This window comes from Streptomyces sp. NPDC088923 (assembly GCF_044749745.1).
GTDB lineage: Bacteria > Actinomycetota > Actinomycetes > Streptomycetales > Streptomycetaceae > Streptomyces.
In genome coordinates, this window is sequence record NZ_JBIVIO010000001.1 from 1,593,165 (window position 1) to 2,050,599 (window position 457,435).

Annotated in this window: 389 protein-coding genes, 8 tRNA genes, 1 other RNA gene and 2 pseudogenes (1 of these 400 running past the window's edge); 220 read left to right on the forward strand and 180 right to left on the reverse strand. The window is 72.8% G+C overall.

Annotated features, from left to right (window positions below; translation table 11 throughout):
• A protein-coding gene (locus ACIP4O_RS07280; protein ID WP_401572593.1) for an FAD-dependent monooxygenase crosses the window boundary here: on the forward strand, nt 1–149 show its 3' end. 1,180 nt of this gene lie to the left of the window's left edge; the window shows 149 of its 1,329 coding nt (coding positions 1,181–1,329); the start codon falls outside the window, past its left edge; its stop codon occupies nt 147–149.
• A gap of 103 nt (nt 150–252) precedes the next feature.
• On the opposite strand, the gene ACIP4O_RS07285 is transcribed toward ACIP4O_RS07280, so the two are convergent.
• The gene (locus tag ACIP4O_RS07285; protein ID WP_361322758.1) at nt 253–1,281 is read right to left on the reverse strand and encodes an aspartate-semialdehyde dehydrogenase; all 1,029 of its coding nucleotides are present in this window, start codon (nt 1,279–1,281) and stop codon (nt 253–255) included.
• A 429-nt stretch (nt 1,282–1,710) separates the two neighbouring features.
• Between ACIP4O_RS07285 and ACIP4O_RS07290 the strand changes: the two genes are divergently transcribed.
• Together ACIP4O_RS07290 and ACIP4O_RS07295 are read left to right on the forward strand one after the other, a co-directional pair.
• Nucleotides 1,711–2,181, forward strand: coding sequence for an NUDIX domain-containing protein (locus ACIP4O_RS07290; protein WP_361322755.1), 471 nt, complete (start codon nt 1,711–1,713; stop codon nt 2,179–2,181).
• A gap of 506 nt (nt 2,182–2,687) precedes the next feature.
• On the forward strand, nt 2,688–4,481 hold the full coding sequence (locus ACIP4O_RS07295) for a TIGR03767 family metallophosphoesterase (RefSeq protein ID WP_401572597.1): 1,794 nt from the start codon (nt 2,688–2,690) through the stop codon (nt 4,479–4,481).
• Between the two features lie 297 nt (nt 4,482–4,778).
• Here the strand turns inward: ACIP4O_RS07295 and ACIP4O_RS07300 are convergent, their stop codons facing one another.
• Together ACIP4O_RS07300 and pepN are read right to left on the reverse strand one after the other, a co-directional pair.
• Entirely contained in the window at nt 4,779–5,861 is a 1,083-nt protein-coding gene (locus tag ACIP4O_RS07300; RefSeq protein ID WP_401572598.1) for a hypothetical protein, read from the reverse strand.
• A gap of 421 nt (nt 5,862–6,282) precedes the next feature.
• On the reverse strand, nt 6,283–8,853 hold the full coding sequence (gene pepN / locus ACIP4O_RS07305; protein ID WP_401572600.1) for an aminopeptidase N: 2,571 nt from the start codon (nt 8,851–8,853) through the stop codon (nt 6,283–6,285).
• Between the two features lie 365 nt (nt 8,854–9,218).
• Here pepN and ACIP4O_RS07310 point away from each other — a divergent pair, with 365 nt between their 5' ends.
• Nucleotides 9,219–9,866: a DsbA family protein gene (locus tag ACIP4O_RS07310; protein ID WP_401572602.1), complete on the forward strand. Its 648-nt coding sequence runs from the start codon at nt 9,219–9,221 to the stop codon at nt 9,864–9,866.
• A 165-nt stretch (nt 9,867–10,031) separates the two neighbouring features.
• Here the strand turns inward: ACIP4O_RS07310 and ACIP4O_RS07315 are convergent, their stop codons facing one another.
• From ACIP4O_RS07315 to ACIP4O_RS07325, 3 genes are all read right to left on the reverse strand, one after another.
• The gene (locus ACIP4O_RS07315; protein ID WP_361322740.1) at nt 10,032–10,253 is read right to left on the reverse strand and encodes a hypothetical protein; all 222 of its coding nucleotides are present in this window, start codon (nt 10,251–10,253) and stop codon (nt 10,032–10,034) included.
• 223 nt (nt 10,254–10,476) lie between these two features.
• Complete coding sequence (locus ACIP4O_RS07320) at nt 10,477–11,118, reverse strand: superoxide dismutase (protein WP_401572606.1); 642 nt, start codon at nt 11,116–11,118, stop codon at nt 10,477–10,479.
• A 274-nt stretch (nt 11,119–11,392) separates the two neighbouring features.
• A complete protein-coding gene (locus ACIP4O_RS07325) occupies nt 11,393–12,967 on the reverse strand; it encodes an amino acid permease (protein ID WP_401572609.1) in 1,575 nt (524 codons plus the stop codon).
• 443 nt (nt 12,968–13,410) lie between these two features.
• Here ACIP4O_RS07325 and ACIP4O_RS07330 point away from each other — a divergent pair, with 443 nt between their 5' ends.
• Nucleotides 13,411–13,998: a biotin transporter BioY gene (locus ACIP4O_RS07330; protein ID WP_401572612.1), complete on the forward strand. Its 588-nt coding sequence runs from the start codon at nt 13,411–13,413 to the stop codon at nt 13,996–13,998.
• A 90-nt stretch (nt 13,999–14,088) separates the two neighbouring features.
• Here ACIP4O_RS07330 and ACIP4O_RS07335 read toward each other — a convergent pair whose 3' ends face one another.
• Entirely contained in the window at nt 14,089–15,663 is a 1,575-nt protein-coding gene (locus ACIP4O_RS07335; RefSeq protein ID WP_401572614.1) for an amino acid permease, read from the reverse strand.
• 204 nt (nt 15,664–15,867) lie between these two features.
• On the opposite strand from ACIP4O_RS07335, the gene ACIP4O_RS07340 reads away from it, so the two are divergent.
• On the forward strand, nt 15,868–16,359 hold the full coding sequence (locus tag ACIP4O_RS07340) for a ribose-5-phosphate isomerase (protein ID WP_361322726.1): 492 nt from the start codon (nt 15,868–15,870) through the stop codon (nt 16,357–16,359).
• Between the two features lie 2 nt (nt 16,360–16,361).
• Nucleotides 16,362–17,177 carry an Fpg/Nei family DNA glycosylase gene (locus tag ACIP4O_RS07345; protein WP_401572618.1) on the forward strand — a complete coding sequence of 272 codons (816 nt, stop codon included), beginning with the start codon at nt 16,362–16,364 and terminating at the stop codon, nt 17,175–17,177.
• Between the two features lie 134 nt (nt 17,178–17,311).
• Here the strand turns inward: ACIP4O_RS07345 and ACIP4O_RS07350 are convergent, their stop codons facing one another.
• On the reverse strand, nt 17,312–18,544 hold the full coding sequence (locus ACIP4O_RS07350; RefSeq protein ID WP_401572620.1) for a GNAT family N-acetyltransferase: 1,233 nt from the start codon (nt 18,542–18,544) through the stop codon (nt 17,312–17,314).
• Nucleotides 18,545–18,726: 182 nt separating this feature from the next.
• Between ACIP4O_RS07350 and ACIP4O_RS07355 the strand changes: the two genes are divergently transcribed.
• Nucleotides 18,727–19,884, forward strand: a complete 1,158-nt coding sequence (locus ACIP4O_RS07355) for a PP2C family protein-serine/threonine phosphatase (RefSeq protein ID WP_401572623.1) — start codon at nt 18,727–18,729, stop codon at nt 19,882–19,884.
• Between the two features lie 455 nt (nt 19,885–20,339).
• Here ACIP4O_RS07355 and ACIP4O_RS07360 read toward each other — a convergent pair whose 3' ends face one another.
• Together ACIP4O_RS07360 and ACIP4O_RS07365 are read right to left on the reverse strand one after the other, a co-directional pair.
• Nucleotides 20,340–21,554 carry a cation:proton antiporter gene (locus ACIP4O_RS07360; RefSeq protein ID WP_401572626.1) on the reverse strand — a complete coding sequence of 405 codons (1,215 nt, stop codon included), beginning with the start codon at nt 21,552–21,554 and terminating at the stop codon, nt 20,340–20,342.
• Nucleotides 21,555–21,705: 151 nt separating this feature from the next.
• The gene (locus ACIP4O_RS07365) at nt 21,706–22,857 is read right to left on the reverse strand and encodes an acyltransferase family protein (RefSeq protein WP_401572629.1); all 1,152 of its coding nucleotides are present in this window, start codon (nt 22,855–22,857) and stop codon (nt 21,706–21,708) included.
• A gap of 593 nt (nt 22,858–23,450) precedes the next feature.
• On the opposite strand from ACIP4O_RS07365, the gene ACIP4O_RS07370 reads away from it, so the two are divergent.
• The 3 genes from ACIP4O_RS07370 (at nt 23,451) to ACIP4O_RS07380 (ending at nt 24,754) form a co-directional block, all read left to right on the forward strand.
• Nucleotides 23,451–23,645 (forward strand): hypothetical protein, encoded by a 195-nt coding sequence (locus ACIP4O_RS07370; RefSeq protein WP_009065301.1) that lies wholly within the window; start codon nt 23,451–23,453, stop codon nt 23,643–23,645.
• 469 nt (nt 23,646–24,114) lie between these two features.
• Complete coding sequence (locus ACIP4O_RS07375) at nt 24,115–24,558, forward strand: cytidine deaminase (protein WP_401572632.1); 444 nt, start codon at nt 24,115–24,117, stop codon at nt 24,556–24,558.
• A 7-nt stretch (nt 24,559–24,565) separates the two neighbouring features.
• Complete coding sequence (locus ACIP4O_RS07380) at nt 24,566–24,754, forward strand: hypothetical protein (RefSeq protein ID WP_401572635.1); 189 nt, start codon at nt 24,566–24,568, stop codon at nt 24,752–24,754.
• A gap of 179 nt (nt 24,755–24,933) precedes the next feature.
• Here ACIP4O_RS07380 and ACIP4O_RS07385 read toward each other — a convergent pair.
• Nucleotides 24,934–25,007 (reverse strand) — tRNA-Gly (locus ACIP4O_RS07385).
• Nucleotides 25,008–25,425: 418 nt separating this feature from the next.
• On the opposite strand from ACIP4O_RS07385, the gene ACIP4O_RS07390 reads away from it, so the two are divergent.
• The 5 genes from ACIP4O_RS07390 to clpX all read left to right on the forward strand — a co-directional run bounded on the left by ACIP4O_RS07390 (nt 25,426) and on the right by clpX (nt 30,438).
• Nucleotides 25,426–25,502 (forward strand) — tRNA-Pro (locus tag ACIP4O_RS07390).
• Nucleotides 25,503–25,756: 254 nt separating this feature from the next.
• Nucleotides 25,757–27,145, forward strand: coding sequence for a trigger factor (gene tig / locus ACIP4O_RS07395; protein ID WP_401572638.1), 1,389 nt, complete (start codon nt 25,757–25,759; stop codon nt 27,143–27,145).
• 378 nt (nt 27,146–27,523) lie between these two features.
• Nucleotides 27,524–28,129, forward strand: a complete 606-nt coding sequence (locus ACIP4O_RS07400; RefSeq protein ID WP_010271700.1) for an ATP-dependent Clp protease proteolytic subunit — start codon at nt 27,524–27,526, stop codon at nt 28,127–28,129.
• Nucleotides 28,130–28,285: 156 nt separating this feature from the next.
• Entirely contained in the window at nt 28,286–28,957 is a 672-nt protein-coding gene (locus ACIP4O_RS07405) for an ATP-dependent Clp protease proteolytic subunit (protein WP_361322705.1), read from the forward strand.
• Nucleotides 28,958–29,151: 194 nt separating this feature from the next.
• The gene (clpX, locus tag ACIP4O_RS07410; RefSeq protein WP_007827092.1) at nt 29,152–30,438 is read left to right on the forward strand and encodes an ATP-dependent Clp protease ATP-binding subunit ClpX; all 1,287 of its coding nucleotides are present in this window, start codon (nt 29,152–29,154) and stop codon (nt 30,436–30,438) included.
• 99 nt (nt 30,439–30,537) lie between these two features.
• Here the strand turns inward: clpX and ACIP4O_RS07415 are convergent, their stop codons facing one another.
• Complete coding sequence (locus tag ACIP4O_RS07415; RefSeq protein WP_401572642.1) at nt 30,538–31,590, reverse strand: proline-rich domain-containing protein; 1,053 nt, start codon at nt 31,588–31,590, stop codon at nt 30,538–30,540.
• A gap of 199 nt (nt 31,591–31,789) precedes the next feature.
• Here ACIP4O_RS07415 and ACIP4O_RS07420 point away from each other — a divergent pair, with 199 nt between their 5' ends.
• Nucleotides 31,790–34,411: a valine--tRNA ligase gene (locus tag ACIP4O_RS07420; protein WP_401572645.1), complete on the forward strand. Its 2,622-nt coding sequence runs from the start codon at nt 31,790–31,792 to the stop codon at nt 34,409–34,411.
• 148 nt (nt 34,412–34,559) lie between these two features.
• Here the strand turns inward: ACIP4O_RS07420 and ACIP4O_RS07425 are convergent, their stop codons facing one another.
• Complete coding sequence (locus tag ACIP4O_RS07425) at nt 34,560–35,108, reverse strand: hypothetical protein (RefSeq protein ID WP_361322695.1); 549 nt, start codon at nt 35,106–35,108, stop codon at nt 34,560–34,562.
• A gap of 93 nt (nt 35,109–35,201) precedes the next feature.
• Complete coding sequence (locus ACIP4O_RS07430; protein ID WP_401572648.1) at nt 35,202–36,212, reverse strand: rod shape-determining protein; 1,011 nt, start codon at nt 36,210–36,212, stop codon at nt 35,202–35,204.
• Between the two features lie 108 nt (nt 36,213–36,320).
• Between ACIP4O_RS07430 and ACIP4O_RS07435 the strand changes: the two genes are divergently transcribed.
• From ACIP4O_RS07435 to galE, 17 genes are all read left to right on the forward strand, one after another.
• Nucleotides 36,321–37,841, forward strand: coding sequence for a bifunctional folylpolyglutamate synthase/dihydrofolate synthase (locus ACIP4O_RS07435; RefSeq protein ID WP_401572651.1), 1,521 nt, complete (start codon nt 36,321–36,323; stop codon nt 37,839–37,841).
• A 3-nt stretch (nt 37,842–37,844) separates the two neighbouring features.
• On the forward strand, nt 37,845–38,195 hold the full coding sequence (locus ACIP4O_RS07440; protein ID WP_361322686.1) for a DUF4233 domain-containing protein: 351 nt from the start codon (nt 37,845–37,847) through the stop codon (nt 38,193–38,195).
• A 117-nt stretch (nt 38,196–38,312) separates the two neighbouring features.
• Entirely contained in the window at nt 38,313–38,726 is a 414-nt protein-coding gene (ndk, locus tag ACIP4O_RS07445) for a nucleoside-diphosphate kinase (RefSeq protein WP_401572654.1), read from the forward strand.
• Between the two features lie 356 nt (nt 38,727–39,082).
• Nucleotides 39,083–40,102 carry a rod shape-determining protein gene (locus ACIP4O_RS07450; RefSeq protein WP_029397024.1) on the forward strand — a complete coding sequence of 340 codons (1,020 nt, stop codon included), beginning with the start codon at nt 39,083–39,085 and terminating at the stop codon, nt 40,100–40,102.
• Nucleotides 40,103–40,506: 404 nt separating this feature from the next.
• Complete coding sequence (gene mreC / locus ACIP4O_RS07455; RefSeq protein ID WP_361322680.1) at nt 40,507–41,487, forward strand: rod shape-determining protein MreC; 981 nt, start codon at nt 40,507–40,509, stop codon at nt 41,485–41,487.
• A 7-nt stretch (nt 41,488–41,494) separates the two neighbouring features.
• A complete protein-coding gene (gene mreD, locus ACIP4O_RS07460; RefSeq protein WP_401572657.1) occupies nt 41,495–42,187 on the forward strand; it encodes a rod shape-determining protein MreD in 693 nt (230 codons plus the stop codon).
• Nucleotides 42,188–42,311: 124 nt separating this feature from the next.
• On the forward strand, nt 42,312–44,549 hold the full coding sequence (mrdA, locus tag ACIP4O_RS07465) for a penicillin-binding protein 2 (RefSeq protein ID WP_401572659.1): 2,238 nt from the start codon (nt 42,312–42,314) through the stop codon (nt 44,547–44,549).
• Nucleotides 44,549–45,745, forward strand: a complete 1,197-nt coding sequence (rodA, locus tag ACIP4O_RS07470; protein ID WP_361322671.1) for a rod shape-determining protein RodA — start codon at nt 44,549–44,551, stop codon at nt 45,743–45,745. The genes mrdA and rodA overlap by 1 nt, the downstream gene beginning before the upstream one ends.
• A gap of 115 nt (nt 45,746–45,860) precedes the next feature.
• Complete coding sequence (locus ACIP4O_RS07475; RefSeq protein ID WP_401572661.1) at nt 45,861–47,429, forward strand: CHAD domain-containing protein; 1,569 nt, start codon at nt 45,861–45,863, stop codon at nt 47,427–47,429.
• A 315-nt stretch (nt 47,430–47,744) separates the two neighbouring features.
• Nucleotides 47,745–49,682 (forward strand): TIGR03960 family B12-binding radical SAM protein, encoded by a 1,938-nt coding sequence (locus ACIP4O_RS07480; RefSeq protein WP_361322662.1) that lies wholly within the window; start codon nt 47,745–47,747, stop codon nt 49,680–49,682.
• Nucleotides 49,683–49,860: 178 nt separating this feature from the next.
• Complete coding sequence (locus ACIP4O_RS07485) at nt 49,861–50,691, forward strand: TIGR03936 family radical SAM-associated protein (RefSeq protein WP_361323075.1); 831 nt, start codon at nt 49,861–49,863, stop codon at nt 50,689–50,691.
• Nucleotides 50,692–51,052: 361 nt separating this feature from the next.
• Nucleotides 51,053–55,171: a ribonuclease E/G gene (locus ACIP4O_RS07490; protein WP_401572663.1), complete on the forward strand. Its 4,119-nt coding sequence runs from the start codon at nt 51,053–51,055 to the stop codon at nt 55,169–55,171.
• A gap of 432 nt (nt 55,172–55,603) precedes the next feature.
• Nucleotides 55,604–55,924: a 50S ribosomal protein L21 gene (gene rplU / locus ACIP4O_RS07495; protein ID WP_401572665.1), complete on the forward strand. Its 321-nt coding sequence runs from the start codon at nt 55,604–55,606 to the stop codon at nt 55,922–55,924.
• A gap of 14 nt (nt 55,925–55,938) precedes the next feature.
• Complete coding sequence (gene rpmA, locus ACIP4O_RS07500) at nt 55,939–56,193, forward strand: 50S ribosomal protein L27 (protein WP_007827117.1); 255 nt, start codon at nt 55,939–55,941, stop codon at nt 56,191–56,193.
• A 195-nt stretch (nt 56,194–56,388) separates the two neighbouring features.
• Complete coding sequence (gene obgE, locus ACIP4O_RS07505) at nt 56,389–57,834, forward strand: GTPase ObgE (protein WP_401572667.1); 1,446 nt, start codon at nt 56,389–56,391, stop codon at nt 57,832–57,834.
• Nucleotides 57,835–58,103: 269 nt separating this feature from the next.
• Complete coding sequence (locus tag ACIP4O_RS07510; RefSeq protein WP_401572669.1) at nt 58,104–61,850, forward strand: CDP-glycerol glycerophosphotransferase family protein; 3,747 nt, start codon at nt 58,104–58,106, stop codon at nt 61,848–61,850.
• A gap of 153 nt (nt 61,851–62,003) precedes the next feature.
• On the forward strand, nt 62,004–62,975 hold the full coding sequence (galE, locus tag ACIP4O_RS07515) for a UDP-glucose 4-epimerase GalE (RefSeq protein WP_401572671.1): 972 nt from the start codon (nt 62,004–62,006) through the stop codon (nt 62,973–62,975).
• 140 nt (nt 62,976–63,115) lie between these two features.
• Here the strand turns inward: galE and ACIP4O_RS07520 are convergent, their stop codons facing one another.
• Complete coding sequence (locus ACIP4O_RS07520; RefSeq protein WP_401572673.1) at nt 63,116–65,251, reverse strand: hypothetical protein; 2,136 nt, start codon at nt 65,249–65,251, stop codon at nt 63,116–63,118.
• A gap of 708 nt (nt 65,252–65,959) precedes the next feature.
• Here ACIP4O_RS07520 and proB point away from each other — a divergent pair.
• From proB to holA, 23 genes are all read left to right on the forward strand, one after another.
• Complete coding sequence (proB, locus tag ACIP4O_RS07525) at nt 65,960–67,069, forward strand: glutamate 5-kinase (RefSeq protein ID WP_401573877.1); 1,110 nt, start codon at nt 65,960–65,962, stop codon at nt 67,067–67,069.
• Between the two features lie 190 nt (nt 67,070–67,259).
• The gene (locus ACIP4O_RS07530) at nt 67,260–67,748 is read left to right on the forward strand and encodes a hypothetical protein (protein WP_401573879.1); all 489 of its coding nucleotides are present in this window, start codon (nt 67,260–67,262) and stop codon (nt 67,746–67,748) included.
• Nucleotides 67,749–67,908: 160 nt separating this feature from the next.
• Nucleotides 67,909–69,192 carry a glutamate-5-semialdehyde dehydrogenase gene (locus ACIP4O_RS07535; RefSeq protein ID WP_401572675.1) on the forward strand — a complete coding sequence of 428 codons (1,284 nt, stop codon included), beginning with the start codon at nt 67,909–67,911 and terminating at the stop codon, nt 69,190–69,192.
• 130 nt (nt 69,193–69,322) lie between these two features.
• Nucleotides 69,323–69,883: a hypothetical protein gene (locus tag ACIP4O_RS07540; RefSeq protein ID WP_401572677.1), complete on the forward strand. Its 561-nt coding sequence runs from the start codon at nt 69,323–69,325 to the stop codon at nt 69,881–69,883.
• A gap of 105 nt (nt 69,884–69,988) precedes the next feature.
• On the forward strand, nt 69,989–71,071 hold the full coding sequence (locus ACIP4O_RS07545; RefSeq protein WP_401572679.1) for a hypothetical protein: 1,083 nt from the start codon (nt 69,989–69,991) through the stop codon (nt 71,069–71,071).
• A 180-nt stretch (nt 71,072–71,251) separates the two neighbouring features.
• The gene (locus tag ACIP4O_RS07550; RefSeq protein WP_401572681.1) at nt 71,252–71,587 is read left to right on the forward strand and encodes a hypothetical protein; all 336 of its coding nucleotides are present in this window, start codon (nt 71,252–71,254) and stop codon (nt 71,585–71,587) included.
• A 160-nt stretch (nt 71,588–71,747) separates the two neighbouring features.
• Nucleotides 71,748–71,906: a hypothetical protein gene (locus tag ACIP4O_RS07555; protein WP_010286342.1), complete on the forward strand. Its 159-nt coding sequence runs from the start codon at nt 71,748–71,750 to the stop codon at nt 71,904–71,906.
• Between the two features lie 47 nt (nt 71,907–71,953).
• Nucleotides 71,954–72,604: a nicotinate-nucleotide adenylyltransferase gene (gene nadD / locus ACIP4O_RS07560; protein WP_164290994.1), complete on the forward strand. Its 651-nt coding sequence runs from the start codon at nt 71,954–71,956 to the stop codon at nt 72,602–72,604.
• 15 nt (nt 72,605–72,619) lie between these two features.
• The gene (locus ACIP4O_RS07565) at nt 72,620–74,452 is read left to right on the forward strand and encodes an LCP family protein (RefSeq protein WP_401572683.1); all 1,833 of its coding nucleotides are present in this window, start codon (nt 72,620–72,622) and stop codon (nt 74,450–74,452) included.
• 372 nt (nt 74,453–74,824) lie between these two features.
• The gene (rsfS, locus tag ACIP4O_RS07570; protein WP_007827137.1) at nt 74,825–75,292 is read left to right on the forward strand and encodes a ribosome silencing factor; all 468 of its coding nucleotides are present in this window, start codon (nt 74,825–74,827) and stop codon (nt 75,290–75,292) included.
• Between the two features lie 2 nt (nt 75,293–75,294).
• A complete protein-coding gene (locus ACIP4O_RS07575) occupies nt 75,295–75,948 on the forward strand; it encodes a histidine phosphatase family protein (RefSeq protein WP_401572685.1) in 654 nt (217 codons plus the stop codon).
• 630 nt (nt 75,949–76,578) lie between these two features.
• Nucleotides 76,579–76,651: transfer RNA gene (locus tag ACIP4O_RS07580), tRNA-Ala, on the forward strand.
• 289 nt (nt 76,652–76,940) lie between these two features.
• Nucleotides 76,941–77,174 (forward strand): hypothetical protein, encoded by a 234-nt coding sequence (locus ACIP4O_RS07585; RefSeq protein ID WP_401572687.1) that lies wholly within the window; start codon nt 76,941–76,943, stop codon nt 77,172–77,174.
• A 184-nt stretch (nt 77,175–77,358) separates the two neighbouring features.
• A tRNA-Ala gene (locus ACIP4O_RS07590) sits at nt 77,359–77,431 on the forward strand.
• A gap of 366 nt (nt 77,432–77,797) precedes the next feature.
• A complete protein-coding gene (gene leuS / locus ACIP4O_RS07595; RefSeq protein ID WP_401572689.1) occupies nt 77,798–80,701 on the forward strand; it encodes a leucine--tRNA ligase in 2,904 nt (967 codons plus the stop codon).
• A 218-nt stretch (nt 80,702–80,919) separates the two neighbouring features.
• Entirely contained in the window at nt 80,920–81,663 is a 744-nt protein-coding gene (locus ACIP4O_RS07600) for a hypothetical protein (RefSeq protein WP_401572691.1), read from the forward strand.
• Nucleotides 81,664–81,825: 162 nt separating this feature from the next.
• Nucleotides 81,826–82,671 (forward strand): DegV family protein, encoded by an 846-nt coding sequence (locus tag ACIP4O_RS07605; RefSeq protein ID WP_401572693.1) that lies wholly within the window; start codon nt 81,826–81,828, stop codon nt 82,669–82,671.
• 376 nt (nt 82,672–83,047) lie between these two features.
• Nucleotides 83,048–83,842, forward strand: coding sequence for a helix-hairpin-helix domain-containing protein (locus tag ACIP4O_RS07610; RefSeq protein ID WP_401572695.1), 795 nt, complete (start codon nt 83,048–83,050; stop codon nt 83,840–83,842).
• A 113-nt stretch (nt 83,843–83,955) separates the two neighbouring features.
• Nucleotides 83,956–86,472 carry a ComEC/Rec2 family competence protein gene (locus tag ACIP4O_RS07615; protein WP_401572697.1) on the forward strand — a complete coding sequence of 839 codons (2,517 nt, stop codon included), beginning with the start codon at nt 83,956–83,958 and terminating at the stop codon, nt 86,470–86,472.
• Between the two features lie 105 nt (nt 86,473–86,577).
• Nucleotides 86,578–87,363: an SDR family oxidoreductase gene (locus ACIP4O_RS07620; protein WP_401572699.1), complete on the forward strand. Its 786-nt coding sequence runs from the start codon at nt 86,578–86,580 to the stop codon at nt 87,361–87,363.
• 205 nt (nt 87,364–87,568) lie between these two features.
• Nucleotides 87,569–88,453: a YceI family protein gene (locus ACIP4O_RS07625; protein WP_361322595.1), complete on the forward strand. Its 885-nt coding sequence runs from the start codon at nt 87,569–87,571 to the stop codon at nt 88,451–88,453.
• A gap of 63 nt (nt 88,454–88,516) precedes the next feature.
• Nucleotides 88,517–88,777: a hypothetical protein gene (locus ACIP4O_RS07630; RefSeq protein ID WP_401572702.1), complete on the forward strand. Its 261-nt coding sequence runs from the start codon at nt 88,517–88,519 to the stop codon at nt 88,775–88,777.
• A gap of 66 nt (nt 88,778–88,843) precedes the next feature.
• Nucleotides 88,844–89,827, forward strand: a complete 984-nt coding sequence (holA, locus tag ACIP4O_RS07635) for a DNA polymerase III subunit delta (protein ID WP_401572704.1) — start codon at nt 88,844–88,846, stop codon at nt 89,825–89,827.
• A gap of 197 nt (nt 89,828–90,024) precedes the next feature.
• On the opposite strand, the pseudogene ACIP4O_RS07640 reads toward holA, so the two are convergent.
• Together ACIP4O_RS07640 and rpsT are read right to left on the reverse strand one after the other, a co-directional pair.
• Nucleotides 90,025–90,364 (reverse strand): annotated as a pseudogene (locus ACIP4O_RS07640) (VOC family protein).
• A gap of 270 nt (nt 90,365–90,634) precedes the next feature.
• A complete protein-coding gene (rpsT, locus tag ACIP4O_RS07645) occupies nt 90,635–90,901 on the reverse strand; it encodes a 30S ribosomal protein S20 (protein ID WP_007827162.1) in 267 nt (88 codons plus the stop codon).
• Nucleotides 90,902–91,156: 255 nt separating this feature from the next.
• Here rpsT and lepA point away from each other — a divergent pair, with 255 nt between their 5' ends.
• The 4 genes from lepA (at nt 91,157) to hemW (ending at nt 97,056) form a co-directional block, all read left to right on the forward strand.
• Nucleotides 91,157–93,022, forward strand: coding sequence for a translation elongation factor 4 (gene lepA / locus ACIP4O_RS07650; protein WP_361322582.1), 1,866 nt, complete (start codon nt 91,157–91,159; stop codon nt 93,020–93,022).
• Between the two features lie 412 nt (nt 93,023–93,434).
• Nucleotides 93,435–95,324, forward strand: coding sequence for a long-chain fatty acid--CoA ligase (locus ACIP4O_RS07655; protein ID WP_361322579.1), 1,890 nt, complete (start codon nt 93,435–93,437; stop codon nt 95,322–95,324).
• 295 nt (nt 95,325–95,619) lie between these two features.
• Nucleotides 95,620–95,778 carry a hypothetical protein gene (locus ACIP4O_RS07660; RefSeq protein WP_401572707.1) on the forward strand — a complete coding sequence of 53 codons (159 nt, stop codon included), beginning with the start codon at nt 95,620–95,622 and terminating at the stop codon, nt 95,776–95,778.
• Between the two features lie 45 nt (nt 95,779–95,823).
• Nucleotides 95,824–97,056: a radical SAM family heme chaperone HemW gene (gene hemW / locus ACIP4O_RS07665; protein WP_401572709.1), complete on the forward strand. Its 1,233-nt coding sequence runs from the start codon at nt 95,824–95,826 to the stop codon at nt 97,054–97,056.
• A 39-nt stretch (nt 97,057–97,095) separates the two neighbouring features.
• Here the strand turns inward: hemW and ACIP4O_RS07670 are convergent, their stop codons facing one another.
• Complete coding sequence (locus tag ACIP4O_RS07670; protein WP_401572711.1) at nt 97,096–97,710, reverse strand: HAD family hydrolase; 615 nt, start codon at nt 97,708–97,710, stop codon at nt 97,096–97,098.
• Nucleotides 97,711–97,904: 194 nt separating this feature from the next.
• Between ACIP4O_RS07670 and ACIP4O_RS07675 the strand changes: the two genes are divergently transcribed.
• The gene (locus ACIP4O_RS07675; protein WP_401572712.1) at nt 97,905–98,480 is read left to right on the forward strand and encodes a Uma2 family endonuclease; all 576 of its coding nucleotides are present in this window, start codon (nt 97,905–97,907) and stop codon (nt 98,478–98,480) included.
• Between the two features lie 7 nt (nt 98,481–98,487).
• Here ACIP4O_RS07675 and ACIP4O_RS07680 read toward each other — a convergent pair whose 3' ends face one another.
• Nucleotides 98,488–99,312, reverse strand: coding sequence for a DUF3097 domain-containing protein (locus ACIP4O_RS07680; RefSeq protein WP_401572714.1), 825 nt, complete (start codon nt 99,310–99,312; stop codon nt 98,488–98,490).
• 153 nt (nt 99,313–99,465) lie between these two features.
• Nucleotides 99,466–100,194, reverse strand: a complete 729-nt coding sequence (locus ACIP4O_RS07685; RefSeq protein ID WP_401572716.1) for an MBL fold metallo-hydrolase — start codon at nt 100,192–100,194, stop codon at nt 99,466–99,468.
• A gap of 292 nt (nt 100,195–100,486) precedes the next feature.
• Here ACIP4O_RS07685 and hrcA point away from each other — a divergent pair, with 292 nt between their 5' ends.
• The 5 genes from hrcA to ACIP4O_RS07710 all read left to right on the forward strand — a co-directional run bounded on the left by hrcA (nt 100,487) and on the right by ACIP4O_RS07710 (nt 105,733).
• Complete coding sequence (gene hrcA, locus ACIP4O_RS07690) at nt 100,487–101,503, forward strand: heat-inducible transcriptional repressor HrcA (RefSeq protein WP_401572717.1); 1,017 nt, start codon at nt 100,487–100,489, stop codon at nt 101,501–101,503.
• Entirely contained in the window at nt 101,504–102,649 is a 1,146-nt protein-coding gene (gene dnaJ, locus ACIP4O_RS07695) for a molecular chaperone DnaJ (RefSeq protein WP_361322557.1), read from the forward strand.
• Nucleotides 102,650–102,823: 174 nt separating this feature from the next.
• On the forward strand, nt 102,824–103,885 hold the full coding sequence (locus tag ACIP4O_RS07700) for a nitronate monooxygenase (RefSeq protein WP_401572720.1): 1,062 nt from the start codon (nt 102,824–102,826) through the stop codon (nt 103,883–103,885).
• 66 nt (nt 103,886–103,951) lie between these two features.
• Nucleotides 103,952–104,707 (forward strand): 16S rRNA (uracil(1498)-N(3))-methyltransferase, encoded by a 756-nt coding sequence (locus ACIP4O_RS07705; RefSeq protein ID WP_401572722.1) that lies wholly within the window; start codon nt 103,952–103,954, stop codon nt 104,705–104,707.
• A 240-nt stretch (nt 104,708–104,947) separates the two neighbouring features.
• Complete coding sequence (locus ACIP4O_RS07710; RefSeq protein ID WP_401572724.1) at nt 104,948–105,733, forward strand: class I SAM-dependent methyltransferase; 786 nt, start codon at nt 104,948–104,950, stop codon at nt 105,731–105,733.
• A 12-nt stretch (nt 105,734–105,745) separates the two neighbouring features.
• Here ACIP4O_RS07710 and ACIP4O_RS07715 read toward each other — a convergent pair whose 3' ends face one another.
• Nucleotides 105,746–106,138 (reverse strand): pyridoxamine 5'-phosphate oxidase family protein, encoded by a 393-nt coding sequence (locus ACIP4O_RS07715; protein ID WP_401572726.1) that lies wholly within the window; start codon nt 106,136–106,138, stop codon nt 105,746–105,748.
• 185 nt (nt 106,139–106,323) lie between these two features.
• Here ACIP4O_RS07715 and ACIP4O_RS07720 point away from each other — a divergent pair, with 185 nt between their 5' ends.
• From ACIP4O_RS07720 to ACIP4O_RS07735, 4 genes are all read left to right on the forward strand, one after another.
• Entirely contained in the window at nt 106,324–109,545 is a 3,222-nt protein-coding gene (locus ACIP4O_RS07720; RefSeq protein WP_401572727.1) for a S41 family peptidase, read from the forward strand.
• A 312-nt stretch (nt 109,546–109,857) separates the two neighbouring features.
• Nucleotides 109,858–110,214, forward strand: a complete 357-nt coding sequence (locus tag ACIP4O_RS07725) for a histidine triad nucleotide-binding protein (protein WP_009065191.1) — start codon at nt 109,858–109,860, stop codon at nt 110,212–110,214.
• A 9-nt stretch (nt 110,215–110,223) separates the two neighbouring features.
• Entirely contained in the window at nt 110,224–111,129 is a 906-nt protein-coding gene (locus ACIP4O_RS07730; RefSeq protein WP_401572729.1) for a ribonuclease Z, read from the forward strand.
• Between the two features lie 67 nt (nt 111,130–111,196).
• Nucleotides 111,197–112,204 carry an adenosine deaminase gene (locus ACIP4O_RS07735; protein WP_401572731.1) on the forward strand — a complete coding sequence of 336 codons (1,008 nt, stop codon included), beginning with the start codon at nt 111,197–111,199 and terminating at the stop codon, nt 112,202–112,204.
• An 87-nt stretch (nt 112,205–112,291) separates the two neighbouring features.
• On the opposite strand, the gene ACIP4O_RS07740 is transcribed toward ACIP4O_RS07735, so the two are convergent.
• Nucleotides 112,292–113,605 carry an MFS transporter gene (locus ACIP4O_RS07740; RefSeq protein ID WP_401572733.1) on the reverse strand — a complete coding sequence of 438 codons (1,314 nt, stop codon included), beginning with the start codon at nt 113,603–113,605 and terminating at the stop codon, nt 112,292–112,294.
• 570 nt (nt 113,606–114,175) lie between these two features.
• Nucleotides 114,176–115,495 carry a 6-phospho-beta-glucosidase gene (locus tag ACIP4O_RS07745; RefSeq protein ID WP_401572735.1) on the reverse strand — a complete coding sequence of 440 codons (1,320 nt, stop codon included), beginning with the start codon at nt 115,493–115,495 and terminating at the stop codon, nt 114,176–114,178.
• 91 nt (nt 115,496–115,586) lie between these two features.
• On the opposite strand from ACIP4O_RS07745, the gene ACIP4O_RS07750 reads away from it, so the two are divergent.
• From ACIP4O_RS07750 to ACIP4O_RS07770, 5 genes are all read left to right on the forward strand, one after another.
• A complete protein-coding gene (locus tag ACIP4O_RS07750) occupies nt 115,587–116,777 on the forward strand; it encodes a carbohydrate kinase family protein (protein WP_401572737.1) in 1,191 nt (396 codons plus the stop codon).
• A 318-nt stretch (nt 116,778–117,095) separates the two neighbouring features.
• A complete protein-coding gene (locus tag ACIP4O_RS07755) occupies nt 117,096–118,172 on the forward strand; it encodes a PhoH family protein (RefSeq protein WP_401572739.1) in 1,077 nt (358 codons plus the stop codon).
• A 14-nt stretch (nt 118,173–118,186) separates the two neighbouring features.
• Entirely contained in the window at nt 118,187–118,684 is a 498-nt protein-coding gene (gene ybeY, locus ACIP4O_RS07760) for an rRNA maturation RNase YbeY (RefSeq protein ID WP_401572741.1), read from the forward strand.
• Between the two features lie 34 nt (nt 118,685–118,718).
• On the forward strand, nt 118,719–120,041 hold the full coding sequence (locus ACIP4O_RS07765) for a hemolysin family protein (protein ID WP_401572743.1): 1,323 nt from the start codon (nt 118,719–118,721) through the stop codon (nt 120,039–120,041).
• A complete protein-coding gene (locus ACIP4O_RS07770) occupies nt 120,038–120,394 on the forward strand; it encodes an MmcQ/YjbR family DNA-binding protein (protein WP_401572745.1) in 357 nt (118 codons plus the stop codon). The genes ACIP4O_RS07765 and ACIP4O_RS07770 overlap by 4 nt, the downstream gene beginning before the upstream one ends.
• A 72-nt stretch (nt 120,395–120,466) precedes the next feature.
• On the opposite strand, the gene ACIP4O_RS07775 is transcribed toward ACIP4O_RS07770, so the two are convergent.
• The gene (locus ACIP4O_RS07775; protein WP_401572747.1) at nt 120,467–121,969 is read right to left on the reverse strand and encodes an MFS transporter; all 1,503 of its coding nucleotides are present in this window, start codon (nt 121,967–121,969) and stop codon (nt 120,467–120,469) included.
• Between the two features lie 92 nt (nt 121,970–122,061).
• Here ACIP4O_RS07775 and ACIP4O_RS07780 point away from each other — a divergent pair, with 92 nt between their 5' ends.
• The 3 genes from ACIP4O_RS07780 to era all read left to right on the forward strand — a co-directional run bounded on the left by ACIP4O_RS07780 (nt 122,062) and on the right by era (nt 124,636).
• Entirely contained in the window at nt 122,062–122,943 is an 882-nt protein-coding gene (locus ACIP4O_RS07780) for a helix-turn-helix transcriptional regulator (RefSeq protein WP_401572748.1), read from the forward strand.
• Between the two features lie 74 nt (nt 122,944–123,017).
• Nucleotides 123,018–123,371 (forward strand): cytidine deaminase, encoded by a 354-nt coding sequence (locus tag ACIP4O_RS07785; RefSeq protein WP_361322508.1) that lies wholly within the window; start codon nt 123,018–123,020, stop codon nt 123,369–123,371.
• Nucleotides 123,372–123,685: 314 nt separating this feature from the next.
• Nucleotides 123,686–124,636 (forward strand): GTPase Era, encoded by a 951-nt coding sequence (era, locus tag ACIP4O_RS07790; protein WP_007827198.1) that lies wholly within the window; start codon nt 123,686–123,688, stop codon nt 124,634–124,636.
• Nucleotides 124,637–125,336: 700 nt separating this feature from the next.
• On the opposite strand, the gene ACIP4O_RS07795 is transcribed toward era, so the two are convergent.
• Nucleotides 125,337–126,212 (reverse strand): GNAT family N-acetyltransferase, encoded by an 876-nt coding sequence (locus ACIP4O_RS07795; protein WP_401572751.1) that lies wholly within the window; start codon nt 126,210–126,212, stop codon nt 125,337–125,339.
• 317 nt (nt 126,213–126,529) lie between these two features.
• Here ACIP4O_RS07795 and ACIP4O_RS07800 point away from each other — a divergent pair, with 317 nt between their 5' ends.
• Nucleotides 126,530–127,486 carry an FG-GAP repeat domain-containing protein gene (locus tag ACIP4O_RS07800; RefSeq protein ID WP_401572753.1) on the forward strand — a complete coding sequence of 319 codons (957 nt, stop codon included), beginning with the start codon at nt 126,530–126,532 and terminating at the stop codon, nt 127,484–127,486.
• 134 nt (nt 127,487–127,620) lie between these two features.
• On the opposite strand, the gene ACIP4O_RS07805 is transcribed toward ACIP4O_RS07800, so the two are convergent.
• Together ACIP4O_RS07805 and ACIP4O_RS07810 are read right to left on the reverse strand one after the other, a co-directional pair.
• Nucleotides 127,621–127,896: a protealysin inhibitor emfourin gene (locus tag ACIP4O_RS07805; protein WP_164282509.1), complete on the reverse strand. Its 276-nt coding sequence runs from the start codon at nt 127,894–127,896 to the stop codon at nt 127,621–127,623.
• A 60-nt stretch (nt 127,897–127,956) separates the two neighbouring features.
• Nucleotides 127,957–129,006 carry a M4 family metallopeptidase gene (locus tag ACIP4O_RS07810; RefSeq protein WP_401572755.1) on the reverse strand — a complete coding sequence of 350 codons (1,050 nt, stop codon included), beginning with the start codon at nt 129,004–129,006 and terminating at the stop codon, nt 127,957–127,959.
• 454 nt (nt 129,007–129,460) lie between these two features.
• Here ACIP4O_RS07810 and leuA point away from each other — a divergent pair, with 454 nt between their 5' ends.
• The 5 genes from leuA to ACIP4O_RS07835 all read left to right on the forward strand — a co-directional run bounded on the left by leuA (nt 129,461) and on the right by ACIP4O_RS07835 (nt 137,429).
• On the forward strand, nt 129,461–131,158 hold the full coding sequence (leuA, locus tag ACIP4O_RS07815; RefSeq protein WP_401573881.1) for a 2-isopropylmalate synthase: 1,698 nt from the start codon (nt 129,461–129,463) through the stop codon (nt 131,156–131,158).
• A 439-nt stretch (nt 131,159–131,597) separates the two neighbouring features.
• Nucleotides 131,598–132,350, forward strand: coding sequence for a TerB family tellurite resistance protein (locus ACIP4O_RS07820; RefSeq protein WP_401572757.1), 753 nt, complete (start codon nt 131,598–131,600; stop codon nt 132,348–132,350).
• A gap of 275 nt (nt 132,351–132,625) precedes the next feature.
• Nucleotides 132,626–134,479, forward strand: coding sequence for an FG-GAP-like repeat-containing protein (locus ACIP4O_RS07825; protein ID WP_401572759.1), 1,854 nt, complete (start codon nt 132,626–132,628; stop codon nt 134,477–134,479).
• A gap of 179 nt (nt 134,480–134,658) precedes the next feature.
• Complete coding sequence (locus ACIP4O_RS07830; protein WP_401572760.1) at nt 134,659–135,633, forward strand: SDR family oxidoreductase; 975 nt, start codon at nt 134,659–134,661, stop codon at nt 135,631–135,633.
• 173 nt (nt 135,634–135,806) lie between these two features.
• Complete coding sequence (locus tag ACIP4O_RS07835; RefSeq protein WP_401572762.1) at nt 135,807–137,429, forward strand: right-handed parallel beta-helix repeat-containing protein; 1,623 nt, start codon at nt 135,807–135,809, stop codon at nt 137,427–137,429.
• Nucleotides 137,430–137,527: 98 nt separating this feature from the next.
• On the opposite strand, the gene ACIP4O_RS07840 is transcribed toward ACIP4O_RS07835, so the two are convergent.
• Entirely contained in the window at nt 137,528–138,205 is a 678-nt protein-coding gene (locus ACIP4O_RS07840; RefSeq protein WP_401572764.1) for an NUDIX domain-containing protein, read from the reverse strand.
• An 82-nt stretch (nt 138,206–138,287) separates the two neighbouring features.
• On the opposite strand from ACIP4O_RS07840, the gene ACIP4O_RS07845 reads away from it, so the two are divergent.
• Nucleotides 138,288–139,046 carry a DeoR/GlpR family DNA-binding transcription regulator gene (locus ACIP4O_RS07845; RefSeq protein ID WP_401572765.1) on the forward strand — a complete coding sequence of 253 codons (759 nt, stop codon included), beginning with the start codon at nt 138,288–138,290 and terminating at the stop codon, nt 139,044–139,046.
• Nucleotides 139,047–139,131: 85 nt separating this feature from the next.
• Nucleotides 139,132–139,743 (forward strand): histidine phosphatase family protein, encoded by a 612-nt coding sequence (locus ACIP4O_RS07850; RefSeq protein WP_401572767.1) that lies wholly within the window; start codon nt 139,132–139,134, stop codon nt 139,741–139,743.
• An 84-nt stretch (nt 139,744–139,827) separates the two neighbouring features.
• Here the strand turns inward: ACIP4O_RS07850 and ACIP4O_RS07855 are convergent, their stop codons facing one another.
• The 4 genes from ACIP4O_RS07855 to ACIP4O_RS07870 form a co-directional block, all read right to left on the reverse strand.
• Entirely contained in the window at nt 139,828–140,316 is a 489-nt protein-coding gene (locus ACIP4O_RS07855) for a DinB family protein (RefSeq protein WP_401572769.1), read from the reverse strand.
• A gap of 108 nt (nt 140,317–140,424) precedes the next feature.
• Entirely contained in the window at nt 140,425–141,459 is a 1,035-nt protein-coding gene (locus tag ACIP4O_RS07860) for a hypothetical protein (RefSeq protein WP_401572771.1), read from the reverse strand.
• Between the two features lie 77 nt (nt 141,460–141,536).
• Nucleotides 141,537–141,977: an SRPBCC family protein gene (locus ACIP4O_RS07865; RefSeq protein WP_401572773.1), complete on the reverse strand. Its 441-nt coding sequence runs from the start codon at nt 141,975–141,977 to the stop codon at nt 141,537–141,539.
• Between the two features lie 166 nt (nt 141,978–142,143).
• Entirely contained in the window at nt 142,144–142,902 is a 759-nt protein-coding gene (locus ACIP4O_RS07870) for a YqjF family protein (protein WP_401572775.1), read from the reverse strand.
• A 282-nt stretch (nt 142,903–143,184) separates the two neighbouring features.
• Here ACIP4O_RS07870 and ACIP4O_RS07875 point away from each other — a divergent pair, with 282 nt between their 5' ends.
• Nucleotides 143,185–143,571: a hypothetical protein gene (locus ACIP4O_RS07875; RefSeq protein ID WP_401572777.1), complete on the forward strand. Its 387-nt coding sequence runs from the start codon at nt 143,185–143,187 to the stop codon at nt 143,569–143,571.
• Nucleotides 143,572–144,081: 510 nt separating this feature from the next.
• On the opposite strand, the gene ACIP4O_RS07880 is transcribed toward ACIP4O_RS07875, so the two are convergent.
• On the reverse strand, nt 144,082–144,285 hold the full coding sequence (locus ACIP4O_RS07880) for a DUF397 domain-containing protein (RefSeq protein ID WP_401572779.1): 204 nt from the start codon (nt 144,283–144,285) through the stop codon (nt 144,082–144,084).
• On the reverse strand, nt 144,260–145,123 hold the full coding sequence (locus tag ACIP4O_RS07885) for a Scr1 family TA system antitoxin-like transcriptional regulator (RefSeq protein ID WP_401572781.1): 864 nt from the start codon (nt 145,121–145,123) through the stop codon (nt 144,260–144,262). The genes ACIP4O_RS07880 and ACIP4O_RS07885 overlap by 26 nt, the downstream gene beginning before the upstream one ends.
• Before the next feature lie 119 nt (nt 145,124–145,242).
• On the opposite strand from ACIP4O_RS07885, the gene ACIP4O_RS07890 reads away from it, so the two are divergent.
• The 4 genes from ACIP4O_RS07890 (at nt 145,243) to ACIP4O_RS07905 (ending at nt 149,051) form a co-directional block, all read left to right on the forward strand.
• Entirely contained in the window at nt 145,243–145,476 is a 234-nt protein-coding gene (locus ACIP4O_RS07890; RefSeq protein ID WP_401572783.1) for a hypothetical protein, read from the forward strand.
• Complete coding sequence (locus ACIP4O_RS07895; RefSeq protein ID WP_164282531.1) at nt 145,473–145,688, forward strand: hypothetical protein; 216 nt, start codon at nt 145,473–145,475, stop codon at nt 145,686–145,688. Before ACIP4O_RS07890 ends, ACIP4O_RS07895 begins: the two co-directional genes overlap by 4 nt.
• Nucleotides 145,689–145,988: 300 nt before the next feature.
• Nucleotides 145,989–147,395: a hypothetical protein gene (locus tag ACIP4O_RS07900; RefSeq protein WP_401572785.1), complete on the forward strand. Its 1,407-nt coding sequence runs from the start codon at nt 145,989–145,991 to the stop codon at nt 147,393–147,395.
• A gap of 159 nt (nt 147,396–147,554) precedes the next feature.
• A complete protein-coding gene (locus ACIP4O_RS07905; protein ID WP_401572787.1) occupies nt 147,555–149,051 on the forward strand; it encodes a DUF4157 domain-containing protein in 1,497 nt (498 codons plus the stop codon).
• Nucleotides 149,052–149,142: 91 nt separating this feature from the next.
• Here ACIP4O_RS07905 and ACIP4O_RS07910 read toward each other — a convergent pair whose 3' ends face one another.
• Nucleotides 149,143–150,372 carry a M23 family metallopeptidase gene (locus ACIP4O_RS07910; RefSeq protein ID WP_401572789.1) on the reverse strand — a complete coding sequence of 410 codons (1,230 nt, stop codon included), beginning with the start codon at nt 150,370–150,372 and terminating at the stop codon, nt 149,143–149,145.
• A 192-nt stretch (nt 150,373–150,564) separates the two neighbouring features.
• Nucleotides 150,565–153,378 carry an AAA family ATPase gene (locus ACIP4O_RS07915; RefSeq protein WP_401572790.1) on the reverse strand — a complete coding sequence of 938 codons (2,814 nt, stop codon included), beginning with the start codon at nt 153,376–153,378 and terminating at the stop codon, nt 150,565–150,567.
• 377 nt (nt 153,379–153,755) lie between these two features.
• Here ACIP4O_RS07915 and ACIP4O_RS07920 point away from each other — a divergent pair, with 377 nt between their 5' ends.
• From ACIP4O_RS07920 to ACIP4O_RS07930, 3 genes are all read left to right on the forward strand, one after another.
• On the forward strand, nt 153,756–154,409 hold the full coding sequence (locus tag ACIP4O_RS07920) for a response regulator transcription factor (RefSeq protein ID WP_203606183.1): 654 nt from the start codon (nt 153,756–153,758) through the stop codon (nt 154,407–154,409).
• A gap of 185 nt (nt 154,410–154,594) precedes the next feature.
• Complete coding sequence (locus ACIP4O_RS07925) at nt 154,595–155,260, forward strand: DUF4255 domain-containing protein (protein WP_401572791.1); 666 nt, start codon at nt 154,595–154,597, stop codon at nt 155,258–155,260.
• A 14-nt stretch (nt 155,261–155,274) separates the two neighbouring features.
• The gene (locus ACIP4O_RS07930) at nt 155,275–157,314 is read left to right on the forward strand and encodes an ATP-binding protein (RefSeq protein ID WP_401573883.1); all 2,040 of its coding nucleotides are present in this window, start codon (nt 155,275–155,277) and stop codon (nt 157,312–157,314) included.
• A gap of 49 nt (nt 157,315–157,363) precedes the next feature.
• On the opposite strand, the gene ACIP4O_RS07935 is transcribed toward ACIP4O_RS07930, so the two are convergent.
• Nucleotides 157,364–158,815, reverse strand: coding sequence for a hydrolase (locus tag ACIP4O_RS07935; RefSeq protein WP_401572793.1), 1,452 nt, complete (start codon nt 158,813–158,815; stop codon nt 157,364–157,366).
• 119 nt (nt 158,816–158,934) lie between these two features.
• Complete coding sequence (locus ACIP4O_RS07940; RefSeq protein WP_401572795.1) at nt 158,935–160,356, reverse strand: hydrolase; 1,422 nt, start codon at nt 160,354–160,356, stop codon at nt 158,935–158,937.
• Between the two features lie 268 nt (nt 160,357–160,624).
• Between ACIP4O_RS07940 and ACIP4O_RS07945 the strand changes: the two genes are divergently transcribed.
• The 4 genes from ACIP4O_RS07945 (at nt 160,625) to ACIP4O_RS07960 (ending at nt 163,393) form a co-directional block, all read left to right on the forward strand.
• Nucleotides 160,625–162,220, forward strand: coding sequence for a phage tail sheath subtilisin-like domain-containing protein (locus ACIP4O_RS07945; RefSeq protein ID WP_401572796.1), 1,596 nt, complete (start codon nt 160,625–160,627; stop codon nt 162,218–162,220).
• An 86-nt stretch (nt 162,221–162,306) separates the two neighbouring features.
• Nucleotides 162,307–162,750, forward strand: a complete 444-nt coding sequence (locus tag ACIP4O_RS07950; protein ID WP_007827253.1) for a phage tail protein — start codon at nt 162,307–162,309, stop codon at nt 162,748–162,750.
• On the forward strand, nt 162,750–163,241 hold the full coding sequence (locus tag ACIP4O_RS07955) for a hypothetical protein (protein WP_401572797.1): 492 nt from the start codon (nt 162,750–162,752) through the stop codon (nt 163,239–163,241). Before ACIP4O_RS07950 ends, ACIP4O_RS07955 begins: the two co-directional genes overlap by 1 nt.
• A complete protein-coding gene (locus ACIP4O_RS07960) occupies nt 163,238–163,393 on the forward strand; it encodes a DUF6760 family protein (protein WP_239096479.1) in 156 nt (51 codons plus the stop codon). The genes ACIP4O_RS07955 and ACIP4O_RS07960 overlap by 4 nt, the downstream gene beginning before the upstream one ends.
• A gap of 192 nt (nt 163,394–163,585) precedes the next feature.
• Here ACIP4O_RS07960 and ACIP4O_RS07965 read toward each other — a convergent pair whose 3' ends face one another.
• Nucleotides 163,586–164,662, reverse strand: coding sequence for a hypothetical protein (locus ACIP4O_RS07965; protein WP_401572799.1), 1,077 nt, complete (start codon nt 164,660–164,662; stop codon nt 163,586–163,588).
• Between the two features lie 1,342 nt (nt 164,663–166,004).
• Here ACIP4O_RS07965 and ACIP4O_RS07970 point away from each other — a divergent pair.
• The 8 genes from ACIP4O_RS07970 (at nt 166,005) to ACIP4O_RS08005 (ending at nt 174,989) form a co-directional block, all read left to right on the forward strand.
• Nucleotides 166,005–167,090 (forward strand): hypothetical protein, encoded by a 1,086-nt coding sequence (locus ACIP4O_RS07970; RefSeq protein ID WP_401572801.1) that lies wholly within the window; start codon nt 166,005–166,007, stop codon nt 167,088–167,090.
• A 163-nt stretch (nt 167,091–167,253) separates the two neighbouring features.
• Nucleotides 167,254–167,679 (forward strand): phage tail protein, encoded by a 426-nt coding sequence (locus ACIP4O_RS07975; RefSeq protein WP_009065102.1) that lies wholly within the window; start codon nt 167,254–167,256, stop codon nt 167,677–167,679.
• Nucleotides 167,680–167,701: 22 nt separating this feature from the next.
• Nucleotides 167,702–168,421 carry a LysM peptidoglycan-binding domain-containing protein gene (locus ACIP4O_RS07980; protein ID WP_401572803.1) on the forward strand — a complete coding sequence of 240 codons (720 nt, stop codon included), beginning with the start codon at nt 167,702–167,704 and terminating at the stop codon, nt 168,419–168,421.
• Complete coding sequence (locus ACIP4O_RS07985; protein ID WP_401572805.1) at nt 168,421–170,325, forward strand: VgrG-related protein; 1,905 nt, start codon at nt 168,421–168,423, stop codon at nt 170,323–170,325. Before ACIP4O_RS07980 ends, ACIP4O_RS07985 begins: the two co-directional genes overlap by 1 nt.
• Before the next feature lie 60 nt (nt 170,326–170,385).
• Nucleotides 170,386–170,820, forward strand: a complete 435-nt coding sequence (locus ACIP4O_RS07990; protein WP_361322400.1) for a GPW/gp25 family protein — start codon at nt 170,386–170,388, stop codon at nt 170,818–170,820.
• On the forward strand, nt 170,820–172,778 hold the full coding sequence (locus ACIP4O_RS07995) for a putative baseplate assembly protein (RefSeq protein ID WP_401572807.1): 1,959 nt from the start codon (nt 170,820–170,822) through the stop codon (nt 172,776–172,778). The genes ACIP4O_RS07990 and ACIP4O_RS07995 overlap by 1 nt, the downstream gene beginning before the upstream one ends.
• A gap of 28 nt (nt 172,779–172,806) precedes the next feature.
• The gene (locus ACIP4O_RS08000; RefSeq protein WP_401572809.1) at nt 172,807–173,379 is read left to right on the forward strand and encodes a phage tail protein; all 573 of its coding nucleotides are present in this window, start codon (nt 172,807–172,809) and stop codon (nt 173,377–173,379) included.
• Entirely contained in the window at nt 173,376–174,989 is a 1,614-nt protein-coding gene (locus ACIP4O_RS08005; protein WP_401572811.1) for an NADase-type glycan-binding domain-containing protein, read from the forward strand. Before ACIP4O_RS08000 ends, ACIP4O_RS08005 begins: the two co-directional genes overlap by 4 nt.
• A 51-nt stretch (nt 174,990–175,040) precedes the next feature.
• On the opposite strand, the gene ACIP4O_RS08010 is transcribed toward ACIP4O_RS08005, so the two are convergent.
• From ACIP4O_RS08010 to ACIP4O_RS08020, 3 genes are all read right to left on the reverse strand, one after another.
• Nucleotides 175,041–176,276, reverse strand: a complete 1,236-nt coding sequence (locus tag ACIP4O_RS08010; RefSeq protein WP_401572813.1) for an MFS transporter — start codon at nt 176,274–176,276, stop codon at nt 175,041–175,043.
• A 146-nt stretch (nt 176,277–176,422) separates the two neighbouring features.
• Entirely contained in the window at nt 176,423–177,580 is a 1,158-nt protein-coding gene (gene dnaN, locus ACIP4O_RS08015; RefSeq protein WP_401572815.1) for a DNA polymerase III subunit beta, read from the reverse strand.
• A gap of 94 nt (nt 177,581–177,674) precedes the next feature.
• On the reverse strand, nt 177,675–178,310 hold the full coding sequence (locus ACIP4O_RS08020; RefSeq protein ID WP_401573885.1) for a TetR/AcrR family transcriptional regulator: 636 nt from the start codon (nt 178,308–178,310) through the stop codon (nt 177,675–177,677).
• Between the two features lie 146 nt (nt 178,311–178,456).
• Here ACIP4O_RS08020 and ACIP4O_RS08025 point away from each other — a divergent pair, with 146 nt between their 5' ends.
• Nucleotides 178,457–179,143, forward strand: a complete 687-nt coding sequence (locus ACIP4O_RS08025; protein ID WP_401572817.1) for an SDR family NAD(P)-dependent oxidoreductase — start codon at nt 178,457–178,459, stop codon at nt 179,141–179,143.
• A gap of 84 nt (nt 179,144–179,227) precedes the next feature.
• A complete protein-coding gene (locus tag ACIP4O_RS08030) occupies nt 179,228–180,127 on the forward strand; it encodes a LysR family transcriptional regulator (RefSeq protein ID WP_401572819.1) in 900 nt (299 codons plus the stop codon).
• 87 nt (nt 180,128–180,214) lie between these two features.
• Here ACIP4O_RS08030 and ACIP4O_RS08035 read toward each other — a convergent pair whose 3' ends face one another.
• Nucleotides 180,215–181,126, reverse strand: coding sequence for an aldo/keto reductase (locus ACIP4O_RS08035; RefSeq protein ID WP_401572821.1), 912 nt, complete (start codon nt 181,124–181,126; stop codon nt 180,215–180,217).
• A gap of 75 nt (nt 181,127–181,201) precedes the next feature.
• Between ACIP4O_RS08035 and ACIP4O_RS08040 the strand changes: the two genes are divergently transcribed.
• The 3 genes from ACIP4O_RS08040 to ACIP4O_RS08050 all read left to right on the forward strand — a co-directional run bounded on the left by ACIP4O_RS08040 (nt 181,202) and on the right by ACIP4O_RS08050 (nt 183,594).
• Nucleotides 181,202–181,861: a TetR/AcrR family transcriptional regulator gene (locus tag ACIP4O_RS08040; RefSeq protein WP_401572823.1), complete on the forward strand. Its 660-nt coding sequence runs from the start codon at nt 181,202–181,204 to the stop codon at nt 181,859–181,861.
• 72 nt (nt 181,862–181,933) lie between these two features.
• Nucleotides 181,934–182,683 carry a DNA repair protein RecO gene (recO, locus tag ACIP4O_RS08045; protein ID WP_361322362.1) on the forward strand — a complete coding sequence of 250 codons (750 nt, stop codon included), beginning with the start codon at nt 181,934–181,936 and terminating at the stop codon, nt 182,681–182,683.
• Nucleotides 182,684–182,751: 68 nt separating this feature from the next.
• A complete protein-coding gene (locus ACIP4O_RS08050; protein WP_401572825.1) occupies nt 182,752–183,594 on the forward strand; it encodes an isoprenyl transferase in 843 nt (280 codons plus the stop codon).
• 54 nt (nt 183,595–183,648) lie between these two features.
• Here the strand turns inward: ACIP4O_RS08050 and ACIP4O_RS08055 are convergent, their stop codons facing one another.
• From ACIP4O_RS08055 to ACIP4O_RS08075, 5 genes are all read right to left on the reverse strand, one after another.
• Entirely contained in the window at nt 183,649–184,413 is a 765-nt protein-coding gene (locus ACIP4O_RS08055; RefSeq protein WP_401572827.1) for a VOC family protein, read from the reverse strand.
• Between the two features lie 86 nt (nt 184,414–184,499).
• Entirely contained in the window at nt 184,500–184,925 is a 426-nt protein-coding gene (locus tag ACIP4O_RS08060; RefSeq protein WP_361322353.1) for a transcriptional repressor, read from the reverse strand.
• Nucleotides 184,926–184,936: 11 nt separating this feature from the next.
• Nucleotides 184,937–185,887, reverse strand: a complete 951-nt coding sequence (locus ACIP4O_RS08065; RefSeq protein ID WP_401572830.1) for a metal ABC transporter permease — start codon at nt 185,885–185,887, stop codon at nt 184,937–184,939.
• 25 nt (nt 185,888–185,912) lie between these two features.
• On the reverse strand, nt 185,913–186,728 hold the full coding sequence (locus ACIP4O_RS08070; RefSeq protein ID WP_401572832.1) for a metal ABC transporter ATP-binding protein: 816 nt from the start codon (nt 186,726–186,728) through the stop codon (nt 185,913–185,915).
• A 126-nt stretch (nt 186,729–186,854) separates the two neighbouring features.
• Complete coding sequence (locus ACIP4O_RS08075; RefSeq protein WP_401572834.1) at nt 186,855–187,826, reverse strand: metal ABC transporter substrate-binding protein; 972 nt, start codon at nt 187,824–187,826, stop codon at nt 186,855–186,857.
• 211 nt (nt 187,827–188,037) lie between these two features.
• Between ACIP4O_RS08075 and ACIP4O_RS08080 the strand changes: the two genes are divergently transcribed.
• On the forward strand, nt 188,038–189,420 hold the full coding sequence (locus ACIP4O_RS08080) for a glycine--tRNA ligase (protein WP_007827298.1): 1,383 nt from the start codon (nt 188,038–188,040) through the stop codon (nt 189,418–189,420).
• A 99-nt stretch (nt 189,421–189,519) separates the two neighbouring features.
• Nucleotides 189,520–190,287 carry a pentapeptide repeat-containing protein gene (locus tag ACIP4O_RS08085; protein WP_401572835.1) on the forward strand — a complete coding sequence of 256 codons (768 nt, stop codon included), beginning with the start codon at nt 189,520–189,522 and terminating at the stop codon, nt 190,285–190,287.
• A gap of 61 nt (nt 190,288–190,348) precedes the next feature.
• Here the strand turns inward: ACIP4O_RS08085 and ACIP4O_RS08090 are convergent, their stop codons facing one another.
• Nucleotides 190,349–191,107, reverse strand: a complete 759-nt coding sequence (locus ACIP4O_RS08090) for an XRE family transcriptional regulator (protein ID WP_401572837.1) — start codon at nt 191,105–191,107, stop codon at nt 190,349–190,351.
• A gap of 238 nt (nt 191,108–191,345) precedes the next feature.
• Here ACIP4O_RS08090 and ACIP4O_RS08095 point away from each other — a divergent pair, with 238 nt between their 5' ends.
• Nucleotides 191,346–191,807 carry a glycine-rich domain-containing protein gene (locus ACIP4O_RS08095; protein ID WP_401572839.1) on the forward strand — a complete coding sequence of 154 codons (462 nt, stop codon included), beginning with the start codon at nt 191,346–191,348 and terminating at the stop codon, nt 191,805–191,807.
• Nucleotides 191,808–191,922: 115 nt separating this feature from the next.
• Nucleotides 191,923–192,588, forward strand: a complete 666-nt coding sequence (locus tag ACIP4O_RS08100; protein ID WP_401572840.1) for a class I SAM-dependent methyltransferase — start codon at nt 191,923–191,925, stop codon at nt 192,586–192,588.
• A 172-nt stretch (nt 192,589–192,760) separates the two neighbouring features.
• Here ACIP4O_RS08100 and ACIP4O_RS08105 read toward each other — a convergent pair whose 3' ends face one another.
• Entirely contained in the window at nt 192,761–197,041 is a 4,281-nt protein-coding gene (locus ACIP4O_RS08105; RefSeq protein WP_401572842.1) for a discoidin domain-containing protein, read from the reverse strand.
• A gap of 481 nt (nt 197,042–197,522) precedes the next feature.
• Between ACIP4O_RS08105 and ACIP4O_RS08110 the strand changes: the two genes are divergently transcribed.
• Nucleotides 197,523–199,985, forward strand: coding sequence for a PQQ-dependent sugar dehydrogenase (locus tag ACIP4O_RS08110; protein ID WP_401572844.1), 2,463 nt, complete (start codon nt 197,523–197,525; stop codon nt 199,983–199,985).
• Nucleotides 199,986–199,990: 5 nt separating this feature from the next.
• Entirely contained in the window at nt 199,991–201,169 is a 1,179-nt protein-coding gene (locus ACIP4O_RS08115; RefSeq protein ID WP_401572846.1) for a ThuA domain-containing protein, read from the forward strand.
• Nucleotides 201,170–201,222: 53 nt separating this feature from the next.
• Here the strand turns inward: ACIP4O_RS08115 and ACIP4O_RS08120 are convergent, their stop codons facing one another.
• Nucleotides 201,223–202,410 (reverse strand): acyl-CoA dehydrogenase family protein, encoded by a 1,188-nt coding sequence (locus ACIP4O_RS08120; protein WP_401572848.1) that lies wholly within the window; start codon nt 202,408–202,410, stop codon nt 201,223–201,225.
• A gap of 203 nt (nt 202,411–202,613) precedes the next feature.
• Between ACIP4O_RS08120 and ACIP4O_RS08125 the strand changes: the two genes are divergently transcribed.
• Entirely contained in the window at nt 202,614–202,895 is a 282-nt protein-coding gene (locus ACIP4O_RS08125) for a DUF6243 family protein (RefSeq protein ID WP_401572849.1), read from the forward strand.
• An 81-nt stretch (nt 202,896–202,976) separates the two neighbouring features.
• On the opposite strand, the gene ACIP4O_RS08130 is transcribed toward ACIP4O_RS08125, so the two are convergent.
• Nucleotides 202,977–204,434 carry an MFS transporter gene (locus ACIP4O_RS08130; RefSeq protein ID WP_401573887.1) on the reverse strand — a complete coding sequence of 486 codons (1,458 nt, stop codon included), beginning with the start codon at nt 204,432–204,434 and terminating at the stop codon, nt 202,977–202,979.
• Between the two features lie 146 nt (nt 204,435–204,580).
• On the opposite strand from ACIP4O_RS08130, the gene ACIP4O_RS08135 reads away from it, so the two are divergent.
• The gene (locus ACIP4O_RS08135) at nt 204,581–205,606 is read left to right on the forward strand and encodes a helix-turn-helix transcriptional regulator (RefSeq protein WP_401572851.1); all 1,026 of its coding nucleotides are present in this window, start codon (nt 204,581–204,583) and stop codon (nt 205,604–205,606) included.
• Between the two features lie 116 nt (nt 205,607–205,722).
• The gene (locus ACIP4O_RS08140; RefSeq protein ID WP_401572853.1) at nt 205,723–207,972 is read left to right on the forward strand and encodes an APC family permease; all 2,250 of its coding nucleotides are present in this window, start codon (nt 205,723–205,725) and stop codon (nt 207,970–207,972) included.
• 3 nt (nt 207,973–207,975) lie between these two features.
• Here ACIP4O_RS08140 and ACIP4O_RS08145 read toward each other — a convergent pair whose 3' ends face one another.
• The gene (locus ACIP4O_RS08145; protein ID WP_401572855.1) at nt 207,976–209,499 is read right to left on the reverse strand and encodes an alpha/beta hydrolase; all 1,524 of its coding nucleotides are present in this window, start codon (nt 209,497–209,499) and stop codon (nt 207,976–207,978) included.
• A 119-nt stretch (nt 209,500–209,618) separates the two neighbouring features.
• A complete protein-coding gene (locus ACIP4O_RS08150; protein ID WP_401572857.1) occupies nt 209,619–211,067 on the reverse strand; it encodes an MFS transporter in 1,449 nt (482 codons plus the stop codon).
• A 97-nt stretch (nt 211,068–211,164) separates the two neighbouring features.
• On the opposite strand from ACIP4O_RS08150, the gene dusB reads away from it, so the two are divergent.
• The 4 genes from dusB (at nt 211,165) to ACIP4O_RS08170 (ending at nt 214,296) form a co-directional block, all read left to right on the forward strand.
• Nucleotides 211,165–212,373: a tRNA dihydrouridine synthase DusB gene (gene dusB, locus ACIP4O_RS08155; protein ID WP_401572859.1), complete on the forward strand. Its 1,209-nt coding sequence runs from the start codon at nt 211,165–211,167 to the stop codon at nt 212,371–212,373.
• Between the two features lie 157 nt (nt 212,374–212,530).
• Nucleotides 212,531–213,313 carry an SAM-dependent methyltransferase gene (locus ACIP4O_RS08160; protein WP_401573889.1) on the forward strand — a complete coding sequence of 261 codons (783 nt, stop codon included), beginning with the start codon at nt 212,531–212,533 and terminating at the stop codon, nt 213,311–213,313.
• Nucleotides 213,314–213,353: 40 nt separating this feature from the next.
• Complete coding sequence (locus ACIP4O_RS08165; RefSeq protein WP_401572861.1) at nt 213,354–213,875, forward strand: helix-turn-helix transcriptional regulator; 522 nt, start codon at nt 213,354–213,356, stop codon at nt 213,873–213,875.
• 10 nt (nt 213,876–213,885) lie between these two features.
• Entirely contained in the window at nt 213,886–214,296 is a 411-nt protein-coding gene (locus ACIP4O_RS08170) for a VOC family protein (RefSeq protein ID WP_401572863.1), read from the forward strand.
• Between the two features lie 100 nt (nt 214,297–214,396).
• On the opposite strand, the gene ACIP4O_RS08175 is transcribed toward ACIP4O_RS08170, so the two are convergent.
• The 3 genes from ACIP4O_RS08175 to ACIP4O_RS08185 form a co-directional block, all read right to left on the reverse strand.
• Nucleotides 214,397–215,581: a macrolide family glycosyltransferase gene (locus tag ACIP4O_RS08175; RefSeq protein WP_401572865.1), complete on the reverse strand. Its 1,185-nt coding sequence runs from the start codon at nt 215,579–215,581 to the stop codon at nt 214,397–214,399.
• Between the two features lie 315 nt (nt 215,582–215,896).
• Nucleotides 215,897–217,843, reverse strand: coding sequence for a glycogen debranching N-terminal domain-containing protein (locus ACIP4O_RS08180; RefSeq protein WP_401572867.1), 1,947 nt, complete (start codon nt 217,841–217,843; stop codon nt 215,897–215,899).
• Nucleotides 217,840–219,123, reverse strand: a complete 1,284-nt coding sequence (locus ACIP4O_RS08185; RefSeq protein ID WP_401572868.1) for an MGH1-like glycoside hydrolase domain-containing protein — start codon at nt 219,121–219,123, stop codon at nt 217,840–217,842. The genes ACIP4O_RS08180 and ACIP4O_RS08185 overlap by 4 nt, the downstream gene beginning before the upstream one ends.
• Nucleotides 219,124–219,469: 346 nt before the next feature.
• On the opposite strand from ACIP4O_RS08185, the gene ACIP4O_RS08190 reads away from it, so the two are divergent.
• Nucleotides 219,470–220,720 (forward strand): ROK family protein, encoded by a 1,251-nt coding sequence (locus ACIP4O_RS08190; RefSeq protein WP_401572870.1) that lies wholly within the window; start codon nt 219,470–219,472, stop codon nt 220,718–220,720.
• Nucleotides 220,721–220,741: 21 nt separating this feature from the next.
• Here the strand turns inward: ACIP4O_RS08190 and ACIP4O_RS08195 are convergent, their stop codons facing one another.
• The 5 genes from ACIP4O_RS08195 to ACIP4O_RS08215 are packed head-to-tail and all read right to left on the reverse strand — an operon-like array spanning nt 220,742 to nt 224,858.
• Nucleotides 220,742–222,379, reverse strand: a complete 1,638-nt coding sequence (locus ACIP4O_RS08195) for a phytoene desaturase family protein (protein ID WP_401572872.1) — start codon at nt 222,377–222,379, stop codon at nt 220,742–220,744.
• A complete protein-coding gene (locus tag ACIP4O_RS08200; RefSeq protein ID WP_401572874.1) occupies nt 222,379–222,834 on the reverse strand; it encodes an SRPBCC family protein in 456 nt (151 codons plus the stop codon). Before ACIP4O_RS08200 ends, ACIP4O_RS08195 begins: the two co-directional genes overlap by 1 nt.
• 47 nt (nt 222,835–222,881) lie before the next feature.
• On the reverse strand, nt 222,882–223,901 hold the full coding sequence (locus tag ACIP4O_RS08205; RefSeq protein ID WP_401572876.1) for an iron-containing redox enzyme family protein: 1,020 nt from the start codon (nt 223,899–223,901) through the stop codon (nt 222,882–222,884).
• Nucleotides 223,898–224,176, reverse strand: a complete 279-nt coding sequence (locus ACIP4O_RS08210; RefSeq protein WP_401572878.1) for a CDGSH iron-sulfur domain-containing protein — start codon at nt 224,174–224,176, stop codon at nt 223,898–223,900. The genes ACIP4O_RS08205 and ACIP4O_RS08210 overlap by 4 nt, the downstream gene beginning before the upstream one ends.
• Nucleotides 224,160–224,858 (reverse strand): HemK2/MTQ2 family protein methyltransferase, encoded by a 699-nt coding sequence (locus ACIP4O_RS08215; protein WP_401572880.1) that lies wholly within the window; start codon nt 224,856–224,858, stop codon nt 224,160–224,162. The genes ACIP4O_RS08210 and ACIP4O_RS08215 overlap by 17 nt, the downstream gene beginning before the upstream one ends.
• A gap of 640 nt (nt 224,859–225,498) precedes the next feature.
• On the opposite strand from ACIP4O_RS08215, the gene ppdK reads away from it, so the two are divergent.
• A complete protein-coding gene (ppdK, locus tag ACIP4O_RS08220; protein WP_401572882.1) occupies nt 225,499–228,294 on the forward strand; it encodes a pyruvate, phosphate dikinase in 2,796 nt (931 codons plus the stop codon).
• 255 nt (nt 228,295–228,549) lie between these two features.
• On the opposite strand, the gene ACIP4O_RS08225 is transcribed toward ppdK, so the two are convergent.
• Nucleotides 228,550–230,847, reverse strand: coding sequence for an N-acetylmuramoyl-L-alanine amidase (locus ACIP4O_RS08225; protein WP_401573891.1), 2,298 nt, complete (start codon nt 230,845–230,847; stop codon nt 228,550–228,552).
• Between the two features lie 266 nt (nt 230,848–231,113).
• On the opposite strand from ACIP4O_RS08225, the gene ACIP4O_RS08230 reads away from it, so the two are divergent.
• Nucleotides 231,114–231,692 carry a translation initiation factor IF-2 gene (locus tag ACIP4O_RS08230; RefSeq protein WP_401572884.1) on the forward strand — a complete coding sequence of 193 codons (579 nt, stop codon included), beginning with the start codon at nt 231,114–231,116 and terminating at the stop codon, nt 231,690–231,692.
• A gap of 43 nt (nt 231,693–231,735) precedes the next feature.
• On the opposite strand, the gene ACIP4O_RS08235 is transcribed toward ACIP4O_RS08230, so the two are convergent.
• Nucleotides 231,736–232,716, reverse strand: coding sequence for an epimerase (locus ACIP4O_RS08235; protein ID WP_401572886.1), 981 nt, complete (start codon nt 232,714–232,716; stop codon nt 231,736–231,738).
• A gap of 58 nt (nt 232,717–232,774) precedes the next feature.
• Nucleotides 232,775–233,734 carry an oxidoreductase gene (locus tag ACIP4O_RS08240; RefSeq protein ID WP_401572888.1) on the reverse strand — a complete coding sequence of 320 codons (960 nt, stop codon included), beginning with the start codon at nt 233,732–233,734 and terminating at the stop codon, nt 232,775–232,777.
• Between the two features lie 200 nt (nt 233,735–233,934).
• Here ACIP4O_RS08240 and ACIP4O_RS08245 point away from each other — a divergent pair, with 200 nt between their 5' ends.
• Nucleotides 233,935–234,717 carry a sulfite exporter TauE/SafE family protein gene (locus ACIP4O_RS08245; RefSeq protein WP_401572890.1) on the forward strand — a complete coding sequence of 261 codons (783 nt, stop codon included), beginning with the start codon at nt 233,935–233,937 and terminating at the stop codon, nt 234,715–234,717.
• Nucleotides 234,718–234,732: 15 nt separating this feature from the next.
• On the opposite strand, the gene ACIP4O_RS08250 is transcribed toward ACIP4O_RS08245, so the two are convergent.
• From ACIP4O_RS08250 to ACIP4O_RS08260, 3 genes are all read right to left on the reverse strand, one after another.
• Nucleotides 234,733–235,134, reverse strand: coding sequence for a hypothetical protein (locus tag ACIP4O_RS08250; RefSeq protein ID WP_401572892.1), 402 nt, complete (start codon nt 235,132–235,134; stop codon nt 234,733–234,735).
• 151 nt (nt 235,135–235,285) lie between these two features.
• Complete coding sequence (locus tag ACIP4O_RS08255; protein ID WP_401572894.1) at nt 235,286–235,858, reverse strand: hypothetical protein; 573 nt, start codon at nt 235,856–235,858, stop codon at nt 235,286–235,288.
• A 142-nt stretch (nt 235,859–236,000) separates the two neighbouring features.
• Entirely contained in the window at nt 236,001–236,837 is an 837-nt protein-coding gene (locus tag ACIP4O_RS08260; RefSeq protein WP_401572896.1) for an aminotransferase class IV, read from the reverse strand.
• Between the two features lie 73 nt (nt 236,838–236,910).
• On the opposite strand from ACIP4O_RS08260, the gene ACIP4O_RS08265 reads away from it, so the two are divergent.
• Nucleotides 236,911–237,162, forward strand: a complete 252-nt coding sequence (locus tag ACIP4O_RS08265; RefSeq protein WP_401572898.1) for a type II toxin-antitoxin system Phd/YefM family antitoxin — start codon at nt 236,911–236,913, stop codon at nt 237,160–237,162.
• The gene (locus ACIP4O_RS08270; RefSeq protein ID WP_401572900.1) at nt 237,159–237,605 is read left to right on the forward strand and encodes a PIN domain-containing protein; all 447 of its coding nucleotides are present in this window, start codon (nt 237,159–237,161) and stop codon (nt 237,603–237,605) included. Before ACIP4O_RS08265 ends, ACIP4O_RS08270 begins: the two co-directional genes overlap by 4 nt.
• Before the next feature lie 23 nt (nt 237,606–237,628).
• Here ACIP4O_RS08270 and ACIP4O_RS08275 read toward each other — a convergent pair whose 3' ends face one another.
• Both ACIP4O_RS08275 and ACIP4O_RS08280 read right to left on the reverse strand, forming a co-directional pair.
• The gene (locus ACIP4O_RS08275; protein ID WP_401572902.1) at nt 237,629–238,141 is read right to left on the reverse strand and encodes a GNAT family N-acetyltransferase; all 513 of its coding nucleotides are present in this window, start codon (nt 238,139–238,141) and stop codon (nt 237,629–237,631) included.
• A complete protein-coding gene (locus ACIP4O_RS08280; protein ID WP_401572904.1) occupies nt 238,138–238,761 on the reverse strand; it encodes a DinB family protein in 624 nt (207 codons plus the stop codon). Before ACIP4O_RS08280 ends, ACIP4O_RS08275 begins: the two co-directional genes overlap by 4 nt.
• Before the next feature lie 133 nt (nt 238,762–238,894).
• Between ACIP4O_RS08280 and ACIP4O_RS08285 the strand changes: the two genes are divergently transcribed.
• From ACIP4O_RS08285 to dnaG, 4 genes are all read left to right on the forward strand, one after another.
• Nucleotides 238,895–240,220, forward strand: coding sequence for a deoxyguanosinetriphosphate triphosphohydrolase (locus tag ACIP4O_RS08285; RefSeq protein WP_401572905.1), 1,326 nt, complete (start codon nt 238,895–238,897; stop codon nt 240,218–240,220).
• A 206-nt stretch (nt 240,221–240,426) separates the two neighbouring features.
• A complete protein-coding gene (locus ACIP4O_RS08290; RefSeq protein WP_401572907.1) occupies nt 240,427–241,698 on the forward strand; it encodes an NAD(P)/FAD-dependent oxidoreductase in 1,272 nt (423 codons plus the stop codon).
• A 97-nt stretch (nt 241,699–241,795) separates the two neighbouring features.
• The gene (locus tag ACIP4O_RS08295) at nt 241,796–242,341 is read left to right on the forward strand and encodes a hypothetical protein (RefSeq protein WP_401572909.1); all 546 of its coding nucleotides are present in this window, start codon (nt 241,796–241,798) and stop codon (nt 242,339–242,341) included.
• Between the two features lie 74 nt (nt 242,342–242,415).
• Nucleotides 242,416–244,329 (forward strand): DNA primase, encoded by a 1,914-nt coding sequence (gene dnaG, locus ACIP4O_RS08300; protein WP_401572910.1) that lies wholly within the window; start codon nt 242,416–242,418, stop codon nt 244,327–244,329.
• Here dnaG and ACIP4O_RS08305 read toward each other — a convergent pair.
• On the reverse strand, nt 244,214–245,191 hold the full coding sequence (locus ACIP4O_RS08305; RefSeq protein ID WP_401572912.1) for an EamA family transporter: 978 nt from the start codon (nt 245,189–245,191) through the stop codon (nt 244,214–244,216). The genes dnaG and ACIP4O_RS08305 overlap by 116 nt on opposite strands.
• Nucleotides 245,192–245,291: 100 nt before the next feature.
• Between ACIP4O_RS08305 and ACIP4O_RS08310 the strand changes: the two genes are divergently transcribed.
• Together ACIP4O_RS08310 and ACIP4O_RS08315 are read left to right on the forward strand one after the other, a co-directional pair.
• Nucleotides 245,292–245,786, forward strand: coding sequence for a MarR family winged helix-turn-helix transcriptional regulator (locus ACIP4O_RS08310; protein ID WP_401572914.1), 495 nt, complete (start codon nt 245,292–245,294; stop codon nt 245,784–245,786).
• A gap of 211 nt (nt 245,787–245,997) precedes the next feature.
• Nucleotides 245,998–247,014 (forward strand): RNA polymerase sigma factor, encoded by a 1,017-nt coding sequence (locus ACIP4O_RS08315; RefSeq protein ID WP_361322224.1) that lies wholly within the window; start codon nt 245,998–246,000, stop codon nt 247,012–247,014.
• An 83-nt stretch (nt 247,015–247,097) separates the two neighbouring features.
• Here the strand turns inward: ACIP4O_RS08315 and ACIP4O_RS08320 are convergent, their stop codons facing one another.
• The 4 genes from ACIP4O_RS08320 to ACIP4O_RS08335 all read right to left on the reverse strand — a co-directional run bounded on the left by ACIP4O_RS08320 (nt 247,098) and on the right by ACIP4O_RS08335 (nt 252,825).
• Entirely contained in the window at nt 247,098–249,023 is a 1,926-nt protein-coding gene (locus ACIP4O_RS08320) for an ABC transporter ATP-binding protein (RefSeq protein WP_401572916.1), read from the reverse strand.
• On the reverse strand, nt 249,023–250,756 hold the full coding sequence (locus tag ACIP4O_RS08325) for an ABC transporter ATP-binding protein (protein ID WP_401572918.1): 1,734 nt from the start codon (nt 250,754–250,756) through the stop codon (nt 249,023–249,025). Before ACIP4O_RS08325 ends, ACIP4O_RS08320 begins: the two co-directional genes overlap by 1 nt.
• Nucleotides 250,757–250,869: 113 nt before the next feature.
• Nucleotides 250,870–252,321, reverse strand: coding sequence for an FGGY-family carbohydrate kinase (locus ACIP4O_RS08330; protein WP_401572920.1), 1,452 nt, complete (start codon nt 252,319–252,321; stop codon nt 250,870–250,872).
• Nucleotides 252,322–252,531: 210 nt separating this feature from the next.
• On the reverse strand, nt 252,532–252,825 hold the full coding sequence (locus ACIP4O_RS08335) for a hypothetical protein (protein WP_401573893.1): 294 nt from the start codon (nt 252,823–252,825) through the stop codon (nt 252,532–252,534).
• A 223-nt stretch (nt 252,826–253,048) separates the two neighbouring features.
• Here ACIP4O_RS08335 and ACIP4O_RS08340 point away from each other — a divergent pair.
• The 6 genes from ACIP4O_RS08340 to ACIP4O_RS08365 all read left to right on the forward strand — a co-directional run bounded on the left by ACIP4O_RS08340 (nt 253,049) and on the right by ACIP4O_RS08365 (nt 256,175).
• Nucleotides 253,049–253,121, forward strand: a tRNA-Asn gene (locus ACIP4O_RS08340).
• A gap of 5 nt (nt 253,122–253,126) precedes the next feature.
• Nucleotides 253,127–253,199: transfer RNA gene (locus ACIP4O_RS08345), tRNA-Asn, on the forward strand.
• A 134-nt stretch (nt 253,200–253,333) separates the two neighbouring features.
• Nucleotides 253,334–253,407: transfer RNA gene (locus ACIP4O_RS08350), tRNA-Ile, on the forward strand.
• A gap of 538 nt (nt 253,408–253,945) precedes the next feature.
• Nucleotides 253,946–254,716 carry a replication initiator gene (locus ACIP4O_RS08355; protein WP_401572922.1) on the forward strand — a complete coding sequence of 257 codons (771 nt, stop codon included), beginning with the start codon at nt 253,946–253,948 and terminating at the stop codon, nt 254,714–254,716.
• Between the two features lie 73 nt (nt 254,717–254,789).
• Nucleotides 254,790–254,936 (forward strand): DNA-binding protein, encoded by a 147-nt coding sequence (locus tag ACIP4O_RS08360; protein ID WP_401572924.1) that lies wholly within the window; start codon nt 254,790–254,792, stop codon nt 254,934–254,936.
• A gap of 186 nt (nt 254,937–255,122) precedes the next feature.
• The gene (locus ACIP4O_RS08365; RefSeq protein ID WP_401572926.1) at nt 255,123–256,175 is read left to right on the forward strand and encodes a tyrosine-type recombinase/integrase; all 1,053 of its coding nucleotides are present in this window, start codon (nt 255,123–255,125) and stop codon (nt 256,173–256,175) included.
• Between the two features lie 169 nt (nt 256,176–256,344).
• On the opposite strand, the gene ACIP4O_RS08370 is transcribed toward ACIP4O_RS08365, so the two are convergent.
• The gene (locus ACIP4O_RS08370) at nt 256,345–256,596 is read right to left on the reverse strand and encodes a hypothetical protein (RefSeq protein ID WP_401572928.1); all 252 of its coding nucleotides are present in this window, start codon (nt 256,594–256,596) and stop codon (nt 256,345–256,347) included.
• Between the two features lie 4 nt (nt 256,597–256,600).
• Complete coding sequence (locus tag ACIP4O_RS08375; RefSeq protein ID WP_401572930.1) at nt 256,601–263,764, reverse strand: polymorphic toxin-type HINT domain-containing protein; 7,164 nt, start codon at nt 263,762–263,764, stop codon at nt 256,601–256,603.
• Nucleotides 263,765–264,291: 527 nt separating this feature from the next.
• Here ACIP4O_RS08375 and ACIP4O_RS08380 point away from each other — a divergent pair.
• Entirely contained in the window at nt 264,292–267,747 is a 3,456-nt protein-coding gene (locus ACIP4O_RS08380) for a DNRLRE domain-containing protein (protein ID WP_401572932.1), read from the forward strand.
• A 427-nt stretch (nt 267,748–268,174) separates the two neighbouring features.
• Here the strand turns inward: ACIP4O_RS08380 and ACIP4O_RS08385 are convergent, their stop codons facing one another.
• Together ACIP4O_RS08385 and ACIP4O_RS08390 are read right to left on the reverse strand one after the other, a co-directional pair.
• Nucleotides 268,175–268,567: a winged helix-turn-helix transcriptional regulator gene (locus ACIP4O_RS08385; protein ID WP_401572934.1), complete on the reverse strand. Its 393-nt coding sequence runs from the start codon at nt 268,565–268,567 to the stop codon at nt 268,175–268,177.
• A gap of 2 nt (nt 268,568–268,569) precedes the next feature.
• Nucleotides 268,570–269,136: an NADPH-dependent FMN reductase gene (locus ACIP4O_RS08390; RefSeq protein WP_401572936.1), complete on the reverse strand. Its 567-nt coding sequence runs from the start codon at nt 269,134–269,136 to the stop codon at nt 268,570–268,572.
• 350 nt (nt 269,137–269,486) lie between these two features.
• On the opposite strand from ACIP4O_RS08390, the gene ACIP4O_RS08395 reads away from it, so the two are divergent.
• On the forward strand, nt 269,487–270,047 hold the full coding sequence (locus tag ACIP4O_RS08395) for a glycoside hydrolase family 25 protein (protein ID WP_401572938.1): 561 nt from the start codon (nt 269,487–269,489) through the stop codon (nt 270,045–270,047).
• Nucleotides 270,048–270,248: 201 nt separating this feature from the next.
• Here the strand turns inward: ACIP4O_RS08395 and ACIP4O_RS08400 are convergent.
• Both ACIP4O_RS08400 and ACIP4O_RS08405 read right to left on the reverse strand, forming a co-directional pair.
• Nucleotides 270,249–270,754 (reverse strand): annotated as a pseudogene (locus tag ACIP4O_RS08400) (GNAT family N-acetyltransferase).
• A gap of 83 nt (nt 270,755–270,837) precedes the next feature.
• Complete coding sequence (locus tag ACIP4O_RS08405; protein ID WP_361322191.1) at nt 270,838–271,869, reverse strand: rod shape-determining protein; 1,032 nt, start codon at nt 271,867–271,869, stop codon at nt 270,838–270,840.
• Nucleotides 271,870–272,418: 549 nt separating this feature from the next.
• Here ACIP4O_RS08405 and ACIP4O_RS08410 point away from each other — a divergent pair.
• Nucleotides 272,419–276,183 (forward strand): S8 family serine peptidase, encoded by a 3,765-nt coding sequence (locus ACIP4O_RS08410; protein WP_401572940.1) that lies wholly within the window; start codon nt 272,419–272,421, stop codon nt 276,181–276,183.
• Between the two features lie 389 nt (nt 276,184–276,572).
• Here the strand turns inward: ACIP4O_RS08410 and ACIP4O_RS08415 are convergent, their stop codons facing one another.
• Both ACIP4O_RS08415 and ACIP4O_RS08420 read right to left on the reverse strand, forming a co-directional pair.
• Entirely contained in the window at nt 276,573–277,181 is a 609-nt protein-coding gene (locus ACIP4O_RS08415; protein ID WP_401572942.1) for a hypothetical protein, read from the reverse strand.
• A 59-nt stretch (nt 277,182–277,240) separates the two neighbouring features.
• Nucleotides 277,241–277,720: a MarR family winged helix-turn-helix transcriptional regulator gene (locus tag ACIP4O_RS08420; RefSeq protein WP_401572944.1), complete on the reverse strand. Its 480-nt coding sequence runs from the start codon at nt 277,718–277,720 to the stop codon at nt 277,241–277,243.
• A gap of 112 nt (nt 277,721–277,832) precedes the next feature.
• On the opposite strand from ACIP4O_RS08420, the gene ACIP4O_RS08425 reads away from it, so the two are divergent.
• From ACIP4O_RS08425 to ACIP4O_RS08435, 3 genes are all read left to right on the forward strand, one after another.
• Entirely contained in the window at nt 277,833–278,849 is a 1,017-nt protein-coding gene (locus ACIP4O_RS08425; RefSeq protein WP_401572946.1) for an NADP-dependent oxidoreductase, read from the forward strand.
• 129 nt (nt 278,850–278,978) lie between these two features.
• Complete coding sequence (locus ACIP4O_RS08430) at nt 278,979–279,764, forward strand: EI24 domain-containing protein (protein WP_401572947.1); 786 nt, start codon at nt 278,979–278,981, stop codon at nt 279,762–279,764.
• A 155-nt stretch (nt 279,765–279,919) separates the two neighbouring features.
• Nucleotides 279,920–280,804, forward strand: coding sequence for an aldo/keto reductase (locus ACIP4O_RS08435; RefSeq protein ID WP_401572948.1), 885 nt, complete (start codon nt 279,920–279,922; stop codon nt 280,802–280,804).
• Between the two features lies 1 nt (nt 280,805).
• Here the strand turns inward: ACIP4O_RS08435 and ACIP4O_RS08440 are convergent, their stop codons facing one another.
• The gene (locus ACIP4O_RS08440) at nt 280,806–281,375 is read right to left on the reverse strand and encodes a TetR/AcrR family transcriptional regulator (RefSeq protein ID WP_361322162.1); all 570 of its coding nucleotides are present in this window, start codon (nt 281,373–281,375) and stop codon (nt 280,806–280,808) included.
• A 235-nt stretch (nt 281,376–281,610) separates the two neighbouring features.
• Between ACIP4O_RS08440 and ACIP4O_RS08445 the strand changes: the two genes are divergently transcribed.
• On the forward strand, nt 281,611–284,127 hold the full coding sequence (locus tag ACIP4O_RS08445) for a glycoside hydrolase family 3 protein (RefSeq protein ID WP_401572950.1): 2,517 nt from the start codon (nt 281,611–281,613) through the stop codon (nt 284,125–284,127).
• Nucleotides 284,128–284,262: 135 nt separating this feature from the next.
• On the opposite strand, the gene ACIP4O_RS08450 is transcribed toward ACIP4O_RS08445, so the two are convergent.
• Nucleotides 284,263–285,207, reverse strand: coding sequence for an SGNH/GDSL hydrolase family protein (locus ACIP4O_RS08450; RefSeq protein WP_401572952.1), 945 nt, complete (start codon nt 285,205–285,207; stop codon nt 284,263–284,265).
• A 276-nt stretch (nt 285,208–285,483) separates the two neighbouring features.
• Here ACIP4O_RS08450 and ACIP4O_RS08455 point away from each other — a divergent pair, with 276 nt between their 5' ends.
• Complete coding sequence (locus tag ACIP4O_RS08455; RefSeq protein WP_361322153.1) at nt 285,484–286,035, forward strand: DUF3145 domain-containing protein; 552 nt, start codon at nt 285,484–285,486, stop codon at nt 286,033–286,035.
• A gap of 125 nt (nt 286,036–286,160) precedes the next feature.
• On the opposite strand, the gene fabF is transcribed toward ACIP4O_RS08455, so the two are convergent.
• The 5 genes from fabF to ACIP4O_RS08480 form a co-directional block, all read right to left on the reverse strand.
• On the reverse strand, nt 286,161–287,426 hold the full coding sequence (gene fabF, locus ACIP4O_RS08460; RefSeq protein WP_361322150.1) for a beta-ketoacyl-ACP synthase II: 1,266 nt from the start codon (nt 287,424–287,426) through the stop codon (nt 286,161–286,163).
• Nucleotides 287,427–287,588: 162 nt separating this feature from the next.
• Complete coding sequence (locus ACIP4O_RS08465; RefSeq protein ID WP_164284061.1) at nt 287,589–287,837, reverse strand: acyl carrier protein; 249 nt, start codon at nt 287,835–287,837, stop codon at nt 287,589–287,591.
• A gap of 132 nt (nt 287,838–287,969) precedes the next feature.
• Nucleotides 287,970–288,971 (reverse strand): ketoacyl-ACP synthase III, encoded by a 1,002-nt coding sequence (locus ACIP4O_RS08470; protein ID WP_361322147.1) that lies wholly within the window; start codon nt 288,969–288,971, stop codon nt 287,970–287,972.
• A 101-nt stretch (nt 288,972–289,072) separates the two neighbouring features.
• Complete coding sequence (locus tag ACIP4O_RS08475; RefSeq protein ID WP_401572955.1) at nt 289,073–290,026, reverse strand: ACP S-malonyltransferase; 954 nt, start codon at nt 290,024–290,026, stop codon at nt 289,073–289,075.
• 89 nt (nt 290,027–290,115) lie between these two features.
• A complete protein-coding gene (locus tag ACIP4O_RS08480) occupies nt 290,116–291,327 on the reverse strand; it encodes a PucR family transcriptional regulator (protein WP_401572957.1) in 1,212 nt (403 codons plus the stop codon).
• A 93-nt stretch (nt 291,328–291,420) separates the two neighbouring features.
• Between ACIP4O_RS08480 and ACIP4O_RS08485 the strand changes: the two genes are divergently transcribed.
• Entirely contained in the window at nt 291,421–292,125 is a 705-nt protein-coding gene (locus ACIP4O_RS08485; RefSeq protein WP_401573895.1) for a pirin family protein, read from the forward strand.
• A 6-nt stretch (nt 292,126–292,131) separates the two neighbouring features.
• Here ACIP4O_RS08485 and ACIP4O_RS08490 read toward each other — a convergent pair whose 3' ends face one another.
• Nucleotides 292,132–292,986 carry a serine hydrolase domain-containing protein gene (locus ACIP4O_RS08490; RefSeq protein ID WP_401572959.1) on the reverse strand — a complete coding sequence of 285 codons (855 nt, stop codon included), beginning with the start codon at nt 292,984–292,986 and terminating at the stop codon, nt 292,132–292,134.
• A gap of 109 nt (nt 292,987–293,095) precedes the next feature.
• On the opposite strand from ACIP4O_RS08490, the gene ACIP4O_RS08495 reads away from it, so the two are divergent.
• Nucleotides 293,096–293,548, forward strand: a complete 453-nt coding sequence (locus tag ACIP4O_RS08495; RefSeq protein WP_401572961.1) for a MerR family transcriptional regulator — start codon at nt 293,096–293,098, stop codon at nt 293,546–293,548.
• A gap of 42 nt (nt 293,549–293,590) precedes the next feature.
• Here the strand turns inward: ACIP4O_RS08495 and ACIP4O_RS08500 are convergent, their stop codons facing one another.
• From ACIP4O_RS08500 to ACIP4O_RS08510, 3 genes are all read right to left on the reverse strand, one after another.
• A complete protein-coding gene (locus ACIP4O_RS08500; protein WP_401572963.1) occupies nt 293,591–294,505 on the reverse strand; it encodes a DUF4429 domain-containing protein in 915 nt (304 codons plus the stop codon).
• Nucleotides 294,506–294,710: 205 nt separating this feature from the next.
• Nucleotides 294,711–295,928 carry an alpha/beta hydrolase gene (locus ACIP4O_RS08505; RefSeq protein ID WP_401572965.1) on the reverse strand — a complete coding sequence of 406 codons (1,218 nt, stop codon included), beginning with the start codon at nt 295,926–295,928 and terminating at the stop codon, nt 294,711–294,713.
• Between the two features lie 129 nt (nt 295,929–296,057).
• Complete coding sequence (locus ACIP4O_RS08510) at nt 296,058–296,864, reverse strand: TetR/AcrR family transcriptional regulator (RefSeq protein WP_401572967.1); 807 nt, start codon at nt 296,862–296,864, stop codon at nt 296,058–296,060.
• A gap of 252 nt (nt 296,865–297,116) precedes the next feature.
• On the opposite strand from ACIP4O_RS08510, the gene ACIP4O_RS08515 reads away from it, so the two are divergent.
• On the forward strand, nt 297,117–298,607 hold the full coding sequence (locus ACIP4O_RS08515) for an MFS transporter (RefSeq protein ID WP_401573897.1): 1,491 nt from the start codon (nt 297,117–297,119) through the stop codon (nt 298,605–298,607).
• A gap of 180 nt (nt 298,608–298,787) precedes the next feature.
• Complete coding sequence (locus ACIP4O_RS08520; RefSeq protein ID WP_361322121.1) at nt 298,788–299,174, forward strand: peptidase inhibitor family I36 protein; 387 nt, start codon at nt 298,788–298,790, stop codon at nt 299,172–299,174.
• A 36-nt stretch (nt 299,175–299,210) separates the two neighbouring features.
• Here ACIP4O_RS08520 and aceE read toward each other — a convergent pair whose 3' ends face one another.
• A complete protein-coding gene (gene aceE / locus ACIP4O_RS08525) occupies nt 299,211–301,937 on the reverse strand; it encodes a pyruvate dehydrogenase (acetyl-transferring), homodimeric type (RefSeq protein WP_401572969.1) in 2,727 nt (908 codons plus the stop codon).
• Between the two features lie 448 nt (nt 301,938–302,385).
• On the opposite strand from aceE, the gene ACIP4O_RS08530 reads away from it, so the two are divergent.
• The 6 genes from ACIP4O_RS08530 to ACIP4O_RS08555 all read left to right on the forward strand — a co-directional run bounded on the left by ACIP4O_RS08530 (nt 302,386) and on the right by ACIP4O_RS08555 (nt 307,119).
• Complete coding sequence (locus ACIP4O_RS08530; protein WP_361322115.1) at nt 302,386–302,826, forward strand: DUF3052 domain-containing protein; 441 nt, start codon at nt 302,386–302,388, stop codon at nt 302,824–302,826.
• A 144-nt stretch (nt 302,827–302,970) separates the two neighbouring features.
• Nucleotides 302,971–303,429, forward strand: a complete 459-nt coding sequence (locus ACIP4O_RS08535; RefSeq protein WP_164283772.1) for a peroxiredoxin — start codon at nt 302,971–302,973, stop codon at nt 303,427–303,429.
• A gap of 171 nt (nt 303,430–303,600) precedes the next feature.
• On the forward strand, nt 303,601–304,176 hold the full coding sequence (locus ACIP4O_RS08540) for a TerD family protein (RefSeq protein ID WP_361322109.1): 576 nt from the start codon (nt 303,601–303,603) through the stop codon (nt 304,174–304,176).
• A 229-nt stretch (nt 304,177–304,405) separates the two neighbouring features.
• Nucleotides 304,406–304,981, forward strand: coding sequence for a TerD family protein (locus ACIP4O_RS08545; RefSeq protein ID WP_007827518.1), 576 nt, complete (start codon nt 304,406–304,408; stop codon nt 304,979–304,981).
• A gap of 73 nt (nt 304,982–305,054) precedes the next feature.
• Nucleotides 305,055–306,182: a DUF475 domain-containing protein gene (locus ACIP4O_RS08550; protein ID WP_401572972.1), complete on the forward strand. Its 1,128-nt coding sequence runs from the start codon at nt 305,055–305,057 to the stop codon at nt 306,180–306,182.
• A 181-nt stretch (nt 306,183–306,363) separates the two neighbouring features.
• Nucleotides 306,364–307,119 carry a Tellurium resistance gene (locus ACIP4O_RS08555; RefSeq protein ID WP_164283780.1) on the forward strand — a complete coding sequence of 252 codons (756 nt, stop codon included), beginning with the start codon at nt 306,364–306,366 and terminating at the stop codon, nt 307,117–307,119.
• 149 nt (nt 307,120–307,268) lie between these two features.
• Here the strand turns inward: ACIP4O_RS08555 and ACIP4O_RS08560 are convergent, their stop codons facing one another.
• The gene (locus ACIP4O_RS08560; protein WP_401572974.1) at nt 307,269–308,006 is read right to left on the reverse strand and encodes a TerD family protein; all 738 of its coding nucleotides are present in this window, start codon (nt 308,004–308,006) and stop codon (nt 307,269–307,271) included.
• 196 nt (nt 308,007–308,202) lie between these two features.
• On the opposite strand from ACIP4O_RS08560, the gene ACIP4O_RS08565 reads away from it, so the two are divergent.
• Genes ACIP4O_RS08565 through ACIP4O_RS08575 form a run of 3 tightly spaced genes read left to right on the forward strand, consistent with a single transcriptional unit; the run spans nt 308,203 to nt 312,664 of the window.
• Nucleotides 308,203–309,378: an HpcH/HpaI aldolase/citrate lyase family protein gene (locus tag ACIP4O_RS08565; RefSeq protein WP_401572976.1), complete on the forward strand. Its 1,176-nt coding sequence runs from the start codon at nt 308,203–308,205 to the stop codon at nt 309,376–309,378.
• 5 nt (nt 309,379–309,383) lie between these two features.
• Nucleotides 309,384–311,855 carry a phosphoribosyltransferase gene (locus tag ACIP4O_RS08570; RefSeq protein ID WP_401572978.1) on the forward strand — a complete coding sequence of 824 codons (2,472 nt, stop codon included), beginning with the start codon at nt 309,384–309,386 and terminating at the stop codon, nt 311,853–311,855.
• The gene (locus tag ACIP4O_RS08575; RefSeq protein ID WP_401572980.1) at nt 311,852–312,664 is read left to right on the forward strand and encodes a hypothetical protein; all 813 of its coding nucleotides are present in this window, start codon (nt 311,852–311,854) and stop codon (nt 312,662–312,664) included. Before ACIP4O_RS08570 ends, ACIP4O_RS08575 begins: the two co-directional genes overlap by 4 nt.
• 23 nt (nt 312,665–312,687) lie before the next feature.
• Here the strand turns inward: ACIP4O_RS08575 and ACIP4O_RS08580 are convergent, their stop codons facing one another.
• Both ACIP4O_RS08580 and ACIP4O_RS08585 read right to left on the reverse strand, forming a co-directional pair.
• Complete coding sequence (locus ACIP4O_RS08580; RefSeq protein WP_401572982.1) at nt 312,688–312,906, reverse strand: zinc ribbon domain-containing protein; 219 nt, start codon at nt 312,904–312,906, stop codon at nt 312,688–312,690.
• Nucleotides 312,907–312,999: 93 nt separating this feature from the next.
• Nucleotides 313,000–314,427 carry a hypothetical protein gene (locus ACIP4O_RS08585; protein ID WP_401572984.1) on the reverse strand — a complete coding sequence of 476 codons (1,428 nt, stop codon included), beginning with the start codon at nt 314,425–314,427 and terminating at the stop codon, nt 313,000–313,002.
• A gap of 240 nt (nt 314,428–314,667) precedes the next feature.
• Here ACIP4O_RS08585 and ACIP4O_RS08590 point away from each other — a divergent pair.
• A tRNA-Val gene (locus ACIP4O_RS08590) sits at nt 314,668–314,739 on the forward strand.
• Nucleotides 314,740–314,885: 146 nt separating this feature from the next.
• On the opposite strand, the gene ACIP4O_RS08595 is transcribed toward ACIP4O_RS08590, so the two are convergent.
• Nucleotides 314,886–315,260, reverse strand: coding sequence for a VOC family protein (locus ACIP4O_RS08595; RefSeq protein WP_361322081.1), 375 nt, complete (start codon nt 315,258–315,260; stop codon nt 314,886–314,888).
• Between the two features lie 490 nt (nt 315,261–315,750).
• Between ACIP4O_RS08595 and ACIP4O_RS08600 the strand changes: the two genes are divergently transcribed.
• Nucleotides 315,751–315,933 (forward strand): hypothetical protein, encoded by a 183-nt coding sequence (locus tag ACIP4O_RS08600; RefSeq protein WP_401572986.1) that lies wholly within the window; start codon nt 315,751–315,753, stop codon nt 315,931–315,933.
• Between the two features lie 58 nt (nt 315,934–315,991).
• Here the strand turns inward: ACIP4O_RS08600 and ACIP4O_RS08605 are convergent, their stop codons facing one another.
• From ACIP4O_RS08605 to ACIP4O_RS08645, 9 genes are all read right to left on the reverse strand, one after another.
• Complete coding sequence (locus tag ACIP4O_RS08605) at nt 315,992–316,492, reverse strand: HD domain-containing protein (protein ID WP_401572988.1); 501 nt, start codon at nt 316,490–316,492, stop codon at nt 315,992–315,994.
• Between the two features lie 166 nt (nt 316,493–316,658).
• Entirely contained in the window at nt 316,659–317,480 is an 822-nt protein-coding gene (locus tag ACIP4O_RS08610; protein WP_401572990.1) for an enoyl-CoA hydratase/isomerase family protein, read from the reverse strand.
• Complete coding sequence (locus tag ACIP4O_RS08615) at nt 317,477–318,745, reverse strand: cytochrome P450 (RefSeq protein ID WP_401572992.1); 1,269 nt, start codon at nt 318,743–318,745, stop codon at nt 317,477–317,479. The genes ACIP4O_RS08610 and ACIP4O_RS08615 overlap by 4 nt, the downstream gene beginning before the upstream one ends.
• 294 nt (nt 318,746–319,039) lie before the next feature.
• The gene (locus tag ACIP4O_RS08620; protein ID WP_401572994.1) at nt 319,040–320,413 is read right to left on the reverse strand and encodes a cytochrome P450; all 1,374 of its coding nucleotides are present in this window, start codon (nt 320,411–320,413) and stop codon (nt 319,040–319,042) included.
• A gap of 226 nt (nt 320,414–320,639) precedes the next feature.
• A complete protein-coding gene (locus ACIP4O_RS08625) occupies nt 320,640–321,266 on the reverse strand; it encodes an ATP/GTP-binding protein (RefSeq protein ID WP_361322065.1) in 627 nt (208 codons plus the stop codon).
• A complete protein-coding gene (locus ACIP4O_RS08630) occupies nt 321,241–321,615 on the reverse strand; it encodes a DUF742 domain-containing protein (protein ID WP_401572996.1) in 375 nt (124 codons plus the stop codon). The genes ACIP4O_RS08625 and ACIP4O_RS08630 overlap by 26 nt, the downstream gene beginning before the upstream one ends.
• Entirely contained in the window at nt 321,612–322,013 is a 402-nt protein-coding gene (locus tag ACIP4O_RS08635) for a roadblock/LC7 domain-containing protein (RefSeq protein WP_401572998.1), read from the reverse strand. Before ACIP4O_RS08635 ends, ACIP4O_RS08630 begins: the two co-directional genes overlap by 4 nt.
• A complete protein-coding gene (locus tag ACIP4O_RS08640) occupies nt 322,010–323,212 on the reverse strand; it encodes an ATP-binding protein (RefSeq protein WP_401573000.1) in 1,203 nt (400 codons plus the stop codon). The genes ACIP4O_RS08635 and ACIP4O_RS08640 overlap by 4 nt, the downstream gene beginning before the upstream one ends.
• A gap of 376 nt (nt 323,213–323,588) precedes the next feature.
• Nucleotides 323,589–323,963: a hypothetical protein gene (locus ACIP4O_RS08645; protein ID WP_401573002.1), complete on the reverse strand. Its 375-nt coding sequence runs from the start codon at nt 323,961–323,963 to the stop codon at nt 323,589–323,591.
• A gap of 81 nt (nt 323,964–324,044) precedes the next feature.
• Here ACIP4O_RS08645 and ACIP4O_RS08650 point away from each other — a divergent pair, with 81 nt between their 5' ends.
• Nucleotides 324,045–324,260, forward strand: a complete 216-nt coding sequence (locus ACIP4O_RS08650) for a DUF2277 domain-containing protein (RefSeq protein ID WP_401573004.1) — start codon at nt 324,045–324,047, stop codon at nt 324,258–324,260.
• Between the two features lie 12 nt (nt 324,261–324,272).
• Here the strand turns inward: ACIP4O_RS08650 and ACIP4O_RS08655 are convergent, their stop codons facing one another.
• Both ACIP4O_RS08655 and ACIP4O_RS08660 read right to left on the reverse strand, forming a co-directional pair.
• Nucleotides 324,273–325,070: a DUF4097 family beta strand repeat-containing protein gene (locus tag ACIP4O_RS08655; RefSeq protein WP_401573006.1), complete on the reverse strand. Its 798-nt coding sequence runs from the start codon at nt 325,068–325,070 to the stop codon at nt 324,273–324,275.
• Nucleotides 325,071–325,128: 58 nt separating this feature from the next.
• Nucleotides 325,129–325,776 carry a DedA family protein gene (locus ACIP4O_RS08660; RefSeq protein ID WP_401573008.1) on the reverse strand — a complete coding sequence of 216 codons (648 nt, stop codon included), beginning with the start codon at nt 325,774–325,776 and terminating at the stop codon, nt 325,129–325,131.
• Nucleotides 325,777–326,012: 236 nt separating this feature from the next.
• Here ACIP4O_RS08660 and ACIP4O_RS08665 point away from each other — a divergent pair, with 236 nt between their 5' ends.
• On the forward strand, nt 326,013–326,855 hold the full coding sequence (locus ACIP4O_RS08665) for a superoxide dismutase (protein ID WP_401573010.1): 843 nt from the start codon (nt 326,013–326,015) through the stop codon (nt 326,853–326,855).
• Nucleotides 326,856–326,897: 42 nt separating this feature from the next.
• On the opposite strand, the gene ACIP4O_RS08670 is transcribed toward ACIP4O_RS08665, so the two are convergent.
• Both ACIP4O_RS08670 and ACIP4O_RS08675 read right to left on the reverse strand, forming a co-directional pair.
• Nucleotides 326,898–328,652, reverse strand: coding sequence for an alkaline phosphatase D family protein (locus tag ACIP4O_RS08670; RefSeq protein WP_401573012.1), 1,755 nt, complete (start codon nt 328,650–328,652; stop codon nt 326,898–326,900).
• 163 nt (nt 328,653–328,815) lie between these two features.
• A complete protein-coding gene (locus ACIP4O_RS08675) occupies nt 328,816–329,436 on the reverse strand; it encodes an HNH endonuclease family protein (RefSeq protein ID WP_401573898.1) in 621 nt (206 codons plus the stop codon).
• A gap of 400 nt (nt 329,437–329,836) precedes the next feature.
• On the opposite strand from ACIP4O_RS08675, the gene ACIP4O_RS08680 reads away from it, so the two are divergent.
• The 3 genes from ACIP4O_RS08680 to ACIP4O_RS08690 all read left to right on the forward strand — a co-directional run bounded on the left by ACIP4O_RS08680 (nt 329,837) and on the right by ACIP4O_RS08690 (nt 332,546).
• Nucleotides 329,837–330,964, forward strand: coding sequence for a DUF6183 family protein (locus ACIP4O_RS08680; protein ID WP_401573014.1), 1,128 nt, complete (start codon nt 329,837–329,839; stop codon nt 330,962–330,964).
• Between the two features lie 191 nt (nt 330,965–331,155).
• On the forward strand, nt 331,156–331,746 hold the full coding sequence (locus ACIP4O_RS08685; protein WP_361322033.1) for a TMEM165/GDT1 family protein: 591 nt from the start codon (nt 331,156–331,158) through the stop codon (nt 331,744–331,746).
• A gap of 146 nt (nt 331,747–331,892) precedes the next feature.
• Nucleotides 331,893–332,546 (forward strand): HAD-IA family hydrolase, encoded by a 654-nt coding sequence (locus tag ACIP4O_RS08690; RefSeq protein ID WP_401573016.1) that lies wholly within the window; start codon nt 331,893–331,895, stop codon nt 332,544–332,546.
• Between the two features lie 33 nt (nt 332,547–332,579).
• Here ACIP4O_RS08690 and ACIP4O_RS08695 read toward each other — a convergent pair whose 3' ends face one another.
• Nucleotides 332,580–332,861: a peptidoglycan-binding protein gene (locus tag ACIP4O_RS08695; RefSeq protein ID WP_401573018.1), complete on the reverse strand. Its 282-nt coding sequence runs from the start codon at nt 332,859–332,861 to the stop codon at nt 332,580–332,582.
• Here ACIP4O_RS08695 and ACIP4O_RS08700 point away from each other — a divergent pair.
• The gene (locus tag ACIP4O_RS08700) at nt 332,845–333,198 is read left to right on the forward strand and encodes a hypothetical protein (protein ID WP_401573020.1); all 354 of its coding nucleotides are present in this window, start codon (nt 332,845–332,847) and stop codon (nt 333,196–333,198) included. The two genes, ACIP4O_RS08695 and ACIP4O_RS08700, sit on opposite strands and share 17 nt — an antisense overlap.
• A gap of 465 nt (nt 333,199–333,663) precedes the next feature.
• On the opposite strand, the gene ACIP4O_RS08705 is transcribed toward ACIP4O_RS08700, so the two are convergent.
• Nucleotides 333,664–334,233, reverse strand: coding sequence for a GNAT family N-acetyltransferase (locus ACIP4O_RS08705; protein WP_401573022.1), 570 nt, complete (start codon nt 334,231–334,233; stop codon nt 333,664–333,666).
• A 142-nt stretch (nt 334,234–334,375) separates the two neighbouring features.
• On the opposite strand from ACIP4O_RS08705, the gene ACIP4O_RS08710 reads away from it, so the two are divergent.
• Complete coding sequence (locus ACIP4O_RS08710) at nt 334,376–335,104, forward strand: hypothetical protein (protein WP_401573024.1); 729 nt, start codon at nt 334,376–334,378, stop codon at nt 335,102–335,104.
• A 5-nt stretch (nt 335,105–335,109) separates the two neighbouring features.
• On the forward strand, nt 335,110–335,859 hold the full coding sequence (locus tag ACIP4O_RS08715; protein ID WP_401573026.1) for a translation initiation factor IF-2: 750 nt from the start codon (nt 335,110–335,112) through the stop codon (nt 335,857–335,859).
• A 227-nt stretch (nt 335,860–336,086) separates the two neighbouring features.
• Here the strand turns inward: ACIP4O_RS08715 and ACIP4O_RS08720 are convergent, their stop codons facing one another.
• Nucleotides 336,087–336,488 carry a DUF1992 domain-containing protein gene (locus ACIP4O_RS08720; RefSeq protein WP_401573028.1) on the reverse strand — a complete coding sequence of 134 codons (402 nt, stop codon included), beginning with the start codon at nt 336,486–336,488 and terminating at the stop codon, nt 336,087–336,089.
• A gap of 139 nt (nt 336,489–336,627) precedes the next feature.
• The gene (locus ACIP4O_RS08725; protein WP_401573030.1) at nt 336,628–337,302 is read right to left on the reverse strand and encodes an O-methyltransferase; all 675 of its coding nucleotides are present in this window, start codon (nt 337,300–337,302) and stop codon (nt 336,628–336,630) included.
• Nucleotides 337,303–337,809: 507 nt separating this feature from the next.
• Between ACIP4O_RS08725 and ACIP4O_RS08730 the strand changes: the two genes are divergently transcribed.
• Entirely contained in the window at nt 337,810–339,846 is a 2,037-nt protein-coding gene (locus ACIP4O_RS08730) for a bifunctional glycosyltransferase 87/phosphatase PAP2 family protein (protein WP_401573900.1), read from the forward strand.
• A gap of 82 nt (nt 339,847–339,928) precedes the next feature.
• Entirely contained in the window at nt 339,929–340,357 is a 429-nt protein-coding gene (locus ACIP4O_RS08735) for a carboxymuconolactone decarboxylase family protein (RefSeq protein WP_401573032.1), read from the forward strand.
• 35 nt (nt 340,358–340,392) lie between these two features.
• Here ACIP4O_RS08735 and ACIP4O_RS08740 read toward each other — a convergent pair whose 3' ends face one another.
• On the reverse strand, nt 340,393–341,532 hold the full coding sequence (locus ACIP4O_RS08740) for an FAD-dependent oxidoreductase (RefSeq protein ID WP_401573034.1): 1,140 nt from the start codon (nt 341,530–341,532) through the stop codon (nt 340,393–340,395).
• Between the two features lie 132 nt (nt 341,533–341,664).
• On the opposite strand from ACIP4O_RS08740, the gene ACIP4O_RS08745 reads away from it, so the two are divergent.
• Complete coding sequence (locus tag ACIP4O_RS08745) at nt 341,665–342,366, forward strand: TetR/AcrR family transcriptional regulator (protein ID WP_401573036.1); 702 nt, start codon at nt 341,665–341,667, stop codon at nt 342,364–342,366.
• A gap of 115 nt (nt 342,367–342,481) precedes the next feature.
• Here ACIP4O_RS08745 and ACIP4O_RS08750 read toward each other — a convergent pair whose 3' ends face one another.
• The 6 genes from ACIP4O_RS08750 to ACIP4O_RS08775 all read right to left on the reverse strand — a co-directional run bounded on the left by ACIP4O_RS08750 (nt 342,482) and on the right by ACIP4O_RS08775 (nt 349,053).
• The gene (locus tag ACIP4O_RS08750) at nt 342,482–342,982 is read right to left on the reverse strand and encodes a transglycosylase SLT domain-containing protein (protein WP_401573038.1); all 501 of its coding nucleotides are present in this window, start codon (nt 342,980–342,982) and stop codon (nt 342,482–342,484) included.
• Nucleotides 342,983–343,249: 267 nt separating this feature from the next.
• The gene (locus ACIP4O_RS08755) at nt 343,250–344,140 is read right to left on the reverse strand and encodes an ECF transporter S component (protein WP_401573040.1); all 891 of its coding nucleotides are present in this window, start codon (nt 344,138–344,140) and stop codon (nt 343,250–343,252) included.
• The gene (locus tag ACIP4O_RS08760; RefSeq protein ID WP_401573042.1) at nt 344,137–345,915 is read right to left on the reverse strand and encodes an ABC transporter ATP-binding protein; all 1,779 of its coding nucleotides are present in this window, start codon (nt 345,913–345,915) and stop codon (nt 344,137–344,139) included. Before ACIP4O_RS08760 ends, ACIP4O_RS08755 begins: the two co-directional genes overlap by 4 nt.
• Nucleotides 345,912–347,093, reverse strand: coding sequence for an energy-coupling factor transporter transmembrane component T (locus ACIP4O_RS08765; protein ID WP_401573902.1), 1,182 nt, complete (start codon nt 347,091–347,093; stop codon nt 345,912–345,914). Before ACIP4O_RS08765 ends, ACIP4O_RS08760 begins: the two co-directional genes overlap by 4 nt.
• A complete protein-coding gene (locus ACIP4O_RS08770) occupies nt 347,090–347,767 on the reverse strand; it encodes an SCO2322 family protein (protein ID WP_401573044.1) in 678 nt (225 codons plus the stop codon). Before ACIP4O_RS08770 ends, ACIP4O_RS08765 begins: the two co-directional genes overlap by 4 nt.
• The gene (locus ACIP4O_RS08775; protein ID WP_401573046.1) at nt 347,764–349,053 is read right to left on the reverse strand and encodes a prenyltransferase/squalene oxidase repeat-containing protein; all 1,290 of its coding nucleotides are present in this window, start codon (nt 349,051–349,053) and stop codon (nt 347,764–347,766) included. The genes ACIP4O_RS08770 and ACIP4O_RS08775 overlap by 4 nt, the downstream gene beginning before the upstream one ends.
• A gap of 326 nt (nt 349,054–349,379) precedes the next feature.
• Between ACIP4O_RS08775 and ACIP4O_RS08780 the strand changes: the two genes are divergently transcribed.
• The 3 genes from ACIP4O_RS08780 to ACIP4O_RS08790 are packed head-to-tail and all read left to right on the forward strand — an operon-like array spanning nt 349,380 to nt 352,620.
• Nucleotides 349,380–350,780 (forward strand): glycosyltransferase family 4 protein, encoded by a 1,401-nt coding sequence (locus ACIP4O_RS08780; protein ID WP_401573904.1) that lies wholly within the window; start codon nt 349,380–349,382, stop codon nt 350,778–350,780.
• Nucleotides 350,774–351,538 carry a class I SAM-dependent methyltransferase gene (locus ACIP4O_RS08785; protein WP_361330058.1) on the forward strand — a complete coding sequence of 255 codons (765 nt, stop codon included), beginning with the start codon at nt 350,774–350,776 and terminating at the stop codon, nt 351,536–351,538. Before ACIP4O_RS08780 ends, ACIP4O_RS08785 begins: the two co-directional genes overlap by 7 nt.
• A complete protein-coding gene (locus tag ACIP4O_RS08790) occupies nt 351,535–352,620 on the forward strand; it encodes a prenyltransferase (RefSeq protein WP_401573048.1) in 1,086 nt (361 codons plus the stop codon). Before ACIP4O_RS08785 ends, ACIP4O_RS08790 begins: the two co-directional genes overlap by 4 nt.
• Nucleotides 352,621–352,632: 12 nt before the next feature.
• On the opposite strand, the gene ACIP4O_RS08795 is transcribed toward ACIP4O_RS08790, so the two are convergent.
• The 7 genes from ACIP4O_RS08795 to ACIP4O_RS08825 form a co-directional block, all read right to left on the reverse strand.
• A complete protein-coding gene (locus ACIP4O_RS08795) occupies nt 352,633–352,914 on the reverse strand; it encodes a hypothetical protein (protein ID WP_401573050.1) in 282 nt (93 codons plus the stop codon).
• Nucleotides 352,915–353,009: 95 nt separating this feature from the next.
• Nucleotides 353,010–353,876, reverse strand: coding sequence for a hypothetical protein (locus ACIP4O_RS08800; protein WP_401573052.1), 867 nt, complete (start codon nt 353,874–353,876; stop codon nt 353,010–353,012).
• Between the two features lie 170 nt (nt 353,877–354,046).
• The gene (locus tag ACIP4O_RS08805) at nt 354,047–354,961 is read right to left on the reverse strand and encodes an N-acetylmuramoyl-L-alanine amidase (protein ID WP_401573054.1); all 915 of its coding nucleotides are present in this window, start codon (nt 354,959–354,961) and stop codon (nt 354,047–354,049) included.
• A gap of 35 nt (nt 354,962–354,996) precedes the next feature.
• Nucleotides 354,997–355,647, reverse strand: coding sequence for a class I SAM-dependent methyltransferase (locus ACIP4O_RS08810; protein ID WP_401573056.1), 651 nt, complete (start codon nt 355,645–355,647; stop codon nt 354,997–354,999).
• A 139-nt stretch (nt 355,648–355,786) separates the two neighbouring features.
• The gene (locus ACIP4O_RS08815; RefSeq protein WP_401573058.1) at nt 355,787–356,254 is read right to left on the reverse strand and encodes a type II toxin-antitoxin system VapC family toxin; all 468 of its coding nucleotides are present in this window, start codon (nt 356,252–356,254) and stop codon (nt 355,787–355,789) included.
• The gene (locus ACIP4O_RS08820; RefSeq protein WP_401573060.1) at nt 356,244–356,513 is read right to left on the reverse strand and encodes a type II toxin-antitoxin system Phd/YefM family antitoxin; all 270 of its coding nucleotides are present in this window, start codon (nt 356,511–356,513) and stop codon (nt 356,244–356,246) included. The genes ACIP4O_RS08815 and ACIP4O_RS08820 overlap by 11 nt, the downstream gene beginning before the upstream one ends.
• A gap of 51 nt (nt 356,514–356,564) precedes the next feature.
• Nucleotides 356,565–358,346 carry an MFS transporter gene (locus tag ACIP4O_RS08825; RefSeq protein ID WP_401573062.1) on the reverse strand — a complete coding sequence of 594 codons (1,782 nt, stop codon included), beginning with the start codon at nt 358,344–358,346 and terminating at the stop codon, nt 356,565–356,567.
• Nucleotides 358,347–358,523: 177 nt separating this feature from the next.
• Between ACIP4O_RS08825 and ACIP4O_RS08830 the strand changes: the two genes are divergently transcribed.
• Nucleotides 358,524–359,369 (forward strand): MaoC/PaaZ C-terminal domain-containing protein, encoded by an 846-nt coding sequence (locus ACIP4O_RS08830; RefSeq protein ID WP_401573064.1) that lies wholly within the window; start codon nt 358,524–358,526, stop codon nt 359,367–359,369.
• Nucleotides 359,370–359,451: 82 nt separating this feature from the next.
• Here ACIP4O_RS08830 and ACIP4O_RS08835 read toward each other — a convergent pair whose 3' ends face one another.
• Both ACIP4O_RS08835 and ACIP4O_RS08840 read right to left on the reverse strand, forming a co-directional pair.
• Nucleotides 359,452–359,643, reverse strand: a complete 192-nt coding sequence (locus ACIP4O_RS08835; protein ID WP_401573066.1) for a hypothetical protein — start codon at nt 359,641–359,643, stop codon at nt 359,452–359,454.
• Between the two features lie 98 nt (nt 359,644–359,741).
• Complete coding sequence (locus tag ACIP4O_RS08840; protein WP_401573068.1) at nt 359,742–361,751, reverse strand: hypothetical protein; 2,010 nt, start codon at nt 361,749–361,751, stop codon at nt 359,742–359,744.
• Between the two features lie 196 nt (nt 361,752–361,947).
• Between ACIP4O_RS08840 and ACIP4O_RS08845 the strand changes: the two genes are divergently transcribed.
• Genes ACIP4O_RS08845 through ACIP4O_RS08855 form a run of 3 tightly spaced genes read left to right on the forward strand, consistent with a single transcriptional unit; the run spans nt 361,948 to nt 364,201 of the window.
• A complete protein-coding gene (locus ACIP4O_RS08845) occupies nt 361,948–362,787 on the forward strand; it encodes a Nif3-like dinuclear metal center hexameric protein (protein ID WP_401573070.1) in 840 nt (279 codons plus the stop codon).
• On the forward strand, nt 362,784–363,527 hold the full coding sequence (locus ACIP4O_RS08850) for a zinc ribbon domain-containing protein (RefSeq protein WP_401573906.1): 744 nt from the start codon (nt 362,784–362,786) through the stop codon (nt 363,525–363,527). The genes ACIP4O_RS08845 and ACIP4O_RS08850 overlap by 4 nt, the downstream gene beginning before the upstream one ends.
• Complete coding sequence (locus tag ACIP4O_RS08855; RefSeq protein WP_401573072.1) at nt 363,524–364,201, forward strand: histidine phosphatase family protein; 678 nt, start codon at nt 363,524–363,526, stop codon at nt 364,199–364,201. Before ACIP4O_RS08850 ends, ACIP4O_RS08855 begins: the two co-directional genes overlap by 4 nt.
• Before the next feature lie 102 nt (nt 364,202–364,303).
• Here ACIP4O_RS08855 and eda read toward each other — a convergent pair whose 3' ends face one another.
• Nucleotides 364,304–364,960: a bifunctional 4-hydroxy-2-oxoglutarate aldolase/2-dehydro-3-deoxy-phosphogluconate aldolase gene (gene eda, locus ACIP4O_RS08860; protein ID WP_401573074.1), complete on the reverse strand. Its 657-nt coding sequence runs from the start codon at nt 364,958–364,960 to the stop codon at nt 364,304–364,306.
• Nucleotides 364,961–365,039: 79 nt separating this feature from the next.
• Nucleotides 365,040–365,840 carry a peroxide stress protein YaaA gene (gene yaaA / locus ACIP4O_RS08865; RefSeq protein ID WP_401573076.1) on the reverse strand — a complete coding sequence of 267 codons (801 nt, stop codon included), beginning with the start codon at nt 365,838–365,840 and terminating at the stop codon, nt 365,040–365,042.
• 91 nt (nt 365,841–365,931) lie between these two features.
• Here yaaA and rnpB point away from each other — a divergent pair.
• The 8 genes from rnpB to ACIP4O_RS08905 all read left to right on the forward strand — a co-directional run bounded on the left by rnpB (nt 365,932) and on the right by ACIP4O_RS08905 (nt 373,459).
• Nucleotides 365,932–366,332: RNase P RNA component class A (gene rnpB / locus ACIP4O_RS08870), an RNA gene on the forward strand.
• Between the two features lie 292 nt (nt 366,333–366,624).
• Complete coding sequence (locus tag ACIP4O_RS08875) at nt 366,625–368,079, forward strand: PE-PGRS family protein (RefSeq protein ID WP_401573078.1); 1,455 nt, start codon at nt 366,625–366,627, stop codon at nt 368,077–368,079.
• Between the two features lie 5 nt (nt 368,080–368,084).
• Entirely contained in the window at nt 368,085–368,762 is a 678-nt protein-coding gene (locus ACIP4O_RS08880; RefSeq protein ID WP_401573080.1) for a hypothetical protein, read from the forward strand.
• 284 nt (nt 368,763–369,046) lie between these two features.
• Nucleotides 369,047–370,498 (forward strand): PE-PGRS family protein, encoded by a 1,452-nt coding sequence (locus ACIP4O_RS08885; RefSeq protein WP_401573082.1) that lies wholly within the window; start codon nt 369,047–369,049, stop codon nt 370,496–370,498.
• 5 nt (nt 370,499–370,503) lie between these two features.
• The gene (locus ACIP4O_RS08890) at nt 370,504–371,208 is read left to right on the forward strand and encodes a hypothetical protein (protein WP_401573084.1); all 705 of its coding nucleotides are present in this window, start codon (nt 370,504–370,506) and stop codon (nt 371,206–371,208) included.
• Between the two features lie 60 nt (nt 371,209–371,268).
• A complete protein-coding gene (locus ACIP4O_RS08895) occupies nt 371,269–371,973 on the forward strand; it encodes a hypothetical protein (protein ID WP_401573086.1) in 705 nt (234 codons plus the stop codon).
• A gap of 60 nt (nt 371,974–372,033) precedes the next feature.
• On the forward strand, nt 372,034–372,711 hold the full coding sequence (locus ACIP4O_RS08900; RefSeq protein WP_401573088.1) for a hypothetical protein: 678 nt from the start codon (nt 372,034–372,036) through the stop codon (nt 372,709–372,711).
• 70 nt (nt 372,712–372,781) lie between these two features.
• Nucleotides 372,782–373,459 (forward strand): hypothetical protein, encoded by a 678-nt coding sequence (locus tag ACIP4O_RS08905; protein WP_401573090.1) that lies wholly within the window; start codon nt 372,782–372,784, stop codon nt 373,457–373,459.
• Nucleotides 373,460–373,531: 72 nt separating this feature from the next.
• Here the strand turns inward: ACIP4O_RS08905 and ACIP4O_RS08910 are convergent, their stop codons facing one another.
• Nucleotides 373,532–374,356, reverse strand: coding sequence for a hypothetical protein (locus tag ACIP4O_RS08910; RefSeq protein ID WP_401573092.1), 825 nt, complete (start codon nt 374,354–374,356; stop codon nt 373,532–373,534).
• A gap of 42 nt (nt 374,357–374,398) precedes the next feature.
• Complete coding sequence (locus tag ACIP4O_RS08915; RefSeq protein ID WP_401573094.1) at nt 374,399–374,659, reverse strand: hypothetical protein; 261 nt, start codon at nt 374,657–374,659, stop codon at nt 374,399–374,401.
• A gap of 189 nt (nt 374,660–374,848) precedes the next feature.
• On the opposite strand from ACIP4O_RS08915, the gene ACIP4O_RS08920 reads away from it, so the two are divergent.
• Nucleotides 374,849–375,118, forward strand: coding sequence for a WXG100 family type VII secretion target (locus tag ACIP4O_RS08920; protein WP_401573096.1), 270 nt, complete (start codon nt 374,849–374,851; stop codon nt 375,116–375,118).
• A 90-nt stretch (nt 375,119–375,208) separates the two neighbouring features.
• Here the strand turns inward: ACIP4O_RS08920 and ACIP4O_RS08925 are convergent, their stop codons facing one another.
• The 3 genes from ACIP4O_RS08925 to ACIP4O_RS08935 all read right to left on the reverse strand — a co-directional run bounded on the left by ACIP4O_RS08925 (nt 375,209) and on the right by ACIP4O_RS08935 (nt 381,590).
• Nucleotides 375,209–379,660, reverse strand: a complete 4,452-nt coding sequence (locus ACIP4O_RS08925; RefSeq protein WP_401573098.1) for an FtsK/SpoIIIE domain-containing protein — start codon at nt 379,658–379,660, stop codon at nt 375,209–375,211.
• Between the two features lie 106 nt (nt 379,661–379,766).
• Complete coding sequence (locus tag ACIP4O_RS08930; protein WP_401573100.1) at nt 379,767–380,237, reverse strand: hypothetical protein; 471 nt, start codon at nt 380,235–380,237, stop codon at nt 379,767–379,769.
• A 333-nt stretch (nt 380,238–380,570) separates the two neighbouring features.
• Nucleotides 380,571–381,590 carry an Lrp/AsnC family transcriptional regulator gene (locus tag ACIP4O_RS08935; RefSeq protein WP_401573102.1) on the reverse strand — a complete coding sequence of 340 codons (1,020 nt, stop codon included), beginning with the start codon at nt 381,588–381,590 and terminating at the stop codon, nt 380,571–380,573.
• A 457-nt stretch (nt 381,591–382,047) separates the two neighbouring features.
• Between ACIP4O_RS08935 and ACIP4O_RS08940 the strand changes: the two genes are divergently transcribed.
• Together ACIP4O_RS08940 and ACIP4O_RS08945 are read left to right on the forward strand one after the other, a co-directional pair.
• The gene (locus ACIP4O_RS08940; protein WP_401573908.1) at nt 382,048–383,613 is read left to right on the forward strand and encodes an MFS transporter; all 1,566 of its coding nucleotides are present in this window, start codon (nt 382,048–382,050) and stop codon (nt 383,611–383,613) included.
• Nucleotides 383,614–383,716: 103 nt separating this feature from the next.
• Nucleotides 383,717–383,971: a hypothetical protein gene (locus ACIP4O_RS08945; RefSeq protein ID WP_361329972.1), complete on the forward strand. Its 255-nt coding sequence runs from the start codon at nt 383,717–383,719 to the stop codon at nt 383,969–383,971.
• 102 nt (nt 383,972–384,073) lie between these two features.
• On the opposite strand, the gene def is transcribed toward ACIP4O_RS08945, so the two are convergent.
• The 8 genes from def to ACIP4O_RS08985 all read right to left on the reverse strand — a co-directional run bounded on the left by def (nt 384,074) and on the right by ACIP4O_RS08985 (nt 389,992).
• The gene (gene def / locus ACIP4O_RS08950; protein ID WP_401573104.1) at nt 384,074–384,799 is read right to left on the reverse strand and encodes a peptide deformylase; all 726 of its coding nucleotides are present in this window, start codon (nt 384,797–384,799) and stop codon (nt 384,074–384,076) included.
• An 86-nt stretch (nt 384,800–384,885) separates the two neighbouring features.
• Nucleotides 384,886–385,113 (reverse strand): hypothetical protein, encoded by a 228-nt coding sequence (locus ACIP4O_RS08955; RefSeq protein WP_401573106.1) that lies wholly within the window; start codon nt 385,111–385,113, stop codon nt 384,886–384,888.
• A gap of 142 nt (nt 385,114–385,255) precedes the next feature.
• Nucleotides 385,256–386,083: a putative protein N(5)-glutamine methyltransferase gene (locus tag ACIP4O_RS08960; protein ID WP_401573108.1), complete on the reverse strand. Its 828-nt coding sequence runs from the start codon at nt 386,081–386,083 to the stop codon at nt 385,256–385,258.
• A complete protein-coding gene (locus ACIP4O_RS08965; protein WP_401573110.1) occupies nt 386,076–386,642 on the reverse strand; it encodes a hypothetical protein in 567 nt (188 codons plus the stop codon). Before ACIP4O_RS08965 ends, ACIP4O_RS08960 begins: the two co-directional genes overlap by 8 nt.
• Before the next feature lie 94 nt (nt 386,643–386,736).
• Nucleotides 386,737–387,531, reverse strand: a complete 795-nt coding sequence (locus ACIP4O_RS08970) for an SAM-dependent methyltransferase (protein ID WP_401573112.1) — start codon at nt 387,529–387,531, stop codon at nt 386,737–386,739.
• Between the two features lie 103 nt (nt 387,532–387,634).
• On the reverse strand, nt 387,635–388,189 hold the full coding sequence (locus ACIP4O_RS08975; protein ID WP_401573114.1) for a DoxX family protein: 555 nt from the start codon (nt 388,187–388,189) through the stop codon (nt 387,635–387,637).
• 181 nt (nt 388,190–388,370) lie between these two features.
• Nucleotides 388,371–389,264 carry a PhzF family phenazine biosynthesis protein gene (locus ACIP4O_RS08980; RefSeq protein ID WP_401573116.1) on the reverse strand — a complete coding sequence of 298 codons (894 nt, stop codon included), beginning with the start codon at nt 389,262–389,264 and terminating at the stop codon, nt 388,371–388,373.
• A gap of 269 nt (nt 389,265–389,533) precedes the next feature.
• The gene (locus ACIP4O_RS08985; protein WP_361329949.1) at nt 389,534–389,992 is read right to left on the reverse strand and encodes a lamin tail domain-containing protein; all 459 of its coding nucleotides are present in this window, start codon (nt 389,990–389,992) and stop codon (nt 389,534–389,536) included.
• A gap of 381 nt (nt 389,993–390,373) precedes the next feature.
• On the opposite strand from ACIP4O_RS08985, the gene ACIP4O_RS08990 reads away from it, so the two are divergent.
• Entirely contained in the window at nt 390,374–392,008 is a 1,635-nt protein-coding gene (locus tag ACIP4O_RS08990) for an alkaline phosphatase D family protein (protein ID WP_401573118.1), read from the forward strand.
• A 117-nt stretch (nt 392,009–392,125) separates the two neighbouring features.
• On the opposite strand, the gene ACIP4O_RS08995 is transcribed toward ACIP4O_RS08990, so the two are convergent.
• Nucleotides 392,126–393,130, reverse strand: coding sequence for a Gfo/Idh/MocA family protein (locus tag ACIP4O_RS08995; protein ID WP_401573120.1), 1,005 nt, complete (start codon nt 393,128–393,130; stop codon nt 392,126–392,128).
• Nucleotides 393,131–393,292: 162 nt separating this feature from the next.
• Here ACIP4O_RS08995 and ACIP4O_RS09000 point away from each other — a divergent pair, with 162 nt between their 5' ends.
• The 3 genes from ACIP4O_RS09000 to ACIP4O_RS09010 all read left to right on the forward strand — a co-directional run bounded on the left by ACIP4O_RS09000 (nt 393,293) and on the right by ACIP4O_RS09010 (nt 396,857).
• Entirely contained in the window at nt 393,293–394,666 is a 1,374-nt protein-coding gene (locus ACIP4O_RS09000; RefSeq protein WP_401573909.1) for a multidrug effflux MFS transporter, read from the forward strand.
• A gap of 77 nt (nt 394,667–394,743) precedes the next feature.
• On the forward strand, nt 394,744–395,832 hold the full coding sequence (locus tag ACIP4O_RS09005) for a serine hydrolase domain-containing protein (protein WP_401573122.1): 1,089 nt from the start codon (nt 394,744–394,746) through the stop codon (nt 395,830–395,832).
• Entirely contained in the window at nt 395,829–396,857 is a 1,029-nt protein-coding gene (locus tag ACIP4O_RS09010) for a small ribosomal subunit Rsm22 family protein (RefSeq protein ID WP_401573124.1), read from the forward strand. Before ACIP4O_RS09005 ends, ACIP4O_RS09010 begins: the two co-directional genes overlap by 4 nt.
• On the opposite strand, the gene ddaH is transcribed toward ACIP4O_RS09010, so the two are convergent.
• The gene (gene ddaH, locus ACIP4O_RS09015; RefSeq protein ID WP_401573126.1) at nt 396,782–397,693 is read right to left on the reverse strand and encodes a dimethylargininase; all 912 of its coding nucleotides are present in this window, start codon (nt 397,691–397,693) and stop codon (nt 396,782–396,784) included. The two genes, ACIP4O_RS09010 and ddaH, sit on opposite strands and share 76 nt — an antisense overlap.
• A 162-nt stretch (nt 397,694–397,855) precedes the next feature.
• Between ddaH and ACIP4O_RS09020 the strand changes: the two genes are divergently transcribed.
• Nucleotides 397,856–398,578, forward strand: a complete 723-nt coding sequence (locus tag ACIP4O_RS09020; protein WP_401573128.1) for a bifunctional DNA primase/polymerase — start codon at nt 397,856–397,858, stop codon at nt 398,576–398,578.
• Nucleotides 398,579–398,630: 52 nt separating this feature from the next.
• On the opposite strand, the gene ACIP4O_RS09025 is transcribed toward ACIP4O_RS09020, so the two are convergent.
• From ACIP4O_RS09025 to ACIP4O_RS09045, 5 genes are read right to left on the reverse strand one after another with little or no spacing between them, the layout of a single operon-like run.
• The gene (locus ACIP4O_RS09025; RefSeq protein ID WP_401573130.1) at nt 398,631–399,650 is read right to left on the reverse strand and encodes a hypothetical protein; all 1,020 of its coding nucleotides are present in this window, start codon (nt 399,648–399,650) and stop codon (nt 398,631–398,633) included.
• Nucleotides 399,607–399,852 carry a hypothetical protein gene (locus tag ACIP4O_RS09030; RefSeq protein WP_401573132.1) on the reverse strand — a complete coding sequence of 82 codons (246 nt, stop codon included), beginning with the start codon at nt 399,850–399,852 and terminating at the stop codon, nt 399,607–399,609. The genes ACIP4O_RS09025 and ACIP4O_RS09030 overlap by 44 nt, the downstream gene beginning before the upstream one ends.
• 17 nt (nt 399,853–399,869) lie before the next feature.
• Nucleotides 399,870–400,709, reverse strand: a complete 840-nt coding sequence (locus ACIP4O_RS09035) for a heme ABC transporter ATP-binding protein (RefSeq protein ID WP_401573134.1) — start codon at nt 400,707–400,709, stop codon at nt 399,870–399,872.
• Nucleotides 400,706–401,839 carry a FecCD family ABC transporter permease gene (locus ACIP4O_RS09040; protein ID WP_401573136.1) on the reverse strand — a complete coding sequence of 378 codons (1,134 nt, stop codon included), beginning with the start codon at nt 401,837–401,839 and terminating at the stop codon, nt 400,706–400,708. Before ACIP4O_RS09040 ends, ACIP4O_RS09035 begins: the two co-directional genes overlap by 4 nt.
• A complete protein-coding gene (locus ACIP4O_RS09045; RefSeq protein WP_401573138.1) occupies nt 401,836–402,942 on the reverse strand; it encodes a hemin ABC transporter substrate-binding protein in 1,107 nt (368 codons plus the stop codon). Before ACIP4O_RS09045 ends, ACIP4O_RS09040 begins: the two co-directional genes overlap by 4 nt.
• A 190-nt stretch (nt 402,943–403,132) precedes the next feature.
• On the opposite strand from ACIP4O_RS09045, the gene ACIP4O_RS09050 reads away from it, so the two are divergent.
• The 4 genes from ACIP4O_RS09050 (at nt 403,133) to ACIP4O_RS09065 (ending at nt 407,834) form a co-directional block, all read left to right on the forward strand.
• Entirely contained in the window at nt 403,133–404,584 is a 1,452-nt protein-coding gene (locus ACIP4O_RS09050; RefSeq protein ID WP_401573140.1) for an HtaA domain-containing protein, read from the forward strand.
• A 104-nt stretch (nt 404,585–404,688) separates the two neighbouring features.
• The gene (locus ACIP4O_RS09055; protein ID WP_401573142.1) at nt 404,689–406,320 is read left to right on the forward strand and encodes an HtaA domain-containing protein; all 1,632 of its coding nucleotides are present in this window, start codon (nt 404,689–404,691) and stop codon (nt 406,318–406,320) included.
• A gap of 220 nt (nt 406,321–406,540) precedes the next feature.
• Nucleotides 406,541–407,212 (forward strand): PhzF family phenazine biosynthesis protein, encoded by a 672-nt coding sequence (locus ACIP4O_RS09060; RefSeq protein WP_401573144.1) that lies wholly within the window; start codon nt 406,541–406,543, stop codon nt 407,210–407,212.
• 262 nt (nt 407,213–407,474) lie between these two features.
• Entirely contained in the window at nt 407,475–407,834 is a 360-nt protein-coding gene (locus ACIP4O_RS09065) for an SH3 domain-containing protein (RefSeq protein ID WP_361329910.1), read from the forward strand.
• A gap of 95 nt (nt 407,835–407,929) precedes the next feature.
• Here the strand turns inward: ACIP4O_RS09065 and ACIP4O_RS09070 are convergent, their stop codons facing one another.
• Both ACIP4O_RS09070 and map read right to left on the reverse strand, forming a co-directional pair.
• Nucleotides 407,930–408,634 (reverse strand): heme oxygenase (biliverdin-producing), encoded by a 705-nt coding sequence (locus tag ACIP4O_RS09070; RefSeq protein ID WP_401573911.1) that lies wholly within the window; start codon nt 408,632–408,634, stop codon nt 407,930–407,932.
• Nucleotides 408,635–408,771: 137 nt separating this feature from the next.
• A complete protein-coding gene (map, locus tag ACIP4O_RS09075; protein ID WP_401573146.1) occupies nt 408,772–409,629 on the reverse strand; it encodes a type I methionyl aminopeptidase in 858 nt (285 codons plus the stop codon).
• A 149-nt stretch (nt 409,630–409,778) separates the two neighbouring features.
• Here map and ACIP4O_RS09080 point away from each other — a divergent pair, with 149 nt between their 5' ends.
• A complete protein-coding gene (locus ACIP4O_RS09080; protein ID WP_361329901.1) occupies nt 409,779–410,012 on the forward strand; it encodes a hypothetical protein in 234 nt (77 codons plus the stop codon).
• Nucleotides 410,013–410,105: 93 nt separating this feature from the next.
• On the opposite strand, the gene ACIP4O_RS09085 is transcribed toward ACIP4O_RS09080, so the two are convergent.
• Nucleotides 410,106–410,567 (reverse strand): nuclear transport factor 2 family protein, encoded by a 462-nt coding sequence (locus tag ACIP4O_RS09085; RefSeq protein WP_401573149.1) that lies wholly within the window; start codon nt 410,565–410,567, stop codon nt 410,106–410,108.
• A gap of 74 nt (nt 410,568–410,641) precedes the next feature.
• Nucleotides 410,642–411,982, reverse strand: coding sequence for an MFS transporter (locus tag ACIP4O_RS09090; protein ID WP_401573151.1), 1,341 nt, complete (start codon nt 411,980–411,982; stop codon nt 410,642–410,644).
• A gap of 85 nt (nt 411,983–412,067) precedes the next feature.
• Between ACIP4O_RS09090 and npdG the strand changes: the two genes are divergently transcribed.
• Both npdG and ACIP4O_RS09100 read left to right on the forward strand, forming a co-directional pair.
• Entirely contained in the window at nt 412,068–412,775 is a 708-nt protein-coding gene (gene npdG, locus ACIP4O_RS09095; protein WP_361329892.1) for an NADPH-dependent F420 reductase, read from the forward strand.
• A gap of 153 nt (nt 412,776–412,928) precedes the next feature.
• The gene (locus tag ACIP4O_RS09100) at nt 412,929–413,120 is read left to right on the forward strand and encodes a hypothetical protein (protein WP_401573153.1); all 192 of its coding nucleotides are present in this window, start codon (nt 412,929–412,931) and stop codon (nt 413,118–413,120) included.
• A 13-nt stretch (nt 413,121–413,133) separates the two neighbouring features.
• Here ACIP4O_RS09100 and ACIP4O_RS09105 read toward each other — a convergent pair whose 3' ends face one another.
• Nucleotides 413,134–413,949, reverse strand: a complete 816-nt coding sequence (locus ACIP4O_RS09105; protein WP_401573155.1) for a site-2 protease family protein — start codon at nt 413,947–413,949, stop codon at nt 413,134–413,136.
• Between the two features lie 163 nt (nt 413,950–414,112).
• Between ACIP4O_RS09105 and ACIP4O_RS09110 the strand changes: the two genes are divergently transcribed.
• Entirely contained in the window at nt 414,113–414,778 is a 666-nt protein-coding gene (locus ACIP4O_RS09110; RefSeq protein ID WP_401573157.1) for a DUF6578 domain-containing protein, read from the forward strand.
• A 61-nt stretch (nt 414,779–414,839) separates the two neighbouring features.
• Nucleotides 414,840–418,319, forward strand: a complete 3,480-nt coding sequence (locus tag ACIP4O_RS09115; RefSeq protein WP_401573913.1) for a BTAD domain-containing putative transcriptional regulator — start codon at nt 414,840–414,842, stop codon at nt 418,317–418,319.
• Between the two features lie 76 nt (nt 418,320–418,395).
• On the opposite strand, the gene ACIP4O_RS09120 is transcribed toward ACIP4O_RS09115, so the two are convergent.
• The 3 genes from ACIP4O_RS09120 to panB all read right to left on the reverse strand — a co-directional run bounded on the left by ACIP4O_RS09120 (nt 418,396) and on the right by panB (nt 421,405).
• On the reverse strand, nt 418,396–419,223 hold the full coding sequence (locus ACIP4O_RS09120; RefSeq protein ID WP_401573159.1) for an ABC transporter permease: 828 nt from the start codon (nt 419,221–419,223) through the stop codon (nt 418,396–418,398).
• On the reverse strand, nt 419,220–420,266 hold the full coding sequence (locus ACIP4O_RS09125) for an ATP-binding cassette domain-containing protein (RefSeq protein WP_401573161.1): 1,047 nt from the start codon (nt 420,264–420,266) through the stop codon (nt 419,220–419,222). Before ACIP4O_RS09125 ends, ACIP4O_RS09120 begins: the two co-directional genes overlap by 4 nt.
• A 272-nt stretch (nt 420,267–420,538) precedes the next feature.
• Nucleotides 420,539–421,405 (reverse strand): 3-methyl-2-oxobutanoate hydroxymethyltransferase, encoded by an 867-nt coding sequence (gene panB, locus ACIP4O_RS09130; protein WP_361329872.1) that lies wholly within the window; start codon nt 421,403–421,405, stop codon nt 420,539–420,541.
• Nucleotides 421,406–421,732: 327 nt separating this feature from the next.
• Here panB and ACIP4O_RS09135 point away from each other — a divergent pair, with 327 nt between their 5' ends.
• Nucleotides 421,733–422,722 (forward strand): endonuclease/exonuclease/phosphatase family protein, encoded by a 990-nt coding sequence (locus tag ACIP4O_RS09135; protein WP_401573915.1) that lies wholly within the window; start codon nt 421,733–421,735, stop codon nt 422,720–422,722.
• Nucleotides 422,723–422,888: 166 nt separating this feature from the next.
• On the opposite strand, the gene ACIP4O_RS09140 is transcribed toward ACIP4O_RS09135, so the two are convergent.
• Nucleotides 422,889–424,649: an NAD+ synthase gene (locus ACIP4O_RS09140; protein WP_401573164.1), complete on the reverse strand. Its 1,761-nt coding sequence runs from the start codon at nt 424,647–424,649 to the stop codon at nt 422,889–422,891.
• A 505-nt stretch (nt 424,650–425,154) separates the two neighbouring features.
• On the opposite strand from ACIP4O_RS09140, the gene ACIP4O_RS09145 reads away from it, so the two are divergent.
• From ACIP4O_RS09145 to ACIP4O_RS09155, 3 genes are all read left to right on the forward strand, one after another.
• A complete protein-coding gene (locus tag ACIP4O_RS09145) occupies nt 425,155–426,516 on the forward strand; it encodes a glutamine synthetase family protein (protein WP_009064627.1) in 1,362 nt (453 codons plus the stop codon).
• Nucleotides 426,517–426,692: 176 nt separating this feature from the next.
• The gene (locus tag ACIP4O_RS09150) at nt 426,693–427,838 is read left to right on the forward strand and encodes a hypothetical protein (RefSeq protein ID WP_401573166.1); all 1,146 of its coding nucleotides are present in this window, start codon (nt 426,693–426,695) and stop codon (nt 427,836–427,838) included.
• 821 nt (nt 427,839–428,659) lie between these two features.
• Nucleotides 428,660–429,724, forward strand: a complete 1,065-nt coding sequence (locus tag ACIP4O_RS09155; RefSeq protein WP_401573168.1) for an HNH endonuclease — start codon at nt 428,660–428,662, stop codon at nt 429,722–429,724.
• A gap of 150 nt (nt 429,725–429,874) precedes the next feature.
• Here ACIP4O_RS09155 and ACIP4O_RS09160 read toward each other — a convergent pair whose 3' ends face one another.
• Nucleotides 429,875–430,459 (reverse strand): TetR family transcriptional regulator, encoded by a 585-nt coding sequence (locus ACIP4O_RS09160; RefSeq protein WP_361329851.1) that lies wholly within the window; start codon nt 430,457–430,459, stop codon nt 429,875–429,877.
• A 262-nt stretch (nt 430,460–430,721) separates the two neighbouring features.
• Between ACIP4O_RS09160 and ACIP4O_RS09165 the strand changes: the two genes are divergently transcribed.
• On the forward strand, nt 430,722–432,362 hold the full coding sequence (locus ACIP4O_RS09165; RefSeq protein ID WP_401573917.1) for an MDR family MFS transporter: 1,641 nt from the start codon (nt 430,722–430,724) through the stop codon (nt 432,360–432,362).
• A gap of 143 nt (nt 432,363–432,505) precedes the next feature.
• A complete protein-coding gene (locus ACIP4O_RS09170) occupies nt 432,506–435,508 on the forward strand; it encodes a bifunctional [glutamine synthetase] adenylyltransferase/[glutamine synthetase]-adenylyl-L-tyrosine phosphorylase (RefSeq protein ID WP_401573171.1) in 3,003 nt (1,000 codons plus the stop codon).
• On the opposite strand, the gene ACIP4O_RS09175 is transcribed toward ACIP4O_RS09170, so the two are convergent.
• Nucleotides 435,490–436,383, reverse strand: a complete 894-nt coding sequence (locus tag ACIP4O_RS09175) for a phosphatase PAP2 family protein (RefSeq protein ID WP_401573173.1) — start codon at nt 436,381–436,383, stop codon at nt 435,490–435,492. The genes ACIP4O_RS09170 and ACIP4O_RS09175 overlap by 19 nt on opposite strands.
• Nucleotides 436,384–436,544: 161 nt before the next feature.
• Nucleotides 436,545–438,254 carry a glycoside hydrolase family 13 protein gene (locus ACIP4O_RS09180; protein WP_401573175.1) on the reverse strand — a complete coding sequence of 570 codons (1,710 nt, stop codon included), beginning with the start codon at nt 438,252–438,254 and terminating at the stop codon, nt 436,545–436,547.
• 356 nt (nt 438,255–438,610) lie between these two features.
• Here ACIP4O_RS09180 and ACIP4O_RS09185 point away from each other — a divergent pair, with 356 nt between their 5' ends.
• On the forward strand, nt 438,611–439,309 hold the full coding sequence (locus tag ACIP4O_RS09185; RefSeq protein ID WP_401573177.1) for a DUF4230 domain-containing protein: 699 nt from the start codon (nt 438,611–438,613) through the stop codon (nt 439,307–439,309).
• Here ACIP4O_RS09185 and ACIP4O_RS09190 read toward each other — a convergent pair.
• The 7 genes from ACIP4O_RS09190 to glnII all read right to left on the reverse strand — a co-directional run bounded on the left by ACIP4O_RS09190 (nt 439,287) and on the right by glnII (nt 447,743).
• Nucleotides 439,287–440,036 carry a TetR/AcrR family transcriptional regulator gene (locus ACIP4O_RS09190; RefSeq protein ID WP_401573179.1) on the reverse strand — a complete coding sequence of 250 codons (750 nt, stop codon included), beginning with the start codon at nt 440,034–440,036 and terminating at the stop codon, nt 439,287–439,289. The two genes, ACIP4O_RS09185 and ACIP4O_RS09190, sit on opposite strands and share 23 nt — an antisense overlap.
• Before the next feature lie 109 nt (nt 440,037–440,145).
• Complete coding sequence (locus tag ACIP4O_RS09195) at nt 440,146–442,143, reverse strand: hypothetical protein (RefSeq protein ID WP_401573181.1); 1,998 nt, start codon at nt 442,141–442,143, stop codon at nt 440,146–440,148.
• 57 nt (nt 442,144–442,200) lie between these two features.
• Complete coding sequence (locus ACIP4O_RS09200; RefSeq protein ID WP_401573183.1) at nt 442,201–442,875, reverse strand: LuxR C-terminal-related transcriptional regulator; 675 nt, start codon at nt 442,873–442,875, stop codon at nt 442,201–442,203.
• A complete protein-coding gene (locus ACIP4O_RS09205) occupies nt 442,860–444,233 on the reverse strand; it encodes a sensor histidine kinase (RefSeq protein WP_401573185.1) in 1,374 nt (457 codons plus the stop codon). Before ACIP4O_RS09205 ends, ACIP4O_RS09200 begins: the two co-directional genes overlap by 16 nt.
• A 303-nt stretch (nt 444,234–444,536) precedes the next feature.
• Nucleotides 444,537–445,568 (reverse strand): NAD-dependent epimerase/dehydratase family protein, encoded by a 1,032-nt coding sequence (locus ACIP4O_RS09210; protein ID WP_401573187.1) that lies wholly within the window; start codon nt 445,566–445,568, stop codon nt 444,537–444,539.
• Nucleotides 445,569–445,703: 135 nt separating this feature from the next.
• A complete protein-coding gene (locus ACIP4O_RS09215) occupies nt 445,704–446,303 on the reverse strand; it encodes a winged helix-turn-helix domain-containing protein (RefSeq protein WP_401573189.1) in 600 nt (199 codons plus the stop codon).
• A 420-nt stretch (nt 446,304–446,723) separates the two neighbouring features.
• The gene (gene glnII / locus ACIP4O_RS09220; RefSeq protein ID WP_401573191.1) at nt 446,724–447,743 is read right to left on the reverse strand and encodes a glutamine synthetase; all 1,020 of its coding nucleotides are present in this window, start codon (nt 447,741–447,743) and stop codon (nt 446,724–446,726) included.
• A gap of 349 nt (nt 447,744–448,092) precedes the next feature.
• Here glnII and ACIP4O_RS09225 point away from each other — a divergent pair, with 349 nt between their 5' ends.
• Nucleotides 448,093–448,407, forward strand: coding sequence for a hypothetical protein (locus ACIP4O_RS09225; RefSeq protein ID WP_401573193.1), 315 nt, complete (start codon nt 448,093–448,095; stop codon nt 448,405–448,407).
• A gap of 31 nt (nt 448,408–448,438) precedes the next feature.
• Here ACIP4O_RS09225 and ACIP4O_RS09230 read toward each other — a convergent pair whose 3' ends face one another.
• Nucleotides 448,439–449,788, reverse strand: a complete 1,350-nt coding sequence (locus ACIP4O_RS09230; protein WP_401573195.1) for a DUF1254 domain-containing protein — start codon at nt 449,786–449,788, stop codon at nt 448,439–448,441.
• 360 nt (nt 449,789–450,148) lie between these two features.
• On the opposite strand from ACIP4O_RS09230, the gene ACIP4O_RS09235 reads away from it, so the two are divergent.
• On the forward strand, nt 450,149–450,481 hold the full coding sequence (locus ACIP4O_RS09235; protein WP_361329810.1) for a hypothetical protein: 333 nt from the start codon (nt 450,149–450,151) through the stop codon (nt 450,479–450,481).
• Nucleotides 450,482–450,558: 77 nt separating this feature from the next.
• Nucleotides 450,559–450,936 carry an STAS domain-containing protein gene (locus ACIP4O_RS09240; protein WP_361329807.1) on the forward strand — a complete coding sequence of 126 codons (378 nt, stop codon included), beginning with the start codon at nt 450,559–450,561 and terminating at the stop codon, nt 450,934–450,936.
• Between the two features lie 7 nt (nt 450,937–450,943).
• Here ACIP4O_RS09240 and ACIP4O_RS09245 read toward each other — a convergent pair whose 3' ends face one another.
• Together ACIP4O_RS09245 and glnA are read right to left on the reverse strand one after the other, a co-directional pair.
• Nucleotides 450,944–451,408 carry an ATP-binding protein gene (locus ACIP4O_RS09245; protein ID WP_401573198.1) on the reverse strand — a complete coding sequence of 155 codons (465 nt, stop codon included), beginning with the start codon at nt 451,406–451,408 and terminating at the stop codon, nt 450,944–450,946.
• A gap of 262 nt (nt 451,409–451,670) precedes the next feature.
• The gene (glnA, locus tag ACIP4O_RS09250) at nt 451,671–453,080 is read right to left on the reverse strand and encodes a type I glutamate--ammonia ligase (RefSeq protein ID WP_164290108.1); all 1,410 of its coding nucleotides are present in this window, start codon (nt 453,078–453,080) and stop codon (nt 451,671–451,673) included.
• Nucleotides 453,081–453,346: 266 nt separating this feature from the next.
• On the opposite strand from glnA, the gene ACIP4O_RS09255 reads away from it, so the two are divergent.
• Nucleotides 453,347–453,814, forward strand: a complete 468-nt coding sequence (locus tag ACIP4O_RS09255) for an RDD family protein (protein WP_401573200.1) — start codon at nt 453,347–453,349, stop codon at nt 453,812–453,814.
• A 258-nt stretch (nt 453,815–454,072) separates the two neighbouring features.
• Here the strand turns inward: ACIP4O_RS09255 and ACIP4O_RS09260 are convergent, their stop codons facing one another.
• The 4 genes from ACIP4O_RS09260 to lipB all read right to left on the reverse strand — a co-directional run bounded on the left by ACIP4O_RS09260 (nt 454,073) and on the right by lipB (nt 457,338).
• Nucleotides 454,073–454,768: a DUF4191 domain-containing protein gene (locus tag ACIP4O_RS09260; RefSeq protein WP_361329799.1), complete on the reverse strand. Its 696-nt coding sequence runs from the start codon at nt 454,766–454,768 to the stop codon at nt 454,073–454,075.
• Nucleotides 454,769–454,797: 29 nt separating this feature from the next.
• Nucleotides 454,798–454,998 carry a hypothetical protein gene (locus ACIP4O_RS09265; RefSeq protein WP_361329796.1) on the reverse strand — a complete coding sequence of 67 codons (201 nt, stop codon included), beginning with the start codon at nt 454,996–454,998 and terminating at the stop codon, nt 454,798–454,800.
• 350 nt (nt 454,999–455,348) lie between these two features.
• Nucleotides 455,349–456,317 (reverse strand): lipoyl synthase, encoded by a 969-nt coding sequence (gene lipA / locus ACIP4O_RS09270; RefSeq protein ID WP_401573203.1) that lies wholly within the window; start codon nt 456,315–456,317, stop codon nt 455,349–455,351.
• A gap of 235 nt (nt 456,318–456,552) precedes the next feature.
• Complete coding sequence (gene lipB / locus ACIP4O_RS09275) at nt 456,553–457,338, reverse strand: lipoyl(octanoyl) transferase LipB (protein ID WP_361329790.1); 786 nt, start codon at nt 457,336–457,338, stop codon at nt 456,553–456,555.
• Nucleotides 457,339–457,435: the final 97 nt, after the last annotated feature.

A 457,435-nucleotide genomic window follows, 5' to 3' on the forward strand; every position in this document is an offset into this window, starting at 1 on the left:
CACCGCTGCCCTGCGACCTGCTCCTCGACGTCGTCGCCGAGCGGGCACCGGACGGATTCGCGCAGGTCGGGGACGTACTGACGGCCGAGGAGCTGAACCACTGGACGGCGGCGCACCGGGCGCTGGAAGCGGCGGCGGAGGCGTGGTGAGCGTCCCGCCCGGTCATGGCGGCGCGGAGACGCGTGCGGGGGCGGCCCCGCACGCGGCGGGACCGCCCCGTGGCGGCATGTATGCCGGACGACGGCGGGAGCCTCAGCCCTTCAGCTCGGCCGCGACCAGTTCCGCGATCTGCACCGCGTTGAGTGCCGCGCCCTTGCGGAGGTTGTCGTTGGAGACGAAGAGCGCGAGGCCGTTCTCGACCGTCTCGTCGGCGCGGATGCGCCCCACGTAGGAGGGGTCCTTCCCGGCGGCCTGGAGCGGGGTCGGGATCTCGGACAGCTCGACGCCCTCCGCCTCACCGAGCAACTGCTCGGCGCGCGCGACGGTCAGCGGTCGGGCGAAGCGGGCGTTGATCTGGAGGGAGTGGCCGGAGAAGACCGGGACACGCACGCAGGTGCCCGAGACCTTCAGCTCCGGGATCTCAAGGATCTTGCGCGACTCGTTGCGCAGCTTCTGCTCCTCGTCGGTCTCGAAGGAGCCGTCATCGACGAGGGAGCCCGCGAGGGGGAGGACGTTGAAGGCGATGGGCCGCTTGTAGACGCCGGGCTCGGGGAAGTCGACCGCCTCGCCGTCGTGCGTCAGCTTGTCGGCGTCGGCCACGGTCTTCTGCGCCTGTCCGTGCAGCTCGGCGACGCCCGCGAGCCCCGAGCCCGACACGGCCTGGTACGTGGCGACGACGAGCGCTTCGAGCCCGGCCTCGCGGTGCAGCGGCTTGAGCACGGGCATCGCGGCCATGGTCGTGCAGTTCGGGTTGGCGATGATGCCCTTGGGGCGGTTCGCGATCGCGTGCGGGTTCACCTCGGAGACGACGAGGGGGACCTCGGGGTCGCGGCGCCAGGCCGAGGAGTTGTCGATCACGACGGCGCCGGCCGCCGCGACCTTCTCGGCGAGCACCTTCGAGGTCGCGCCACCGGCGGAGAAGAGGACGATGTCCAGGCCCTGGTAGTCGGCCGTCGCCGCGTCCTCGACCGTGACGGGGCTGCCCTGCCAGTCGATCGTGGAGCCCGCGGAGCGCGAGGAGGCGAAGAGCCGCAGCTCGGTGACCGGGAACTCCCGCTCGGCGAGAATCCTGCGCATGACCGTGCCGACCTGACCGGTGGCTCCGACGATTCCGACCCTCACGGGGGACTCCTTCACTGCTGCGGCCTTGGGCTGGCCTGCGGACATACGACCATGATGCGACTGCCCGGGGCCGCTCTGTCCAATGCAATGTTCAGTACGTGGGACGTGACACAGAGGGGCCGTGGTCCCGCCGCGCCGGGATGGGGCGTGTCACGCAGCGGCGGGGGAGGCCTCGGCGTTGGGCGGGGCGATCGTCCGATGATCGCCCGGCCGGTTTCCGGGGGGATGATCGGACGATCGCCGTGCTGATGTGCCGGGCTATGGTCGGATGATCGCCGTGCCGGTTTGCCGGGCGATCATCAGATCGTCGCCCGGCAGGTTTCCGGGGTGATTTTCTGATCGTCGCCGTGCCGCACTTCAACGTGATCATCGCCCTGTCGCATCCCCGATCTCTGGGTCCGCTCCGCGCCGAGCGGCTAACGTCGATGGATGCGCTGGGAATTGAGGGTGGCGTCCTACGCCGTGTGTGTCCGCGAGAACCGTGTGAACGCGAGCCCCGAGATCCTGCTCGCCCGTTGGGTCGCGGCGGACGGCCGCCGTCTGTGGACTCTGCCGGGCGGCGGTATGGAACCCGGCGAGGACCCGTACGACACGGTGATCCGCGAGGTCGCAGAGGAGACCGGCTACGAGGCGGAGCCCACCTCACTCCTCGGTACCGACTCCATCCGCCGCGAGCACAGCCGCATGGGCACCCGCTCCGCCTTCCACGGCCTCCGTCTCGTCTACGAGGCCGCGATCACGGGCGGCAGCCTCCGCAACGAGGAGAACGGCTCCACGGACCTCGCCGCCTGGCACCCGGTCACCGAGATCGCCGAGCTGCCGCACGTGGAACTCGTCGAGGTGGGGATGCGGCTGTGGCGCGAACGGCCCGCGGTGGGGCGGGTGCCGCGCGAGACGTGAGAGGCACGGCTCCGCGCGAGACGTGAGAGGTACGGCTCCGCGCGAGACGTGAGAGGCACGGCTCCGCGCGGGGCCCGGCGTCGCGGGCGGCTTTCTCCGTACGGGCCGTAGGACGCGAGCGTCGCGGGCCGTAGGGCGCGAGCCTCGGCAACCCGGCGGCGTGCCTGCGCACGCACCTGGATCGGGTCCCGACCGGTCCCGAAGCGCGTCCCGCCGATGCCCGGATCGAGGCCCGCCGCCGACGCCCGGATCGGGTCCCGCCGGTGCCCGGACCGCGTTCCGCAAGCGCCCGGGGGCGGCCGCCCCTACCCCTGTGGATGAATCCCTCGTTGCCCGCGGAAGACCACTGTCCGGCGGAGTGGGGACGGGTGGGCGTGCCGGGTGATCCCCGTAGCCCAAGCGGCGGCGAGCTGTGCGGCGGCGTTCACGTCACGGCCACGCGCGCTGCCGAACCTCCCTGGTGAGGAGGGGGAGCCGCTCCCTCCCGCCGCCCGGGAGGGACGCGCATGTCGCGTACAGGCTCCAGCAGTGACCCCCACAGCACCCCTGCCCCCCATACCCCCGCCCCGCGCTCGGCCCCCGCCCGCCGCACCCTCCTGCTCGCCGCCTCGGCGGCCGGCCTCACGGTGGGCGCCGCCGGGCTCTCGGGCGCGCTCGGCGCGTGGGGGAGTCCGCCCCGTACCCCCGTACCCGCGGCGGTCCCCGCCCCCGCCGCCCGGCTCTCCTCGCGCCCCGCGCCGCCCGCCCCCCTCGCCCCCTACACGGAGGGCACCACCCTCGCCTCCGTCGCCACTCCGCGCGGCGGCCCGGGCGGCTACCGGCGGCTCGCCGAGGGGCCCGGCTGGGAGCGCGTCGTACGCGAGGATCTGGCCACCGCGCACGCGGGACGGCGGGAGCGGCGGCGCACGCTCGCCGCCCTCGTCCAGTTCACCGATCTGCACCTCGTCGATGTGCAGCACCCGCTGCGGTACGAGTACCTGCGCGCCGCGACCGCGAGCGCCTGGCGCCCGCAGGAGGCGCTGTCAGTCGTCGGGGCGCTCGCGCTCGTCGAACGGGTCAACGCGCTGCGCGGCGCGCCCGCGACAGGAGCCCCGCTCGACCTCGTCATGACCACGGGCGACAACACCGACAACAACGCGGCCTGCGAACTCGACTGGTTCCTCGGCCTCATGAGCGGTGGCGCCGTGACCCCCGACACGGGGCTGCGCGGCCACTTCGAGGGTGTGCAGAGCACGGGCCTCGACCTGTACTGGCAGCCGGGCGCGCGTGCCGCCGACTCCGACAAGCGCCTCGGCTTCCCGTACCTGCCCGGCTACCTCGCCGCCGCGACCCGCCCCCTCCACAGCCCAGGGCTCGGCCTCCCCTGGTACTCCACCGTGGGCAACCACGACTTCCTTCCCGGCGGCTGCTGGGCCCCGGGGGACGGCTGGGCGCACGAGATCGCTACGGGCGACCGCAAGCTCATGAGCCTCCCGGCCGGAACCGGCGCCGGCTTCTGGCGGAAGGTCATCGACGGGCAGGACCCCAAGGGCGACCTCTTCCGCACCCTCCTGCACGAGCAGCGCCGCCGCACCCGCCGCGTCACCCCCGACCCGCGCCGCGCCCCCGTCACCCCCGAGCAGTACCTGCGCGCCCACCTCGACCCCCGGCACACCGGCCCGGGCCCGCACGGCCACGGATACACGGAGAACTCCCTCGACCGCCGCATCCGTTACTACGCTTTTCCGATCGGCGACGACGTCCTGGGGATCAGCCTCGACACGACCGATCTCGGTGGCCACTACGAGGGCTCGCTCGACGAGACGCAGTTCCGGTGGCTGGAACGCACCCTTGCCCGCGCCGAGCAGCCGTACGCGCTCGTCTTCAGCCACCACACGAGCGCCACGATGCGCAATACCCGCCCCGACCCGTCCCGTCCGGGCGAACGCCGCAGGGACGGCGCGGCGGTACGCGCCCTGCTCAGCCGCAGCCCGCGCGTCCTCGCCTGGATCAACGGCCACAGCCACAAGAACGCGATCACCCCGCACCCCGGCTTCTGGGAGATCTCCACGGCGTCCCACATCGACCACCCCCAGCTCGCACGCGTCGTCGAGCTGACGGCCAACGGAGACGGCACGCTCTCCCTCTTCACCACGCTCGTCGAGTCCTCGGCCCCGGCCGCGACCGACCTCACCGACCTCGGCCCCCGGGGCCTCGCGTCCCTCTACCGCGAACTCGCCCTCAACGCCCCCGGCGCCCGCACGACCCTCGCCGGACGCCCCTGCGACCGCAACACCGAACTCCTGCTCCCCACCCACTGAGCTCCCTCCCCCGAACGGCCGTACACCCGCCGACGAGTGACCACATCGCCTTGTCGACATATGTCCGGAAGTCGTCTCGTGCGAGTGTTCGGGCCGCTCACACGAGAGGGGGAGCGGGCGGGGGTGGAGCGGGGAGGGACGCGGCGGGCGGAGCGCTTCGGGTACGGGGCGAGCGGCGCTCCGGTACGGGATGGGACGCCGCTCGGGTACGGGGACCGCGCTCCCCTACGGGGTGGGACACCGCTCCGGTACGGGGGCGCCGCTCCGGCCGCGGCACGCCCCGGGCGTCCGCGCGCCTCAGCGCGGCAGCACCTCCACGTACGCCGCCGGTTCGCGGTCCGCGGCCGTGAGCAGCGCCGTGCGCACGACGCAGGACTGCTGCTCGGCCGCGTCCCGCAGCTTGCGCGGGGTGAGGTGGAGAAGCGTGATGCCGAGCAGCTCCAGGCGCTCCCGCTTGCGCGCCGACTCGGTCCACGTCGCGTCCGGCTCGTGCGCCTCGCCGGGCCGGTGCACCCGGGTGTCCAGCTCGACGGCCACCGCCTGGTCCGGCCAGTACGCGTCGACCGTGCCGAGCGAGGGGCCCTGCGGGAGCCGCAGTTCGACGTTCCACGCCGGGTCCGGCAGCCCGCTCTCCTCGACCATGCGGTACAGACGTTCCTCGGCGACGCCCCGGTCCTCGCGCAACAACGTCTCCATGGCGTCCAGTACGCACGGCCTGTTCATGAGCCCGCAGCGGCGCAGCTCGGCCAGGAGCGCCCCTGTGCCGCAGTACCCCTCGCGGACGGCGCGCCCCAGCAGCCGCGTCACCGCGCCCGCGTCGCTCAGCTCGGCGACCGTGTCCGCGAGCGCCCTCGTCACTGGCGCGGTCGGCACGCCCGTCACCTGTTGCGGGACCGGCAGTTCGGCGCCGCGCACGATCCGTACGAACGCGGTCGAGCGCAGCCTGCGCGTCCGCGGCACGAGCACGTCGTACCGCTCCGCCGTCGCGAGCGAGCCCACCGGGCCCTCCAGGGGGAAGCCGTGCAGGGCGAGCGCGGCCGGGCCCGTGATCATCGCGACGGTCCCGGGATCGCGGAACTCCTCGGAGGTGGGCTGGGCCGGGACCCCGCGCGCCCGTCCGGCCGGGGGCCGCCGCGCGTACCGTACGGCCGCGTGCAGCCGCTCCTCCGTCGTGGGTCGCCCGGAACGCAGCAGGAACACGCCGGGCAGCAGGCGCTGCCAGCCCCCGCCGGGGGCACAACGGGCCGTCAGGCGGGCGGCACTGATCCCCCGGGAGCGCAACTGCGCGGCGTCAGCCACGAGGTGCGGCCCCGTGACGGGCAACTCGCGTGCCGCGGGGGCGGCTGAGGAGGCGGGGACGGCAGAGGAGAGATGAGTCATGCCGGGGGTCTTCCTCCTTGGCACCTCCGGCTAACCGCTGTAACGATTCCGTCGACGAAACCGGACAACTTCGTCCTAAAGTACGCGTGTTCGAGTGCCGAGACGGAGGCGGGGCCGAACGGGTGAGGGCCTCCCAGCCTGCGACAACGGCCCCGGCAGCGCGCTACTCGGCGTCGGCCGGCACAACTCGGCCCCGACTGCCCGCCTCGCGGCACGGCCCGCGCACCTCGCGGCACGGCCCGCGCACCTCGGGGCACGATTGCGCGCCTCGGGGCGTCCGGCCCGCGTATGTGGACCCCGGAGGCATGGCATCTCGCCCCGGACGCGCCCGGATCACCGTCTCCAGCCACGGGCGCCCGCGCCGGGGCGGGGCAAGGAAGCCCTCGCCCTGCCCCGCCCCGGCGTCCTTCGACTCCCCGGCTCAGCTCGCCTTCGCGTCGCACTCCTGCGCCCGCAGGGCCCGCGCGAGGTCGTCCCGCGACTCCGCCACGAGCCGGCGCGCCGCCTGCGAGACCTCCGGGTGCTGAAGCAGCCACGTGTCGGCCTGCTCCAGCGTCGCCGTGCTGTCCTGGAGCGAGGGGAAGAGCCCCCGCACGATGTCCATCCCGATCTGGATGGACCGCTCGCTCCACACCCGGGCGATCGCCGCGAAGTACTTCTCCGCGTACGGCGCGATGAGTGCCCGCTGACTCGACTGCTCGAAACCGGCGATGCTCGCCTCGACGAGCGCGTTGGACAGCTCGTCCGATTCCACGACCTGCGCCCACACCTGTGCCTTGACGGCCTCGGTGGGACGCGCGGCGAGCAGCCGCACCTGGTGGCGCTTGCCCGACGCGGTGTGGTCGCGGGCCAGCTCGGCCTCGATCTCCTTCTCGCCCGCGCGCCCGTCCACGACGAGCGGTTCGAGGAAGGCCCAACGCAGCTCCTGGTCCACCTCAAGCCCCTCGACCGACTCCGTACCGGCGAGCAGCCCCTCCAACAGGGCGAGTTCCTCGGCCGAGGCGGCGGTGGCGGCGAGGAAGCGGGCCCAGGTGAGCTGATGCTGGCTGCCGGGCTCGGCGGCCCTCAGCTCCTTGAGCGCACCGGCGCCGAGCGCGGCGGCGGTCTCCTCGCGGCGCGCCGGCGCCACGTAGTGGGCGAGGGTGGTACGGGCCCAGGCGTGCAGCATCTGGAGCACGCCGATGTCGCTCTCGCGGCCCGCGAACCGCAGCACGATCGCGATGAACTCGCGCCCGGGGAGCAGTCCGTCCCTGGTGAGCCCCCACAGCGCCGACCAGCACAGGGCGCGGGCGAGCGGGTCGGTGATGTCGCCGAGATGCGCGCGCACCGTGGCGAGCGAGGTCTCGTCGAAGCCGATCTTGCAGTAGGTGAGGTCGTCGTCGTTGACGAGGACCAGCTCGGGGGCGTCCTGCCCGGCCAGTTCCCTGATGACGGTCCGGGACCCGGCGACGTCCGCCTCGGCGCGTGCGTACCGCACGAGCGCGCCGTTCTCGCGCCGGTAGAGGCCGATCGCGACGCGGTGGGGCCGCAGCTCGGGGTGCGAGTCGGCGGCCTCCTGGCGTACGGCCAGCTCGGCGACCTTGCCCTCGCTGAGCGTCAGTTCGGGGGTGAGCGTGTTGACGCCCGCGGTCTGGAGCCAGGCCGCGGCCCAGCCGGTCATGTCCCGTCCAGAGGTCTCTGCGAGTGCCGAGAGCAGGTCGCCGAGCGTCGTGTTCCCGTAGGCGTGACGCTTGAAGTAGCGGCGCGCGCCTTCCAGGAAGGCGTCCTGCCCGACGTAGGCGACGAGTTGCTTGAGGACGCTCGCGCCCTTCGCGTACGTGATGCCGTCGAAGTTGAGCTTCGCGTCCTGGAGGTCGCGGATGTCGGCGGTGATCGGGTGCGTCGAGGGGAGCTGGTCGGCCCGGTACGCCCACGCCTTGCGGTTGTTGGCGAAGGTGATCCAGCCGTTGCGGTGGCGAGTGGACTCGACCATCGAGAAGGCGCCCATGAAGTCCGCGAAGGACTCCTTGAGCCACAGGTCGTCCCACCACTTCATGGTGACGAGGTCCCCGAACCACATGTGCGCCATCTCGTGCAGGATCACGTTGGCGCGCCGCTCGTAGGAGGCTTCGGTGACCTTGCCCCGGTAGATGTACTCCTCGCGGAAGGTGACCATGCCCGGGTTCTCCATCGCGCCGAGGTTGTACTCGGGGACGAAGGCCTGGTCGTACTTGCCGAAGGGGTAGGGGTAGTCGAAGTTCTCGTGGAAGAAGTCGAGGCCCTGCTTGGTGACGAGGAAGATGTCGTCCGCGTCGAAGTGGGGGGCGAGCCCCTTGCGGCACATGGCGCCGAGCGGGATCTCCAGCGTCGACCCGTCGGGCAGCGCGCGCTGGTAGGAGTCCGTCACGTAGTGGTAGGGACCGGCGACGACGCACGTGATGTACGTCGAGATCGGTTTGGTCTCGGCGAACTCCCACACCCCGGACGTCAGCTCGCCCGCGCCGTTGCTCCACACCCGCCAGTCCGTGGGGGCCTGGACGCGGAAGCGGTACGGGGCCTTGAGATCGGGCTGCTCGAAGTTGGTGAAGACCCGGCGGGCGTCGGCCGGCTCGTACTGCGTGTAGAGGTAGGCCTCACCGTCCTCGGGGTCGACGAAGCGGTGCATGCCCTCGCCGGTGCGCGAGTAGGCGCAGCGCGCGTCCACGACGAGGGTGTTCTCGGCGGCGAGGCCGTCGAGTGCGATGCGGGTGCCGTCGAAGACCTCGGCGGGGTCGAGGGCGCGGCCGTTGAGCGTCACCGAGTCGACGGCGGGTGCGACGAGGTCGGCGAAGCTGCTCGCGCCCGGCTCCGCGCACGTGAAGCGGAGCGTGGTCAGGGAGCGGAAGGTACGGGGGCCCGAGGCGGGGCCTTCGCCGACGGCGGAGCGCAGGTCGAGCTCCACCTCGTACGAGGTGACGGAGAGCAGCTCCGCCCTGGTACGGGCTTCCTCGCGGGTCAGGTTCTCTCCGGGCACCGGCACTCCTTCGTGACTGTGGGGCGTGGCTGGGGTCGCGCTGCGCGACGCGGCGTACGGTGCTGACCGCACCGCGTCGCAGCAGGTGGCACTGCGGTCGCACTGCGGTCGCACTGCGGTGGCACTGCGGTCGCACTGTGGGGATACGCCAACGATCCTCGCACGCGGCTGGGAGGGAGGACATCAGGGAGTCCCCGGACAAACAACCCGGAGATTTTTCAGGGTCGGAAGGCCGTGCCCCTGAGTTTTTCCCTGAGATCGCTCGGTGGAGGAATCCCTGAGCGCGAAGGCACGTTGCCAGCGGTGCAGGCTGATCGAAGAATGTCCGGTGCCCGTGACCGCGGGACGGCACTACGAGGAGCGAGATGAGCGAGCAGCAGACGCAGGAACGGGTGACCGCGGACTTCTGGTTCGACCCGCTGTGCCCGTGGGCGTGGATGACCTCGCGATGGATGCTGGAGGTGGAGAAGCTCCGCCCGGTCGACGTGCGCTGGCACGTCATGAGCCTCGCCGTGCTCAACGAGCCGCGGCTCGACGAGTTGCCCGACCACTACCGGGACACGATGGCCGGTCCCGCCTGGGGCCCGGTGCGCGTCGTCATCGCCGCCCGTGAGCTGCACGGCGAGGAGGTGCTCGGCAAGCTGTACACGGCGCTCGGGACCCGCTTCCACAACCGGGGCGAGGGCCCGACGCGTGAAGCGATCGTCGGCGCCCTGGAGGAGGTAGGGCTGCCGGCCTCCCTCGCGGACTACGCGGAGAAGGACACCTACGACACCGAGTTGCGCGCCTCGCACAAGGAGGGCATCGACCTCGTCGGCCAGGACGTCGGCACTCCGGTCATCGCCGTCCCGGGCGCCACCGGCGAGCGCGTGGCCTTCTTCGGCCCCGTCGTGACCCCGGCCCCCAAGGGCGAGGAGGCGGCCCGCCTGTGGGACGGCACCCTCGCCGTCGCCTCGGTCCCCGGCTTCTTCGAGCTGAAGCGCACCCGCACCCAGGACCCGATCTTCGACTGACCACGGCGGTCGGCGCCCGCGCCAGGGCCCCCGGGGACCCGCCCGCGCGGGCGCCCGGGGTCCCGCCCGTGCGGGCGCCGCTTGAGCCACGCCGTCACCCACGCGAGTCCCCCGCGGTGAGGGGTACGAGACGCAGTAGTCGGCACGACCGCCGAGGGCGCCCCGCTACTCCACCCCCTCCGGAATCCGCAGGGGCTCCGGGTGGAAACGGCGCGTGTTGCCCGAGGAGCGGACCTTCCGGCACGCTCCGGCCGCGCACATGATCAGATCGCCCACGTAGAGGGTGGCACCCTTCTGCTCGCGGACCCATCGCTGCTGATTCTCGGTCAGGGGGACGTGCCGCTCCGTGCTGCGGCAGTAGACGCAATACGTGTCTTTGGGCTGCATCCGCCCACGATGCGGCACGGGAGCGGGCCATGTAAGGGCGCGCGGGGCCCCGGGCCCGCAAGCCCCCGGAAAGCACCCGCACGCCCCATCGCCCCAGGGTCCGGACGCGGAGAGCCCCCGCGAGTCACGTCCTCGCGGGGGCTCTCCTCTCTACCGGCCTGCCGCGTGAAAGGTGAGAAGACGATCACGAGCAGGACGTGCGGGGGCTCGGTGAGCCGGGGCCTCAGGGGGCCAGGATGAGGGAGTCCGTACGGGCCTTCGCGGCGCGGTAGCGCGCGGCGACGTCCTGCCAGTTGACGACCTGCCACATCGCCTCGATGAAGTCCACCTTCTGGTTCTTGTACTGAAGGTAGAAGGCGTGCTCCCAGGCGTCGAAGACGAGGACGGGCACCGAGCCCTGCCCCACGTTGCCCTGGTGGTCGTAGATCTGCTCGACGATGAGACGACCGCTCACCGGCTCCCAGGCGAGCACGCCCCAGCCGGAGCCCTGCGTGGTCGCCGCGGCCTTGGTGAGCTGCGCCTTGAAGCCCGCGTAGGAGCCGAAGGACTCCTTGATGGCGTCCGCGAGGTCACCGACACCGTCGGCAGCGAGCGGCTCGCCGCCGCCGTCGCCGGTCATGTTGTGCCAGTAGATGCTGTGCAGGATGTGCCCGGAGAGGTGGAACGCGAGGTTCTTCTCCAGCCCGTTGATGGTCCCCCAGGACTCCTTGTCCCGCGCCTCGGCGAGCTGCTCCAGGGTGTCGTTCGCGCCCTTGACGTAGGTCGCGTGGTGCTTGTCGTGGTGCAGCTCGATGATCTCCGGGCTGATCACCGGGGCCAGCGCGGAGTAGTCGTACGGCAGTTCCGGGAGTGTGTAGACGGCCATGCGGAGACGCCCTCCAAGACTTCTTGTTGCGCCGAGCTTATTGCGAATGGCTTGCAAGTGCACGTTATCAGCGACAGTGGCCGGTGGATCATGCGGGAACGCGCGCCGCGGCGGGAACGCGCGCCGGGGCGAGAGCCCTGCCCGCGTGAGAACGCCCACAGCCGGGAACGGGCCCGCGCGTAAGGCGCACGCTCTTCGGTGAATCGCCCGGGAACGGGAACGGGCCCCCGGCGAAAACGCCGGGGGCCCGTCGGGCAGGGAAGAAGACGGCTGGTCAGTCGGTACGTGCCCGGGTTTCCTCGCCGCCGCGCGCGGGCGTCGCCTGCACCGGTACGGCTTCGCCTTCGCCTCGCACGCCGGGCCCGTTTTCTCGCGCCGCGCCGCGCCCCCTCCCGTACCGCGCCATGCCCACCGCGCTGAGCACGATCGCGAGGCCGCCGGTGAAGTAGAGCTGCGTGCGCGTGTCCGGCTCGCGGAGCATGAGCAGCAGTACGGCGACCATCGCGGCGAGCGCCACCCACGTGAGCCAGGGGAAACCCCACATGCGGACGAGGAGCCGCTCGGGCGCCTCGCGTTCGAGGCGGCGGCGGGTGCGGAGCTGGGCGGCGGCGATGAAACCCCACACGACGAGGACCGCGGCGCCGACCATGTTGAGCAGCCACGAGAAGACCGTGTCGGGCCACCAGTAACTCAGCAGCACCGCGAGGAAACCGAAGGCCGAGGAGGCGACGACGGCGGGGCGCGGCACGCCGCCGCGCGAGAGGCGCCGCAGGAAGCGGGGACCCTGGCCGCGTGCGACGAGCGAGTAGGCCATGCGCGAGGAGCCGTAGATGTTCGCGTTCATCGCCGAGAGCAGCGCGGCGAGGATGACGACGTTCATGACCTGCCCGGCCGCCGGGATGCCGAGGCTGTCGAGCACCGCCACGTACGGGCCCTTCGCGGAGACCTCGGGGTCGCGCCAGGAGACGAGCGTGACGATGACGGCCATTGAGCCGACGTAGAAAACAGCGATGCGCCACATCGCCGTGCGCACCGCCTTCGCGACCCCGCGCGCGGGGTGCTCGGACTCGGCCGCGGCGATCGTGACCGTCTCCAGGCCCCCGTACGCGAAGACCGAGGCGAGCAGCCCGGTCACGAGCCCGTCGGCGCCGTTCGGGAAGAAACCGCCCTCGCCGGTGAGGTGCCGCGCTCCCGGCGCGTCGCTGCCGGGCAGCACCCCGGCGATGGCGAGCACCGCGAGCACGAGGAAGGCGGCGATCGCGGTGACCTTGAGTGCCGAGAACCAGAACTCGAACTCGCCGAAGTTGCCCACCGCGCTGAGGTTCGTGGCGCAGAACAGCACCATGAAGAGCGCGACCCACAGCCAGTCGGGGGAGCCGGGGAACCAGCCCGTCATGATCGAGGCCGCGCCGATCGCCTCGGCGGCGACCCCGACACAGAGCAGCATCCAGAACATCCACCCGGCGGTGAACCCGGCCCACGGGCCGATCGCGCGCTCGGCGTGGACGGAGAAGGAGCCCGAGGCGGGATGCGCGGCCGACATCTCACCGAGCATCCGCATCACGAGCATGACGAGCGCGCCGGAGAGCGCGTAGGCGAGGACGACCGAGGGCCCGGCCGACGCGATGCCCGCGCCCGAGCCGACGAAGAGCCCCGCGCCGATGACTCCGCCGAGCGCGATCATCGAGAGGTGGCGCTGCTTGAGGCCGTTGCCGAGGGCCTGGCCGGTGGGAGAGGGCGGGGCGGGAGTGCCGACGGCAGCGGGCGACGTCCGCTTTCCGGCCGGTGCTGTCGACGTGTCGGCCGGTGCCGTCGGCGTGTCGGCCGGTGGTGGGGTGCGCGAGGTCATGGACACGATCCGTGAGGTGGGGGACGAGGACGCGGGGGAATTCTCGCGTGCCGTCCGTTTTCTGGGACGGGGTGTCCGTCATGCGGACACGCGGCTCACGCGAGGTGAAGCCGTGCTCGCCGAGCGGCTTTGGCGGAACTCCACAGCCACCTGCTTCCAAGCTGTGGGCGGTGGGCTCTTCCGCCTCACCCGCCTCACCGAAAGGGTGCGTTGTCATGCGGGGCTTGCCCGGAAGGTGACGCGGCTCACGCCGAAGGGGGGAGGGAAAGGGTGTGAAGGGGGTCCTTTGTGAGATCCCCACCAAGTCTCTCCGCGCGGCTTTGTCCGCGACGGCCGGTGAACGCCCGTTGACTCCTCGGTACGGTCGCACTGCGCCCCTTCGGGCGCCGCCCCTGCCGAACGGCCCCGTCCCCACGGAACCACCCGAGAACCGGAGTTATGCGATGAGTTCTGTCTCTGCCGTCCACCGCCCGGGAGCGGTCCTCGCGGACCTGCTGCCCGCGAGCCGTACCCGGGACGCCGTCCTCGTGCTCGGTGGTGCCGCGCTCACCGGGCTCGCCGCCCAGATCGCGATCCCGGTGCCGGGCTCCCCGGTCCCCGTGACCGGCCAGACCTTCGCCGCGCTCCTCGTGGGGACAACGCTCGGCGCCCGGCGCGGTTTTCTCGCGCTCGCCCTCTACGCGGTGGCCGGTGTCATGGGGATGCCGTGGTTCTCCGACGGGCAGTCCGGGGCCGCGATGGCCTCCTTCGGCTACATCCCCGGCATGATGATCGCCGCCCTCGTCGTCGGCACGCTCGCCCGGCGCGGCGCCGACCGCTCGCCGCTGCGCACCGCGGGGGCGATGCTCCTCGGCAATGTGATCATCTACGCGACCGGTGTCCCCTACCTCGCGTACTCCGCCCACCTCGACGCGAGCGCCGCCATCGCCGCGGGGCTCACCCCGTTCATCCTCGGCGACCTCCTCAAGACGGCCCTCGCCACCGGCGCCCTCCCCACCGCCTGGAAGCTGGTCGGCCGCAAGCGGGACTGACCCCCCCGTCCCCCATGCGCGCCGCCCCGGCCCAACCGGCCGCTGGGCGGCGCGCGCGTGCGCAGGGGCGCGAGTGACCCCCGGCGGGGGTCACTCCCGTACGGCCGCCGTCTCACGTACCGGACCCGTGTCCGCGCCGGGGCCCCGCTTCCTGCGCACCTGCTGGCGGACCAGCGCGAATCCGACCACGAGCGCGGCGACGAGCAGCGAGAGGAGCATCTGCGAGCGGCCGTCGTCGTCGAAGAGCATGTAGACGACGACGAAGAGGATCATGGCGATGGTCAGCCACGTCAGATACGGGTACAGCCACATCCGCACGACGAGCTTCTCCGGCGACTCGCGCTGGATCTTTTGGCGCAGGCGCAGTTGGGAGAAGCAGATGACGAGCCACACGAAGAGCGCGACGGCGCCCGAGGAGTTGAGCAGGAACTCGAAGACGCTGTCGGGCCACTGGTAGTTGAACCACACCGCGACGAAGCCGAAGACGACCGAGCCGAGGATCGCGGCCTGCGGCACGCCCCGGCGCGTGGTGCGCGCGAAAGCCTTCGGCGCGTCGCCCCGCCCGCCCAGCGAGAAGGCCATGCGGGACGCGGTGTAGAGACCGGAGTTGAGGCAGGAGAGCACGGCGGTCAGAACGATGATGTCCATGATCTGACCGGCGTGCGGGATGCCGATGGAGTCGAGCGCCGCCACGTACGAACCGTCGTCCTGGATCGACCGGCTGTTCCAGGGCAGCAGGGTGAGCACGACGAAGATCGAGCCCAGGTAGAAGATCGCGATACGCCAGATGACGCTGTTGGTCGCCTTCGTCACGGCCTTCTGCGGGTTCGAGGACTCGCCCGCGGCCAGGGTGACGATCTCGCTTCCCATGAAGGAGAAGACGACGAGCAGCACACCGGTGAGGATCGAGCCCGCCCCGTTGGGCAGGAATCCACCCGTATCGGTGAGGTGGTCGAACCCCGAACCAGGATTGTCCGAACCGGGCAGAACGCCGAAGACGGCGAGCAGTCCGATGATCACGAACGCGCCGATCGCGACGACCTTGATCCCCGCGAACCAGAACTCGAACTCCCCGTACGAGCCGACCGAGACCAGGTTCGTCGCGGTGAGCACGAACATCACGATGAGCGCCCAGCCCCACTGGGGTATCGCGGGGACCCAGCCGTTGAGGATCACCGCGCCCGCCGTGGCCTCGACGGCGAGCACCACGACCCAGAAGAACCAGTACAGCCAGCCGATCGAGAAGCCCGCCCAACGCCCGAGCGCCATGTCCGCGTACGCCGAGAACGAGCCCGACGACGGCCGCGCGGCGGCCATCTCGCCGAGCATCCGCATGACCAGTACGACAAGCAGCCCGACCAGTGCGTACGAGACCAGGATGGCGGGGCCCGCCGCGGCGATACCGGCACTGGAGCCCACGAAGAGCCCGGCGCCGATCACACCGCCGATGGCGATCATCGACAGATGCCGGCCCTTGAGGCCCTGCCGAAGCCCCTCCGCGTTCTTCGCCGGACCGCCCTCGCCGCCACCGGACCCGCCGTCGCCGCCCCGCGGTGCGCCGGGACCTCCGTCGCCGCCGGGACCACTCGGGTCGCCCGGTCCGCCGCTACCGCCCGGCCCCTCGGGGCCGCCCTTGTGTCCGGGCTCGCTGATCGACTGCGTCATACCTTGAGTCCTTCGTTTCATCCGAGCGTGGGTCCCGGAAGAGGACCACAAAGCACGCGCTTAGTGGAACCCCCGCGTCCGGTTTGTTGTCAAGGACACGCTCAGTTGGATGGGTGACGGTCCGGAACGACGCGGATACGCGGGACGCGCGCCACCCGGACCCGGGAGCGGCTACCCCGTTCCCGACGTGCCACACTCCTCGGTATGCGCGTGTATCTCGGCTCCGACCATGCGGGCTACGAACTCAAGAACCACCTCGTCGAATGGCTCACCGAGCACGGCCACGAGCCGGTCGACTGCGGCCCCCACATCTACGACGCCCAGGACGACTACCCGCCGTTCTGCCTCCGCGCCGCCGAGCGCGCCGCCGCCGACCCCGAGGCCCTCGGCGTCGTCATCGGCGGCAGCGGCAACGGCGAGCAGATCGCGGCGAACAAGGTCGAAGGCGTCCGCTGCGCCCTCGCCTGGAGCGTCGAGACGGCGAAGCTCGGCCGCGAGCACAACAACGCCAACGTCGTCTCGGTCGGCGCCCGGATGCACTCGACCGACGAGGCCACCTCCTTCGTCGAGGTCTTCCTCAGCACCCCGTACTCCGAGGAGCCGCGCCACACCCGGCGCATCGAGATGCTCACCGCGTACGAGAAGAGCGGCGTCCTGCCGCCCGTCCCGGCCCACCACCCGCAGCCCGAAGCCTGACCGTGCCCGAAGGCCACACCCTGCACCGGCTCGCCGCCGACCACGACCAGCGGTTCGGCGGCCGGCCGGTGCGGGCCGCCTCCCCCCAGGGGAAGTTCGCCGCCTCGGCCGCGCTGCTCGACGGAGCCGTCCTCGAAGGCGCCGAGGCGCACGGCAAGCACCTCTTCCTCGGCTTCGGCCCGCTCGGCTGGGTCCACATCCACCTCGGCCTCTTCGGCAAGGTCGCCCAAGGGCCCGGCACCCCGCCCCCGGCAACCGACACGATCCGGCTGCGCCTCACCGGGCCGGGCGGCTGGTCCGACTTGCGCGGCCCCACCGCCTGCGCGCTGATCGACGACGAGGCCAAAGCGGCCGTCCACGCCCGCCTCGGACCCGATCCCTTGCGCGAGGCCGACGACGGGGAGGCGGCCTGGACCCGTATCTCCCGCAGCCGCACGACGATCGCCGCGCTGCTCATGGACCAGAAGATCGTCGCGGGCGTCGGCAACGTGTACCGCGCCGAAGTCCTCTTCCGCCACGGCATCGACCCCGCACGCACCGGCCGCTCCCTCGCCCGCGCCGAATGGGACGCGCTCTGGACCGACCTGCGGGCGCTCATGCGCGAGGGCGTCCGCCTCGGCCGCATCGACACGGTCCGCCCCGAGCACACCCCCGAGGCCATGGGCCGCCCGCCCCGCCGCGACGACCACGGCGGCGAGGTCTACGTCTACCGCCGCGCCCACCAGCCGTGCCTGATCTGCGGCACGGAGATCCGGACACGCGAACTGGCGGGCCGCAACCTCTTCTGGTGCCCGCGCTGCCAGGGGGCCACGGCTTAGGCGACGGGGGCTCAGCCGATGGGGCGGAGGCTCAGCCGACTGGAGAGTCGGGGCCTGGGTGTCGGGAGCGGGGCCGGGCCTCTGCCCCGGGGCGTCACCGCTCGTCCGCGCGCCGCACCGTCCCCGTACGCCGCTCAGAACCCGTGCGCCAGGAAAGGCGCCACCTGGCTCCCGAAGCCCAGCGACACCGGGCCCAACGCGCCCACCCTCCCCTCACGCACCCGCCCGGCCGCCGCGAACTCCGTGAGCGACGTCCCGCCGAGGTAGGCGCCGCCCAGCTCCCGTACCGACAGCGCGAGATCCGCCGCGTCCTCGGTACGTACGCACTCCGCCCCCTCCGGGCCGCCGCGCAGCCGCCAGCGGCCCTCGTTCCACGGGCAGAAGTCGTCCCGCACCTCCAGGACGACGTCCACCGGAACCTGGTACGTACGGGCCGCGAGCGCGGCGCCGACGTCGACGAGCCGCACGTACAACTCCTCGCGCAGCGTCGGCCGGCAGCGGCGTACGTCGCTGACGAGCGCCTGCCACGGCGCGTCGAGCGGCGTCCGGCTCAGCTCCACGGTCTCCACCAGGTCCAGCGAGAGCACGTGCCGCAACAGCGCCGCGTACGCCGCGGGATCGAGCGCCTCCAGACTCCGTACCCGCACCTCGCCGTGCGGCGTACCGGCCTCGTCCCACACCGGTTTGACCTGGAAACGAGTGAACCCCACGACCTCGCCGTCCCGCTCGGCCAGCACGACACGCAACGGCGAGAAACCCGCGCGGTCCGCCTCGGGGTCGAGCACCCCGAGCCGCTCCCAGCCCGGCTGCCGGGCGAAGAGCCCGGGACGTCCCGGAACGAGCGCCGCGTACACCGCCTCGCACGCCGGCAGCGACTCAAGGAGCCCGGCCCGCCGCACCCGTACCCGCTCGGTGCCCTCCGGCGTCACCACCCGCACCCGGTGCGCGTCGATGCGCGCCCGCACCATGCGCGTCGCGGCCTCGTACCCGAAACGACCGTAGATCGGCGCCTCGGACGCGGTGAGCACCGAGAGCGGCTCACCGAGGGCGCGCACCTCGTCGAGTTGACGGCGCATCATCGCGGTGAGCACGCCCTGCCTGCGGTGTGTGTCCGCGACGCTCACCATCGTGACGCCGTTCGCCGGGACCGAGGCCCCGCCCGGCACTGTCATCCGGAATCCGAAGCCGCTCGCCGAGCCGATCAGCTCCGTGCCGTCCCAGGCGGCGAACGAGCGGTCGAACTCGACGAGTTCGTCCCAGAGCGCGCGTTCCTCCGCCGCCTCGTGCAGTCCACCGAAAGCGACGGTCAGATTGTCGTACCACTCGGGGTAATGGGCCTTGTCGAGCTTGCGTATGTCGGTCGTCATACCGCCTCCCTACCAAGGCCGCTCCCGCGCCGCGAGGGCATTTCCCCGTGGGTGCGCGGTGTGCGCCCGCTGTGCACTCCCCGCGCCCGATCAACTGTGCGGAAGTTGTGCGGTGTGCGCTACCTGGACAAAGTGGACCCCTCGGTGCGCGAAGGCATCGCCGCTCGGTAGGGTCCCGAGCAATGACAGGCGAACGCGTTGCGGCGCAGACCCCCGCGGCACGGTGGCGGATGCGGTACCACCGGGCCCGCATCGCCGTGCGCCGGGCCGGGGTCGACTACTTCCGGGGCGACGGCTCGGACTGGATCGCCCTCATCGGGCTGCTCCTGTGCGTACCGCTCATCGGCTGGCTCACGGTCGTCGCACCCGTCTGGTGCGACCCCGCGATGCTCGCGGTGCCCATCACGATCGGCGGTCTCGTCCTGCGTCCGGCGAGCCTGCTCGGGCTCTACGCCGGCTCGGCCGCTGCCCTCATCGTGGAATCGGTGGTCCTCGGCCCGTACACCGACGGGCCCGCGCGGGTCACCCCCGGCTCGATCCTCGTGGTCGCGGGCTGCGGTTTCATCGGTCTGCTCGTCGCACAGTTCCGCAGCCGGGTCGGTGTCCCGTGGCGACGCGGCGGCACGATGCTCTTCGACCTGCGCGAACGCATCCGGGTCCAGAGCAAGCTGCCGGGTCTGCCGCGCGGCTGGCACCGCGAGATGTCCCTGCGGCCGGCGGGAGGGCAGTTCTTCTCGGGCGACTTCGTCGTCGCCTCGCGCACGAAGAAGGGGCGTGTCCTCGAAGTCGTCCTCACCGACGTCTCCGGCAAGGGCATGGACGCCGCCTCGCGCGCACTGCTCCTGTCCGGCGCCTTCGGCGGCCTCCTCGGTTCACTGCCTCCGGCCGACTTCCTGCCCGCCGCCAACGGCTACCTGCTCCGCCAGGACTGGGACGAGGGTTTCGCCACGTCGATCCACCTGGTCCTGGACCTGGAGACCGGCGAGTACGAGGTCTACTCGGCGGGCCACCCGCCGGCCGTCCAGCTCCACGCCGGGACGGGCCGCTGGGAGCAGATGACCGCGGAAGGTCCGCTCTTGGGCGTCTACGGCGGCGCCGAGTTCGACCCGGCCAAAGGCCGCCTGAACCCGGGCGACATCCTCATGCTCTTCACCGACGGCCTCGTCGAGACCGCCGAACGCGAGATCTCCGAGGGCATCGACCGCCTCACCGGCGAGGCCGACCGGTACGTGCCCGGCGGCTTCGTGGGTGCCTCGTGGCACCTCATCGAGGCGGTGGCCAAGGATGTGAACGACGACAGGGCGCTGGTGTTGATCTGCCGGGATCAGGTGGGGGGGTAGGGGGAGCGGGGGAGCTGGGGGAGTGGGGCTTGGGGTGGGGGAGGGGCTGGGTGGGGGAGGGGCTTGGGCTCGGGGGGCGTCTTTACGTGGCGCACGCGGGCAGCCCCCACCCTCCCTGGGGGGCTCCCCTGCTACTAGTCTTCCGCACCCCGTCCCGCCCCTCGCGCCAGTTCCGCGAATCTGTGGATAACTTCGCCGAAGTCACAAAACCGCTCACTCTTCCGAGTGAGCGGTTTTCTCGCGATTGCGCAGCCGTCTCCGATGTGTGCCAATGTCCTCCTTACCGACCGGCAGGCCACTGGCCCAGCCCGGCGGCAGGTCCGTACGGGGAACGTCTCTCACCGTACGAGGGCTCTACTGCCTCACGGGTAAGCCTCAACCCCGGAAGGCAGCAACCTCACCCACCACCAGTACGAGCGCGGAGCGGCCCCGAGGCCGGCCGCCTCCCGCCGTACTCACCCCGCGTCGCCGGCCTTGACCAGAGAGACGGTCTCGGTCGGCGGAGCGGTTTCGGGCCCCTCCCCGGGGTCCGTCTCGGCCGTCGGCAGCAGGCGCGCGAGCCAGTGCGCGCGGCCTGCTGCCAACGGGCCGAGGACGGCGAGCAGTAGTACGTAGCCGGCGATGAAGGGCGAGAGCCGCTCGTCCAGGCCGGCGCCCGCCGCCATCGTGGCGAGGATCAGCGCGAACTCACCACGGGCGAGGAGCGTGGTCGCGATGTTCGCGGCCGGGCCCCTGCCGAAGCGGTACATGCGGCCTGTGAGGAGTCCCGCGAGGACGTTCATGGCGAAGGTCAGCAGGACCGCGAGCAGGACGGGCCACAGCACGCTCGGCAGGTCGCCCGGGTTGATGGAGAGCCCGAAGGCGAAGAAGAAGATGGCCCCGAAGGCATCCCGCAGGGGGTGCACGAGGGTGCGGATTCGGGCACCTGACGACGTGCTGCCGAGCATCAGGCCGACCATGAAGGCCCCGATCGCGTCCGCGACCCCGAACCACTCCGAGACCCCGGCGACGAACACCGCCATACCCAGGAAGGAGATGACGAGCAGCTCGTCGTCCCGCGTGTGCATGAGCCGGCCCACGAGCTTCGTCCCGAAGCGTGCCGCCAGCGCGAGCAACAGCAGGAAGCCGAACGCCTTCGCCCCGTCCAGCACCGCCGCGGCGAGCGAGTCGGCTCCGGAGAGGATCGGCTGCAGGGCTGCCAGATAGAGCGCGAGGAAGATGTCCTCGACGACGATGATGCCGAGGATCGGGCGTGTCTCGGGGTTGCCGAGGCGCCCTGTGTCGACGAGGACCTTCGTCACGATCGCCGAGGACGAGATGCCGAGCACCCCGGCGAGGACCAGAGCTTCGGAGGTGCCCCAGCCGAGGGCGAATCCGAAGCCGAGGCCGGCGCCGACGTTCAGGGCGAGATACGTACCCCCGGCGAGCGCCATGCGCCGCCCGCCCGTCTGGAGGTCGTCGAGATGGAATTCGAGTCCCAGGTAGAAGAGCAACAGCACCAGGCCGAGGGCGCTGAGCATCTCCAAGTCGTGCGGGTCCGAGACCAGCACCACTCCGGGAGTGTGTGGGCCGAGGAGAATCCCGGCCAGGATGAACAGCGGGATGGTGGGGAGTCCGATGCGCCCGCCCGCGCGGGCGAGGACGGCGGCGGCGAGGAAAGCGCCGCCCATCGCTATGAGGGTCTCCGCGTGTCCGATGAGCCCAACCTCCACATCAAGTCAAGTAATGGTCAAGCGAGAGTCAAGAATTACCCTACCAAAGGGTTGAAAGGGGGAGAGTTGTCCGCTTGAAGTGCGTTTTCTGTGGCGGGAGTTGTCGCGCTCAAGCTCCGCGCGTGCCGCCGAAGGCCCAGTCGAGGCGGGGCTCCAGTGCACAGCGGAAGGCACGACGCACGGGAGGGGTGCACAGCAACGTCACCGCGAGTCCCGCGCCGGCGCTGAAGAGCAGCGCGCCGGGGGCGGAGTGCGCGAAGGTGGTGTCGTACCAGCCACCCCACGTCACGGCTTTGATCAGGAAGCCGTGCAGCAGATAGCCGCCCAGTGTGCCCGCGCCCAGCCGCGTGCACCAGGTCGTGCGGCGTGGCACGAGGGCGAGGAACGCGGCCGTCAGCACGAGCGAGGTGGCGAGCAGGGCGCAGGTCATGAGCGGGCCGCACCACCAGGGCGCGCCGAGGTCCTGTGCGCTCTCGCGGTGGTAGAGCCAGGCGTACGGCATGCGCGGGGCGAGCCACCAAGCGGCGCAGAGGCCCGTGAGCAGCACCGGCGCAGCGACGATCTTCGGCCACTTGTGGGCGAGGAGCGCAAAGTGGCGCGGGCGCAGCATCAGGCCCAGCACGAAGTACGGCAGGAACTGGAGCACGCGCTGAAGATCCAGGTCAGCGCCGATCTCCGGGGACAGCGAGCCGAACGCGGCGAGGGCGAGGGCGAGCGGGAGCGGCCACCGCACGAGGCGCCACAGTGGCGTCGTGAGGCGCCATACGAAGAGCGCGATCAGGAACCAGTTGAGCCACCACGGGTCGATAACGCTCCACGTCGGCACGGGATCGGGACCCGCGAGACGGGCGAAGAGCGTGTATGCGTACTGGAAGATCACATAGGGCACGGCGACCCCGGTGATCAGTTTCCGTACTTGCGGGGCGCCGAGCGTGAAAGTCCGCGAGAAGTAGCCGGAGATGATGATGAACGCCGGCATGTGGAAGGCGTAGACGGTGAGGTAGAGCGCGCCCAGGGGTCGGCTCGACGCGAGGAGGGGCTCCCAGGAATGGGCGATCGCGACGAGGACGATCGCGAGATATTTCGCGTTGTCGAAGAACGGGTCACGGACTTTTCCGCCGCCCGCGCCCGAGGCTCCCGCTCCCTTCGCGGTGCCGGGCCCCGCGGGGTGCGACGGGGACTCGGGCGGCAGGGGGCTGCGCGCCGTCGGGTCCGCCGGTACCGCGCTGAGCTGCCCGGATTCCGCGGGGTCGTGATGCATGGGTACCTCGGTGCCGTCGCGCCCGGCCGATCTCGTGATCGATGCGAGATGGCGACTGATCGACTTTGTTCGTTTCCCGACTCGCCTGTTGTCGTTGTCTTCGTCTACCCGACTTTCCGCCCGCCCGGGGTGAACGCCACGCGACTCCCGTCACACCCCCACGGACCAGCGGTATTCCGCACGCATTCGCCGTCACTTCTCCCCCTCCCGCGCACGGGCGTCGTTCTCCCGCGCGAGCCGGGGCGCGGGAGGGGGCCGCGCGGGACGGGCGGAAAATCCACGCCGTTCCGGCGGATCGCGTTCCGCTTTTTCCTCGGGCTTTACCGCCCATTGCCGACCGGCGCACGACCGGCGTGCGGGGCTTCGTGTGCGCCGCCCGTCATCCCGCGCGCCCCCGTTCTGCCCCACATACCTCAGAAGGCGTCCGGCGCCTCTTTTATGGCCTGAACGCCTGGGCCGGTGGACCCCCCTTGGCCGACGTTGCGTCACCCGCCGCATAGGACGGCCCTGTTGGTGGCACGATGGTTCTGGCGGGGGCGTGCGGCCGTGCACCTCCCGGGCCGGGAGCAGACCGACCAAGGGTGTGATCAGTTATGGCCATTTCGCTGTCAGTGGTGGTGCTGTTGGCGGTCATTCTGGTGGTGCTGCTCCGTGGCGGCTCCATCAAGGCCGGTCCCGCCATCGTCGCGGTGCTCTTCGGCTTCTTCCTCGCCTCCAGTGGCATGGCGCCCTCGATCCAGCGCTTCCTGGACTCGATAGCGCAGACGATCAACCAGATCAGCTTCTGAGGCAGGGCGCCGACTGGCCCTGGCCGGTCTCGCCCCGCCCGTCGGCCTCGTCCCGGCAGGAGCGCGTCCGAAGGGCGGCCCCGGCGGGACTGTTCCTTCGCTCTGATGTGTTTCGGGGCATCCCGTCCCCTGAGCACTGTGACTCGGGGCCTTCGCCGTCGGGGCTGGTTCCGTTGCCCTCGTGGCTCGTCACCTCGCCTCTGCTGCTGCCCCTCGCCCTGCCCGGAACCTTCCGAGGCGTCCGCGAGTGCCGTGCGGCCCGTCGTACGGCCGTCCACGTGGGAAGGTCTCGTACGCGTGGCAGCACCCCCAGGCCCGCTCGCCGAGGACCGAGCGCGGCGGCCCCGCGCCACGGAAAGCCCCCGCCCCCGTCCTCGGAAAGCCCCCGGCCCCGCCCGCGAGGGGCCCGGGACCCCCGCGCCAGGAAATCCGTGGCCCCGCTCCGCGTGAACGCCTAGCCTCGGCGCCCATGCATCTCGATCAGGGGCTCGTGGACGCGGCGGTGGAGTTGATGGACCGGCGGTGGCCGGTGGGAGAACCGGGCGGGGCGGCGGCCGTGCGACTGGCCGATGGCGGGATTCTCACCAGCGTCGGGCTGGACAACCTGCACGGCTCGGTCGCCCTGTGTCAGGAGACGGGAGCGTTCGTCCAGGCGTACACGCAGGACCGGGCCGTGGTCGCCTCCGTGTGCGTGTGCCGCGACCTGGAGCACGGGCGCGTGCTGATCCTGCCGCCCTGCGGCATCTGCCAGGAGCGGCTGGCGTTGTGGGGTCCCGGGGTCGAGGTGGCGGTCCCGCGCGAGGGCGACCCGACGAGGTGGGAGCCGAGGACGCTGGCCGAGGTGAACCCGTACTACTGGGGCCGCCAGTTCGCGGGCGGCGAGTGGCCGGACGCCGGCCTCCACACGGGCTGACGGTGCGGTGAGCAGGCGTCGCTTCGTCGCGCGCGGGGTCCCCGGTGGATACCGGGTCTGGGACAACCGCGGGAAGAGATGGTGGGGCGACCACTACGAGGTGTGCCCGGACGAACTGCTCGCCGAGCTGAACGGGCCCAGGGATCAGGCGCGCGTCGTCGCCCTCCTGAAGCGATACCGCGCCACGAGACGGTGAACGCCCCCCGCGCCATCCTGCCCGCCTGCGCCCCGCCCCACCTGCGCCCCGCGTGATCCGCACGCCTGCGCGGTCCGCACGCACGCGCCATCCCGCGCATCCGCGCCCGTCCGCACCCCGTACACACCGCGGGGCCGGGTCCGGAAGTGAACTTCCGGACCCGGCCCCGCGGACCTGCCTGGAGCGGGCGACGGGAATCGAACCCGCGTAGCCAGTTTGGAAGACTGGGGCTCTACCATTGAGCTACGCCCGCATTACGTACGGTGACGGCTTCCGCCGCACGGCACGGGCAGCATCGTAGCGGTTCGCCAGGGTCCGGCGCACACCCCTTCGCTCCCGCGCGTCCGTCACCGCAGTCAAACCCGTCCCCCACGTCGCACCCGTCGCACCATCACGGCACCCGTCGCACCATCACGCAGGCCCGTCACGCCGCCGAACCCGCCCCGCACATCCCCGCGCTGTCCCGCACGCCCCCCGCGTTCCGTCCAGCGCCTCACCCCGCGCCCGCCCCGCGCCGTCCGGCACGTCCGTCCCCCGCGCCCGCCCCGCGCCCTCCGGTAGGCCCCGCGTCCCACCCCGCACCTCACCTCACCCCGCCCCCCACCTCCCCCTCCCGCGCGCCGGTCGTGAGCTACGCGGGCGCGAGCCATGTACCCTACGATCCGCACCAGCGGGGTGTGGCGCAGCTTGGTAGCGCGTCCGCTTTGGGAGCGGAAGGCCGTCGGTTCGAATCCGGCCACCCCGACCATCAGCACCAGCGGCAAGATCGCTGTGGTGCCGGCATCGAGATCGCATTGCAGGTCTCCTCACGCGCACGGTTACTATGCAAGCTGCGTGCCCGTGTGTCCGCGTTTCCGGTGAACGTGCCCCGAGCTTTCAACGGCTCTGGAGCGTCGTGCCCATCGAAGAACGTGCCGGATACTTCCGGGCCCTCATCGTCCGGTCCGCACGAACGGTGTGGCCGCGCGACACCCAGAAGTCAGCCACCAAGGAGACCTAACCGTGAAGAGCGCCGTGGAGACCCTGAACCCGACCCGGGTTCGGCTCACTGTCGAGGTGCCCTTCGAGGAGCTCAAGTCCAGCCTCGACGCGGCGTACAAGAAGATCAACCAGCAGGTCACGGTGAAGGGCTTCCGCAAGGGCAAGATCCCGGCCCGCGTCATCGACCAGCGCTTCGGCCGTGGCGCCGTGCTGGAGGAGGCCGTCAACGACGCGCTCCCGAAGTTCTACACCGAGGCCGTCAACGAGGGTGAGCTGAACGTCCTCGGCCAGCCCGAGGTGGACATCAAGGAGCTGAAGGACGGCGAGCTGCTCTCCTTCACCGCCGAGGTGGACATCCGCCCCGAGCTGGAGATCCCGGACTACAGCGGCATCGAGGTCGAGGTCGACCCGATCGAGGTCAGCGAAGAGGACGTCGACAAGGCCGTCGAGGAGCTGCGCGAGCGCTTCGCTTCGACCTCCGCCGTCGAGCGTGCCGCCGAGGACGGCGACGTCGTCACGATCGACCTCGAGGCCAAGGTCGAGGGCGAGGTCCTGGAGGACGGCATCGCCAGCGAGGTCTCGTACACGATCGGTTCGGGCGAGCTGCTCGACGGCATCGACGAGGCCGTCAAGGGTCTGGAGGCCGGTGGCGAGGCCACCTTCACCTCCGAGCTGAAGGGCGGCTCCGCGGCCGGCAAGGAGGCCGAGGTCGCCGTCAAGGTCTCCAAGGTCGAGGCCCGCGAGCTTCCCGAGCTGAACGACGACTTCGCCCAGATGGCGAGTGAGTTCGACACCCTTGAGGAGCTGCGCGCCGACAGCCGCAAGCGCCTGGAGAACATGAAGCAGTACGACCAGGCCACGCAGGCCCAGGAGCGCGTGCTCGACAAGCTCCTGGAGCTGGTCGAGGTCCCGATCCCCGAGAAGCTGCTCGCGGACGAGATCGAGACCCGCAGCCACAACCTGGAGCACCACCAGCTCCCGCAGATGGGCCTGGACCTCGACAAGTACCTGGAGATCCAGGGCAAGACCGCCGAGGAGTTCAAGACCGAGACCGAGGAGCAGGCGGTCAAGGGCATCAAGACGCAGTTCGTCCTCGACGAGCTGGTCTCCCGCGAGAAGCTCAACGTCTCGCAGGAGGAGCTGACGGAGCACCTGCTGCGCCGCGCCGCCTCCTCCGGCATGAGCCCCGACCAGTTCGCCCAGGCGGTCGTCGAGGGTGGTCAGGTCCCGATGCTCGTGGGCGAGGTCGCCCGCGGCAAGGCCCTCGCGACGGTCGTCGAGGCCGCCACGGTCAAGGACACCAACGGCGAGGTCGTCGACCTCAGCGACGACGAGGACGAGGAGGAGACGGCCACCGAGGCCGTCGAGTCCACGGAGGACGCCACCGAGGCCGAGGCCGAGTCCAAGTAAGCGGTAGCACGTACGTGGAGGGGCCCCGGGATCACAGCGATCCCGGGGCCCCTCTCGCGTACGCTCCCGGACAACGCGCACCCGGAACCGCGCGCCCCGGCCCGAAAACGAAGCCCGTCCGGCGCTTGAGGACGAGGCCGGCCGCCAGGCCGGGCCGATCCCCGTCCCCCGCCGCCGGAACCTGCGCTCACAGCGAACAGTTCCGAATGCGGGATGGCCTGCGCCGACCCGCGCGTTAGGGTCCTTGAATACGAGGGCAGGGGAGTCCCCGAAGCCCCGTCGAGCACGGCGGGCGGCCGGGGTCCCAGGCTCCAGCAGACGACGTAAGACGGCCCGGTGCCGTCGTCAAGACGAGCAGGTGGATACGTGACGAATCTGATGCCCTCCGCCGCCGGCGAAGCCTTCAGTGGTGGTGGTCTCGGCGACCAGGTCTACAGCCGACTGCTCGGCGAGCGGATCATCTTCCTCGGCCAGCAGGTGGACGACGACATCGCCAACAAGATCACCGCACAGATGCTCCTCCTGGCGGCCGACCCGTCGAAGGACATCTACCTCTACATCAACAGCCCCGGCGGCTCGGTGACCGCGGGCATGGCGATCTACGACACCATGCAGTACATCCCCAACGACGTGATCACGATCGGGATGGGCATGGCGGCCTCCATGGGCCAGTTCCTCCTCACCGGCGGCACGCCCGGCAAGCGATTCGCCCTGCCGAACACCGACATCCTCATGCACCAGGGTTCCGCCGGCATCGGCGGTACGGCCTCGGACATCAAGATCCAGGCCGAGTACCTGCTGCGCACGAAGAACCGGATGGCCGAGATCACCGCCCGGCACTCCGGCCAGACGATCGAGAAGATCATCAGGGACGGCGACCGCGACCGCTGGTTCACCGCCGAGGAGGCCAAGGACTACGGCCTCATCGACGAGATCATCACGGTGGCCTCCGGCGTCCCGGGCGGTGGCGGCACCGGGGCCTGATCCCGGCTCCGCCGGTACCGGGCCCGCAAGGTCCCACCGGGGCCCGCAAGGTCCCGCCGGGGCCCGCAAGGTCCCGCCGGGGCCCGCAAGGTCCCGCCGGGCCCCGCCCCGGTCCGTGCCTCTCCTGACGAGACCCCCCGCCCGAAACGCCACAGGATGGTGAACACACCCATGAACAACTTCCCCGGCAGCGGCCTCTACACGGGCCCCCAGGTGGACAACCGCTACATCGTCCCGCGCTTCGTCGAGCGCACCTCGCAGGGCGTGCGCGAGTACGACCCGTACGCGAAGCTCTTCGAGGAGCGCGTGATCTTCCTCGGCGTGCAGATCGACGACGCCTCGGCCAACGACGTCATGGCGCAGCTCCTGTGCCTGGAGTCGATGGACCCCGACCGGGACATCTCCATCTACATCAACAGCCCCGGCGGCTCGATGACCGCGCTCACCGCGATCTACGACACGATGCAGTTCGTGAAGCCGGACATCCAGACCGTGTGCATGGGCCAGGCCGCCTCGGCCGCCGCCGTGCTGCTCGCCGCCGGTGCCCCCGGCAAGCGGATGGCACTGCCCAACGCCCGCGTCCTGATCCACCAGCCCTCCAGCCAGACCGGCCGCGAGCAGCTCTCCGACCTGGAGATCGCGGCCAAGGAGATCATGCGTATGCGTACGCAGCTGGAGGACATGCTCGCCAAGCACTCGACGACGCCGATCGAGAAGATCCGCGACGACATCGAGCGCGACAAGATCCTCACGGCCGAGGACGCCCTCGCCTACGGGCTTGTCGACCAGATCACCACCCCGCGTAAGGTGGTGGGTTCCGCCGCCTGAGTGCGGTGGATTCCGCCGTCCGAACGGTGGTTTCAGCGGGATTCCCGAGTACCGGGCCTCCTCCCGGTTCGGTCACAGTCCGTGTGATCCGTGCCGAGGGGGGCCCGGACCGGGCTCCCGGCAAGGTACCGTCGAGTTGAGGGACCAGGAGTCCGCGCGTCGAGCGCGTCTCCCAGGCGAAGGGGAAGCACCTCGTGGCACGCATCGGTGACGGCGGCGACCTGCTCAAGTGCTCGTTCTGCGGGAAGAGCCAGAAGCAGGTAAAGAAGCTCATCGCAGGTCCCGGTGTGTACATCTGCGACGAGTGCATCGATCTCTGCAACGAGATCATCGAGGAGGAACTCGCCGAGACCTCGGAGGTGCGCTGGGAGGAACTCCCCAAGCCCCGCGAGATCTACGAGTTCCTGGAGGGGTACGTCGTCGGCCAGGAGCCGGCGAAGAAGGCCCTCTCGGTCGCGGTCTACAACCACTACAAGCGCGTCCAGGCCGGCGAGAACGGCGGGCCCACGGGGCGGGACGACGCGATCGAACTGGCCAAGTCCAACATCCTCCTTCTCGGCCCCACCGGTTCCGGCAAGACCCACCTCGCCCAGACCCTCGCCCGGATGCTCAACGTCCCCTTCGCCATCGCGGACGCGACCGCGCTCACCGAGGCCGGGTACGTCGGCGAGGACGTCGAGAACATCCTCCTCAAGCTCATCCAGGCGGCTGACTACGACGTCAAGAAGGCCGAGACCGGGATCATCTACATCGACGAGATCGACAAGGTCGCCCGCAAGAGCGAGAACCCGTCGATCACCCGCGACGTGAGCGGCGAGGGCGTGCAGCAGGCGCTCCTGAAGATCCTGGAGGGCACCACGGCCTCCGTGCCCCCGCAGGGCGGACGCAAGCACCCGCACCAGGAGTTCATCCAGATCGACACGACGAACGTGCTGTTCATCGTGGGCGGCGCCTTCTCCGGCCTGGAGCGCATCATCGAGGCCCGCGCGGGTGCCAAGGGCATCGGCTTCGGTGCCACGATCCGCTCCAAGCGCGAGATCGAGTCGAGCGACCACCTGCGCGAGGTCATGCCGGAGGACCTCGTGAAGTTCGGGATGATCCCCGAGTTCATCGGCCGCCTGCCCGTCGTCACCTCGGTGCACAGCCTCGACCGCGAAGCGCTCCTGCGCATCCTCGTCGAGCCGCGCCACGCGCTCGTCAAGCAGTACCAGCGCCTCTTCGAACTCGACGGCGTGGAGCTGGAGTTCGAGCACGAAGCGCTGGAGGCCATCGCCGATCAGGCGATCCTGCGGCAGACCGGCGCGCGCGGCCTGCGCGCCATCATGGAGGAGGTCCTCCAGCCGGTCATGTACGAGGTGCCCTCGCGCCAGGACGTCGGCCGGGTCGTCATCACCGCCGATGTCGTGCGTTCCAACGTCAACCCGACCCTCATCCCGCGCGAGGCGCGCGGCCGGGGTGCGGGCGAGCAGAAGTCGGCTTGAGGCCGCACGCGTTCGTACGGGCCACGGCTCGTCCGCACGCGGATGCGGAAGGGGGCGGGCGCCCCGTGCGAGGCGCCCGCCCCCTTCCCGTACCACCCGTTACTTCTCGACCCGCACTTCCTTGCGCAGCTTCGCCGTCAGCTCGGCGGCCTTCGGCAGGCTCGGCGCCTCCTCCAGCATCACGTCGCCCAGGTTCGTCGGCATCGCGACGGCCATGGTGGAGTTGTCGGCCCAGGCGCAGACCGCGATCTTCATTTTCGAGGGGACGCCATTCCGCCCGCCGCCCTCCATCTCGCCCGTCGCCTGCTGGCACTTGAAGATCGCGCCGTCGCCGCCCGCGGGCTTGTACTCCTTGGGCGTGCCGATGAAGGTGGGCCCCTCGGTGCCGCCGTCCTTCTTCGAGCGCTGCGTGAGCACCTTGAAGAGCGCGTCGACCGCCTTCTCCGGGTTCTTGAGCTTCCCGTACCCGCCCGCGTAGCTGAGCAGGTCGATGTCCTTGAGGTCGGCCATCGTCTGCGCGGTGGACGGGTCGGCGGTCTGGTAGTCGGCGCTCAGGACCTCGTCCACCTCGGCGTCGACCCCGTACTTCTTCATCTCCTGGACGTCCTTCTCGGAGAAGTCGTCCTCGCCCGCGCCGTCTTTGCTCTTCTGGTACGTGTCGAGCACCGTCTGCGGAGCGGTGAGCTTGTGCGGGCCGTCGTCGGGGAGCCCCGAGCCGTCGTCCGAGCCGCCGAAGACGAAGTACGCGCCCACGGCGAGCGCCACGACGAGGACCGCCCCGCCGATGATCAGCCCGTTCCGCTTGCCCTTGCCGCCGCCCCCGGAAGCACCGGCCTGCGGCGTGCCGGGGAAGCCGTACCCCTGCTGCGGGACCTGCTGCCCGTAGGGGCCGGGCTGCTGGGCGTACGGTCCCGGCTGCTGCGCGTACGGTCCGGGCTGGCCGCCTTGCCCGTACGGCCCCGGCTGACCGCCGCCCTGCGCGTACGGGTTCGGCGCCTCCTGGCCGCCGCCCTGCTGCGGAGCACCGTAGGGCCCCGATTGCGGTGGCCCGTACGGGCCCGCTTGCGGATACCCGTACGGATTCGGACCGTTGCCCCCCGGAGGCTGCTGCGGTTGCGAGCCCCCGTAGGGGCCCGGCTGCTGCTCGCTCATGCTGGGCTTCCCTCTCGCTGCGGAATTCCGGACGTCCGGCCCCGGCTGTCGCGTACGCGACAGACCGTGCCGCGGCCATCCTGTCCGAAAGCCCTTCGCCCGTGGCGGCCGAGGACCGCACTGTTACCAAGCCGGAGCGTGCGACGGCGTCCCGGAAACCGGGTACGGGGCAGTTGTCCCGCCGCTCTAAACTGGGCCCGTGACCGAGAACTCGTCTGCGACTCCAGCGCCCGCCTCCGACCTGCCGACCCAGTACACGCCGGCCGACGTAGAGGGGCCGCTGTACGAGCGCTGGGTAGAACGCGGCTACTTCGAGGCCGACGCCACGAGCGAGAAGCCCCCGTACACCATCGTCATCCCGCCGCCCAACGTCACCGGCTCGCTCCACCTGGGCCACGCCTTCGAGCACACGCTCATCGACGCCCTCACCCGCCGCAAGCGCATGCAGGGCTACGAGACGCTGTGGCAGCCCGGCATGGACCACGCCGGGATCGCGACCCAGAACAAGGTCGAGCAGCAACTCGCCGGCGAGGGCAAGTCCCGCCAGGACCTCGGCCGTGAGGCGTTCATCGAGCGCGTGTGGCAGTGGAAGGAGGAGTTCGGCGGGAAGATCCTCGGCCAGATGCGCCGCCTCGGCGACGGCGTCGACTGGTCCCGCGAGCGCTTCACGATGGACGAGGGCCTCTCGCAGGCCGTCCAGACCATCTTCAAGAAGCTCTACGACGACGAGCTGATCTACCGCGCCGAGCGCATCATCAACTGGTGCCCGCGCTGCCTCACCGCGATCTCCGACATCGAGGTCGAGTACCAGGACGACGACGGCGAACTCGTCTCGATGCGCTACGGGGACGGGGACGAGTCCATCGTCGTCGCCACGACCCGCGCCGAGACGATGCTCGGTGACACCGCCGTCGCCGTCCACCCCGACGACGAGCGCTACCAGCACCTCATCGGCAAGCTCATCAAGCTGCCGCTCACGGACCGCTCCATCCCCGTCGTCGCGGACGCGCACGTCGACCCCGAGTTCGGCACGGGCGCGGTCAAGGTCACCCCGGCGCACGACCCCAACGACTTCGAGATCGGCCGCCGCCACGACCTGCCGACGCTCACCGTCATGAACGAGCGCGCGATCATCACCGTCCCCGGCCCCTTCGAGGGCCTGGACCGCTTCGAGGCCCGCTCGGCGATCGTCGCCGCGCTGCGCGAGGACGGCCGGATCGTCGCCGAGAAGCGCCCGTACGTCCACTCGGTCGGGCACTGCTCGCGCTGCGGCACCGCCGTCGAGCCACGCCTGTCGATGCAGTGGTGGGTCAAGGTCGGCCCGCTCGCGAAGGCGGCCGGCGACGCCGTCCGCGACGGGCGCGTCAAGATCCACCCGCAGGAGATGGAGAAGCGGTACTTCGACTGGGTCGACAACCTGCACGACTGGTGCATCTCGCGCCAGCTGTGGTGGGGCCACCGCATCCCCGTCTGGTACGGGCCCGCGGGCGAGATCGTCTGCGTCGGCCCCGGCGAGGAGCCGCCGAGTGGCGAGGGCTGGCACCAGGAGACCGACGTCCTCGACACCTGGTTCTCCTCCGGGCTGTGGCCCTTCTCGACCCTCGGCTGGCCCGAGCGGACCGACAGCGTCGCGAAGTTCTACCCGAACTCCACGCTCGTCACCGGCTACGACATCCTCTTCTTCTGGGTCGCCCGGATGATGATGTTCGGCCTCTACGCGATGGACGGCACCCCGCCGTTCTCCGAGATCGTCCTGCACGGCATGGTCCGTGACCAGAACGGCAAGAAGATGTCGAAGTCCTTCGGCAACGCGGTCGACCCGCTCGACTGGATGGACAAGTACGGCTCCGACGCGCTCCGTTTCACGCTCGCGCGCGGCGCCAACCCCGGCGTCGACGTGCCGATCGGCGAGGAGTGGGTCCAGGGCTCCCGCAACTTCACCAACAAGCTGTGGAACGCGACCCGCTTCGCGCTCATGAACGGCGCCACGGTCGAGGGCGGACTGCCGCCCGCCGAGCGGCTCTCCGCGACCGACCGGTGGATTCTCTCGCGGCTCGGCGAGGTCACCGCGCAGGCCGACGCGCTCTACGACGACTATCAGTTCGCGAAGCTCTCCGACCTCCTCTTCCACTTCGCGTGGGACGAGGTCTTCGACTGGTACGTGGAGCTGTCGAAGTCCGTCTTCCAGGCGGGTGGACAGCCGGCCGAGGACGCGCGCCGCGTGCTCGGCGAGGTCCTCGACGTCACCCTGCGCCTCCTCCACCCGGTCGTCCCCTTCGTCACCGAGACGCTGTGGACGACGCTCACCGGGCGCGAGTCGCTCGTGATCGCCGACTGGCCCGAGGACTCCGGCTTCCGCGACGCCGCCGCCGAGGCGGAGATCGCCACGCTCCAGCGGGTCATCACCGAAGTCCGCCGCTTCCGGGGCGACCAGGGGCTCCAGCCAGGCCAGCGGGTCCCGGCACGACTGCACCTGGAGGGCACGCCGCTCGCCGCGCACGAGCCGGCCATCCGCCAGCTTCTGCGCCTCCAGCCCGAGGGTGAGAACTTCACGGCCACCGCGACCCTCCCGATCGAGGGCGCCGAGGTCGCGCTCGACCTCTCGGGGACGATCGACGTCGCGGCCGAGCGCAAGCGGCTGACGAAGGACCTCGCCGCGGCCGAGAAGGAGAAGGCGCAGGCGGAGGGGAAGCTCGGCAACGAGGCCTTCCTCGGCAAGGCGCCCGAGCCGGTCGTGGAGAAGATCCGCGGGCGGCTGCGCAAGGCCGAGGAGGACATCGTGCGGCTGACCGGTCAGCTGGCGAAGCTGCCGCAGGGCTGACGCCCCGTCCCGACCGGATGTATGGAGGCCCGGCTCCCGCGTACCGCACGCGGGAGCCGGGCCTCTCGGCGTCCGGTGAAGGGAGCGGACCTGTGTCCGGGGTAGGGAGCGGACCTGTGTCCGCGGAAGGGAACGGAACGCGCCGCTCTCAGTGCTCGGTGGTGGATGCGCCCTCCAGCCCCAGCCTGCGGAGCTCCGCGCCCGCCAGGGCCTCCAGCGTGGCCGGGTCCGCGTCGCGCCAGCCCTCGGCGAGGCGGCCCGGCGTCGCACCCGTCAGGGTCGCGGTGCGGCCCACGTCGTCCAGCGGGCGCATCAGCGCGCGCAGGGCGAGGAGTTCGCGGCCGTCCTCGGAGGCGGCGAGGGCGTGGGCCGCGCTCGCCCGGCGGTGCCAGCGCATACGGCGCGGCACCCACCAGCCGATCGCGGGCACGCTCGCGAGGAGGAAGACCGCGAGGCCCGCCGACGTGACGAGGAGCGGCCACCGCGCCGGATCGACGAGGGACAGCACGTCCCGCGCCGGTCTCGGCAGCAGCCGCCACCACGAGGCAGGCCCCGCTTGGGCGAGCCGCGCGGCGATGCCGTCCGCGAGTTGATGGAGAACAGCGGCCCCGAAGGCCCATGTGGTGACCCATGCGAGGAGTGCCAGGTCACCGGCGAGCTGACGGGCCGCCCGGCCCGGATTCTGCGCATACCACATAGGCGCATTGCACTATTTATCGGCTCGTTACACCGGTGACCGCGCCGAAGGTGCGCGAGGCCGTACCCCGTGTGGCGGACCGCGAGGGCGCGCTCACCCCTCCCGGAGCACGTCCCGCAAGGTGTCGAAGTGGTCCACGCACTCCCCGCAGCCCCGCGCCACACACTCCAGCGGCTCCTCGGCGACGAAGACGGGAATGCCGGTCGCCGAGGCCATCCGCAGGTCCAGCCCGGGGAGCAGCGCGCCGCCCCCGGTCAGCACGATCCCGTGCTCCATGAGGTCGCCCGCGAGCTCCGGCGGGCACTCCTCCAGGGTCTCGCGCAGCGCCCGGATCATCGCCTCCACCGGCTCGTCGAGCGCCCGGCGGATCTCGGGGGCCGTCAGCTCGATCCGGCGCGGCAGCCCCGCGATCTTCTCCCGGCCCCGCACCTCGTACGTCCGCTGCTCCAGCTCGGGGTCCTCGGGTACGGGCCAGGCGGAGCCGATCGCGATCTTGACGTTCTCGGCGGTGCGCTCCCCGATGAGCAGGCCGTGCTTCTTGCGCACGTGGTCGGTCACCGCGGTGTCCAGGACATGGCCCCCGACCCGCAGCGAGCGCGCCGTGACGAGGCCGCCGAGCGAGAGGACGGCGACCTCCGTCGTACCGCCGCCGATGTCCACGACCATCGAGCCGCGCGCGTCGCCGACCGGCAGGCCCGCGCCGATCGCCGCGGCCATCGGCTCCTCGATCACGTACACGCTCCGCGCCCCCGCCGAGCGCGAGGCCCGCACGAGCGCCCGGCGCTCGACGGGCGTGACGCCGCTCGGTACGCACACGACGAGCCTGATCCGCGTGGAGCGGCGCGGTGCCGCCTTGCGGATGAAGTGCCGGATCATCTCCTCGGTCGCGTCGAAGTCGCTGATGACACCCGACTCCAGGGGCCGCACCGCCGTGATCGTGCCGGGGGAGCGGCCCAGCGTCTCCTTCGCCTCGGTGCCCACCGCGACGGTCGTGCCCTTGCGGCCCTCGCGCACCGCGACGACCGAGGGTTCGTTCAGCACGATGCCCTTGCCCCGCACGTACAGAAGGGTGTTCGCGGTGCCGAGATCAATGCCTATGTCCATGATCGCCAAGTGTGCCTGATTATCCGGTCATACGGGTGTGCGGGGTCCTCGTGGACTCCTGGCGAGGCTGCCGCCGGGAGTGCCGGTGGTGCTCCGTAGACTGGCGGCGTGAGTGAGCAGCCCCCGCACGACGACCGTACCGACGGCGACGACGAGCACTTCGACCGGATCATCGACGCCGAGACCGAGAGGGACCCGGACCTCGCGGTGATCGAGGCCGGCAGCCGTACCCTGCGCGCCCAGGCCGGGCCGCCGCAGGCCGATGTCCCCGCGCGGCCCGAGGACCCGGAGGTGGACCGGGCGCTGCGCGAGGTGGAGACGGAGCTGTCCACGCGCTGGGGCGAGACCAAGCTCGAACCCTCGGTGAGCCGGATCGCCGCGCTCATGGACGTGCTCGGCGAACCGCAGCGCTCGTACCCGTCGATCCACATCACGGGCACCAACGGCAAGACGTCCACGGCCCGCATGATCGAGGCCCTGCTCACCGCCTTCGACCTCCGCACCGGGCGCTACACCTCGCCGCACGTGCAGTCGATCACGGAGCGCATCTCGCTCGACGGCGCCCCGATCAGCGCCGAGCGCTTCATCGAGACGTACCGCGACCTCAAGCCCTACATCGAGATGGTCGACTCCCAGCAGGAGTACCGGCTCTCCTTCTTCGAGGTGCTGACCGGCATGGCCTACGCGGCCTTCGCCGACGCGCCCGCCGACGTCGCCGTCGTCGAGGTGGGCATGGGCGGCAGCTGGGACGCGACCAACGTCATCGACGCGGACGTCGCCGTCCTCACCCCCATCTCCCTCGACCACACCGACCGGCTCGGCAACACGCCCGGCGAGATCGCCGTCGAGAAGTCCGGGATCATCAAGCAGGACGCGACCGTCGTCCTCTCCCAGCAGCCCGTGGACGCGGCCCAGGTCATCCTCAAGAAGGCCGTCGAGAAGAACGCGACCGTCGCGCGCGAGGGCATGGAGTTCGGGATCGTCTCGCGCCAGGTCGCCGTCGGCGGCCAGCTCCTGACGCTGCGCGGGCTCGGTGGCGAGTACGAGGAGATCTTCCTCCCGCTGCACGGCGCCCACCAGGCGCACAACGCGGCGGTCGCGCTCGCCGCCGTCGAGGCGTTCTTCGGTGTCGGCTCGCAGCGGCCCGAGCCGCTCTCGGCCGAGGTCGTGCGCGCCGCCTTCGCGGCCGTCTCCTCGCCGGGCCGCCTGGAGACCGTACGCAAGTCGCCGACCGTCGTCGTCGACGCGGCGCACAACCCGGCGGGCGCGCGGGTCACCGCCGAGGCGATCGGCGAGGCATTCGACTTCTCGCGGCTCATCGGGGTCATCGGCGTCAGCGAGGGCAAGGACGCGCGCGGGCTGCTCGAAGCCTTCGAGCCGATCATGGCCGAGGTCGTGATCACGCAGAACACGAGCCACCGTGCCATGGACGCGGACGCGCTCGCCGCGCTCGCCGTGGAGGTCTTCGGCGAGGACCGCGTCCAGGTCGAGCCCCGGCTGCCCGAGGCACTGGAGGCGGCGGTGACGCTCGCCGAGGAGGAGGGCGAGTTCGCCGGCGGCGGCGTGCTCGTGACCGGTTCCGTCATCACGGTCGGCGAGGCCCGGCTGCTTCTGGGAAGGAAGGGCTGAGTCGTGCGGACGCTCTGTGCTTCGACGCTCATCGGCGAGTTCTTCATCATCGGCTTCGCCGGTCTCGTCGCGATGAAGATGGACGACCTCGGGCAGGGCACGGTGTGGGGGGTGTGCGGGGGCGCGATGTTCCTCTCGGTGCTGCTGTGCGGCTTCGTGACGCGCCCCGCCGGGGTCGCGCTCGGGTGGGCCTTGCAGATCGCGCTCTTCGTGTCCGGGTTCGTCGTGCCGGTGATGTTCATCCTGGGGGCGGCGTTCGGGGGGCTGTGGTGGGCCTCCGTGAAGTACGGGCGGAGGATCGACGAGTTCAAGGCGCGGTGGGCGGCGGAGAATCCCAGCCCCTCCGGAGTCTGAGGAGCGGTGCCCGGACGGCGTGACGTGGCAGAGGGTACGAACCTGCGTACGGACACGGCCCCGCCCCCGTATACGCTTCCCTGACCACAAGGCCCCCGTACCAAGGAGAAACCCCGTATGTCCCAGCGCACGCTCGTTCTGCTCAAGCCCGACGCCGTTCGTCGCGGGCTGGTGGGGGAGGTCATCGGCCGGATCGAGCGCAAGGCGGGCTGGAGCATCACCGCGCTCGAACTGCGCGAGCTGGACCGCGGGACGCTGGAGACGCACTACGCGGAGCACGTGGGCAAGCCCTTCTACGAGCCGCTCGTCGCCTTCATGCTCTCCGGCCCGATCGTCGCGCTCGTCGTCGAGGGCGAGCGGGTCATCGAGGGCGTCCGTACGCTCGCCGGGCCGACCGACCCGATCGCCGCCGCGCCCGGCTCGATCCGCGGGGACTTCGGCACCATCGTGCGCGAGAACCTCATCCACGCCTCGGACTCCGAGGACTCCGCCGAACGCGAGCTGAAGATCTTCTTCCCCGGCCGCTTCTGACCCGGCTTCCGCTTCCGGGTATCGAAAGTCCAAAAACATGAGGTGCCCGTTTCGGGGCATTCCCGCAGCCGTGCGGTGAAGGCGATCGGAAATTCCGGTCGCCTTCTGGCATATGCGCCCACGTTCGGGGGAACCCGTGCCCCATATGGCACGTCTCCAGAGGCGAGGCGTGCGCCCATCGGCGCAGAATCCCGTTCTGAGCGCGTACCCTCGCGCCGAGCCCTGCCGGGCGCGACTACGATGGGAGCCGCTCCTCAGCACAGCATCCTCCGCGAGCAAAAGCACCCACCGCGCCGTTCCTGAAAAGCCGTCAACGCTCCACTTGGGAAGGCCAGACGATCCTCATGGGGAACTCAATGTCGTTCATCGGCCGTGATATGGCTGTCGACCTCGGGACCGCCAACACGCTGGTGTACGTGAGGGGCCGAGGGATCGTTCTCAACGAGCCGTCCGTCGTCGCGATCAACACCAATACGGGCGGAATCCTCGCCGTCGGTGCGGAAGCGAAGAAGATGATCGGCCGCACCCCGGGGAACATCGTCGCCGTCCGCCCGCTCAAGGACGGGGTGATCGCCGATTTCGAGATCACCGAGCGGATGCTCCGCTACTTCATCGTCAAGATCCACAAGCGCCGCTACCTCGCCCGCCCCCGCATCGTCGTCTGCGTGCCCTCCGGTATCACCGGGGTCGAGCGCCGCGCGGTGATCGAGGCGGCGACCCAGGCCGGGGCGCGGCAGGTGCACATCATCGAGGAACCGATGGCCGCGGCGATCGGCGCCGGGCTCCCGGTGCACGAGGCGACCGGCAACATGGTCGTCGACATCGGCGGCGGCACCACCGAGGTCGCCGTCATCTCGCTCGGCGGCATCGTCACCGCGCAGTCCATCCGCGTCGCGGGCGACGAGCTGGACAACGCGATCATCCAGCACATCAAGAAGGAGTACAGCCTCCTGCTCGGCGAGCGCACCGCCGAGCAGATCAAGATCACCATCGGTTCGGCGTACGACCTGGAGAACGACGAGCACACCGAGATCCGCGGCCGCGACCTCGTCTCCGGGCTCCCGAAGACCGTCGTGATCTCGGCCGGTGAGGTGCGCAAGGCGATCGAGGAACCGGTCAACGCGATCGTGGACGCGGTCAAGACGACGCTCGACAAGTGCCCGCCCGAGCTCTCCGGTGACGTCATGGACCGGGGCATCGTCCTCACCGGCGGCGGCGCCCTGCTGCGCGGCCTCGACGAGCGGCTGCGCCGCGAGACCGGGATGCCCATCCACATCGCCGAGGACCCGCTCGACTCCGTGGCGCTCGGCTCCGGCAAGTGCGTCGAGGAGTTCGAGGCGCTCCAGCAGGTGCTGGACGCGCAGCCGCGCCGCTAGCCCGCGGGACACGCGTCCCGCGGGCCCACCCCGCCCAAGGCCCTGGCGGCTCAAGGCGGGGCTTCGCCGGAACGGCCCGTACCGCTTCCGGCACGCAAACCCCGCCGGGGACCGCGCACCCCGGCCGAGCACGACCGCCGGGGCCGCTGGTTCCCGGCCGAGCACGACCGCCGGGGCCGCTGGTTCCCGGCCGAGCACGACTGCCGGGGGCCGCTGGTTCCCGGCCGAGCACGACTGCCGGGGGCCGCTGGTTCCCGGCCGAGCACGACTGCCGGGGACGAGCGCCCCGGCCGGCACGAACGGCACGATCGGTGGGTCCGCGGGTGCGGCCCGCCGTACGGCGGACCCCCGTGCGGGAGCCGTCGAGACACGGAATTCCGACGAGGAAGGCACGGCCGCCGCACGTGAGGGACACACGAGAGAGCCGGCTGCTCCTGGTGCTGCTGATCGTCATCGCGTTCGCACTGATCACGATCGACATCCGCGGTGGCGAGGACTCTCCGGTGGACGGCGCCCGGCAGGCCGCCTCCGCCGTCTTCGGACCGGTCGAGAAAGGCGTCTCCGGCGCCGTCGACCCGGTCGGCAACGCGATCGGCGCGGTCCGCGACTCGGGCACGCGCCACAACCGCATCAGCGCCCTGGAACGCGAGAACGCCGAGCTGAAGCAGCGCCTCGGCAGCGACTCCCGCAACCGCAGCAGAGTCCGGCAGCTCGACACCATGCTCCAGCGGGCAGGGGCCGGGCAGTACGGCATCAAGGCCGCCGAGGTCATCGGCATAGGAGCGGCCCAGGGCTTCTCCTGGACGGTGACCATCGACGCGGGCACGCGCGACGGCATCAAGCGCGACATGACCGTGCTCAACGGCGAGGGCCTCGTCGGGCGGGTCACCACGGTGGGCCCGTCGAGCGCGACCGTACTCCTCGCCAACGACCCGGACTTCACGGTCGGTACGCGCCTGGAGAAGACCGACGAACTCGGCTTCGCCTCCGGGCGCGGCGACCGGCCGCTGGCTGTGCAGATGCTCAACGGCAAGGCCAAGGTCAAGAAGGGCGACCAGCTCGTCACCTTCGGCTCGCAGGCCGACAAGCCCTTCGTGCCCGGCGTCCCCGTCGGCCGCGTCGTCCGCGTCGACCCCTCGGGCGGCGACCTCACCCGCACCGTCTACGTCGAGCCCTTCGTCGGCTTCACGAAGCTCGACCTCGTCGGCATCGTCGTCCAGGCCCCGCGCAAGGACCCGCGCGACGCGGTCCTGCCGGCGAAGCCCAAGCCCCAGCCCACCCCCACCGTCACCGTCACGGCCACGCCCCCCGGCACCAAGCCCTCGGGCGCCCCCTCCGGCGCGCCCACGGGCGCCGCCGGGGCCGGCGACGGCGACCAGGAGTAGCGGTCACATGCGCCTCAACCGGATTCTGCTCTCCACCGCCCTGGTGGTCGTCGCCCTCATGATCCAGGTCAGCGTGCTGGCCCGGCTCCAGCTCCCGGGCGCCGTGCCCGACCTGCTGCTCCTCACCGTGCTCGGGCTCGCCCTCGTCTACGGGCACCTCGCGGGCGCCTTCGTCGGCTTCGGCGCCGGCCTGCTCGCCGACCTCGCACCACCCGCCGACCACGCCGCGGGCAGGTACGCGCTCGTGCTGTGCCTCGTCGGCTACGTCGCCGGGCTCTTCCGCCCCGAGCACGGCCGGATGCGGTCCGTCTTCGGGCCGCTCGTCGTGGTCGTCGGCGCGGCCATCGGCTCGACCCTGCTGTACGCGGGCGTCGGCGCCCTCGTCGGGGACACCGCGGCCCGCCACGTGGGCCTCGCGGGGCTCCTGACGACCGCGACGATCTACGACCTCGTCCTCGCCCCCTTCATCGTGCCCTTCGTCATGTGGCTCGCCCGCCGCTCCGAGAACGACCCGCTCGGCGAGAGCGCGAGCGGCGGCGGCACGGCGCGCGGCGCCGATGTCGCGGCGGGCTGGCTCGCCTCGGGCACGGGACTCAGCATCGGCGGCGGTCGCGGCGGACTGCGCGGCCGTATGGGCAAGGCCCGGATGGCGCGCGCGACCCGCAACAGCGGGCGCATCAAGGGGGTGAAGCGGCTGTGAGCACCCCACGCGGAGCGGCGGGCAGGCCACGTACACCCCGGCCGCCCCGCACCACCGCAGCGACCCCCGCCGCCGCCCTCCCGCCCGTCCTCCGTACATTCCGCCCCTGAGGGGGAGGCGTCGCATGTCGAACATTCCAGAGACCGGGCGTACCCCGAGGGTGCGCATCCGGCTCGTCATCCTCCAGATCCTGGTGATGTCCCTGCTGCTCACCCTCGGCGGGCGGCTGTGGTACCTCCAGATCCGCAACGGCGACGAGTACAAGGCGGAGGCGACGGGGAACCACGTCCAGCAGGTCGTCGACCCCGCCGTGCGCGGCGCGATCCTCGACGCGCGCGGCGTCCCGCTCGCCGACAACCAGACCCGACTCGTCGTCTCGGCCTCCCGTACCGAATTGATGAAGACGAAGGACGACGGGAAGACCATCCTCACCAAGCTCGCGGGCGTCCTCGGCATGGAGCCGAAGGACGTCATGGACAAGGTGCGGCTGTGCGACGCGAAGACCCCGCAGCCGTGCTGGAACGGTTCCCCGTACCAGCCCATCCCGATCACCGACGAGGCGAGCCCCAAGCAGGCCCTCCAGATCAGGGAACGCTCCGAGGACTTCCCCGGCATCTCCGCCGAGCCCACCGCCGTCCGCCGCTACACCGCCCCCGGCGGCGCGCAGACCTCGCAGGTGCTCGGCTACCTCTCGCCCGTCACGGACGAGGAGATCAAGTCCGCCGAGAAGACCGACTCGCCCTACCTGCGCTCCGACATGGTCGGCCGCAACGGCCTGGAGCGGCAGTACGACAAGGAACTGCGCGGCAAGGCGGGCGTGACCCGCTACGAGGTGGACAACCTCGGCCGAGTCATCGGCAAGGCCGAGTCCGACCGCGCGGAGCCCGGCGCGAACGTCGTCACGAGCATGGACGCGAGGGTGCAGGCCGTCGCCGAGTACGAGCTGAACGAGGCGATGAAGGCCGCGCGCAAGGAGTACGACAAGAACACCCACCGCAACTACAAGGCCGACTCGGGGGCCGTCGCCGTCCTGGAGGCCAAGACGGGCCGCGTCGTCGCGATGGCCTCGCTGCCCGACTACGACCCCAACGCCTGGGTCGGCGGCATCAGCGCCAAGGACTACACCAAGCTCACCAGCAAGAAGTCGAACTACCCGCTGCTCAACCGCGCCATCCAGGGACAGGCGGCGCCGGGCTCGATCTTCAAGGTCATCTCCACGACCGCCTCGGTACGCGCCGGCTACCCCTTCAACGGGCACTACGACTGCTCCAGCTCGTACTCCATCGGCAACCAGGTCTTCCAGAACTTCGAGTCGGAGAACTACGGGCCCATCAGCCTCGGCCGCGCCCTGGAGGTCTCCTGCGACACCGTCTTCTACGGCATCGCGCACAACGAGTGGAAGAAGGACGGCGGCAACAAGCCGAAGAAGAACGCCAAGGACTGGTTCTACAAGACCGCCCACCAGTTCGGCCTCGGCAAGGAGACCGGCATCGACCTCCCCAACGAGGTCAGCGGCCGGGTCCCCGACCGCAAGTGGAAGCAGGACTACTGGAAGGCCAACAAGGCCGCCTGGTGCAAGTCCGGCAAGAAGGACGGCGACTACGCCGAGCGCATCGCGTACGAGAACTGCCTCGAAGGCAACCAGATGCGCGCGGGTGACAGCGTCAACTACTCCATCGGGCAGGGCGACACCCTCGTCACGCCGATACAGATGGCGAGCATCTACGCCGCGATCTCCAACGGCGGCACGCTCCACGAGCCGAGCATCGGCAAGGCCGTCGTGAGCGCGGACGGCAAGCACGTCGAGGAGATCAAGCCGAAGGTCAACGCCAAACTCCCGATCGACGCCAAGCTCCACAAGGAGATCGACGGAGCCCTCGCCGGCGTCGCCACGCAGGGCACCGCCGCCTGGCGCTTCCAGGGCTGGCCGCAGAAGGACATCCCCATGCACGCCAAGACCGGCACCGCGGAGGTCTACGGCAAGCAGACGACCTCGTGGTTCGCGACGTACACCAAGGACTACGCGATCGTCATGACGATCTCCCAGGGCGGTACCGGCTCCGGCGCCTCCGGGCCCGCCGTCCGCAAGATCTACGACGCGCTCTACGGCGTCGACAGCTCCGGGCAGATCAACAAGAAGAAGGCGCTGCTCCCCGAGCCGGAGAAGGCGCTGCCGAAGATCGAGAAGGACGGGTCGATCGACTCGCCCACCCTCAAGAAGAAGTTCGCGCCCTACAAGCTGGAGGCCCCGCCCTCCACGTCGCCGCTCCTCCCGCAGGACGGCGGGGGCGTGCCGCAGGACGGTGGCGGCGTCGCGAACGCCGGCACCCCCGTCACGACGACCGCAGGAAGGCGCGACTGATGGCCGGGGGATCCTCGTTCAGCGTCGGCGGCTACGGCCCCGAGCGCTCCTCCTGGGCCCGGCTGCTCGCCAAGGGCTCGATCGCCCGGCGACTCGACTGGCCGATGCTGCTGTCCGCGCTCGCCCTCTCGGCCCTCAGTTGCGCCCTCGTCTACTCGGCGACGCGCGGTCGCACCGAACTCGTCGGCGACGACCCGTACGCGTTCCTCGTCAAGCACGTCGTCAACATCGGCATCGGGCTCGGCCTGATGATCGGCACGGTCTGGCTCGGGCACCGCACCCTGCGCACCGCGGTGCCGATCCTCTACGGGCTCTCGGTCTTCCTCGTGCTCCTCGTGCTCACGCCGCTCGGCGTGACCGTCAACGGGGCGCACGCCTGGCTCATGATCGCGGGCTTCTCGCTCCAGCCCGCCGAGTTCGTCAAGATCACGATCATCCTGGGCATGGCGATGCTGCTCGCCGCGCGCGTGGACGCGGGCGACCGGGACCACCCCGATCACAAGACGGTGCTCCAGTCGCTCGGTCTCGCCGTGCTCCCGATCATCATCGTGCTGCTCATGCCCGACCTCGGCTCGGTCATGGTCATGGTGATGATCGTGCTCGGCGTACTGCTCTCCTCCGGTGCCTCGAACCGCTGGGTGCTCGGCCTCATCGGCGCGGGCACCGCAGGGGCCGTCGCGATCTGGCAGCTCGGCATCCTCGACGAGTACCAGATCAACCGCTTCGCCGCGTTCGCCAACCCGAACCTCGATCCGGCGGGCGTCGGCTACAACACCAACCAGGCGCGCATCGCGATCGGCTCCGGCGGGCTCAGGGGGACCGGGCTCTTCCACGGGACGCAGACGACGGGGCAGTTCGTGCCCGAGCAGCAGACCGACTTCGTCTTCACCGTCGCGGGCGAGGAACTCGGCTTCGCCGGGGCCGGGCTGATCATCGTGCTGCTCGGCATCCTCCTGTGGCGCGCCTGCCGCATCGCGCGCGACACCACCGAGCTGTACGGGACGATCGTCGCGGGCGGCATCATCGCCTGGTTCGCCTTCCAGGCGTTCGAGAACATCGGCATGACGCTCGGCATCATGCCGGTCGCGGGGCTGCCCCTGCCGTTCGTCAGCTACGGGGGCACCTCGATGTTCGCCGTGTGGATCGCGGTGGGCCTGCTCCAGTCGATCAAATTGCAGAAGCCGCTCTCGGCCTGAGACGGTCGTCCGCCCGCAGCGGCGGTGCGGATCGGCGATGGCCTGATCCGTACGGTGGCGGCTCTTCGGTGACGCGGGCCCGTTCGGGCCCGCGTTTTCCGGTTACGTTCCCCTTATGGCGACCGAGACGCACGAGACGGAACGCAAGTACGACCTCGACGACCTCCACCCGGACACGCCCCTCCCCGCCCTCGGCTCGCTGCCCGGCGTGGGCGAGGAGACCGGGGGAGAGGTCCACGAACTCGACGCCGTCTACTACGACACCCCCGACCTGCGCCTCGCGAGCACGCGCGCGACCCTCCGCCGCCGCACGGGCGGCGCGGACGCCGGCTGGCACCTGAAGCTGCCGGTGGGCGGGGACACGCGCGAGGAGCTTCGGCTGCCGCTGGGGGAGCCCGGCGGGGGCGCGGCGGATGAGGAACCCGGTGGGGACGCGGTGCCGGAGGAGTTCGTACGGGTACTGGCCGCGCGGACCAGGGGCGCGGCGCTCGTCCCCGTCGTACGGCTGCGCACACGGCGTACGACGCGACTGCTGCGCGACGCCGAGGGGCGCGCGCTCGCGGAGATCGCGGACGACGCGGTACGGGCGGAGCGGCTCGACGGCGGGGGCGACGCGGAGAGCGGGGACGTGACGGTGTCCTGGCGCGAGGCGGAGGCGGAACTCACCAAGACCGGTACGGCCGCACTGCTCGACGCGGTCGGGGAACGGTGGCGCGAGGCGGGCATCCGACGGGCGGCGGGCCCCTCCAAGCTCGCCCGCGCCCTCACGGAGACCGGCACCCCGCCACCCCCGCTCGCGCCCGCCGCCGAGCGGGACACGGCCGGGGGACACCTCCTGCGCTACCTCCGCGCCCAGTACCTCGCCTTCCTGGACCGCGAGGCCGGGGTGCGCCGCGACAGGCCGGACTCCGTGCACAAGGCGCGCGTCGCCCTGCGCCGTACCCGCAGCGCCTTGCGCAGCCACCGCGCGCTCCTCGACCGGGGCCGCGTGGACGCGCTGCGCGCCGAACTCAAGTGGCTCGCGGGCGCACTCGGCGCCGACCGCGACCGCGAGGTCCTGGAGGAACGCCTGCGCGGACTGCTCGCCGACGTCGAAGGACCGCTCCTGTTCGGGCCGGCCGAGGCCCGGCTCACCACGTGGGCGGTCCGCGCGGGCGACACCAGCCGCGCCACGGTGCTCGCCGCGCTCGACGACCCCCGCTGCCGCGCGCTGCTCGACGACTGGGCGACCCTGCTTTCCGCACCGCCCCTGACGTCGGCGGCGGTGCGGCCCGCGCCGAAGCACTTCCGCAAGGCCATCAAGAAGGAAGGCCGCAGGTCACGGCGGCTCCTCGCCCGAGCCCTCGCACTCCCGCACGGCCCCGCGCGCGACGTGGCGCTGCACGAGGCGCGCAAGAAGACGAAGCGGCTGCGGTACGCGGCGGAGTCCGCACGACCCGTCCTCGGCAAGCCGGCCAAGCGCCGCACCCGCGAGGCCAAGGCCCTCACCTCGCTCCTCGGCCACCACCACGACGGCGTCGAGGCCCGCGCCGAACTTCTCCGCCTCGCTACCCAGGCGCAGGCGGCGGGCGAGGCGGGGTTCACGTGGGGGCTGCTGTACGGGAGGGAGGAGGCGCGGGCGCGGGTCTACGAGGAGGAGGCGGCACGGCTGGGGGCGGGGAAAGAGCGGGCGGGCGGGGGATGAGCGGGTGGGTGGGGGATGAGCGGGTGAGGGATGAGACGGGGCGGCGGCCTCGGGGCGTCCGGGGGCTCGGGGGTGCCCCTAGGGGACGGGGCCGGGGGGAGGGGGGGTGGCGGGGGCGGCCTCAGGGTTTTCCCCTAAGGGTCGTGCGGGCCCCCGGTGGGCCCAACGGGCGGGGCGGGGAGGGGGTTCCCGGCGGGGGTCACCCGTGGGGGTGAGTTGTCGTGTGGGCGAAGCGGTTTGGCGGGGGCGGTTACGCTGAGAGTTCGTGATCCCTCACCGGATCGTGCCCAGCTCCCGACGTCACAAGGTCAGCAGATGCCCGTCGAGTCCGCACCCTCGGTCTTCCCCCAGCTCGAAGCCCTGCTTCCGCACGTGCAGAAGCCCATCCAGTACGTCGGCGGTGAGCTGAACTCCACGGTGAAGCCGTGGGAGGAGTGCGATGTGCGCTGGGCGCTCATGTACCCCGACGCGTACGAGGTCGGGCTGCCCAACCAGGGCGTCATGATCCTCTACGAGGTCCTCAACGAGCGCGAGGGCGTCCTCGCCGAGCGCACGTACAGCGTGTGGCCCGACCTGGAGAAGCTCATGCGGGAGCACCACGTCCCGCAGTTCACCGTCGACAGCCACCGCCCCGTCGGCGCCTTCGACCTCTTCGGCCTCAGCTTCTCCACCGAGCTGGGCTACACGAACATGCTCGCCGCGCTCGACCTCGCGGGCATCCCGCTGGAGGCCGCCGACCGCACCGTGGCCCACCCGCTCGTCGTCGCGGGCGGCCACGCCGCCTTCAACCCCGAGCCCGTCGCCGACTTCATCGACTGCGCCGTGATCGGCGACGGCGAGCAGGCCGTCCTGGAGATCACCGAGGTCGTACGGGCCTGGAAGGCCGAGGGCATGCCCGGCGGTCGCGACGAGGTGCTGCTGCGGCTCGCGAAGACGGGCGGCGTGTACGTACCGCGCTTCTACGACGTCGAGTACCTCCCCGACGGCCGCATCGCCCGTACCGTCCCCAACCGCTCCGGCGTCCCGTGGCGCGTCTCCAAGCACACCGTCATGGACCTCGACGAGTGGCCCTACCCCAAGCAGCCGCTCGTCCCGCTCGCCGAGACCGTCCACGAGCGCATGTCCGTCGAGATCTTCCGCGGCTGCACGCGCGGCTGCCGCTTCTGCCAGGCCGGGATGATCACCCGCCCCGTGCGCGAGCGCTCCATCACCGGCATCGGCGACATGGTCGAGAAGGGCCTGCGCGCCACCGGCTTCGAGGAGGTCGGCCTGCTCTCGCTCTCCTCCGCCGACCACTCCGAGATCGGCGACGTCGCCAAGGGGCTCGCGGACCGCTACGAGGAGGAGAAGATCGGCCTCTCCCTCCCCTCGACCCGCGTCGACGCCTTCAACGTCGACCTCGCCAACGAGCTGACCCGCAACGGGCGCCGCTCCGGACTCACCTTCGCCCCCGAGGGCGGCAGCGAGCGGATGCGCAAGGTCATCAACAAGATGGTCAGCGAAGAGGACCTCATCCGCACCGTCTCCACCGCCTACGGCAACGGCTGGCGGCAGGTGAAGCTCTACTTCATGTGCGGGCTCCCCACCGAGACCGACGAGGACGTCCTCCAGATCGCCGACATGGCGACCCGCGTCATCGCCGAGGGCCGCGCCGCCTCCGGCCGCAACGACATCCGCGCGACCGTCTCCATCGGCGGCTTCGTGCCCAAGCCCCACACCCCCTTCCAGTGGGCCCCGCAGCTCTCGCCCGAGGACACCGACGCGCGCCTCGCGAAGCTCCGCGACAAGATCCGCGGCGACAAGAAATACGGGCGCTCCATCGGCTTCCGCTACCACGACGGCAAGCCCGGCATCGTCGAGGGCCTCCTCTCGCGCGGCGACCGCCGCGTGGGCGCGGTCATCCGCGCGGTGTACGAGGACGGCGGGCGCTTCGACGGCTGGCGCGAGTACTTCTCGTACGACCGCTGGATGGCCTGCGCCGAGAAGACGCTGCCCGCCTTCGGCGTGGACGTGGACTGGTACACGACCCGTGAGCGCTCCTACGAGGAGGTCCTGCCCTGGGACCACCTCGACTCCGGGCTCGACAAGGACTGGCTGTGGGAGGACTGGCAGGACGCGCTCGACGAGACCGAGGTCGAGGACTGCCGGTGGACGCCGTGCTTCGACTGCGGGGTGTGTCCTTCGATGCAGACGGAGATCCAGATCGGGCCGACGGGGCGAAAGCTTCTTCCCCTGTCGGTGGCGGGGCAGTAGTTCAGCCCGTGTCCGGGGCGGGCCTCGCGGGGCTCCGCCCCGGGCCCGGTTTCGGGGCTCCGCCCCGGGCCCCGCTCCTCCATCGCCAAAGGGGCTGGATAGTGCTGCGGGAACCCCCGCTCTCCGCTGCACGTACTCTAGAGAGAAGGACGACCGCACTCTCTAAGGACTGACTCCCCTGGGCAAGCGACAGCCCGAAGGCCCCCCTCCGGCGCCGGTCACGCAGCGCATCCGGCTGCGGTACACCAAGCGCGGGCGCCTCCGGTTCACCAGCCACCGCGACTTCCAGCGCGCCTTCGAGCGCGCGCTGCGCCGCGCCGAGGTACCCATGGCCTACTCCGCGGGCTTCACACCGCACCCGCGCGTGTCGTACGCCAACGCCGCACCCACCGGCACCGGCAGCGAGGCCGAGTACCTGGAGATCGGCCTCGCCGCGTCCCGCGACCCGGAACGCCTGCGCCGACTGCTCGACGAATCGCTGCCCACCGGGCTCGACATCGTCGACGCGGTCGAGGCCCGCACCCCGCACCTCACCGAGCGCCTCCAGGCCAGCGTGTGGGACCTGCGACTCGACCAGGTCGCCCCCGAGACCGCCGCGCTCGCCGCCGAGAAGTTCATGGCGGAGAGTACGGTCGAGGTGGAACGCCTCACGAAGAACGGCGTACGCACCTTCGACGCCCGCGCCGCCGTCGTCCGTCTCGGCCTCGCCGAACAGCGGGCCGACGAGCCGACCGAGCGTCCTTGTGCGATACTGCGCCTGGTAGTACGGCACCTGACACCCGCCGTACGTCCTGACGACGTCCTGTCCGGCCTCCGAGCCGTGGCCGAACTGGCGCCGCCGGTCCCCGCAGCGGTGACCAGGCTGGCGCAGGGGCCGCTCGATGAGGAGTCCGGCACGGTCACCGACCCGCTCGCGCCCGACCGCGAGGCGGCACCGCCAGCCACGGCAGCCACCGTGAGCGCCGGCTCCGCCACCGCGACGACGCCCGCCGAGGAAGGCACCGCGTAGGGAGTTCCCCGCCCACCCCGGCGGGCCCGCAGCACCTGGTACGGCACTGCCCCAGCCTCCCGGCTGGGAGGAGCCTCCACACCTGCGGCCCCGCCCCGGGAACGGCGGGAAGCCTCCTGACCGGCCGTCGCACCGCACCGCCTTCGTACCCGGAATCCACCGGGACCGGGCGGGGCACCCGACCACAAGACTTTCGCCAGGCCGCCGCACCCGCGGCCGGAACCGGCGAGACAGACACGAACAAGCTCCTGAGCGGCGCCCGCGCCCTCCGGTCCGGCGGCCACCGCGCGTCCAGCGCGAGCCGCCCGCGTCACCGGTAAACGGCGCGGCGCCCGGGAGCACGACGGGAGACACCCCCGCAATGCTTGAGCCGAAGGAACCCGGCACTTCCGGGACCCACGACGACACCCCCTCCTCGCCCGGCGACACGCTGCCGCCGCGCCGCAGGCGCCGCGCCGCCTCACGCCCCGCGGGCCCGCCCGCCGGGCAGAGCGCCACCGCGGAGAACCCCGCCGCCGAGCAGGCCGCCCAGGCCGCACCGGCGAAGGCGCCCGAGACGGAGACCACCACCCGTACGAGCGAAGCCGAGGCCGAGCCCGCCGCGCCGCGCCGCCGCCGTGCCACGCGCCGCGCCTCCGCGCCCGCCGGAGCCCCGCAGAGCGCCGCGCAGGCCGAGGAGACCCCCGGCGCCCCCGAGCCCGCCGAGGTCGCGGCAGCCGTCGCGCACCCGGCCGACGAGGCCGCCGAGCCCGCCGCGCCGCGCCGCCGCCGTGCCACCCGCCGCGCCTCCGCACCCGCCGGAGCCCCGCAGGCCGCCCCGGCCGACGAGGAGCCGCAGGCCACCGCGCAGGCCGAGAAGCCCGCCCGCGCCGAGAAGGCCGCGCAGGCCGAGAAGCCCGCCCGCGCCGAGAAGGCCGCGCAGGCCGAGAAGGCCGAGAAGCCCGCTCAGGTCGCCTCCGAGGCCGACGAGGACGACGGCGACGTGCGCCGCCGCGCGCGGCGCAAGCCCGCCCGCAGCCGCGCCACCTTCACCGAGCCGCAGATCCAGCCCCGCCAGTCCGCGAAGAGCGGCGCGAAGGGCGAGGAGCGCGGCGAGGAGACCCGCGGCGGCCGCAAGCCCGCGGTGCCCGTCTTCCGGGCCCCGGTCTTCACCGAGCCGACCTTCCAGTTCCAGACCCCCGAGCGCGCCGCCGCCGAGGCCGCCGCCACCGGTGACGACGAGGACGGCGCGCCCGCCGCCCCCACCGCTCCCGCCCGCGCCGAAGAGGGCGAGCCCGGGCGGCGCAAGCGGCGCCGCCGCGAGGAGCGCGAGCAGCCCCGTACCGCCGAGGCCCCCGCGCCCAAGGCCGAGAAGGCCCCCGCGCCCGCCGAGGACGTGACCGAGCCCGCGGAGTCCGCCGAGTCCGCCGAGCCGGCCGAGTCCGCCGAGTCCGCCGAGGACACCGAGCGTCAGTACGGCGACGAGGGCGAGCGTCCCTCGCGCCGCCGTCGCCGGGGCGGCCGGCGCCGCAGGCGCGGCGAGAGCGCCGAGCAGGACCAGCGCGAGGACCGCGAGGACGAGGAGGAGGGCGAGGAGCCCGCCGCCGAGGAGGCCACCGCCCCCGCGCCCGCCGCCGAGCGCCGCCCGGCCCCCGCCGAGGACACGGCCGACGAGGAGCGCGACGAGGAGCCCGAGGGCTCCGCCGCGCGGGACGAGGACGAGGGCTCCGGCTCCTCCTCCAGCCGTCGCCGCCGTCGCCGTCGCCGTCGCGCCTCGGACGCCTCCGGCGAGGCCGAGGCCACGCCCGCGGCCGACGACCCCGAGCGCACCGTGGTCAAGATCCGCGAGCCGAAGGAACGGCGCAAGGAGACCGACCACAGCGACGAGGTGCAGTCCATCAAGGGCTCCACGCGACTGGAGGCGAAGAAGCAGCGCCGCCGCGAGGGCCGCGAGCAGGGCCGCCGCCGGGTGCCGATCATCACCGAGGCCGAGTTCCTCGCGCGCCGCGAGGCCGTCGAGCGGGTCATGGTCGTCCGCGAGCAGGGCGAGCGCACCCAGATCGGCGTACTGGAGGACGACGTCCTCGTCGAGCACTACGTCAACAAGGCCGAGTCGACCTCGTACGTCGGCAACGTCTACCTCGGCAAGGTGCAGAACGTGCTGCCCTCCATGGAGGCCGCGTTCATCGACATCGGCAAGGGCCGCAACGCGGTCCTGTACGCCGGTGAGGTCAACTTCGAGGCGCTCGGCTACCACGGCCCGCGCCGCATCGAGACCGCGCTCAAGTCCGGTCAGTCGGTCCTCGTGCAGGTCACGAAGGACCCGATCGGCCACAAGGGCGCCCGCCTCACGAGCCAGGTCTCGCTCCCGGGGCGCTACCTGGTCTACGTGCCCGAGGGCTCGATGACCGGCATCAGCCGCAAGCTCCCCGACACCGAGCGCGCGCGCCTGAAGACCATCCTCAAGAAGATCGTCCCCGAGAACGCCGGCGTCATCGTGCGCACGGCCGCCGAGGGCGCGAGCGAGGACGAGCTGCGGCGCGACGTCGAGCGGCTCCAGTCGCAGTGGGAGGACATCCAGAAGAAGGCGAAGACGGGCAACGCGCCGACGCTCCTCTACGGCGAGCCCGACATGACCGTCCGGGTCGTCCGCGACATCTTCAACGAGGACTTCACGAAGGTCGTCGTCAGCGGCGACCGCGCCTGGGAGACCATCCACGGCTACGTCTCGCACGTCGCCCCCGACCTCGTCGGGCGCCTGTCGCGGTGGACCTCCGAGGTCGACGCCTTCGCCACGTACCGCATCGACGAGCAGCTCGCCAAGGCGCTCGACCGCAAGGTGTGGCTGCCCTCCGGCGGCTCCCTCGTGATCGACAAGACCGAGGCGATGATCGTCGTCGACGTCAACACCGGGAAGTTCACAGGCCAGGGCGGCAACCTGGAGGAGACCGTCACCAGGAACAACCTGGAGGCGGCCGAGGAGATCGTGCGCCAGCTGCGGCTGCGCGACCTCGGCGGGATCGTCGTCATCGACTTCATCGACATGGTCCTGGAGTCCAACCGCGACCTCGTCCTGCGGCGCCTCCTGGAGTGCCTGGGCCGCGACCGCACCAAGCACCAGGTCGCCGAGGTCACCTCGCTCGGCCTCGTGCAGATGACGCGCAAGCGCGTCGGACAGGGGCTCCTGGAGTCCTTCTCCGAGACCTGCGTCCACTGCAACGGGCGCGGCGTCATCGTCCACCTCGACCAGCCCACGACCACGGGCGGCGGCGGGGGCGGCGGCAAGCGGAAGAAGAAGGGCAAGGGTGGCGAGCAGGCCGAGCACGTCGACCACGCCGAGCACGAGCTGACGTACGAGTACGTGAGCGCCGAGCAGGCGGAGGAGGCGAAGGCCCAGGAGGAGCCCGCCACCGAGGTCGTCACCGGGCCCGCCGCACTGCCCGAGCCCGTCTTCACGCCCGACGAGGACCTGTACAGCAGCGCCGCCGAGGCCGAGGCGGCCGCCGCCGGGTACGGCGGGCGGCGTGAGCGCAGCCGGCGCCGTGCCTCGCGGCGGGCCTCCTCGCCCGCCGGGGCACCGCGCGAGTCGCGGGTCACCGACACGGACACGGTCGGCGCCTACGACCCCGAGGAGCTGAAGGGCGAGCAGCCCGAGGCCATCGTCGAGGTGCGGGAACCGGCCGCCGACGCGGTCGCGGACGCGGCGGTCGAGCCGCTCGCCGACACGGTCGTGGAACCGGTCGTCGAGCCCGAGGCCGTCGAGGTCGTGACGGCGGCGACGCTGCCCGCCTCGGCCGTCGCGGACACCGTCGCCACCGAGGAGGCCCCCCGGGGCCGCGGGCGGCGCCGGGCGACGCGCAAGGCGAGCGCCCCGGCGGGTTCGCCGAAGGCCGCCGAGCCGGTCGAGGTCGTCGTGCCCGTCGCGGAGGTCTCCGCACCCGAGCCCGTCGCCGAACTGGCCGCCGAGCCCGAGCCCGCGGAGGTCGTCCCCGAGGCGGCGCCCCCGGCGCGTGCCAGGCGCCGCGTCGTCCGCGAGGTGGCCGCCCCGGCGACCTCGGCCTCGGACGAGGACGCGGTGCTCGTGGTCCCGGCGACGCAGGCCCCGGCCTCCGGCGAGGAGACCCCGGCCGAGGTGGCTCCCGTGAAGAAGACGACGGCGCGGAAGACCGCGGCGAAGAAGGCGCCCGCCAAGAAGACCGCGGCGAAGACCACCGCGGCCAAGAAGGCGCCCGCCAAGAAGGCCGCCACGAAGAAGGCGGTGGCCGACAAGGCCGCGGAGGCGGCTCCGGAGGAGGCCCAGGCCCCCGCCGAGGCCCCCGCCGAGGAGGTGCCCGCGAAGAAGGCGGTGCGCAAGACGGCGGCGAAGAAGACGACCGCCGCCAAGAAGACGACCGCCGCCGCGAAGAAGGCGCCGGCCAAGAAGACGGCCGCCAAGAAGGCGCCCGCGAAGAAGGCGACGGCCCGGAAGGCGACGGAGTCGCCGGAGGGCGCGGAGTCCTGAGCCGACGGCCGTGAGAGGCCGCCTCCGTCCCCGTGGGGGTGGGGGCGGCCTTCTCGCGTACGGGTGCGCTGCTGGGTCCGCCGTGCGCACCCGCCCCCAGCCTTCGGCCGGGGGGGACCCCCACGCACAGCGGAACGATTGCCCACAGCGGAACTGCGGGACGAATGTCCACAGCGGAACCGGCGACCGGCGTAGGGTGTGGGGCTCTTCGGGGCCGGTTTGACCCTCTGTGTGGGGGACCCGTAGTCTTGGCCCTTGGCGTCTCTGGCGCCACCTTCTGAGCATCCCACCTCCGGGCGGGCGGCGTCTTCGCCGTCATGAGCCCCGGGGAGGCCGCTCATCCCTCCTTCGGTGGACCGGGGTTCTCCCCTGCCTCCGGCGGGCGGCTGGCATCAGGAGGTCCCGTTTTCGAGCACAGAGAGTGAGATCCGCGTGTACGCCATCGTGCGCAGCGGTGGTCGCCAGCACAAGGTTGCTGTCGGCGACATCGTTGAGGTTGACAAGATTTCCACTGCCAAGGTGGGCGACACGGTCGAGCTCTCGACCCTGCTGCTCGTCGACGGCGAGGCCGTCACCAGCGACCCGTGGGTGCTGGCCGGTATCAAGGTCGTGGCCGAGGTCGTCGACCACCACAAGGGCCAGAAGATCGACATTCTGCGCTACAAGAACAAGACCGGCTACCGCCGTCGTCAGGGCCACCGCCAGCAGTACACGGCGGTCAAGGTCACTGAGATCCCCACGGCTGCGAAGTAAGGGACTGAGGAGACATGGCACACAAGAAGGGCGCGTCGTCCACCCGGAACGGCCGCGATTCCAATGCTCAGCGGCTCGGCGTGAAGCGCTTCGGCGGTCAGGTCGTCAACGCCGGTGAGATCATCGTCCGCCAGCGCGGCACCCACTTCCACCCGGGCGCCGGTGTCGGCCGCGGCAAGGACGACACCCTCTTCGCGCTCGACGCGGGTGCGGTCCAGTTCGGCACGAGCCGTGGCCGCAACGTCGTGAACATCGTCCCCGTCGCCTGATCAGTCACCACCTGATCAGCCGTATCGGCGGCGCGTGACCTCACGCGTGGTTTTTCGCGAGGGCGGACTCCCTCCCACCGACAGCACCGGCGGGAAGTGAGTCCGCCTTTCGCGCGTTATGCACCACTGGCGCGCGATCCCGCACCCTTGACATAACTCGTAGCACTTTTCACCCGCAGTACTGGAGGCACACCCATGACCACCTTCGTGGACCGCGTCGAACTGCACGTCGCCGCGGGTAACGGGGGCCACGGCTGCGCCTCCGTGCACCGGGAGAAGTTCAAGCCGCTCGGCGGCCCGGACGGCGGCAACGGCGGTCGCGGCGGCGACGTCATCCTCGTCGTGGAGCAGTCCGTGACGACGCTCCTCGACTACCACCACAGCCCGCACCGCAAGGCCACCAACGGCAAGCCGGGCGAGGGCGGCAACCGCTCCGGCAAGGAGGGCGAGGACCTCGTCCTCCCCGTCCCCGACGGCACCGTCGTGCTCGACAAGGCCGGCAACGTCCTCGCCGACCTCGTCGGCCAGGGCACGAGCTTCGTCGCCGCCTCCGGCGGTCGCGGCGGTCTCGGCAACGCGGCGCTCTCCTCGGCCCGCCGCAAGGCGCCCGGTTTCGCGCTGCTCGGCGAGCCGGGCGACGCCGGGGACCTGCTCCTGGAGCTGAAGACCGTCGCGGACGTCGCGCTCGTCGGCTACCCGAGCGCGGGCAAGTCCTCGCTCATCTCGGTGCTCTCCGCCGCCCGCCCGAAGATCGCCGACTACCCCTTCACGACGCTCGTCCCCAACCTCGGGGTCGTCACGGCCGGCGAGACGGTCTTCACCGTCGCCGACGTGCCCGGGCTCATCCCCGGCGCGAGCCGGGGCAAGGGCCTCGGCCTGGAGTTCCTGCGGCACGTCGAGCGCTGCTCGGTGCTCGTGCACGTCCTCGACACCGCCACGCTCGAATCGGACCGCGACCCGGTCTCCGACCTCGACGTCATCGAGGAGGAGCTCAAGCAGTACGGGGGCCTCAACAAGCGGCCCCGCGTCGTGGTCCTCAACAAGATCGACGTGCCGGACGGCAAGGACCTCGCCGAGATGGTCCGCCCCGACCTGGAGGCGCGCGGCTACCAGGTCTTCGAGGTCTCGGCCGTCGCGCACACCGGTCTGCGCGAGCTGAGCTTCGCGCTCGGCGACCTCGTCGCGCGCTACCGCGCCTCGAAGCCGAAGGAGGAGGCGACGCGCGTCGTCATCCGCCCGAAGGCCGTCGACGACGCCGGGTTCACGGTCACGCTGGAGGACAACGGCATCTACCGTGTACGGGGCGAGAAGCCCGAGCGCTGGGTGCGGCAGACCGACTTCAACAACGACGAGGCCGTCGGCTACCTCGCGGACCGGCTCAACCGGCTCGGCGTCGAGGAAGCGCTCATGAAGGCGGGGGCGCGCACCGGCGACGGGGTCGCGATCGGCCCCGAGGAGAACGCGGTCGTCTTCGATTGGGAGCCCACGATGCTCGCGGGCGCCGAGATGCTCGGCCGCCGCGGCGAGGACCACCGGCTCGACCCGATGCGTCCCGCGGTGCAGCGCCGAAGGGACCGGCAGGCCGAGCGGGACGAGGCACAGAAGCAGTTCGACGGCTTCGACCCCTTCGGGGAACTCTGAGCCACGGCCGGCACCGCGGGGCCCCGCGCACCTCCGGGTGGGCGGGGCCCCGCGCCGGTCGCGGACACGGTGCCGGTCGCGGGCACGACGCCGGTCGCGGGCACGGGGCCGCGAGCGGGCGGGGGCCGTTCGCGGGCGCGCATCCCCGCAAGGGCCCGGTACTCATCCACAGCCGAACCCGCATGAAGTATCGGCCGACAGTGCGACAAAAGCACCCAGAAGGACGGCGTCTCCGCGCGAGACGGGCGTTCCGCTGGGAGCGTGGGGCCATGTCTCCCGTCCCGCCCCGCCTGAGCGTCATCGTCCCCGTCTACGACGTAGAGACCTACCTCCCGGCGTGCCTCGACTCGCTCGCCGCGCAGACGCTGCGCGAGATCGAGGTGATCGTCGTCGACGACGGCTCGCCGGACGGCTCGGCCCTCATCGCCGAGGAGTACGCCCGGCGCGACCCGCGCTTCCGCCTCGTGCGGCAGGAGAACCAGGGGCTCGGCGCGGCGCGCAACACCGGGATCGACGCCGCGCACCCCGAGGCCGAGTTCCTCGCCTTCGTCGACAGCGACGACATGGTCCCCGCCGACGCGTACCGGCTCATGCTCGCGAGCCTCGACGCGAGCGGCTCCGACTTCGCGACCGGCAACGTACGGCACATCGACTCCCGGCGCGTGTGGCAGTCGCCCATGCACCGCTTCCTCGGCGCGGGCGCCGAGCGGCGCACGCACGTGACGCGCAAGCAGAAGCTCCTCACCGACCGCATCGCGTGCAACAAGGTCTTCCGCAAGGACTTCTGGACCCGGCACGGGCTGCGCTTCCCGGTCGGCGTGCTCTACGAGGACACCCCCGTCATCGTCCCCGCGCACTTCCTCGCCGAAGCCGTCGACATCGTCTCCGAGCCCGTCTACTACTGGCGCATGCGCGAGGGCGAGGCCGGCCCGTCGATCACCCAGCGCCGCACCGAGCCCCGGGCCGTACGGGACCGGGCCGCCGCCGTCACCCAGGTGAGCCGCTTCCTCGCCGGACGCCCCGAGCCCGAGGCGGCCCGCCTGCGCGCCGCCTTCGACCGCAACGTCCTCGTCAGCGACCTGTGGGCCTTCCTCAAGGTCCTCCCCGAGGGCGACGACGAGTACCGTGCCGCGTTCGTCCGCGCCGCCAACACCTTCCTCGACCGCGTCGACCCCGAAACGGTCCACCGGCTGCCCGCGCAGGCCCGCGTCAAATGGCTCCTCGTCCGCAAGCACGAGACCGCGGTGCTGCTCGGCGTCCTCGCCGAGGAGCGCGCGGGCGGCCGGGGACGCGTCCACGGCAGGCTGCGCAAGTACGTCTCCTACGCGTCCGCCCCCGCCACCGGCGGGCCACTGCCCAAGCGGGTCCACCGCATCGACCGGGACCTGCACCTGCTCGCCTCGCTCAGGACCCTGTCCTGGGAGGAGGGCGGGCTGCGGCTCACCGGCCACGCCTGGATCGACCGGATCGACCAGCCGGGACCGCTGAGCGCGGTCAAGGCGCTCGCCCTCGTCGAAGAGGGCACAGGCCGCCGCCTCGTGCTGCCCACGCGCAACGTCCACTGCCCCGAGGCGACCGTGCTCGCGGGACGCAGGCAGCACAACTACGACTGGTCCGGCTTCAGCCACCTGCTCGACCCCGCACGGCTGCGCCCCGAGGGCGGCTGGCGCGAGAGCGTGTGGCGCGTCGGCGTCGTCATGGCGGGCGGTGGGCTTCTGCGGCGACGCGGGCTCGCGGCGAAGGGCCCCGACACGGCGGGCAACCCCCCGTACCAGTGGCTCGACGAGGACCACCGGCTCCTCCCGTACAGCGAACGCGGAGTGCTGCGGCTGCGCGTCGAGCGGGTACGCGCGCTCGTCACCGGCCACCGCGCGCTCGGCGAGGACGCGGTCGAGATCGCGGGCACCCTGCGCCGCCCGCTGGACGAGGGCGACCGGCTGGTCCTGCGCCTCACCAACCACAAGACGGGTGAGACCCAGGACCACCAGGCCGAGGTACGGCGCGAAGCCGAGCGGACCGACTTCACCGTGCGGGTGCCGCTCGACGCCGTCGCGCTGCTCCCGGGGACCGTCGCCGCCGAGACCGGCGAGACGGCCGAGGCGGGCCAGGAACGCGAGGACGCCCGCGCCGCCGCCGACGCGAGCGGAGGCACCGCCACGGCGGACGCCGACCTGCGCCCCGTACCCGCGCCGGAGCGCGGGAAGCCGGGCTCCCCCTCCGGCACCCCCACGCCCGTCGCCGCCTCGGCCCTCCTCGCCGCCCGCAGGGCCTGGAGCACGAGCCTCGTCGTGATCTCCGCCAAGGGCCCGCGCCGCCACTACTCCACCGTCGTGCGCGACGGCCTCGCCGACCTCCAGCTCAGGCTGCCCGCGTCCCTCGCCCCCGGCGCCGAGCACTACGAGACCGCGCTCCTGAGCGGCAGCAACGGCTACCTCAAGATCGTCGGACGCGCCGTCCAGGCCCGCCTCACCGAGGCGACGTGGCAGGACGGCACGTACACCCTGAGCGGCAGCGCGCCGCTCGACCTCGAAGGCGCCGCCTTCGTCGTCAAGGCGCGCGACCGCTTCGAGGAGCACACGGGCGAGGTGCGCGCACTGCCCGGCGGACGCTTCGAGGCGCGCTTCACTCCCTCGCGCATGTCCCGCCGCCAGCGCCTCCCGCTCGCGAGCGGGAGGTGGAACCTCTTCCTCCGCGTCCCCGGGCAGCCGCTCGACGTGCCCTTCACGATCGACCGGCTCTCCGTGCCCGCCTTCCCCGTGCACGGGACGGCCGACGGGCGCGACTACGAACTCCAGGCCCGCTGGCACGACTTCCCGCAGCTCAACTGCCTCTCCGAACTGCGGACGGACGAGCGCGGCGTCTACCACCAGGCGCGCCTGCGCAGGGACGTCTACGAGGCGGGCCGCGCCAAACCGCTGCGCGACGCCGTCCTCTTCATCAGCTACAATGGCAAGCAGTACTCGGACAGCCCCCGCGCCGTCCACGAGGAACTGGTCCGCACAGGCAGCGACCTCGAACAGCTCTGGCTCGTCCGCGACGACCAGGCGGCGCTGCCGCCCACCGCGCGCAAGGTGCGACTGTGGAGCGAGGAGTGGTTCGACGCCCTCGCGCGCGCCCGCTACATCGTCACCAACGCGCACCTGCCGCACTGGATCGAACGCCGCCCCGGACAGGTCATCGTGCAGACCTGGCACGGCACGATGCTCAAGAAGATCGGCCTCGACATCGAGGCCCCCGCCTTCAACCCCGACTACCACGAGCAACTGCGCGCCGAGACGAGGAACTGGACCTTCCTCGTCTCCGCGAACCGCTTCAGCACCCCGATCCTGCGCCGCTCCATGGGCTTCGAGGGCGAGATCCTGGAGACCGGCTACCCGCGCAACGACGTGCTCTACGCGCCCGACCAGGCCGAGCGCGCCAAGGAGATCCGCGAGTCCCTCGGCGTGCCGCCCGGCAAACGCGTCATCCTCTACGCCCCCACCTGGCGCGACGACGACGCCCACAGCCAGGGCCGCTTCCGCTTCGACCTCAAGCTCGACACCGAGCGCGCCCGCGCCGAACTCGGCCACGACCACGTCCTCCTGGTGCGCCGCCACTCCAACACCGTGGACGGCGTGACGGGCGCGGGCGACGGCTTCGTCCTCGACGTCTCCGACTACCCGGACATCTCCGACCTCTACCTCGCCGCCGACATCCTCGTCACGGACTACTCCTCCGTGATGTTCGACTACGCGCACCTGCGCCGCCCCATGGTCTTCTTCACCTACGACCTGGAGCACTACCGCGACACCCTGCGCGGCTTCTACTTCGACTTCGAGCGCAACGCCCCGGGCCCCCTCGTCCGCACGACCGAGGAACTCCTGTCGGCCCTGCGCAACATCGACCGCGTCATCGCCGACTACAGCGAGCGCTACCAGCTCTTCCACGAGGAGTTCTGCGACCTCGACGACGGCCACGCGACGGAACGGCTGGTGGAGCGGATGCTGGCGGAGGGGATGCGGGCGAAGGAGGCGTGAGGCGCGAGGGCCGTACCGCCTGCGTCCCCACCGGCTCCGCACCCGCCGCTACGCTGCGAGGCGGTACGGCCGTCGCCCGGGGCGACGGGAACGGCGTCACCGCCGAGGACGGGAAGGCTGTCCTCCTGAGGTGGCGGGAGAGAGGGAGACAGCATGACGTGGCTGGTGACGGGTGGTGCCGGGTACATCGGGGCGCATGTGGTGCGGGTGCTCGTGGGGGCCGGAGTGCCGGTCGTCGTGTTCGACGACCTGTCCACGGGGGAGGCCGCGCGGCTGCCCGAGGGGGTGCCGCTGGAGACCGGGAGCGTGCTCGACCGGGCGAGGCTGGACGCGGTGCTCGGTGAACACCGGGTGACCGGCGTGCTGCACATCGCGGGCAAGAAGCAGGTCGCCGAGTCCGTCGAGCGACCGCTGCACTACTACCAGGAGAACGTCGAGGGGTTGCGCGTCCTGCTGGAGGCCATGCGGGCCGCCGCCGTGGACCGGCTCGTCTTCTCCTCCTCCGCCTCCGTGTACGGGGTGCCCGAGCCCGAAATCGTCACCGAGGACACGCCCTGCCTGCCGATCTCCCCCTACGGCGAGACGAAGCTCATCGGCGAGTGGCTCCTGCGGGACGCCTCGGTCGCGTACGGACTGCGCACCATCGCCCTGCGCTACTTCAACGTCGTCGGCGCCGGCCTGCCCGCCCTCGCCGACAAGGGCGCGGCGAACCTCGTACCGCTCATCTTCGAGCGCGTCGACGCGGGCCGCCCGCCGCTCGTCTTCGGCGACGACTACGACACCCCGGACGGCACCTGCGTGCGTGACTACGTGCACGTGCAGGACATCGCCGAAGCCCACCTCGCCGCCGCGCGCCGCCTCGACGAGGCGCCCGAGGGGACCGCGCTGCGGCTCAACATCGGTCGCGGCGAGGGCAGTTCCGTACTGGAGATGATCGAGCGCGTCCTCAAGACGACGGGCCGCACCGACCTCGTCCCCGAGGTCGTCCCGCGCCGCCCCGGCGACGCCGCCCGCTGCGTGGCCTCCGCCGACGCGATCCGCGCCGAGCTGGGCTGGAGCGCGCGGTACGGACTGGACGACATGATCGAGTCCGCCTGGCAGGGCTGGCGCCACCTCCACGACTGAGCGGGAACCGGGGCCCCGGGACCGTCCACCCGGGGCCCGTACGCCCGGGACCTATACGCCCGGGACCCGTACGCGCGAAACGGCGGCCCACCCCCCTACCACCAGGGGATGGGCCGCCGTCAGTTCCCGCGGCCGGGGACTCAGTCCGCCGTCCGCTCCAGCGAGTCCGGCTCGGCCGGGGCGAGGGCGTCCGCGGCGAAGTCCCGCTCCTCCTCGCCCTCGGCCACCGCGGCGCGCGCGGCGGCGGCGCGGTCGGCCTGGGTGGGGACGAGCGTCGTCGCGCCCTCGCGGGCGAGCTGCCGCTCCTCGCGCTCCAGCGCCTTGGCCGACAGCGCCTCGACGGCCCGCGCGAAGCGCGACTGCGAGCTGGGCTCGTCGGGCCCGAGCAGGTACTGCTTCAGCTCCCCGCGCGCCCGCGCGAACTCGTCCCGCGAGGCGTCCCGCGCCGCCGCGAGCAGCGTGGGGATCTGCGCGGCGTCCGGGGTCAGGATCGTCGCGGCCCGCACGGTCGGGAAGTCGGTCCTGAACTGCTTCTCGCCGACACCCGCCGTGTTCGCCACCGCGTACGGCTTGCCGCTCGCGAGGTAGTCGGACACGACGCTGGAGACGTCGCTGATGAGCAGGTCCGCCTGGTTGAAGCAGGAGTAGAGCGCGGGGCGCGGGCCCGTGATGATCTGGTGCGCGTCCTCGGGCAGCGAGGCCCAGTAGGCCTCCTCCCAGCGGCGGGTCGCCTCGTCGACGGCCTTGTCACGGCCACCGGAGGGAGTGCCCTGGACGAGCATGCGCTCCATCTCGTCGGAACCCTCGCGATAGTCGGCCGCGGTGAGCCGGTCGAGTTCGGCCGCGAGCCGCTCCAGCTCCGCCGCACCCCTGTCCTTCGCGTCCTTCACCACCGGGCGAGCGCCGCTCGCGGCGCGGATCAGTTCCTGGATGCGCTCGTTCGCCGCGCCTGCGCGGGGGTCCACGGAGCCCGTCATCGGGTGCGGCTTGTAGAGCAGCCGCACCTTCGGGTCGGCGAGCAGCCGCCGCACGATGTTCTCGCCCGCCTCGATGACCGAGGTGTTGCCCGGCTGCCCGTCCCAGCCCTCCCACGTCGGCGCGTAGAGCACGGTCGTGACGGACTTGCCCGGGGCCACCGTGTCGATGCCCTTGAGCTGCGGGCGCCCGATCTCGACGACGTCCTTGTCCTCGACGCCGACGTCCGCGAGGGCGTACCGCTCACGCGCGGCGGGCCCGGCGACCCACACCTCGTCGTACGCCTTCGCGTACGGGTTGCAGCTGGAGAGCTTGTCGCTCTCGCCGTGGTTGACGAAGGCGTGCTTGATGCCGGGCATCCGCAGGACCTGCGAGGTCTTGCCCGAGTTCGAGGGGTGGATGAGCGACTTCAGCGTGGACTGCTCGATGCGCATGAGGTGCGCGACCTTCGGCAGGCACAGCACCGGCAGGTCCGTCGCGGCGATCTTCTGCACCATGAACCGCTCGCGCAGGATGATGACCGGCCGCCCCGGCAGGGCGGCGAGCGGTTCCAGCCACATGTTCGCCTGGTACGCGGACGAGGCGCCGCCCGAGAAGTACATCCCGGTCGTCGGGCGGTACGCGGCGAGCCACTCGTCGAGCCAGGCCAGGGCCCGCTCCTCGTTGAGCGCGCGGCGCCGGGGCAGCAGGTGCACGGCGAGCCGGATGATCCCGGCGAGCGAGAGGACGAGCGAGACGCCGATCCCGGCGAGCGCCCAGACGGTCTCGTCGGCGGCGACGGTGGCGAGCAGGCCCACGGTCGCGGGGAGCCCGAAGCCGAGCAGCCGGTGCCCCGGCCGGCGCAGCAGCAGCGCGGGCGGCGCGGGGGTGAGCTTGAGGCCGCTCGTGTCGATGTTGCGCGTCACGAAGGGGAGCGTGCGGGTCCTGCGGACCAGGATCGCGGCGCCCTGCGAGACGAAGTGGAGCCCGTACACGGCGAGGAGCCCCAGGAGCAGGGCGGTCCAGCCGCCCTCGTGCTCGGCGCCCGCGGTGCGGACCACGCCCACGACGAGCAGCAGATCGCGGAGCACCTGGCGCAGCGTGGCGTCCACCCGCAACCGTCCGAGCCGCGCGAGCGTCTGCTTCAGCCAGCGGTGCAGCGCGAGTTCGGTCACCAGGCCCACGGCGGCGGCACCGACGAGCAGCCAGGGCAGCGCCAGGGCGGCCCCCACCGCCGACGCCACGAAACTCGCGGCGAGGACGACGGTGGGCAGCAGTCTGCCGAGGGCCTGACTGCGAAGAGCGAGAGAGGTGGGGGGCACTACTCAGACTCCAAGGACTCGGATCGGGGAAGAGAACACGTACACATCCGAAAGCAGGGCCACGGGGGCGTGACGGGGGACCCGCCGCGAAGCGGACCGTCGGGTACAACGGTATGGCGACGCTTTGGGTAGCGGCTGCGGGCGGCGGACCGGGAACACTGGGGGAAGTTCCGGTGACGTTGCCCGGTCGTCCTGCCCGTCCGGTATTCGATCATGCTCGTGAAATCAGCGAACCCGCCGGTCAGGAGGACGACTCCACTCCACCCTTCCATGTCCTGACGGGCATTCCCGAGGGCATTGTTGAGAAGAGTGTGAGAAGAATACGACGGTTGCCTGTGATCCCTCGCACGCAGCGTCCAATTCCTCACACCTGAGCGCGTCACCGGGCCGCCGCCGGTCTTCACGGCACCCGGGAACGCCCGGAAACGCCCGGAAAACGTCCGCCAGACGGAACGCGGAGGTGCCCGCGCCGCCCCGGCGGTTAGATTGCCGGAGCAGCGAGGAGTCGCGCGCCGTGGGAACGGACGCGCGGCGAAGGCGAGCGGCGCGAGCGCACCAGCGGTGCGAGCCGCATGAGTGGCATGAGCCGCGTGAGCGGTACGAGCGGCACGAGTGGTACGTACGAGGGACACCGGACGGCGGGCCCGCCGGGCCGAGGAGCCCGCGGGCCGGGAAGTGGGACAGCGCGTGACAGCGGCAAGGCAGCGGGTGGCCGAGGCCCGCAGGATCGTGGTCAAGGTCGGCTCCTCCTCGCTCACCACGGCCTCGGGCGGACTCGACGCGGACCGCGTGGACGCCCTCGTGGACGCCCTCGCGGGCGCGCGCCGGCAGGGAGAACGGGACCTCGTCCTCGTCTCCTCGGGCGCCATCGCCGCCGGGCTCGCCCCGCTCGGCCTCCCGCGCCGCCCCCGCGACCTGCCCCGGCAGCAGGCCGCCGCGAGCGTCGGGCAGGGCCTCCTCGTCGCCCGCTACACCGCCTCCTTCGCGCGGTACGGGGTCCGGGTCGGCCAGGTCCTGCTCACCACCGCCGACACGAGCCGCCGCTCCCACTACCGCAACGCCTACCGCACCCTGGACCAGCTCCTCGCGATGGGCGCCCTCCCGGTTATCAACGAGAACGACACCGTCGCCACCGACGAGATCCGCTTCGGCGACAACGACCGCCTCGCGGCCCTCGTCGCCCACCTCGTCCACGCCGACCTCCTCGTCCTCCTCTCCGACGTGGACGGCCTCTACGACGGCGATCCCGCGGCCCCCGGCACCTCGCTCGTCCCGGAGGTCCGCGACCCCGCCGAGCTGCGAGGCATCGAGATCGGCAGCGCGGGCCGCGCCGGGGTCGGCACCGGCGGCATGGCCACCAAGGTCGAGGCCGCCGCGATCGCCGCCGCCGCCGGGGTGCCCGTCGTCCTCACCTCGGCGAGCCGCGCCGGTGAGGCCCTCGCGGGCAGCGCCACCGGCACGTACTTCCACCCCACGGGCCGCCGCTACGCCGACCGGCTCCTGTGGCTCCAGCACGCCTCCACCCCGCAGGGCGCGCTCGCGCTCGACGCGGGGGCGGTGCGGGCCGTGGTCGAGGGGAACGCCTCGCTGCTGCCCGCCGGGATCACCGGCGCCACGGGCCGCTTCAGCGCGGGCGACCCCGTCGAACTGCGCGACCCCCACGGCAGCCCCGTGGCACGCGGTCTCGTCAACTACGACGCCGAGGAACTGCCGCGGCTCCTCGGCCGCTCGACCCGCGAACTCGCGAAGGAACTCGGCCCCGAGTACGAACGCGAGGTGGTCCACCGCGACGACCTCGTCCTGCTGCGCCGCCCCTGAGCCCCCGCACCCGCTCCCCGTGCCTCACCTCCCGAACGGGTTCCCGAGCGCGCCTGCACGGCTGAAAGCGCTCACCCGCCGGGTTGCGCTTGGGCAAAACGCCCTCGCGCGGACGCCGGGACTGCTCCACTTTGAGGGGGCGGCCCTCGCGGCAGGCGGGGGCCCGCGGTCCGGCGGGACGGAGGCCGTGGTGGTACGAGCACAGCCAGGGGCACGGCCCCGGACGCTCAGCAGCGTGCGGAACGTGGAGGTGCGGCGCAGGGAGCAGCGGGAGCAGGAGGAACGCCGCCGCGAGCCGGAGGCGGTCGCCCCCGCGCCGAAACACGCGCGGCTGTGGCACGTGACGCTCTCCGTCTCGGGCGAGCGCACCCCGCTCCCCGACGTCCGCCGCGCCCTCGAACAGCTCGCCCACGACCACCCCTTCCTCCTCACCAGCCGCTACGCCGCCGACCACGCGGAGATCCGCTACTGGGAGGAGGCCCGCGACCTCCACGACGCGGCGGCCCTCGCCCTGCGCCTGTGGGGAGAACACCGCCACACGGCCCACCTCCCGCCCTGGGAGATCGTCGGCCTGGAGGTCATCGACCGCGAGACCTACCACCACCGCGTGGCGGAGAACGCGGGCCCGCTCCCGGCGGCGCCGGTGGGGGTGCACCCGTTCCGGGGAAGGGGCGAGTAGGGGTCGGTTTTCGGCCAAGCTGAACAAAGAGAAGCCCCTCCGGCGATTGAGGAGCGGGGTCCGGGGCGGAGCCCCGAAACCGGGGTCCGGGGCGGACCCCGCGACGTCCACCCGCCGAAACGCGAGGCCCCCGCCCCCGCCCCCGGTCTACGCTCGGGCCATGACCCAGCTCTCCCCGTACGACACGATGACCCCCGTAGCCCAGACGACCTACCGGGCCCGCGCAGCGGCAACAGAGCTGGCCCCCCTGACCCGCGCGGTCAAGGACGACGTCCTCCTCGCCATCGCCGACGCGATCGAGGTCCGCTCCGCCGAGATCATCGAGGCCAACGCCCGCGACATCGCCCGCGCCGAGGAGGCCGGCACCCCCGAGGCCACGGTCGACCGCCTCCGCCTCACCCCCGAACGCGTCCGCGCCATCGCCGCCGACGTCCGCGGCGTCGTCGCGTTGCCCGACCCGGTCGGGGAGGTCGTCCGCGGCTCGACCCTCCCGAACGGCCTCGACCTGCGGCAGATCCGCGTCCCGCTCGGCGTCGTCGGCATCATCTACGAGGCCCGCCCCAACGTCACCGTCGACGCCGCCGCGCTGTGCCTGAAGTCGGGCAACGCGGTCCTGCTGCGCGGCTCCTCCTCGGCCGTCGAGTCGAACACCGCGCTCGTCCGGGTCGTCCGCGACGCGATCGGCGGCGCGGGCCTGCCCGCCGACGCGGTGCAGCTCGTGCCCGGAGAGGGCCACGACCCGGTACGCGAGCTGATGCGGGCGCGCGGCCAGGTCGACGTACTCATCCCGCGCGGCGGCGCCGGGCTGATCCGTACCGTCGTCGAGAACAGCACCGTCCCCGTCATCGAGACGGGCACGGGCAACTGCCACGTCTACGTGGACGCGCAGGCGGACGTGGACATGGCCGTCGAGATCCTCGTCAACTCCAAGGCGAGCCGCCCGAGCGTGTGCAACGCGGCCGAGACGCTGCTCGTGCACCAGGACATCGCCCCCGCGTTCCTCCCGAAAGCGCTCGCCGCGCTCGCCGAGGCCGGGGTCACGGTCCACGGCGACGAGCGGGTCCTCGCCCACGCGGACGGCAGCGGCGCCACCGTGGTCCCCGCGACGGCGGAGGACTGGGAGACCGAGTACCTCTCGTACGACATCGCGGCCTGCGTCGTCGACGACCTGGACCGCGCGGTCGCGCACATCCGGCTCTGGTCCTCCGGCCACACCGAGGCGATCGTGACGACCTCGCAGGCCGCCGCCCGCCGCTTCACCCAGCTGGTCGACTCCACGACGGTCGCCGTCAACGCCTCGACCCGCTTCACGGACGGCAGCCAGTTCGGCTTCGGCGCGGAGATCGGCATCTCCACCCAGAAGCTCCACGCGCGCGGCCCCATGGGCCTGCCCGAGCTGACCTCCACCAAGTACATCGTCACGGGCGACGGCCACGTCCGCTGAACGAGCGGACGGGCCCCGGCGATCACCCCGCCCGGGGCCCGTCCCGCCATCGCCTCACCCGATTTCCGTACCGCCCGCCTAATTTTCCTACCGTCTGCCCAAATCGCCCGCACCGGTCTACTCTGATCCTGTGCCGGAGGACGTGGGGGGCGCGCCGTTCGCGGACGGCTGGGAGCCCGACGACGACCACGACCACGGACGCGCGGACGAGGAGTTCGCCGCCGTGGTCTTCGACGAGGACTTCGTACGGGCCGCCCGGGTCCACGAGCCCTCCGCCGTCGAACGACTGCTCGCCGCCGCCGAGGCGCGCGCGGAGGCCGAGGCGAACGGGCGGGGCGGACGGCGGCTCGGCGAGGAGCGCGGAGACCCCCCCGAGGCCTACGACCCCTTGACGGACTGGGGTGGCGGCGAGGAATACGACGAGTACCGCGACGCCCGCGCCCTCGAACACCGCGGCCGCATCCGCTGGCACCGCCCGGTCGCCTGGATGCTCGCCCTCGTCCTCGGCGTCGGCATGGTCGCCCTCGCCCTCTCCGCCGTCTACCGCGGCGCCTCCGGTACGGGCGACGACCCCCTCGCCCCGCCTCCGACCTCGGCGGGCAGCGAGCGGGGCGCCAACGCGGCCGAGCCGCCCACCGCGTCCCCGGACCACTCCCGCCCCGTCGTCCAGGCCACGCCACGCACCCCCTGACCCGGCCCCGCGCCGCCTCCGCCACGTACGGCCCGATCCGGTCACGCGCCGCCCGCAGACGTACCACCACGTTTGCCGCGCCGCCGCACGACCTAGGCTGAAGGTATGGCAGGGGCAACGGAACCCCCTGAGGGCATACCTCCCGAGGGAGGCGGCCCGGACAGGGACGAGGAGTACCGGTCCGTCGTGTTCGACGAATCGTTCGTCAACGCTGCCCGCCTCCAGGAACTCTCCGCCGACGAACGCCTCCAGGGCGAGCACACCCCCGCCGTCCGCAGCCGCCCCCGCCGCGGCCTCAACCGGCAGCTCCTCGTCATGGCCGTCGTCATCGTGCTCGCCTTCGCCACCGCCGTCGTCATGGGCGTCCGCACCGGCGAGGTCACCGCCTCCTCGGCCGCGGCGCGCCGCACCGAGGCGCTGCGCACGACCGTCATCCCGCTCGCCCCGACCGACACCGTCCACGGCGCCCGCACCGCCGCCGACGTCTACGCGGCGAGCCCCGCCGCCACCTTCCGCACCGGCGCCGCGGGCATCTCGGTGCCCAAGGGCGCGACCGCGACCCAGCACTACACACAGGGCCAGGTCATCGAGGCGCTGCGGATCGCCTCCGACTACCTCGTCAGCTCCTCGCTCGACCCGCGGGTCCTCTCCGGCGGACCGACCACCGCGGTCCGCGCGCTCGTCGACGAGGGACAGTGGCGCCAGTTCGACACGAGCATGGACAACCCGCGCCCGGACGGCCGGCACGCCGCCACCGGATGGGTCGTCCGCTTCGACCCGCACGAGGTGAGCCTCGCCGACCCCCGCCACCCCGCCCGCGTCAGCGGCACCCTGCGCGTCGAGGAACGCGGCGGCACCCTGGAGGTCACCTCCGACCACGTCTTCGCCTACGCGCTCCGCGCCCCGAAGCCCCGCTCGCCCGTCTCCCTCCTCAGCGTCCGCCGCGAGATCCACTTCCGCATCGACCCCGGCGACCTGCGCGGCCACCGCGCCGAGGTGCTCACCTCGACCGTCCAGGCGGGCCCGCTCGACTGCGCCACCGAGTCGGCCGACCGCCTCCACCCGCTCCTCGCGGGCGCCCGCGCGAGCGGCCGCGGGCCCGCGCAGGGCACCGACCCGTACGCGCCCGACGCCTCCACGACCCTGTGCGGCACGCTCGCCGAGCACGCGCTGCCGATGCGGACCTGAGCCGGGCGAAGCGCCGAGCCCGCCCCGGCGGCCCCGTCCCTACGCGTCCCCGTGTGTCCCCGTACGGTCTCCTGCCGGTCAAGGAGGTCATGGGAGAGGAAAACGGGGTGGGGCGCGCACCGGCGGCGCGGCCCCTGCGTCTAGCGTGGGGCCGCCGCGGTACACGAAGGAGCCACCCCCATGACGTACAGCACGCCCGGAATCCGCCACGAGCACCTGCTCGCGGTGATCTCGAACCAGCCAGGCCCGGGGAACTTCCTGCGCACCGTCCTGCTCGTCATGGTGGCCGGGGCGATCCTCCTCGCGTGGTTCCTGCTGCGCGGCTACCGGCAGGGGAACGAGGCGGACGCCCCGGCGCCGCAGGCGGAGCGCGTCCCGGCGAGCCGCTCCGCCGAGGCGGCGGCCACAGGCGGTACGGATCGTACCGACGAGACGACCGCCGGCCCCGGCACGCCCCGTACCGCCGACGCGCCCCGCTCCGCCGACGCGGGCGAGCGGTCCTCGTCCGAGGACTGACCGCGGCGCGGTGCGCCGAGCGCCGGGCCTGAGGAGGGCTCGGCATTCGGCGGACGCCTCGTACCCCCGGGAACTGAGTCGGCGTGAGCGGCCGGGAGCGGCCCGCATACGATGGGCGCGAACTTATCCCCCTCTCACCTCGCGATTGGTCCTGCCGACGATGAGCCTCTCCAGCACCGCGATCCAGTTGCTCCCCCTCGCCGAGGGCGAGCACGGCGGCAACCACGAAAGCCTCAGCCCCTACCTGACCGGCGGCGGCGCGCTCTTCGCGCTCCTCCTCCTGCTGTGGATCACCACGCGCTTCAACCGCGACCGCTGAACGGCCGCGGAGGGCGCCGCCCGGCCGGGACAGTAGGCTCTGCACGCATGGGAGAGCAGGACATGCCCACTGGCCCGGTCAGCAGCCCGGCGAGCGGCTCCATCAGTACGCGACGACGCCGACTCGGCGTCATGGGCGGCACGTTCGACCCGATCCACCACGGGCACCTCGTGGCGGCGAGCGAGGTCGCGATGCAGTTCGGCCTCGACGAGGTCGTCTTCGTGCCCACGGGACAGCCCTGGCAGAAGAGCGAGAAGCAGGTCAGCCCCGCCGAGGACCGCTACCTCATGACGGTCATCGCCACGGCCGAGAACCCGCAGTTCTCGGTCAGCCGGATCGACATCGACCGCGGCGGGCCCACGTACACGAATGACACACTGCGGGATCTGCGCACGCTCAACCCCGGTACCGAACTCTTCTTCATCACCGGGGCCGACGCGCTCGGCCAGATCCTCACGTGGCGCGACGCCGAGGAACTCTTCTCGCTCGCCCACTTCATCGGCGTCACCCGCCCGGGCCACCAGCTCACGGACGCGGGACTGCCGGCGGGCGGCGTCTCCCTCGTGGAGGTCCCCGCCCTCGCGATCTCGTCGACGGACTGCCGGGCGAGAGTGGCGCGGGGAGCGCCGGTCTGGTACCTGGTTCCGGACGGCGTGGTGCGTTACATCGACAAGCGACAGCTGTACCGCGGCGCGTAGCCGAGAGGGGCACCGGTGAACGACCGAGACAACCCGTACCCGCCGTACGAGGGAGACCCCTACGGCAACGGGCAGGGCGGCCAGGGCTCCGGTCCGTACGAACTCGTCGGCTACGACGCGTACGGCCGCCCCGTCTACCAACAGGCCCAGCAGGCTCAGCAGCAGACCGGTCAGCAGCCGGTCGTGCCACCCCCGCCCGCCGCCCAGGGCGGTGGCTACGGCTACGACGCCTACGGCACGTACACGGGCCAGCCGCAGGGTCAGCCACAGGCCGGTTACCAGGACTACGGCAACACCGGCTACGACAGCCAGGGCTACGACAACTCCGGTTACGGCGGCGCCGGTTACGACAACCCGGCGGCCCCCCAGGCGCCCGGCGCGTACGAAGGGCAGCAGGCGCCCGGCGCCTACGAGCGGCAGCAGGCGCCCGACACGCGTGTCGACGAGCCGAAGGCGTGGATTCCGCAGCAGCAGCCGACGACCCCCGAGGGCCCGCCGAGCGGTGAACTCCCGCGCACCGACGCGCCCCCGCGGCCGCGCCCCGCTGCCCCCGGCGGTCCCGCCCCGGGCGAGGACCCCCGCGACTACCGCACGGAGATGTTCTCCTTCATCGAGGAGCCCACCGAGCAGTCCGAAGACGTCATCGACTGGCTGAAGTTCAGCGAAAGCCGCAGCGAGCGCCGCGAGGAGGCGCGCCGCAGGGGACGCAGCCGGATCATCGCGCTCGTCGTGGTCCTCGCCCTCGTCGTCGCGGGCGGCGTCGGCTACCTCTGGTACGCGGGGAAGCTCCCCGGTTCCTCGGACTCGGGCTCCGGCGCGGCCGACGCGAGCGGACCGCAGAACCGCGACGTGCTCGTGGTCCACCTGCGCAACACGAAGAAGGACGGCGCCTCGTCGACGATGCTGCTCGTGGACAACACGACGGCGAAGCACGGTTACGCGGTCCTGCTGCCCAAGGACCTCGCGCTCACCGACGAGGACGGCAACGACACGACGCTCGGCAAATCGGTCTCGGACGACGGCTCCAGCGGCACGAGCGACGCGCTCGACGGGCTGCTCGGCACCGACATCCAGGGCTCATGGCGGCTCGACACCCCGTACCTCAGCAACCTCGTCGACCTGGTCGGCACCATCGAGGTCGACACGGACGCGGCCGTGCCCGACCCGAAGAAGAAGGGCGGGGACCCGCTCGTCCACAAGGGCGAGGCGCAGAGCCTCAGCGGCGCGATGGCCGTCGCCTACGCCACGTACCAGGCGAAGGGCGAGCCGGAGAGCGCGCAGCTCAAGCGGTTCGCGGACGTCATGCGCGGTGTCCTGCGGAAGATCTCCAGCGATCAGCAGTCGGCGACACTCACCATCCAGTCGCTCGCGCAGATCCTCGACCCGCCGCTCACCGACAAGGACCTCGGCGCCTTCCTCGCCAAGCTCTCCGACCTCGCCAAGGGCGGCGACTACACGAGCACGGTCCTCCCGGTCGAGAAGGACGGCACGCTCACCGAGGCGACGAACCAGAAGATCGTCAAGGACGTGCTCGGCGGTACGGGCAAGACCGGCGGCGGCGCCTCCGAGGACGACACCCGCGTGGCCGTGCGCAACGCGACGGGGAAGAAGGACCTCGCGCAGAAGGCCCGCGTCACCCTCGTCAACGGCGGCTACACCTTCGTCGACGGCAGCAGCACGGACGCGGTCGCGACCTCGGCCGTCACGTACGCCGAGGAGAAGGAGAAGGGCAAGGCCGTGGAGATCGCCCGCACGCTGGGCCTCAAGGACTCGGCGGTCAAGAAGGGCAAGGTCGGGGGGAACGCGCCGGTGTCGGTGGTGCTGGGGGAGGACTACACGGGGAAGTGAGGGCGAGCGGCCGGGGAGGCCGGTGTGACGGTGTGGGGCGGTCCGGGTGGTTCTGCCGGGCCGCCCCGGGCCGTGCGGGTGGTTCTGCGGGATCGCCCCGGGCCGTGCGGGTGGTTCTGCCAGATCGCCCCCCGGGCCGTGCGGGCGCGGGTGCGGGCGGGTGCGGGGCGCGGGTGGGGCCGGGTCGGCCTCTGGCCCGTACCGGTGGGGTGGGGAGAGGGTTCGTGGGGCCTGCGCCCGCGTACCCCGTCGGGGGCCGGTCGTTCCGCCTTTCGGCCCGTACGGCGCGGCCGCCGGGAAAACCGCCGAGAGGAGGGGGCGGGCGACGTGAGACCCTTGAGGTTGTATGCCCGCCTACCCGAAAGCTGTGCAGTGACCGCCACGGACCGCTCCATCGAGCTGATCAAGGCCGCCTCCCAGGCCGCCGCCGACAAGCTCGCCCACGACATCATCGCGTACGACGTCAGCGATGTGCTGTCGATCACGGACGCCTTCCTGCTGGCCTCCGCCCCCAACGACCGCCAGGTCAAGTCGATCGTCGACGCGATCGAGGAGCGGCTCGCCAAGGACCTCGGGGCCAAGCCCGTCCGCCGCGAGGGGGACCGCGACGCCCGCTGGATTCTGCTCGACTACGTCGACATCGTCGTCCACGTGCAGCACTCCGAGGAGCGCGTCTACTACGCGCTGGAGCGGCTGTGGAAGGACTGCCCCGAGATCGACCTCCCCGAGGACGCCAAGGCGACCAAGGGCAAGGGCGCCGAGTACGCGGCCCAGCTCGCCGCCGCCCCCGAGGAACCCGAGTTCGCGGACTTCGACCGCATCGGCATCGAAGGGGAGTAGCGGTGACCATTCCGGCCGCACCGCGCGGGCGCCGCATCATCCTGTGGCGCCACGGCCAGACCGCCTGGAACCTGGAGCGCCGCTTCCAGGGCGACACGGACGTCCCGCTCACCGAGACGGGCCGCGCCCAGGCCAAACGCGCGGCCCGGCTGCTCGCCTCGCTCCAGCCGGACGCGCTCATCGCCTCCGACCTGGGCCGCGCCGCCGACACGGCGGGTGAGCTCGCGACGCTCACCGGCCTGGAGATCACCTTCGACCGGGGCCTGCGCGAGACCTACGCCGGCAACTGGCAGGGCCTCACGCACGAGGAAATCCTCGAACGCCACGGAGACGAGTACACGGCGTGGAAGCGCGGCGAGCCCGTACGCCGCGGCGGCGGCGAACTGGAGACGGAGGTCGCCGAGCGCGCCGCCCCCGTCGTCCTCGCGCACGCCGAAAAACTCCCCGAGGACGGCACCCTCGTCGTCACGAGCCACGGCGGCACCATCCGCACCACGATCGGCCGTCTCATCGGGCTCGACCCCTACCAGTGGGAGGGCCTCGGCGGCCTCTCCAACTGCTGCTGGTCGATCCTGGGGGAGGGGGCCAGGGGGTGGCGGCTGCTGGAGCACAACGCGGGGACGCTGGCGGAGCCGGTGTTGGGGGATGAGGTCTGAGGGGGTTGGCGGGGGGGGGTGAGGGCTGAGGGGGGTGGCCTGGGGGTGAGGGCTGGGGGCTGAGGGGTAGTGCGATGAGGTTGGGGGCGGGCGGGCGGGCGGGTGGGGGGCGGGAGGGGCTAAAGCTCGGCGCGGCCGCTTGGTTGCGTCAGGGCAGCCCCCACCCTCCCTGGGGGGCGACCCCGTATCCATCCTCTCGCGATTCGCAACCCCCACCGGACCAACCGCCGAAATCTGTGGATAACTCCGGCGAACTCGCGACGCGACTCACCCGCAAGGGTGGTGAGGGCCGGCGCATGTCCGCTACGGGGAGAATTTGGAACCCGTACAGGGGACAGCTCGCCTCCGGGGACCTACGGCACCGCGCGAGCGCCCGAGCCCTCCGCCTCGCGCCCGCCGTCCGGACGGTCCGCGAGGTGCCCCCTCTCGCCGGGGTATCGCTCGACGCGCTGACTCCCGCCGATGGCGGGGGTGTCCCTCACGAGCTGGTGGGCTCCGGCCGGCCGGAGCCCACCAGGCCTCCTGGCTGGTGCGGGGCCGGATTCCATGGCCCCGGGGCCGGATTTCACTTTCCGGCTGGTCACAGGCTAAAGTTCTTCTTGTTCGGCCCGCGAGGCGGGAAGGACGTGCGGGGCTATAGCTCAGTTGGTAGAGCGCTTGCATGGCATGCAAGAGGTCAGGAGTTCGATTCTCCTTAGCTCCACAGGAAAAGGTCTCACCCTCGGGTGGGACCTTTCGCGTTACCGGGACGCGTAGCGCCGCCCCGTTCCGGTGCCCGTCCCACCGTCGGCCGGAGGACCGTGTCCGTACCGGTATTTCCGCGGCACTGACCCGGCGGCCCGGCCCGTGGCAGAATCGGACGCCCGGCAGAGGAGACGGGCCTCACAGGAGGGAGCGCGGAATGCCTGTGCACGTCTGCGGGGAGCCCTCTCGCTCTCCCGGAGGCCCCCCGGCCTGTGCCGCCTCCGGCGGCGAAGGGCGGAGGTGACCGCTTGGGCGCGCACAGGAGGAAGTGCGACTGGTGTGGCAGCGGGACGCCCATCGTCCGCGACATGGAGCCGGTCAGCAGTCGCTACCAGTACTGGTGCGAGGAGTGCGCCCGGGCGCTGATCATCACCGGCGACCCGATCGAGACGTACCGCGAGCTGGAAGGCGAACCGATCTACGGTCGCCTTCTCGACGAGCACTGCACACTGAAGCGCTTCTACTCCTTCGCCTCCGCCTGACCCCGGCGTTCCCGCCCGAATCGACTGCCGGAAGCGGGGCGAGCCAGGCAATTCGCCGCTGTCGGCAATGGATTTGGTGGACGGCCGGGGGACCGGCTAAAGTTCTCGATGTCGCCAGGGAAACGGCCCGGCCGGACCGGTGACACCGACTGTGAGACACCTCTTCGGAGGCGTTGAAGAGTGCGGGGCTATAGCTCAGTTGGTAGAGCGCTTGCATGGCATGCAAGAGGTCAGGAGTTCGATTCTCCTTAGCTCCACAGTGTTTTGATCGAGCGGGCCACCCGGTACGGGTGGCCCGCTCGATCGCTTGTGGCGAGGGCTGGCGCACGGTTCCGCCCTGCGCGGCCCCGCCCGCTCGCCCGGTCCCGCTCCTCCGGCCCCGGCCCCCGCTGCCCGTCCACGAGCCGGGCATCCTGTGCGGGCATCGTGGGCACTGCGGTACCCTGACGCCATGCGTGCCGTACGCCTTCTGCTTAGCGAGCCGCGCTGATCAGTCCCCGCCACCCTGGCTCCCGGTGAGAACCCACCGGGCTTTGTGGCCGGAATCGGCGCGGCGTCCCCTCCTGTGCGAGGGGTTTTTTCGTTTCCGGGAGCAGATGCGATCGATGGAGTCTTGAGAACCGATGAGTCAGACGAACCCCTCCGCAGCCGGGCCCGCCGGCGCCGCCGCCGAGACGGCCGCGCCGCACCGCTACACGGCGGCCCTCGCAGCCGACATCGAGGCACGCTGGCAGGACTTCTGGGACGCCCACGGCACGTACGAGGCGCCCAACCCCGCGGGTGACCTGGCCGGTTCCCCCGAGCTGGCCGCCCGCCCCAAGAAGTACGTCATGGACATGTTCCCCTACCCCTCGGGCTCCGGACTGCATGTCGGCCACCCGCTGGGCTACATCGCCACCGACGTCTTCGCCCGCTACCAGCGGATGACCGGGCACAACGTCCTCCACACCCTGGGCTTCGACGCCTTCGGGCTGCCCGCCGAGCAGTACGCGGTGCAGACCGGGACGCACCCCCGTATCTCCACCGAGGCCAATATGGCCAACATGCGCCAGCAACTGCGCAGGCTGGGCCTCGGTCACGACAAGCGCCGCTCCGTCGCCACGATCGACCCCGAGTTCTACCGCTGGACGCAGTGGATCTTCGTCAAGATCTTCAACTCGTGGTACGACACCGAGGCCGGCAAGGCGCGCCCGATCGAGGAGCTGATCGAGCAGTTCGCCGCCGGCACCCGTCCCACTCCCGACGGCCGCACCTGGGCGGAGCTGAGCGCCACCGAGCGCGCCGATTTGCTGAGTGAGTACCGCCTCGCCTACGCCTCCGAGGCACCGGTCAACTGGGCGCCGGGCCTGGGCACGGTCCTGGCCAACGAGGAGGTCACCGCCGACGGCCGCTCCGAGCGCGGCAACTTCCCCGTCTTCAAGGCGAAGCTGCGGCAGTGGAACATGCGCATCACCGCCTACGCGGACCGCTTGATCGACGACCTGGACGGGCTGGACTGGCCCGAGGCGATCAAGCTCCAGCAGCGCAACTGGATCGGCCGCTCCGAGGGCGCCCGCGTCGACTTCCCCGTCAGCACCGCCACGGGCGAGACGCGGGACATCACCGTCTTCACCACCCGGCAGGACACCCTGTTCGGCGCCACCTACATGGTGCTCGCCCCCGAGCACGAGCTCGTCGAGGCGATCACCCCGGCGAGCTGGCCCGAAGGCACTCACGAGGCCTGGACCGGCGGGCACGCCACGCCCACCGATGCCGTCGCCGCCTACCGGGCGCAGGCCGCGGCCAAGTCGGACGTCGAGCGCCAGGCCGAGGCCAAGGACAAGACCGGTGTCTTCACCGGCGCCTTCGCGACCAACCCCGTCTCGGGCGAGCGCGTCCCCGTCTTCATCGCCGACTACGTGCTGATGGGCTACGGCACCGGCGCGATCATGGCCGTGCCCGCGCACGACAGCCGCGACTTCGCCTTCGCCCGCGCCTTCGAGCTGCCCCTGCGCTGCGTCGTCGCCCCCACGGACGGCCGCGGCGAGGACCCCGCCACGTGGGACGACGCCTTCTCCTCGTACGAGGCGAAGCTCGTCAACTCCGCGAACGAGCACATCAGTCTGGACGGCCTCGGCGTCACCGAGGCCAAGGCGCGGATCACCCCGTGGCTGACCGCACGGGGGCTCGGCGAGAGCACCATCAACTACCGGCTGCGCGACTGGCTGTTCAGCCGGCAGCGCTACTGGGGCGAGCCCTTCCCGATCGTCTACGACGAGGACGGCATCGCCCACTCGCTGCCCGAGTCGATGCTGCCCCTCGAACTGCCCGAGATCGAGGACTACTCGCCGCGCACCTTCGCACCCGACGACGCCACCGCCGAGCCCGAGACCCCGCTCTCGCGCAACGAGGACTGGGTCAACGTCACCCTCGACCTGGGCGACGGCCCCCGCGCGTACCGCCGCGAGACCAACACCATGCCCAACTGGGCCGGTTCCTGCTGGTACGAGATGCGCTATCTCGACCCGCACAACGAGCGGCAGTTCGTCGACCCGGAGATCGAGCAGTACTGGATGGGGCCGCGCGAGGGCATGCCGACCGGTGGCGTCGACCTCTACGTCGGCGGCGCCGAGCACGCCGTGCTGCACCTGCTGTACGCGCGTTTCTGGTCCAAGGTGCTCTTCGACCTGGGCTACGTCTCCTCCGCCGAGCCGTTCCACAAGCTCTACAACCAGGGCATGATCCAGGCCTTCGTCTACCGCGACAGCCGTGGCATCGCCGTGCCCGCCGCCGAGGTGGAGGAGCGCGACGGCGCGTACTACTACGAGGGCGAGAAGGTCTCCCGTCTGCTGGGCAAGATGGGCAAGTCGCTGAAGAACGCGGTGACGCCCGACGAGATCTGCGCCGAGTACGGGGCCGACACGCTGCGCCTGTACGAGATGGCGATGGGACCGCTGGACGTCTCGCGCCCCTGGGATACGCGCGCCGTCGTCGGCCAGTTCCGGCTGCTCCAACGGCTGTGGCGCAATGTCGTGGACGAGGCGAGCGGTGCCCTGACGGTCACCGAGGACGCCCCGGACGAGGCCACGCTGCGCGCGCTGCACAAGGCGATCGACGGCACGCGCCACGATCTGGAGGCCATGCGGTTCAACACGGCGATCGCGAAGATCACCGAACTGAACAACCACCTGACGAAGACCGGCGGCCCGCTCTCCCGTCCGGTCGCCGAGGCGCTCGTGCTGATGGTCGCGCCGCTCGCGCCGCACATCGCCGAGGAACTGTGGCGGCGCCTCGGGCACGAGGACAGCGTCGTCCACCGTGCCTTCCCGGTCGCCGACCCGGCCTACGTCGTGGACGAGAGCGTCACGTGCGTCGTGCAGATCAAGGGCAAGGTCAAGGCGCGCCTGGAGGTCTCCCCGGAGATCACCGAAGGTGACCTGGAGAAGATCGCGCTCTCCGACGAGCGTGTCGTGGCGGCCCTGGGGGGCGCCGAGGTCCGCAAGGTCATCGTGCGTGCCCCGAAGCTGGTCAACATCGTGACGGCCTGAACCGGGACCGTCCGAAGCGGTACGCGCCCGCAGGGCGTGGAGGACACCGGCGACACGGTGCGTGAACACGTTCATGCACACAGCGTGCGCGAAGCTCACGCACTGTGTCTATAGGGGTTTTCCCCTAGGGGGTGGATCAGGGTTGGCGGGGCCCCTGATCCACCCTTCGCCGTTTACCTTGGAGAAGTACCGTGTGACCACCGGTGGAAGGGGACTCGATGTCGGCCGTGCTCATCGTCCTTGCGTTGATCTTCGTGCTGTTCGTCGTCACCGGGGCCTACGTGGTCGTCAAGGTCGCGGGCGCGGCCAAGCGCGGCGTGGACCGTACGGTGAACCAGGCCCGCAGGGCGGTCGAGGACTCCACGCTCAAGGCGCGCTCCTACGCCCGCCCGGGCCCGCACGGGGAGATCGCCGGGCTGCGGATCTCCCTGCGGACCTCGATGCGGGCGACGCAGGAATCCCTCGCCGCGCGAGCGGGCGACGACAGCGGCCTCACCGAGTCCCTCGGCCTCTTCCGCCGCCTGAGCGTGCACGGGCACGCGCTCGACGACGAACTGCGACGCCTGGAGAACGACCCGGACCGCGCGGGGCTCGCCGCCGAACTGCCGGCGCTCCGCGACCGTACCCAGAAGATCGTCCGAGCGGCCGACGGACTGCGCCACGCCCTCAGGGACCGCGCGCACCACGACGCGGACGACGAGCTGGACGAGCTGAGCCGGCAGATCGACATGGAGACCGGCGCCCTGCGTCACTGGGCCCCCGCCGAAGGCCCCGAACCCGCCCCGCAGCCCTGGCCGGCCGCGCCGACGGTGCCGGATGCCGACACTGTCGCGCAGCGCTGGGACGACGGTGCCGCACCGGCTCCCGGGCACTCCCCACCCCCGCTCGACGAGGCGCGGCCCGCGGCGCACCCCTGGGAGCGTCTCCTCAAGAAGCCGCAGGAGCAGCCCCGCCCGGAGTGATGGGCGGCCCGGCCCGCTCCACCCGGCGCGCCTGTCATCCCCGTAGCCTTCACTGCCGCTCTCGCTCCCTCGGCTCCCTTCGTTCTGTCGGTCGGCCTTGCCCAGCCCGCTCCGGCGGGGGTGGGCTGCCGGGCGCCGCACGGGCCAGGTAACCTCCGAGCCATGTCACGCCATGTCGCGATCGTCACTGATTCCACGGCCTACCTGCCGCCCGGGACGAGTGCGCGACACGGCATCACCTCCGTGCCCCTGACCGTCGTGCTCGACGGCAGCGCGTACGAAGAGGGCACGGAGATCTCGCCCGGCGCCCTCGCTCAGGCGCTGCGCAAACACCGTCCCGTGACGACGTCACGACCCAGCCCCGAGGCATTCGCACGCACCTACCGCCGGCTCGCCGAGGAAGGTGCGTCCGCAGTTGTCTCGCTGCACCTGTCCGCTGAACTCTCCGGTACGTACGACGCCGCCGCTCTCGCGGGGCGGGAGGCGGCGGTGCCCGTGCACGTCGTCGATACCGGAGCGGTCGCCATGGCACTCGGCTTCTGCGCGCTCAGCGCCGCCGAGCAGGCCGAGTCGGGCGGCACGGCCGAGGAGATCGTGGCGGCGGCGGAGAAACGTGCCGCCGGCACTTCGGCGTACTTCTGCCTCGACACCCTCGACCACCTGCGGCGTGGCGGCAGGATCGGGACCGCGCAGGCGCTCCTCGGCTCCGCCCTCGCGGTGAAGCCGCTGCTCCAGCTGACCGGAGGCCGGATCGAGCCGCTGGAGAAGGTCCGCACCACGGCCAAGGCCGTCGCGCGTCTGGAAGAACTTGTGGCGGAGCGGGCGGGCGCGGGGCGGGTGGATCTCGCCATCCATCACCTGGACGCCGCCGACCGCGCCGAGGCCCTCGCCGAGCGGTTGCGTGCCCGCGTGCCAGGGACGGCGTCGCTGTACGTGAGCGAAGTGGGCGCGGTGATCGGCGCGCACACCGGGCCGGGACTCCTCGGGGTCGTGGTCTCCCCGCGCTGAGCGGCTCTGCCGCTGAAAGGACGCCAGCGGGAGTTATCCACAAGGAATTCGGCCCCCGCCGTCTTCTCGCCATCACCCTCATCACTCTCTTGAGTGAGAGAAAAATCGGGTTTCGCGGAGTTATCCACAGATTTCACCTTCGAGGCGAGTGCTGTCGTAGGCATCGATTACGTTCGGTGACATGGAACGACGCACAGGTACAGACACGGACGCAGGCGCAGACACTGATGCGCAGGCGGCGCTCGCACTCGTGGCTTCCGGGCCGACATACGCGGGGCACGGGAAGGCCCCGTGGGCGCGGCACGCGGGGAAGACGCCCCCGCGCGGAGCACCGGGCGTCCGGACTTCGCCCGTCGCTTCGCTGTTCAGACACGGGTTGAGCACGGTCGCCGATCACCTCCCGTTGTGGCTGCGGTCGCGCTTCGCGCTCGATCGGCGAACGGTGCTGGCGCTGGCCGTTGTGCTGCTCGGCCTCCTCGGATTCGCAGGCCAGCACTGGTGGTCCGCGCGTCCGCAGCCGGTGGCCGTGCCCGCGGCTGAGCGCCCGGTGCCGGTCGAGGCGACATCGATGGGGAAGGCACAGGCGAAGACCGTGCCTTCGGGCGCCGCGACTGGAGGGGGTGGTGGTACCGACGACGGGGGCGGCTCGGAAGCGGCCGGTGTCGGTCCCGCTCCGGGTGCGGAGCGCGGTGCGCTGGTCGTGGACGTGGGCGGGGAGGTGCGTGAGCCCGGGGTGCGGAGGCTGGCGCGGGGCTCGCGAGTGGAGGACGCGCTGCGGGCGGCCGGAGGGGTACGGAAGGGCGCGGACCTCCAAGGGCTCAACCGCGCCCGTCCGTTGGTGGACGGTGAGCTGGTCTGGGTCGGCTCCCCACCACCCGGGGGCTTCGCCGCCGCGGTCGGTACGGGGACGACACCGGGCCAGGCGCCGGCCGCGGCCGGTACGGGCGCGGCCTCGACAGGCGGGGGCACGGCTCCGGGTACCTCGGTCTCGCTCAACGCTGCCTCGCTTGATCAGCTCGACGGTCTCCCCGGGGTCGGTCCCGTCCTCGCTCAGCGCATCCTCGATCACCGTGTCGCACACGGCGGGTTCGGTTCGGTGGAGGAGTTGCGCGAAGTGACCGGGATCGGGGAACGACGTTTCGCCGAGCTGCGGGAGTACGTGCGGCTGTGAACGGGGTGAAAGAAAGCCCGCGGCGAGAAGAGGCCGTCGCGGGAAAGGCACTGAGGCACGGGCGAGAGGGACGTGCGGGTTCGGACGCGTCGGGGGAGGCGCCCTCCCCTGGGATGGCGTCCGGCCTCGTGGAGAAGACCGCGGACCGGCAGGAGGGTGTGGATCTGCGGCTCGCGCTGCCCGCGCTGGGTGCCTGGGGCGCGGCTGCCCTCGTGCTGGGACTGTCGGCCCGTGCCGGGTTCTGGATCGCGATCGGGTGCGGGGTGTCCGGCGGTGGGTTGCTGCTCCGCGGGAGGAGGGGGCGGGCGGGGGCGGGCTGTGGCGGGCGGCGCTGGGTGGTGGCGGCCGTGCTCGTTTGCGTGGGCGCTGGGGCGGCGTCGGCAGCCGTGGGGAGGGCCGATGTCGAGCGTGGGCCCGTGCCGGGACTGGCGCGGGAGAGTGCGGTGACAGAGGCGATTGTCGAGGTGAGGGAGGTGCCCCGGGCAAAGCCGTCGGCGGTGCGGGGAGGAAGGGAACTGCCGGGGCAGCTGCTGTGGGAAGGGGAGGTACGAGAGGCAGAGGTGAGGGGCGGGCGGGTGGTCCGGGTGCGGACTCCGGTGCTCGTGGTGGTGGACGGCGTCATGGAGCCGGGGCGGGAGAAGAGGGCACGGGAGTGGCTGCGGTTGCTCCCGACGACACGGGTGCGGGCCCGATTCCGGTGGGGTTCTCCGTGGGTGAGAGGGCAGCGGGCAGCCGCGGTGGCGCGGGTGCACGGCGAGGCGGGGCCCGTCGTGGTGGGGCGGCCCTCCGGCGCGGAGCGGCTCGCGGGGAAGCTGCGCGACGGCCTGCGCGGGGCGGTGGCGCCGCTGCACCCGGACGCGCGGGCCCTGTTGCCAGGGCTTGTCGTGGGCGACACCTCTGGACTGACGCCCGAACTCGAACGGGTCTTCCGGGCGACCGATTTGACGCACCTCCTGACGGTCAGCGGGGGGAACTTCGCGGTCCTGCTCGCCCTGCTCCTCGGACCGCAGGGACGGGCCGCACTGGCGGAACGGGGCGGACTCGCACCGAGAATCGGTCTGTCGCTGCGGGGAACGGCGGTGGCGGGCGGCATGCTGTGCGCCGGGTTCGTGGTCGTGTGCGGTGCCGAGCCGAGTGTGGTGCGGGCGGCGGGATGCGGGGCGGTGGCGCTGGTGGCGCTCGCGACCGGGCGGCGCAGGTCCATGGTGCCGGCGCTCGCCGCCGTGGTCCTCGCGCTCGTGCTCTGGGAACCGTGGCTGGCGAGGAGCTTTGGCTTCGTCCTCTCGGTTCTCGCGACCGGGGCCCTGCTGACCGTGGCGCCGTCCTGGAGCGCGGCACTGCGGCGGCGCGGGCTGTCACCGCGACTCGCGGAAGGGCTCGCGGCGGCGGCAGCGGCGCAGGCGGTGTGCGCTCCAGTAGTGGTTCTGCTCGCGGAACGGGTGAGCCTGGTCGCCGTGCCCTGCAACCTGCTGGCAGAGCCTCTCGTCGCCCCGGCGACGGTGCTCGGCTTCGGCGCCCTGGTGCTCGCGCCGCTGGCGCAGGCCCCCGCCCAGGCGCTGGCCTGGTGCGCGGGGTGGCCGGTGCGGTGGGTCGCGGGGGTGGCGCGCGCGGGCGCCGCGCTGCCCGGGGCGGGGCTCGCGTGGCCCGGCGGCTGGGCGGGGGCCGGGATGCTCGCGGGGACGGTGCTGGTGCTCGTACCCCTCGGCAGGCTGATGCTGCGCTCGCGGTGGCTGGTCTGCGGGTGCGCGCTGCTCCTGGTGCTCGCCGTGGTGCGGCCCGCGCCGGTGACGCGGGTGCTGGGGGCATGGCCGCCCGCTGGGTGGCGGTACGTCATGTGCGACGTGGGGCAGGGGGACGCGACCGTCCTCGCCGCCGGGGCGGGCACCGCGGTGGTGGTCGACGCGGGGCCCGATCCGGACCGGGTGGCCGGGTGCCTCGACCGGCTCGGGGTGCGACGGGTGCCGCTCGTGGTGCTGAGCCACTTCCACGCCGATCACGTGGCGGGTCTGGAAGGGGTGCTGCGGGGCCGGGCGGTCGGGGCCGTGCAGACGACGGCTCTCGCGGAACCGGCGGGGCAGGCGGCGACGGTGCGGCGTACGGCGGCGGAGCACGGAGTGCCGGTGCTCACCGCGGTGGCGGGCGAGCGGCGGGCGGTCGGCGGGGTGAGCTGGGAGGTGGTCTGGCCGCCCGCGGGCGCTGGGCCGGTCGGCGACGACGGTCCCAATGACGCGAGTCTCGTGTTGTCGGTGCGGACGGGTGGGGTGCGGCTGTTGCTCGCCGGGGACGTCGAGCCCGCGGTGCAGCGGGAGTTGCTGCGGCGGCGGGGCGGGGCCCCGCGCGTCGACGTGCTCAAGGTGCCGCACCACGGTTCGGCCTATCAGGAGGGGGAGTGGTTACAGCGGGTGGCGCCTCGCGTCGCGTTGGTCTCGGTGGGGGCCGACAACGAGTACGGGCACCCGGCCCCTCGTACGCTCGACGCCCTGCGCGGTACCGGAGCACTCGTCGAACGGACGGACCAGCATGGGGACTTGGCGGTGACGGGAGGCTCTGCGACAGGGCCGGGCGGGGTGCGGGAAGGGGACGACAAAGGGGAGGGAGAGGCGCGGCTGGGCGTGGCCAGGGAGCGGTGAGGGCGGGCACGGGGGAGCCCCGGGGATCGGGGTGGCGGTGGGGACGGTGGGGTGCGGGGCGGAAAAGGGGTGGTCGGAGGGTGCGCGGGAGCCGAGCATGAGGGGATGACCGGGAGTGGAGAAGCGGGGGACGCGTCCGGTGTGCGGCCTGTCGCGCTGGTGAGCGGGGTGGGACGCAGAGCCGGTATCGGGGCCGGGGTGGTGCGCCAGTTGGGGAGCTCGGGATGGGACATCGCGTTCACCTACTGGAACGCGTACGACGCGCGGATGGAGTGGGGTGAGGAGGAGGGAGCGATCGAGGCGATCGGGGCGGAGCTGGCGGAACGTGGGGCGGCGTGTGCGGCGATCGAGGCGGATCTCGCGGACCCGGGGGCGCCGGAGCGGGTCCTCGCGGAGGCGGAGAGCCGGCTCGGCGCGGTGACGGCGCTGGTGCTGTGCCACTGCGAGTCGGTCGACTCGGGGTTGCTCGACACGACGGTGGAGAGCTTCGACCGGCACTTCGCGGTGAACGCGCGGGGAAGCTGGCTGATGATCAGGGAGTACGGGCGGCGGTTCAGCGGCCCGCACGGCAGCGGGCGGATCGTGGCCTTCACGAGCGATCACACGGCCGGCAGTCTGCCGTACGGGGCGAGCAAGGGAGCGCTGGACCGGATCACGCTCGCGGCGGCACGGGAGCTGGCCGGGCTCGGCGTCACGGCGAACGTGATCAATCCGGGGCCTGTCGACACCGGGTGGATGCCGACGGAGACGCGGGAGTACGTACGGGAGGCGACGCCGCTCGGGCGGCTCGGCACCCCGCACGACACCGCGCAGCTCGTGGACTTCCTGTGTTCGCCGCGCGGACAGTGGGTCAACGGACAACTGCTCATGAGTAACGGAGGCCTCGCGTAGAACGACGGCGCGGCTTACCGCACGTAACGGAAGTGAGCTGGAGGAACGTCAACTGGAATGTCAAATTCAGGTCAAACGGTGGAGCTTGGGGGGTGTCCGGCATTCCTACGATGTGATCCCGTGTTGCCTCGAAAGCCTCAGCAGTGGTCGAATGTTTGAGCCTGAAGGCTCAAAATCGATCACGAAAAGCAGGGGTGTCCGGTAGATGTTCGGCCTGGGGACGAAGAACCGCGTGAGTGGCGGGCGTGGGAGAACGGCGCTCGCGGAGGCGGTTCTCCCTGACGGGGCGGGGCTGTTCAGCTGCCGGGTCCTCGATCCGGTGGGCGAGCCGCTCGCCGGGGCGGAGTGCTCGCTCACCGATGGGCGGGGGCGAAAGGTCGCCACCGCGGCGGCCGATCCCTTCGGTTCCTTCGTGGTCTCGGTCGCGGAGGGCGAGTACCGGCTCGCGGTCGGGAGCGAGGGGTACACGCCGCACCGTGGCGATGTCCTCGTACGGGACGGGGAGCACACCGACCTCGGGGCGCTCACGCTCCAGGCGGCGGCGCCACCCGCGCTGCCGTCGCCCGGGGACTGGGAGATCGATCCGACGCACTCGTCGATCGCGTTCACCGCGCGGCACATTGGGCTCGCCCGGGTGCACGGGAGGTTCAACACCTTCGCCGGGGTCGTGCGGATCGGCGAGCGGGTCGAGGACTTCGCGATGCACGTGCTCATCGACGCGGCCTCGATCGACACGAACGTGCGTATGCGGGACGACCACCTGCGCTCCTCGGACTTCCTCGACGTGAGCGCGTACCCGACGCTGGAGTTCTACAGCGAGCGGTTCGCGCACCGGGGCGGCGGCCGCTGGGGCGTCACCGGAGCACTGTCACTCCACGGGGTGACGCGTACGGTCACGCTCGACGTCGACTACCTCGGGCAGGGCAACGGCATGGAGGGGGAGCAGCGGGCGGCGTGCCGGGCGACGACCGAACTGCACCGCGACGACTACACCGTGAGCTGGCAGACCATGCTCGCGCGCGGGATCGCCGTCGTCGGCCCGAGCATCACCATCGAGCTGGACGTCCAGGTCATCCCGAAGCAGGGGTGAGGTGCGGCGCCGGGCACGGACCCCGTGGTCGGAACAGCGCGGCGCATACGGCAGGATCTCCGCGTGAACGACGAGAACGACGTGAACGTGGCGCATGTGCTGGTGCTGCCCGACCGTGACGCCGCCGAGGAGGCGGCCGAGGAACTGGCCCGCCGCTACGAGCTGAGGACCGAGCCGGAGATCGTGCGCGAGGCACTGGCCGGTGAGGACGACGCCGAGGACGCGCAGTGGCTGATCGTGCTCTCGGAAGAGGCCGGTGAGTTCGACGCGCGTGAACTGGACGAATTCGCGAGCGAGTGGGACGGCTGGCGCGAGGCGCCGTGACGGTGGGCGGGTGGCCGTCGCCGGGGCCGGGCTCGTTGTCGGTGGTGCGTGGGATGCTTGGCGGTGATGGCCAGGAAAAACGCTGACGACGACCCGCTCGCTCCGCTCACGCTCGCCGTGGGGCAGGAGGAGTTGCTGATCGACCGCGCGGTGCGGCAGGTGGTGCTCGCCGCGCGGGCTGCCGACGCCGACACCGATGTGCGCGAACTCACGCCCGACCAGCTCCAGCCCGGCGGGCTCGCCGAGCTGACGAGCCCCTCGCTCTTCGCGGAGCGCAAGGTCCTTGTCGTGCGGAACGCGCAGGATCTCTCCGCGGACGCGGTCAAGGAGGTCAAGGGCTATCTGCCCACGCCCGTGGACGAGGTCGCGCTCGTGCTGTGCCACGCGGGCGGGGCCAAGGGCAAGGGGCTGCTCGACGCGGCACGCAAGGCCGGGGCGCGCGAGGTCCCGTGCCCGAAGATGACGAAGCCGGCCGATCGGCTCGCCTTCGTGCGCAACGAGTTCCGTACGACGGGGCGTTCGGCGACACCCGAGGCGTGCCAGACGCTCGTGGACGCGATCGGCAGCGACCTGCGCGAGCTGGCCGCGGCGGTTTCGCAGCTCACCGCGGACGTCGAGGGCACCATCGACGAGGCGATCGTCGGGCGCTACTACACGGGCCGCGCGGAGACGTCGAGCTTCACGGTCGCCGACCGGGCAGTGGAGGGCCGGGCCGCCGAGGCCCTGGAGGCGCTGCGCTGGTCGCTCTCCACGGGCGTCGCGCCCGTCATGATCACGAGCGCGCTCGCACAGGGGGTACGGGCCATCGGCAAGCTCTCATCGGCGCGGGGTGGGCGCCCCGCCGACCTGGCCCGTGAGCTGGGCATGCCGCCGTGGAAGATCGACCGGGTGCGGCAGCAGATGCGCGGATGGACGCCGGACGGTGTCTCGGTCGCGTTGCGCGCGGTCGCCGAGGCCGATGCCGGAGTGAAGGGCGGCGGCGACGACCCGGAGTACGCCTTGGAGAAGGCCATCGTGACGGTCGCCCGCGCGGCCCGCTCCCGCCGCTGAGAACGAGCTCCGGCTCGCCGCGCCGCGAGGCGGGTCCGCCGGGCCGGCGTGCCGGTCCACCGTGCTCCCGCCCCGGCCCCACTCGCCCCCCGGGCCCCGTGCGCCCCACCCGCCGCGCTGCCGCCCGGTCCACCGAGCCCCGCCCCGTACAGCCCCCGCCCTTCGGATCGCCGTCCCGGTACCCGAACAGCGGGCCCTCAGTAGAACTGTGACAAGCAGAACTCGTGCCCCTCGGGGTCCGTCATGATCACCACGACCCCCTCCTCGTACTCGTGGCGCTCGCCCGTCTCCCCGCCGCCGAGGGCGAGGACCTGGGCGATGTCGTCCACCTCGACATCGAGGTGCAGACGGGCCTTCCCCCGTCGCGGTTCGGACCGGCTGGAAGACGAGGCGGGGCTGCGCGTCGTCGACGTGGCCCAGGTAGACCCAGCCGGGCATCGAGGGGCCGCGCGGCCGGTCCAGGAGCGCGCTCCAGAAGGCCGAGACGCGTTCCACGTCGACGCAGTCGACGGTCACCCCGACCCAGCGGTTCGCCATGTCCGTACCCCCGTGGTGATCGTGCCGGTGACGGCGATGACATCGTGCCGGAAACGCCGATGACCCCGCCCCGTCGCAAGGACGGTGGCGGGGTCATCGGTCGAGTCCTGTGTGCCTTCGGCGGCGATGGGCCGGCGCGATCCCGCACCCGCGTGGCGAACGCTAGGCCGCATACGGGATCTGTCGGGACGGGACGGGGAGCGGTAGAGAGGGCCCGCTGGGTCCCCGTCGTCCCGGGGACGACGGTCGGTGCCGGAAGGCGGAGGAGGCTCAGCCCTGGAGGGAGGCGGCCTTCGAAGCAAGCGCCGACTTCTTGTTGGCGGCCTGGTTCTTGTGGATGACGCCGGAGGAGACGGCCTTGTCGAGCTTGCGCGTGGCGACACGCGTCAGCTCCTGGGCCTTCTCGACGTCACCCGCGGCAGCGGCCTCGCGGGCCTTGCGGACCGCGGTCTTGAGCGAGGACTTGACGGCCTTGTTGCGCAGGCGCGCCTTCTCGTTCGTCTTGTTCCGCTTGATCTGGGACTTGATGTTCGCCACGAAAGAGCCTTTTCAGCTGCAAGCGCGCGGCCGGAACCGCGCGAATGTTTCGGTTGAGTGCGCGTGTCCCCGAGCTGAGAGGGCTGGGAGACACACAGTGCACCAGGCTAGCAGCCGCTCGCTGAGCGGCCCAAACCGCCTGTCGCCCGTCGCGCATGGGACGATGGGTCCTTACATATCCGACCGACTGCCCGAAGCCCGAGCCAGAGGCGGCCGGCCGCTCCGTGCCGGACGCCTCAAGAATCAGGACCCCGCGTGCCCGCGACCCCTCTCCATGTGCCCGAGCCGAGCCGTACCGACCCGGCGCTGATCAGGAACTTCTGCATCATCGCGCACATCGACCACGGCAAGTCCACGCTCGCCGACCGGATGCTCCAGCTGACCGGGGTGGTGGAGCAGCGGCAGATGCGCGCCCAGTACCTCGACCGCATGGACATCGAGCGGGAGCGCGGCATCACGATCAAGTCGCAGGCCGTGCGGCTGCCCTGGGCCCCCAGCGAGGGCGAGGGGCAGGGCAGCACCCACATCCTCAACATGATCGACACCCCCGGTCACGTCGACTTCACCTATGAGGTCTCGCGCTCGCTCGCCGCCTGCGAGGGCACGATCCTCCTCGTCGACGCGGCCCAGGGCATCGAGGCGCAGACCCTCGCCAACCTCTACCTGGCGATGGAGAACGACCTCACGATCATCCCGGTCCTCAACAAGATCGACCTCCCGGCCGCGCAGCCCGAGAAGTTCTCCGAGGAGCTGGCGAACCTCATCGGCTGCCAGCCGGAGGACGTGCTCAAGGTCTCCGCGAAGACCGGCGTGGGCGTCGAGGCGCTCCTCGACCAGGTCGTCGCACAGATCCCGGCGCCGGTCGGGATCAAGGACGCCCCGGCCCGCGCGATGATCTTCGACTCGGTGTACGACTCGTACCGCGGTGTCGTCACGTACGTACGTGTCGTGGACGGCCAGCTGAACAAGCGCGAGCGCATCCGCATGATGTCGACCGGCGCGACACACGAACTGCTCGAAATCGGCACGAACTCGCCCGAGATGCTCGCCGCCGACGGCCTCGGCGTCGGCGAGGTCGGGTACCTGATCACCGGTGTGAAGGATGTGCGGCAGTCCAAGGTCGGTGACACGATCACCAGCCAGTCCAAGGGCGCCGAGGAGGCGCTCGGGGGCTACAAGGACCCGAAGCCCATGGTCTTCTCGGGCCTCTACCCGCTCGACGGCTCGGACTACCCCGAGCTGCGCGACGCGCTCGACAAGCTCCAGCTCAACGACGCCGCGCTCGTCTACGAGCCGGAGACCTCCGCCGCGCTCGGCTTCGGCTTCCGCGTCGGCTTCCTCGGGCTGCTCCACCTCGACGTCATCCGCGAGCGTCTTGAGCGCGAATTCGGTCTCGACCTGATCGCGACCGCGCCCAACGTGGTCTACCGCGTGATCATGGAGGACGGCACCGAGCACACCGTCACCAACCCGAGCGAGTTCCCCGAGGGGAAGATCGACGAGGTCTACGAGCCGGTCGTGCGCGCCACGATCCTCGCGCCGAGCGAGTTCATCGGCTCGATCATGGAGCTGTGCCAGAGCCGGCGCGGCGTCCTCCTCGGGATGGACTACCTCTCCGAGGACCGCGTCGAGATCCGCTACACCCTGCCGCTCGCGGAGATCGTCTTCGACTTCTTCGATCAGCTCAAGTCCAAGACGCGCGGGTACGCCTCGCTCGACTACGAGCCCACGGGCGAGCAGACCGCCCACCTCGTCAAGGTCGACATCCTCCTGCACGGCGACAAGGTCGACGCCTTCTCGGCGATCACCCACCGCGACGCCGCCTACGCCTACGGGGTGCGCCTCGTCGCCAAGCTCAAGGAGCTCATCCCGCGCCAGGCCTTCGAGGTCCCGGTGCAGGCCGCGATCGGCTCCCGGGTCATCGCCCGCGAGACGATCCGCGCGATCCGCAAGGACGTCCTCGCCAAGTGCTACGGCGGTGACATCTCCCGCAAGCGGAAGCTCCTGGAGAAGCAGAAGGAGGGGAAGAAGCGCATGAAGATGGTGGGGTCCGTGGAGGTTCCGCAGGAGGCCTTCATCGCCGTCCTCTCCAGCGACGAGCCGGGCGGCAAGAAGAAGTAGCCGCGTGCCCGCCCTCCGGTGGGGCGGTCGCCGAACCGGTTTCCGGCCCGACGGGCCCCGTACGCCTTCTGGCGCGGGGCCCGTTGTCGTGCGGGGGCGGCCCCGCCGGGCGCGGGGGCCGGCCCCGCCCGTACGGACACGCGCCCGCCCGCCGCGTACCGCGGGTCCCGTACGGGTGCCCCTCCCGGAACACGGGTGCTCTTACCGGAAACGGAGCCGGGACGGAAGAGGGGGGAGGGGCGGATGTGGTGAACAGAGCGGGTGTCAGGGCCTTACGCGCAGGCCAGGCTCGTTCTACTCTGATCACCACCCATTAGTTACTCACCAGTTAAACAACGCGCAGGAACGCTCAGCACACGTCTCGAACCATTCACTACCAGTCGCACGCAGAGTCGCGGGCCCGGAGGATGTCGTGAGCGACACACAGACCATGATCGAGAACCGTCCGCCCTCCGTGGCGCACCTCTTCCTGGAGCGCGTCGCCGCGACCCCGGACGCGGAGGCGTACCGCTACCCGGTGCCGCCCGCCTCCGGCGAGGGGCCGTCCGACTGGGCCTCGCTGAGCTGGGCGCAGGCCGCCGAGCGCGTCGAGCGGATCGCGGCCGGGCTCATCGTGCTCGGCATCGAGCCCGAGCAGCGCGTCGCGCTCGCCGCGGCGACCCGTGTCGAGTGGATCCTCATCGACCTCGGCATCATGTGCGCGGGCGCCGCGACCACGACCGTCTACCCCTCGACGAACACGAAGGAATCGGCGTTCATCCTCGCCGACTCCGACAGCCGCGTCGTCTTCGCGGAGGACGCGACGCAGCTCGCGAAGGTGCGCGAGAACCGCGCGGAGCTTCCCGAACTGCACCACGTCGTCGTTCTCGACGCCGAGGGCGTCACCCCGGACGCCGCGGACCCGGACGGCTGGCTGCTCACCCTCGCCGACCTGGAGAAGCGCGGTCAGGAGTACCTGGCCACGCACCCGGAGGCGATCAAGGAGCGTATCGAGGCGATCACGAAGGACCAGCTCGCGACGCTGATCTACACCTCCGGCACGACGGGCCGCCCCAAGGGCGTACGCCTGCCGCACGAGGCGTGGTCCTACATGGCCAAAGCGATCAAGGCGACGGGGATGGTCCTGGAGGAGGACGTCCAGTACCTGTGGCTGCCGCTCGCCCACGTCTTCGGCAAGGTGCTCACCTCCGGGCACATCGAGGTCGGGCACGTCACCGCGGTCGACGGCCGCGTGGACCAGATCATCCTGAACCTGCCCGTGGTCCGGCCCACCTACATGGCCGCCGTGCCCCGCATCTTCGAGAAGGTCTACAACGGCGTCGCGGCGAAGGCGCGCGAGGGCGGCGACGCCAAGTTCAAGATCTTCCAGTGGGCCGCCGGGATCGCCCGCGAGTACGCGAAGACCTCGCAGGACAACTTCCGCCGCACCGGGACCGCGACCGTCCCGTTCGGCCTGCGCGCGAAGCACGCCGTCGCCGACCGGCTCGTCTACGGCAAGATCCGCGAGGCGATGGGCGGCAGGCTGCGCGCCGCGATCTCCGGCTCCGCCGCGCTCGCCCCCGAGATCGGCTTCTTCTTCGCGGGGGCCGGGGTGCACATCCTGGAGGGGTACGGGCTCACGGAGTCGAGCGCGGCCTCGTTCGTGAACCCGGGGGAGGCGTACCGCACCGGTACGGTCGGCAAGCCGCTGCCCGGCACCGAGGTGCGCATCGCCGAGGACGGCGAGATCCTGCTGCGCGGCCCCGGCATCATGGCCGGCTACCACGGGCTGCCGGAGAAGACCGCCGAGGTCCTGGAGCCGGACGGCTGGTTCCACACAGGCGACATCGGCGAACTGTCGGTGGACGGCTATCTGCGGATCACCGACCGCAAGAAGGACATCATCAAGACCTCCGGCGGCAAGTACATCGCCCCGGCCGAGGTCGAGGGCCAGTTCAAGGCGATCTGTCCCTACGTGTCGAACATCCTGGTCCACGGCGGAGACCGCAACTTCTGCTCCGCGCTCATCTCGCTCGACGAGGAGGCGCTGCTCGCCTGGGCGAAGGACAACGGGCTCGACGGCAAGCCGTACGAGGAGATCGTGGCCGACGCGAAGACCGTCGAGATGGTCGACGGGTACGTGCGCGAGCTGAACGAGGGGCTCCAGCGCTGGGAGACCGTGAAGAAGTTCCGGCTCCTGCCGAGAGACCTCGACATCGAGCACGGGGAGCTGACGCCGAGCCTCAAGATCAAGCGGCCGGTGGTGGAGCGGGAGTACGGGTATCTGCTGGACGAGATGTACGCGGGGGCTCGCGAGGCGTGACGGAGGGGCGGAGCGCCCTCTCTGCCGAGGGGGCTCCCTTTCGTGGGGGCGGGGCCTTTGTGGGGCTCTGCCCCACGCCCCGCTCCTCAAACGCCGGAGAGGCTTGGATGTGGTGCGCGAGGGGGCGTAGGGGTGCGGGTTGGCGGTAGGGACGGATGCGGGGGTGCGGGGTGGATGTTCTGGCCGAGGTCGTGGTGGGTGTGCGGGAGGGGTCGGTTCGCTGCATGATCGTCGTATGAACTCATCCTCCGCGCCCGTTGTCGTTCATCCTCCCGGGAGTGACGGAGGGCGACGGGTGCAGGTGGACGGGGAGGTGCTGGGGGTGGCGTACGGAATGGGCGACCTCGTGGAATTCCTGCGGCGAGCGGGGCTGGAGGACGCCGAAGGGGCTGTCGCCGCCGATGAGGGATTCATCGAGTGGCGCGGCGAGGGGCCCGGCGAGTGGGCTGCCTAGGGCCTCACGCTCGGTGACCGCGTCGGGCCTGGGACAATGGACCCCATGCCTTCCGCACTTCCCGACGGTGAGCCCGTGCCCGAGAACGGGGCGCTTCCGGCGCAGGCCCTGGACGGGGCCACCGGGCGCCCGCTCGGCTTCTACCTGCACGTCCCCTACTGCGCCAGCCGCTGCGGGTACTGCGACTTCAACACGTACACGGCGACCGAACTGCGCGGTACGGGCGGCGTGCTCGCCTCGCGCGACAACTACGCCGACACCCTCGCCCAGGAGATCCGCCTCGCGCGCGAGGTGCTCGGCGAGGACCCCCGCCCGGCCCGCACCGTCTTCTTCGGCGGCGGTACGCCCACGCTGCTGCCCGCCGCCGACCTCGTACGGATGCTCGCCGCCGTACGGGACGAATTCGGCCTCGCGCCCGACGCCGAGGTGACGACCGAGGCGAACCCGGAATCCGTCGACCCCGCGTACCTCGAAACCCTCCGTGAGGGCGGTTTCAACCGGATCTCCTTCGGGATGCAGAGCGCCAAGCCGCACGTGCTGCGCGTCCTCGACCGCAACCACACCCCCGGCCGACCCGAGGCCTGCGTCGCCGAGGCGCGCGCGGCCGGATTCGAGCACGTCAATCTCGACCTCATCTACGGCACGCCGGGCGAGAGCGACGCGGACTGGCGCGCCTCGCTCGAGGCGGCGATCGGCGCGGGACCCGACCACGTCTCCGCGTACGCCCTCATCGTCGAGGAAGGCACCGGCCTCGCCCGCCGCATCCGGCGCGGCGAGATCCCGATGACCGACGACGACGAGCACGCCGACCGCTACCTCATCGCCGACGAACTCCTCGCCAAGGCCGGTTTCAGCTGGTACGAGGTCTCCAACTGGGCGACCAGCGAGCCCGCGCGCTGCCTGCACAACGAGCTGTACTGGCGCGGCGCCGACTGGTGGGGCGCGGGGCCGGGGGCGCACAGCCACGTCGGGGGCGTCCGCTGGTGGAACGTGAAGCACCCCGGCGCCTACGCCGCCGCGCTCGCCGAGGGCCGCTCGCCCGGCGCGGGCCGCGAACTCCTCAGCGAGGAGGACCGCCGCGTCGAGCGCGTCCTCCTGGAGCTGCGACTGAGCGAGGGCTGCCCCCTCGACCTCCTCCTCCCGGCAGGTCGTGAGGCCGCCGCGCGTCATCTCGACGACGGACTTCTCGATCCCGGGGCTTACGCGAAGGGGGCGGCCGTTCTCACGCTGCGGGGGCGGCTGCTCGCCGACGCGGTGGTGCGGGACCTCGTGGACTGACGGGGCGGGGGCCGGTGTACGGGTGTGCGCTGGACGCCCTCAGCCTGCGGGGCTTTCGGTGTACACATGTGCGCGGATGCGGGCGAGCGTCCCAGGGTTCTCGGTGAACAAGTGTGCACTCATTCCGGCTGCCTCCGCCGCCGCGATGTTCGGCGGGGCGTCGTCGACGAAGAGGCAGTCCCGGGGCCGTACCCCGAGGGCCTCGCACACGGCCGTGTAGGCGCGCGGATCGGGCTTGTTGAGGCCGGTCTCGTGCGAGTACGAGAGGTGCTCGACCAGGGTGTCGAAGCCGTACAGGGCGGCTTCGCGTTCGCGCGCCCCGACGAAGCTGTTGCTGAGGATGCCGAGGCGGCAGCGGCCGCGCAGCCCCCGGACGAAGTCGATCAGCTCGGTGTTCGGGGTCCCGACGTACTCCGTCCACAGGTCGGCCATGAAGGAGCCGGCCCCGGCAGCGTCGAGCCCGAGCCGCGCGGCCACCTGCTCCCGTACCGCCGCCTCATCCATCCGTCCGACCGACCCCGCCTCCCACACGTCCGCCATCCGCGCCTCGACAGTTCCGGGCGCCAGCCCGAGCCGCTCCTCCCAGCGCGCCACCCACCCCGTCTCGGGTGTGAACTCAAGGACGCCGCCTATGTCGAGCACGAGCGCTTTCATACGGTGTTCCTCCTTCTGGGGCGATGGATCGCCCCTGGGTTGGGGGCAGGCTGGGGTCTGCCCTGAGGGGAAGGTCAACGCCCGGTGCGCAGTTCCTCGTACGGGTGGGCGGTGGTGAACAGGGCGGATCGGCCCCTCCGAAGCTGCCACCCTGCCTGTGACCGCGCGGGACGGCCGAGACGACCGGAGGAACGATGCTCTTGCGCAGCCCGTACGACCTCTTCGCCGCGACGGAGGCGCCGGAGGGGTACCGGGGCGAACTCCTCGCGGGCGAGATCGTGTGGACCGGCGGTGAGGACCTCGTGCACAACGGGATCGTCGAGTCCGTGACGGACCAGGTCCCGCGTCCGCCGTGGCGACGGCTGGGCCGGCAGCTCATCCGTCCGGCCGGGTGCACGGACAGCGCGCCACGCCCCGACGTCCTCGTCCACGCCGGGGACTTCACGGACCATGACGGTCTCGCGCTGCCCGCCTCCGCGGTGGAACTCGTCGTCGAGGTCGTCTCCCGGACCAGCGTCGATCGCGACTACGGCGTCAAGCGCTCGCTCTACGCCGCCGCCAAGATCCCCGCCTACCTGATCATCGACCCCACGGCCGCCCGCTGCCTCCTCCTCACCGAGCTCTCCGGGGAGGGAGACAAGGCCGACTACGAGGTCGAGCGGGCGCGGGAGTTCGGGCAGACCGTGCCGCTCGCCGCGCTCGGGGACGTGGAGATCGCGACCGCGGAGTTCGGGACGCTGCCGCCCGTACGACTGCACCGACGGCCCTGAGGAACGGTCAGGTCTGGTCGGGAACCGTCACGAAGTCGATCAGTTCCTCCACGCGGCCGAGCAGTTCCGGTTCCAGGTCCTTGTACGAATGGACGTGGGAGAGGATGAGCTGCCAGGCCGCGCCCGTGTTCTCCGGCCAGCCGAGGGCGCGGCAGATGCCCGTCTTCCAGTCCTGCCCGCGCGGGACGCGGGGCCAGGCCGCGATACCGACCGAGGACGGTTTCACCGCCTCCCAGATGTCGATGTACGGGTGCCCCACGACCAGCGCGTGCGGGCTCGCGACCCCCGCCGCGATGCGCGCCTCCTTCGAGCCCGGCACCAGGTGGTCGACCAGGACCCCGAGCCGCGCGTCGGGGCCCGGCGCGAACTCCTCGACGATCGAGGGGAGATCGTCGACACCCTCCAGGTACTCGACCACGACCCCCTCGATCCGCAGGTCGTCACCCCATACCCGTTCCACCAGTTCCGCGTCGTGCCGCCCCTCCACGTAGATCCGCCCCGCTCGCGCCACGCGCGCCCGCGCGCCGGGAACCGCGACAGAGCCGGAGGCGGTGCGGGAGGGGGCCGCCGGGGTCGCGGCGGCGGGTCGTACGAGGGTGACCGCGTGACCTTCCAGGAGGAAACCGCCCTCCGTGAGCGGGAAGACCCGTGTCTTGCCGAAACGGTCCTCCAGCGACACGACGAGTCCCTGCGCCGATTTCTCCCACCCGGTCACCGCGCCGCAGAAACCACTCGTCACCTCCTCCACGACGAGGTCCCGCTCCAGCGGCACCTGAGGGACGGCCCGCCGCTTCTTCCAAGGCGGGGTGAGATCGGGGGAGTACGCGCGCATTCCCAGGACGATAGGAACATACGGCCGTCCGGGCGACCACGACACGCCGTGGGGGCCCGTCGCGCCGCCCCGGACATGCCGACACCCGCCCGCTCACGACGCGCCGCCACCCCGCGCCCGGTCCAGCTCGCACCACCCCGCGCCCGGGCCCTCTCACGACACCCCGAACCGCCGCGCGAGCGCGTCCCGCTGACGCCGTACGAACGCCGCGTCCACGAGCGCGCCGTGCCCCGGCACGTACACCGCCTCGTCACCGCCCAGCGCGAGCAGCCGGTCCAGAGCCTCGGGCCACCGCGCCGGGACGGCGTCGCTCCCCGCCTGCGGCTCGCCCGATTCCTCCACGAGATCCCCACAGAAGACCACCGTCCGCTCGCCCGGCACCACGAGCGCGAGGTCATGGCCCGAGTGCCCGGGCCCCACGTCGGCGAGCAGCACGCGCCGCCCGCCGCCGAGGTCGAGCGCCGACTCGCCGCTCACCGGCTGGTCCGGGCCTCGCAGCAGGGCCGCGGACCGCCTCGCCTCCGCGGTGTCGAGCCCGTGCCGTACCGCGTCCTCGCACAGACCGGCGCGGCCGGACTCCGTACCGAGGAGCGACTCGGCGCCCGCCGCCGCGTACACCGGGACCGCGAAGGCGGGCGCGCCGAGGACGTGGTCGAAGTGCGGGTGCGTGAGTGCGAGATGCGTCACGTGCGCGCCGTCCCCGAGGAGGCGTTCCGCCGCCCGCCGCGCCGCCTCGCCCTGCGCGAGGCCCGCGCCCGGGTCCACGAGGAGCGCCGCCCTCTCGCCCCGTACGAGCCCCGCCGTGCAGTCCCAGCCGGGCAGGCGCAGCCGCGCCACACCCGGCGCCGGGCGCTCCCACTCCGGCAGTTCGGTCAAGTCCATCGCGCTCCCCGCTCGTCGGTGGCGGTGCGAGACGACCGGCCGCTGTGCGCCCGCCGTCCCCGCCCCGTCCCGGCCGTCCCTCCCGACACCCTGCCCCGTTCCGTCCCCCTCACCCCGGTACGAGCCCGGCGCGAGGTCGGCGGGCCGCCGGTGAAGTGCCATAAAGCGCTGCCCGGCCTTGCCCGGGGCCCACCGTACGGCCGTACACTGGCCGGGGAAGTTCTGGCACTCAGACAGGGCGAGTGCCAGGCCCGGACCGGAGGCTCCGGCCGGAGGCCAGGGAGGTGGCGGCGTGCTCAGCGAACGCAGACTCGAAGTCCTGCGCGCCATCGTCCAGGACTACGTCGGCACCGAGGAGCCCGTCGGCTCCAAGGCGCTCACCGAGCGGCACAGTCTCGGCGTCTCTCCGGCCACCGTGCGCAACGACATGGCGGCCCTGGAGGACGAGGGGTTCATCGCCCAGCCGCACACCAGCGCGGGCCGTATCCCGACCGACAAGGGCTACCGCCTCTTCGTCGACAAGCTCGCCGACATCAAGCCGATGACCGCGCCGGAGCGCCGCGCCATCCAGAGTTTCCTGGACAGCGCGGTGGATCTCGACGACGTCGTGGGCCGGACCGTGCGGCTGCTCGCGCAGCTCACGCGGCAGGTCGCCGTCGTGCAGTACCCCTCGCTGACGCGCTCCACCGTGCGGCACGTCGAGCTGCTCTCGATGAGCCCCGCGCGCGTCATGCTCGTGCTGATCACCGACACGGGCCGCGTCGAGCAGCGGATGATCGACTGCCCGGCGCCGTTCGGCGAGACCTCCGTGGCCGATCTGCGGGCCCGGCTCAACAGCCGGATCTCGGGCCGTCGCTTCGCCGACGTGCCCCAGCTCGTCCAGGATCTGCCCGACTCCTTCGAGCAGGAGGACCGCGGCACGGTCGCCGTCGTCCTGTCCACGCTGCTCGAAACGGTCGTCGAGGAGACCGAGGAACGGCTCATGATCGGCGGCACGGCGAACCTCGCGCGCTACGGGCAGGACTTCCCCCTCATGATCCGGCCGGTGCTCGAGGCGCTGGAGGAGCAGGTGGTGCTCCTGCGGCTGCTCGGCGAGGTCACCGACCCGCGGATGGCGGTCCGGATCGGTCATGAGAACGCCTACGAGGGGCTCAACTCCACCTCGGTGGTGTCGGTCGGTTACGGTTCGGGCGGCGAGGCAGTCGCCAAGCTCGGCGTGGTCGGACCGACCCGCATGGACTACCCCGGAACGATGGGAGCGGTACGCGCAGTGGCTCGTTACGTCGGACAGATCCTGGCGGAGTCGTAAGTGGCCACGGACTACTACGCCGTACTCGGCGTGCGCCGCGACGCCTCCCCGGACGAGATCAAGAAGGCCTTCCGTCGGCTGGCCAGGGAACTCCACCCTGACGTCAACCCCGACCCGAAGACCCAGGAGCGGTTCAAGGAGATCAACGCCGCCTACGAGGTGCTCTCGGACCCGCAGAAGAAGCAGGTCTACGACCTCGGCGGCGACCCGCTCTCGCAGGCCGGCGGCGCGGGCGCGGCCGGTGGTGGCTTCGGCGGCGCGGGCTTCGGGAACTTCTCGGACATCATGGACGCGTTCTTCGGTACGTCCCAGCAGCGCGGCCCGCGCTCGCGGACCCGCCGGGGCCAGGACGCCATGATCCGGCTGGAGATCGACCTCAACGAGGCGGCCTTCGGCACCACCAAGGAAATCCAGGTCGACACCGCGATCATCTGCTCGACCTGCAACGGCGAGGGCGCGGCTCCGGGTACCTCGGCGCAGACCTGCGACATGTGTCGCGGACGCGGTGAGGTCTCGCAGGTGACGCGGTCCTTCCTGGGCCAGGTCATGACCTCGCGGCCCTGCCCGCAGTGCCAGGGCTTCGGCACGATCGTGCCGAACCCGTGCCCCGAGTGCGCCGGTGACGGCCGTATCCGCTCGCGGCGCACGCTCACCGTGAAGATCCCGGCCGGGGTCGACAACGGCACGCGTATCCAGCTCGCGGGTGAGGGCGAGGTCGGCCCGGGCGGCGGCCCCGCCGGTGACCTCTACGTCGAGATCCACGAGACGGCCCACTCCGTCTTCCAGCGGCGCGGCGACGACCTGCACTGCACGGTGACGATCCCGATGACGGCCGCCGCGCTCGGCACGAAGGTGCCGCTCGACACGCTCGACGGGACCGAGGACGTCGACATCAGGCCGGGTACGCAGTCGGGCCAGTCCGTGCCGCTGCACGGGCGCGGGGTCACGCATCTGCGCGGGGGCGGGCGCGGTGACCTCATCGTGCACGTCGAAGTGCAGACGCCGGGGAAGCTCGACGCGGACCAGGAGCGGTTGCTGCGGGAGCTGGCCAAGCTCAGGAACGAGGAGCGGCCCACGGGGCAGTTCCAGCCGGGGCAGCAGGGGCTCTTCTCGCGGCTCAAGGACGCGTTCAACGGGCGGAGCTGAATGTTCCACAGGCGGGCGGGGCGGTAGTCGCCGCGGTCCGGGGCGGGCCTCTCGGGGCTCCGCCCCGGACCCCGTTTCGGGGCTCCGCCCCGGACCCCGCTCCTCAAACGCCGGAGGGGCTTGGGATACGGGTCCCGTGAGCGCCACTGGTGCGGCTCGTGGGACGATTTTGGGATGTCCTCTGTGTTCGGCGAGTTGTTGCGCCATCCTGTTGTGCAGGCTCCGATGGCCGGTGGTGCCTCCTGTCCTGAGCTGGTCGCCGCCGTGTCGGAGGCCGGGGGGCTCGGGTTTCTCGCCGGGGGGTACAAGAGTGCCGAGGCGGTACGGGACGAGGCGCGGCGCACCCGCGAGCTGACCGGGCGGCCCTTCGGCGTCAACCTCTTCCTGCCGCAGCCGGAGGCGGACGCCGATACCGTCGACGCGTACGCGGACGGGCTGGCCGGGGAGAGCGAGCGGTACGGGGCACCGCTCGGGGCCCTTCCGCGGGGTGCGCTCGACGACTTCTTCGACGCGAAGGTCGCCGTCCTGCTCGCCGAGCCCGTCGCCGTCGTCTCCTTCACCTTCGGCTGCCCCAGCCGCGACGTGCTCGATGCCTTCCAGCGCGTCGGCACCCTCACCGTCGTCACCGTGACCACGCCTGAGGAGGCGCGCGCCGCGCAGTGGGCGGGGGCGGACGCACTGTGCGTGCAGGGTGTCGAGGCCGGGGGCCATCAGGGCACCCACCACGACGACCCCGCCACCGACGGCTGCGGGCTCGGGCTCCTCAGCCTTCTCGAACAGGTCCGCCACACCGTGCCGTTGCCCTTCCTCGCGGCGGGTGGTCTCATGCGCGGCACACAGATCGCCGCCGTGCTCGCGGCGGGCGCCGAAGCCGCGCAGCTCGGCACCGCCTTCCTCCCCTGCCCCGAGTCCGGGGCGCACCCCGTGCACAAGGCCGCGCTGACCAGCCCGCACTTCACCCGTACGACGCTCACACGCGCCTTCTCCGGCCGACCCGCGCGCGGGCTCGTCAACCGTTTCGTACGGGCGCACTCGGCCGAGGCACCGGCCGCGTACCCGCGGGTGCACCACCTCACGGCCGGGCTGCGGCGTGCCGCGGCCGGCGCGGGAGACGCGGACGGCATGGCACTCTGGGCCGGGCAGGGCCACCGCCTGGCCCGCACCCTCGCCGCCGGGCGCCTCGTCGAGACGCTCGCCGCCGAGACGCGCGCGGCGCTCACGCCGTTGGCACGCTGACTTGGGCGGCCCGGAGAACCCGTGCCGCGCCCGGACCGCCGCACCCGTACCGCTGAAAGGACCGGCATGACCGCCGCCGTTTTCCTCGCCCCCCGGCTCGCCGAAGAGGCCGTGCCCGGCGGGGCCTTCGTCCTCGAGGGGCCCGAGGGACGGCACGCGGTCTCCGTGAAGCGGCTGCGTCCCGGCGAGGAGATCGTGCTCAGCGACGGCGAGGGGCGGTGGGCGCCGTGCGTCGTGACGGCGGTCGAGGGCAAGGACCGGCTGAGCGTCGAGGTCGGTGAGCTGCGCGAGGAGCCGGTGCCGAGTCCGCGGCTCGTCGTAGTCCAGGCGCTGCCCAAGGGGGACCGGGGGGAACTCGCCGTCGAGACGATGACCGAGACGGGTGTCGACGCGATCGTGCCGTGGCAGGCGGCGCGGTGTGTGACGCAGTGGCGGGGCGACCGGGGCGCGAAGTCCCTCGCCAAGTGGCGGGCGACCGCGCGCGAGGCGGGCAAGCAGTCGCGCCGCCCCCGCTTCCCCGAGGTCGCCGAAGCCGTCTCCACGAAGGAGACCGCGACCCTCCTCGCCCGCGCGGCGCTCGCCGTCGTCCTCCACGAGGACGCAGGGACCGCGAGCACCCCGCTCGCCACGCTGCCACTGCCCGACGAGGGCGACATCGTCCTCGTCGTCGGCCCCGAGGGCGGCGTCGCCCCCGAGGAGCTCGCGACCTTCACCGAGGCCGGCGCCCGTATCTGCCGCCTGGGCCCCTCGGTCCTGCGCACCTCGACAGCGGGCACGGCGGCGGTGGCGCTCCTGTCCGGACGGACGGGTCGGTGGGGGTAGACGCGGGCGGGCTGCGCGGTGCTTGGGAGCGGGGCCGGGGGAACGGGGCTGGAAGTCCCGGTACGTCGGGGGCGAGACCGTACGTCCGGTGCCCCGGGGCCGAGACCGTGCTGGGTCGCCCTGCCGGGGCAGCCCGTTGATGCCGAGTGCACGGCACTGCGGGTCCGGCTCCATGACGGTTGTCCTCTCGCGGGGATGCGTGCGGGGTGACTTCGCTCGTGGAGGAACTCTTGAACGGGCATGGCGGTTGGGGGCGGGGGCGTCAAGCATGGAGGGATGATCCGTGCTTCTTCGCAGGCTCTTTCGTTTGATTCCGCCGCCGCCAGTTATGCCGCGCACCGTCCCTCCTATCCCTCCGCTCTCCTCGACGTCGTCGAGGAGCTTGCCGGGTTCTCGCTCGTCGGGGCGCGCGTCGCCGACGTCGGGGCCGGGACGGGGCTGGGCACGCGCGTGCTGGTCGAGCGGGGAGCCCGGGTCGTGGGGGTGGAGCCGGGCGGTGGGATGGCCGCTCAGTTCCGGGTCGGGCTGCCCGGGGTCCCGCTCGTGCTCGGGGACGGGAACGCTCTGCCCTTGGCCTCCTCCTCTCTCGATGTGGTCACCTACGCGCAGTCCTGGCACTGGACCGACCCCCGCCGCTCCCTTCCCGAGGCGCTGCGCGTGCTCCGCACCGGGGGCGCGCTCGCGCTCTGGTGGAACGACTCGGACGGTGGGGTTCCCTGGGTCGCCGGGCAGGACGCCCGGTTGCGTCGGCTCTTCGGCGGCGCCGACGCCACGTACGATCCCGAGGCCCGCTTCCGGCGGCTGCCCGATGAGCTGCCCTTCCTACGGCGGCAGGTGCGGTGGAGCCGCGGTGTCTCACTCGACGCGCACCTCGCCAACCTCGCCACCTACTCCGACTTCCTCGTCCTCGGTGAGGAAGGGACGGACCGCTTCCTCGCAGAGGAGCGGGAGATCCTGGCCGATGTCTTCCCGGACGGGACCGTTCGGGAGGAGTACGTGGTCAGCCTCGCCGTCGCCGTGCGGTGACTCGCGGGGCCCTCAGTCCGTGAGGGACGCGGGGACCCAGTCCCGTACCGCTATCTCCAGGAGCACCCGGCGCTCTCCCGGGCGGGCCGGTATCGCCGGGTCCCAGCCGTACTTGGCGAGGAAGGACTCGCGTACCCGCGCGGGGAAACCGGTGCGGTGCAGGCGGGCGTCGCCCTCGGCGACCAGCGGCTCGGGGCCGTCCAGGGCGAGTGTGGCGCGCGGCCGGCGTTCGAGCAGGCGCACCAGGGCGCCGCCCGCCGCCGCGCCGATCCACCACACACCTTCGAGGAAGACGAACCACGTGGCGCGCACGAGGGGCGGCCCTTCCGCCCCGGCAGCGCACAGCCACACGGTCCGCGCCGTGCGCAGCCGTTCCTGAGCGGGGTTGTTCTCCGTCGTCGTCACACCACCCATCCCAACCCCTGCGAGGCCCGCGCGGAAGCCTTCCGCGCAGATCTGTGGATAACTCCGAGTAATCAATAAATCCTCTCACTCGAACGAGTAACGGCTGTCGCGACTTCCGCGGAGTTATCCACAGCTTGCCCGGCAGGCCCTGTCCCCTGTCCTTCACCGTGCTTAGGGTGGTTCTTGTGACACAGCCTGCCTACCTACGGTTTCCGCACATCCATGGCGAGTTCATCGCCTTCACCGCCGAGGACGACGTCTGGATCGCCCCACTGGACGGAGGGCGTGCCTGGCGCGTCAGCGCCGACAACGTTCCCGTTCAGCACCCGCGGATATCTCCCGACGGCGCCACGGTCGCCTGGACCTCCAAGCGCGAGGGCGCCCCCGAGGTCTTCGTCGCGCCCCTGGAGGGCGGCCCGGCCCGCCGCCTCACCTACTGGGGCAGCCAGAAGACGTCCGTACGCGGCTGGACCCCCGAGGGCGACGTCGTGGCGATCACCGCGCACGGCCAGGCGTCGATGCGCCGGACCTGGGCGCACGCCCTGCCCGTCGACGGCTCCGCGCCCCGCCGCCTCCCGTACGGCCCGATCGGCGCCCTCGCCCACGAGCCCGCGGGCGAGCGCGTCCTGCTCTGCTCCGTCCCGAGCCGTGAGGCCGCCTGGTGGAAGCGCTACCGGGGCGGTACAGCGGGCAAGTTGTGGCTCGGGCCCGACGCGGAGGGCGCCTGGCAGCGGGTGCACGCGGACCTGGACGGCAACATCGAGGACCCGCTCTGGGTGGGCGGTCGCATCGCCTTCCTCTCCGACCACGAGGGTGTCGGCGCGCTCTACTCCTCGCTCCCCGACGGCAGTGAACTGCGCCGCCACTCGCCGGTCGAACCCGACAGCTTCTACGCCCGCCAAGCCGCCACCGACGGCACCCGCGTCGTCTGGTCGAGCGCGGGCCGGCTGTGGATTCTCGACGACCTGGAGAGCGCCGAGCCGCGCCTGCTCGACATCGGTCTCGGCGGCCAGCGCGCCGACCTCCAGCCCTTCGCGATCTCCGCGTCCCGCTGGCTCTCCGCCGCCCGCCCCGACCAGACGGGTCGCGGCAGCGCCGTCCTGGTGCGGGGCGCCGTGCACTGGGTGACGCACCGCGACGGGCCGACGCGTGTCCTCGCGGGCGAACAGGGGGTACGGGCCAGGCTGCCGCGTACCTTCCGGCTCGACGGCGAGGAGTGGGTCGCCTGGGTGACCGACGCCGAGGGCGAGGACGCCATCGAGTTCGCGCCCGCCACCGGTACGGCTCCTGGCACGGCCCCGCGCCGCATCGCGCGCGGCAAGCTCGGCCGCGTCCTCTCCTTCGCGGTCGCCCCGGACGGCGAGCGGCTCGGCGTCGCGAGCCACGACGGACGGGTGCTGCTCGTGGAACGCTCGACGGGCGAGGTGCGCGAGGTGGACCGCGGCGAGAACGGGGACGCGAGCGGACTCGTCTTCTCGCCCGACTCCACGTGGCTCGCCTGGTCCCACCCGGGCCCCGACCCGCTGCGCCAGCTCAAGCTCGCGCACGTCTCGGACCTCGCCCCCGTCGAGGCGACACCGCTGCGCTTCAAGGACTACAGCCCGGCCTTCACCCCGGACGGCAAGCACCTCGCGTTCCTCTCGGACCGCGCCTTCGACCCGCTGTACGACGCGCACAACTTCGATCTCGCCTTCATCGGCACGACGCGTCCGCACCTCATCACGCTCGCCGCGACGACCCCCTCGCCCTTCGGCCCCCAGCGGCACGGCAAGCCCTTCGAGACCCCCGACAAGGAGGGCACCCCGGAGAGCGGCGAGGGTGGCGGTCCGCAGACCCGTATCGACGTGGAGGGTCTCGCCGACCGGATCGTGCCCTTCCCCGTCGAGGCCGGCGAGTACTCCTCGCTCCAGGCCGCCAAGGACGGCGTGCTCTGGCTCAGCCACCCCGTCTCCGGCGTCCTCGGCACCTCCGGAGCCGGTCCCGAGGACGACGGTGCCAAGACGAGCCTGCTCCGCTGGGACTTTCCGCAGCAGCGCATCGAGGAACTCTCGGGCGACGTCCAGTCCTACGCGGTCTCGGGCGACGGCAAGCGCGTCCTGCTCCGCGGCGGCGACAAGCTCCGTGTCGTGCCGAGCGACCGCCGGGCCCCGGGCGAGGAGGACCACGAGAACAACGTCGCCGTCGACCTCGGCCGCATCCGGCAGCTCGTCGATCCCGCCGCCGAGTGGCGGCAGATGTTCGACGAGACGGGCCGGCTCATGCGGGACAACTTCTGGCGTCCCGACATGGGCGGCATCGACTGGGACGGCGTCCTCGACCGCTACCGGCCCGTCCTGGAGCGCGTCGCGACCCACGACGACCTCGTGGACCTGCTGTGGGAGGTGCAGGGGGAGCTGGGCACCTCGCACGCCTACGTCACCCCGCCGGGTCACGGGCACGGGGCCCTGCGCGCGGGGCTGCTCGGCGCGGACATCTCCCGGCACGAGGACGGGCACTGGCGCATCGACCGCGTCCTGCCCTCCGAGACCTCCGATCCGCACGCCCGCTCCCCGCTCGCGGGTCCCGGTATCGCGGTACGGGCCGGGGACGCGCTCCTCGCGGTCGGCGGCCGTCCGGTGGACCCGCTGCTCGGCCCCGCCCCGCTCCTCGCCGGGACGGCCGGTCACGTCACCGAGCTGACCATCGGCCCGGCGGACGGCGGCGAACCACGGCACGTCGTGGTCGAGCCGCTGCGCGACGAAGAGGCACTGCGCTACCACGACTGGGTCGCGGACCGCCGCGCCTACGTGCACGAGAAGTCCGGCGGACGGCTCGGTTACCTGCACGTGCCGGACATGATCGGCTCCGGCTGGGCGCAGCTCCACCGCGACCTGCGGGTGGAGATCGTCAAGGAAGGGCTCGTCGTCGACGTCCGCGAGAACCGGGGCGGGCACACCTCGCAGCTCGTCGTCGAGAAGCTCGCCCGGCGCATCGTCGGCTGGGACGTGTCGCGCGGCATGCGGCCGACCAGCTACCCGGAGGCGGCTCCGCGCGGACCCGTCGTCGCGGTCGCCAACGAGTTCTCCGGCTCGGACGGCGACATCGTCAACGCGGCGATCCAGGCGCTGAAGATCGGGCCCGTCGTCGGGACGAGGACCTGGGGCGGGGTCATCGGGATCGACAACCGCTACGGGCTCGTGGACGGGACCTCCGTCACGCAGCCCAAGTACGCCTTCTGGTTCGAGACGGTCGGGTGGGGCGTCGAGAACCACGGGGTGGACCCGGATGTGGAGGTCGTCGTGGCGCCGCAGCAGTACGCGGCCGGGGCGGACCCGCAGCTGGACGAGGCCGTTCGGCTGGCGCTGGCGGGGCTGGAGGAGACGCCGGCCAAGAGGGCTCCCGCCCTCCCCGGGGGCGCGGGGCAGTAGTCGACCTGGACCGGGGCGGGCCTCACGGGGCTCCGCCCCGGTTCCCAGTACCGGGGCTCCGCCCCGGTCGGGCTTCGCCCGGTTTCGGGGCTCCGCCCCGGGCCCCGCTCCTCAAACGCCGGAGGGGCTGGATTATGTGGGGCTTGGGTTGTGCGGTGCCGAGAAGGCCTGGGTTGTGCGGTGACGGCGGGACTCGGCGCGAGGGTTCGGTGTCGGCGCGAGGGTTCGGTGCGGGAAAGCTGATGCCGGGCGTCGGTTCGGTGGGCCGGTACCATTTCCCGGCATCGTCGTCCCTCCGGGAGGAGCCCCTTCATGGCTGGTGAGCCGCAGGCGGATTGTTTGTTCTGCAAGATCGTGGCGGGGGAGGTGCCGGCGACGGTCGTGCGGGAGGACGAGCACACCGTCGCCTTCCGGGACATAAACCCGCAGGCTCCCACGCACGTGCTCGTCGTGCCCAAGGCGCACTACCCCAACGCCGCCGCGCTCGCCGCCGATCCGGGGCTGAGCGCCGCCCTCCTCGCGGCGGCCGGTGAGGTCGCCACGCAGGAGAAGATCGACGAGTCCGGGTACCGGATCGTGTTCAACACCGGTGCGGGCGCGGGGCAGACCGTCTTCCACGTGCACGCGCACGTCCTCGGGGGCCGCGGGCTCCAGTGGCCCCCCGGCTAGGCTGGGGCGATGGCAGGGCGTGAGCTGGTCGTTCTCGGGACCGCGAGTCAGTTGCCCACGCGGCGGCGCGGGCACAACGGCTATGTCCTGCGCTGGGACGGGGAGGCGTTCCTCTTCGATCCCGGGGAGGGCACGCAGCGGCAGATGACCCATGCGGGGATCTCCGCCACAGCGCTGCACCGCGTCTGCGTCACCCACTTCCACGGGGACCACTCGCTCGGCCTGGCCGGGGTGATCCAGCGCGTCAACCTCGACCGGGTCCCGCACCCGGTGTACGCGCACTACCCGGCGAGCGGCGAGGAGTACTTCCGGCGACTGCGGTACGCGACCTCGTACTACGAGAGTGTCGGGATCACCCCCGTACCCGTGCAGGAGGAGGGCGTGCTCGTCACGACACCCGCGTACACCCTGGAGACGCGGCGGCTCAGCCATTCCGTCGAATCCTTCGGCTACCGGCTCACCGAGCCCGACGGCGTGCGGATGCGGCCCGGGGCGCTGGCGGCGCACGGCATCGAGGGGCCGGACGTGGGACGGCTGCGACGCGAGGGCGTGCTGCGCGGGGTACGGCTCGAAGAGGTCAGCGAGGTGCGGCGCGGGCAGCGCTTCGCCTTCGTCATGGACACCCGCATGTGCCGGGGGGCCGAGGAACTGGCCGAGGGCTGCGACCTGCTCGTCATCGAGTCCACCTTCGCCGACGAGGACGCCGCCCTCGCCGATGAACACGGTCACCTCACCGCCGGACAGGCCGCCGCGCTCGCCCGTGACGCGGGGGTGCGGCACCTCGTACTGACGCACTTCTCGCAGCGGTACGAGGACCCCGGCGTCTTCGCGCGTCAGGCCCGCGAGGCGGGTTACGAGGGCGGTCTCACCGTGGCCGAGGACTTCGACCGCGTCCCCGTCCCCTCCCGCCGCTGACCCCCATCCCCTTCGCGCGTGGCCCACGCCACGCCTCGCATGCCTGCGATTCCCGTAGAATTTCCGGATGCCCACTCCTATACCCGTCCCCAAGGCGGAGCTGCACCTTCACATCGAAGGCACCCTCGAACCGGAACTGGCCTTCGCGCTCGCCGCTCGCAACGGGGTCGCGCTCAGCCACGACGACACGCTCGCGCTGCGCAGCGCGTTCGCCTTCCAGGACCTCCAGTCCTTCCTGGACCTCTACTACGAGCTGATGGCGGTGCTGCGCACGGAGCGTGATTTCGAGGAACTCGCCGACGCGTATCTGGAGCGGGCCGCCGCGCAGGGGGTGCGGCACGCCGAGATCTTCTTCGACCCGCAGGCCCACACCTCACGCGGAGTGCCGTTCGGGACGGTCGTCGAGGGGCTCGGGCGGGCGCTCGACCGGTCGGTGGAGCGGCACGGGGTCAGCACCCGGCTCATCATGTGCTTCCTGCGCGACCAGCCCGTCGCCTCCGCCCTCGCGACGCTCGCCGAGGCCGAGCCGTACCTCGACCGCATCACCGGGGTCGGCCTCGACTCGGCCGAGCTGGGCAACCCGCCCGGGCCCTTCCGCGAGGTCTACGAGCGGGCCGCCGCGCTCGGGCTGCACCGGGTCGCGCACGCGGGCGAGGAGGGAGGCCCGGAGTACGTCACCGAGGCGCTCGACGCGCTCGGCGTGGAGCGCGTCGACCACGGGCGCCGCGTCCTGGAGGACCCCGCGCTCGTCGCGCGGCTCGTGCGCGAGCAGATCCCGCTGACGCTGTGCCCGCTCTCGAACGTGCGGCTGCGCGGAATCGACACGATGGAGCAGCACCCGCTGCGCGACATGCTCGACGCGGGCCTGAAGTGCACCGTGAACTCCGACGACCCGTCCTACTTCGGCGGCTACGCGCAGGACAACTTCGACGCCGTCCGCTCCGCGCTCCACCTCACCGAGGACCAGGAACGCACCCTCGCCCGCAACTCCTTCGAGGCCGCCTTCCTGGAGGACGACGAGGAGCTGCGCACGCGGTACCTCAAGGCCGTCGAGGAACACCGCTTCCAGGGCTGACGAGCAGAGGGGGGCGAGGCAGCCGTACGGGACGGGGGTGGCCCGCCCCCCGTGAGGCCGCCCCGCCCCCGTAAGCCGCCTCGCCCCTCAGCCTCCCACCCGCTCCGGTCCCGCCGCGCCGAAGTCCGCGCGGTCCGGGTCCGCCACCGCCACCGCGATCGCGGTGATCGTCTGTTCGGGGGCGCCGATCCGCGGGATCGTGCCGGAGGGGGCGCCGGCGCGGGCCGCGACGAGGGCCGCGCTCGCGCCGCCCCTGCGCCGTACCGCTCCCGGCACGAGTGGGCGGCCGCCCGTGTGCAGCGCGACCGCCGTGAGCGGCACCGCGAGCAGGAGCAGCGCCGCGGCGAGCACGAGGCCCATTCCCGTGAAGCCCGCCGACTCGACGAGCAGGCTCCCGGTGAGCGGGCCGCACGCCACGCCGAGCGCGGAGGCTGAGCCGACGAGCACCGCCCAGCGGCCGCGCGGGTCGAGCGAGGCCGCGAGGCCGATGAGGTAGGAGAGGACGACCGGGTAGCCGGTGTTCCACAGCACCTCGCCGCCCGCGAAGCTCCCCAGCCCGTGCGCCGAGGCGCTCACCGCGATGCACGCCGCGATCACCACCGTGCCGAGCCCGATCGGCGCCGCGCGTCCGGCCCGCGAGCCGAGCGCTCCCGCGCCGAGCACCCCGAGGAGCCCGCCGCCGAGCGCGACGGCGAAGACCACGCCGACCGCGACCTCACCGAGCCCCGCCTGCTCCGTACCGATCCGCCCACTCACGCCCCACAGCGCGTTCTGCGCGAGCGACCAGCCCGCGACCGAGAGCGCGAGCACGAGCCCGGAGCGGCGGTAGGGGAGCCGCCCGGGCGCCGCCGGGACGGCGCTGTCCACCGGGTGGGGGTCGACGAGCCCCCGCGTCGCCGACCACACGAGCAGCGGCACCACCGCGAGCGCGAGCAGCGGGAGCCGGTGGCCCAGGCCGAAGTGGGGGAGCGTCAGGTAGAGGGCCCCCGCGACGCCGGAGACCGAGAGCAGTCCGGCCGAGGAGGCGCGGTGCGGGTCGCGCAGCGCCGCGATGCCGGAGGCCGCGACGGTCGTCGCCGTGCCGGAGCCGAAGCCGCCGAGCACGACCCCGAGCACGACGAGCGGCAGCACTCCGCTGAGCGCCGCGAGCCCGTAGCCGAGCGTCGCGAGGAGCAGTCCGGCGCGTGCGACGCGGCGCGCACCGAAGCGTTCGACGCGCGAAGCGAGCGTGAATCCGGCGCTCGCCGAGCCGAGCAGCAGGGCGCTGCCGACGAGCCCGGCGTGCGCGGGAGCGAGCCCGAGTCCGGAGCCGATGCGCGAGACGACGGTGGGCAGGAGGTAGGAGGCGAGATAGCCGGCCGTGAAGAGGGCGACGAGGGGCCGGGCGGGGCGCGGAGGCACGGGCGGTTCCAGGGCGGGTGCGAAGCGATGGGGGGAAGGCCCTTCCCGCTGGTTCCGGGCAGCGCGAGGCAGCCCGGAAGGGCGGTTCGGGAAAAGGGATTCGCCACCGAACGCCAGGGCCTCCGAGCCGGTGAAAGGGCCGGTACCGGGGCTGTGCGACGGGTGCGCGAGGCAATTTGTATCAAGCCGCCGCGTCACCCGAAAAGCCGAGCCGATGTGAGCTGGGTCACTTAATGTTTAACGAAAGGGAAGCCGGGTAACTATGCCCGTTCCGTGTCGGTCGGCGGGGTTGCGGAGGGGGCGTCAACTCGACATCAACGCAGGTGAGTTGGCGCGTGCGCCCGTAATGCGCCGGTACGGGCCACTCCTCGCGCTGCTCCACCACCCCCGTGCTTCCTTGAGGCGTGACACGCGTGTGTCGGAGTCCGCCCGGAGGCGGGACGACGGGGGCATCTCGTAGGCCATCGCGGTGAGAGCCGAGGGGCGCCCCGAGGGGCGCGCGGGCGGCGGCGCGGTGAGGCCGTCCTCCAACTCGGCGGAGCCCCCGTCAATCGCCGGAACGACCGCGCGTCATCTTTCCGGCGAGTGCGCGTTTCGCGCCGCCCGCGCGAGAATCCTTGCCGCCACCGCGGGGGAGTCCACGAGCGGGTGGAGGGCCAGCGCGCGCAGGGCCGCCGTGCGGTCCTTGAAGAGCGCCGCCTCGATCGTCGCCCGCTCGACCGCCTTGAGCTGGAGCATGAGCCCGAGTTCGGCCTCGCCGAGCGGGGCGCACGGCAGCGGGTGCGCGCCGTGCGCGTCCACCTCGCACACGGTCTCGATGATCGCGTCCGGCGGGAGCTGGGGCACCGTCGTCCCGTTCGGCACGTTGAGGATCAGTCGCGTGCCGCGCGCGTCGCCCGCGATCGCCCGCATCAGCGCGAGCGCCACCTGGTCGTAGCCGCCGCCCGCCAGGTCCTCCTCGTCACGCTCCCAGCCGCCGCTCGCCTCGCGGCTCTCCGCCATGTACGTCTCCTCGCGCTCCCTGCGCGTCGCCTCCCACAGCGCGTACGCGCGGGAAGGCTCGCGCGCCGCCGCGGCGAAGAACGCCTCCTGCTGCTCGCGCAGGAACTCCCCGCGCGTCGCGCCCGCCGCGCGCACCGCGGCCAGGGCCTCCCGGCGGAAGTAGTAGTAGTGCAGGTACTCGTTGGGCAGCGAGCCGAGCGCGCGCAGCCAGTCGGCGCCGAAGAGCCGCCCCTCCTCGAAGGACTCCAGGGCCGCACGGTCCGCGAGCAGCGCTTCCAGCAGGTCCGTGCCGTCCGCCCCGCGCAGGGCACGCAGCCAGCCGAGGTGGTTGAGCCCGACGTACTCGTACGAGACCGGTCCCGGCGCCGCCCCGGCCGCCCGCGCCGCGCGCCGTACGAGGCCCACGGGCGAGTCGCAGATCCCGATGACGCGCTCGCCGAGCACTCCCGCCATCGCCTCCGTCACCGTCCCCGCCGGGTTGGTGAAGTTGATGACCCACGCCCCGGGGGCCACGGCACGCACCCGTTCCGCGATCTCCACCGCGACCGGCACGGTCCGCAGCCCGTACAGGACCCCGCCCGCGCCGACCGTCTCCTGGCCGAGCACGCCCTCGGCGAGCGGTGCCCGCTCGTCGGCGACACGCCCGGCGGTGCCGCCCACGCGGATCGCGGAGAAGACGAAGTCGGCGCCGCGCAGGGCCTCGTCGAGATCCTCGGCGGTACGGACCCGGGGGCCGCCGCCGGGAAGCTGCTCCAGGACCGCGCGGATCACGCCGAGACGCACCGGGTCGCTGTCGTGGAGCGTCAGCTCCTCGACCTCGCCGCCCGCCAGTGCCCCGTACACGAGCGGCACCCGGAAGCCGCCACCGCCCAGAATCGTCAGCCTCATGATCCGGAACGTACCCCACTGCGCGCCCCTCGCACCCCGCGCCCATCGGGCACACTGGCCGCAATCGCACCGACCAGGGGAGGCACGCACCGTGAGCACCGATCCGTACGGAACCGGCCCCGCCGCCCCCCGCGCCGAACCGTCCCCCGCCCCGCGCGCCGAGCCCCCGGCCGCCCGCGTCGACCCGTCCGCCGCCGCCCGCGTCGACCCGCTCGCCACGGTCCGCGACCCCGCCGGGCCGGTCTTCGACGTCTACCTCACCGGGACCGTCTTCCTCGACATCATCTTCACCGGGCTCGACTCCGCGCCCGTGCGCGGCACCGAGTCCTGGGCGCGCGGCATGGGCTCCAGCCCCGGCGGCGTCGCGAACATGGCGACCGCGCTCGCCCGGCTCGGACTGCGCACCTCGCTCGCCGCGGCCTTCGGCGACGACCACTACGGCGAGTACTGCTGGGACGCCCTCGCGCAGGGCGAGGCCATCGACCTGGCCCCGTCGCGGCGCGTCGCGGGCTGGCACTCGCCCGTGACGGTCTCGATGGCCTACGAGGGCGAGCGGACGATGGTCTCGCACGGGCACGCCGCGCCGATCCCCGAGCCCGCGCCCGAGGACGTGCCGCCCGCGCGCGCCGCCGTGGCCTCGCTCGCGCCCGGGCGGCCCGCGCCGTGGATCGCGCACGCCGCCACGCGCGGCACCCGGGTCTTCGCCGACGTCGGCTGGGACGAGTCGGGGCGCTGGGACCTCGCGGCGCTCGGCGACCTCGGCCACTGCGAGGCGTTCCTGCCGAACGCCGAGGAGGCGATGCGCTACACGCGCACCGAGTGCCCGCGCGCCGCCGCGCACGCGCTCGCCGAACACGTCCCCCTCGCCGTCGTCACGCTCGGCACGGAGGGCGCGTACGCGGTCGACGGGCGCACCGGCGAGAGCGCCGAGGTCCCCGCGATCCGCGTCCCCGCGCTCGACCCGACGGGGGCGGGGGACGTCTTCGTCGCCGGTTTCCTCACCGGCAGCCTCGCGGGCTGGCCGCTCGCCGACCGCCTCGCCTTCGCGGGCCTGACCGCCGCGCTCTCGGTGCAGGAGTTCGGCGGCTCGCTCTCGGCCCCCGGCTGGGCCGAGGTCGCCACGTGGTGGCGCCACGTCCAGGCGTACGACGACCAGGACCCGGCGGCGCTGCGCCGCTACGCCTTCCTGGACGCGCTCCTGCCCGGAGCGACGACGACGGCCCCGTGGCCTCGGCGCAGGGCGGTCCCGACCATCGGGTTCCGGGCGGGGGGACGGGGCTGAGGGGGCGCGGCGAGGGTACGGGGCGGGGCGTGGCGCGGAGAGCGCGGGGCGCGCGTGCGGGGTACGGGTCGGCCCGGCGTCGTCCGGGTCCGCCTCACGTCGTACGGGTCGGCCCGGCGTCGTACGGGACGGGTCCCGCGCGCGGGGGACGGCGGGCGATGCCACCCCGGTCCCCGCCTCCGTCGCTCGGATGGTTTCGCGGTTCCGTGCGAAAAGCCCTGCGATCCGGCCGCTCGCGGGTCGTAGGCTTGGCCCCAAGAGGTTTTCGACCGGCGAGGACCTGACACAGGAGGTATGCGCAGGCCACAGTGCCGGCCCATGACTCAGACACCCACAGCCCACAGCCCCGAGCGTGCCACCGCTCGCATCACCGTCCCGGCGAAGCACCCCATGGTGACGGTCCTCGGCTCGGGCGATTCGCTGCTCCGCGTCATCGAAAGCGCCTTCCCCGGCACGGACATCCACGTCCGGGGCAACGAGATCAGCGCACAGGGACCCGCCGCCGACATCGCCCTGCTCCAGCACCTCTTCGACGAGATCCTCCTCGTGCTGCGCACGGGGCAGCCGATGACCGAGGACGCCATCGAGCGTTCCATCGCGATGCTCCGCGCGAGCGGCACGGGCGAACCAGGAGGCGAGGAGCACCCCGCCGAGGTCCTGACCCAGAACATCCTCTCCTCGCGCGGGCGCACCATCCGTCCCAAGACGCTCAACCAGAAGCGCTACGTCGACGCCATCGACAAGCACACGATCGTCTTCGGCATCGGCCCCGCCGGTACCGGCAAGACGTACCTGGCGATGGCCAAGGCCGTGCAGGCCCTCCAGTCGAAGCAGGTCAGCCGCATCATCCTGACCCGCCCGGCCGTCGAGGCCGGCGAACGCCTCGGCTTCCTGCCCGGCACGCTCTACGAGAAGATCGACCCCTACCTGCGTCCCCTGTACGACGCCCTGCACGACATGCTCGACCCCGACTCCATCCCGCGCCTCATGGCCGCCGGGACGATCGAGGTCGCGCCGCTGGCCTACATGCGCGGCCGTACGCTCAACGACGCCTTCATCATTCTCGACGAGGCGCAGAACACGAACCCCGAGCAGATGAAGATGTTCCTCACCCGCCTCGGCTTCGAATCCAAGATCGTCATCACCGGCGACGTCACCCAGGTCGACCTGCCCGGCGGGACGAAGAGCGGGCTGCGTCAGGTGCAGGAGATCCTGGAGGGCGTGGACGACGTGTCGTTCTCGCGGCTCAGCTCGCAGGACGTCGTCCGGCACAAACTCGTGGGCCGGATCGTCGACGCCTACGAGAAGTACGACCATGCCCACGAGCGCGAACAGGACCAGGGCCGCCGTCACGGCGGTCGCGCGCGGGGCGGCCATGACGGAAACGGGAAGTAGACCGGACCAGCACCATGTCGATCGACGTCAACAACGAGTCCGGCACCGAGGCCGACGAGGAAGCCATCCTCGACATCGCCCGCTACGCCCTCGGCCGTATGCGCATCCACCCGCTCTCCGAGCTCTCCGTGATCCTCGTGGACGGCCCCGCGATGGAACAGCTCCACATGCAGTGGATGGACCTCCCCGGGCCCACCGATGTCATGTCCTTCCCGATGGACGAGCTGCGTCCCCCGGCGAAGGACGACGAGGAGGCCCCGCAAGGGCTGCTCGGCGACATCGTGCTGTGCCCCGAGGTCGCCGAGCGCCAGGGCCGCGAGGCCCCCACGGAGCACTCCACGGACGAGGAGCTCCAGCTCCTCACCGTCCACGGAGTGCTCCACCTGCTCGGCTACGACCACGAGGAGCCCGACGAGAAGGCCGAGATGTTCGGCCTCCAGCAGGCCATCGTGGACGGCTGGCGCGGCGAGCGCGGACTCACCGGGCCCTCGCCGGCCCCGACGGTGTCATGAACCGCCGAAAACCGGCCCTCCCGGGGGGTCCCGCGTGAGCTACCAGCTGATCAGCGGCGCCGTCGCGCTCGTCGTCGTGGCCTGGCTCGCCGCCTGCGCCGAGGCCGGGCTCGCCCGCGTCTCCAGCTTCCGCGCCGAGGAAGCCGTGCGGTCCGGGCGGCGCGGCAGCGCGCGCCTGGCCCAGGTCGCCGCCGACCCCACCCGCTACCTCAACGTGGCCCTGCTCGTCCGGGTCGCCTGCGAGATGGCGGCGGCCGCCCTCGTCACGTACGCCTGCCTGAAGGCGTTCGACGAGACGTGGTCCGCGCTGCTCGTCGCCATCGCCGTCATGGTCCTCGTCAGCTACGTCGCGGTCGGCGTCTCCCCTCGCACGATCGGCCGCCAGCACCCGCTCAACACGGCGACGGCGGCGAGCTACGTCCTCGTACCGCTCGCCAAGGTCATGGGCCCCGTGCCCCCGCTGCTCATCCTCATCGGCAACGCGCTCACGCCGGGCAAGGGCTTCCGGCGCGGCCCCTTCGCCTCCGAGGCCGAACTGCGGGCGCTCGTGGACCTCGCCGAGAAGGAGTCGCTCATCGAGGACGAGGAGCGCCGCATGGTGCACTCGGTCTTCGAGCTGGGCGACACCCTCGTGCGCGAGGTCATGGTGCCCCGTACCGACCTCGTGTCGATCGAGCGGTTCAAGACGATCCGGCAGGCGCTCACGCTCGCGCTGCGCTCCGGCTTCTCGCGCATACCGGTCACGGGCGAGAGCGAGGACGACATCGTCGGGATCGTCTACCTCAAGGACCTCGCCCGCAAGACGCACATCAGCCGGGACGCCGAGTCCGAGCTGGTCTCGACCGCGATGCGCCCGGCGACCTTCGTGCCCGACACGAAGAACGCCGGCGACCTGCTGCGCGAGATGCAGCAGGAGCGCAGCCACGTCGCCGTCGTCATCGACGAGTACGGCGGCACGGCGGGGATCGTCACCATCGAGGACATCCTGGAGGAGATCGTCGGCGAGATCACCGACGAGTACGACCGCGAACTGCCACCCGTCGAGGACCTCGGCGAAGGCCGCCACCGCGTCACCGCGCGCCTCGGCACGGACGACCTCGGTGAGCTGTACGGCATCGAGGAGTACGACGACGAGGACGTCGAGACCGTCGGCGGGCTCCTCGCCAAGGCGCTCGGCCGCGTCCCCATCGCGGAGTCCTCGGCCGTCGTCGCGCTCCCCGACGGGCGTGAGCTGCGCCTGACGGCGGAGTCCTCGGCGGGCCGCCGCAACAAGATCGTCACGGTGCTCGTGGAGCCGGTCGGCGCGAGCGCGGACTCCCGTACGCACGACGCGCTGAGCAAGGAGAACGCGGGATGAGACCGGCGGCGCTGCGCGCCCTGTGCCTGTCCTTCAACGCGGCGGCCGAGGAGTTCCCGTTCAACCCGGAGACCTCGGTCTTCAAGGTCAACGGGAAGATCTTCGCCCTCACGGACCTCGGCGCCGAGCCCCTCACGGTCTCCCTCAAGTGCGAGCCCGAGGAGGCGGTGCGGCTGCGCGAGGCCCACCCGGACGTCGTCGTCCCCGGCTGGCACCTCAACAAGCGGCACTGGAACACGGTGACGGTGGGGAAACTGCCCCCAGCGCGGGTGCGGGAGATGGTGGAGGACTCCTACGACCTGGTGGTGGCGAAGCTGCCGAGGGCGGAGAGGCTGAGACTGGACCGGCCGTGACCCGGCTCCCGGCACGGGTACGGGTACGGGGCGGCGACCGTGAAAGGCGCCGCCCCGTACCCGTACCGCCTCTCAGGGCCGCCGGGCCCGCAGTCCCACCGCGATGAGCGCCGCAGCCGCCAGGACGACGCACGCGTCGATCAGGACCACGAGGCGCACGCCGGAGGCGAGGCCGCCCGCCGTCGTCGTGGCGAGGACGCCGAGGAGCGGGACGCCGATCGTGAGGCCGACCTGCTGCGTGCTCGTGACGAGCCCTGTGGCGAGCCCCTGTTCCGCGTCCGGGACGCCCGAGGTCGCCGTCACCCCGTACGAGACGATCACGCCGAGGTGCCCGGCGCTCGCCACGGCGACCGCGCCCGTCGCGAGCCACACCGAGGCCGTTCCCGAGCCGAGACCGAGCAGGACCAGCGTCAACAGGCCCTGGAGGAGCAGCGAGCCGACGAGGACGCGCCGCGCACCGAAGCGGCTCACCGTCCGGCCCGCGACGAGACCGGCCAGGACCGAGAGCACGCCCTGCACCCCGAAGGCGAGCCCGGTGCGGAAGGCCGACAGGTGCTGGACCTCCTGGAACCACAGCGTGAGGGCGAAGACGATCGTGCTCATCATCGAGAAGGTCACGAGCCCGCCGAGATTGCCGAAGGCCACCGTGGGCCTGCGCAGCATCCGCAGCGAGACGAGCGGGTGCGCGGTACGGGACTCGACACGGACGAAGAGCGCGAGGAGCACGAGACCGAGCGGGAGCGCCACGAGGACGTCGGGGCGGGCGAAGCCCTGCTCGGCGGCGGTGGACAGCGCGTAGATCAGGGCGAGCAGGCCCCCGGTGACGGTGAGCGCGCCCCGGATGTCGAGCCGGGTACGGGCCGGGACACGGGACTCGGTGAGCAGACCCGGGGCGAGCGGCAGGACGACGACGGCGAAGAGCGTGAGCAGGCCCATCGTGGAGCGCCAGCCGAGCAGGTCGGTGAGCGTGCCGCCGCCGACCATGCCGAGCGTGAAGCCGAGCGAGAGGAGCGTGCCGCTGATGCCGAGCGCGCGGTCGCGGCGCGGGCCCTCGGGGAACGTCGTGGTCAGCAGCGCCATCCCGGTCGGCACGATCGCGGCGGCGCCGAGGCCCTGGAGGGCGCGTCCCGCGAGGAAGACGGCCGGGCTCCAGGCGAGCGTCGCGAGGAGCGAGGCCGCGCCGAAGAGCGCGAGACCACCGAGGAAGAGCCGCCGCCTCCCGTAGAGGTCCCCGAGCCGCCCCGAAAGCAGCAGGAAACCGCCGGAGGGGAGGGCGAAGGCGGTGACGGCCCACTGGAGCGCGCTGTCGCCCATCCCGAGATCGCGGCCGAGTACCGGCAGCGCCACGTTCAGGACCGAGAAGTCGAGCGCCACCATGAACTGCGCCGCGCACAGGACGAAGAGGACGAGGGCGTCGCGGGGGGTGAAGCCGGAAGCGGGGGCGACCGGCTCCGGCCGTGCCTGTGGGGTCGCCGCGGCGGGCGCGAACTTCTCGTGCGGAGCGGGTTGTTCGGGATTCTCCGGGAGGGGCGCCGGCCGGGCGGGTGGGGGAGCGAGGGGAAGTTCCGTGGTCATGGCAAAGAGCTTCCGATGACGGGAACAATCGTGGGCAGCCCGTACTTATGCTGGTGCCCGCACCACCAGTCAGGCACCGGAGGGGGACCGGAATGACGGACACGTTCACGCCGCCGGGGACGGCCGCGCAGGCGCCGGACAGCGCCAAGGACGCCCGGCTGCGCGAACTGCGCGCCTTCCTCACCGCGCGCCGCGCCCGCGTGCGCCCCGAGGACGTCGGCCTGCCCGTCGGCGGGCGCCGCCGCACGCCCGGTCTGCGCCGCGAGGAGGTCGCGGTGCTCGCCGGGGTCGGGCCCTCCTGGTACCAGTGGCTCGAACAGGGCCGTGACATCTCCGTCTCGCCGCAGGTGCTCGACGCGGTCGCCGGGGTGCTGCGCCTGTCGAGCGCCGAGCGCCGCCACCTCTACCGTCTCGCCGGGCTCAACCCGCCCGCCCTGGAGGTCGCTCCCGCCGACCTCCACATGAGCGAGGGACTGGAGCGGCTCATCGACCACTGGCTCCCGTACCCGGCGCACATCATGGACACGTACTGGAACCTCGTGATGGCCAACGAGGCTGCCACCGAGGTCCTCGGGATGCACCCCGGGCTCCCGTACAACTGCCTCATCGCCTTCTTCACGGACCCGGCCTACCGCTCCCGCGCCGTCACCTGGGCGCAGGTCGCGCCGGTCGTCGTCGCGCAGTTCCGCGCGCTGTGCGCGGAACGGCCGGGGGACCCGGGCTTCGCGTACGTCATCGAGGAGGCGCGGCGGGCGAGCGCGGAGTTCGACGAGCTGTGGAGCCGCGGGGACGTGTGCCCGAGCGGTCAGATGCGCAAGGAACTGCACCACCCGCGCGGCGGGCGACTCCACATGGAGGCGACGACGCTCCAGATCCCGGCCCGCCCGGACCTGGTGATCGTCCTGCACATGCCGGTGCCGGGGACGGGGACGAAGGCGGCTCTCGAACGGGTGCTCGCGGCGGCGCGGGACTGAGGCGGGTCCCGCCCGGTCGCCCGTGAGGCGGGGGCGGGGGAGGGGACCTCGCTCGGCTCCGTATGCTCGGCGCCATGAGTGAGAGCAGCGCGCTGGACCCCGAGGACGCCAAGATCATCACGCTCGCCCGTTCGGCCCGGGCCCGTAACCAGGTGCCGGAGGGCGCGGCGGTACGGGACGAGACGGGGCGTACGTACGTGGCGGGGGCGGTCGCCCTTCCAAGCCTCGCGCTGAGCGCGCTGCGCACGGCCGTCGCGATGGCGGTCGCGAGCGGCGCGGAGTCGCTGGAGGCCGCGGCGGTGGTGACGGCCGCCGAGTCCCTTCCGGCCGAGGACCTCGCGGCGGTCGCCGACCTCGGCGGCGCGGGCACGCCGGTCTTCCTGGCGGGCCCCGACGCGGTGGTACGGGAGCGGCTCGCGGCGGGCTGAGCGGGGACGGCGGTACGGGGCGCGACGGTACGGACCGCGGCGGTACGGGGCCGGGCGGGCGCGGTGCGCGGGGGTCCCCGGGGGCGGGGTGGTGCGCGGGGGCTCGGGGGCGGGGCCGGGGTGGTGCGTCCGGGGGTGCGGCGGGGTGAGCGGGTGGTGCGTGCGCCGGGGGCCGCCGGGGTGGAGCGGGTGGTGGGCCCGGGGCCGGTGGGTGGATCGGGTGGTGTGCCCGGGGGCTCGCCGGGCGTGGCGGGGCGGCTCCGCCGAGGGGTGCGCGGCGGCCCGGGTCGGCGGCGCTCGGCGGATCGGGGAGAATGGCCCGTATGAGCGAACCCTCCACCGCCCCCGCCGCCCCGCACCGCGCGGGTTTCGCGTGCTTCGTCGGCCGTCCCAACGCGGGGAAGTCGACCCTGACCAACGCACTGGTGGGGCAGAAGGTCGCCATCACCTCGAACCGCCCGCAGACCACGCGGCACACCGTGCGCGGCATCGTGCACCGCCCCGAGGCGCAGCTGATCCTGGTCGACACCCCTGGGCTGCACAAGCCGCGCACGCTTCTCGGGGAGCGGCTCAACGATGTCGTCCGGGCCACGTGGGCCGAGGTCGACGTGATCGGTTTCTGCCTCCCCGCCGACCAGAAGATCGGCCCCGGTGACCGTTTCATCGCCAAGGAACTCGCCGGGATCAAGCGGACCCCGAAGGTCGCGATCGTCACGAAGACGGACCTCGTCGACAGCAAGCGGCTCGCCGAGCAGCTCATGGCGATCGACGCGCTCGGCCGTGAGCTGGGCTTCGAGTGGGCCGAGATCGTGCCCGTCTCCGCCGTCGAGGGCAAGCAGGTCTCGCTCCTCGCCGACCTCCTCGTCCCGCTCCTCCCCGAGAGCCCGCAGCTCTACCCGGAGGGCGACCTCACCGACGAGCCCGAGCAGGTCATGGTCGCCGAGCTGATCCGCGAGGCGGCGCTCGAAGGGGTACGGGACGAGCTTCCGCACTCGATCGCGGTCGTCGTCGAGGAGATGAATCCGCGCGAGGGCCGCCCGGCCGACAAGCCACTGCTCGACATCCACGCGAACCTCTTCATCGAGCGCTCCAGCCAGAAGGGCATCGTCATCGGCCCGAAGGGCCAGCGCCTCAAGGACGTGGGCACGAAGTCGCGCCGCCAGATCGAGGCGCTGCTCGGCACGCCGGTCTTCCTGGACCTGCACGTGAAGATCGCCAAGGACTGGCAGCGCGACCCGAAGCAGCTGCGGCGGCTGGGGTTTTAGGGGGTTGGGGGGCGGGGGTTCGGTGTGCTGGGGGCTGGGGGCTGGGGGCTGGGGGCTGGGGGCTGGGGGCTGGGGGCTGAGGGCTGAGGGTCCGGTGTTCTGAGGGCTGAGGGGCCGGGGTTCTAGGGGGCTCGGCGGGGTGAGGCGTTGTGGCTCGCCGGGGGTGGGGGGGCGGGGTGGTGTCGGCCTGCTTCGGCGGGCGTGGGCACAGACCCCACCCTCCCAAAGGGGAGGTGGGCCACCCGCTGTGATCAATTCTTCCGGATGCCGCAAGCCGGTCCCGACCATCTCGGCGAATCTGTGGATAACTTCGCCGCACCCAGAAAAACACTCACTCGAAGGAGTGGGTGATTGTGCGCGAAGCTCTGCGGGTGGGTGTGCGCTCACTCACTCGCGCGCAGGGCTCTGAGCTGCCTGCTGGCACTTAGGGCTCCGAGTGCCCCGCCATGGGCCCACCGCCCCCGAGGTGCGCCGCCCCCACGGCGCACCACCCGCACGGCCCACCGCCCCCGAGGCGCACCGCCCCCGAGGTGCGCCGCTCCCGAGGTGCGCCGCTCCCGAGGTGCGCCGCCCCCACGGCGCACCGCCCGCATGGCCCACCGCCCCGCCCCAAAAGGCCCACCGCCCCAAAAGGCCCCCTAAGCCCCACCGCCCCGAAAGCCCCACCGCCGCCCGTCACGCCCGCCGTAACCCCGCCCCGTCACGCCCCCCGTCCCACTCCCGCCTCCACCGCCTCCAGCAGTGTCGCCAGCCGCCGGAACCCCACCCCTTCGTAGATCCGGGCCACCTCCTCGTCCGCCGCCGTGAGGAACATCGTGCGCAGGCGGCGGGAGCGGGCCTCCGCGATCAGGGTGCGGAGCACGGCCGAGGCGTGGCCTCTGCGGCGTGCCTCGGGCAGGGTGGCGACGGCGATGATCTCGGCGAGGTCGTCCAGGGTGTTGAACTGGCCCGTGGCCACGGGGCCTTCCCAGGTCTCGGCGATCGCGAGGGCGCGGGTGCCCGCGTGGATGCGGCGGGCCGCCTCGGCGGCCTCGCGGCGCAACTCGCCCGAGGCGAGGAGTTCGGCGACGGAGGCGCGACCCTCCGGGCCCCGGTCCGTGCCCGGGTACGTGAAGCCGACGTGCGCGACGGCGATCGCGTACTCGACGCGCCAGTCGTTCGACGCGAGGAGCTCGGCGGCGGGCGGCGGACCCGGAGCGGGCGACGCCTCCCGGGCACCCTCCCCGCAGGGATCGATGAGCAGCACCGGGTGCTCCCGTACGACCAGGCCCGCCTCCTCACAGGCGCCCCGCAGCGCCGGCGCCGTCTCCGCCAGCCACTCCAGGCCGCGCGGCGCCTGTCGTTCCCGCTGGGTGCGCAGCAGGTCCCGTACCTCCGCCGCCGTGAAGGTCCGCCCGCGCTCCGCCGGGTGCGGGCGCGCGGGGAAGGGGCCCTGCCAGGGTTGCAGGTGCAGGACGAACGGCCCGTACCGCTCCCGGACGCGGCTGAACTCGCGCGCGACCGTCTCATGGAACCACTCGACGCGGGCGAGAACGGGATCGGTGGCGTGGGTACGGCGGACAGGAGCGGCGGCCATACGCCGCATTCTTGCCCCTCGCGGGCGGCTTCCGGCACCCGGCCCGTTCCGCGGTCCGATGTACGACTCACGAAACCTGAAAAAGTTGTCAACTGATCGGTACCAAACGGGTATTCAGATCGTGCCGAGTTAATCCGCGGTGAACGGAAACGTGTTGACTCCCGAATATTTCGTGTCAGTATCTCCAGGGGCTTGTGAGGTTTCTGTGACCTTCCCGAGAGCTCGTGACGTACGGGGTGACTGAACTTTCCGGCATTCCGGAGGCACGGAATCTCCTCGCGGCCCCACCGAGGTCATTCATCACAGAGGAGTCCTACGTGGCCAAATCCTCCCTCGACAGGGGAAAGAAGAAGCTCGGTCGCTTCGCGGTCGCCGCGATAGCCGCCGCCCTCGTCACCGCGACGGCCGGGACGGCGGTGGCCGACCAGGCCCCGGCGCCCGCCGCGCGGAAGGCGGCCGGCGCGGTGGCCGGCGCCACCCAGAAGGCCACGCCCCAGGGAGCGCGGAAGGCGTCCCCGAAGGCCCGCGCCCTCTCGACGCAGACGATCGGTGCCGCGCCGCTGCTCGGCATGGTCGGCATCGACAAGAAGAACGAGGCCTGGTACTACGGGCTCGACGGCAACGGCGGGCTCGACACCCGCGAGTCGCTGGGAGACTTCACGGGTGTGAAGACCGGTGTCGCGGTCGACGACGACGGCGACGACCTCGTCGACGGCTCGTGGATCTGGGACACCGACGGCTACATGTGGAGTTCCTACCAGGACGGCTACGTGGGCCACGGCTGGAACATCTACGACACCCTCTTCTCGCCGGGCAACCTCGGCGGAGCCATCGGCTCCGACGTGCTCGGCCGGGACAAGTCCGGTGTGCTGTGGGTGTACCTGGGCTTCGGCGACGGCAGGGTGACCGGCCGGTACCGCGTCGGCGGCGGCTGGGGCGTCTACACCCAGATCGCCGGGCACGGCGACCTCACCGGTGACGGCAAGGCCGACATCGTCGCCCGTGACAAGGACGGCGTGCTGTGGCTCTACAAGGGCACCGGCAACTACAAGGCGCCCTTCGCCGCCCGCACCAAGATCGGCAAGGGCTGGAACACGTACAACGCGCTCGTCGGCGCCGGTGACGTGGACCTCGACGGCACGGCCGACCTGATCGCCCGTGACACCAAGGGTGATCTGTACCTGTACACGGGCACCGGCAACGCCTCCGCGCCCTACGCGACCAAGGTCAAGATCGGTCACGGGTACCACATCTACAAGACGATGTTCTCCTGAACCGTCTGACGCCCGCCGCTTGAGCGACGGGTGACCACCTCGGCCGAGGTGGAGCGGGAGTACGGCACCTGCCGTGCTCCCGCTCTCGCGTCCGCGGGACGGGCGGCCCGCTCACACCGTCGCCCGCACCGCTCCTACGCCCCTTCCTTGAGCACCCTCCGGAACAGCTCCCGTTGCGCCTCGCCCAGCCGCGGATCGGCCGCGTGCACCGTACGGCCGTCGACGGTGAGTGTGTAGCGGAAGCCGTCGGGGACGCCGCTCGGCGGTTCGGCGGCACCTTCGCGCAGGGCCTGTTCGGCGAGTGAGTGCCATTGGGGCGCGTCCGCCGCGCCCTGCGCGCTGTCGGTGTCGATCACCCCCGTACGCCGTCCGCCCGCGAAGCCGCCCGTCCGTGTCACCTCGATACGCATACCCATGCGCCTACCCCGTCCGCCCTGCCGAGCACCGTGCGCTGCGCGTGAAACCCCCGCTCACGACAGGGACACCCCCACCTCCGACCACGCCTTCGTGACCGCCTCCTTCTCGTCCGCGCCGTCCGCCGCCGTGCTCGTGAGCGCCGCGAACTCGGCGAAGTCCGCCGTCGACGACAGCTCGCCGCCCGTGAGCACGTCGAACCAGATGCGCCCGGCACGCTCCCACGCGTAGCCGCCGAGGGAGGTGGCGAGGAGGTAGAAGGCGCGGTTGGGGATGCCCGAGTTGATGTGGACGCCGCCGTTGTCCTCCTCGGTGTCCACGTAGTCGTCCATCGAGGCGGGCTGCGGGTCCTTGCCGAGCACGTCGTCGTCGTACGCGGTGCCCGGTGCCTTCATCGAGCGCAGCGCGCTGCCCTCGACATCCGGGGCGAGGAGTTCGTCGCCGATGAGCCAGTCCGCGTCCTCGGCGCGCTGCTGCTTCGCGTACTGCTTGACGAGGGAGCCGAAGACGTCCGAGATCGACTCGTTGAGCGCGCCCGCCTGGTCCTGGTACGCCAGGTTCGCCGTGTGCTGCGTGACGCCGTGGGTCAGTTCGTGGCCGATGACGTCGACCGGGAGCGTGAAGTCGAGGAAGATCTCGCCGTCCCCGTCGCCGAAGACCATCTGGTCGCCGTCCCAGAAGGCGTTGTTGTACTCGCGGTCGTAGTGGACGCTCGCGTGGAGCGGCAGACCGCGCCCGTCGATGGAGTCGCGGCCGAAGACCTTGCGGTAGAGGTCGAAGGTCGCCCCGAGCCCCGCGTACGCGCGGTTCACGCTCGCGTCGCGCGTCGGCTCCTGGCCCTCGGCGCGGACCTTGTGTCCGGGCAGACGGATGCCGTGCCGGGCGTCGTAGATGGTGCGGTCGGGGGTCTCGGAGCCGGTCGGGTCGCCGGCCGGGGCGGCGAGCGTGAGCGCGAGCGCCGTCTGCCGCCGCTGGTGGCGGCGGCCCGCGTCCTCGTCGAGGGTGCGTCGCGCGGTGGCGTGGCCCGCCCGCGCGAGGTGGTCGAGCAGGTGCGGCGGGACGATGGTGCAGAAGGTGTGGTGCGGAAGGTGCAGGTGTGTGTTCATACACACACGGTTACCCCATACATGCGCACTGTCACGAACTGTGGGGGACTTTCGTACGTACGAGGGACATATCACGTGCGGAGGTTTAGATCGTCGCCGACCCGACAGCTGATAATGGGACCGACGGAGCCGGACGATGGAGTCATGCCTCGTCCCGCATGGTGATACGGGGTCTCGTGCCTCGCGGGACTCGGCTAAGGTGCGGAGCATCATGCGTTTCGGGCTGCTTCTTCTTAGCTGCCGCGGCGAGGGTCTGTAGTCGTAGGCCGACCCCCTCCCCGCGGAGTGAGGTGTTGCGGTTTTTCCGCCCCGTCGGCCACCTCAGCCTCAGCGGACTTCAGAGGAGCCCACGCACATGACCACCAGCGAGCCCACCGCCACCGTTCCCGCGCAGCAGGACGGCTCCGGACAAAAGCCCCTCGGCAACACCGCCCACCTCCAGGCTCCCTCCGGGATGCCCTTCCACCGCTACGGCCGCTACGAGCAGGTGGAGATCCCCGACCGCACGTGGCCCGGCAAGCGGATCACCAAGGCGCCCCGCTGGCTCTCCACCGACCTGCGCGACGGCAACCAGGCCCTGATCGACCCCATGTCGCCCGCCCGCAAGCGCGAGATGTTCGACCTGCTCGTACGCATGGGCTACAAGGAGATCGAGGTCGGCTTCCCCTCCTCCGGGCAGACGGACTTCGACTTCGTGCGCTCCATCATCGAGGACCCCGAGGCGATCCCCGAGGACGTCACGATCTCGGTGCTGACGCAGGCCCGCGAGGAGCTGATCGAGCGGACCGTCGAGTCCCTCGTCGGCGCCCGCCGCGCCAACGTCCACCTGTACAACGCGACCGCGCCCGTCTTCCGCGAGGTCGTCTTCCGGGGCAGCAAGGACGACATCAAGAAGATCGCCGTCGACGGCACCCGCCACGTCATCGAGTACGCGGAGAAGCTGCTCGGCCCCGAGACCGTCTTCGGCTACCAGTACTCGCCGGAGATCTTCACCGACACCGAGCTGGACTTCGCGCTGGAGGTCTGCGAGGCGGTCATGGAGGTGTGGCAGCCCGGCCCGGGCCGCGAGATCATCCTCAACCTGCCCGCCACCGTGGAGCGTTCGGCCCCCTCCACCTACGCCGACCGCTTCGAGTGGATGTCCCGGCACCTGTCCCACCGCGAGCACGTCTCGCTCTCCGCGCACCCCCACAACGACCGCGGCACCGCCGTCGCCGCCGCCGAACTCGCCGTCATGGCGGGCGCGGACCGTATCGAGGGCTGCCTGTTCGGCCAGGGCGAGCGCACCGGCAACGTGGACCTGGTGACGCTGGGCATGAACCTCTTCTCGCAGGGCGTCGACCCGCAGATCGACTTCTCGGACATCGACGAGATCCGCCGCACCGCCGAGTACTGCAACCAGATGGAGGTCCACCCGCGCCACCCCTACGCGGGCGACCTCGTCTACACCGCCTTCTCCGGCTCCCACCAGGACGCCATCAAGAAGGGCTTCGAGGCGCTGGAGAACCGGGCTCGCGCCGAGGGCAAGGAGGTCGGCGACGTCGAGTGGGCCGTCCCGTACCTGCCCATCGACCCGAAGGACGTGGGCCGCTCCTACGAGGCCGTCATCCGCGTCAACTCGCAGTCCGGCAAGGGCGGGATCGCGTACGTCCTCAAGAACGACCACAAGCTGGACCTGCCGCGCCGCATGCAGATCGAGTTCTCGCGCATCATCCAGGCGCGCACGGACGCCGCGGGCGGCGAGGTCACCCCGGACGAGATCTGGAACGTCTTCCAGGACGAGTACCTGCCGAACTCCGCCAACCCGTGGGGCCGGGTGCAGGTACGCGCCGGGCAGACCACCGCGCAGACCGAGAACGGTCTCGACAAGCTCACCGTGCAGGCCGTCGTGGACGGCGTCGACACCGAACTGACCGGCAGCGGCAACGGCCCGATCTCCGCGTTCTTCGACGCGCTCCAGGCCGTCGGCATCGACGCCCGCCTGCTCGACTACCAGGAGCACACGCTGAGCGAGGGCGCGAGCGCCCAGGCCGCCTCGTACATCGAGTGCGCGGTCGGCGACCGCGTCCTGTGGGGCATCGGCATCGACGCCAACACGACGCGCGCCTCGCTCAAGGCGGTCGTCTCCGCGGTCAACCGCGCGGGCCGCTGAGGCACTTGCCCGTACGGGGGTGACCGAGGCGGTACGGGGACGATCTCCCCGTACTCCCCGCACCCCCGCGCCGGGCGCGCCGTTCGGGCCGCCGACCGCTCCCGTACGACACGCCCGGCACCCGGCCGCCCACCCCCTCGGCCGTCAACCGTCCTCCCCCACGCCTCACCCCCCGCGCGGGAGTTCGCGCTGTCATGACCACGCAGGCCCCGCGGGGTTCACCCCCTGTCGGGGCCTGCGGTCACTCTCGGCCAGGTATCGACCGAGTAACGCCGGGGTACTGACGTCATCACGGCGATGTGGCTAACATCACGCCAAGGCGTCGGACACCCGGCGCCACCGTGCGGGGCATCCCAGTCCCCGTACGCACAGCGGGTTCGCCCGTGGGCAGGACGAGCGCGGTGCGAGGACGCACGCGCGCCGAATAGGGAGGTGCGCCGTGGCACGAGCCGGAGGCAGGGGCGAGGACCGTCACCAGCGGGCGGGGACCGGACCACACCGCACCCCGCCCGCCCGCTACGGCCCGCTGCGGCTGCGGACGCGCTGGAACGTCGAGAGCGACGGCGAGTTCTTCTGCCCCGACTGCGGCGGCGACCGAGCCTACGTGCGCAAGACCGGGAGCAGGTACGTCGCGTTCCTCGGCGTCCCGCTCCTCCCGCGCGGCACCACGGGACCCGTCGTCGAGTGCGGCTCCTGCACCGCCGAGTACGGCGTCGAAGCCCTCGAACACCCGACGACGGCCCGCTTCGGGGCGCTCCTGCGCGACGCCGTGCACACCGTCGTCGTCGCGGTGCTCGCGGCGAGCGGCACCGCCTCGCGCTCCACGATGGACGCCGCCGTCGCCACCGTCCGCGCGGCCGGCTGGACCGACTGCGAGGACGATCAGCTGTACGCCCTCATGCGCGCCCTCGCCGAGGACCCCGGCTCCCCGGTCTGCCCCGACGACCCCGCCGAGGCCGAGACCGCCGCGCTCACGCTGGCCATAGAGCTGCACGAGTCCCTCGACCCGCTCGCCCCCCACCTCGCGGCACTCGGCCGTGCCTCGATCCTCCTCCAGGGCGCCCGCGTCGCCCTCGCGGACGGCCCCTACACCTCCGCCGAGCGCGAGGCGCTGAACGTCGTGGGCGGGGCGCTGCTCCTGGAGACGGAGGAGATCGGGCGGCTCCTGGAGGAGGCGAAGACGCCGTCCTGAGGGGTCCCGGGTGCGGGAAGCGTGACATTGCCGGGAATCCCAGGACCTGCGGAGACTGTGTCAGTTTCCGTACGGGCGCGTGGTTTTGGCGCTGGGATGTGGACGCGAGGTGAGCTCCGCGGGCCTTGTGTGTGCTCTTTGTGTGCACGAACATGACGGGTGTGACGGCTGGGTCGGGGGCCACGCCGGTGGCGTCCGAGCGCCGTGAGGCCCCACCCGGCGTCCGCCGATGGTTCCTCGACCCTGGGACAGCTCACGTGCGCATCACCAGACCCATGGCACTCACGGGTGCCGCTCTCGCCGGCACCCTCGTCGCGGCCTCGCTCGCGGGGGTCCAGGCCGCCGCCACCACGGGGAGCCCCGCCGCGAAGGACTCGCTCCCCTACACCGCTCGACTCGTCCTGGGCGACACCCAACGGGCCTGCTCCGCGGTCCTGGTGGCCCCGCAGTGGCTCGCGACCTCGGCCCAGTGCTTCGCGGACGACCTGGCGGGGAGTCCCGGACACGTGACGGCGGGGAAGCCGAAGTGGAAGACCACGGCGACCATCGGGCGCACCGATCTCTCCACCACCTCCGGACAGGTCCGCGAGGTCGTCGAGCTGGTCCCCAGGAGCGACCGCGACCTCGTCATGGCCCGCCTGGACACCCCGACGACGGGCATCGCGCCCGCCCCGCTGGCGCTCACCCCGCCCGCGCCGGGGGAGAAGCTGACCACGGCGGGCTTCGGCCGTACGCGGGAGGAGTGGGCGCCGCTCGCGCTCCACACCGCCTCCGGCGTCACGGAGTCCGTGGACGGCCCTGACCTGACTACCGAGGGCGCGAGCGCGTCGGAGGCGGTCTGCGCCGGTGACGCGGGCGGCCCCGTGCTGCGCGAGGTGGCCGGGACTTTGCGGCTGGTCGCCGTCAACAGCCGTTCCTGGCAAGGTGGTTGCTACGGGTCCGAGCCTACGGAGACCCGTACGGGCGCGGTGTCGACGCGCCTGGACGACATCACCGCCTGGGTCCAGCAGGTCGCGTCCCTGCCCCAGCAGGGGCTGCCGGTCGGGGGCGACTTCGACGGCGACGGCAAGGACGACGCCGCCGTGCTGTACGACTACGGTCTCGACGGCGTCAGCGGCAAGCGCCGCGTCGCGCTGTGGCTCCACGACAGCGACGGCGAACGCCTCTCGGCTCCGCGGGTCGTCTGGCAGAGCGAGGCGTCCAGTTGGACCTGGAGCCACGTCAAGCTCGTCTCCGGCGATTTCGACGGTGACGGCAAGGACGACATCGGCGTCTTCTACGACAACGGCAGGAACGCCGACGGCACGTACAAGAGCGCGCTGTGGACCCTCACCAGCACGGGCGAGGGCTTCGCGGAGCCGCAGCGGCTGTGGCAGAGCACGGGAAGCTGGAACTGGGCGGCGAGCCAGCCGGTCGCGGGCGACTTCGACGGCGACGGCAAGGCCGACGTCGGGGTGCTCTACGACTACGGGAAGAACGCGACGACCGGCCTTCAGGAGACGGGGCTTTGGGACTTCCGGAGCACCGGTTCCGGCTTCGCGGCCCCGAAGAAGGTGTGGACGAGCGCCACGAGTTGGACGTGGAGCCACATCAAGTCCACGGCGGGCGACTTCGACGGTGACGGCAAGGACGACGTGGGCGTCCTCTACGACAACGGCAAGGGCGCCGACGGGGCGCCCCGGAGCGCCTGGTGGACCTTCTCGGGCACGAGCACCGGAGTGGCCGCCCCGCAGCGGGTGTGGCAGAGCACGGGAAGCTGGGACTGGGCGGCGAGCCAGCCGGTGGCGGGCGACTTCGACGGCGACGGCAAGGCCGATGCCGGGGTGCTCTACGACAACGGGAAGAACGCGACGACCGGTCTCCAGGAGACGGTGTTGTGGACCTTCGCGAGCAGCGGTTCCGGCCTCGCGGCCCCGAAGAAGGTGTGGACGAGCGCCACGAGCTGGACGTGGAGCCGGGCCGTACCCTTCGGCGCCGACTTCGACGGCGACGGCAAGGCCGACGTCGGCGTCCTCTACGACAACGGGCTCGGCACGGACGGGCGCCGGACCTACGGCCTGTGGCGCTTCACCAGTACGGGCGCGGGCGTGAGCGCGCCGGTCCGTGACTGGTTCAGCTCGCTGTCCTGACCGGCCGCGGTCCCCGGAGCGCCGGGGAGGCCTCACCGGAGCGCCGGGAGCGGAGCGGTCCCCCGTGGCCCTCCCGGCGGCTACCGGTGACCCTCCCGGCCGCTCGGCACGGCCACCGGTGCGGGACACGGGCCGGTTCCCGGAAAAGGTGACAGGTTCTGGCGTGATGGGCGTCCACGATGGACGGCATGGACCACACCACGCGGGAACAGCAGCAGTCGGCGGCGACGGGGGAGCGGCCCCTCGCCGGCAGGATCGCTCTTGTCGCCGGGGCGACGCGCGGGCTCGGCAGGGCGATCGCGCTCGCGCTCGGTGAGGCGGGGGCGACCGTCTACGTGACGGGCCGCACGACCCGTACGCACACGAGCGAGGTCGGGCGACCGCAGGAGACGATCGAGGAGACCGGCGAACTCGTCACCGCCGCCGGGGGAACCGGGATCGCCGTACCGACCGACCATCTCGACGAGGAGCAGGCTCGCGCGCTCTTCGCGCGGATCGAGGCGGACCACGGGCGGCTCGACATCCTCGTCAACGACCTGTGGGGCGGCGAACACCTCGTCGTGAAGCATGTGTTCGGCAAGAAGAGCTGGGAGACGCCGCTCGCGGACGGGCTGCGCATGCTCGATCTCGGCGTCCGCTCGCACGTCATCACGGCGGGCCTCGCGCTCCCGCTCCTGATCCGCTCGGACGGCCCCGTGCACATCGAGGTCACCGATGGCACGACGGAGGTCAACGAGCGGTTCCGCGACAACCTGTACTTCGACATCGCCAAGACCACCCCGCACCGCATCGCCTTCGCCCTCTCCGAGGAGCTGGCCCCCTTCAACGGCACGGCGATCAGCACGAGTCCGGGCTTCCTGCGCTCGGAGCAGATGCTCTCCTTCTTCGGCGTCACGGAGGAGAACTGGCGCGAGGCCACCGCCCAGGAACCGCACTTCGCGATCGCCGAGACCCCCCACTACCTCGCCCGCGGCCTCGCCGCCCTGGCGGCCGACCCGAACCGCCCCCGCTGGTCGGGAAAGTCGGTGTCGAGCGCCGAACTCGCGAGCGCCTACGACCTGACGGACGTGGACGGCAGCCGCCCGGACTGCTTCGCGTACTTCAGGGACGTGGTGTTCGGGGGGAAGAAGGGGGTGGCGGAGGATTATCGGTGAGGAGGGAAGGGGACGGCGGGCGAGGCCGTGAGATTCCCCCGGGGGCCGCGGGAGCTGAATCTTTACCCCTTGATCACCGTATGATCACATCACGTTCGGCCATGGACGGCGTGCGACGCGACGTGCGCGCGGCCCTGGCCCACCGATGACTGCCGCCCGACAGGAGCCGACACATGGACAGACGTACGTGGATGAGGGCGACCGGCGGCTTCCTCGGCGGCCTGACGGCGGCGCAGGTCCTTGCGGGGGCTCCCGCGACCGCTGCCCAGCCGGGAGGTTCCGTTGTCGACGTACGCGAGTTCGGGGCTGTGGGCGATGGCTCCACGGACGACACCGCCGCCTTCCGCGCCGCGCTCACCGCGGCCCGGGAGGGCGTGGGAGGCGCGGTGTTGCTGGTGCCGCCCGGCTCGTACCCGCTGAGCGAGTCGCTGCGGCTCGGACCCGGCACGACCGTGCATGCCTACGGCGCCCATCTCTTCCGTACCGGCGACACGTCCTCGCTGCTGAGGAACTATGCGACGGGCGAGGGGCCGGTGGCCGGGTACGAGGGCGACGGCGGCATCACCGTGCTCGGCGGGACGTGGGACATGCGGGGCAGCCGCTTCCATGCCACCTGCCCCGCCTTCGTCCTCACCCATGCGGAGGGTTTCGTCGTACGGGACGTGACGATCCTGGACGTGCCGGAGGCGCACGCGATCGAACTCAACGCCGTGCGACGCGTACGGATCGAGGACTGCCTGTTCGACGGCGTGTGGGTCGCGCCCGGGGAGCCCGCGGTGCCGAACCGTCATGAGGCTGTCCAGATCACCGGCGCGACCCACGCCGCCAACCTGCCCGCGCCGCAGTACGACGGAACACCGTGCCAGGACGTGCTCATCTCCGGCTGCACGGTGCGCAACACGGCCTCCACCACGACCGCGCCGTACGACGCGCTGTGCGGGGACCACTACGTTGCGGCACCGGAGGGGCGGCGGCCCTTGCACCGGGGCATCCGGGTGCTCGGCAACAGGGTCGAGTCGAGTGGGGCGTACGGAATCCGCGCCACCGACTGGCAGCAGTCCGTGATCGCCGGCAACACCATCGAATCGCCCCAGGTCACCGGCATTTACGTGAGCTCCGGTTCCGGCAACCCGCTGGAGGACATCACGGTGAGCGACAACATTGTCCGGGGCGCGGGCACGGGCGGGGGCATCGTCGTCTCCAACACGGAGAGCGGCCGCAACAGCGCGATCTCCGTGATCGGCAACACCGTGCGCGACACCCGGGGAGAGACGGGAATCTACGTGTCGCGGACGGACGCCGCCGTGATCGACGCGAACACCGTCGTGGTCACACGGCATCCCTCCGGCGGCAACGCGCAGGGCATACAGGTCCAGGAATCACCGCACGCACGGATCACCGGGAACCATGTGACGGACATCGACGGCGACGGCATCGGTGTGGACACCGGCTCGACGGGGGTGCTCCTCGCGCACAACACCGTCCTGGGCGCGAGCCGCAACGGGCTGGCGCTCGCGTCCTCCGACATCGCCGCGCACGACAACCGATTCCACGCCACGGGCTCGGGCTCGGGCACTTACGCCATCCGGATCGGCGGCAACGCGGTGAGCGTCTCGTGCCAGGGGAACGTCTCCCGGCCGGGGGAGGGCGACACGGCGGAGGCCGCCATCGGCGTGATGGCGGGCAGCCGGGGAACCTGGATCACCGCGAACGACCTGCGCGGCTGGGGGACTCAGGGGCTGCTGGACAAGGGCACGGGGACGGTGGCGAGCAACAACCCGAGCGCCGCGGTGTAGGTTCCGGCACTTCCCGGGCCCGGTCCAGCGCGCGGCTTGCCTCGGCCCCGTTCAGCAGGTCCCCCCGGCACCCCTGCCCCGTCCCCCTCGTCGCTCCGTCATCTCCTCGTCCCGTCGTGCCGGAACGGCCCCTCCAATGCCGCCCAGTGCAGCAGCATCACTGTCTTGGCGTCGGCTATGCGGCCGTCGCGGATCATTGACAGGGCCTCGGTGAAGGGGAGTTCGAGGACTTCGATGTCCTCGCCCTCCTCCTCGACGCCGCCGCCCCGCGTCACGCGGTCCGCGGGGGTGTACGGGGCCGCGTAGAAGTGGAGGCGTTCGGTGACCGAGCCGGGGCTCATGTACGTGGCACAGACGTGGGTCAGGGGGCCGAGGCGGACGCCGAGTTCCTCCTCGGCCTCCCGGCGGATCGCCGTCTCTGGGCTGTCCGCGTCGAGCAGGCCCGCCGCCGCCTCGACCAGCATGCCGTCCGGGTGGCCGTTCACGTAGGCCGGGTAGCGGAACTGGCGTGTCAGCAGGACGCGTTGGCGCGCGAGGTCGTACGGCAGGACCACCGCGCCGTCCCCCCTGTCGTACGTCTCGCGTTCCTGCGTCTGCCAGCGGCCGTCGCGGCGGCGGTACGCGAATCTCGTACGGCGCAGGACGTGCCACCCTTGCGAGGTCAGCTCGACGTCCTCGACCACGACGTCCGGGTTGCGGTCGAGGTCGCGCCCGGCCTGGTCGAGGCCGGTGCGGCCGCGGTGGTCGGGGATCTCGATGCCGGGGCGGTCTGCCACGGTGGGCTCCTGGGGGTGTTCGGGTGGGGTGGACGAGCGGTAGACTACCCGCAAGAACGTGCAAGAACAGGAGGGAATGTGCATGCTTGCTGCTGAACGCCGCGATCACCTCCTCGGTCTGCTGACGAACGAAGGCAAGATCATCGCCAAAGACGTCGCCGCCGACCTGGGGATCTCCGAGGACAGCGTCCGCCGCGACCTCCGTGACCTGGCCGCCGAGGGCCTGTGCCAGCGGGTGTACGGGGGCGCGCTGCCCGCCTCGCCCGCCGTCGCCGGTTACACCGCGCGGCAGGCCGTCGCCCCGGACGGCAAGCGGAAGGTCGCCGCGTTCGCCGCGAAGCTCGTGCGCCCGGGGAGCGCGGTCATCCTCGACGGCGGTACGACCGCGCTCGCGCTCGCCCGCGCGCTCCCGCACGAGCTGCCCTGCACGGTCATCACGCACAGCCCCACGATCGCCGCCGCGCTCCTCGACCACCCGCGCGCCGAACTCTTCCTCCTCGGCGGCCGTCTCTTCAAGCACTCGGCCGTCACCTGCGGCGCCGCCGCCGTCGAGGCCGCGCAGAACGTGACCGCCGACCTGTGCCTCCTCGGCGTCACCGGCGTGCACCCCGAGGTCGGCCTGACGACGGGGGACGCGGACGAGGCCGCCATGAAACGCGCCCTCGCCTCCCGCGCCGCCGAGACCTACATCCTCGCCTCCTCCGAGAAGATCGGCACCGCCTCCCGCTTCCGCGTCCTGCCCTGGCAGAAGATCACGGGCCTCATCACGGACGCCGACCCCACCGACCCGGTCCTCGCCCAGCTCAGGGGGCTGGGCGTGGAGGTGCTGCGGGCGGGGTGAGGGGGCGGGTGAGGGAGTCACGTCGGAACCGTCGCACCCGCACGGACGTCCCTCCCCCTGTCCCGAACACGTCCCGGAGGTCACCTTGCCCGCCATCCGCTTCGTGCACCTGATTCGCCACGCCGAACCCGCGCCCGACGGCAGTGGGCTCAGCGCGCGTGGGCGCGAGCAGGCCGCGTTCCTCGGGGAGCGGCTGGCGCGGTTGCCCCTCGCCTCTCTCCATCACGGCCCGCTTCCCCGCGCCGCCGAGACGGCGGGGATCATCGGGGAGCGCGTCGGCGTGCGGCCTCAACTCGCCGAGACGGCGGGCGACTACGTACCGTACGTGCCGCGACGTGACGAACTCCCGTCCCACCTCGCCGACTTCTACCTCGGCTTCCTCGCGGACACTTCACCCGAGGAGGCCCGGACGGGCGCGGAACTCGCCTGTCAGGCAGTCGACCTGTACACCGGTCCCGCCGAAGGCGACACCGTCCGGCACGACGTCGTCGTCACTCACAACTTCCTCGTCGCCTGGCTGGTGCGCGAAGCCCTCCACGCCCCGGCGTGGCGCTGGCTCGGCATCAACCACTCCCACGCCTCGCTCACCACGATCCGCCACACGCCCGGCCGCGCCCCCTACCTCCACGTCCAGAACGATCTGAGCCACCTCCCGCCCGAGCTGCGCTGGACGGACCGGCCGGAGGAACGCGTCTGAGCGCTCGCGCCCTCGCGGGCCCCGTGCGCGGCGGGCCCGTACCGCCGCGCACGCCGGGCCACCGGGCAGCCGAGCGCGCGGGGCTCAGCGGGGGCCCAGGCCCGTCCGGCCGTCGATGAGTTCGCGGACGGCGTCCAGGTGCCCGGCGTGCCGCGCGGTCTCCTCGATCATGTGCAGGACGATGCCGCGCACGTTGCCGAACTCCTCCCCGAGCGGCTCGGGATGGCGGCCGAGCGGGGCGGCGGCGAGCGGCGTGCGGGCGAGCACGGCGTCGGAGCGGCGGCACTGGTCCGCGTAGAAGGCGAAGACGACCTCGGGCGGTCGCGGGGTCGTCAACGGGGCGGGGTCGTCGGGCCAGTCGAGCGGTTCGGCCTTCCCCAGGACGACCTCCTGGAACCAGTGCCGCTCCGCGTACCCCAGGTGTTCCACGAGCCCGAGCGGCGTCCACCCGGAAGGCAGCACCGCCGTGGTGAGGGCCCGCGCGTCGAGCCCCTCGACCACTGCGAGCACGGCGGCGCGCTGAGCCGCGAGAAACACCGAAAGAGCCTTCTTCTCCGCGCTGTCCGTTTCCATGCGGGGCATGCTGACAGGTGCCACTGACAACGGCACCCAAGTGGCGGGAGTGCAAAGGCACTTCGGTGCCAAACCGCACGTGCCCGGCCCCCGGCCCCCCCGGCCTCGTCACCCCTTCGCCCAGTACGCCGCCCGCATGTTGCCCTCCGCGACGTCCCGGCGGGGCAGGCTCAGGCCGAGGGACGTCTCCAGGGCGTGGAAGTAGAGCGCGTACGTGTCGGTCACTTCGGGGTGGTCGAGTTCGGCGCGGCGGATCGCGCGGTTGAGGAAGCCGAGTTCGCCGCCGCGTCGGTAGGGGGCGCGGCCGTACTCGTAGGCCAGCAGTTCCAGGGCGCTCCAGTCGCCGTCGTCGACGCTGCGGCCGTCCTTCACGTACTGGAAGGTGTAGATCGCCTTCGCCATCGTGGCCGTGAGCCACACGCTCTCCCTGATCCCGAGCGCCGCGTACGCCTCCTTGTCCGCGCGGGCGCCCGGCGGGGTCTCGTGGTGGAGCAGGTACGTCCAGCCGCCGGCCTGCCCGTAGCCACAGCTGTCCCACTCCCGCTCGTCGTGCGTCCTGCCGCCGTCCGCGGCCCGGAGGTCCCGCAGCCGGGTGCCCTCGGCGACCTGCGCAGGGTCGGCCCCGTACAGCAGGGCGAGGCGCTCGGCGTCGACCGGCTGTCCCGGGGCCGTACGGAAGAAGGCGAGGCACGTGTACGGGTCCTGATCCCGCCAGGACTCGGCGATCCACGCGAGCCCGTCGAGCGGGTCGCGGCCGCACGACGCGAGGGCCCCCGGGTCGTCCAGGTTGCCGCCCCGGAAGCGCCTGCCCCACACCGGGTCGATCCGCCCCAGCGTGTCCGCCACCTCCGTCAGGTCCTCGCTCAGCTCCCGTATCGCGGTTTCGGCGATGACGTAGAGGACCTCGTCGAGAGCGCCGGTCACGAAGCTCTCGCGGAACGCGGCGACCCGGCCCCGTACCGTTCCGTCCTCCTCCAGCAGCAGGCACAGGCCGCCGGTCCCCTCCTCCTCGGCGGCCTCCGCGTACGCGTCCCACTCGTCCTCCGTGCGCGCGAGGAAGGGGAGCGGGGTGTCGCGGAGCAGCGGGTGCGAGGCGGCGGTGCGCTGCCAGGAGGTGGTGAGTGCCTGCGGGGTGATCTTCATGGGGGCAGCCTAGGAAGGGGCACCGACAGTGAGGTGCCGGTCTGCCGGGCCTCCCGTCCCTACGCGCCGTCCTGCCCCTACGCGCCGTCCCGTCCCCGGCCCGCCTCCAGCTCGGCGAGCTTCTGGAACTCGCCCAGGTCGTAGTTGGCGAGGGTCGCGTCGAGGTTGGTGAGGGCGCCCAAGTGCTCGACGAAGCCCTCGGGTTCGTACTCGATCTGGAGTGTGACGCGGCTCTCGGTGGCGCTCAGCCGGTGGAAGGTGACCACCCCGGCGTGGTGCACGCCCTCGATCGTGCGCCAGGCGATGCGCTCGCCCGGGACGACCTCGGTCAGCTCGGCGATGAACTCCTTGTCCACGCCGGGCAGGGCGAGTTGCCAGACGAAGGTGACCTCGTCCGTCCGCTGGACGTGCTTGACGTGGCTGAGGAAGGCGGGCCACCGCTCCACGTTCTCCCACAAGCCCCAACTCACCGCCACCGGGGCCTTGATGTCGACGGCTTCGAGCAGCGAGGACGCCATGAGGGATCTCCTTGTCCGCGGGGAGGTGCCCGGCCGGTCGGCCGGTCCACGGGCGAGTACCCCGTCTCGCGCGGAACTCTCCCCGCGGGTCCGGCCGCCCGCGCCGTCGCGCGACCGAGGACGCGCGCGGAAGGCCCCGGCGGAGGCGCTCCCGAGCCGGCGGTGGTCACGTTCCTGCCACGGGCCGGACGAGGCGGCCGAAGCGGACGCTGACCCCGGGGGAGTAGAGGACGCTCAGCGGCGGTCCGGCAGGTGTGGGCAGCCCTGCGGCGGCGATCAGCTCGTCCTCCACGTGGAGGAGTTCCGCGCGGTGCAGGGGCCAGCGGGGATGGATGTTGGGCAGGTGTCCCGAGCGTCCGAAGAACGTGTGGTGCATGCCCCAGCGGGCCGTCAGGAAGTGTTCCAGAGCGGTGGGCTCCTCGATCCGTCCGCCGACCCGCAGGGCGATGCGGCTGTGCGTGCCCCGGGGGCCGGGCAGGCGTCGGCGCGTGCGGTAGCTGAGGGTGTCCGCCTTGCGGGTGACCTCCATGCGGGCCCAGCAGTACGGCAGTTGGAAGAACACGCGGGCGATGGCCACCGGCAGCAGCCGGGATGCCTCCAGGGAACGGAAGACCACCGCGCGGCGCCCGTGCCGGTCGACCGAGTACAGGCGCACGTTGGTCTCGGGGAAGGTCCCGAAGTACGGGATGCCCGGGAGCCCGAACCAGCCCACCCCGCGCATCCGGAAGGCCACCAGACCGACGTAGGTGCGGTCCTCGTACAGGTCCGGCACCGTGCCGGCGGGGAGGAGGGGAGCGACGTCGGCCGGGTCCGCCGCCCAGTGGAGGAAAGCCACGTCGAGCCAGGACTGGGTCAGCAGGGTGTGCGACAGGCGGCGCACCGGGTCGGGTGTGATCGCTTCCACGGAGGGAGGGGTGGGTGCCATGGCGGCAGCGTGCCCCACGCGACCGGTTCGACGCCGGACGAGGCGCCGCGGTTCGGCCACGTAGTTCCCGGTCTCCCCCGGAGCCCGGTCGGCGGTCGCCGGGGCGCGAGGCGTCCCACGACCGGGTGATTCGCCCCGGAGATCCCCGGCTTCGGGACCCGTGCGGGGGCTGTCCCGTACCGCTCCCGCCCGTCCGCCCCGCGCGGCCGTCGTGCCGGTGGCGTGCCCTACCGTGGCGCACCGATGGCCCGGGATACCGCCCGGTTCGGAGAGGGGTGCGGCGTGCACGGTGGCCTGACGGAACACGCGCGGTGTCTGTTCGGGGACGAGTACCGGGAGGTGCCCGAGTGCGGGCTCGAACACCGGGTGCACTACTTCGTCGAGGAGCTGACCTTCGCCGCGCCCGACGACATCCTCGCGATGCTGCACACGCTGTGCCCGCACGGGGTGGACGGGGCGCTCCCCGTCTGGGTGCGCAATCTCGCGTACCGGCTCGTGCTCCTCCAACGCCCGGACGAGCCCGCCCTGCTGCGCGAGGCGGCCGGGAGCCTGTGGAAGCACGGGCCCGACTGGGACGAGATCGCCACCGGCTTGCGCCGCCGCGCGGAGTTCCTGGAGGCGGAGCCGCGCACCTCCGTGCCGGAGCAGGAACGATCTGCGGCGGGGTAGGTGCCCGGGCGTTTCCGGCGGGGCCCGCCCGCCGCCGGAACGCCTCATTTCCCGTACGCCGCCAGGGAATCGCCTCACCTCCCGTACACCGCCAGGAACACGTCCACCCCCGCCCGTACCAGTCCCTCCGCGTCCGCCCCCGGCCCCTCCGTCTGCACCGCGTTGGCCGTGAGCTGGATGAGCTGGAGCGCCGCCGTGGCCTCGGACCCCGGCGGGACGGCGAGCAGCCGGGGCGACGGCCGCCGGTGTTCCGTCCGGTCGGGGCGCGAGGAATGAAGGTGCTGGAATTCAGCGGGTAGCGTGGGGCATTCACGCGGCGGCCGGGCTTGTGCCCCGCCGCCCGCGCGATGGTCGCCGGGCCTGCGAAGGCGACCAGGGGGCGGCGGAACGGGGTACGCCTCGCGGCGGACGGACGGCGCGCTCCGGCTGGCAGACCGGGTTTGCCGACCGGCTTGCGGTGCTGCTCACGGGGCGGCCCCGGCCGAGTGGTGACGGCGGGGCCGGGGGCCCTCAGCGGGTGCGGTCGGCGGCGAGGTGCGAGAGGAAGGCGGACCAGGCGGGGGCGGCGAAGGTGAGGTGGGGGCCGGTGGGGGTTTTGCTGTCGCGGGTGGCGCAGCCCGTGGGAGAAGGGGCTACTTCTACGCACTGGCCCCCGTCAGGGGCTGAGTAGCTCGACTTGCGCCAGTTGTTATCCACGCTGCCCTGGAGGTGCACTGTCTGGGTTTCCTTGACTGAGGGACTCGATGAGTTCGAGCGAGGCACTTGGTGAGAGCGCTGCGCTTCGCAGTTGAGCGTAGACCTCGAAGGCGCCGTCAAGGACACTCGCTTCGTCGCGCATGATTCCGTTGTACAACGCCTCTGTATGGAGGACGGGCGGCAGGTCTGCGAAGCGCAAGAGAGTGAAGGAATCCAGCATGACGCCGGTTGCGCCCGCTGAGAACGGCAGCACTTGGACGACGGCACGCTTGGAGTGAACCTGGTCGACCAGGTGGAGCAGTTGTTCATGCATCGTGTCAGGGCCACCAACAGGGGTTCGCAGCGCGGATTCATGGATGACTGTCCAGAGCTGCATGTGGTGTGGTGCACCGAGACGGGCGCCTCGTTTGGTGCGCGATTCAATGAGTTCCGCGATCTCGTCGTCATCAACGGGTGCATGAGGCCGGTAGGCGCGAAAGAGGGCTTCGGCGTACCGCCGCGTTTGCAGGATTCCGGGAACGCGATTGGACTCGAAGACGTAGCAGGCGACTGCTTCCCGCTCCAGCTCAAGGAATGAGAGCACGTGCGGGGCAAAGACTGGTTGGTCTTCGATCAGCTTCTTGACGAACCGCCAGAAGGTTCCGCCCGTCTTCAGCGCATCGTCGAGCCGCTTCGCCACATCCTCGTTCGGCTTGCGACGGCCTGCCTCGAACTGGGCGATGTAGCTGGCCGAAACGTAGACCTGAGCCGCCAGTTCAGCTTGCGTCAACCCGGCAGCCTCGCGCAGCCTCCGCAGCTCCTCACCGAAGTACTGCCAGGTGAGGAGGCGGAGAGGGTCGCCGGGGGAGATGGTCATGCGTCGGCTCCTTAACAGTCCCGGTGTCAAGCGGTGGCTACTTCACAACGTAAGCGCAGCGCAAGAGCCTTGAGGGGCGGAATCCGCGAAACGACCCGATCTACTGACGGAGTGAACCCATGCCCCCCAACTCCCCCCGCCACGCCCCCGCCTGCGTCTCCGATGCCGAGGACGCCGTTGCCGAACTCCGGGCGGCCCTCGCCGTCCACGGGCTCCGCCTCCCCTCGCTCTCGCTCGATCTCGCCTCCGTCGCCCGGGAAGCGCCCTGCCCGCATGTCACTCTCGGTGGGTGCTCGCCCGAGCTTGCCGCGCGGCTCGCCGCCGTGTTGCGGCGGAAGGCGGTCGGCGCGTGACGTTCAAAGCGGGGGCCTACGTCGTGGACACCGTCACCGGCACGGTCGGCATCGTGGAGGCCGCCGCCCCGGAGGTCGTCGTGCTGCGGCCCATCGGGGGCGGCGCGCTCTGGGGGCGCAGGACGAGTGAGGTGCGGCTCGCCGAGACCATGGAGAGGTTGCGGGCCGAGACTCTCTACCTCAACGCCCGCAGCCGGGGTGAGCGGCTGTAGGCGCAGCGCGCCGACGGGTGGGCACGGCGTCAATGCCGCGCCCACCCGTTCGTCCTCCCGGGGGTGGGCGGCAGGCCGTTTTCGGTCAGTACGGGGGAGACGTACGGGGCCGGGGCGCTCCCCGGGGCGCCTGTGCCCGTACGGCGAGGGGTGCGCCCCGCCCCCGTACCGGAAAACCGTGGCCGAAACCGTGCCGCCACACTTGGCCAGCGCTTGCGGAGTGCGCTGTACGGGCCCGTACCCGCGCGCTGTAGTGCTGCTCCGTGGCGGCCCCGGCCGCCGAAGTGAAGGGGGAGCACCATGACCACGCCTTCCGCCCCGCTCCGCGTCAGTCTCGTCAACGGCAGTTTCGAGGCGCCCGTCGTCAGCGGGTTCGAGATCCTGCCGGACGCCTCGCAGCCGCAGGCGCGCAAGTACGTGCCGGGGTGGCGCACGACCGCCACCGACCACATGGTGGAGATCTGGCGCACCGGCTTCAACGGCGTCCCGTCCATCGACGGGCAGCAGTTCGCCGAACTCAACGCCAACCAGGTCTCCACGCTCTACCAGGACCTGCCGACCACGCCGGGAACGAAGCTGTACTGGCGGCTCTTCCACCGGGGGCGGCAGGGGCGCGACACGATGGCGCTGGACATCGGTCCCGTCAACGGGCCCGTGGAACAAGGGCGGTTCACGGACGGCAACACCGCCTGGGGCCGCTACACGGGGACGTACACCGTCCCCGCCGGGCAGGCGCTCACCCGCTTCGCGTTCCGCTCCATCTCCGCCGCCGGGGGCAACCGGGGCATCGGGAACTTCCTCGACGGGATCTTCTTCGGCACCGCGCCCCGCGTCGAGCTGACCAAGATCGCCGTGCCGCAAGGGCCCTTGGACGTCGGGGACGTGCTCACGTACCGCGTCACGGCGCGCAACGAGGGCGGCGGACCCGCCGAGAACCTCGTGCTCACCGACGTACTGCCCGAGCACACGACGTACGTGCCCGGGTCGCTGCGGGTCGTGGAGGGGCCCGGCGCCGGGGTGAAGACCGACGCGCGCGGCGACGACCAGGCGTACTACGACGCCGCCGCGCGCGCCGTCGTCTACCACCTCGGTACGGGCGCGAGCGCGACGGCGGGCGGCAGCCTCGCCAACACCGCTGATCTGCCCGGTGGTTCGACGATCGAGTACCGCGTACGGATCGATCTCGCGGCGGCCGGCACGAGGCTCCTGAACACCGCGAGGGCGACGTACGAGAACCGGCTCGGTGACCAGCCCGAACCGCTCACCGCGAGCTCGGACGAGGCCGCCACGGACGTGAACCCGGCCGCCGACCTCAGCCTTGTGAAGTCCGCCGATCTCACGAGCGTCACCGTGGGGCAGACCGTCACGTACCGGATCACGGTGCGCAACGCGGGGCCGAACAAGGCGACGGGCGTGGTCGTCGCCGACCGGCTGCCCGCGAGCCTCGTCTTCCTCTCCGCCAAGGCGCACCCGGGGAGTTGGGAGGCCGGGGCCGGGCGCTGGACGGTCGGTGACCTGGCGGTGGGCGCGAGCGCGACGCTCGTCCTGCGGGCGAAGGCGACGCGCGCGTGCCGCCTCACGAACACGGCGACCGTGACCGGGCGTGAGCTGGACCCGGCGCCAGGGAACAACGGGGACAGCGTCGTCGTGTGCGTCGAACCGGCGCCGCAGTGCTGCAACTCCTGTGTACCGCGCGAGGGTTGCTAAGCGCGGAGGTGTGACGGGGAGGCCGGGGGCCCGTACGCGTCCCGGCCTGCGCCCCGGGTGCCCCGGGGCTTGGAGGACTGCCCTCGCGTACCTGGCGCGCGGCCGGGGGGCCGGGTAGGAAGGGTGGGTTGCTGCCTCGTACGGGAAGAGCTTCGCTCCATGCGCGCACAGGAGAAGAACGGCGATTCCGCCCGCGCCGCCGACCGGCGCGAGGCGCGGTCCGCCCGGGCCGCCGGGCCGCTCGGCCACCTCGCCGGGGCCGGGAACGCCGCCGTCGTACAGTCCCTGCGCGCCGCCGGGCACCCGTGGGTGCAGCGAGCGGCCGAGGAGGACGAGCACCGGCATGCTCCCGGGTGCGGGCACGGACCCGCCGTGCAGCGCTCCGCCGTGCACGACGTGCTGCGGGGTGCGGGGCGGCCGCTCGACGCGGGCGTACGGACCGACATGGAGGCGCGGCTCGGGGCCGACTTCTCCGACGTACGGCTGCACGACGACGCCCCGGCGCGGGCCTCGGCCGCCGAGGTCGGGGCGCGGGCGTACACGAGCGGCAGCCACGTCGTACTCGGCGACGGCGGCGGTGACCGGCACACGCTCGCGCACGAACTCACCCACGTCATCCAGCAGCGCACCGGGCCCGTCGCCGGGACGGACAACGGGGCGGGCCTCAAGGTCTCGGACCCCTCGGACCGCTTCGAGCGCGAGGCGGAGGCGAACGCCGTACGGGCGCTGGCGGCGGGCGGCGAACACGCCGGCGCGGGGGGACACGAGACCGTGCAGCGGGCCGAGGCGGGGCAGGTCGCCGGCGGAGGGCCCGTGGTGCAGCGGGCGTACGATCCCGACGACCCGGAGAACGTGCAGAATCAGCTCTACCTCAAGCACTGGCAGGAGAGGACGAACCCCGAGGAGATGGGTGCGAGTCCCCAGCGCGTCGACGACGGCGTCGGGTACAAGACCGAGGACATCCTTGACCGCATCGGGAAGCAGCTCCTGGAGGAGCTGGCCAAGAAGGAGACCGATGCGCCGCAGCTCAAGCTCTACCGGGCAGTGACACCCGCCGAGGCCGAGCAATTGCGCGCCCACTGGCGCGGCGGCCAGCCCGCGAGGGACGAGAGCTACATCCTCCGGGGGCCGGAGGGGCGAAAGCCCGATGAGAAGCACCACAGCCACAAGGGGCCCACCCTCGGCAGCCACCTCGGCGACACCGAGCAGGCCGAGGACTACTACCAGGCGAAGAAGGGGAACGACGTCAAGCTGTGCTTCACCCTCAAGCCCGGCGCCCACGAACTCCTCTTCAGTGACGCATACATGGCGGTCGCTCCAGACAGGAAGCTGGACGTCTTCCAGCAGGTGCCCGAACTGGGCGGAAAGCACCGCCTGGCCACCGAGAACGAGGGTACGCGGGAGGGCTTCATCGGGCTCAAGGCGGAGGAGCGGGAACAGCAGGAGATCCCGGGAGCCAAGGCGGGTAGGCCGCGCAAGAAGCAGTCCGCCAAGTACACGCCGCAGGGCGGAGACTTCAGCATCTCGCTCGCCGGGAAGGCCAAACAGACGAGCCCGAGCCGCCTGCTGTTCCAGCTCTTCGTCGCGGACGTAACGGTGGAGAAGAGCAAGCTGCCGCGCCAGTTCCCCGAGGGCGAGTCCTTCGTGCACCCCTGATCCCCGGTGGGTCCCGGCCTGCCGTCGGGACCCGGGGGCCGGCCCGGCGCCGGGGGTCCGACGGGTTCGGGCGCCGCTCGCCGCCGGGAACTCAGCCCCCCGCCCCCAGCCACGGCATCGGGTCGTTGTAGTAGCCGTCCCTGATCACCTCGAAGTGCAGGTGCGGGCCCGTCGAGAGGCCCGTGGAGCCGACGTCGCCGAGGAGCGTGCCCGTCGTCACGTGCTGGCCGTTCGTGACGTGCATCGCGGAGAGGTGGCTGTACGTCGTCTGCACGTGCGCGCCGCTGATCGTGCCGTGGTCGACGACGATCCGGTTCCCGTACGCCTTCGTCAGCGCCGCGAAGACCACCGTGCCCTCGCGCGCCGCCGTCACCGGGGTGCCCTGCGCGGCGGGGAAGTCGACGCCCGTGTGGAGCTTCGTCACGTGGGTGAGGGGATGCTCGCGGGTGCCGTACGGGGAGCTGACGGTGTGGGTCGCCGAGGGCCAGGCGAGGACGGCCGAGGTCGGGGCGGCGCCCTGGCCGGGGGTCGCGTCGCCCTTGTCGAACGTCTTGTAGTGCTTGGCGAGCTTCTCGATCTTCTTGACGTACGCGGTCCCCTTGGCGGGGACCTTCCCGGCCTTCGTGACCTCCGCCGTGCCCGTCGTGTACGCGGCGAGTGTGAGGTCGAGGAGGTCGCCGTTGACGGTGCCGCTCGTACGCGCCTTCGTCACCTCGTCGGCGAGCGCGCAGTCCTGGCGGCCGAGCGCCATGATCGCGTCGACGGGCTCCTTCGGGGACGACGTCCCGTTGCCGTCCGCGTCCTTGCCCCACTTCTTCCAGGCCGCCGCGTCGAAGCCGGCGATGCCCGTGGGCCCGGTCAGCGCGGCGCTGTCCGTGTTCCAGCCCGACTCGGCGTCGATCTGCGCGGCCAGGACGGAGGGCCGCAGCACCGTGCACGCGCCGGCCGCCTGCTTGAGCCACGGCACGAAGGAGTCGTCCACGAGGGCCGTCGCGTCGGACTCCTCGGCGGCGGGGGTGCGCGCGGCCCCCTCGTCGTCCGCCTCGGAGCCGGGGAGCTTCCCCGCCACGGTGAGGAAGACGACGGAGCCGACGAGGACGGTGAGGCCGGGGAGGGCGAGGAGGGTGAAGGGGCCGGGGCGGCGGCGCTTCTTCGGGGGCTTCGGGGCGTCCTCCGGCGGGGAGGCGCTCTCCGGCGCGGGTGCGGTCTCCGGCGCGGGCGGGTCGTATGGCGCGGATGCGAAGTGCTCGGGCTCGTGCGCGGGCTGTGCGGGGCCGGGAAGGGGCTGTTCGGGCCCGGGAATGGGGGACGGCTCGTTCACCGGTCGGGACTTCCTGGAAGAGGGCCACTCGGGCCGTGGGAAACACGGCTGCCGGGCCGCGAGAGACGGCTGCCCGCCGGACCCTACGGGAGCGGGGGCGTGACGTCAGGAGCCGGGAAGGCAGGGACTGGTGTCCGGGCGGGCAGCCCGGCCCGCACGCGAGGTCTCTCCTCGGCCCCCCGCAGGGGGCCCTCACCCCCGCCACCCCGGCGCCAGCGCCCGCGCCAGTTCACCCCGCCTCCGTATCCCCAACTTCCGGTATGTGTGCGTCAGATGGGTCTCCACCGTGCGCAGCGCCAAGTGCAGCTGCGCCGCTATCTCGCTGTTCGTGCGGCCCTCCGAGGCCAGGCGGGCGATGCGGTGTTCGCCCGCTGTGAGCACCGCGCCCGACGCTCCCGCCGGGCCCGCCGGGCCCTTCGTGCCGAGGGCCGTCTGCGCCTCGGCCCGCAGTCGGATCGCGCCCGCCTGCTCCGCGCGGCCCGCCGCCTCGCGCAGCGCGGGCAGGCCCGCCGCGTCGTCGCCCGCCGCGCGCAGCGCGCGACCGTACGACAGCAGCGCCTCGATCAGCTCCGTCTCCGCCGGGGAATCCCGCAACAACTCGACCGCTTGACGCAGGAGTTCGAGCTTTCCCGTCACCACGCCCAGGACGCGCAGCGCCCTGCCGACCGGGCGCGGCGTGCCCCACACCCGCGCGAGCCGCAGCTCCGCCTCGACGAGCGCGCGCGCCTCCTCCCGTTCGCCGAGCGCGAGCCGGCACAGCGCCGCCGCCGAGCGCCACGGCGTCACGACCGGCGAGACCACGCTGCGGCTCGCCTGCCGCCGCCCGCACTCCAGGAAGTCGTGGAGCGCCGCCGTCGTCTCACCGCTCGCGGCGCGCAGCAGCCCCCGCGCGTACAGGAAACGGTTCAACTCCCAGGAATCCGGGGCCTCCCGCAGGTCGAAGCCCTCCGCGAAGTGCTGGGCCTCGCGGAGGCGGCCCGTCTCGACGAGCGCGATGAGCGCGTGCGCGTCGCCGTTCGCCGGGCCGGGCTGCCGCAGCGCCGCGGAGCGGGCCCGCGAGGCGGCGAGCACCCAGTTCCAGGCACCGCGCGCGGCCGCGATGTCGGTGCGGATGTTGTGCAGCGCGTGGTGCATCGGGTGCAGCACCGAGAAGGTACGGCCGAGCAGCGCCCGGTCCACGAGCCGTTCCGCCTCGTCCAGCTCGTCCGCCCACTGCGCGACCGCCGCGAGCGTGCCGAGCAGGAAGGGCTCCGCGAGCGGTTCGGCGGGCTCCGCCAGCAGGGCGCGGATACGCCGTACCGCGTCCCGCGCCGAGCACGCCCCGGCCGTCACCTCGTACCGCAGCAGCAGCGCGCGCCCCGCCGGGCCGACCGCCGCCGGGCAGCGGTCCGCCTCCTCGCCGAGCCAGTCGTACATCTCCCTGCGCAGCTCAAGGTCCCGGTCCGAGAGCTGTACGAGCGCGACGCGGGCCGCGCGCGCGGGCGCCGAGTCCGGCGCCTCGTCGGCCGCGCCGCGCAGCACCTGCGCGCCCGCGCGGGTCTCGCCGCGCCCGAAGAGCGCGGTGCCGAGCGCGATCGCCGCGTGCACGCGCTCGTGCGCGGGGGCGGGCAGGCGCACGGCCTCGACGAGGCGCGGGATGCCGTCCGCCGCCGCGTCGAAGAAGTACTCCAGGGAGCCCAGTTCGGTGAGCAGCCGCCGTCGCAGCGTGTCGGGGAGCGGTTCGTGCAGGGCGCGGCGCAGGAAGGCGGCGGCGTCGTCGAGGCGCGCGTCGTCGAGCGCCGCCGTCGCCGCGTCGCCCAGGACCCGCGAGGCCCACGGGGCGCCGACCGTGCCCGCGTGCAGGAGCCGCCTGGCCACCGGCTCCGCGCGGTCCCCGCGCCGCAGCAGTGCCTCGGCCGCCTGGCGGTGCGCGAGTTGGCGGCGCGCGACCGTCCACCCCGCGAGGACCGCGTCCCGCAGCAGCGGGTGCGCCCAGCGGACCGCGCCCGGCTCGCCCGTGAGCGGCCCGAGGTGCGTCATCGCGGTGAGCCAGCCCGCCGTGCGCGGCGCCTCCGCGCCCGCCGCGCCCGCCAGGACCTCGGGACCGCGCGCGCCCCCGCCCCGCTCCGCACGGGGACCCTCCGTCTCCTCCAGCGCCGCGAGCGTCCGCGCCACCCGCCCCGTCGCCGGGCCCGCGCGCTCCAGCCACCACGCGACGGCCGCCGCGTACGCGCCCGGGTAGAGCGCCGCGCAGGACTCCGGCACCCGCTCGGCGGGCAGTCCCGCGAGGTCGTCGAGCAGGGCGTGCAGGAGCAGCGGGTTGCGCGCCCCGGCCCGTACGACCTCGGCGACCCACGCCGCGTCCGCCCCGGGACGCGCCGCGCGCACGAGCGCCTCGGCGGCCTCCTGGCCGAGCGGTGCGAGCGTGTGCGTACGGACCAGGTCGGGCGGGAGCCGGTGGGTGAGCCCGGCGGGGCGCAACTCGACGTCGTACTGGCTGCGTTCGGTGGCCACGACGAGCACGGGCAGCGTGTCGATCCGCTCCGCCGCGCCGACCAGCCAGCGGCGCGAGGCCCCGTCGGCGTGGTGCACGTCGTCCACCGTGACGAGGACGGGACCCCGCTCGGCGTACGCGCGCAGGGTCTCCCAGCAGGCGTCGGACTCGGCCTGCGCGTCCGCGCCGTAGAACGGCGGCCGGCCCTCCGGTCCCCGTCCGAGGAACTGCCGTACGGTCCCCAGCGCTTCGCCGTCCTTGTCCGGGGCGCACCGCGCTCGCAGCACCCGCACCCCGCGCCCGGCCGCGCCCGCGGCGACCGCGTCGAGCAGCGCCGTGCGGCCCGTCCCCGTCGCGCCGCGCAGGAGCACGAGGCGGCCCCGGCCCGCGCGGGCCCGCGCGGTCTCGGCGGCGAGCAGGGCGAGGGCCTCGGCGCGCTCGACGAGGGGGGCGGTGGGTTCGGGCCCGGTGAACCCGGGTGCGGGGGCGGCGGTGCGGGGGGTCGGGGAGGCGTCGGGGTCCGTGCGGGTCATGGCTGCCTCCTGAGGGGTGCCCGGTGGGGGACCGCTCGGGGGAGCGGTGGCGCGGGGGCGGCGGGGGGTCGGGTGGGTGCGAGGGCCGCGGGGACGTGTGCGGGGACCGGGATGGTGAAAGAGGGTGTGGTGACGGTGGGTGGTGTCGTAGTGTCGGGCTGAGTGGTGAAGACGGGGTGAACGCGCCTGTGGTTCCCGTGGACACCGGGCCCGGAGGAGTCGGCGCCGCGGGGCGGATCGTGGGGCGCGGGCGGCGTTCTCGTGGTACGGATCGTGGTCGGCCACGATTGCGCGGGGCGGGTGCGGCTCGTGAGGATGGTGGTGACCGCGACGTCCTCCGGCTGCCGCCGGGGGCTGCACCACCGATACGGGGAAACCTGTTGATACAGAGATCCGGTACGCCGGCGCACGACGTACGGGAGCGGATCGCCGTGACCGTGACGGCGTCCGACCCGCTCACCCGAGAAGGAGCCGTCAGCCAGCTGCGGCGTGAACCCGAGATAGAACTGCGCGAGGAACCGGGCCCGGGGTCCGTGGCGCTGCTCATCGAGGAGGGACTCGACGAGGACGCGTTCGCGCGCCTGCGCCGCGCCGTGCGCAGCGAGGGCTCGCGCGCGGTGCTCGTCGTGGGGGCCGTGCGCGAGAGCGAACTCCTCGATCTCATCGAGTGCGGCGTACGCGCCGTGGTCTGGCGTCGCGAGGCGACCGGACCCCGCCTCGTACAGGCGGTACGGGTCGCGGCGCGCGGCGAGGGGGAACTCCCCGCCGATCTGCTCGGACGCCTCATCAGCCAGGTCGGGACGCTGCACCGGGGGAACGGTGTGGCGGGCGGTACGACCCTGGGGCTCGCGCCGCGTGAGGCGGATGTGCTGCGTCTGGTGGCCGAGGGGCTGGACACCGGTGAGATCGCCGGGAAGCTCTCCTACTCCGAGCGCACCGTGAAGAACGTGATGCACGGTCTCACCACTCGGCTCCACCTGCGCAACCGCGCACATGCCGTGGCTTATGCCTTACGGCAGGGTTATATCTGACCGAAAAGACGGCAATGCCTTTCGCGAGAGTGAAAATGTGACCGAACCGGTAACTTATCAGGCGGCTCAGGCCGACTGACGGTCGCCGGTGCGCGGCACCGCGTGCCCCGCCCACGGAGAGCCCGCGCGAGCCGCCCACGCAAAAGGGCACGTGAGACGCGTGCCACGACGAGGAGAGCACCGCGGTGATCCACGAGGTCGACGAGGTCGTCAAGAGCCTCCTGGGCGGGGGAGGACTGGCCGGCACGGGGATCGACATCTCCTTCGAGGCCCCCAGCCGGGACTGGGCGGCACGGCGTACGGGGCCCTCGGTCAATGTGTACCTGTACGACATTCGCGAGGACGTGAACCGGCGTCAGCGGGGGCAGGTGCCCGTCAAGGACGCCCGTGACATCGTCGTACGACGCAAACAGCCCCCGCGCTGGTTCCGCCTCTCCTACCTCGTGACCGCCTGGACCCGCACGCCGCAGGACGAGCACCGCCTGCTCTCCGCCGTGCTCGCGACCCTCCTGCCGCACGAGCTCCTGCCCGCCGAGACCCTTCCGCCCGCGCTCGCCGCGCTGGGCCTCTCGGTGCCGCTCAGCGTCGCGAGCGCGCAGACCGAGGCGCGCTCCTTCGCCGAGATCTGGTCCGCGCTCGACGGCGAGCTGAAGCCCTCGCTCGACCTCGCCCTCACGGTGCCCTTCCCGGCCTACCCCGAGTACGACGCGGGGCCGCCCGTCACCGAGGGCGCCGCGGTCCGCGTGCGGGCGGTCGGGGAACCGTCCCTCACGAGCGAGCGCGCGCACACGCCCCGGCAGATCGAGGCCGCGCGCGAGGCGCGGCGCGGGCGAGTGGAGGAGGGGCAGTGAGCGCTCCCGCCGCCATGACCACGAGGGCCGGGGCAAGCCTCCCCGCCCGCCTCGAAGCCCTCCGGCGGCGCGTCGCCGACCTCGTCGCCGACCGGGCGGCCGGCGACCCCACGGCGGACGACCCGCTGCGCGGCCTCTACATCTCGCCCGACACCGTCCGCAGGATCCTCGACGGAGCACCGGGCGAGGACGGCGGCCCGCCGTCACCGGGCGAGGACGGCCGCCTGCTGTCACCGGGCGAGGACGGCCGCCTGCCGGACGGCGCCGAGGCCGCCTCCCGGCCCGTGCCGCCGGAACCCGCCCCCGGCGGCGACCGCTTCGCCGCGCTCGCCGCGCGCTGCGGCCTCACCGCCACCGAGCAGGCGCTCCTGCTCCTCGCGCTCGCGCCCGACGTCGACCGTTCCTTCGAGACGCTGTACGGGTACCTCAACGACGACGTGAGCCGCCGCCGCGCCACCACGGGGCTCGCCCTCGATTTGTGCGGCCTCTCCGCCGCCGACCCCGAGGCGCGCGCCCGCTTCCACGCCTCCGCCCCGCTCGTCCGCCTCGGCCTGCTCCGTGTCGACGAGCCCGAGCTCCCCTTCCTCGGCCGCGTTCTGCGCGTACCCGACCGCCTCGTCGCGCACCTCCTCGGCGACGACACGCCCGATCCCGCGCTCGCCGGGCTGCTCGGGCCCGTCCCCGCGGCGCCCCCGGACCGGCTCACCGAGCGGCTCGCCGCGCTCCTCGCCCGGCCACTGCCCCCGCTCACACACCTGCGCGAGCGGCGCGAGGGCGACGGGCTCGCGTGCGCGGGCGCCGCGCTCGCCGCCGCCGGGCGCGAGGCCCTGCACTGCGCGCCGCCCGAGGACGGCGAGCTCCCGGCCGAGGCGCTGCTCCTGGAGGCGCGACTGCGCGACGCCGTCCTCGTCGTCTCGCCGCTGCCCGCGCAGGCCGCCGCGCTCGTGCGCACGCTCGCCGCGGGCGAGGTGCCGCTCGTCCTCACCGGGCAGGCCGCCTTCGACCCCGAGTGGGGGGCCGCCGTGCTCCTGGACGCGCCGCCCGCGCACGCGCGCGCCGCCGAACTGTGGGCCCGCGCGCTCGGTACGGAGCCGGACTTCGACCTCGCCGCGACCGTCGCCCCGTACCGCCTCCCCGGTGCCCGCGTGCGCCGCGCCGCCGCCTCGGCGCTCGAACTCGCCGCCTTCGACGGCACCCCGCTCACCGCCGCCCACCTGCGCCGGGCGGCCCGCCACCACACCTCCTCGGGGCTGGAACAGCACGCGCGGCGCATCGTCCCCGACGTCGGCTGGGACGATCTCGTACTGCCTCCGGACCCCCTCTCCCACCTGCGCGAACTCGCCCTGCGCTGCCGCCACCGCGAGCAGGTGCTCGGGGACTGGCGGCTCAGCGCGGGCGGCGGCAGGGGGCGCGGGGTGCTCGCCCTCTTCGCGGGCGAGTCGGGCACCGGCAAGACGCTCTCCGCCGAGGTCCTCGCCCATGAACTCGGCCTCGACCTCTACGTCGTCCAGCTCTCCTCCGTCGTCGACAAGTACGTGGGCGAGACGGAGAAGAACCTGGAGCGGATCTTCGGGGAGGCCGACCGCACGGATGCCGTGCTCCTCTTCGACGAGGCCGACGCCGTCTTCGGCAAGCGCTCCGAGGTCAAGAGCAGCCACGACAAGTACGCCAACATGGAGAGCGCCTACCTGCTGCAACGCCTCGAAGCCTTCGACGGCATCGCGGTCCTCACCACCAACCTCCGCGCCAACATCGACGACGCCTTCACGCGCCGCCTCGACCTCATCGTCGACTTCCCCTTCCCGGACGAGGAGCAGCGCCGCGCGCTGTGGCGGCACAGCCTCACGCATGTCCCGCACGTCCCGGACCTCGATCCGGGCGACTGCGCGCGGGACTTCGAACTCGCGGGCGGCGCGATCCGCAGCGCGGTCGTGACCGCGGCGTACGCGGCCGCCGCGCGCGGGGACGAGGTGACGGCGGCGGACCTGCGGACCGGGGCGGTGCGCGAGTACCGCAAGGCGGGGCGGATCGTGATGGAGGACGTGGGGTGGTGAGGGCGGCGGCCCCGCCGTGCCGCGGGCGCCGCCCCCTTGCCCCCTCGGCTCAGAGCTCGCTGGGTATCAGCGCGAGCCCGTTGATCGGGTTGCCGTTCGACGTGGTCCCGACGAAGAGGTAGTCGGGGCGCGGCTTCTTGACACAGATCCAGTCGCCGAGCTTGGACGTGTTGACGAAGTGCACGGTGTGGCACAGCTGTCCGTTGCCGATGGTGACCTTGAGCCCCGCGAAGGTGGTCGGGTCCGGGGTGCCGGTCTCGACGTGCTCACCGATGTAGACGTTGTTCCCGTCCGCCGTCACGGGCGTGGTCGGGAGCCACTTCGGTGCCCCGCCCGGGTTCTGGACGAGTGCGGCGGCGCTGATGCCGCCCATGTTGTACGAGGCGAGGTTGAGCCCGGTGAACGGCTCCCCGAAGGTGTTCCCGTCGGCGTGGATACCGGCGAAGGTGCTGTCGCAGTTCGGCTTGGACCAGTGGCCCCTGCCGGTGCGGGCCCGCATGCACATGTGCTTCTTGTCCGGCTCCTTGGCGGAGAGCGCGCGCACCGCGTCCGCCGCCGTCTCCTCCTTGGGCTTCTTCGGCGCCGTTGATTCCTTGGGCTTCCCGCCCCCGCCGCCGTCGTCCTTCTCCGACTCCTGCGGCTGGGGCTGGGCGGCCGGTGATTCGGCGGGGGCGGAGGGCTGGGCGGGCAGTGAGGGCTGGGCGGAGGGGCTGGGCGCGAGGGAGGAGCCCACCTGTTCCATCTGTTCCTCGGCGCGCGTGGACACCGCGGGCTTGTGGGAGAACCAGAACATGACGAAGGCGAGCACGAGGGCGAGGAGGATGCCGAGGAGGGTGGCGAGCCAGCGGGGCAGGAAGCCGCGTTGCACGTACGTGCCGTCGACGGCCTCCGGCGGGACGCCGGCGCGCTGGACGGCGACCTTGAAGGGGTGTTGTTCCTTCGAGCCGAACCAGATGATCCGCTTCGGCCGCAGGGTGACATCGATGAAGTGGGCGCGGCCGGGCTCTATCTGGGCGTTGCTCGGGCGTATCTCGTAGGAGAGCTGGTCGCCGTTGTCCTCGCCGGTCATCGAGGTGGTGAGCTTGGTGTTGCCGAGGTTGTCGACCGCGAGCCGGGGCCTGCCGCGCAGGCGTCCCGCGACCGTCGTGGGCACCAGCTCGGCGCGCATCTCGCTGAACGGGAGGATGGTGAGGTTGCCCTCGGGGACCGTCACCGCGTCCGGGTGCTCGGTCGGCGTGATGCGCACGGCGTACGGGTTCGGGCCCGCCTTCGCGTCCGGCGTGCGGGGTGGCGCGAAGGTCAGCTCGACGGTCCCGGTCGTGCCCGGGTAGAGCCGCAGGACCGCTGGTTCCACGGTCGTCCAGGGGGCGAGATCCCCGACGGGTTCGAAGCGGTATTCGTCGACGACGTCACCGGTGTTGCGCACGCGCAGCCGCACCTGGGTGCTGCTGCCGGGCTCGACGGTCGCCGACGCTGGTTCGAGGGAGGTCCACAGGCTCACCCGCGCAGGCTAGTTGGCGCGTGAGAAGGCGTCAGGGAGCGCCAGGGCACACCCGGTGCGCGAAAGGGCCACATATGCCTACCCGGGCACCGGGCGAACCATGCGCGGCCCCCCCGACGTCACACGTACTTGATGTACAGGAGCATCCCGTCGATCGACTTGCTGTTGTCGTTGGTGCCGATGAAGAGGGACTCGGGCCTGGCCTTGTCACAGATGTTCTCGCCCTGGCTGTCCGTGACGTGGAAGTGCGCCACATGGCAGATCTCGTACTTCCCGACGCTGATGTTCAGCCCGATCATGAACGGCGGGTAGTCGCCGTTGGCGCCGATGTAGATGTCCAGGTTGTCCCGGACCGGCGTCCACGGCAGCCACTTCGGTGTCCCCGAGGGATCGGTGACGTGCGCCTGCGCGGAGATGCCGTCCACGCTGGAGGCCGCGATGTTCATGCCCGTGATCGGCGGGCCCGTCTGGCCCCAGGCGCCGAGCGTGTTCTCGCAGACAGGCTTGCTCCACTTGCCGCCCTCGTAGCGCAGGCGGTAGCAGATGTGCGGCGCGTCGGGGTCCTCCTTGACCTTCCGGTGCAGCGCTGTGGCCGCCGTCTCCACGGGCGGCTTGTCCGCCTTGGGCTTCTCCCCGCCGCCGCCGTTCCCGCCGCCGTCGTCGTTCTGCGACTGCGAGGGCTGGGGCTGGGCGGCCGGTGATTCGGCGGGCGCGGAGGGCTGGGCGGGCAGTGAGGGCTGCGCGGAGGGGCTGGGCGCGAGGGAGGAGCCCACCTGCTCCATCTGCTCCTCGGCGCGCGTGGACACGGCGGGCTTGTGGGAGAACCAGAGCAGGGCGAAGGTGATGGCCAGGGCGAGGAGGATGCCGAGGAGGGTGGCGAGCCAGCGGGGCAGGAAGCCGCGTTGCACGTACGTGCCGTCGACGGCCTCGGGCGCGACGCCCGCGCGTTGCACGGCGACCTTGAAGGGGTGTTGTTCCTTCGAGCCGAACCAGATGACGCGCTTGGGACGCAGGGTGAGGTCGACGAACTGCGCGCGCCCCGGCTCGATCTGGGCGTTGCTCGGGCGTATCTCGTAGGAGAGCTGGTCGCCGTTGTCCTCGCCGGTCATCGAGGTGGTGAGCTTGGTGTTGCCGAGGTTGTCGACCGCGAGCCGGGGCCTGCCGCGCAGCCGCCCCGCGACCGTCGTGGGCACCAGCTCGGCGCGCATCTCGCTGAACGGGAGGATGGTGAGGTTGCCCTCGGGGACCGTCACCGCGTCCGGGTGCTCGGTCGGCGTGATGCGCACGGCGTACGGATTGGGGCCGGCCTGCGCGTCCGGAGTGCGCGGGGGCGAGAAGGTCAGCTCGACCGTGCCCGTCGTGCCGGGATACAGGCGCAGCACCGCCGGCTCGGCGACGGTCCAGGGGGCGAGGTCCCCGACGGGTTCGAAGCGGTATTCGTCGACCACGTCCCCCGTGTTGCGCACGCGCAGCCGCACGCGGGTGCTGCTGCCGGGCTCGACGGTCGCCGACGCTGGTTCGAGGGAGGTCCACAGGCTCACCCCGGCAGGCTAGTTGCCACGTCGGAGCACGTCAGGGGACGTGGGGGCACACCCGGCTGCGCGAAGGGGTCCCGTTCCGCGCCGGTACGGGCCGTACGCCCCTTTGGCGGCGCCCGCGCGACCGGGCCCCCGGCCCTTCCCCGTACCCGCGTCGTGCCTCAGGGGGCACGAGGAGTGCCCCGGACACGGCACCCACGGACGTTTCGACCGGCTCGCCGCGCGCGTGAGGGTGACAAGCGAGCATCGTGTACCCCGAGGAGAGCAGAGCATGCCGTCGTACCTGTCGCCCGGCGTCTACGTCGAGGAGGTGGCCAGCGGATCGCGCCCGATCGAAGGAGTGGGCACCTCGGTGGCGGCCTTCGTCGGACTCGCGCCGACCGGGCCGCTCAACGAGCCCACCCTCGTCACCAACTGGACCCAGTACACGGCGGCCTTCGGTGAGTTCACCGAGGACTACTACCTGGCGCACTCGGTCTACGGCTTCTTCAACAACGGCGGTTCCGCCGCCTACGTCGTACGGGTCGGGGGCGCCCCCCAGGGCGCCTCGGCCGCGGACTCCGGTGAGCCCGCGAGCGGCGCTGTCAAGTCTCGTACGCCCGCCGCGCTGACCGCCGGGGAACCCCGCCAGCTCGGTACCTTCTCCGTCTCCGCGAGCGGCGAGACCCCCGCGGCCCGCCTCAGCGTCGAGGTCTCCGACCCCGAGGGCGAGGGCCCCGCGGAGCGCTTCAAGCTCATCGTCAAGGACGGCGAGAAGGCCGTCGAGACCTTCGACGTGAGCGCGAAGAAGGGCAACCGCGCCTACGTCGTGACGCAGGTCAAGGAGAACTCCCGCTACATCACGGTCACCGAGGCCGCGCCCACCGCGCAGCTCGCCCGCCCCGAGAACCAGTCGCTCGCCCTCCCCGCCGCCCCGCCGGCCGCCGCGGCGCCCGCCGTGCGCGACGAGGTCGCGAGCCCGGGCCCCGCCCAGTACCTCGGCGACAGCAGCGACCGCACCGGCTTCGGCGGCCTGGAGGCCGTCGACGAGATCTCCATGGTCGCCGTGCCCGACCTCATGGCCGCCTACCAGCGCGGCGCGATCGACCTGGAGGCCGTCAAGGCCGTCCAGCTCGGCCTCATCGCGCACTGCGAGCTGATGGGCGACCGCGTCGCCATCATCGACCCGCCGCCCGGGCTCAACGCCCAGCAGATCCGCGTCTGGCGCCAGGACACCGCCGGCTACGACTCGAAGTACGCGGCCCTGTACTACCCGTGGATCAAGTCCTTCGACCCCGCGAGCGGCCAGTCCCGCCTCGTCCCGCCGAGCGGTCACATCGCCGGCGTGTGGGCCCGCAACGACTCCGAGCGCGGCGTGCACAAGGCGCCCGCCAACGAGGTCGTGCGCGGCGCCGTCGACCTGGAACTCCAGATCACGCGCGGCGAGCAGGACCTGCTCAACCCCATCGGCGTCAACTGCATCCGCGCCTTCCCGGGCCGGGGCATCCGCGTCTGGGGCGCGCGCACCCTCGCCTCCGACCCGGCCTGGCGCTACCTCAACATCCGCAGGTACTTCAACTACCTGGAGGAGTCCATCCTCATCGGCACCCAGTGGGTGGTCTTCGAGCCCAACGACCACCAGCTGTGGGCCCGCATCCGGCGCAACGTCTCCGCCTTCCTCGTCAACGAGTGGCGCTCGGGCGCCCTCTTCGGCGCGAAGCCCGAGGACGCCTACTACGTCAAGTGCGACGAGGAGACGAACCCGCCGGAGTCCGTCGACGTCGGCCGCGTCATCTGCGAGATCGGCATCGCGCCCGTCAAGCCCGCCGAGTTCGTCGTCTTCCGCCTGGCGCAGTTCTCCAGCGGCAGCGGCGAGCTGGAGGAGTAGGCGCACGCTTTCCCCGAGGGCCCCCGCGACCGGGGGCCCTCCCGCAGTTCCCCTGGCAGTACCACCGCAGCGCGAAGGACGAGCACATGAGTCTCCAGCCGGGCGATGCCCTCACATCGCATAATTTCGGCCTCCAGATCGACGGCGTCATGGTCGAGTACCTGGCCGAGGTCAGCGGCCTGAGCCTGGAACAGGACGTCATCGAGTACCAGCAGGTCTCGGCGCAGGGCGTCCCCGTCGTCAAGAAGATGCCGGGCGTCCAGAAGGCCGGCACCGCCACCGTCGTGCGCGGCATGACGCAGTCCAAGGCGTTCAACGACTGGATCAACCAGTCCGTGCGCGGCGAGATGAGCAGCGCCCGCAAGAACGCCACGATCATGGTGATGGACTACCAGAACAACCCGGTCAAGCGGTACAACATGCGCAACGCCTGGTGCAGCAAGATCGACACCAGCACCGTCAAGGCGGGCGAGGCCAGCGCCCTCACCGAGAGCGTGACGATCACCTTCGAAGAACTGGTCATCGAGTAATGCGGCGCACTGCTGCCCGGGCGGCGGGCGGCGGGCCCGTCCCGCCGCCCGCCGCGGCGTCGGAGGAGCCCTCGGGCACGGGCCCGGTCACGGCCGTCGCGCCCGCCCCGGCCCCCCGCCGCCTCCAGACCGAGTTCCCCTTCGAGCTTCCGCGCGGGTACGTGGACGACGCGGGCACGCTGCACCGCGAGGGCGTCATGCGGCTCGCGACGGCACGCGACGAACTCGTCCCGCTGCGCGACGTACGCGTCCAGGAGAACCCGGCGTACCTGTCGGTCGTGCTCCTCGGCCGGGTCATCACCCGGCTCGGCACGCTGCCGCTCGTGCACGACGGGGTCGTGGAGAACATGTTCGCCTCCGACCTCGCCTTCCTCCAGGACTTCTACCGGCAGATCAACGCCGAAGGCCACACGCGCGCGGCGGTCGAGTGCCCGCACTGCGCGGAGCCCTTCGAGATCGACCTCGGCGGGAGCCGCCTGGGGGAATCGTGACGTACGCGAGCGACCGGCTGCACGAGGAGATCGCGTACGTCGCCTACCACTTCCACTGGGGCCAGGACGAGATCCTCGACCTCGAACACCACGACCGCCGCCGCTACGCCGACCACATCGCACGACTGGTGGCGCGGGGATCGGGGGGCTGAACGCATGGGGTTTCTGGAGCGGGTACGGCGCGGGGGCCGGGGGGTCCCGGCGGAGGGTGCGGGAGCTTCCGGGGAGGTCTCGGGGGTGGAGGTCCCGGGGACGGGCGCGGCTTCGGCCCCGGGTTCCGGGGCTGATTCGGGTGGCGTGACGCGGCCCGTCGCCGCCGTGGCGTGGCGTGCCCTGCCGCCGCTTCAGCGTGCCCTCGGGGGCTCGCCCGCGGGGGTCGCCGACGCGGGGTTCGCGGGGCGGCTCGCGACGTGGCAGAGCCCGGCACTCGGCGCGGGGCGCGGGCCGGGGGTGCTCGACACGTCGGGGGACGCGCTGCCGCTGTTCTCCGTGTCCAGGCCGGGGACGGCCGAGCCGGGCGCGGGGCCGGCACGGGCTGACGGGGCAGCGGGGTCCTTCGCGCCGGGGCCCGTCGAGACGCCCGCGCCGCAGGCGCCGGTGCAGCGGGCGGCGCTGCCGATGATCCCGGGGGAAGAGGCGTTTCTGGCGGCGGGAGCGGCAGGCCCGGCGGGTCTCCCCGCCCCGGCCGCGACCCCGCCTGCCCCCGCTCCGCCCGCGCCCGCCCCGGCACCCACGGCCCGGCGGGCCGGTACGGGGCCGGTACGGACGACGCGCACCGGAGCGGTACGGGGCGCGGCCGCGCGTACCGCCGGGGCGCCCGCCCCCACGTCCGGCCCGGCTCCCCGTCCCGTGCGGAGCCAGGCGAGCCCGGCCCCGGTGGCGCGGAGCACCGCTGCGGCGCCCAGCCCCGGACGGCTCACCTCCGCGACGGCTCCGGTCCAGCGCAGGGTCCTCCCGGCCCGGGCCTCGACACCGTCGGCCTCGGCCCCCGCGTCACCGAGTGGGACGCCCCGGAAGGCGGGCGAGACGGCAGGACCCGGACGCGGCGCGCAGGACGCGCCCTCGGGGGCGACCGCGCGGAGCGCCCCGGCGAGCGGGCCGACCTCTCCGTCCCCGGCGACGCGACCGGGAACCGCCGAGGCGCCCACGACGGCGGGGGCCGTACGGACCGAGGGCGCGGCCCAGGCTCCGGCAGTGCCTCCGGCCGCGCGGGCGGCCGCCCAGCCCTCGGCGTCTACGGGCCCTTCCGTGCAGAGGGCGACCGCACGCCCCGTACCGCGCCCCGAAGGCCCCGCGCCGCTACGGGGACCGGGCGCGCCCGTACGGGAGCCCGGTGTGCCCGCTCCGGTACGGGGGCCGGGCGCGGACCCTGGCGCGAGGTCCAGCGCGCCCGAACCCGCGCCGCGGCGCGCCGAGTTCACGCCCGGACGGAAGCCGGCGACGGACGCGGCCGTGCGGCGGCCGGACGCGGCAGGACCGGTCCGGGAGACGGGTGCGGGCGGCCCCGCGCGGGAGGCCGGGTCCGGCCCCGCGCGGGAGACCGGTGCGTCCGTTCCGGCGCGGGAGGCCGGTACCGGGGTGGCCGGGCCCGCGCGGACGTCCGGTGACGCCGCGCCCGTACGGCCTTCGGCGCCCTCCGCCCCGGCACGGGGGCCCGTTGCGGGCGGCTCCGCCGGGGCCGGTCCGGTGGGGCCTTCCGCCGTGACATCCTCCGCCGGGTCCTCCTCCGCGCCTGTGCAGCGTGCCGTGGCAGCAAGGCGTGGCGGTCCGTCCGGTGAGGCGGAACGGGCTGCCTCTCGTCCGGGCCCGGCGTCCGTCCCGCAAGGGGGCGAACGGCCGGTTTCGCGCGGTTCGGCCGCACTCCCGAGCGACGGAGAGCGGCCGGTCCAGCGTCGTGCCACCGTTTCGCGTACGGAAGGGGCGCCGGGTCCCGCTGCCGCCCCCCGCGAGGGAGAACGGCCGGTCACGGCACCCGCGCCCGGCCGCCGCGTGCGACCGGGACTCGGCGCGCCGCTCGGCAGTTCCTCGGCGCAGTCACCGGCGAGCCCACCCGCTGCCGGGGACGCGCCCCGTACGACCACCGGCCCGGCGCGCCCCGCCGGACCGGGCGTCTCCGGGGACGTCACCGCTCCCGGGCCGTCGGCTGCCTCGGGGCCATCGCCCGCTCCGGCTCCCCAGGCCGCCCCCACCCCTCCGACCTCGCGCCCCGTGCAGCGGTCGGCCGCGAACACGCCCCCGCGTCCCCGGCCCGCGCGTCCCGCTCTCGGCGCCCCGCTCCCGGCTCGCCCCGTGGACGCGAGCGGACCGAGCCCGGCCCCGTCGCCCGCACCGAGGACACCGGCCGCGCCCGCACTCGGGACACCGGGCGCGCACCCACCGAAGGCACCGGCCGCGCCCGCACCCCGGGCACCCGCGCCCGCGACCAGCACACCGGCACCGGCGCAGCCGCCGGCCGGAACGGTGCGGTCCGGTTCCGGAGCGGAGAACTCGCCCCGCGGGGAGGCCCCTTCGGTCTCTCCGCGTGCGGAGGCTCCCGTCCCGGGAGAGGTGGCGCGGCCCGTCCGGAGCGCGTCGGCCGGAGGAAGTGCGACGGAGGCGGCGAGCGGGCCCCGGGCAGCGCACGTGCGGCGGGTGGCGGCTGTCACCCCTCGTACGGCCACCGTCCAGCGTGCGGAAGCGGCTCCCCGCGCGGCAGCCGGCACGCCGAGCGCGGCGCGTGCGAAGACCTCGCCGGGCGAGGCCGCCCGCCCTGGAACCACCGCCGTGCCTGCCGACGTGTCGTCCCCCGGCACGGTGACTTCCTCGCGCGGGGAGGCCGCGTCCCGTGCCGCCACGCCGTCCGGCACCGCCCCGTCCCCGGCGGCACCGGCGTCTCCGGCGGCATCAGCGCCCCGCCCCGTCGTCGCTCCTCGCACCGCCGCGCCCGTGGCCCCGGCGGCGGTGCCCGTCGTCGCGCGACGCCTCCTGCCCGGCGCGCCGGACCGTACTCCCGACGCGGCAGGCGCTTCCGCGCCGACCGCCACGACCGTGCCCGGGCCCTCCGTCCAGCGCGCCCCGGCGCGGAAGTCCCGCCCGGAGGAAGCCTCCACGCAGCCCCCGTCCGCACTCCCGCAGCCGCCCGCGAGCGACGCCCCAGCCCCCGCGCCCACCTACGCGCCCACCCCCGCGCCCTCCTCCGCACAGCGCACCCCCGCACCGCCCGCCTCCGCACCGCATCCCCCCGCCGTTCAACGCCGTACGGCCCCCGTCCCCCTGCGCAGGACGCCCGCCACGACGACCGGTGCCCCGCCGGCGGTCACCCGTCCGCGCCCGGTGAGGCCGCTCCCCGTACCGTCCAGCGCCGCCGAGCCCGCCCCCGCGATCCAGCGCACCACCGCCGGCGCACCCGCCACCGAGGAGCCGGCGGCACCTCCCGCCGCGCCCCTGCCCACGGGACCCGCCCCGACCCCCGTCCCCCTCGCCATCCAGCGTGCGGCGGCCCAACTCCCCACGAGCGCCCGCACGACCACGCCGCCGCACCCCTCGACCGCGCAGCTCCCGACCGCACAGCCCCCGACCGCGCAGCCCCCGACCGCGCAGCCCCCGACCGTGCAGCGCCGCTCCGCGCCGCCACCGCCGCCGCAGGCCCCGCGCGCGGAGGCGAAGCGGAGCCCCGCTGGCTCCTCCGCTGCCTCACCCGTCCCCGAAGCCGCTCCGGTGCCCGAGGCCGCCTTCGACCCCCGCGCGCTCAACGACTTCCAGCTCGACGAGCTGACCCACCGCCTGACGGGACGGATCACCCGCCTGCTCCGCACCGAACTCCGCCTCGACCGCGAACGCATCGGCAGACTCCGCGACCCCCGCCAATGACCACCGGCCCGCCCCGTCCCCCGGCCCGCGCCCCCCGCACCACCGGGCACGGCGCACCGGCCGGCCCCTCCGCCCCGGCGCCACCGCCCGGCCCGCCCCGTGCCCCCGCCGCGTGACGGCAGCCCCGTCCCGCACCTGACGCTCCGCCCCAGAAAGGCCCCCGATGTCACGCGAACTCGACCCGGGTTCCACCATCTTCTTCACCCTCACCATCGACGGCGAGAGCCTCGGATACTTCAACGGGTGCGAGGGGCTTTCGTCGACCGTCGAGGTCGAGACCCGGCAGGAGGGCGGGAACAACGGCTTCGTGTGGCAGCTTCCCTCCCGCGTGACCTTCTCCACGATCCGGCTCACCCGGCCGCTCACCCCCGACACCACCAAGGTCGCCAAGTGGATCTCCTCCGTGACCACCGGCATCAAGCGGCCCACCGCGCAGATCGCCGCCCTCCGCGCCGACGGCTCCGAGGTGGCGCGCTGGGGGCTCATCGATGTCCTGCCCGTCAGCTGGCAGGGGCCCTCGCTCGACCCGGCCAATCCAGGCGTCGCCACCGAGGTCCTGGAGATCACCCACCACGGCTTCACGGACTGAACGGACTGAGGGGACACACGTCATGGCTTCCAGCAGCGGCGCCGGGAAGAGTCTCGTCCGCGCCAGTCTCGCCATCCACGAGCCGCCCGTGGGCGACGGCACCTCGCCCGGCGGGCTCATGAAGACGTTCGACTTCGACTTCAACCCCACGGGGCTCCAGCTCCAGCGCCGCACCGTGTGGAAGGCGACCGCGACCGCCGCCGTGCGCGACGGCGCGACGCCGGAGTTCATGGGCCCGGAGCCGCGCGAGATGACCGTCGAGATCTTCCTCGACACCTCCGACGAGCCCGGTTCGAACACCGTGCTGCGCAAGGTCGAGTCGCTGCTCGACTGCTGCGAGGTGACGAGCAAGAGCATCGCCGCGAAGCGGCCCTCGCCGCCCTGGGTCGTCTTCCAGTGGGGCTCCTTCTCGACGGCCCGGTTCATCGCCTACGTCGCCGCCGTCGACGTCTCGTACTCCCTCTTCGGCACGACCGGCGTGCCCATCCGCGCCACCTGCCGGGTGACCCTGCACGAGATACCCGGCTCCACCGAGGGCCAGAACCCCACCTCGGGGGCGCTCACCGCGCGCCGCGTGCACCGCGTCGTCGCGGGCGACTCGCTCCAGTCGCTCGCCTGGAACGAGTACGGGAACACCGCGGCCTGGCGCGCCATCGCCGAGGCCAACGACATCGACGACCCCTCCCGGCTCTCCAGCGGCACCGAACTCGTCCTGCCCGCCGCCGAGGAGGTGCGTGCCTGATGACCCGCCCCGCCCACTCCGCCGTCCTCCACGTCACGATCGGCGGCGCCCCGCTGCCCCGCGACATCGCGCCGCTGCTCGTCGACGGCTGGGTAGACCAGGGCGTCGGCGTCCCCGCCGCGTTCCGGCTGACCTTCCGCGACCCGTACCACAAGGTCCTCGGCAAGCTCGGCGCCGACTTCGGCACGCCCGTCGTCATCGCGCCCGTCGCCGACGGCAAGGGCGCCTCCGAGCCGCTGCTCACGGGCGAGGTGACGGGGCTGGAGGCCGATTACGACGGCACAGGGTCCTTCACCGTCGTCCGCGGCTACGACGCCGGGCACCGCCTGCTGCGCCAGCGCCGCGTCGCCGCGTACCGCAACCAGTCCGCCTCCGACATCGTGCGCAAGCTCGCCGGACTCGACGGCGTGCCGATCGGCCGCGTCGAATCGACCCGTACCGTCTACGAGTTCCTCAGCCAGGCCAACGTCACCGACTGGGACTTCCTCGCCCGTCTCGCCGACGAGAACGAGATGGTCATGTCCGTCGACGCCAAGGGCAAGCTGCAATTCGTCAAGCCCGACCCCGCCTCGGGCGCGCCGCCCGTCAGCACACCCGGCGACAAGAGCCCGTACGTCCTCGAAGCCGGCACCGACATCCTGCGCCTGCGCACCTCCGTCACCGCCGCCGAACAGGTCGCCACCGTCCAGGCGCGCGGCTGGGACGTCACGACGAAGAAGGAACTCACCGCCACCGCTCCCGCCAAGAGCAACCCCGCCATCGGCATCGGCACGACGCCCGGCAAGGCCGCGGGGAAGTTCAAGAGCGCCAAGCTCGTCGACGCGCAGGTCCCCTACGACCGCCAGGCCGAGGTCAAGCACGCCGCCGACGCGCTCGCCGACGACGTCACCTCCTCCTTCGCCGAACTGGAGGTCGTGGTACGCGGAACACCCAAGCTGCGCCCGGGACTTCCCGTCGCGCTCGCCGACGTGGGCGCCCCCTTCGAGGGCAAGTACACCGCGACCTCGGTACGGCACGTCTTCGGCGACGGCAAGCACTACGAGGCGTGGGTCACCGTCAGCGGCAGGCAGTGGCGCTCGCTCTACGGGCTCGCCTCCGGCGGGGGCGGCGGCGACCGGCAGGGGCTCGCGCTGCCGGGGGTCGTCAACGCGCTCGTCACCGACGCGCAGGACCCGCTCAAGCAGGGCCGCGTCAAGCTGCGCTTCCCCTGGCTCGACGACGCGTACGTCAGCGACTGGACCCGCGTCACGCAGTGGGGCGGCGTACGCGGCGGCTCGATCTTCCCGCTCGACGTGGGCGACGAGGTCCTCGTCGGCTTCGACCGGGGCGCACTCGACCACCCGTACGTCCTCGGCGGCCTCTACAACGGCAAGGACAAACCGACGAAGGTGAGTGACGTGCCCCTGCACGACGGGGCGCGGCAGAAGGCCGCCCGCCACACCCTCTCCGACCGCACGGGCAACAGACTCGACCTGCTCAGCCAGCGCACCGGCGGCAAACAGGGCGTGCGCCTGACGAGCGGGGACGGGAAACTCGTCGTCAACCTCGACCGCGCGCAGACCGAGATCACCGTCGACAGCCGGGGCGCGGTGAAGATCAAGGGGAGCAAATCGGTCTCCGTGGACGCCGGTACCAATCTCTCGCTCAGCGCCAAGGGCAGACTGAGCATCAGCAGCGGCGGACCGCTGAGCATCAACGGGAAGGGGCCGGTGAGCGTCAGCAGCCTGACCGCGCTCAACGTGGACGGCGGACCCGCGCTCAGTCTCAGCTCCAAGGGCGTGGCCACGCTCAGCTCCCTGGGCACCCTCCAGGTCAACGCCACCGCCAACCTCGGACTGCGGGCCGCCTCGCTGCTCGTCCAGGGGATCGTCATGGTCAACGGGAAGCCGTACCCGATCCCGTGAGCCACCGGCCCCCCTTCCCCGCACGCCCGACACCCCACGACGAGAGCAGGTGCGTCCTCCATGGCTGAACAATTCGTCGGTTCCGGCTGGGCCTTCCCGCTGCGCATCAGCCCCACCGGGGGCATCGCGCTCGTCAGCGGCGAGCGCGAGGTCGAGGAGGCCATCCGGCTCGTCCTCGCCACCGCGCCCGGCGAGCGGCCCATGCGCCCCGAGTTCGGCTGCGCGATCCACGACCTCGTCTTCGCCCCCGTCAACGAGGCGACGGCGGGACGCATCCAGCACGAGGTGTACGCGAGCCTCGACCGCTGGGAGCCCCGGATCGAGGTCCACGAGGTCGACGTCACCGCCGGGGCCGAGCAGAACATCCTCTACATCGACGTGCGCTACTCGATCCGCGGCACCAACAACCCGCGCAGCCTCGTCTTCCCCTTCTACGTCATCCCCTCCCACGAGGAACCGGGCACGCCCGGCGCCTCCCCCGAAAGCGACCACTGATGGCTCTGCCCTCGCCCCACCTCGACGACCGCCGCTTCCAGCAGTTCGTGGACGACGCCAAGCGCTACATCCAGCAGCGCGCCCCCGAGTGGACCGACCACAACGTCTCGGACCCCGGCGTGACGCTCGTCGAGACCGTGGCCCACATGGCCGACCAGGTCGTCTACCGGCTCAACCGCGTCCCCGAGAAGAACCACCTGGCCTTCCTCGACCTCGTCGGCATCACCCTCTTCCCGCCCGCCGCCGCCCGTACCGACGTCACCTTCCGGCTCTCCGCGCCGCAGGAGGACACCGTCCGCCTGCCCGAGGGCACCGAGGTCGCCACCCAGCGCACCGAGAGCGAGGAAGCCGTCGTCTTCGCGACCGAACGGGACCTCGCCGTCGTGCCCTGCGCGCTCGGCCACCTCGTCACGCAGCGCCAGGGCGCCTCCTTCAGCGACCGCACCACCGACCTCGCCGAGGAGAAGGACGTCCTCTGCTTCGCCGAGTCCCCGCGCCCGGGCGACGCGATGCTCTTCGGCCTCACCGCCGCCGTGCCGCACTGCGTCGTCGCGCTCGAACTCGACAGCCGCGTCGACGGCGTCGGCGTCGACCCCCGGCAGCCCCCGCTCGTGTGGGAGGCGTGGACGGAGGACGGCTGGCAGGAGTGCGAGGTCGACGAGGACGGGACCGGCGGTCTCAACCGTCCCGGGGACGTCGTGCTGCACATACCCGGCGGGCACGTCGTCTCGCGCTCGGGCGGACAGCCGGGCGGCTGGCTGCGCTGCCGCGTCACCGAGCCGCTCACCAACCAGCCGTTCTACACGACGTCCCCGACCGTGCGCTCCGCCGCCGCCTGCACCGTCGGCGGCACCGTGCCCGCCGTGCACGCCGACACCGTCACCGACGAGGCACTCGGCGAGTCCACCGGCCTCCCGGGCCAGCGCCTGCGCCTCGCCCACGCCCCCGTCGTCGGCGACAACCCGCCGCTCCTGCTCCAGACCGCCGAGCAGGACGGCTGGCAGGACTGGCACGTCGTCCCGCACTTCGCCGCCTCGGGCCCCGAGGACCGGCACATCACCGTCGACGCCACGACCGGCGAGCTCGCCTTCGGCCCCTCCGTACGCGAACCGGACGGGACCCTGCGGCAGTACGGGGCCGTCGCCCCCAAGGGCGCGGTCATCCGCGCCCGCCGCTACCGCATCGGCGGCGGGCGCGCGGGCAACGTGGCGCGCGGCGCCGTCCGCGTCCTGCGCACCTCGGTCCCGTACGTCTCCGAGGTCGTCAACCGCGAGGCCGCGCGCGGCGGCGTGGACGGTGAGACCGTCCAGGAGGCGAAGGTCCGCGCACCCATCACGCTGCGCGCCCAGGAACGCGCCGTGACCCTGCGCGACTACGAGGAACTCGCCCGCCGCGCCGCGCCCGAGACGGCGCGCATCACGTGCCTGGAGGGCGAGGAGAACGAGCACGGGGCCTACGCGGTACGGGTCCTCGTCGTCCCGCAGGCGGTGCCCGACCCGGGAGGGCGGCTCCGCTTCGAGCAACTGGTCCCGGGCGACGCCCTGCTCCGGCGCATCACGCGGCACCTCGACGAGCGGCGCCTCATCGGCACGCGCATCGCGGTCGGGCCGCCCTACTACCAGGGCGTGACGGTCGTCGCGACGGTGCACGCCTTCCGGGGCGTGGACACCGACCGCGTACGGCGCGAGGCGCACGACGCCCTCTACCGGCACCTCGACCCGCTCACCGGCGGCGCGGACGCCAAGGGCTGGCCCTTCGGGCGGCCCGTGCAGGCCGGGGAGGTCTTCGCGGTGCTCCAGCGCGTGCCGGGCGTCGAACTCGTCGACGAGGTCACCCTCCACCCCGCCGACCCGCTCACCGGCAAGCGCGGCGAGGCCACCGACCGCATCGACCTCCGCGAGCCCGCGCTCGTCTTCTCCTACGACCACCGGGTCCGTGTGATCGGGGGCAATTCCTGATGGCAGACTATGAGTTGATGGGGGAGCGGTGAGAGGTTCGATCGACGGGCTCGGCTCGTCCGCGCCGCTCGGCGCCATGCTGCCCGCCGTCTTCGCCGACGACGACCTCGCGCAACGCTTCGTCGGCGGGCTCGACGAAGTCCTCGCCCCGATCCTCAACGTCCTCGACTGCCTGCCCGCCTACTTCGATCCCGCGCTCGCGCCCGTCGACTTCACGCGCTGGCTCGCGGAGTGGGTCGGCGCCGAGACCGACGGCGACGCGCCGGAGGACGCGGAGGCGGAGGCGAGGCTGCGGCACGCCGTGGCCGCCGCGGCACGCCTGCACCGGGTCCGGGGCACCCGGCACGGGCTCGCCGAAGCGGTACGGCTCGCCTTCGGCGCGGAACCGGAGATCAGCGAGAGCGGGGGCGCCGACTGGAGCGCCCGCCCGCTCGGCGCCTTCCCCGGCGAACGCCGTCCCCACCTGCACGTGACTCTCCGCCTCGCGGACCCGAAACCCACCGACACGCATCGCCTCAGCGCCCTCGTCGCGGCGGCCCGCCCCGCGCACATGCCGTACACGGTCAAGGTGACCACGGCCGAAAGGACTCCTCGGACATGACGACGACCCAGAACTGCGCCGAGTGCGGAACGCGCGCGGAGCCAGGCCAGTCGTTCTGCGACGGCTGCGGGGCTGTGCTGCGCTGGAAGGACGGGGGCGCGTCCGGCGGGAGTGCGTCCGGCGGGGGCGCTTCCAGTGGGGGCGCTTCCGGTGAGGGTGCCTTCGGCGGGGGTGCCTCCGGCGGGGGTTCCAGCGGTGGCGCCTCCTCCGGTGGGGGCACGTCCGGTGGGGCTGTTTCGGAGGGGGCGGCGGCGGGCGACGCCGGCCACGGTGCCGGGGTGCCGCGCTCGCGCGGGGTGCGGATGGAGCGGCCGCGCGCGGAGGCGACCGGCGGCGCGGGTTCCCCCGGCGGTGGTACGGGAGCGGGCGTCCCCGGCTCCGGTGACCAGCCCCGTACCCCCACCGGCCATGTCGAGCAGGTCCCGTGGCCCGCGAGAGCCGGGGCGCAGGGGCGCCAGATAGGCGCCGAGGAACTGGAGCCGTCCGGCGGGGCGACGGGGACCGGGGTGTGGGCCCGCGGGCACGCGGCCGGGAGCCCGGCCCCAAACGCGCACGCCGCTCCCGCGAGCCCGGAGGCCCCCCACACCCCGCCGGCGGACTCCGAGGCCCCGACGCCCCACACCCCGCTCGCCGCCCCCGAGGCCCCGACACCCAGCACACCGCTCTCCTCGGGCCCCCTCCCCTCCGCCCCGCTCCCGCAGGGCCCCGGCCCGGAGACGCACGCGCGGGCCCGCAACCTCCTCGTGCCCGTCGCCGACGAGGAGCACCCGACCCCCGTGACGCCCTCCGTCGCCCCGGTCCTGCCGGGCCGGCCGGTCGCCGACCGGCCCGCGGTCCGCGCCCCCGGGCCCGAGACCGGCGCCGTCGGCGGGCCGCCGTGCCCCTGGTGCGGCACCCCGAACCGCCCGGACCGGCACCACTGCGCCCGCTGCGCCATGCCGCTCGCGCGCGCCGAGGAGGAGGACGAGGCCCGGCTGCCGTGGTGGCGCCGCATCCTCGACGGCCGCCGCAACGCGGTCCCGTGGGCGGGAGAACGCCCGCGCCTGCGCCGCACCTTCGACCGGGTGCTGCGCTGGATCGTCGCCGTCGTCGTCATCGGGCTCGTGGTCTTCCTCGGCATGAAGGCGCCGGCCGGGGTGCAGGCGACGCGCGACCACTTCTCGAAGCGGTCCCTCGTCACCCCGGACACCTTCGCCGCCTCGCGTTACTTCCCCGGCCACAAGCCGGACCTCGCCTTCGACGGCCTCAGCAACACGTGGTGGGGGCCCGGGGTCTCGGAATCGGGCAACGGCGAGTGGATCGAGGCCCGTTTCGACGAGCCGACCCGTCTCCTCGACCTGATCATCACCCCGGGCGTCTCCACGAAGTCCAACCGCATCAGGGAATCGGCCCTCCCGCACCGCGTCACCGCCACGATCACCATGAAGGACGGCAAGACCAAGACGCGTGAACTCGTCCTCGACCAGGGCCCCGGGGGCCAGCGTCGCGCCTTCGGCGTCGGCGAGGTGACGAAGGTCCGCTTCACGATCGACTCGGCCTACGGGGCCACCAAGAAGAAGCAGGTCGCGATCGCGGAGATCGAGTTCTTCGGCCCGTCCGGCGACAACTGACGGGCGGGCGGGGCGGGGAGTCGCCGAGGGGTACGGGCGCGAGCGGCGCCCTCACCCCTCGGCGGCCACCGCGTCCCCCCGTACCCGCCCGCGTCCCCGTCCCGGCAGCAGCAGTACCGGCGTCGCCAGCATCGCGAGGCCCGCGAGGCCGAGGGCGGTGCGGGGACCCGTCCAGGTCGCGAGCAGGCCCCACGCCGCCGTCAGCGCCGCGATCGCCGTGCTCGTGCTCACCGTCCAGGCCGCGAGGGTGCGGGCCACGAGGTGCGGCGGGGTGAGGTCGAGGCGGCGCGTCGCGAGGAGCGGGTTGAAGATCCCGCAGCACGTGATGAGCCCGAACTCGACGAGCATCACCAGCGCGAGCCCCGCGGCCCCCGGCCCCACGAACGCGAGCCCCACCGGCCAGCACACCCGCAACACCCCCGTCACGCGCAGCGTCCGCCGCGCCCCGTACCGCCGCGCGAGCGGTCGCGCCAGGCGCGCCCCGAGCAGCCCGCCCAGACACGGCACGGCGAAGGCCAGCCCGTACTCCCACGGCGCGTAGCCGAGCCGCCCGAGCAGCAGCACGGCGAGCAGCGGTTCGGTCGCCATGATCAGCCCGTTGACCGCGAGAGCGTTGAGGAACAGCGGCCGCAGCGCGGGCTCCGAGAGCAAGTGGCGCCAGCCCGCGAGGAGTTCGACGGTACGGGGGGCCTTGGCGCCCCGTACGGGCCCCGGCTCCCCGCCGCCGATCGCCCGCAGCCCGAGCGCGGACAGGAGGTAGCTCACCGCGTCCGCGAGCACCGTCGTCACCGGGCCGAGAACGCCGATCGCCGCGCCGCCGAGCGGCGGACCGAGCACCGTCGCGCTCCACGTCGTCGCCTCGAAGCGACTGTTGGCGAGGAGCAGCCCGTCCGGCGGCACGAGCCACTTCAGGTACGCGCCGCTCGCCGCGCGGAAGGCGATGTCGGCCGTCGCCGTCACGACCGACACGAGCAGCAGCTGCCCGAAGGAGAGCAGCCCGAACCCGTACGCGAGCGGCACGCTCAGCAGCGCCCCGCAGCGCACGAGATCCGCCGCGACCATCACCGGCCGCTTGCGCCGGAACTCCACCCACGGCCCCAGCGGCACCGCGAGCAGCGCCCCCACCGCGCGCCCGGCCGCCGCGAGCAGCGCGACACGCGCGGGCCCCGCGTCGAGCACCAGCACCGCGAGCACGGGAAACGCCCCGAACCCGAACCCGGTCCCGTACGCGCTCACCGCGTACGCGCCCCACAGCCAGCCGAACGACCGCCCCAGCCGATCCCTCACCCGCGCACCCCTGTTCTCGAAGCCTGTGCCGACCTGCGGCATCCAAGCGGCCCAGGGACGCCTCAGGCAAACAACCGCTGGGGGAGCGGGGACAACCGGAGGTTGTGCGCGGCCTCGCACCCGCCGACCCGGCGAGGCCGCCCGGGTCAGGCGTCGCGCAGTGCCATGAGCAGGTGCCGGTGCGCGTACCGCGCGCCCTCCGAGCCCTGTGCCTCCCGCGCGTCCCGCGGCTCCTCGCTCCCGCTCACGACCGCCCGCCCGCCGGGGCCCTGCAAGGCGAGGTGGATGCGCGCGTGGTCCTGGAGCGCGGTGAGGGCGTCGAGGAGGTACGCGGCGTTGAACGCGACTGTCATCGGCTCGGCGGGGACCGTCTCGGCGTCGAGGCGCTGGCTCGCGGTGTCGTCCGCCTCCGTACCGGCGCCGAGCAGCACCGAGCCGCCCGGCTCGAAGGAGAGCGCGACCGGGTTCCCCGGTTCCGCGACGACGGCGACCCGGCGCAGCGCCTCCTCCAGCGGCGCACGGGCGAGCACCGCGCGGGCGGGGGCGCCGAGCGCGAAGAGCTTGCGGGCGGCCGGCAGCCGTCCGGCGAGCGGGCGCAGTGAGGCGGCGAAGGCGCCGTCCGCGGTGGCGAGCGAGAACGTGTCCCCGTGCCCGAGCCGTACGGGCCCCTGCCCCGCGTGCTTCGCCAGTACCCGGCACAGCTCGCCGAGCCGCCGCGCGGGCACCGTGATCGTCCCCGCGCCCCGCCCCGCCGCCTCCCAGGGCAGGGTCCGCTGCGCGTACCGGTACCTGTCGGTCGCCGCGAGCGTCAGCGACTCCCCGTCGAAGTCGAGCTGGAGCGCCGTGAGCACCGGCACGGTGACGTCCCGCGCGGCGGCCGACGCGACCTGCCCCACGGCCGCGGCCCACTCCCGTGCCCCGACGGTCCCGAGCGCCGGCGCGGGCGCGGGGAGCGCCGGGTACTCACCGGCCGGCAGCACCGCGAGCCCGAACCGCGCCCCACCGCAGCGCACCACGAGCCGCCCGTCCTCGATTCCGCACTCCACCGGCGCGTCCGGCAGTACGCGGCACACGTCGAGCAACCGCGCCCCCGGCACCACGACCCGCCCCGCGGCACCCACCCCCGCGTCCGCCTCCGCCCGTGCGCACACCTCGTGGTCGAAGCCCGTGACCCGTACGCGCCCTTCGTCACCCGCCTCGACGAGCACACCCCCGAGCACCGGCACCACCGGCCTCGTGGCCGCGCCCCGCACGGCCCACCCCACGGCCTCGGCGAACACCCGCCGCTCGATCCGGAATTCCACGCCGCCCCCTCGCAGTCGTCGTGGGGGGAACCGTAGACCGGAGGTCTGACAACGGGCCTCCGCGCGGCGGGGCGGGGCGGTCCGGGCGGGGCGGCTAGAACGGGGGCCAGGTGCGGAGCACGGTGTCGATCAGCTCCTGCAGTTCCTCGCGCGGTACCCCGCTCGCGGCCTGGACCGCGAGGCCGTGGGCGAGGGTCGTGAGGTGGCGGGCGAGGAGGGCGGGGTCCGAGCCCGGGGGCAGATCGCCCTCGTCGGCCGCGCGCCGGAAGCGCTCGCGCAGGCGGGCGTACGCGTCCGCCCGCCACTCCACCAGGAGCTCGCGGACGGCCTCCCCCGAGCAGCTCACGGCCAGGGCGCTCTGCACCCCCAGGCAGCCGGGGGGCCGGGCGGGGAGGGTCGTCGTGCGCACGACACCGGTCAGTACGGCGGTCGCGACGGCGTGCGCCGTCGGTTTCCCCGTGGCGCGCTCGAAGTACCCGCCCGGGCCATCGCTGTAGCGCTCCAGGACCTTGCGGAACAACTGCTCCTTGTTGCCGAAGGCCGCGTACATGCTCGTCGTGGAGATGCCCATGGCCCGGGTCAGCAGGGCCGTGCCCGCGCCTTCGTAGCCGTGTTCCCAGAAGACCAGCATGGCGCGTTCGAGCGCCGCGTCGGCGTCGAATCCCCGCGGCCTTCCGAGGGGGCCGCACGCCTTCGGTTCCTTCTTCGCCGCACCCGCGGCCTTCTCCACGCCCGTGCCCGCAGTCTTCTCCACACCCGCAGTCTACCGCTTCCGCAGCGACCGCTACAGAAGTGCTATGTTCGCCTCCACGACTTCCGCAATGACCGTTGCGGAAGTCGTCCGAGAGCTGCTCGTCCACACCCGCGAGGACATGTATGACCATCACACTCATCACCGGGGCCAATAAGGGCATCGGCTTCGAGACGGCCCGTCAGCTCCTCGCGCGGGGCCACGTCGTCTACGTCGGCGCCCGCGACCCCGAGCGCGGCGAGAAGGCCGCCGCCGCGCTCGGCGCGCGTTTCGTGCGGCTCGACGTGACCGACGACGCCTCGGTGAGCGCGGCCCTCGCGACGGTCGAGGCGGCCGAGGGGCGCCTCGACGTCCTCGTCAACAACGCCGGCATCCTGGCGAGCGAGACGGTCGACGGCCCCTCCGCCCTGCGCGCCTTCGACGTCAACGCGGTCGGGATCGTCCGGGTGACCGAGGCGGCGCTGCCCCTGCTGCGGAGGTCCGCGAACCCCCTCGTCGTCAATGTGACCAGCAGCCTCGGGTCCTTCTGGGCGGTCAACAACCCGGAGCGCGTGGAGTCCACGCTGCCGCTGCCGCTCTACGCCGCCTCCAAGGCGGCGGCCACGATGCTCACCGTCCAGTACGCCAAGGCGCACCCGGGCATCAAGTTCAACGCCGTCGAGCCGGGCGCGACGGCGACCGACATGACCGCCGCGATGGGTATCGGCAGGCCCGTCGAGGAGAGCGCGGCGGTCGTCGTCCCGCTCGCGACCCTCGGCGCGGACGGCCCGACGGGCACGTTCAGCGACGAGAAGGGGCCGCTGCCCTGGTAGGGGGTGCCGGGTGGGCTCACACCGGGCGCCTCCGCGCGGGCCGGGCCCCGCACAACCCCCGGTTGTCCCGGTAGGCTCGCGCGGATGGATCTCGATGGGGTGCGCACCTTCGTCGCCGTCGTCGACGGCGGACGGTTCCGTGACGCCGCGGCCGTGCTCGGCGTGACCCAGCAGGCCGTGTCCAAGCGGGTCGCCGCGCTGGAGGGGCGGCTCGGGGTCCGGCTCCTCGCCCGCGGGGCGCGCGGGGCCTCGCTGACGCCCGACGGGGCGGCCTTCCTGCCGTACGCGCGCGAGTTGCTGCGCGCGGAGACGCGCGCGCTCGACGCCGTGCGGGCCGGTCGCCGCCCCCTGCGCGTCGATGTGATCGGCCGCAGGCTCGCCCCCGCGGGGCTGCTGCACGCCTTCTCCCTCGCCCACCCCGAGGTCGCGCTCGACGTCGTGACGCTGGAGGATGCCGTGCCCGCGCTCCGCGAGGGGAGCGTCGACGCGAGCTTCCGCGCCGTCCCCGTACCGCTCGCGGGACTCGCGCACGTCCGCGTCCACGACGAGCCCCTCGAACTCGTGACGGGCCCGGCGCACCCCCTCGCCGCCGCCCCCGAGGTGACTCCCGCGATGCTCGCGGGCCACCGCCTGTGGATACCGGGCATCGTTCCCGGCACCGAGTGGGCCACGTACTACGCCGATCTGGCCGCCGCCTTCGGCCTCACGATCGTCCGTTCGGGACCCGGCGCCGAGCCCCTCCTCGACACCCTCGCCCACGAGCCCGCGCTCGCGACCCTCGTCGGAGCGGGCACCCGCCTCCACTGGCCCCCGGACCTCGGCCTGCGCCGCGTCCCGATCACCGCCCCCACCCCCGTCTACCCCCACGCCCTCCTCTGGCGCCGCACCGCCCCCCACCCGGCCCTCGCCCCACTGCGCGAGTGGCTGGCGGGGCGGCCCGCGGACGAGGGGGAGACGTGGGCGCCGGAGTGGGCCGGCAATTAGCCCTCCGGCGATTGAGGAGCGGGGTGTGGGGCGGAGCCCCCCGTAGCGGCCCCCCGCGGGAACCGCACCCCGCCCCGCCCCCCGGCGTCAGCCGATCCGTACGTCCGAAGAGCGCGACTCCACCGCGTCCAGCACCGTCATCGCCGCCTCGTCGAGAACGAGGGACCCCGCCGCGGTGTTCTCCTCCAGGTGGGCGATGCTCGCCGTGCCGGGGATGAGCAGCGTGTTCGGGTAGTGGTGCAGGAGCCAGGCGAGGCCGACCTGCGAGACCGTGGCGCCGAGGCCCTCGGCGATCCGTACCGCCGCGGCCTCCTCGGAGACCTTCGGCAGGCCCGGGAAGGAGCCGCCGAGCGGGAAGTACGGGACCCACGCGATGCCCTCGGCCGCGCACACCGCGAGCACGTCCTCGTCGTCCCTGCCGACCAGGCTGTACGCGTTCTGCACGCACACGATCCCCGCGGGGAGGGCCTTGCGCAGCACCTCGGCGGTCACGCTGCTCATGCCGATCGCGCCGATCTTGCCCTCGTCGCGCAGCGCGGTCATGACCGCGAGCTGATCGTCGAGCGGCACGATCTGATCGCCCTCGGCGCGCAGCCCGGGGCCCGTGTCGGGGCGGCGGAGGTTCACGACGTCGAGGCGCTCGCGGCCGAGCGTGCGCAGGTTGTCCTCGACGCTCGCGCGCAGCTCCTCGGGGCGCTGCGCGAAACGGAGCGGGATCAGGCCCTCGGGCTCGGGGTCGGCGCCGACCTTGCTGACGACCACGACGTCCTCGGAGTCGCCGAACGCCTCGCGGATCACCTCGTTGACGAAGCCGAAGCCGTAGAACTGCGCGGTGTCGATGTGGTTCACGCCCAGTTCGCGGGCGCGGTGCAGCAGGGCGACGGCGGCGGGGCGGTCGGCGTGGAGCCGTTCGAGCTGCATCGCGCCGTAGCCGACCCGCGCGACGGTGTGGGCGCCGAGCGCGGCCGTGCCGCCGGGGGTGGGGGAGTGCTGGTTCATGGAGGTCCTCCTGCGAGGGGGTGCGGAGAAGGCGGACGTGGGACCATGGAATGAAGCGGAGGTCCCTCCGCTCTTATGGACGACCGTAACACTCATACCGGAGGTGCCTCCGCTTTGGCCGCCGCATCCGCGCCACGCGCCCCCCGCGCCGACGCCCTCCGCAACCGCGCCAAGCTCGTCGACGCCGCGCGCGCCGCCTTCGCCGCCGCTAGCCGGGGCGGCCCCGAAGCGACCCTCGAAGGCATCGCGAAGGCGGCGGGCGTCGGTATCGGCACCCTCTACCGGCACTTTCCCGACCGCGACGCGCTCGTCGAGGCGGTGTACGCGGCCGAACTCGACGCGATCGTCGAAGCGGCCGCCGGGCTCGCCGCGAGCGAACCGCCCGAGGAGGCGCTGCGGGCCTGGATCGGGCGGTACGGGGACTTCGTCGCCGCCAAGCGCGGGATGGCCGACACGCTGCGCTCCGCGTTCCATGCGGGCCGCCTCGCCCCCTCCACGACCCGCGCGCGGGTCTCCGAGGCGCTCGGCCTCCTCCTCGACGCGGGCGCGAAGGCGGGCGTCCTGCGCGCGGACGTCCGCGCCGACGATGTCACGGCCCTCCTCCTCGGCGTCTTCCTCTCCGCCGGCCCCCACGGCGAACAGACCCCCCGCCTCCTCGACCTCGTGCTGGACGCGCTGCGCACACATCCCAGCCCCTCTGGGGGTACCTCCCGGCCGAAGGCTGGGGGAGTTTGAGGAGCGGGGTGTGGGGCGGAGCCCCACAAAGGCCCGCCGCACCCGCGGGGACACGTGCGCGACAATGGGCGCATGAGCCTGTTCCGCGACGACGGAGTCGTCCTCCGCACCCAGAAGCTCGGTGAAGCGGACCGGATCATCACCCTCCTCACGCGCGGGCAGGGGCGGGTGCGGGCCGTGGCGCGCGGGGTGCGGCGGACGAAGTCGAAGTTCGGGGCGCGCCTGGAGCCGTTCTCGCACGTCGACGTGCAGTTCTTCGCGCGCGGCAGCGAGCTGATCGGGCGCGGGCTGCCGTTGTGCACGCAGAGCGAGACCATCGCCCCGTACGGCCGCCACATCGTCACCGACTACGGCCGCTACACCGCCGGCACCGCGATGCTGGAGACCGCCGAACGCTTCACTGCGAACGAGGGCGAGCCCGCGATACAGCAGTACCTGCTCCTCGTCGGCGGCCTGCGCACCCTCGCCGAGGGCAGCCACGCCCCTTCCCTCGTCATGGACGCCTTCCTGCTCCGCTCCCTCGCCGTCAACGGCTACGCCCCGAGCTTCGCCGACTGCGCCCGCTGCGGACTCCCCGGGCCCAACCGCTTCTTCTCCGTCTCCTCGGGGGGAGCGGTCTGCGGCGACTGCCGGGTGCCCGGTAGCGTCGTACCCTCCTCGGAGACCCTGATCCTGCTCGGCGCGCTGCTGACCGGGGACTGGGCCACCGCCGACGCCTGTGAGGCGCGGCATGCCAGGGAGGGCAGCGGACTCGTCTCCGCCTACCTCTCCTGGCACCTGGAGCGCGGGCTGCGCTCGCTGCGCTACGTCGAGAAGCGGTAGAGCGGCGGCAGGACGGCAGCGGCGGCCCGCACGGCACCACCGTCGTTCAAGATGCGGAGACACCACACATGGCAGTACGCGGGATTCTCGGACGCCAGCGCCGCGAGTACCGGACCCCCGATCCGCACCCCTCCGGCGCCGTCCCGCCGCAGCTCCCGGCGGAACTCGTGCCGGGGCACGTCGCGGTCGTCATGGACGGCAACGGCCGCTGGGCGAAGGAACGCGGCCTCCCCCGTACCGAGGGCCACAAGGTCGGCGAGTCGGTCGTCATGGACGCCATGAAGGGCTGCCTGGAACTCGGCGTCAAGAACATCTCGCTGTACGCCTTCTCCACCGAGAACTGGAAGCGCTCGCCCGACGAGGTCCGCTTCCTGATGAACTTCAACCGCGAGGTCATCGCGCGGCGCCGCGACGAGATGGACGAACTCGGCATCCGCATCCGCTGGGTCGGCCGGATGCCGAAGCTGTGGAAGTCGGTCGTCAAGGAACTCCAGATCGCCCAGGAGCAGACCAAGGACAACGACGCCCTCACGCTCTACTTCTGCGTCAACTACGGCGGTCGCGCCGAGATCGCCGACGCCGCGCGCCGCCTGGCCGAGGAAGTCGCCGCCGGGCGCTTGGACCCGTCCAAGGTCAGCGAGAAGACCTTCCAGAACTACCTCTACTACCCGGACATGCCGGACGTGGACCTCTTCCTGCGCCCCAGCGGCGAGCAGCGCACCTCGAACTTCCTTCTCTGGCAGTCGAGTTACGCGGAGATGATCTACCAGGACGTGCTGTGGCCGGACTTCGACCGCCGCGACCTGTGGCGCGCCTGCGTCGAGTACGCCAAGCGCGACCGCCGCTTCGGCGGCGCGGTCCCCAACGAGCAGCTGCTCGCCATGGAAGAGGGGATGCGCGGGCGCGCCTGAGGACGGGTACGGGGCGGGAGCCGGTACGGGCCACGGCGCGCCGCCCCGGCCCGCTCACCCCCCTACGAGACCGAACACCGTCCCGTCCGGGGCGCGCAGCGTCGCGCGGCCCGCGCGGGCCGCCGGGGCGTCCTCCACGAGGAGTGTCGCGCCGGCCGCGAGCGCGGCGGCGACCGCCCGGTCGAGGTCGCCCGCGAGGAAGTCGGGCTGCCAGCGCGGGCGGAGCCGCTTGGCTCCCGTGCGCAGCGGGGACACGGAGAGCAGCGGGCGGGTGCCGCGCAGCAGGAGCGTCGCGTCGGGCGGGGCCGGGTGGGCCTTCGCGCCGAGGACGCGGGTGTGGAAGGCGAGCGCGTCGGCCGGGTCGGGGGTGTGCAGGCGGTAGCGCACCGCCTCGGTGATCCGCGCGTCCGCTCCCGGCTCCCACAGCGTGAGCCCGAGTCCCTGCCGGTCGGCGGCGAGCACGCCCCGGCCGCCTTCGAGCGGCAGCGGGCCCACCGCGACCGTGCCGCACAGCGCGCGCACCTGCTCGGCGGCGGTGCGGGCGTCGGGGACGGTGAGGCAGGGGGACCAGACGCCGGGGCCCGTGCTGGTGTAGGCACGGCCGACGACGAGGACCTGCGCGCCCTGCGCGTCGAGCCCGCGCCACAGCCCGCCGGGGCCCCCGCCGGGCTCGAAGCGCAGGCCGAGGACCTTGGCGTAGAACGCGCGGGCGCGTTCCGGGGTGGGGGACTGCAGGGCGGCCCAGGCCGAGGCGCCGCGCTGCGCCGGGCGGGGGGATCTCGCCGGGCGCGGGATCGCGTCCGTCAAGCTTTCTGTCACAAGGACCTCCGGTAAGGACCGGGATGTGTGGCCCTCGCCTACCCGGCACCGGAGGTCCTAATCATGTGAAGAGTCCGACAGACGGCTCAACGGCCGGTTTTCTCCTCGGTGCAGCAGTCCCCGCACGTCCCGAAGATCTCCACCGTATGGGCGACCTCCACGAAGCCGTGCTGGGCCGCCACCGTCGCCGCCCACTCCTCGACCGCCGCGCCCTCGACCTCCACGGCCTTGCCGCAGCTCCGGCACACGAGGTGGTGGTGGTGCTGCTCCGTGGCGCACCTGCGGTAGACCGCCTCGCCCTCCGCGTTGCGCAGCACGTCGACCTCGCCCGCGTCGGCGAGGGACTGGAGCGTGCGGTAGACCGTGGTGAGGCCGACCGAGTCGCCCCGGTGCTTGAGCATGTCGTGCAGGTCCTGGGCGCTGCGGAACTCCTCGACCTCGGAGAGGGCCGAGGCCACGGCGGCGCGTTGCCGGGTCGAACGCCCCCGTACCGGGGGTCCAGCGGTGGTCACCGGTTGCCTCCTCACGTCTGCTGGCTGGTCATTGTGCCAGGTGCGGCGGTGCCCGAACCGCCGCCGACGCCCTCAACGGGCTCTTCCGACCGTACGTCCGTGCCCGGTTCCAACGGGCATCCGGCCGGGTCGGCCTTCGCTTTCGCCCTGGCCTGGCGGCGCGCCAGCGGCGTCGCGAGGAGCGAGAGCACGAGGAAGACGGCGATCGCGAGAAGCACGATCGTGCCGCCCGGCGGCAGGTCCTGGTAGTAGGAGAGCGTGGTGCCGCCGAGCGTCGTGAGGACGCCGATCGCGACCGCGCCCGCGAAGGTGAACGCGAAGCTGCGGGTGAGCTGTTGCGCCGCCGCGACCGGGATCACCATGAGCGCGCTCACCAGGAGCAGCCCCACGATCCGCATCGCGACGGTGACGGTCGCCGCCGCGGTGACCGCCACGAGCAGGTTGAGCAGCCGCACCGGCAGCCCGGTCACGCGCGCGTACTCCTCGTCCTGGCTCACCGCGAAGAGGTGCCGCCGCAGCCCCACCGTGACGAGCACCACGAAGGCGGCGAGCACGCACACCGCGACGACGTCGCTCGGCGAGACCGTCGAGAGCGAGCCGAACAGGTACGAGGTGAGGTTGGCGTTCGAGCCGGCCGGGGCGAGGTTCGTCAGCACGACGCCGCCCGCCATGCCCCCGTAGAAGAGCATCGCGAGCGCCACGTCGCCGCGTGTGCGCCCGTACCAGCGGATGAGTTCCATCACGATCGCGCCGCCGACCGAGACGGCGGCGGCCATCCACAGCGGCGAGGTCGAGAGCAGGAAGCCGAGACCGACGCCGGTGAGCGCGACGTGCCCGATGCCGTCGCCCATGAGGGCCTGGCGGCGCTGCACGAGGTAGATGCCGATGGCGGGCGCGGTGATGCCGACGAGCACGGCCGCGAGCAGCGCGCGCTGCATGAGGGCGGACTGGAGCATGTCCATGGGTTCGCTGTGCCTTCCTCGCCGCTCAGCCGAGCAGCCCGCCGCGGACCGGTTCGGCCGCGCCGGAGTGGGGGTGGACGTGGTCGTGGCCGGGCAGCGCGTGCTGACCCACGGCGTGCGGCGGCGGGCCGTCGTGCCGTACGCAGCCGTCGCGCAGGACGACCGCGCGGTCGATGAGCGGTTCGAGCGGCCCGAGTTCGTGCAGGACGAGCAGCACGGTCGTGCCGCGCTCGACCTGGGCGGCGAGGGTGCGGGCCAGGACCTGCTGGCTCTCCAGGTCCACGCCCGCCATCGGCTCGTCCATGATGAGCAGCTCGGGCTCCGAGGCGAGCGCGCGGGCGATCAGGACGCGCTGGTGCTGGCCTCCCGAGAGCGCCTCGACCGGGTCCTTGGCACGGTCCGCCATCCCCACCTCCTCGAGCGCCGCGCGTATCGCCGCGCGGTCCGCGCGCCCGAGGAACCCGAGCTTCGCGCGCGAGAGCCGCCCCGAGGCGACGACCTCGGAGACGGTCGCCGGGACGCCACCGGCGGCGGTCGTGCGCTGCGGTACGTAGCCGACGCGCGCCCAGTCGCGAAAGCGCCGCAGCGGGGTCCCGAACAGCTCGACGCCGCCCGCGGTGACCGGGACCTGCCCGATCGCGACGCGCACGGCCGTCGACTTGCCCGAGCCGTTGGCGCCGAGCAGCGTCACGACCTCGCCGCGCCGCACCCGCACGTCGACCCCGCGCAGGACGGGGCGCGCGCCGAGCCGCGCGGAGACCTCGCGCAGCGCGAGCACGGTCTCCCGGCCGTCGTCGGGCTCTGCGCCGTCGTCCGCGCCGGAGCGGGGTTCGGGAATCATGGGCGCGCCTCCTGGGGGCGAGGTGTGGGTGCGGTGGGGCGGAGCGAGGTTACGGGGCGTGGCGGGCGCGGGGGCACGCGGGGCGGCTAGGGGCGTACGGGGAGGTGCGCGGCGCCGTACGGCCGCTCAGGACGCCCCCAGCGCCTTCTGGAGCGCCGTGAGGTTCGCGTGCATGACCTCGATGTAGTCGTCGCCGCGCGACTTGTCCGTGATGCCCTCCAGCGGGTCGAGCACGTCGGTGCGCAGGCCGGAGTCGCCCGCGACGGTCTTGGCGGTGCGGTCGGAGACGAGCGTCTCGTAGAAGACGGTCGTGACGTGGTCGGCCTTCGCGATCTTCCGCAGGTCCTCCATGCGGGACAGGCTCGGCTCGCTCTCGGGGTTGAGGCCCGCGATGGCCTCCTCGGTGAGGCCGTAGCGCTCGGCGAGGTAGCCGAAGGCGGCGTGCGTCGTGAGGAAGACCTTCGTCTTGGTGTTCTTGAGGCCCTCGCGGTAGTCGGTGTCCAGCGCGCCGAGCTTGCCGACGAGGGTCTTCGTGTTCTTCGCGTAGGTGTCCGCGTGGTCGGGGTCGGCCTTCTCCAGCTCCTTGCCGACGCCCTTCGCGAGCTGCGCGTAGCGGACCGGGTCGAGCCACACGTGGGGGTCCTCGCCCGCTTCGCCGCCGTGGTCGTGGTCGTGCTCCTCGGCGTGCCCGCCGACCTCCGTGCCGTGCTTCTCCAGCGTCGTGAGCGTGGCCGCGTCGAGCTTGTGCTTCACGGCGGACTGCGCGGCCACGTCGTCCACGGAGGGCTGGAGGCCCTTGAGGTAGAGGAGGACGCCCGAGTCCTCGATCGCGACGGTCTGCTTGGCGCTGATCTCCAGGTCGTGCGGCTCCTGCCCCGGCTTCGTCAGGGTGTCCACGTCCACGTGGCTTCCGCCGATCTCCTCGGCGAGGTACGTGAGCGGGTAGAACGCGGACGTGACCTTGAGCTTCCCGTCCTCGCCCGTGCCGGAGGCGGTCGAGGAACAGGCGCCGAGGACGCCCACGCCGAGGAGGGCGGCGAGGGAGCCGGCGGCGGCACGGAGGGATATGCGGGGGCGGCGGCGGGAGCTGGACTTCATGACAGTCATTTTCAACAAAACTGGAAACGATTGTCAATTACGAAAGCGGTGCGCACCCGGACGCGCTCCGTGACCACCGGCCCGGAAGCGCCTGCCGCGGAACCGATTTGATCCGGGGTACGGGGCCGCCGGTAACCTGAGGTATTCGCTGGGCAGTGGCGGGCTCGCCGGGCCCAGAAGACCGCTTCGTCGTCGTAATGAAGAGAGCACCGTGGCCGCCGACAAGATCGACACCATCGTCAGCCTGAGCAAGCGCCGTGGCTTCGTCTACCCGAGCAGCGAGATCTACGGCGGTCAGCGCGCCGCCTGGGACTACGGGCCCCTGGGCGTCGAGCTGAAGGAGAACATCAAGCGCAACTGGTGGCGCTACATGGTCACCTCGCGCGACGACGTGGTCGGCCTCGACTCCTCCGTCATCCTCGCGACCGAGGTCTGGGTGGCCTCGGGCCACGTCGCGACCTTCAGCGACCCGCTCACCGAGTGCACCTCCTGCCACAAGCGCTACCGCGCGGACCACCTGGAGGAGGCGTACGAGGAGAAGCACGGCCACCTCCCGCCCGGCGGCCTCGCCGACCTCAACTGCCCCAACTGCGGCAACAAGGGCACCTTCACCGAGCCCAAGCAGTTCTCCGGCCTGCTGGAGACGCACCTCGGCCCCACCCAGGACACCGGCTCGGTCGCTTACCTGCGCCCCGAGACCGCGCAGGGCATCTTCACCAACTTCGCCCAGGTCAAGCTGACCTCGCGCCGCAAGCCGCCCTTCGGCATCGCCCAGATGGGCAAGTCCTTCCGCAACGAGATCACGCCCGGCAACTTCATCTTCCGCACCCGCGAGTTCGAGCAGATGGAGATGGAGTTCTTCGTCAAGCCGGGCGAGGACGAGAAGTGGCAGGAGTACTGGATGGAGCAGCGCTGGAACTGGTACACGGGCCTCGGCCTGCGCGAGGAGAACATGCGCTGGTTCGAGCACCCGAAGGAGAAGCTCTCCCACTACTCCAAGCGCACCGCCGACATCGAGTACCGCTTCCAGTTCGGCGGCTCCGAGTGGGGTGAGCTGGAGGGCGTCGCCAACCGCACCGACTACGACCTCTCCGCGCACGCCAAGGCGAGCGGCCAGGACCTGTCCTACCGCGACCAGGAGGCCGGCGAGAACTGGACGCCGTACGTCATCGAGCCCGCCGCCGGTGTCGGCCGCACGATGCTCGCCTTCATGCTCGACGCGTACGCCGAGGACGAGGCGCCCAACGCCAAGGGCAAGCTGGAGAAGCGCGTCGTGATGCGCCTCGACCCGCGCCTCGCCCCCGTCAAGGCCGCGGTGCTCCCGCTCTCGCGCAACCCGGAGCTCTCGCCGAAGGCCAAGAGCCTCGCCGCCGCGCTGCGCCAGCACTGGAACATCGACTTCGACGACGCGGGCGCCATCGGCCGCCGCTACCGGCGCCAGGACGAGATCGGCACGCCGTTCTGCGTCACCGTCGACTTCGACACGCTCGACGACAACGCGGTCACCGTGCGCGAGCGCGACACGATGAAGCAGGAGAGGGTCTCGCTCGACCAGATCGAGGGCTACCTCTCGGCGCGCCTCATCGGCTGCTGAGCCGCCGCGGTCCGGGCCGCGCCGCTCCCGTACGCCTCTCGCGGGCGTACGAGAGCGGCGCGGCCCGCCGTCGTTCCTCCGCCCTCCGAAAGGCCGCCCGTGCCCGTCGACCCGCCCCTCACGCCCGACTGCTCCTCCTGCGCCGGGCTCTGCTGCGTCGCCCTGCCCTTCGCGAAGTCCGCCGACTTCGCCGCGAGCAAACCGGCGGGAACCCCGTGCACGCACCTGGCCCCGGACTTCCGCTGCGAGATCCACGACCGCCTGCGCCCCTCCGGCTGGAGCGGCTGCACGGTCTTCGACTGCCACGGCGCCGGCCAGCACCTCACCCAGCACACCTTCGGCGGCCGCGACTGGCGCTCCGAACCCGCCCTGCGCGCCCCCATGTTCCGCGCCTTCCCGGTCCTCCTGCACCTCCACGAACTCCTCCGCCACCTCACGGAGGCGGCCGAGCGCGCCCCGGAGCGGCTGTACGAGGAGACGGAGTCGGCCCGCGCCCGGGTGGCGGCCCTGACGGCGTACGCCCCCGACGCGCTCACCGCCCTCGACGTGGGAGCCGAACGCGCCCGCGCCAACCCGGTCCTGACCCGAGTGAGCGAGGCGATCCGCGCCAGCCTCCCCGGCCCCCGCACCGACCACCGGGGCGCCGACCTCATGGGCGCCCGCCTCAGCGGCACGGACCTCCGCGCCGCCAACCTGCGGGGAGCACTGCTGATCGGCGCGGACCTGCGCAGCGCCGACCTGCGCGGAGCGGACGTGACGGGGGCGGACTTCCGGGGGGCGGACCTGAGGGGGGCGGATGTGCGGGGAGCGCTGTTCCTGCTGGCGTCTCAGCTGAGGGCGGCCGCACACGGCCCCTCCGACGACTGACGTACGGCGCGTCAGCGCCCCGGCCGACACCTCGGCGGGGCTGACGGAGCGCCTCGCCGCGTCAGGCCTCGGGCCTGCGGTTGTACTCGTGCAGGGCGCTCTGCTGCGTCGATGCCGTCTGGAAGACGAGTTCCCACGGTCCGCTGTTGACGTCGAACTCCTTGCCGAAGCCGACCCATTTGCCGCTCATGCGGCGTCCTGTCGGCTCGATGAGGAGTTGGACCGCGCCGTGGTAGCGGGCGCCCCGGTAGTACCCCGAGGCGGCGGTCTGTTCCGTCCAGGTGCCCGTTGCCACGTGGCCGTCGACCTCCAAGTCCATGGTCAACGGGCTGTCGGAGGAGCCCGGGAGGGAGCGAGCGGTGAGGCGTCCCCGGTGCTGGAGCAGCACGACGTAGTGCATGCCGGTGAACGCGGCGTCCCGCCCGCTGGAGAAGTACTCGTACCGTGACAGCCACACGCCGGAGTAGTTGCCGCGGGTCCGGCCCTCGGGCAACGGCTGGGACGCGGGAGGCGGCGTGCCCGGGGATGCCGCCCGCACGTCATGCCCGCCCTCGCCGTCATCGTCGACTCGGTCCATCGTCACCCTCGGCGCGAATCCGAGGGCCTCGATGGGCAGCCCGGTCACGGACTCCAGGGCGCGCGCGTACACGGGCCGAGGCGCCAACGTCGTACCAGCCTCCCAGCGTTGGACGAGCCTCTTGTTCGCATCGTTGGGTTCCCCCACGCGCGCCCCGGCCCTTCGCACGGCACGAGCGAAGTCGTCCTGAGACATCAGCAGCCCGAGACGGACCGCCCGTAGCGCAGCGTTGGGCGTCGACATGCGTAGACGGTATCGCCAAAGTCTGTCGCGTGACACCCTTTTGACGCCTGCTAGGTCGTCCCTTTGTCGCCTCCACTGACGTCGCGCCACACAGCGTAGCCGTCCGATGGTTATCCGTGATGAAGACCCCGTGGGATGAGCCACCGGGCGGACACGCCGGGCTCACCATCCGGTCCACGCACAACCCGGCGCAAGCGTTTTCGCCTGCGCTCACCTGACCCGCAACGGGAGGACCAACGTGACCAGTACGTTCGTGCACGACGCAGAGGCCATCGATCCGATGACCCTCCTCGACCGCGAGACGAGGGACAGGCTCGCGGACCGCATCATCGCCGATCATCCGGGCATCCTCCCGGGCACGGCCCAGCGCATCATCGGCCAGACCGTCGCCTTCGTCGCCACCTCCGGCCGGGCGCCCGGACAGGGACTTTCGCCCAGCCGCCTCGTGGACATCGGCTGGCACACCTTCATCCTGCACACCGTCGACTACGCGCTCTTCTGCGCGCGCGTCGCCGGCGGCTTCGTCCACCACGTCCCCACCGGGACCACTGAGGAGACCCCCGGCGAGGCCGCCGCCGTCCTCGCCCGGACGGTGTCCGCCATCGGAGCGGCCGGCTTCACCGTCGACACCGAGCTGTGGCTCGGAGCCGCGTCCTGCACCCAGTGCCACGAAGGGTGCACGGACAGCCCGGCGACATAGCGGCGCGGGACACTGCCGGGGGCTGCGACCGGTGGATGGTGCCGGAGCTGGTACGCAAATCTCCGGCCGTCCGGCGCGTGTGCGCCGGACGGCCTGACCCAACGATCGGAGCGATGTGAGCGACGCCCTCGCCTGGAACACCTACGCCCGCACCCGGCCCGAGCGGCGTCCCGTGAATGCCGCCGGGCAGCCGACGTGGTTCAACTGGACCCAGTATCCGGACCACGGGCCCGGCGCGGAACTCCTCGGCCTCCCGGCGGGAGGCACCGCCCTCGACCTCGGCTGCGGCAAGGGCGGGAACGTCGCGCACCTGGCCACCCTCGGTGTGCGGGCCACCGGAGTCGACATCTCGCCGGCCCAGCTCGACGCCGCCCGCGTCCGGTGGGGCGGTACCCCGGGGCTCAGCCTCGCGCGAGCTGAGGCGCACGATTTCCTGCGGGGAGCCGGGGAGAAGTGGGACGCCATCTACTCCGTCTACGGGGTGGTGTGGTTCACCGATCCCGCGGTGACCCTCCCGCTGGTCCGTGAACGTCTCCGTCCCGGGGGTGTTCTCGCGTTCTCGCAACGCCCGCCGACACCCGGCTGCTACGGATGCCAGGCGTCGTACATCCCCCGGGGCGACGACGAGGACCCTCTCGTCGTGAAGCGCTGGGACCACGAGCCGGAGACCTGGCGGAAGCTGCTTCACGAGTCCGGGTACCCGGACGTGAGCGCCCGCGTGCTGCCCGCGCCGCCGGGGCGCCGCAAAGTCGGCACGCTGATCATCACGGCACGCGCTTGACGGCTCCGGTCCCGGGGCGGCCGTAACGGCCCGGAGGATCTTGACCCCATGGCGGCAACGCTCCGGGCCGATTCCTCGCGGTTTCACGCGGGCGGGGCCCGCTCCCGGACACGCGGGCGGGGCCCGCTCCCCCAGGGGGAGCGGGCCCCGCCGTTCTGCTGTTCCCTTGTGGTCAGGGGACGATGTTGATCTTGAAGGTGGACGTCGTGTTGCGGATGTCCTGCGCGTTGCCCGAGAGCTTGAGGTTCTTGAAGGTCGCCTCGCCCACCGCCGGGCCCTGGCCCGCCTCGGGCATCTCGTTGGCCCAGATGCCCCAGCCGGACTTCGCGTCGAAGGCGTCGCCGCTCTTCTTGGAGTTGGTGATGCTGATATCGGTGAGGATCGTGTCCTTCACCGGGAACTGCGGCTGACCGCCCACGTAGTTGGTCTGGAACATCACGCCGCCGTACGTCGAGTCGTTGATGTCGACGTTGTTGACGCGGATGCCCTGGAAGACCTTCGACGCGGAGAACATCCAGATCGCCGGGAAGACCTGCGAGCCCCAGAAGTGGCCACCGGTGCGTTCCAGCGTCACGTTCTCGACGGTCGTCGGTTCGGTTCCGAATCCGTTCATCGGGTAGCCGAAGTCGAGCGAGGAGATCGTGATGCCGGAGTACGTGAGGGTGTCCGCGATCCGGATGTTGCGGAAGGTGTTGCTGTAGCCGCCGTAGACCGCGAGGCCCGCCGCACGCCAGGTGAGCGTGGAGGTCAGGTTCTCGAAGACGTTGTTCTTCTCGTCGGCCCCGCCCGCGTCGATCGCCGAGAACAGCGCGAAGCTGTCGTCGCCGGTGGCGCGCGCGTCGTTGTTGACGACGTGGTTGTCCGTCGATCCGTTGGTCATGTTGATGCCGTCGGCGAACATGTCGCGGATGCGGGAGTTCTTGATCGTCATGTTGTCGGTGTTCGCGCCCCAGTAGAGGCACACCATGTGCTCGACCCAGATGTTGTCGATGGTGATGTCGGAGACGTTCGAGAAGTCGAACACCTTGCCGGGACCGTCGATCCGGGACGTGTAGTTGCCGAAGTAGGCGAACCCGGCGAACGAGGAGCCCTTGGCGCTCGCCTCGGCCCGGAAGCCGATGTCGGTGTTGTCCTGCGAGGAGGGTGCGCGGAACCGGGTGAACCAGGGCCCGGCGCCGACGACCTTGACCGCCTTGCCGTAGACCTGGAACTTGCTCGACGTCTCGTAGTCACCGGCCGGCAGGTAGACGCCGACGAGCTTGCCCGTCGTGTCCATGCGGACCTTGTCCAGGGCGTTCTGCACGTCCTGGTGCGAGAAGCCGGCGGGGACGGTGTACGCGGCCGGGTCCGGGTTGGCGGCCGCGGTCGCCAGCTCGGTGTTGACGAAGTCGATCGCGTACGTCGAGGAGTTGGCCGCGTCCTTCTGGAGGCGGATCTTGGAACCGGCCGGCACGGTCTTGCCGAGCTGGAGGTTCGCCTCGTCGTAGATGTGGCGCGGGGCGCCGGAGCCCGAGTCGTTGCCGGGCGCCGTCTCGTTGCCGTACAGCCACGCGTACTTCGACGTGAGGTCGATGGCCTTGAGGAACTGGCCGTCCACGTAGACGTTCAGCGTGGTGTTGGTGCCGTCCGGGATCGAGAAGCGGGTGACCAGGGTGTTGGTCGCGGCCCGGGTCGTCCACTCGACGTACTGACCGGTGCCGGAGAGGGTCACGGCCTTGCGCCCGCTCGCCTCGCCCGCCACGTCGCCGATGGTGCGGTTGGGACCGACCACCTTGGCGCCGCCGCCGACGGTGCCGTCCTCGGCCTCGTACATGTCGTAGGGCATGTTCGCGCCGCGCCCGATGAAGAGCGCCTGCTCGGTGGTGTTGTTGTCGCGCTTGACCGGGAGTTCGTTGGCGTCGGCCGCGATGACGGTCTTCACCGTGAACTTCCCGTTGGCCGCGGTCCAGGAGCCGAGGTTCACGGCGGAGGTCGTGGACCCGGCCGCGATCGCGCCGTTGTAGGCGCCGGTCAGCGTCTTGACGGTGTTGCCCGAGGCGTCCTGGATCGTCAGCGTCACGTTGTGGGCGCCGGAGGCCGATGCCTGGGTGCCCTGGTTCTTGATCGCGACGCTGAAGTTGACGTTCTGCCCTGCGGTGGCGCTGCTGGGCGACCAGGAGACCGGGGACGCGAGGAGGTCGGAGCTGGAGACCGGCTTGACCACGAGCGCGTCGGAACGCGTGAAGGTGTTGTTCGACTCGTTCTGCTCGACGACCTTGTTCGACGGGTCGACCTCGGCGCTCAGCGGGTAGCTGCCCGCGTCCCGCGCGCCGATGCTCGCGGTGACCGTCTTGGACTCACCGGCGGCGAGCGCGGGGACGTCCGCCGTGGCCGCCTTGGTCCCGCCGAGCGAGAAGTTCAGGTCCGTCGCCTTGGCGGCCTTCGTGCCGCTGTTGGTGACGGTCGCGCTGAGGCTGATCGCGTCCGACTCGACCGGCGCGGACGGTGAGTTGGTGATCCCGCTGACCTTGAGGTCGGGGTTGGCCGCCGGGGAGCCGATGACCTGGAACTCGGCGACCTGCGCGCCCGGGGCGCCCGTGTTCTTGGTGAACTTGAGCTGGACGTCGGCGGCGGAGCCGGTCACCGGGATGGTGACGGTGTTGCCGCTGCCCGGGTCGAAGGTGTAGTCCTTCGCGGCCGCGAGGCTCGTGAAGGAGGTGGAGTCCTGGTCGCGGCCGAGTACCTGGATGTTCTGGGTGCGCGTGGCCCAGGCGGAGTCCGGGCTGAGCTTCACGACGACCTGGTTGAGGTCGGCGTTGGCGCCGAGCTTCGTGGTCAGCGTCGCCGGGTACGAGCCGCCCGCGCTCTCCCAGTAGGTGCTGGTGAGCCCGTCATTGGCGTTCGCCGCGACGAAGGTGAAGGTGCTCGACGAGCCCTCGATCGGCTTGCCCTGGGCGAGGTTGGAGCCCGGCCCGCTCGTGGACCCCGGGCGCGTGACGCTGTTGCTCGCCGTCGAGACGTTGCCCGCCGCGTCCTTCGCCTTGACGTAGTACGTGACGGTCGCGGTGGCCGAGGGGGTGTCGGTGTACGTGAGGACGTCCCCGGCGACGGACTTGACGAGCTTGTCGTTGGCGTAGACGTCGTACCCGGTGACCTTGACGTTGTCGCTCGCGGCCTGCCAGGTCAGCTTCACGTCCGCGCCGGACTGCGTCCAGGCGAGGTTGCCCGGGGCGGTCGGGGCCTGCGTGTCGCCGCCCTGGCCCTTGCGCGTCACGCTGTTGCTGTTCGAGGAGACGTTCCCGGCCGCGTCCTTGGCGCGCACGTAGTACGTGACGTCCGTCGAGGCGGGCTGGTTGTCGGTGTACGTCAGGACGTTGCCCGCCACGCTCGCGCGGAGCTGGCCGTTGGCGTAGACGTCGTAGCCGGTGACCCCGGTGTCGTCGCTCGCGGCCTTCCAGTCGAGCTTTATCTGCCCGGAGGCGGGCTCGGTGTAGGCGAGGTTCGCGGGGGCGGTCGGCGCCTGCGTGTCGCCCGTCGCGGGCCCGTAGACCTCGACCTCGGAGAACTGTCCCGCGGGCCACTCGGAGTTGGCGGTGACGAGGACCCGTACGTAGCGGGTCGTCGTCGTGTCGAAGGAGATGTCCGTCGACTGGTCGTTGCCCGCGTTGAAGGTGTACGCCTTCGAGGCGGTCAGGTCGGTGAAGTTCTGGTTGTCCGTCGAGCCCTGGATCTTGAGCGTCTGCTGCCGGCTCGGCCAGCCGCTCGGCAGCCGCAGGGTCACCTGGTTGACCTTGACGGAGGAGCCGAGGTCGACCTGCACCCACTGCGGGAAGGCGTTGTTCCTGCTCTCCCAGTAGGTGTTCCTGTTGCCGTCCCCGGCGTTGGCCGCGCCGTAGACGTCGGAGTGGCCCGACTCGGTGAAGGTCTTGCCCTGGGCGAGGTTGGGGCTCGCGGCAGCGGTCGTGAGGACCTGCATCTCGGCGAGCTGCCCGGTCCCCGTCACCGAGTTGGCGGTGAAATCGGCGCGGACGTAGCGGGCGAGCGTCGCGGGCACGGAGACCTTGACGGTGTTCCCGTTGGCCGGGCCGAAGGTGTACTGCGCGGACGTCTTCAGCGTCGCCCAGCTCGTGCCGTCCGCGCTGCCCTGGAGGGCGAGCGTCTGCTTGCGGCTCTCCCACCCTGCGGGCAGTTTGAGGACGACCTGCTTGACGCGCTTGGCCTTGCCGAGGTCGGTCTGCACCCACTGCGCCGACTTCTTGCCGGCCTGCCAGTAGGTCGACGCGTCGCCGTCGGTCACGGCGGCGGCGGAGTGCTTGCCGAAGGTGCTGCCCGCCTTGGTCGTGGCGTCGGCGGCGGCGTCGGGTCCTCCGGCCGCCTGGGCGCCGAGGGCCGGCAGCCCGAGCACCATGACGCTGGAGGCGAGCACGGCGGTCGCCGTGCGGCGTCTCCAGCGCCTGGACGCGGATCTTGACATCGAGGGGTCCCTCTCTGCGGGGGCCTCGCACGCGGGGGCGCGCGAGGGCGGCTCATGGAACAGGGCAGAGCGGTGGCCCGTCCGGCGCGGGCGGCGGTCAGGCCGCCTCGGCCGTACGAGACCGGGCCGCCGGACCCGGGGGAGGGCACGGCTGCCCGAGCGGGCTGAACTCGTGTTCTTGCGCTCGATTATTGGAATATTGCAGAGAGTTGTAAGACGGTCTACGGGTGGGACCAAGAAATTTGCCCTGCCCAGCCGTCAGGACCTGTGCCGCGCGGGGGAGTCGGGGTCAGGCCGTAACGCCCTCGTACCGTTCTTTTGTCCATGGTATTGACAAATTCACGCCCCGCTGGCGACGATGCCGAAGCTGTTAACTCCGCGTGAAACCCCTGCGGATTCAAGGCAGTTGATGCACAGCAAGCGCGACCGGCGCGCGCCTTGCCTGACGACCCCCACTTCGGTCAGGAAGGACTCCTCCTCCATGTCACCCTCACCCCACTCCCGCTCCGGACCACGCGGACGCGGGCTCCGCATGCTCACGACGCTCGCGCTGCTGCTCGCCCCCACCGCGGCGCTCGGCACCGCGACGAGCGCGGGCGCCGCGGCGCAGGACATCCCCGCGGGCGACTACCAGCAGGTCGAACTCGCGCGCGGAGCCGCCGAGATCGGCGGCGAGGGCATGTCGCTCTCGGTCCTGCCGGACAAGTCCGTCGTGCACACCTCACGCGACGGCACGGTCCGGATCACCGACGCGAACGGCACCACGAAGCAGGCGGCGAAGCTCAGCGTCTACGACCACGACGAGGAAGGGCTCCAAGGCGTCGCCGCCGACCCGGACTTCGCGCAGAACCGGTGGATCTACCTCTACTACTCGCCGAAGCTCGACACCCCCGCGGGCGATGCCCCGACCACGGGCTCCCAGGCCGACTTCGACAAGTTCAAGGGCCACCTCAACCTCTCGCGCTTCACCCTCAAGGCCGACAACACGCTCGACACGGCGAGCGAGAAGGTCGTCCTGGAGGTCGACAACGACCGCGGCCAGTGCTGCCACGTCGGCGGCGACCTCGCCTTCGACAGCAAGGGCAACCTGCTCCTGACGACCGGGGACGACACCAACCCCTTCGAGTCATCCGGCTACAGCCCGCGCGACGAACGCACCGACCGCAACCCGCAGTTCGACGCCCAGCGCTCGGCCGGCAACACCAACGACCTGCGCGGCAAGCTGCTCCGCATCACCCCGCAGGACGACGGCACGTACACGATCCCGGACGGCAACCTCTTCGCGCCCGGGACCGACAGGACCCGCCCCGAGATCTACGGCATGGGCTTCCGCAACCCCTTCCGGATGAGCGTCGACAAGGCGACCGACACCGTCTGGCTCGGCGACTACGGCCCCGACGCGGGCGTCACCGACCCGAACCGGGGACCGGGCGGACAGGTCGAGTTCAACCGCATCACGAAGGCGGGCAACTTCGGCTGGCCGTACTGCACGGGCACCAACACCGAGACCGAGTCGTACAACGCGTACACGTTCCCCGACGGTCCCTCGGGTGCCAAGTCGGACTGCGCGAACGGCCCCGCCAACAACTCCCCGCACAACACCGGCCTCAACAAGCTCCCCGCTCCGCAGGCCGCGTGGATCAAGTACGGCGGTGACGCTGGCTCCCCGCCCGAGTTCGGCACCGGCTCCGAGTCCCCGATGGGCGGTCCCGTCTACCGGTACGACGCGGACCTCGACTCGGCGGTCAAGTTCCCCGAGAGCCTCGACGGGCGCTTCTTCGCCGGGGAGTACGGCCGCAAGTGGATCAAGGCCATCGAGGTCAAGGGCGACGGCTCGCCCGGCGCCATCGAGGACTTCCCCTGGAGCGGCAGCCAGGTCATGGACATGGAGTTCGGCCCCGACGGCGCGCTCTACGTCCTCGACTACGGCACCGGCAGCGACAACCAGGCGCTCTACCGCGTCGAGTACCTGGCCGGCAGCAACCGCAGCCCCGTCGCCAAGGTGAGCGCCGACAAGACCTCGGGCGCCCTCCCGCTGGCCGTGAAGTTCTCCTCGGAGGGCAGCAGCGACCCCGAGGGCGGCGCGATCACGTACCAGTGGGACTTCGGTGACGGCGCCACCTCGACCGACGCCAACCCCAGCCACACCTACACCGAGGCCGGTACGTACTCACCCACCCTCACCGTCACCGACCCCGAGGGCCTGACCGGCACCGCGAGCACCGTGATCACGGCGGGCAACACCGCCCCGACCGTCGACCTGACGGCCCCGGCGGACGGACAGCTCTTCTCCTTCGGCGACACCGTGCCCTTCACCGTCACCGGCTCGGACCCCGAGGACGGCCCGCTCGACTGCGCGAAGGTCAAGATCACCTACTCGCTCGGCCACGACAGCCACACCCACTCCATCACCTCCAAGAACGGCTGCTCGGGCGAGATCAACGTGCCCACCGACGGGGAGCACGACGCCGCCGCGAACCTCTTCGGGGTCTTCGACGCCGAGTACACCGACAGCGCGGGCCTCACGACGCACAGCGTGCGCAAGCTCCAGCCGCGCCACCGCCAGGCCGAGCACTACAGCGACATGTCCGGCATCGAGAAGGCGAGCCACGGCACCGCCGAGGGCGGCGCCACGGTCGGCTTCACCGACGACGGCGACTGGATCGCCTTCACCCCGTACGAGCTGTCCACCGCCAAGACCCTGACGGCGCGCGTGTCCTCGGCGGGTCCGGGCGGCAGCCTGGAGGTACGGGCCGGGTCCGCGACCGGCACCCTGCTCGGCACGGCGGACGTGAGCCCGACCGGCGACTGGGAGACCTTCGTGGACGCCAAGACGGACCTCGCGGACGCGCCCGCCGGGACGACGAAGCTCTACCTCGTCTTCACCGGGCCCACCGGGCAGGGCAACCTGTTCGACCTCGACTCCTTCACCCTCGGGGAGTGAGCGCCATGACCACCCGCACCCGCAGGATCGCGGCGCTCGCGAGCCTCGCCCTCGGCGCCGCGCTCCTCACCGGACCCGTCGCCCAGGCCGGCGCGGCCGCACCGTACGACGTCCTCGTCTTCTCCAAGACCGCCGGGTTCCGGCACGACTCGATCCCCACCGGGATCGCGACCTTCCAGGAACTGGGCACCGAGCACGGCTTCACCGTCACCGCGACCGAGGACGCGAGCGCCTTCACCCCCGAGAACCTCGCCGGGTACGAGGCCGTCGTCTTCCTCAGCACGACGGGCGACGTGCTCGACGACACCCAGCAGGACGCGCTCCAGGCGTACGTGGACGACGGCGGCGGCTTCATGGGCGTGCACGCCGCCGCCGACACCGAGTACGACTGGCCCTACTACCAGCAGCTCGTCGGCGCGTGGTTCAAGAGCCACCCCGCCATCCAGGACGCCGTGGTCGAGACCGAGGACCACGAGCACCCGGCCACCGCGCACTTCGGCCCGACCTGGCTCCACAACGACGAGCTGTACAACTACCGCACCGACCCGCGCGGTCGGGTCCACGTCCTCCAGACCCTCGACGAGTCCAGCTACACGGGCGGCGAGATGGGCGACGACCACCCGATCACGTGGTGCCACCCGCAGGAGACGGGACGCTCCTTCTACACCGGGCTCGGGCACACCGACGAGTCCTACGCGGACCCCGACTTCCGCCAACTGCTGCTCGGCGGACTGGAGTACGCGGCGGGGCAGAAGGACGCCGACTGCACCCCGGAGGGCATCCCCGGCGGCACGCCCGTCGAGGCCGAGTCCTACACGGACGGGCAGGGCGTGCAGGCCGCCGGGCACGGCGCCGCGAGCGGCGGCCAGACCCTCGGCTACATCGAGGACGGCGACTGGGCGGGCTACGCACACGTCCCGGTCGACGGCGCGGACACCTTCACCGCGAAGGTCTCCTCGGCGGGAGCGGGCGGCACGATCCACGTGCGCGCGGGCTCCGCGACGGGCCAGGAACTCGGTGTGGTGGACGTTCCGAACACGGGCGGCTGGGAGAACTTCCAGTCGGTGACCACGCCCCTCGCGGCAGGCGCCACGGGCCCGCTCCACCTGAGCTTCACGGGCGGCGCGGGCTCCCTCTTCGACATCGACAGCTTCACGCTGACGGCGGCGGGGGAGGGGGACTGACCATCCGCTGAACCGCACGGGGCGGGCGGTCCGGGGCCACCGGGCCGCCCGCCTCAGCGCAGCGCCGATTCCCCCGTCAGCGCCTGACCGATCATCAGCGTGTGCATCTCCGCCGTGCCCTCGTAGGTGAGGACCGATTCCAGGTTCGCCATGTGGCGCATGACCGGGTACTCGAACGAGATGCCGTTCGCGCCGAGGATCGTGCGACTCGTACGGGCGATCTCCAGCGCCTTGTCGACGTTGTTGAGCTTGCCGAGGCTCACCTGTTCGGGGCGCAGGCCCACCGCGTCCTTGCGGCGGCCGAGGTGCAGCGCCAGCAGCGTGCCGTTGGTCAGCTCGACCGCCATCGACGCGAGTTTCGCCTGCGTGAGCTGGAAGCCCGCGAGCGGCTTCCCGAACTGCTCGCGCTCCTTCGCGTACGACAGCGCGGTACGGAAACAGCTGCGCGCCGCGCCCAGGGCGCCCCAGAGAATCCCGTACCGCGCCTCGTTGAGACAGGACAACGGGCCCCGCAGCCCCGTCACTTCGGGGAGCACCGCGTCGGCGGGCAGCCGCACCCCGTCGAGCAGCAGCTCACTGGTCACCGAGGCGCGCAACGAGCCCTTGTGCTTGAGGGGCGGCGCGGAGAAACCGGGCGTGTCCGTCGGCACGACGAAGCCCCGTACCCCCTCCTCCGTTTGTGCCCACACGACGGCGACCGAGGCGACCGAACCGTTGGTGATCCACATCTTGCGCCCGTCGAGCACCCAGTCGGAGCCCTCGCGCCGCGCCCGCGTGCGCATCCCGCCCGGGTCGGAGCCGTGGTCGGGCTCGGTGAGCCCGAAGCAGCCGATCGCCTCGCCCGCCGCCATGCGCGGCAGCCACTCCCGCTTCTGCTCCTCGCTCCCGAAGCGGTGGATCGCGTACATCGCGAGCGAGCCCTGCACGCTCACGAGCGAGCGCAGCCCCGAGTCCGTCGCCTCCAGCTCCAGGCACGCGAGCCCGTACTCCACGGCGCTCGTCCCCGCGCAGCCGTAACCCTCCAGGTGCATCCCGAGCAGCCCCAAGGACCCCAGCTCCCGGGCGAGTTCGCGCACGGTCGGCAGCTCGCCGCTCTCGTACCACCCGGCGATGTACGGCTCCACGGAGGCGTCGCACAACCGCCGTACCGCCTGCCGCACCGCCTTCTCCTCGCCACTCAGCAGGTCGTCGATCCCGGCGAGGTCCAGCGGGTCGGACTTCGGGGCGGTCCTCTTGCTCATACGTCGTCCTCCTGATCCGGATCACGTGCGTCCGCCATCCTCGCGCGCCGGGGCGCCGCGGGGGAGCCCCCGGAAACGTGGTGCGCGGCACGCTCCGGGTCGGCTACCGTCTTCCCATGTTCTTCATGACGCCGATCTACGAGTGAGCGCGCGCGGGTAGCGCCCGCCCCCCACCCCACCTTCCACACGATCGGAGTTCAGTCATGGCCAAGAGCCGCAACAATCTGCTGGGCGTAGGCGGCCAGCGCGGTCACCTGCCGAAGAACGGCGGCCCGGGTTCGGGCGGCCCGCACGGCTCGGGCGACCGCCAGGCAGCCGAGACCCGCAAGCAGGAGCTGGCCCGCCGCATGCGCGAGCGGGTGACGGGGACGGAGCGGGTGACCTCTCCGGACGCCGCCACCGGGACGGGCGCGGACGCCACGGAGACCGGTGCCGACGCCCCGGAGGCCGGTACGGAGCAGGGCGCCGGGGAGCCGCGCGCCTGACCCCCGCCCGCCGCACGTACGACGCACGAGGCGCCCCGCACACCGCGCGGGGCGCCTCGCCCCGTCGTGAGCCCCCTTCGCTCAGTCGAGTTGACGCGGCAGGCGCAGGCTCGCCGCCGCCATCACCACGACCAGGCCCAGCTGCGCGAGGAGGGTCACGCCGAAGGCGTCGCCCGTGCCCAGGTGCGGGCTCAGGGAGAGGAAGAGGGTGCCCAGGGTCGCGACGCCCAGGGACATGAAGGTCTGCTGCGTCGTCGTCATCACCCCGCCGCCGACCCCGGCCCGCTCCGCGGGGACGTCCGCGAGGATCGACCGGAGCAGGACCGGGAGCTGGAGCGACTGGCCGAAGCCGCCGAGGACCATCCCCGGCGCCAGCCGCCACACATCGAGGTCCGGCCAGCCGCCGAACACCGTCACCACGAGGACCGCGAGCCCCGTGCCCTGGATCAGCGCCCCCGCCGTCACGACCCGGCCGCCCCAGCGCCGTACCAGGCGCGGCCCGGAGAGCGCCCCCGCGAAGAAGGCCACCGCCATCGGCGCCACGGCCACGCCAGCCGCGACCGGCGACAGGCGCAGCCCCTCCTGGAGGGCGATCGCCACGACGAACATGAAGCCGCCGAAGCCGACGCAGAAGGGCAGGAGCAGCGGCAGCCCGTGCCGCATCGACGGCAGCCGCAGCAGGCTCGGCGGGACGAGCGGCACCCCGCCCCGCGTCTCCTTGAAGCGCTCCACGGCCACGAACGCCGCGAGCGCGAAGGGGAAGACGCCGAGCAGCAGCCACGTCCACAGCGGCCAGCCCGCCGCCCTGCCCTCGGTGAGCGGCAGCAGGAGCGCGACGAGGCTCAGCGCGAGCAGCCCCGTACCCGCTCCGTCGACCGGCGCGGGGGCCGTCGAGCGCGTCTCGGGCAGCGCGCGTCCCGCGCACACCAGACCGATGACGACGACCGGCACGTTGACGAGGAAGACGGTCCGCCAGCCGAGCCCCGCCACGTCCGCCGTGACGAGGACGCCGCCGAGGATCTGGCCCGCGACCATCGACAGGCCCGCCGTCGCCCCGTACAGGCTCATCGCACGCGCCCGGTGCGCTCCCGTCGTCGTCGCCTGGATCGTCGCGAGCACCTGCGGCAGCATGAGCGCCGCGGCGGCGCCCTGCGCGATCCGCGCGGCGACGAGCGTGCCCGCCCCGGGGGCGAGCCCGCACAGCAGCGAGGTGACGCCGAAGGCCGCCATGCCCCACAGGAAGAGCCTGCGGCGGCCGAAGAGATCGCCGAGCCGCCCGCCGAGGACGAGCAGCACCGCGTACGCGACGCCGTAGCCCGCGACGACGAGTTCGAGCATCGCCTCGCTCGCGCCGAGGTCGCGGCCCATGTCCGGCAGGGCGACGTTGACGATGAAGAAGTCCACGAGGGGGAGCGCCGCGCCGAGCAGCACGGAGAAGAGGCCGAAGGCGCCGAGCACCGCGCCGTGCGCGTGGAGGCGGGGGCCACCCGTGTCCGGGGTGGCGGGGGAGAGGAGACCGGTTCGGGGGGACGGGGTCACGGTGGGTGTCACGCTGTCTGTCACGTCCCCCACCCTGCGGGCGCTCCCAGACGGGTACCAGAGCCTGCTTATACGGGTACTGGGCGCACCAGGCTGAGAACACGGGGACCCTGGCACGGTAGCCCCGGCTGCGGCACCCTTGCGGTATGCGGACGGTCGAGGGAACCAGCACCAGGACGGACACGGGCCGCGCGGCCACCACGGGCGAAGCCGGGCTGAGCCCCGGCGGCGGGCTGAGCCCCGGCGGCGGGCTGAGCGAAGCCGCCGGGCGGGACACCGCCGCCCAGCGGCGCCGCGAACTCGCCGCCTTCCTGCGCAGCCGCCGCGAACGCATCACCCCCGAGCAGGTCGGTCTCGCGCGCGGCCCGAGGCGCCGTACCCCCGGGCTGCGCCGCGAGGAGGTCGCGGCGCTCGCCGCCGTCGGCGTCACCTGGTACACGTGGCTGGAGCAGGCCCGCGACATCCAGGTCTCGGCGCAGGTGCTCGACGCGATCGCCCGCGCCCTCCTCCTCGACCCGCACGAGCGCCGCCACGTCTTCGGCCTCGCCCACGCCACCGACCCCGCGCCCGGCACCCGCTGCCCCGTCGTCACCGACGCGGTCCGCGCCATGCTCGACCAGCTCGAACCCCTCGCCGCCTGCGTGCAGAACAGCCGTTACGACATCCTCGCCCACAACCGCGTCTACGGGCTCATGCTGTGCGACCTCGAAGCGGTCGCCCCCGAGGACCGCAACTGCATGGTCCTGTCCTGCGTGAACGAGGAGTGGCGCGACTCCTTCGCCGACGGCGAGGGCTCCCTGCGCGTCATGGCCGCCAAGTTCCGCTCCGCGATGGCCGACCACCTCGACGAGCCCGCCTACCGCGCCCTGCACGCCCGGCTCATGCGGAACCCGCAGTTCCGCGCGCACTGGGAGCGGCAGGAGATCATCGACTCCACCTCGCGCACCAAGCACTTCCGCAACCGGCACGTCGGCCTGCTCACCGTCGTCCACACCGACCTGTGGCTCGGCCCCTCGCACGGCCCCCGCCTCGTCACGTACACCCCGGCGGACGCCGAGACGCGGCGGCGCATGGAGCGGCTGCGCGAGATGGCGCTGGAGCGTGAGGCGGAACGGGCGGCCGAGCGGTCGGTGGGAGGGGACGCGGAGGGCGCGGAGGTGTGCGCGGCGTGAGGCGTAGGGGGACGCGCGCCGCGTGACATGCGCGCAGACGCCCCGGCGTGACGCGCACCGGGACGCGCGCGGCGTTTCGCCCGCTTTCATCCGTTCCGCTCGCCACACTGTGCCGGGTGAACGCGTCACGTCAGGGCGGGGACGAGGAATCCGGTCTCCCGCGCCCGTCCGAGCTTCTGCCGCCCCTCGACCCCGAACAGCTCGACGTGCTCGCCGAGCTGGGCCGGCGCTGGCCGCGCCTGGCCCCGTACCGCCCGCGGACGTACGAAGCGCTCCCCGTCGACCCCGACCTCGGCGAGTTCCGTCGCGCCGAGGTGGGCCGTGGCCCCTTCGGCCGCCTCGCCCCCATCGGCCCGCTCGCCCCGCCCCCCACCGGTGACGGCGAAGCCGAGGCGAGTACGGACGAGAGCACCGACGCGAGCCCCGAGGCCGGTCCCGGCGGCGCCCCGGCCCTCCGCCACCGCGCCCGCCGTCTCCTCCTCGGCGCCCCCCTGCGCAGCACCACGCTCGCCCACGAGAGCATGCGCAAGCTCGTCGCGCTGCCCGTGCTCGCCGCCGACGCGCTCTCCTCGGTCGCGTACGGGCCCGAGGCGCTGCTCACCGTCCTCGTGCTCGCGGGCACGGCCGGGCTCGACTGGGCGCTGCCGATCGCGGCGACGATCGCGTTCCTCATGCTCGCCGTCGGACTGTCGTACCGGCAGACGATCCGCGCCTATCCGCACGGCGGCGGCTCCTACATCGTCGCGAGCGACAACCTCGGGCGGGTGCCCGGACTGCTCGCCGCCGGCGGACTCCTCATCGACTACGTGCTGACCGTGGCCGTCTCCATCTCGGCGGGGGTCGCCGCCGTCACCTCCGCGCTGCCCGCGCTGCGCCCCGCGATCGTCCCGCTCGGGCTCGCCGCCGTCGCGCTGCTCCTGCTCGGCAATCTGCGCGGCGTCCGGCAGGCCGGGATGATCTTCGCGGCGCCGACCTACGCCTTCCTGATCGCCGTCGTCGCGCTCGTCGGCTCCACGCTGGCCGACGCGGCGCGGCGCGACTTCGTGCCCGTACCGCCCACGCTCCCGCACGCCACCGAGGGCGTCGGCGTCCTCCTCGTCATGCGGGCCTTCGCCTCCGGTTCGACGGCGATGACCGGGATCGAGGCCATCTCCAACGCAGTGCCCGCCTTCCGCCCCGTGCGCTGGCGCAACGCGCGCACGACCCTCACCTGGATGGTCGGGCTGCTCATCGCGCTCTTCGCCGGCGTCGTCGCGAGCGCGCACTTCAGCGGCGTCGTCCCGGGCGGGGACGAGACGGTCCTGTCGCACATGGCGCGGCTGACCTTCGGGCCCGGCCTCCTCTACGGGTACACGCAGGCCGCGACGGCCGCCGTGCTGCTCCTGGCCGCGAACACCGCGTACAACGACTGCCCGCGCGTCCTGCACCTGCTCGCGCGCGACGACCACGCCCCGCACATCTTCCAGCGCCAGGGCGACCGGCTCGCCTTCAACAACGGCATCACCGCGCTCTCGGCGACCGCCGCGCTCGTCTTCCTCGCCTTCGGCGGCGAGACCTCCGCGCTCATCCCGCTCTACGCGGTCGGCGTCTTCCTCGCCTTCACGCTCTCGCAGGCGGGCATGGTCGCGCACTGGCACCGCCGCCGCACCGAACCGCACCGCCGCAAGAACCTCCTCTTCAACGCGACGGGCTGCGCGCTCTCCGGGCTCGTCCTCGTGACGGCGGCGATCACGAAGTTCCTCGAAGGCGCCTGGGTCGCGCTCCTCGCCATCGCGGTCTTCGTCGTGCTCGCCTCGCGGGTACGCGGGCACTACGCGACGGTCCGCGCGGCGCTGCGCCTGCGCCCGGGTGCGGTGACGCACGTGGACGCGCGGCTCCCCGTGAAGGAGGCGGTACGAGAGCAGGCGGCCCCCCGCGAGGAGGGGCCCGCCTGCCGGGGCGAGGAGGAGGAGACGCCGCAGCAGGTACGGCACCTCACCGTCGTCGCCCTCGCCGTGCTCGACCTCTCGGGCCTGCGCGCCCTCGCCTACGCGGCCTCGCTCGGACAGCCCCTCCTCGCCCTGCACATCAGCCCCGGTGAGGACGAGGCCGACCGCTTCCGCGACTACTGGGACCGCTGGGGCGACCACGTCCCGCTGCACGTCGTCCTCTCTCCGTACCGCGCCCTGATCGCCCCGCTCGTCCACTACATCGCGACCCTGCACGCCCAGCGCCCCGACCTCACGATCACGGTCGTCCTCCCGGAGATCGTCCCCCGCCACCCCCACCACCGCCTCCTGCACAGCCACGACGCGGCCCGCCTGCGCCGGGCACTGCGCCCCCTGCCGAAGATCGTGATCACGGAGGTGCCCTTCCACGTGCCGTGAGCGTCAGCGGCAGACCACGTCCCGCGCCGGGCGCTCACCCGTCACCAGGAACCTCGTCACCACCGCGTCCCCGCACGCGTTGCCCGTCCCCAGGTACGACCCGTGCCCCCCGCTGTCCACGGACACGAGCCGCGCCTTGCGCCCCAACGCCGCGCGCATGCGCAGGGCACCGGCGTACGGCGTCGACGGGTCGCGGAGGTTCTGCACCATGAGGATGTTCGAAGGGCCCTCGTCCGTGAGCCGCGTCGGGGGCTCGGCGGGCTCGTCCTTCCAGTACGAACAGGGCGTGATGTTCACGGGCATGCCTCCGGTGAGCGGGTACCGCGCGCGGTCCCGCGCGACGGCCCGGGCGTGGTCCGCGACCGAGCCGGGCCAGTCGACGTCGTTGCAGATCACGCCGATCGTGACGGCCGCGTCCTGCTGCGACATGGGCTGCGAGAGCGCGGCGGGGAGCACGAGCGGTTCCCCCGCCGTGTCGCCGGCTGCCCGTACGAGCGCCGCGAACTCCGGGAAGGCCGCGTCGTCGTAGAGCGTGTTCTGGAGCGCCTGGAGGAGCATGCCGCCGGTGAGCGGGAGACCGGGGGTCGTCGTGGCGCGCGGGTGCGCGTCGAGTTCCCGCGCGAGGCCGAGTACGCGGCCACGGACCCGGCCTGGCCGCTCGGCGAGCCGCTCCGCCCCGCGTGCCGGGTCCGCCGCCCACGCGGCGAAATCGGGGAAGCGGTCCTCGGCGCCGCGCGCCATGTTCGCGAGCCAGCCCCGCTCGACGCGCGCGGGGTCCGGGTCGCCGCTGCTGTCGAGGACGACGCGAGCGGTGCGCCCGGGGTGCTCCTGGGCGTAGACGGCGCTCACGTACGTGCCGTACGACGTCGCCCACAGGGACAGCTCGCGCGCGGCGAGCGCGGCCCGGACGCGGTCGAGGTCGCGGACCTCGTTGGCGGTCGTGAAGCTCGCGAGCGTCGCACCGCCGTTCCTGGCGCACGCTTCGGCGGTACGGCGCGAGCGCGCCGCGTTCTCCGCGATGGCGCCCCCGGCGCCGGGCCAGGACCGGAGCGTCGCGAGCCGCCGGTCCGCCTCGGGCAGGTCACAACCGGCCGTCGTGCTCCCGCCGGTCCCGCGCGGATCGAAGGTGACGAGGTCGTACCGCCCGCCGGTCGCCGCCATGAGCGCGGCCCCCTTGCTCGTGAGCCGCTGCACACCGGAGTTCCCGGGCCCCCCGGGGATGACGGCGAGAGTCCCTCGCCGCTCGCCCTCGGCGCGGAGGCGGCTGACGGCGAGGCGGACGGTGGGACCGTGCGGGCGGGAGTAGTCGAGCGGGACGGTGAGGGTCGCGCACTCCTGGCGGGGGATGCCGCAGGGGGTCCAGTCGAGGGCGGGGGAGGCGGCGTGGGCGGTCGGCGCGGCGAACGTCGCCAGGGTGAGCGTGAGCGCGAGCACGCCCATTCTCAGCCCCTGCGGCGTTCGAGGAGCGGGGTGTGGAGCGGAGCCCCGCACACGGCCGGAGCGGCGAGCTTTCCGAGGAGTCGTCATGCCCCACAGGCTCTCCCGCCCCGGGCTGGAGGCCCATGCGGCACACTCCCGGCCTCAAGGTGGGGAAGTCCCCCCGGACGCGGGGAGGTTGTTCGGGGCGAGGGGCCTCCCGCAAGCTCTCAGCGCCCGGTCGCGACCGGCACGTGCCCCGCCTCCTCCAGCCGCGCCGCCGCCCGCACCGCGCTCTCCTTCGCCCGCCGCCCCGAGGACACGAGCCCCAGCACCAGCACGGCGGCCCCGCACCCCGTCAGCACCCACCACGCGGGCCGCGCGGCGTCCGTGAAGGTCGCCTCGTACCGCTGCGGTGTGATGCCCGAGGCGAGGATCGCGCCGAGGAGCGCGACACCGAGCGCCGAGCCCGTCTGGCGGCTCGTGGACGCCACGGCGGCGGCGACCCCGGCCTGGGCGCGGGGCATTCCGGAGACGGCCGTGTTGGTGATGGGCGCGTTGACGAAGCCGAAGCCGAGGCCGAAGAGGACGAAGGCGACGACGAGGGTCACGGTGTGGGTCTGCCCGTCGAAGGCCGCGAAGAGGACCCCGCTCGCGGTCATCCCCAACCCCGCGATCAGCAGCGGCACCCGGGTGCCGCGCGAGCCGACGAGCCGCCCGGACAGCGGCGCGCACACGAAGGTCACGACGGCCATCGGGAGCATCCACAGCCCGGCGTGCAGCGCGCTGTAGTGGCGGACGTTCTGGAGGTAGAGCGTGGAGAGGAAGAGGAAACCGCCGAGCCCCGCGAAGCCGCACACCGCGATGCCGGTCGCCCCGCTGAACGGCAGGCTGCGGAAGAAGCGCGGGTCGATGAGCGGTTCGGACCTGCGCAGTTCGTACCGGACGAGCAGCACGACCGCGAGGACGCTGAGCGCCGCGCAGCCGAGCACGAGCGGCGAGGTGAGGCCCGCGTCGGGGGCCTCGATGATGCCGAACGTCAGCGCGGCGAGGAGCACGATGACGAGGACCTGGCCGACCGGGTCGGGGCGGCGCCCGTGCGGGGCGCGCGACTCGGGCACGTACAGCGTCAGGAGGATGAGCGCGGCGATGCCGACCGGGAGGTTGAGCCAGAAGATCGAGCGCCAGCCCACGGAGTCGACGAGCAGCCCGCCGACGAGCGGCCCGGCCGCCATCGACAGGCCCACGACGCCGCCCCACACACCGATCGCGCGGGCGCGCTCACGCGGGTCCGTGAAGGTGTTCGTGATGATCGACATCGCGACCGGGTTGAGCATCGAGCCGCCGACCGCCTGCACCATGCGGAAGACGACGAGCAGCCCCAGGTTCGGGGCGACCGAGCAGAGCGCCGAGCCGACCGTGAAGACGATCAGACCGATACGGAAGACGCGTCGGCGGCCCACCCGGTCCGCCGTCGAGCCGGAGAGCATGAGCAGCGAGGCGATGACGAGCGTGTACGCGTCGATCGTCCACTGGAGCCCCGAGACGCTCGCGTCGAACTCTTTTTGCAGGTCGGGGAGGGCGACGTTGAGGACGGTGTTGTCCAACGACACGATGAAAAGGCTCATGCAGCAGATGGCGAGGACGGCCATGCGCCGCCGGTGACTCAGCTCGGGCATGAGCAGTATCGTAAATCATTAGTACGCTTTACTAACTAATGACCGGGCCTGTGGACAACCGGCTTGGCCTCGGGCGGCGGTACGTGACAATGGAGTCATGTCCTCCGCAGTCCCCCTCGCCACCGCGTCCGCCGCCTCCGCCACGCCCACTGGGCCCACCACGCCCCCCGCCCCGGCGGGCGCGCCCCTGACCATCGGCCCGCACCCGGTCACCCCACCCGTCGTGCTCGCCCCCATGGCCGGGATCACCAACGCGCCCTTCCGCACCCTGTGCCGGGAGTTCAGCGGCGGCAAGGGCCTCTTCGTGAGCGAGATGATCACGACCCGCGCCCTCGTCGAGCGCAACGAGAAGACGATGCGGCTCGTCCAGTTCGGTCCCACCGAGACACCCCGCTCGATCCAGCTCTACGGCGTCGACCCCGTCACGGTCGGCAAGGCGGCCCGCATGATCCGCGACGAGGACCTCGCGGACCACATCGACCTCAACTTCGGCTGCCCGGTGCCGAAGGTCACACGCAAGGGCGGCGGCTCGGCCCTCCCGTACAAGCGGCACCTGCTGCGCGCGATCCTGCGCGAGGCCGTCGCGGGCGCGGACGGGCTGCCGGTCACGATGAAGATGCGCAAGGGCATCGACGACGACCACCTCACCGCCCTCGACGCGGGCCGCATCGCCGTCGACGAGGGCATCACCGCGATCGCCCTGCACGGTCGCACCACGGCCCAGCACTACGGCGGCACCGCCGACTGGGACGCGATCGCGCGCCTCAAGGAACACGTCCCCGAACTGCCCGTCCTCGGCAACGGCGACATCTGGACCGCCGAGGACGCCCTGCGCATGGTCCGCGAGACCGGCTGCGACGGCGTCGTCGTCGGACGCGGCTGCCTGGGCCGGCCCTGGCTCTTCGCGGACCTGGTCGCCGCCTTCGAGGGCGCCCCGCGCCCGACCCCGCCCGGCCTGCGCGAGGTCGCCGCCGTCATGCTGCGCCACGCGACCCTCCTCGGCGAGTGGCTGGAGGACGAGGAGCGCGGCGTGATCGACTTCCGCAAGCACGTCGCCTGGTACCTCAAGGGCTTCTCGGTCGGCTCCGAGAAGCGCCGCGCCCTCGCCACGACCTCGACCCTCGCCGCACTGGAGGAGGGGCTGCACGGCCTCGACCTCGACCAGCCCTGGCCCGTGGCGGCCGAGGGACCGCGTGGGCGCACCTCGGGCAACAACAGGGTCGCCCTCCCCGACGGCTGGCTGGATGACCCCTGGGACTGCGCCGCCCTCGGCGAGGACGCCGAATCGGAGACCTCGGGGGGCTGAGGGGAGCTGAGGGGACGGCCGCGCACGAGGAGCCGCCGCGCGGCCGTCGTGCCCGCCCGGACAGATGCGATCATGGGATGACGCGAGATCAACGCGACCTCGTGTGACCCCAGTTGCAGAGGAAGGCACGCCGATGAGTTCTCCCCTCGACGACCGTATGCAGCGCCTTGAGCAGGAGCTCAACACGAGCGTGCCGCACTCCGCACGCATGTGGAACTACTGGCTCGGTGGCAAGGACAACTACGAGGCGGACCGCAAGCTCGGCCAGTACATGGCCGAGACGTACCCGCAGATCAGGGAGATAGCCCGGGCCTCGCGCGCCTTCCAGGCCCGGGCCATCCGCCACCTCGCGGCCGAGGCCGGCATCCGCCAGTTCCTCGACCTCGGCACGGGCCTGCCCACCGCCAACGCGACGCACGAGGTCGCCCAGTCCGTCGCGCCCACCGCGCGGATCGTCTACGTCGACCACGACCCGATCGTCCTCGCCCACGCCCGCGCCCTGCTCACGAGCGGCCCCGAGGGCGCGACCGACTACGTGCACGGCGACCTCGCCGACGCCCCGGCCGTGCTCACGGAGGCCGCGAGGACCCTCGACCTGACCCGGCCCGTGGCCGTCCTCATCCTCTCCACCCTCGGCCACGTCCCCGACAGCGAGGCCGCCCACGCCCTGCTCCGCTCCTACCTCGACCGGCTCCCCGCGGGCAGCTACCTCGTCCAGTGCGACACCATCGAGACCCCCGAGTCGAAGGCGGCGTCCGACGACTACGAGGAGGGCGGCGCGATGGCCTACCGCTCCCGCCCGCGCGAGGAGATGGAGCGCTTCACGGAGGGCCTGGAGGTCCTGGAGCCCGGCTTCGGCTCCATCGACCTGTGGAAGCCGGAGGCGCCGCTCGACCGCGAGCCCATCGAGCAGTGGGGCTTCGTGGCCCGCAAGCCCTGAGCGGGCGGCCGTCGTCGGCGGTACGTGGCACGCTGGCGGCATGACCACTTCACCGCGCGCGGGGGACGGCGGGGCCGAGGCGCGCAGGCTGCGCGACCTCGCCGTCCTGCGGCGCGTACGGGACCGGATCGATCGCGAGTACGCGAGCCCGCTCGACGTCGAGGCCCTCGCGCGCGGGGCGCACATGTCGGCCGGGCACCTCAGCCGGCAGTTCCGCCTCGCGTACGGGGAGCCCCCGTACGCGTACCTCATGACGCGCCGCGTCGAGCGCGCGATGGCGCTCCTGCGGCGCGGCGACCTCGGCGTCACCGAGGTGTGCTTCGCGGTCGGCTGCGCCTCGCTCGGCACCTTCAGCACCAGGTTCACCGAACTGGTCGGAATGCCGCCGAGCGTCTACCGGGAACGGGCCGCGCGGGCCGGCACGGCGGCGGGGGAGGAGGCGGCCGGGGGGCCGGGGCGGGAGGCTGCCCCCGGCGCGGCGCGAGGCGTGCCCGCCTGCCTCGCCAAACAGGTCACCCGACCGGTCAGGATTCGAGAAGCGCCCGGCCCCGGCCCCGCTTAACGTCGGGGGCATGGACCTCACGCTGCACACCACCGTTCTCCCGCACACCGACCCCGAGGCGTCCCTCCGCTTCTACCGCGACATCCTCGGCTTCGAGGTGCGCACCGATGTCGGCCAGGGCACGATGCGCTGGCTCACGGTCGGCCCGAAGGGCCAGGACAGCATCTCCCTCCTCCTCGCCCCGCCCGCCCTCGACCCCGGCATCACGGAGGAGGAGCGCCGCACGGTCACCGAGATGATGGCGAAGGGCACCTACGGCTGGATTCTCCTCGCGTCGAAGGACCTCGACGACACCTTCGCCACGCTCTCGCAGGCGGGCGCCGAGGTCGTCCAGGAACCGGTCGAGCAGCCCTACGGCATCCGCGACTGCGCCTTCCGCGACCCGGCGGGCAACCTGATCCGCATCCAGGAAGTGGGCTGAGCCAGGGGGCGGGGACCGGGCGTGGGGCGTTCCCACGCACGCCGGCGGAACGTCCTCGCCGCCTGCCCCGGACTCCCCGGCCCCGCCCCCCCCGCCGCCGTCAGCGGTCCGAAGCCCCCTTCAGCTCCGCTTCGATGAGATCGGCCGCCCGCGAAGTCCCGCCCTCCGCCAGGGCGTCCTCGCGAAGGCGCGCCGAACGCCGGGCCACCTCGGGGTCGTTGACCAAGGCGAGCAGCGCCTCGCGCAGCCGGTCCGCCGTCGCCTCCGCCGTGTCGACGCGGTGGGCGATGCCCAGTTCGACGAGGCGGTCCGCGTTGGCGAACTGGTCGACGGCCTGCGGGACGGCGATCATCGGGACGCCCGCGAGCAGCGCCTCGCCGCAGCCGCCCATGCCCGCGTGGGTGACGAAGGCGTCGGCGGCGGCGAGGACCGCGCGCTGCGGGACCCAGGAGCTGACCTCGAAGTGGTCCGGTACGGGGCCGAGTTCGGCCGGGTCGACGTACTTGCCGATCTGGAGGACCACGTGCCACCCGGACAGCTCGCGGAAGGCCTCGATACACGCGCGGTAGAAGGCGGGCTGCCGCGTGTACGCCGAGCCGAGCGAGACGAGCAGCACGCGCTCGGCGCCGGCGGGACGCTCCCAGGTCTCTTCGGACGCGTCGAAGCACGGCCCCACGAAGGTCACGACGTCCGTGTTCACGCGGTCCGCGTGCGGCTGCATCGCGCGCGGCACGAGCGCGAGCGAGCGCGCGGGCGGGCCCATGAACGTATCGACGTCCCGCGTCGTCGCCCCGCACTCCGCGAGCCACGCGGCGAAGCGTTCCTGGTACGCGTCCGCGCCGGGCAACGCCTTGATCTGGGCGCCGACCTCCTCCGCGTACCCCTCCCACCCGACGAACGCGGGCGAGAGCTGCACGAGCGGCCTGCCCTGCGCCTCGGCGAGCGCGCGGGCGTGGTAGGCGCCGATGTCGTAGAGGTACAGGTCGGCCGGGTCGCGGTCGTAGGCGGCGCGGAGCTGCGGAAGCGACTGGACGCCGTCGTCCAGGAAGAGGCCCATGGCCCCGATCGGGTCCTCGGGCCACTCGTTGTCCACGTGCGGCAACACCGAGGTGACGGGGACGAGTTCGGCGCCGGTGGGCTCGACGAGGTGGGCGACGGAGGGAGCCGTCGCGTACGTCACGCGGTGGCCGCGGGCGACCAGCTCGCGCACCACGTCCAGGCTCGGCCGCATGTGGCTCACGAGCGGGGCGCACACCATGGCGATGTGGGCAGGGGCAAGTGGCATGGGAACACACTCGTTTCAGGTCTACGGGTCTACAGGGGCAGCGCGTGCCGACGCACCGGCGCGCGGGGCCGGGCGGCACGTGGCGGGGGAGGGGGCCGGTGGCGGCCCGCTCGCGTCAGCCGTAGATCTGGCGGAAGGACATGAGGAAGACCATAGGGGCCGGACGCCGGGGCCGCACGTCTTTTTCACGCCGGACGCCGCGGCCGCACCTCTTTCTCACGCCGCGCACCCAGCCGCGCACCCGCGCCCCTCCCCGCGCCCGCCCCTCCCCGCCTCCGCCCGCCCCCTTCGCACTCGCCCGTGCTGCTCGTCCCCCTACCCCCCGCTCACCGCCGTCAGCAGCGCCAGCGGTGTCGCCGCCGACCGCGACTCGCGGACGCACGCGTACGGGGCCGCCACCGGCAGCGGGTGCCGGGCCCGTTCGTACCCGGCCAGGACCTCCGGGAGGCGCTGGTCCTCGTGCGCCGCCGCCTCGGTGAGGCCGTGGGCGACGCGGAGGGCCTCGTCGTGGAGGCCGTAGCGGGCGAGGCCGAGGGCCAGGAGGGCGTTGTCGTGCGGCCAGACCGCGCCGCGGTGGTAGGCGAGCGGGTGGTAGGCGGCCTGACCGGCCGCGAGGGTCCGTACGCCCCAGCCCGAGAAGAAGTCGGGCGCGAGGAGACGGCGGCCCACCGCCTCGCCCCACTCCTTGTCGAGCAGCCCCGACCACAGCAGGTGCCCCGCGTCCGAGGCGAGCGCGTCGAGCCTGCGCCCGTCCTCGTCGAGGGCCAGCGCGGGAAAGGAGTGCTCCGGCATCCAGAAATCGCGCTGGAAGCGGTCGCGCAGATCGGTCGCCGCCTGGTCGAGCAGGTCCGCGTACACCTGGTCGTCCCACACCTGCCGGGAGAGCCGCGCGGTACGGCGCAGGGCGTCGTACGCGTAGCCCTGCGCGCCCGCCGTCAGGACCGGCCCGCTCGGCCGGGTCCCGTCGGCCGCGCAGATCGCGCCCGGCGTGTCGCGCCAGTTCTGGTGCGCGAGCCCGCCCTCGTCCGCGCGGTGCACGAGGTAGCCGCGCGAGGTGAGCCCGCCGTGGTCGAGCATCCACGTCACGGCGGCGCGCGCGTGCTTCTCCAGACGCCGCGCGGGCGCCCTGTCCCCGGTCCGCTCCGTGTACGCGCCGAGCAGGACGAGGAAGAGCGGCGTCGCGTCGACCGAGCCGTAGTAGCGGCCGAAGGGCACCTGCCCGAAGTGCGCGAGTTCCCCGTGCCGCACCTCGTGCACGATCTTCCCCGGCTGCGCGACGCGCGCCGCCGTCTCCTCGGTGGCCTGCGCGGCCGCGAGCGCGGCGAGCGTCGCCGCGGCCGGTTCGGGGCGGTACGGGAGGAGGAAGAGCGAGGTGAAGAGCGCGTCACGGCCCAACAGCGTCTGGAACCAGGGGGCTCCGGCGGCCGGGACCCGCAGCGGCTCCCCGTCCGGGCCCGCCGCCGGGACCCGCAGCGCCGCGAGATCGGCGAGCCCCCGCGCGCACGCCGCGCCCAGCTCCGGCCAGCCCGCCGTGAGCGCCACGCCCTCCGCGTAGTCCGCCGCCTCCTCGGCGAGCAGCCGTGCCGCCTCGCGCGGCGAATCCGGCACGACGAGCGGAGCGAGGCCGCCATTCCCCAAGGCCCGTACCCGCAAGGTCACTTCGACGCTGCCGCCCGGCTCGCAGTCCAGCTGCCACACGAGCCGCCTGGCCCCCGTGCCCGTCTCCTCGACGGCGTCGGGGGCCGGCTCGGCGGTCACGGCGGTACGGGCCTGCCAGTCGCCCCGCCGGTAGCGGAACTCCAGCGCCCCGTCCTCGGTCAGCTCCCTGCCGCGTACCGCTCCGGGTTTGCTGTACGTGCGGTGGTCGGCCCGCAGCTCGAACTGGTCGCTGAAGTCCGCGTCCACGGTGAGCGCGAGCCGGACGGTGAGCGGCCCCTGGCGGTTGCTCAGGACTCGTACCGTCTCCACGAACGAGCCGTCCACGACGGCCTGTTCACGGAAGAGCGTGCACGCGGGCGGCTCGGTGCGGCTGCCGTGCGGGCTCAGCACGCTGCGCAGCGTCCCGCTGCCCGCGGCCGGGGCGAGCACCTGCGGCACCCGGCCGTCCACGGTGAGCTGCCAGCGGCTGAGATGGCGCGCGTCCCGTACGAAGAGCCCGTCCGGGGCGGTGCCCCGCGCCCCCGTGATGTCCCCAGCCGCGTCCACGGCGGCGAAGCTCGCCCCGTGCACGAGCGTCCGCCGCCTCGTGTCTTCCCTGTTCATTCCCCAACCCCTTCCTCGGCCAGCAGGTCGAGACAGAGCGCGGCCGTCCAGCCGAACTCCCGCGCCCCGAGCCCCCGCCCCGTGCCCGGATCGACGTACTCCGCGAATGCCGTCGCACCGGCCGCCCGCAGGAACGCGTCCCGCAGCGCCGCGGCGCCCGCCGGGTCCCCGTGCTGCCGAAGCCCGCGCAGCAGCAGCCAGTTGACGTTGAACCAGGCGGGCCCACGCCAGTAACGACGCGGGTCGTACTGGGGTGACGTCAGGTCGTGGCTCGGTACGAGCAGGCTGCGCGTGCCGAGCCCGAAGCGCGGTCCGCGCAGGGCCGCCCGCAGGGCCCCCGCGATCCCCTCGGGCAGCCAGGGCAGCAGGAGCGGCAGCAGCCCGGCGGCCCCGTACTGCGGCGGCTTTGCCGCCTTCCCCTCCAGGTCCCGGCTCAGGAACAGCCCCGCCCCCGGCTCCCACAGCCGCTCGACCAGCACCTCCGTGAGTCCCCGCGCCCGCCGTGTGCGCGGCCCCGGGTCCTCGCCGAGCTCGGCCGCGATCGCCGCGAGCGCGTACTCCGAGGCGATGAGGAGCGCGTTGAACCCCGGGTCCTCGACCGCGAACCGCGCCCCGTCGGGCCGCTCGGCCCGGTCCGCGTAACCGCTGTCCCGGTAGGCGGCGGCGAGCCGCACGTACCGCCCGTAGTCGAGGTCCGTCGGCCGGTCCGCCGCGCTGCCGTGGTCGAGGTCGGCGCGCCGGTAGGACTCGCGCGGGGCGGGGACGACGCGCGCGAGCGGCGCGTCCCAGCACGGGCTGTTGTCCATCCCCGACTCCCACGGATGGACGAGCGCGGCGAGCCCCGCGCCGCCCAGATCGCGGGACTCGCTCAGGTAGCGGTGCCAGGCCACGAGGCGCGGGTACATCCGCGCCAGGAAGGCCCGTGAGGCGGGATCGCGCGGCGCCGCGCGGTGCACGAGCCACACCGCGAGCGCGTGCACGGGCGGCTGCACGATCCCCGAGGTCTCGGGGGCCCGCGGCGCGGGGGCGGCGAGCGAGGAGCGCCAGAAGTCCGGGCTGGGGAAGTAGGCGTCGAGCGGGACCGCCGGGTTGAAGACGATGTGCGGCACGCGGCCGTCCGCCCACTGCGCCGCGAACAGGGTCTCGATCTCGCGGCGCGCCCGCAGCGGATCGAGCCGCCGCAGGCCGATCGCGATGAACGCCGAGTCCCACGACCACTGGTGCGGGTACAGGGCGCGCGAGGGCACGGTGGAGGCGCCCGTGCGGTTCGCTTCGAGCACGGTGGCGGCGCCGCGCCACAGGTGGCGCAGCTCACTCGTACGTTCACCCCTACGAGGACGCGGATGGGATGCGATCCGGGGCGCGGGGACGAGCGGCGCGGCGGGACGTGGGGGAGGCGCGGAACCCGGGGGAGCCGCCGTCGCGGGACCCGGCGCGCCCTGCTGGGGCGACTCAACGGGCCCCGCGTGCCGCGTGATACGGCTGGGACGGCTGGTGACTCGGGAGGTGGGTTCCACGTGGCGCTCCCCGGGGAGGTCCTGAGACAGTCCGGGCAGACGAGGGCCCGGCCCGCGGTACCGGGTACCGTAGGGTTACGTCTATTTAACACGCAGAACTCACTGTGTAATGCGGATTGAGCGAACGCAAGGGGGTAGGGGCACGGTGGCTCAGCAGACGAGCGCGGGGGATCTGCTCCAGTTGGTACGTACGGGCTCCGCGACGACGCGCGGGGACCTCCAGCGCGTCACCGGGCTCTCGCGCGCGACCGTCGGCCAGCGCCTCGACCGGCTCTTCCGCGCCGGCTGGCTCCGCGAGGGCGAGGCGGCACCGAGCGTGCCCTCGCCGCAGGGAGGACGCCCCTCGGTCCGCCTGGAGTTCGACGACCGGCACGCGCTCGTCCTCGCGGCGGACCTGGAGACGCGTCACTCCCGGGCCGCGGCCCTCAGCCTCACGGGGGACGTGCTCGCCGAGACGAGCTGGCCGCTCCTCCTCTCGGAGGGCCCCGAACACGTCCTCGGCGAACTCGGCGCCCGCTTCGCCCGGCTCCTCGGGGACGCGGGCCTCGCGCCCGCCTCCGTCTGCGGCATCGGCCTCGCCGTGCCCGGCCCCGTGGACAGCGCGAGCGGCACGCTCGTGGACCCGCCGATCATGCCCGGCTGGGGCGGCTTCGACCTGAGCGGCCGCCTCGCGCGCGCCTTCGCCGAGGCGAGCGGCGCCGTGGGCGGGAGCGCCCCGCCCGTCCCCGTGCTCGTCGAGAACGACGCCAATCTCATGGCGTACGGCGAACAGCGCGCCGGCTGGCCGGAGTGCCGCGCCTTCGCCCTGGTCAAGGTGTCGACCGGGATAGGGGCGGGGGTCGTCGTGGACGGCAGCGTGTACCGGGGCGTGGACGGCGGCGCGGGGGACATCGGGCACATCAGGGTCCCGGCGGGTGAGGGACTGGACTGCATGTGCGGGGCGCAGGGCTGCCTCGCCGCCGTCGCGAGCGGCCGCGCCCTCGCGGCGCGGCTCCGCGCGGCGGGCGTCCCCGCCGCCTCGGGCTCCGACGTCCGCGCCCTGCTCGCGGAGGGCCACCCCGAGGCCGCGGGTCTCGCCCGCCAGGCGGGGCGCCAGGTCGGCGAGGTCCTCGCGACCGTCGTGACCCTCCTCAACCCCGGCGTCCTCATGATCGCGGGAGACCTCGCCGGAACCCCCTTCCTCACCGGGGTCCGCGAGCTCCTCTACCAGCGCGCCCTCCCGCGCTGCACGGCCCACCTCGACGTCGTCACCTCCCGCCTCGGCGACCGCGCGGCCCTGGTCGGAGCGGCCCACCTGGTGGTGGAGCACCTCTACGCCCCGGCGAGAGCGGAGGAACGGCTGGAGGCGCTGGGGGTGTAACCCACCCCACGCCCCCGCCCCTCACTCCCCCTCCGCCTCCCGCGCCCCCTCCCGGTTCCGCCGGGCCAGGTGCCGTTGGAGGCGGCTCAGCGTTCTCGGGGGGAAGCCGCCCCGTACCGCCGCGCGGGCCGCGTTCGCCCCGGGGGCGCCGTGGACGCCGCCGCCAGGGTGTGCCGAGGCCGAGGCGAGGTACAGGCCCTTGACCGGTGTCTCGGGGCGCCCGCTGCCCGGCAGCGGGCGGAAGAAGAGTTCCTGGTGGAGCGCCGCCGTACCGCCGTTGATCGCGCCGCCCCGCAGATTCGCGTCGAGCGCCTGGAGCGTCGGCGGCGCGAGGACGCGGCGGGCCCTGACCCGCGCGCGGAAGCCGGGCGCCCAGCGCTCCACCTCGCGCTCGATCCGGTCGGCCATCTCCTCGCCCTGCCCCGGCGTCCACCGGCCGTCCAGGCCCGCCCCGCCCGCGCCGCCCTTCACCGTGTGCGGCACGTGCGTATAGGCCCAGGCCGACTGCGTACCGGCGGGGGAGCGGGAGGGATCGGCGGTGGTCATCTGCCCGAAGAGGAGGAAGGGGCGATCGGGTACGCGGCCCATGGCGAGCTGCGCGGCGAAGCGCGTGAGACCGTCCACGCCGTCCGCGAGGTGCACCGTGCCCGCGCCCGCGGCCGCCTCCCCCGCGGTCCACGGCACGGGCCCGTCGAGCGCCCAGTCGACCTTGAAGGTCGCGAAGTCCCACTGGAAGGTCGCCAGGTCGGCGTGCACCCGGCCCGGCAGGTCCGCCGCGTCGACCAGCTCGCCGTACAGCGCGGGCGCCGCCACGTCCGCGAGCACCGCACGCCCGGCGGCCACCGTCTCGCCGCCCGCCGTCCGCACCCCGGCCGCGCGTCCTGCGCGCACGAGCACCCGTGTCACCCGTTCCCCGCAGCGCACCACCCCGCCGCGCGCCTCCAGTCGCCGCACCAGCGCGGCCGTGAGCGCGCCCGCCCCGCCGACCGGGACCGGGAAGCCGTAGGTCTGGCCCAGCATCGACATGAGCCAGCCGTACCCGCCGCTGCCCGCCGCCTCGGGGGCGAGATCGGCGTGCAGCGCGTTGCCCGCGAGCAGCACTCTGCCCGCCGCGCCCCGGAACTCCTCCTCACCGAGCCGCCGCACCGGCAGCACGAGCGAGCGCGCGAGCCTGAGCCCCCCACCCGCCCGCACCAGCCGCGCGAGCCGCAAACCCTCGCGCACCGGCGGGAACGGCGTGAACAGCGCGCGGACGAGACCGGGCCCGACCCGCTCCCACGTCCGGTACAGGCCGAGCCACGCCTCGCCGTCGCCCGGGGCCGCCGCCTCCATGGCCGCCGCGGTGTCCTCGGGCCGTCGCTCCAGGACGGCGCAGCTCCCGTCGGCGAAGGGGTGCGCGAGCACGCGCGGCGCGTGGCTCCAGCGCAGCCCGTACCGCTCCAGGCCGAGACCGGCGAGGACGGGCGAGGCGGCGGCCAGCGGGTAGAAGGAGCTGCCGAGGTCGGAGACGAAGGCGGGGTCGACGCCGCGGTCCGAGCGGACGGCGCCGCCCGGCTCCGCGTTCGCCTCCAGGACTTCCACGCCCCACCCGGCGTCCGCGAGCACGTTCGCCGCGACGAGCCCGTTGGGGCCCGCGCCGATCACCACCGCGTCCGCCATCAGCCGGCCCCCTCCGTGCGCGGGGGACCCGCCGCCACCGTCTTCGCGAGGCGCGACAGCATGAGGCGGTTGCGCACCTGGCTCAGCGCGTCCGCCAGCGGGTTGTGCAGGAGCCCGGCGGGCCCGCGCAGGGGGTGCTCGTCGAGGACGACGAGGGTGTCCGCGCCCCATTCCCGCACGTCGAGCGCGATACGGGCGGTCCCGAGCCGGCCGCTGTCGACTTCGAGTTCCAGGATCGCGGGCGCCTCGCAGCGCCGTACGGAGGTGTGCCCGGACAGCGTCCGGCCGCAGAGCCGCACCGTGTACCCGATGCTCGCGCCCTCCTCGGGCCAGTGCCCCTCCTGGGACCAGGACCTGTCGGTGCCCACGACCCAGTCGCCGTAGCGCGCGGCGTCCGCGAGGACCGCCCACACCTCGGCCCTGGGGCGCTCGATCAGTTTGTGCCGGACCGCCATGAGGTCTCCCCTCGTATGGGTTCCGCCGCCTGTCCCCGTACGGTGCGTCAGCGCGCGCCCGGGGTGTCCCTGAGCGCCGACCGGCCCTCCCGCCACGCCCCCAGCAGGTGCGACGCGAGGTGGTCCTCCAGGAGGTCCGTCGCCTCCGCGCCGAAGGCGACGTCCGCCGCGAGATCCGGCTCCTCCGCGAGGAGGCCGCCGATCACCTCGCGCCGTACGACCTGTTCGTGCACCGCGTCCGCCTCGACGTGCTCGGCGTAGAAGTGTTCGGCGGCGGGCCCCGCCCCGGTGCGGCGCATCGCGGCGGCGAGGCGGCGGGAGCCGGGCGAGGACGTGACCTCGACGGCGGCGAAGTGGCCGACGAGCGCGGCGCGCAGCGAACGGCGCAGCCCGAAGAGCGTCATCATGTTGACGACGGCGAGCGCGGGGGCGGGGGCCGCGTCCACGTAGTGCCCGTACCGCGTCTCAAGGCCGAGGTCCGCCATGAGGTCCGCGAAGAGCCGCGCGTGCATGCCCTCGGCCCGCCCGGCCCCGTATTCGTCGTACTGGATCGCGACCATCCCGGCCTTGGCCCGGCCGGTCAGCCGGGGGATCACCCACAGGTGCGGGTCGGCCTCCTTGAGGTGGTAGAGCGAGCGCAGGACCGCGTACTCGCGCAGCTGCTCCGCCGTGCCCTCGTGTTCGAGGTGGTACGCGACGCTCCCGGTGTGGTCGGCGGGCTCCACCAGCAGCCCGTCGAAGACCTCGCCGACGTCCCGGCCGCCGGGCACGTCGGCCCGCAGCGCCCCGAGGAAGCGCTCCTCCAGCGCGCGCCGCAGCGGCATCAGCGCGGGGTGCCACTCGTGGTCCTCGGGCACCCCGGCGAAGCCCCGGTAGTGCAACTCGTACAGCGTGTGGAGCGCGAGGTGCAGGTCCTCGCCGTACGGGTCCGCCGTCGCCGTCCCCGCCGTGTCCACGACCGGGACCGCGGGCGCGGTCAGCGCGGCGCGGACCCGGGCGGAGAGGGGGCCGCGGGCGGCGGCGAGTGCGGGGCCCGTGTGGGGGGCGCGGTCGGTGGTCGCCGTCATGCGCCGCCTCCTTCCCGTTCGCGCGGCGGGCTCTGCGGGCTCTGCGGGCGCGCCCGGCGGCGGTGGCCGCGGTGGCTCGTGTCGCACCAGGGATACGTACGGCTGCGGCGGCAGGTGCAGACCGCGACGACGAAGCGGTCCGAGACCGACACCGTGCCGTCCTCGGCGACCACTTCCACCGGGCCTTCGATCAGCAGCGGTCCCTCACGGTCCACCACGACGCGGCGGGGCCGCTCGGTCCCGTTCCGGCGCGGGTGTTCAGGCGCGTTCGGCACGGATCACCACCAGTTCCTCGGTCCTCGCCTCCGCCTCCAGCAGCCCTTCCGCGCGCAGCCAGGCGAGCCGGGCGCGGGTCACCGGGCCGAAGGGCACCTCGCACCGCTCGGCGACCTCCGCCCGCAGCCCCGCCTCGCCGAGCCGCCGGAGGGTCTCCTCGGCCCGGCACATCGCGGAGTGCACGAGCAGCAGCACCCCGCGCGGCGTCAGGACGTCTCCGGCGTGGGCGCAGACCCGGTCGACGAGGTGCCGCCCGCCGGGGCCCGCGTCCCAGGCCAGGGAGGCCGCGTGGCTCCTGCCGCGCCGCAGGCCCGCACGGGCGGCCGGGTCGGGTACGTAGGGCGGGTTGCTCACGACGAGATCGAAGCGCTGTCCCCGTACCGGTCCCGAGAGGTCCCCGCGCAGCACCCGCACCCGCTGCCCGGCCCGTGCCGCGTTGATCCGCGCGGAGACCACCGCCCGCCAGGACAGGTCCGTCGCGCAGACCCGCGCGCCGCGCCGCGCGGCGAGCAGGGCGAGCGCCCCGCTGCCGGTGCACAGGTCGAGTACGTGGGTGTCCGGGCCGATCGGCTCGGTGCCGAGGGCTCGTGCGAGCAGGTGCGTATCGGCCTGCGGCGCGTACACGCCGGGCAGCGTCCACAGGCCGTGGAGCCCTGGGGGGAGGGGAGGGGCAACCGCCATCACGCGTACCTCCGGGGGAGCGGACCTTCGCCACCGCTCCTCCGGGGAGCGGATCGTGACCACCGCTCCTCGGGGAGCGGGACCTCTGCCACCGCTCCAGCCTCCGCGCCCCGGCCCCGTCCCGCCACTCGACCCGCGTTGTGCGACTCTCCGTGACCAACGACGCCTGCGGAGCAGTCCCGGACCGGTCTCCCGGCACTCGATGTCGTTCGCGGCCCGGCCCGCCCTCCCTCACCCGTTCGGCCGAACCTCAAGCTCGTACGCGCGTCCGCATTGTGGTCCTCCGGGTCAAGGGTTCCGCGTGATTCGCGCCACGTCTGAGAGCGGTTTAACTCAGATGAGCGCTCCGGGCGGGTTTTCGGCTCCCGAAGAATGGCACCCCGTGCCATCTCGCCTGGCTTCAGGAACTGAACGCAAATGACGACAACCCCTGCTCGTATGAGCGGATTTTACCGGAGCGGTATCTTCCGTTTTCAGGGCTTGAAGCGCGTGCCGTTCCGTTCCCGCCTCCCGGGCCGCTTTCGATCTCCTGGCGGGCGGCGCGTTGTGCCCGCACGACCCCCAGGTCCAGGTGCCGGATCACCTTGGATCTGGGTATGTTCCTCGCCGTCAGGGCAGTCAGCCGCGAGGAGTCAGTCCCGTGTCGACCACAAAGCAGCAGCACCCCGAGGCCGCAGGCCGTGCCGGTGCGGGCACGTCCGTCGCGTCCGCTCCCGAGACGCCGCGCGAGGCGCGGGAGACGCCGAAATTCGTCTACGACTTCACCGAGGGCAACCGTCACCTGAAGGACCTCCTCGGCGGCAAGGGCGCGAACCTCGCCGAGATGACGAACCTGGGCCTGCCCGTCCCGCCCGGATTCACCATCACCACCGAGGCGTGCAAGACGTACCTGGAGAGCGGCAAGGAGCCCGCGGCCCTGCGCGACGAGGTCGGTGCGCACCTCGACGCGCTGGAGAGGGCGATGGGCAAGAGGCTCGGCCAGGCCGACGACCCGCTGCTCGTCTCCGTCCGCTCCGGCGCCAAGTTCTCGATGCCCGGGATGATGGACACCGTCCTGAACATCGGCCTCTCGGACGCCTCCGTGGCAGGGCTCGCCGCGCAGGCCGGCGACGAGCGCTTCGCCTGGGACTCCTACCGCCGCCTGATCCAGATGTTCGGCAAGACCGTCCTCGGCGTCGACGGCGAACTCTTCGAAGAAGCCCTGGAGTCGGCGAAGAAGGCGAAGAAGGCCGCGACCGACGTCGACCTCGACGCCGCCGACCTCAAGAAGCTCGTCAAGAGCTACAAGAAGCTCGTCGAACGCGAGGCGGGGCGCGCCTTCCCGCAGGACCCGCGCGAGCAGATGGACCTGGCCATCCACGCCGTCTTCGACTCGTGGAACACCGAGCGCGCCAAGCTCTACCGCCGCCAGGAGCGCATCCCGCACGACCTCGGCACGGCCGTCAACGTCTGCTCCATGGTCTTCGGCAACCTCGGCCCCGACTCCGGCACCGGCGTCGCCTTCACGCGCGACCCCGCCAGCGGCCACCAGGGCGTCTACGGCGACTACTTGCAGAACGCGCAGGGCGAGGACGTCGTCGCGGGCATCCGCAACACCGTGCCGCTCGCCGACCTCGAAGGCATCGACAAGCCCTCGTACGACGAGCTGATGCGCATCATGGAGACCCTGGAGAACCACTACAGGGACCTGTGCGACATCGAGTTCACGATCGAGCGCGGCAAGCTGTGGATGCTCCAGACCCGCGTCGGCAAGCGCACGGCCGCGGCCGCCTTCCGCATCGCGACCCAGCTCGTCGACCAGGGACTCATCACCGAGGCCGAGGCCCTCCAGCGCGTCAACGGCAACCAGCTCGCGCAGCTCATGTTCCCGCGCTTCGACGAGAAGTCGAACGCCGAGGCGGTCGCGCGCGGCATCGCCGCCTCGCCCGGCGCGGCCGTCGGCAAGGCCGTCTTCGACTCGTACACCGCCGTCAAGTGGTCCCGCTCGGGCGAGAAGGTCATCCTCATCCGCCGCGAGACCAACCCCGACGACCTCGACGGCATGATCGCCGCCGAAGGCATCCTCACCTCGCGCGGCGGCAAGACCTCGCACGCCGCCGTTGTCGCGCGCGGCATGGGCAAGACCTGCGTCTGCGGCGCCGAGGAACTGGAGGTGGACACCAAGCGGCGCCGCCTCACGACGAGCGGGGGCACCGTCGTCGAGGAGGGCGACCTCGTCTCGATCGACGGCTCGACCGGCCGCGTCTACCTGGGCGAGGTACCCGTCGTACCCTCGCCGGTCGTCGAGTACTTCGAGGGCCGGATGCACGCGGGCGCCGACGAGGCGGACGAACTCGTCGCCGCCGTCCACCGGATCATGGCCTACGCCGACCGCACCCGCCGCCTGCGCGTGCGCGCCAACGCCGACAACGCCGCCGACGCGCTGCGCGCCCGCCGCTTCGGCGCCCAGGGCATCGGCCTGTGCCGCACCGAGCACATGTTCCTCGGCGAACGCCGCACCCTCGTCGAGTCGTTGATCCTCGCCGACACCGACAAGGAGCGCGAGGAGGCGCTTGAGGAACTGCTGCCGCTCCAGAAGCAGGACTTCATCGAGCTGTTCGAGGCGATGGACGGGCTCCCCGTCACCGTCCGCCTCCTGGACCCGCCGCTGCACGAATTCCTGCCGGACATCACGGAGTTGTCGGTACGGGTCGCGCTCGCCGAATCGCGGAAGGACGCCAACGAGAACGACCTGCGTCTCCTCCAGGCCGTCCACCGCCTCCACGAGCAGAACCCGATGCTCGGCCTGCGCGGCGTGCGCCTCGGCCTCGTCATCCCCGGCCTGTTCACGATGCAGGTACGGGCCATCGCGGAGGCCGCCGCGCACCGCCGCGAGAACGGCGGCGACCCGCGCGGCGAGATCATGATCCCGCTCGTCGGCACGGTGCAGGAGCTGGAACTCGTCCGCGAGGAGGCCGAGGAGGTCATCGCCTCGATCGAGTCCGCGCAGGGCACCGACCTCGGGATCTCGCTCGGCACGATGATCGAGTTGCCGCGCGCCGCGCTCACCGCCGGCCAGATCGCGGAGGCCGCGCAGTTCTTCTCCTTCGGCACCAATGACCTCACGCAGACGGTCTGGGGCTTCTCGCGCGACGACGTCGAGGCGAGCTTCTTCACCGCGTACCTGGAGAAGGGCATCTTCGGCGTCTCGCCCTTCGAGACCATCGACCGCGACGGCGTCGGCAAGCTCGTCGCGGACGCGGCGCGCGCGGGCCGCGCGACCCGCCCCGACCTCAAGCTCGGCGTCTGCGGCGAGCACGGCGGCGACCCGGAGTCGGTCCACTTCTTCCACGAGGTCGGCCTCGACTACGTGTCCTGCTCGCCGTTCCGCATCCCGGTCGCCCGCCTGGAGGCGGCCCGCGCCGCGGCGAAGCCGGAGTCCGACACGACGGCCTGACCCACCCCCCGCGGACCACCCCTTCGGGGTCCCCGCCCCGGGCCGCCCCCGTCTCCGCCCGTCCCACCCTCACCGGGGCGGGGCACGGGAGGCACCCGGAGCACGAAGGAGCGGCACCCTGTGCGGGGGTGCCGCTCCTTCGCCGTCCGCGCGTGCCCCGTGCAAGGCGTCACGCCGTCCGCGCCTGCCCCGTCCAAGGCGTCACGTCGTGCGCGTACGGGGCCGCCCGGTGCGCGAACCGGACGGCCCCGTACCTCACTTCAGGTACACGAGGCCGTCCGTCGTGATCGTCGGTCGGCCCTTCGTCGCCATCACGACCACCTTCACGGTGTGCTTGCCGCTCGTGGACCAGGCCGTGGTCCACTGCGCGTCGCGGTACTTGGTCGTGCTCGATCTCAGGTCGACCGTCGCCTTCTTCGCACCGTCCACGTACACGTAGACCTGCCCCGAGGTCGAGGCGCGCGAGAAGACGAGCGAGGCCCCGCGCCCGGTGAAGGTGTAGGTGAGCGAGGCGTTCTTCGCCGACGAGCTGTACGACTTGCCGCCGAGGTAGCTGGACGAGGACTTCGTCGTCCACTTCCCCGTCTTCTTGCCGCTGCTCTCCTGGAGGATCGCCGGGGCCGAAGTGGTGCTCGCCGAGGCGGTGTTGCCCGCCTGGTCGTACGCGGTCAGCGACCACGTCGTGGTGGCGGCGGGCTTCGCGGTGAGCGAGGCGCTCCTCGTCGTGGGCCCGTAGGTCGCGGCGGACGGCTTCGTGAGGCGGACCTCCTTGAGCGCCGCCGCGTCCGTCGCCGCCCACTTGAGGGCGACCGGCACGGACGTACTGCCCACCGTGCCCGTGCGCAGCGCGGTCGAGGGCTTGGTGGTGAAGGAGGGCGCCGTCTTGTCGACCACGACCGTCGTGGTCGCCGTCGTGCTCGCCTTGCCGGAGACGTGCACCCCGCGCACCGCGACCGTGTGCGTGCCGGAGGCGAAGGTCAGCGCCGCCGAGGTCGCGGTGGCCTTCGCGGTGACGGCGACCTTGCCGTCGACGAGCACCTCGTAGCGGTTCACCAGCGTGCTCGGCGTCGTGGCCGACCAGCGCACGGTCGCCGGGCCCTTCGTCCACGCCTTCGTGCCCGAGACGCCCGCCCCGGTGAAGCCGGTGATCCTCAGCCCGGCGACGGAGCCGCCCGCGAGGGTGCGGATCTCGGGGAGCGCGGCGTAGAGCCGCGTACCGGGGCACTCGGTCGCGTAACCGTCGCGGTGACCCGAGATCCGGTTGAGGGTGACCGTCTGCCCCTTCTTGAACTTGCCCCCTGTCCCGGAGCCGTCGGCCCCGGCGACCAGCCCGACCTTGCCGGTCGGGTCCTCCTTGTACTGCCCGAGCTTCCACGCGGCGATCCGCGCGATCGCCGTCTTCGCGGCCGAGGACGGCGCCGCCTCGTTGTAGTCGCCGAGGACGGCGATGCCGGTCGTGTCGGTGTTGAAGCCGTACGTGTGCGCGCCGATCACCGGCAGGTCCACACCGCCCTTGCGGCCCTCGAAGATCGTGCCGCACTTGTCGACGAGGAAGTGGTACCCGACGTCCTTCCAGCCGTTCGTCTTGATGTGGTACGTGCGGATGGCGCGCACCATGGCGGGGGACTGGGCGCACGAGTACGAGTTGGCGTCGACCGTGTGGTGGACGAAGACCGCCGCCACCTTGGTGCCGTACTCGGGGGCCTCGTCGTCCATCGACTCGTCGGCGCCCCACTGCGCGCGCGTCACGATCGGCGGGCGCGGGGCCGTGGACGGGGGTGCCGTGGGCGGCGGGGTGGCCGGGGCGCCCACGGCCGGCGTCGTCGCCGTCGGCTTGGCGGGCGCGGAGGGCGAGGCGGGGGCCGTCGGCGAGGCGGGGGCCGAGGGCGCGACCGGGGCCGAGGCGCCGGGCGTGGGGCTCTCGGCCGCCTGGCTCGTCGCGCCGTCCGGGGTGCTCTCGGCGGAGGCGGGGGAGGACGCCGCTCCCGTGCCGGCGGTCCCCTCCTCGGCGGCGGTCCCCTCCGCGGGCTCCTCGTCCGCGACGAAAGCCGCCGGGCCGGCGTCCGACGCCGGGTCCGGGGCGGGCGACTTGCCCGGGTCGACGAGTTCGAGCCGCAGCCCGGCGGGAAGCGCCGAGCCGTGCCCGTCGACGTCGACCTGCACGCCGTCCGAGGGGCCGACCCACAAGGGCTCCGTCGCGCCGCGCGTGCTCTCGGGCTGCCCCGTGCCGTCGCCCTCGGTGCCCAGGCTCTGCCAGGCGCCCCAGCTCCCGGTCCCGGCGGCGCGCGCCCGGACCCGTACCGTGCCCGGCAGTTCGGCGGCCGGCTTGGTCCACGACAGGCCCAGCAGACTGAACGGCCCGGTGTCCCGCTTCCCCGACGCGGCCTGGTCCCCCTCGGCCTCGACGGCGAGGGTGCGCAGCGCGGTCCGCACGGCGTGCGGCGCGGGCCGCTTCGCCGCCTGGGCCGTACCGCCGCCTCCGGCACCCCCGTTGGTCACGAGCACGCCGGTCACCACCGCGAGCGCCGTCGCGGTCGCGGCCGTGGCCCACACTCTTCGTTTCTTCAGAACGGTCTGGATCGCCACGATGGCGTCCCCCCTAGCTTCGTGGGCACCTCCACCGGGAGTGTTCTCGACCGGCGTGTGCCGTGAGCATTGTGACAGAAGGGATCGAACGCTTTGTCAAGATTGCGTCAGGTGCGCGTCAACACGTCGTAGAGACCTCACCCTTCCGCGTAAGCGCCACGTCAGAGCGCGGGCAGGGCGCCGCGCGGGGTGCCTACGCTCCGGCGAGGAAACGACGGAAGGGGGTACGCGCGATGACGAAGGCGGTACGGGGAGCGCGGGGCGGACGGACCGTACGGAGCCGGCGGGCACCGCGCGGCGGGTGGGCCTTCCCGCGGACGGGGGCCGCGCGCTGGACGACGGACCGCCGCTGGCGCCACGACCTGGGCACGGCCCTGCTCTGCGCGGCGCTCCTCCTCATGCTCGCGCTCCTCATCGACGGGGTACGGGGCTCGCTCGACGCCCCGCGCGCCGCGCTGTGGCTCGGCCTCGCCGTCCTCCTCCACGCGGCCCTGCACCCCGTCCGCACGGGAGCCCGCCCCGGCGAACTGCGCACGTGGGGCCTCATTCGCCGCCACACGGTCCGCACCGACCGCCTCGTCTCCCTCACCGAGACCGGCGGCCTCGTCCCGCGCCTCCTCCTGCGCGACACGAGCGGCCACCGCCTGAGCTGCGAGACCGCCGTCCTCACCGCCAACCCCCTGCTGTGGCACCGCCTCGACACCGACCTGCGCACCTCACACCGCCTCGGCCTCCTCCGCACGGGCGCGGAGGTCCTGGAGCGACTGGAGGAACGGGTGGACAGGGAGGTGCTGGGGGAGGAGGCACCGTGAGGACGGACCGGCCGGCGGGGACGCGGCGGCCGTGCGGGGCGATTCAGCGGCCGCGCGCGGGCCCCCGCTCGCTGGCCGGGCGCCCCCGCCCCGCCAGCTCGCGTGCCGCCTCCGCCCACCGCGGGTGGCGGAACGCGAAGCCCGCTCCGGTCAGGCGGCCGGGGACGACGCGACGGCTCTTGAGGAGCAGTTCGGTGTCGGAGCGCAGCGCCCAGGCGCCGAGTTCCGCCATCGCGCGGGTCGCGGGGAGACCGAAAGGCACGCCGCGCGCCGCACGGAGGGCGCGCATGAACTCGCGATGGGGAAGGGGGTGCGGGGCCGCGAGGTTGACGGGGCCCGTCAGGTCCTCGCGGCGGCGCAGGAAGTCGAGCGCGCGGACGAAGTCGGTGCCGTGAATCCACGAGACGTACTGGCGCCCGCCCGCGACCGGGCCACCGAGGCCCGCGCGGGTGAGGTGGGACAGGACGTCGAAGACGCTGCCGCGCTCGGGACTCATCACCATCGCCGCGCGCAGCGCCACCTTCCGCGTCCCCGGCGTCTCCACCTCGCGCTGCGCCGCCTCCCAGGCGCGGGCGATCTCGACGCTGTACGCCCAGTACGCGGGCACCCCTGGCTCCGCACCCCCGAGCACGCCGCTCGCCTCGTCGTTCGGGGCGTCGAAGCGGTGCGCGTAGATCGTCGCCGTACTCATCTGGAACCACACCGCAGGTGGCCGCCGCGCCGCCGCGATCGCCTCGCCCACCACGCGCGCCGAGGCGACCCGCGACTCCTTCATCGCCCGCAGGTTCTCCGGCGTGTACCGGCAACTCACGCTCCGCCCCGCGAGGTTGACGACCACGTCGCAGCCCTCCAGTTCGCGCGTCCACGCCCCCGCGCTCCGCCCGTCCCAGCCCACGACGCGCGCCCCGTCCCCGTACGGACGCGGGCGTCGGCTCAGCACGACGACCTCGTGTCCCTCGCGCAGCCAGGTGTGGCGCAGCAGTTGACCGACATGCCCGGTGCCCCCGGGAAGCAGGATCTTCACGGGGAGAGCGTAGCGCTTTTATTTGAACGTGTTCAAAACTTGGGGGAGCGCGTGCGGCTCACGCCTCCGGCAGTGCGTACCGCACCCCCGTCAGCTCCTCCGACGCCGTCCACAGCCGTCGCGCCGTCTCGTCGTCCCGTGTCCACGGGGCGCGCCAGGACGGGGCCGGGGCGCCGCGCCACAGCAGGAAGCGGGGCCCTGTGAAGGAGTCCTGGCCGACCCCGGGCGCGGTGGCCGCGTAGAGCGAGGGCAGCGCGCCCGCCTCGGCCGGCTGCCCGAGGAGCCGGGTGCCGAGCGCGGCGAGCCGTTCCGCCGTCTTGCGGCCCTCCCCCCGCACCCCGGCCGTGTGGAGGTTCGTGCGCGCGAAACCGGGGTGCGCGGCGGCGGCCACCGTGTCCGCCCCGGCCGCGTCCAGGCGGCGGGCGAGTTCGTGCGTGAAGAGCAGGTTCGCCGTCTTGGAGCGGCCGTAGGCGAGCCAGCGCCGGTAGTGGCGCGCGCTGTCGAGGTCGCGCGGGTCGATGTTGCCGAGCACGTGCAGTCCGCTCGACACCGTCACGACCCGGCTCCCCGGCGCGCGCAGCAGCGCGGGCAGGAGGAGACCCGTGAGGGCGAAGTGCCCCAGGTGGTTGACGCCGAACTGCCGCTCGAAGCCGTCCGCGGTGCGCCCGTACGGGAGCGCCATGACGCCCGCGTTGTTGAGCAGCACCCCCACAGGCCGCCGTACGTGCCGCGCCGCGAACTCCCGTACCGAGGCCAGGTCGCCGAGATCGAGCCTGGAGAACTCCGCGTGCGCCCCCGGCACCTGGGAGAGCAGCCGCGCGACCGCGTCGGCGCCGCGCCGCTCGCTGCGGCAGGCGAGCACGACGTGCGCCCCGCGCCGGGCGAGTTCGCGGGCGGCGACGTACCCGATGCCGCTGTTGGCCCCCGTGACGACGGCGGTCCTGCCCTCCTGGGCGGGGATACGGGCCGCACTCCACCCCCGCGTCGGTGTCCCGCTTCCTCCTGTACCGGCGGCCATCGTGCCGCTCCCTTCCGCGTGTCCGCGTTCGTCCGTCCCGCTGCGCGGCTCCGGGCGAACCGCTGTCTGGCTCCCCTCCTACCCCGTCAGCCGCACGCGTCCCGCCGGGGTGGGCGCGCGGTCGCGCCGCGGGGAGGGCGGACGTCCGCCGGGGGACGGGCGTGCGTGCCCCGTACAGGCGTACGCATAAGGTCATGCTCATGCCCGACATACCCCTGACCACGGTTCTTGTGCTGTGCCTCGCCGCGCTGGCGGCGGGCTGGATCGACGCCGTCGTGGGCGGCGGCGGACTGCTCCTGCTGCCCGCGCTGCTCCTCGGCGTCCCGCACGTACCGGCCGCGCACATCCTCGGTACGAACAAGGCCGTCGCGATCGTGGGGACGGGAGGCGCCGCGTTCACCTATGTGCGCAAGGGCGCGCCCGTCAACGTGCGGATCGCCGTGGGGATCGGGGGCGCCGCGCTGCTCGGCTCGACGATCGGGGCGCTCTTCGCGGCGGGCATCTCCAGCGACGTGCTGCGGCCGATGATCATGGTGGTGCTGCTCGCGGTGCTCGCCTTCGTCATGCTGCGGCCCGCGTTCGGCACGCAGGCCGCCGGACCGGCGCCGGGGCGGAACCGGGTGGTCGCCGCGATCCTGCTCGCGGGGCTCGGGATCGGTGCGTACGACGGGTTCTTCGGGCCCGGTACGGGGACGTTCCTCGTGCTCGCTCTCACAGCCGTGCTGCGCCTCGACCTCGTCTCGGCCTCGGCGACGGCGAAGATCGTCAACACGTGCACGAACCTCGGCGCCCTCGTCACGTTCGCCGTGCAGGGCAACGTGCTGTGGGGCCTCGCCCTCCCGCTCGCGGCGTGCAACCTGATCGGCGGCATGACGGGCGCGCACACGGCCCTCAAGCGGGGCAGCGGATTCGTCCGCACGGTGCTCGTGGTGGTCGTCCTCGGGCTCGTGGCGAAACTGGCGTACGACCAGTGGCTGGGCTGAGAGCCCTCGGGCCCGCTACCCGGTGCCCGTGTCCAGGGCCGCGCGCACGTGCTCCAGGTCGTGCGGCATGACGGAGACGAGAAGCGTCCCCTCCGGGGCGGTGCACTCGACGATCCGGGACCCGCCGTTGACCTTCATCGCCTCGCGCAGCGAGGGGACGCGCACCCCGGCCCACCGCAGCCCGCCCGGCAGCGACAGAGCCGCACCGGCCCTGGTCCGCGCCTCCCAGACCACCTCGGCCGGGCTGATCACCAGCCGCCCGCGGAGCCAGCGGCCCTGGCGCGCGGGGTGCCGGAGCAGGCAGGGCACCTTGATCGCGTCCCCTCGCGCCGCGGCGTCCGCACGCCGCCCCACCGCCCGGCGGAAGAGCCAACCGACGAGGGCCACCCCTGCCGCGCACACCACCAGTTCGATCACCGCGCCATTCAAACAGCGAGGCGAACGGGGCGCGGCGCCGGGTGCCTCGGGGCAGGGAGACCGCGCCGACGCGTACGGGGCCCCGGGCCGCCGGGGCCCCGCCGGGCTCAGGGCCCCGGGCGCCGGGGCGCGGAGCTTCGGGGACCGTCCGCTACACCGTGCCCCGCGTCCTGCGGTGCAGGAGCCACGTTCCGCAGACCGTCGCGAAGGCCAGCACCCCCACGCCGCAGGCGACCCGCACGGGGTCCCGCCCGAGGGGACCGGGGCCGCCCGCGAGCTGGGTCCCGTGCCCGGTCTCCGCCTTGCCCGCCGCGACCCCGGAGGGTCCCGCCGCGACCCCGGAGGGTCCGTACGCGCCGCTCAGTCCCACCCGCAGATCGGCCCGCGCCTCCGCGCCTCCCGTGCCGCACCGCACCACCACCTCGTACGTGCCCGGGGTCGCGGTGCCCGGCACGCGGAAGCTGCCCACCGCGTCGTGCGCCTCGGCCGCGCCGCTGAGCGCGAAGCCGCCCGAGCGCAGCGCGGGCGCCGTACCGGTCGCGGCGTGCCCGGGGCAGCCCGCCGCGTGCGCGGTCACCTTCGCTCCGGGTGCCGCCGCGGCGGGTGCCAGCCGCAGGGCGGGGGACGGGGTGGGCTCCGCCGCGGCGGCGACCGCCGGCAGCGCGCACCCCCCGGCCAGGACAAGGGCGGCCACCGCACCGTTGCGCGTACGCCTGGCGGGCATGGTCCTCCTTCCGCGGGGGCCCGCTCGCGACCTCTGCGTGCCGCGAAGCCGAACGCGCCCCGCCTACGAGGTAAGCCCGCCCCGCCCCCCGCCGCGCGCTCAGCGCGGGCGTACGGGTGATGGCCCATCAGGCGGCGGGGACTCAGACCTCCTCCCAGGGCACCGCCTCGTACACCGCGCGCAGCCGCCCGAGGAGGACCGGGTCCACCTCGAAGGCGTGCCCGTCGATCCCGGCGACGGCGACGATGCCGCGCGAGTTCGCGAGGAACACGGAGCGGAACCCGGCCAGGTCCGCGAGGCGCACCGGCCGCCGCGCGGGTGCGAGCCCGGCGGCGGGCAGCCCCTGTTCCAGGAGCGTGAGCGTCGTCCCGGCGAGCGCGGGCGCGGTGGGCAGCACGAGTTCCCCGCCGTCCCAGAAGAGGACGTTCGTGACCCCGCCCTCGGCCACCTCGCCGCCGGGCCCGGTGAGCAGGATCTCGTCGTACCCGTCCCGCCCGGCGAGCCGCCCGTGGTGCGTCTGGGCGAAGCCGCCGAGGTGCTTGACGTGCGGGAAGGGCCGTACGTACGGGACCGAGCGGACCCGCAGCGGCTCGTCGCCCACCCCGGTCGGCGCGGCGAGGGTCACCATCAGCGAGAGCGCCCCGGCGGGCCGGTGCACGTAGACGCGCAGGGAGGCATCGCGCGCCCGCGAGGACGCGAGCGCGTGCCGCACCCGCTCCCGCACGAGACCCGTATCGAGCACGTCCCCCCACAACTCCCGCGACGCGTCCCGCAACCGCTCCAGATGCACCCCCACCCCGCGCACCTTCCCGCCCCGTACCTGCGCGGCGGTGAAGTGCCCATCGGGCCGCATGGCCCGCCACAACAGATCATCGGCGCAGGCAGCCCGCCCGTCGACCTCGACCAGCTCAACCCCCAGCTCCGCCGCGAGCGGCCCGAGCCCCCCGGCCACTTCTCCCGCCCCACCCTGGTTCACCATGCGGTCCACGCTAGCCCCGCACCGTGCACGGTGCGGGCGGACGGGGGCGGGAGAAGGGAAGGAGAGTAGTAACATGTACTACATGGAAGCCACCGCCCGCGAGTTCAACCAGAAGTCCTCGCAGATCCTCGCCGCCGCGGCCCGGGGTGAGACGGTCGTCGTCACGAAGAACGGGGTCGCCGTCGCTCGCGTCGTCCCGATCACCGACGACGACATCCCCCCGTACCCGACCGATCCCATGGGCCCCATCGACCTGCCGGAGCTGGACCTCCCCGACCTCACGGACGACGAGATGGAGGACGTGCTCAGGGGGATGGGTTCGTGAGCCTGGTCGCCGTCGCCGACACCAATGCCCTCTACCGTCTGCTCGACCCGAAACTCACCGGGCACGAGGCGCACAAAGAGGCGCTGTCCGCCGTCAGCCACCTCATCGTCTCGCCCATGGTGCTGGCCGAACTGGACTACCTGATCACGGCGAGGGGCGGCCCCCGCCAGGCTTTGGCCGCGGCCAGGTTCATCGAACGCAACACGGCCACCCGGCGGTTCGAAGTGCCTCCCGCGGCCCAGCACTTGAGCGCGGCGATCGCCGTCGCGGAGGGGTATGCGGACGCGGACGGGGGGAAAGGCATCGGGCTGACGGACGCGATGAACGTGGCTCTGGCAGCCGCCTACCGGACCGATGCCATGTTCACCAGCGATCGTCACTTCCGCATGGTCCGGCCCCTGACAGGGCACAAAGCCTTCCGCCTCCTGCCGGACGACCTGTGAGCAGGGAGGCGGGAGAGTCCTTCTCACGCCTCCCCGAGCCGCTTCGTCATCCGCACCTCCGCCCCGTCCCCCGCCCCCTCCACCACGAACCCCCGCCGCGAGTACACCGCCCGTGCCGCCGCGTTCCCCGCCAGCACCCCGAGCCGCAGGCGCTCCGCCCCCGTCTCCCGCGCCCACTCCTCGACCGCGTCGAGCAGCAGGCCGCCGACACCGCGGCCGCGGGCCGCTGTCGCCACCCACACCGAGTGCAGCTCCACCGCGCCGTCCCCGGTCGGGAGGCCGCTCGTCGTCCCCACCGCGCACCCGTCCACGAAGGCGGCCAGGTGGTACGCGCCCGGAAGCGCGAGCCGGGCCCGCCACCGGTCCTCCTCGCGCGGCCCCCAGTCGGCGAGCCGCGACCTGAACGCGTGCGGGGCGTCCGCGAGCGCGGCGCGCCGCAGGTCCCGCCACAGCGCCCAGTCCGCGGGAGCGAGCACCCGGACCGCCACCCCGCCCGCCGACCGCACCTCCACCCCGCCCGCCGACGGCTCCGTCACGCCTGCTCCCCGCCCCGCCCCGCCCCCGCCGGGTCCGCCTCCCGCGCCGCCCGTTCCACCGTCTCCCGGTACGCCGCCCACTCCCCGCCATCCCAACCGGGAAGGTTCGTGTCCCCCCGCCCCGCCCCCGCGCGCCCGTCGAGCAGCTCGCGCATGATGTCCGCGTGGCCCGCGTGGCGCTGGGTCTCGGCGAGGACGCGGACCAGGACGTGGTGCAGCGTCGTCAGGGCCCGGTGCTCCGGCCACCAGGGCACCCGTCCCTCCGCGTCGAGCGGAAGCTCCGCGAGGACCGCGTCCGTGTGCGCCCACGCCGCCCGGTACAGGCCGGTGAGCGCCTTCCCGGACTCCTCGGGGCGCGCCCACAGGTCGTTCTCGGGCTCGCGCGTCCAGTGGAAATCGGGCTCCTCGCCCGGCGCGAAGTACGGCCGCCCGAACGTGTCCCCGAAGTACCCCAGTTCCACCGCCGCGAGGTGTTTCACGAGCCCGAGCAGATTCGTCCCCGTCGGTGTCAACGGGCGCCGCGCGTCGTACTCCGAAAGGCCCTCCGCCTTCCACAGCACCGCCTCGCGCGCCTCCTGGAGGTACCGGTGCAGATCGGCCACAGGCCCGCTGAACGACATGATCGTCCCCGCTTTCGTACGTACGTCCCTCACGTGCCGCCGAGTCTCGCACCCGCCACCGACAACGCCCCGCGAGCAGCCCCCGCCCGCACATCTGTCCGGGATGTCCTCCCTTCCGTCTAGGCTCTGGTCCATGGCAGCGACTTCCCGGCAGGCCGATGGCGAGACGCATCGGCTGTCCCACGACACGGCGGACTACGCCACGGCGGACACCGAGCGCTGGGCCCCCGAGCCCGACAAGCGCCCAGGGCGCACCGCCTTCCAGCGCGACCGGGCCCGGGTCCTGCACTCCTCCGCGCTGCGCAGGCTCGCGGGCAAGACCCAGGTCGTCACCCCCGGCACGCGCGGCCACGCCTGGGACGCGAGCCCCCGCACCCGTCTCACCCACTCCCTGGAGTGCGCCCAGGTCGGCCGCGACCTCGGCGGGGCGCTCGGCTGCGACCCCGACCTCGTCGAGGCCGCCTGCCTCTCGCACGACCTCGGCCACCCGCCCTTCGGCCACAACGGGGAGCAGGTGCTCGACGAACTCGCCCGCGACATCGGCGGCTTCGAGGGCAACGCCCAGTCCCTGCGCCTCCTCACCCGCATCGAGCCCAAGCGCTTCGTGCCGGCCCCGGACGGCACGCAGGCCGGCGTCGGCCTCAACCTCACCCGCGCCGCGCTCGACGCCGCCACCAAGTACCCCTGGCCGCGCGGCGCGCACCCGAGCGACCCCGCGCACCCGAAGTTCGGCGTGTACGGGGACGACCTCCCCGTCTTCCACTGGCTCCGCGCCGCGGCGCCGCGCGACCGCACGTGCTTCGAGGCCCAGGTCATGGACTGGTCCGACGACGTCGCCTACTCCGTGCACGACCTGGAGGACGGGCTGCACGCCGGCCACATCGACCCCAACGCGCTGCTCTCCGAGCCCGAGCGGGCCGAGATCCACCGCGTCGCGCTCGACCGCGGCCACGTACCGCCCGACACGGAGCGCGCCGAACTCGACGCGGCACTCGACCGCCTTCTCGGGGAGGAGTGGTGGCCGCACCACTACGACGGCTCCGCCACGGCCCAGGCCCGGCTGAAGGACGCCACGAGCGAACTCATCGGCCGCTTCTGCCTCGCCGCCGAGACCGCGACCCGCGCGGCCCACGGACCGGCGCCGCTCAGCCGCTACGCGGCCTCTCTCGTCGTCCCGCGCACGGCCCGCCTGGAGTGCGGGCTCCTCAAGGCCGTCGCCGACCTGTACGTGATCCAGCGCGCCGACCAGGAGGAGATCCGCGCCGACCAGCGCGTCCTCGTCACCGAACTCGCCGCGGCCCTCGCCGCCCGCGCCCCGCACGGCCTCGACCCCCAGTTCCGCGCCCTCTTCCACCAGGCCGACTCCGACCCGGCCCGCCAGCGCGTCCTGATCGACCAGATCGCGTCCCTGACGGACGAGGCGGCGAGAGCGCTGCACGCCGAACTGACCCGGCGGTAAGCACCCGCCGCGTCAGGATCAAGCCCCTCCGGCGATCGAGGAGGGGGACGGAGCCCCGCAAGGGCACCGAATATCCAGCCTCTCCGGCGTTCGAGGAGCGGGGGAGCAGGGGGCGGAGCCCCCGCAACGGAGCCCCGCCAGGCTCGGCCCCCCGGGTTCTGGGGTACCGTCAGATCCCCCACACGCGGTAAACGCCGGAGGCACCCGTGGTCGACGCGGATCAGACGTTCGTCATCGTCGGAGGGGGCCTGGCCGGCGCCAAAGCGGCACAGACGCTGCGCGCCGAGGGCTTCACCGGGCGGGTGATCCTCGTGTGCGACGAGCGGGAACACCCGTACGAGCGCCCCGCGCTCTCCAAGGGCTACCTGCTCGGCAAGGACGCCCGCGAGAGCGTCTTCGTGCACGAGCCGGGGTGGTACGCGGGCGCCGACGTCGAACTCCACCTCGGCCAGCCCGCCGTCGCTCTCGACGCGGCGAACCACGCCCTCACGCTCGGCGACGGCACGCTCCTCCACTACGACAAGCTGCTCCTCGCCACCGGCTCCGAACCGCGCCGCCTGGAGATCCCCGGCACCGGTCTCGCGGGCGTCCACCACCTGCGCCGCCTCGCCCACGCCGAGCGCCTGCGCCGCACCCTCGCGAGCCTCGGCCGCGACAACGGCCACCTGCTCATCGCGGGCGCGGGCTGGATCGGCCTGGAGGTCGCCGCCGCGGCGCGCGAGTACGGGGCCGAGGTCACCGTCATCGACGCGGCGCCCACCCCGCTGCACCACGTGCTCGGCCCCGAGGTCGGCAGGCTCTTCACCGACCTGCACGCCGATCACGGTGTCCGCTTCCACTTCGGCGCCCGCCTCACCGAGATCATCGGCCAGGACGGCATGGTCCTCGCCGGGCTCACCGACGACGGCGAGGAGCACCCCGCCCACGACGTCCTCGCGGCCGTCGGCGCGGCGCCCCGTACCGCCCTCGCCGAGTCCGCGGGACTCGCGCTCGCCGCGCCCGAGCACGGCGGCGGCATCGCGGTCGACGCGGGGCTGCGCACCTCGGACCCGGACGTCTACGCGGCGGGCGACGTCGCCTCCGTACCGCTCGGCCTCTTCCCCGGCGCGCCCCTGCGCGTCGAGCACTGGGCCAACGCCCTCAACGGCGGCCCGCTCGCGGCCCGCGCGATGCTCGGCAGGGACGTCACGTACGACCGCGTCCCGTACTTCTTCTCCGACCAGTACGACCTGGGCCTGGAGTACTCGGGCTGGGCCCCGCCGGGGCAGTACGACCAGGTGCTCGTGCGCGGCGACGCGGGCAAGCGCCGCTTCCTCGCGTTCTGGCTGCTCGACGGACAGGTGCGGGCCGCGATGAACGTCAACGTCTGGGACGTGACCGAACCGCTCCAGAAGCTCATCCGCGCGGGCGTCCGCCCCGACCCGGACGCCCTCGCCGACCCGAACGTGCCGCTGGAGTCGTTCCTGCCGCCCGCGTAACAAATCTGTGCGCGTTCGCACACACACGGTGCTTGCCCCGGTCCGGGTCCGTAAGGTGCCGGGCGTGAAAACGACACGGGGAATCAGACTGACCGCGATGGCGGCGATAACGGTCCTCGCCCTGACGGGCTTCTCGACGGGGCGAGGCCACGGCACCACGCACAGCAGGCACGGCAGCGGTCACGGCGGCGGGTGCAGCAGTTCCTCGCAGCGCCAGAACGGCTCCGGCTCCGCCGGCTCCTCCACCTCCTCCACCTCCTCCAGCTCCTCCGACGACGAGGACGACGACTACGGCTCGGGCTACCGCGGCGGCTACCACAGCGGTACGAACCGGCGCGGCGTCCCGACGCCGCGCGCCACCGGGACCGGGAGCGCCGCCTCCGACGACGGGTACTCCTCGATCAAGGCGACCGTCGTGAGCTGCGTGAGCGCGAAGCGCCCCTGGTCGACGGTCCGCCTGACGAACTCGGGCAGCGAGAGCGGCACCTACCTCGGCACCGTCTCCTTCTACGACAAGGACGGCGCGTTCCTGGACTTCGAGAGGATCGACTCCGTCCGCGTCCCCGGGGGCAAGAAGAAGACGCTCAAGATCAAGCCCAGTGATCCGCACGGCGTCGTGAAGTGCGTCCTGGAGGGCGTGTAGTGAGCCGGAGGCCCTTGCGGGCGGGGGAAACGGGGCGGCGGCCGCGAGGTCCGGCGACCCCGTAGAATTCCCCCGTGGCTGGCAGGATCAAGGACGAGGACGTGAAGGCGGTCAGGGACGCGGTCCCGATCGACTCCGTTGTCGCGGAGTACCTCCAGCTCAAGAACGCGGGCGGCGGGAACCTCAAGGGCCTGTGCCCCTTCCACGACGAGAAGTCGCCGTCCTTCCAGGTCAGCCCCGCGAAGGGCCTCTTCCACTGCTTCGGCTGCCAAGAGGGCGGCGACACCATCACCTTCGTCATGAAGGTGGACCACCTCAGCTTCTCCGAGGCCGTCGAACGCCTCGCCGGTCAGGCGGGCATCACCCTCCGTTACGAGGAGGGCGGCTACAACCCCACCCAGCAGCGCGGCGAGCGCATCCGCCTCATCGACGCCCACCGCGCCGCCGCGAAGTACTACGAGGAACAGCTCGCCGGGCCCGAGGCCGAGATCGGACGCAAGTTCCTCGCCGAGCGCGGCTTCGACCAGGGCGCCGCCGCGCACTTCGGCGTCGGCTACAGCCCGGCGGGCTGGGACCACCTCACGCGCTATCTGCGCGGCCAGGGCTTCACCGACCGCGAGCTGATCACCTCAGGCCTCTCCCAGGAGAGCCGCGGCGGCCGCCCCATCGACCGCTTCCGCGGCCGCCTCATGTGGCCGATCAAGGACATCGGCGGCGACATCGTCGGCTTCGGCGCCCGCCGCCTGCGCGAGGACGACAACGGCCCGAAGTACCTCAACACCCCCGAGACCCCCGTCTACCGCAAATCGCAGGTCCTCTACGGCATCGACCTCGCCAAGAAGGACATCGCCCGCGCGAGCCGCGCCGTCGTCGTCGAGGGCTACACCGACGTCATGGCCTGCCACCTCTCCGGCGTCACGACCGCCGTCGCGACCTGCGGCACCGCCTTCGGGACCGAGCACATCAAGATCCTGCGCCGCCTCCTCATGGACAACGGCAGCGCCCGCGTGATCTTCACCTTCGACGGCGACGCGGCCGGGCAGAAGGCCGCCCTGCGCGCCTTCGAGGACGACCAGAAGTTCGCCGCCGAGACGTACATCGCTATCGCCCCCGACAACATGGACCCCTGCGACCTGCGTCTCGCCAAGGGCGAGCAGGCGGTCGCCGAACTCGTCGAGCCGCGCGTCCCGCTCTTCGAGTTCGCGCTGCGCCAGATCGTCTCGCGCTACGACCTGGAGACCCCCGCGGGCCGCGCCGCCGCGCTCGACGAGGCCGCGCCCGTCGTCGCGAGCGTCAAGAACGTCGCGCTGCGCCACGCCGTCGCGGTGCAGCTCGCCGGGATGCTCGGCTACGGCCCCATGGACCAGCAGGAAGTCGTACGGCGCGTCGCGACCGTCGCCCGCTGGGCCCGCGAGCACCGCGGCGAACCCCTCCCCGGCGGTCCGCGCCGCCCCGCCATGGCCACCGCGGGCGCCCCCCAGCGCCCCGGCACCTCCGGCCCCGCGCTCATCCTGCGCAACCCCGCGCACATGACCGAGCGGGAACTGCTCAAACTCGCTCTCCAGCGGCCCGAACTGGTCTCCCCCGCCTTCGACGCGTACGAGATCGACGAGTTCACCGCCGAGCCGTACGCCGCCGTGCGCCAGGCCATCGCCGACGCGGGCGGCGCCGAGGAGGGCGTCCACGACGCGATGGCCTACCTCACCGCCGTGCGCGAGGCGGCCCCCGACGACCGCGTCCGCGCGATGGTCACCGAACTCGCCGTCGAACCGATCCGCCGCCGCGTCGTCGACGACGTCTACGCGGGCGAGCAACTCGTCCGGGTCCGGGTCCGCGCCGTCCAGCGCCGTGTCACCGAGCTCCAGGGCACCTTCACCCGCGTCTCGACGCAGGGCGACCAGGCCCGCGCCGCCGAGGTCCAGAGCGAACTGTGGGTCCTGGAGCAGTACGGCCGGGCGCTCCAGCAGCAGGGCGCGGCAGCCCTCTGAGCGCCGTGGCGCCGCGCCCCCACCCCTGCGCCACGCCCAGCGCACCCAGCACCACCACCGCCCCCACCCCCTGCACCGCCGTCAGCGACTCCCCGGCCGCGAGCCCGAGCAGCGTCGCCACGACCGGGCTGAGCAGGCTCAGGAAGGACACCTCCGTCGCGGGCAGCGCGCGCAGCCCCCGGAACCACAGCGCGTACGCGAGCGCCGTGCCGACCACCGTCAGGTAGCCGTACCCGAGCAGGTTCTCGCCGCTCGGCACCGGGGGAGCGCCCTCGCCCCACAGCGTCAGCGGGACGAGCAGGAGCCCGCCCCACGTGAGCTGCCAGCCGGTCGTGGCGAGCGGCGGGGCCGGTGAGGTCCAGCGCTTGCCGAGCACGACGCCCGTCGCCATGACGAGCGCCCCGCCGAGCGCCGCGAGGACGCCGAGGGCGTCGAGCCGCGCCTGCGCGCGCAGCACGAGCAGCGCGACCCCGGCGAGGCCCGCGCAGCCCGCGAGCACGACCCGTACCGGCACCCGCACCCCGAGCAGGCGCGCGCCGAGCCCCGCGACGAAGAGCGGTTGCACGGCCCCGAGCGTCGCGGCGACCCCGCCGGGCAGGCGGTACGCGGCGACGAAGAGCAGCGCGAAGAAGCCGCCGATGTTGAGCACCCCGAGCACGAGGGAGCGCCACCACCAGTCGCCGCGCGGCAGCCTTCGCGCGAGCGCGAGGAGCACGAGCCCGGCGGGCAGCGCGCGCAGCGTGGCGGCGAGCAGCGGGCGGCCCGGTGGCAGGAGCGAGGTGGTGACGAGGTAGGTGGAGCCCCAGGAGAGCGGGGCGAGGGCGGTGAGGGCGAGCAGCCCCGTACGTCGATTGCTTAGCACTAAGCAAAAGTAGCTCAGCGCTAAGCGAGATCGCCAGGGGTGGCCGACGGATATCTCAGCGATGAGTAAAAATCACGGCGGGCCGTCTAGACTTCCGCGCATGGCGGATCACGTGGAACGGGTGCTGGGGCAGTGGGCGGCCGAACGCCCCGCGCTCGATGTCTCGCCCATGGCCGTCATCGGCCGCGTCAAGCGCCTGCACCGCTTCGCCGAGGCCGCGACCCGCCGCACCTTCGCGGCCCACGGACTCGACCACGCCTCCTTCGACGTCCTCGCGACGCTCCTGCGCGGCGGCGCCCCCTACCGCCTCACCCCCGCCGCGCTCATGCGCGACGCGATGGTCACCTCGGGCGCGATCACACAGCGCCTCGACCGACTGGAGGAACGCGGCCTCGTGAGCCGCGCGCCGAGCCCCGAGGACGGCCGCGGCGTCCTCGTCAGCCTCACCGAAGCGGGCCGCGCGCTCGTGGACGAGACCCTGCCCGACCACCTCGCCACGGAGGAGGGCCTTCTCGCCGGTCTCGACCCGGCGGGCCGCGCGGCCCTCGCCGAGGCGCTCGGCCACCTCCTCGACTCGCTGGAGAATCGGCACTGACCCCTCCGGCGACCGAACCGCGGCGGCGCCTCACCGCCCCCGCCCGCCGTCACCCGCCCCACCCGTCCCACGCGCTGACGGCGCGCCACGCCCCGGCCGCAAAAAGTCCCCGCACACCCCTCGTGGGCCGCCCTCGCCCTGTCCCACACTGAAAAACGGTGACCCGCCACCCGGCGGACAGCGGCAGCGAACCCCCCAGGAGGCCGACTCCGTGCCCACGCAGCTTCGCGCCACGACGTCCACCCCGCCCAGCGCCCGCCCCCTCCCCGGCGTCCCCACGCAGCGCACGGGCGACCGCGCCCCCGCGCCCCCTGGTGGCCACGCGCCCGACCTCTTCCGCCAGTACTTACGCGAGATCGGCCGCATCCCGCTCCTCACCGCCGCCGACGAGGTCGACCTCGCCCGCCGCGTCGAGGCCGGCCTCTTCGCTGAGGAGAAACTCGCCGGACCCGGCCCGCTCGACACCCGCCTCGCCCTCGATCTCGACCGCCTCGTCGTCCTCGGCCGCGCCGCCAAACGCCGCCTCATCGAGTCCAACCTCCGCCTCGTCGTCTCCGTCGCCAAGCGCTACGCGGGGCGCGGCCTGACGATGCTCGACCTCGTCCAGGAGGGCAATCTCGGCCTCATCCGCGCCGTCGAGAAGTTCGACTACACGCGCGGCTTCAAGTTCTCCACGTACGCCACCTGGTGGATACGCCAGGCGATGTCCCGCGCGCTCGCGGACCAGGGCCGCACGATCCGCGTGCCCGTGCACGTCGTCGAGCTGATCAACCGCGTCGTACGGGTCCAGCGCGGACTGCTCCAGGAGCGCGGCCGCGAACCGAGCCACGCGGAGGTGGCGGCCCTGCTCGGCCTCACGAAGGAACGCGTCGGCGAGATCCTGCGCCTCGCCCAGGAGCCCGTCTCGCTCCACACCCCGGTCGGCGGCGAGGACGAGGTCGCGCTCGGCGACCTCATCGAGGACGGCGACGCCCCCTCGCCCCCCGAGTCCGCCGCGCTGCTCCTGCTGCGCCGCCACCTCGAAGACGTCCTCTCGACCCTCGGTGAGCGCGAACGCCAGGTCGTCCAGCTCCGCTACGGACTCGACGACGGCCGCCCCCGCACGCTGGAGGAGATCGGCGCCCTCTTCGGCGTCACCCGCGAACGCATCCGCCAGATCGAGGCCAAGACCCTCGCCAAACTCCGCTCCCACGCCTTCGCCGACCAGCTCAGGGGCTACCTGGACTGAGGCGCGCCGGGCCGGTACGGGCACGGAGCCGCCCCCACGCCCGTACGTGGAGACGGCCCCGTACCGCCGAAGGCCCCGCGTCCCTACTCGACCTCGGCCACCGCCTGCGCGAACTGCGCCGCGTACAGCCGCGCGTACGCGCCGCCCGCCGCGAGCAGTTCCTCGTGCGAGCCCTGCTCCACGATCGCGCCGTTCTCCATGACGAGGATCGTGTCCGCGTCGCGGATCGTGGAGAGCCGGTGCGCGATGACGAAGCTCGTACGCCCGGCCGCGAGGCGCTCCATCGCCTTCTGGATCAGGACCTCGGTCCGCGTGTCCACGGAGCTGGTCGCCTCGTCGAGCACGAGGATCACCGGGTCCGAGAGGAAGGCGCGCGCGATCGTGATGAGCTGCTTCTCGCCCGCGCTCACCCCCGTGCCCTCGTCGTCGATGACCGTGTCGTACCCCTCGGGAAGCGTCCGTACGAAACGGTCCGCGTGCGCCGCCCTGGCCGCCTCCTCGATCTCCTCGCGCGTGACCTCGCGCGCGGCCCCGTACGCGATGTTCTCCGCGATCGTGCCGCCGAAGAGCCACGTGTCCTGGAGCACCATCCCTATCCCGGCGCGCAGGTCGTCGCGGCGCATCCGCGCGATGTCGACGCCGTCGAGCGTGATGCGCCCGCCTGTCACGTCGTAGAAGCGGAGCAGCAGGTTCACGAGCGTCGTCTTGCCCGCGCCGGTGGGACCGACGATCGCGACCGTGTGGCCCGGATCGACCTCCAGGGACAGGTCCTCGATGAGCGGCTTGTCCTCGTCGTACCGGAAGGAGACGTGCTCGAAGGCGACCCGCCCGCGCAGCTCCTTGGGCCGCTCCGGCTCGGCCGGGTCCGCGCTCTGCTCCTCGGCGTCGAGCAGCTCGAAGATCCGCTCGGCCGAGGCGACGCCCGACTGGATGAGGTTCGCCATCGAGGCCACCTGCGTGAGCGGCATCGAGAACTGCCGCGAGTACTGCACGAACGCCTGCACGTCACCGATCGACAGCGCGCCCGAGGCGACCCGCAGCCCGCCGACGACGGCGACGAGCACGTAGTTGATGTTCGAGACGAACATCATCAGCGGCTGCATGACACCGCTCGTGAACTGCGCCCGGTTCGACGCGTCGTACAGCGCCTCGTTGTGCTCCCGGAAGACCTCCGCCGACTCCTCCTGGCGCCCGAAGACCTTCACAAGCGTGTGGCCCGTGTACATCTCCTCGATGTGCGCGTTCAGCTCGCCCGTCGACTTCCACTGCCGCACGAACTGCGGCTGCGAGCGCTTGCCCACGCGCGTCGCGACGAGCGCGGAGAGCGGCACCGTCACGAGCGCGACGAGCGCGAGCAGCCACGAGATCCAGAACATGACCGCGAGCACCCCGATGATCGTCAGCACCGAGTTGACGAGCTGACCGAGCGTCTGCTGCAGCGTCTGCTGGAGGTTGTCCATGTCGTTCGTCGCGCGGCTCAGCACCTCACCGCGCTGACGGCGGTCGAAGTACGAGAGCGGCAGGCGCGACAGCTTCGACTGCACGTCCTCGCGCAGCCGCCTGATCATGAGGTTGATCGCCCGGTTCGAGAGCCGCACCGAGATCGACATGAGCACGCCGCCGATCGCGAAGACGAGCGTCGCGATGAGCAGCACCTCGCCGATCGCGCCGAAGTCGATGCCCTCGCCGGGAGTGAAGCGCACGCCCTTGAGGAGGTCCGCGAAGCCGCCGTCACCACGCTCGCGCGCCGCCTCGATGACCTGTTCCTTCGTCTGCCCGGCGCGCAACTGCCCGCCGATCACCCCGCCGAAGAGCAGGTCGGTCGCGTGCCCGAGGATCTTCGGCCCCGAGACCGAGGCGGCCACGCTCAGTATCCCGAGCAGCAGCATCCCCGTCAGGAGCGCCTTGTACGGCGCGAAGCGGCGCGCGAGCCGCTTCGCCGTCCCCTTGAAGTCGTCGAGCCCCTGGGCTCCGGCCGCAGCCGCCATCCGTCCACCGGGACCGGCCATCACGCGGCCTCCGCTTCCGTCAGCTGGGAGAGCACGATCTCCCGGTACGTCTCATTGGTCTCCATCAGCTCGTGGTGCCGCCCCACGCCCACGATCCGCCCCTCGTCGAGCACGAGGATGCGGTCGGCGTCGCGGATCGTCGCGACGCGCTGCGCCACGATCACCACCGTCGCCCGCGCCGTCTCGTGGCCGAGCGCCGCGCGCAGCGCCGCGTCCGTCGCGTAGTCGAGCGCCGAGAAGGAGTCGTCGAAGAGGTAGATCTCCGGGCGCCGCACGAGCACGCGCGCGATGGCGAGCCGCTGCCGCTGCCCGCCCGAGAAGTTCGAGCCGCCCTGCGCCACCGGCGCGTCGAGCCGGTGCTCCAGCTCCTCCACGAAGCCCTTCGCCTGCGCGACCTCCAGCGCGTGCCACAGCTCCTCGTCGCTCGCGTCCGGGTTCCCGTACCGCAGATTGCTCGCGACCGTCCCCGAGAAGAGGTACGGCTTCTGCGGGACGAGCCCGACCGTGCGCGCGAGCAGCGCCGGGTCGACCTCGCGCACGTCCACGCCGTCGACGAGCACCTCGCCCTCGGTCGCGTCGAACAGGCGCGGTACGAGGCCGAGCAGCGTCGTCTTGCCGCTGCCGGTCGAGCCGATCACGGCCGTCGTCTCGCCGGGCAGCGCCTCCAGGTCGATCCCCCGCAGGACCGGCTCCTCGGCCCCCGGGAAGCGGAAGCCCGCGCCGCGCAGTTCGAGCCGCCCGTGCCGGCGCAGCTCGGTGACCCCGGCCTTCGGCGGCACGACGCTCGACGCGGTGTCGAGCACCTCCTCGATCCGCTCGGCGCACACCTCGGCGCGCGGCACCATCATGAACATGAAGGTGGCCATCATGACGGCCATCACGATCTGCATGAGGTAGGAGAGGAACGCGGTCAGCGCCCCGATCTGCATCCCGCCGCTGTCGATGCGGTGCGAGCCGAACCACACGACGGCGACGCTGGAGAGGTTCACGACGGTCATGACGGTCGGGAACATGAGCGCGAAGAGCCGCCCGGTGCCGAGCGAGACCTCCGTCAGCTCCCCGTTCGCGCCGTCGAAGCGCGTCCCCTCGTAGTCGTCGCGCACGAAGGCGCGGATGACGCGGTTCCCGGTGATCTGCTCGCGCAGCACCCGGTTCACGGTGTCCAGCCGGGTCTGGAGCGTACGGAACAGGGGCCGCAGCTTGCGCACGATGAGCCCGACCGAGCCGCCGAGCACCGGGATCACGACGAGCAGGATCGAGGAGAGCGGCACGTCCTGGCCGAGCGCGAGGATCACCCCGCCGACGCACATGATCGGCGCCGAGACCATGAGCGTGAACGACATCAGGACGAGCATCTGCACCTGCTGCACGTCGTTCGTCGTCCGCGTGATGAGGGTGGGGGCGCCGAAGTGGCCGACCTCGCGCGCCGAGAAGGACTGCACGCGGTCGAATATCCGCGCCCGCACGTCCCGCCCGAGCGCGGCGGCGGTCCGGGCCCCGTAGAACACCGCGCCGACGTTCCCCGCCATCTGCACGACGGCGACGAGCAGCATAAGCGCGCCGAACTCCATGATGTAGCCCGTGTCACCCTTCACGACACCGTTGTCGATGATGTCGGCGTTGAGCGTGGGCAGGTAGAGCGCGGCGCAGGTCTGGACGAACTGGAGCAGGACGAGAAGGGCGATGGGCCGTTTGTAGGGGGCCAGCGAGGCCCGCAGAAGTCGTATGAGCACACTGCGCCTGTCGGAGAGGGGTCGGGAGCCTCCCTATCCTGAGCGATCCGCCCGTGTCCGGACCAACCGATTAATTCAAGCCCAGGTCAAATCCGGCCGCTCCGGGTTTGGGCTCACAGCGGCTGCCGCTCCCCGAAGGCCCCCGGGTGCGTCTCCTCCCGTACCGCCGTGTACTGCTGCCGCACCGCGGCCCCCACGAGCCGCTCCTCCTCGTCCGCCTCGATGACCTGCGCCGCGGCCCCCTGCCACTGCGGCGGCCGCGCCGGGTCGAGCCGTCCCTCGTGCACCCCGAGCGCCCACGCCGCCTGCCGCGCCGCCCCGAGCGCCGCGTAGTCGGCCGGCTGCGGTACGACGACGCGCGCGCCGAAGAGCGAGGCGGCGACGGCCCGTACGGCGGGCAGCCCGGCCGCCGAGCCGAGCAGGAAGACCCGCTCCACCTCCACACCCCGCGCCCGCAGCACGCCGAGCGCGTCGGCGACCGAGCAGAGCATCCCCTCGAAGGCCGCGCGCGCGAGGTGCTCGGGCCGCATCGACTCGCGCCGCAGCCCGCTGAGCGTGCCCGCCGTGTACGGCAGGTCGGGCGTGCGCTCGCCCGCGAGGTACGGCAGCAGGACGAGGCCGTGCGCGCCGGGCGTCGACTTGAGCGCGAGCGCGGAGAGCCCGTCGAGGTCGGTACCGAGCAGCTCAGCGGTGCCCCGCAGCACCCGTACGGCGTTGAGCAGCCGCACCACGGGCAGGTGCATCCCGGTCGCGTCGGCGAGCGCGGTCACGGCCGCGTCCCCGATCGCCTCGTGGTGGACCGCCATGACCGAGCCCGAGCCGCCGAGCGAGACGACCGCGTCGCCCGCGCGCACCCCGAGCCCGAAGGCGGCGGCCATCGTCTCGCCGGTCCCGGGCGCGATGAGCAGCCCCTCGGGCGTCGTCCCGGCGGCCTCGGAGGGGCCGAGCACCTCGGGCAGCGCGACGGGGTGCCCGAGCGCGAGTTCCGCGAGGTCGGGACGCCACACGCCCTCGCCCGCCGACCAGTAACCCGTGCCCGAGGCGCCGCCCCGGTCGGTGGTACGGCGCGTGGGCCGCCCGAGCAGTTGCCACACGAGCCAGTCGTGGGCCTGGAGCACGCTCGCGGTCCTCGCGGCGTTCTCGGGCTCGTTCTTCGCGAGCCAGCGCAGCTTGGTGACCTGGTGCGCGGGGCCGGGCGCGGAACCGACGGCCTCCGCCCAGGCGGGGCGGCCCCCCTCGAGCGCGTCGGCGAGGTCGGCGGCGGTCGCCTGCATGCGCTTGTCCACGCCGATGAGCGCGGGCCGCACCGTCGCGCCCTGCGCGTCGAGCGGCACGAGCGCGTGCTGCTGGGCCGAGACCCCGATCGCGCGCACTCCTTCGAGCACCCCGCCCCCGGCCGCCTCGCCCAGCGAGAGCAGCCAGGACTGCGGATCGGTCTCGTGCGGCTCGGCACCCTCGGTGGGGTGCGGGGCGTACCCCTGCTTGAGCACGGCGCCGGTGTCCGCGTCGCACACCACGATCCGGGTCGCCTCTGCCGAGCTGTCCAGTCCCGCGACTATCCCCATGACAGGGGATTGTGCCGCACGCGAGTGGCGGAGCGGCACTCGGCCGTACGGCGTAAGGGGCGGGGGGCCTTCGGCGTACGTACGGGTGCGGGGCGGCGTACGGGTGCGGGGCGGGCGGGGCAGGTGCGGCGTACGGCTGCGTCCGTCATGGCGTACGGGTGCGGGGCGCCCCCCGGCCTGGGGGACGCCCCGCACCCGTACCGCGCGGGCTCAGACCGTGCCGGAGCCGAAGTCGTCGCCGCGGTCGTTGCCCGCGAAGGCCCGTACCCGCCGCGAGACGGAGTCGGGGAGCCGGTCGCCGACCTTCACCGAGACGACGTGCACCGCCTTCCCCGCCGCGACCCGGCCCTGCTGCGTGGCGGTCTCGGTCACGTTCCGCACCGCCGGATTGTGCGAGACCTGCCGGGCGTACTTCGCGAGCTGTTCGTAGCGTTCGCGCCCGGCCCTGGTCCCCAGGACGTAGCCCAGGGCCGCGCCCGCGGCGAATGCGATCCGGTAGCGCATGATGGCGGCCACCCTTCCCTCGTGTTCGGTCTGCGTCGGTCTGCCCGTACGTGATCTTGCCCGATCATCGCCCGGCGCACCGGCCTGTCCCGATGAGGGTTCCCCGTGAGCCGGGCCGCAGCCCCAACCGATTGGCAAAGCACCCCCCTGCTTGCGCTAATGTATGAGTCGCAGCGAGCGCACACCGCACACAGCGGGCCGCGCGTCCGCTGCGGCAGGTCGATCCCCTGTAGCTCAATTGGCAGAGCAGCCGGCTGTTAACCGGCAGGTTACTGGTTCGAGTCCAGTCGGGGGAGCTCGGTCTCCTGTAGCTCAATTGGCAGAGCAGCCGGCTGTTAACCGGCAGGTTACTGGTTCGAGTCCAGTCGGGAGAGCACAGCGAAGGACCCCGGTTCGCCGGGGTCCTTCTGCGTGTCGCGGCAGGTCGGCCCCATCCGAGGCGAGAGATCGTATGACCGGCTATGCTGCGGCAGACGGCGCAGACAGGGTCCACCCGACGCGCCGCAACGGGGCGGTAGCTCAGCCGGTTAGAGCAGCGGACTCATAATCCGTCGGTCCTGGGTTCGAGTCCCAGCCGCCCCACCGCGAGGTTCCTGGGGGAAGCCTCCTGACTCGGGGTTTCGGGGAGATCCTCGTCCCGGGGCGCTCGCTCGGACTCGCCCAGCATCATTGGCTCGCTCGCCGCTGACCCGCTGCTCGCTCGAAGAGCTGAAGACAGTTCCCGGCTCACTCGAACGGCCTGCTCCGGTCGCTTGGTGATGATGAAGGCCGAACCGGCGAGTGCGGGATATTGATACGAGGCCCCTGCTGAAGACAAGGCGTCGGTGACCCGCTGCCTTTGGAGCGCTACAGCGACGCCTCCGCTCGAATGCGGCGCGGCCGTCAATCCGCGCAATGCCCGCGCCGACACAGGGGCCGTGCGACTGCGGCTCGGCTGGGCGCGCTCCGACGGCAGGGGGCATGAGCCCACGGGACGTGGTCCTGTTCAACGCCCACGCCCAAGCCCTGTGGGCCCGCTTCACCACCTGTCTGCGCCGGGAGATCGCCGTCCGGCCCGCCATGACCCAGAAGGCTGCACGCGCGGTCCTCCGCGAAGGCCGCCGATTATCAGAAGCGCGGCTTGGCCCACTTTCACGCCGCGATCCGGCTCGACGGCCCTGACGGCAGCGCACAGCCCCGGCCCCCGTACGCCGGCATCACCGGGCTCACGGACGTCATCCGCGCTGCCGCGCCGCGCACCCGTATCTCCGTCGGCTCCCACGAGGTCGGGGAACGCGAACTCACCTGGGCCAGCAGCTCGACGTGTGCGAGACCGCCGCCTTCGTCGCCGAGGCCGAATTCACCGATCAGGCCGTGGCCGCCTACGTGGCGAAGTACGCCACCGAAGTCCGCCGACGCTCCGGCACCCTCGACCGCGCCCTGTACTGCCGCCCCTGCCAGGGCCGCGGCGCCACCCTCCTACCCCACAGGACGCCGCTCCCGTGCCCGCCTGCGACGGCACCGGGCAGACCCGGCCGCTGCCCCGGCTCGCCGTCGCCCGCCATGTGCGGCGGATGATCCGCACCTGCTGGGAATTGGGCGCCTGCCGGAGTTCGCCCACCTGAAGTTCTGGAAGTGGGCGCACATGCGCGGCTTCCGCGGCCACTTCTCCACCAAGTCCCGCAGCTACTCCGTCACGCTTGGCGCGCTGCGCGATGCCCGCCGCGCCTGGCGCACCGAACAGGCCCGCGCCACGCCGGCCTGCCCCAGTGCGGCCCGCAAACCGCCCTCGTCGTCGGGGCACCGGAATTACCTCGGCACGGGCTACAGCCTCGGCGCGGCCCTCCTCTCGGCCGGCGTCTGGCACCGCCGTGAACTGGAACGCCGGTTCACGGCCGAAGGCGGCTGCTGATGGCCTCGCCCCGCCGCCCGCAGTCCTCTGCGTTGCGGACCCGGCGCTGGACTTGCTGACGGCGCCCCAGGTGATGGCCCGTCTCCAACTCGGCCGCTCCGCCGTCTATGACCTGCTCCGCAGCGGCCAGCTCGCCTCGATCATGCTCGGTCGCGCTTGCCGCAATCCCCCCGCTCCCACCGGCTTCATCCGCACCCGCCTCGAACAGGAGGCCGCCTGATGACCACGCCTCGCCTCATCCCGCCGCTCCCGCACCCGTGCGAACGAAGACGGGACCGTCTACCAGCGCAAGGACGAAAGGAGGGAAGCCGCCGGATACGCCTTCGCCCCGGCAACACCCGCCAAGCTCACAGAGAAGCTCGCCACCAGCAACCGCGGCCTCCCTATCCCGTCTGCGCAGGGCAGCGTGGCCGCCCACCTGACGTACTGGCTCGACGCTGTCGCCGTTTACCAGCTCCGCGAGAACACCCACACCCGCTACACCGCCGTCACCCGGCTCTACCTCATGCCCGGCCTCGGACGGAAGAAGCTCGCCAAACTCACCGCCAAGGACGTCCGCACCTGGCTCAACCAGCTCCGCACCACCTGCCAGTGCTGCGCCTGCGGCCTCGACGCCGCCCGTGTCGAGCCCCTCTGCTGCGCAGTTGGAATGTGCTGCTCCAAGCGGCTCTCGCCGCTGACCTTGGCCTACGTGCACTCCGTCCTCAAATCGGCCCTGGAGCACGCAGTACGCGAGGAAGAGATCCCGCGCAACGTCGCCCACAACGTCCGCACCGGCACGCCTCGGCCCCGCCACTTCGAACCCCTCACCGCCGACGAAGCCCGCCAGTTCCTGACCGCCGCCAGCGGCCACCGGCTGCAGGCGCTGTTCGAGCTCGCCCTGCGCACCGGCCTGCGCAAGAGCGAACTTCTCGGCCTGCGCTGGGAAGACCTCGACCTGGCCGGCGGATCTGCCAGCATCCGACGCACCCTCCAGCGCACCAACTCCGGCGGCCTGACCCCCCTCCCGACCAAAACCAAGAGCTCCGAACGACGCATCGCCCTGCCGACGCCGTGCCTGCGCTCCCTCGAACAGCACCGCGACCGACAGCGCAAGGAACGCGAGGCGGCGGGGACGGACTGGAAGGACAGCGGTTACGTCTTCACCCGCCCCGACGGCGCCCCAATCGAAGGATCCACCCTCACCCGGCACTTCACCACCCTGCTCCGCCAGGCCAGACTCCGCCGCATCCGGTTCCACGACCTCCGACACTCGGCGGCCATCCTCCTCCTGGAGCAAGGAGTGGAACTCATCGTGATCAAGGAGCTGTTGGGGCACGCCCACATCGGCGTCACCGCCACCGTCTACGCCCACGTCCGACTCCGCCTCCAACGCCATGCCATCGACACCCTCGGCAACGCCCTCGCTGCCCAGGACGACGACCCCGACGACCCGCCCACTGCAGCCGTCGTCCGCTGACGTTGCCGTCACCGTTGCCGTCAGACCACGCTGAAGCCCCGCCAGGTGTCACCTGGCGGGGCTTCAGATTTACATCCCGTGGATTCACTCCCGCTGCCGCTGATTGGGCCCCATCACCGAGGCGTCGCAACGCATCCGGAGCGGCTCCCCTCTCTCTTACGGGAGAGAATCAGAGCGTATCGATTTCGTTCCCCTGTGAGTCAACGATCGCATAGTCGCCGGGATAGGGGACCCAAACCCCAATCCCATTAGGCCACGAGACAATCTCAAGCGAGGCCACGTTTGAGATTGCGGTCCGGAGAAAGACCGCCTCACCGTCACTCAGGGAGAAGGTGGTTCCTACTGGCTCGAAGCACACCTCGACGCTTTCCCCTTGCGCCGCCGCAAACTTCAGGTCTACGACCTGCTCTTCCTTGCTCACCTGACTATCTCCAAGCATCGATGATCTCCTGAGTCAGCACCACGCGCGCCGGTGCAGTCTTTCCACCCTTCCCTGCAAGCGCTGCACTCTGGTAGAAGTCCTGCAATTTCTCGGCGTCACCCCTGCTCGCCAACCCTCTCAATTCAGCTGGAGAGCGTGTTCCTATGAGATGAGAGGGATCTCCAGAACCCCAGACGCGCCCGCCCACTTCTTGCAGGGTGCCACCTTCAAGTTTCGGAACGCCGACCCTGCCGCCCGGATTGGTGAGATCGGTGGTGTTCCCCTTGGAGTCGACCGAGAATCGAGGATCACAGTTGCTGTTGTGCACGAGCACGGGAGTCTCGCCCGCCAGCACATAGTACGTGTGGTCGCGATCGATGGTGAGGTCGTAGGTGCGCTGATGCTTGGTGTAATGGCGGGTCGCTGTGATGGTGACGATGGTGTCGTCAGTCGAACGGAGTCTGTCGCCGGGGTGGAGGTCTCCGGCGTTGATCCACGCCTTGTCGCTGGGTGACCAGAAGGGGTGGGTGTCCGTCGCGGTGAGCTTTGATTTTTTGCCGTCGGCCTGGACCGTCAGTTCGGTGAACTTTTTGTCGTCGTGCGTGACGATCGTTCCGACTACCTTGCGTGGAGATATCTTTCCTGTTTCCGGGTCGGCTGCAAGAACCCGGTCTCCGACGTCTACGTCTTCGATGTCTTTGGTCCCGCCGTCGGCGAGTTCCACGTCCGTGCCCGCAAGGAAGCTGTGCTTATCGCCCTTCGTCAGGCACTTCCCTATCTGCGCCGCTTCCTTGGCCAGCTTCTCCGCCTTTTCGACGTCGCGGCCAATCTTGGCGATCTTGGCAATCTTCCCTGGCGTACCGACCAGCGGAATGTCAGTAAGAATCCAGCCACATTCTGGCGATATGTCCCAGCAAGACTTCAGATCAGCGGGGTCGAAAACTAGCCCCTTGGCCATATCTACTATGTCGCCCAACCAGTGGCTCTTACCCTTGGGTGCTCTACCGTCAATGACCCTGCCGTCGTTAGTCAGTGTCTCCTGCCGGTAGGCTATACGATCACCGTTCTTGTATTTTTCCTCAGTGAAAACGTATGAATGGTCGTTACGGTCCTCCCGGGTGCTCTTCGTGAAGAACTGGTCGTATCCTCCATTCCGGTTCGCGGCCCAAGATTCGTGCACTCCGCCCGCGCATTCGCCTCTCGGTCCGCAGGACTCGTAGTGGAGCCCGGAAGGGTCGGACGAGGTGACGGGGCTGTTGTTGCTGTAGCTGTACCCGTTGATCTGTTGCGGGTCGGCGAGGTCCATGACCGGGTCGACGCTGATGAATCGGCCGGTTGTGGTGTCGTATTCGCGGGCGCCGATGTGGGTGAGGCCGGTGGTGGTGTCGTCGATGCCGACGCCGAGGTAGGTGTGTTTGTCGGGCCAGTTGGTGGGTTTTGTTCCGCGGGTTTCGCCGTAGGGCTTGAATTCGCGGCGGGTGACCGCTTGGTTGCCGGTGAGTTCGACGGCGGTTGATGAGGTGCCGAGGAGGTCGGCGGGGGTGACGGTGAGGCGGTGGGCGGTGGTGGCGCCGTTGGAGGTGGAGCGGGTGACGGTGGGGGTGCCGGCCTGGCTGTAGCTGCGGGTGGCTTTGGTGATCTTTCCGTTGGCGTCTGTGGTGAGTTCGGTTTCGCCGAGGTAGAGGGTGCTGCCGGTGGCGGAGTGCTCCAGGAGGCGGTTTCCCTCGGTGTCGTAGACGTAGGTCGTCTGGGACGTTCCGACGGTCGCCGTTCGCAGTCTCCCGGCCTGGGTCCACTTCAGGTCTTGGGTGCCGGTGGGCAGGGTGCGGGTTTCGGTGTTGCCGAGGTCGTCGTAGCGGTAGGTGCTGCTCTGGCCTGTGGCGGTGGAGGTGAGGGCGGTGAGGGTGTGGGGCTGGGCGATCGTGGGTGCGCTGGTGCCGTTGCCGGTGACCTGCTTGCCGTAGGCGTAGGTGCTGGTGACGTTCTTGGTGGCGTCGCTGGTGTTGTGCTCGGTGAGGGAGGCGCGGTTGGCGGCCCAGTCGTAGGTGAAGCTCTGCCAATAGCTGGTGGCTCCGGTGCTGACCGTGGTCGCGGTCGGGCCTGCGTTGGTGAGGGTGTCGGTGAGGGAGGTGTCAGGGGCGCCGGTGGTGTCAGCGGCGGTGTCGGAGGCGTCCGCGCCTGCCGGTCCGGAGGGTTCGGCGTTGGTCTGGTAGCCCCAGGCGCTGCCGGCGGTGTTCTTGCAGCCGGTTCCCTTGCCGTTGGGGATGAGGTTGGAGGTCCAGGCGTGGACGAGCTGCCCGAGGCGGTCGTAGGTGTAGCACTGGTTGTCCCAGGTGCCGTCTCCGAACTGGCGTGCCTGGGAGGAGATGAGGCCTGAGGCGTCGTAGGAGTAGGTGCTGTCGGTGACGCGGTGGGGGCCGGCGGTCTCGCGGTCGGTCACGGTGCGCTGGAGGCGGCCCGTGTGCTCGTCGATGAAGTTGGTGGTCCACAGGCGGGAGGGCTGTTTCCCGCTGACGGAGCGCAGGACTTCGCCGAAGGGTGAGTAGGTGGTGTCGGAGGTGTACCAGTCGATACCGGACGTGGACTCGGCGAGGCCGTCCTCGTCGTAACGGGTCAGAACGCGCTCGGCGGCCAGACCTCCGACGGCGGGCAGCGTGACGCTGAGAGGCTGTCCGGTGGGCGTGTACGTGTACTGGTAGGAGTAGGCGTTCCGGTCCAGTCCCTTGGTGAAGTCGTTTTTGGGGATGATGACGTCTTTGCCGGTGGGGCGGTATGCGGCGTCGTAGCCGGTGACGCGTGTGGTGTAGTCGCCGGTGCTGTCGTGCTGGGTGGAGGAGACGGGCTGGCCCAGGGCCCCGGGCAGTGTGTCGTACGTGTACTCCTTGACCGGATCGCCGGACTTGTCGCCTTCCCGTACCTTGGTGACGCGGCCGAGGACGTCGTAGTCGGTGGACGTGGCCCGCCCGAGCGTGTCCGTGGCCTTGGTCTGGCGTCCGGCGTCGTCGTACTCGAAGCTGCTGTCACCGGAGTCGGGGTCGGTCTGGCTCTCGAGCTGGCCAAGGGCGTTGTAGGTGTAGGTCCACTCGGTGCCGTCGGGGGCGGTGACGTGGTTGAGGTTGCCCCGGGCGTCGTACTCGTAGCCGGTGACGCGTTTCGCGGTCGCGGCGGCGTTGACGTACTGGCGGATGGACGTGGTGCGTCCGAGGACGTCGGTGTAGGTGTCGGTGACGGGGGTGGTGGAGCCGGGGGCGTCGACCTTGGTGTAGTTGTCGCCGTAGGTGGTGTAAGTGGCGTACTTGAAGGTCTGGCCGTAGAAGGTGGAGACCTGGACGGGGCGTTCTAGACCGTCGTAGCGGGTGCGGGTCTTGCTGGGGAGCAGGCTGTCCGAGCGCCGCTCGAACAAGTGCGTCGAGGGCTCGTCCTTGGCGAGGTAGGGGCTGGTCTGCTCGCTGACGAGGCCGTGGTCGTTGTAGCTGGTGTCGGTGATGATCCGGCCGCTGCCGTGCGCTTCGGTCTGTGTCTGGACGGCGCGTTGCAGGCCGTCGTAGAGAGTGACGGAGCTGCTGTAGGTGCCGTCGTCCTTCAGCGTGCGGGTGGTGACGGCGGCCGGCGAGGTCGTCTTGGCATCCGCCACAGCTGCCTGGTAGGCAATCTGTACATCCGGGTTGGTGGCCGAGGCGTGTTCCGGCAGCCAGCCCTTGACCAGGCGGCCCAGCGCGTCGTATTCGGTGCGCGTCACCCGGCCATTCGCGTCGGTGATTGCCAGGGCGGAGCCACGGCCCGGGTCGAAGGTCGTGGTGGTGCCACGGCCCATGGCATCCAGAACCTTCATGGAGGTGACTGGCCCGCCGCTGTCCTCGACCTTGCCATCAGCAGGGTTGTAGCGCGTCTCGGTTGTGCCTTCACCCGGCGCGGTGACGGTTCTCGACCTGCCCAGCGCGTCGTAGGTGAGTGTCGTCTTGAGGTCGCAGCAGTTGCCGTCGCCGTTGTTGGTGGCGACGGTCGTGGCGTCACCCTTGGTTGGTGTGGCGCCGTAGCTTCCGCCGTCGTAGCTGGTCTGGACGGTACTGATCAGCTTGGTGGCCGGGTCGGCGTCGGGGGCGCCGGAGCACGGGGTCGCGGTGGTGCGGACTTGCTTGGGCAGGGCGATGATCCAGCGGTCGGCTGCCGGGTCGTGCACGTAGTCCGTGGTGACGCAGCTCTGCTCGCTGAGGGTTTCGCCGCCCGACTTGGGCTTGACGACGGAGGTCTCCATCTTGACCGGCAGTCCGTAGGTGTCCTCGACCTCGGTCGTGGTGCGTACGGCTTCCCAGGTGGTGCCGACGGTCCTGATGGCGTCGGTGCGCTTGGTCCCTGAGCGGTACGCCTTCAAGGGCGTGAGGTCCGTGCCGTCTTCGCTCTCGCGACCGCGTGAGGCTGTCTGCTTGAGCCAGGGGTAGTTCAGGGTGCGCTGGATGACCCGCCCGTCACTGCGGTCGTAGGTGATCGCTTCCGCCACGGTTCCGGCGAAGGGCTCCGCGTCGTCGTCGGTGAGGGTGTACGTGCCGGTGGAGTCCTTGACCGTGCCGCCTGTGCCCTGGAAGTACCGGGTGGTCTGCGTCGACTGGGCCTGGGGGTCGCCGGCCTTGACGTTGCCCTTCTTGCCCTTGGTCGTGGTGACGCTGCGGTATCCGCGCCAGTCGCTGTAGGTGCGCAGTGACGGCTTGGAGAACTCGTCGTCGCTCTTGGCCCAAGCCGGGCCCACGTAGGTGTACTGCGTGTAGACGGGGTCGGCGTGTGCGGCGACCTTGTCCGTCTCCACGACGGAGGAGACGACGTACTTGTTGAACCACGCCTTGGCGGGCTTCTTCTCGTCGCCGTCCGGGGACCAGCGCACGGGGAAGCAGGTGCCGTTCCTGCTCTCGGCGTCCGAGGCTGGCTCGGCGGAGCAGCCCCCCGTGTACTGGACCTCGATGTCACCGCCGTCGGGGGTGGAGACGATGCCGATGCGGGGACGGGTGAAGGGGGGCCGCTGGTCCTTGGGGCCGCTGGTGACGAGGTTGGGGAGCTGGCGGTCCAGGAGTCTGCCGTGCAGGGGGTCGCGGCTGCCAACCGTGTACGCGGTGAAGCTGACACCGGAGGCGGAGTCCTGGGTTCCGGTGTTGTCGCCGGGGGCGTAGCCGCGGTGGGTGATGGAGTTGAGCCACAGGCCGGGCGCGCTGTCGTACCACTCCTGGGGGAAGGACTGGTTGAGCTTCCAGCTGTCGACCTTCCCCAGGGCGCTCTGTCCGGGGCGGGCGGCCTTGGTGGTGATGGTGTCCAGGCGCATCTGCGTCCAGAACGACGGGAAGCTCGGGCACAGATCCGACGTGGACTTGCAGTTGAGACTGCCGGGGGTGTCCCACCAGTAGCGGTAGGCGCCGGGGTCGTCCGTCTTGGCGAAGTTCGCGGACGCGCACAGGGTCGCCGACTCCAGGCAGCGTTGCGCGGCGGTGAACTCGATGGTGGCAGCGGGCTTCGTCAGGTCCGCTACGCGCATCCCGTACTCGATGGAGGTCGGGTAGGCGAAACGGTCGTACTGCTCCGGGGACTTGTACTTTTTCCGGGCGCTGTAGTAGTTGGTCTCCTGCTTCCAGTTGACCACGGTCGTGTTGCCGTGCAGGTCGACGATCTTGTCCAGGCCCCAGCGCCATGCCTGCTGCTTGCCGCTGCCGCACCGGGAGTCGGCGAAGGCGTCCTGGTGGCAGGGCTCGCCGGGATGGTTGCCGAAGACGGGGACGGTGGAGACGGAGTCCGTGGTGGCGTGCCCGCCATCGACCTTGTTCAGGCCGTAGTAGTAGTCCGTGCCGTCGGTGGTCGTGACGACCCAGTACTCGCCGTCGTTGTCGTCATTCGCACCTCCCGTGCGCAGCTCGACGCGGGTGCCGTCGTCCTGCTGCGGACGGTAGACGTCCCCGTCCGCGTCGACCTTGACGAGTTCGGTGCTCTTCCCGTTCAGGGACATCACCGCGTTGTCCGACACCCAGCACAGGTCACCGGTCTTGTCGGACTTGGTGGTGTTGTTCGGCGTCCCGGCGTTCAGCTTCTTCGTGTCGTCCGAGCAGGAACGGTAACGGCGCTCGATGTGGCCCGGGTCGTATCCCCAGCCCTCACCGATCCACGACGACTGCGGCGAAGCGATCGCTGTCTTCCCGTCGACTTCTTGCGAGTTGTACGAAAGAGAGACCTGCGGTGTGGGCCCGGCGGGCGCCGGCGGAGTGGTGAGGGGGTAGGACCAGGCGAACGCGCCGGAGGAACTGCCCGCCGACCACTTGCCGCTCGACGCCAACGGCGTCGCCTTGAACGTTCCCCCGGGACCGCTGCCCGAGTCGACCGCACCGACCACGGCCGACGAGCCCGAGGCGGCAGCCGAACTGATCGCCGTCTTCGCCCACTGCGTGGAGACGCCTGACGCGCCCTGTGTCACGAGGGGCGTGTTCGGGCGGGGTTCGACGGTGGCGGTGACCGTCTTGGTCAAGGTGTCGTTGGTGGTCTCCAGCTCCTCGTACTGCCGGCATTCCTCGACGTCCGGCGTCGTCCGGAAGCAGTCTGGGAACTGCACCAGCCGCAGCCGCGAGGCCCAGTCGGCACCGTAGAGGTTCTGGAACTTCGCGTAGTCGAGCTGTACCGACACAGGCACGGCATCCGCCGAAGGCGCGTCCACCTGGACGACGGCGCCATCAACACCCTGTTCGACGACGTCGGTTCGCGCGTCCAGGCTGACCTGCCAGGTGCCCGTGGGCGCGGGCTGGTCGGGGGCCTGTCCCAGCTTCACCGGCAGCGAGCCCACCGGCACCGCGTCAGTTGCTGGCTGGGCGGACAGCGTGCGAGCGACGCTGCCGGAGAAGGTCACCGTCCCCGACCCGGCCGCAGGCGGCGTCGCCGTCCCTGCGGGAGCCTCGTGCTGGTCGTCGGGGACCTCGGCCTTCAGCGAGTCCAGGTTGACGTCGAAGGTCCCGCCATCCACGGGCTTGTCCTGCTTGAGCTTCTCCAACACCAACTCGTCGCGCCCCACCTCGGCCTGCTCGGGACTCGGCGGCACCGCGAGAGCCTGCGCCGGCAACAGCCCGAGGACCAGCGCCACACCGAGGACCGTCCTGGTGGCACGACGTGATGGACGGCGACGTGCGCGCCGCGATTGACCGAACACTGGCGGAGAGTCCCCTCGGACCGTGGGAGCGAGACCACACCGGTCACGCAGGAGACAGCTGATGCCCGAGATTTTGTGACCGTCAGGTGAAGATCCGCCAGCTATGCAGCTCCTGTGTGATCATCATCACGCATCAGGTCGGGACTCATGTTTCTATTTACGAACCCTTCGCTCAAATAGGTTCTGTTGTTTCGAACGGTGCGGTCAGTTTGTATGGGGCAAAACCCCCACATGGAGCCTTAGGGGGCATTTCTGAGGGGCTTTCATGCCTGTTGATAGGGATTTAGCGTCCCGCGAGAGTTGCGTGGGTCGTGTGTCCGGCCTTGAGTGGCGATCAAGAGAGCTAATCGGTTACCCCTGATCGCGTACTTCATGTGTGGAGATTCCGTGACCTCCGGTAGGGGAGCGGGGCATCATCAGCACGCTGACCGCGCTCTCATCACTGCCCCCAGCATGCGAGGCCGGCGCGTCGCACAGCCACGCCGGGTCGTTGTGACCAGGCCCAAGGGGAGGAACAGGAAGCGTTGTTGTCACAACGACAGAGGCTGCGCAAACGCGGTGCCCTGACAGCAGGTGGGCTCGCCGCCGCGATCCTCGCCTCCGGGCTCACGTACGTCGGCCTGCATGACGCCCCCGCTCAGTCGGCCGCCGCCCCCGCACGCCCCGCGAAGGCCGCGCCCCGCACGGTTGATGCCGCTGTCGCCGCAGCCTCCCGCACCGGGAAGTCCGTCGAGGTGACAGCGCTGCGTACGCCCACCTCCACGACGTGGGCGCGCCCCGATCACCTCATGGAGCGCCACATCACGCCCGTACCGATCAGGGTGTTCAAGGACGGCGAGTGGAGGCCCATCGACGCCACGCTCACGCGTACGAAGAGCGGCTGGGAGACCAAGGCGACCAGCGCCCGCATATGGTTCTCACCCGGCGGGCGCGGCGAGGGCAAGCGGTCGTCCCGGTCGGTGCGCCGCGTGCCCCTGCTCCAGCAGGCGGCAGCGGCTGACGCCGAGCCCCAGACCCCGCTGGCGTCCCTCGATGTCGGCGACCACACGGTGCAGTTGACGTGGCCCGGTGCCGTTCCGACGCCCATCGTGGACGGCTCCCGCATCCTCTACCCCGAAATCCTCCCCGGCGCCGACCTCGTCCTGACCGCGGACGACGGAGGATTCGCGCAGCTCCTGGTCGTCAAGAACCGTACGGCCGCCGCCGACCCGCGCGTGCGCCAGCTCTCGTACGGCCTGACGTCGAGCACCCTCGTCTTCCGCATCGACCCGCTCTCCGACATCGTCTCGGCCGAGGACAAGAACGGCGACGAGGTCGCCTTCTCCCCGTCCCCCGTCATGTGGGACAACGCCGGTATGCCGGCGGTGACCGACGGCCAAGTAGGCGCGAGCGCACAACCCTCCACGGCCGAAAGCCTTCCTCCTGCCTCCTCCGAGACGCCCGAGGAGAGCCCCACTGCCACCGCGGAAGAGGAGGCGGAGGTGGAGACGGACGAGCAGACCGACACGAACCCGGAGGTGCTCCCAAGCTCCAGCGACGAGCCGGCCCCCTCCTTGTCGGAAGCCCCCCTGCCTTCCGTTCCGGCGGAGCCGACCGCTGCCCCGAGCCAGTCCGGCAGCGCGGCCACCCTCGGCCTGCCCTCGCTGGACGGCCCCGGCCCGGACTCTCACGGCTCCCTCGTGGACGCCGACCTGGTGGGGGACCAGTGGCTCATCAAGCCGGACGCGGACTTCCTGGACGCCGACGACACCGTGTACCCGGTCTTCATCGACCCTTCGATCACCAAACAGCTCAAGAGCTGGACGACCGCCTACAGCCGTTTCCCGAAATCCACGTTCTACAACGGCCGCAACTTCAACAAGGGCGGCACTCACGAAGCACGTGTGGGATTCGAGTCCGATACCTGGGGAACGTCCCGCTCCTACTTCAACATGGACTTCGGGTCGGACCTGAAGGGCGTCAAGATGGAGGACGCCACCTTCCGCCTCCTGGAAACGTATTCCTGGTCGTGCAGCGCCCGGTCCATGAGCGTGCACGTCACGGGAAAGATCGGGTCGAAGACCAACTGGTCCAACGCTCCCAAACTCCACGACGGCAACAAAATCACCAGCCGGCCCTTCGCCCACGGGTACAAATCCGGATGCAAGGACGCGTACGAAACCTTCAAGGTGACCAAGCAAGCCCAAGCAGCGGCCGACGACGGAAAAGACATCCTCACCTTCGGGCTTCGCGCCTCGGACGAGAAATCGCAGTACGCGTGGAAGAAGTTCCGCGCCAACGGCAACGACGGCATCCCCACCCTGAAGCTGACCTACAACCGCAAGCCCTCCGCCCCCACCGGCCTGGACCTCAGCCCCGACTCGAAGTGCACCACCACGGAGCCCTACGTCCGCATGGGCGCCGAGGACATCACCTTCACGGCCAGCGCCGCCGACAAGGACGGCAACCTCGACTACCTCGACTTCGACCTCTGGCCCACTGGTAAATGGGACACCACCAAGGACCTCCTGAAGACGACGGGACAGGCCAACCTCTCCGGCTCCTCGGCCAAAGCGACCACCGCGAAATTCCCGACGAGCAGACTCACCAACAACACGCTCTACTCGTGGCGCGTGAAAGCCATTGACGACCGCAAGGCGGCCTCCTCCTACTCCCCGTCGAAGACCCCCTGCCGGTTCATCCTCGACACCGCGGCCCCCAAGGCCCCCGAGGTGACCTCCACCGACTTCCCTGACGCCGACTTGAGCGACAACGGATTCGGCAACGGCAATGAAGACGCGGCCTGGAGCACCAAGAAATTCGGCACCGCCGGCTCCTTCACCTTCCGTGCGCTGAACACCGACGTCGTGAAGTACGAGTACAGCTTCAACGGCGGCAACTACAACTTCTCCCGCACCCGCACCGCCGGAGCCGCGACCTCTGTCAAGCTCACCATCACGGACGCCAAGCCGCCCACCGCCGGCCCGAACGTTCTCTACGTCCGCACCGTCGACGGAGCCGGCAACGTCTCCCAGCCCACGAAGTACTACTTCTACGTCTCACCACGCGACGAAGCCGACGCGCCGGGCGACTTCACCGGTGACAAACTCCCCGACCTCATGACGGTCACAGAGGCGGGCAACCTCGCGCTCTATCCCTCCCAGGGCCAGGCGACCGACGTGACGAAGGGCAGCGGCGACCTCGACTACTCCATGTCCGGCGCCTACCGCGCCAACCCGAGCAAGGACCCCGCGGGCGACGACCTCCCGCCCTACGTCTCCGCCTCCGGCCACTTCAAGGGTGACACCCTGATCACCCACAACGGCGACATCTACGGCGGCGACGGCCTGCAGGACCTCGTGGCCCGTGTCGGCGGGAAACTCTGGGTCTACCCCGGCGACGGATACGGAGCCGTCAACACCGACAAACGGCGCGAGATCCTCCTGCCCTCCAACGCACCCGACCCCGCCAAACTCATGCAGATCATGGCCGCGGGTGACATCACCGGCGACGGCAAAACCGACTTCTTCGCCACGGCCCCAGACGGTCTCTGGGCGTTCACCGGCTACAACGGCGCCGCCATCGCCACCGCCACCCACCTCACCAGCGCGTCCTGGCTCGACCGGGACATCGTCATGGTCCAGGACATCAACCGAGACGGCGCCGCCGACCTGCTCTTCCGCGACGACCGCACGCAGATGCTGCAACTCCGTCTCGGAAAGAAAGCCGCATCCGGCGGCACCGACCTCAACTCACTCGCCGTCGCCGCCAACTCCGTGACGGGCGTGGACGACCCCTACACCGGCAACAACTGGACCCGCGCCAGCATCCCCTTCGTCATCGGCACCCCCGACGCCAACGGCGACGGCATCCCCGACGTCTGGACCGTCCGCAGCGACGGCTCCGTCCGCTTCTACGCCGGAGAGAAAACCGTCCTGCCGGGCGCGGGCTCCACCATGATCACCGCGAACGACGCCTGGAAGAAACGCATCGCGGTCGGCTGAACCACCACCGGTCCGGGCTGAGGGAGCGTCCAATCCCCAGCCCGGACCGCATGGGCACGTCGCGTCTCCGACGAGGCGCTGCCGTTCGTGGCGGGTACGCGTTCAGATGGTGACTCTGCGCGCGGAAAAGGCGACGGCGTTTTCTCTCGCGGGTACGGACGACTTCTCTCGCGGGTACGGACGACTGCGCCTGGGTGCCCACGGTCGAGTCGGCGGAGTGGCTTCGGGTGGATCGGTGAGGCCGCCGGCACAGCCGTCTCCTCACGGCCCCGAGGCACCCGCAGGCTCGCTCGCCATGCGTCCAGCGGCGCGCAGACGGCGGTTCGTAAGAGGCCTCCGAGGTTTCCGGCCGGGGCAGGGGCCCGCCCGCGGCTTGCGCGACCGGTGTGCCGGACGGTCGTCCGCCTGGGCCGGGCTCCTCGTCGGCTCAGTCCTCCGCTGCCGTCCGGCCTGCCGGATCGGGGGCCGTGTCCGTACCCGTACCGGTATCCGCCTCCGGCAGTGGCACCCAGCGGTGGGACCAGGCCACGACCGCGTCCAGGACCGGGGCGAGTTCGCGGCCCTTCGGGGTCAGTTCGTACTCGACCCGTACGGGGGTCTCCGGCAGGACGCGGCGGACGACGAGGTCCTCGGCCTCCAGGGTGCGCAGTCGTTGGGCCAGCATCGTGTCGCTGAGGCCGGGGACGGCCTGCTTGATGAGCGAGTACTGGTGGTGCCCGGTGAACAGCGCGCGCAGGATGGCGCCCGTCCAGCGCGCGCCGATCAGCTCGATCGCGTGGTGGAAACGGGTGCAGACGCGGTGGACCTCGTCGTCGCTCATGCTCAGCTCCGGCGCAGCGGGCGCAGTGCGGCGCTGACCTGCGTCAGCTCGTCGAGCATCGCCTTGGCGCTCGTCTCCATGACGTCGTTCGCCTCGACGCGACCGTCCTTGAGGAACTGCTGCACGAACGGGATCGAGACCGCTTCGAAGACGGGGGTCATCTTGAGCGTCGTCACCACCTGCTTGATCATCTGGGCGGCGCGGGTGCCCGCCGAGACGCCACCGTAGCTGACCAGGCCGACCGGCTTGTAGGCCCACTCCAGGCACAGGTAGTCGATGGCGTTCTTGATCTCGGCGTTGTAGCCGTAGTTGTACTCCGGCATGACGAAGACGAAGGCGTCGGCGCTCTCGACCCGCGCGCTCCAGCGCTTGGTGTGGTCGTGCGTGTACTGGCGCAGGCGGGGGTGGTTCGGCTCGTCCATGAACGGCAGGTCCAGCTCGGCCAGGTCCACGAGGTCCACCTCGTCGAAGCCGCCGTGCTCCCGGGCGACGGCGTCGATCCACTGGCCGACGGGGAGGCCGACGCGGCCGGGGCGGGTGCTGGCGATGACGATGCTGAGCTTCGGCATGAAGGGGACCTTCTGGTACGGGGATCGGTGATCCGGCGGGCGCAAGTTACTCAGTAAAGGAAAGTCGCTCAGTATTCCTTAGTCAATGGGTGGGGGTGTGGCCTTCGTCTCGGGTGCGGGTGCGGGTGCGGGTGTCGGGCGGGCGTACGGGGAGCGGGCGTACGCGGGGCTCGGTCGTAGCGCATCCCGGATCTCGGGCGTACGTGCGAGCGATCGCCCGGATCGCTGAACCCGGGCGGCTGCCCGGAGTGGCCGTCCGGGACCGGGGCAGGCTAAGCAGTCCGGCGGGCGTCTCCGAGGGCCGCCCGCCGGGCCCACCGGAGAGCGGGCCCGCGACAGGGAGAGTACGCATGGCCGTCAAAGGGATCGATGTCAGCAGCCACCAGGAGTCGTTCGACGCGGACGGCATGGCCTTCGTCTTCGTGAAGGCCACCGAGGGGCGCACCTACACCAACTCGCGTCAGCGGGCGCAGGCGAAGCGGGCGAGGGACGCCGGCTGTGTCGTCGGCTTCTACCACTTCCTGTGGCCGGGCAACATCCAGGCGCAGGCCGAGTACTTCGTCGAGCAGTGCGCGAGCGTCCCCTACGACTTGCTCGCCTGCGACTGGGAGTACACGGGCGACGGGACCGCGGCGAGCAACAAGGAGAAGGACCAGTTCCTCAAGGCGGTGCAGAAGCTGCGCGGTTCCAACCACCGCGTGCTGCTCTACTGCAACCGCGACTTCTGGCTCAACAGGGACACGACGTCCTTCGCGGCGGACGGCCTGTGGATCGCCGACTACAACGGCAAACCGGGCGAACCCTCGATCAAGGCGCCGTGGCGCATCCACCAGTACACCTCCGAGCCCATCGACACGAACATCGGCAACTGGGAGGACAGGGCCGCCCTGAAGAAGTGGGCGAAGGACTGAGCCGACGGGCAGGCTGCCAGCCGATCCGCTGATCCCACCGACGCTGAGGCCGGGGCCGGTTGTCGGCGGATCGAGGCTCACGACGGCCCGTACGAACGAAGGACTTCGGACGCGCGGCGGGGAGCGGACGCCGGCGATCCCGCCGCCGCGCCGCCCACTGTTCTTCCGGCCGGGCGGGGCGCGTCCCCGTGCGCCGTTCCCTCAGACGCCGAACGGCGACGCGTAGCGGACCGTTCCCGAGGGGAGCGGGACCGCGGGGTCGAGGCTCAGGGCCATGAGGGACTCGTCGGGGACGTCGATGCTGAGGCGGATGCCGTGCGCCAAGGCGCGCGTGAAGCCGAAGCGGGGGTAGTACGAGGCGTGCCCGAGGACCACGACGTGCTTCTCACCGCGCGCGGCGGCAGCCGCGAGGACGGCCCGGATCGCCGCCGAGCCCGCGCCCTCGCGCTGCCGGTCCGGACGTACGGCGCAGGGCGCGAGGCACAGCGCGGGCGTCTCACCGACGTGGCAGCGGGTCAGCGGCGCGTACCCCACGGGCCAGCCCTCCGCGTCGCGGGCCACGTACGAGAGCCCGTCGATCCACGCGCCGGGATCGGCCCGCAGCGCGTCGACGAGACCGGCCTCCTCGGGAGTGGGGAAGGCGGCGGCGTTCAGCGCGTGCACGCGGCGACGTCGGCGGGGGTCTCGGGACGGGTGGTCCAGATCATTGCGGGCTCTCGGGGCCGGGGGCGGGCGGTCGCGAGCTGTTGTACCGCGCGTACCAGGACCCTGATCAGTGGTTTTCCTGGGCTCAGCGCGCCGCGAGCGGGCTCAGGGTCATCGGGCTCACGTTTCCCTCCAGCATGGCGCCCAGGCCTTGGACCGCGCACATGCCGGGGTTTTCCGCGATGCGGATCGGCATTCCCGTGGCCTCCTTGAGCATGCGGTCGAGGCCGGGCAGGAGGGCGCTGCCGCCGACCGCCGTGAGGCCGCCCTCGGCGAGGTCGGCGACGAGGTCGGGCGGGCAGGAGCGCAGGACGCGGCCGATGCCGTCGAGGATCGTCGTGAACGGGGCGCTGATCGCCTCGCGCAGCGCCGCCGTGTCCACGGTGACCGAGCGGGCCAGGCCCGTGGCCGCGTCCCGGCCGTGGATCTCGGTGGTGCCGGTGCGCGGGTCGGCCGCGTCGATGGCGAGTTGCAGGGGTCGTACCGACTGCGCGGGCAGCAGCAGCTCGTGGCGGTGGCGCAGGTGCGCGACGATCGCGTGGTCGATCGCGTCGCCGCCGACGGGGAGCCGCTGGGCCGTGACGATCGCGCCGAGGGAGAGCACCGCGATCTGCGTCGTCGCGGCGCCGCACGCCATGATCATCGTCGCCTCGGGCCGCTCCACGGGCAGCCCGCAGCCGACCGCCGCCGCGATGAGCGTGTCCACCAGTTCGACGCGGCGGGCGCCGAGCCCGACCAGCGTCTCGACGGTCGCGCGGCGCGCGAGGGGGTCGGACTCGTGCGGGGTGCAGGCGGCGGCGCGCAGCCGCGGCTTGCGGCGCAGCGCCCGGCGCAGCTTGTCGCCGAGCAGGTGCCGCAGCATCCGCTGCGCCATGTCCACATCGACCACCGTGCCGCCCGAGACCGGCCGCACGACGCGGATGTACTCGGGGGTGCGGCCCGTCATCTGCTGGGCGAAGGCGCCGACCGCGATGAGCCCCCCGGTCCGCGTGTTGACGGCCGCGACGCTCGGCTCGTCGACCACGATGCCCTGGCCCTTCACGAACACCCGCGTCCGGGCGGCGCCCAGATCGACGGCGATGTGGCAGCGGCGCAATTGCTCCAGGCTGACGGTCACGGCCTTGCCTCCCGAGGTACGGACCGGAAGGAGCCACCGGTCGGCGCCCCTGCCCACGAGGGTGGTCGCCCCCCGTCCCGGCTGCCCGCCGGACTGCGCCGATCGGGTCGCGGCGGACCGGGTGAAACGCCGGGCGGCGCGCGCCGGACGGGCAGGCCGGTAATGGTCCTGACCGATGACCGGGCCTTACTCGATGGTCCCGGGCCCGCTGTCAAGATCGCCTCGGCCGTACGTGGCGGCCCTGGCCTGATCTTTTCTCCCCCGCCCGGACCCGGCTCCCGCGCCCGCCGGACCGCTCCGGCCCGCACGTACGGGGGAGCGGTGCCGCGCTCCCGCTCGTACGGCCGCACGGCCGCCCCCGCGCCGCCCCACGGTCACCCGCGCACGATATGGCCGAAACCCAAGCGCCGCCGCTGACCTGCCCGTTGGCGGCAATGTGCCATGGCCGCTTTCCGCCAGTGCTCCGCAACTCTTCCGCAACACAGCGCACTTCACACTCTTCGGCAGCGCGTCCCACCCCCTGGCCGCGCTGACGAAGAGAGGGCTTTCATGACCAGATCCGCACCCCTGTGGCGCAGAGCCGGGCTGCTGCCGGCCGGGCTCGCGCTCGCCCTGCTCCCCGGCACCGCGCTCGCCCACGCCACCGGCCCCGCGACGGCGGACACCACCCCTCGGTCCGCCGCCCCCGCCCGTACCGCCGCCCCGACCCGTACCGCCCAGGCCGCCGCGACCGTCAACCTCGTGACCGGCGACCGGGTGACCCTCACCGAGCTCCCCGGCGGCAAGCGGACCGTGACCGTGGACCGTGCCGCGGGCGCGACCGGCGTCGTCCGCACCGAGGAGGCCGGCGGGCACGTCAGGGTCGTCCCCGCCGAGGCGGAGCCGTACCTCGCGCAGGGGACGCTCGACCCCCGGCTCTTCGACGTCACCGAGCTGGTCGCCCAGGGGCTCGCGGGCGAGGGCGGCAAGGCCCCGGCGCCGCTGCCGCTCATCGTGACCGGGACGGCCGCGAAGGCGAAGTCCCGTACCGCGCCGACGCCTTTGGCCGGTACCACCCGCGTCCGCGCGCTGCCGAGCATCGGCGCGACCGCCGTGACGGCGAAGCAGCCCGCCGCCTTCTGGGAGAGCCTCACCAAGAGCGCGAAGAAGACCGGGGCCACGCGCTCCTTCGCGGCGGACAGTGGTGTCGGCAAGGTGTGGCTCGACGCGAAGGTCAAGGCCGACATGGCCGAGTCCAACGAGCAGATAGGCACCCCGCGGGCGTGGGAGGCCGGGCTCACGGGCAAGGGTGTCGAGGTCGCCGTGCTCGACACGGGCATCGACCCCGACCACCCCGACCTCAAGGGCCGCGTCGTCGCCAGCAAGAGCTTCATCGAGGGCCAGGAGGTCGCCGACCGCAACGGCCACGGCACGCACACCGCCTCGACCGTGGGCGGCAGCGGCGCGGCCTCGGACGGCCGGGAGAAGGGCGTAGCCCCGGACGCGGACCTCGCCATCGGCAAGGTCCTCAGCGACGAGGGCGAGGGCAGCGAGTCGCAGATCATCGCGGGGATGGAATGGGCCGCGAAGGACCTCGGCGCCAAGGTCGTCTCCATGAGCCTCGGCTCCAGCGAGCCCAGTGACGGCACCGACCCCATGGCGCAGGCCGTCAACACCCTCACCGAGGAGACCGGCGCGCTCTTCGTCGTCGCGGCGGGCAACTACGGCTCGCCGGGCTCGATCGGCTCGCCGGGTGCCGCCGACGACGCGCTCACCATCGGCGCCGTCGACTCCGCTGACGAGGCCGCGTACTTCACGAGCAAGGGCCCGCGCTACCTCGACAACGCGCTCAAGCCCGATCTCTCCGCGCCGGGCGTCGACATCCTCGCGGCGCGCTCCTCGCTCGTCGCGGGCGAGGGCGCGTACACGACGATGAGCGGTACGTCGATGGCGACGCCGCACGTCGCGGGCGTCGCGGCCCTGCTCGCCCAGGAGCACCCCGACTGGGACGCCGCGCGGCTCAAGAACGCGCTCATGTCCACGTCGAAGACCCTCGACGCCTCCGCGTACGACCTCGGCGCCGGCCGCGTCAGCGTCCCCGACGCGACGACGAGCCCGCTCACCGCGACCGGGAGCGCCGACCTCGGCTTCTACTCCTGGCCGTACGAGGACAACAAGCCGGTCACGAAGACCCTCACGTACACGAACGACTCCGGCAGCCCGCTCACCGTGCGCCTGACCACGAGCGACGTGCCCGAGGGCACCGTCACGCTCGCGGACACCGAGCTGACCGTCCCCGCGCACGGCAGCGCGCACACGACCGTCACGGGTGACGGCACGGGCGCCCCGGTCGGGCAGCTCTCCGGGCAGGTCCTCGCGAAGGACGAAGACGGGAAGCTCCTCGCCCACACCGCCTTCGGCCTCGTCAAGGAGGAGGAGCGCTACACGCTCACGGTCCACGTCAAGGACCGCGACGGCGCCCCGGCCCCCGCGAACCTCGCCCTCCAGACCCTCAGCAAGGGCGCCGACACCCTGCCCGAGACGGTCGGCGAATCCGGCACCGTCAAGCTCCGCCTGAAGCCGGGCAGTTACGCGCTGAGCACCTTCCTCGACGTGCGCGGCTCGCACGGCGCGGACTCGCTCGGCCTCGGCTACCTCACCGCGCCCGAGATCACCCTCGACCGCGACCGCGAGGTCACCCTCGACGGCCGCACCCTGCGGGAGATCGGCACGAAGCTCCCGCGCGCGACGGAGACCCGTCAGCTCATCATGGAGGCGACGCGCTCCGCGAACGGCTCGGCCTACAGCGCGCAGGCGCAGGTCCCGCTCACGTACGACAGCGTCTTCGCCGCGCCCACCACGAAGCCGAAGAGCGGCACCTTCGAGTACCGCACGGTGTGGCGGCTCGGCAAGCCGCTGCTCAGCGGCAAGGCGGGCGGCAAGGCGGTCTCGGAGCTGACCGTCCAGTCCGGGTCCACCGGCCTCGACGGCAAGCTGAGCGCGAAGCTCTTCGACGCGGGCAACGGCGCGGCCGCCGCGTACGAGGGCAAGGAGGTGAAGGGCAGGGCGGTCCTCGTCCACGCGGACAAGACCGTCGCTCCCGCCGATCTCGCGCGGTACGCCGAGGACGCGGGCGCGGCTGCGCTGCTCGTGACCGACGACGCTCCCGGGCGGCTCATGGCCTTCTTCGGCACCGATGCGGGCGCCGACCGCTCCTTCCCGGTCGCCACGGTGAACGCCGCCGACGGCAAGGTGCTCGCCCGGGCGGCGAAGGGCGGCGAGAAGCTGAAGCTGACGGGGACGCCGCAGGCCCCGTACATCTACGACCTCTCGGTCGGCCACCCCGGCGCGATCCCTGACAAGGACCTCACGATCGCCCCGCGGGCCAAGGACCTCGCGACGGTCGACACGACGTACTACGGGGCGAAGGCCCAGACGGGCGGTGAGTTCCGCTACTCGATCGCTGACGCCTTCCCGATCGGCGTGGGCTTCCTGGAGCGGGCCGCCTTCCCCGGCACCCGTACCGACTACGTCTCGACCGCGGACGACCTGCGCTGGCACGAGACCGTGCAGGCCGGGCCGGAACTGAGCCTGGAGGAGCGTGGTGGGCTCGCCGCGTACCCGGCGGGCAGGAGGACGGCGCTCGACTGGTTCAAGCCGGTCCTGCACCCCTACCTGGGCACCGGGCTCGGCTGGGGCCAGACCCGCCGGGGCGACGACCTCGCCTTCAACACGCCGGGCTGGGGCGACTCGGGCCCCGACCACACGGGCTTCGGCGACGTGTGGAACGACGAGTCGCTGACTCAGACCACGCAGGTCCAGGTCGACGGCGAGACCGTCACGAAGGCGACGAGTTCCGGCGCCTACGTCTGGGACGCCGACCCCGCCGAGCACACGTACAAGATCATCACCGACACGGCACTCGACCCGAAGGTGTGGGGCACCGGCGTCAAGGGCCACTCCGCCTGGGAGGTCCGCTCCGCGCGGACGCCGGCGGACGTCGAGACGACGCTGCCGATGATCAACCTGAACTACGACGTCGACACCGCGCTCGACGGCACGGTCCGGGCCGGGAAGCGACTGCCGCTCGCTCTCACGGGCGAGTACGTGGCGGGCGCGAGCGGCACCGGGAAGCTCACGACCGGCGCGCTCTCCGTCTCGTACGACGCCGGGAAGACGTGGCAGCAGGTCGACCTCGCCAAGAAGGGCGACACCTGGAAGGGCGTGGTGAGCGTGCCGCGCGACGCGAAGACCGTCTCGCTGCGGGCCTCGGTCCGCGACGACCAGGGCGGCTCGGCGACGCAGGTCCTCACGGACGCGCTGAACGTGAGGTGAGGCCAGGGGCCGGGGTGCGCGCGCACGACGCGGCGGACACCCCGGCCCGCGCACAACGCGGCGGCGCCGCCTCCCCGTGGGACCGGGGGAGACGGCGCCGCGCTGTGCCGGGTGGCCGACGTCAGACGAGCCAGCCCACGACGTGGACGAGGCCGGCGAGGATGTCGGTGAGGAAGTTCATCGTGTTGCTGCCTTCTCTTTCGGTACTGCCTTGGGACTGTCGGACCCCTGTGGATCAGGGGCCCCTGGGACACGAACTCCCCGGTGCGCAAAGGGACATGTCCGCCGGGGACTTCGGCGCTCGCTCACGGTATGCATCCCGTCGCTCGCGCCCCGTAAGCATCAGCCGAATCGGTAGCCCGAGGCAACCTGAACGGGATTGATCACCTTTACGGGCGAGTGTCCGGCCCGGCGTTCGAATCCATCCGGTCCGGGGTCCGGCGGGTCGCGGTCTGGAGCAGACCCCAGGTGAAATCGACGAGGTACGGGACCGGGCCACCGCTCTCCGGGACCTCGACCAGGAGCCGCGTCCGCGTCGGCGCCGTGCCCTCCAGCGGGCGCGCGGGCGGGAACGCGGCGGCGACCTCGTCCACGGTCGCGGCCCACGGGACGAGGTCGGCGGCGGTGCGCAGTACGGGCGCTGCGTGCCCCGGCGCCCGTACGAGCCACGCGTTCCAGGCCCGCCCGTCCGGCCCGAGCAGCGCCTCGAAGCGCAGCTCGGGCCAGAGCGGGAGCGGCCAGCGCAGCGCCTCGCACTCCAGGTCTCCGAGGCGTACGCGGGTACGGGTCTCCGGCTCCCCGAGCGCCGCGCGGTAGCGGGCCGCCTCGCCCCGCCCGTACCGCCCGTGCGCGCTCGCCTGCCAGCGCCGGTTCGCCTCGCGCATCCGCGCGGCGTCGGCGCCCAGCTCACGGCGGGCGCGCTCGACGAGCGCGGGGTGGAAGTCCTGCATGCGGCGCAGCAGGACGAGGGTGAGATCGAGGGGCGTGAAGGACGGCACGGGGTCTCCGTCGTGGTGAGGGGGCCGGTGCGGGTACTGGTGCGGGTGCGGGTGCGGGTTCAGTCTTCCCGTACGGCTCCGCTTCCGTCCTGCGTCGTTGCCACGTCCTCGCCCAGCATCCGCCGCAGCAGCCCGCGCAGCACGAGCCGCTCCTCCCGGCTCAGGTCCGCGAGCGGCTCGCGGGCGAAGTCGAGCCCGTCGCGCAGGCCGCGCGCGAGGCGCAGGCCCTCGTGGGTCGCCGCCGCGAGCTTGACGCGGCGGTCGTCCGGGTCGGCGCGGCGCTCGACGAGGCCGCGCGTCTCCAGGCGGTCGATGATCCCCGTCACGTTCGAGGGCTCGCACTTCAGCGTCCGCGCGAGACGGCGCATGGGGAGCGGCCCGAGGGACAGGAGACTCAGCACGCGGGCCTGTGCCCCCGTGAGCGCGTGGGCGGACGCGGCCCGCTCGTACTCCTCGTGGTAGCGCCCGACGACCGCGCCGATGAGCTGGACGACCTCCAGCGTGAGGGGGTCGCGCGGGGCGGTGGCGGGGCGTGTCATGCCCTCATCGTAGCGAGGTGCTTGACATGGTGAAATGTTCATGCGCATGTTTGTTTCAGCCAATGAAACAAATCCCCTTCCCAAGGATTCCCGCCCGCAGGAGGCACTCCGCATGACCACCCTTCCCGAGTCCGGCCGCGCCTGGCACCTCGTCCGCCGCCCGCAGGGCTGGCCGGTCCCCGAGGACTTCGCGCTGCGCGAGGCCCCCGTACCGGCTCCCGCCGAGGGCCGGGTGCTCGTGCGCAACCTGTACTTCTCGGTCGACCCGTACATGCGCGGGCGCATGAACGACGTGAAGTCGTACACGCCGCCCTTCGCGCTCGACGAGCCCATGACCGGCGGCGCGATCGGCCAGGTCATCGCCTCGGAGGCGGAGGGCTTCGCCGAGGGCGACCACGTGCTGCACTTCGCGGGCTGGCGCGAGTACGCCTCCGTGCCCGCCCAGCACGCCACGAAGGTCGACCCGGACGCCGCGCCGCTCTCCGCGTACCTCGGTGTGCTCGGCATGACGGGCCTGACGGCCTACGCCGGGCTCCTGCGCGTCGCCGCGTTCAAGGAGGGCGACGCGGTCTTCGTCTCCGGCGCGGCGGGCGCGGTCGGCAGCGAGGCCGGGCAGATCGCGAAGCTCAAGGGCGCCTCGCGCGTCATCGGCTCGGCGGGCTCGGACGAGAAGGTCGCGTGGCTCGTCGACGAGCTCGGCTTCGACGCCGCCTTCAACTACAAGAACGGCCCCGTCGCCGACCAGCTCAAGGAGGCCGCGCCGGAGGGCATCGACGTCTACTTCGACAACGTCGGCGCCGAGCACCTCGAAGCCGCGATCAGCCGCGCCAACGTGCACGCGCGCTTCGCGATCTGCGGCATGATCGCGCAGTACAACGTCACCGAGCCGCCGGCCGCCCCGCGCAACCTCGCGCAGGTCATCGGCAAGCGCATCCGCCTGGAGGGCATGCTCGTCCAGGACCACGCCGACCTCCAGGGCGAGTTCGTCAAGGAGGTCTCCGCCTGGGTCCGCGACGGCAGCCTCAAGTACCGCGAGACCTTCGCCCACGGCATCGACAACGGCGCCGAGGCGTTCCTCGGCCTGCTGCGCGGCGAGAACACCGGGAAGATGATCGTCGACCTGACGTGAGCGGGACCGGGGGCCGGTGCGGCGGGGGCGGGCACCGGTGAGGCCGGGGCGGGCGCGTCAGGTGCCCGCCCCCGCCCACGCCCCGCCTCGCCGGTACCTGACGTGCCCACGCCCGGTAGGGTCCCGCCTATGCGTGAACTCGCCCTCGGATTCCGGTATCTGCTCGAAGGTCAGCGCTGGGTCGGCCGGCACGGCAAGCGGTACGGCGTGGCCCTGCTGCCCGGGCTCATCACGCTCGTCCTGTACGCGGCCGTACTCCTCGCGCTCGCCCTGTGGGGCGGCGACCTCGTCGCCTGGGCCACGCCCTTCGCCGACGACTGGGAATCGCCGTGGCAGGGGCTCTTCCGGGGCGCGCTCACCGTCGTGCTCTTCGTGCTCGTGCTCCTCGGCTGCGTGCTGAGCTTCACCGCCGTCACGCTCGTCATCGGGCAGCCGTTCTACGACGCGCTCTCCGAGGAGGTCGACCGCGAGATCGACGGCTTCCCGACCGAGTCAGGGCTCTCCCTCGGGCGCGAGATCTGGATCTCCGTACGGGACGGCGTCCGCATCCTCGTGCGCGCCGCGATCTGGGGCGTGTGCCTCTTCGCCGCAGGGTTCCTGCCCTTCGTCGGGCAGACGGTCGTGCCCGTGATCGGCTTCTTCGTCACCGGGTTCTTCCTCGCCGAGGAACTCGCCTCGATCGCGCTCGCCCGCCGCCGCGTCGACCTGCGCGAACGGCTCGCGCTGCTCCGTAGCCGCAAGCGTCTGACCTGGGGTTTCGGCGTCCCGCTCGGGCTCGCCTTCCTCGTCCCCGTCGTCGCGGTCTTCCTCATGCCGGGGGCCGTCGCGGGCGCCACGCTGCTCGCCCGGGACCTGCGCGGGGAACCCCTGGAGGCGGCCCCGCGCGAGGAGAGCCCCGCCGTCGAGCCGCACTGACCACAACTCCCCGGAGCGCCGCCGAGTTCCCGCTCCCGCTGTGATCCTTCCCCCGCCGCGCCAACTATCCGGAGGCCCCTCCGGTCGCGCATACTCCATGCTTGCCGCCCGGTACGGAACGCGGGCGGTCGGCACAGCGAAGGGCGGAACCCAGCATGACCACCACCACGGCGGCCGAATCCGGTACGTGGGCACTCGGCGGGGACCTCCCCGTGCACCGCATGGGCTTCGGCGCGATGCGGCTCACCGGCACCGCGCCCTTCCACCAGGGCGTCCCGCGCGACCGTGAGCAGTCGCTCCGCGTCCTGCGCCGCGCCATCGAACTCGGTGTCAACCACATCGACACGGCCGCGTTCTACTTCTCGCAGACCCGCTCCGCGAACGAGCTGATCAACTCGGCTCTCTCGCCGTACGCCGACGACCTCGTCATCGCGACGAAGATCGGCCCGGTCCGGGACGTGCGCGGCGAGTTCGTGGAGCCCGCGCGCCCCGACGAGCTGCGCGGCCACGTCGAGGAGAACCTGCGCCAGCTCGGCCGGGACCACATGGACCTCGTCTACCTGCGCCTCATGGGCCAGGACTCGCTCGCCGAGCACTTCGGCGCGCTCGCGGAGCTGCGCGAGGCCGGGCTCGTCCGGCACCTCGGCATCTCCAACGTCCGGCCCGCTCACCTCAAGGAGGCGCTGGAGATCGCCCCGGTGGCGGCCGTGCAGAACCCGTACGGGATCGACCGGCGCGAGGACGAGACGCTCACGCTCTGCGGCGAGCGCGGGATCGCCTTCGTGCCCTTCTTCTCGGGCGCCAAGCCGGGCCGCGAGGCCCAGGGCGGCGGCGAGGAGCACGCGGCGGTGCTCGACGTGGCACGGGCGCACGGGGTCTCGGCGGCCCAGGTGCGGCACGCGTGGGTGCTCGGGCGCGGGGAGCACGTGCTCGCCATCGCGGGGACCGGGAGCGTGGACCACCTGGAGGACAACGTGGCGGCCGGGGCGGTGCGGCTGACCGAGGACGAGGTGCGCGCGCTGGACGCGCTGGGCGACTGACTCAGGCGCGCGGCTGTTCCACCCCTTCCAGCAGGTGCAGGAAGTCGCGGAACGCCGCGCTCATGTCGACGGCCTCCGGGTCCAGGAGCCACTGGTACTGGAGGCCGTCCATGACCGCGACCATCAGCCTCCCGGCCTGCTCCGGGGTCAGGCCGCTCGGCAGCCGCTCGCCGTAGGCGGTGCGCAGGACCGAGGCCATGTTGCCCCGTACCACCACGTACCGGCGCGTGAAGAAGTCCCGCGCCGGGTGCGCCTCCGTCACGCTCTCGCCGAGCAGCGCGCTGAAGGTCTGCACGACGCCGGGCCGCATCGCGTTGTAGTCCACGAGCGAGGAGAGCAGGTCCAGGCGCCAGGAGTCGCCCGGGATCGCGTCCCACTGGTCCCGCTCGGCGAGCAGCGCCACGAGCAGCGCCTCCTTCGTCGGGAAGTAGTGCAGCAGCCCCTGCTGCGTCAGCCCCACGCGCTCGGCGACCGCGCCGAGCGTCGCCCCCCGGTAGCCGCGCTCCGCGATCACCTCCAGCGTCGCCCGCAGGATCTCCGCGCGCCGTTCCTCGCCCTTGGCCCTGACCATCCGCCGTGCACCCCTCTCGCCCGCCGTGCCTCTCCGCCCGGCCCGGGAAACCCGTCGAGCCGGTGACCGGCCCCGGAACCCCCGCTCCAGCAGGACCGTACGGCATCGCTATGTCACGTAAAAATAACGTCCCCTACCGGACTACAGGTCGACGGGTGCAAGATGAGGGCGCGCTCCCACCCACGCGGGGGCGCGGCCCCGCAGCCGGCAGACAGCGACCACGAGGAGTACGGCCGTGACAGGTGCGTCCACCCCACCCGAGCCCCAGGTCACCCCTGAACAGCAAGCCGCCCACGAGGCCGCGGTCGAGACCGCCCTCGCCCGGCTCGACCTCGACACCAAGACCCGGCTGCTCGCCGGGCAGGACTTCTGGTCGCTGCCCGCGATCCCGGAGATCGGCCTCGACTCGCTCGTCGTCTCGGACGGCCCCATCGGCGTACGCGGCGTGCGCTCCACGAGCGAGGACCCCTCGCTCGCCCTGCCGTCCCCGACCGCGCTCGGCGCCACCTGGTCGCCCGAGATCGCCGTCCGCGCCGGTCAGGTGCTCGCGCAGGAGGCCCGCCGCAAGGGCGTCCACGTCCTGCTCGCGCCCACCGTCAACCTGCACCGCTCCCCGCTCGGCGGGCGCCACTTCGAGGCGTACAGCGAGGACCCGTACCTCACCGGGGCCATCGGCACCGGCTACGTGCGCGGCGTCCAGTCCGGCGGCGTCGGCACGACGACGAAGCACTTCGTCGGCAACGACGCGGAGACCGACCGCTTCACCGTCGACAACCGCATCGCCCCGCGCCCGCTGCGCGAGCTCTACCTCGCCCCCTTCGAGGCGATCGTCGCGAACGCCCACCCCTGGGGCATCATGACCGCGTACAACACGGTCAACGGCACGACGATGACCGCGCACCACCACCTCGTCAACGAGGTCCTGCGCGGCGAGTGGGACTTCGACGGCGTCAACGTCTCCGACTGGACCGCCGCGCGCGACACCGTCGCCGACGCCAACGGCGGACTCGACCTCGCGATGCCCGGCCCGAAGACCGTCTACGGCGAGAACCTCGCCGCCGCCGTGCGCGCCGGGGACGTCGAGGAGAGCGTCGTCGACGCCGCCGTACGCCGCGTCCTGCTGCTCGCCGCGCGGACGGGAGCGCTCAAGACCACCGAGCCCGTCGTCCCGGCCGCCGCGCTCCCCGCCGCGATCGACGGCGAGGCCTTCGCCCGCGAACTCGCGACCCGCTCCTTCGTCCTCGTCCGCAACGACGTACGCGACGACGCCCCCGCCCTCCCGCTCGCCCCCGGCACCCGCGTCGCCCTCAGCGGCGCCGCGGCCCGCGAGGCCCGCATCCTCGGCGGCGGCTCCGCGACGGTCTTCCCCGCGCACGTCGTCTCGCCGCTCGACGGGCTGCGCGCCGCGCTCCCCGAGGGCACCCTCTCGTACGAGGTCGGGGCCGACCCGAACAACGAGCTCGACGTCGCGGGCCAGGGCTTCGCGCTGCGCGCCGTGTGCCGCGACGAGGCGGGCGAGGTCCTCGCCGACGTCCCGCTCGCGGGCGGCCACATCCAGTGGATGGGCAGCGACCTGCCCGAGGGCGTCACCTACGACACCCTGCACTCCATCGAGGTCACCGGTACCTTCACGCCGCGCGAGAGCGGCGAGCACGTCTTCGGCACGCGCGGCATCGGCGGCTTCAAGGTCGCCGTCGCCGGTCGCGCACTCTTCGAGGGCTCCGTCGAGATGGGCGCCGCCACCGACCCCTTCGAGGCGTTCTTCGGCCAGCCCACCGAGCGCGGGCGCCTCGAACTCGCCGCCGGGGAGCCCGTCGAGCTGAGCGTCTTCCACACCGTCGCCAAGCCCGAGGGCCTCCCCATCCAGGCCGTCGGCTTCACCGTCCTGCACCAGAACCCCGTGCACGACCCCGACGAGCTGATCGCCCGCGCCGCCGAGGCCGCGCGCGGGGCCGACACCGCCGTCGTGGTCGTCGCGACGACCGAGCGCGTCGAGTCCGAGGGCTTCGACCGCGCCGACCTCAAGCTGCCGGGCCGTCAGGACGACCTCGTCCGCGCGGTCGCGGCCGCCAACCCCCGCACCGTCGTCGTCGTCAACGCGGGCTCGCCCGTCGAGATGCCGTGGCGCGACGAGGTCGCCGCCGTGCTCCTGAGCTGGTTCCCCGGGCAGGAGGGCGGCGCCGCGCTCGCCGACGTCCTCACCGGCGCCGCCGAGCCCGGTGGGCGCCTGCCCACCACCTGGCCGACCGTCCTCGAAGACGCCCCCGTCGTCAACACGACCCCGACGGACGGGAAACTGGAGTACACCGAGGGCGTCCTCATCGGCTACCGCGCCTGGGAGCAGGCGGGCCGCACCCCCGCGTACCCCTTCGGGCACGGCCTCGGCTACACCGACTGGACGTACGAGTCCGTCACCGTCGAGCCCGCCGCCGAGGACGGACTCACCGTCACCGTGCGCGTCCGCAACAGCGGCAGTCGTACGGGCCGCGAGACCGTGCAGGTCTACCTCGCTCCCGCCGAGCCCGGCACGAGCCCCGAGACCGGGCGACCCGCGCGCTGGCTCGCGGGCTTCGCGCAGGTCGAGGCGGCCCCCGGCGAGAGCGCCGAGGCGGTCGTACGGGTCGCGCGCCGCGCCTTCGAGATCTGGGACGAGGCGCAGGGCGCGTGGCGCCTCGTGGCGGGGGACTACGGCGTCGAGGCCGGACGCAGCGTGCGGGACCTGCGGGTCGCGGCGGCCGTACGGAAGGGCTGACGCCCGGGCCGCCCATCGACTGGCCGCCCCCAGGAGCGCCTGACCGCTGCTGGGGGCGGCCCCCTTTTTTCGCGCTTCGCGGCGCGGTGTCCTCAATCGCCGGACGGGCTGGATTTTCGCGGAGCCGCGTGGCGGCTACCGTTTCGCCGTGATCCGTTCGTAGGCGATGCGCGCCAGCGTCGCCTGGCCCTCGCGGCTCGGGTGGAACCAGTCCCAGCGGCTCAGCTCGCTCGCCGTGAAACGCGTCGCGTTCGCCGCGCCGCCGTCGTCCCGGCACAGCTTGTCCTTCGCGCAGATCTCCTGGACGGTGCTGTTGTACTCGGCGACCCGCTGCTCGACCTTGTCCCTGCGCTCGGTCGCCGCCCGGTCCAGCGCGTCCGGGTCCTTCAGCATCGACGGGCAGATGCCGAGCTTCCACACCTCCTTGCCGAGGTCGCTCGTGCGCCCCAGCTCCCACAGCCGCTTGAGGTCCGGGATGCTGGAGAAGTACACCCGCGCCCCCGGCGCCCGCTCGTGCAGCGTGTCGAGCGCCTTCTCGACGTCCGCGCGGTACTCGTCCACGGGGGTCATCGCGTCCACGTCGGAGCGGCACGCGTCGTTCGCCCCGATGAGGACCGTGACCAGACCGGGATCGTGTTCCGCCGCGGCCTTCATCTGCTCGGGCAGGGCCTCGGCCCGCGCCCCCGACTTCGCGAGGTTCCACGCGTGGCCCTCGACGTTCTTCCCGCCGAGCAGCCGCCGCGCCAGCGAGTCCACGTCCTTCTCACCGCCTGTCGACCACGACACCGCCGGGCAGTCGGCGAGCACGGAGCAGGCGTCGAAACCGCGCGTGATCGAGTCGCCCACCGCCGCCACCGACGAGGGGCTGCGGTCCCAGCCCGTCGCCGCCCGCGTGCTCGCCACCTCGCCGGGCGGTCCGGGCCGCCCCGAGGAGCCCGAGCAGGCGGGCAGCAGGGCGAGCAGGGCGGCCGCGCCGGCGCCCGCGAGGACACGGCCCGCGCGCCGACGGCTACGGGGGAGCGCCCGGCCCGCCGGGCGGCGCGCGCGCAGGACTCGTGCCGCAGTGACCACCTTCCGCATACGCGGGCTCCTTCCTTCGGCACACCGGACCCGGGGGCGTGCGCCCCGGCGCCTCGCGGGGCGCCCTGGCGGGTGAAAGCCGGGTGCTCGTAGCGCTGAGGTCGACGGTACGTCACACCGCGGGCGTTCCCGCAGGGTAGTTTTGCCCGAGGCGGCGCATGTCACGCCCCGGCGGGTTCCGGCGGGGCCGGCACGGCGACCGCCCCGGCCCGGTGACGGCCCGCTGTTCCCGGTCGGCTACATTGCATCACGTCACTTCTGTCCCATTTGGGAAGAATGCTCGGCACGGGCGCGAGGGGTCCTGCACCTCGTCCCCCACAGGAGGTACCGGTGACGACGACACGTGGAGTCCTGTACGTGCACTCCGCACCGCGCGCGCTGTGCCCGCACGTCGAATGGGCCGTGGCGAACGTGCTCGGGGTGCGGGTCAGTCTGGACTGGATCAGACAGCCCGCCGCGCCCGGCACCTGGCGCGCCGAGTTCTCCTGGCAGGCCGAGACCGGCACCGCCTCCAAACTCGCCTCCGCGCTGCGGGGCTGGCAGCTCCTGCGCTTCGAGGTGACGTCCGAGCCCACGCCGGGTGTCGAGGGCGAGCGGTACAGCGCGACGCCCGAACTGGGGATCTTCCACGCGGTCACCGGCGTGCACGGGGACATCCTCATCCCGGAGGACCGGCTGCGGGCCGCCGTCGCGCGGGCGGGGGCGGGCGAGAGCGTGCTCGCGGACGAGGTCCACAAGCTGCTCGGGAAGCCTTGGGACGATGAGCTGGAGCCGTTCCGCTACGCGGGGGAGGGGGCGCCGGTGCGGTGGCTGCACCAGGTGGTGTGAGCCCGGGCCGGGGGCTTTGTGGGGCTCCGCCCCACGCCCCGCTCCTCAAACGCCGGAGGGGCTGAAAAAACAGAACGTGTGGCGGGCCGCCACCCAAAGGTGCCGGCCCGCCACACGCTTCACACTCAGACGCTGCGGAACGCCAGGACCACGTTGTGGCCGCCGAAGCCGAAGGAGTCGTTGAGGGCCACGATGGGGCCCTCGGCCGGGAGCTCGCGGGGCTCGTCGCGGATGATGTCCGCGCCGACCTCCGGGTCCAGTTCGGTGACGTTGATCGTCGGCGGGGCGGTCCGGTTCTTCACCGCGAGGATCGTCGCGACGGACTCGATGCCGCCCGCGCCCCCGAGGAGGTGGCCGGTCATCGACTTGGTCGAGGAGATCGCGACGTGGTCCAGCTCGGGGCCGAACACCTTCGAGAGGGCCTTGATCTCGCCGACGTCGCCCAGCGGCGTCGAGGTCGCGTGCGCGTTGGCGTACACGATCTCGGCGGGGTCGAGGCCCGTCGAGGCGAGCAGGTTCTCCAGGGCGCGGGCGATACCCTCGCCGGAAGGCTCGGGGGCCGTGATGTGGTGGCTGTCGGCCGAGATGCCCTGGCCCAGCGCCTCGGCGTAGACCGTGGCACCGCGCTTCGCGGCGTGCTCGGCGGACTCCAGGACCACGACACCGGCACCCTCGCCGAGCACGAAGCCGTCACGGGCCGTGTCGAAGGGGCGCGAGGCGCCCTCGGGGTCCTCGTTGTTCTTGGACATCGCCATCATGTTGGCGAAGGCGGCGATGGGCAGCGGGTGGATCGCCGCCTCCGTGCCGCCCGCGACGACGACGTCGGCGCGGCCCGTACGGATCATCTCGATCCCGTAGCCGATCGCCTCGGCGCCCGAGGCGCAGGCCGAGACGGGGGTGTGGACCCCGGCGCGGGCGTTGATGGCGAGACCCACGTTGGCGGCGGGCCCGTTGGGCATGAGCATCGGCACGGTGTGCGGGGAGACGCGGCGTACGCCCTTCTCCTTCAGCACGTCGTACTGGTCCAGAAGGGTCGTCACGCCGCCGATGCCGGAGGCGATCACGGCGCCGAGGCGGTCGGGGTCGACGGAGGCGTCCTCACCGGCCTTGGCGGTGAAACCGGCGTCCTTCCACGCCTCGTCGGCCGCGATCAGCGCGAACTGGGCCGAGCGGTCCAGTTTCCGCGCCTGCGGGCGGGGCAGGATCTCGCCGGGCTCGACGAGGATGCGGGCGGCGATCTTGACCGGCAGCTGCTCGGCCCACTCCTCGGTGAGGGCGCGGACGCCGGAGCGGCCGGCGAGCAGGCCGTCCCAGGTCGACTTCGCGTCGCCACCCAGCGGTGTGGTTGCGCCGATACCGGTGACGACCACGGTGCGATTGGTCGGGCTCACAGGAATTCCTTCTCCACGGATACGAGGGATTGCGGCGCCACCGCCGGGCGGCGGCAGTCACACAGGGCGGGCCACCGCGCCACGAGGGTGCGTGACGCGGTGTCCCGGGCGCCGAGCGACCGGCCCCGGCCCGTGCCGGAAGGCACGGACCGGAGCACAGGATCAGCTCTGGTGCTTGAGGATGTAATCGGCGGCGTCGCCGACGGTCTTGAGGTTCTTGACGTCGTCGTCGGGGATCTTGACGTCGAAGCGCTCCTCGGCGGCGACGACGACCTCGACCATGGACAGCGAGTCGACGTCCAGGTCATCGGTGAAGGACTTGTCCAGCTGGACGTCCTCCTCCGGGATGCCGGCGATCTCGTTCACGATCTCGGCGAGACCCTTGACGATCTCTTCCTGAGTGGCGGCCATGTCGGCGCTCCATTCGTTGAGGGGAATTGTTACGGGGATTCCAGCGGTGGCGCCCCTCCGGCCGGCCCGTGTCGCGCTCCGTCGCCCTGGTTGAGCAGCGGGAACACGCGCGGACGCGGCCGGATGGTGCGCCTAGGGGAGGGTAACGACCGTCGCGGCGAACACGAGACCCGCCCCGAAGCCGATGAGAAGCGCGGTGTCGCCGCTCTTCGCCTGGCCGGTCGCCAGCATCCGCTCCATGGCGAGCGGAATGGAGGCGGCCGAGGTGTTGCCGGTGGTCGCGACATCGCGTGCGACCTGGACGTGCTCCGGCAGCTTCAGGGTCTTCACCATCGAGTCGATGATCCGCATATTTGCCTGGTGCGGGATGAAGACGTCCAGGTCCTCCGGGGTGATCCCGGCGGCGTCCAGCGCCTGCTGGGCGACCTTCGCCATCTCGAAGACGGCCCAGCGGAAGACCGCCTGACCCTCCTGGGTGATGGCCGGGAACCGCGCGACCTCGCCGGAGCGGTAGTCCGTCCACGGCACGGTCTGCTTGATGACCTCGGCCTTGTCGCCCTCGGAGCCCCAGACGGTCGGGCCTATCGCGACCTCCTGCGAGGGCCCGACGACGACCGCACCCGCACCGTCCCCGAAGAGGAAGGCCGTCGCGCGGTCCTCCAGGTCGGTGAGGTCCGAGAGCCGCTCCACGCCGAGGACGAGCACGTACTCGGCGCTGCCCTCGACGACCATGCCCTTGGCCAGCGTGAGCCCGTAGCCGAAGCCGGCGCAGCCCGCCGAGATGTCGAAGGCGGCGGGCTTGCCGCAGCCGAGCTTGTCGGCGATCTCCGTGGCGACGGCCGGGGTCTGCTTGAAGTGCGAGACGGTCGAGACGACCACCGCGCCGATCTGCTCGGGCGCGATACCGGCGTCGGCGAGCGCCTTGCCGCCCGCCTCCACCGACATCGCGGTCACCGTCTCCTCGGGGCCCGCCCAGTGCCGGCTCTCGATGCCCGAGCGCGAACGAATCCACTCGTCCGAGGAGTCGATCGTCTCCAGGATGACGTCATTGGGGACGACGCGGTCGGGCCGGTAGCCGCCGACGCCCAGGATGCGCGCGTACGGGGCACCCTTGGCGGGCTTTATCTTCGACATCTGACGGGGCTCCTCGTCGTCCGGGCGGTTCGGGGCGGGCGGTACGGGGTTCGGCTTCGCGGGTCGGGGGCGGGCGCCGCGGCGGGCGGGCGCCTCGGTGCTCAGGCGGAGTGCTCCGCGACGAGCGCGCGGGCCGCTTCGAGGTCCTCGGGGGACTTCAGCGCGAGCTTCGCGACACCCGGCAGGGCACGCTTGGCGAGACCGGTGAGCGTGCCACCGGGGCAGACCTCGATCAGGGCGCTCGCGCCCCGCTCCGCGAACGTCTCCATGCACAGGTCCCAGCGGACCGGGTTGGCGACCTGGCCCACGAGCCGGTCGAGCACCTCGCCGCCGGTCGTGACCAGGGCACCGTCCTTGTTCGACACGTACGCGAGCGCCGGGTCCGCCGGGCTCAGCCCGGCCGCCGCCTTCGCGAGCACGTCGACCGCCGGGGCCATGTGCGAGGTGTGGAAGGCGCCCGCGACCTGGAGCGGCACGACGCGGCGCACACCCTCGGGCTTGTCCTCGGCCAGCGCAGCGAGCTGCGCCGTCGTCCCCGCCGCGACGACCTGGCCGCCGCCGTTGACGTTCGCCGGGGTCAGGCCCAGCTTCTCCAGGTGCGGCGCGACCGTGGCGAGGTCCCCGCCGAGCAGCGCGGCCATGCCGGTCTCGGTGACCGCCGCGGCCTCGGCCATCGCGAGCCCCCGGGTCCGTACGAGCCTGAGCGCCGCCTCGGCGTCCAGGACCCCGGCGAAGGCGGCGGCCGTCAGCTCGCCGACGCTGTGCCCGGCGACCGCGCCGGGGCGCAGCGTGCCGAGAAGCGGCGCCGCGGGGTCCTCACCGAGGGTCCCGGCGAGCGCGGCGGCCGAGAGCAGCCCGGCGGCCACCAGCAGCGGCTGCGCGACGGCGGTGTCCCGGATCGCGTCGGCGTCGGCCCGCGTCCCGTAGTGGACGAGGTCGAGTCCGATCGTCTCGGACCAGCCCGCGAGCCGCTCGGCCGCGCCGGGCAGTTCGAGCCAAGGGGTCAGGAAGCCGGGCGTCTGGGCGCCCTGGCCGGGAGCGACAAGTACAAGCACGCTCACACTCTCTCTTGTGAAGGGTCCGGTACACCGGTGGGGACAGGGACGAATAACCGACAGGGTAATTGTCGGGATCGCACAAAAGCCTAGGATCGCTGCTCGGCCGCGGCCAGGCGCCCCAGGATGAGCGCGATGCGCAGCGTGAAGGCGGAGCGTACATCCGAAGGTGACCAGCCGGTGACGTCAGTCACACGTCGGAGCCGGTAGCGCACGGTGTTCGGGTGCACGAAGAGCATCCGCGCGGCGCCCTCCAGGCTGCTCGCCTGCTCCAGGTAGACGCTCAGCGTTTCCAGGAGCGCCGAGCCCGCCTCCTGGAGTGGTCTGTAGATCTCCTCCACCAGCTGGTCCCGCGCGGCGGGGTCCGAGGCCATCGCGCGCTCGGGGAGGAGATCGTCCGCGAGCACCGGGCGCGGGGCGTCCTGCCACGCCGCCGAGGCGCGCAGCCCGGCCGCGGCCGCCGCCGCCGAACGGGTCGCGGCGAGCAGGTCGGTGACCACGGGACCGGCGACGACCGGACCCGCCGCGTACGGGCCGATCAGGGACTTCGCGACGGCGAGCGGATTGTCGCTGCCGCCCGCGATGACGACGAGGCGGCTGCCGAGCACCCCGGTGAGGACCTGGAGCTTGGCGTGCCGGGCGGCACGCCGGATCGCCTCGACGGTCAGTTCGCTGTCCCCGTCGGGAGCGGTGCCGAGCAGGACGCACACGTACTCCGGCGCGTTCCAGCCGAGCGCGGCGGCCCGCGAGACGGTGCCCTCGTCCGCCTCCCCGGAGAGCACCGCGTTGACCACGAGCGACTCCAGGCGCGCGTCCCAGGCGCCCCGCGCCTCGGCGGCCTGCGCGTAGACCTGCGCGGTCGCGAAGGCGATCTCGCGGGCGTACCGCAGCAGCGCCTCGCGCAGCACCGCCTCGTCGCCCGGCGCGGCCACGTCGTCGATCGCGCTCTCCATGACCTCGATCGTCGTACGGACCATCTCGACGGTCTGCCGCAGCGTGACCGCCCGGGTCAGCTCGCGCGGCGCCGTCCCGAAGACGTCCGTGGAGATCGCCTGCGGGGCCTCCGGGTGCCGGAACCACTCCGTGAAGGCCGCGATCCCGGCCTGTGCCACGAGCCCGATCCACGAGCGGTGCTCGGGAGGCATCGCCCGGTACCAAGGCAGCGTCTCGTCCATCCGCTGGATGGCGCGGGCGGCGAGCCGTCCCGAGGAGTGCTCCAGCCGCTTGAGGGTCGCCGCGTGCGGGTGCGCGGGGGTCTGGGAGGCGGGCGAGGCGGCGGGGCGGGATACGGAGTCGGGCACGGGACCAAGACTGCCTTATCGCGTCGCCGAACGCGGCGGCCGGGGTCCGTCACCGACCGGATGCGGTGGGTGACGGTGGGTGCCGCCGCTACGGTGGGCGCCGTGATCGACGTACGACGCGGCGCTGACCGCTACCCGGGCGGGGAACCGGAGGCGGGCATCACGACCCGGCACGCCTTCTCCTTCGGCCCGTACTACGACCCGGACAACGTGCGCCTCGGGGCGCTCACCGCCTGCAACGAGGAGCGCCTCGCGGCGGGCGCGGGCTTCGCCGAGCACCGCCACAGCGACACGGAACTGCTCACCTGGGTGGTCTCCGGGCAGCTGAGCCACCGGGATTCGCAGGGCCGCTCCACCCTCGTCGGCCCCGGTGACCTCCAGCACCTCGGTGCGGGCGCGGGCGTCCACCACGTCGAGCGCAACGACGGCGCCGGACCCCTCGTCTTCCTGCAACTCTGGCTCGCCGCCCGCACCCCCGCCCTCACCCCCCGCTACACCGTCGCCCGCTCGCTCGCTCGGCCCTACGAGGTCCCCGAGGCGGGCGCCGTGCTCCGCGTCGCCCGCCCGGACCCGGGCGGGACGCTGCCGCTGCCGGCCGCTCCGTACGGGTACGTCCATGTCGTGCGCGGCGAGGCCGAGTTGTTGCGCGACGGGGCGGTGGGGGAGACGGCAGGGGAGCGGCTCGCGCCGGGCGATTCCGTACGGGTACGGGACGGGGCCGACGCGGCGGGCGCCGTGCTGCGGGCGCGCGCCGCGTGCGAGGTGCTGCTCCTGGAGCTGGCCAACCCGTTCGCGTAGGCCCGCTCAGGCGGCCCGCAGTTCCGCGAGCACCGCGTCCGTCAGCGGCGGCCACGCCTCGACCGCCCAGGGGCCGAAGGCGCGGTCGCTGAGCGCGACGCACGCCGCGCCCGCCTCCGGGTCGACCCAGAGGAAGGTCCCCGACTGCCCGAAGTGGCCGAAAGTGCGCGGTGAGGAGTGGGCGCCGGTCCAGTGCGGGGACTTGCCGTCGCGGATCTCGAAGCCGAGGCCCCAGTCGTTCGGCTTCTGCCGCCCGTAGCCGGGCAGGACGCCGTCCAGGCCGGGGAAGGCCACGCGCGTCGCCTCCGCGACGGTGCCCGCGTCGAGCAGGCGCGGGGCCTGCAACTCGGCGGCGAACAGGAGCAGGTCGTCCACGGTCGAGTGGCCGTCCTTGGCGGGCGAGCCCTCCAGCGCGCTCGCGCGCATCCCGAGCGGCTCGAAGACCCCTTCGCGCAGGTACTCCGCGAAGGGGATGCCCGTCGCCCGCGCGACGTGCGCGCCGAGTGCCTCGAAGCCGGTGTTGGAGTAGATGCGGCGCGTCCCGGGCGCGGCCTGGACGCGGTCCTCGTCGAAGGCGAGGCCGCTCGTGTGGGCGAGGAGGTGGCGCACGGTCGCGCCCTCGGGCCCGGCCGGCTCGTCGAGTTCGATCGCCCCCTCCTCGTACGCGAGCAGGAAGCCGTACGCGGCGAGCGGCTTGGTCACGGAGGCGAGGGCGAAGCGGTGGTCCGCGGGGCCGTGCCGTCCCACGACGGTCCCGTCCGCGCGGACGACTCCGGCGGCTGCGGTCGGGACGGGCCAGGCTGCGATCGACTTCAGGCTGTCAAGGCTCACAGGGCTCACAGGGCTCACGGGGCTCTCCATGCGGGCGAGTCTAGGCGTCGTCTTCAGGCCACCGGCGAGCGCGTATTGCCTGGAGTGCGCTCAAGGGTTCTACGGTGGGTGCGGTCCGCCTCACCCCGAAGGGACACCCATGACCCTCGCCCATCCCGTCGCCCCCGCAGGCCCGGTCAACGGCCGCGACCTGTGCCTCGCGAAGCTGGACGACTACCCGCGCCCGGACGGCAGGGACCACTACACGATCAGCGAGGTCGTCACGCTCACCGGGCTCAGCGCCCACACCCTGCGCTGGTACGAGCGCATCGGGCTGCTCGAAGAGGTGGACCGCTCGCACACCGGGCAGCGCAGGTACCGCAACCGCGACCTCGAATGGCTCTCCTTCGTCAACAAGTTGCGGCTGACGGGGATGTCGGTGGCGGACATGGTGCGGTACGGGGAACTGTCGCGGGCGGGGGAGCACACCGTCGCGGAGCGGCGGGAACTCCTGGAGGCGACGCGCGAGGAGGTCCGCTCGCGGATCGCGGCACTCCAGGACACGCTGGGGGTCCTCGACCACAAGATCGGGATCTACTCCGGGAGGGCGTGAGGGGCACCCGCAGGAAGCGGAACAGCCCCCGCCCCACCCGCTTCACAACTGCGCCAGCAATTCCTTCTTCTTCGTCGTGAACTCCTCGTCCGTGAGCAGCCCCGCGAGGTGCAGTTCGCCGAGGTGGCGGATGCGCTCGGCGATGTCGGCCGGGTCGGAGCGCAGCGCGGCGACGGGTGGCGCGCTCTCGCCCGTACCGCTTCGCGCGGCGCTGCTGCGGGTGGCGGCGAGGACGGCGGCGGCGAAGGGGAGGGACTCGTGCACGGGGCCGTAGCCGAGGCCGAAGACGACGGCCGCCGGGTCGTGGTCGGCGGCGGGGCCCGTGGCCGTCCCGGACCCTGTGCCCGGGCCGGGCGCCGTGGCCGGGCCGGGGGCCGGGTGGCGGGGCAGCAGGCGCAGGTAGCCGTCGAGTATCTCGGGCGAGCGCCACTCCACCCCGCTCAGCGCCGCGACCGGGAAGGACTGGTCGCCCGCCTTCCACTTCGCGCTCGACGCGCCCGTGCGCGACCAGCGGAAGGAGACCACCGAGCCGTCGAAACTCGCCTTGCCGTCGTACGCCTTGAACTGCTGCGGCCCCTCGGGCGCCGCGACGAGGAAGCTCTCGGCGGGCTCCGCCACGCCGGGGCCGAGGCGGTCGCGGATCTGCGCCGCGTGGAACTCGGCGAGTTCCGCACGCTCGGCGGGCAGCACGAGGCGGTACGGATCGCAGCTCTCCTTGAGCTGCCCCGCCGCTGCCTCCATCAGCGGGTCGGCGCCCGCGCGCGGCACGGCGCGCAGCACGACGGTGCCGCGCCGCCCCGGGACGAGCGTCACCGTGTCGATCGCCGTGAGCGGCACCCGGCGCTCCCCGAGTACCTGGAGCAGCTTCGGTGTCCGGATTCCCCGTTCGTAGCGGATGAGCACGGAGTCCTCCGCGAACTCCCAGGTGGCATGGAAACCGGCCAATACATCACCCATGCGGCTCATCGTATGCGGCACGCGCGTCTCCGTCCCCTCTCCTGCGGCCCACCGGTCCGCTTGACCGGCGCTTTCCTCCCGGGCCCCGACCTCTTGCTTCTCTCCCGTCCCGCCCGGTGTACGCGGTGGCGGGTACGGACGTTCCGTCTCCGCTACGCGTCCCGGCGGGCGTGCCCGCGGTACGGCCACGGCACGGGGGCGGGGCTCAGGCGCGGCTCGTGCCCCGCGCGGGCACCCCCGTCCTGCACCCCGCGCCGCCCGGCGCGCAGCCGACGTCACCGAAGTCCCCCGTGCCGATGTGCGCGAGATTGCGCAGGCTCGCCGTACCGGGCACGAAGTAGCCACCGTGCCCCACCGCGCCCGTCGAGGAGAAGACCCGCGCGCCGAAGTCCTTGCCGACCGGGTCGGCGCCGTGCCCGAGCGCGCCGAACTCGACGTGCGGCACATCCCTGATCCAGTCGCCCGCGTCCCGCGTCGCCCACACCCGCGCCTTCGTGCCGAGCCCGGCCGCGTTCCCGCTGCGCATCCCCGGGCTGCCCGCGACCGCGATGTCGGTGACCGCGCGCGGCAGCCGGTCGGCGGCCACCCCGCACACCACCGAGCCGTAGCTGTGGCACACGAGCGCGACCTTCAGCCCGCCCGGCAGCCCCCGCACGAAGTCGTCGAGCCGCCCCGCGCCCTCCCGCGCCCGGCTCGCCGTCGCCGCCTCGATGCCGATCCCGCCGGGTGCCGTGTAGTCGGCCCAGGCGATCACGGCGGTACGGGCCCGGGGCGCCGCCGCGCGTTCGGCGGCGTAGAGCGAGCGGCCCATCCCCGAGGGCGCCGTGAAGGGCCGGTTGGTGCGCTCGAACGTCATGAGCGCGGTGTCGACACCCGGGACGACGACCGAGACGCGGCGCGCGTGCGCGAGGTCGCCGAAGACCTCCGCCGCGCGGCCCGAGCCGTTCGGGTCGAAGGCGAGGAAGTCGCGGTCCGGGCGGAGCATCGAGGTGTAGCGCGCCACCAGGTCCGCCGCCTCGTCGTGTCCGTCCGGCGACAGGCGCGGGTCGCGGGTACGGCGCACCTCGTGGTCGCGGGCCTGGGTGAGCGCGAGACGGTTGGCGGCGAAGCGCAGCGTGAGCGGGGCGCCGTTCATGTTGCCCACGGCGAGCGGGAAGCGGTGCGCGAGGTGCTCGCGCTGGGCGGGGCGCAGCGCGGCGAAGAACTCGCGCAGGCGCTCCGGCGGCGAGGCGGCGTCCGGCAGGGCGTGGTGGTCGAGGCGCGCGTGGTTCCAGGCCTGTACCGACAACTGGAGCGGACCGCCCGGGTCGTGCCGGGCCTTGACGGCCGTCCAGCCGGTCGTGGCGAGCATGACGAAGACGACCGCCACCGCGAGCAGCGCTCGCCAGGCGTTGAGTTGGGGGGACGAGTCGAAGGAAGTCACTGCGCCACACCCTAGGAGACGGCAAGTGCCGGAGACCAAACCGGTGAGCCACATCACCCTGGCGCCCGCCGGATGGGAGCCGATCGGCCCTCACCCGTCCGGGAAAGCGGCACCCGGCGGCCCTCCCGGTCAGGACAGCACGGCCCCCTCCTCGTCGGCCGGGCGGGCGCCGGTGGCCGGGTCGGCGGTCGCGGACTGGCGCGGTACGAGCCCCGTACGGTCGCCCGGCTCCGTACCCGCACCGCGCACCCCGTCCGCGTCGGCGCCCTCCTCTCCCCACTCCCGCACCAGCGCGGGGGTCAGGTGGTCCAGGTGCTGGACGGCGAGGGCGCGCAGCGCCTCGACGCTGCCGTCCTGGCCCGCGCCCCAGCGGTGCTCGGTGAGCCGCATCACGCCGCCGAAGGCCGCGACCACCACGCGGGGCCGCAGGTCCCGCTCCGGGTCGACGCCCTCGCGCGCGGCGATCACGCGCGCCATCTCCTCCTCGCTCTCGCTCGCCCGCCGCAGCCGCGCGGCGAGCAGCGCGGGGGTCCTGGCCACGAGGCGGCACGTGCGCAGATGCAGGTCCACGGGGACGGAGAGTCCGGCCACCTCGGGCAGCCCGCCCCAGGACTCCAGAACCGCGCGGCGCAGCGCGAGCACCGGGGGCTCGCCCGCCGGGCGCGCGCGCAGGGCCTGGAGGAACCACCGCTCGATGAGTTCCTGGGTCGCCAGGGCGACGTGCTCCTTGGTGGCGAAGTAGCGGAAGAAGGTGCGGGTCGAGACCTCGGCGCGGGCGGCGATCTCGTCCACCGTCGTGCTCTCGTAACCGCGTGCGGCGAAGAGTTCCAGCGCCGTGCGCAGGAGCCGCTCCCGGGTGCGCGTCTTCTTGCGCTCGCGCAGGCCGCCCCGCTCGCGCGCGCCGCCCGCCTCGCGGTCCTGCCTCTGCTCCGTCACCTTGCTCCTCGCTCCTTCGCCCGGGGCCCCGCGCACGAGCTGGCCCTTTGTCCCGGGGCGCGGTTCCGTCAGTTACCGGCATATGAATTTGATTGTCAACTGACAGGCGGTGACAGTAATTTGACCGCCATGACTAGTCAGACCACCGTCGGACCGGAGGACGGGACGCCGCTCGCGCCCGTCGGCAAGGGAGCACGCGGCAGCCTGCGCGGCCGTCCTTGGCTGACCCTCTTCGGAGTTGCTATCGGCGTCATGATGGTCGCCCTTGACGGCACCATCGTCGCCATCGCCAACCCGGCCATCGCGGACGACCTGAACACGAGCCTCGCCGGGGTGCAGTGGATCACCAACGGCTACCTCCTGGCCCTCGCGGTGGCGCTCATCACGGCGGGCAAGCTCGGCGACCGCTTCGGCCACCGCCAGACCTTCCTGATAGGCGTGGCGGGCTTCGCGCTCGCCTCCGGCATCATCGGGCTCTCCTCCAGCGTCTCGCTCGTCGTCGCCTTCCGCGTCCTGCAAGGGCTCTTCGGTGCCCTCCTGATGCCGGCCGCGCTCGGCCTGCTGCGCGCGACCTTCCCCGCCGAGAAGCTCAACATGGCCATCGGCATCTGGGGCATGGTGATCGGCGCGTCCACGGCGGGCGGCCCGATCGTCGGCGGGCTGCTCGTCGAGCACGTCTCCTGGCAGTCCGTGTTCTTCGTCAACGTGCCGGTCGGCGTCGCCGCCCTCGTCCTCGGCCTCTTCATCCTCAAGGACCACCGCGCCGAGAACGCCCCGCGCTCCTTCGACGTCCCGGGCATCGTGCTGCTCTCCGGAGCCATGTGCTCCCTGATCTTCGCGATCATCAAAACGGGTGACGGCTGGAGCTGGGGCGACGGGCGCACGTGGGGGCTCCTCGCCCTCTCGGTCGTGTGCTTCGCCGCCTTCGCCTACTGGCAGACGCGCGCGAAGGAACCGCTCGTGCCGCTCGCCATGTTCCGCTCGGTCGCGCTCTCGGCGGGCACCGTGCTCATGGTGCTCATGGCGATCGCCTTCCTCGGCGGTCTCTTCTTCGTCACCTTCTACCTCCAGGGCGTGCACCGGCTCAGCGCCGTCGACAGCGGCCTGCACCTGCTCCCGCTCACCGCCATGATGATCGTCGCCTCGCCGATCGCCGGGGTGCTCATCACGCGCTTCGGACCGCGCGTGCCGCTCGTCGGCGGGATGCTCGCCACGGCGGCCTCGATGTTCGGCCTCTCGACCCTGGAGGCCGACACGGGGACGGCCACCATGTCGCTGTGGTTCGCGCTCCTCGGCCTCGGCCTCGCGCCCGTCATGGTCGGTGCCACGGAGGTCATCGTCGGCAACGCGCCGCTGGAACTCTCCGGCGTCGCGGGCGGCCTCCAGCAGTCGGCGATGCAGGTCGGCGGCGCGCTGGGCACGGCCGTGCTCGGCGCCGTGATGGCCGCGCGCGTCAACAAGGACCTCCCGGGCAACTGGACGGACGCGGGGCTGCCGAAGCTCAGCGGCGCCCAGCTCGACCAGACGTCCCAGGCCGTCCAGCTCGGCGTCCCGCCCGTACCACCGCACACCCCGGCGGACGTCGCCGCGCGGATCACGACCGTCGCCCACGACACCTTCATGTCCGGCATGGGGCTCGCCTGCACCGTCGCCGGGATCGTCGCCCTCGTCGCGGCGGCCGTCGCGACGCTCACGAAGCGCGGCGACAACGCGGCGGAGGGCGCGAGCGCCGCGCACATCTGACCCGCTCCCCACGTCAACACGTCAACGAAGGGCCCCACCGGCTCACCCGGTGGGGCCCTTCGTGCCGTCCGGGGACCTTTTCCCCTATCAGTGCGGTCCCGCTCGTGGCGGCTTCCGGAGCGGATACGGGGCGGCCCAGAGTGCGCGTCAGAACCGGCAGCCACCGAAAGGACCCGCTCCATGCGTACGACCCTCACCACGCTCGCCTGCGCCCTCGCCCTCGGCGCGACCCTCCTCACCCCGGCCGAGGCCGCCGCCCCGGTCCGCGCCCCTTCCGCCGGCTCCTCGGGCGCGTGCGGCCGGGGCGAGCTGTGCCTGTGGCCCGGCACGGGGTACGGGGGCCGCCGCACCGTCCACGAACTCTCCGGCACCGACATCGAGAGCTGCGTCCCGCTGAGCGGCAGAGCGGGAGCCCTCTCCCTGGCCAACCGCACGGGCCGCCCCGTCACGACGTACCAGTCCGCGGAGTGCGGCGAGACGGGAGAGTTCGAGACGTATCCGGGCGGGGGCACGTGGCTCCCTGAATCGCCTTACCGGGTAAGGGCCTTCAAGATCTGGGAGAGGTGACCGCGGCACACGTGCGGCCCCTCCCCGCCGGAGGGGCTACGCGTCGCCCCCGGCCGCACCGGGATCGGCCGCCGCCACATCCAGCAACTGGTAGCGGTCGATCGCCCGCCGCAGCACCCCGTGTTCGAGCGCCCCGTCCCGCACCAGCTCCGTCAGGACCCCCAGCACGATCGAGGGCGCGTCGATGTGGAAGAACCGCCGGGCCGCGCCTCGCGTGTCCGCGAAGCCGAACCCGTCGGCCCCCAGCGACCCGTACCGCCCCGGCACCCACCGCGCGATCTGGTCGGGAACACTCCGCATCCAGTCGGAGACGGCCACGTACGGGCCGCCCGCGTCCGCCAGCCTCCGCGTCACGTACGGCACCCGCGTCTCCTCCTCCGGGTGGAGGAGGTTGTGCTCCTCGGCCGCGACCGCCTCGCGCCGCAGTTCGCTCCACGAGGTCGCCGACCACACGTCCGCGCGCACGTCCCAGTCCTCCGCGAGCAGCCGCTGCGCCTCCAGCGCCCAGGGCACCGCCACGCCCGAGGCGAGGATCTGCGCGCGCTGGCTCCCGGCGTCGCCGCGGCGCAGCAGGTGCAGGCCCTTGAGGATGCCCTCGACGTCCACGTCCGCCGGTTCGGCCGGGTGCTGGATCGGCTCGTTGTAGACCGTCAGGTAGTAGAAGACGTCCTCCGCCTCGGGCCCGTACATGCGCCGCAGTCCGTCGCGGACGATGTGCGCGATCTCGTAGCCGTACGCGGGGTCGTAGGCGAGGCACGCCGGATTCGCCGAGGCGAGCAGCTGCGACTGCCCGTCCGCGTGCTGAAGCCCCTCGCCGGTCAGCGTCGTGCGCCCGGCGGTCGCCCCGAGGGCGAAACCGCGCGCCAACTGGTCGCCCATCTGCCAGAACTGGTCGCCGGTGCGCTGGAAACCGAACATCGAGTAGAAGACGTAGACCGGGATGAGCGGCTCGCCGTGCGTCGCGTACGCGGAGCCCGCCGCGATGAGCGAGGCGACGCACCCCGCCTCCGAGATGCCGTCGTGCAGCATCTGACCGGTCGGGGACTCCTTGTAGGCGAGCAGGAGTTCACGGTCGACCGATTCGTACTGCTGGCCGAGCGGGTTGTAGATCTTCGCGCTCGGGAAGAACGAGTCCATCCCGAACGTGCGGTACTCGTCGGGCGCGATGAGCACGAAGCGCCGCCCGATCTCCTTGTCCCGCATGAGGTCCTTGAGCAGCCGTACGAACGCCATCGTCGTGGCGATCGACTGCTGCCCCGTGCCCTTCTTCACCGTCGCGTACGTCTTGTCGCCCGGCAGCTCCAGGGGCTTGGCGCGCACGACCCGCGTCGGTACGTACCCGCCGAGCGCCTGCCGCCGCTCGTGCATGTACTGGATCTCCTCGGAGTCCCTGCCCGGGTGGAAGTACGGCGGCAGGCCGCCCTCCAGGTCCTTGTCGGGGATCGGCAGGTGGAGGCGGTCCCGGAAGCCCTTGAGATCGTCGACCGTGAGCTTCTTCATCTGATGGGTCGCGTTGCGGCCCTCGAAGTTCGGCCCGAGCGTCCAGCCCTTGACGGTCTGCGCGAGGATCACCGTCGGCTGGCCCTTGTGCTCCTTCGCCGCCGAGAACGCCGCGTACACCTTGCGGTGGTCGTGGCCGCCGCGCCCGAGGTGCAGGATCTGGTCGTCGCTCATGTTCTCGACCATGGAGCGCAGCCGCTGGTCCCCGCCGAAGAAGTGCTCCCTGATGTACGCGCCCGTCTCCGTCGCGTACGTCTGGAACTGGCCGTCCGGCGTCGTGTTCAGCTTGTTGACGAGCAGGCCGTCGCGGTCCTGCGCGAGCAGCGGGTCCCACGTGCGGTCCCAGATCAGCTTGATCACGTTCCAGCCGGCGCCCCGGAACTGCGACTCCAGCTCCTGGATGATCTTGCCGTTGCCGCGCACAGGCCCGTCGAGGCGCTGGAGGTTGCAGTTGACGACGAAGGTCAGGTTGTCGAGGTTCTCGCGCGCGGCGATCGAGAGCTGGCCGAGCGACTCGACCTCGTCCATCTCGCCGTCGCCGAGGAAGGCCCACACGTGCGAGCGCGAGGTGTCGGCGATCCCGCGCGCCTCCATGTAGCGGTTCATCCGCGCCTGGTAGATCGCCGAGAGCGGTCCGAGGCCCATCGAGACGGTCGGGAACTCCCAGAAGTCCGGCATCGAGCGCGGGTGCGGGTAGCTCGGCAGACCGTTCGGGGCCTTCGACTTCTCCTGCCGGAAACCGTCGAGCTGGGCCTCCGTGAGGCGGTCCAGGAGGAAGGCGCGGGCGTAGATGCCGGGCGAGGCGTGGCCCTGGAAGAAGATCTGGTCGCCGCCGTCGCCCTCGTCCTTGCCCCGGAAGAAGTGGTTGAAGCCGACGTCGTAGAGGCTCGCCGAGGAGGCGAACGTCGCGATGTGCCCGCCGACCCCGATCCCGGGGCGCTGCGCGCGCGAGACCATGACGGCCGCGTTCCACCGCGTGGCGTTGAGTACCTTGCGCTCGACCTCCTCGTTGCCGGGGAAGAAGGGCTCGTCCTTCGTCGCGATCGTGTTGACGTAGTCGGTGCTGCGCATCTCCGGCACGGCGACGCGCTTCTCGCGGGCCCGCTCGATGAGGCGGAGCATCAGGTAGCGGGCGCGCTCGCTGCCGCGCTCGTCGACGGCGGCGTCGAGCGAGTCGAGCCACTCCTGGGTCTCCTCGGGATCGAAGTCGGGGACCTGGCTGGGGAGGCCGCCGATGATGATCGGGGTGGGGTCCTGGGGCACGGGGTTCCCTTCGGGGGGCGGCGGTGGGGTTGACACGATATGTGCGGGTGCGGGTGCGCACCGTGAACGTGGCGCGTCGGGTTCGCCCCTGTGCGGCTTCCCTCGGGGCTCCGCCCCGAACCCCGCTCCTCAATCGCCGGAGGGGCAGAAGAGGGGCCCCGCGCAAAAATCAGCCCCTCCGGCGATTGAGGAGCGGGGTCTGGGGCGGAGCCCCAGGAGGGGGCCCAGGTGCCGCAGGGGAGAATTAGGGAACAATGGGCACCATGGGCGAGTGCACGAAGCGGAGCGCAAAGGTGTCCGAAGTTGGAGGACACCGCCCGGAAAGTCACCGTTTCGGCGGTCTCGGCTGCCGGGTACTTGCGCGATCGGTCCCGCCCGTGTGGACTACGCCCCATGCCCCCGCGCCCGCGGGGGCGCAGCACATCCCGAAACGATCAGGAGGCAATCCGTGAGCGCGACCGCGGACCACGCGGAGGAGCGGACCAGCCCTGCCGTACGGCTGGGTTTCCAGCCCGAGCAGGTGGTCCAGGAGATCGGCTACGACGAGGACGTCGACCAGGAACTCCGCGAGGCCATCGAAGAAGCCACCGGCACGGAGCTGGCGGACGAGGACTACGAGGACGTCGTCGACGCCGTCGTCCTGTGGTTCCGCGACGACGACGGCGACCTGACGGACGCGCTGGTCGACGCCTCGCAGCTGGTCGACGACGGTGACCTCGTCCTGCTCCTGACCCCGAAGACGGGCCGGGACGGGTACGTCGAGCCGAGCGACATCAACGACGCGGCGCGGACCGCCGGATTCACCCAGACCAAGAGCACGAGTGTCGGCAAGGACTGGATCGGCACCCGTCTGGTCACCCCGAAGGGCAACTCGAAGACCAAGCGCTGAACCGTACGGCGCCGACCGGGCCCCCACCGCTCCACAGACTCCACCGGGGCGGCGGGGGCCCGGTGCGTAGGGTGGGGTCGGCGCCGGGCTCGTACGGCCCGGGGCGCCCTTACCCGTACGTATCACCGCAAAGGATCGGTACCCATGGCGATCGAGGCCGGCACCAAGGCCCCCGAGTTCGAGCTCAAGGACAACCACGGCCGCACCGTGCGCCTCTCGGACTTCCGCGGCGAGAAGAACGTGGTGCTTCTCTTCTTCCCGTTCGCCTTCACCGGGGTCTGCACCGGCGAGCTGTGCGCCCTGCGCGACGAGCTGCCGAAGTTCGAGAACGACGACACCCAGCTGCTCGCCGTCTCCAACGACTCGATGCACAGCCTGCGCGTCTTCGCCGAGCAGGAGGGCCTGGAGTACCCGCTGCTCTCCGACTTCTGGCCGCACGGCGAGGTCTCGCGGGCCTACGGCGTCTTCGCCGAGGACAAGGGCTGCGCGGTGCGCGGCACCTTCATCATCGACAAGGAGGGCGTCGTGCGCTGGACGGTCGTCAACGACCTCCCGGACGCGCGCGACCTCGGCGAGTACCTCAAGGCGCTCGACACGCTCTGATCCGGTCTTCCCCGGCTCGTCCCGGGGGTCCGACACGCACTGCGGAACCCCGGGCGAAAGAGCCCGTTTCCGGCGGGAACCGGTCACTACTATCCGTACGTTGTCCCGGATAACGACGTACGAAGGTGGCGACCGGCACTCGCCACCACCCCCGACATCATTGGAGGACCCGTGGGAGTCAGCCTCAGCAAGGGCGGCAACGTATCCCTGACCAAGGAGGCCCCCGGCCTCACCGCCGTGACCGTGGGTCTCGGCTGGGACGTGCGCACGACGACCGGCACCGACTTCGACCTCGACGCCAGCGCGATCCTCACCAACGCCGAGGGCAAGGTCTCCGGCGACGGGGACTTCGTCTTCTTCAACAACCTCAAGAGCTCCGACGGCTCCGTCGAGCACACCGGTGACAACACCACCGGTGAGGGCGAGGGCGACGACGAGCAGATCAAGGTCAACCTCGCCGCCGTCCCCGCGACCGTCGACAAGATCGTCTTCCCGGTCTCGATCTACGACGCCGAGAACCGCCAGCAGTCCTTCGGCCAGGTCCGCAACGCCTTCATCCGCGTCGTGAACCAGGACGGCGGTACCGAGATCGCCCGCTACGACCTCTCCGAGGACGCCTCGACCGAGACCGCCATGGTCTTCGGCGAGCTGTACCGCAACGGCGCCGAGTGGAAGTTCCGCGCCATCGGCCAGGGCTACGCCTCGGGCCTGCGCGGGATCGCCCAGGACTTCGGCGTCAACGTCTGAGGCGTACGGGGTTCTGCCCCGTACGGGTTCGTGAGCCGTACGGCTCCGCGAGCCGTACGGGGCGCTGAGCAGCCGTACCAGGCAGGCACCGGCCGCGCGCCCCTGCGCCCGCCGCCCGCGACGAGACCGCCCCTCCAGGGCGCCGTCCCGCCCCGGGCGGCCGGGCGGCGGCGCGCGGCCCGTTCCGTACCGCCTCCGCTCTTCAGCGGTTCACCAGGGGAGGAAACACATGGGTGTCACGCTCGCCAAGGGAGGCAATGTCTCCCTCTCCAAAGCCGCGCCGAACCTGAGCAACGTCCTCGTCGGCCTCGGCTGGGACGCCCGCTCGACCACCGGCGCCCCCTTCGACCTCGACGCCAGCGCCCTGCTGTGCGCGAACGGCCGGGTGCTCGGCGACGAGTGGTTCGTCTTCTACAACCAGCTCACCAGCCCCGACGGCTCCGTCGAGCACACCGGGGACAACCTCACGGGCGAGGGCGAGGGCGACGACGAATCGCTCCTCGTCGATCTCGACAAGGTCCCCGCGCACTGCGACAAGATCGTCTTCGCCGTCTCCATCCACGAGGCCGAGGCCCGCAGGCAGAGCTTCGGGCAGGTGTCCAACGCCTTCATCCGCGTGGTCAACCAGGCGGACGGGCAGGAACTCGCCCGGTACGACCTCTCCGAGGACGCCTCGACCGAGACCGCGATGATCTTCGGCGAGGTCTACCGCTACGGACAGGAGTGGAAGTTCCGGGCGGTCGGTCAGGGGTACGCGTCCGGCCTGAGGGGCATCGCTCTAGACTTCGGGGTCAACGTTTCGTAAAGCCGGACACGGCGCGGAGGGAGTGCTCCTCCAGACAGGTCCGGAGGGGCCCTCCAACGATGGGGAATACGCAGTGCTGTTGAAAACCTTCGGCTGGTCCTTCGGGATCACCGTGCTCGGGCTGATCGCCGCCGCCTTCTACGGCGGCTGGACCGCTTTCGGTGTCGTGGCGATCCTCGCGGTCCTGGAGATCTCGCTCTCCTTCGACAACGCGGTGATCAACGCCGGAATCCTGAAGAAGATGAACGCCTTCTGGCAGAAGATCTTCCTCACCGTGGGCGTCCTGATCGCCGTCTTCGGCATGCGGCTCGTCTTCCCGGTCCTGATCGTGGCGGTCACCGCCAAGATCAACCCGGTCGACGCCGTGGACCTCGCGATCAACAACAAGGACCACTACCAGGAACTCGTCACCGACGCCCACCCGGCCATCGCGGCCTTCGGCGGGATGTTCCTGATGATGATCTTCCTCGACTTCATCTTCGAGGACCACGACATCAAGTGGCTGGGCTGGCTGGAGCGCCCGCTCGCCAAGCTCGGCAAGGTCGACATGCTGTCGGTCTGCGTCGCCCTGATCCTGCTGCTCATCGCCTCCATGACCGTCGCCACGCACGCGCACGTGCACGGCGGCGGCCACGTCGACAAGGCCGAAACGGTCCTGCTCTCCGGGATCGCCGGGCTCATCACGTATCTCATCGTCGGCGGGCTCTCCGGGTTCTTCGAGAACAAACTCGAAGAGGAGGAGGAACGCGAGGAAGAGCGCGAGGAGGCGGCCGTCAAGGGCGGCACGTCCCGCTCCGCCGTCGCGCTCGCCGGCAAGGGCGCCTTCTTCATGTTCCTCTACCTCGAAGTCATCGACGCCTCCTTCTCCTTCGACGGGGTCATCGGCGCCTTCGCGATCACCAACGACATCATCCTGATGGCGCTCGGCCTCGGCATCGGCGCGATGTACATCCGTTCGCTGACGGTCTACCTCGTCCGCCAGGGCACCCTGGACGACTACGTCTACCTGGAGCACGGCGCGCACTACGCGATCGGCGCCCTCTCCGTACTCCTGCTCGTCACCATCCGGTACGAGATCCCCGAGGTCGTCACCGGGCTCATCGGCGTCGTGCTGATCGCCGCCTCCTTCTGGTCCTCGGTGCGGCGCAACAAGCGCATCGAGGCGGAGGAGGGACACGAGGCGGAGAAGGTCTCCGTCTGAGCCCTCCCTGGGCCCGCCGGACAGCGGGGCCGCGCGCTTTCGGCCAGGTCACGGCCGAAGCGCGGGCCCTGGTGTAACGGGCCCCGGGCGCTGGGCACCCTCTTCGTGGGGGCGGTCCGAGGACACCTCGGGCCGCCCCCACGCGCGTTGGTCACGACCGGAACGACAGAGGTGTGTGGGCATGGCCTTCCTGGACGGGCTGCGGGGCGGAGCCGCCGCCTTCGACAGCGGAAACACGAGCGGCAGCGCGATCGAACTGACCAAACGGCACCCCACGGTCTCCCTCTCCAAAGAGGGCGCCGTCTCGGGGAACCTGCGGGTCAATCTCTCCTGGCGGATGCGGACGAGCGACTTCGGCGAGCGGCGCCCCGGCACGGGGCTGCGCGGGCTGCGCGGCGGCTGGCGCAACCCGCTGAAGTTCTTCCAGCCCGATGTCGTCCAGGCGCACACGCAGTCCATGGTCAACGTCGACCTCGACCTCGGCTGCCTCTACGAGCTGAAGGACGGCACCAAGGGCGTCGTGCAGCCGCTCGGCGGCTTCCTCGGCGACCTCAACGAGCCGCCCTACCTCAAGCTCAGCGGCGACGACCGCTTCGGCGCCCCGTCCGGCGAGACGATGTACATCAACCTCGACCAGAAGGACGAGTTCAAGCGACTGCTCGTCTTCGTCTACATCTACGACCAGACGCCCGCCTTCGACCGGACGCAGGCGCAGGTCACCCTCTACCCCAGCAGCGGCCGGCAGATCGTCATCGACCTCGACGAGCGGGCCCCGGAGGCGCGGTCGTGCGCGGTGCTGAGGATCGAGAACGTGAAGGGGGAGCTGGTCGTGCACCGGGAGGTGCGGTTCGTGTACGGGTTCCAGGCGGAGCTTGATCGCTTGTACGGGTGGGGGTTGCAGTGGGGGCGGGGGTTCAAGTCCAAGGCGGGGCGCTGACGCGGGGCGGGAGGGTGGGCTGGCGTTTCTGAACGGATGCGCCGGTCTGCGGGGTTTCTGGGGCTCCGCCCCAGGCCCCCCGCTCCTCAAACGCCGGAGGGGCTGGATATCGGTGCCGGCCGGATTCTTGGTGCGGCCGGTTGACCGCGTTACCTGATGAACTGCGGGCCCATCAGGGGGAGGCCGCTGTCCGGCTCGTGCTGGGGGTAGCCGTAGGGGTCCGGTTGTGGGGGGTAGCCGTACGGGGCCGGGGGGGCCGTGGGGGGCTCCGGGTAGCCGTAGGCGGGCGCGGGGGCCGGGACGGGGGGCGGTTCCGGGGTCGGGGCCGGGTCGGGGGCCGCTGATTCGTCGACCGTGATGCCGAAGTCCGTCGCCAGGCCGATCAGGCCGTTGCTGTAGCCCTCGCCGAGCGCGCGGAACTTCCACTCGCCGCCCCTGCGGTACAGCTCCCCGCAGATCAGGGCCGTCTCCGCGCCCGTCTCGGCGCGGATCTCGAAGGACGCGTAAGGCTCCGCGTTCTCCCCGGCCGCCGCGTCGAGCAGCAGCAGGCGCAGGTCCCGTACGCCCTCGAAGGGCAGGCTCTCTGCCGAAGCGACGAGCAGGACGCGTTCCACCTCCGCGTCCACCCGGGTCAGGTCGGCCTGAATCGTGTCCCGCATGGCGCTGCCCAGGCGCCGCTTCCCGAGGCTCCACACCGTCCCCGAGGGGTGCCGGGGCTGGTTGTAGAAGACGAAGTCGTCGTCCGAGCGCACGCGTCCGTCCGCCCCGAGCAGCAGCGCCGAGGCATCGACCACCGAGACCTCGGGGCTGGGCGACCAGCACACGACGGCGCGGACCGCGGCCGCCTCGACCGGGACGTTCGAGCCTTTCAGCATGGCGTGCGTCATGCCGTCATCCTGCCTTCCCGAGGCGCCCGCGGACAACGCGGGTGCCCCCGTGCCGCACGGGCGAGCGGCCCTTCCGTATCGGGCCGCCCACCCCCCGTTACCAGAAGTTCACGGGCTGAGGGAACCACTCCGGGTAGCTCGTACGTACTATTACCGGTCACTTCTACTCGAACGTTTCTTCCTCTTGAGAGGTCAGATGCAGCATTTCGGGCACATCGCCCCGGCGGAGCGCGCCCGGCTCTTCCACCGGGAACCGCGCGCCTTCGCCGCGGACTCGCCGCCGGAGTTCCTCGCGACCGCGCTCGGCGCGACCCTGTACACGCCCGCGACGCGGCCCCGGCTCGCCGAGGACGTGCGCAAGCAGGCCGCGCGCGGGACGGTCTCCATGGTGCTGTGCCTGGAGGACTCCATCAGCGACGAGGACGTGCCCGCCGCCGAGCGGAACCTCGTCCACCAGCTCGGCGTCCTCGCCGCCGGGCCCGCCGACGCGCTCCCGCTGCTCTTCGTACGGGTCCGCACGCCCGAGCAGCTCAGCGATCTCGCCCGCCGCCTCGGCCCCTCGATCCGCGTGCTCAGCGGCTTCGTCCTGCCCAAGTTCACCGAGAAGTGCGGGCTCGCCTTCCTGGAGGCCCTCGCCGCCGCCGAGACCGCCGCCGGGCACCGGCTCCACGCGATGCCCGTGCTCGAATCGCCCGAACTGCTCCACCTGGAGACCCGCCACGAGGCCCTGGCCGGAATCGCGCGCACCGTGCGCGCCCACCGCTCCCGCGTCCTCGCCCTGCGCCTCGGCGTGACCGACTTCTGCTCCGCCTACGGACTGCGCAGACCCGCCGACCTCACCGCCTACGACGTCCGCATCGTCGCCTCGGTCATCGCCGACGTCGTCAACGTCCTCGGCCGCGCGGACGGCACCGGCTTCACCATCACCGGGCCCGTGTGGGAGTACTTCCCCGTCGCCGAGCGCATGTTCAAGCCCCAGCTGCGCCGCACGCCCTTCGTCGGCGGCGAGGCGGACGAGCTGCGGGACGCGCTCATCGAACGCGACATGGACGGTCTCCTGCGCGAGATCGCGCTCGACCGCGCCAACGGCCTGCTCGGCAAGACCTGCATCCACCCCAGCCACGTCGCCCCCGTGCACGCCCTCTCCGTCGTCACGCACGAGGAGTACAGCGACGCCGAGGACATCCTGCGGCCCGAGCGGGGCGGCGGCGGGGTGCTCCGCTCCGCGTACACGAACAAGATGAACGAGGTGAAGCCGCACCGCGCCTGGGCCCAGCGCACCCTGCGCCGCGCGGACGCCTTCGGCGTCGCCCGCGAGGACGTCGGCTTCGTCGACCTCCTCGCCGCGGTCACCCCGCAGGACACCCTGTGAGCCCCATGGACGAGAGAGACGGACAGCACGTGGTGTGGACAGGGAACTGGGTCGCCGAGCGCCTCGGCGTACGGCTGAGCGGCGCCCCCGGCATCGAGGAGCTGCTCGGGCTCGCGCTGCGCCGCAACCCCAAGCGCGCCCACCTCCTCGTCTCGCACGTCCTCGGCAAGCACGTACCGCGCTCCCCGCGCGTCGTCGCCGAGACGGGCCGCGCGCTCGGCCGCGAGGTCCGCGCGCTGCTCGGGGAGGCCGCGGACGGGGCCGTCGTCCTCGGGTACGCCGAGACGGCCACCGCGCTCGGGCACTGCGTCGCCGACGGCATCGGCACCGCCCCGTACCTGCACTCCACGCGCCGCCCCGTCCCCGGCATCACCCCGGTCGGCAGTTTCGAGGAGGCGCACTCGCACGCCACCTCGCACCTCCTGCTCCCCGCCGACCCGGCGCTGCTCACCGCGCCGGGCCCGCTCGTCCTCGTCGACGACGAGTTCTCGACCGGCTCCACCGTCATCAACACACTGCGCGAACTGCACGCCCTGCGCCCCCGCGCCCGCTACGTGGTCGTCGCCCTCACCGACATGCGCGGCCCCGCCGACCGCGCCCGCCTCGACGCCCTCGCCGCGGAGCTGGACGCGCGCGTCGACCTCGTCGCCGCCGTCGCCGGGCGCGTCGAGCTGCCCGGCGACGTCCTGGACCGGGGGCTCGCGCTGGTCGCGGCCGAGGAAGCGCGACAGGCCGCCGTCCCGGCACGTACCGACGACGGCGTACGGCCGCGCGCGAGGCCCCTGCGGCTGGAGCTGGACTGGCCCGCCGGGCTCCCCGAGGGCGGCCGGCACGGCTTCGCGCCCGCCGACAGGGACCGGCTCGACGCCGCGCTGCCCGCCCTCGCCGCCCCCGTGCGCGCCGCGCTCCCCGAGGGCGGCGGACGCCTGCTCGTCCTCGGCACCGAGGAGCTGATGTACGCGCCGTTGCGCCTCGCGGAGGCCGTCGAGGCGAGCACGCCCGCGTGGGACGTGCGCTTCTCCACCACGACCCGCTCCCCGGTCCTCGCCGTCGACGACCCCGGCTACGCGATCCGCACCGCGCTCACCTTCCCCGCCCACGACGACCCGGCGGACGGCCCGGGCCCGCGCTACACGTACAACGTCGCGGGCGCGGGCTTCGACACGGTCCTCCTCGTCACCGACGCCGCGGGCGACACCCCCGCGCTGCACGCGCCCGGCGGCCTCCTCGACACCCTCGCCCGCCACACCCCCCACCTCCTGTACGCGGCGCTCCCGCACGACGTACCCCGCGCGCCCCGCGTCCCCCGCCCCCGTACCGCACCGGAGGACACCCTGCTCCCCGAACCGCTCCGCGGTCCCGCCTTCTCCAGCTACCCCGCCGAGGACGTCGGCTGGCTGCTCCAGGACCTCTCGGACACGCCGCTCGAAGCCCCCACCGAGGAGCGCGAGGAGGCGATCCAGAGCGGCGGCGCGCACTACGCCGAGTCGCTGCCCGTCGAGTACCAGCCGACCCCCGCCTACCAGCGGCTCTACCACGAGGCGCTCGACGCCTCCGCCGCGCGCGTCGCGACGGCGGTCGGCACCGTCACCGAGACCGTGCTCGCCGAGCGCTCCCGGCGCCCCGTCCTCGTCTCGCTCGCCCGCGCCGGGACCCCGGTCGGGGTGCTCATGCGGCGCTGGGCGCGCGAACGGCACGGCATCGACGTACCGCACTACGCCGTCTCGATCGTGCGCGGGCGCGGCATCGACGCCAACGCGCTGCGCTGGCTCGCCGCCCACCACGACCCGCGCGACGTCGTCTTCGTCGACGGCTGGACGGGCAAGGGCGCCATCACCCGCGAACTCTCCGAAGCGCTCCAGGACTTCCCCGGTTTCGACCCCGGGATCGCCGTCCTCGCCGACCCCGGCTCCTGCGTGCGCGTCTACGGCACGCGCGAGGACTTCCTCATCCCGTCCGCGTGCCTCAACTCCACCGTCTCCGGGCTCATATCCCGGACGGTGCTGCGCGCCGACCTCGTCGGCCCGAACGACTTCCACGGTGCCAAGCACTACCGCGAACTGGCCGGTTCGGACGTCTCGAACGCCTTCGTCGACACGATCGCCGCGCGCTTCGCCGAGGTCACCGAGACCGTGGAGCAGCGGGCCAAGGAACTCGCCGGCAGCGACCGCGCGCCGACGTGGGAGGGCTGGCGAGCGGTGGAACGCCTCAGTGAGGAGTACGGGATCAACGACGTCAACCTCGTCAAGCCCGGCGTCGGGGAGACCACGCGCGTGCTCCTGCGCCGCGTGCCCTGGCGCATCGTCGCGCGGCGCGACGCGGGCGCCGACCTCGACCACATCAGGCTCCTCGCCGAGCAGCGCGGCGTCCCCGTCGAGGAGACCGACGACCTCCCGTACACATGCGTGGGGCTCATCCACCCCCGCTACACACGCGGCGCCACCGGCGCGGACGGCAAGGCGGTGAACCTCGCGTGAGCCGCGTCCTCGTCGCGAGCGACCTCGACCGCACCCTCATCTACTCCTCGCGCGCGCTCGCCCTCACCGGCCCCGACGAGAGTGCCCCGCGCCTCCTGTGCGTCGAGGTCTACCAGGGCCTGCCGCTCTCGTACGTCACCGAGACCGCCGCCGCGCTCCTCACCGAACTCGCCGCGCGCACCGCGTTCGTCCCGACCACGACCCGCACCCCCGCGCAGTACGCGCGCGTCCACCTCCCCGGGCCCCCGCCCCGCTTCGCGATCTGCGCCAACGGCGGCCGCATCCTCGTCGACGGCGAGAGCGACCCCGCCTGGAGCCGCCGCGTGGAGCACGCCATCGCCGCCGACTCCGCGCCGCTCGCCGCGATGCGTGAGCGCCTGCTCGACGGCGCGGACCCCGAGTGGCTCCTCAAGGAACGCGTCGCGGAGGACCTCTTCGCCTACCTCGTCGTCGATCGCGCGCTGCTCCCCGCGGGCTGGCTCGACGAGACGGCCGCCTGGGCGCACGACCACGGCTGGACGCTCTCGCTCCAGGGCCGCAAGCTCTACGCGGTTCCGCGCGCCCTCACCAAGAGCGCGGCCCTTGACGAGGTCGCCGCGCGCACCGGCGCGACGCTCACCCTCGCGGCGGGCGACTCGCTCCTCGACGCCGATCTCCTCACCGCGGCCGACCACGCCTGGCGCCCCGGGCACGGCGAACTCGCCGACCAGGACTGGCGGCACGAGGGCGTGACGGCGCTGGAGGAGGTGGGAGCGGCGGCGGGCGAGGAGATCGTCCGCCGGTTCCTGAAGGCGGCGGCGGGGGAGTAGCGCGGGCCCTCCCCGCGGGCCGCTCAGCCGCAGCAGCCGCCCCCGCAGCAGCCGCCGCCCCCGGCCTGCGGCGCGGGCGCGGCACCGCCCGGGGCCCGGCCGCCCACGGCCACGGTCGACAGCAGCTTGACGGTGTCCGCGTGCCCCGCGGGACAGCTCGCGGGAGCGCCTGACTCGGCCATGGGACGGTTCAGTTCGAAGGTGTCGCCGCAGGCACGGCAGCGGTACTCGTATCGAGGCATGCGGACAGGGTACGGGCGCCCGCGGGGCGGGGCGAGAGCGCGCGGGGCGCGGGGAAGACGGCGCGGGACGGGCGGCCCCGTACCCGTACCGCCTCAGCTCCCGCCGCGCTCCTCGCGGATCAGCTCCACGACCCGTGCCGCCGTCGCGCGGACGGCCTCCGTCTCGCGCAGGAACTGCCAGTAGTCCGGGTGGTGGCCCTCCAGGGCCGTCACCGCCCGGTCCAGGCGCGCCACCGCGTCGTCGAGCGGGCGGGCGTGGCGCGGGTCCGGGGTCTGGCGGCCCGTCATCGCGAGCCGCTGCGCGTCCCGCACCGCGAAGCGTGTGCGCTCGATCTCGCGCTGCGGGTCCTTCGCGACCTCGTTGAGCTGCCGCAGCCGGTCCCCGGCGGCCGAGACCGCCTCGTCCGTCTCGTCGAGCAGCGCCCGTACGGTCGCGAGCAGCGCGGTCGCGTCGGCCCAGTGCTGCGCCTCGCGGGCCTGCCGCGCCTCCGCGAGCTTCGTGCCCGCCTGCGCCACGTGCTTCGCCGCCTCCTCCGGTACGTGCTGGAGGTCCTGCCAGCACGGCGCGGTGAACCTGCGCCGCAGCTCACTGAGGACCGGCTCGACCTGCGCGCTCCGCGTCGTCAGCGCCTCCGCCCTGGTCCGCAGCGAGACGAGCCGCCGGTCGATCTCCCCGGCCCGCTCGGGCAGCCGCTCCGCCTCCGCGCGCAGCGCCTCCGCCTCGCGCCGCACTCGGTCCGCGCGCTGGATCGTCTCCGCCACGCCGTGCCGCGCGGCGCCCTCGTTGAGCCGGGTCAGCTCGGGGGCGAGCGTCGCGAGCCGCGCGGCCAGGTCGTCGGCGCGCAGCCCCTGGGCCCGTACGGTGTCGAGCGCGGTCGTCGTGGCGAGCAGCGACTGCTTGGCGCGCTCGACGGCGGGGGCGAGCCGCGCGAGCTGCGTCTCGGCCTTGCCGAGCAGCGGCCCGAGGCTCTCCGCGAACCGGTCGAGGTCGGCCTTGACCCGCTTCAGCTCGTCCTTCGCGCCGTCCAGCGCGCGCCGCGCCCGCGAGGCCGCCGCGCCGTCCAGCTCGTCGCGGTCGAGGTCCACGGCGTCGACGGCGGCGATGTACGTACCGCTCGCCTCGTCGATCTTCCGGCCGAGCGCGGCGAAGTCGGAGACCGCGCGCTGCCCGGCGGGGGTGTCGTCGACGGCGGAGATCGTCTCGATCGAGATGCGCAGATCGCGCTGCGCCGTGTCCAGCTCGTAGAAGGCGCTCGCGGCGGCGTCCTTCGCGGCCTGCGCCTCCGCGCGTCTGCTCTCGCCGCGCCCGCCGCCGCCGAACCAGCGCCGCGAGCCGCCTCCACCGCCGGTGAGGGCGCCGGGGAGCGTGACGAGGAGGGGCAGGGGGAGCAGCAGGCCCAGCGCCAGGAGGTCGCGCAGGGGGGAAGGCGCGGGGCGGGCCCCGGAGCGTGCCGGAGCAGCACCCGCCCCGGGCCGCCGTGCCGCCCGCCCGGTGCACGACCGCCGAGGTGTCGCCGTCACAATCCCTCTCCCGTGCCGCGTCTCGCTTGCTCGTTTCATTCTCCCATCCAGGAGGACGAACGCGCGGGCGGAAAAGTTCGCGGCAGCGGGGGCCGCTTGTGACGGGTGGTGCGGGCCGCCCAGCGCGCGAGCCGGCCCCGCGCCCCACGATGACGCGCCCCTCCGTCCTCACCCGGGGTTTTCCCCACCGGGCCCTGTCCCGCCCCCCGCCCCGGGCAAGGTAGGCTGTCGGCTCGACCCGGGCGCGTAGCTCAGGGGTAGAGCGTCGCCCTTACAAGGCGAATGTCGGCGGTTCGAAACCGTCCGCGCCCACCGGGAGAAGTGACAGGCGCAAGCCGATTTCGGCCCCCCGGCCCGTTGTGGCCGGGGGGCCTTCCCCTGTCCGGCGGGCCCACGGAACGTCGACCCGCGCGCTCTCGGGGAGAGCCGGAACCGTGGCGGCGCCCGTCGTGGGCCGGTTACAGATACGGGCGGGTGAGCAGTTCGATCGCGTGGCCGGCGGGGTCCTTGAAGTACACCCCCCGGCCGCCGTGCTCGTTGTTGATCTCGCCCGGCCTTCGCATCCGCGGGTCCGCCCAGTGCGTGATCCCGCGCTCGCGCAGTCGCTGATACGCGCGGTCGAACAGTTCGTCGTCGACCAGGAACGCGTAGTGCTGCATCTGGATCTCCACCGGCGGCTCCGCGAACTGCAACAGCACGCCGTCGGAGAGCTGGACATTGGTGAAGGGGCCCCAGGACGGGGCTTCGGAGAGCTCCAGCAACTCCCGGAAGAAGCGGGCCGACTCGGCGCGGTCCCTGGCGGCGACGATGGTGTGGTTGAACGTGGCCGGCATACGGCTGACTCCTAGGCCCTGTCGTCAAATTCCCGTCTGCCGCGCGACGCCATGCACGCTCCCCCAGCCTGGCGGCCGGGAGGTGCCCCCACTCGCCGCGCCGCCCCCAGACCCAAGTACGTCCAGTACGAGGGCCTGGGGGCGGCACGCCGAGAGCACGCACCTGACGCCCCGCGGCCGCCCTCCGGGCGACGACGGGAATTTGACGACAGGGCCTAGGTGGTCCGGCACGGGAAACGGGCTCGTGGTGCGCGCTCGTGGCGTGCGGGAGCCCGGGGGACCGCGTGCGGGACGGAGTGGGGGCGCGGTGCCGCGTCCCCGCGGTGGGATCAGCCCCCCACCGGGTCGCCGATCCATGGGTGGCGCAAGGCCGGTCCGGTGTTCACGCCGAGGACCCTACGCGGGGGGCCCGCGACCACAACGGGCGTCGCGCGGCGGGTAGTCGGGGTGGACGGGTCTTTCCCGTGCCGTCGTGGGTACGCGCGGAGGCATGAGGCGGTTCTTGCGGTGGGTGCTGGCGGCGGTCGTGGTCGGGGGAGTCGTGGCCGTGGTGATGTCCGCGATCACGGGGGAGTGGGGGTGGGACTTCGGGTTCCGGTGGGCCGTCGTCTCCCTCGTGTACGGGGGCGTCGCGCCCTTCGTGGGACCGTCGCGGCGACGAGTCGCGCGGTAGGCCTGTCTTCGATCTCGCCTCGTCGGCCGCGCGGCAGGGGCGAGATCGAAGACAGGGCCTACGCCGGCAGTTCCTTCAGCAGGTCCGGGTTCACCGTCGTGACGATCGCCGCGATGTCCTCCGGGCGGGCGGCGGTCCACAGAATGGCCCGCGCCGCGCGGTATTTGGCCGCCAGCCGCTCGGCCCGCGCCGCGGGGAGGCGGGCCGTGCGGTCGGGGCGGCTGTTGTGGGCGTTGTCCGCGATCTTCACGAGGGTGGCGAGCGGGTCGGCCGCGATATGGCGGATCTTGTCCTCGTAGGCGAGCCCCGGGACGTTGGTCACGGCCTCGACGAGCGCGACGACCCGGTCGGGGACCCCGGCCGCGCGCAGGCGCCCGGCGGTCCACGCGGTGTCCTCGATGACGTCGTGCAGCAGCCCGGCCACCTGGAGATCGGGGCCGAAGGCGGCGAGCCCGGCGGCCACGGCACGGACGTGTGCGATGTACGGCACGCCGATCTTGTCGACCTGCCCGGCGTGGGCGAAGGCGGCGAGGGCGTCGGCCTGGGCGACGGTTGTCATGGCGCCAGTGTCCCGCGACCGAGGTGGTGAGGGGCGGTCCGGGAGCGAGTCCGGGGAGGGCGATCCGCGGGAGGTGGGCGAACCGCCGACATTCGCCTTGTAAGGGCGGAGCTCCACGGCTGAGCCGTGCGCGGCCCCCGGGCTTCGTCGGCCGGGGGCCGCCGGGTCAGCGGCGGGACTCGGTGAGGGCCAGGGCCATCAGTTCCGGGTCCAGGAGGCTCGCGTCGGCCAGGCGGGTCGGGGCCGCGTGGGCGTTGAAGAGCGTCTTGGTCAGGCGCAGCGCGGTGGGGGAACGGCGCAGCAGCGGCCTGACCCAGGCGAGGACAGCCGCGTCCAGGCCGGTCTCCGGTACGACCCGCTGGAGGATCGACAGGCGCAGCGCCTCCTCGGCCCCGACCACGCGGGCCGTCAGGACGAACTCACGGACGCGGGCCGCGCCGGCCTCGTTGATGAGGCGGGGCAGGAGGCCGCCCCAGGCGACCGGCAGCCCGAGGGCCAGTTCGGGAAGCCGGAAGCTCGCGGTCTCGGCACCGACCCGCAGGTCGCAGGCGAGCGCGAGGGCGAATCCGGCGCCGATCGCACGTCCCTGGACGCGGGCGATGGTCACGGCGGGTCCCGTGCTCAGCGCCTCGCACACGCGGCGGGCCCGTGCGCCGGAGAGGCGTACGGCGCCCCCGGCCGGATCGTCGGCCATGTGTGCGGAAAGTTCGTGGCGGTCGCCGCCGAGACAGAAGTCGGGCCCGGCGCCGGTGAGGACGACGACCTTCGTCGTGGTGTCCTGGGCGTCGAGCACCTCGTACAACTCGTCGAGCATGGTGTCCGTGACGGCGTTGCCCCGCTCCGGTTCGCGCAGTTCCACGAGGAGCAGGCCGCCCTCGCGGCGCGTGCGGAGGGTTTTGCGGTCGCTGTCCAGGGGGAGGAGGGACAGCGGGGACGGCGGCTGGGGCGTGACCGGTGGTGCTCCGGCGGACTCCGGCTGGCTGGTCATATCTGGACGTCCAGGGAGACGAGTCGGCGGAAGACGAGGCGGGTGTCGTCGAACACCGGAGGCGTGACCGCGTGCAGTGTGGGGAAACGTTTCAGCACTTGTCCGAGAAGCTCCTGGGCCTCAAGCCGGGCCAGACCGGCCCCCAAGCAGTAGTGAAGGCCACCCCCGAAGGAGAGGTGGCCGCCCCGCCGCAGCGGGTCGAAGGTGTCCGGGTCGGGGTTGCGGCGCGGATCGTGCGCCGCGGCCCCGTACATCACGTGGACCGTCGTGTCGCGCGGGATGGGGACACCGGCGAGGACGAGGTCCTCCGAGGCGACGCGGGAGTTGATCGAGATGGGCGGGTCCCAGCGCAGCGCCTCCTCGACCGTCGACGCGATGTGCTCCGGGTGCGCGCCGAGCCACGCGGCGCGGGTCGGGTCGGCGGTGGCGAGGTGGACCGCGTTGCCCATGAGGACCGAGCTCGTCTCCAGTGAGGCGATGGTGACGAACATGGTGAGGTCGTAGATGACCTGGTCGGCGGCGGCGCGGTCGCCGCCGGACAAGGCGTCGAAGTGGGCGGTCCACCGCGTGAGCGCGTCGTCGCCGGGCCTCGCGCGGTGCTCGCGGATGAGCCTCGTGAAGAACTCCCGCATCTCCAGCGTGGCCTGCTCGGAGACGGCGAGCTGCGTTCTGGAGGGCAGCAACTCCTGCGCGTAGACCTGGCGGTGGGTGAAATCGAGGAGATGGGCGTGATCGGCGCGGTCGATGCCGATCCACTCGCCGACCGAGCGCACGGGGAGCTGCTCGCCCACGATCCGCATGAAGTCGGCGTGCCCCTCGGCCCTGAGCTCGGCCTCCAGGTCGTCGAGGAGCGAGGAGACGAGCGTGGCGATCATGGGGCGCAGGGCTTCGACCGAGGCACGGTCGAAGGGGGTGCCGACGGCGCGTCGCTGGCAGGTGTGCGCCGGGGCGTTGAGCCGGGGGAGGGTACGGGTCATCTCGCGGGTCGCGAGGTCGGCCCAGCGCTCGGGGTTGCCCTGGCGCTCCTGCCAGGCGAAATCGGTGCTCTGCCATTTCCTGCCGCGCAGCACCTCGTTGCAGGCGTCGAAGCCGACCACGAAATAGCCGCCCCAGGGTGCGGGGACGAGGTCTCCCAGTTCGTGGAGGGCGGCCCACACGGGGCGCGGGTTCGCCGTTCCCTCAGCGCTGCGAAGCCGCTTCAGCAGGGGGATGACGGCGCGGCGGCTGACGGTGGAGGTGCCGGGGTGATGGCCTACGGCGTTCACGCATAGCTCCTTCGGCTAAGGCTGCCGGTACCGGCGGAACCTACCCTTCCTGTCCGTGCGTCATGCGCCACTGTGTGTTTCCTCTGTCACATGCGGTGTTTTCGGCCTCGCCAACACCGTGAACCATGCCCCTTTTTCACTGCTTCTGTCACGATTCGTTCCGCGCCCGGCCGTGGTGCGGAGGCCTTGGGCAGCGGCCTCCGCACCACGAAACCCGTGTGCCGGAGTTGGGCCTGATGTGTCACCAGGTGATGAGTGATCAGGTCGCACGCCCGGTGCCCGCACCCGGGGGAGTCAGGCGCGGAAGACGTCGAGGAAGGCCGACCAGAAGCCCTTCTTGCGGGCCGGTTCCCGCGTACCTCCCGTGCCGCCGACGCCCTCCGCGCCGCTCGCCTCGCGCGCGGCGGCGGTGCGGGGCCCGCGCTGCTCGCCGGGCGCCGGCTGGGGGCGGTGCGCGGCCATGCGGGTCGCAGGGGAGGGACTGAAGTTCACCGGCAGCGAGACCAGCGCCCGGTGGAAGGGGCCGGGGCGCCAGCGCAGGTCCCGCTCGGGGACGGCGAGCGAGAGATCGGGCAGCGCGTTGAGCAGCCGTTCGATCGCGGCGCTCGCGATGACCTGCGCGGGGTCCTTGGCGGGGCAGGCGTGCGGGCCCGCGCCCCAGGCGAGGTGCGCTCCCTTGCTCTGGTTGCCCCGCGCCTCGGCGAGCCGGGGATCGCCGTTGGCCCCCGCGAAGGAGATGAGCACGGGAGTGTTCGCCTCGGCGATGTGCCCGCCGAAGTCCACGTCCTGCACCGGGTAGTGGGCCGCGTAGTTGGCGATCGGGGACGCGTTCCACAGCACGTGATCCATCGCCTCCTCGATCTGCGGCCCCGAGTCGTGGCCGCCGGAGGCCGAGAGCATGAGCAGCAGGGTGTTGCCGATGAGGTTGCGCTCCGGCTCGACCCCTGCGCCCATCATCATGACGAGCTGGTCGTTCAGCTCGGCGTCGGTGAGTCCGGCCGGGTGCTGGATGAGCCAGGAGGTGATGTCGTCACCGGGCTGGCGCCGCTTGAGGGCGATCAACTCCATGAGACAGGCGGTCAGTTCCTCGTTGGCCCGCAAGGGATCGCGGCCGTCGAAGATCGCCGACATCGAGGAGGTGAGGGTGTCGCCGATGTCGGCGGGGCAGCCGAAGAGCTTGTTGAAGAGGAGCAGCGGCAGCAGCTTGGCGTAGTCGGAGAGCAGGTCCGCCCGGCCCCGCTCGCTGAACTGGTCCAGGAGGTGGTCCGCGATGGGCTCGACCTCGCGGCGTATCCGGCTCATGTTGAGCTTGGCGAGGCTGTCGGTGACGGCCTTGCGCAGCCGCAGGTGCGTGGAGCCGTCGCTGAACATGGTGTTGGGCCGGTAGCCCAGCATCGGCAGGAGCGGGTTGTCGGCGGCGATGCGGCCTTCGACGAGATCCCGCCAGCGGCGCGAGTCACGCGGGAACAGTTCGGTGTTGCGCAGCACTTGGAGAGCGGTGCCGTGGTCGACGACGAGCGTGCCCTCGATCCCCGGGGCCAGCTCGACGGCCCCGGCGGCGCCCTCGGCGCGCAGCTTCTCGTAGACCTGGCGCGGGTCGGCGGCGAAGGCCGCGTCGTGCATGGGGCATCCGCCGCCGGTCGGGGCGGACGCGCGGGGAGCGTTCATCGGACTTCCTTCATGAACCGGGAGGGGGCTCCCGGGGAGCGAGGGGGAAGCGGCCCGGGGGAGGGCCGCGTGGACGGGGGGTGCGGGCGGGGCGGCGGCGGTTCGTGTCCCGGGAAGTCCCGGGAAGGACGGCGCCGTCCGGGCTCGCGGGCGCCGGGCCCGTACGCGGGGGAAGGCCCCGCTCCCGCCGTACGGGCAGGGCCGGCCCGTACGGCGGGAGACGCGGTCAGGCCGCGTGTTCGAGGAGGTGGCGGACGAGCGCGATGAGCGCCTGCGCCGAGGAGCGCTGATCGCGCGCGTCGCAGACGATCACCGGCGTGTCCGGAAGCAGGTCGAGCGCTTCACGCACCTCCTCCGTGCTGTAGGAGGTGCCGGCGTCGAAGGAGTTGACGGCGACCGCGTACTCCAGGCCGTAGCTCTCGATCAGGTCGATGACCGGGAAGGTCTGCTCCAGGCGCGAGGGGTCGACGAGCAGCAGCGCGCCGAGCGCGCCGCGCGCCATGTCCTCCCACAGCTGCATGAAGCGCTGCTGGCCGGGCGTGCCGAAGAGGTAGAGGACGAGGTCCTCGCTCAGGGTGAGCCGCCCGAAGTCGAGCGCGACGGTCGTCGTGCTCTTGTCGCCCGTACCGCGCAGGTCGTCCACGTCGACGGAGGCGCGGGTCATGCGCTCCTCGGTGCGCAGCGGGGTGATCTCCGAGAGCGAGCCGATGAGGGTCGTCTTGCCCACGGCGAAGTGCCCGACCACCAGGATCTTCGCGGCGTTGGTCACCGCGCTGGGGACGTAGATGGAGCGCGGGGCGGCTCCGGCGGAGGCCACAGCGGGTGTCTCAGCCGATGAGGGATTGGAGTCCATTGAGAACCTTCTCCAGAGTCGCTCTGTCAACGTGCTGGGCCCGGGGCGGTTCGGCTCGGCGCATGAGGTGGCCCTGCCGCGCGAGGTCGGTGAGGAGTAACCGCACGACGCCGACGGGCAGCCCGAGGTGGCCGGCGACCTCGGCGACGGAGAGGTAACCCCCGCCGCACAGTTCCCAGATCGCCCGGGTCTCGGGACTGGCGCCGAGCGGCAGGGTGCGGTCGGGGGCCAGCGTCACCAGGGTGTGCAGCGCCAGGTCCTCGGGGGCGGGCAGTTCCCTGCCGCCGGTGATGACGTACGAGCGGACGAAGTCGCTCGTGACGGAGGCCTCCTCGTCGGGGGCCGTCATACGCCGACACCGTTGTCAGTGCGCGGGGCCACGCTCATCGCCTTCGCGAGCGCCGTCACCGTCTTCTGCATCCGGAAGGACACGGCCTCCATGTCGACGTCGACCGCGGCCGATACGGCGAGGTAGGCGCCCGAGCCCGCGGCGATGAGGAAGATCCAGCCGCCGTCGTACTCCAGCAGCGTCTGCTTCCAGAGGCCGTTGCCCGCGCCGACGAAGGGCGCGACCGCGCGGCTGAGCGACTGCATGGAACTCATCGCGGCCGCGTTGGTCTCCGCGTCGTCGCGGGATATCTCGTCGGAGCGCTGGAGCAGCAGCCCGTCACCCGAGACAAGGATCGCGTGGCGGGCGCCGCGCACTTCCAGCACGTCGTTCAGCACCCATGACAGGTCGGTGTTCACGGCTGATCTGGTCCTTCCAAGGAGGTCGTGCTCCGCCCGAGCTGGGTGCCCCGTGCGAAGGCGCCGAGGCGGGAAGCGGTCACTTCACTGGACTGTTCCGGTGCCGTCGCCTCACTCGCCGCGGGCTCGGGGACGACCGAGATGGCGCGCTGGCGGCGGCTGCGCTTGGGGAGCCCGCCGGAGGTGCGGCCCACGATGTGCGAGGGGCCGACCGGTACGGGCGCGAGGCGCTGCGGGGCCTCCTCCGCCCGCTCGGAGTCCTGCTGGGCCACGGGCTCGGCGGGGGCCGCCGACTGAGCGCTGAGGAGCTCTTCCGGTACGCGGATCACGGCACGCACGCCTCCGTAGGGGGACACCGAACCGACCGAGACCGCGAAGCCGTAGCGGGTCGCGAGCATCCCGCACACCGCGAAGCCGAAGCGGGGCGGGTCACCGAGCTTGGTGATGTCGATGGTCTCCTGGGACGAGAGGAGCGCCGCCGCCCGGTCCTTGGTCTCCTGGTCCATGCCGAGGCCCGCGTCGTCGACGATGAAGCAGATGCCGGTGGGCACGGTCTGGATGTTCACCTCGACCGGGGTGCCCGGGGCGCTGTACGCCGTCGCGTTGTCGAGCAGCTCGGCGAGCACGACGGCGAGCGGTTCGACCGCCTTGCTCACGACCTGGGCGCTGACCTGGGCGTGCACGCTGACCCGCCCGAAGCCCTTGATGCGGCCCTGGGCGCTGCGGGCGACGTCGTAGACGTTCGCGGGGGTCTGGCGGCGGCCGAGCCAGCCGCCGCACAGCACCGAGATGCCCTTGGCGCGGCGCCCGATCTGGCTGCCCGTGTGGTCGACCGACATGAGGTCGGCGAGCATCTCGGAGTCGTCGCCGTACTTCTGGAGCAGCCCGTCGAGCAGGAGCTGCTGTTCCTCGGCGAGGGACTGGAGCGTGCCCATCGCCGATTTCAGGACGGCCTTGGTGGAGGACTCGGCGTCCGCGCGGACGTCCGCGAGTTCGCCGCGGTGCCGGTCGGCCAGGGAGGCGGTTCTCGCCTCCAGGTGCGCGACGTCCCCCCTGGCCCGGCCGAGTCCCGCCTCCAACTCGGCCTTCGCTTCCCTGAGCGAGAGGTTGGTCCTGCGCGCCCGCAGCACGGCCACAACCGCGACCGCGAGCACTACCAGCGAGAACCACAGCAGCGGATCTCGGAAAAATGAAGTCATGAGACTCTCTTCAACTCGCACCGCGCGAGGACGGGGACGGGTCCTCCGGGGCACCGCGCGGGGTCGTGCGTCGTGGCGGGTGGCGCGGAGCCGCCTGGCGTATTCCGTCCCGCGCCCTCGGGCGACGGGGCCTTTGAGACTGTCCCCCGCACGCGCATGACGCGTCGTCAGCCTACTGAAAGTCTGATGATCGTATCAGTCGAGGCTTGAGTCATTGGACGGTTGCGCGCATCGGGCGGCGACTCTCACCTCATCTGCACCAGTTCGGTGTGACGGGTGAGGAACGGTGCTGCTCAGGGCCGGAGTTGAGGGCCGCGAGGCAAAGGTTGCGGTCGGTCGGGTGTGGGGGTTGGGGAGGTCTGTGGGGGCTGTGCGGTCAGCTCTCCGGCGGGGCGGGGCTCTCCGCGGGGGCGGGCCGTGGCGCCGTCGGTGCGGGTGCGTGCTTGAGGCGGCTGCGGGCCTCCGTGCGGCGCTCCTGGGCGACCTCGGCCCAGTAGGGGTGGGAGGTCACGAAGACGGCCAGCTCGAACTCATGGGCGCGCAGCTTGCTGACGAGCGCCTGGTCCTCGGCGCCCCAGCCCGGTGAGGCGGGCCGCTCCACGCGACGCCACCCGTTGTCGTCGCTGAAGCCGTCGTGCGGCGCCACCGACCAGGGCAGCCGCCGCAGCAGCTCGCGCAGCTCCGCCCGCACCTGGTGCAGTTCCTCCTGGCCGGTGCGGAGGTCGTCGGGGAAGTCTCGGGTCTCTGCCACGTTCCGAATAGTACGCCTGTTCGATTTTTCGAAGCGAACGGAGCGGGCGACACGCCCCTACCGGCACGGCAGACTGTGCGCATGTGCCGAAACATCAAGACCCTGCGTCCCCCCGCCCAGCCCGAATGGGCCACCGGGGAAGAGATCCACGAGGCCGCGCTCCAGTACGTCCGGAAGGTCTCCGGCTTCCGCACCCCCGCCGCCCACAACCGGGAGGTGTTCGAACAGGCGGTCGCCGAGGTGGCGCGGGCCACGGCCGAGCTCATGGCGGGCCTCGAGGTGAAGGGGCAGGGCTGAGCGGTCGCCGGCTCAGCCCGTGCGGACCTCCGTGTCACCGTTCACCGTGCGCAGCGTGAGGTGGTGGTCCGGGTCCGCAGCGGACGCGTCCGGCAGGTCGTTCACGGTGCGTCCGTTGACCGTCGTGGCGCGCACCGCGTACGGCGGCGGGTCGGCGGGAAGGGTGACGCGCACGGAGCCGTTGCGGGTCGTGCCGCTCAGCAGGTCGGGTGAGGTGGTCGTACGCAGGTCGACGTCGCCGTTGACGGTCTCGGCCTCCACGCGCCGAGCCGCGAGGCCCGTGGCCCGTACCGAGCCGTTGCGGGTCGCGAGCCGCTGGAGCGCGTGGGCCTCGCCCGCGTCCCGCACGACCACGTCCCCGTTGACGGTGTCGAGCCGCAGGGCGCCGCGCACGTCCGTGACCTCCACGCCCGCGTTCCGTGCCTCCACCCTCACGGCGGTCCCGCGCGGGACACGGACGAGCGGCATCCGGCCGCAGTCCTCGTGCGCGGCCCCCGCACACGGCAGGTCGAGGACGCGGGTCTTCCCGTCCGCGCTCCAGCGGGCCCCGGTCCCGTCCGCGACGCGCACGACCGACGTGTCCGTCCCGACGATCCGGACCCCGCCTTCCGTCGTGACGATCAGGCGCCCGCCCTCCGGTACCTCGCGCGCGTCCCCCGAGGCCGCCCCCGAGCCGCCGCACGCCACCGCGGCCACGCTCAGCACGAGCGCGGGCAGCACGCGCGTCCCGTACCGCCGCACGGCGAGGGAGACGGTGGGCTCGGCGGGGGTTCCTGTTCGGGCCGGGTGGGGTGCGTCGGATCGCTGCATACGGAGCGTGTGCCCAACCCCGCCGCGTTCAGCGGCTGTTCCGTACGGCAGGCCCGGCTCAGCTCTGCGGCGCGTTCCGTCCCGCACGCGGGCCCGGGGCCGAGGGGGCGGGACGGCGCATGAGGAAGGCCGCTCCCGTGCCGGCGGCGAAGAGGGCCGCCACCGAGATCGCCGTGCCGAACCAGTTGGCGCCGAGCCACTGGCCGCCGAAGTAGCCCAGCGCCACGCTGTACGCGGCCCAGGCGACGCCCGCGACCGCTGACCAGGGCAGGAAGTCCCGGGTACGGCGGTGGGCCGCGCCCGCGACGAGGGAGACGACCGAGCGCCCCGCGGGGGCGAAGCGGGCCAGGATGACGAGGGCCCCGCCGCCCCGCGCGAGCGCCCAGCCCAGCCGCTCCTGCGCGCTGCTCAGTTTGCGGGAGCGGGCGATGGCCCGGTCCAGGCGCGCGCCACCGCGCAGCGCGAGCCGGAAGGCCAGCAGGTCCCCGAGCACGGAGGCCACCGCGGCGCAGGCGGCGAGCAGCACCACGTGCGGGATCTGGCTCACGTGCGGGCTCGCCGAAGCCGTCGCGGCGGCCGCCGTCGCCGCCATCACGACCAGCACACCGCTGGGCAGTACGGGGAGGAACACGTCGAGCGCGACCGAGAGCGCGATGACCGCGTACATCCACGGGCTGCCGGTCAGCGGCCCCAGGCTCTCGAACACCGAAAACTCCCGGTCATGGACAGCGCCACGCTGTCGCACGAGGGGCGGCAAGGGCGATCGGATCTCAGCCATACAGCGTACGCGGACTGATCACAGGGAGCTTTGCCGGGGGGTGCGCTTGTAGGACATCTCACGTTCACCCACGTGCCCCACCCGAGCGGCGCCCGGCGGCCGCGTCCCGTACGAGTGAAGGCACCGCAGGTAAGCGAACGGGGACCGAGCGCGAGGAGCAGCAGATGGTGTCAGGAAGGGTCGCCGGGGCCGTCGCCGCGGCCGTGCTGGCGGCGGCCGGGGCGAGTGGCCAGGCAGTCGCCGTACCGACAGGGCCGGGCACCAGGCCGGAACCGCCTCGGCCCGCGGCGGACCGGGAGGCGGTGGGCGCGCCCGCGCACGGCCCGCTCCCCTCCTCCTACCTGCGCCCGGCCGCGCCCCCGGCCAGGCCCGCGCTGCGCCCGCTGCCGCGCCCGGCCGCCGGCACCACGGTGCGACCGGCGGTCCAGGGCGTACGGGCCGGGACCGCGCCCGCCGACACGGAGCCCGTCGCGCCGGTCGTCCCGCTCACGGAATCCGCGCCCGCCGCACCCGGAGAGTCCGGGGCCTATCAGCTGCTCCTCGGCTCCCGCTTCTCCACCGTGCCGAAGGCGCTCGTGCCCGCCGCGGACCTCCCGAAGGCGCTCACCTACAAGCCCTCGCTCGTCCCGGCGGGCGCGGGCGTCCGGGTCGAGCAGCGCACCGACGGCGAGGGCACCCGCGTCACGCTGCGGGTCACCGGCCTCAAGGCGGGCCACCACTACGGGGCGCACGTGCACACCGGTGTCTGCGGCGCCGACCCGGCCGCCGCGGGCGGGCACTACCAGCACAGGGCGGACCCGCGGCGCCCCTCGACCGGCCCGGCGTACGCCAACCCCCGCAACGAGGTCTGGCTCGACTTCACCGCCGACGCCCTCGGCGACGGCACCGCGACCGCCACGCACCCCTGGGGCTTCCGCCCCGGCGGGGCCCGGTCGATCGTCCTCCACGAGGCGGCCGGAGCGAGCGAGCGGGCCGCCTGCGTCTCCGTACCCTTCGGCGGGCGGTGAGGAGCGCTTCCGCGGGCGGCGGCGGGAGGGCCGTCCCCGGCCTCAGTCGCGGTGCAGCCGGGTGCGCGTCACCTCCCGCAGGGCGGCGCGTCCGCCCCGTACCACCGCCTTCTCCAAGGTCAGCTCGGCCGTCCGGCCGCGCAGGTCGAGGGTCATGAGCTGATTGCCGAACCACGGCCCGCCGCCGCGCCGCCAGCGCACGGCGGGCCGTGGCACGCGTCCGTGCCGGGCGAAGAGCCCGCCGAGCGCGCGCCCGGTGCCCGTCCACCCGAAACGGAACCCGAAGCGCATCGCGAGCGGCACCGAGTTGTGCACGGGCGAGCACGTGAGCTGGTACACCGGGCTGCCCGGCACCGCCTCTTCCTCGCGCGGCCACCCCGCAGCGCCCTCGCGCGGCCAGCGGGCCTCGGCGACGTAGGCGTGGTGCACGTCGCCCGACAGGACACTCACCGTCGCGGGCGCCTCAGGCCCCTCCCGTATCTCCGCGATCAGGCCCGCGAGCGCGCCGAAGGAGCGGGGAAAGGCCGCCCAGTGCTCCAGGTCGGCCGCGCGCCGCAGGTACTCGCCGCGCCCGGCCCAGCGCGCGCCCCGTTCCCCGCCGCACAGCGCCGAGTCCCAGCTCTCCAGGTCGTGGATCAGGTGCGGGAGGAGCCAGGGCAGCGAGGTGCCGAGCAGGAGATGGTCGTACGCGCCCCGGTCCTCGCGGACCTGTGCGCCCAGCCAGTCCTCCTCCTCCGGCTCGAGCATCGCGCGCCGGTCCTCCGCCAGCACCCGCGCGGCCCGCGAGTCGATCATGACGAGCCGGGTACGGCCGAGATCGCGCCGGTAGCTCCAGCGCACGGCGGCGGGATCGGCGTCCGCGCGCTCGGCGAAGGCGCGCAGCGCCTCGGTGCCGTCGCGGCCGGGCGCCGCGCGGATCGCGGCCAGGAGCGGGTCGGCGGCGAGATCGGCGGGGGAGAGGTTGCCGAGGTGCTGATGGACCCAGTACGACATCAGGCCGCTCAGAATCCGTTCGCGCCACCAGTCGGTCGCCCGCATCTCCGCGAGCCACTTGTCGCTCGTGTTCCAGTCGTCTATTACGTCGTGGTCGTCGAAGATCATGACGCTCGGGACCGTCGAGAGCAGCCAGCGGATCTCCGGATCGCCCCAGGACTCGGCGTAGAGCCGGGTGTACTCGGCGTAGTCGGTGACCTGCGCCCCGGGCGGGCGGTCCAGGTCGCGCCGCCGCCCCATCCACTCCCGCGTCGCCGGGGAGACCTCGTCCGCGTACACCTGGTCGCCGAGCAGGACGAGCAGCCCGGGGCGCTCGCCCGCGGGCTCCCCGGCGAGGCGGCGCGCGAGGGTGTCGAGGGCGTCGGGGCCCACCGGGTCCTTCTCCTCGGCCGGTGGCGCGGCCCAGCGGCAGGAGCCGAAGGAGATCCGGACGGGGGCCGCGGGGTCCTCGCTCGGCGTGCGGATCTCGGAAGGCGGGAACGCCGAACCCTCCTCGGGCCACACCCGTGCCTCGCCCCCGCCGCCGTCCGCCTCGACCGTCACCTCGTACGGCAACGCGGCACCGGGCGGGAGCCCGTCGAGGACGACGAGGGCGTAGTGGTGCCCGGCCACGCGGAAGGTCGCGGCCTCACCGGAGAAGGACGCGGGGGAGGCCGTGCTCCCCGTACCCGTACCGCCTCCCGCGCCCTCCGAAGGCAGCGCCCCGCGCACCCGTACCGTGCACGCCTCGTCCGTCTCGGCCCAGACGGTCGCCGACCTCGCGTCCACGTACCGCAGCACCGGCCCCAGCAGCAGCTTCGCCATCTCCGCCCGCCCTCCACGCTCGTCCTCGCCCCGCGCCTCCGCGCCTACCCGGTCGCTCGAACGGGACGCGTGTTTCTCGAACAGGGCGCGTGCCTCTCGAACGGAATCACTGGGGAGAACGGTGGGCGGGGAGGGGACGGTTCCCGCGGCGGGGAGGTCGGCCTCAGCAGCCGTTCAGCACTCCTTGGAGCGCGCTCTTCTCCGCCGAGTCGACGTCCAGGTCGTAGTAGTGCTTCACCTGGACCCACATGCGGGCGTACACGCAGTCGTACGAGGCGAGCGGGGGCATCCAGGTGGCGGGGTCCTTGTCGCCCTTCGACTGGTTGACGTTGTCCGTGACGGCGACGAGCTGGGGGCGCGTGAGGTCGTTGGCGAGGGCCTGGCGCTGCGCGGTGGTCCAGGAGCTCGCGCCCGAGCGCCACGCCTCGGCGAGCGGGACGACGTGGTCGATGTCCACGTCGGAGGCGGCCTTCCAGGTGGCGCCGTCGTACGGGGACTTCCAGGTGCCCGAGGTCGCCGAACAGCTGGAGTTCTGGGCGACGTTCGTGCCGTCACGCTTCAGCACGACCTCGCGGGTGTCGCAACTGCCCGACTGCGTGATCCAGTGCGGGAACGCGTCGCGGCTGTACCCGCTCATCGAGCCCGGCGAGGCGACCGTCAGCTCCGAGAGGTAACTCCGGGCTGTGGAGGCGGCGATGGGGGTCGGCGGAGCGGCCTGCGCGGCCGGACCCGCGAGGACGGAGACGGTGGTGAGCGCGGCGGTCAGGGCGCCGAGCGCGCCCAGCAGACGGCGGGGGCGACGGGTCGCCGGGCGGTCGTGACGCGCGTAGAGACGGGACGAACTGTCCTGACTTGAGGGCACGTTGACTCCTCGATGTGGGGGTGGGGCCGTCTTCAGGCCGTCTTCAGACTGGCGGCCCGGGGTTTCCGTGGGGTGGTCACCAGGTAACAGCGTGACGTCATGCGCACGTCACTACAAGGGTGGTGAGCGGCCGTCGGTCGTGCGCGGGCGTGCGGATGTCGCGCGCGGGGCGGGGGAGGTGTGGGGGCTTGGTGCGGAGGTGCGTGAGGCGGTTGCGGTACGGGCTCCGGGGGATGTGGCGCGCCGGACGCGTCCGTCGTGAGGGGCCCGCCGCCGGGAAATCCGCGCGCCGCCGTCTGTCCGCTCCTCGTACGCTCCCCGCATGAACGAGCGAGTGGCGGCGGTCCTGCGCGGGCTGGGCGACCGGGAGAGCGTGGCCGACGTGGGCGGCATGGCCGAAGCCGCCCTGGCGGCGGGCGAGGCCCGCTTCCTCGGCGACCTCGGGGTGGCGCTGGCCAGGAGCGGCGTCGACGCGTGGCAGCACCGGAACGTCTTCGGCCGCCTCCTCCGTCTGCTCTGCCTCACCCCGGGGCGCGAGCACGTCGAGGAGGCGGTACGGCTCGTCGACGCGACGAACGGGGCGACGCCCCCGTATCCCCGCCTCGCGGCGGCCCTCCTCGCCGAGGGACAGTCGCCGGCGGACCTCGGGGCGGTCTTCGCCGGGGGTGCCCGCGCGCACGCGCCGGAGGAGTCGCGGGCCTGTCTCGTCCACGAGCTGGTCCTACGCGGTGCGTTGCCGGGCGAGGTCCCCGCCCTCGACCGGTGGGCCCGGTCCCGGCACTGGCGTCACCACCCGCTCCGCCGGCTCCCGCTGGAACTGCTCACCGTCGAGAAGCGTCCGGCTCTCGCGTCCAACTCCTCGCGCGGCAGTTCCCGTTCACTGCCCGATCCGCGCCCCGGCGCCTCCCTGGCCCCCGCCCGGTCCGGCAGCCGTCCGCCGCTCGCGACGGAGCGGACCACCGAAGCCTTCCGCGCGAACGCCGGCGCGGCAGTCCACAACTGGTGCGCCGAGTCCAACGGCACGTACGAGAGCGGGCACTGGGAACTCTCCGCACCTGTCGCCGAGGCCGCCGTGCCCCTCCTCCTGCGCGGCCTCGGGCTCGGTTCGCTCGCCACCGCGAAGCCCCGCCGCCCGCTCGCGCTCACCCGCCCCACGCCCGAACAGGTGTGGGCGGTGCTCTTCGCGGCCGCCGCGCACGGCGGCGCGTACAGCGGAGGGGAGTACGGCGCCTACGGGCGACTCGCCGCCTGGCGCTCCTTCGCCGCGCTCGCGGGGGCGCCGGAGGACGCGGAGCCCGCGCACGTCGAGGAGATCGCGTACGGGTGCGCCTGGTACGGGTTCGCGGGCGTCACGAAGTGGTTCCGGATGGTCGCCTGGGATGTCGGCTTCGCCGCCGTGCGCCCGGACGGACGCGAACTGGCGGTGCTCGCGGCGACCGACACGGACTGAGGCGAGCGGCACGGACTGGGGCGAGCGGCACGGACTGGGGCGAGCGGCACGGACTGAGGCGAACCGCACGCCGTCCCTCGTATCCCGCCCCCTCGCCGCTGCGCTCCCCCTTCCCGGGAACCGGTACCTTCGGGGCCGGGTGCCGGGGTGGCTTCGCTCCGGGCCGCAGGGTGTCGCGGGAGGCGGGGAGTGTGTTCGATGTCGGGGTGGCCGCGCTGGCCTTCGGGGTGGTCGTGCTCGCCGAGTTGCCGGACAAGACGGCGCTCGCCGGGCTCGTGCTCGGCACGCGGTACCGCGCCTCGTACGTCTATGCCGGGATGGCCGCCGCCTTCCTGCTCCATGTCGTCCTCGCCATCGCGGCGGGCAGTGTGCTGACGCTGTTGCCCACGCGGCTGCTGCGCGCGCTCACCGGGGTGCTCTTCCTCGCGGGGGCCGCGTTCCTGCTGCTCCAGCGGCCGCCCGACGAGGCGGCCGTCGCCAGGGCGCGCGAGCCCGGCGGGCAGAGCTTCTGGCCGGTCGCGGGGGCCGGGTTCTCCTTCATCCTCGCCGCCGAGTTCGGTGACCTCACGCAGATCGTGACCGCGAACCTCGCCGCCAGCTACGCCGGCCAGCCGCTCTCCGTCGGGGTCGGCGCGGTCGCGGCGCTGTGGGCGGTGGGGGCGCTCGTCGTGCTCGGCGGGCGCGGGCTCATGAGGAAGGTGCCGCTCGGGCTCGTCACGAAGGCCGCCGTGCTCGTCATGCTCGTACTCGGCGCGTTCAGCCTCTTCGAGGCCGTCGCCTGAGCCGGGGCGCGGGGCGGGGGTGGTGTGGCGCCTCAGCGGCCCGTTTTGTATCGTGGCCGAACAAAGTGGTTCCGCCCGCAAACCCTGACCTGTGGGCGGGACCACTCTTGTTCTCCGCCCGTGTTCCCCGCGCCCCGAGGTGTGACATGCCGCGTACCGAGTTGCACGTCAAGGCCCTGCTCATCGACATGGACGGCACGCTCGTCAACTCCGACGCCGTGGTCGAGCGCGTCTGGCGGGCCTGGGCCCTGCGCCACGGGCTCGACCCGGAGCAGGTCCTGCGCGTCGCGCACGGGCGGCAGGGGTACGCGACCATGGCCGCGCTGCTCCCCGAACGCCCCGTCGAGATCAACCTCGCCGAGAACGAGGCCATGCTCGCCGAGGAGACCCGCGACACCGAGGGCGTCGTCGAGATCCCCGGCGCCGCCGCGCTCCTCGCCGTGCTCGCCCCGTACCCGCACGCCCTCGTCACCTCCGCCGACGTCCCCCTCGCCACCGCCCGGCTCACGGCCGCCGGGCTCGCGCTCCCCGCCGTACGGGTCACCGCCGAGGACGTCGGCGCGAGCAAGCCGGACCCCGAGGGCTTCCTCAAGGGCGCCGCCGCGCTCGGCGTGGACCCCGCCGAGTGCCTCGTCCTGGAGGACTCCGCCGCCGGTATCGCGGCCGGTCGCGCCGCCGGGGCCACGGTCCTCGGCATCGGCCCCCGCGCCGCGGCGTACGCGCCGGACCACCACGTCACGGACCTGCGCGCGGTACGGATCGAGGGCACGGCGGACGGCGTACGGGTCCGGCTCGGCTGACCCCGCGCGGCCTCGCCGCGGGGTCTGCCGCCGCTACCCCAGCTGCGGCGTCTCGCCCTCCAGCTTCGTCCGCGTGTCGGCCCCGTAGACCCCGTGCTCGTCGTCCGCTCCCCGGGTCACCTGGTACGTCGTCAGCGCGTACTGGAGTGTCCGGTCGAAGCGGCCGTCCTCGCGCCCCGGGTAGATGCCGACGGCCCGCAGCCGCGCCTCCAGCTCCGTGACCTCCGGGCCGCTGTCGCCCCTTCGCAGCACCGCCGCCGTCACACCCTCGGGCGGCCGCTGCTCGGACGGCCCCGCCGTGGGCGGCTTCCGCACCTCGCTACGGGTCGGGAGCGGCGACCCCGCCTCGCTCGCGCTCGCCGCCGGGGACACCGAGGCCGAGACGCCGGGGCTCGGCGTCGTGCCGGACGCCGAGGCGCTGGGCGACGACGAGGCCGACGCGGAGGGGGAGGCGCCGGTCGTGGGGGAGAGGGACGCCGAGGCGCTCGGGGACGGTGCCGCCCCGCCCGTACGCGCCGTGCTCGGTTCGGCCGCCGCCGCCGCGACGCCCGGCGCCGGTCCCGGCGTTGCCGGGTCCGAGGAGAACGCGCCGCCCGCGAGGAGCGCGGCGACCGCGCCGACCACCACGACGGCCGCCCCCGAGGCCACGTAGACCCCCCTGCGCCGCCCGCCGCCCCCCGGTTCCCCGTCCGGCTCGCCCGCGTCCGGAAGACCCGGCCCGGGGACGCGCGGCAGCCGCATCGTCGCCTCGGGGAGCGCCCCGCCGTACGTTGTGGGCTCCGGCTCCGCCCCGTCGTCCTCCTCGCCGACCGTCACGTACGGCCGCACCCGCAGCGGGCTGAACTCCTCGCCGTCCGCCCCGCACGCGCACGGCGCCCCGCCCTCGCGCGGCCTTCCGCACTCCGGACAGGGCTCCTGCCCGTGCTCCCGCGCGGCTCTCCCCGTCCGCTCGCCTTCCTGTTCGTGTCCCTGCTCGCGTCTGTGTCCGCGTTCCTGTTCGTGCACCGCAGTCCCCTCCCGGCCCCCTCAGCGATCCCCGCGATTATGCCGAGACTCCCTGAGCACCTGTCCGACCGGGCGAACCATGACAAGCCGTCAACCCACCGCGAGCCCGCCCTCAGACGGCCGCGTCCGGCGCCCGCGACCCCTCCGGCGTCACCGAGACCGTCCTCGGCACCTCCCGCGCGTCCAGTTCCTTCCTGAACCACCGCTGCGCGTACGTGTCCTCCCACAGCGGCCCCGTCTCCCGCCACCCGTGCCGCGTGTACAGCCCCCGCGCCTCCACCAGGTCGTGCCGAGTGTCGAGGTCCACGCGCCGCGCCCCGCGCTCCCGCGCCGCCGCCTCCGCCGCGCGCAGCAGCAGGCCGCCACCGCCCAGACCGCGGAACGCGGGACGCACGAACATCCGCGTCAGTTCCAGGGCGTGCGGGTCGAGACGGCTCGCCTTCAGCCCCACGCAACCGGCCGCCTCGTCCCCGTACCGCCCCACGAGCAGCAGCCCGTGCGGCGGCGCGAGCGGTGTGTGGTCGGAGGCGGCGAGCGCGCGGCGCAGTTCGCCCGGCTCCGTGTCGTGCCCCTCGCGCAGCCGGTACCAGCGGTCCGAGAGCTCCGTGTAGTACGCGCGCCACAGGTCGAGGGCGATCGGCGACTCGTGCGGTTCCGGGGCGATCGCCCAGCGTGCGTCCATCCTTCGATCCTCACCCACCGTGCCGGTTGTGGGCCAGCGGTTTTGACGCGCCGTTCGCGGCAACCCGGAGTGCTGAACGCAACACCCCGGGTCCGGGACAGGGACGCGGGTTCCGCCGGACTCATTCCCACGGAGGGCAAGCATGTCTCCCGCCTTGACAATCGTGTTGATCGTGGTGGTGGTCGTCGTCCTCGCCGCCGTCGCGTTCTTCCTCGTACGGCGCGGTGCCGGCGCCTCTGGCGGCTCGCTGCCGCGGCGCTTCGGCCCCGAGTACGACCGGGCCGTGCGCCACCACGACGGTGACAAGCGCGCCGCCGAGCAGGAGCTGAGGGAGCGCGTCAAGACCTACGGCTCGCTGCACGAGCACACCCCGGCCGCCGAGGAGCGCACCCGCCTCCTCGCCTCCTGGAGCACCCTCCAGGAGCGCTTCGTCGAGGCGCCGCGCGAGGCCGCGGCCGAGGCGGACCGGCTCCTCGCCGAGACCGCGACGGCCGTCGGCCACCCCGGCGGCGACCGGCACGCGGCCCGGCTCGACTCGCTCTCCGTCCACCACCCGCACCACGTCGACGGCTACCGCCGGCTCCGCGCCGCACTGAACCCCGCCGAGAGCGGCCACGAGAGCACCGAGGAACTGCGCGAGGCGCTGCTCGCCGCGCGCGGCCTCTTCGAGGACCTCATCGGCGCGGGCACCTCGGGGACGCGTACGGGGCGCGACACCGCACACCGCACCGAGCGCGCGAGCGAAGGCGCGCAGGGACCGGACACACCGCCCGCAGCCGGCACGGCACAGGCCCCGGCGCCGGGTATGGCCCCGGCCCCCGTCCCCGAAGCCACTGAGACCTACGAGGGCCACCAGGCCCGGAGGAGCTGACCGAGATGACCGCGATACTGCCCGACAAGGCCACGACCACCGGCTCCGGCGATTACGCCGCCACGAGCTTCCTGCCCGCCGACGCACGAGAACGCCTCGAACCGAAACTCCGCGAGGCCGTCAGCGAGTTCGTCGACTCGCCCGCCGAGGCCGTCGAGAAGGCCGACCGCCTCCTCGCCGAGATCGTCGAACAGCTCCACGAGGCCCTCGTCCACCGCCACGGTGAACTCCGCTCGGCGTGGGACGGCAAGGCAGGCGCGAAGAGCGCCCGGAGCACGGGCAGCACCGAGCGCACGCGGCACGACGACGGCGCGGGGTTCGGCGACGGCAAGGGGTTCGGCGACGGTACGCCGAGCGGCGCCGCTACGGGCCTGCGCAACGACCGCGCGGACCTGACCGGCGACCGCGCGGACCTGTCCGGCGACCGTGCGGACCTGTCCGGCGACCGTGCGGACCTGACCGGTGACCGGGACCGCACGGGGACGGCGCGCGACGCCGACCGCGACGGTACGGCCGACGACCGTGCCGGGCTCGCCGGCGCCGCCTCCGCGCGGAAGCCCGGCGCCACGACCGGCACGGAGACCGGCACTACGACCGGCGCCACGGCCGGCACGGAGACCGAGGCCGGTACCCGCGTGCCCGGCGAGGAGAGGACGGCCTCCCGCCCGGGGCACGGCACCGAGGCAGACACCGAGCGGCTGCGGCTCGCGCTCCAGGAGTACCGCGAGACGACGGAGCGCCTGCTGAGCCTGTGACGCGCCCCGTGCGCACGCACGGACGTCAGGGACCGCGCTCCCCGAGAGCCGGAAGGGGCGGACGACGGGTGGGACCCCGTCCTCCGCCCCTTCCTCATGCCGTGCGCGGCGGTGGGCCGCATGCCGTGAGCCGCCGCGGCCCGCTCCGGTGCCCGCTCCGGGCGACCCGGCGCCCGCGCGCGCATCGTCCCTCGTACGGGCGAAACCGGCCCCGTACCGGCGCCGCCTCAGGCGCCGCCGTCCCGCGCCGCCCGCCACCGCGCCGCGATCTCCTCCACGTCGTATGGGCTCAGCCGCAGCGGAGGGCCCTCCAGCGGGCCGCGCAGCGCCGCGCGGATCTTCTCGTTCAGCTCCGTGACCAGGCGCCGCGCCATCGCCTCGCTCGGTGCCTCTCGCGCGGCGGCGAGGGTGTCCTCGGCCTCCTTGCGCAGCGCCAGCGAGGGCGGCAGGTGGGAGAGGCCCTCGCGGGCCATCTTCCCCTTGATCCACCACGACTCGTCGTGGTGCGGCCCCTCGTCGGGCAGCGGCTTCCCGGCCAGGGCGCGGAACTCGCCGCGTTCCTCGGCCTCCCTGATCTGCCGGTCGATCCAGGACTCGAAGTCCAGACCGGGGGGTTTCCGCTCGGTCATGCCGTGGTCTCCGTCCGCCGTCGTCCTCGCGCGTACGCGCCCATTGTCCCCCGGGCGGTCACGCCGCGAAGTCCTTCGAACGGTCACCACGAGGACTCCTACGGGTGTTCAACCCCCCGGCGCTCGGCCCCCCCGGCGTTCAGCTCACGACGCGGGCCAGCGCGAAACCGTCGTACCCCTTGCTCCCCACCGTCTGCACCGCCGTCGCGCTCAGGCGCGGCTCGCGGGCGACGAGGTCGAGACCCGCGCGGGTGCCGATGACGCGCGGGTCGGTGCTGTCCGGGTCGATCACCTCGCCGTCGCGGGCGACGTTGTCGATGACGATGAGGCTGCCGGGGCGGGTCAGGGCCAGGGCCCACGTGACGTAGCCGGGGTTGTTGACCTTGTCCGCGTCGATGAAGACGAAGTCGAAGGGCTCCGGCTTCTCCCCGGCGAGCGCAGCGAGGCTGTCGAGCGCCGCGCCGACGCGGATCTCGACCGTCTCGCCGTACCCGGCGCGGTCGAGGTTGGCGCGTGCCACCTCGGCGTGCTTCGGCTCGTACTCCAGCGTGATCAGCTTCCCGTCCGCCGGGAGCGCGCCCGCGAGCCACAGCGTGCTGTAGCCGCCGAGCGTGCCGATCTCCAGGATGCGGCGGGCGCCCTGCGTCTCGGCGAGGAGGCGCAGCAGTTTGCCCTGGTTGGGCGCGACGGCGATGGGCGGCAGCCCGGCCGCGTCGCTCGCGCGCAGCGCCTCGGCGAAGAAGTCCTCGGCGGGGGCGAGCAGATCGGTGAAGTAGGTGTCGACGGCGGTCCAGGTCTGCGCGGGGTCGGGCACGGTGGCGCCTCTTTCGGTGGCTCTCGGATGGATCTCGGCGGCTCTCGGCGGGGAACGGGTGAGTTCCCGAAAGGAACTTACCATCAGGTCCTCCGGGCGGTCCCGGGCTTCCCGGCTGTCACGTAGGGTGACCACTCTGTTGCCGGGAAGGTGCGGCGGAAACCGGCCGCGAGCCGACGGCTACGCTTTCCCCGCCCCGAGCGGGGGCGAGGGGGAGTGTTCCGCGCCGTTCCGCGAGAATTCGGTAGGCGTCCGCTTCCTCGGTGGCGGACGACCTTGTCCAGATCCTCAGTTTTCGGCCAAAAGCCGGTCAAACGTGGTCAACGGCAAGGTGAAAGAGAAGAGGCTATGAGGCGAACAGGGGCCCGGCTGCGTCTGCGTACACGGGCGGCACGAGCCTCTGGGAGCACGGAGCGCGCCACCGAGGGCCGGGACGTGCCGGACAACGACGAGCGGGGCGGGAGGCCACACGACGTGGCGAATGCGGAGCGGAGCGGGACGGACGGGATGTTCGGTCCCGGCGGTCCTGACGGTGTCAGGGCCCGGATGCGGGTCCTCTGCGTCGTGCTGTGGGCCGCCGCCGCGGCACTGGTGGTACGGCAGCTCACGGCCGTCCTGCGGCTGCCTCCCGGGGACCGGCTGACCGACCTGGAGACATGGGTCGGCCCGCAGGGCGTCCTCCACGTCTCCGGCTCCCTGTACGACACCGGGAGCTTCACGGGGTCCCCCTTCGCCGGGCTCGTCCTCAAGCCGCTGCGCGAGGCCGCGCAGGACACCCTCGGCGTGCTGTGGACGGTGGCCAGCCTCCTGCTCGTCGTCGTGCTCGGCCTCGTCGTCGCGCGGGCGGTGCCCCGGCCCCGTTCGCACTCCCGCCTCGTACCGCTGCTCGTCGCGCCCGTCGCGATCTGTCTCTTCCTCGTCTCGCTCCCGGTGCGCAACGCCTTCCACACCGGGCAGCTCAGCATCCTCCCCGTCCTCCTCGTCGTCCTCGGCTGCTTCGCCGTGCGCAAGGACGTCCCGGCCGGAATCCTCATCGGCCTCGCGGCGGCCCTCCAGCCGACGATGCTGCTCTTCGCGCCGCTCCTGTGGCTCACCGGCCGCCGCCGCGCGGGCCTCTCCACGCTCGCCACCTTCCTCGCCGGCACCGCGCTCGCCTGGATCGCCCAGCCGCACGACTCGTGGACCTACTGGGTGCACCACATCGCGGGCGCGGGGCTCGGCTCCAGCGACGAACTCGCCAACCAGTCGCTGCACGGCGCGCTCCTGCGCTTCGGCCTGCACGGTCCCGCCGAGCTGGCCCTCTACGCCGTGCTCGCGCTCCTCGTCGTCTACGGGGGGCTGCGCCGCGCGGTGCGGTACGCGGCGGACGGGCAGCCGCTCCTCGCCGTGGCGATCACCGGCTGCGTCGCCGTCGCGATCTCGCCGACCAGCTGGCAGCACCAGATGCTGTGGGTCCTGCTCACCGCCGTCGGCCGCGTCGGCACCAAGGCGGCGGACCGGTACGTGTGGCCCGTCGCCGTCGTGCTCGCGCTCTCGCTCACCCCCAAGGTGCTGCTGCCGAACATGGCGAGCCTCGACCCGATCACGCAGAACATCATCCTCATCGCGGCCCTCGCCGCCGCCTGCGTCGTGCCCTTCCTCAGCACCTCCGCGCCCGCCTACGAGCACCCCGTCCCGACCATCCCCCTGCCGCGCCGCCCCGCCCGCTGGTCCTGGGTGCCGCTGCTCCCCGTGTGGCGCTGGGTCGCCCGGCGTCCCAACCTGCTCCTCGAACTGCTCCTCATCCGCGTCGGCTACGCCGCGTACTCCGAGGTCCGCAAGGCCGCGCGCGGCGGCCGGGCCACCGCCGAGGACCACGGGGACATCGTCCACAGCATCGAGAAGTTCCTCCACATCGACGTCGAGCACTGGGCCAACCACGCCGTCGTGAAGGTCTCCTGGCTGGAGGACTTCTTCAACTTCTACTACGAGTCCTTCCACTTCGTCGTCCCGCTCAGCGTCCTCGCGATCCTCTACATCCGCCGTCCCGCCGAGTACCGGTGGGCGCGCAGCGCGCTCGGCTTCGCGACGCTCCTCGCGCTCCTCGGCTTCTGGCTCTTCCCGCTCGCCCCGCCGCGCCTCATGCCGACGCTCGGCTTCATCGACACCGTCCACGGCGTGCAGGACTTCAGCAAGCCGGACTACGGGACGCTCACCGCCGTCACCAACCAGTACGCCGCGATGCCGTCGCTGCACTTCGGGTGGTCGCTGTGGTGCGGGCTCGTGATCGCGATCCTCGCGCCGAAGTGGTGGATGAAGGCGCTGGGCCTGCTGCACCCGTTGTTCACGGTCTCGGCGATCGTGGCGACGGGGAACCACTGGGTGCTGGACGCGGTGGGCGGGGCCACGGTGGTGGGGCTCGGGTTCGGGATCACGTATGCCCTGGCGGGGCCGCGGGGGCGGACCAGGGGCGCGGGGATGGCGGCGGAGCCCTCAGCGGGCGGGGAGCCGGATGCGGGGGCTCCGCCCCCACGCCCCCGCTCCTCTGTTGCTGGAGGGGCTTGATCATCGGGGCTTGCCTTTGAGTGGGCTCCAGCCCCTACCGTCCTCGGCGACGGCTCAGCGAACGACGAGAGGATGGCCCATCATGGCGGAGCAGGCGGCCTGGAGGACCCCCGAGGAGCGGCACGCGCGGGGGCTGGACGTGCTGAAGAGCGTGGACGGGAGCATCGGCGAGAAGGTCGTCGAGTCGCTCGCCGACGTGAGCCCCGAACTGGGGCGGCAGGTCGTCGGCTGGGCCTTCGGCGAGATCTACGACCGCCCCGGCCTCGTCCCGCGCGACCGCCAGCTCGTCACCCTCGGCGTCCTCACCGCGCTCGGCGGCTGCGAGCCCCAGCTCGAAGTCCACATCAACGCCGCGCTCAACACCGGGCTCGGCCCCGAGGAGATCACCGAGGCACTGCTCCACGCCGCCGTCTACTGCGGAATCCCGAAGGCCCTCAACGCGACCTTCGTAGCGAAGAGGGTCTTCGGGGAGCGCGGCCTGCTGCCGGTGGGTGGCGAACCCACCGGCTGAGGAGGCCGGGCCCGGCTCAGGACGCCGGTTCCCGCTCAGGACTCCCCGTCCTGGCCCGTGATCAGGCGCAGGAAGCGCTGCGGGGTGTCCGGGCCGAACATCAGCTCGTGGATGAGGCTCGCCTGCCCGGCCTCCTCGTGGCTGCGCGGGAAGACGTCGCGCTCGTACGCGGCGAGCGCGGCCTCCGTGTCGTCCGGGTGCGCCGCGAGCGCCTTGCCCAGCTCGGCGCCGTCGAACATCGCCAGGTTGGCGCCCTCGCCCGAGGGGATCATGAGGTGCGCGGCGTCACCGATCAGCGTGACGCCGGGGACCCGCTCCCAGCGGTGGTCGGCGGGCAGCGTGTACAGCGGGCGGAGTACGGGGTCCGTCTCGCCGTCCGTGATGAGGGCGGTCAGCTCGGGGGCCCAGCCCTCGAACTCCCTCATCAGCCCCGCCTTGACGGACTCCGGGTCGTCGAAGCCGAGTGCCTCGAACCACTCCAGGGGGCGCTGGAGCGCCACGTACGTGTGGAGCCTGCCGCTCGCCTCGCGGTGGGCCTGGATGCCCTTGCCGGGCACGAGCGAGAACGCCGCGCCGGCGCCGACCGCCTTCGCCGCCGCGGGGTGGCGCGTGTCGGCCTCGTACAGGTACGTCTCGACGAAGGACGTGCCGGTGTAGGCGGGCTTCGCGGCCGACAGGAGCGGGCGCACCCGCGACCAGGCGCCGTCCGCGCCGACGAGCAGCGCGGTCTCGACCGCCGTGCCGTTGGCGAAGCTCACCTCGTGGCGCCCGCCGCCGAGCGCGCGCACCCCGGTGACCTTGTGGCCCCAGCGCACCGTGCCCTCCGGCAGCGAGTCCAGGAGCACCTGCCGCAGCTCGCCGCGCTGCACCTCGGGACGGGTGTCGCTGCCGTCGTCCTCCTCCTCCAGCAGGACGGACCCGTCCGGGGTGAGCGCGCGCGAGGCCGCGTGCCCCGCCAGGATGATCGCGCGGAACTCCTCGGTGAGCCCGGCGGCGGCGAGGGCGGCCTGCCCGTTGTTCTCGTGGATGTCGAGCATGCCGCCCTGGGAACGGGACGTGGGCGACGCCTCCGCCTCGTAGACCGTGGACGGGATGCCGTGGAGGTGCAGGACGCGGGCGAGCGTGAGTCCGCCGAGTCCCGCGCCGATGATGCTGACGTGCGTGTGCGTCGTCATGGCGGGCTCCTTCGCAGTCGTCCGGAACGCCGTCCGGAGAGCATGGAATGTCGTTCCATTCCCACTCTGGAACAGCATTCCAGCATAGTCAAGCTGGAATGCTGTTCCAGAGTGGTGTGTCAGGATGGGGCCATGACGAAGAGGACCGCGCGCGCCGAGCCGCTCTCGCGCGAACGCATCGTCCGGACCGCCATCGAACTGCTCGACGCGGCAGGCGCGCGGAAACTCACCTTCCGGGCCCTGACGGAGCGGCTCTCGACGGGTCCCGGGGCGATCTACTGGCACGTGGCGAACAAGGACGAGCTGCTCGGCGCGGCGACGGACGCGGTCGTCGCGGACGCCGTCTCCGTCGAGCCCGTCGCCGGTGACGCGCCCCGCGAGGCCGTCCGCTCCGTCGCGCTCGGTCTCTACGAGGCGACCGAGGCGCACCCCTGGCTCGCGACCCAGCTCGCGACGCAGTTCGCGCGCGAGCCGTGGGGCTCCGTGGCACCGAGGATCTTCGAGGCGCTGGGGCGGCAGGTGCGGGCGCTGGGGGTGCCCGAGAGCGGCTGGTTCACGGCCACGTCGGCGCTCATGCACTACATCTTCGGCGTCGCGGGGCAGAACGCGGCGAACAGCGACATGGCCGGTGGCCTGCCGGAGGGCGAGACCCGCGCCGAGTTCCTGGAGGCCGCCTCGCGCGCCTGGGAGGCCCTCGACCCTGCCGCGTACCCCTTCACCCGCGCCGTCGCCGACCAGATCCGCGACCACGACGACCGCGAGCAGTTCCTCGCGGGCGTCGATCTCGTCCTTGCGGGGATCGTCGCGTCGGCGTCGGGGGCCGCGCGGGAGTAGGGGCCGGGCACGGCCCGAGGTCGGGGGCCTCGCGGGGGTCCTCGGTACGACGAAGCCGCCGCCACCCGGGTGGGGGTGGCGGCGGCTTCGGTCGCGCGCGGCCGGGCGGTGCGGCTCAGTACCAGTGGTGCGCCTGCCAGAAGTCCCAGGCGGCGGCCGGGCTGCCGTAGCGCTCGGTCATGTAGTGGATGCCCCACTTGACCTGCGTCCCGGCGTTCTCGTGCCAGTCGGCGCCGGCGGACGCCATCTTGTCGCCGGGCAGGGCCTGGACCAGGCCGTAGGCGCCCGAGGAGGCGTTGGTGGCGTGCGGGTTCCAGCCGCTCTCGTGCGACACGATCCGGTCGAACGCCGCGAACTGGCGGGCATCGGGCAGCAGCTTCTTCGCGAGCGCCTTCGCCGAGGTGGCGTCGGTGGCCTTCGCGGTGCTCGCGCTCTTCGCCGTGCTCGCGCTCTTCGCGGCGCTCATGACCGTCGCGGCGTGCGGGGCCGGTGCGGCGGCGTGCGAGGCGGGGGCGCCGGAGAGGGCCATCCCGGCCGCACCGCCCACGAGGGCGGCACCGGTCACGAACTGCTGGGGGACGCGGGCGAGACGGAGGACGGTGGCGGGGAAGGGCATGCGCACGGAGGAGACCTGACGTCGGGGACGAGGGGCCGGGGCGCGGACCGTGGAGCGGGGGGACCGTGAGGCGGTGCTCCGCTCAGGGAGCGGCGGGTACCGCACCCGGCGACGTCTCCCGTTGTAGGCGGACGGCGGCGCGGCGGGCAAAGAGCGGCGGTACTACGTCCGCTAGGAGGTGCGGAGAAATATCGGTTATGCACCTCCGGTCCTCCGGCCCCCGCCTACTAAGCCGGTACGTGTGCGAGCCACGTCACGTGCGCCGCCTCACCTTTCGGCCCCCTCTCCCTCACCAGGCGTGGGCGTGGGCCCACCCACCGCGAAGGAGACCTCCGGTTCGAACGCCGCCCTGCGGGTCGCGCGGCGCAGCGCCTTCAGGACGGCGGGCCCCAGCGTCAGGCTGAGCACCGCCGTGAGCGCGGCGCGGGGCAGGTCCCAGCCGAGCGAGGTGGCGAGGCAGTAGGCGAGGAAGCGGCTCAGGTTCGTGCCGAGCGGGTCGCCCGGCACGTACGAGACGCCTGTCGACAGGCCGCCGAGGTAGGGCCAGCCCTGGAGGTTCATGACGAAGCCGTACGCGAGCGCCGCGAGCGCCCCGTACCCCGCCAGGACCAACCGCTCCCGCCTGCCGCGCAGCGACCGCGCCCCCGGCAGCAGGCCCGCGCCGCCCGACACCCAGCCCATCGCGAGCATCTGGAACGGCAGCCAGGGGCCGACGCCTCCGGTCAGCAGCGCCGAGGCGAACATCGACACCGCGCCGAGGACGAAGCCGAAACCGGGGCCGAGCACCCGTCCCGCGAGCACCATCAGGAAGAACATCGGCTCGATGCCCGCCGTACCCGCGCCGAGCGGGCGCAGCGCGGCGCCCGCGGCGGCGAGGACACCGAGCATCGCCACGGCCTTCGCGTCCAGGCCCCCGTCCGCGATCGCCGCCACCACGACCGCGAGCAGCAGCGGGAGCAGCGCCGCGAAGAGCCACGGCGCGTCCCCCGAGTGCGCGACACCCGAGCCGGGCGCGGCGAGCAGCGGCCAGCCGAAGGCCATGACCCCGATCACGGTGACGAGCCCGAGCGCAGCGGCGGCGCGGGGCCCGAGGCGCACGGCGCGGGGCGTGTTCCCCGTACGGGCGGCGGTGCTCCCCGTACGGTCGGTGCCGCTCATCGCGCCACCGCCCCCTCGGAGCCGAGCGCCTCGGCGACCTGCCGCACCGTGAGCCAGGCCGCGCCCGGCGCGAGGATCTTCGCGGTCTGCGGGGCGAAGAGCGGCGAGGCCACGACGACCTCGGCGGCCGGGCCGTCCGCGACGACCTCGCCCTCGGCGAGGATGACGACGCGGTGCGCGAGTTCGGCGGCGAGTTCCACGTCGTGCGTCGCGAGGACGATCGCGTGCCCGGCGCGTGCGAGCCCGGTCAGGATGCCGACGAGCCGCGCCTTCGCCGCGTAGTCCAGGCCGCGCGTCGGCTCGTCGAGCAGCAGCAGTGGCGGGCGCGCGGTGAGCACGACGGCGAGGGCGAGCGCGAGCCGCTGGCCCTCGGAGAGATCACGCGGGTGCGTCGCCTCGGGCACGTCCGGCAGCAGTTCGCGCACGAGGTCCCGGCACGTGCCGGGCGCCGCGCCCGCGTCCGCGTCGGCGGCGGCGCACTCGGCGGCGACCGTGTCCGCGTACAGGAGGTCGCGCGGCTCCTGCGGTACGAGCCCGACGCGCCGGATCAGCCGCGCGGGCGCGAGCGCGCGCGGCGACTCGCCGCCGACCGTCACGGATCCGGCCGTCGGCGCGAGCAGCCCGACGAGACACGAGAGCAACGTGGACTTCCCCGCCCCGTTGCGCCCCATGAGCGCGACGGTCTCGCCGCCCCGCACGGTCAGCTCGACCCCCCGCAGCGCCCGCACGGCCCCCCGGCTGACCGCGAGCCCCCGCACCCGGGCCGCCTCGGCGCCGAGAGGGGCGGACCCCGGGGCGACGGCCCCCTCGGCGGGGCGACGGCGCAACACGCGGTCGAGCAGGCGGGGACGGGGAGCGCGGGGGCGCTCGGTGGCGGGCGGTTGCTCCGGGGCGGGTGGCTGCTCGGCGGGGCGCGGCTGCTCCGGGGCGGCGTACGGGCCCGCCGCCCCCGGCTCCAGCCCGCTCAGCCGCTCGCGCAGGTCCCCGGCCATGCGGCGGGCGTCCCGCACCGACAGCGGCAACGGCTCCCAGCCGGCCACGCGACCGAGCGAAACGACTGGGGGAAAGACCGGTGAGACGGCCATGACCTCGCGCGGGGTGCCCGTGACGGGCCGCGCGCCGAGCGCCTCGATCAGGATCACGCGGTCCGCGTACTGGACGACGCGTTCGAGGCGGTGCTCGGCCATCAGGACCGTCGTGCCGAGGTCGTCGACGAGGCGGCGCAGGACCGCGAGGACCTCCTCGGCCGCGCCCGGGTCGAGCGCCGAGGTCGGCTCGTCCAGGACGAGGACGCGCGGGTGCGGGGTGAGGACGGAGCCGATCGCGAGGCGCTGGCGCTGGCCGCCCGAGAGCGTCGCGAGCGGACGGTCGCGCAGTTCGTGCAGGCCGAGGAGGTCGAGGGTCTCCTCGACGCGGCGGCGCATCACGGCGGGGGCGAGGCCCAGGGACTCCATGCCGTAGGCGAGTTCGTCCTCGACCGTGTCGGTCACGAAGTGCGCGAGCGGGTCCTGCCCCACCGTGCCGACCACGTCGGCCAGCTCGCGCGGCTTGTGGAGCCGCGTATCGCGCCCCGCGACCGTGACCCGGCCGCCGAGCGTCCCGCCGGTGAAGTGCGGCACGAGCCCCGAGACCGTGCCGAGCAGCGTCGACTTGCCCACCCCCGAAGGCCCCACGAGGAGCGCCAGTTCGCCCTCGGGCACGCTCAGGTCGACGCCCGCGAGCGCGGGCGCCGCGGCCTCGGCGTAGGTGACGGAGACGTTGTCGAAACGGATCACGGTGCGGGCTCCGGGGCGGTACGGGTCAGGGGCGGCGCGGGCGGCGCGGCGAGGGCCGGGACGAGTCCGACGAGCACGGCGAGCGCGGGCCACAGCGGCAGGACGGGCGCGAGGAGCGGCACCACCCCGGGGTGCAGCGCGGGATCATCCGCGAGCAGGACGAGCAGCGCGGCGACCGCGACCCCCGAGCCCGCCACGAGCCACGCCCGCACCCCCCAGGGGTCGGGACGGTAGCGGCTGCGCACCGCGCGCCGCCCGCCGAGCCACAGCCCGCCCGCCGCCGCGAGCACCCCGGCCCCGAGCAGCGGGAGGCCGTAGCCCGCGCCGGTGTCGGCGAGGAGCGCGTACGTACCCGCGCAGACCCCGAGCAGCCCCCCGAGCGTCAGCGCGGCGGTCGTGCGGCGCACCGCGCGCGGCACCGAGGCGGTACGGCCGTAGCCGCGCGCGTCCATCGCCGCGGCGAGCGAGACCGAGCGCTCCAGCGCGCCCTCCAGCACCGGCAGCCCCACCTGGAGCAGCCCGCGCAGGCCCCGGTCGGGCCGCCCGCGCAGGCGCCGCGCCGCGCGCAGCCTGCGCACGTCCGCGACGAGGTGCGGTGCGAAGGTCATCGCGACGACGACGGCGAGTCCGGCCTCGTAGAGCGCGCCCGGCAGCGACTTCAGGAGCCGTACCGGACTCGCGAGGGCGTTCGCCGCGCCCACGCACACCAGGAGCGTCGCGAGCCGCAACGCGTCGTAGAAGGCGAAGAGCACCCCCTCCGCCGTCACGCGCCCCCCGAGCCGCACCCCTTGCGCCCAGTCGGGCAGCGGGATCTCGGGGAGCGTGAGGAGCGTGTGGGTGCCCGGGATCGGGGACCCGAGCAGGACCGCGAAGGCGAGCCGGATGACGAGCACGACCGCCGCGAGCCGCAGGAAGGCGCCGTAGGCGCGCGCCCACGGCGCCTCGGTGCGGCGCGCGGCGACGACGTAGCTCGCGACACCGACGAGGAGCGCGAGGAGCAGCGGGTTCGTGGTCCGGGTCGCGGCGGCGGCGAGCCCGAGCGCCCACACCCACCAGGCCCCGGCGTGCAGGGGCGGGAAGTCGCGGCGCGAAGGGGCGGGGTCCGTACGGGTGCGGCGCGCGGGGTCCGGACGCCCCGCCGTGCCTCCTGCCGTGCCCCCCGTCGTCCGGCCGCTCACGGCCGCCGTCGGCGGCGGGTCTGCCACACGGTCCCCGCCGCGAGCACGACGAGCAGGCCGAGACCGGCGAGGACGCCGACGGAGGGGCCGCCGCCGTCCCCGTGCGCCTTCCCCGAGGGGGCCGTCTCCGAGGGGGCCGTCTTCGAGGGGGCCGTCTTCGAGGGCGCCGCCACCTGCTCGCCGCAGCCGTGGCGCGGGTAGTCCGCGATGCCGCACAGGAGCGCCGAGGCGTCGTAGCGCAGCGGCTTCGCGACGGCGGCGAGCGCGTCGGCGGTGCTCGCGTCCTCGGGGACCCGGGCGCAGGCGGTACGGGCCGGGGGCGGCCGCTCGCCGGACGGCGCGTCCGCCGCCGTGCCGAAGTCGATGACGAGCCCCACGCGCTTGCGGCCCGCCCGCGCCTTCGTGCCCGCGCAGATGGCGGCGAAGTCCGCCGTCTCGCGCGGCCGGGTCGCGTCGTCCGCGTCCTCGCTCACCGCGAAGCGGAAACCGGCCACGTCGCCGTCGCCGGGGCGCGCGAGCGCGGGGCCACGGGTCGCGTACTGCCACGCGCCCGCGTCCGTACGCTCCCAGAACGACCAGTACCGGTACGCGCTCGCGGCCGACGCGGGCGCGGCGAGGCCGAGGACGCAGGCGAGCGCGGTCAGCAGGAGGAGGACGTGGCGGGGGACGGTCACCGCGAGGAGTTCCTCTTGTTGCGGCTGCTCAGCAGGAAGCCGATCCCGGCCCCCGCCGCGAGGCCGACGCCCACGAACCACCACGGGCTCGACCCGCCGCCGTCGTCCTTCTCCTTCTTGCCGGACTCCTCGCCCTTCTCGTTCTCGCCGGACTCCTTCGCCCGTACGGTCGTGCCCGCGACCGTCTTCCCGCTCGGTCCCGTCGCCGCGAGCTTCGCGGGCAGGTCGCGGCCCACGAAGTCGGCCGGGTCGGCGCCGGTCGCGTGTGCGGCGAGGATGAGCTGGGACCACGCGGCGGGGCCCGTCTTCTCGGCCCACGCGGGGCCCTCGGACCGGAGCCAGCCGACCGCCTCGCGCGCCTCCTCGGGCATCCCGGCCGCCGCGAGCGCGACGGCGGTGTCCGCGGTGTTCCCCGGGTCCGGCTTCGGCTTCGCGCCCGGCAGCGCCGTCGTCACGGCGCCGTTCTCGCCGAGTACGCCGCCGAGCCAGACGGCGCCGTTGCGCGCGGCGTCCTTTGCCGTACGGGGCGTCTCGCAGCCCACGCTCCCGCCGCGCTCCTCGTGCGGCGCGGCGACCACGAAGCCCGCTCCGTAGCCGGCCGTGACGGCGGCCGCGGTCGCGTCGGTGTTCGCGACGAGCGAGCCGTCCTTCTCGGGCTGGAACGCGAAGGCGCTCCCGGCCTTGCCCGGCGACTGCTTCGCGTCGCACTTCAGCGCGAGGGAGAGCAGCGCGTCCTCGGCGGACTTCCCGCCCTTCGTCACATCGGCCGGCCTCACGCCGAGCGCGCGCAGCGCGCCGAGCACGACGGAGGTCGAGTTCGCGTCGGACGGCGAACCGGCCGTGTATCCCCAGCCGCCGTCCTTGTTCTGCGCGGACTTCAGCCACGAGAGGGCCTTCTCGGCCTCCGCCCGGTGCCCGCCGATCGCCGCGAACGCCTGGATCGCCGCGCCCGTCTGGTTCGTGTCCACCTGCTCCTTCGGCCCGCAGTCCGCCGCGGGCTTCGCGCGGTAGGGAGCGAAGGAGCCGTCCGCGCACTGCTGCGCCACGAGCCAGTCCACCGCCTTCACCGGCAGCTTCCGGCCCGCCGCGTCGAGCGCGACGAGGGACAGGGACTGCCGCCACACCCCGTCGTACGTGGGGTCCTGCGTCCCGAAGAGCCCTTCGGCGGGGCCGGGCGAGGCGGCGGGCGCCCCGGTGGCGGGCGTCGCGGCGGCGGGCGTCGCGGCGAGAGCGAGTGCGCCGGCGGCGACGAGGGGGACGGCGGCGGCGAGGCGGCGGAGGTTCATGCGGGCGGCTCCTGGCGGGGCGCGCCTGGCCGGGGGCGCGGGAATCGGGGGCGCGGGGGATTTCGGGGCCGCACCACTTTAGCTGGCGGGGGGTTTCGGCGGCTTTGGCGGGCAGGCCCCCGGACGGGGCCCCGCCCCATGGTGCGTGCGGGCCGCACCCGCCGCCGCCCGCCCTGACGTGCTCTTCGTCACCTGACGCACCCGGTGTCCCCCCGAGGCTACTTGCCGGTAGATTCTGGGGGCGGACGACGATCAAGGGGAACTTGTTCGGTTTTGCAGTCCCGGCGTAGGCTCGCCGGACGTTCAGGAAAGAGAGGGTGCCTGGAGTGACCGCCGAGGCCCTGGGTGCCCGCGCCGGACTCGATCGCCCGCTGCGCATCGCCCTGCTCACGTACAAGGGAAACCCTTTCTGCGGGGGGCAGGGCGTCTACGTGCGCCACCTCTCGCGCGAACTCGCCCGGCTCGGGCACGAGGTCGAGGTGCTCGGCTCCCAGCCGTACCCCGTACTCGACGAGGGCGTCCCGCTCACCGAGGTCGCGAGCCTCGACCTCTACCGCCAGCCCGACCCCTTCCGCACCCCGCGCCGCGAGGAGTACCGGGACTGGGTCGACGCCCTGGAGGTCGCCACGATGTGGACCGGTGGCTTCCCCGAACCCCTCACCTTCAGCCTCCGCGCGCGCCGCCATCTCGCGGCCAGGCGCGGCGCCTTCGACGTCGTGCACGACAACCAGACGCTCGGCTACGGGCTGCTCGGCGGCCCCCGTGCGCTCGGCGCCCCGCTCGTCACGACGATCCACCACCCCATCACGGTCGACCGGCAACTCGACCTCGCCGCCGCCGAGGGCTTCAAGCGGCAGCTCTCGGTGCGCCGCTGGTACGGGTTCACGCGGATGCAGAAGCGGGTCGCGCGGCGGCTGCCCTCGGTCCTCACCGTCTCGGGCACCTCGCGCGCCGAGATCGTCCGCCACCTCGGCGTCGACCCGCGCCGCGTCCACGTCGTGCACATCGGCGCCGACACCGACCTCTTCTCGCCCGATCCCTCCGTGCCCGAGGTCCCCGGCCGGATCGTGACCACGTCGAGCGCCGATGTCCCGCTCAAGGGCCTCGTGCACCTCGTCGAGGCGCTCGCCAAGATCCGGACCGAGCACCCCGAGGCGCACCTCGTCGTCGTCGGAAAGCGCGCCGAGGACGGCCCCGTCGCGCGCGCCATCGAGAAGTACGGGCTCGGGCACGCCGTCGAGTTCGTCAAGGGCGTCACCGACGCGGAACTCGTCGACCTCGTGCGCTCGGCGCAGATCGGTTGCGTGCCCTCGCTCTACGAGGGCTTCTCGCTGCCCGCCGCCGAGGCGATGGCCACCGGGACGCCGCTCGTCGCGACGACCGGCGGCGCCATCCCCGAGGTCGCCGGGCAGGACGGCGAGACGTGCCTCGCGGTACCCCCCGGCGAGGCGGGGGCGCTCGCGCAGGCCCTCGGACGGCTCCTCGGCGACGCGGACCTGCGCCGCAGGCTCGGCGCGGCGGGCCGCGCCCGCGTCCTGGAGCGCTTCACGTGGGCGCGCGCGGCCGAGGGCACGGCGGAGCGGTACCGGGCGGCGCTCACCCGCACCCCCGCCTCCCGCCCCGTACGGCCGCTCACCCCCCGGGCCACCGACTCCCCGGCGCGGACCCCCGCCGTCCCCGCCCGCGAAACCGCCACCCCCGACCGCGAAAGCAGGTCCTCGTGCTGACCGTCGACTTCACCCGTTTCCCGCTCGCCCCGGGCGACCGCGTGCTCGACCTGGGCTGCGGAGCCGGGCGGCACGCCTTCGAGTGCTACCGGCGCGGGGCGCGGGTCGTGGCCCTGGACCAGAACCGGGAGGAGATCCGCGAGGTCGCCAAGTGGTTCGCGGCCATGGAGGAGGCGGGCGAGGCCCCGGCGGGGGCCACCGCGACGGCGATGGAGGGCGACGCGCTCGCGCTGCCCTTCCCCGACGCGTCCTTCGACGTCGTGATCATCTCCGAGGTCATGGAGCACATCCCCGACGACAAGGGCGTGCTCGCCGAGATGGTCCGCGTCCTCAAGCCCGGCGGGCGGATCGCGGTCACGGTGCCGCGCCACTTCCCGGAGAAGATCTGCTGGTCGCTCTCGGACGCGTACCACGAGGTCGAGGGCGGGCACATCCGCATCTACAAGGCCACCGAACTCGCCGCCAAGATGCGCGGCGCGGGCCTGCGCCCCTACGGCGCCCACCACGCGCACGCGCTGCACAGCCCGTACTGGTGGCTCAAGTGCGCCTTCGGCGTCGACAACGACAAGGCGCTCCCGGTGCGCGCGTACCACAAGCTCCTCGTCTGGGACATCATGAAGAAGCCCCGCACGACCCGGTACACCGAGCACTTCCTCAACCCGCTGCTCGGCAAGAGCTTCGTGGCGTACGCGACGAAGCCGCACCTTCCCCACGACGCCGCGCCGACGGCCGACGACGCCGCGCGCACCGCCGTATGACGACGCCCCGTACCGAGCCTCTGACGCTGCCCGGCGTCCTCACCGCCGACGAGGCGCGCGCCACGGTCGCCGCCCTCCTCGGGCAGCAGCGCGAGGACGGGGCGCTGCCCTGGTTCCGCGGCCACCACCTCGATCCCTGGGACCACACCGAGGCCGCGATGGCGCTCGACGCGGCCGGGGAGCACGAGGCGGCGGCCCGCGCGTACGCGTGGCTCGCCCGCCACCAAAACCCGGACGGCTCCTGGTACGCGGCCTACCACGACGGTGACTTCGAGCGGCCCACCGACCGCGCGCGCGAGTCCAACTTCTGCGCGTACGTGGCGGTCGGCACGTACCACCACTGGCTCGCGACCGGCGATACCGCCTTCCGCGAGGCGATGTGGCCGGTCGTGAAGGCCGCGCTCGGCTTCGTGCTCGGGCTCCAGCAGCCCGGCGGTGAGATCGGCTGGAAGCGCGAGGCGGACGGCACCCCCGTCACGGACGCGCTCCTGACCGGCTCCTCCTCCGTCCTGCACGCCCTGCGCTGCGGCCTCGCGCTCGCCGCCGCCCGCGGCGAGGCGCAACCCGACTGGGAACTCGCCGCCGGGGAACTGCGCCACGCGATCCGCCACCACCCCGAGCGCTTCCTCGACAAGAGCCGCTACTCGATGGACTGGTACTACCCCGTCCTCGGCGGCGCGCTCGACGGCGCGGAGGCGAAGGCGCGGCTCGGCGCACGCTGGGACGAGTTCGTCGTGCCGGGCCTCGGCTGCCGCTGCGTCGTGCCCAACCCGTGGGTCACGGGCGGCGAGAGCGCCGAACTCGCCCTCGCCCTGTGGGCGGTGGGCGAGCCGGAGCGCGCCGCCGCGATCCTGCGGGACCTCGGGCGGCTGCGGGACGCGGACACGGGCCTGTACTGGACGGGGTACGTGTACGAGGACGACGCGCTGTGGCCGCTTGAGCAGACGACGTGGACGGCGGGGGCGCTGCTCCTCGCGGTGGCGGCCCTTGCCGGGGAGCCCGCGACGTGCGGGGTGTTCGGGGTGGCGGAACTCCCGTACGGGATAGGCGAGCCGGCCGTGGCGTGCCGCTGCGGGAGCTGAGCTCCCGGCGACTCAGCGGGAGATGCGCCCCGCCGCCGCGTGGCCGATCGCCAGGTAGACGACCGCCGCCAGGCCGTAGCCGCAGACGACTCGCGCCCACTCCTTGTCGAAGGTGAACAGGTCGCGCGACCAGCCCGCGAGCCAGGCGGCGGCGTCGTGCACCCACTGCACGAGGTCGTTGCTCCGGTTCGCGTCCAGGAGATACATCAGTATCCAGACGATGATGATGGCGGCCACGACATCGGCGACGAGCGCGATGATCCGGCCGATCGGGGAACCGCTTCTGGTGGACATGGCCACCGTATTACCGCTTGTGCATGGGTGAAACGGGGCCGGGGACAGGCCACTTGAGACCTGTCCCCGGCGAAGGGCCCGTGCGGGCGCGCGGATCAGCCGCGCTGGATGCCCGTCGTGTCGCGCAGGACGCCGCGCTTGCCGTCCTGGGTCTGGGCCACGAGGTCCTGGCCGCGCTGGTCGACCGCCAAGTACCAAGTGCCCGGGGTCAGTTCGGCGATCGGTGTGGGCGTGCCGTCCTCGCCGTAGATCGGGCGCGGGACGGGGACGGCGAACCAGAACGGGGCGAACTCGGCGGGCTGCGCGGCGGCGGGCGGCGGGGTCGCGCCGGCCTGCGGCTGCGGCTGCCCCGCGGCGGGCTGCCCCGCGCCCGGGTAGCCGTACCCGGGCTGCTGCTGACCGGCGCCCGGGTACCCGTAACCGGGCTGCTGCTGCTGGCCCGTGCCCGGGTAGCCGTAGCCCGTCTGGCCCTGCTGCTGCCCGTAGGGCTGCGGCCGCGCGGGACGCGGGGCGGGGACGAGCGGGCCCTTGAGAGCGGGGACGAGGGGGCTCGCGAGGGCGGCGGCGGCGAGGACGAGGGCGGCGACGAGGCCGAGGACGAGGCCGGAGCCCGCCCCGATGCTCGCCACGCTCTGGACGTCGCTGAAGGAGCCCAGCGGGTCGAGGACCGTCCACAGCGCGGTCCAGGCGGCGAAGACCGTCAGGGCGGCGCCGAGCTGGCCGAGGTCCAGGCCGAGCACCTTGCGCGGCTGCGGCAGCAGCCTCGTGAGGATGACGAGCGCGGCCCCGATGACCCCGGCAAGGTAGACACTCATCAGGAGCCCGAGACTGTCCCAGGCGTTGGGGACGCTGGTGCAACTGTCGCTGTCGCAGGAGAAGGTGGCGAGGAACGAGGCGATGAACAGCACCACCGCGGCCACGATCACCACCCCGTCGCCTCTGGTCAGAGAGCGGATGTTCACGTCGTCAGGTCCTTCGTCGGCAGTGGTCGGCGAGCCGGGGCGTGCTCACCGCCGACCGTGGGTCCACCAGGTCCGTACGGCAGAGATCCCCCGAGCTCCCGAGGACCATACCGCCACAGGCCCGGGCCCGTCCGGCGGCCCTGCGCGCCCACCCCGGCACCACAGCGTCCTCACGACTTCTCCCCGGCGTCCTCGGTCAGGTACGCGGCGACCCCCGCCGCGATCCCGCGCGCGGCGCGCTCCCGCCACCGCGCGCTGGTCAGCAGCCCCGCGTCCCGCGTGTCGCGCATGTTCCCGCACTCCAGGAACACCTTCGGTACGCGGCTGAGGTTGAGGCCACCGAGATCGGAACGGGTGTCAAGGCCCGTACCGCCGTTGATGTACGTGGCGGGCGAGGTGTCCGTGGCCTTCGCGAAGGACGCGGCGAGGCGGGTGCCGAGGTCGTGCGAGGGCGCGGTGATCGCCCGGGTATCGGCCTTCCCCGCGTGCACGGCGCCCGGCATGATCACGTGGAAGCCGCGCGCCCCGGCGGGGGCGCCGTCCGCGTGCACCGAGACGGCCGCGTCCGCCTCCGCCTCGTTGCCGATCTCGGCGCGCTCGTCCACGCAGGGCCCGAACTCCCGGTCCCCGTCGTGCGTGAGCCGCACCTCGGCGCCCTGCGCGCGCAGCAGCTTCCGCGCCCTGCGCACGACGTCGAGCGTGAACTCGGCCTCCGGGTAACCGGCGTTGGTCTCCGTCCCCGTCGTATCGCACTCCTTGCGCCCGTTGCCCACGTCGACCTGGCGGTTGATGTCGGCGGTGTGGAGGCGGTTCCTGACGTTGTGCCCCGGGTCGAGGACGACGACCTTGCCGCTCAGCGGCCCGCGCGGGGACGGGGAGGGGCTGGGGGCAGCGCTCGTACGTACGGGGGCCGCCTTGGCGTCGTCGCCCCCCGTACCGCCCCCGTCGCCGCCCCCGCGGCCGGCGACGCCGTACCCGATGCCCCCCGCGAGCAGGAGGACGGGGACGGCGACGGCTGAGACGGTGAGCAGCCGCCGGGAGCGGGGCGGTCGGCTGGACGGCGGGGCGGCGGGGGAGTTGGACACGCCCGCGAGGATAGGGGGTCCGCCGCGGTGCCCGCTCAGCGGCGCCGCAGCACCCGCAGCGAGTCCACCGTCCGGACCTCCTCGAAGTCGCCCGATGCGACCGCGCGCAGCCAGATCCGGTACGGGGCCTGCCCGCCGTCGGCCGGGTCGGGGAACACGTCGTGGATGACGAGGAGGCCGCCGGGGGCCAGGTGCGGGGCCCAGCCCTCGTAGTCGGCGTTCGCGTGCGCGTCGGTGTGCCCGCCGTCGACGAAGACGAGCCCGAGCGGCCGCCCCCACACGGCCGCGACCTGCGGCGAGCGACCGACGACGGCGATCACGTGCCCTTCGAGCCCGGCCCGGTGCAGGGTGCGGCGGAAGGCGGGCAGGGTGTCCATGACCCCGAGTTCCGGGTCGACGGTCGCCGGGTCGTGGTACTCCCACCCCGGCTGCTGCTCCTCGCTGCCCCGGTGGTGGTCCACGGTGACGACGGTCACCCCGGCGGTCCGCCCGGCCTCGGCGAGCAGCACCGTCGACCGCCCGCAGTACGTCCCCACCTCCAGCAGGGGCAGCCCCAGCCGCCCCGCCTCGACGGCCGCCGCGTAGAGCGCGAGCCCTTCGTGGACGGGCATGAACCCCTTGGCCCCCTCGAAGGCGGCGAGGACACCGGGGGAGGGGGTGGCGTCGAGGGCGTGCGGCTCGGGCATGACGGAAGTCCTCCAGCGGTACGGGACGAGCGGACCCGCACCGGGACACAAGCGACTGCCTCCGGCGCGGACCCCCCGCATCGTGCCCCACTCCGCCCGCACCCCCGCACACCACCCCCGCACCGGACCGCTCAGGCCGTCACCCCTCGTGAGGCACCTTCGGCCGGGTGACGGGAACGACGGTGAGGAGTTCGTCCAGCCCCTTGAAGTCGCCCGGGTTGGTGGTGAAGAGCGGAAGCCCCTCCGCCACGGCGATGGCGGCGATCATCAGGTCGGCCACCCGGCGACGCGGCTTGCGGCCCGCGCCGATCACCGCGGCGCAGATCCGGCCGTAGACGCGGGCGGCCTCCGCGTCGAACGGGATGGGGTCGAACTCGTTCTCGGCACGCTGGAGCACGTCGAGGCGCCGGGCACGCTCGGCGTGTTCGTCGTAGTCGCCCTGTTCGTCGTTGCGGCGGACCTCGTGCGGGCCCGCGGACAGCTCCGCCAGGGTGACAGAGGTGATCGCCATCTCGTCCGGCAGCTCTTCGGGCGCCACCCACCTCCGCAGGATCATGATGTTGGTGTCGAGGAGCCCTTGCGCGTAGGGCGGGCGGTCACCGGGCATAGGGGTCGTCCGGCGCGGTGTCGGCGGTGGCCTCCTGGTCCGCCCTGAACGTCCGTAGGTCGATGCCGGGAGCACTCCTCGACATCGCGGCGAACTCCTCGCGGGAGACGAATCGACGGCGCCGGCGCAGCGGCACGAGCTGGCCGATGGGGTGACCGTCGCGAGTGACGGTGAAGGACTGGCCGCCCTGTATGGCGTCCATGATCTCGCGTGACCTGTTGCGCAGATCCCGCTGGGTGATTTCGGGCTGAACGCTCATACCGGCCAGGGTAATGCGTGGTGGCACAGTGTGCTACGTCGTGCCACGCCTTCAGCCGCTCACCGCCTCCGCCCGCCCGCTGCGGTCCCTGCGGGGGGCCAGGACGAGGGGGACGAGGCGGGTGGTGTGGCCGCCGGGGAAGGAGACGGCGGCGGCGCGCGGGGTGTGGCCCGCGGCGCGGCAGGCGACGACGTAGGGGCCCGCGGTGAAGGCGGGCAGCGCGTAGCGGCCCGCCGTGTCCGTCGTGGTGAGCCCGGCCTGGCGGCCTCGGCGGTCGATCAGCGTCACCGTCGCGCGGGCCACGAGCGCGCCCTCCGCGTCCCGCACCTCGCCGCGGAAGCCGCTGAAGCCGTCCGGGAGGAGGAAGTCGTCCGCCGTGCCCGCGAGCTTCACCAGCGTCAACCGCTCGCCGCCCGCCGCGCGCGGCAGGAACCACGCGAGCACGAGCCCGCCCGCCACGGCGCACAGCGCGATCACGAAGGACGTACGGAAACCGCTCATCGACGGCACCGCGACACCCCCGTGCAGCGTCGCCGAACCCGCCAGCACCATCCCGACCACCGCACTCGACACCGAGGTCCCGATCGACCGCATCAGCGCGTTGAGACCGTTCGCCGCCCCCGTGTCCTCCGGGCGCACGGCCGCGATGATGAGCGCGGGCAGCGAGGAGTACGCGAGTCCGATCCCCGCGCCGACCAGCATCGCGATCAGCACCGTCTGCCAGGCCGCGCCGAGCAGCCCGAGCCCCGCCCCGTACCCGATCCCGATGACGAGGAGCCCGAGCAGCAGCGTCAGGCGCGGCCCGCGCCGCGCGGCGATCCGCGCGTACAGCGGCGCCGTCGCCATCATCGTGAGCCCCAGCGGCGCCACGCACAGGCCCGCCACGACCATCGACTGCCCGAGCCCGTAACCGGTCGCCTCGGGCAACTGGAGGAGCTGCGGAAGGACGAGCGTCACGACGTAGAACGACACCCCGACCATGACCGAGGCCAGGTTCGCGAGCAGCACCTCGCGGCGCGCGCTCGTGCGCAGGTCCACGAGCGGCGCGGCGGCGCGCAGTTCGTACCAGCCCCAGCCGAGCAGCACGAGCACCCCGAGCCCGAAGAGCCCGAGCACCCGCGCCGAGCCCCACCCCCAGTCCGCGCCCTTCGTCACCGGCAGCAGCAGGCACACGAGCCCGAGGCTCAGGCCGAGCGCGCCCGGCAGGTCGAAGCGCCCCGGGGCCCGTACCGAGGCGTCGGGCACGAGCGCCACGACGAGCCCGAGCGAGACCACGCCGAGCCCCCCCGCTAGCAGGAACAGCGCGTGCCAGCCTGCGTGCTGCGCGACGATCGCGGCGAGCGGCAGCGCGAGCCCGCCGCCGACCCCGATCGACGAACTCATGAGCGCCATCGCGCCCCCGAGCCGTTCGCGCGGCAGCACGTCGCGCATGATCCCGATGCCGAGCGGGATCGCGCCCATCGCGAGGCCCTGGAGCGTACGGCCCGCGAGCATCGGCACGAGGGTGTCGGTCAGCGCGCACCCGACCGAGCCCACGATCATCGCGCCCAGCGAGACGAAGAGCATCCGCCGCTTCCCGTACAGGTCGCCGAGCCGCCCGAGCACGGGCGTGGAGACGGCCCCCGCGAGGAGCGTCGAGGTCATGACCCAGGTGGCGTTCGCGGGCGAGGTGTCGAGGAGGTCGGGCAGGTCCTTGATGACGGGGACGAGCAGGGTCTGCATGACGGCGACGGCGATCCCCGCGAAGGCGAGCGCGGCGACGGTCGCGGAGGAACCGCGGGCACCGGCGGGGGACGTGCGGGGTATCCGGGGGCGGTCGTGGGTGTGGGGCATGAGCGGTGCTACCTCCGACCCTTGCGGACTGAAAGTGATCCGGTACGGAGGGTAGTCCGGTGGTTCTCGTACGAACGGGAAACCGGCGGCCCCGGTGGAAGCGGGAGGGGCACGGACCGGACGGAGCGTGCGCCCCCTGAGACGGCGTGTGCGTCGCGTGCGTCAGAATCAAGCCCCATGCCGCTCGACCCCGCCCGCCTCCTGGCCGCGCCACCCCGCGCCCGCACCCTGACCTGGTCCGGAAGGGACGTCCTGCTCTACCACTTGGGCGTCGGCGCCCCGCCGTCCTGCCCGCACTGGACGCTGGAGTCCCGCCTCCGCGTCCTGCCCTCCTTCGCCGTCGTCGCGGGCGGCCAGGACGTCCTCTCCGCCCTGGACCTTCCCGGCGCGGAGAGCGTCGACCGCACCCACGTGCTGCACGGAACGCAGGAGTTGATCCTGCACCGCCCGCTCCCCGCCGAGGGCTCCGCCCATGCCCGTACCGCCGTCACCGAGGTGTACGACAAGGGCTCGGCCGCCGTCCTCGGCATCGGCACCGAGGCGGCCGACGCGGCGGGCCCGCTGTGGACCTCGCGCCAACTCCTCTTCGCACGCGGCGCGGGCGGCTTCGGGGGCGCGCGCGGTCCGGCGCTGCCCAGGCCCCCGCGCACCGCGGGGCCGCCGGACGCCGTCCACCACCTCCCGCTGCGCGAGGACGCCGCCCTCCTCTACCGCCTCAGCGGCGACATGAACCCGCTGCACGCCGACCCCGCCGAGGCGGCGCGCGCCGGTTTCCCGCGCCCGGTGCTCCAGGGTCTGTGCACGTACGGGACCGCCCTGCGCGCCCTCGTCGACACCCTTCTCGACGGGCGCCCCGAGCCCGTACGCCGGTACGCGGCCCGCTTCTCCGGCGTCGTCTTCCCGGGCGAGACACTGGAACTGAGGGGGTGGCGGACGGGCGCGGGACAGGCGCGCGCGGAGGTCGCGGTGCGGGGGACGGAGCGGCTCGCGCTCGCGGACGTGGTCCTGGAGTGGGAGGCGTGAACGAACGAGGGCGGGGCCCGAAGACGCTGGTCGGCGTCTTCGGGCCCCGCCCGTCCTGCTGGTGTCCCCCGGACGACACGCCCTAGGCCGCGGCCCGCTCGTCCTCGAAGAACTCGGCGTGCTCGGTGCCGGGCTTGCGGTGGCGCCCGCCGGGCCGGGTCTCCCCGGCCTCCCCGGCGCGCGCCGCGTTCCCCCGGTGCCGCCCAGGTCCCCCCGCGTCCCCGTTCGGGACGGGCGGTGTCTCGGCGGCCGACTGCTTGCTGATCTCGGTCAACGGAACGTCACCCCGTAGTACTCGTTCACGTGCGCAACAACTACCCCGGGATTTTCTCACGACGCGTCAGTCACATGTTCGGGGGGTCCGGGCCGAGTTCAGCCGTTGAGGGGCGAATCCCGCAGAGGGACGGGACCGGTCGCGGCCCGGCCCGAGGGCGGCGGCGTGGTCCAGGTGATCCCGGAGGGCACGGCGTCGGAGTCCGGCAGGTCACGGGCCGCGGCGGGCTCGTCGGCCGGCACGGGCAGCGCTACGGGCACGGCGCCGCGCGTCACCACGAGCCCCGCCCTTATCGCCGCCCCCGCCGAGCCCAGCCCCCCGGCGAGCGTCGAGGGCCCCGCGACCCCGGAGAACCCGGACACGGCCATGACGGAGAACGCGCCGGTGGCCTGCGGGGGTTCGGGCTCGGGGGCGTCGCCGGACTCGGGAGCGGGGGGAGGGGTGGGTGGTGCGGGTGGTGCGGTTGGTTGGGGCCGGGGCGGGGCGGGCTGGGGGAGTGGGGCGGGGTGGGCGTGTGCGGTGGGCGGCTCGTGGGGCGGGGGTGGTGCCTGCCGCGGCTGCTCGCGCGGAGCGGCGGGCGGGGCCGGCCGGGCGAGCCGCTCGTGCGGTGTCGGCCGCGCCTGCTGTCCGGGCCGCTCGTGCGGTGTGGGCGGTGCTTGCTGTCCGGGCCGCTGCTCGTGCGGTGTCGGCCGTGCCTGCTGTGCGGGCCGCGCCTCCGCGCCGTCCCGCTCACGCGGCTCCGCGGCCTCGGGGCGTGGTCGCCCCGGGGTGACGCGGGGGAGCGGCCGGGTCGCGGAGTCCTCCAGGTCCGCGCCGCGGTCGTGCTCGACGGGCGGGGCGGGGGGGCTGGCGGATGCCGGGGGAGCGGGTGGCGTGGAGGCGGGGCGCGGGGCCGGTACGGAGTGGACGGGCGCCGCCGATTCCGGCGCGCCCACCGCCCCCTCGGCCGCCCCGTCCCGCGCGACCTCGCGCGCCGCGCCGGGCAGCCCCGTACCCCCGCCGTCCCCGGCACGCGGGTCCCGAGGACCGCCCGCGGAGGAGGAGGCGAGAACCACCTCGCCCGTCTCCGAGCCCGAGGGCCACGTGACCCGCGCGAGCCCGCACGGCCCCGTCCCCTCCGCGTACGGCAGGCGCAGCACGCCGTCGCGCGTCCACAGGCCGCCGCCCGTGAGCCAGCCGCGCGGGGCGGGGAGCTGGTGGAGGCGGCGGCCGATGGGGCGCCACACGCCGATCCAGCTGCCGCCCGCCGCGCCGTCCACGCGGAAGGCGACCGCGCTGTGTTCGGGCAGCAGATCCTGCCCCGGCTGCACGGCGAAGGGCGTGAGACGTGCCTCGGACAGGTGCAGGCACTCCGGGAAGCGCACGGGCAGCGCGCTGCCGAGTACCCCCCACCCCAGCCGGTCCTGCCCCGGCGCGTCGGAGCGGACGAGGAGCAGTCCACTGTCCACGTCGGCGCTCAGCAGCCGGTCGTCGCTGCGCTCGGCGATCTGGAGCAGCGGCGAGACCTCGCCCCCGCGTTCGAGGTCGACGGCGACGGCCTTCGTCACGCCGTCCTCGCCCGTGCGGTCCACGGCGAGCATCCGCGCCTCGCGGTCCAGCCACACGCCGCCCGCGCACCGCCCCGGGATCTCCGCGAGGTGCTCGGGCCCGAAGGCGCCGCCCGCGACGAGCCACACGGCCGTCGAGTGCAGCCCCGGAGCGAGCGCGTACACGCGCCCCGGCACGGGGCTCGGCGGGAGCAGCCGCAGCGGCCCCGGCGATCCGTCGGCGCGTACGTGCTCGACGGCGCCGAGCGGAAGCTCGCCCGTGTCCGGCCCGGTCGGGTAGAGCAGGGAGAAATAGTGCATGGGCCCTTCGGGCCGGTGCACCAGGACCCGGCCGTCCGGCAGGGGCTGCGCCTCGGTGCCCGGCGGCTCGGGGCGTGCCACGGGCAGCGGTACGGCGAAGGGCTCCGGCCCGCCGAGCGTCCACCGCTCCACGTGCCGTCCCGCCGTTCCGCCCGTGTCGGGCCCGCCGGGCTGCACGGTCCTGGCGGCATACGAGCCGTCCGCCGCCACCACGAATCCGGGACCCTCACCCTGCGGCCACGCGGTCTCACTGACCGTCATCGCTGCGTCACCTCCGGCGACGAAGCTAGTTTTCACGCGCCCCCACGGCAGCCCAGGACCCCCGACTTCACCCCAACGGGTGGCGAACCGGCGAATCGCCTGACATCCGGGACACCTTGTGCTCAGTCCGTGCTCGCGCCGCTCCTCCCCGTACCGCCCCGGAGGCACCCCGCCCGCTCCCGGTAACCTTGCCCCCGTGCCCCGCCTCTCCGAAGTCACCGCCGCCCTCGACGCCCTCTGGCCTCCGCACCGCGCCGAGTCCTGGGACGCCGTCGGCACCGTCGCCGGAGACCCGGAAGCGCGGGTGAGCCGCGTCCTGTTCGCCGTGGACCCCGTCCACGAGATCGCCGAGGAGGCGATCCGCCTCGGCGCCGACCTCCTCGTCACGCACCACCCCCTCTACCTGCGCGGCACCACGACCGTCTCGGCCGCGACCTCCAAGGGCCGCGTCGTGCACGACCTCATCAAGCACGACATCGCCCTGCACGTCGCGCACACCAACGCCGACGGCGCCGACCCAGGCGTCAGCGACGCCCTCGCGGGCGCGCTCGGCCTGCGCGTCCTCGGCCCGCTCGTACCCGACACCACCGACCCCGAGGACCGCCGCGGCCTCGGCCGCGTCTGCGAGCCCACCCGCCCGCTGACCCTCGGCGCCCTCGCGGAAGCCGCCGCGCGCGCCCTGCCCGCGACCGCGCAGGGCATCCGCCTCGCGGGCGACCCGGAGGCACCGGTCCGCAAGGTCGTCGTGAGCGGCGGCGCGGGCGACAGCCTCTTCGACGCCGTACGGGCCACGGGCGCCGACGCCTTCCTCACCGCCGACCTGCGCCACCACCCGGCCTCCGAGGCCACCGAGCACAGCCCGCTCGGCCTCATCGACGCCGCGCACTGGGCCACCGAGTGGCCCTGGTGCGAGCAGGCCGCCGCACAGCTCGACGAGATCTCCGACCGCCACGGCTGGGAGCTGCGGGTGCACGTCTCGAAGACGGTCACCGACCCCTGGTCCGCACACTTCGATTCCACAGGAGCCCCCAACTGAACGCCGCACCCGCAGACCAGGTCCGCCTGCTCGACCTCCAGGCCCTCGACACCCGTCTCGGCCAGCTCGCCCACCGCAAGGAGTCGCTGCCCGAGCACGCCGAACTGACCGGGCTCGGCAAGGACGCCACGGGCCTGCGCGACCTGCTCGTCGCGGCCCGTACCGAGGAGGGCGACACCGCCCGCGAGCAGACCAAGGCCGAGCAGGACGTCGACCAGGTCCGCACCCGCACGACCCGCGACCAGCAGCGCCTCGACTCCGGCACGGTCACCTCGCCGAAGGACCTGGAGAACCTCCAGCGCGAGATCACCTCGCTCGCCAAGCGCCAGGGCGACCTGGAGGACGTGGTCCTGGAGATCATGGAGCGCCGCGAGTCCGCGCAGTCCCGGGTCACCGAGCTGACCGAGCGCCTCGCCTCCGTCGAGACCCGTATCACCGAGGTCACCGAGCGCCGCGACGCCGCCGCCGCCGAGATCGACGCCGAGGCGGCGACCGTCGCCAAGGAGCGCGCCGTCGTCGCGGGCTCCGTCCCCGACAGCCTCCTCGCCCTCTACGAGAAGCTGCGCGCCCAGCGTGGCGGCGTCGGCGCCGCGCGCCTCTACCAGCGCCGCTGCGAGGGCTGCCAACTGGAGCTGAACATCACCGAGGCGAACGAGGTCAAGGCCGCCAAGCCCGACGCCGTCGTCCGCTGCGAGAACTGCGGGCGCGTCCTGGTCCGCACCTCCGAATCGGGCCTGTGAGCGCGGGGGACGCGGCGCCCGGCGACCGTACGGGCACCGCGTCCCCGCCCCCCGACCTCGGCCCGCCCACGACCTTCCTCCTGCTCCGCCACGGTGCGACGGCGCTCACCGCGCTCGGCCGCTTCTCCGGGAGCGGCGCGCGCGAGGAACCGCCCCTCGCGGACGCGGGACGGGCACAGGCGGCAGCGGTCGCGACGCACCTGCGCGGCACGGCCGTGGACGCCGTCGTCTCCTCGCCCCTGCGCCGCTGCCGCGAGACGGCGGCGGCGCTCGGGCTGCCGTACGCGGTCGAGGAGGACCTGCGCGAGAGCGACTTCGGTACGTGGGAGGGCCTGACCTTCACCGAGGCCCGCGCCCAGGACCCCGACACCTTCGCCGCCTGGCTCGCCGGCCCAGGGGCGGCACCTCCGGGCGGCGAGAGCCTCGCGGACGTCGCGGTCCGCGTCGCGGCGGCCCGCGACCGGCTCCTCGCCGCCCACCGGGGCCGCACCGTGCTGCTCGTCTCGCACGTGACCCCGCTCAAGACGCTGCTGCGCCTCGCGCTCGGCGCCCCGCCCGCGTCCCTCTTCCGCATGGACCTGGACCCCGCCTCGCTCTCCGCGCTCGCGGTGTGGGGCGACGGCAACACGAGCGTGCGGTACCTCAACAGCACGGCGCACCTGCCGCCCGGCTGAGCGCCGGGGGAGGTGCGCGGTGGGGGGTGCGGCGTGCGGGGTGTGCCGTGTGGGGTGCGGCGTGCGGGGGTGTGCCCGGTGGGGGTGTGCCGTGCCGCCGGCTCAGCGCAGGGTCGCCGCCTCGCGGGCCAGTGCCTCGACCCGGCCCCAGTCCTTCGCCCGCACCGCGTCGGCGGGGAGCATCCAGGAGCCGCCCACGCAGCCGACGTTGGGCAGCGCGAGGTAGTCGGGGGCGTTCTCCGGGCTCACGCCCCCGGTCGGGCAGAAGCGGGCCTGCGGCAGCGGGCTCGCGAGCGACTTGAGGTACGGGGCGCCGCCCGCCGCCTGCGCGGGGAAGAACTTCATCTCGCTGACGCCCGCCTCCAGGAGCGCCACGACCTCCGACGTCGTCGAGACGCCGGGCAGGAAGGGCACCCCGGAGGACTTCATCGCGGCGAGCAGCGCGGGCGTCCACCCCGGGCTGACGAGGAACCGCGCCCCCGCCCGTACCGCCGCGTCCACGTGCCCCGCCGAGATGACCGTTCCCGCGCCCACGACCGCCTCGGGCACCGCGGCCGCTATCGCCGCCATCGCTTCGAGCGCGACGGGCGTCCGCAGCGTCACCTCGATCGCGGGCAGCCCGCCGGCCACGAGGGCGCGCGCGAGCGGAACGGCGTCGGCGAGGTCGTCGATCACGACGACGGGCAGCACGGGAGCGAGGTCGAGCACCGAGGCGGGGGCCTCGGGAGTGGCCTGAGCGGGGACCGGGGAGTCTGTCATGCGCTCATCGTGCCTCGTGTGCGGCACCCTGCGCAAAGCACGTTGCGCAGGGTGCAACGGCTGCTTCGTGGGTGTCCGCTCAGTGGATCTCCCGCACCACGACGTCGAGCGCCCACGGCTTCCCCTTGCCGCCGGGTCCCGCCGTCTCCACCGTGTGCCCCAGGTCCCGCAGCGCGGCGACGAGTTCGACGGGCGAGGCGGCCCGCACGTCGTGGGTGAGCAGGTCCCGTACGAGCCTCCCCTTCGTCGCCTTGTTGAAGTGGCTCACGACCGAGCGCTTCTCGACCCCGCCGACCGTGCGCGCGTGCAGCACCCGCACGGTCGCGGTGCGCTCGGCGAGCGCGCCCTTGGGCTTCCAGGCCGCGGCGTACGCGGCCGAGCGCAGGTCGAGCACGGGCCCCTCGCCCGCCGCCTCCGGCAGCACCTCGGCCAGGAACGGCCGCCAGTACGCGCCGAGGGCCCCGAGCCCGGGGAGCCGTACGCCCATCGCGCAGCGGTACGAGGGAATGCGGTCCGCCGTGCCGAGCGCGCCCCACAGACCCGAGAAGACGAGCAGCGAGCGCGCGGCCCGTTCGTGCGCGGCGGCGTCGAGCGTCGCGAGGCCGAGCGCGTCGTAGAGGACGCCGGTGTAGATCTCCCCGGCGGGCCGCGTCCCGGCCTCGTACAGCGCCGCGTTCTTCGCGACCTCGCCGCGCAGCCCCTCGCTGAGCCCGAGCACTTCGCGCGCCTTCTCCGCGTCGCCCGCGCACAGCGTGACGAGTTCGTCGAGCACCCGCTCCCGCGCGGCCCTGAGCCCCGGCAGCGAAAGCCCGCCGAGCGCCAGCGGCGCCCCCTCGCCCCCGGCGGCCTTCCCCTCGGACGGCGGCAGCAGTACCAGCACGGTGTCTCCTCAAGCTGTATGCGGTGAATGCCCCTGGCCAGGGTAATCGCGCCGCACCCCGCCCCGACCGGTACCATGTGCGCACGGCAGACGAGCCGGGCGGACGGCCGCGTGGGCCCCTTCGGGGACCCCCGAGGAACGTCCGGGCTCCACAGGGCAGGGTGATGGCCAACAGCCACCCGGGGTGACCCGCGGGACAGTGCCACAGAAAACAGACCGCCGGAGGCTTCGGCCCCCGGTAAGGGTGAAACGGTGGTGTAAGAGACCACCAGTGCCCGAGGCGACTCGGGCAGCTAGGTAAACCCCACCCGGAGCAAGGTCAAAAGGGAACGCCTCGGCGTTCCTGCGCGGACGATCGAGGGCTGCCCGCCCGAGTCCGCGGGTAGACCGCACGAGGCCGGTGGCAACACCGGCCCTAGATGGATGGCCGTCGCCTCGGCACGCCGCGAGGCCCCCGAGGAACAGAACCCGGCGTACAGCCCGACTCGTCTGCCGCTCACCCTTCCGAGCTGGTGAACTGCCGCTCTCCCACAGGCTGAAGAGGTGCCTGGGGACTCTCCGGGGGATTTTCCCGGGGGACTCTCGCGCGGCGGGCACGTCTTCGCGGGGACGGGACGCCGGATCGGGAAACCGTCGACGGCCCTCAAGTTCCCCCCACCGCAATGCGGTTGAAAGCGGGACCCGAGAGGCCCGCACCGCAACTCCCGGCCTTTATGCTGACGGAGGTCTGACAGCATCGGGGGGACGGGGACACTCGCGCCGGCCTCCGAACGGGGGGTATCGCGTGCGCAATGTCAATCCGACGGACCTGGAGCAGCTGGCCAAGCTCATCGACGGCAGGGGCGGTCTCTCGGACCGGCTCGAAGCGGCTTTCACGCGGGCGGCGGGGCTGGAGGTGCAGGCGAGCTTGGCGCCGCTGAAGCCTCTTCGGCGGTGGACGCAGGACACGGCCCCGGACCTGCGCAAGCGTGCGGCTTTCGCGCGCTTGGAGGACGGTGATCCCGAGGCGGGTCTGCGGTGGGCCGGCTTCTCGACCGCGGACCTGGAGAAGTTCAAGGGTGCCATCGACCCGGGGACCCTGCTGCTCGCCAATTCGGTGGCGGCCTCGGATTCCCCGGAGGCCAAGCCTTTCGAGCGTCAGTCCAACGAATCCCTCAATGACTGGATCGACCGGATAAAAGCCCATGCGCTCGGCAAGATACCCGGCCTCCAGCCGCACGAGGGGACCATTCAATATCTGCTCGGCGTGTACGGGGACTGGCAGTCCGTCACCAGTACCCTCGCCCAGACCACGTTGCAGGGCAGTGCGCTGACCAGCGTTCTCGTGGGGAACGCGGTGACCAAGAAGATCTTCACCACCCTCACCCCTCAGCGCGTCCGGTTCGGCGAGTTCCTCAAACGGTCGAGCGTCACCCGCATCGCCAACCTCGGCGAGAAGATCGTCAAAGCGGACATGCCCGCTCTTCGTTCGCTCGCCGCGCCCGGGAGCTGGTTTCCCGGAAAGCTCAGCCAGTGGGCCCAGAAGATGCCGGTCGAGTTCCTGAACCGGAAGATCGGCGCCAGAACGGGTCAGGTGTTCGACAGGGCTCGGCGCCTGCCGTTCATGCGGGCGCCGATCTGGCGGGGCATCACCGCGAACAAGCTGATCAACGGGATCGTCGGCAGTGACGCGCTGGCCAAGAGGTTCGGCGGCCTGACCCACTCGGGCCAGGCGGTCGCGCGGGCCGGTAACGCGAGCCTCTTCAAGGTCACCAGGAACATCTACAGCCGCGGCCGGGCGGTGGGCTGGTCGAGAGGGACCGCCCTCACCAAGGGCCTCGCCGGAGCGAGCAAGGTGTCCGGCGCGCTCCGCGGCGCGGGAATAGTCGGCGGTATCGCCTCCACGGGCTTCAGCGCGGCCAATGTGATCGCCCAGGGAAACCCGGTCGAGGCGTTCAAGAAGAAGGGCGCCGGTTACGTCGCCGACGTCGCCGAGGTCGGCTTCAACGCCTCCCTGACCGCCTCCATGATCGCCCCGAACCCCTTCACCATCGGCGCGACCGTGGTCTTCGGCGGTGTGTACGTGGGCGCGAAGATCGTCGAGCACTGGGACGACGTGAAGGCCGGGGCGGGCAAGGCGGTCGACTTCGCCAAGGACGTCGGCCACGGCGCCGTGGAAGGCGCGAAGAAAGTCGGCCATGCTGCCGTCGATGGCGCGAAAAAAGCCGGGCATGCACTCAATCCGAAAAACTGGTTCTGATATTCATGGCATTCCGCAAACGCAACGAACCCGATTCACCCCTCGCCACCGTCGATTGGCGCGATGTGGAGCGCTTTGTGCTGGGGACTCTGGAGCGGGCCAGATCGCCGAAACGCCCGCGCGACGTACGCGGTCCGATGGCCGTACGCGTACGGCAGGACGATCCGCTTGGTGCCGTTTTCGCGCCCTGTGCCTTTCGCGGTGCGCTCACTGGTCCTCTGCCTTCCGGTGTCTCGGAGAAGCGGTGGTTCGAGGACCGGGAGTGCCTCCGGGTCCTGTGTCATGTCGATGACGGTGTCGAGGACGGTGGCCTGCGCCGTCACGAGGTGAAGGACGGGAGTGGCGAGGTCATCGGGACGATTGAGCGTCACCCGCCCCAAGGGCGCCGAAAGCGTCCGAGTTGGCGTATCCAGCAGCCCGGCCATCCGGAGATTGTCGGCCGCAGCGACGGCGACTTGATCGCACGCGGCCTGGTCGGTGTGTTCGAGTTCGCCGACGAATTCATCAGCGGTGCCCTGGTAGGTGATGGAAGGGCAAGGAAACCCAAGAAGCCTCCGCTGATCGGCTGGAGGGACGAGAGCGGAAATTCCGTCATGATCTCGCAGGGCAAGGAGCACACCGTTCGTGTCGCCTGGCTCGACCGGCGCCTCGCCTTCGCCTTCGCTCTCCTCGGCGACGGCTGAGAGGGGGCACCGGGGGGCGGGAACCGGTGGTGGGAACGGAGCCGACTCGGCCGACCGCTTTCCCCGCCGGATGCCCCGCTCGTGCGGGACGGTGCGCGGGTGCGGGATGACGGACCGGCGTGGACCTGCGGGACCGATGTGAACCTCAAGTACGCCTGATTAACGGTCTGTTGGAAGTGCAGCCCGTAGTCCCGCGGCGCGACCCCGGCCTTTATGCTGACGGAGGTCTGACAGCATCGGGGGAGACCGGGACAGCCGCACCGGCCTCCGCATGGGGGTATCGCGTGCGCAATGTCAATCCGAGTGACCTGGAGCAGCTGGCCAAGCTCATCGACGGCAGGGGCGGTCTCTCGGACCGGCTCGAGGCGGCTTTCACGCGGGCGGCGGGGCTGGAGGTGCAGGCGACCTTGGCGCCGCTGAAGCCTCTTCGGCGGTGGACGCAGGACACGGCCCCGGACCTGCGCAACCGTGCGGCTTTCGCGCGCTTGGAGGACGGTGATCCCGAGGCGGGTCTGCGGTGGGCGGGCTTCTCGACCGCGGACCTGGAGAAGTTCACTGGTGTCATCGATCCGGAGACCCTGCTGCTGGTCAATTCGGTGGCGGCCTCGGATTCCCCGGAGGCCAAGCCTTTCGAGCGTCAGTCCAACGAATCCCTCGAAGACTGGATCGACCGGATAAAGGCCCACGCGATCGGCAAGATACCGGGGCTCCAGCCGCACGAGGGGACCATTCAGTATCTGGTCGGCGTGTACGGGGACTGGCAATCTGTTACCAGGACACTCGTGCACACCATTTTGCGAGGACATGAGCTGACCAGCGTTCTCGTGGGGAACGCGGTGACCAAGAAGGTCTTCGTCGCACTCACCCCTCGCCGCGTTCAGTTCGGCAACTTCCTTAAACGTTCGAGGTTCGGTGGCATAGCCAGCCTCGGTGAATTTATTGTCAAGAAAACCCCGAATATTCGTTCGCTTGCCGCGCCCGGGAGTTGGCTCCCCGGGAAGCTCAGCCAGTGGGCGCAGGTGATGCCGGTCGAGTTCCTGAACCGGCCTATCGCGGACGGAACCGGCTGGCTGTACGACAAGGCTCGGACTCTGCCCTTCATGCGCGCGGAGGGCTGGCGGCACATCACCGTGAACAAGCTGATCGACGCGGTCGTCGGCAGCGACGGGCTGGCCAGGAGGTTCGGCGGCCTGACTCACTCGGGCCAGGCGGTCGCGCGGGCCGGTAACACCAGCCTCTTCAAGGTCACCAAGAGCATCTACCAGCACAACCGCACAGCGGGCTGGTCGAAAGGGACTTCCCTCGCCAAGGGCCTCGCGGGAGCCGGTAAAGTTTCCGGCTTGCTCCGCGGTGCGGGAATAGTCGGCGGTGTCGCCTCCACTGGCTTCAGCGTGGCCAACGTCATCGCCCAGGGAAATCCGGGCGAGGCGTTCAAGAGGAAGGGCGCCGGTTATGTCGCCGACGTAGCCGAGGCCGGCTTCAATGCCTCCCTGACCCTCGCCACAGTCGCCCCGAACCCTTACACCATTGGTGCGACCGTGGTCTTCGGCGGTGTATACGTGGGCGCGAAGGTCGTCGAGCACTGGGACGACGTGAAGGCCGGGGCGGGCAAGGCGGTTGACTTCGCCAAGGATGTCGGCCACGGCGCCGTGGAAGGCGCGAAGAAAGTCGGCCATGCTGCCGTGGGCGGCGCGAAAAAAGCCGGGCACGCACTCAATCCGAAAAACTGGTTCTGATATTCATGGCATTCCGTAAACGCAATGAACCCGATTCGCCCCTCGCCACCGTCGATTGGCGCGAAGTAAGGAACTTCGTGCTGGGGACCCTGGAGATTGCCCGATCGTCTAAGCGTTCACGCGAAGTGCATGGGGTGATGGCCATACGCGTATGGAAGGATGACCCGCGCGGCTCCATTTACGCGCCTTGTGCCTTTCGCGGAGCGCATACCGGTCCGTTGCCTGCCGATATTCCGGAGAAGCGGCTGTTCGAGGACCGGGAATGCCTCCGGGGCCTGTGCCACGTCGATGACGGTGTCGAGAAAGGTGCGGTACGCCGTCACCAAGTCATGGACGGGCGTGGCGAAAGCATTGGGACGATCGAGCAACATCCGCCCAAAGAGCGCCACAAATATCCCAGTTGGCGTATCCAACAACCCGGTCGCCCGGAGATCGTCGGCAGCAGTGAGGGCAACCTGATCGAACGCGGTTTGGTCGGCCTGGTCGATTTCTCCTTGGACTTCATCAACGGTGCTCTGGTAGGTGACGGAAGGGCCAGGAAAGCCAAAAAGCCCCGGCTGATCGGCTGGAAGGACGAGGCCGGGAAGCTTGTCATGATTTCGCATGGCAATGAGCACACCATTGAGGCAGCGTGGCTCGACCGGCGCCTCGCCTTCGCCTTCGCTCTCCTCGGCGACGGAAATCAGGCTGTGAGGGCGGAGCCGACTTGATCAGTCGGCTGTCCCCCGGTCGCCTCACGCGCTCAATCCGAAAAATTGGTTCTGATACTCATGGCATTCTGGAAACGCAACGAACTCGATACCCCCATTGCTCCGGTTGATTGGCGTGATGTGGAGACTTTTGTGCTGGGGACTCTGGAGCGTGCCCTCGCGCCGAAGCGTCCGCGTGAGGTGCGCGGTCCGATGGCGATACGTGTGGAGCAGGACCATCCGCGCGGCACCGTTTATGCGCCTTGCGCTTTTCGCGGATCGCTCACCGGGCCCACGGCTTCCGGTACTTCGGGAAAGCGGTGGTTCGAGGATCTGGAGTGCCTCCGGGTTCTCTGTCATGTCGATGACGGTGTCGAGGACGGTGGCCTGCGTCGCTACGAAGTGAGGGACGGGAGTGGTGAGGTCATCGGGACGATTGAGTGCCACCCGCCCCAAGGGGGCCGAAAGCGTCCGAGTTGGCGTATCCAGCAGCCCGGCCATCCGGAGATTGTCGGCCGCAGCGACGGCGACCTGATCGAACGCGGTCTGGTCGGTGCATTCGAGTTCGCCAATGTTTTGTATGAAAGTGCCATGCTGGGTGACCAGCGGGTCGCGAAACCCAAAAAGCCCCGGGCGGTCAACTGGAAGGACGAGACCGGGAGGTCCGTCATGCTGTCGCAGGGCAAGAAACACACCGTTCGTGTCGCGTGGCTCGACCGGCGCCTCGCCTTCGCCTTCGCTCTCCTCGGCGACGGGGATCAGGCTGTGGGGGCGGAGCCGACTTGATCAGTCGGCTGTCCCCCGGTCGTCTCACGCGCTCAATCCGAAAAACTGGTTCTGATATTCATGGCATTCCGTAAACGCAATGAACCCGATGCACCCCTCGCCACCGTCGATTGGCGCGGCGTGGAGGACTTTGTGCTGGGGGCTTTGGAGCGGGCCAGATCGCCGAAGCGCCCGCGGGACGTACGCGGCCCGATGGCCGTACGTGTGCGGCAGGACGATCCGCTTGGTGCCGTTTTCGCGCCCTGTGCCTTTCGCGGTGCGCTCACTGGTCCTCTGCCTTCCGGTGTCTCGGAGAAGCGGTGGTTCGAGGACCGGGAGTGCCTTCGGGTTCTCTGTCATGTCGATGACGGTGTCGAGGACGGTGGCGTGCGCCGTCACGAGGTGAAGGACGGGAGTGGTGAGGTCATCGGGACGATTGAGCGTCACCCGCCTCAAGGGCGCCGAAAGCGTCCGAGTTGGCGTATCCAGCAGCCCGGCCATCCGGAGATTATCGGCCGCAGCGACGGCGACTTGATCGCACGCGGCCTGGTCGGTGTGTTCGAGTTCGCCGAGGATTTCATCAGCGGTGCCCTGGTAGGTGATGGAAGGGCCAGGAAACCCAAGAAGCCACCGCTGATCGGCTGGAGGGACGAGAGCGGAAACTCCGTCATGATTTCGCGGGGCAAGGAGCACACCGTTCGTGTCGCCTGGCTCGACCGGCGCCTCGCCTTCGCCTTCGCTCTCCTCGGCCATGGCTGAGGGCGGGGTCGGATTGCGGCGCGATAAAGGTGGTCACGCACTCGATCTGGAGAACTGGTAGCTGATACCCATGGCGTTGTGGAAACGCAAAGAACCCGAAGCGCCCTGCGCTCCGGTCGACTGGCGTGGGGTGGAGGGCTTTGTGCTCGGGACCCTGGAGCTTGCCCCCACCAAGAAGCATCCGTACGGAGTACGTGGCCCGATGGCCATACGCGTACCGCAGGAAGGTCCGCGCGGTGCCGTTTACGCGCCCTGCGCCTTCCGTGGAGCGCTCGCCGGTCCCCAGCCTTCCGGCATCTCGGAGAAGTGCCTGTTCGAGGACCCGGAATGCCTCCGGGTTCTCTGTCGCATTGATGACGGTGTTCAGGACGGCGCTCTGCGTCGCCACGAAGTCAAGGACGGGCGTGGCGAGATCATCGGGACGATCGAACGCCACCCAGCCAAAGGTCGCAAGAAGCACCCCAGTTGGCGTATCCGGCAACCCGGCCATTCGGAGGTTGTCGGCCGCAGCGACGGCGACCTGATCGAACGTGGCGTGGTCGGGCTGATCGAGTACGGCGTCAGCTTTTACGAAAGTGGGACGCTCGGCGATCAAAGGGTCGCGAAACCCAGAAAGCCCCGGATGATCCACTGGAACGACGAGGCCGGAACGCGTGTCATGTCTTCGCAGGGCAACGAGCACACGGTCAAGGCCGCCTGGCTCGACCGGCGCCTCGCCTTCGCCTTCGCTCTCCTCGGCGACCGCTGAGGGCGGCGACCGGGCGCGGGGACGGTGCCGGCCCGGCGACCCGCTGTCCCCGCGCCCGGCCCCCGCGCCCGCTCAGTCCCGTACGTAGAAGTCCGCCTTGTCCGGCAGCAGTTCGGTGATCTTCTCCCAGATCGCGCGGGAAGGCGTGCGGACGAGGACCAGTTCGCTGTCCGGTCCCACCTGGCCGTCCAGGACCGGCTCGGCCGGCTTCTCCCTGACCCAGGAACCGTGTGGACCGCAGTCCCAGGCCGCCAGGGCGCGGACCATCGCGGCCTGTTCGCCCTCGTGCTCGCCGTTCCACGCTGTCGTGATGCGCCACATCGAGTTCATCGCCAGGATGAGGGCGACCAGCTCCGTCAACTGCGGCTCGGCCAGCCCGGCTCCGGTGAGCGCGGACCGGACCGCCGCCTCCGAGGCCTCGTCGCCGCCCGCGCTCCCCTCCAGCGCCTGGAACCCGGCGTCGAGCACCCCGAGGGTGGTCTCGATCCGCTCGACCTTCGATTCCGGCTCGTCGATGCTGTGCAGGTTCACGAGGCGGGACAGCTCCCACACCAGGACGTTGGTCTCGACCGGGACGTACTCGGACTCCTCCTGCCCGGGCCAGCCGTCGTGCACGTACGCCACGTCCTGGCCGACGATGACGCCGTGGTGCAGCGTCCCGTGCTCGCCCGTCACCTCGACCTGGACCATCAGGACCGGATCGGCGAGCGCCCCGAGCAACGGCGCGAGCAGGGGCGCGAGTTCGCCCTCCTGGCCGACCAGGCCGACCTGCTGCATCTCGACCAGCGAAGGCCACAGCTCCTCGGACGGGGTCTCACCTTCCAGCAGCGTCGCGAGGACGGCGATGTGCCGGTCCGCCAGCCGCAGCCGCATTCTGGAGCTGTCGTACGAAGGCATGTGTCTCCATCTTTCCCGTGACCCGGCCGAGGCCGATTCGCTTCACTTTCCGGTTTTCTTGGCGTCCGCCGCGCCTTTGTCGCAACGGCGTGCCTCCGCGCGCAAGGACTCCGCGACGCTTTCACACTTCGTCTTCCAGGTGCGCAACTCGCCCCGCACCTTGTCGGCGTTCGGCCCGGCCCATTTCCTCATCGTGTCCGTACTCTGCGTTTTCGGCCTGTTGACCAGCGCGTCGATCTCGTCGGCGAGCCCGCGGAGCTGACTCGCCCGTTTGGTGAGGTTCGCGATTTCCGGATCAGGCATGGCATCCATCCCCCGACATGAGGTGCTCTTGGTCGATTTGCGCGCATGTGCACAACGTCGTTTCCCGGGCGGCGAGGTATCAACTCCCTTGAGAAGCACGGTCGCTCGCGCGATCGGGGACGCATACGGTAGCGTCCGCGGAGCTGACGGGACAATCCGTTCGCCTCTTGCGACAGGGGGAGTACGCCTATGAGCGACATGGATCGCGGCGCAAGCCTGGAGAAGCTCAAGAAGCTCTCCGACGACTTCGAGAAGAAGGCCGGAGAGCTCGCCGCTCTGGTCAAGTTCCTGAACACCGCGACCACCAGTAGCGAAGGTTATTGGAAGGGCCCGAAGGCGAATGCCTTCCGGGACGAGTGGTCGAATGTCAAGCCCACCTTCGACAAGTTCGTCGAGACCCTGCACCAGGCCAGCAAGTCGGCGCAGACGAGCCACGACAACATCGAGCGCGCGACCTGACACCCGGGCCCCGCGCGCGGTGCGCCCGGGCCCCCTCGGAGGCGGAAGGCGGCCGGTGCGGCAGCCCTCCGCCTCCCGTGCGTCGCGGGATCACCCGGGCAGCACCCCCTGGATGGGCAGCAGGCTCCCGCCCCGGACGAGCAGCCCGCCACCGGCCGCGCCCGCGCCGGTGTTGGCCGGCAGCCGTACGTTGAAGATCTCCCCGTCCGAGCTGCTCTGCGGCATGAGCAGCACACCATTGCGCGTCTTGCGGGCCTCGGTGACGAACCCCCGGTACTGCGAGGACAGGGAGTCGGTGGCGCCCGCCGCGATCAGGCCGCAGTCGCCGTCCATCCCGCGGCGCAGCACCTCCTCCAGCGGCTCGTCCAGCGGCTCGTCGTACAGGAGTTCCGCGTCGTCCACCACGACGACGTACGGACGTCCCGCCGCCTTGTCGAGCAGGGCCTGGAGCGCGTCCGCGTCGGCGTCGGCGCCCAGCACCCCGAGGACGTTCTCCTCCCCCTCCAGGTCGCGCAGCGGCGAGCGGCGCGGGGTGACGAGGACGACAGGGGTGCCCTGGCCGGCCAGCGCGCGCGCCGCGCCGAGCAGCATGAGGGAGCGCCCCGACTTCGGGGGCCCCGCGATCACGAAGCCCGGGCCCGAGGTGAGCAGGTCCACGCCGACCGGCTGCAACTCGTCGCCCCCCACACCGAGCAGTGCCCACAGCGGTGACGGCGGCGCGAATTCCGGGTCCAGCGCCGCCGCCTGCGCCGCGGTGATACGGGCGGGCAGCGCGTCCACCCGCATCGGCCGCAGCGGCTGGGGGAGCCGGGGGCGGCCGCGCGCGGCGGTTTCGGCGATCTGTCGCAGCGCCTCGACCTGTGCACGGCCCGAGGGGTCCGCGGCGAGGAGCCCCAGTTGCGTCTCCTCCAGGCCGCTCTCCGCCATGCGCAGCGCACGCCCCGGCGGCATGTCCTTGGGGACGTCGCGAACCTGGAAACCGGCCGTCGAGTAGTCGCTCGGGTCAGCCAGTCGCATGACGAGCCGGTCACCGAAGACGGAGGACACCTGCCCGGTCAGGCCACTGCGGTCCGCGGTCATCACCACGCGCAGCCCCGCGGAGGCCCCTTCGCGGAACAGCCGCTGCATGGACTCGATCAGCTGGCCGTAGTTGTAGTTCTCGAAGGACGAGACGAAGCCCTCCCAGCCGTCGAGGAGGACGACCATCCACGGCAGCCGGTCCTGCGGTGCGGCGCTCGCCCGCTGCTCGTCCGCGCTCGACGCGCCCAGCTCCGCGAGGAGCTGCTGACGGCGGCTGACCTCCTGGAGCAGGCGGTCGATGAGCCGGCGCACCCGGTCGGGCTGGTCCCGCGTCACGACCGCGCCCACGTGCGGGAGGCTCACGAGGGGCAGCAGCGCGTTGGAACCGCAGTCGATCGCGTAGACGTGCACGTCGGCCGGTGAGGTGAGGCGGGCCAGCGAACCGGCGAGCGTCCGCAGGGCCGTGGACCGGCCCGACCGGGGCCCGCCCACCAGCATGGTGTGCTCGCCGTGCGCGAGGTCCAGGACGAAGGCCGCCCTGCTCTGCGACGAGGGCAGGTCGGTGAGCCCGTACGGGACCGGCGGAACGGCGTCCCCCTCGGCCGTAGGGTCGGGGCGGGGCAACTCGTCCAGGGTCACCTGCTCGGGCAGCGGCGGCAGCCACGGGCTGTGCGGCTCGCCGAAGCCCATGCGCTCCGCCCCGGACCGTACGGCGTCCACGAGCACCGCGAGGTCGGTGACCATGGTGCCGTCGTCCCCGGCCTCGGCGGCGCGCGGCAGCGGCCGGCCGTAGGCCGTGGGCGAGAGCTCGGTGAGCGTGGCCCGCGGGCCGGACTGCCCGGTACGGGGCCGGCGGCCGCCGATGCGCGCGGACTGCACGCCCACGAGCGACTGCGCGCCCGAGCGGATGTAGGCGCGACCCGGCGTCGACTTGGAGATCGCCCCGGCGTCCGGAGCGTCGATCACGTCCGAGGACTCGGAGCCGTCCGTGACCCGCAGCGCGATCCGCAGGTTGGTGTTCGCCCGGATGTCGGCGCTCACGACACCCGCGGGACGCTGGGTGGCCAGGATCAGGTGGACCCCGAGGGACCGGCCGCGGCGGGCGATGTCCACGAGTCCCGCGATGAAGTCCGGCAACTCGGCGACGAGGGAGGCGAATTCGTCGATGACCAGCACGAGCCGGGGCATCGGCTCCAGCTCGGGCCGCAGCGTGCGCGTGTCGTTGTAGTCCTCGATGTCCTTGGCGCCCGACGCGAAGAGGATCTCCTCGCGGCGTCTGAGCTCGGCGGCGAGCGAGGCGAGCGCCCGCTCGGTGAGGTGCGCGTCGAGGTCGCTGACCATGCCCACCGTGTGCGGGAGCCTGGCGCAGTCCTGGAAGGCGCTGCCGCCCTTGTAGTCGATGAGGACGTAGTTCAGGGCGTCGGGCCGGTTGGCCACGGCGAGCGAGGCGATGATCGTCTGGAGCAGCTCGGACTTGCCCGCGCCTGTCGTCCCGGCGACCAGCGCGTGCGGGCCGTCGCCCCGGATGTCCAGGAAGAAGGGGCCGTCGGCGGCCAGGCCGATGGGCGCCACCGTGGTCGCGCCGCCCGCGCGCCAGATCCGCTCGACGCGGGCGCCGTCGGGGTCGGGCATGTCGAGCAGCGACAGCAGCCGCGCGGACGTGGGGAGCGCGCTGTCGGCGTCGTCCCGGCTCACGTCGCGTACGGGCGCGAGCGACCGCGCCACCAGTTCGCACCACTCGGAGCCCACCTGGTCCGCCACCACCTCGCCCAGGGACTCCAGGCCCGCCCCGCGCACGCGGACCCGGGTCGCCGACTCGCCCGTCCAGCGCACCGCGGCGCGGCACTCCTCGGGAAGCAGCCGCTCGTCGTCGTCGAGGCACAGCGTGAGGATGCCGAAGGACGGCCCCTCCTGGAGCAGTTGGGGAACGCCCGGCACCCGGCGCAGCAGCCGCGCGCCGTCCAGCACCAGCAGGACGAAGGGGTCGGGGCGCAGTGCGCTGAGCGCGTTGTGCTGCTGCCCGGCCGCCTTGCGCCGCGCCAGTTCGCCCAGGAGCTCGTTGACGCGCCTGGCGACGCTCTCCGAATCCGTGCCCAGCAGCGCGAGACACTCCTCGCCCCGCTGGGGCGCGAGGTGCGGCAGCCAGTGCGTCCAGCTCCAGTCCCGTACCCCGGCGGCCCGAGAGCTGAGGAGGACCACCGAGAGATCGCGCGGGCTGTGCAGCACCGCCGCCTGCGCGGTGAGCCAGCGCGCGGTGCCCAGCACCCGTTCCCGGTCACCGGCCACACCCACGACGCCCAGCTCGGCGTAGGACAGGACGGCCGGGACGTCGTCGAGGAGCGGCTGCTCCGGCGGCTCCTCGCCGTACTGGCTCCGCGGCCCGGTGACCAGCTCGGCTTCGGAGGGCAGGCGCGCGACACCGACCCGCAGACGCATGACGTCGGGATCGGTGAGCCTGCGCTCCCACAACCGGCGCCGGGGGCCGGTGGCGAAGAGCAGGGCCTGCGCCGGGTCGGGGTGCGCCTCCCGCCTGTCCTTCTGCTCCCGCGCACCGACGACCCGCAACTTCGCCTCGTACTCCAGGACTTCCCTCTTGTACTCCTTCATCGACTTGCGGTGCTTCTTACGGCCGTAGCGCAGGTCACTCACCCACTGGCCGGCCATCATCACCGGGCTCATGAGACAGAAGAGCAGCATGTATATCTGCCCGGTCAGGAAGTACATGCCGACGCCGAAAGCGAGCGGGACCAGGGAGGAGAGGATCTGGAAGCGCGAGCCCTCGCCCCTCACCGGCGCTGTCGGCACGGAGAGCCGGGGCACCGTACGGGTGGGGGAGAGGCGGGGCGGCCGGTTGTAGGCGCGCCCGCCCTCGCCGGTCGCGGAGAGGTGCGCGTCGGGGGCGACCGGCTCGGCCAGGACGAGCAGGGAGTCGCCCACCCGTATCGCCTCGCCCAGCGGCCACTCACGCTCCTCGGTGACCGGGTCGCTCCCGAGCACCGCCTCGACGCCGGGGGACACCGAGACCCTGGCGGTGCCGTCGATGTGCACGGCCACCCGCACGGCCTGCCCCGCGAGGGCCGGGTCCCGCACCGTGAGCGTGCAGGCCGGGTCGGCGCCCACGGTCGAGGTGCCCGCGCCCAGCCGCACCACCCGCCCCGCGTCGGGACCGCCCACCACCCGCAGTTCGTAGCGACCGGCCGGCTCGCCCGCGCGCAGGAACGGCCCGACGCCGTCGTCCGTCGAGACGCGCGTGCCGTCGAACAAGTACCGTGCCGCGGGCTCGTGCGGGGGGCACCGTCGGCCGTCCGCCCACAGGGTCGGGGCGGCGGGGGCCGCACCGGGCAGGGCGACCACCACCGGGGACGGCGCGCCGCGCTCGGCGGCGGCGCCGACGGCGGCCGGGTGGCCGAACCGTTCGTGGAGCGCCTCGGCGACATCCTCGGCAGTGGCGGACTCGTCCGCCGTCACCACCAGGTCCCGCGGGTCCGCCCCCTCGTACACCGCCGTCACCAGGACACGCATGGCCGGCTCCCTTCCCCCGTCGCGGCCGGTACGCCCCTTCGTGCCCGGCGGCCCGACGAGGGTACCGGCCCGGACTCCTCGCGTCCCCTGCCCATCGCCCGCACCGTCATCCCACGCGTCCCGCGCCGGTGACCCGCGCGAGCGCGTCCAGGAACGCCCGGCGGTCCCGGGTCGCGATGTGCAGCAGCGCTCCGTCCCGCTGCGCGAGGACCACGCTGTCCATCCCCAACGGGACCGCCCAACCGCCGCCCACCACACGCGCCTTCTGCCCGGGAGGTACGGGCACCGGCCGGGTGGAGTGCAGCGCGGCGCTCACCGAGGCGGGGTCCAGCGCGGCCACGGGGATGCGCGCCCGCCCCACCCGGAGGACGTCGGGAGTCAGGACGATGCGGTTGTAGAAGTACTTGGAGAGCGGGACGCTCACGAAGGCGAGCAGCAGGAGGAAGAAGAGCCCGGCCATGCCGACCACGATCCCGGTGTCCTCGCCACCCGCGTCCACGGCCATCCAGACCACCCCCACGACGTAGACGGTCGTGCAGAGCGTCAGCCAGATCTTCGGAACCTTTTCCTCGTACATGGCGAGAGCATTTCCCGAACTGCCCTGCGCTGACAAGGCGGTTGACCCCAGACCGAGACGAACGGGACGGAAGGCGCACGACGGCCCGCCAGTCCGGGCCTTCCCTGAAGGCCGGCTTCGTGCGCTTGAAGTCGGTGATGCGGAGGGTGTTCGACGACGGTCGCGTACGTGGCCCGCGTGTGGGCGACGAACAGGCGCGAGCCGTCGCGCGTGATGTTGAGGCTGTAGGGGGGCGCGGATCGAGCTCGCCGCTGTACCCGCCGCCCCGGACGCGGACGAAGGCCCACCGGCCGTCCGCCGAGGAGCACTTCGGTGTTCGCCGGTTGCGGGCGGTCAAGGTGTCGGCGGGCGGGGGCCCCCGCCTCTCGGTGCCTGGGCCACCAAGCGTCCCCGGTGTACGAGGGACGCCGCCTGCTTCAGGGTGCGGAGGCGGACGCTCGTGGTGTAGTCCGTGATGCCGGGGACCGTGGCGAGGGAGTGGGTCAGGAAGTCGTAGAAGTCGGCCGCGTCGGTGCCCATCGCGATGGCCATGAGGTTCTGTTCGCCGCTGGTCGCGGCGGCGAAGACGACGCGGGGGAGTGCGGCCACCCCCGTGCCGCTCGCGTGCAGGTGCGCGGGCGTCGTCCGCAGCCACACGGCCGCGCCGTACGGGTAGCCGAGGCGCTCGGGGATGAGGTCCACGTCGTAGAAGAGCGTGCCGGTCCGCTCCAGCGTCTCGATGCGACGGGCGACGCGGCCGGGCGTCCAGCCGGTGCGCTCGGCGAGCGTGGCCTGGCTGGCCCGGCCGTCCTCGGCGAGCACCGCGAGCAGCGGCGCGTCCTCGGGGCGCGGTTCGACGGGCGGGCCCTGCGGCACCGGGCGCGGGTAGCGCTCCTGGAGCCGGGCCACCGCGTCCTCGGGGAGCGAGGGCCCGAGGCTGGCCCAGTCCGCGCCCGGCGGCGAGTAGGTGTGCAGGATCATGCGCGTGTCGACCTTCTGGACGCCGGGGAACCTGGCGAGCCGGCGCAGGACGTCGGGCACCCGTCCGTCGTGCGGGGTCTCCAGGGAGCAGACGATCTCGGAGCCGCCGGAGGTGATGTTGGCGAAGGAGACCTCCGGGAGCCGGGTCACCGCCTCGGCGAGGGCGTCGAGCCGGTCGGGCCGCAGCGAGATCCGTACGACGCTGGACGCGAGACCGTGCACCGCCGGGTTCACGAGGCCCACGACCCGTACCGTGCCCGCCCTGCTCATCGCCCGGAAGCGCCGCGCCACGGTCTGCTCCGAGGCCCCCACCACCTCGCCGACCAGCCGGAACGGCGCCCGCGGCGCCACGTGCAGGGCGTGGAGGATGTGATTGTCGAGGGTGTCGGCCATGGAGAAAGCATCGCACCGACTGGAGAACTCTGGAGGTTCCCGATGCTTTCCCCGGCCTGGCTTGGGGGAATCCGCAGTTCCAGCGGAGACTTCCGGAGGATTCACGGATGGACCCACGGCGCGCTCCCGGGGCCACGCGGGGGCCACCCCGGCCAGAGCCACCCCGGCCCCGGCCCCGGCCGCCCGGCCCAGGCCCGGAGCGCCGTCCGGCCCCGAGTGCGTACGCACCCCGTACGCGACGGGCACCCCACCCCGTCCCGTCGGCCGGCGAAGGCGCCGCCCGGCCCGCTCGTACGCCCGGACGGCCGGCCGCCATCGGCCGCCGTCCCGGTCCGTACGGCCGGACCTGCCGTACCCGTCCACGACTCCGCCCGTCCCACGCGCCGGAATCCCCCGGCGCACCGAAGGAGTTCACGTGTCCCAGTCACCGCCCGCGGCAGCCGCGCCCCATCGCGGGGTGACCGTGCTCATGGCCTGCCTCGGGGTCTTCGTCGCCTATCTTCCCGTGACGAGCGTCTCGGTGAGCCTGACCTCGATCCAGTCGGCGCTCTCCACGACGACCTCGCAACTCTCGTGGGTCTCGGACGCCTTCGTGCTGCCGATGGCCGCCTTCATCCTCACCGCGGGGGTCGTCGGCGATGTCCACGGCCGCAAGAAGGTCTACCTCGCGGGGCTGCTGTTCTCCGCGGTGGGGGCGGCGGTCTCGCTCACCGCGGACTCGGTCGGCCAGCTCTGGACCGGGCAGGCCATCTCCGGCCTCGGCGCCGCGGCCCTGCTGCCCACGACGCTCGCGCTCATCAGCCACGCTGTGCCCGACCACCGCGAGCGCGGCAAGTTCATCGGCTTCTGGGCGATGTGCCTCATGGGCGCGCTCGCGATCGGCGGCATCATCTCCGGCGTGATCCTCGCGCACACCTCCTGGCGCTGGATCTTTCTCGTGACGATCCCCATCGCGCTCATCGCCTTCGCGGTCTCGGCGAAGCTCCTGCCCGAATCGCGCGCCCCGCGCGCCAGCCGCCTGGACTGGCCGGGCCAGATCACCGCGATGCTCGCCATCACCGGTCTCGTCTACGGCGTCATCCAGGGCGGCGCGGGCTCCTTCACGGACGCCGAGGTCCTCGTCGCCCTCGCGGTCGCGGTCGTCAGCGGCGTCGTCTTCGTCGCCGTCGAGCGCCGCGTCGAGCACCCCATGCTCGACCTCAAGCTCTTCCGCAGCCCGGGCTTCACCGCCACGACGCTCGTCGCGATGGTCATGTTCCTCGGCATGATCGGCTTCTTCTTCGTGCTGAGCCTCTACTTCGGCCTTGTCCAGCACCTCGACACGCTCGCCATCGCGTGGCGGATGCTCCTCGTCACCGGCGCCGCGCTCGTCGTCAGCGGCGTCGCGGGCCGCTTCATGCACAAGTTCGCACCGCGCTACATGATCACGCTGGGTCTGCTCCTCGTGACCGCCGCGCTGCTCACGCTGCTCAGCGCCGAGGCGGACAGCTCCTTCGGCGCACTGTCCTGGCGGCTCGTCCTGCTCGGCCTCGGCATGGGTCTCGTCACGACGCCGATGACCGCGACCGCCGTCAGTTCGGTGCCGCACCCGCTCGCCGGGATGGCCGCGGCAGGCAACAACGCCTTCCGGCAGATCGGCGGCGCCCTCGGCCCGGCCGTGCTCGGCGCCCTGCTCACCAGCCGCAGCGCCTCCGCGCTGCCGGACAAGCTCGCGGCCAACGGAGTGCACGGCTCCCTCACGGAGAAGCTCTCGCACGCCGTCGACGAGGGCGGCCTCGGCGCGGTCGGCTCGGTGCCGCTCGGCGCCCGCGCCGGACAGGTCTACGGGGCGGTCGGCGAGGCGTTCCTCGAAGGGCTGCGGCTGTGCCTGACGGTCTCCGCGGCGCTCACCTTCATCGCCGCCGTGCTCGCCTTCGTCCTCCTGCGCCCGCGCGCGAACCGCGAGGGCACGGTGGTGCGCGAGTCGGCCGCCGGGGCCCCCGCGGGCCGCGAGGCGGCCGCCGGGGAGGGCGCGCACGCCTGACGACGACGGACGAAGGCCGCCCGGCCGCGAGGGGAACACCTTCGCGACCGGGCGGCCTCGTGCGCAGGGGAACCCGCGCTCGCCCCGTACTCTCTCCCAGGACATGAGTGCCCACGACACGAGTGACTTCGCCGACGAAGCCCGCAGCCGGGCCGCCCGCCTGTTGCGGATGGCCGCTCCCGAGGACGACAGGGACGGGCTCATCGCCTACGCCACCGACACCCCGGACCCGCCCCTCATGGGCCCCGACGGCATCCGCACCACGGGCTGCCCGCGCTGCCGCCGCACGATGTGGCTCCAGCGGGACGTGTGGGTGTGCGCGGGGTGCGGAGAGGTGCGGGAACGCCAAGAGGACTGAAGGGTACGGGGCTCCGCCCTCCGCACCGACCGCACGATCCCGGACGGGCGCACGACCCCGGTCGACCGCAGGACCTCGCCGGCCGGGCGCCCCGGCCCCGCCCTACCGCTCCCCGCTCAGGTCCTCCACACCCATCGCCGCCGCCCGCGCGCGGCGTTCGGCGAGGACCGTGCCGCGCGCCTCGGCCATGTCCGTGAGGACCGCGCGGCGGGCGCGCTGGGCGAGCCGGTCCACGTAGACCATGCCGTTCAGGTGGTCGGTCTCGTGCTGGAGGCAGCGCGCGAAGTAGCCCGTGCCCTCGATCGTCACCGGGCGCCCCTCCCGGTCGACACCGTGCACCACCGTACGGTCCGCGCGGGCCAGTTCGTGCTGTGCTCCCGGCACCGAGAGGCAGCCCTCGACGTCGTCGATCAGGGTGCGGCCCGAGGCGGCCTCGTCGAGCACGGGGTTGAGGACGTGGCCGACGTGCCGGGCGCCCTCGTCGTCGAAGCAGTCGTAGACGAAGAGCCGCAGGTCCACGCCGACCTGGTTGGCGGCGAGCCCCGCGCCCTCGGCGAGGTACATCGTCAGGAACATGTCGTCGACGAGCCGCGTCAGTTCGGGGGTGCCGAAGCCGGTCGCCTCGGCGCAGCGGCGCGCGAGGATCTCCTCGCCGACCTCCGTCACCCGCAGCATCCGGCCGCGCGCCGCCTCGGGGGCGAGCGGCGGGTACTCGCCCTCGTACCGCTCGCCCAGCACGTACACGGGGACCCCGGCGGGGATGCGCGCGCGGACGGAGTCCGGCGGCGGGGCGAGGCTCCGCGCGGGGGCGGCGGCGGGTTCGGTCATGGGACGGCCTCTCTCGGGAACGCGACAGGCGGTGCGGCGCACGCGGCCAGAACCCTACCCGCGCGCCGCGCGCCCACCCCCGCCCGTCAGCCGTGCGGGACGTGCCGTACGCGCTGGCGCAGCTCCTTCTCCACGTCGTAGCGGTTGAGGCCCTGCTCACGGGCCCAGTCGGTGACCGCCACGTGCACCTCGGCGGCGGCGTTGAACCACACGCGCCGCTGCGCGTTCTGCTCCTCGCCCTCCAGGTGCTCGATCCTGCGGCCCTCTTCGTCGGCCGCCTGCTGAAGGATGATCAGGTCCTCGGGTAGCTCCACGGGCCGCACGGTAGGCGCGGGGGGCGCCGAGGCCGGGGTGGACACGGCTTGCGTCAGCCGTACGGAGCAGGTCGGGCGGGGGCGCCGTCGCGGGACTCTGCCCCGGGCCCCGGATTCGGGGCTCCGCCCCGGACCCCGCTCCTCAATCGCCGGAGGGGCTCCATGAGGTGGGCCTCGCGGGTGATGTTCCCGTCACCACCGTCGCCCACCCCTCCTCCTCGTGCGCCACCTCCGCGCGCAGGCCCGCCGCCTCGAAGACCGACGCGACCCGCGGGGCCTGGCGTTCGCCGCTCTCCACCAGGAGGCGGCCGGCCGGGGCGAGCCAGGTCGTGGCCTCGGCGGCGACGCGGCGGACCAGGTCGAGGCCGTCGGTGCCGCCGTCGAGGGCGACGAGGGGCTCGTGGGCGCGGGCCTCGGCGGGGAGGAGGCGGACCTCCTCGCTCGGTACGTACGGGACGTTCGCCGTCAGGACGTCGACGTGGCCGCGCAGCGCGGCGGGCAGCGGGGCGTAGAGGTCGCCCTCGTAGACGTGCGCGCCCACCGGGGCCAGGTTGCGGCGCGCCCAGCGCAGCGCGCCCGGGTCGACGTCCGCCGCGTACAGCGTCGCGCGCGGGCCGAGCGCCGTGCGCAGCGCGAGGCCGAGGGCGCCCGAACCGCAGCACAGGTCGAGCAGTGTCACGAGGCCCGCCGCGCGCACCCCGTCGAGCGCCCGCGCGACCAGGAACTCGCTGCGCCTGCGCGGCACGAAGACCCCGGGTCCCACCTCGATCCGCAGTCCGTGGAACACCGCGTGGCCCACGACGTGCTCCAGCGGCTCCCCCGCCACGCGTCGCGCGGCGAGCGCGTCCAGCACCGCGTCCCGGTCGGGCGCGTCCTCGGCCACCGCCGCGAGCAGCAGCGCCGCCTCGTCCTCGGCGAAGACGCAGCCCGCCGCGCGCAGGCGGGCCACGAGGCCCGCGGTGTCAGCCACGCCCGCCCATCGTGTCGGGGAGCCTGCGCACGGGGCTGCCCCAGCCGCGTACCACCTCGTAGTCCGTGAACTCCTGCACGAGCCGGTACGCCGTGCCCGCGTGCGGGCTCCGGCGCTCGGCGGCGAGGAACGCCTCCGCCTCGCGGCGGCTGTGGCGCGGGGTCCCGCACAGCTGCCACGTCCGGCCGTTCCACATCTCGGGAATCCAGCGCTCGCGCGCCTGGGGGCGGTCCTCCCGCTCGCCGTAGCGCGAGGGCACGACCAGGTACTCCCGCTCGCCGTCCGGCAGCCTGGTCGCTCGGCGTCCGCCGCGCCGCCGCGTCTCGCACAGCAGGCACAGGTCGGGGGCGCTGTCGTCCTTCGGCCCGAAGGGGTGCTCCGCGCACCGCGTGACCGGCTCGGGGCCCTCGACGGTCTCCTCCAGGAGGTCGAGCGCGCGCCGCAGGTCCTTGGCGATCTCGTGCAGCTTCGCCTCGGCCGTGTCGCCGCTCAGTTCGTCGCCCTGTTCCCCGAGCGCCCTGAGCGCCCGGCCCAGGGCCGGGATCTTCTGCTGCCTCATGGCGTGCGCCTCCGGTGTCGCGCGTCCCCGTACCCGTCCATTGTCCAACGCCCGCCGGGCAAGCCCTCGGCCCACCCGCCCCGGCCCACCCGCCTCAGTCCACCCGCCCCACCGGCACGAGCGTGAGCCACGCGATACCGAGTAGCCCCCGGTGGCCGTCGAGCCAGAAGGCGCGCTGCGCGTCGAGCCGCTCCCGGACCGCCTCCGCCTCGGGGTGCCCCGGGTGCAGCGCGAGCCACTCCTCGCCCGCCGCGCGGTACCCGGACTCGAACTCCTCCCACTCCGACGCGCTCGCCGTCTCCGTCCACAGCGGCCGGAAGCCGCCCGCCACGGCCGCGTCGACGAGTGCGCCGAGCGAGGGATGGTCCTCGGCGCTCGCGCCCGGCCACAACCGCGCCAGCTCCTCGGTGCCGGGAGTACGGGTGAAGAAGCCCTCGCCGAGCAGCACCCGGCCGCCCGGCCGCACGAGCCGCCGCAGCTCGGCGAAGAGCCTCGGCAGGTAGTCCGGCGCGTCCGGGTCCGCGAGCGCCTGCCCCGAACCCCCGCACAGCACGACGTCGGCCGGTCCCCGCGCGGTGCCGCGCGCCGACTCCTCGTACAGCCGCACGCGCGCGTCGAGCCCGCGCTCGCGCGCCCGCTCCCGGGCCCGCAGAAGATCCTCGCCCCGCAGGTCGATCCCGGTGCCGCGGGCCCCCGGCACGGCCTCCAGCACGCGCAGCAGCAGTTCCGCCCAGCCGCAGCCGACGTCGAGGACGGTCGCGGGCCGCGCGGCGGCGAGGCGCGCCACGAGGCGAGCGGCGCGTTCCTCGGAGAGCGGGTTGTGGAAGGTGAGGGCGGGCAGGCCGGAGGGCGGGGCTTCGGCCCTCGCGCGCGTGTCGGGGCAGGTCATGGGAGCGGACGGTACGGAGCGGGGGCGGGCCGGGCGAATGGTTTTCCGCCGGGTGTACGGGTTCGGGGCCGCCCCTCCGAGGAGGGACGACCCCGCACGCGCCTCAGACCTCGTCGGCCTCGGCCGGGGCCGCCTGCCGGACCCGCTTGTTGCGCTGCGCGACGACCGTGAGGGCCGCCGCCGCGCCGCCGATGAGCGCGGCCGGGACCATCCAGTGGCGGTTGAGGGCGTGGCCGAGCTTGTGGTCGAGCGAGTACCTGCCCGGGCCCGTGACCGCGAGTCCCGCGGCGGCGAGGCCGAGGAAGGCCGGGTACTCGTAGCCGCCGCCCTGGGCGAAGAAACCGCCGGGGGCGTGCACGGCGGCGGCGCCCGCCATCGTCCCCGCCGCGGCGGCGCCCGCCGCCGGGGTCGCGAGGCCGGCCGCGAGCAGCGCGCCCCCGCCCGCCTCGCCGAGCCCCGCCGCGAGCGCGTTGAGCTTGCCCGGCGTGTAACCCATCGACTCGAAGGCCTGGCCCGTGGCGTCGAGCCCGCCGCCGCCGAACCAGCCGAAGAGCTTCTGCGCACCGTGCGCGGCGAGCACCCCGCCGGTGCCGAGGCGCAGGGCGAGGAGTCCGAGGTCGAGCCGACGCCCGTACGCGCGGCTTCCGTGGCACTTCACGCTGTCTCCCTGGGGGTCGAGGTAAGGGCAGCCGTGTCGGCGGGGACGGCTCCGGCGCATCTCGCGCACACCGCTGTACGCCTCCGTGACACGGTGATCACGAGGCTACGCCTCCCGCGCCGCGGCGCACTTCGGGGGCGCGCCTTCGGCTCCCGCGCCCGGTTCGCCGTCTCCGCCCCGCTCAGTCGTCCGCCTCCGCCGGAATGCGCACCGCCGTGCCCGCGACCCGCACCCGCGGATCGCCCGCCCGCAGCGTCACCGTGACCGTCCCGGGGCGCCCCAGGTCCTCGCCCTGCACGAACGTGAGCCGCGCGTCCTCGCGCACGAAACCGAGCGAGCGCAGGTACGCGCCGAACGCCGCCGACGCCGCCCCCGTCACCGGGTCCTCGACGACACCGCCGACGGGGAAGGGGTCGCGGGTGTGGAAGACGCCGGTGTCGGGGTCGTGCCAGAAGAGGTGCACGGTGGTCAGGCCGAGCCGCTCCATGAGGGCGCGCAGCCGCTCGAAGTCGTAGTCGAGCGCCGCGAGCCGCTCGCGGGTACCGGCCGCGAGCACGAGGTGCCTGGCCCCGGCCGAGGCGATGCGCGGCGGGTACTCGGCGTCGAGCTCCGCGGCGGGCCAGTCGAGCGCGGCGAGGGCCTCGGCGAGGTCGCCGGGGGCGATGTCCTCGATACGGGGCGTGACGCTCGTCAGCGTGGCGCGCAGCTCGTCCCCCTCGCGCTCGACCCCCACGGGCACCTGCCCGGCCGGCGTGAAGAAGACGTATTCGCCGGGTCCCTCGCGCTCCGCGAGCGCGACGGCGGTCGCGATCGTCGCGTGACCGCAGAAGGGCACCTCGGCCTTCGGACTGAAGTACCGCAACCGGTGCGTGCGCGGTTCGCCGCCGGGGAGTACGAACGCCGTCTCGCTGTACCCGAGCCGCGCGGCGATGCCGAGCTGCTCGTCGTCGCTCAGCCCCGAGGCGTCGAGCACGACCCCGGCGGGGTTGCCCGCGCGGGGGTTGGTGGTGAACGCCGCGTACCGGCTGATGCGGGGCGCGGGGGCGGCCGGAGGCGTGGGACCTGGTGTCGTCATGGTGACGACAACGGGAGGGGGAAGGGGTGGTATTCCCGCCGTTTCCGGGGGACGGGGTGTGCGGGAGCGCCGGGGGGTGGTGGGGAACGGGTGGCGCGCCGGGGGCGGGGCGGCCGTGCGTGGTCGCGCCGGGGGCGGGGTGGCCCCGTGTCGTCGCGCCGGGGCGAGCCGGTCGTGCGCGGCGCGGGGCCCGGGGTACGGCTCCGGGGCGCCCTCCCCGCGGAGGGAGGTGGCGTCCCGGACCCGTACGCGTGACGTCCTGCCGTCCGTCAGTGGCAGTTCTTCTGGCCGCTCTTCGCGGTCTTCCAGGAGCAGGAGTCGCGCAGGGCGCCCTTCGAGGTGTACAGCCGCGCCTTGTCGCCGGTGTTGTTCCACACGTACGAACCGCGGTTCCAGTAGACCGTTCCGGGCACGTTCTTGCCCTTGCCGGTGCGGACCTTGACCGTCTTCCCCGCGCCGATCTTGTAGCTGCCGAAGGTGTACGTGTAGCCGGTGTTGTCCTTGAGCTTGTAACCCTTCAGCTGCACCGCCGACTTGGAGTTGTTGTGGATGTTCACCCACTCGCCGTTGAGCGAGGTGTTGCTGCGCGTGTCCTTGCCCGGGCTGTCGAACTGGACGAGCCCGATGTGGACCCCGCTCTGGTGGGCGGCGGCCTGCGAGGGCGAGGTCGCGAGGCCCACGAGGGCGGCGGCGGCGAGAACGGCCGGGGCCGCGAAACGAATGCGCACGTAGTGCTCCGAAGTGTTCCGAAGGTTTCCGAAGATCACGGAAAAGGGCATGCGGGTGCCGGACAACGGCAAGAGGTGCTCGTATGCCTGTATGTCCGGCATACGAGTGAAAGACAGTTCATCGTACTGAGAGGTGGGGCAGTGGCGGGAGTGGTTTCGCGGAACTCCTCGCGGAACTCCTCGCGCGAGCTCTCGTGGGACACCGTGCGCGATTCCGTGCGACGAGCTGACGACCCGCCACAAGAGGCGCGTCCCCGCCGATCAGGCCACCCCCAGAACTCACCCCCCGTCCACACCCGCGTCGCACCGGCGACAGGCACGCGTCGCCCCGGTCCCGGAGAGTCCCCAGCGCCACCCACCGAGACGAGGGGACCCCACCCGATGAGCCACAGCCTCCAGGACCCAGACGCCGAACTCCGCGCCGCCGCCCGGCACTTCGGGCGGCGCGGATTCCTCACCATGACGGGTGCGGCCGCCGCGCTCGCCTTCGCCGTCAACCTCCCCGCCGCGGGCAGCGCCGCGGCCGCCGAACTCGACGCGAAGGCCCTCAAGGCCGACCCCTTCACGCTCGGCGTCGCCTCCGGGGACCCGCTCCCGCAGTCCGTCCTGCTGTGGACGCGCCTCGCCCCGAGCCCGTACGAGAGCGACGGCGGACTGCCCAGAGGCCGCGTCACGGTGCGCTGGGAACTGGCCCACGACGCCCGCTTCACGCGCGTCGCCAAGCGCGGATCGACCACCGCGCACCCGGAGTTCGCGCACACCGTGCACGTCGAGGTCACGGGGCTCGACACGGACCGGGAGTACTACTACCGCTTCCGCGCGGGCACGTGGATCAGCCCCGTGGGCCGTACCCGCACGGCCCCCGCGACGAGCGCGAAGCTCGCCGAGATGAAGCTCGCCGCCGTCTCCTGCCAGGCGTACCACGACGGGTACTTCACGGCGTACCGCCATCTCGCGAACGAGGACGTGGACCTCGTCTTCCACCTCGGGGACTACCTCTACGAGTACGCCGTGACGGCCGTCGGCGGGAACCGCAAGTACACCGACCGGCGCCTGCCCGCCGTCTTCAACCGCGAGACCCTCACCCTGGAGGACTACCGGCTGCGGTACGCGCTCTACAAGTCCGACCCGGACCTCATCGCCGCGCACGCCGCGCACCCCTTCGTCGTCACGTGGGACGACCACGAGACGGAGAACAACTACGCCGACGACACCCCCGAGAACGACGTCCCGCCGGAGGAGTTCCTGCTGCGCCGCGCCGCCGCCTACCGCGCGTACTGGGAGAACCAGCCGCTGCGCACGCCGCAGAAGCCCACCGGGGCCGACATGAAGCTCTACCGGCGCCGTCACTGGGGCCGCCTCGCCCAGTTCGACGTCCTCGACACCCGCCAGTACCGCAGCGACCAGGCGTACGGCGACGGCTGGCAGGTCCCCGGACCCGAGTCCGAGGCCCCCTCGCGCACGCTCACGGGCGACGAGCAGGAGCGGTGGCTCGTCGACGGCTGGAAGTCCTCCAAGGCGACCTGGAACGTCGTGCCGCAGCAGGTCACCTTCGCGCAGCGCAAGGACCGCGCGACGGACGACTTCAAGCTCTCCATGGACTCCTGGGACGGCTACCCCGCCTCGCGTCAGCGCCTCCTGGAGGGCTGGCAGGCGAGCGGCAAGGACAACCTCATGGTCCTCACGGGGGACGTCCACGTGCACTACGGCTTCGACCTCAAGGCGGACTTCGACGACCCCGCGTCGAAGACCCTCGGCACCGAGATCGTCACCAGCTCGATCACGAGCGGCGGCGACGGCTCCGACAAGCCGTCGAACTGGGACACCTACATGGCCGCCAACCCGCACCTGCGCTTCTACAACGGGCGGCGCGGCTACGCCGTCGTGACGCTCGGCAAGAAGTCGGCGCGCGCGGACTGGAAGACCGTCTCGGCGGTCACGACCCCGGGCGCACCGCTCACGGTCGCGGGGTCCTTCGTGACGGAGGCGGGCAAGCCGGGGCTCGCGCCGGCGTGACGGGAGCGAGTGCCGTTGTCCGGGGCGGGCCTTTCGGGGCTCCGCCCCGGACCCCGCTCCTCAATCGCCGGAGGGGCTTCAATTTTGGTGCGGGCTGGATCGATATGCCCGCCCGGCTCACTCGCCCTCGTACCGCACCCCCGTCACCTCCCGCACCCTGTCCAGCGTCCGCAGCACCGCGAGCGAGCCCTCCAGCGGCACGAGCGGCGACTCGGTCAGCCCCTCGCGCAGGCAGCGCGTCACCTCGACCGCCTCCGGCACGTAGCCCTCGCCGCCGCCCTCCTCGCGCGCCGTGTACGTGACGGGCTCCGCGCCCCGGCGGCGCAGGACGAACTCCGCGGGCGCGAAGAAGTTCCCGGCGATCTCGATACGGCCCTCGGAGCCGACGACCGTCGCGCGCGTCGGGCCCGCGCCCGTGAGCCCGCAACGCAGCAGCGCGTGCGCGCCGTTCGCCCAGTCCAGGAGCATCCCGGTCTGGAGGTCCACGCCCGACTCGGAGAGCCTGGCGCTCGCCCGTACGCCATCGGGCTCACCGAGCAGCAACTGCGCGAAGGCGACCGGGTAGACGCCGAGGTCGAGGAGCGAACCGCCGCCCTGCGCCGGGTCCATCATGCGGTGATCGGCGGGGAAGGGCCCGTCGACGGAGAAGTCCGCCTCGACGGAGGTGACTTCACCGATCGCGCCCTCGTCGACGAGCAGCTTCAGACGGCGGACGAGCGGATTGACGTACGTCCACATCGCCTCCATGAGGAAGACGTCCCGCGCGCGGGCCAGGTCCACGAGCCCCGCCGCCTGCCGGGCGTTGAGCGTCATCGGCTTCTCGCACAGCACCCCCTTGCCCGCCTCCAGGCACAGCCGGGCCGCCTCCAGGTGCGCGGTGTGCGGTGTCGCCACGTACACGACGTCGACGTCCTCGTCCGCCGCGAGCGCCGCCCAACTGCCGTGCGCGCGCGGGATCGTGAAGCGCTCGGCGAAGGCGCGCGCCGACTCCTCCGTACGCGAACCGACCGCGACCAGCTCGGCGCCCGGCACCGTCAGCAGGTCCGCGGCGAACGCCGCCGCGATGCCCCCGGTCGCGAGCACTCCCCACCGCACGGGGCGTCCCGTGATCCCCTCGCCCATGCCGTCCCCATCTCTCTCGCACCGCCCACCGGGACCCGGAACGGCCCGGCGTGGCGGAAAACGGTCCGCAGCGGTCCGTCCGAGCTGAGAGCATAGAAACCGGGCCCTCACCACCGTCCCCCCAGGCCCCGTCCCCAGGTACCCGTTTTCAGAGAGGCACCCATCGTGGAGCGCGCCCCCGGCACGCCACAGCCCACCCAGGACACCCCCGCCGACCCCGCCATACCCGTATCCGCCCGCCGCACCTCGCTGCTCACCACCCTCGTGCTCGGCGGCCTCACCGCCGTGCCGCCGCTGTCGATGGACATGTACCTCCCGGCGCTGCCGAAGGTCACCGACGCGCTCGGCAGCCCCGCCGCGACCGTGCAGCTCACGCTCACCGCCTGCCTCACCGGGATGGCGCTCGGCCAGCTCGTCGTGGGCCCGCTCAGCGACCGCTTCGGGCGCCGCCGCCCGCTCCTCGTCGGCCTCGTGATCTACATCCTCGCGACGGCCGCCTGCGCGCTCGCCCCGGGCACCGCGCTGCTCATCGTCTTCCGGCTGATCCAGGGCCTCGCCGGCGCCGCCGGGATCGTCATCGCGCGCGCCGTCGTCCGCGACCTGTACGACGGGCTCGCGATGGCCCGGTTCTTCTCGACGCTCATGCTCATCTCCGGGGTCGCGCCGATCGTCGCCCCGCTCATCGGCGGTCAGATCCTGCGCTTCACCGACTGGCGCGGCATCTTCCTCCTCCTCACCGTCGTCGGCGTCCTGCTCACCCTCCTCGTCGTACGACGCCTCCCCGAGACGCTGCCACCGGCCCGCCGCCACACCGGCGGCACCCGCGACGCGCTCGCGACGATGCGCTCGCTGCTCGCCGACCGCGTCTTCACCGGGCACGTCCTCGTCGGCGGCTTCACCTTCGCGGCGCTCTTCGCGTACGTGAGCGCCTCGCCCTTCGTCGTGCAGGAGATCTACGGGGCGAGCCCCCAGGTCTTCAGCCTGCTCTTCGGGATCAACTCGGTCGGGCTCATCATCATGGGCCAGGTCAACGGGCGGCTCCTCGTGGGCCGCGTGAGCCTGGAGCGCGCCACCGCCGTGGGCCTCTCGCTCATCACGGCGGCCGCGGTCGCCCTCCTCGTCATGACGAGCGGGCTGCTCGGCCACGTCGGGCTCGTGCCGCTCGCCGTCGCGCTCTTCGTGCTCATGTCCTCGATGAGCCTCGTGATGCCGAACGCGCAGACCCTCGGCCTCCAACGCGCCCCGCACGCCGCCGGCTCCGCGTCCGCGCTCATCGGCACCTCCTCCTTCCTCATCGGTGCCATCGCCTCGCCGCTCGTCGGCATCGCGGGCGAGGACACCGCCGTTCCCATGGCACTCGTCCAGCTCGTGAGCGTCCTCGTCGCGGGCGCCGCCTTCGTCCTCCTGTGCCGCCCCGGTACGCGTACGAAGGCGACGCTGACGGCGGCACGGCACGACGTCACCACGACCGTGCTGCCCGCGCCCGCCACCGAGGCGGCGGGGGCGGCGCGCCGCGAAGGGGCTGACGAAGGCTGAACGCCGCCCGCCTGCGCCGCGCGAGCCCCGAGCGCGCCGGACTCGACCCCCGCGAGATCGCGCTCCTCACCGAGGAGGTGCGGTCCCTCACCGAGGGACCCGAGCCCTGGTGCGCGGGGGCCGTCGTCCTCGCGGGGCGCGGCCCGCACCTCGCCGCCGAGTCGGCGGCGGGGTGGGCCGTGCGCTACCGCGCCTGGGACGAGGAGCGCGGCGCGGGTGTGGAACTCCCCCCGGAGGAACGCGTCCCCGTGCGCGTGGACACCCCCTTCGACCTCGCCTCGCTCACCAAGCTCTTCACCGCGATCGCCACGCTCCAGCAGGTCGAGCGCGGCGCCCTCGCCCTCGGCACCCCCGTCGCCGAGATCCTCACCGACCACCCGGCCGCCGCCGCACACGGCTTCACCGTCCGCGCCCTGCTCACCCACACCACCGGACTGCGCCCCGAACTCCCGCTGTACGCACTCCCCGACGACGCCGCCCGCCACCGGGCCCTCGCCACCGAGGAACCCGTCGCCGAGCCCGGCACACGCCGCTACTCCGACCTCAACCCGCTCCTGCTCCAGCACCTCCTCGAACGCCTCACCGGGCAAGGCCTCGACCAGCTCGTGGCCGAGGGCATCACCCGCCCCCTCGGCATGGCGTCCACCGGCTTCGGCCCGTGCCCCGGCGCGGCGGCGACCGAGGACGAGCGGCTCCCGTGGGCGAAGGCGGACCGGGGGATGGTGCGCGGCCTCGTCCACGACGAGAACGCGTGGGCGCTCGGCGGCGTCGCCGGGCACGCGGGGCTCTTCGGCACGGGAGGCGACCTCGCCGTCCTGTGCCGCGTCCTGCTCGGCGGCGGCGCCTACGGCACGGCGCGGGTCCTCGGCCCCGAGTACACCGCGCTCATGCTCGACGAAGGACTCGGCTTCGAGGTCGACAAACCCTGGTACATGGGCGAACTCGCGGGCCCGCTCTGCGCGGGCCACACCGGCTTCACGGGCACCTCGCTCGTCGTGGACCGCGCCACCGACACCTTCCTCGTCCTCCTCGCCACGACCGTCCACCCCCGCCGCCGCACCCCCGACAGCACCCCCCGCGCCCGCGCGGCCACCCGCCTCAAACGGGCGGTACGGGACACCGGGCGTACGCTCCCCCGCGAGGGCGACCCTAGAATTCCCGGGTGACCCACCCGATCCACGCCCCGTCGCAGCCGCTGCGCGCCGCGCTCGCCGCCCTCCTCGACGGACTCCCCACCCGCGCCGCCGCACAGTCCGTGGACCGGCTCATCGGGCACTACCGGGGCCGCACCCCCACCGAAGCGCCCGTCCTGCGCGACCGCTCCGACGTCGCCGCCTACGCCGCGTACCGCATGCCCGCGACCTTCGAGGCGATGCGGGCCGCGCTCGGCGCGCTCGCCACCGCCCGGCCCGGGTGGGCCCCGGGCAGCCACCTCGACATCGGCGGCGGCACGGGGGCCGCCGTGTGGGCGGCGGGCGCGACCTGGGAGGGGGAGCGGCCCGTCACCGTCGTCGACTGGGCACGCCCCGCGCTCGACCTCGGCGCGGAACTCGCCGCCGCCGCGCCCTGGCCCGCCGTGCGCGGCGCCCGCTGGACACAGGGCCGTATCGGTACGGGCACGGCGCCCGCCGCGCACCTCGTCACCATCTCCTACGTCCTCGGCGAGCTGACCGGGGCGGACCGCGCGGCCGTCGTGGACACGGCCCTCGCGGCGGTCGGCGACGAGCCCGGCGCGGCCGTCGTCGTCACGGAGCCGGGCACCCCCGAGGGCTACGCCCGCGTCCTCGCCGCCCGCGACCGCCTCCTCGCCGCCGGGCTGCACGTCGCCGCCCCCTGCCCGCACGACGGGCGCTGCCCCATCGAGCCGGGCCGCGACTGGTGCCACTTCTCGGCCCGCGTCGCGCGCTCCTCGCTGCACCGCCAGGTGAAGGGCGGCTCACTGCCGTACGAGGACGAGAAGTTCGCCTACGTGGCGGCCACGCGCGCCACCCCGGAGCGCGTCCCCACCCGCATCCTGCGCCGTCCCCAGATCCGCAAGGGCCAGGTACTCCTGGACCTCTGCGAGCCGGACGAGACCCTGCGCCGCGCGACGGTCACGAAGCGCCAGGGGTCCCTCTACCGGGCCGCGCGCGACATCGACTGGGGCGACGCCTGGCCCCCGGCGGACGCCGGCGCGGGCACGGACGACTGAACGGGCGCGGACCGCAGCTCCTGCGTACAGCACTTCACGCTCCCGCCCCCCTTCACCAGCTCGTCCAGCTCCACCCCCACCGGGTCGAAGCCCCTCTCCCGCAGCGGGCCGAAGAGGCCGAGCGCCTCGCGCGGGAGCACCACGTGCCGCCCGTCCGAGACCGCGTTGAGGCCCAGGGCCAGCGCGTCCGCCTCGCTCGCGAGAAGCGCGTCGGGGAAGAGCGCGGCGAGGACCGCGCGGCTGCCCGGCGAGAACGCGCCGGGGAAGTACGCGACCTCCTCGCGCTCCGCGTCGAGGACGACGAAGGCCGTGTCCAGGTGGTAGAAGCGCGGATCGATCAGCTCCAGGCCGATCGCCGGGCGCCCGAACCACTCCTGCGCCTCGGCCGGAGCGAGCGGCGAGGAGCGGAAGCCGTGCCCCGCCAGGAGCCAGCGGCCCGTCACGGCGAAATCCCCCTCGCCCTCGTTGACCTGCACGGGTACGCCGACGTCCGCCCAGCCCCGCGCCGTGAACCACGCCCGGTGCGCCGCCGCCTCCGGCTCCCGCTCCGCGAAGGCGAACCGCGCCCCGAGCACCCGCCCGCCGACCACGGTCGCCCCGTTCGCCGCGTACACCATGTCCGGCAGCCCCGGTTCCGGGGCGAGCATGTCCACCGTGTGCCCGAGTGCCCGGTAGCGGGCCACGAGCCCCTCCCACTGCGCCAGCGCCCGCGCCCGGTCCACCGGCGTGCCCGGGTCCATCCAGGGGTTGATCGCGTAACGGACCTCGAAGTACTCGGGCGGGCACATCAGGTAGTGGCGGGGGCTCGCCTCGCGGGCGTGCGCGGTACGGATCACGGCAACCTCCTCGCAGGGAAGCCCATGGTGCGGCAGCCGCCTTTCGCCGTCTGCGCGCCGAACGGGTGAACGTCGCCGACGGCCCCGGAAACAGGCCCGGTCCGTGATCACCCCGTACAGGTGGCACCATGGACGGATCACCGGGACGAAGTGAGAGGTGAGATGGGCGCAGCGCACGACCGGCGGCCGGGCAGGCTCACACAGTGGTGGCGGCGTGCCACCGGACAGCCCCCCGGCGGTGAACCCCCCGCACAGGACCGCACCGCGCTGCTGCTCGCCGTCGCCCAGGCCGGGCTGCCGCTCGCCCCCGCCGCGCACCCGGTCGGCCACCGCTGCTCCTGCGCGCGCGTCGGCTGCCCCACGCCCGGCAGACACCCCGTCTCCTTCGCCTGGCAGACGCAGTCCACGCACGACCGCGGGCAGATCGAGCGGTGGGCGGCGGCGGAGCCCGAGGCGAACTTCATCACGGCGACCGGCATGGTCCACGACGTGCTCGACGTGCCCTACGGCACGGGCGAACGGGTCCTCGCGCGGCTCGCCGGCGGCGGGGACGGCGGCGCGGAGGTCGGCCCGGTCGCGGTGAGCGACGACGGCCGGATGCTCTTCTTCACGGCGACCCGGGGAACACCCGAGGACGAGGACGAGTACTGGCCCTGCGAACTCGACTCGCACCCCGAGTCGGTCGACGAGCACCCGGGCCTGCGCTGGCACTGTCGCGGCAGCTACGTCCTGGTCCCGCCCGCGCGCCTGCCGGGCGAGGGGCTCGGCGTGACGTGGCTGCGCGGCCCCGAACACCCCCTCGTGGATCCGCTCCCGCTGCTCGCGGCCCTCACGGACGCGGAAGCGGTGGCGGCGGGCACGCCGGGGGAGGAGCAGGGCTGGTGAGGCGGGGGAGGCCCGGGAGAACCCGGCTCCCGCCGACCCCTCCCCGGGGACCTCAGCTCCCCTCCGCCCCCGTCAGCCCTTGGAGCCGGTTGAGGAAGACGACGGGCTTGCCCGCCTTCGGCACCTTCACCGTCTCGTTGGACGTGTACTCCAGCGTGTACGAGCGGTCCACGCGGCCCTTCAGGAGCGGCTTCGCCGCGAGCGGCGGGGTGACGGTGACGTTCGCCGCGCCCGTACGGCGCTCGTAGTGGCGGCTCGCGAAGAAGGCGAGGCTGCCGCCGTCGGCGGTGCGCAGCGCGTACGGGCGGAAGGCGCCCGTGTCGGCGGGCTCGTCGGCCCACTGGATCGTCCAGCCGGGGCGCTCGGCGTTCCTCGCGCGCTGCTCGCGCCAGCCCGTCGTGTGCTGCCCGGGTGCGAAGCGCGCGCCCCTGCCGTCCCGGAGGTACGTCGTGTACGCGCGGCTGAGCGCCCCCGGCGTCGCCGGGACGACGTACCCGTCCCCGTCCGTACGGAACTTCGGTATCTCGCCGGGCGCGAGGATCGCGAGGTACGTGGCCCGCCAGTCCGCCTCCGGCCCCGAGCGGGTGAAGAGGAAGAGCCAGCGGGTGTCGCGGGCCGGGTCGTCGTCCACGTCGCGATCGGTGTCGGTGTCGGCGACGAACCAGCGCGGCCAGCCCCGCTGCCGGGGTATCAGGTAGCGCACGTCGGAGACCTCCAGCGGGCTCGCCTTGGCGCCGCCCGCCGGGTTCTGCGCCTTGCGCGAGCGCAGGGTGTCCTGCGTGATGGCGCCGAAGGGCCCGGCGAGCACGGCGGCGTCCTTGGCCGGGGCGAGGTCGCGGGCCGCCTCGTTGTACGCGCTCCGGAACCGCTTCAGCGCGGTCGCCGCCTCGCCGCGCGTCGCGGCCGGTACGAGCGCCGTCTCACCGTGGACGGTGACACAGCCCGTGGCGGTCAGGGCGAGCGCGAGCCCGCCCGCGAGCAGCCCGCCCCGTACCCCGTACCGCCCTCTTGTCCCGTACGGGTCCCGCTCACCCCGCCGCAGAAGTCCCCGCGTCCTGCGCGCTGCCCTCATCGGCCGCCGTCACCCTCTCCCCGCCGCCCTTGCCCCTGCCCCTGCTGCGCCCGAACCCTACCGGGGCGAGGAAGAGCCCGAGGGCCGGTACGAGGTACAGCGTCCACACCGTGACCTGGCGGACGGCCGGGTCGCCCCGGCAGGCGAGGAGGAAGAGGCCCGCGTCGAGGCGCCCGAGCCGCACCTGCGCGGGCGAGGTCAAGTGCCGTCAGCCTCGCCCTACTTGACCGGGGTACGGACCGGGAGCACCAGCGGGCCGCCGGTCGCCGGGTGGGGGATGACCTCGACCGGCTGGCGGTAGACCTCGCTCAGGAGCTCCGCCGAGAGGACCTCGGCGGGGGGCCCGTCCGCCGTGACGCGCCCCTCGTGGAGGACCGCGACGCGGTGCGCGTACGCGGCGGCGAGACCGAGGTCGTGGAGCACGACGACGACCGCGTCCCCGGCCGCCGCCCGCTCGCGGCACACCCGCAGGACGAGTTCCTGGTGGCGCAGGTCGAGCGCGGCCGTCGGCTCGTCGAGCAGCACGAGCGGGGCCCGTTGGGCGAGGACGCGGGCGAGCGCGACGCGGGCGCGCTCACCGCCCGAGAGCGCCGAGAAGGGGCGCCCCGCGAAGGCCGCCGTCTCCGTCGCCGCCATCGCCTCGCGCACCGCCGCCTCGTCCTGCTCCTCGCGCTCCGTACCCGCCCACGGCGCACGGCCCATCCGGACCACCTCCTCCGCCGCGAACGGGAACGACACCGTCGCCGCCTGCGGCAACACCGCCCGCCGCAGCGCGAGTTCCGCCGCGCTCCACTCCCCGGCGGGCCGCCCCAGGATCTCCACCGCACCCTCCCGCGGCCGCGCGTCGGCCGCGAGCACCGCGAGCAGCGTCGACTTCCCCGCCCCGTTCGGCCCGACGAGCGCGAGCACCTCCCCGGCCCGTACGGGCAGTTCGACGCCGCTCAGCACCGGCCGCCCCCCGAGCCCGAGCCCGACCCCCGTCGCCCGCGCCACCGTCTCCCCGGGCACGGGGCGCTCCGGCAACCGCCGCGCGCGCCCACCCGTTCCGTACCACCTCACGCCCAGCCTCCCTGCTTGCGACGGGTCCTGCGCAGCAGCCAGAAGAAGAACGGGCTGCCGAAGAGCGCCGTCAGCACCCCGAGCGGCAACTCCGCCGGAGCCGCGACGGTACGGGCCGCGAGGTCCGCGCCCACGAGCACGAGCCCCCCGCCCAGCGCGCTCGCCGGGACGAGGAAGCGGTGCCCAGGGCCCGCCACCATGCGCAGCAGGTGCGGCACGAGCAGCCCCACGAACGAGATGATCCCCGAGACCGCGACAGCGGCGGCGGTCAGCAGCGCCACGACGAGCACGAGGACGAGCCGCAACCGCTCCACGTCCACGCCCAGGTGCCGCGCCGGGCGTTCGCCGAGCGCGAGCAGGTCGAGCTTGCGGGCGTACAAGGGCGCCACGGCGAGCCCGGCGAGGGCGCACGGCAGCACGGCGAGGACCTTCGGCCACGTGGCCTGCGCGAGGGAACCGAGCTGCCAGAAGGTGATCTGCGAGACCTGCGCGTTGTCCGCGAAGAAGACGAACAGCCCGATGAGCGCGCCCGCGAAGGCGTTGACGGCGATCCCCGTGAGGATCAGCGTCACCACCTCGGTGCGCCCGCCCGCGCGCGACAGCGTGTAGACGAGCAGCACCGTCGCGAGTCCCGCGACGAAGGCGAAGACGGAAACCGTCCAGTTCCCCAGGAAGTCGATGCCGAGCGCGATCGAGGCGACCGCGCCGACGGCGGCCCCCGAGGAGATCCCGATGACGCCGGGTTCCGCGAGGGGATTGCCGAACACGCCCTGCATGAGCGCCCCCGCGCAGCCCAGCGAGGCCCCGACGAGCAGCGCGAGCACGACCCTCGGCAGCCGCACGTTCCACAGCACGCTCTCGCCGACCCGGTCGAGCGCGTGCCCGCCGACGCCCACCTTGTGCGCGAGCGAGGCGAGGAGGTCGCCGAGCGGGATGTGGTACGCGCCGACGCTCGCGGAGACGAGGCACAGGGCGACGAGGGCGAGGACGAGGGCGGGGGTGAGGACGCGGGCGACGGGGCGGGGGGCCTTCGGGGAGGGGGCCCGGGGGGAGAGGGCGTCTTCGCGCGGAGGTTCCGCCGCGCCCCGCACGGGCGCTTCGTCGGCCCGTACCGCCTCCGAGGCCGTCATCCCTCGCCGCCCTTGCCGCTCGCGGACTTGCCGCCCGCGCTGCTCGCGGACTCGCCGTAGAGCTGGTCCACGAGCGTGGCCAGGACCTCGTCCGTGCGCGGGCCGTAGTTCAGGAGGACGCCGTCGTCGACCGCGACGACGCGGCGGTCGAGACCGGCGGGGGTCTCGGCGACGCCGGGGATCTTCAGGAGCCCGTCGACGCCGCCGACCGAGTCGAGTCCCTTGCTCATGACGAGGATCGCGTCGGGCGCCGCCTTCGCGAGGGCCTCGCTCGTGATCGCCGTGAAGTCCTTGCGCAGCCCGGACTCCTTGCCCGCGTCCACCGCGCCGGCCGCCTCCAGGAGCGAACTCGCCCCGGACTCCGCGCCGCCGAGGAGGTACACGGAGGCCGTGCCGCGCAGATAGAGGAAGGCGACGCGGGGATGGTCGGCGTGCGCGGGGATCTTCTTCCGCTCGGCGGCGAGGCGTTCGTCGGTGCGCCGGGCCAGCTCCTCGCCCGCGCCGGGGACGCCGAGGGTCCGCGCGACGGCGTGGATGCGCTCGTCGACGTCGTCGAGGCTCTTCGCGGGATCGAGGATGACGAGCGGGACGCCCGCGTCGCGTATCTGCTCGATCGCCTCGGCGGGCCCCGTCGTGGACTCCGCGAGGACGAGCGTCGGGCGCAGCGAGAGGACGTTCTCGGCCGAGACGTCGTGCGCGCGCGTCACAAGCGGCAGCTTCCGCGCCTGCTCGAAGGTCGCCGTGACGTCCCTCGCCACGACGTGGTCACCGAGCCCGAGACTGAAGACGAGTTCGCTGAGGCTCCCGGTGAGGGGCACGATCCGCGAGACGTCCTCGACGGTGACGGTGTGCCCGTCCGCCGACTCGACCCGCGCGGGCAGCTGTGGCGAGGGCTTCCCGGCGAGCGGTTCGACGCGGTCGCGGTGCGCGGCGGCGCCCGCCGAGGCCCGGGGGGCGCCCCCGTTCCCGCCGGAGCCCGAGCCGCCGTCCGTGCCGCAGGCCGCGACGGCGAGTACGGCGAGCAGTGCGGCGCCGAGCCGGAAGCGGGCCGAAAGCGGCGGCCGTCTCGCGGCCGTGGACGACGGCCTCAGTCGGGTGCGCACCTGATCAACCATCCTGTCGTGCTGGGTTCTTGCTGGGTTCGTGCTGGGTTCGTGCCGGTTTGTGGGGAACCGGGGGGTTCCCGGGACCACGGCATATAGATTAGGTTAGCCTTACCTCATTGACCAGGGCTTTGCCGGGTTGACCTCTCCTTTCCGTTCAGCCCCCGCCCGCCCCTTTCTGAAGGTGTCCATGAAGCACGCCTCGCGCCGCCCGGCACGTTCCGGGGCCCTCGCCTTGTCGCTGGCCCTCCCGCTCGCCCTGCTCCCGTTCGGCCAAGCGCACGCCGACGCACGCACGGTGAGCGGCGGCCGGCTCGACTGGGGTATCAAGTCCTCGTTCCAGAGCTACGTCACCGGGCCCATCGCGCAAGGCAGTTGGAGCCTGAGCGGCGGGGCCGGGACGGTCGGGGGCAGCCAGTTCCGCTTCCCGTCCGCGAGCGGGACGTACGACCCGGACAGCGGCGCGCTGCGCACGAGCTTCGCGGGCGGGGTGCACTTCGTCGGGCACAAGAAGGGCGCCTCGTACGCACTCGACCTCACCATCAGCCGCCCCACCGTCCACGTCGCGAACGGCGCGGGCACGCTCTACGCCGACATGCGGAGCAAGGCGAAGGGCAACGGGCAGTGGAGCGACCGCGCCCAGGTCCCGCTCGCCACCCTGAACCTCGGCGGGATCAGCACCAAGGGCGGCGGCACCCCGATCGGCCTCGCCGACGTGCCCGCGACGCTCACCGCCCAGGGCGCGAGCGCCTTCGCCGGCTACTACACGGCCGGTACGGCGCTCGACCCCGTCACGCTCTCCGTCGACGTCCTCGCCGCCGCCACCAAGTCCCCGGCCCCGTCGAAGAGTCCGAGTCCCTCGAAGGGCCCCGCGAAGAAGCCCGCAGCGAAGGCCCGGATCGAGGACGCCGCGCTCGACTGGGGCGTGCGCCGCACGTGGCGCGAGTACGTGACGGGACCTGTCGCGGAGGGCGGGTGGACGCTCAAGGAGGGCGCGCGGGACGGCGGCGCGCTCTTCCGCTTCCCGCGCGGCTCCGGTACGTACGAGGCGAAGAACGGCCGTCTCGACGCCGACTTCACCGGCACGCTCCGCTTCACCGGCGCCCACGACCTCGACCTGAGCATCGCCGCGCCGCACGTGAAGGTGCGCGCGGGCGCGGGCACGCTCAGCGCGAAGGTGCGCGAGGGCGGCGCGAAAGCACGTACCCGCACCCTCGTCACCTTCGAGGCGAAGAAGCTGAAGCAGGACGGCGGCCTCGTCCTGCTCACCGAGGCGCCCGCGCGACTCACCGCCGAGGGCGCCGAGGTCTTCGGCGGTGTCTATAAGGCGGGCACCGCGATGGACCCCGTCTCGCTCGCCGTCGCCCTCGACGACACCGCGCGACTCCCGGCCCTGCCCGACATCGGCAGCGACGCCTCCGCCGCGCCGGAGAAGGCCGCCAAGACCACCCCTTCCCCCACGGCGAGCCCCGTGGCGACCGCTGCCGCCTCCGACGACGACTCCCCGGCCGTGCCGCTCGCGCTCGGCGCGGCAGCCGTGGTCCTGGTCGCCGCCGCGGGCACGGCCGTCGGGCTCACGCGCAGGCGCAAGGCGCGCGCGGACGCCGGGGACACCACCGCGGGGACGACACCGGGCGAGTGACCGCGGGCCGTACCCCGTACGCGACGCGGCCCCCGCCCCCACCCCCAACACCCACCACCGTCCCCGCACCCGGGGACGGTCCACCCGAGGAGCAGTAAGCCACCATGGCAGTCACCAGACGCCGCAAGACCACCGTCCTGGCCGCCGCCGTCGCCTCCGCGGCGGCGCTCGGCACCGGCGCGCTCACCCTGCCCACCGCCTCCGCCGCCACACAGGGCGCGAAGGCACCGGCCCTCACGCTCAAGGACGGCACGCTCGACTGGGGCGTGAAGGAGTCCTTCCGCAAGTACCTCCTCTCGCCCATCGCGAACGGCGAGATCACCCCCGGCGACGGCGCCACGCAGGCGGCGGACAACGGCCCCTTCACCTTCACGGGCGGCACGGGCACGTACGACACCGGCACCCACGGCACGCACACCGCCTTCAACGGCAGCGTGCGCTTCGAGGGCCACGAGGGCGTCCTCGACATCAAGCTGAGCGACCTCCAGGTCACGACGACCACGACCGGTGGCGGCATCTCCGCCGACGTCACAACGGTCACGGACGGCAAGTCGACGACCGATCAGGACGTCGTCATCGCCGACCTGAGCCTCGCCGGCGTCCGGCCGGGCACGGGCGCGGGCGGCGCGATGGTCTTCGAGGACATACCCGCCACGCTCACCGCCGAGGGCTCCAAGGCCTTCCAGGGCTTCTACCAGGCCGGTGCCGCGCTCGACGCCGCGACCCTGACGGTGACCGCGGACAGCGGCAAGCCCTCGCAGGAACCGACGACGGGCCCGACGGACGGGCCCACCGGCAAGCCCACGGACGGGCCCACCGGCAAGCCCACGGACGAGCCGGGCGGCAAGCCCTCCGAGGAACCGGGCGGCGAACCCACCGGAGAGCCGGGCGACGAGCCCGGCGCCGAGCCGAGCGACAAGCCGACCGGAGAGCCCGGCGCCGAGCCGAGTGACAAGCCCGGCGAGACCCCCGCCACCTCCGGCGCCGTCGCCAAGGGCGCCCTGACCTGGGGCCTCAAGGAGTCCTGGCGCAAGTACATCGCGACGGGCGGCGGCAGCGAGGTCTCCGGCGGCGCGAAGAAGAGCGGCGAGATCTTCACCTTCCCGTACGCCTCCGGCACCGCCGACGCGGACGCGAAGAAGACCGACGTGGCCTTCGGCGGCGGAGTGCGCTTCACGTACAAGGCGCACGGGATCGACATGAGGTTCAGCGACGTCAAGGTCGTCACGAGCGGCACCGGCGGCACCCTCACGCTCGACGTCACGACCCCCCAGGGCACCAAGGACGACGTCGACTTCGCGAAGCTCGACCTCTCCTCGGCCTCCTACGCCGTCAAGAACGACGTGCTGACGCTCGGCCAGGTCCCCGCCACCTTCACGGCCGCGGGCGCCGCGGCCTTCGCCAACGACACGACCGGCTCGCTCTACAAGGCCGGCGACGCCCTCGACCCGGTCACCGTCAGCCTCGCCCTGAGCGAGGACGCCGACCTCCCGGCCGACGGCGCGGGCACGGGCGAGGGCGGCGGCACGGGCACCGGCACCGGCTCGGGCGGTACCGGCTCCGGCGCGAGCGGCTCGGGCTTCGGCACGGACGGCGCCACCGGCTCCCTCGCCTCGACCGGCGCGGGAGTGCCCACCGGACCGCTCCTCGGCGCCGCCGCCGCCGTCGTCGCGGCCGGAGCGGGCGCCGTGTACGTCGCGCGCCGCCGCCGCGGCGGCCCCACCGAGCAGGCCTGAGCCCGAGGGCCGGTGCGGCGGGGCGGTCCGCTGTCGTCACGTGACCGCCGTCCCGCCCCCGCGCCCTCGCCCCGGCCGGTGAGCGGCCACTCACCGGCCGGCGGGGCCGCGCCCCTTCGCGTCCGTACGCACGTCCCCCGTACGCGCGCGGGGCGCGGCCCCTTCGCGCGCGGTCCCCGCCCCGCCCGCCCCCGCGCCCGGATGCGGTTCAATGCGGGGCATGAGCACACCAGGCACCCCCGCCCTCGACGTCCTGCGGGTCTTCTGCGACGCCGCCGGGCGGCACGGCAACGCGCTCGGCGTCGTCCGCGACGGCGCGCTCCTCCCCGGCGACGCGGAGCGCCAGGCGCTCGCCGCGCGGCTCGGGTACAGCGAGACCGTCTTCGTCGACGACCCCGAGCGCGGCGTGCTCGACATCCGCACCCCCGGCACCGCGCTGCCCTTCGCCGGCCACCCGCTCGTCGGCTGCGCCTGGCTCCTCGACCTCCCCGAACTCGCCCCGCCCGCCGGACGTGTCGAGACCCGCTCGGACGGCGAGTTCACCTGGATCACCGCCCGCGCCGCGTGGGCGGCCGAGCGCGTCCCCGTCCGCTGCGCGAGCCCCGAGGAGGTCGACGCCCTGCCCGTCCCCGCGCCGGGCGGGGGCTGGCAGTACGCGTGGGCCTGGGAGGACGAGAGGGCGGGGCGGGTACGGGCCAGGGGCTTCCCCGGGCGCGGGGACGGCATCGACGAGGACGAGGCCACGGGCTCGGCGGCGATCGCGCTCACGGCGCACCTCGGGCGCGCGCTCAACATCCGCCAGGGCAGGGGCTCGCAACTGCTCACGGCGCCGGGACCCGACGGGTCCGTGGAACTGGGCGGGCGGGTGCGGTTCGCGGAGGGGGAACGGTGAGGGGGCGCGGCGGGCGGCGCGCGGGCGCGGGTAAAGGGGTGCTGGGGACGCGACCGGGCGGGGGCAAAGCTTCGGCGGGCTGAGGCAGGGGGCGCGCCCCGAACGGCCGCCGCACTCCCGGTGCGCCCGCCGCCGCCCGGGTGAAGCAGCCGTTTCGTTCTCGCCCCCGGCGCCCGCCGCGTGCGATCAAGGGACGTGACCGGGGTGCCGACGCCCCGGTCACGGCCCGGGACCCGCCCGGGCAACGGCACGGAGGAACTCAATGCGCGCAACCCGCACGGCCGCCGCTCTCGTGGGCGTCCTGCTGACCGGTACCGTCCTCGCGACCCCCGCGCTCGCGAACGACCAGACCGGCACCCAGACGATCACCAGCCCGGCCGCGGCCAAGTACGCCAAGGGCAAGGTCGTCTCGCGGATCGAGCTGAACGTTCGGGAGAAGCCCACCACCAACTCGAAGGTCCTGCGCACCGTCAGGCCGGGCGCGATCATCGAGCTGCGCTGCAAGATCATCGACGGCCGCCCCGTCGACGGCAACAGCGTCTGGTACCGCACGGGCTCGAAGGGCTGGGTCGCGGCCCGCTACGTGAAGAACCTGTCGTACGTGAAGCGCTGCGACGCGTGACACCCGCACAGGGATGAACCGCGGCGGCCCGGCACCCCCTCCTTCGGGCGGGGGCGCCGGGCCGCCGTTCCGTTCCTGTCGGGCCCGCGCGGCGGCTACGCGGCGGCGAGCGGGAACTCCTCGCCGAGCGCGCGGAAGACGCCCGTGTTGAGCGCGAAGGCGCGCCGGCACTCCTCCACGACCCGCTCCTTGTCCACCGCGTCGAGCGGCAGCGCGTCGAGCCGCTCGCGGTAACCGCGCTTGAAGGCGGCCGGATTCGGCACCGTCGCGAAGACGTAGAAGCGGACCCCGTCGCCCTTGCGCGCGAACCCCCACGTCCGCTCGGCCCTGTCACGGATGATCTGCCCGCCCGAGAGGTCCCCGAGGTAGCGCGTGTAGTGGTGCGCCACGTACCCGCCCGGCCAGCCCGCCGCGCACTCGGCCACCCGCGCCGCGTACGCCTCGGTGGCGGGGAGCGGGGCGAGCCCCGCGCGCCAGCCGGGCCCGCGCAGGTGCGCGAGGTCCCGCTCCAGCTCGGGGAGCCGGGCCAGGTCCGGATCGACGAACGGCCCGGCGACGGGATCGCCCGCGAGCGCGGCGGAGTGCTCCTCCAGGGCCCGGTAGACGAACCAGAGTTGCTCGGTGTACCGCGCGAAGGCGTCCACGCCGAGCCGCCCACCGAGCAGGTCGCTCATGAAGGTTGAGTTCTCGGCCTCGGTGTGCTGGGCGTGCGAGGCGGTGCGGATGACGGTCGAGAAGGGGGTCTCAGCGGACCCGGCGGCACGGGGGAAGCCGGGGGAGACGTCCGTCGAGGTGTCCAAGGAGGACCTCCAGGGCGTGAAGGAGTAGCGGAGCGTGGGGGAACCAGGCACGATCATCTAACTTAGGTATGCCTAAGTCAATGGGTTCCCGACGGGCTGTCGGCAAAACTCCGCGCGGCGCGCTCCGCCCGTCCGGCTCAGGGCGTCGTCAGGATCTCCGCCCCCGTCGCCGTCACGACGAGCGTCTCCTCGAACTGGGCGGTGCGCTCGCGGTCCTTCGTCACGACCGTCCAGCCGTCGTCCCACTGCTCGTAGTCGTAGGTGCCGAGCGTGAGCATGGGCTCGATCGTGAAGGTCATGCCCTCGCGCATCACGGTCGTGGCGTGCGGGCTGTCGTAGTGAGGCACGATCAAACCGGAGTGGAAGGACGTGTTGATGCCGTGCCCGGTGAAGTCCCGTACGACGCCGTAGCCGAACCGCTTCGCGTACGACTCGATGACGCGCCCGATGACGTTGATCTGCCGTCCGGGGCGCACGGCCTTGATCGCCCGGTCCAGCGCCGTACGGGTCCGCTCCACGAGCAGGCGCGAGCTCTCGTCCACGTCGCCGACGAGGTAGGTCGCGTTGTTGTCGCCGTGCACGCCGTCCTTGAAGGCGGTGACGTCGAGGTTCACGATGTCGCCGTCGCGCAGCACCGTCGAGTCGGGGATGCCGTGGCAGATGACCTCGTTGACGGAGGTGCACAGCGACTTCGGGAACCCGCGGTAGCCGAGGGTCGAGGGGTAGGCGCCGTGGTCGACCATGTACTCGTGCGCGACGCGGTCGAGTTCGTCGGTGGTGACGCCGGGCGCGATGTGCTTCGCCGCCTCGTCCATCGCCCGCCGCGCGATCCGCCCCGCGACGCGCATCCTCTCGATCGTCTCCGCGTCCTGCACCTCGGACCCGGTGTAGGGCGTGGGCGCCGGCTTCCCGACGTATTCGGGGCGGGGGATGTCCTTGGGGACACCCCGCACGGGGGAGATCTTTCCGCTTACGACAAATGACTGGCCAGACATGGGGTGAGTCTATGGCGGCCGGGCGGCGGGGGCGGGGCCGCGTACGGAGCCGGGCGGCGGGCTCCGTCCCGACTGAGCGGCCCGATCTCGGGCACGATGGGAGCGGAGCCCGGGGCAGCACCCGGCCGGACCGCGGAAGGACGGAGCGCATGGCTCTCTTCGGCAGGAGCGACAAGCAGGGCAGCGGCAAACCGGGCGAGTGGTACTACTGCCTGGACCACGCCAAGGTCGAGGAGGGCCCCCAGTGCCCCTCCAAGAACCGCATGGGCCCCTACGCCACCCGGGTGGAGGCCGAACACGCGATGGAACGCGCGGCCGAACGCAACCGCGAGTGGGAGAACGACGAGCGGTGGGGGGACGGGGGACGACCCGAGGAGCAGTGAGGGCCGGGGGCACCTCGCGGTCCGGAATCGCGTGACGGCGGCGGCCCGCACGCTCTCTGTGCTCCGCCGCCGTCGGCACCACGCCCGGCTCGTTCACTCCGTCTCTGTCTCCGTCTCCGTCTCCGTCTCCGTCGTCGGCGGCTCCCCCCGGGTCCACACCACACGCACCTTCATCGTGGTGAAGCGCCAGCCCTCCGCCGTGCGGCGCAGCCCGGCCTCCCAGCGGCCGCCCACGACGAAGAGGGGGTCGGCGCCGGGGGAGTGGTGGACGTGGACCATGTACGCGTTCCACGAGGCCGTGGCGTGGTCGGTCCCGAAGGCCGCGTCCGTCACGACGCCCGAGGCGAAGTGCTGCGTGCGGGCGAAGCGGAGCAGGGCGGTCTCGGCGGCGCGTACCGCCTCCGCGCCCCGCGTCGAGCCGACCGGGGCCTCCATGTGCGCGTCGTCCGTGAGGAAGGGGCGAGCCCACCCGGGGGTGAACTCGCGGGTGTCGAGCGCCAGGAAGAAGCGGTCGACGAGTGCGGTGATCTCTGCCTGATCCGTTCGCGCGGTCATGGACGGAGTCTGTGCCCTCAAGCCCGCTTGAGGTCAAGGGGCGGCAAAGAACAGGTCCCGCCGGGCAGTCGGGCTCAGGCCGGCTCCTCGGCGGGGGCCGCGGCCGCCGGCGGTACGGGGAACTGCCCGGCCCCCTTCCCGAGGTGCTCCCCGGCCTGCTTCTCCGCCCGGCGGCGCAGCGCGTCCGCGTCCGTCTCCGCGTCGTAGCGCACCATCTTGGGCAGTACGGCGGCGAGCAGCCCGACCGCCGCCACGCAGGCCAGGCCGCCCGACCACAGGGCCGTCCGCGCACCCGTCCAGCCCGCGACCGTACCGCCGCGCAACTGACCGAGCTGCGGGCCCGTGCTGAAGGACAGCACCTCGATCCCCGCGAGCCGGCCCCGCAGGCCGTCCGGGATCGTCTGGTTCCAGATCGTCGAACGGCCGAGCCCGCTCACCATGTCCCCCGCCCCTGCGAGCACGAGGAAGAAGAGCAGCAGCCACACGTTCGCGCTCCACCCGGCCGCGGCGATCGCGAGCCCCCACGCGGCGGCCCCGCCCACCACGAGCAGGCCGTGCGCGCGCACCCGCGCGACCCACCCGCTCGTCAGGCCGACCAGCAGCGAACCCAGCGAGATCGCCGCGTACATGAACCCGAGCGCCCAGGGCGCGCCGAGGTCGTCGGCGAGGAAAGGGAAAAGCGCGTCGGGGACGGCGAAGAGCATCGCGGCCATGTCCACCGCGTACGTCCCGAGGAGGACGGGCCGCGACCAGGCGTACGCGGCGCCCTCCGCGATCCCGCGCAGCGAGGGCCGCTCGTCCGTGCTCCGCGCGGGCGCGGGGGACAGACGTCGGCAGAGCATCACCGAGACCGCGAAACCCGCCGTCGTCAGCGCGTACGCCGTCGCCGTACCCGCCGAGGCGACGACGACGCCCGCGAGAGAAGGGCCCGCGATCGCGCCGAGGTTCGCGCGCAGCGAGTTGAGCGCGGCGGCGGCCGGGACCTGCTCGTGCGGGACGATACGGGCGATGAGCGCGTCAAGGGCCGGGCGCTGAAGGCCGCTCAGCCCCGAGACCCCCGCCGCCACGACGTACAGCGGCCACAGCGACGGGTGCGGCAGCAGCGCGTTGACGAACAGCACGGCGGCGAGTACCCCGAGCCCCGCCTCCGTGAGCAGGATGACCCGGCGCCGGTCCGCCACGTCCGCGAGCGCCCCGCCGTACAGCCCGCACACCACGAGCGGCACCAGCTCCACGAGTCCCATCGCGCCGACCGCGAACGGCGAACCCGTCAGCTCCTTGATCTGGAGCGGCAGCGCGACCACCGCCATGAAGCCGCCGAGCGAGGTGACGACGCCTTGGACCCACAGCCGCCGGAAGTCCGGCAGCGTCCGCCAGGGGGTCCGATCGGGCAGCACACGGGAGAGGAAGCTCACGGCGGACGACTATGAGGCAGAGAAAGGACGCGTGCCAGCGATTTTCCGCACGGAACGCACCCCTACTTGCCAGTAGGCTGCGGCCATGACTACCACGGACGATCACGCGCAGAAGCCGCCCCGCAAGGACCCCTGGGAACTCCCCGACGTCTCCCAGCTCGTCGTCGGCGTGCTCGGGGGCACGGGCGACCAGGGACGCGGCCTCGCCTACCGGCTCGCGCTCGCGGGCCAGAAGGTGATCATCGGCTCGCGGGCCGCCGAGCGGGCCGCCGGGGCCGCCGCCGAGATCGGGCACGGCGTCGAGGGCGCGGACAACGCGGAGTGCGCGCGGCGCAGTGACGTCGTGATCGTCGCCGTGCCCTGGGACGGTCACAAGGCGCTCCTCGAATCGCTGCGCGCGGACCTCGCGGGCAAGGTCGTCGTCGACTGCGTCAACCCGCTCGGCTTCGACAAGAAGGGCGCCTACGCCCTCACGCCCGAGGAGGGCAGCGCCGCCGAGCAGGCCGCGTCCCTCCTCCCCGACTCGCGCGTGACGGCGGCCTTCCACCACCTGTCCGCCGTGCTCCTCCAGGACCCCGCCGTCGAGAGCATCGACACCGACGTCCTCGTGCTCGGCGAGGCCCGCGCCGACACCGACCTCGTCCAGGCCCTCGCCCAGCGCATCACCGGCATGCGCGGCGTCTTCGCCGGACGGCTGCGCAACGCGCACCAGGTCGAGTCGCTCGTCGCCAACCTCATCTCCGTCAACCGCCGCTACAAGGCCCACGCGGGCCTGCGCGTCACCGACGTCTGACAGCCGCTGCCCGGAGCGAGCCCACGGAGCCGGCCCAGGGAGCCGGCCCAGGGAACCGGCGCAGGGAGCGAGCCCCCGGAGCGGGGCGGACCGGGGCATGGGGGACACTGGTCGGGCAGCAGGCCCGCCCGTCCACGACAAGGAGCCACCCCCATGCCCCGCCTCGCGCTCTACGCCCTCGTCGTCTGCGTCCTCGCCGTCGCCGCCGCCGCGGTCTCCTTCACGCAGGGAAGCTGGCTGGGGATCGTGTGGGTGCTGCTCGCGGGGGTCTCCTCGAACATGTGCTGGTACTACGTGCGCCGCGCGCGGGCCGAGCGCCGGGACGCCACGCCCGTCACCGGCTGAGCCCCGTCCGGCCTCAGCCGCCGAGCCCGCAGATCGGGTCCCGCTCCACCCAGAACCGGTACAGGTTCCGGCCGCAGTACGTGTCGAACTCGGGCACCCCGAGCGCCCGCAGCAGGCCGTGCATCGCGTCGAAGAACGCCACGTTCACCTCCGGCACCCACAGCAGCGCGAAGACCGCGATCAGCCCGAACGGGGCGAACGGCTCCACCTGCCGGCGCACGCCCGGCGAGAGCCACGGCTCGATCACCCCGTAGCCGTCGAGGCCCGGCACCGGCACGAAGTTCAGGATCGCCGCCGTCACCTGGAGCAGCGCGAGGAAGCCCAGCGCGTACTGGAAGGACCGCGGCACCCCGTCGAGCGCGTGCAGCCAGAAGGGGGCCGTGCACACGACGGCGAAGAGCACGTTCGTGAGCGGCCCCGCCGCCGAGATCAGGCTGTGCCGCCAGCGGCCCCTGATCGCGCCCCGATCGATGTACACCGCCCCGCCCGGCAGACCGAAACCGCCGAGGATCACGAAGACCACGGGCAGTACGACGCTCAGCAGCGCGTGCGTGTACTTCGCCGGGTTGAGCGTCAGATAGCCCTTGGCCTCGACGCTCAGGTCCCCGCCGTGCAACGCGGTCCGCGCGTGCGCGTACTCGTGCAGGCACAGCGACACGACCCACATCGCGGTGACGAAGAGGAACACCGCGAAGGCCGTCGCGTCCGCGTACCCGGTCCACACCGCCCATCCGGAGACGGCGGCCACCGCGACGATCCCGAGGAAGACGGGACTGACCCGTCGGTCCGAACGGCCGGGTCGCGGGCCTCGCGCGTACGGGGTCGCCATGGGGGCTGCTCCAAAGCTGGGGATCACTGCCCGGCTCACCGTCCGGGCCGGGTTCGGGCAAGAGTACGAGGACGGTACCCACAACGGGCGAACTGTCCCCTCAACGGATCGCGAACCCCGCCCGTTCCGTCCAGAGCCCGCCACCACCCGGAAGACTGACGGCATGACACGGTGGCAGGTCTTCTACGAGAGCTGGCAGTTCGAGTGCTGCGGCGAGCCCTTCGCGGTGGGCGATACGGTGCGGTGGCCACTCGTGCTGGCGGTAGGGGGCGAGGGACCGGAGACGGTGGAGGGACGGGTGGAGGAAGGGACCGCCGCCCAGGACGTCGACCCCGCCCCCGACGGTGACTTCGAGGAGGACGGCGAGGAGGACGAGGACGGGGACGACGGTGACTTCGACGCGGACGACGACGGCCCGCCGCTCGACTTCGTGACGCCCTACGGTCTCGTGAGCCTCGCACTCACCGGGGCGCCGCACCTCGACCCCGGCCCTGATCCCGTACGGCTCAGAGGTGAACTCCTCGTCGGCGGCCACGGCACCGGTGGTGACTTCCTCCCGCTCCGCGTCCGCCGCATGTGGGTGCGCTGCGAGCCCGAGGTGCCGGACGGCGAGGGCAGCAGCGTGCCCGACCCCGAGGAGCCCCCGTATCTGCGCGAGGTCACCACGTCGCCCAAGATCTTCGCTTGCCCGGAGGCGCTGTCCGAGCCCCCCGACGACACCGGGACGACGGGCGGCATCGTCCTCCTCCGGACCATCGGCTACCTCCCCGGCGTGCGCGAGACCGGCATCCTGGTCGAGGTCGAACCCGTACGCCGACCCGGTGCCTGACGCGCACGCGCCCCCGGCGCCCCGCCGCCCGCCCCGCCCGCCCGACCGCGCCCCGTACACAATGGTCCCCGTGTACTACCGCGTCCTCGGCACCACCGCCGCTCACCGTCCCGACGGCAGCGCCGTTCCCCTCGGCGGGGCGCGGTTGCGCGCGCTGCTCACCGTGCTCGCCGTGCGGGCCGGGCGGAGCGTGTCCGCGACCGTGCTCGCCGACGAGGTCTGGGGCGCCGATCCGCCGGCGGAGCCGCAGGCGGCGCTGCAAGCGCTCGTCGGGCGGCTGCGGCGGGCGCTCGGGCCCGGTGCGATCGTCTCGGAGCCGCCCGGGTACCGGCTCGACGTCCCGCCCGAGGCCGTGGACCTGCACCGCTTCGGGCGGCTCGCCGACGAGGGGCGGGCCGCGCTCGACGCCGGGGAGCCCGCCCGCGCCGCCGGGCTGCTCGACGAGGCTCTCGCGCTGTGGGCCGAGCCGCCGCTCGCCGACCTGCCGGGGGCGGCGGCGGAGGCCCGCCACTGGGCGGAACGGCTGCGCACCGCCCGTACCGCGCGCTGGGCCGCCGCACTCGACCTCGGCCACGCCGAGAAGGCGCTCCCCCCGCTCACCGCCCTGTGCCGCGCCCATCCCCTCGACGAACCCCTGCACCTGCTGCGCCTGCGCGCTCTGCGCGACACCGGGCGCCACGCCGAAGCGCTCGCCGCGTACGCGACCCTCGCCCGTACCCTCGCGGACCGCCTCGGCACCGACCCGGGCCCCGCCCTGCGCGCCCTGCACACCGAACTCCTCGGCGCGGGCGCGGGCTCCGACGCGGGCGGGGCGGGCGGCGCGGGCGGCGCAGGTGAGAAACCGTCCGCGGACTCCTCGCCGCGCTCCCCGCGCCCCGGCAACCTCCCCGCGCGCCTCACCTCCTTCGTCGGCCGCCGCACCGATATCGAGACCCTGCGCGCCGACCTTGAAGGCTCCCGGCTCGTGACGCTCCTCGGGCCCGGCGGCTCCGGCAAGACGCGGCTCAGCCAGGAGACCGCCGAGAGCCTCAGCGACCGCGCCCCCGACGGCGTCTGGCTCGCCGAACTCGCACCCGTCACCGACCCTGAGGGCGTCCCCGCCGCCGTGCTCGGCGCGGTCGGCGCGCGCGAGACCGTGCTGCGCGGCGCCGGGGCCGAGGAGTTCCGCGTCGCGACGGACCGGCAGTACGACGACGTCCTCACCCGGCTCACCGAGTACTGCGCCCCCCGCCGGATGCTCCTCCTCCTCGACAACTGCGAACACGTCGTCGGCGCCGCCGCGCACCTCGCGCAGACCCTCCTCGAACGCTGCCCCCGCCTCACCGTCATCGCCACCAGCCGCGAACCGCTCGGCGTCCCCGGCGAAGTGCTCCGCCCCGTCGAGCCCCTCCCCGAACCCGCCGCACGCCGCCTCTTCACCGAACGCGCCGCCGCCGTCAGCCCCGGCTTCACCCCCGCCACCGAGCCCGAGGCGGTCGCCGAGATCTGCCGCCGCCTCGACGGCCTCCCCCTCGCCATCGAACTCGCCGCGGCGCGGCTGCGGTTGCTCACCCCGCGCCAGATCGCCGACCGCCTCGACGACCGCTTCAGGCTCCTGACCACCGGCAGCCGCACCGTGCTGCCCCGCCAGCAGACCCTGCGCGCCGTCGTCGACTGGTCCTGGGACCTCCTCGCCGCGCGCGAACGCGCCCTCCTCGCCCGCCTCTCCGTCTTCGCGGGCGGCTGCGACCTCGCCGCCGTCGAAGCCGTGTGCGCCGCCCCCGGGGCACCCGCCCGGGACGTGCCCGACGTGCTCGGCGCCCTCGTCGACAAGTCCCTCGTCATCGCCGCGCCCGCCCCCGACGGCACGATGCGCTACCGGCTCCTGGAGACCGTCGCCGAGTACGCCGCCGGACGCCTCGCCGAGGAGGGCGCCGAGGCGGCGACCCGCCGCGCCCACCTCCTGCACTACCGCGAACTCGCCCGCACCACGGACCCGCTCCTGCGCGGCCCCGGACAGGTCGCGGCGATCGCCCGCCTGGAGGCGGAGTACGAGAACCTGCGCCTCGCCCTGCGCGAGGCGGTGGAGCGGGCCGAGGAGCAGGAGGCGCTGTGCCTCGTCCTCTCGCTCGCCTGGTACTGGCAGATCCGCGGCCCGCGCGGCGAGGCCACGCACTGGGCGGGGGCGGCGGCCGCTCTCGGCCCCGACCCCTTCGCCGAGGGCGCCGCCGAGGCGCCGCCCGTACCGGAGAGCTGCACCGCCACACCCCCGCCGTGGACCGGCCCCGTGCTCGACGAGGCCCGGCGCGGCGTGCACCTCATCCACCTCGCCCACATGGACATGGACCTGGAGCGCTGGGGCGATCCCGCCGGGCGCAGACGGCTGCACCGCATGGCCGAGGTCTACCGGCCGGGGCTGCCGCAGACCTGCCGTCCCCCGGCCAACGTCTGGTTCTTCGCGATCCTCTTCACCGGCAACCTCGCCCTCGTCCACGAGGTCGCCGACAGCACCGTGCGCACCGCGCGGGACCTCGGCCTGCCCTGGGAACTCGCCGTCGCCCTCCAGAACCGCGCCAACCTCCTCGCCAACCGCTCCGACCTCGACGGCGACGCCCTCGCCGACGCGGGCGAGGCGCTGCGGATCTTCCGCGAACTCGGCGACAGCTGGGGCGCCGCCGAGGCCCTGGCCGCCCGCGCGGAGGTCCTGGAGGGACACGGGCGCTACACCGAGGCCGCCGCCGACTACGAGGAGGCGATGACCCACGCCGCGGCCCTCGGCGCGCACAGCCAGACCGGCGTCCTGCGGGCCCGGATGGCCGGCCTCCTCATCGAGTCCGGCGACCCCGCGGAGGGCGAGCGGGGCGAGGGACTCCTGCGCGAGATCTTCGAGGAGCGGGGCCCGGTGAGCGCCGAGGCCCGGCCCGTCGCCCACCTCTTCCTCGCCATGCGCTATGCCGGGACCGGACGCCTCGCCGAGGCGCGGCAGGTCGTCGACCGGCTGCGCGCCGACTTCGGCCACGGCTCCTTCGTCCTCTTCGACAGCATGATCGGCCGTCTGGAGGGCTGGCTCGACGCCCTGGAAGGCCGATACGAGGAGTCCCTGCGCCGCCTGGGGCAGTCCCTCGACGCGATCTTCGAGGACATCGCGCTCCTCATGGCCCCGCAGCTGCCCGCCGGCCACCTCCGCACCGCCGCCTACGCGCTGGCCCTGCGCGGCACGGCCCGCCGCTCCGCCCCCGATCTGCTCCTCGCCGCGCGCCTCCTCGCCGCCGTCGGCGCCGCGCTGCCCGAGCCGCGCCACGAGTCCCGCGTCGAGACCGAGCTGCACGCGGAGACCGAGCGGCTCATCGCGGCCGCCGCCGAGGACGCCACCTTCCCGCTCGATGCCCGCTCCGTGGCCGGCGCGCGCACCGAGGGCGCCGCTCTCGGCCTCCGCGAGGGCCTCGCCCTCCTGCGCGAAGCCGTCCCGGTCACCTCGTACGACGGCGAGGCCGCGCCCCCCGGCAAGGACCGGGCCGCGCCCTCCGGCACCGGCGAAGCCGCGCCCCCCGGCCGGAACTGAACGTTCCCGCCGGAGCCGCGGCTTCCACCCGTACGTCATCCGTGCCCCGCCCCCTCGTGCCGTCCCCTCGTCCCGCTCAGGAGGACTTCGTCCGGAACTTGTGGATCGCGATCGGCGCCATGACCACCGTGATCGCCACCGTCCAGATCAGCGTCCACGTCAGCCCGTGCGTGAGCGGGCCGCCGTTGCACAGCGCCCGCGAGGCGTCGGCGAGCGTCGAGATCGGGTTGTAGTCGGTGAAGGCCTGGAGCCAGCCCGGCATCGTCGAGGTCGGTGTGAAGATCGAGGAGCCGAACTGGAGCGGCATCATCACGAGGAAGCCCATCGCCTGGATGGCCTGCGCGCTCTTCATCGTCACGCCGAGCGTCAGGAAGATCCACATGAGCGAGGAGCCGAAGAGGATCGACAGGCCGATCGACGCGAAGAGCCCGGGCACGCTGGAGACCGAGAGCCCGAGGGCGAAACCGACGGCGAGCAGGACGCCCACGGCGATGATCAGCCGCAGGATCTCGACCATGATCTTCGCGATGAGGACCGAGGACCGGGCGATGGGCAGGCTCCGGAAGCGGTCCATGACGCCGGTCTGGAAGTCCTGGTTGAAGCCGGTCCCCACGCCGGTCGCCATGTTCATCCCCATCATCGCCATCAGGCCGGGGACGACGTAGTTCACGTACTCCTGCTGGTTGCCCTTGCCGGCGATCGCGCCGCCGAAGACGTAGACGAACAGCAGCGTGAAGACGAGCGGCATCAGGATGGCGTCGAACATCGACTCCGGGTCCTGCTTGATCCACAGGATGTTGCGGCGGGTCAGCGCCCCGATGTGCCGCAGGTGGGCGCGCAGCCCGATCCTCGCCTCGTCCGCGACGGGGGCGGGGGAGGGGGCGGTGAGGGTGGCGGTGCTCATGCCGAGACCTTCTCTCGTACGGGGGCGGCGCCGTCCTGCGGCTGCTCCTGACCGGTGTGGGTGGCCTTCTGGCCGGTGAGCGAGAGGAAGACCTCGTCCAGGCTCGGCAGCTCGGTGCGCAGGTCGGCGAGCGCCACGTCCTTCGTGGCGAGCAGCCCTATGACCGCGGTGAGCTGTTCATCGCTCAGGAGGGGGATGAGGACGCTGCCGCTCTCCTGGTCGAGCGTCGGCGTGGCGAGCCCCGTGAGCCCGCTCTCCTCGACGAGCCGGGCGACCTCGGGCAGGACGGTCCGGTCCACCGGGCGCACCCGCAGCACCCGGCCGCCGACGCGGGCCTTCAGCTCGTCGATCGCCCCCTCGGCGACGACCCGCCCGCGGTCGATGACGGTCAGCTCGCTCGCGAGCTGCTCCGCCTCCTCCATGTACTGCGTGGTGAGGAGCACGGTCACGCCGTCGCCGACCATGCTCTGCACCTCGCTCCACACCTCCTGGCGGGTGCGCGGGTCGAGGCCCGTGGTGGGCTCGTCCAGGTAGAGCACGGCGGGGCGGCCGATCATGGAGGCGGCGAGGTCGAGCCGGCGGCGCATCCCGCCGGAGTACGTGCCCGCCACCCGCTTCGCCGCCTCGGTGAGCGAGAACCGCTCCAGCAGCTCGTCGGCACGCCGCCGCGACTCGGCGCGGCTCAGGTCGAGCAGCCGCCCGATCAGGTAGAGGTTCTCCCGCCCGGAGAGCTTCGCGTCGACCGAGGCGTACTGGCCCGTGAGGCCGATCCTGCGCCGCAGCTCCTTCGGCTGCCGCAGGACGTCGACGCCCGCCACGGTCGCGGAGCCCGCGTCCGGCGTGAGCAGGGTGGACAGGCAGCGCACGAGGGTCGTCTTGCCCGCGCCGTTGGGGCCGAGGACCCCGAGCACGGTGCCCCGGCGGACATCGAGGTCCACCCCGTCGAGCGCTTTGGTGCTGCCGAAGTGCTTCTTCAGACCGCGGACCGAGACGGCGATGTCCCCGCCGTCCCCCCACGTCTTCGTCGTATCGATTCGCGTCATGCCGATAACCCTGACAGCCCCCACCGACAAGCCGCCCACAACTCACCTACACGCCTGTGACCTGCGGAAAGAGGAGATCTGTCGGCGTCCCGTCGGTCCGGGGGGCGCACGCGTGAGCGAATGCGCCCCGGGTGTGCGACCGCACGCGAAAGGGCCGGTCCGGCGGGAGACCCCGCCGGACCGGCCCCAGCCGTGGCACGCCGTGTCACCGCGCCCTCACGGACGTCGGCGCACCCCGTACCCGGCCGTCACCGCACCTCGCACTCCCCCCGTCAGTGCACCTCGTGCTCCGCCGCCGGGAAGGCGCCGCCCGCGACCTCGGCGGCGAACGTGCGGGCCGCGTCGCCCAGGAGGCCGCGCAGGTCCGCGTACTGCTTCACGAAGCCCGGCACCTTGCCGCCCGTGAGCCCCATCATGTCGGTCCACACCAGGACCTGCGCGTCGGTCGCCGCGCCCCCGCCGATGCCGACGGTCGGGATGGCGAGCGTGCGCGTGACCTCGGCGGCCAGTTCGGCCGGGACGAGTTCGAGCACGACGGCGAAGGCGCCCGCGTCCTGCACGGCCTTCGCGTCGCGCAGGAGCTGGGCCGCCGCCTCCTCGCCGCGCCCCTGCACCCGGTACCCCATCGCGTTCACCGACTGGGGCGTGAGCCCGATGTGCCCCATGACGGGGATACCGGCCTCGACGAGCGTCCTGATCTGCTCGTGCGAGCGCTCGCCGCCCTCCAGCTTCACGGCGCCGACCCCGGCGTCCTTGACGAGGCGCATCGCCGAGCGCAGCGCCTGCCGCGGCCCTTCCTGGTACGAGCCGAAGGTGAGGTCGGCGACGATCAGGGCGCGCTTGGTGCCCCGTACGACGGCGGCGGAGAGCATTGTCATCTCGTCGAGCGTCACGGGGACGGTCGAGTCGTACCCGAGGTGGCAGTTGCCCATCGAGTCCCCGACGAGGAGGACCGGGATGCCGCTCTCGTCGAAGACGGAGGCGGTCATGGCGTCGTAGGCGGTGAGCATCGCCCACTTCTCGCCGCGCTCCTTGGCGCGGGCGATGTCGTGCACGGTGACCCGGCGGCGCACGGCCTTGCCGTACAGGGTCCCGGTGGGAGTTTCGGACTGTGCGCGGGCAGCGGAAAGCTCGCTCATCACGCGGCTCCTTCTGGTCATCTCGAAGCGCCCTGGCGGCGTCCCCGGATTCACTCCCCATGGTGACACCTCGCACGTGATGGCGGAAAGAGGGGGTGGTTCGGCACGTACAAAAGCCACAGCCCGCACCCAACCAGGAACTCCCGCCGGGCCCCTCCACACCCAGAGCGCACACAGGTCCGCCGTGGCGGCGGGCAGGGGTCTTCTCATCCCCTAGGGTCAGGGGCGGAACGGGTGCACGGTGGTCAGTGAGGCGGCACGATGGCGCAGGCGTACAAGGCGGAAACGGGTAGTGAGGGACAGCGCCCCGAAGGGCTGCGCGGCCGGATGCGCCTCGCGGGCCGGCGCACCGGGACGCCGGGCGGCGGGCGGCTCCCGGGGCTGTGGCGGCGCGGCATCGTGCTCGCCGTGCTGGCGCTCGCGCTCGCGGGCCTCATGGTCGTCCACGCCCATGTCCCGAACCGTGTCGGCAACCTCGGCAGCCTCCTGGAGACCTTCCTGCCGTGGTTCGGGCTCTTCGTTCCCGTGCTCCTCGTCCTCGCGCTCGTACGGCGCTCGGCGACCGCGCTCCTCGCCCTCGTGGTGCCCGTCGCGGTGTGGCTCAACCTGTTCGGCGGTCTCGTCCTCGGACACGACCAGTCGCGCGGCGACCTCACCGTCGTCACCCACAACGTCAACGCCGAGAACGGTGACCTCCCCGGCACCGTCCGCACCCTCGTCGGCTCCGGCGCCCAGCTCCTCGCCCTGGAGGAGCTGACCGAGCAGGCCGTGCCGAAGTACGCGAGCGCCCTCAAGGCCACGTACCCGTACCACGTCACCAAGGGCACCGTCGGCCTCTGGAGCAAGTACCCGCTGCGCGGCACGAAGCCCGTCGATCTGGAACTGGGCTGGGAGCGCGCCCTGCGCACGACCGCCGAGACCCCCAGGGGCCCCGTCGCGGTCTTCGTCGCGCACCTGCCCTCGGTCCGCGTCAAGCTCGACACCGGCTTCGTCGCGGGCCAGCGCGACCGCAGCGCCGAGGCGCTCGGCAAGGCGATCCGCGAGGAGCCGCTCACCAACAAGGTCCTCGTCGGCGACCTCAACGGCACGATGAACGACCGCGCCCTCTCCCCGGTGACCTCGCAGCTGCGCTCCACGCAGGGCGCGGCGGGCAAGGGCTTCGGCTTCAGCTGGCCGGCGGGCTTCCCGATGGCCCGCATCGACCAGATCCTCGTCGGGGGCGCCGAACCGGTCTCCTCCTGGACCCTGCCCCGCACGGGTTCCGACCACCTCCCGGTGGCGGCGTCGATCCGCCTGGCGTCGACGAGCACCGATTGAAGCCCTCCGGCGTTTGAATTTGAAAGCCCCTCTGGGGGTACCTCCCGGCCGAAGGCTGGGGGAGATTGAGGAGCGGGGTTCGGGGCGGAGCCCCGGGAAGGGACACCCCGCGGGAACGCCAAGGGGGGCGGGAACGGCACCAGACAGCCGCCCGCCCCCCCCCGCCTCACACCCCCGCGCGTTCCCGCCACCGATTCGTGATCGGCATCCGCCGGTCCTTCCCGAACCCCTTCGCGGAGATCTTCGTCCCCGGCGGGTACTGGCGCCGCTTGTACTCGGCGTTGTCGACCATGCGCAGCACGCGCGCGACGACCTCCGGGTCGAAACCGGCCGCGACGATCTCGTCCGAGCCCTGGTCGCGGTCGACGTACATCGCGAGGATGCGGTCGAGCACGTCGTAGTCGGGGAGCGAGTCGGTGTCGACCTGCCCCGGGCGCAGTTCGGCGCTCGGCGGCTTGGCGATCGTGTTCTCCGGGATGGGCGGGGTCTCGCCGCGTTCCTCCGCCGCCCGGTTGCGCCAGCGGGCGAGCTGGAAGACCTGCGACTTGTAGACGTCCTTGATCGGGCCGTAGGCGCCGACCGCGTCCCCGTAGAGCGTCGAGTAGCCGACCGCCAGCTCCGACTTGTTGCCGGGAGCGAGGACGATCTGCCCCTCCTGGTTCGAGATGCCCATCAGCGTCGTGCCGCGCAGCCGCGCCTGGAGGTTCTCCTCGGCGAGCCCCGTGAAGCCGAGCGCCGCCATGTAGGCGTCGAACATGGGGGCGATGGGCGCGGAGCGGTAGTGCAGCCCGGTGCGCGCGGCGAGGTCGGCCGCGTCGTCCTTGGAGTGCTCCGAGGAGTACTTCGAGGGCATCGAGACCCCGTACACGTTCTCCGCGCCGATCGCGTCGCAGGCGATCGCGGCCGTGAGCGCGGAGTCGATGCCGCCGGAGACGCCGATGAGGACGGTGCGGAACCCGTTCTTGCGCACGTACGCGCGCAGTCCCGTGACGAGCGCCCCGTACACCTCCTCGGCGTCCTCCAGACGCTCGGCGTACTCCCCGGTGTACTCGGGCTCGTACGCGGGCAGCGGCGTCGGCGAGATCGTGACGTGCTCGATGCGCAGCCCGTCGTGGACGGTCCCGACGGGCTCCTCGGGCGGCGCCACGGGCAGGTCCAGGTCGAGGAGGAAACAGCCCTCGGTGAACTGCGGGGCACGCGCGAGGACGGAGCCGTCCTTGTCGACGACGATCGAGTCGCCGTCGAAGACCAGCTCGTCCTGCCCGCCGGACATCGCGACGTACGCGGTCGTGCAGCCCGCCTCCTGGGCGCGCTTGCGGACCAGGTCGAGACGCGTGTCGTCCTTCTCGCGCTCGTAGGGGGACGCGTTGATGCTCAGCAGCAGCCCCGCCCCCGCCGCGCGGGTCGCGGGCACACGGCCGCCGTCCTGCCACAGGTCCTCGCAGATGGCGAGGGCCACGTCGACGCCGTGCACCCGCACGACGGGCAGCGTGTCGCCCGGCACGAAGTAGCGGAACTCGTCGAAGACGCCGTAGTTCGGCAGGTGGTGCTTGGCGAAGCGGAGCACGACGCGGCCCTGGTGCAGCACGGCGGCGGCGTTGCGCGGGGAGCCCGCGGGCATCCCGTAGCGGTGCTGATCGGTTTCGCTGCGGTCGAGGTAGCCGAGGACCACGGGGAGCCCGCCGAGACCCTCGTCGACGAGGCGGGTGGCGAGCGCGCGCAGGGCGGCGCGGCTGGCGTCCACGAAGGTGGAGCGCAGCGCGAGGTCCTCCACGGGGTAGCCGGTCAGCACCATCTCGGGAAAGGCGACCAGGTGGGCGCCCCGCTCCGCGGCGTGCCGGGTCCATTGCACGACCGAGTCCGCGTTGCCGGCGAGATCACCGACGACGGCGTCGATCTGATTCAGGGCGAGACGTAGTTGAGGCACGGTCGCCAGTGTAATCGTCTCTTTGACGCGATGTGGGGGTGGGGCGGGGCCGTACGGGGTGCGCGAGGCGGTGACGATCAGCCGCCCCCGGCGAACAGGCGCCGCGCCGTTTGCTGATTTCGAGGCATTCTCGGCGCAATACATGGCGTGTCTTTTACCCCGCCTTGGGGAGGTACGCGAGGCTCGCGCCGTTTCGCGCGCCGTCGCCGGCCCCGTACTCGTGCCCCCAAAACGCCTGCGACGTACGGGACTTGGGTGGTCCGCCGCAGCCTGTGGGGGAGTGGGTCGACCCGGAAGGGACTGGTCCCCCACAATGGGCGCGGCCTCCCGTGCCCCTGAGGTCCTGTCGGCGACGGCGTGCGGGCAATGCACTATGGCGGGAGCGGTTGCGCCGCGGGGGATCGTCCTTGTGTTCGCAACCTGCGGGAAACCGTGTGGTGGGATGCTCGTACGCCCAGGGCACGGCAACGGTGCAAGGCGGCTCGACCAGCAAGGATTGGTGGATATGAATAAGCAGCAGGAGTTCGTGCTCCGCACGCTTGAGGAGCGGGACATCCGTTTCGTGCGCCTGTGGTTCACCGACGTCCTCGGCTTCCTGAAATCCGTCGCCGTCGCGCCGGCCGAGCTGGAGCAGGCGTTCGACGAGGGCATCGGCTTCGACGGCTCCGCCATCGAGGGCTTCGCGCGGGTCTACGAGTCCGACATGATCGCCAAGCCCGACCCCGCCACCTTCCAGGTCCTGCCCTGGCGCGCCGAGGCCCCCGGCACCGCGCGCATGTTCTGCGACATCCTCATGCCGGACGGCTCGCCGTCCTTCGCCGACCCGCGCTACGTCCTCAAGCGCGCACTCGCCAAGGCCTCCGACCTCGGCTTCACCTTCTACACCCACCCCGAGATCGAGTTCTTCCTCCTCAAGGAGAAGCCGGTCGACGGTTCGCGCCCCACCCCCGCCGACAACTCCGGCTACTTCGACCACACCCCGCAGAACGTCGGCATGGACTTCCGCCGCCAGGCGATCACCATGCTGGAGTCGATGGGCATCTCGGTCGAGTTCAGCCACCACGAGGGCGCCCCCGGGCAGCAGGAGATCGACCTCCGCTACGCCGACGCCCTCTCGACGGCCGACAACATCATGACGTTCCGCCTCGTCATGAAGCAGGTCGCGCTGGAGCAGGGCGTGCAGGCCACCTTCATGCCAAAGCCCTTCTCGGAGTTCCCCGGCTCGGGCATGCACAGCCACCTCTCCCTCTTCGAGGGCGACCGCAACGCCTTCTACGAGTCGGGCGCCGAGTACCAGCTCTCCAAGGTCGGCCGCTCCTTCATCGCCGGGCTCCTGCGCCACGCCGACGAGATCTCCGCCGTCACCAACCAGTGGGTCAACTCCTACAAGCGCATCTGGGGCGGCACGGAGCGCACGGCGGGCGCGGGCGGCGAGGCCCCCTCGTACATCTGCTGGGGCCACAACAACCGCTCCGCGCTCATCCGCGTCCCGATGTACAAGCCCGGCAAGACGGGTTCGGCGCGGGTAGAGGTCCGCTCCCTGGACTCCGGCGCCAACCCCTACCTCTCCTACGCGGTCCTCCTGGCCGCCGGCCTCAAGGGCATCGAGGAGGGCTACGAACTCCCCCCCGGCGCCGACGACGACGTCTGGGCCCTCTCCGACGCCGAACGCCGCGCCATGGGCATCGAACCCCTCCCCCAGAACCTGGGCGAGGCCATCGCCCTGATGGAACGCAGCGAACTCGTCGCGGAGACCCTGGGCGAGCACGTCTACGACTTCTTCCTGCGCAACAAGAAGCAGGAGTGGGAGGAGTACCGCAGCGAGGTCACGGCCTTCGAGCTGAAGAAGAACTTGCCGGTGCTGTAGGCGCGGGTCAGGGCGGGAAAAAGCAGAATCCGGCGGGACGCGGCGCACGCGTGCGGCCTCCCGCCGGAGGTGTCCGGCCGCCCCTGGGCCGTGGTGGGGGCGTCGCGGGGTACGAAGGGCTCCGGCCCTGATCCGGGCACGGCCGCAGTCGATGGGGCATGAGGGGTGGACGGCCGGTGGCGGTCGAGGTTGATTCGGGAGCGCGTTACCAGGTGCCCGCCGTGGTTCCAGCGCTGGTGTTCGATCGGGAGCACGTACCCGCGCTGGTCGGCAACTCAGCGGCCGCTGAGCGCTTCACGGTGGGGGGCGCCGGTGTCGTCATGGGCCCGGCCGGAACGGTGATCATCGCGGAGGCGAATGACGCAACCGCCGAAAGCGGTGTGTGGAGCGCAAAGGAGGTCCGCTTGGCCGGGCGCGCACCGGCTCCGGTCACGGAGCGGCTCATGGGGGCGCCTTGGGGTGCGGTCGAGGGCTCGCTACCGATCCACGTCGCCGTACGCGTCGGAGGTGAGGTGGCGTACCTGGGCGCCGCCCGGGTGAGCCGGGCCGGCTCCTCCGATGGTGTTCTCACCGACTGCGCACTGCGCTTCGAAGTGCCCTTGGGCAGAGGACTCCTCGACCGAGTGCGCCCACAACGGCCGCCCGGACACCTACCGGGTCTGGAGTGGCTGGACCATGTGAACGGAGACCGCGCGGCCGCTCTCGAACAGTTCGTTACCGGCTGGCATCCCACCGCGGACGCCACCGCGGCGGCTGCTGACGATTCCGCGCCACGCCTGCCCGAGGGACTGAGACAGCTGTACCGGCTCGCCAAGCAGAGGCCGAGCGCGCTTGGAGTCCAGAACAGGATCTTGCCCGGGCCGGAGCTGTACACCGACCGTCTCGGGGAGATGCTCGTCTTCGGCGTCGAGAACCAGGGAGGCTTCTCCTGGGAACTCCTGTGGACGGCTGAAGTACCTGAAGCCGATCCGACGGTCTGGTTCCGTGCGCTCGGCGCCGAGCCGATCGCCGAGCGAGAACCGCTCAGCGGCTTCCTGATCCAGTTCTCCCTCTTCGAAGCCTGCATGGGCGCCGACTACCTGGCCCTGCCTCGCCAACTCACCGCACCTCAGGTCGAGCAACTCACCGAAACCCTGCACCTTGTGCCTCTGCGCCCCTTCTGGCCCTGGGCACCCACCCACTTCTACGTGGCGCCGGGCCTCGTCATGCATGTCAGCAGCGAGGACGGCGAAGCCTTCGACGCATGGGCCGGCGCCACCCGCCGGAGCGCCCTGGCGCCGCTGGCCAACAGCCGCATCGATTGGAACCGCTTCGACGGCTGATCCTCACCGAGGGGACAACCACGTTTCCTCGCGCCGGGCGACCTCGTGGACCCGGGCCATCAAGTCCCGGCCCACGGATGGGGCGAGCCCGGAGCGAAACCGTCCGACCGCTGGCGCTTCGACCGCGAGGACCGGCGGATTCGCGTTCTTGACAGTGACCTTGGAAGCTCTACGACAGCGATCACGGGACGTACGGGTACGGCGGTGCCGCAGTGCCGGGACAGGCGATCGGAGACGCACGGTGCTTCCGCGAGGATCGCCGCTATGTGCGAGGTCGGGCTGCCGTTGATGGTGAGGCCGCGATCGCCGTACCAGATCTTCTTGTCCTTGTGGCGCTTGGAGTTGACGGAGAAGACGCCCGCTGGGCCGATGGCCAGATGATTGAGTCCGTGCCGCTGGGCCACTGGATCGCATGGAGCATGTACCGGCCGTGGCGGCGAAGGCGGTTCAAGCGCTTGCCGGTGAACTGCTCGCCCGCCAGCCCGCTCGACCAACTCCACAGATCCGACTTTGGGCGTCGTCGGCCGATAGCCCGTTTCAGGGGGTTGGGTTCCAGCTCGATCAGCTTGCGCCGAACCGCGTCCCCAGCACGCCGAAACCCTGTGCCCAGAGATCGTTCTCGGGTTGCCCAGCCTGTGCCGTGTGAAGCCCTTCCACGACGACTGGTACATGGGCAGCCTGTACGACGACGGAAGCATCTACTGCTGGACCGCCTACGACAACCTCCACGAGGCGCTGCGCGCCCTCTGAGTGCGCTTGCCGCGACGGTGCATTTGACGGGCAGCGAGGGTGTTGTCAGTACTCGGTCTTACGATCCCCTTATGCAAAAAGGCGCGATCACGCGAGAGTCCGTGCTCAAAGTCCTGACGGAGCACGATGAGTTGGGGCGTGAAGCCTTCCTGGCAAAGTACGGCTTCGGGTCGGCCCGGTCCTACGTGCTGGTTCACGAGGGCCAGGAGTACGACTCCAAGGCCGTTGCTGGGGTGGCACACAAGTGGAATCAGGGGCGTGTCCTGACGCCGGGGGAGTTCAGTGGCGGCAAAGATCATGCCGCGGCATGGCTCATGCGAGTGGGTTTCCAGGTAAAGGCCATCAAGAACCCGGACTGGGCTCGCGACGAAATCATCCTTGCCTGCCACCTGGTGAGGGAGAACGGCTGGAAGGGGATGGACGCCGAGGACAGCAGGGTGGTGGAGCTGTCTGACCTCCTCCAGCTCCTTCCCATCCACGCGGAGGCGGACCGCAACGAGAAGTTCCGCAACCCCAACGGCGTCGCGCGCAAGACGTCCGACATCGCCACTCGCCATCCGGAATACCAGGGGAAGCCCACCAAGGGTGGCGCGCTAGATGTCGCTGTGCTGCACGATTTTCTTGCCCGGCCGCAGGAGATGACGGGGGTCGCGCGGCTGATCCGTCAAGGCATCGCGACCGGCACATTGCAGTCTTTCGTGCCGACGGAGGATGAGGAGTTCGGCGACGACTTCAGCGCGCTGGAGGGGCGACTGCTCATGCGTCGGCACACGGCGCGTGAACGGAACAAGAGCCTGCGCAAGAAGAAGATCGCCTCCGTTCTTCAGCGTGGCGGACGGCTCGCGTGTGAGGCGTGCGGCTTCGACTTCGAGAAAATCTACGGGGACCGCGGTGCCGGGTATATCGAGTGCCACCACGTCCTTCCGCTCCACGTTGCAGGGGAAGGCCACACTAAACTCAGCGATCTCGCCCTCATCTGCGCCAACTGCCACCGGATGATTCACCGGCGTGCGCCATGGCCGACACCGGGAGAATTGAGGGTCTTGGTGGAGCAGAAGCATGCGGACGACAGACGCGCCGCGGCGGCTTTGACGCGTCCGCGCAGGGCGACGGGCGAGCAGATGCCGACCCCGTGAAATGACATGCGCTGCCACATCAACGGCGGCAGACAGCGGGCGGGAGAGCGCAGGGTCAGGCGGGGTGCGGCCGCAGGTGTGCCGCACCCCGCCTGACCGCGTTCCCGCACGGCGCGCCGCCGGAGACGTACCGCTCCCGTGCGGGAGCCCTCAGCCGAACACCCCCGCCATCGCCCCCATCGTCTCCATGATGAGTTCGCGCGGGTCGTCCGCCTCGTCGTCCGTGACCCAGCGCTGCATGGCGAGGCGGATGGAGGCGAGGAAGGCGGCGCCGAGGCAGCCGGCTTCGAGGGGGGTGAGGCCGCCGCGGTCGGTGATGGCCTCGCGCAGGTCGGTTTCGAGGACCGCGTGGTTGGCGAGCTGGCGGGCGAGCAGGGTGGGGTGGCGCAGGGCGAGGCGGCTGCGGATCGCGGTCTCGCGGTCGGGGGCCTGCTCGGTGGGGAAGCGGTCGAGCACCGCGCCGGCGAGGGCCTGCCAGGGGCCCTCGTGCGGGGGGCGGGCGCGGAAGGCGAGGACGAGGCCCTTGATGTGCTGCTCCTCGCCCCAGAGGACCGCGTCCTCCTTCGCCGTGAAGTAGTTGGAGAAGGTCCGGCGCGAGATGCCCGCCGCGTCGGCGATGGCCTCCACGGTGACGTGTTCGAAACCGTGCTCGACCGCCAGGCGCAGTGCCGCCTTGTGCACGGCTTCCCTGGTGGCGGCCTTCTTGCGCTCGCGCAAACCCACTGTTTTCTCCATGGTTCGTCCATCGTAGGGGACCAGCTTATGTGCCCAGTGTGCAAAATTGCCCAGTGCGCATGTATGGTGAACGCGTCAGCGCGGAGGCCACGGCGAGCGGCCGCCACAGAGCCGTCCGAAGCGCGTGGCACCGGCCACGCGGTACCGCCCCGTACCCCCGCGCCCCGTACACCCCCTACCACCCGTCCCACTCCCCGCATCCCGGAGGTAGCGCGTGAGCGCCCAAGCGGTGGCGGCGACGGAGTCCAGCGACTCCGCCCCCATGGATCACAAGCACGTGTTGCGGGCCCTCAGCGGGCTGCTGCTCGTGCTGTTCGTCGCGATGATCAGCTCCACCGTCGTCTCGGTGGCGCTGCCCCAGATCATCGGCAACCTCGGCGGCACCCAGTCGCAGTACACCTGGGTCGTCACCGCGACCCTGCTCGCCTCGACGGCGTCGACGCCGATCTGGGGCAAGCTCGCCGACCTCTTCAACAAGAAGCTGCTGCTCCAGATCGCCATCGGGATCTTCTTCGTCGCCTCGCTCGGCGCCGGGTTCGCGCAGAACACCGAGACGCTCATCGGCTTCCGCGCCGTGCAGGGCCTCGGCATGGGCGCGCTCCAGGTGCTCGTGCAGGTGATCCTCGCGGCGATGATCAGCCCGAAGGAGCGCGGCAGGTACAACGGCTACCTCGGCGCCGTCATGGCCGTCGCCACGGTCGGCGGGCCGCTGCTCGGCGGTGCGATCACCGACGTGGACTGGCTCGGCTGGCGCTGGTGCTTCTTCATCGCGCTGCCCTTCACCGTCGTCGCCTCGCTGATCCTCGCCCGCACCCTCCACCTGGAGGACATCCGCCGCCCCGACACGAAGGTCGACTACTGGGGCGCCTCGCTCATCGCGGCGGGCGTCAGCCTCCTGCTCCTGTGGGTCACCTTCGTCGACAACGACTTCGCCTGGATCTCCTGGCAGACGGGCGCGATGCTCGCGGGCACGGTGGTCCTGCTCGGCGCGGCCGTCGCGGTCGAGTCGAAGGTCTCGCAGCCGGTCATCCCGCTGCACGTCATCAAGCGCCGCGACCCCGCGCTCGCCATCGTCGCGAGCCTCGCGGTCGGCATGGCGATGTTCGGCGGCGCGGTCTTCCTCGGTCAGTACTTCCAGATCGGGCGCGGCAAGTCGCCCACGCAGGCGGGGCTGCTGACCATCCCGCTCATGGCCGGGGTGCTCCTCGCCTCGACGATCGCGGGCCGGCTCGTCTCGAAGACGGGCAAGGTCAAGCCGTTCATCCTCGCCGGCACGGTGATCCTCGCGGGCGGCTTCTTCGGCCTCGCCACGATCGACGCGCACACCTCGCTCGTCGTCGTCGGCACGTGGATGTTCCTCGTCGGCACCGGCGTCGGCATGTCGATGCAGAACCTCGTCCTGGTCCTCCAGAACACCGTGCCGCTCCACGAACTCGGCGCGGCGAGCGGCGCCATCACCTTCTTCCGCTCCCTGGGCGGCACGATCGGCGTCTCGGTGCTCGGCGCGGTGCTCGCGAACAGCGTCAGCGGCAAGATCGCGGACGGGCTCAAGAAGCTCGGCATCGACGGTGCGTCGGGCGCCGCGGGCGGCGGCAGTGGCACCCTGGACGTCAAGGGCATGCCGGCGCCGGTCCAGGAGGTCGTCCGCGGCGCCTACGGCGACGCGACGGGCCACATCTTCCTGATCGCCGCCTTCATCGCCCTCGTCGGCATCATCGCCGCCGCCTTCCTCACCCCGGCGACCCTGCGCGACAGCGTCGACCTGGCGGAGGTCCCACCGGCGGCGGCGGGCAGCGGAACCGAAGCGGGCAGCGGTACGCATCCGACACCGCCTCCCACCGATTCGGCGGCCGCACCGGGCCAGGGCCCCGACGAAGGCCGCGCGAAGACCCCGGTCTCGTAGCCGACGGACCGGCGGGGACCGGCGGGACACCACAGGGGCCGCCCGGCGCACGAACCGGGTGGCCCCCACCCCTTTCCCGCCACCCCGACTACGCTCACCACCATGGGCCCTGACCGGCAGGGTGATGGCAGGAGGGCGTGGCGATGACCGTCCCGAGCGGACGCAGGAGCAGTACCTTCACGCGGCTGCTGCGGTACGGGTTCGTCGATCCCTCGCACGCCGAGAAACTGCTCGGCGAGGACGCCCTCGCGGCCGTGCGCTCCGATCCCGTACTGCTCGACGCGCTCGGCGCCGCCGCCGATCCCGACCTGGCGCTGCTCGGCCTCGTACGGCTCGCCGAGGCGCAGCCCGACGCCGAGGCGCGGCGCACACTGCTCACCACGCTCGTCTCCGCGAAGCCGCTGCGCGACCGGCTCCTCGGCGTGCTCGGCGCCTCCGAGGCCCTCGCCGACCACCTCGCGCGCCACCCGCAGGACTGGAAGAGCCTCGTACGGTACGAGTCGAGCGATCTGCACCCCGACATCGCCGAGTTCGAACGCGGCCTCGCCGACGTCACCGACCCCGTCTCGCTCCGCGTCGCCTACCGCCGCTGCCTCCTGTCGATCGCCGCCCGCGACGTCACGGGGACCACCGACGTCAGCGAGACCGCCGCCGAGCTGGCCGACCTCGCCACCGCGACGCTGCGCACCGCGCTGCGCCTGGCCCGGGAGGCCGCGCCCGAGGACGCCGCCGCCTGCCGCCTCGCGGTCATCGCGATGGGCAAGTGCGGCGGCCACGAGCTGAACTACGTCTCCGACGTCGACGTCATCTACGTCGGCGAACCCGCGCACGAGGGCGTCGACGAGGGCGAGGCGATCCGCGCCGCGACCCGCCTCGCGGCGCACCTCATGCGCATCTGCTCCGAGACCACCGTCGAGGGCACCATCTGGCCCGTCGACGCCAACCTCCGCCCCGAGGGCCGCAACGGCCCCCTCGTGCGCACCCTCTCCAGCCACCTCGCCTACTACCACCGCTGGGCCAAGACCTGGGAGTTCCAGGCGCTGCTGAAGGCCCGGCCCGTCGCCGGGGACCTCGCCCTCGGCCAGGAGTACGTGGACGCCCTCGCGCCCCTGGTGTGGCAGGCTTCCGAGCGCGAGAACTTCGTCACCGACACCCAGCGCATGCGCCGCCGCGTCATCGACGCCATCCCCGCCGCCGAGGCCGAACGCGAACTCAAACTCGGCCCCGGCGGCCTGCGCGACGTCGAGTTCGCCGTCCAGCTCCTCCAACTCGTCCATGGCCGCACCGACACGAGCCTGCGCAGCCCCACGACCCTCGCCGCCCTCGCCGAACTCGCCGACGGCGGCTACATCGGCCGCACCGACGCCTTCCAGCTCGACGAGGCGTACCGCTTCCTGCGCTCCCTCGAACACCGCATCCAGCTCTTCAAGCTGCGCCGCACCCACCTCGTCCCCGAGGACGAGGCCGACCTGCGCCGCCTCGGCCGCTCCCTGGGCCTGCGCACCGAACCCATCGCCTCGCTCCTCAAGGAGTGGAAGCGCCACTCGGGCGCCGCCCGCCGCATCCACGAGAAGCTCTTCTACCGCCCCCTCCTCGACGCCGTCGCCCACCTCGCCCCCGGCGAGGCGGGCCTGAGCCCCGCCGCCGCCCGCGACCGCCTCGTCGCCCTCGGCTACGCCGACCCGGCCGCGGCGCTGCGCCACCTCGAAGCCCTCACCCACGGCGTCTCGCGCCGCGCCGCGATCCAGCGCACCCTCCTGCCCGTCCTCCTCGCCTGGTTCGCCGACTCCGCCGACCCCGACGCCGGACTCCTCAACTTCCGCAAGGTCTCCGACGCCCTCGGCAAGACCCCCTGGTACCTGCGCCTGCTGCGCGACGAGGGCGCCGCGGCCGAGAACCTGGCCCGCGTCCTGTCCGCCGGACGCCTCGCCCCCGACCTCCTGCTGCGCGCCCCCGAGGCCGTCGCCCTCCTCGGCGACCCCGCCGGACTCGACCCCCGCCCCCGCGCCCAGCTCGAACAGGAGATCCTCGCCGCCGTGGGCCGCGCCGAGACCCCCGAGGCCGGGGTCGTCGCCGCGCGCGGTGTGCGCCGCCGCGAGCTGTTCCGCACCGCCGCCGCCGACCTCATCGGCTCGTACGGCACCGAGGACAACCCCGCAGAGGAGGACCGCGGGGCCCTCGTCGACCGCGTCGGCTCCGCCGTCTCCGACCTCACCGCCGCGACCCTCGCCGGCACCCTGCGCGCCGTCGTCCGCGCCGGCTGGGGCGAGGAACTGCCCACGCGCTTCGCCGTCATCGGCATGGGGCGCTTCGGCGGCCACGAACTCGCCTACGGCTCCGACGCCGACGTCCTCTTCGTCCACGCCCCCCGCGAAGGCGTCGACGAGGCCGAGGCGTCCCGCGCCGCGAACGCCGTCGTCGCCGAGATGCGCCGCCTCCTCCAGCTCCCCAGCGCCGACCCGCCCCTCCTCATCGACACCGACCTGCGCCCCGAGGGCCGCAACGGCCCCCTCGTACGCACCCTCGGCTCCTACGCCGCCTACTACCGCCGCTGGTCCCAGACCTGGGAGGCACAGGCCCTCCTGCGCGCCGAACCCGTCGCGGGGGACGCCGAACTCGGCCGCGCCTTCGTGGAATTGATCGACCCGCTCCGCTACCCGGCCGAAGGCACCACCGAGGAGGCCGAACGCGAGATCCGCCGCCTCAAGGCACGCATGGAGGCCGAACGCGTCCCGCGCGGCCAGGACCCCAACCTCCACACCAAGCTCGGGCGCGGCGGCCTCTCCGACGTCGAGTGGACCGTGCAGCTCCTCCAGCTCCGCCACGGCCACCACGAGCCCGGACTGCGCACGACCCGTACCCGCGAGGCCCTCGCCGCCGCCTTCGAGGCGGACCTCCTCGACCAGGAACAGGCCCGCATCCTCGACGAGGCCTGGGTCCTCGCCGCGCGCGTGCGCAACGCGGTCATGCTCGTACGGGGCCGGGCCGGCGACACCTTCCCGAGCGACACCCGCGAACTCGGCGCCGTGAGCCGCTACCTGGGCTACGAGGCCGGGCACGCCGGGGACATGCTGGAGGACTACCGGCGCACGACCCGGCGGGCCCGCGGCGTGGTGGAGGAGCTGTTCTACGGGGCGGCGCTGTGAGTCGCCCCCGCCGCCCGCAGCCGTGATCCCTTGCCCGGCGAGGTGATCAGCCGGGGCAGCGCGTAGGGCACCTTCCCGTACCAGAGCGAGGCGACGGCGAAGCCGAAGGCGAGGCAGATCAGGCCGCCGACCGCGTCGAGCCAGAAGTGGTTCGCCGTCGCCACGATGACCGTCAGCGTCGCCATCGGGTAGAGCGCCCCGAGGACCTTCGCCCACGGTGTCCTCGCGAGCGCGATGATCGTCAGGCCCGCCCACGTCGACCAGCCGATGTGCATCGAGGGCATCGCCGCGTACTGGTTCGACACGTGCTTGAGGTTGCCCGAGGCCATCGAACCCCACGTCTGGTGGACGAGGACCGTGTCGATGAAGTGGGTGTTCGCCATGAGCCGGGGCGGCGCCAACGGGTACAGGTAGTAGCCGAGCAGGGCCGCGCCCGTCGTCGCGAAGAGCGCGAGGCGCGCCGCCGCGTACCGCCCCGGGTGCCACTTGAAGAGCCAGACGAGCACGCCCAGCGTCACGATGAAGTGCAGCGTCGCGTAGTAGTAGTTCATCCCCACGATCAGCCAGGTGACCTTGTCGATCGCGTGGTTGACGGACTGCTCGAAGGCCATGCCGAGATCGTGTTCCACGCGCCAGATCCAGTCCGCGTGGCGCAGCGCCTCGGCGCGCTGCTCCGGGACCGCGTTGCGGATCAGCGAGTACACCCAGTAACTGAGCCCGATGAGAACGATCTCGAACCAGAGCCGGGGCCGCTTCGGGGTGCGCAGGCGCCGCACCGTGCGGCGCACTGCGGTGGGGCGATCGGCCCGCTCCGTCGCGGGTGAGGAGGCGGCCGGTTCACGGCCTTCCATCGGTGTCACAGTCATCTCACCCATGAGCAGAGAGTCTGCCAGAATCCGGCACGAATACTGATCATCCCTCCGGTCGGCCTCGGCCGCCGCCTTCTCCGTCTGCAGGAGGAGACGAGGGACGCGGGGACTTCGGGCGAACCCCGAGCCCGCCCCCCTGCCCCCTCCTTCCCCACGCGGCGCTCCCCTCACTCCCCGCTCGCCCACCACCCGCACGTGTCCCCGGGCAGCACCACGCGCCCGCCCGCCGTCTCCACCGGACCCGAGGCGAGCAGCGGACGGCCCGGCAGATCGAGCACGACCTCGGTGGGGCGCGTGTTCAGCGCGCACAGCACCCCGGCCCTGGCGAAGAGCAGGACACCCTCCGGCGCCTCGCGCCACTCCATCCCGCCGTCCCCGAGGCCCGGCAGCTCACGCCGCAGCGCGAGCGCGGCGCGGTAAAGCTCCAGCGTCGAGCCCGGGTCCCCGCTCTGCGCCGCGACGCTGAGCCCCCGCCACGCCGGCGGCTGCGGCAGCCAGGAGCCGCCGGGCCCGAAGCCGTACGGGGGCGCCTCGCCCGACCACGGCAGCGGCACCCGGCAGCCGTCCCGCATGCCCTCCTGCCCGCTCGCCTCCGCCTCCGGCAACCCGGCCGCGTCCGGCGCGCCCGGCAGCCCGGCGGCGTCCGCGGCCCGCACCGCGCCCGCCGTCCCGGTGCCGTCCCGCGCGACAGCCCTGCCCCGGAAGTACGCCGGGTCCTGCCGCACCTCCTCCGGCAGGTCGAGCACCTCCGGAAGCCCCAGCTCCTCGCCCTGGTACACGTAGACCGAGCCCGGCAGCGCGAGCGTGAGCAGCGCCGCCGCGCGCCCGCGCCGCAGCCCGCGCGCCGGGTCGCCCGCCGCGTACCGCGTCGTGTGCCGCACGACGTCGTGGTTGGAGAGCACCCACGTCGTCGTCGCCCCGACCGCGCCCGTCGCGCCGAGCGAGGCGTCGATCACCGCGCGCAGCGCCCGCGCCTCCCAGGGGGCCAGTACGTACTGGAAGTTGAAGGCCTGGTGCGCCTCGTCCGCCCGTACGTACAGCGCCAGGCGCTCCGAGGTCGGCGCCCATGCCTCGGCCACCTCGATGCGCTCGCCCGGGTAGGAGTCGAGGAGCGCGCGCCAGGAGCGGTGGATCTCGTGCACGCCGTCCTGGTCGAAGAAGGGCAGCACCTCGGTGTTGAGCATGCGGGCCTGCCCGGCCCGGCCCACGTCGGGCAGCCCGGGCGCCTTGACCATCCCGTGCGCCACGTCCACGCGGAAGCCGTCGACGCCGAGGTCGAGCCAGAAGCGCAGCACGTCCTCGAACTCGGCGCGCACCGCCGGTTGTTCCCAGTTCAGGTCGGGCTGCTCGGGGGCGAAGAGATGCAGGTACCAGACGCCGTCGGGCAGGCGCGACCACGCCGGACCGCCGAAGACCGACTCCCAGTCGTTCGGCGGGAGTTCGCCGTGCTCCCCGCGCCCGGGGCGCAGCACGTAGTACGCGCGCTCGGGCGCGGCGGGCGAGGCGCGCACGGCGCGGAACCACGGGTGCTGCTCGGAGGTGTGGTTCGGGACGACGTCGACGATGACGCGCAGCCCGTGCCGGTGCGCCGCCTCGATGAGCGCGGCGGCGTCCGAGAGGTCGCCGAAGAGCGGGTCGACCGCGCGGTAGTCCGCGACGTCGTAGCCGCCGTCCGCCTGCGGCGAGGCGTAGAACGGCGTGAGCCACACCGCGTCCACGCCGAGACGCGCGAGATAGGGCAGCCGGCTCGTCACACCGCGCAGGTCACCGACCCCGTCCCCGTCGCTGTCCGCGAAGGACCGTACGTACACCTGGTAGATGACGGCGTCCCGCCACCAGGCGCGCGCGACGGGGGGACGGACGGGGGCCTGCGACATGAGGGGCCTTCCTGCTCGCTTCGCATCCGGGGACGGGGCGGCGCCCGGCGGCGGCTGGGGGAGGAGAGCGAGCCGCCGGGCACCTGTCACGGTCATACCCGATCAACGGACGTATCGCCCTGGAGTGCCGCACAACGCCATGAATTGGCGGCTTCGTGCCGCCCTCGTGCCCCTTCGCGACCCGCTCCGGCCCCCGGCTGATCGCCCCGGCACCGCCGTTCTGTCACGGCCCTGTCACCACTGGGCCCCGTCGCGTGCCAACAACGCCTGATCGCCCCCGTCTTGGGCATCAGAGAGCTGTGAGGGACGGGCCGACGCGAGCGCGCGGCCCCTACGGGAGAGAGGGGAGCGCCGTCATGCCCCAGAAGACCGCCGTGTCCGAGGAGAGGGCGGAAACGACGCCGCGACGCCGGACCGGCCTGCCCTGGTGGGGGAAGCTCCTCGCCGCCCTCGTGGCACTCGTCGTGCTGTTCACGCTGCTCATCCGGTTCGCCGTGATCCCGGGCCTCGGCGAGCTGTTCGGTGAGGAGACCCACGACCGCACGGGACCCGCGCTGCTCAAGTCCATCAAGGACATGAGCCGTTACGAGGCCGCCACGGGCAACTTCCAGGTCGTCGTGGACCTGGAGAAGGACACGAAGTACCTCCCCGACGCCCTCAAGGGCAAGCGCACGCTCTACGTCGGCGCGGGCACCGTCTCCGCGTACGTGGAACTCGGCGGCCTCAAGGACGACGACGTCCGCGTGAACGACGACCGCACCGAGGCGAGCCTGCGCCTGCCGCACGCCGTGCTCGGCAAGCCCGCGCTCGACCCCGACCGCTCCTACGCGGTCTCCAAGCAGCGCGGGCTCCTCGACCGGCTCGGGGACTTCTTCTCCGACAACCCGAACGACGAACGCGCCGTCCAGAAGCTCGCCGCGCAGCACATCGGGGACGCAGCCAAGGACAGCGAACTCACCGGGCGCGCCGAGAAGAACACGACGGCGATGCTGGAGGGGCTGCTGCACTCGCTCGGCTTCGACACGGTGCACATCACGTACGCGGCGCAGAAATGATCTCCTGAGCCGCCGCCCGCGCCCGCGGCAGCCCCGCGGGCGCGAGCGCGAGGAGCCCGGCGACCAGCTCGGCGAAGAGCCCGTCGACGGGCTCTTCGGCCAGGATGTCCCGCAGCAGCGCCGCGAGTTCGGGATCGCGCTGCGCGCTCACCGCGAGCAGCGCGACGAAGTCGTGCACGAGCTGCCGCTCCAGCTCCGCGCGCGCCAGGCGCCGCCCGTCGAGCCACAGCAGCGCCGTCGACTCGGCGAGCGAGACCCACGACCGTACGACGAGATCGAGGCGCGCCGAGGGCTCCGCGACGCCGAGGTGGGCGAGGATCTGGTCCCGCGCGGCCTGCCGTACCGCGTCGATGAGCGCGTTCGCCGCCTGCCCCGAGGGCACGGAGGGACCGCCGCGCATCAACGCCGAGAAACCGGGGCCGTGCGCGTCCACGAAGTCGAAGTACCGCTCCATGACCCGCGAGAGGCGCGCCCCGAGCGGCCCTTCCCGCGGCTCCACGAAGCGGTGCGCGAGATCGTCGGCGGCCCGTCGCAGCGCGGCCTCGTAGAGGCTCAGCTTGCCGGGGAAGTAGTGGTACACGAGGGGCCGCGAGATCCCGGCGGCGGCCGCGATCTCGTCTATCGACACGTCGGCGGGAGGGCGGCGGCTGAACAACTCCAGTGCCACGGAGATCAACTGTTCCCGACGCTCCTCGACACCCATCCTGCGGCGCACCCCGGTCGTCATACGAACAGCCTACCGAGAACGGGTGGTGATGAGGACGGGGGAGGGGTGGACGGGCCGGAGCATCCAACGCCCGTCCCACGCCCTCCCGTTCCTCGCCCGCCCAAAGACCTCAGCCCAGGCCGTCGAGCGTGCCGCCGCCGACGAGGGCGGCCCGCAGGGTCGCCGTCGAACCCTCCCGCGCGGGGAGCGCGAAGAGACGCGTCGGCGAGGCACCGCGGATGCCGTCGCGCGCCGTGATCGAGGCGACGCCCTCGGAGCCCGCCGCGAGGACGTACCACGTACCCGAGGGGGCCTTCCACATGGCGCCCGCGAGGACGTCGGGGCGCCGCGAACCGCACGACGGCGAGTCGCCCGCCTGGGCCGCGACGGCGCCGAGCGGGTGGCCCGGGGCGCGGTACTCGGCGAGCGTCAGCGTGCCACCGCCGCGCCACGTGTCCATCCGCGTGCACGCCCACTGCGCCGTCCCCGCCCCCTCGGGCAGTGGCTGGCTCGCGTACGACCAGGAGTTGACCGCCCGCACCCCGCGCCCCTGGCCCGCCACGAGCGAGCACGCCGAGGGCGCCCACGCGGTCCTGCTCGCCAGGTCGTCGACCTCCCCCGGCGAGCCCGGCGAGCCGGTCGTGAGGTGCGCGGGCAGGAGGTCCCCGAGGTCGGTGTAGAGCCGCGCGTGGCCGTCGCGCCCGGTGACCTGCACCGTGTTCCACGTCGTGCAGCCGCCGTCCGGAGCGGGCTTGCGCCCCGGCTGCTGGAAGGGCCACACCGTCCCGTCCCGCTCCGTCGCGAACGGCGTGGACGCGCGCTGCGGGACGCGCAGATCGCGCTGCGCCACGGACTTCACCCACGGTGCGGTCAGATACCGCACGTTGCCGTCGGTACGCGCCACCGCGACCACCGCCGCGCCCGCCTCGTCCACGCCGTCGGCCCGTACGAGATCGAGCGCCGGATCGCCGAAGCCGTCGCCCGCCGCCTCCGCGTACCGCACGAGGCGCAAGCCGTCGTAGAAGAGCACGACGTTCGCGCCCGCCGTGTGCCCCGCCCACAGCAGCCGGGGCGGACCCGCCGGACCGCCGAGCGGCGTGCCGGGCGTCGCCGAGACGTGCGTACGAGGGCCGGGCCGGGCCCAGGCGCGCAGGGCCCGGCCGAGCAGGGCCCGGTCCGAGACGAGCCCGCCGCGCGCGGGCCACACCGAGAAGTCACGCCGCGTCGCCGTCTCCCACGCGTCGGCGGCGACCGTCGTCAGGCGGGCCGGGTCGAGCGACTCGCGCTCCGCCGCGCTCGGCACGGGCGCGGGCTCCTCGCTCCGCGTGAGCGACCACCCGGTGAACGCCGCCCCGCACACGAGAAGCACCGCCGCGCCCGCCCCGAGCACCCGCACGCCCTGGCGGCGCCGGACGAGGTCGGTGGGCCGGGCCTGGAGCGAGCAGGCGTCGAACTCGGGCGAGGCGAGCAGCGCCGCCGCGCACGCCCCCGCCGGGACCTCGACGCCCGCCGCCTCGCGGAGCGCGGCCCCCGCGTCCGCCGCGCCCGCCTCCGTGAGCAGCGCCCGCGCCGCCTCCGCGTCCAGCCCCTCCAGGTGCAGCAGCGCGTACGCGGCGCGGCCCGCCCCGCTCAGCCGCGACAGCGCCTGGTCGAGGGCGAGTTCCTCGCTGCCCCCCGCCCGCGGGAAGAGCCTGAGCCCCCACACCTGCGGCAGCCCGAACGGCACCCGCGCCTTCCCCCGCTTCCCCGCGCCGCCCTCACCGCAGGCCCGCAGCGCCTCGCGCAGCACCCGCACCCGCACGCAGGCGTACCCCGCGTCCCGCGCCGAGACCCCGCCGCCGCCCGCACCCGCGGATTCCGTGCCGCGCGGCCCCGGCACCCGCCCGCCCGCGAGGTCCCTGGGCCGCGGCAGGGCCCGCTGGGTGAGCGCGTGCGCCGCGAGGACACGGCGGGCGCGGCCGAGCGAGGAGGGGAGCACGAGGTGCGCGAGCCGCACGAGCCGCGGGTAGTGCTCGACGAACGCCGCCTCCGCCTGGGCGAAACCGACCGGCGCGGCGCCGGGGGAGGAGGGGGCGGTGCCGGAACGCGACCGGCGGGAGCTTCGGGGGGCGAGCTTTGCGGAATCCACGCCCAGCGCAACGAGGCACGCCCCCCGAGGTCACCTGCGAACGACGGCCCCCGGGGGTCAGCCGCCCCCGTCGCCCCGCCCGGGCCGCTGCCCGTCGAGGAAGGCGAGCACCGCGAGGACCCGGCGGTTGTCGTCGTCGGAGATCTCAAGTCCCAGCCGGGCGAAGATGTTCGACGTGTGCTTGGCGACCGCCCGCTCGGTCACCACGAGCCGCTCGGCGATCGCCGCGTTCGAGCGGCCCTGCGCCATCAGTTCGAGCACCTCGCGCTCGCGCGCCGTCAGCCGGGCGAGCGGCCGCTCGGCTGCAGGACGGCGCAGCAACTGCGAGATCACCTGCGGGTCCATCGCCGTGCCGCCCGCGGCGACCTGCCGCACCGCCGCCACGAACTGCTCGGCGTCGAAGACCCGGTCCTTGAGCAGGTACCCCACCCCGCCCTCGCCGTCCGCGAGCAACTCCCGCGCGTACAACTGCTCGACGTGCTGCGAGAGCACGAGCACCGGGAGCCCGGGCCGCTCCCGCCGCGCCGCGAGCGCGCACTGCAAGCCCTCGTCGGTGTACGACGGCGGCAGCCGCACGTCCACGACCGCGACGTCCGGGCGCTCCTCCGCGAGCGCCCGGCTCAGCTCGGGCCCGCTCTCCACCGCGGCGACGATCTCGCAGTCGTACGCTTCGAGCAGCCGTACGAGACCGTCCCGCAGCAGAAACAGGTCCTCGGCTAGGACAACACGCACGGCAGCTCCACGGTGGCCAGAGTGGGGCCGCCGGGGGGAGAGCTGACGGCCAGGACACCGTCGAAGGTACCGAGCCGCCGCTCGATCCCGGCCAGCCCCGACCCCTTCGTGGCGTCCGCCCCGCCCCCGCCGTTGTCCCCGACGCTGATCCGCAGCCGTCCCTCGCGGTACCCGAGGTCGATCCAGATCCGGTCCGCGCCCGCGTGCTTGACCGCGTTGGCGAGCAGCTCGCTCGTCGCGAAGTACGCCGCCGCCTCGACCGGCGCCTCGGCGCGCCCCCGTACGTCCGCCACCACCTCCGTCTCGACGGGCAGCCGCAGCGCCAGCGCCCGTACGGCGTCCACGAGGCCCCGCTCGGCGAGGACCGGCGGGTGGATGCCCCGGACGAGGTCCCGCAGTTCGCCGAGCGCCTCCGCGGAGGAGAGCCGCGCCTTGCCGAGCAGCTCCTTCGCCTTCGCCGGGTCGCGCTCGATGAGTGACTCGATGAGTCCGAGGTCCATCCCCACCGCGACGAGCCGCGCCTGTGCCCCGTCGTGCAAGTCCCGCTCGATGCGGCGTAGTTCGGCGGCCGAGGTGTCGACGGCGTCCTCCCGCGTGACCGTGAGCCGGTCGATCCGGGCGGCCATCTCCTGCTCACGGCTCGGCGCGAGCGCGGCCCGCGTCAGCCGGAAGTACGACTGGAGGAGCGCCGGGGCCGACCAGTGCGCGGTGAGCGCGATGACCACGCCGAGCGCGAGGGCGGCGAGGCCCGTCGCCTGGCTGTCCACCGGGACGAACAGGTACCACTCGGGGCTGTCCTCGAAGATCCGCCACCCCCCGGCGGCGAGCACCGCGCCCCACACCGGGTAGAGCAGCACGAGCGGCGCGAGGACCGAGAGGACCACGCCCGCCGTGCAGTCCAGGAGCAGCCAGCCGATGTCCCGCCACGTGGCGGGGTCGCGCAGCAGCGCGAGGCACAGGGCCGCCTCACCCGTGAAGCCGGGCTTGAGCGGCGGCAGCGGCCGGTACGCCACGCCGATCCGCACCCCGCCCCACGCGCGCGCCCGCTCACGGCGCCCGAGCGCGTACTCGCGGATCACGGCGAGGATCGGCGGCGTCGTGATGAGCCCGGCGCCGAGCGGGACGAGGCAGATCGAGACCAGTACGAGGCAGAAGAGCCCGCAGGAGACGACGAGCGAGGTCCCGGCGAGTACGGCTCCGCGCCAGGCGGCGCGGAAGACCCGCAGGAACCCGCGGTCCTCCTCCCGGCCCCCGTCACCGTCCGCCGCGAGGAACCGCGCGGCCATCCGCTCCCCGGCGAGCAGCCGCTCGTACACGCGCCGCCCGCCCTCGTCCTTGGCCGGAGTCAGCCCGCCCATGATCCACCTCACACCCCGCTACGAGCCTCCCGGCCCGACCGGGCCCCAGCGGCCCGACACGGTCAATTCTGCGGATCGCGGGAGACGAGGGGCAGCCGTCCTGCCCCCGTGGTGGGGGTGTACCTAGGTACACCTGACGTCCCCGTCCATGCGGGGATTACGCACGAAGCGCGCCCTGGAGCAAGAGGGAAAAGGGTTCATCCCCGCCCGGGCGGGGCCCACACGTACAGGACGTCATCGCCGTCGACCCAGGCGGGCCCATCCCCGCCCATGCGGGGCCCGCGCCCGCCGACCTGCCCGCCTTCACCCCACCCCCTCCAACGCCTCCGCCTCCTTCCCCGCCTCCAACCCCAGCGCCGCCCGCGGATTCGTCCGCCCCGGCATCACTTCCCCCAGACCGTCCCGCACCCACCCCCACGTGTCCGCGACCGTCTCCCCAACCGGCCGGCACCGCAGCCCCGCCGCCACCGTCCGGCTCACGTCCGCCGTGTGCATCGCCCCGTGCATCTCGCCCGGCGGGCACCACACCGGCAGTTCCGTCCAGGGCTCGATGCCCGCCGCCTCGACCTGCTCCGGGCTCAGCCAGCGCAGTACCGCGTCCGAGCCCGTCACCGCGCGGCACGTCTCCAGGAACTCGCCCATCGTCGTGTGCCCGGACGGACTCACCAGGTCGTAGGGCCCCGAGCGGCCCGCCGCGCCCGCGTCGAGCAGCCACTGCGCGAGGTCCCGCGCGTCGATGTACGCGAGCGGCAGTTCGCGCGGTCCCGGGGCGAGCACCTCGCCGCCGCGCCGCATCCGCAGCAGCCACCACGGCAGCCGTCCCACGTTCTCGTACGGGCCGAGGATGAGCCCCGCCCGCGCGAAGAGCGCGCGCTCCGCGCCGAAGGTCCGCTCGACGGCCAGCTCCCCGCCCCGCTTGTCGCTCGGGTAGTCGCGTGCCTCCGCGTCCGGGTCGCCCGCGACGAGCGGCGCCTCGACGCCGGTCCCCGCCGCGCGCGGCCACGCGTACACCGAGCACGTCGAGACGTACACGTACCGCTCGGCCCGCTCCTTGAGCGCCTCGGCCGCGTCCCGCACCGCCCGCGGCCCGTGCGACCACGTGTCCACGACGAGGTCCCACGCGCCGCCTTCGAGCGCCGCGAGCCCGCCCGGCGCCGTGCGGTCGCCGACGAGCGCGCGGGCGCCCTTGGGCGCGGGCTTCGTGCCCCGGTTGAGGACGGTCACGTCCCAGCCGCGCGCGAGCCCCGCCTCGACCGTCGCGCGCCCGACGAACTCGGTCCCGCCCAGGACGAGCAGCCGTGTCGGTGAGGCGTTCGCTGAAGTGTTCGCTGTCATGACACGAGCGTGCCCGCCCCGGACGGGACCGGGAACCGGATTTCGCTCTCGGGGGATCTTGTGCGCTGTCGGCCGAACTCCGGTGCGTACGGGAACCTTTCGGCACCTCCCTGCGGGCCGGCCGCCGCGCTCCGCTCAGCCCAGCGGCGGCGTGTACTTGTAGCCGACCCGCCGCACCGTCTGGATGCTGTGCCGGTACGCGCTGCCGAGCTTGCGGCGCAGCCGCGCGATGTGCACGTCCACGGTCCGCCCGTCGCCGACGTGCCCGTAGCCCCACACGGTCGTCACCAACTGGTCGCGCGTGTGCACCCGGTGGGGGTACGCGACGAGGTGGGCGAGGAGCTCGAACTCCAGGTACGTGAGATCGAGCGGCCGCCCGTCGACCTCGGCGGTCCTGCGGTGCGCGTCCACACGGACGGCCTCGGCGCGCGGCTCGGCGGCGGGCGCGGGCTCCGGCACGGCGCTGACGGCGGGGGCCGCGAGCTCCGCGAACGGCGGCCGCTGATCGGCCGGGACGAGCAAGAGGTACCCGACCATCGGCGGGTTGCCCGGCAGCACGGGCAGCGTGTGCGGCGGTACGGGGAGCCAGGTCGCCCCGGCCGGCAGTGCGACCTCGGGCGGGGCGACGGGCGCGGGCTCGCCCGCCTCGACGGCCCGCAGCCGGTGCCGCGGGGAGCCCGCCGGGCCCACGGGGCGGGTGAGCGGGGCGGCGGAGAGGGAAGGGTGGTTCGCCATGGGAGGTGTCAGCTCTTTTCGCACGAAGCGGCACCGAAGCGTGCCGGGGATGCCACGGAAGGGACATGCGTCGTCGCGCGGACCGAAGACCGGAGCCCGGCCGGAAGGGCGGGGAGGGTGTTAGAGGGCCCGAGCGTTCCGCCGGGGCTGACACACCCGGTCGAAATCGTGGTGCTGACGGGACGGCCAGAACGGTTCGAGGTCGACACGACCCGTCACGAGGTTCCGAAAGCTGTCCATGCGCCCATTGAAGCAGATGACGTGCGGGGCAGGGAGGGGGTTTCGGCCGAAGCCGAAGCGAAAAGCCGACAACGAGAAGGGCGTTCACCCCGTCATGGTGAACGCCCCCGGGCACGCGCGCCTCGCCGCGCGCGCCCGGCCGCCGGGCCGGTCACCCGGCCCGAAGACAATCCCGGGACCTCAGACCTGCCCGGCCTTCTCCAGCGCCGCGCAGCACGTCTCCGTGATCAGCCGCGTCACCACGTAGGGGTCCACGTTCGCGTTGGGGCGGCGGTCCTCGATGTACCCCTTGCCGTCCTTCTCGACCTGCCACGGAATCCGCACCGAGGCGCCCCGGTCGGAGACCCCGTAGCTGTACTCGTTCCACGGGGCCGTCTCGTGGAGCCCGGTGAGGCGGTCGTCGATGCCCGCGCCGTAGTTCTTCACGTGGTCGAGCGGCTTGGAGCCCTCGCCGAGCGACTCGCAGGCGGTGACGATCGCCTCGTACCCCTCGCGCATCGCCTTCGTCGAGAAGTTGGTGTGCGCGCCCGCGCCGTTCCAGTCGCCCTTCACCGGCTTCGGGTCGAGTGTCGCCGAGACGCCGAAGTCCTCGGCCGTGCGGTAGAGCAGCCAGCGCGCGATCCACAGCTGGTCCGAGACCTCCAGCGGCGAGAGCGGGCCGACCTGGAACTCCCACTGCCCCGGCATGACCTCCGCGTTGATGCCGCAGATGCCGAGCCCGGCGGCGAGGCAGTTGGCGAGGTGGGCCTCGACGATCTCGCGGCCGAAGATCTCGTCCGCGCCGACGCCACAGTAGTAGCCGCCCTGCGCGGCGGGGAAGCCGTTCTCCGGGAAGCCGAGCGGGCGGCTGCCCTTGAAGAAGGTGTACTCCTGCTCGATCCCGAAGACGGGCTCCTGAGCGGCGAACTTCTCGGCCACGGCACGCAGTTCGGCGCGCGTGTCGCTCGGATGCGGGCTCAGGTCGGTGTCGAGGACCTCGCACAGGACGAGGACGTCGGCGCCGCCGCGGATCGGGTCGGGGCACGTGAAGACCGGCTGGAGCACGCAGTCCGAGGAATGGCCCTCGGCCTGGTTCGTGGAGGAGCCGTCGAAGCCCCACACGCCCGGCTCCGCGCCGTCGGCGACGATCTTCGTCTTCGAACGCAGCTTGGCGGTCGGCTGGGTGCCGTCGATCCAGATGTACTCGGCCTTGAAGCTCACAGCGGCCACTTCCTTCACAGCACGACGCGCCCTCGGGGGCGCGGGGGGCGGGTGCGGGGACGCCCGCAGAATGGCAAGGGGCGGTTGCCCGGCCGTTGCCCCGCTGTGAACCGCGTGTTACCCGGACGCGCCACCGTCCCCCCCTCGCCCGCGCGCGGGTCCCAAGGGGCGGCGGGGACGCGTTCGCATCCCTGTGGCGCCCCCGCGTTCGAACACCCCAAATCCCCTGCCACCAGCGGCTTTTGTCAGTCCCCGGCAGTAGAATGGAGGCAGTGTTCGAACGTGGGCGGGGGAGCGGGACGCGGCAGTACGCGTGACTGGTCTCACCCCGTCCCGCCGGCTCAGGAGGATGCCCGTGGCCCGAGCAGCGACCCTCGACCCGACCACCCCCGCGACCGCTTCCACGACCCCGCTCTTCGACCTCCCCTACATGCCCGTCGAGAAGAGGGCACTGCCCGCGGGCCGCCCCCGCGAGTGGTACATCGCGCACAACCGCCGCCTCAAGGCGATGCGGCTCGCGATCGTGCTCCTCGACGCGGGCGTCTGGCGCCCCGAGCAGGCCCCCGACCGCACCATCCGGCTCGCCGCCGAGCGCGTCGGCATCCACCCGCCGTCCCCCGTGACGTGCCACATGGTGCGCGCGCTCATGCGCTACAGCCGCTAGCGCGGCGGCGAAGGCTCGTACGGGTACGGGGTCACTCCGGCTCCGCCCGTACGAGCCCCGGCACCCGGTACCCCGCCTCCGGCACGTACAGCCGCAACACCGCCCGGAAGGGGCCCGCAGGGACCGGCACCCAGTTCGCCGACTCCGTGCCCGGCGGGCGCGCCGAGAGGCGCAGGACGAGCGTGCCGTCCGCCTCGCGCACGAGGCCCGGCGTGCGGTCGCTCACCGCGCGCGGCTCGGGACCCGGGCGGCGCGGCACCTCGTGCGCGCTCAGCGCCCAGCCGTAGGCGGGTGGCGGGGGCGGCAGGCGCAGCGTGTAGGCGTACGCCCCGTCGAGCCGCTCCCCGGCCGCGTCCCGGTACGTCTGCGTCGTCGTCGCCTCGTACCCGTGCGGCCCCCACAGCCCCACCCGCGCGGCGATCGCGCGCCGCAGATACGCCTCGGAGCGGCTCCCGACGCGCCACAGCGAGGCGTCGAGCGTGCCCGGGCCGAGGTGATCGAGGTTGAAGTCGAAGAGATGCGCCGCGCCCTCCCAGCCCCCGCCACAGCCGCCCCCCGCCGGGGCCCCGGAAGGAGCACCGTCCCCGTCGTCCCCGGCCCAGCGCCACGCCGCCGCCTCGACCTGCGCGCGCCCCGCCGCCTCCCCCTCCTCCAGCGCCCACCGCAACTCCGTCGCCGGTTCCGCGTACGGTGTCGCGCCCTCCTCCAGGATGCCGAGCGACTGGAACCGCTCCTGGTAGGCGCGATCGGCCCCCGAGGGCGGGAAATCGCCCGCCCACACCCGCAGCCGCTCCCAGAACCGCAGCGCCGGCTCCGCGAGCGGATCGCCGCCGGGGAGCCCGCCGCGTCCCAGGCCCGGCGCGGTGAGCGGGTGCAGCGCGAGCCCGGCGCGCAGGTCCCGTACCGCGGCGACGTCCTCGGCGTCCGCGAGCGCGCAGGCGTAGCGCACCAGGAGGGTCGCGACCGCCGTCGGCGCCTCGATCACCTCGCGCACGCTCCCGGGCACCTGCCCGTCCCAGCCGGGCGGCGCGAGCAGCCAGCTGCCGCCGTCCGCTCCGCCGGCGCGCAGCCCCGCGTAAGCGAAGTCGTTGGTCCACGCGTCCACGAACTGGTACACGGCGTAGCGCGGGCCGCTCGGCGGGACCTGGAGGACGAGCGGGCCCTCGGAGAGATCGAGCGGGGCGAGCGAGCAGAGGGTGCCCTCGTCGCCGGGCCAGCCCGTGGCGGGCTCGGCGTGCGCGAAGTGGTTGAAGGCCGTGGCCGGCAACGAGCCGAGCCCGTCCTGCGTGAAGAGCCCGACCGTTTCCAGGCCCCGCACGAGCGGCGCGCCGTAGACGTACGCCTCGGCGGCGAGTGAAGCCGCCCGGGTGCCGTGCCCCATCTCGCCTCCTCCTGCCTCCCTCCCCTCAAGGTCACACGCCCGCCGCCGTCCCGCATCCCGAGTCGCACGCGAGTGCGATCCGTCCCCTCGCCGGGTGCGGCGCGTCCCCCACACGGGTCGACGCGAATTCGGACAGGCGCGCTCGCGCGGGGCGCACGGGTGAACCGGTGCGGCCCCCGCGCGACTGGCTCGTTGGCCGGACAGATCGCCTTGAGTGATCGATGCATCGCCCAGTGTCACGAAAGCCTCGCGGGCGGCCCGTACGCGCCGTACGAGAAGGCCGCCCGAGCCCGTACGAGAGGAAGCAGCCCCCATGCCACAGCCACCCGCCCCCGCCCCCCTGCCCCGCGGCGGCACGCGGTGAGCCGCCTCTCGCTCGCGCTGAGCGCCGCGCACCTCGCCGCGGTGGCCTGGCTCGGGCACTGCGCCACGGCGAGCGCGCACAACGGCGCGTGGTGGACGACCCTCGCCTTCGTCGCCGGATCGGCGCTCCTCGTCACCGCGATCCTGCGCGAGCACGAGTGCGCCGAGGAACACGTCCCGCGCCCCGCGCCCGTACCGCCCCCGCGCCCCGTCGCCGACTGGCAGGTCTTCGAGGCGCTGTGCTGCCTGCGGGCCTGGGAGACGCGGGGTCGCGCGCACGATCCCGCGTACTGCTCCTGCCGCGACTCGCTGTCCCGTGAGGAGCGGTGAACGGCTGTGAGGAGGCGGTGAACGCGGAGGGAGGGGGTGCGTCGGGGCCCCCGTGGCGCTTGAGGCAGGATGCGCATATGCCCGAACCCGCAGAGCCGCCCGAGCAGGAACCGGCGGACGAGACCTCCGCCGACCCGGAGAGACGCGCCCTGCCCGCCGACGCCTCCGCGATGTGGCTGGTCCGCGCCTCCGGCGAACTCGACCTCGACACCGTGGGAGCGCTGCGCCAGGAGCTGGAGGCGGCCGCCGCGCGCTACCCGGTCGTCATCCTCGACCTGAGCCGCGTCGACTTCGGCGACTCCAGCTTCCTCAACCTCCTCATCCGCGTCCGCGCCACGACCCGGCTGCGCCTGGTCGCCCCCACGGACGCGCTGCGCCAGCTCTTCGCCCTGACGGGCACGGACGCGGTCCTCGACGTGTACGAGACGATCGGCGAGGCCATCGACGCCGGCTGATGCCCCGTCACCGCTCCCCGGACCGCGGCGGCTTGCGCTGCGCGGGTACGAAACCGGGGTGCTCGTACGTGCTGTGCGCGGACCTCAGCGCGAGCCGCGCCCGCACGGTCTTGCCGCCCCCGGTCCGCTCCACGATCTCGGTCCGCGCGAGCTTCGTCACCAGCTCCCACCCGTAGCCGCCCTCACGCACGAGAGGCCGCGGAGTGCGCTCGTACGGCCGCGCGTCCGACCCGTCCGAGACGCTGATCTCCACGTCGCCGTCCCCGACACTCACCCGGAACCCGGTGACCCCTCCGGCGTGCCGCACGGCATTGCTCACCAACTCCGAGGCGACAAGCACCGCGTCGGCGAGCACGAGCACATCCACCGGCGGCCGCACCGCCAACAACACGTCGTACACCCGCTCCCGGGCCTCCCCGGGCCGCAAGCCCTCTCCCGTCCGCTCAGCCGCGTGCCCTTCCTCATCCGACACCACCACTCACCTGCCCGTACTCGCTTCCACATGCGCTGTGCTGCGGGTGCCCCGAGTCGGGCGCGGCGCACCTGTTTTGTGCGGGAGAGGGCGGGCCCAGGCGCTCGGGACGCGGGCGAGGGCGGCACGGAGGGTGTCGGCGGGGTCGGGGAGGTGAGAAGCGGGCACGGCGAAGGGCCGTGGGCCCGCACCTCCCCGGGAGGGGAGACACGGGCCCACGGCCCCGGCGCGGTCGGCGCGAGGCGCGCGGCCCCGGGCCTTCCTAGATGTCGAAGTACAGCTCGAACTCGTGCGGGTGCGGGCGGAGCTGGATCGGGGCGATCTCGGCGGTGCGCTTGTAGTCGATCCAGGTCTCGATGAGGTCGGAGGTGAAGACGCCGCCGGCCTGGAGGTACTCGTTGTCCGCTTCGAGGGCGTCGAGGACGGCCGGGAGCGAGGTCGGGACCTGGGGGACGCCCGCGTGCTCCTCGGGGGCCAGCTCGTAGAGGTCCTTGTCGATCGGCTCGGCCGGCTCGATCTTGTTCTTGATGCCGTCGAGGCCCGCGAGGAGGAGCGCCGAGAAGGCGAGGTACGGGTTCGAGGACGGGTCAGGGGCGCGGAACTCGACGCGCTTCGCCTTCGGGTTCGAGCCCGTGATCGGGATGCGCATCGCGGCGGAGCGGTTGCGCTGCGAGTAGACCAGGTTGACCGGGGCCTCGAAGCCGGGCACCAGGCGGTGGTAGGAGTTCACCGTCGGGTTGGTGAAGGCGAGCAGCGAGGGCGCGTGCTTGAGGATGCCGCCGATGTAGTAGCGCGCCATGTCCGAGAGGCCCGCGTAGCCCTGCTCGTCGTAGAAGAGCGGCTGGCCGCCGGTCCACAGCGACTGGTGCACGTGCATGCCCGAGCCGTTGTCGCCGAAGATCGGCTTCGGCATGAAGGTCGCGGTCTTGTTGTTGCGCCAGGCGACGTTCTTCACGATGTACTTGAAGAGCATCAGGTCGTCGGCCGCGGCGAGCAGCGTGTTGAACTTGTAGTTGATCTCGGCCTGCCCGGCCGTGCCCACCTCGTGGTGCTGGCGCTCGACCTCCAGGCCGGCCTTGTCCAGCTCCAGGGAGATCTCGGCGCGCAGGTCGGCGAAGTGGTCGACCGGCGGGGCCGGGAAGTACCCGCCCTTGTAGCGGACCTTGTAGCCGCGGTTGTTCACCTCGGAGCCGGTGTTCCAGGCGCCGGCCTCGGAGTCGATCTCGTAGACCGAGCGGTTCGCCGAGGTCTCGAAGCGGACGCTGTCGAAGACGTAGAACTCGGCCTCGGGACCGAAGAACGCGGTGTCGGCGATGCCGGTCGAGGCGAGGTACGCCTCGGCCTTCTTCGCCACGTTGCGCGGGTCACGGCTGTACTGCTCGCCCGTGATCGGGTCGTGGATGAAGAAGTTGATGTTGAGCGTCTTGTCGCGGCGGAAGGGGTCCACGCGCGCGGTCGTCAGGTCGGCGCGCAGCGCCATGTCCGACTCGTGGATCGCCTGGAAGCCGCGGATCGACGAGCCGTCGAAGGCGAGCTCCTCGGCCGGGTCGAACGCCTTCGCCGGCACCGTGAAGTGCTGCATCACACCCGGCAGGTCGCAGAAGCGGACGTCGACGAACTCCACGCCCTCGTCGGCGATGAACTTCTTGGCGTCATCGGCGTTCTGGAACATCCAACTCCTCCTCCTCCCACCCGGGGAGGGGCGGGGGTTTCAGCTCGTGCCCGTAGTCAGTGCGGTGACCCACGGTGGAGCCGACCATAGAAAGACGGGATTTCTCAAGCGTGACCCATTTGTTTCACCGAAGTTAACCACCTCGGGGCTCCTGAGCGGCCCGGGTCACGGCGCGCGCCTACCCGCGTCCGCCGCCGTCACGCGCCCGGACGCGAGGGGCGGGGGCTGCCAGGGGGTGCCGGGCGCGGGCGCAGTACCGTGGAGCGGTGGACAACAGGGATGCAATGGGATCGTGGCTCTCGGGCCCGCGTGCCGCCGCCGAGGAGATGGGTGTCGACTTCGGGTACCGGGGCGAGCGCCTCGGGCTCCCGCAGGAAGGACCCGGCTCCCTCGCCCCCCTCGGCCGCCGCTTCGGCGCCCTCATCGTGGACTGGGCCCTGTGCATGCTCATCGCATACGGTCTCATCGCGCGCGGTGACCAGCAGGCGGCCGGGAACTGGGCGCTCGCGATCTTCTTCGTCCTGAGCCTGCTCACCCTCGGCACGGTGGGCGGCACCCCCGGCAAGGCCCTCTTCCGGCTCCGCGTCATCGACGAGCGCGGTGGCCGGCTCGGCATCGGCCGCGTCCTGCTCCGCAGCGTGCTCCTCTGCATCGCCGTCCCCGCCCTCATCTGGGACCGCGACTCGCGCGGCCTGCACGACCGACTGGCCCGCGCGGTGCAGATCCGGGTCTGAGGAAGTACGCGGTACGGGGCCCTCCCACCGGGGACAGCGACGGCCACCCCGCAGCCCGTGAGAGGCCGGCCAGGCGTCCGTACGCCCCTTGGCACGGGCCCCGCGGGAAGCGGCATGTCCTTCATGGTGGCGCCCGTCATCTGGCGCCCGTACCCCCGGCGAAGGCCGAAACCTCCACGCCCAGGGTGGTTGCACGCCGAAGGGGCGGGCCCTTGGCGGGCCCGCCCCTTCGGCGGTTGTCGTGACGGGTGGGAGGAATCAGCGGCGCGGGCCGCGAGGCATCCGCATGCCCTTCGGCATGGGTCCCTTGGGAAGCGGCATGTTCTTCATCATGTCGCCCATCGCCCGCAGCCGGTCGGTGGTCTCGGTGACCTGGGGGCCGGTGAGGACGCGCGGGTACTTCAGAAGGGTCGTCCGGACCTTCTTCAGCGGGACCTGGCCCTCGCCGTTGCCCACGATCATGTCGTGCACCGGCACGTCGGAGACGACGCGCGCCATCTTGCGCTTCTCCGCCGCGAGCAGGCTCTTGACCCGGTTCGGGTTGCCCTCGGCGATCAGCACGATGCCGGGCTTGCCGACCGCGCGGTGCACGACGTCCTGGCTGCGGTTCATCGCGACCGCGGTCGTCGTCGTCCACCCGCGCTTCATCTGGTCGAGCACCGCGGCCGCCGCGCCCGGCTGTCCCTCCATCTGCGAGAACGCCGCACGCTCGGCGCGCCGCCCGAAGATGATCGCCATCGCGAGGATGCCGACGAGGAGGCCGAAAATGCCCAGGTAGACCGGGTGGCCGATCAGGAAACCGATCGCGAGGAGCACGCCGAAGACGACGATCCCCACGGCACCGATCACCAGGCCGATCCTCGGATCGACCCGTCGGGTCATCTTGTAAGTGAGAGCGATCTGTTTCAGTCGCCCCTGATTCGCAGAGCTCTCTGCGGTGTCCTTCCTCGCCATGCTGTGGAGTTTACGTGGCGCGCCCCGCGCTAGGACGTGCGGGCGGGCAGCGCGCTCAGGACGGCCTCCGCCTCGGCCCGTTCCCTGGCCCGGGCGCGGTCGGCGATCACGGCCGTACGCGCGTTCTGCGCGGAGCGGCTGAGCAGCGCGGACTCCACGGCACGGACGGCCGAGGAGAGCGGGGTGAGGAGGGTGGTACGGGCCTTCGGCAGGTGGTGGACGCTCGGCACGGTGGGGCTCCCCGGGGCTGGCGGCGGTGACGCGCTCGTACGGGCGAGAACAGCGCGCCGGTCCGGCGCGGCGCCTCGCTCCCAGCGTCACAGCACGGTGTTACCAGCCGGTGACCGAAGGGTCAAACGGTCATGAAGCGGCGGAAGACCTTCTTCCGCGAAAGCGGCACGAGCCCCGGCGGTCAGCCGTGGACAGCCCGGCGGTCAGCCGTGAAAGGCGGCGGCCCCGGAACCGTCCCCACCTGGGGGAACGTCTCCGGGGCCGTACGAAGCGCGGGGGTCCCGACCCGTTCCCGTACGCGAACGGGTCGGGACCCGTACCCGCGCGGTGAGCACCGTTGTGCCGGACCTCACACGGTCGGCAGCGGTCCCGCCATCGCGCCGCGCCGCTCCATCGCCTGCTGGAAGAGGCGCCCGGCCCGGTACGAGGAGCGGACGAGCGGGCCCGACATGACCCCCGAGTAGCCGATCTGCTCGGCCTCCTCCTTCAGCTCCACGAACTCGTGCGGCTTGACCCAGCGCTCGACGGGGTGGTGCCGGGGCGAGGGGCGCAGGTACTGCGTGATCGTGATCAGCTCGCAGCCCGCCTCGTGCAGGTCGCGCAGCGCCTCGCTGACCTCCTCGCGGGTCTCGCCCATGCCGAGGATGAGGTTCGACTTCGTGATGAGACCCGCCGCGCGCGCCTCGGTGATGACCTTGAGGGAGCGCTCGTAGCGGAAGCCGGGGCGGATGCGCTTGAAAATGCGCGGGACCGTCTCGACATTGTGCGCGAGGACCTGCGGGCGCGAGGCGAAGACCTCGGCGAGCTGCTCGGGGTCCGCGTTGAAGTCCGGGATGAGCAGCTCGACCTTCGTGCCGCCGAGGGGCCGCTCGGCGGTCAGCGCGTGGATCTGCCGGACGGTCTCGGCGTAGAGCCAGGCGCCGCCGTCCTCGAGGTCGTCACGCGCGACGCCGGTGACGGTCGCGTAGTTGAGGTCCATCGTGCGGACCGACTCGCCGACGCGACGGGGCTCGTCGCGGTCGAGCGCCTGCGGCTTGCCCGTGTCGATCTGGCAGAAGTCGCAGCGCCGGGTGCACTGGTCGCCGCCGATGAGGAAGGTGGCCTCGCGGTCCTCCCAGCACTCGTAGATGTTGGGGCAGCCGGCCTCCTGGCACACCGTGTGCAGGCCCTCGCTCTTCACGAGCTTCTGCAGCTCGTTGTACTCAGGGCCCATTTTGGCGCGGGTCTTGATCCACTCGGGCTTGCGCTCGATGGGGGTCTGGCTGTTCCGGACCTCCAGGCGGAGCATCTTGCGCCCGTCGGGTGCGACTGCGGACATGCCCGGCGCCCCTTTCTGCTGCGATCGCGCGTCGTGGCTTTCGATTCTTCGGCGAGGCCCAGCCTACGCCCGTGAGGGCAGGGGCCCGCCCTGTGCCCAACCCACCGAACCGCAGGCGCATTCCCCCGTACGGCCCAAGGGCGGGGGTGTCTCCCGGCACGGGCCCGCGGCTGGGGTCCGGGGACGGCCCTCCCGGGCGGGCGGCGGTCTCTCTCGCGTACGGCCCGAGGCCCCGTCAGACCGCCGTGGACAGCGGCGGCGCGCCCGCGCCCGCGAGGACCTCGGCGAGATGGCGCTCCAGGACCGGCAGCACCTCCCGCACCGTCACCTCACGGCCCAGCTCGCCCGAGAGCGAGGCGACGCCCGCGTCGCGGATGCCGCAGGGCACGATGCGGTCGAAACCGGTCGTGTCGGAGTTCACATTGAGCGCGAAGCCGTGCATCGTCACGCCCTTCGCGATCCGGACGCCGATCGCGGCGAGCTTGCGGTCCTCGTGCCGCTGGCCCGCGTTGGAGGGCGCGTACTCGGGGCCCGCGAGGCGCGCGTCGAAGAGCGGGTCCGTGCGCTCCAGTTCGAGGGTCAGGCCGCCCGGCCGCTTCTCGACCGGGTCCCCGAGAATCCACACGCCGCTGCGGCCCTCCACCCGCGTCGCGTCGAGACCGAACTCGGCGCACACGCGCAGCAGGGCCTCCTCCAGGTTCCGTACGTGCGCGATGACGTCGACCGGGCTCGGCAGCCGCAGGATCGGGTAGCCCACGAGCTGGCCCGGGCCGTGCCAGGTGATCTTGCCGCCCCGGTCCACGTCGATCACGGGGGTGCCGTCGAGGGGGCGCTCGCTCTCCTCGGTACGGCGGCCCGCCGTGTACGTCGGCGGGTGCTCCAGGAGCAGACAGGTGTCGGGGATCTCCTCGGCGACGCGCGCCGCGTGCACCCGGCGCTGCTCCTCCCAGGCGTCGAGGTACGGCGTGTACTCCGTCTCGGCGGACTCCAGGCCCATACGGACGAATCGCAGCTCACTCACGGCGTGCCTTCCCACATGCGTCCTTCGGCACCAACGCGTGCCTTCGCCACTGTACGGCGGCACCCCCGAGCGCGGGCGCGGGGGCGGGCGGGGGCCG

Bases quoted from the DNA above. Each gene is read 5' to 3' on its own strand.
- ACIP4O_RS08410 (WP_401572940.1), top strand. From the start codon at position 272,419: ATGACCAGATCCGCACCCCTGTGGCGCAGAGCCGGGCTGCTGCCGGCC.
- ACIP4O_RS09100 (WP_401573153.1), top strand. From the start codon at position 412,929: ATGCCCCGCCTCGCGCTCTACGCCCTCGTCGTCTGCGTCCTCGCCGTC.
- ACIP4O_RS07710 (WP_401572724.1), top strand. From the start codon at position 104,948: ATGGCGGTTGGGGGCGGGGGCGTCAAGCATGGAGGGATGATCCGTGCT.
- ACIP4O_RS07370 (WP_009065301.1), top strand. From the start codon at position 23,451: ATGGCCATTTCGCTGTCAGTGGTGGTGCTGTTGGCGGTCATTCTGGTG.
- ACIP4O_RS07340 (WP_361322726.1), top strand. From the start codon at position 15,868: ATGCGCGTGTATCTCGGCTCCGACCATGCGGGCTACGAACTCAAGAAC.
- ACIP4O_RS08430 (WP_401572947.1), top strand. From the start codon at position 278,979: ATGCGTGAACTCGCCCTCGGATTCCGGTATCTGCTCGAAGGTCAGCGC.
- ACIP4O_RS08070 (WP_401572832.1), bottom strand. From the start codon at position 186,728: ATGATTCCCGAACCCCGCTCCGGCGCGGACGACGGCGCAGAGCCCGAC.
- ACIP4O_RS07450 (WP_029397024.1), top strand. From the start codon at position 39,083: ATGTCGTTCATCGGCCGTGATATGGCTGTCGACCTCGGGACCGCCAAC.
- ACIP4O_RS08255 (WP_401572894.1), bottom strand. From the start codon at position 235,858: ATGCCCGCCAGGCGTACGCGCAACGGTGCGGTGGCCGCCCTTGTCCTG.
- ACIP4O_RS08605 (WP_401572988.1), bottom strand. From the start codon at position 316,492: ATGACAACCGTCGCCCAGGCCGACGCCCTCGCCGCCTTCGCCCACGCC.
- ACIP4O_RS08820 (WP_401573060.1), bottom strand. From the start codon at position 356,513: ATGAGCGTTCAGCCCGAAATCACCCAGCGGGATCTGCGCAACAGGTCA.
- ACIP4O_RS08890 (WP_401573084.1), top strand. From the start codon at position 370,504: ATGGCATTCCGTAAACGCAATGAACCCGATTCGCCCCTCGCCACCGTC.
- ACIP4O_RS07745 (WP_401572735.1), bottom strand. From the start codon at position 115,495: ATGAGGCTGACGATTCTGGGCGGTGGCGGCTTCCGGGTGCCGCTCGTG.
- ACIP4O_RS08260 (WP_401572896.1), bottom strand. From the start codon at position 236,837: ATGGTGAACCAGGGTGGGGCGGGAGAAGTGGCCGGGGGGCTCGGGCCG.
- ACIP4O_RS07605 (WP_401572693.1), top strand. From the start codon at position 81,826: ATGTCACGCCATGTCGCGATCGTCACTGATTCCACGGCCTACCTGCCG.
- ACIP4O_RS08240 (WP_401572888.1), bottom strand. From the start codon at position 233,734: ATGGCCGCCGGTACAGGAGGAAGCGGGACACCGACGCGGGGGTGGAGT.
- ACIP4O_RS07985 (WP_401572805.1), top strand. From the start codon at position 168,421: ATGACCCGCCCCGCCCACTCCGCCGTCCTCCACGTCACGATCGGCGGC.
- ACIP4O_RS07700 (WP_401572720.1), top strand. From the start codon at position 102,824: ATGTCCTCTGTGTTCGGCGAGTTGTTGCGCCATCCTGTTGTGCAGGCT.
- mrdA (WP_401572659.1), top strand. From the start codon at position 42,312: ATGTCGAACATTCCAGAGACCGGGCGTACCCCGAGGGTGCGCATCCGG.
- ACIP4O_RS08995 (WP_401573120.1), bottom strand. From the start codon at position 393,130: ATGGGCGAGGGGATCACGGGACGCCCCGTGCGGTGGGGAGTGCTCGCG.
- ACIP4O_RS08830 (WP_401573064.1), top strand. From the start codon at position 358,524: ATGCCGCTCGACCCCGCCCGCCTCCTGGCCGCGCCACCCCGCGCCCGC.
- ACIP4O_RS08440 (WP_361322162.1), bottom strand. From the start codon at position 281,375: ATGGTCAGGGCCAAGGGCGAGGAACGGCGCGCGGAGATCCTGCGGGCG.
- ACIP4O_RS08050 (WP_401572825.1), top strand. From the start codon at position 182,752: ATGGCAGTACGCGGGATTCTCGGACGCCAGCGCCGCGAGTACCGGACC.
- ACIP4O_RS09230 (WP_401573195.1), bottom strand. From the start codon at position 449,788: ATGGGGCACGGCACCCGGGCGGCTTCACTCGCCGCCGAGGCGTACGTC.
- nadD (WP_164290994.1), top strand. From the start codon at position 71,954: ATGGGAGAGCAGGACATGCCCACTGGCCCGGTCAGCAGCCCGGCGAGC.
- holA (WP_401572704.1), top strand. From the start codon at position 88,844: ATGGCCAGGAAAAACGCTGACGACGACCCGCTCGCTCCGCTCACGCTC.
- ACIP4O_RS07975 (WP_009065102.1), top strand. From the start codon at position 167,254: ATGTCACGCGAACTCGACCCGGGTTCCACCATCTTCTTCACCCTCACC.
- ACIP4O_RS08715 (WP_401573026.1), top strand. From the start codon at position 335,110: ATGACCGCGATACTGCCCGACAAGGCCACGACCACCGGCTCCGGCGAT.
- ACIP4O_RS08980 (WP_401573116.1), bottom strand. From the start codon at position 389,264: ATGACGACACCAGGTCCCACGCCTCCGGCCGCCCCCGCGCCCCGCATC.
- ACIP4O_RS08555 (WP_164283780.1), top strand. From the start codon at position 306,364: ATGGCCTTCCTGGACGGGCTGCGGGGCGGAGCCGCCGCCTTCGACAGC.
- ACIP4O_RS08160 (WP_401573889.1), top strand. From the start codon at position 212,531: ATGCAGCGCCTTGAGCAGGAGCTCAACACGAGCGTGCCGCACTCCGCA.
- ACIP4O_RS07930 (WP_401573883.1), top strand. From the start codon at position 155,275: ATGACCACGAGGGCCGGGGCAAGCCTCCCCGCCCGCCTCGAAGCCCTC.
- ACIP4O_RS07885 (WP_401572781.1), bottom strand. From the start codon at position 145,123: ATGACCATCTCCCCCGGCGACCCTCTCCGCCTCCTCACCTGGCAGTAC.
- ACIP4O_RS08320 (WP_401572916.1), bottom strand. From the start codon at position 249,023: ATGGCCGGTCCCGGTGGACGGATGGCGGCTGCGGCCGGAGCCCAGGGG.
- ACIP4O_RS07405 (WP_361322705.1), top strand. From the start codon at position 28,286: ATGGTGAACACACCCATGAACAACTTCCCCGGCAGCGGCCTCTACACG.
- ACIP4O_RS07755 (WP_401572739.1), top strand. From the start codon at position 117,096: ATGACTCAGACACCCACAGCCCACAGCCCCGAGCGTGCCACCGCTCGC.
- ACIP4O_RS08145 (WP_401572855.1), bottom strand. From the start codon at position 209,499: ATGACGACTCCTCGGAAAGCTCGCCGCTCCGGCCGTGTGCGGGGCTCC.
- ACIP4O_RS08825 (WP_401573062.1), bottom strand. From the start codon at position 358,346: ATGCCCCACACCCACGACCGCCCCCGGATACCCCGCACGTCCCCCGCC.
- ACIP4O_RS08295 (WP_401572909.1), top strand. From the start codon at position 241,796: ATGGCGGCGATAACGGTCCTCGCCCTGACGGGCTTCTCGACGGGGCGA.
- eda (WP_401573074.1), bottom strand. From the start codon at position 364,960: ATGACAGACTCCCCGGTCCCCGCTCAGGCCACTCCCGAGGCCCCCGCC.
- ACIP4O_RS08630 (WP_401572996.1), bottom strand. From the start codon at position 321,615: ATGACGGCCCCCGACGAGGAGGCCTCCGTCACGAGCGACTTCGTCCGC.
- ACIP4O_RS07770 (WP_401572745.1), top strand. From the start codon at position 120,038: ATGAGACCGGCGGCGCTGCGCGCCCTGTGCCTGTCCTTCAACGCGGCG.
- ACIP4O_RS09185 (WP_401573177.1), top strand. From the start codon at position 438,611: ATGCCCCAGAAGACCGCCGTGTCCGAGGAGAGGGCGGAAACGACGCCG.
- recO (WP_361322362.1), top strand. From the start codon at position 181,934: ATGAGCCTGTTCCGCGACGACGGAGTCGTCCTCCGCACCCAGAAGCTC.
- ACIP4O_RS08455 (WP_361322153.1), top strand. From the start codon at position 285,484: ATGCTCGGCACGGGCGCGAGGGGTCCTGCACCTCGTCCCCCACAGGAG.
- npdG (WP_361329892.1), top strand. From the start codon at position 412,068: ATGACTACCACGGACGATCACGCGCAGAAGCCGCCCCGCAAGGACCCC.
- ACIP4O_RS09125 (WP_401573161.1), bottom strand. From the start codon at position 420,266: ATGACGCGAATCGATACGACGAAGACGTGGGGGGACGGCGGGGACATC.
- ACIP4O_RS08195 (WP_401572872.1), bottom strand. From the start codon at position 222,379: ATGGCGGACGCGGTGGTGATCGGCGCGGGCCCCAACGGGCTCGTCGCG.
- ACIP4O_RS07290 (WP_361322755.1), top strand. From the start codon at position 1,711: ATGCGCTGGGAATTGAGGGTGGCGTCCTACGCCGTGTGTGTCCGCGAG.
- ACIP4O_RS08230 (WP_401572884.1), top strand. From the start codon at position 231,114: ATGACGAAGGCGGTACGGGGAGCGCGGGGCGGACGGACCGTACGGAGC.
- ACIP4O_RS08905 (WP_401573090.1), top strand. From the start codon at position 372,782: ATGGCGTTGTGGAAACGCAAAGAACCCGAAGCGCCCTGCGCTCCGGTC.
- ACIP4O_RS09025 (WP_401573130.1), bottom strand. From the start codon at position 399,650: ATGAGGGCAGCGCGCAGGACGCGGGGACTTCTGCGGCGGGGTGAGCGG.
- ACIP4O_RS08790 (WP_401573048.1), top strand. From the start codon at position 351,535: ATGACGACGCCCCGTACCGAGCCTCTGACGCTGCCCGGCGTCCTCACC.
- ACIP4O_RS08535 (WP_164283772.1), top strand. From the start codon at position 302,971: ATGGCGATCGAGGCCGGCACCAAGGCCCCCGAGTTCGAGCTCAAGGAC.
- ACIP4O_RS08580 (WP_401572982.1), bottom strand. From the start codon at position 312,906: ATGCCTCGATACGAGTACCGCTGCCGTGCCTGCGGCGACACCTTCGAA.
- ACIP4O_RS08705 (WP_401573022.1), bottom strand. From the start codon at position 334,233: ATGGACGCACGCTGGGCGATCGCCCCGGAACCGCACGAGTCGCCGATC.
- ACIP4O_RS07475 (WP_401572661.1), top strand. From the start codon at position 45,861: ATGGCGACCGAGACGCACGAGACGGAACGCAAGTACGACCTCGACGAC.
- ACIP4O_RS09115 (WP_401573913.1), top strand. From the start codon at position 414,840: ATGGTCCCCGTGTACTACCGCGTCCTCGGCACCACCGCCGCTCACCGT.
- ACIP4O_RS09205 (WP_401573185.1), bottom strand. From the start codon at position 444,233: ATGGGCGGGCTGACTCCGGCCAAGGACGAGGGCGGGCGGCGCGTGTAC.
- ACIP4O_RS08520 (WP_361322121.1), top strand. From the start codon at position 298,788: ATGCGTACGACCCTCACCACGCTCGCCTGCGCCCTCGCCCTCGGCGCG.
- ACIP4O_RS08395 (WP_401572938.1), top strand. From the start codon at position 269,487: ATGGCCGTCAAAGGGATCGATGTCAGCAGCCACCAGGAGTCGTTCGAC.
- ACIP4O_RS07905 (WP_401572787.1), top strand. From the start codon at position 147,555: ATGCGCGCACAGGAGAAGAACGGCGATTCCGCCCGCGCCGCCGACCGG.
- ACIP4O_RS08720 (WP_401573028.1), bottom strand. From the start codon at position 336,488: ATGACCGAGCGGAAACCCCCCGGTCTGGACTTCGAGTCCTGGATCGAC.
- ACIP4O_RS08335 (WP_401573893.1), bottom strand. From the start codon at position 252,825: ATGCGCTACCGGATCGCATTCGCCGCGGGCGCGGCCCTGGGCTACGTC.
- ACIP4O_RS08390 (WP_401572936.1), bottom strand. From the start codon at position 269,136: ATGCCGAAGCTCAGCATCGTCATCGCCAGCACCCGCCCCGGCCGCGTC.
- ACIP4O_RS08750 (WP_401573038.1), bottom strand. From the start codon at position 342,982: ATGCCCTTCCCCGCCACCGTCCTCCGTCTCGCCCGCGTCCCCCAGCAG.
- ACIP4O_RS08495 (WP_401572961.1), top strand. From the start codon at position 293,096: ATGACCCTCGCCCATCCCGTCGCCCCCGCAGGCCCGGTCAACGGCCGC.
- ACIP4O_RS07350 (WP_401572620.1), bottom strand. From the start codon at position 18,544: ATGACGACCGACATACGCAAGCTCGACAAGGCCCATTACCCCGAGTGG.
- ACIP4O_RS08690 (WP_401573016.1), top strand. From the start codon at position 331,893: ATGCCGCGTACCGAGTTGCACGTCAAGGCCCTGCTCATCGACATGGAC.
- ACIP4O_RS08990 (WP_401573118.1), top strand. From the start codon at position 390,374: ATGAGCCACAGCCTCCAGGACCCAGACGCCGAACTCCGCGCCGCCGCC.
- ACIP4O_RS08930 (WP_401573100.1), bottom strand. From the start codon at position 380,237: ATGTACGAGGAAAAGGTTCCGAAGATCTGGCTGACGCTCTGCACGACC.
- ACIP4O_RS09240 (WP_361329807.1), top strand. From the start codon at position 450,559: ATGCCCGAACCCGCAGAGCCGCCCGAGCAGGAACCGGCGGACGAGACC.
- ACIP4O_RS07550 (WP_401572681.1), top strand. From the start codon at position 71,252: ATGACGTACAGCACGCCCGGAATCCGCCACGAGCACCTGCTCGCGGTG.
- ACIP4O_RS08815 (WP_401573058.1), bottom strand. From the start codon at position 356,254: ATGCCCGGTGACCGCCCGCCCTACGCGCAAGGGCTCCTCGACACCAAC.
- ACIP4O_RS07855 (WP_401572769.1), bottom strand. From the start codon at position 140,316: ATGGAAACGGACAGCGCGGAGAAGAAGGCTCTTTCGGTGTTTCTCGCG.
- ACIP4O_RS09170 (WP_401573171.1), top strand. From the start codon at position 432,506: ATGACCGTCCCGAGCGGACGCAGGAGCAGTACCTTCACGCGGCTGCTG.
- ACIP4O_RS08670 (WP_401573012.1), bottom strand. From the start codon at position 328,652: ATGGCGAAGCTGCTGCTGGGGCCGGTGCTGCGGTACGTGGACGCGAGG.
- ACIP4O_RS08005 (WP_401572811.1), top strand. From the start codon at position 173,376: ATGACGACGACCCAGAACTGCGCCGAGTGCGGAACGCGCGCGGAGCCA.
- ACIP4O_RS09020 (WP_401573128.1), top strand. From the start codon at position 397,856: ATGGGCGCAGCGCACGACCGGCGGCCGGGCAGGCTCACACAGTGGTGG.
- ACIP4O_RS08565 (WP_401572976.1), top strand. From the start codon at position 308,203: ATGCAGCATTTCGGGCACATCGCCCCGGCGGAGCGCGCCCGGCTCTTC.
- ACIP4O_RS07670 (WP_401572711.1), bottom strand. From the start codon at position 97,710: ATGAAAGCGCTCGTGCTCGACATAGGCGGCGTCCTTGAGTTCACACCC.
- ACIP4O_RS07600 (WP_401572691.1), top strand. From the start codon at position 80,920: ATGTCGGCCGTGCTCATCGTCCTTGCGTTGATCTTCGTGCTGTTCGTC.
- ACIP4O_RS08120 (WP_401572848.1), bottom strand. From the start codon at position 202,410: ATGAGCAAGAGGACCGCCCCGAAGTCCGACCCGCTGGACCTCGCCGGG.
- ACIP4O_RS08180 (WP_401572867.1), bottom strand. From the start codon at position 217,843: ATGAACAGGGAAGACACGAGGCGGCGGACGCTCGTGCACGGGGCGAGC.
- ACIP4O_RS08425 (WP_401572946.1), top strand. From the start codon at position 277,833: ATGACCACCCTTCCCGAGTCCGGCCGCGCCTGGCACCTCGTCCGCCGC.
- ACIP4O_RS08640 (WP_401573000.1), bottom strand. From the start codon at position 323,212: ATGACTTCATTTTTCCGAGATCCGCTGCTGTGGTTCTCGCTGGTAGTG.
- ACIP4O_RS07330 (WP_401572612.1), top strand. From the start codon at position 13,411: ATGAGTTCTGTCTCTGCCGTCCACCGCCCGGGAGCGGTCCTCGCGGAC.
- ACIP4O_RS07785 (WP_361322508.1), top strand. From the start codon at position 123,018: ATGAGTGAGAGCAGCGCGCTGGACCCCGAGGACGCCAAGATCATCACG.
- ACIP4O_RS08610 (WP_401572990.1), bottom strand. From the start codon at position 317,480: ATGACCAGCCAGCCGGAGTCCGCCGGAGCACCACCGGTCACGCCCCAG.
- ACIP4O_RS08135 (WP_401572851.1), top strand. From the start codon at position 204,581: ATGCGGACGGTCGAGGGAACCAGCACCAGGACGGACACGGGCCGCGCG.
- ACIP4O_RS08110 (WP_401572844.1), top strand. From the start codon at position 197,523: ATGTCACCCTCACCCCACTCCCGCTCCGGACCACGCGGACGCGGGCTC.
- obgE (WP_401572667.1), top strand. From the start codon at position 56,389: ATGACCACCTTCGTGGACCGCGTCGAACTGCACGTCGCCGCGGGTAAC.
- ACIP4O_RS08970 (WP_401573112.1), bottom strand. From the start codon at position 387,531: ATGACCTGCCCCGACACGCGCGCGAGGGCCGAAGCCCCGCCCTCCGGC.
- ACIP4O_RS07545 (WP_401572679.1), top strand. From the start codon at position 69,989: ATGGCAGGGGCAACGGAACCCCCTGAGGGCATACCTCCCGAGGGAGGC.
- ACIP4O_RS08040 (WP_401572823.1), top strand. From the start codon at position 181,202: ATGGACGACCGTAACACTCATACCGGAGGTGCCTCCGCTTTGGCCGCC.
- ACIP4O_RS08490 (WP_401572959.1), bottom strand. From the start codon at position 292,986: ATGGAGAGCCCCGTGAGCCCTGTGAGCCCTGTGAGCCTTGACAGCCTG.
- ACIP4O_RS07775 (WP_401572747.1), bottom strand. From the start codon at position 121,969: ATGACCACGGAACTTCCCCTCGCTCCCCCACCCGCCCGGCCGGCGCCC.
- ACIP4O_RS08205 (WP_401572876.1), bottom strand. From the start codon at position 223,901: ATGACGGCGACCACCGACCGCGCCCCCCACACGGGCCCCGCACTCGCC.
- ACIP4O_RS08625 (WP_361322065.1), bottom strand. From the start codon at position 321,266: ATGGACTCCAATCCCTCATCGGCTGAGACACCCGCTGTGGCCTCCGCC.
- ACIP4O_RS08500 (WP_401572963.1), bottom strand. From the start codon at position 294,505: ATGGGTGATGTATTGGCCGGTTTCCATGCCACCTGGGAGTTCGCGGAG.
- ACIP4O_RS08310 (WP_401572914.1), top strand. From the start codon at position 245,292: ATGGCGGATCACGTGGAACGGGTGCTGGGGCAGTGGGCGGCCGAACGC.
- rpmA (WP_007827117.1), top strand. From the start codon at position 55,939: ATGGCACACAAGAAGGGCGCGTCGTCCACCCGGAACGGCCGCGATTCC.
- ACIP4O_RS09085 (WP_401573149.1), bottom strand. From the start codon at position 410,567: ATGACCGCGCGAACGGATCAGGCAGAGATCACCGCACTCGTCGACCGC.
- glnA (WP_164290108.1), bottom strand. From the start codon at position 453,080: ATGTTCCAGAACGCCGATGACGCCAAGAAGTTCATCGCCGACGAGGGC.
- ACIP4O_RS08125 (WP_401572849.1), top strand. From the start codon at position 202,614: ATGGCCAAGAGCCGCAACAATCTGCTGGGCGTAGGCGGCCAGCGCGGT.
- ACIP4O_RS09225 (WP_401573193.1), top strand. From the start codon at position 448,093: ATGCCCGTGGCCCGAGCAGCGACCCTCGACCCGACCACCCCCGCGACC.
- ACIP4O_RS09160 (WP_361329851.1), bottom strand. From the start codon at position 430,459: ATGGAGAAAACAGTGGGTTTGCGCGAGCGCAAGAAGGCCGCCACCAGG.
- ACIP4O_RS09060 (WP_401573144.1), top strand. From the start codon at position 406,541: ATGAGCACACCAGGCACCCCCGCCCTCGACGTCCTGCGGGTCTTCTGC.
- ACIP4O_RS08650 (WP_401573004.1), top strand. From the start codon at position 324,045: ATGTGCCGAAACATCAAGACCCTGCGTCCCCCCGCCCAGCCCGAATGG.
- ACIP4O_RS09215 (WP_401573189.1), bottom strand. From the start codon at position 446,303: ATGGCGAACCACCCTTCCCTCTCCGCCGCCCCGCTCACCCGCCCCGTG.
- ACIP4O_RS08595 (WP_361322081.1), bottom strand. From the start codon at position 315,260: ATGCCGGCCACGTTCAACCACACCATCGTCGCCGCCAGGGACCGCGCC.
- ACIP4O_RS07995 (WP_401572807.1), top strand. From the start codon at position 170,820: ATGGCTCTGCCCTCGCCCCACCTCGACGACCGCCGCTTCCAGCAGTTC.
- ACIP4O_RS08035 (WP_401572821.1), bottom strand. From the start codon at position 181,126: ATGAACCAGCACTCCCCCACCCCCGGCGGCACGGCCGCGCTCGGCGCC.
- ACIP4O_RS08560 (WP_401572974.1), bottom strand. From the start codon at position 308,006: ATGACGCACGCCATGCTGAAAGGCTCGAACGTCCCGGTCGAGGCGGCC.
- ACIP4O_RS08450 (WP_401572952.1), bottom strand. From the start codon at position 285,207: ATGCGGAAGGTGGTCACTGCGGCACGAGTCCTGCGCGCGCGCCGCCCG.
- ACIP4O_RS09105 (WP_401573155.1), bottom strand. From the start codon at position 413,949: ATGGCGACCCCGTACGCGCGAGGCCCGCGACCCGGCCGTTCGGACCGA.
- ACIP4O_RS07870 (WP_401572775.1), bottom strand. From the start codon at position 142,902: ATGGCACCCACCCCTCCCTCCGTGGAAGCGATCACACCCGACCCGGTG.
- ACIP4O_RS08665 (WP_401573010.1), top strand. From the start codon at position 326,013: ATGGTGTCAGGAAGGGTCGCCGGGGCCGTCGCCGCGGCCGTGCTGGCG.
- ACIP4O_RS07325 (WP_401572609.1), bottom strand. From the start codon at position 12,967: ATGACCTCGCGCACCCCACCACCGGCCGACACGCCGACGGCACCGGCC.
- ACIP4O_RS07860 (WP_401572771.1), bottom strand. From the start codon at position 141,459: ATGAAGATCACCCCGCAGGCACTCACCACCTCCTGGCAGCGCACCGCC.
- ACIP4O_RS08655 (WP_401573006.1), bottom strand. From the start codon at position 325,070: ATGCAGCGATCCGACGCACCCCACCCGGCCCGAACAGGAACCCCCGCC.
- ACIP4O_RS07615 (WP_401572697.1), top strand. From the start codon at position 83,956: ATGGCGTCCGGCCTCGTGGAGAAGACCGCGGACCGGCAGGAGGGTGTG.
- ACIP4O_RS08065 (WP_401572830.1), bottom strand. From the start codon at position 185,887: ATGGACATGCTCCAGTCCGCCCTCATGCAGCGCGCGCTGCTCGCGGCC.
- ACIP4O_RS08245 (WP_401572890.1), top strand. From the start codon at position 233,935: ATGCCCGACATACCCCTGACCACGGTTCTTGTGCTGTGCCTCGCCGCG.
- ACIP4O_RS08285 (WP_401572905.1), top strand. From the start codon at position 238,895: ATGGCAGCGACTTCCCGGCAGGCCGATGGCGAGACGCATCGGCTGTCC.
- ACIP4O_RS09135 (WP_401573915.1), top strand. From the start codon at position 421,733: ATGCGCCTCGCGGGCCGGCGCACCGGGACGCCGGGCGGCGGGCGGCTC.
- ACIP4O_RS09110 (WP_401573157.1), top strand. From the start codon at position 414,113: ATGACACGGTGGCAGGTCTTCTACGAGAGCTGGCAGTTCGAGTGCTGC.
- ACIP4O_RS09080 (WP_361329901.1), top strand. From the start codon at position 409,779: ATGGCTCTCTTCGGCAGGAGCGACAAGCAGGGCAGCGGCAAACCGGGC.
- leuS (WP_401572689.1), top strand. From the start codon at position 77,798: ATGAGTCAGACGAACCCCTCCGCAGCCGGGCCCGCCGGCGCCGCCGCC.
- ACIP4O_RS07675 (WP_401572712.1), top strand. From the start codon at position 97,905: ATGCTCTTGCGCAGCCCGTACGACCTCTTCGCCGCGACGGAGGCGCCG.
- ACIP4O_RS08680 (WP_401573014.1), top strand. From the start codon at position 329,837: ATGAACGAGCGAGTGGCGGCGGTCCTGCGCGGGCTGGGCGACCGGGAG.
- rodA (WP_361322671.1), top strand. From the start codon at position 44,549: ATGGCCGGGGGATCCTCGTTCAGCGTCGGCGGCTACGGCCCCGAGCGC.
- ACIP4O_RS09065 (WP_361329910.1), top strand. From the start codon at position 407,475: ATGCGCGCAACCCGCACGGCCGCCGCTCTCGTGGGCGTCCTGCTGACC.
- ACIP4O_RS07510 (WP_401572669.1), top strand. From the start codon at position 58,104: ATGTCTCCCGTCCCGCCCCGCCTGAGCGTCATCGTCCCCGTCTACGAC.
- ACIP4O_RS07400 (WP_010271700.1), top strand. From the start codon at position 27,524: ATGCCCTCCGCCGCCGGCGAAGCCTTCAGTGGTGGTGGTCTCGGCGAC.
- ACIP4O_RS07490 (WP_401572663.1), top strand. From the start codon at position 51,053: ATGCTTGAGCCGAAGGAACCCGGCACTTCCGGGACCCACGACGACACC.
- ACIP4O_RS07705 (WP_401572722.1), top strand. From the start codon at position 103,952: ATGACCGCCGCCGTTTTCCTCGCCCCCCGGCTCGCCGAAGAGGCCGTG.
- ACIP4O_RS09055 (WP_401573142.1), top strand. From the start codon at position 404,689: ATGGCAGTCACCAGACGCCGCAAGACCACCGTCCTGGCCGCCGCCGTC.
- ACIP4O_RS08935 (WP_401573102.1), bottom strand. From the start codon at position 381,590: ATGGCCGACACCCTCGACAATCACATCCTCCACGCCCTGCACGTGGCG.
- ACIP4O_RS07425 (WP_361322695.1), bottom strand. From the start codon at position 35,108: ATGTGGTATGCGCAGAATCCGGGCCGGGCGGCCCGTCAGCTCGCCGGT.
- dusB (WP_401572859.1), top strand. From the start codon at position 211,165: ATGTCCTCCGCAGTCCCCCTCGCCACCGCGTCCGCCGCCTCCGCCACG.
- ACIP4O_RS07735 (WP_401572731.1), top strand. From the start codon at position 111,197: ATGCCCACTCCTATACCCGTCCCCAAGGCGGAGCTGCACCTTCACATC.
- ACIP4O_RS07955 (WP_401572797.1), top strand. From the start codon at position 162,750: ATGCGGCGCACTGCTGCCCGGGCGGCGGGCGGCGGGCCCGTCCCGCCG.
- ACIP4O_RS08915 (WP_401573094.1), bottom strand. From the start codon at position 374,659: ATGCCTGATCCGGAAATCGCGAACCTCACCAAACGGGCGAGTCAGCTC.
- ACIP4O_RS07300 (WP_401572598.1), bottom strand. From the start codon at position 5,861: ATGACTCATCTCTCCTCTGCCGTCCCCGCCTCCTCAGCCGCCCCCGCG.
- ACIP4O_RS07310 (WP_401572602.1), top strand. From the start codon at position 9,219: ATGAGCGAGCAGCAGACGCAGGAACGGGTGACCGCGGACTTCTGGTTC.
- ACIP4O_RS08925 (WP_401573098.1), bottom strand. From the start codon at position 379,660: ATGCGTGTCCTGGTGACGGCGGTGTACGAGGGGGCGGACCCGCGGGAC.
- mreD (WP_401572657.1), top strand. From the start codon at position 41,495: ATGCGCCTCAACCGGATTCTGCTCTCCACCGCCCTGGTGGTCGTCGCC.
- ACIP4O_RS07480 (WP_361322662.1), top strand. From the start codon at position 47,745: ATGCCCGTCGAGTCCGCACCCTCGGTCTTCCCCCAGCTCGAAGCCCTG.
- ACIP4O_RS09180 (WP_401573175.1), bottom strand. From the start codon at position 438,254: ATGTCGCAGGCCCCCGTCCGTCCCCCCGTCGCGCGCGCCTGGTGGCGG.
- ACIP4O_RS08090 (WP_401572837.1), bottom strand. From the start codon at position 191,107: ATGTCGACGCCCAACGCTGCGCTACGGGCGGTCCGTCTCGGGCTGCTG.
- ACIP4O_RS07365 (WP_401572629.1), bottom strand. From the start codon at position 22,857: ATGCATCACGACCCCGCGGAATCCGGGCAGCTCAGCGCGGTACCGGCG.
- ACIP4O_RS08755 (WP_401573040.1), bottom strand. From the start codon at position 344,140: ATGAGCGGCACCGACCGTACGGGGAGCACCGCCGCCCGTACGGGGAAC.
- ACIP4O_RS08965 (WP_401573110.1), bottom strand. From the start codon at position 386,642: ATGAGGCAGCAGAAGATCCCGGCCCTGGGCCGGGCGCTCAGGGCGCTC.
- ACIP4O_RS07980 (WP_401572803.1), top strand. From the start codon at position 167,702: ATGGCTTCCAGCAGCGGCGCCGGGAAGAGTCTCGTCCGCGCCAGTCTC.
- ACIP4O_RS08190 (WP_401572870.1), top strand. From the start codon at position 219,470: ATGCGGATTGAGCGAACGCAAGGGGGTAGGGGCACGGTGGCTCAGCAG.
- ACIP4O_RS07685 (WP_401572716.1), bottom strand. From the start codon at position 100,194: ATGGACTTGACCGAACTGCCGGAGTGGGAGCGCCCGGCGCCGGGTGTG.
- ACIP4O_RS08150 (WP_401572857.1), bottom strand. From the start codon at position 211,067: ATGCCCGAGCTGAGTCACCGGCGGCGCATGGCCGTCCTCGCCATCTGC.
- ACIP4O_RS09190 (WP_401573179.1), bottom strand. From the start codon at position 440,036: ATGACGACCGGGGTGCGCCGCAGGATGGGTGTCGAGGAGCGTCGGGAA.
- ACIP4O_RS08710 (WP_401573024.1), top strand. From the start codon at position 334,376: ATGTCTCCCGCCTTGACAATCGTGTTGATCGTGGTGGTGGTCGTCGTC.
- ACIP4O_RS08900 (WP_401573088.1), top strand. From the start codon at position 372,034: ATGGCATTCCGTAAACGCAATGAACCCGATGCACCCCTCGCCACCGTC.
- ACIP4O_RS08810 (WP_401573056.1), bottom strand. From the start codon at position 355,647: ATGCCCGAGCCGCACGCCCTCGACGCCACCCCCTCCCCCGGTGTCCTC.
- hemW (WP_401572709.1), top strand. From the start codon at position 95,824: ATGCCTTCCGCACTTCCCGACGGTGAGCCCGTGCCCGAGAACGGGGCG.
- ACIP4O_RS07355 (WP_401572623.1), top strand. From the start codon at position 18,727: ATGACAGGCGAACGCGTTGCGGCGCAGACCCCCGCGGCACGGTGGCGG.
- ACIP4O_RS08775 (WP_401573046.1), bottom strand. From the start codon at position 349,053: ATGAACCTCCGCCGCCTCGCCGCCGCCGTCCCCCTCGTCGCCGCCGGC.
- ACIP4O_RS08175 (WP_401572865.1), bottom strand. From the start codon at position 215,581: ATGCCACTTGCCCCTGCCCACATCGCCATGGTGTGCGCCCCGCTCGTG.
- ACIP4O_RS07725 (WP_009065191.1), top strand. From the start codon at position 109,858: ATGGCTGGTGAGCCGCAGGCGGATTGTTTGTTCTGCAAGATCGTGGCG.
- ACIP4O_RS07320 (WP_401572606.1), bottom strand. From the start codon at position 11,118: ATGGCCGTCTACACACTCCCGGAACTGCCGTACGACTACTCCGCGCTG.
- ACIP4O_RS08735 (WP_401573032.1), top strand. From the start codon at position 339,929: ATGGCGGAGCAGGCGGCCTGGAGGACCCCCGAGGAGCGGCACGCGCGG.
- ACIP4O_RS07535 (WP_401572675.1), top strand. From the start codon at position 67,909: ATGACCCAGCTCTCCCCGTACGACACGATGACCCCCGTAGCCCAGACG.
- ACIP4O_RS07315 (WP_361322740.1), bottom strand. From the start codon at position 10,253: ATGCAGCCCAAAGACACGTATTGCGTCTACTGCCGCAGCACGGAGCGG.
- ACIP4O_RS07430 (WP_401572648.1), bottom strand. From the start codon at position 36,212: ATGGACATAGGCATTGATCTCGGCACCGCGAACACCCTTCTGTACGTG.
- ACIP4O_RS08385 (WP_401572934.1), bottom strand. From the start codon at position 268,567: ATGAGCGACGACGAGGTCCACCGCGTCTGCACCCGTTTCCACCACGCG.
- ACIP4O_RS07375 (WP_401572632.1), top strand. From the start codon at position 24,115: ATGCATCTCGATCAGGGGCTCGTGGACGCGGCGGTGGAGTTGATGGAC.
- ybeY (WP_401572741.1), top strand. From the start codon at position 118,187: ATGTCGATCGACGTCAACAACGAGTCCGGCACCGAGGCCGACGAGGAA.
- ACIP4O_RS09175 (WP_401573173.1), bottom strand. From the start codon at position 436,383: ATGGGTGAGATGACTGTGACACCGATGGAAGGCCGTGAACCGGCCGCC.
- ACIP4O_RS08330 (WP_401572920.1), bottom strand. From the start codon at position 252,321: ATGGGGATAGTCGCGGGACTGGACAGCTCGGCAGAGGCGACCCGGATC.
- ACIP4O_RS08030 (WP_401572819.1), top strand. From the start codon at position 179,228: ATGGATCTCGATGGGGTGCGCACCTTCGTCGCCGTCGTCGACGGCGGA.
- ACIP4O_RS07825 (WP_401572759.1), top strand. From the start codon at position 132,626: ATGGCACTCACGGGTGCCGCTCTCGCCGGCACCCTCGTCGCGGCCTCG.
- ACIP4O_RS07865 (WP_401572773.1), bottom strand. From the start codon at position 141,977: ATGGCGTCCTCGCTGCTCGAAGCCGTCGACATCAAGGCCCCGGTGGCG.
- ACIP4O_RS07950 (WP_007827253.1), top strand. From the start codon at position 162,307: ATGAGTCTCCAGCCGGGCGATGCCCTCACATCGCATAATTTCGGCCTC.
- ACIP4O_RS08420 (WP_401572944.1), bottom strand. From the start codon at position 277,720: ATGACACGCCCCGCCACCGCCCCGCGCGACCCCCTCACGCTGGAGGTC.
- ACIP4O_RS09260 (WP_361329799.1), bottom strand. From the start codon at position 454,768: ATGGCGAGGAAGGACACCGCAGAGAGCTCTGCGAATCAGGGGCGACTG.
- ACIP4O_RS07810 (WP_401572755.1), bottom strand. From the start codon at position 129,006: ATGAACACACACCTGCACCTTCCGCACCACACCTTCTGCACCATCGTC.
- ACIP4O_RS08880 (WP_401573080.1), top strand. From the start codon at position 368,085: ATGGCATTCCGCAAACGCAACGAACCCGATTCACCCCTCGCCACCGTC.
- ACIP4O_RS09210 (WP_401573187.1), bottom strand. From the start codon at position 445,568: ATGACAGCGAACACTTCAGCGAACGCCTCACCGACACGGCTGCTCGTC.
- lipA (WP_401573203.1), bottom strand. From the start codon at position 456,317: ATGTCCGCAGTCGCACCCGACGGGCGCAAGATGCTCCGCCTGGAGGTC.
- ACIP4O_RS08600 (WP_401572986.1), top strand. From the start codon at position 315,751: ATGAGGCGGTTCTTGCGGTGGGTGCTGGCGGCGGTCGTGGTCGGGGGA.
- ACIP4O_RS09145 (WP_009064627.1), top strand. From the start codon at position 425,155: ATGAATAAGCAGCAGGAGTTCGTGCTCCGCACGCTTGAGGAGCGGGAC.
- ACIP4O_RS07415 (WP_401572642.1), bottom strand. From the start codon at position 31,590: ATGAGCGAGCAGCAGCCGGGCCCCTACGGGGGCTCGCAACCGCAGCAG.
- ACIP4O_RS07555 (WP_010286342.1), top strand. From the start codon at position 71,748: ATGAGCCTCTCCAGCACCGCGATCCAGTTGCTCCCCCTCGCCGAGGGC.
- ACIP4O_RS08745 (WP_401573036.1), top strand. From the start codon at position 341,665: ATGACGAAGAGGACCGCGCGCGCCGAGCCGCTCTCGCGCGAACGCATC.
- ACIP4O_RS08730 (WP_401573900.1), top strand. From the start codon at position 337,810: ATGTTCGGTCCCGGCGGTCCTGACGGTGTCAGGGCCCGGATGCGGGTC.
- ACIP4O_RS07730 (WP_401572729.1), top strand. From the start codon at position 110,224: ATGGCAGGGCGTGAGCTGGTCGTTCTCGGGACCGCGAGTCAGTTGCCC.
- leuA (WP_401573881.1), top strand. From the start codon at position 129,461: ATGCCCTTCCACCGCTACGGCCGCTACGAGCAGGTGGAGATCCCCGAC.
- ACIP4O_RS08740 (WP_401573034.1), bottom strand. From the start codon at position 341,532: ATGACGACGCACACGCACGTCAGCATCATCGGCGCGGGACTCGGCGGA.
- ACIP4O_RS07795 (WP_401572751.1), bottom strand. From the start codon at position 126,212: ATGGCCGCCGCTCCTGTCCGCCGTACCCACGCCACCGATCCCGTTCTC.
- ACIP4O_RS08280 (WP_401572904.1), bottom strand. From the start codon at position 238,761: ATGTCGTTCAGCGGGCCTGTGGCCGATCTGCACCGGTACCTCCAGGAG.
- panB (WP_361329872.1), bottom strand. From the start codon at position 421,405: ATGAGCGAGCTTTCCGCTGCCCGCGCACAGTCCGAAACTCCCACCGGG.
- ACIP4O_RS08170 (WP_401572863.1), top strand. From the start codon at position 213,886: ATGGACCTCACGCTGCACACCACCGTTCTCCCGCACACCGACCCCGAG.
- ACIP4O_RS08465 (WP_164284061.1), bottom strand. From the start codon at position 287,837: ATGGCCGCCACTCAGGAAGAGATCGTCAAGGGTCTCGCCGAGATCGTG.
- ACIP4O_RS08115 (WP_401572846.1), top strand. From the start codon at position 199,991: ATGACCACCCGCACCCGCAGGATCGCGGCGCTCGCGAGCCTCGCCCTC.
- ACIP4O_RS08920 (WP_401573096.1), top strand. From the start codon at position 374,849: ATGAGCGACATGGATCGCGGCGCAAGCCTGGAGAAGCTCAAGAAGCTC.
- ACIP4O_RS08545 (WP_007827518.1), top strand. From the start codon at position 304,406: ATGGGTGTCACGCTCGCCAAGGGAGGCAATGTCTCCCTCTCCAAAGCC.
- galE (WP_401572671.1), top strand. From the start codon at position 62,004: ATGACGTGGCTGGTGACGGGTGGTGCCGGGTACATCGGGGCGCATGTG.
- ACIP4O_RS08105 (WP_401572842.1), bottom strand. From the start codon at position 197,041: ATGTCAAGATCCGCGTCCAGGCGCTGGAGACGCCGCACGGCGACCGCC.
- ACIP4O_RS08025 (WP_401572817.1), top strand. From the start codon at position 178,457: ATGACCATCACACTCATCACCGGGGCCAATAAGGGCATCGGCTTCGAG.
- ACIP4O_RS08470 (WP_361322147.1), bottom strand. From the start codon at position 288,971: ATGTCGAAGATAAAGCCCGCCAAGGGTGCCCCGTACGCGCGCATCCTG.
- ACIP4O_RS08435 (WP_401572948.1), top strand. From the start codon at position 279,920: ATGACCACCACCACGGCGGCCGAATCCGGTACGTGGGCACTCGGCGGG.
- ACIP4O_RS07915 (WP_401572790.1), bottom strand. From the start codon at position 153,378: ATGACCCGCACGGACCCCGACGCCTCCCCGACCCCCCGCACCGCCGCC.
- ACIP4O_RS08515 (WP_401573897.1), top strand. From the start codon at position 297,117: ATGATGGTCGCCCTTGACGGCACCATCGTCGCCATCGCCAACCCGGCC.
- ACIP4O_RS07835 (WP_401572762.1), top strand. From the start codon at position 135,807: ATGGACAGACGTACGTGGATGAGGGCGACCGGCGGCTTCCTCGGCGGC.
- map (WP_401573146.1), bottom strand. From the start codon at position 409,629: ATGTCTGGCCAGTCATTTGTCGTAAGCGGAAAGATCTCCCCCGTGCGG.
- ACIP4O_RS07990 (WP_361322400.1), top strand. From the start codon at position 170,386: ATGGCTGAACAATTCGTCGGTTCCGGCTGGGCCTTCCCGCTGCGCATC.
- ACIP4O_RS09155 (WP_401573168.1), top strand. From the start codon at position 428,660: ATGCAAAAAGGCGCGATCACGCGAGAGTCCGTGCTCAAAGTCCTGACG.
- ACIP4O_RS08215 (WP_401572880.1), bottom strand. From the start codon at position 224,858: ATGGCGGTTGCCCCTCCCCTCCCCCCAGGGCTCCACGGCCTGTGGACG.
- ACIP4O_RS07620 (WP_401572699.1), top strand. From the start codon at position 86,578: ATGACCGGGAGTGGAGAAGCGGGGGACGCGTCCGGTGTGCGGCCTGTC.
- ACIP4O_RS07945 (WP_401572796.1), top strand. From the start codon at position 160,625: ATGCCGTCGTACCTGTCGCCCGGCGTCTACGTCGAGGAGGTGGCCAGC.
- ACIP4O_RS08945 (WP_361329972.1), top strand. From the start codon at position 383,717: ATGAGTGCCCACGACACGAGTGACTTCGCCGACGAAGCCCGCAGCCGG.
- ACIP4O_RS07805 (WP_164282509.1), bottom strand. From the start codon at position 127,896: ATGCGTATCGAGGTGACACGGACGGGCGGCTTCGCGGGCGGACGGCGT.
- ACIP4O_RS07830 (WP_401572760.1), top strand. From the start codon at position 134,659: ATGGACGGCATGGACCACACCACGCGGGAACAGCAGCAGTCGGCGGCG.
- ACIP4O_RS08075 (WP_401572834.1), bottom strand. From the start codon at position 187,826: ATGAAGTCCAGCTCCCGCCGCCGCCCCCGCATATCCCTCCGTGCCGCC.
- ACIP4O_RS07890 (WP_401572783.1), top strand. From the start codon at position 145,243: ATGCCCCCCAACTCCCCCCGCCACGCCCCCGCCTGCGTCTCCGATGCC.
- ACIP4O_RS07680 (WP_401572714.1), bottom strand. From the start codon at position 99,312: ATGCGCGCGTACTCCCCCGATCTCACCCCGCCTTGGAAGAAGCGGCGG.
- ACIP4O_RS07335 (WP_401572614.1), bottom strand. From the start codon at position 15,663: ATGACGCAGTCGATCAGCGAGCCCGGACACAAGGGCGGCCCCGAGGGG.
- ACIP4O_RS08895 (WP_401573086.1), top strand. From the start codon at position 371,269: ATGGCATTCTGGAAACGCAACGAACTCGATACCCCCATTGCTCCGGTT.
- ACIP4O_RS07360 (WP_401572626.1), bottom strand. From the start codon at position 21,554: ATGGGCGGCGCTTTCCTCGCCGCCGCCGTCCTCGCCCGCGCGGGCGGG.
- ACIP4O_RS08360 (WP_401572924.1), top strand. From the start codon at position 254,790: ATGGCCCGTCTCCAACTCGGCCGCTCCGCCGTCTATGACCTGCTCCGC.
- ACIP4O_RS08165 (WP_401572861.1), top strand. From the start codon at position 213,354: ATGACCACTTCACCGCGCGCGGGGGACGGCGGGGCCGAGGCGCGCAGG.
- ACIP4O_RS07780 (WP_401572748.1), top strand. From the start codon at position 122,062: ATGACGGACACGTTCACGCCGCCGGGGACGGCCGCGCAGGCGCCGGAC.
- ACIP4O_RS07845 (WP_401572765.1), top strand. From the start codon at position 138,288: ATGCTTGCTGCTGAACGCCGCGATCACCTCCTCGGTCTGCTGACGAAC.
- ACIP4O_RS09040 (WP_401573136.1), bottom strand. From the start codon at position 401,839: ATGACGGCCTCGGAGGCGGTACGGGCCGACGAAGCGCCCGTGCGGGGC.
- ACIP4O_RS08910 (WP_401573092.1), bottom strand. From the start codon at position 374,356: ATGCCTTCGTACGACAGCTCCAGAATGCGGCTGCGGCTGGCGGACCGG.
- ACIP4O_RS08620 (WP_401572994.1), bottom strand. From the start codon at position 320,413: ATGAACGCTCCCCGCGCGTCCGCCCCGACCGGCGGCGGATGCCCCATG.
- ACIP4O_RS09050 (WP_401573140.1), top strand. From the start codon at position 403,133: ATGAAGCACGCCTCGCGCCGCCCGGCACGTTCCGGGGCCCTCGCCTTG.
- ACIP4O_RS07625 (WP_361322595.1), top strand. From the start codon at position 87,569: ATGTTCGGCCTGGGGACGAAGAACCGCGTGAGTGGCGGGCGTGGGAGA.
- era (WP_007827198.1), top strand. From the start codon at position 123,686: ATGGCCCGTATGAGCGAACCCTCCACCGCCCCCGCCGCCCCGCACCGC.
- ACIP4O_RS08795 (WP_401573050.1), bottom strand. From the start codon at position 352,914: ATGTCCACCAGAAGCGGTTCCCCGATCGGCCGGATCATCGCGCTCGTC.
- ndk (WP_401572654.1), top strand. From the start codon at position 38,313: ATGTCCCAGCGCACGCTCGTTCTGCTCAAGCCCGACGCCGTTCGTCGC.
- ACIP4O_RS08570 (WP_401572978.1), top strand. From the start codon at position 309,384: ATGGACGAGAGAGACGGACAGCACGTGGTGTGGACAGGGAACTGGGTC.
- ACIP4O_RS08200 (WP_401572874.1), bottom strand. From the start codon at position 222,834: ATGGCGGTCCGGCACAAACTGATCGAGCGCCCCAGGGCCGAGGTGTGG.
- ACIP4O_RS07295 (WP_401572597.1), top strand. From the start codon at position 2,688: ATGTCGCGTACAGGCTCCAGCAGTGACCCCCACAGCACCCCTGCCCCC.
- ACIP4O_RS07900 (WP_401572785.1), top strand. From the start codon at position 145,989: ATGACCACGCCTTCCGCCCCGCTCCGCGTCAGTCTCGTCAACGGCAGT.
- ACIP4O_RS09165 (WP_401573917.1), top strand. From the start codon at position 430,722: ATGGATCACAAGCACGTGTTGCGGGCCCTCAGCGGGCTGCTGCTCGTG.
- ACIP4O_RS09120 (WP_401573159.1), bottom strand. From the start codon at position 419,223: ATGAGCACCGCCACCCTCACCGCCCCCTCCCCCGCCCCCGTCGCGGAC.
- ACIP4O_RS08840 (WP_401573068.1), bottom strand. From the start codon at position 361,751: ATGACGGTCAGTGAGACCGCGTGGCCGCAGGGTGAGGGTCCCGGATTC.
- ACIP4O_RS08265 (WP_401572898.1), top strand. From the start codon at position 236,911: ATGTACTACATGGAAGCCACCGCCCGCGAGTTCAACCAGAAGTCCTCG.
- def (WP_401573104.1), bottom strand. From the start codon at position 384,799: ATGACCGAACCCGCCGCCGCCCCCGCGCGGAGCCTCGCCCCGCCGCCG.